At 44.3% G+C, this 461,373-nt stretch carries 448 protein-coding genes, 32 tRNA genes, 3 rRNA genes, 3 pseudogenes, 3 riboswitches and 2 other annotated features (2 of these 491 running past the window's edge); of the genes and pseudogenes, 355 read left to right on the forward strand and 131 right to left on the reverse strand.

From position 1 onward, the window contains the following. Positions 1-628: the 3' portion of a Cof-type HAD-IIB family hydrolase gene (locus tag M3M39_RS02165; protein WP_252797592.1), read on the forward strand. Its footprint begins 176 nt before the window's first position; 628 of the gene's 804 nt are visible here — the last part of the coding sequence; its start codon lies off the left edge, out of view; its stop codon occupies positions 626-628. Between the two features lie 347 nt (positions 629-975). After that, positions 976-2,070, forward strand: a complete 1,095-nt coding sequence (locus M3M39_RS02170; protein WP_252797593.1) for a PTS sugar transporter subunit IIC — start codon at positions 976-978, stop codon at positions 2,068-2,070. 56 nt (positions 2,071-2,126) lie between these two features. Here the strand turns inward: M3M39_RS02170 and M3M39_RS02175 are convergent, their stop codons facing one another. Continuing rightward, positions 2,127-3,074 (reverse strand): nucleoside hydrolase, encoded by a 948-nt coding sequence (locus tag M3M39_RS02175; RefSeq protein WP_252797594.1) that lies wholly within the window; start codon positions 3,072-3,074, stop codon positions 2,127-2,129. 129 nt (positions 3,075-3,203) lie between these two features. Next, on the reverse strand, positions 3,204-3,965 hold the full coding sequence (locus M3M39_RS02180) for an alpha/beta hydrolase (RefSeq protein WP_252797595.1): 762 nt from the start codon (positions 3,963-3,965) through the stop codon (positions 3,204-3,206). 45 nt (positions 3,966-4,010) lie between these two features. Between M3M39_RS02180 and M3M39_RS02185 the strand changes: the two genes are divergently transcribed. Both M3M39_RS02185 and M3M39_RS02190 read left to right on the forward strand, forming a co-directional pair. After that, a complete protein-coding gene (locus M3M39_RS02185; protein ID WP_252797596.1) occupies positions 4,011-5,012 on the forward strand; it encodes an NAD(P)/FAD-dependent oxidoreductase in 1,002 nt (333 codons plus the stop codon). 8 nt (positions 5,013-5,020) lie between these two features. Continuing rightward, positions 5,021-5,614, forward strand: a complete 594-nt coding sequence (locus M3M39_RS02190; RefSeq protein WP_252797597.1) for a DUF1054 family protein — start codon at positions 5,021-5,023, stop codon at positions 5,612-5,614. A gap of 99 nt (positions 5,615-5,713) precedes the next feature. Here M3M39_RS02190 and M3M39_RS02195 read toward each other — a convergent pair whose 3' ends face one another. Next, complete coding sequence (locus M3M39_RS02195; protein WP_252797941.1) at positions 5,714-7,846, reverse strand: LTA synthase family protein; 2,133 nt, start codon at positions 7,844-7,846, stop codon at positions 5,714-5,716. A gap of 161 nt (positions 7,847-8,007) precedes the next feature. On the opposite strand from M3M39_RS02195, the gene M3M39_RS02200 reads away from it, so the two are divergent. Both M3M39_RS02200 and M3M39_RS02205 read left to right on the forward strand, forming a co-directional pair. Next, positions 8,008-8,667, forward strand: coding sequence for a histidine phosphatase family protein (locus M3M39_RS02200; RefSeq protein WP_252797598.1), 660 nt, complete (start codon positions 8,008-8,010; stop codon positions 8,665-8,667). Between the two features lie 12 nt (positions 8,668-8,679). Beyond that, positions 8,680-9,147, forward strand: a complete 468-nt coding sequence (locus M3M39_RS02205) for a MerR family transcriptional regulator (protein ID WP_252797599.1) — start codon at positions 8,680-8,682, stop codon at positions 9,145-9,147. Positions 9,148-9,241: 94 nt separating this feature from the next. Here M3M39_RS02205 and M3M39_RS02210 read toward each other — a convergent pair. Continuing rightward, a tRNA-Lys gene (locus M3M39_RS02210) sits at positions 9,242-9,314 on the reverse strand. A gap of 390 nt (positions 9,315-9,704) precedes the next feature. Between M3M39_RS02210 and M3M39_RS02215 the strand changes: the two genes are divergently transcribed. Further along, on the forward strand, positions 9,705-11,036 hold the full coding sequence (locus M3M39_RS02215) for an APC family permease (RefSeq protein ID WP_252797600.1): 1,332 nt from the start codon (positions 9,705-9,707) through the stop codon (positions 11,034-11,036). 76 nt (positions 11,037-11,112) lie between these two features. Here the strand turns inward: M3M39_RS02215 and M3M39_RS02220 are convergent, their stop codons facing one another. After that, positions 11,113-12,036 (reverse strand): magnesium transporter CorA family protein, encoded by a 924-nt coding sequence (locus tag M3M39_RS02220; RefSeq protein ID WP_252797601.1) that lies wholly within the window; start codon positions 12,034-12,036, stop codon positions 11,113-11,115. Positions 12,037-12,193: 157 nt separating this feature from the next. Here M3M39_RS02220 and M3M39_RS02225 point away from each other — a divergent pair, with 157 nt between their 5' ends. From M3M39_RS02225 to M3M39_RS02250, 6 genes are all read left to right on the forward strand, one after another. Beyond that, entirely contained in the window at positions 12,194-12,835 is a 642-nt protein-coding gene (locus M3M39_RS02225; protein WP_252797602.1) for a glycoside hydrolase family 73 protein, read from the forward strand. 37 nt (positions 12,836-12,872) lie between these two features. Next, positions 12,873-13,640: a TerC family protein gene (locus M3M39_RS02230; RefSeq protein WP_252797942.1), complete on the forward strand. Its 768-nt coding sequence runs from the start codon at positions 12,873-12,875 to the stop codon at positions 13,638-13,640. Beyond that, positions 13,615-13,935 (forward strand): thioredoxin, encoded by a 321-nt coding sequence (gene trxA / locus M3M39_RS02235; protein WP_252797603.1) that lies wholly within the window; start codon positions 13,615-13,617, stop codon positions 13,933-13,935. Before M3M39_RS02230 ends, trxA begins: the two co-directional genes overlap by 26 nt. Before the next feature lie 14 nt (positions 13,936-13,949). Then, positions 13,950-15,335: a Na+/H+ antiporter NhaC gene (nhaC, locus tag M3M39_RS02240; RefSeq protein ID WP_252797604.1), complete on the forward strand. Its 1,386-nt coding sequence runs from the start codon at positions 13,950-13,952 to the stop codon at positions 15,333-15,335. A 429-nt stretch (positions 15,336-15,764) separates the two neighbouring features. Continuing rightward, positions 15,765-16,514, forward strand: coding sequence for a LysM peptidoglycan-binding domain-containing protein (locus M3M39_RS02245; protein ID WP_252797605.1), 750 nt, complete (start codon positions 15,765-15,767; stop codon positions 16,512-16,514). A 194-nt stretch (positions 16,515-16,708) separates the two neighbouring features. After that, positions 16,709-18,154: an FGGY-family carbohydrate kinase gene (locus M3M39_RS02250; protein ID WP_252797606.1), complete on the forward strand. Its 1,446-nt coding sequence runs from the start codon at positions 16,709-16,711 to the stop codon at positions 18,152-18,154. A 119-nt stretch (positions 18,155-18,273) separates the two neighbouring features. Here the strand turns inward: M3M39_RS02250 and tyrS are convergent, their stop codons facing one another. Next, the gene (gene tyrS / locus M3M39_RS02255) at positions 18,274-19,527 is read right to left on the reverse strand and encodes a tyrosine--tRNA ligase (protein WP_252797607.1); all 1,254 of its coding nucleotides are present in this window, start codon (positions 19,525-19,527) and stop codon (positions 18,274-18,276) included. 13 nt (positions 19,528-19,540) lie between these two features. After that, positions 19,541-20,347 (reverse strand): tyrosine-protein phosphatase, encoded by an 807-nt coding sequence (locus M3M39_RS02260; protein ID WP_252797608.1) that lies wholly within the window; start codon positions 20,345-20,347, stop codon positions 19,541-19,543. 140 nt (positions 20,348-20,487) lie between these two features. Here M3M39_RS02260 and M3M39_RS02265 point away from each other — a divergent pair, with 140 nt between their 5' ends. The 3 genes from M3M39_RS02265 to M3M39_RS02275 all read left to right on the forward strand — a co-directional run bounded on the left by M3M39_RS02265 (position 20,488) and on the right by M3M39_RS02275 (position 22,545). Next, a complete protein-coding gene (locus tag M3M39_RS02265; RefSeq protein WP_252797609.1) occupies positions 20,488-20,739 on the forward strand; it encodes a hypothetical protein in 252 nt (83 codons plus the stop codon). Between the two features lie 282 nt (positions 20,740-21,021). Beyond that, positions 21,022-21,951, forward strand: coding sequence for a ribose/proton symporter RbsU (rbsU, locus tag M3M39_RS02270; RefSeq protein WP_252797610.1), 930 nt, complete (start codon positions 21,022-21,024; stop codon positions 21,949-21,951). A gap of 126 nt (positions 21,952-22,077) precedes the next feature. Continuing rightward, positions 22,078-22,545 (forward strand): DUF2798 domain-containing protein, encoded by a 468-nt coding sequence (locus M3M39_RS02275; protein ID WP_252797611.1) that lies wholly within the window; start codon positions 22,078-22,080, stop codon positions 22,543-22,545. A 49-nt stretch (positions 22,546-22,594) separates the two neighbouring features. Here the strand turns inward: M3M39_RS02275 and M3M39_RS02280 are convergent, their stop codons facing one another. Continuing rightward, complete coding sequence (locus M3M39_RS02280) at positions 22,595-23,002, reverse strand: hypothetical protein (RefSeq protein ID WP_252797612.1); 408 nt, start codon at positions 23,000-23,002, stop codon at positions 22,595-22,597. A gap of 12 nt (positions 23,003-23,014) precedes the next feature. After that, a complete protein-coding gene (rlmD, locus tag M3M39_RS02285; RefSeq protein WP_252797613.1) occupies positions 23,015-24,421 on the reverse strand; it encodes a 23S rRNA (uracil(1939)-C(5))-methyltransferase RlmD in 1,407 nt (468 codons plus the stop codon). 133 nt (positions 24,422-24,554) lie between these two features. Between rlmD (M3M39_RS02285) and M3M39_RS02290 the strand changes: the two genes are divergently transcribed. Both M3M39_RS02290 and M3M39_RS02295 read left to right on the forward strand, forming a co-directional pair. Next, complete coding sequence (locus M3M39_RS02290) at positions 24,555-25,211, forward strand: ABC transporter ATP-binding protein (RefSeq protein WP_252797614.1); 657 nt, start codon at positions 24,555-24,557, stop codon at positions 25,209-25,211. Then, complete coding sequence (locus M3M39_RS02295; RefSeq protein ID WP_252797615.1) at positions 25,204-25,965, forward strand: ABC transporter permease; 762 nt, start codon at positions 25,204-25,206, stop codon at positions 25,963-25,965. The genes M3M39_RS02290 and M3M39_RS02295 overlap by 8 nt, the downstream gene beginning before the upstream one ends. Positions 25,966-25,991: 26 nt before the next feature. On the opposite strand, the gene M3M39_RS02300 is transcribed toward M3M39_RS02295, so the two are convergent. From M3M39_RS02300 to M3M39_RS02340, 9 genes are all read right to left on the reverse strand, one after another. Further along, positions 25,992-26,681, reverse strand: a complete 690-nt coding sequence (locus tag M3M39_RS02300; RefSeq protein ID WP_252797616.1) for a hypothetical protein — start codon at positions 26,679-26,681, stop codon at positions 25,992-25,994. 86 nt (positions 26,682-26,767) lie between these two features. Continuing rightward, the gene (locus M3M39_RS02305) at positions 26,768-27,688 is read right to left on the reverse strand and encodes an ABC transporter ATP-binding protein (protein WP_252797617.1); all 921 of its coding nucleotides are present in this window, start codon (positions 27,686-27,688) and stop codon (positions 26,768-26,770) included. Between the two features lies 1 nt (position 27,689). After that, positions 27,690-28,733 carry an ABC transporter ATP-binding protein gene (locus M3M39_RS02310; RefSeq protein WP_252797618.1) on the reverse strand — a complete coding sequence of 348 codons (1,044 nt, stop codon included), beginning with the start codon at positions 28,731-28,733 and terminating at the stop codon, positions 27,690-27,692. A gap of 15 nt (positions 28,734-28,748) precedes the next feature. Next, entirely contained in the window at positions 28,749-29,774 is a 1,026-nt protein-coding gene (locus M3M39_RS02315) for an ABC transporter permease (protein WP_252797619.1), read from the reverse strand. Further along, positions 29,774-30,706, reverse strand: a complete 933-nt coding sequence (gene opp3b / locus M3M39_RS02320; RefSeq protein WP_252797620.1) for an oligopeptide ABC transporter permease — start codon at positions 30,704-30,706, stop codon at positions 29,774-29,776. Before opp3b ends, M3M39_RS02315 begins: the two co-directional genes overlap by 1 nt. A 16-nt stretch (positions 30,707-30,722) precedes the next feature. After that, the gene (locus M3M39_RS02325; RefSeq protein WP_252797621.1) at positions 30,723-32,372 is read right to left on the reverse strand and encodes a peptide ABC transporter substrate-binding protein; all 1,650 of its coding nucleotides are present in this window, start codon (positions 32,370-32,372) and stop codon (positions 30,723-30,725) included. Positions 32,373-32,651: 279 nt separating this feature from the next. Beyond that, a complete protein-coding gene (locus M3M39_RS02330) occupies positions 32,652-34,064 on the reverse strand; it encodes an amino acid permease (protein ID WP_252797622.1) in 1,413 nt (470 codons plus the stop codon). Positions 34,065-34,297: 233 nt separating this feature from the next. Next, entirely contained in the window at positions 34,298-35,134 is an 837-nt protein-coding gene (locus M3M39_RS02335; RefSeq protein WP_252797623.1) for a DUF6198 family protein, read from the reverse strand. Between the two features lie 21 nt (positions 35,135-35,155). Next, on the reverse strand, positions 35,156-36,169 hold the full coding sequence (locus M3M39_RS02340; RefSeq protein WP_252797944.1) for a zinc-dependent alcohol dehydrogenase family protein: 1,014 nt from the start codon (positions 36,167-36,169) through the stop codon (positions 35,156-35,158). 378 nt (positions 36,170-36,547) lie between these two features. Here M3M39_RS02340 and rbsK point away from each other — a divergent pair, with 378 nt between their 5' ends. Then, positions 36,548-38,176 (forward strand): ribokinase, encoded by a 1,629-nt coding sequence (gene rbsK / locus M3M39_RS02345; protein ID WP_252797624.1) that lies wholly within the window; start codon positions 36,548-36,550, stop codon positions 38,174-38,176. A 164-nt stretch (positions 38,177-38,340) separates the two neighbouring features. On the opposite strand, the gene trhA is transcribed toward rbsK, so the two are convergent. The 4 genes from trhA to M3M39_RS07465 all read right to left on the reverse strand — a co-directional run bounded on the left by trhA (position 38,341) and on the right by M3M39_RS07465 (position 41,183). Further along, entirely contained in the window at positions 38,341-38,988 is a 648-nt protein-coding gene (trhA, locus tag M3M39_RS02350; protein ID WP_252797625.1) for a PAQR family membrane homeostasis protein TrhA, read from the reverse strand. A gap of 73 nt (positions 38,989-39,061) precedes the next feature. Further along, positions 39,062-39,481 carry a sunset domain-containing protein gene (locus M3M39_RS02355; RefSeq protein ID WP_252797626.1) on the reverse strand — a complete coding sequence of 140 codons (420 nt, stop codon included), beginning with the start codon at positions 39,479-39,481 and terminating at the stop codon, positions 39,062-39,064. Positions 39,482-39,573: 92 nt separating this feature from the next. Further along, positions 39,574-40,908 (reverse strand): aspartate aminotransferase family protein, encoded by a 1,335-nt coding sequence (locus M3M39_RS02360; RefSeq protein ID WP_252797627.1) that lies wholly within the window; start codon positions 40,906-40,908, stop codon positions 39,574-39,576. 140 nt (positions 40,909-41,048) lie between these two features. Beyond that, complete coding sequence (locus tag M3M39_RS07465) at positions 41,049-41,183, reverse strand: hypothetical protein (RefSeq protein ID WP_274705490.1); 135 nt, start codon at positions 41,181-41,183, stop codon at positions 41,049-41,051. Between the two features lie 120 nt (positions 41,184-41,303). Here M3M39_RS07465 and M3M39_RS02365 point away from each other — a divergent pair, with 120 nt between their 5' ends. Beyond that, positions 41,304-42,506: an ammonium transporter gene (locus M3M39_RS02365; RefSeq protein WP_252797628.1), complete on the forward strand. Its 1,203-nt coding sequence runs from the start codon at positions 41,304-41,306 to the stop codon at positions 42,504-42,506. Between the two features lie 46 nt (positions 42,507-42,552). On the opposite strand, the gene M3M39_RS02370 is transcribed toward M3M39_RS02365, so the two are convergent. Beyond that, on the reverse strand, positions 42,553-43,734 hold the full coding sequence (locus tag M3M39_RS02370) for a GIY-YIG nuclease family protein (protein ID WP_252797629.1): 1,182 nt from the start codon (positions 43,732-43,734) through the stop codon (positions 42,553-42,555). A gap of 142 nt (positions 43,735-43,876) precedes the next feature. Beyond that, positions 43,877-44,968: a baeRF3 domain-containing protein gene (locus M3M39_RS02375; RefSeq protein WP_252797630.1), complete on the reverse strand. Its 1,092-nt coding sequence runs from the start codon at positions 44,966-44,968 to the stop codon at positions 43,877-43,879. 170 nt (positions 44,969-45,138) lie between these two features. Between M3M39_RS02375 and M3M39_RS02380 the strand changes: the two genes are divergently transcribed. After that, the gene (locus M3M39_RS02380; RefSeq protein ID WP_252797631.1) at positions 45,139-45,456 is read left to right on the forward strand and encodes a MazG nucleotide pyrophosphohydrolase domain-containing protein; all 318 of its coding nucleotides are present in this window, start codon (positions 45,139-45,141) and stop codon (positions 45,454-45,456) included. 75 nt (positions 45,457-45,531) lie between these two features. Here the strand turns inward: M3M39_RS02380 and M3M39_RS02385 are convergent, their stop codons facing one another. After that, positions 45,532-48,522 carry a type I restriction endonuclease subunit R gene (locus M3M39_RS02385; protein ID WP_252797632.1) on the reverse strand — a complete coding sequence of 997 codons (2,991 nt, stop codon included), beginning with the start codon at positions 48,520-48,522 and terminating at the stop codon, positions 45,532-45,534. A gap of 66 nt (positions 48,523-48,588) precedes the next feature. On the opposite strand from M3M39_RS02385, the gene M3M39_RS02390 reads away from it, so the two are divergent. Continuing rightward, entirely contained in the window at positions 48,589-49,785 is a 1,197-nt protein-coding gene (locus tag M3M39_RS02390) for a restriction endonuclease subunit S (protein WP_252797633.1), read from the forward strand. A 40-nt stretch (positions 49,786-49,825) separates the two neighbouring features. Here M3M39_RS02390 and M3M39_RS02395 read toward each other — a convergent pair. Further along, positions 49,826-50,212, reverse strand: a pseudogene (locus tag M3M39_RS02395) (site-specific integrase); the annotation flags it as partial. Positions 50,213-50,224: 12 nt separating this feature from the next. Here M3M39_RS02395 and M3M39_RS02400 point away from each other — a divergent pair. Then, a pseudogene (locus M3M39_RS02400) lies at positions 50,225-50,818 on the forward strand (site-specific integrase); the annotation flags it as partial. A 375-nt stretch (positions 50,819-51,193) separates the two neighbouring features. On the opposite strand, the gene M3M39_RS02405 reads toward M3M39_RS02400, so the two are convergent. From M3M39_RS02405 to M3M39_RS02420, 4 genes are all read right to left on the reverse strand, one after another. After that, complete coding sequence (locus M3M39_RS02405; RefSeq protein WP_252797634.1) at positions 51,194-52,027, reverse strand: restriction endonuclease subunit S; 834 nt, start codon at positions 52,025-52,027, stop codon at positions 51,194-51,196. Continuing rightward, the gene (locus M3M39_RS02410; RefSeq protein ID WP_252797635.1) at positions 52,027-53,610 is read right to left on the reverse strand and encodes a type I restriction-modification system subunit M; all 1,584 of its coding nucleotides are present in this window, start codon (positions 53,608-53,610) and stop codon (positions 52,027-52,029) included. The genes M3M39_RS02405 and M3M39_RS02410 overlap by 1 nt, the downstream gene beginning before the upstream one ends. 121 nt (positions 53,611-53,731) lie before the next feature. Then, complete coding sequence (gene map, locus M3M39_RS02415) at positions 53,732-54,529, reverse strand: type I methionyl aminopeptidase (RefSeq protein WP_252797636.1); 798 nt, start codon at positions 54,527-54,529, stop codon at positions 53,732-53,734. Positions 54,530-54,625: 96 nt separating this feature from the next. Then, positions 54,626-55,144 carry a hypothetical protein gene (locus M3M39_RS02420; protein WP_252797637.1) on the reverse strand — a complete coding sequence of 173 codons (519 nt, stop codon included), beginning with the start codon at positions 55,142-55,144 and terminating at the stop codon, positions 54,626-54,628. A gap of 152 nt (positions 55,145-55,296) precedes the next feature. Here M3M39_RS02420 and M3M39_RS02425 point away from each other — a divergent pair, with 152 nt between their 5' ends. Further along, on the forward strand, positions 55,297-56,271 hold the full coding sequence (locus M3M39_RS02425) for an alpha/beta hydrolase (protein ID WP_252797638.1): 975 nt from the start codon (positions 55,297-55,299) through the stop codon (positions 56,269-56,271). Positions 56,272-56,313: 42 nt separating this feature from the next. Here the strand turns inward: M3M39_RS02425 and M3M39_RS02430 are convergent, their stop codons facing one another. The 10 genes from M3M39_RS02430 to M3M39_RS02475 form a co-directional block, all read right to left on the reverse strand. Next, entirely contained in the window at positions 56,314-58,233 is a 1,920-nt protein-coding gene (locus M3M39_RS02430) for a M13 family metallopeptidase (protein WP_252797639.1), read from the reverse strand. Between the two features lie 90 nt (positions 58,234-58,323). After that, positions 58,324-59,172 carry a glycine betaine ABC transporter substrate-binding protein gene (locus M3M39_RS02435; protein ID WP_252797946.1) on the reverse strand — a complete coding sequence of 283 codons (849 nt, stop codon included), beginning with the start codon at positions 59,170-59,172 and terminating at the stop codon, positions 58,324-58,326. A gap of 76 nt (positions 59,173-59,248) precedes the next feature. Continuing rightward, positions 59,249-60,124, reverse strand: a complete 876-nt coding sequence (locus M3M39_RS02440) for an ABC transporter permease (protein ID WP_252797640.1) — start codon at positions 60,122-60,124, stop codon at positions 59,249-59,251. Beyond that, on the reverse strand, positions 60,117-61,343 hold the full coding sequence (locus tag M3M39_RS02445) for a quaternary amine ABC transporter ATP-binding protein (protein ID WP_252797641.1): 1,227 nt from the start codon (positions 61,341-61,343) through the stop codon (positions 60,117-60,119). The genes M3M39_RS02440 and M3M39_RS02445 overlap by 8 nt, the downstream gene beginning before the upstream one ends. Positions 61,344-61,539: 196 nt before the next feature. Next, positions 61,540-62,232, reverse strand: a complete 693-nt coding sequence (locus M3M39_RS02450) for a VIT1/CCC1 transporter family protein (RefSeq protein WP_252797642.1) — start codon at positions 62,230-62,232, stop codon at positions 61,540-61,542. Between the two features lie 14 nt (positions 62,233-62,246). Continuing rightward, positions 62,247-62,942 (reverse strand): VIT1/CCC1 transporter family protein, encoded by a 696-nt coding sequence (locus tag M3M39_RS02455; protein WP_252797643.1) that lies wholly within the window; start codon positions 62,940-62,942, stop codon positions 62,247-62,249. A gap of 129 nt (positions 62,943-63,071) precedes the next feature. Continuing rightward, on the reverse strand, positions 63,072-64,199 hold the full coding sequence (locus M3M39_RS02460; protein ID WP_252797644.1) for a DUF3290 family protein: 1,128 nt from the start codon (positions 64,197-64,199) through the stop codon (positions 63,072-63,074). Positions 64,200-64,318: 119 nt separating this feature from the next. After that, positions 64,319-64,768 carry a Fur family transcriptional regulator gene (locus M3M39_RS02465; RefSeq protein WP_252797645.1) on the reverse strand — a complete coding sequence of 150 codons (450 nt, stop codon included), beginning with the start codon at positions 64,766-64,768 and terminating at the stop codon, positions 64,319-64,321. 97 nt (positions 64,769-64,865) lie between these two features. Continuing rightward, entirely contained in the window at positions 64,866-67,223 is a 2,358-nt protein-coding gene (locus M3M39_RS02470; RefSeq protein WP_252797646.1) for a helicase C-terminal domain-containing protein, read from the reverse strand. Positions 67,224-67,282: 59 nt separating this feature from the next. Next, entirely contained in the window at positions 67,283-67,624 is a 342-nt protein-coding gene (locus M3M39_RS02475) for a hypothetical protein (RefSeq protein WP_252797647.1), read from the reverse strand. A gap of 181 nt (positions 67,625-67,805) precedes the next feature. Here M3M39_RS02475 and M3M39_RS02480 point away from each other — a divergent pair, with 181 nt between their 5' ends. Both M3M39_RS02480 and M3M39_RS02485 read left to right on the forward strand, forming a co-directional pair. Next, positions 67,806-68,780 (forward strand): asparaginase, encoded by a 975-nt coding sequence (locus M3M39_RS02480; RefSeq protein ID WP_252797648.1) that lies wholly within the window; start codon positions 67,806-67,808, stop codon positions 68,778-68,780. Between the two features lie 16 nt (positions 68,781-68,796). After that, a complete protein-coding gene (locus tag M3M39_RS02485; protein ID WP_252797649.1) occupies positions 68,797-69,963 on the forward strand; it encodes a hypothetical protein in 1,167 nt (388 codons plus the stop codon). Positions 69,964-70,035: 72 nt separating this feature from the next. Here M3M39_RS02485 and M3M39_RS02490 read toward each other — a convergent pair whose 3' ends face one another. Both M3M39_RS02490 and M3M39_RS02495 read right to left on the reverse strand, forming a co-directional pair. Beyond that, positions 70,036-70,866 (reverse strand): aldo/keto reductase, encoded by an 831-nt coding sequence (locus tag M3M39_RS02490; RefSeq protein WP_252797650.1) that lies wholly within the window; start codon positions 70,864-70,866, stop codon positions 70,036-70,038. Between the two features lie 94 nt (positions 70,867-70,960). Next, the gene (locus M3M39_RS02495) at positions 70,961-71,503 is read right to left on the reverse strand and encodes a TetR/AcrR family transcriptional regulator (RefSeq protein ID WP_252797651.1); all 543 of its coding nucleotides are present in this window, start codon (positions 71,501-71,503) and stop codon (positions 70,961-70,963) included. A gap of 132 nt (positions 71,504-71,635) precedes the next feature. Here M3M39_RS02495 and M3M39_RS02500 point away from each other — a divergent pair, with 132 nt between their 5' ends. After that, positions 71,636-72,448: an oxidoreductase gene (locus M3M39_RS02500; RefSeq protein WP_252797652.1), complete on the forward strand. Its 813-nt coding sequence runs from the start codon at positions 71,636-71,638 to the stop codon at positions 72,446-72,448. A gap of 12 nt (positions 72,449-72,460) precedes the next feature. Then, positions 72,461-73,489, forward strand: coding sequence for an NADP-dependent oxidoreductase (locus tag M3M39_RS02505; protein ID WP_252797653.1), 1,029 nt, complete (start codon positions 72,461-72,463; stop codon positions 73,487-73,489). 234 nt (positions 73,490-73,723) lie between these two features. Here the strand turns inward: M3M39_RS02505 and M3M39_RS02510 are convergent, their stop codons facing one another. From M3M39_RS02510 to M3M39_RS02520, 3 genes are all read right to left on the reverse strand, one after another. Then, positions 73,724-74,392 carry a bacteriocin immunity protein gene (locus M3M39_RS02510; RefSeq protein WP_252797654.1) on the reverse strand — a complete coding sequence of 223 codons (669 nt, stop codon included), beginning with the start codon at positions 74,390-74,392 and terminating at the stop codon, positions 73,724-73,726. A 347-nt stretch (positions 74,393-74,739) separates the two neighbouring features. Then, a complete protein-coding gene (locus M3M39_RS02515; RefSeq protein ID WP_252797655.1) occupies positions 74,740-74,940 on the reverse strand; it encodes an LBP_cg2779 family protein in 201 nt (66 codons plus the stop codon). Positions 74,941-74,988: 48 nt separating this feature from the next. Beyond that, positions 74,989-76,824, reverse strand: a complete 1,836-nt coding sequence (locus tag M3M39_RS02520; protein WP_252797656.1) for an FAD/NAD(P)-binding protein — start codon at positions 76,822-76,824, stop codon at positions 74,989-74,991. Positions 76,825-76,918: 94 nt separating this feature from the next. Here M3M39_RS02520 and M3M39_RS02525 point away from each other — a divergent pair, with 94 nt between their 5' ends. Together M3M39_RS02525 and M3M39_RS02530 are read left to right on the forward strand one after the other, a co-directional pair. After that, entirely contained in the window at positions 76,919-77,239 is a 321-nt protein-coding gene (locus M3M39_RS02525; RefSeq protein ID WP_252797657.1) for a hypothetical protein, read from the forward strand. A 189-nt stretch (positions 77,240-77,428) separates the two neighbouring features. Beyond that, positions 77,429-77,851, forward strand: coding sequence for a DUF4231 domain-containing protein (locus M3M39_RS02530; protein ID WP_252797658.1), 423 nt, complete (start codon positions 77,429-77,431; stop codon positions 77,849-77,851). A gap of 116 nt (positions 77,852-77,967) precedes the next feature. Here the strand turns inward: M3M39_RS02530 and M3M39_RS02535 are convergent, their stop codons facing one another. Together M3M39_RS02535 and M3M39_RS02540 are read right to left on the reverse strand one after the other, a co-directional pair. Then, positions 77,968-79,512 (reverse strand): RNA-binding domain-containing protein, encoded by a 1,545-nt coding sequence (locus M3M39_RS02535; protein ID WP_252797659.1) that lies wholly within the window; start codon positions 79,510-79,512, stop codon positions 77,968-77,970. 545 nt (positions 79,513-80,057) lie between these two features. Continuing rightward, positions 80,058-80,660, reverse strand: coding sequence for a YdhK family protein (locus M3M39_RS02540; protein WP_252797660.1), 603 nt, complete (start codon positions 80,658-80,660; stop codon positions 80,058-80,060). A gap of 382 nt (positions 80,661-81,042) precedes the next feature. Here M3M39_RS02540 and M3M39_RS02545 point away from each other — a divergent pair, with 382 nt between their 5' ends. Both M3M39_RS02545 and M3M39_RS02550 read left to right on the forward strand, forming a co-directional pair. Beyond that, the gene (locus M3M39_RS02545; protein WP_252797661.1) at positions 81,043-82,275 is read left to right on the forward strand and encodes a serine hydroxymethyltransferase; all 1,233 of its coding nucleotides are present in this window, start codon (positions 81,043-81,045) and stop codon (positions 82,273-82,275) included. Positions 82,276-82,347: 72 nt separating this feature from the next. Then, positions 82,348-84,084 carry an ABC transporter ATP-binding protein gene (locus tag M3M39_RS02550; protein WP_252797662.1) on the forward strand — a complete coding sequence of 579 codons (1,737 nt, stop codon included), beginning with the start codon at positions 82,348-82,350 and terminating at the stop codon, positions 84,082-84,084. Between the two features lie 57 nt (positions 84,085-84,141). Here M3M39_RS02550 and M3M39_RS02555 read toward each other — a convergent pair whose 3' ends face one another. After that, on the reverse strand, positions 84,142-84,624 hold the full coding sequence (locus tag M3M39_RS02555; protein WP_252797663.1) for a methylated-DNA--[protein]-cysteine S-methyltransferase: 483 nt from the start codon (positions 84,622-84,624) through the stop codon (positions 84,142-84,144). Beyond that, complete coding sequence (gene pepT / locus M3M39_RS02560) at positions 84,624-85,874, reverse strand: peptidase T (RefSeq protein WP_252797664.1); 1,251 nt, start codon at positions 85,872-85,874, stop codon at positions 84,624-84,626. The genes M3M39_RS02555 and pepT overlap by 1 nt, the downstream gene beginning before the upstream one ends. A gap of 131 nt (positions 85,875-86,005) precedes the next feature. On the opposite strand from pepT, the gene M3M39_RS02565 reads away from it, so the two are divergent. The 4 genes from M3M39_RS02565 to M3M39_RS02580 all read left to right on the forward strand — a co-directional run bounded on the left by M3M39_RS02565 (position 86,006) and on the right by M3M39_RS02580 (position 88,477). Continuing rightward, complete coding sequence (locus M3M39_RS02565) at positions 86,006-86,377, forward strand: hypothetical protein (RefSeq protein ID WP_252797665.1); 372 nt, start codon at positions 86,006-86,008, stop codon at positions 86,375-86,377. A gap of 106 nt (positions 86,378-86,483) precedes the next feature. Continuing rightward, complete coding sequence (locus M3M39_RS02570; protein WP_252797666.1) at positions 86,484-87,200, forward strand: hypothetical protein; 717 nt, start codon at positions 86,484-86,486, stop codon at positions 87,198-87,200. 56 nt (positions 87,201-87,256) lie between these two features. Continuing rightward, on the forward strand, positions 87,257-87,781 hold the full coding sequence (locus tag M3M39_RS02575) for a GNAT family N-acetyltransferase (RefSeq protein ID WP_252797667.1): 525 nt from the start codon (positions 87,257-87,259) through the stop codon (positions 87,779-87,781). Next, positions 87,782-88,477 (forward strand): CPBP family intramembrane glutamic endopeptidase, encoded by a 696-nt coding sequence (locus M3M39_RS02580; RefSeq protein ID WP_252797668.1) that lies wholly within the window; start codon positions 87,782-87,784, stop codon positions 88,475-88,477. 38 nt (positions 88,478-88,515) lie between these two features. On the opposite strand, the gene M3M39_RS02585 is transcribed toward M3M39_RS02580, so the two are convergent. The 10 genes from M3M39_RS02585 to M3M39_RS02630 form a co-directional block, all read right to left on the reverse strand. Further along, positions 88,516-89,031: a CPBP family intramembrane glutamic endopeptidase gene (locus M3M39_RS02585; RefSeq protein ID WP_252797669.1), complete on the reverse strand. Its 516-nt coding sequence runs from the start codon at positions 89,029-89,031 to the stop codon at positions 88,516-88,518. Positions 89,032-89,056: 25 nt separating this feature from the next. Next, positions 89,057-89,287, reverse strand: coding sequence for a hypothetical protein (locus M3M39_RS02590; RefSeq protein ID WP_252797670.1), 231 nt, complete (start codon positions 89,285-89,287; stop codon positions 89,057-89,059). A gap of 117 nt (positions 89,288-89,404) precedes the next feature. After that, on the reverse strand, positions 89,405-89,995 hold the full coding sequence (locus M3M39_RS02595; RefSeq protein WP_252797671.1) for a helix-turn-helix domain-containing protein: 591 nt from the start codon (positions 89,993-89,995) through the stop codon (positions 89,405-89,407). Between the two features lie 127 nt (positions 89,996-90,122). Next, the gene (gene asnB / locus M3M39_RS02600) at positions 90,123-92,024 is read right to left on the reverse strand and encodes an asparagine synthase (glutamine-hydrolyzing) (RefSeq protein WP_252797672.1); all 1,902 of its coding nucleotides are present in this window, start codon (positions 92,022-92,024) and stop codon (positions 90,123-90,125) included. Between the two features lie 129 nt (positions 92,025-92,153). Continuing rightward, positions 92,154-92,810: a helix-turn-helix domain-containing protein gene (locus M3M39_RS02605; RefSeq protein ID WP_252797673.1), complete on the reverse strand. Its 657-nt coding sequence runs from the start codon at positions 92,808-92,810 to the stop codon at positions 92,154-92,156. A 79-nt stretch (positions 92,811-92,889) separates the two neighbouring features. Beyond that, on the reverse strand, positions 92,890-93,363 hold the full coding sequence (locus tag M3M39_RS02610) for a universal stress protein (protein WP_252797674.1): 474 nt from the start codon (positions 93,361-93,363) through the stop codon (positions 92,890-92,892). Positions 93,364-93,375: 12 nt separating this feature from the next. Further along, positions 93,376-93,888 (reverse strand): YbhB/YbcL family Raf kinase inhibitor-like protein, encoded by a 513-nt coding sequence (locus M3M39_RS02615; protein WP_252797675.1) that lies wholly within the window; start codon positions 93,886-93,888, stop codon positions 93,376-93,378. 74 nt (positions 93,889-93,962) lie between these two features. After that, positions 93,963-94,586 (reverse strand): hypothetical protein, encoded by a 624-nt coding sequence (locus tag M3M39_RS02620; protein WP_252797676.1) that lies wholly within the window; start codon positions 94,584-94,586, stop codon positions 93,963-93,965. A 79-nt stretch (positions 94,587-94,665) separates the two neighbouring features. Next, complete coding sequence (locus M3M39_RS02625; protein WP_252797677.1) at positions 94,666-96,282, reverse strand: APC family permease; 1,617 nt, start codon at positions 96,280-96,282, stop codon at positions 94,666-94,668. A 43-nt stretch (positions 96,283-96,325) separates the two neighbouring features. Continuing rightward, positions 96,326-96,709 (reverse strand): VOC family protein, encoded by a 384-nt coding sequence (locus tag M3M39_RS02630; RefSeq protein WP_252797678.1) that lies wholly within the window; start codon positions 96,707-96,709, stop codon positions 96,326-96,328. A gap of 120 nt (positions 96,710-96,829) precedes the next feature. Between M3M39_RS02630 and M3M39_RS02635 the strand changes: the two genes are divergently transcribed. Both M3M39_RS02635 and add read left to right on the forward strand, forming a co-directional pair. Continuing rightward, positions 96,830-98,371, forward strand: coding sequence for an ABC-F family ATP-binding cassette domain-containing protein (locus M3M39_RS02635; protein WP_252797679.1), 1,542 nt, complete (start codon positions 96,830-96,832; stop codon positions 98,369-98,371). A gap of 137 nt (positions 98,372-98,508) precedes the next feature. After that, on the forward strand, positions 98,509-99,525 hold the full coding sequence (gene add, locus M3M39_RS02640; protein ID WP_252797680.1) for an adenosine deaminase: 1,017 nt from the start codon (positions 98,509-98,511) through the stop codon (positions 99,523-99,525). Positions 99,526-99,604: 79 nt separating this feature from the next. Here add and M3M39_RS02645 read toward each other — a convergent pair whose 3' ends face one another. After that, positions 99,605-100,510 carry a proline iminopeptidase-family hydrolase gene (locus tag M3M39_RS02645; protein WP_252797681.1) on the reverse strand — a complete coding sequence of 302 codons (906 nt, stop codon included), beginning with the start codon at positions 100,508-100,510 and terminating at the stop codon, positions 99,605-99,607. 147 nt (positions 100,511-100,657) lie between these two features. Between M3M39_RS02645 and M3M39_RS02650 the strand changes: the two genes are divergently transcribed. From M3M39_RS02650 to xylB, 5 genes are all read left to right on the forward strand, one after another. Next, positions 100,658-101,785: a cation:proton antiporter gene (locus tag M3M39_RS02650; protein WP_252797682.1), complete on the forward strand. Its 1,128-nt coding sequence runs from the start codon at positions 100,658-100,660 to the stop codon at positions 101,783-101,785. Positions 101,786-101,808: 23 nt separating this feature from the next. Next, on the forward strand, positions 101,809-102,387 hold the full coding sequence (locus M3M39_RS02655; RefSeq protein ID WP_252797683.1) for a guanylate kinase: 579 nt from the start codon (positions 101,809-101,811) through the stop codon (positions 102,385-102,387). A gap of 50 nt (positions 102,388-102,437) precedes the next feature. After that, entirely contained in the window at positions 102,438-102,968 is a 531-nt protein-coding gene (locus M3M39_RS02660; protein ID WP_252797684.1) for a hypothetical protein, read from the forward strand. 2 nt (positions 102,969-102,970) lie between these two features. After that, positions 102,971-103,768, forward strand: coding sequence for a DUF6681 family protein (locus M3M39_RS02665; RefSeq protein ID WP_252797685.1), 798 nt, complete (start codon positions 102,971-102,973; stop codon positions 103,766-103,768). Positions 103,769-103,859: 91 nt separating this feature from the next. Further along, a complete protein-coding gene (xylB, locus tag M3M39_RS02670; RefSeq protein ID WP_252797686.1) occupies positions 103,860-105,365 on the forward strand; it encodes a xylulokinase in 1,506 nt (501 codons plus the stop codon). A gap of 47 nt (positions 105,366-105,412) precedes the next feature. Here xylB and M3M39_RS02675 read toward each other — a convergent pair whose 3' ends face one another. From M3M39_RS02675 to M3M39_RS02685, 3 genes are all read right to left on the reverse strand, one after another. Continuing rightward, positions 105,413-107,272, reverse strand: coding sequence for a cation:proton antiporter family protein (locus M3M39_RS02675; protein ID WP_252797687.1), 1,860 nt, complete (start codon positions 107,270-107,272; stop codon positions 105,413-105,415). 151 nt (positions 107,273-107,423) lie between these two features. After that, positions 107,424-108,422: a D-2-hydroxyacid dehydrogenase gene (locus tag M3M39_RS02680; RefSeq protein ID WP_252797688.1), complete on the reverse strand. Its 999-nt coding sequence runs from the start codon at positions 108,420-108,422 to the stop codon at positions 107,424-107,426. A gap of 75 nt (positions 108,423-108,497) precedes the next feature. Beyond that, the gene (locus M3M39_RS02685) at positions 108,498-109,139 is read right to left on the reverse strand and encodes a TetR/AcrR family transcriptional regulator (RefSeq protein ID WP_252797689.1); all 642 of its coding nucleotides are present in this window, start codon (positions 109,137-109,139) and stop codon (positions 108,498-108,500) included. A 124-nt stretch (positions 109,140-109,263) separates the two neighbouring features. Between M3M39_RS02685 and M3M39_RS02690 the strand changes: the two genes are divergently transcribed. The 4 genes from M3M39_RS02690 (at position 109,264) to M3M39_RS02705 (ending at position 112,979) form a co-directional block, all read left to right on the forward strand. Next, positions 109,264-110,187, forward strand: coding sequence for a metal ABC transporter solute-binding protein, Zn/Mn family (locus tag M3M39_RS02690; RefSeq protein ID WP_252797690.1), 924 nt, complete (start codon positions 109,264-109,266; stop codon positions 110,185-110,187). A gap of 75 nt (positions 110,188-110,262) precedes the next feature. Then, positions 110,263-110,550, forward strand: a complete 288-nt coding sequence (locus tag M3M39_RS02695) for a CsbD family protein (protein WP_252797691.1) — start codon at positions 110,263-110,265, stop codon at positions 110,548-110,550. A gap of 337 nt (positions 110,551-110,887) precedes the next feature. Beyond that, positions 110,888-112,270, forward strand: coding sequence for an amino acid permease (locus M3M39_RS02700; RefSeq protein WP_252797692.1), 1,383 nt, complete (start codon positions 110,888-110,890; stop codon positions 112,268-112,270). Positions 112,271-112,373: 103 nt separating this feature from the next. Next, entirely contained in the window at positions 112,374-112,979 is a 606-nt protein-coding gene (locus M3M39_RS02705; protein WP_252797693.1) for a DUF975 family protein, read from the forward strand. A 60-nt stretch (positions 112,980-113,039) separates the two neighbouring features. Here M3M39_RS02705 and M3M39_RS02710 read toward each other — a convergent pair whose 3' ends face one another. Continuing rightward, entirely contained in the window at positions 113,040-113,696 is a 657-nt protein-coding gene (locus M3M39_RS02710; RefSeq protein ID WP_252797694.1) for an NAD(P)H-binding protein, read from the reverse strand. 151 nt (positions 113,697-113,847) lie between these two features. Between M3M39_RS02710 and M3M39_RS02715 the strand changes: the two genes are divergently transcribed. Further along, positions 113,848-114,792 carry an NAD(P)H-dependent flavin oxidoreductase gene (locus tag M3M39_RS02715; protein WP_252797695.1) on the forward strand — a complete coding sequence of 315 codons (945 nt, stop codon included), beginning with the start codon at positions 113,848-113,850 and terminating at the stop codon, positions 114,790-114,792. 40 nt (positions 114,793-114,832) lie between these two features. On the opposite strand, the gene M3M39_RS02720 is transcribed toward M3M39_RS02715, so the two are convergent. From M3M39_RS02720 to M3M39_RS02730, 3 genes are all read right to left on the reverse strand, one after another. Continuing rightward, positions 114,833-116,176: an APC family permease gene (locus M3M39_RS02720; protein ID WP_252797696.1), complete on the reverse strand. Its 1,344-nt coding sequence runs from the start codon at positions 116,174-116,176 to the stop codon at positions 114,833-114,835. A 269-nt stretch (positions 116,177-116,445) separates the two neighbouring features. After that, entirely contained in the window at positions 116,446-117,708 is a 1,263-nt protein-coding gene (gene hflX / locus M3M39_RS02725) for a GTPase HflX (RefSeq protein WP_252797697.1), read from the reverse strand. After that, positions 117,708-118,358, reverse strand: a complete 651-nt coding sequence (locus M3M39_RS02730; protein ID WP_252797698.1) for a histidine phosphatase family protein — start codon at positions 118,356-118,358, stop codon at positions 117,708-117,710. Before M3M39_RS02730 ends, hflX begins: the two co-directional genes overlap by 1 nt. Before the next feature lie 122 nt (positions 118,359-118,480). Here M3M39_RS02730 and helD point away from each other — a divergent pair, with 122 nt between their 5' ends. The 4 genes from helD to M3M39_RS02750 all read left to right on the forward strand — a co-directional run bounded on the left by helD (position 118,481) and on the right by M3M39_RS02750 (position 124,442). Beyond that, a complete protein-coding gene (gene helD, locus M3M39_RS02735; protein WP_252797699.1) occupies positions 118,481-120,796 on the forward strand; it encodes an RNA polymerase recycling motor HelD in 2,316 nt (771 codons plus the stop codon). 3 nt (positions 120,797-120,799) lie between these two features. After that, complete coding sequence (gene coaA / locus M3M39_RS02740) at positions 120,800-121,714, forward strand: type I pantothenate kinase (protein WP_252797700.1); 915 nt, start codon at positions 120,800-120,802, stop codon at positions 121,712-121,714. A gap of 121 nt (positions 121,715-121,835) precedes the next feature. After that, positions 121,836-122,291: a CopY/TcrY family copper transport repressor gene (locus M3M39_RS02745; RefSeq protein WP_252797701.1), complete on the forward strand. Its 456-nt coding sequence runs from the start codon at positions 121,836-121,838 to the stop codon at positions 122,289-122,291. A 3-nt stretch (positions 122,292-122,294) separates the two neighbouring features. Beyond that, positions 122,295-124,442 (forward strand): heavy metal translocating P-type ATPase, encoded by a 2,148-nt coding sequence (locus M3M39_RS02750; RefSeq protein WP_252797702.1) that lies wholly within the window; start codon positions 122,295-122,297, stop codon positions 124,440-124,442. A gap of 51 nt (positions 124,443-124,493) precedes the next feature. Here M3M39_RS02750 and M3M39_RS02755 read toward each other — a convergent pair whose 3' ends face one another. Beyond that, the gene (locus M3M39_RS02755) at positions 124,494-125,450 is read right to left on the reverse strand and encodes a DUF4097 family beta strand repeat-containing protein (protein ID WP_252797703.1); all 957 of its coding nucleotides are present in this window, start codon (positions 125,448-125,450) and stop codon (positions 124,494-124,496) included. Between the two features lie 162 nt (positions 125,451-125,612). On the opposite strand from M3M39_RS02755, the gene M3M39_RS02760 reads away from it, so the two are divergent. From M3M39_RS02760 to M3M39_RS02785, 6 genes are all read left to right on the forward strand, one after another. Beyond that, positions 125,613-126,839 (forward strand): MFS transporter, encoded by a 1,227-nt coding sequence (locus M3M39_RS02760; RefSeq protein ID WP_252797704.1) that lies wholly within the window; start codon positions 125,613-125,615, stop codon positions 126,837-126,839. Positions 126,840-126,913: 74 nt separating this feature from the next. Then, positions 126,914-127,789 (forward strand): RluA family pseudouridine synthase, encoded by an 876-nt coding sequence (locus tag M3M39_RS02765; protein WP_252797705.1) that lies wholly within the window; start codon positions 126,914-126,916, stop codon positions 127,787-127,789. A gap of 18 nt (positions 127,790-127,807) precedes the next feature. Beyond that, positions 127,808-128,209 carry a hypothetical protein gene (locus tag M3M39_RS02770; protein WP_252797706.1) on the forward strand — a complete coding sequence of 134 codons (402 nt, stop codon included), beginning with the start codon at positions 127,808-127,810 and terminating at the stop codon, positions 128,207-128,209. Positions 128,210-128,229: 20 nt separating this feature from the next. Continuing rightward, complete coding sequence (locus M3M39_RS02775) at positions 128,230-128,670, forward strand: nucleoside 2-deoxyribosyltransferase (RefSeq protein ID WP_252797707.1); 441 nt, start codon at positions 128,230-128,232, stop codon at positions 128,668-128,670. A 43-nt stretch (positions 128,671-128,713) separates the two neighbouring features. Continuing rightward, positions 128,714-129,613: a cation diffusion facilitator family transporter gene (locus M3M39_RS02780; protein WP_252797708.1), complete on the forward strand. Its 900-nt coding sequence runs from the start codon at positions 128,714-128,716 to the stop codon at positions 129,611-129,613. Positions 129,614-129,731: 118 nt separating this feature from the next. Continuing rightward, complete coding sequence (locus M3M39_RS02785) at positions 129,732-130,712, forward strand: type I phosphomannose isomerase catalytic subunit (RefSeq protein WP_252797709.1); 981 nt, start codon at positions 129,732-129,734, stop codon at positions 130,710-130,712. 54 nt (positions 130,713-130,766) lie between these two features. Here the strand turns inward: M3M39_RS02785 and M3M39_RS02790 are convergent, their stop codons facing one another. Next, on the reverse strand, positions 130,767-131,114 hold the full coding sequence (locus M3M39_RS02790; RefSeq protein WP_252797710.1) for a hypothetical protein: 348 nt from the start codon (positions 131,112-131,114) through the stop codon (positions 130,767-130,769). Positions 131,115-131,253: 139 nt separating this feature from the next. Here M3M39_RS02790 and M3M39_RS02795 point away from each other — a divergent pair, with 139 nt between their 5' ends. Continuing rightward, positions 131,254-132,051: a threonine/serine exporter family protein gene (locus M3M39_RS02795; protein ID WP_252797711.1), complete on the forward strand. Its 798-nt coding sequence runs from the start codon at positions 131,254-131,256 to the stop codon at positions 132,049-132,051. A 10-nt stretch (positions 132,052-132,061) separates the two neighbouring features. Beyond that, positions 132,062-132,523, forward strand: a complete 462-nt coding sequence (locus M3M39_RS02800; RefSeq protein WP_252797712.1) for a threonine/serine exporter family protein — start codon at positions 132,062-132,064, stop codon at positions 132,521-132,523. A 29-nt stretch (positions 132,524-132,552) separates the two neighbouring features. On the opposite strand, the gene M3M39_RS02805 is transcribed toward M3M39_RS02800, so the two are convergent. Both M3M39_RS02805 and M3M39_RS02810 read right to left on the reverse strand, forming a co-directional pair. After that, positions 132,553-132,936 (reverse strand): DUF1634 domain-containing protein, encoded by a 384-nt coding sequence (locus M3M39_RS02805; protein ID WP_252797713.1) that lies wholly within the window; start codon positions 132,934-132,936, stop codon positions 132,553-132,555. Continuing rightward, positions 132,936-133,781, reverse strand: a complete 846-nt coding sequence (locus M3M39_RS02810) for a sulfite exporter TauE/SafE family protein (protein WP_252797714.1) — start codon at positions 133,779-133,781, stop codon at positions 132,936-132,938. The genes M3M39_RS02805 and M3M39_RS02810 overlap by 1 nt, the downstream gene beginning before the upstream one ends. A 142-nt stretch (positions 133,782-133,923) precedes the next feature. Here M3M39_RS02810 and M3M39_RS02815 point away from each other — a divergent pair, with 142 nt between their 5' ends. Then, on the forward strand, positions 133,924-134,589 hold the full coding sequence (locus M3M39_RS02815; RefSeq protein ID WP_252797715.1) for a phosphatase PAP2 family protein: 666 nt from the start codon (positions 133,924-133,926) through the stop codon (positions 134,587-134,589). 34 nt (positions 134,590-134,623) lie between these two features. Here M3M39_RS02815 and M3M39_RS02820 read toward each other — a convergent pair whose 3' ends face one another. Continuing rightward, positions 134,624-135,499 (reverse strand): LysR family transcriptional regulator, encoded by an 876-nt coding sequence (locus tag M3M39_RS02820; RefSeq protein ID WP_252797716.1) that lies wholly within the window; start codon positions 135,497-135,499, stop codon positions 134,624-134,626. A gap of 125 nt (positions 135,500-135,624) precedes the next feature. On the opposite strand from M3M39_RS02820, the gene M3M39_RS02825 reads away from it, so the two are divergent. Further along, a complete protein-coding gene (locus tag M3M39_RS02825; protein ID WP_252797717.1) occupies positions 135,625-137,043 on the forward strand; it encodes an APC family permease in 1,419 nt (472 codons plus the stop codon). Between the two features lie 159 nt (positions 137,044-137,202). Further along, on the forward strand, positions 137,203-138,354 hold the full coding sequence (locus tag M3M39_RS02830) for an MFS transporter (RefSeq protein ID WP_252797718.1): 1,152 nt from the start codon (positions 137,203-137,205) through the stop codon (positions 138,352-138,354). 40 nt (positions 138,355-138,394) lie between these two features. On the opposite strand, the gene M3M39_RS02835 is transcribed toward M3M39_RS02830, so the two are convergent. Continuing rightward, positions 138,395-138,952, reverse strand: coding sequence for a cysteine hydrolase family protein (locus tag M3M39_RS02835; protein WP_252797719.1), 558 nt, complete (start codon positions 138,950-138,952; stop codon positions 138,395-138,397). Positions 138,953-139,071: 119 nt separating this feature from the next. Beyond that, positions 139,072-139,241, forward strand: a riboswitch (Lysine riboswitch). A 95-nt stretch (positions 139,242-139,336) separates the two neighbouring features. Between M3M39_RS02835 and M3M39_RS02840 the strand changes: the two genes are divergently transcribed. The 8 genes from M3M39_RS02840 to M3M39_RS02875 all read left to right on the forward strand — a co-directional run bounded on the left by M3M39_RS02840 (position 139,337) and on the right by M3M39_RS02875 (position 148,383). After that, positions 139,337-140,806: an amino acid permease gene (locus M3M39_RS02840; RefSeq protein WP_252797720.1), complete on the forward strand. Its 1,470-nt coding sequence runs from the start codon at positions 139,337-139,339 to the stop codon at positions 140,804-140,806. Positions 140,807-140,857: 51 nt separating this feature from the next. Then, positions 140,858-141,496: a deoxynucleoside kinase gene (locus M3M39_RS02845; protein WP_252797721.1), complete on the forward strand. Its 639-nt coding sequence runs from the start codon at positions 140,858-140,860 to the stop codon at positions 141,494-141,496. Positions 141,497-141,767: 271 nt separating this feature from the next. Beyond that, positions 141,768-143,057 (forward strand): serine--tRNA ligase, encoded by a 1,290-nt coding sequence (gene serS / locus M3M39_RS02850; RefSeq protein ID WP_252797722.1) that lies wholly within the window; start codon positions 141,768-141,770, stop codon positions 143,055-143,057. Positions 143,058-143,256: 199 nt separating this feature from the next. Continuing rightward, the gene (locus M3M39_RS02855) at positions 143,257-144,195 is read left to right on the forward strand and encodes a phosphate/phosphite/phosphonate ABC transporter substrate-binding protein (protein WP_252797723.1); all 939 of its coding nucleotides are present in this window, start codon (positions 143,257-143,259) and stop codon (positions 144,193-144,195) included. Between the two features lie 14 nt (positions 144,196-144,209). Then, complete coding sequence (gene phnC / locus M3M39_RS02860) at positions 144,210-144,971, forward strand: phosphonate ABC transporter ATP-binding protein (RefSeq protein ID WP_252797724.1); 762 nt, start codon at positions 144,210-144,212, stop codon at positions 144,969-144,971. After that, positions 144,971-145,762: a phosphonate ABC transporter, permease protein PhnE gene (phnE, locus tag M3M39_RS02865; protein WP_252797725.1), complete on the forward strand. Its 792-nt coding sequence runs from the start codon at positions 144,971-144,973 to the stop codon at positions 145,760-145,762. Before phnC ends, phnE (M3M39_RS02865) begins: the two co-directional genes overlap by 1 nt. Further along, on the forward strand, positions 145,762-146,556 hold the full coding sequence (phnE, locus tag M3M39_RS02870; protein WP_252797726.1) for a phosphonate ABC transporter, permease protein PhnE: 795 nt from the start codon (positions 145,762-145,764) through the stop codon (positions 146,554-146,556). The genes phnE (M3M39_RS02865) and phnE (M3M39_RS02870) overlap by 1 nt, the downstream gene beginning before the upstream one ends. 165 nt (positions 146,557-146,721) lie before the next feature. Then, positions 146,722-148,383, forward strand: a complete 1,662-nt coding sequence (locus M3M39_RS02875) for a formate--tetrahydrofolate ligase (protein WP_252797727.1) — start codon at positions 146,722-146,724, stop codon at positions 148,381-148,383. 46 nt (positions 148,384-148,429) lie between these two features. Here the strand turns inward: M3M39_RS02875 and M3M39_RS02880 are convergent, their stop codons facing one another. Then, a complete protein-coding gene (locus M3M39_RS02880; protein ID WP_252797728.1) occupies positions 148,430-150,775 on the reverse strand; it encodes a Xaa-Pro dipeptidyl-peptidase in 2,346 nt (781 codons plus the stop codon). 122 nt (positions 150,776-150,897) lie between these two features. On the opposite strand from M3M39_RS02880, the gene M3M39_RS02885 reads away from it, so the two are divergent. Continuing rightward, the gene (locus tag M3M39_RS02885; RefSeq protein ID WP_252797729.1) at positions 150,898-152,064 is read left to right on the forward strand and encodes an aminotransferase class I/II-fold pyridoxal phosphate-dependent enzyme; all 1,167 of its coding nucleotides are present in this window, start codon (positions 150,898-150,900) and stop codon (positions 152,062-152,064) included. Between the two features lie 60 nt (positions 152,065-152,124). Here M3M39_RS02885 and M3M39_RS02890 read toward each other — a convergent pair whose 3' ends face one another. Further along, the gene (locus tag M3M39_RS02890) at positions 152,125-153,081 is read right to left on the reverse strand and encodes an L-lactate dehydrogenase (RefSeq protein ID WP_252797730.1); all 957 of its coding nucleotides are present in this window, start codon (positions 153,079-153,081) and stop codon (positions 152,125-152,127) included. A gap of 247 nt (positions 153,082-153,328) precedes the next feature. Here M3M39_RS02890 and M3M39_RS02895 point away from each other — a divergent pair. From M3M39_RS02895 to M3M39_RS02955, 13 genes are all read left to right on the forward strand, one after another. After that, positions 153,329-153,401 (forward strand) — tRNA-Val (locus M3M39_RS02895). 6 nt (positions 153,402-153,407) lie between these two features. After that, positions 153,408-153,480 (forward strand) — tRNA-Lys (locus M3M39_RS02900). A gap of 19 nt (positions 153,481-153,499) precedes the next feature. Further along, positions 153,500-153,582: transfer RNA gene (locus tag M3M39_RS02905), tRNA-Leu, on the forward strand. A gap of 12 nt (positions 153,583-153,594) precedes the next feature. Next, positions 153,595-153,668 (forward strand) — tRNA-Thr (locus M3M39_RS02910). Between the two features lie 4 nt (positions 153,669-153,672). Further along, positions 153,673-153,744 (forward strand) — tRNA-Gly (locus M3M39_RS02915). A gap of 14 nt (positions 153,745-153,758) precedes the next feature. Continuing rightward, positions 153,759-153,844: transfer RNA gene (locus tag M3M39_RS02920), tRNA-Leu, on the forward strand. Positions 153,845-153,849: 5 nt separating this feature from the next. Further along, positions 153,850-153,923, forward strand: a tRNA-Arg gene (locus M3M39_RS02925). A gap of 5 nt (positions 153,924-153,928) precedes the next feature. Then, positions 153,929-154,002 (forward strand) — tRNA-Pro (locus M3M39_RS02930). 145 nt (positions 154,003-154,147) lie between these two features. After that, the gene (locus M3M39_RS02935; RefSeq protein WP_252797731.1) at positions 154,148-154,621 is read left to right on the forward strand and encodes a CtsR family transcriptional regulator; all 474 of its coding nucleotides are present in this window, start codon (positions 154,148-154,150) and stop codon (positions 154,619-154,621) included. A 20-nt stretch (positions 154,622-154,641) separates the two neighbouring features. Beyond that, entirely contained in the window at positions 154,642-157,107 is a 2,466-nt protein-coding gene (locus M3M39_RS02940; protein WP_252797732.1) for an ATP-dependent Clp protease ATP-binding subunit, read from the forward strand. A gap of 298 nt (positions 157,108-157,405) precedes the next feature. Continuing rightward, entirely contained in the window at positions 157,406-161,005 is a 3,600-nt protein-coding gene (rpoB, locus tag M3M39_RS02945; protein ID WP_252797948.1) for a DNA-directed RNA polymerase subunit beta, read from the forward strand. A gap of 24 nt (positions 161,006-161,029) precedes the next feature. Further along, on the forward strand, positions 161,030-164,674 hold the full coding sequence (gene rpoC, locus M3M39_RS02950; RefSeq protein WP_252797733.1) for a DNA-directed RNA polymerase subunit beta': 3,645 nt from the start codon (positions 161,030-161,032) through the stop codon (positions 164,672-164,674). Positions 164,675-164,782: 108 nt separating this feature from the next. Further along, positions 164,783-165,562 carry a DUF3800 domain-containing protein gene (locus M3M39_RS02955; RefSeq protein ID WP_252797734.1) on the forward strand — a complete coding sequence of 260 codons (780 nt, stop codon included), beginning with the start codon at positions 164,783-164,785 and terminating at the stop codon, positions 165,560-165,562. A gap of 209 nt (positions 165,563-165,771) precedes the next feature. Here M3M39_RS02955 and M3M39_RS02960 read toward each other — a convergent pair whose 3' ends face one another. Both M3M39_RS02960 and M3M39_RS07480 read right to left on the reverse strand, forming a co-directional pair. Beyond that, positions 165,772-166,344: a xanthine phosphoribosyltransferase gene (locus M3M39_RS02960; protein WP_252797735.1), complete on the reverse strand. Its 573-nt coding sequence runs from the start codon at positions 166,342-166,344 to the stop codon at positions 165,772-165,774. A 35-nt stretch (positions 166,345-166,379) separates the two neighbouring features. Next, positions 166,380-166,475, reverse strand: a riboswitch (purine riboswitch). An 11-nt stretch (positions 166,476-166,486) separates the two neighbouring features. Continuing rightward, on the reverse strand, positions 166,487-167,209 hold the full coding sequence (locus M3M39_RS07480) for a prepilin peptidase (RefSeq protein ID WP_420843002.1): 723 nt from the start codon (positions 167,207-167,209) through the stop codon (positions 166,487-166,489). Between the two features lie 126 nt (positions 167,210-167,335). Here M3M39_RS07480 and rpsL point away from each other — a divergent pair, with 126 nt between their 5' ends. From rpsL to M3M39_RS03160, 39 genes are all read left to right on the forward strand, one after another. After that, the gene (gene rpsL, locus M3M39_RS02970; RefSeq protein WP_252766876.1) at positions 167,336-167,755 is read left to right on the forward strand and encodes a 30S ribosomal protein S12; all 420 of its coding nucleotides are present in this window, start codon (positions 167,336-167,338) and stop codon (positions 167,753-167,755) included. A 26-nt stretch (positions 167,756-167,781) separates the two neighbouring features. Further along, positions 167,782-168,252, forward strand: coding sequence for a 30S ribosomal protein S7 (gene rpsG / locus M3M39_RS02975; protein ID WP_252797737.1), 471 nt, complete (start codon positions 167,782-167,784; stop codon positions 168,250-168,252). An 86-nt stretch (positions 168,253-168,338) separates the two neighbouring features. Then, positions 168,339-170,432, forward strand: coding sequence for an elongation factor G (gene fusA / locus M3M39_RS02980; protein WP_252797738.1), 2,094 nt, complete (start codon positions 168,339-168,341; stop codon positions 170,430-170,432). Between the two features lie 267 nt (positions 170,433-170,699). Further along, positions 170,700-171,008: a 30S ribosomal protein S10 gene (gene rpsJ / locus M3M39_RS02985; RefSeq protein ID WP_252766880.1), complete on the forward strand. Its 309-nt coding sequence runs from the start codon at positions 170,700-170,702 to the stop codon at positions 171,006-171,008. Positions 171,009-171,036: 28 nt separating this feature from the next. Next, on the forward strand, positions 171,037-171,672 hold the full coding sequence (gene rplC / locus M3M39_RS02990; protein WP_252797739.1) for a 50S ribosomal protein L3: 636 nt from the start codon (positions 171,037-171,039) through the stop codon (positions 171,670-171,672). 18 nt (positions 171,673-171,690) lie between these two features. Beyond that, on the forward strand, positions 171,691-172,314 hold the full coding sequence (gene rplD, locus M3M39_RS02995; protein ID WP_252797740.1) for a 50S ribosomal protein L4: 624 nt from the start codon (positions 171,691-171,693) through the stop codon (positions 172,312-172,314). Further along, positions 172,314-172,601, forward strand: a complete 288-nt coding sequence (gene rplW, locus M3M39_RS03000; protein WP_252797741.1) for a 50S ribosomal protein L23 — start codon at positions 172,314-172,316, stop codon at positions 172,599-172,601. Before rplD ends, rplW begins: the two co-directional genes overlap by 1 nt. A 24-nt stretch (positions 172,602-172,625) precedes the next feature. Next, positions 172,626-173,471 (forward strand): 50S ribosomal protein L2, encoded by an 846-nt coding sequence (gene rplB, locus M3M39_RS03005; protein ID WP_252795274.1) that lies wholly within the window; start codon positions 172,626-172,628, stop codon positions 173,469-173,471. Positions 173,472-173,520: 49 nt separating this feature from the next. Next, positions 173,521-173,796 carry a 30S ribosomal protein S19 gene (rpsS, locus tag M3M39_RS03010; RefSeq protein WP_252766886.1) on the forward strand — a complete coding sequence of 92 codons (276 nt, stop codon included), beginning with the start codon at positions 173,521-173,523 and terminating at the stop codon, positions 173,794-173,796. Positions 173,797-173,811: 15 nt separating this feature from the next. After that, on the forward strand, positions 173,812-174,168 hold the full coding sequence (gene rplV / locus M3M39_RS03015; RefSeq protein ID WP_252797742.1) for a 50S ribosomal protein L22: 357 nt from the start codon (positions 173,812-173,814) through the stop codon (positions 174,166-174,168). A 1-nt stretch (position 174,169) separates the two neighbouring features. Then, the gene (rpsC, locus tag M3M39_RS03020; RefSeq protein WP_252797743.1) at positions 174,170-174,832 is read left to right on the forward strand and encodes a 30S ribosomal protein S3; all 663 of its coding nucleotides are present in this window, start codon (positions 174,170-174,172) and stop codon (positions 174,830-174,832) included. Positions 174,833-174,834: 2 nt separating this feature from the next. Further along, entirely contained in the window at positions 174,835-175,269 is a 435-nt protein-coding gene (gene rplP, locus M3M39_RS03025; RefSeq protein WP_252797744.1) for a 50S ribosomal protein L16, read from the forward strand. Next, on the forward strand, positions 175,259-175,453 hold the full coding sequence (gene rpmC, locus M3M39_RS03030; RefSeq protein WP_054645857.1) for a 50S ribosomal protein L29: 195 nt from the start codon (positions 175,259-175,261) through the stop codon (positions 175,451-175,453). Before rplP ends, rpmC begins: the two co-directional genes overlap by 11 nt. A gap of 28 nt (positions 175,454-175,481) precedes the next feature. Continuing rightward, a complete protein-coding gene (gene rpsQ / locus M3M39_RS03035) occupies positions 175,482-175,748 on the forward strand; it encodes a 30S ribosomal protein S17 (RefSeq protein ID WP_252797745.1) in 267 nt (88 codons plus the stop codon). Between the two features lie 57 nt (positions 175,749-175,805). Continuing rightward, the gene (rplN, locus tag M3M39_RS03040) at positions 175,806-176,174 is read left to right on the forward strand and encodes a 50S ribosomal protein L14 (protein WP_252797746.1); all 369 of its coding nucleotides are present in this window, start codon (positions 175,806-175,808) and stop codon (positions 176,172-176,174) included. A 33-nt stretch (positions 176,175-176,207) separates the two neighbouring features. Then, positions 176,208-176,516 carry a 50S ribosomal protein L24 gene (gene rplX / locus M3M39_RS03045; RefSeq protein ID WP_252797747.1) on the forward strand — a complete coding sequence of 103 codons (309 nt, stop codon included), beginning with the start codon at positions 176,208-176,210 and terminating at the stop codon, positions 176,514-176,516. A gap of 31 nt (positions 176,517-176,547) precedes the next feature. Further along, entirely contained in the window at positions 176,548-177,090 is a 543-nt protein-coding gene (gene rplE, locus M3M39_RS03050; RefSeq protein ID WP_252766894.1) for a 50S ribosomal protein L5, read from the forward strand. 11 nt (positions 177,091-177,101) lie between these two features. Next, the gene (locus tag M3M39_RS03055; protein ID WP_252750528.1) at positions 177,102-177,287 is read left to right on the forward strand and encodes a type Z 30S ribosomal protein S14; all 186 of its coding nucleotides are present in this window, start codon (positions 177,102-177,104) and stop codon (positions 177,285-177,287) included. 32 nt (positions 177,288-177,319) lie between these two features. Continuing rightward, complete coding sequence (gene rpsH / locus M3M39_RS03060; RefSeq protein WP_252797748.1) at positions 177,320-177,718, forward strand: 30S ribosomal protein S8; 399 nt, start codon at positions 177,320-177,322, stop codon at positions 177,716-177,718. Between the two features lie 31 nt (positions 177,719-177,749). Continuing rightward, positions 177,750-178,289 (forward strand): 50S ribosomal protein L6, encoded by a 540-nt coding sequence (gene rplF, locus M3M39_RS03065; protein WP_252797749.1) that lies wholly within the window; start codon positions 177,750-177,752, stop codon positions 178,287-178,289. Between the two features lie 31 nt (positions 178,290-178,320). Beyond that, positions 178,321-178,677 carry a 50S ribosomal protein L18 gene (rplR, locus tag M3M39_RS03070; RefSeq protein ID WP_252797751.1) on the forward strand — a complete coding sequence of 119 codons (357 nt, stop codon included), beginning with the start codon at positions 178,321-178,323 and terminating at the stop codon, positions 178,675-178,677. A 21-nt stretch (positions 178,678-178,698) separates the two neighbouring features. Beyond that, positions 178,699-179,202, forward strand: a complete 504-nt coding sequence (gene rpsE, locus M3M39_RS03075) for a 30S ribosomal protein S5 (RefSeq protein WP_252797754.1) — start codon at positions 178,699-178,701, stop codon at positions 179,200-179,202. Positions 179,203-179,215: 13 nt separating this feature from the next. Then, a complete protein-coding gene (gene rpmD, locus M3M39_RS03080; RefSeq protein WP_252797756.1) occupies positions 179,216-179,401 on the forward strand; it encodes a 50S ribosomal protein L30 in 186 nt (61 codons plus the stop codon). 30 nt (positions 179,402-179,431) lie between these two features. After that, positions 179,432-179,863 (forward strand): 50S ribosomal protein L15, encoded by a 432-nt coding sequence (gene rplO / locus M3M39_RS03085; protein ID WP_252797757.1) that lies wholly within the window; start codon positions 179,432-179,434, stop codon positions 179,861-179,863. Further along, complete coding sequence (secY, locus tag M3M39_RS03090; protein ID WP_252797758.1) at positions 179,863-181,176, forward strand: preprotein translocase subunit SecY; 1,314 nt, start codon at positions 179,863-179,865, stop codon at positions 181,174-181,176. Before rplO ends, secY begins: the two co-directional genes overlap by 1 nt. 18 nt (positions 181,177-181,194) lie before the next feature. Continuing rightward, positions 181,195-181,848: an adenylate kinase gene (locus tag M3M39_RS03095; protein WP_252797949.1), complete on the forward strand. Its 654-nt coding sequence runs from the start codon at positions 181,195-181,197 to the stop codon at positions 181,846-181,848. A gap of 106 nt (positions 181,849-181,954) precedes the next feature. After that, positions 181,955-182,173, forward strand: a complete 219-nt coding sequence (gene infA, locus M3M39_RS03100) for a translation initiation factor IF-1 (RefSeq protein ID WP_252750520.1) — start codon at positions 181,955-181,957, stop codon at positions 182,171-182,173. Positions 182,174-182,199: 26 nt separating this feature from the next. Next, entirely contained in the window at positions 182,200-182,319 is a 120-nt protein-coding gene (gene rpmJ / locus M3M39_RS03105; RefSeq protein ID WP_252797759.1) for a 50S ribosomal protein L36, read from the forward strand. A gap of 27 nt (positions 182,320-182,346) precedes the next feature. Continuing rightward, positions 182,347-182,697, forward strand: coding sequence for a 30S ribosomal protein S13 (gene rpsM, locus M3M39_RS03110; protein WP_252797760.1), 351 nt, complete (start codon positions 182,347-182,349; stop codon positions 182,695-182,697). A gap of 27 nt (positions 182,698-182,724) precedes the next feature. After that, positions 182,725-183,111 carry a 30S ribosomal protein S11 gene (gene rpsK, locus M3M39_RS03115; protein ID WP_252766904.1) on the forward strand — a complete coding sequence of 129 codons (387 nt, stop codon included), beginning with the start codon at positions 182,725-182,727 and terminating at the stop codon, positions 183,109-183,111. Between the two features lie 60 nt (positions 183,112-183,171). Further along, on the forward strand, positions 183,172-184,128 hold the full coding sequence (locus M3M39_RS03120; protein WP_252797761.1) for a DNA-directed RNA polymerase subunit alpha: 957 nt from the start codon (positions 183,172-183,174) through the stop codon (positions 184,126-184,128). Between the two features lie 22 nt (positions 184,129-184,150). Beyond that, positions 184,151-184,531: a 50S ribosomal protein L17 gene (rplQ, locus tag M3M39_RS03125; RefSeq protein WP_252797763.1), complete on the forward strand. Its 381-nt coding sequence runs from the start codon at positions 184,151-184,153 to the stop codon at positions 184,529-184,531. A 164-nt stretch (positions 184,532-184,695) separates the two neighbouring features. Further along, positions 184,696-185,523, forward strand: a complete 828-nt coding sequence (locus tag M3M39_RS03130; protein WP_252797764.1) for an energy-coupling factor transporter ATPase — start codon at positions 184,696-184,698, stop codon at positions 185,521-185,523. Beyond that, positions 185,502-186,362 carry an energy-coupling factor transporter ATPase gene (locus tag M3M39_RS03135; RefSeq protein ID WP_252797765.1) on the forward strand — a complete coding sequence of 287 codons (861 nt, stop codon included), beginning with the start codon at positions 185,502-185,504 and terminating at the stop codon, positions 186,360-186,362. Before M3M39_RS03130 ends, M3M39_RS03135 begins: the two co-directional genes overlap by 22 nt. Continuing rightward, positions 186,359-187,156 (forward strand): energy-coupling factor transporter transmembrane component T family protein, encoded by a 798-nt coding sequence (locus M3M39_RS03140; protein ID WP_252797766.1) that lies wholly within the window; start codon positions 186,359-186,361, stop codon positions 187,154-187,156. Before M3M39_RS03135 ends, M3M39_RS03140 begins: the two co-directional genes overlap by 4 nt. Further along, a complete protein-coding gene (gene truA, locus M3M39_RS03145) occupies positions 187,157-187,957 on the forward strand; it encodes a tRNA pseudouridine(38-40) synthase TruA (RefSeq protein ID WP_252797767.1) in 801 nt (266 codons plus the stop codon). Between the two features lie 124 nt (positions 187,958-188,081). After that, positions 188,082-188,525 (forward strand): 50S ribosomal protein L13, encoded by a 444-nt coding sequence (gene rplM, locus M3M39_RS03150; RefSeq protein ID WP_252797768.1) that lies wholly within the window; start codon positions 188,082-188,084, stop codon positions 188,523-188,525. 13 nt (positions 188,526-188,538) lie between these two features. Continuing rightward, entirely contained in the window at positions 188,539-188,931 is a 393-nt protein-coding gene (rpsI, locus tag M3M39_RS03155; RefSeq protein WP_252797769.1) for a 30S ribosomal protein S9, read from the forward strand. Positions 188,932-189,126: 195 nt separating this feature from the next. Further along, positions 189,127-193,818 (forward strand): DEAD/DEAH box helicase, encoded by a 4,692-nt coding sequence (locus M3M39_RS03160; protein WP_274705497.1) that lies wholly within the window; start codon positions 189,127-189,129, stop codon positions 193,816-193,818. 78 nt (positions 193,819-193,896) lie between these two features. On the opposite strand, the gene M3M39_RS03165 is transcribed toward M3M39_RS03160, so the two are convergent. Beyond that, complete coding sequence (locus tag M3M39_RS03165; protein WP_252797773.1) at positions 193,897-195,069, reverse strand: homoserine dehydrogenase; 1,173 nt, start codon at positions 195,067-195,069, stop codon at positions 193,897-193,899. Between the two features lie 66 nt (positions 195,070-195,135). On the opposite strand from M3M39_RS03165, the gene thrC reads away from it, so the two are divergent. Further along, on the forward strand, positions 195,136-196,662 hold the full coding sequence (thrC, locus tag M3M39_RS03170) for a threonine synthase (RefSeq protein WP_252797775.1): 1,527 nt from the start codon (positions 195,136-195,138) through the stop codon (positions 196,660-196,662). Next, entirely contained in the window at positions 196,655-197,530 is an 876-nt protein-coding gene (thrB, locus tag M3M39_RS03175; RefSeq protein ID WP_252797777.1) for a homoserine kinase, read from the forward strand. The genes thrC and thrB overlap by 8 nt, the downstream gene beginning before the upstream one ends. 33 nt (positions 197,531-197,563) lie before the next feature. Here thrB and M3M39_RS03180 read toward each other — a convergent pair whose 3' ends face one another. Further along, on the reverse strand, positions 197,564-197,983 hold the full coding sequence (locus tag M3M39_RS03180; RefSeq protein WP_252797780.1) for a YjdF family protein: 420 nt from the start codon (positions 197,981-197,983) through the stop codon (positions 197,564-197,566). A 202-nt stretch (positions 197,984-198,185) separates the two neighbouring features. Here M3M39_RS03180 and M3M39_RS03185 point away from each other — a divergent pair, with 202 nt between their 5' ends. Next, on the forward strand, positions 198,186-198,527 hold the full coding sequence (locus M3M39_RS03185; RefSeq protein WP_252797781.1) for a hypothetical protein: 342 nt from the start codon (positions 198,186-198,188) through the stop codon (positions 198,525-198,527). Next, a complete protein-coding gene (locus tag M3M39_RS03190) occupies positions 198,514-199,359 on the forward strand; it encodes an SPFH domain-containing protein (RefSeq protein ID WP_252797783.1) in 846 nt (281 codons plus the stop codon). Before M3M39_RS03185 ends, M3M39_RS03190 begins: the two co-directional genes overlap by 14 nt. 45 nt (positions 199,360-199,404) lie before the next feature. Here the strand turns inward: M3M39_RS03190 and M3M39_RS03195 are convergent, their stop codons facing one another. Then, on the reverse strand, positions 199,405-199,674 hold the full coding sequence (locus M3M39_RS03195; protein WP_252797785.1) for a DUF2187 family protein: 270 nt from the start codon (positions 199,672-199,674) through the stop codon (positions 199,405-199,407). A gap of 118 nt (positions 199,675-199,792) precedes the next feature. Between M3M39_RS03195 and M3M39_RS03200 the strand changes: the two genes are divergently transcribed. The 12 genes from M3M39_RS03200 to M3M39_RS03255 all read left to right on the forward strand — a co-directional run bounded on the left by M3M39_RS03200 (position 199,793) and on the right by M3M39_RS03255 (position 215,998). Further along, positions 199,793-200,449, forward strand: a complete 657-nt coding sequence (locus M3M39_RS03200) for a glycoside hydrolase family 73 protein (protein WP_252797786.1) — start codon at positions 199,793-199,795, stop codon at positions 200,447-200,449. Further along, a complete protein-coding gene (locus M3M39_RS03205; RefSeq protein WP_252797787.1) occupies positions 200,449-201,546 on the forward strand; it encodes a 5-(carboxyamino)imidazole ribonucleotide synthase in 1,098 nt (365 codons plus the stop codon). The genes M3M39_RS03200 and M3M39_RS03205 overlap by 1 nt, the downstream gene beginning before the upstream one ends. 89 nt (positions 201,547-201,635) lie before the next feature. Continuing rightward, entirely contained in the window at positions 201,636-203,897 is a 2,262-nt protein-coding gene (pcrA, locus tag M3M39_RS03210; protein WP_252797788.1) for a DNA helicase PcrA, read from the forward strand. 15 nt (positions 203,898-203,912) lie between these two features. Next, entirely contained in the window at positions 203,913-205,940 is a 2,028-nt protein-coding gene (gene ligA, locus M3M39_RS03215) for an NAD-dependent DNA ligase LigA (protein ID WP_252797789.1), read from the forward strand. Between the two features lie 43 nt (positions 205,941-205,983). After that, entirely contained in the window at positions 205,984-207,075 is a 1,092-nt protein-coding gene (locus M3M39_RS03220) for a CamS family sex pheromone protein (RefSeq protein ID WP_252797951.1), read from the forward strand. A gap of 24 nt (positions 207,076-207,099) precedes the next feature. Beyond that, entirely contained in the window at positions 207,100-207,408 is a 309-nt protein-coding gene (gene gatC / locus M3M39_RS03225; RefSeq protein WP_252797791.1) for an Asp-tRNA(Asn)/Glu-tRNA(Gln) amidotransferase subunit GatC, read from the forward strand. After that, entirely contained in the window at positions 207,408-208,865 is a 1,458-nt protein-coding gene (gene gatA, locus M3M39_RS03230; RefSeq protein WP_252797792.1) for an Asp-tRNA(Asn)/Glu-tRNA(Gln) amidotransferase subunit GatA, read from the forward strand. Before gatC ends, gatA begins: the two co-directional genes overlap by 1 nt. Positions 208,866-208,867: 2 nt before the next feature. Next, positions 208,868-210,292 carry an Asp-tRNA(Asn)/Glu-tRNA(Gln) amidotransferase subunit GatB gene (gene gatB / locus M3M39_RS03235; RefSeq protein ID WP_252797794.1) on the forward strand — a complete coding sequence of 475 codons (1,425 nt, stop codon included), beginning with the start codon at positions 208,868-208,870 and terminating at the stop codon, positions 210,290-210,292. A 16-nt stretch (positions 210,293-210,308) separates the two neighbouring features. After that, a complete protein-coding gene (locus M3M39_RS03240) occupies positions 210,309-211,256 on the forward strand; it encodes a diacylglycerol kinase (protein ID WP_252797795.1) in 948 nt (315 codons plus the stop codon). 53 nt (positions 211,257-211,309) lie between these two features. Then, a complete protein-coding gene (rlmD, locus tag M3M39_RS03245) occupies positions 211,310-212,689 on the forward strand; it encodes a 23S rRNA (uracil(1939)-C(5))-methyltransferase RlmD (protein WP_252797797.1) in 1,380 nt (459 codons plus the stop codon). Between the two features lie 451 nt (positions 212,690-213,140). Further along, entirely contained in the window at positions 213,141-214,670 is a 1,530-nt protein-coding gene (locus M3M39_RS03250) for a reverse transcriptase/maturase family protein (protein WP_252797798.1), read from the forward strand. 179 nt (positions 214,671-214,849) lie between these two features. Continuing rightward, the gene (locus M3M39_RS03255; RefSeq protein ID WP_252797953.1) at positions 214,850-215,998 is read left to right on the forward strand and encodes an oxidoreductase; all 1,149 of its coding nucleotides are present in this window, start codon (positions 214,850-214,852) and stop codon (positions 215,996-215,998) included. Positions 215,999-216,050: 52 nt separating this feature from the next. On the opposite strand, the gene M3M39_RS03260 is transcribed toward M3M39_RS03255, so the two are convergent. After that, complete coding sequence (locus tag M3M39_RS03260) at positions 216,051-216,524, reverse strand: glutathione peroxidase (protein WP_252797799.1); 474 nt, start codon at positions 216,522-216,524, stop codon at positions 216,051-216,053. A gap of 141 nt (positions 216,525-216,665) precedes the next feature. On the opposite strand from M3M39_RS03260, the gene M3M39_RS03265 reads away from it, so the two are divergent. Continuing rightward, the gene (locus M3M39_RS03265) at positions 216,666-216,806 is read left to right on the forward strand and encodes an AbrB family transcriptional regulator (RefSeq protein ID WP_252797801.1); all 141 of its coding nucleotides are present in this window, start codon (positions 216,666-216,668) and stop codon (positions 216,804-216,806) included. Between the two features lie 100 nt (positions 216,807-216,906). Here the strand turns inward: M3M39_RS03265 and M3M39_RS03270 are convergent, their stop codons facing one another. The 4 genes from M3M39_RS03270 to M3M39_RS03285 all read right to left on the reverse strand — a co-directional run bounded on the left by M3M39_RS03270 (position 216,907) and on the right by M3M39_RS03285 (position 220,409). Continuing rightward, on the reverse strand, positions 216,907-217,698 hold the full coding sequence (locus M3M39_RS03270) for a DUF1829 domain-containing protein (protein ID WP_252797803.1): 792 nt from the start codon (positions 217,696-217,698) through the stop codon (positions 216,907-216,909). A 57-nt stretch (positions 217,699-217,755) separates the two neighbouring features. After that, the gene (locus M3M39_RS03275) at positions 217,756-218,193 is read right to left on the reverse strand and encodes a DUF6978 family protein (protein WP_420843006.1); all 438 of its coding nucleotides are present in this window, start codon (positions 218,191-218,193) and stop codon (positions 217,756-217,758) included. A gap of 133 nt (positions 218,194-218,326) precedes the next feature. Further along, positions 218,327-219,238 carry a quinone oxidoreductase family protein gene (locus tag M3M39_RS03280; RefSeq protein WP_252797808.1) on the reverse strand — a complete coding sequence of 304 codons (912 nt, stop codon included), beginning with the start codon at positions 219,236-219,238 and terminating at the stop codon, positions 218,327-218,329. 304 nt (positions 219,239-219,542) lie between these two features. Next, positions 219,543-220,409 carry a helix-turn-helix domain-containing protein gene (locus M3M39_RS03285; protein ID WP_252797810.1) on the reverse strand — a complete coding sequence of 289 codons (867 nt, stop codon included), beginning with the start codon at positions 220,407-220,409 and terminating at the stop codon, positions 219,543-219,545. 350 nt (positions 220,410-220,759) lie between these two features. On the opposite strand from M3M39_RS03285, the gene M3M39_RS03290 reads away from it, so the two are divergent. Beyond that, the gene (locus M3M39_RS03290; protein WP_252797811.1) at positions 220,760-221,587 is read left to right on the forward strand and encodes a sunset domain-containing protein; all 828 of its coding nucleotides are present in this window, start codon (positions 220,760-220,762) and stop codon (positions 221,585-221,587) included. A 216-nt stretch (positions 221,588-221,803) separates the two neighbouring features. Here the strand turns inward: M3M39_RS03290 and M3M39_RS03295 are convergent, their stop codons facing one another. Together M3M39_RS03295 and M3M39_RS03300 are read right to left on the reverse strand one after the other, a co-directional pair. Next, positions 221,804-222,397, reverse strand: coding sequence for an anthranilate synthase component II (locus M3M39_RS03295; protein WP_252797813.1), 594 nt, complete (start codon positions 222,395-222,397; stop codon positions 221,804-221,806). Then, positions 222,381-223,787 (reverse strand): anthranilate synthase component I family protein, encoded by a 1,407-nt coding sequence (locus M3M39_RS03300; protein ID WP_252797816.1) that lies wholly within the window; start codon positions 223,785-223,787, stop codon positions 222,381-222,383. Before M3M39_RS03300 ends, M3M39_RS03295 begins: the two co-directional genes overlap by 17 nt. Positions 223,788-224,640: 853 nt before the next feature. Between M3M39_RS03300 and trpD the strand changes: the two genes are divergently transcribed. The 15 genes and pseudogenes from trpD (at position 224,641) to M3M39_RS03375 (ending at position 238,685) form a co-directional block, all read left to right on the forward strand. Beyond that, positions 224,641-225,663 (forward strand): anthranilate phosphoribosyltransferase, encoded by a 1,023-nt coding sequence (gene trpD, locus M3M39_RS03305; protein ID WP_252797818.1) that lies wholly within the window; start codon positions 224,641-224,643, stop codon positions 225,661-225,663. Further along, positions 225,660-226,445, forward strand: a complete 786-nt coding sequence (gene trpC / locus M3M39_RS03310; protein ID WP_252797820.1) for an indole-3-glycerol phosphate synthase TrpC — start codon at positions 225,660-225,662, stop codon at positions 226,443-226,445. Before trpD ends, trpC begins: the two co-directional genes overlap by 4 nt. Beyond that, positions 226,432-227,007 carry a phosphoribosylanthranilate isomerase gene (locus M3M39_RS03315; RefSeq protein ID WP_252797822.1) on the forward strand — a complete coding sequence of 192 codons (576 nt, stop codon included), beginning with the start codon at positions 226,432-226,434 and terminating at the stop codon, positions 227,005-227,007. Before trpC ends, M3M39_RS03315 begins: the two co-directional genes overlap by 14 nt. A gap of 15 nt (positions 227,008-227,022) precedes the next feature. Further along, a complete protein-coding gene (gene trpB / locus M3M39_RS03320; protein WP_252797823.1) occupies positions 227,023-228,210 on the forward strand; it encodes a tryptophan synthase subunit beta in 1,188 nt (395 codons plus the stop codon). After that, positions 228,203-228,976, forward strand: a complete 774-nt coding sequence (gene trpA / locus M3M39_RS03325) for a tryptophan synthase subunit alpha (protein ID WP_252797825.1) — start codon at positions 228,203-228,205, stop codon at positions 228,974-228,976. The genes trpB and trpA overlap by 8 nt, the downstream gene beginning before the upstream one ends. Positions 228,977-229,341: 365 nt before the next feature. Further along, positions 229,342-230,508: a 2-isopropylmalate synthase gene (locus M3M39_RS03330; protein WP_252797826.1), complete on the forward strand. Its 1,167-nt coding sequence runs from the start codon at positions 229,342-229,344 to the stop codon at positions 230,506-230,508. A gap of 2 nt (positions 230,509-230,510) precedes the next feature. Further along, positions 230,511-231,566, forward strand: coding sequence for a 3-isopropylmalate dehydrogenase (gene leuB, locus M3M39_RS03335; protein ID WP_274705491.1), 1,056 nt, complete (start codon positions 230,511-230,513; stop codon positions 231,564-231,566). Then, complete coding sequence (gene leuC / locus M3M39_RS03340; protein WP_252797828.1) at positions 231,566-232,948, forward strand: 3-isopropylmalate dehydratase large subunit; 1,383 nt, start codon at positions 231,566-231,568, stop codon at positions 232,946-232,948. Before leuB ends, leuC begins: the two co-directional genes overlap by 1 nt. A 1-nt stretch (position 232,949) precedes the next feature. Continuing rightward, the gene (locus M3M39_RS03345; RefSeq protein WP_252797829.1) at positions 232,950-233,261 is read left to right on the forward strand and encodes a metal-sulfur cluster assembly factor; all 312 of its coding nucleotides are present in this window, start codon (positions 232,950-232,952) and stop codon (positions 233,259-233,261) included. A 26-nt stretch (positions 233,262-233,287) separates the two neighbouring features. Further along, positions 233,288-233,872, forward strand: coding sequence for a 3-isopropylmalate dehydratase small subunit (gene leuD / locus M3M39_RS03350; protein ID WP_252797831.1), 585 nt, complete (start codon positions 233,288-233,290; stop codon positions 233,870-233,872). A gap of 18 nt (positions 233,873-233,890) precedes the next feature. After that, positions 233,891-234,667, forward strand: a complete 777-nt coding sequence (locus M3M39_RS03355; RefSeq protein WP_252797833.1) for an L-threonylcarbamoyladenylate synthase — start codon at positions 233,891-233,893, stop codon at positions 234,665-234,667. Between the two features lie 10 nt (positions 234,668-234,677). Continuing rightward, the gene (gene sufC, locus M3M39_RS03360) at positions 234,678-235,454 is read left to right on the forward strand and encodes a Fe-S cluster assembly ATPase SufC (RefSeq protein WP_252797839.1); all 777 of its coding nucleotides are present in this window, start codon (positions 234,678-234,680) and stop codon (positions 235,452-235,454) included. A gap of 11 nt (positions 235,455-235,465) precedes the next feature. Further along, positions 235,466-236,674 (forward strand): Fe-S cluster assembly protein SufD, encoded by a 1,209-nt coding sequence (gene sufD / locus M3M39_RS03365; RefSeq protein WP_252797840.1) that lies wholly within the window; start codon positions 235,466-235,468, stop codon positions 236,672-236,674. A gap of 4 nt (positions 236,675-236,678) precedes the next feature. Continuing rightward, the gene (sufB, locus tag M3M39_RS03370) at positions 236,679-238,109 is read left to right on the forward strand and encodes a Fe-S cluster assembly protein SufB (RefSeq protein WP_252797842.1); all 1,431 of its coding nucleotides are present in this window, start codon (positions 236,679-236,681) and stop codon (positions 238,107-238,109) included. A 33-nt stretch (positions 238,110-238,142) separates the two neighbouring features. Further along, a pseudogene (locus M3M39_RS03375) lies at positions 238,143-238,685 on the forward strand (NAD(P)H-dependent oxidoreductase). A gap of 539 nt (positions 238,686-239,224) precedes the next feature. On the opposite strand, the gene gntK reads toward M3M39_RS03375, so the two are convergent. Beyond that, the gene (gntK, locus tag M3M39_RS03380; RefSeq protein WP_252797844.1) at positions 239,225-240,778 is read right to left on the reverse strand and encodes a gluconokinase; all 1,554 of its coding nucleotides are present in this window, start codon (positions 240,776-240,778) and stop codon (positions 239,225-239,227) included. Between the two features lie 176 nt (positions 240,779-240,954). On the opposite strand from gntK, the gene M3M39_RS03385 reads away from it, so the two are divergent. The 6 genes from M3M39_RS03385 to M3M39_RS03410 all read left to right on the forward strand — a co-directional run bounded on the left by M3M39_RS03385 (position 240,955) and on the right by M3M39_RS03410 (position 245,646). Continuing rightward, positions 240,955-241,734: a GH25 family lysozyme gene (locus M3M39_RS03385; protein ID WP_252797845.1), complete on the forward strand. Its 780-nt coding sequence runs from the start codon at positions 240,955-240,957 to the stop codon at positions 241,732-241,734. Next, entirely contained in the window at positions 241,727-242,731 is a 1,005-nt protein-coding gene (locus M3M39_RS03390) for a Gfo/Idh/MocA family protein (RefSeq protein WP_252797846.1), read from the forward strand. The genes M3M39_RS03385 and M3M39_RS03390 overlap by 8 nt, the downstream gene beginning before the upstream one ends. Positions 242,732-242,733: 2 nt before the next feature. Next, positions 242,734-244,017: a DEAD/DEAH box helicase gene (locus M3M39_RS03395; protein WP_252797848.1), complete on the forward strand. Its 1,284-nt coding sequence runs from the start codon at positions 242,734-242,736 to the stop codon at positions 244,015-244,017. Between the two features lie 50 nt (positions 244,018-244,067). Continuing rightward, a tRNA-Arg gene (locus M3M39_RS03400) sits at positions 244,068-244,140 on the forward strand. A gap of 112 nt (positions 244,141-244,252) precedes the next feature. After that, a complete protein-coding gene (locus tag M3M39_RS03405) occupies positions 244,253-244,795 on the forward strand; it encodes a helix-turn-helix domain-containing protein (RefSeq protein ID WP_252796985.1) in 543 nt (180 codons plus the stop codon). A 5-nt stretch (positions 244,796-244,800) separates the two neighbouring features. Next, positions 244,801-245,646, forward strand: coding sequence for an IS3 family transposase (locus tag M3M39_RS03410; protein ID WP_252797956.1), 846 nt, complete (start codon positions 244,801-244,803; stop codon positions 245,644-245,646). Between the two features lie 58 nt (positions 245,647-245,704). Here the strand turns inward: M3M39_RS03410 and M3M39_RS03415 are convergent, their stop codons facing one another. Then, a complete protein-coding gene (locus M3M39_RS03415; protein ID WP_252797849.1) occupies positions 245,705-246,637 on the reverse strand; it encodes a phosphoglycerate dehydrogenase in 933 nt (310 codons plus the stop codon). 172 nt (positions 246,638-246,809) lie between these two features. Between M3M39_RS03415 and M3M39_RS03420 the strand changes: the two genes are divergently transcribed. The 10 genes from M3M39_RS03420 (at position 246,810) to M3M39_RS03465 (ending at position 254,174) form a co-directional block, all read left to right on the forward strand. Beyond that, the gene (locus tag M3M39_RS03420; RefSeq protein ID WP_252797850.1) at positions 246,810-247,415 is read left to right on the forward strand and encodes a hypothetical protein; all 606 of its coding nucleotides are present in this window, start codon (positions 246,810-246,812) and stop codon (positions 247,413-247,415) included. Next, positions 247,412-247,669: a hypothetical protein gene (locus tag M3M39_RS03425; RefSeq protein ID WP_252797852.1), complete on the forward strand. Its 258-nt coding sequence runs from the start codon at positions 247,412-247,414 to the stop codon at positions 247,667-247,669. Before M3M39_RS03420 ends, M3M39_RS03425 begins: the two co-directional genes overlap by 4 nt. Before the next feature lie 447 nt (positions 247,670-248,116). Further along, positions 248,117-248,590: an S-ribosylhomocysteine lyase gene (locus tag M3M39_RS03430; protein ID WP_252797853.1), complete on the forward strand. Its 474-nt coding sequence runs from the start codon at positions 248,117-248,119 to the stop codon at positions 248,588-248,590. Positions 248,591-248,601: 11 nt separating this feature from the next. Beyond that, complete coding sequence (locus tag M3M39_RS03435; RefSeq protein ID WP_252797854.1) at positions 248,602-249,735, forward strand: 5-methyltetrahydropteroyltriglutamate--homocysteine S-methyltransferase; 1,134 nt, start codon at positions 248,602-248,604, stop codon at positions 249,733-249,735. Between the two features lie 2 nt (positions 249,736-249,737). Next, positions 249,738-250,514: an acetoin reductase gene (locus M3M39_RS03440; protein WP_252797859.1), complete on the forward strand. Its 777-nt coding sequence runs from the start codon at positions 249,738-249,740 to the stop codon at positions 250,512-250,514. A gap of 34 nt (positions 250,515-250,548) precedes the next feature. Continuing rightward, positions 250,549-251,409, forward strand: a complete 861-nt coding sequence (locus M3M39_RS03445) for a MetQ/NlpA family ABC transporter substrate-binding protein (RefSeq protein WP_252797861.1) — start codon at positions 250,549-250,551, stop codon at positions 251,407-251,409. Between the two features lie 540 nt (positions 251,410-251,949). After that, complete coding sequence (locus tag M3M39_RS03450; protein ID WP_252797863.1) at positions 251,950-252,771, forward strand: MetQ/NlpA family ABC transporter substrate-binding protein; 822 nt, start codon at positions 251,950-251,952, stop codon at positions 252,769-252,771. Positions 252,772-252,967: 196 nt separating this feature from the next. Next, positions 252,968-253,306, forward strand: a complete 339-nt coding sequence (locus M3M39_RS03455) for a helix-turn-helix domain-containing protein (RefSeq protein WP_252797864.1) — start codon at positions 252,968-252,970, stop codon at positions 253,304-253,306. Between the two features lie 123 nt (positions 253,307-253,429). Continuing rightward, positions 253,430-253,945, forward strand: a complete 516-nt coding sequence (locus tag M3M39_RS03460) for a PadR family transcriptional regulator (protein ID WP_252797865.1) — start codon at positions 253,430-253,432, stop codon at positions 253,943-253,945. 64 nt (positions 253,946-254,009) lie between these two features. Continuing rightward, positions 254,010-254,174, forward strand: coding sequence for a hypothetical protein (locus tag M3M39_RS03465; RefSeq protein ID WP_252797866.1), 165 nt, complete (start codon positions 254,010-254,012; stop codon positions 254,172-254,174). A gap of 39 nt (positions 254,175-254,213) precedes the next feature. Here M3M39_RS03465 and M3M39_RS03470 read toward each other — a convergent pair whose 3' ends face one another. The 5 genes from M3M39_RS03470 to M3M39_RS03490 all read right to left on the reverse strand — a co-directional run bounded on the left by M3M39_RS03470 (position 254,214) and on the right by M3M39_RS03490 (position 259,880). Then, the gene (locus M3M39_RS03470; RefSeq protein ID WP_252797868.1) at positions 254,214-255,386 is read right to left on the reverse strand and encodes an aminotransferase class I/II-fold pyridoxal phosphate-dependent enzyme; all 1,173 of its coding nucleotides are present in this window, start codon (positions 255,384-255,386) and stop codon (positions 254,214-254,216) included. A gap of 17 nt (positions 255,387-255,403) precedes the next feature. Next, positions 255,404-256,447: a PTS sugar transporter subunit IIC gene (locus tag M3M39_RS03475; RefSeq protein WP_252797869.1), complete on the reverse strand. Its 1,044-nt coding sequence runs from the start codon at positions 256,445-256,447 to the stop codon at positions 255,404-255,406. Positions 256,448-256,737: 290 nt separating this feature from the next. Further along, entirely contained in the window at positions 256,738-257,739 is a 1,002-nt protein-coding gene (locus M3M39_RS03480) for an NAD(P)-dependent oxidoreductase (protein WP_252797870.1), read from the reverse strand. A 14-nt stretch (positions 257,740-257,753) separates the two neighbouring features. After that, on the reverse strand, positions 257,754-258,833 hold the full coding sequence (locus tag M3M39_RS03485; RefSeq protein WP_252797871.1) for an AEC family transporter: 1,080 nt from the start codon (positions 258,831-258,833) through the stop codon (positions 257,754-257,756). 183 nt (positions 258,834-259,016) lie between these two features. Then, on the reverse strand, positions 259,017-259,880 hold the full coding sequence (locus tag M3M39_RS03490) for a zinc ribbon domain-containing protein (protein ID WP_252797873.1): 864 nt from the start codon (positions 259,878-259,880) through the stop codon (positions 259,017-259,019). 157 nt (positions 259,881-260,037) lie between these two features. On the opposite strand from M3M39_RS03490, the gene M3M39_RS03495 reads away from it, so the two are divergent. The 3 genes from M3M39_RS03495 to M3M39_RS03505 all read left to right on the forward strand — a co-directional run bounded on the left by M3M39_RS03495 (position 260,038) and on the right by M3M39_RS03505 (position 263,444). Beyond that, positions 260,038-261,390, forward strand: coding sequence for a gluconate:H+ symporter (locus M3M39_RS03495; RefSeq protein ID WP_252797958.1), 1,353 nt, complete (start codon positions 260,038-260,040; stop codon positions 261,388-261,390). Positions 261,391-261,739: 349 nt separating this feature from the next. Beyond that, on the forward strand, positions 261,740-262,657 hold the full coding sequence (locus M3M39_RS03500) for a metal ABC transporter ATP-binding protein (protein WP_252797874.1): 918 nt from the start codon (positions 261,740-261,742) through the stop codon (positions 262,655-262,657). After that, positions 262,647-263,444, forward strand: coding sequence for an ABC transporter permease (locus M3M39_RS03505; protein ID WP_252797875.1), 798 nt, complete (start codon positions 262,647-262,649; stop codon positions 263,442-263,444). Before M3M39_RS03500 ends, M3M39_RS03505 begins: the two co-directional genes overlap by 11 nt. Positions 263,445-263,499: 55 nt before the next feature. Here M3M39_RS03505 and M3M39_RS03510 read toward each other — a convergent pair whose 3' ends face one another. The 4 genes from M3M39_RS03510 to M3M39_RS03525 all read right to left on the reverse strand — a co-directional run bounded on the left by M3M39_RS03510 (position 263,500) and on the right by M3M39_RS03525 (position 267,277). Further along, a complete protein-coding gene (locus tag M3M39_RS03510) occupies positions 263,500-264,699 on the reverse strand; it encodes an arginine deiminase (protein ID WP_252797877.1) in 1,200 nt (399 codons plus the stop codon). A 339-nt stretch (positions 264,700-265,038) separates the two neighbouring features. Continuing rightward, positions 265,039-265,764 (reverse strand): AAC(3) family N-acetyltransferase, encoded by a 726-nt coding sequence (locus M3M39_RS03515; RefSeq protein ID WP_252797885.1) that lies wholly within the window; start codon positions 265,762-265,764, stop codon positions 265,039-265,041. Between the two features lie 134 nt (positions 265,765-265,898). After that, positions 265,899-266,342 carry a GtrA family protein gene (locus M3M39_RS03520; RefSeq protein WP_252797887.1) on the reverse strand — a complete coding sequence of 148 codons (444 nt, stop codon included), beginning with the start codon at positions 266,340-266,342 and terminating at the stop codon, positions 265,899-265,901. Continuing rightward, complete coding sequence (locus M3M39_RS03525; RefSeq protein WP_252797888.1) at positions 266,339-267,277, reverse strand: glycosyltransferase family 2 protein; 939 nt, start codon at positions 267,275-267,277, stop codon at positions 266,339-266,341. The genes M3M39_RS03520 and M3M39_RS03525 overlap by 4 nt, the downstream gene beginning before the upstream one ends. A 161-nt stretch (positions 267,278-267,438) precedes the next feature. Here M3M39_RS03525 and M3M39_RS03530 point away from each other — a divergent pair, with 161 nt between their 5' ends. Then, the gene (locus M3M39_RS03530) at positions 267,439-268,341 is read left to right on the forward strand and encodes a YihY/virulence factor BrkB family protein (RefSeq protein WP_252797890.1); all 903 of its coding nucleotides are present in this window, start codon (positions 267,439-267,441) and stop codon (positions 268,339-268,341) included. 5 nt (positions 268,342-268,346) lie between these two features. On the opposite strand, the gene M3M39_RS03535 is transcribed toward M3M39_RS03530, so the two are convergent. Continuing rightward, entirely contained in the window at positions 268,347-268,802 is a 456-nt protein-coding gene (locus tag M3M39_RS03535) for a flavodoxin (protein ID WP_252797892.1), read from the reverse strand. Between the two features lie 78 nt (positions 268,803-268,880). On the opposite strand from M3M39_RS03535, the gene recX reads away from it, so the two are divergent. The 4 genes from recX (at position 268,881) to M3M39_RS03555 (ending at position 273,905) form a co-directional block, all read left to right on the forward strand. Next, positions 268,881-269,696 carry a recombination regulator RecX gene (recX, locus tag M3M39_RS03540; RefSeq protein ID WP_252797894.1) on the forward strand — a complete coding sequence of 272 codons (816 nt, stop codon included), beginning with the start codon at positions 268,881-268,883 and terminating at the stop codon, positions 269,694-269,696. Beyond that, the gene (locus M3M39_RS03545) at positions 269,696-270,808 is read left to right on the forward strand and encodes an AI-2E family transporter (RefSeq protein WP_252797895.1); all 1,113 of its coding nucleotides are present in this window, start codon (positions 269,696-269,698) and stop codon (positions 270,806-270,808) included. Before recX ends, M3M39_RS03545 begins: the two co-directional genes overlap by 1 nt. 72 nt (positions 270,809-270,880) lie before the next feature. After that, a complete protein-coding gene (locus M3M39_RS03550) occupies positions 270,881-272,458 on the forward strand; it encodes a peptide chain release factor 3 (RefSeq protein WP_252797897.1) in 1,578 nt (525 codons plus the stop codon). 19 nt (positions 272,459-272,477) lie between these two features. Next, positions 272,478-273,905, forward strand: coding sequence for a C69 family dipeptidase (locus M3M39_RS03555; protein ID WP_252797899.1), 1,428 nt, complete (start codon positions 272,478-272,480; stop codon positions 273,903-273,905). 110 nt (positions 273,906-274,015) lie between these two features. Here the strand turns inward: M3M39_RS03555 and M3M39_RS03560 are convergent, their stop codons facing one another. Then, on the reverse strand, positions 274,016-276,031 hold the full coding sequence (locus tag M3M39_RS03560; RefSeq protein WP_252796523.1) for an ATP-dependent Clp protease ATP-binding subunit: 2,016 nt from the start codon (positions 276,029-276,031) through the stop codon (positions 274,016-274,018). Positions 276,032-276,497: 466 nt separating this feature from the next. On the opposite strand from M3M39_RS03560, the gene M3M39_RS03565 reads away from it, so the two are divergent. From M3M39_RS03565 to M3M39_RS03705, 29 genes are all read left to right on the forward strand, one after another. Next, on the forward strand, positions 276,498-276,764 hold the full coding sequence (locus M3M39_RS03565; protein WP_252766983.1) for a phosphocarrier protein HPr: 267 nt from the start codon (positions 276,498-276,500) through the stop codon (positions 276,762-276,764). A gap of 122 nt (positions 276,765-276,886) precedes the next feature. Next, entirely contained in the window at positions 276,887-278,071 is a 1,185-nt protein-coding gene (locus tag M3M39_RS03570; RefSeq protein WP_252796525.1) for a glycosyltransferase family 4 protein, read from the forward strand. Next, entirely contained in the window at positions 278,058-279,113 is a 1,056-nt protein-coding gene (locus M3M39_RS03575; RefSeq protein ID WP_252796527.1) for a glycosyltransferase family 4 protein, read from the forward strand. The genes M3M39_RS03570 and M3M39_RS03575 overlap by 14 nt, the downstream gene beginning before the upstream one ends. Next, positions 279,097-280,134 carry a lysylphosphatidylglycerol synthase transmembrane domain-containing protein gene (locus tag M3M39_RS03580; RefSeq protein WP_252796529.1) on the forward strand — a complete coding sequence of 346 codons (1,038 nt, stop codon included), beginning with the start codon at positions 279,097-279,099 and terminating at the stop codon, positions 280,132-280,134. The genes M3M39_RS03575 and M3M39_RS03580 overlap by 17 nt, the downstream gene beginning before the upstream one ends. Positions 280,135-280,136: 2 nt before the next feature. Next, positions 280,137-282,197, forward strand: coding sequence for an LTA synthase family protein (locus M3M39_RS03585; RefSeq protein WP_252796531.1), 2,061 nt, complete (start codon positions 280,137-280,139; stop codon positions 282,195-282,197). A 341-nt stretch (positions 282,198-282,538) separates the two neighbouring features. Further along, positions 282,539-284,114, forward strand: a 16S ribosomal RNA gene (locus tag M3M39_RS03590). An 87-nt stretch (positions 284,115-284,201) separates the two neighbouring features. Next, a tRNA-Ile gene (locus M3M39_RS03595) sits at positions 284,202-284,276 on the forward strand. 32 nt (positions 284,277-284,308) lie between these two features. Next, positions 284,309-284,381 (forward strand) — tRNA-Ala (locus M3M39_RS03600). Between the two features lie 170 nt (positions 284,382-284,551). Further along, positions 284,552-287,467: ribosomal RNA gene (locus M3M39_RS03605) — 23S ribosomal RNA — on the forward strand. 70 nt (positions 287,468-287,537) lie between these two features. Further along, positions 287,538-287,654 (forward strand): 5S ribosomal RNA (rrf, locus tag M3M39_RS03610). The 16S, 23S and 5S rRNA genes sit together here with 21 tRNA genes alongside, the layout of an rRNA operon. Positions 287,655-287,659: 5 nt before the next feature. Beyond that, positions 287,660-287,732 (forward strand) — tRNA-Val (locus tag M3M39_RS03615). 7 nt (positions 287,733-287,739) lie between these two features. Continuing rightward, positions 287,740-287,812, forward strand: a tRNA-Lys gene (locus M3M39_RS03620). 17 nt (positions 287,813-287,829) lie between these two features. After that, positions 287,830-287,902, forward strand: a tRNA-Thr gene (locus M3M39_RS03625). 4 nt (positions 287,903-287,906) lie between these two features. Continuing rightward, positions 287,907-287,978, forward strand: a tRNA-Gly gene (locus M3M39_RS03630). A gap of 14 nt (positions 287,979-287,992) precedes the next feature. Then, positions 287,993-288,078: transfer RNA gene (locus tag M3M39_RS03635), tRNA-Leu, on the forward strand. Positions 288,079-288,083: 5 nt separating this feature from the next. Further along, positions 288,084-288,157, forward strand: a tRNA-Arg gene (locus M3M39_RS03640). Between the two features lie 5 nt (positions 288,158-288,162). Beyond that, positions 288,163-288,236: transfer RNA gene (locus M3M39_RS03645), tRNA-Pro, on the forward strand. A 44-nt stretch (positions 288,237-288,280) separates the two neighbouring features. Beyond that, positions 288,281-288,354, forward strand: a tRNA-Met gene (locus tag M3M39_RS03650). Between the two features lie 9 nt (positions 288,355-288,363). After that, a tRNA-Ile gene (locus M3M39_RS03655) sits at positions 288,364-288,438 on the forward strand. A gap of 58 nt (positions 288,439-288,496) precedes the next feature. Further along, positions 288,497-288,586, forward strand: a tRNA-Ser gene (locus M3M39_RS03660). An 11-nt stretch (positions 288,587-288,597) separates the two neighbouring features. Further along, positions 288,598-288,671, forward strand: a tRNA-Met gene (locus tag M3M39_RS03665). Between the two features lie 5 nt (positions 288,672-288,676). Beyond that, positions 288,677-288,751, forward strand: a tRNA-Asp gene (locus tag M3M39_RS03670). Positions 288,752-288,759: 8 nt separating this feature from the next. Continuing rightward, positions 288,760-288,832, forward strand: a tRNA-Phe gene (locus M3M39_RS03675). Between the two features lie 28 nt (positions 288,833-288,860). After that, a tRNA-Gly gene (locus tag M3M39_RS03680) sits at positions 288,861-288,931 on the forward strand. Between the two features lie 8 nt (positions 288,932-288,939). Continuing rightward, positions 288,940-289,014 (forward strand) — tRNA-Ile (locus M3M39_RS03685). A 4-nt stretch (positions 289,015-289,018) separates the two neighbouring features. Continuing rightward, positions 289,019-289,106, forward strand: a tRNA-Ser gene (locus M3M39_RS03690). Positions 289,107-289,111: 5 nt separating this feature from the next. After that, a tRNA-Glu gene (locus tag M3M39_RS03695) sits at positions 289,112-289,184 on the forward strand. A 19-nt stretch (positions 289,185-289,203) separates the two neighbouring features. Next, positions 289,204-289,277 (forward strand) — tRNA-Met (locus M3M39_RS03700). A gap of 5 nt (positions 289,278-289,282) precedes the next feature. Beyond that, positions 289,283-289,357, forward strand: a tRNA-Asp gene (locus M3M39_RS03705). Between the two features lie 35 nt (positions 289,358-289,392). On the opposite strand, the gene M3M39_RS03710 is transcribed toward M3M39_RS03705, so the two are convergent. Further along, positions 289,393-289,899, reverse strand: a complete 507-nt coding sequence (locus tag M3M39_RS03710; protein ID WP_252796532.1) for a hypothetical protein — start codon at positions 289,897-289,899, stop codon at positions 289,393-289,395. Between the two features lie 88 nt (positions 289,900-289,987). Here M3M39_RS03710 and M3M39_RS03715 point away from each other — a divergent pair, with 88 nt between their 5' ends. Genes M3M39_RS03715 through M3M39_RS03725 form a run of 3 tightly spaced genes read left to right on the forward strand, consistent with a single transcriptional unit; the run spans position 289,988 to position 292,570 of the window. Continuing rightward, positions 289,988-290,728 carry an MBL fold metallo-hydrolase gene (locus M3M39_RS03715; RefSeq protein ID WP_252796534.1) on the forward strand — a complete coding sequence of 247 codons (741 nt, stop codon included), beginning with the start codon at positions 289,988-289,990 and terminating at the stop codon, positions 290,726-290,728. Positions 290,729-290,749: 21 nt separating this feature from the next. Next, a complete protein-coding gene (locus tag M3M39_RS03720) occupies positions 290,750-291,445 on the forward strand; it encodes an adaptor protein MecA (RefSeq protein ID WP_252796536.1) in 696 nt (231 codons plus the stop codon). Positions 291,446-291,451: 6 nt separating this feature from the next. Further along, positions 291,452-292,570 carry a competence protein CoiA gene (locus tag M3M39_RS03725; protein ID WP_252796538.1) on the forward strand — a complete coding sequence of 373 codons (1,119 nt, stop codon included), beginning with the start codon at positions 291,452-291,454 and terminating at the stop codon, positions 292,568-292,570. A gap of 15 nt (positions 292,571-292,585) precedes the next feature. Here M3M39_RS03725 and M3M39_RS03730 read toward each other — a convergent pair whose 3' ends face one another. Further along, on the reverse strand, positions 292,586-293,143 hold the full coding sequence (locus M3M39_RS03730) for a DsbA family protein (protein WP_252796539.1): 558 nt from the start codon (positions 293,141-293,143) through the stop codon (positions 292,586-292,588). Between the two features lie 172 nt (positions 293,144-293,315). On the opposite strand from M3M39_RS03730, the gene M3M39_RS03735 reads away from it, so the two are divergent. The 3 genes from M3M39_RS03735 to M3M39_RS03745 are packed head-to-tail and all read left to right on the forward strand — an operon-like array spanning position 293,316 to position 295,646. Beyond that, positions 293,316-293,945, forward strand: a complete 630-nt coding sequence (locus M3M39_RS03735; protein WP_252796540.1) for a GTP pyrophosphokinase — start codon at positions 293,316-293,318, stop codon at positions 293,943-293,945. Further along, a complete protein-coding gene (locus tag M3M39_RS03740; RefSeq protein WP_252796541.1) occupies positions 293,945-294,754 on the forward strand; it encodes an NAD kinase in 810 nt (269 codons plus the stop codon). The genes M3M39_RS03735 and M3M39_RS03740 overlap by 1 nt, the downstream gene beginning before the upstream one ends. After that, the gene (locus M3M39_RS03745; protein WP_252796542.1) at positions 294,747-295,646 is read left to right on the forward strand and encodes an RluA family pseudouridine synthase; all 900 of its coding nucleotides are present in this window, start codon (positions 294,747-294,749) and stop codon (positions 295,644-295,646) included. Before M3M39_RS03740 ends, M3M39_RS03745 begins: the two co-directional genes overlap by 8 nt. 14 nt (positions 295,647-295,660) lie before the next feature. Here M3M39_RS03745 and M3M39_RS03750 read toward each other — a convergent pair whose 3' ends face one another. Next, positions 295,661-296,245 carry a copper homeostasis protein CutC gene (locus tag M3M39_RS03750; protein ID WP_252796543.1) on the reverse strand — a complete coding sequence of 195 codons (585 nt, stop codon included), beginning with the start codon at positions 296,243-296,245 and terminating at the stop codon, positions 295,661-295,663. A 123-nt stretch (positions 296,246-296,368) separates the two neighbouring features. On the opposite strand from M3M39_RS03750, the gene M3M39_RS03755 reads away from it, so the two are divergent. Then, positions 296,369-296,893, forward strand: a complete 525-nt coding sequence (locus tag M3M39_RS03755) for a tRNA (cytidine(34)-2'-O)-methyltransferase (protein WP_252796544.1) — start codon at positions 296,369-296,371, stop codon at positions 296,891-296,893. Positions 296,894-296,906: 13 nt separating this feature from the next. Then, positions 296,907-299,243, forward strand: coding sequence for a DNA translocase FtsK (locus M3M39_RS03760; protein ID WP_338028466.1), 2,337 nt, complete (start codon positions 296,907-296,909; stop codon positions 299,241-299,243). Positions 299,244-299,308: 65 nt separating this feature from the next. On the opposite strand, the gene M3M39_RS03765 is transcribed toward M3M39_RS03760, so the two are convergent. Continuing rightward, a complete protein-coding gene (locus tag M3M39_RS03765; RefSeq protein ID WP_252796545.1) occupies positions 299,309-299,431 on the reverse strand; it encodes a DUF4044 domain-containing protein in 123 nt (40 codons plus the stop codon). 91 nt (positions 299,432-299,522) lie between these two features. Between M3M39_RS03765 and M3M39_RS03770 the strand changes: the two genes are divergently transcribed. The 29 genes from M3M39_RS03770 to M3M39_RS03910 all read left to right on the forward strand — a co-directional run bounded on the left by M3M39_RS03770 (position 299,523) and on the right by M3M39_RS03910 (position 327,562). Beyond that, complete coding sequence (locus M3M39_RS03770) at positions 299,523-299,918, forward strand: DUF3397 family protein (RefSeq protein WP_252796546.1); 396 nt, start codon at positions 299,523-299,525, stop codon at positions 299,916-299,918. A gap of 68 nt (positions 299,919-299,986) precedes the next feature. Further along, positions 299,987-300,466 carry a division/cell wall cluster transcriptional repressor MraZ gene (gene mraZ, locus M3M39_RS03775; RefSeq protein ID WP_420842991.1) on the forward strand — a complete coding sequence of 160 codons (480 nt, stop codon included), beginning with the start codon at positions 299,987-299,989 and terminating at the stop codon, positions 300,464-300,466. Between the two features lie 18 nt (positions 300,467-300,484). Further along, a complete protein-coding gene (gene rsmH / locus M3M39_RS03780; protein ID WP_252796548.1) occupies positions 300,485-301,429 on the forward strand; it encodes a 16S rRNA (cytosine(1402)-N(4))-methyltransferase RsmH in 945 nt (314 codons plus the stop codon). 14 nt (positions 301,430-301,443) lie between these two features. Continuing rightward, positions 301,444-301,809, forward strand: coding sequence for a hypothetical protein (locus tag M3M39_RS03785; protein WP_252796549.1), 366 nt, complete (start codon positions 301,444-301,446; stop codon positions 301,807-301,809). Beyond that, positions 301,806-303,617, forward strand: coding sequence for a peptidoglycan D,D-transpeptidase FtsI family protein (locus tag M3M39_RS03790; protein WP_252796550.1), 1,812 nt, complete (start codon positions 301,806-301,808; stop codon positions 303,615-303,617). Before M3M39_RS03785 ends, M3M39_RS03790 begins: the two co-directional genes overlap by 4 nt. Before the next feature lie 132 nt (positions 303,618-303,749). Continuing rightward, positions 303,750-304,706 (forward strand): phospho-N-acetylmuramoyl-pentapeptide-transferase, encoded by a 957-nt coding sequence (mraY, locus tag M3M39_RS03795; RefSeq protein ID WP_252797961.1) that lies wholly within the window; start codon positions 303,750-303,752, stop codon positions 304,704-304,706. A gap of 14 nt (positions 304,707-304,720) precedes the next feature. After that, the gene (gene murD, locus M3M39_RS03800; RefSeq protein WP_252796551.1) at positions 304,721-306,097 is read left to right on the forward strand and encodes a UDP-N-acetylmuramoyl-L-alanine--D-glutamate ligase; all 1,377 of its coding nucleotides are present in this window, start codon (positions 304,721-304,723) and stop codon (positions 306,095-306,097) included. A gap of 2 nt (positions 306,098-306,099) precedes the next feature. After that, a complete protein-coding gene (murG, locus tag M3M39_RS03805; protein WP_252796552.1) occupies positions 306,100-307,206 on the forward strand; it encodes an undecaprenyldiphospho-muramoylpentapeptide beta-N-acetylglucosaminyltransferase in 1,107 nt (368 codons plus the stop codon). A gap of 14 nt (positions 307,207-307,220) precedes the next feature. Next, positions 307,221-308,027 (forward strand): hypothetical protein, encoded by an 807-nt coding sequence (locus tag M3M39_RS03810; RefSeq protein ID WP_252796553.1) that lies wholly within the window; start codon positions 307,221-307,223, stop codon positions 308,025-308,027. Between the two features lie 98 nt (positions 308,028-308,125). After that, positions 308,126-309,475, forward strand: coding sequence for a cell division protein FtsA (gene ftsA / locus M3M39_RS03815; RefSeq protein ID WP_252796554.1), 1,350 nt, complete (start codon positions 308,126-308,128; stop codon positions 309,473-309,475). 18 nt (positions 309,476-309,493) lie between these two features. After that, entirely contained in the window at positions 309,494-310,720 is a 1,227-nt protein-coding gene (gene ftsZ / locus M3M39_RS03820; RefSeq protein ID WP_252796555.1) for a cell division protein FtsZ, read from the forward strand. Positions 310,721-310,742: 22 nt separating this feature from the next. Then, complete coding sequence (locus M3M39_RS03825; RefSeq protein WP_252796556.1) at positions 310,743-311,159, forward strand: cell division protein SepF; 417 nt, start codon at positions 310,743-310,745, stop codon at positions 311,157-311,159. Next, positions 311,159-311,440 (forward strand): YggT family protein, encoded by a 282-nt coding sequence (locus M3M39_RS03830; RefSeq protein ID WP_252796557.1) that lies wholly within the window; start codon positions 311,159-311,161, stop codon positions 311,438-311,440. Before M3M39_RS03825 ends, M3M39_RS03830 begins: the two co-directional genes overlap by 1 nt. Before the next feature lies 1 nt (position 311,441). Then, positions 311,442-312,233, forward strand: a complete 792-nt coding sequence (locus M3M39_RS03835; RefSeq protein WP_252796558.1) for a YlmH family RNA-binding protein — start codon at positions 311,442-311,444, stop codon at positions 312,231-312,233. A gap of 12 nt (positions 312,234-312,245) precedes the next feature. Beyond that, positions 312,246-312,902 carry a DivIVA domain-containing protein gene (locus M3M39_RS03840; RefSeq protein ID WP_252796559.1) on the forward strand — a complete coding sequence of 219 codons (657 nt, stop codon included), beginning with the start codon at positions 312,246-312,248 and terminating at the stop codon, positions 312,900-312,902. Positions 312,903-313,112: 210 nt separating this feature from the next. Next, positions 313,113-315,914: an isoleucine--tRNA ligase gene (gene ileS / locus M3M39_RS03845; protein WP_252796560.1), complete on the forward strand. Its 2,802-nt coding sequence runs from the start codon at positions 313,113-313,115 to the stop codon at positions 315,912-315,914. A gap of 84 nt (positions 315,915-315,998) precedes the next feature. Beyond that, positions 315,999-316,199, forward strand: coding sequence for a cold-shock protein (locus M3M39_RS03850; RefSeq protein WP_252796561.1), 201 nt, complete (start codon positions 315,999-316,001; stop codon positions 316,197-316,199). A gap of 48 nt (positions 316,200-316,247) precedes the next feature. Beyond that, positions 316,248-316,802, forward strand: a complete 555-nt coding sequence (locus M3M39_RS03855; RefSeq protein ID WP_252796562.1) for an NUDIX hydrolase — start codon at positions 316,248-316,250, stop codon at positions 316,800-316,802. A gap of 9 nt (positions 316,803-316,811) precedes the next feature. Then, positions 316,812-317,081, forward strand: a complete 270-nt coding sequence (locus tag M3M39_RS03860) for a hypothetical protein (protein ID WP_252796563.1) — start codon at positions 316,812-316,814, stop codon at positions 317,079-317,081. Between the two features lie 26 nt (positions 317,082-317,107). Further along, positions 317,108-317,809: a 5'-methylthioadenosine/adenosylhomocysteine nucleosidase gene (locus M3M39_RS03865; RefSeq protein ID WP_252796564.1), complete on the forward strand. Its 702-nt coding sequence runs from the start codon at positions 317,108-317,110 to the stop codon at positions 317,807-317,809. Between the two features lie 13 nt (positions 317,810-317,822). After that, positions 317,823-318,983 carry a cysteine desulfurase family protein gene (locus M3M39_RS03870; protein WP_252796565.1) on the forward strand — a complete coding sequence of 387 codons (1,161 nt, stop codon included), beginning with the start codon at positions 317,823-317,825 and terminating at the stop codon, positions 318,981-318,983. Then, the gene (locus M3M39_RS03875) at positions 318,983-319,321 is read left to right on the forward strand and encodes a DUF1831 domain-containing protein (RefSeq protein ID WP_252796566.1); all 339 of its coding nucleotides are present in this window, start codon (positions 318,983-318,985) and stop codon (positions 319,319-319,321) included. Before M3M39_RS03870 ends, M3M39_RS03875 begins: the two co-directional genes overlap by 1 nt. A gap of 111 nt (positions 319,322-319,432) precedes the next feature. After that, a complete protein-coding gene (mnmA, locus tag M3M39_RS03880; RefSeq protein WP_252796567.1) occupies positions 319,433-320,557 on the forward strand; it encodes a tRNA 2-thiouridine(34) synthase MnmA in 1,125 nt (374 codons plus the stop codon). A gap of 85 nt (positions 320,558-320,642) precedes the next feature. Next, positions 320,643-320,810 carry a transcriptional regulator gene (locus M3M39_RS03885; protein ID WP_252796568.1) on the forward strand — a complete coding sequence of 56 codons (168 nt, stop codon included), beginning with the start codon at positions 320,643-320,645 and terminating at the stop codon, positions 320,808-320,810. Between the two features lie 938 nt (positions 320,811-321,748). After that, positions 321,749-322,405, forward strand: coding sequence for a histidine phosphatase family protein (locus M3M39_RS03890; protein ID WP_252796569.1), 657 nt, complete (start codon positions 321,749-321,751; stop codon positions 322,403-322,405). Positions 322,406-322,415: 10 nt separating this feature from the next. After that, complete coding sequence (locus M3M39_RS03895; protein ID WP_252796570.1) at positions 322,416-323,102, forward strand: tetratricopeptide repeat protein; 687 nt, start codon at positions 322,416-322,418, stop codon at positions 323,100-323,102. Positions 323,103-323,108: 6 nt separating this feature from the next. Then, positions 323,109-325,556 carry an SF1B family DNA helicase RecD2 gene (gene recD2, locus M3M39_RS03900; RefSeq protein ID WP_252796571.1) on the forward strand — a complete coding sequence of 816 codons (2,448 nt, stop codon included), beginning with the start codon at positions 323,109-323,111 and terminating at the stop codon, positions 325,554-325,556. A gap of 52 nt (positions 325,557-325,608) precedes the next feature. Then, the gene (locus tag M3M39_RS03905; RefSeq protein WP_420843007.1) at positions 325,609-326,580 is read left to right on the forward strand and encodes a ribose-phosphate diphosphokinase; all 972 of its coding nucleotides are present in this window, start codon (positions 325,609-325,611) and stop codon (positions 326,578-326,580) included. Further along, the gene (locus M3M39_RS03910) at positions 326,570-327,562 is read left to right on the forward strand and encodes an aldo/keto reductase (RefSeq protein ID WP_252796573.1); all 993 of its coding nucleotides are present in this window, start codon (positions 326,570-326,572) and stop codon (positions 327,560-327,562) included. The genes M3M39_RS03905 and M3M39_RS03910 overlap by 11 nt, the downstream gene beginning before the upstream one ends. 116 nt (positions 327,563-327,678) lie before the next feature. Here the strand turns inward: M3M39_RS03910 and M3M39_RS07485 are convergent, their stop codons facing one another. The 5 genes from M3M39_RS07485 to M3M39_RS03925 form a co-directional block, all read right to left on the reverse strand. Continuing rightward, positions 327,679-327,861: an IS3 family transposase gene (locus tag M3M39_RS07485; RefSeq protein ID WP_420842992.1), complete on the reverse strand. Its 183-nt coding sequence runs from the start codon at positions 327,859-327,861 to the stop codon at positions 327,679-327,681. Then, positions 327,848-328,291 carry a DDE-type integrase/transposase/recombinase gene (locus M3M39_RS03915; RefSeq protein WP_252796574.1) on the reverse strand — a complete coding sequence of 148 codons (444 nt, stop codon included), beginning with the start codon at positions 328,289-328,291 and terminating at the stop codon, positions 327,848-327,850. Before M3M39_RS03915 ends, M3M39_RS07485 begins: the two co-directional genes overlap by 14 nt. Beyond that, positions 328,284-328,475, reverse strand: coding sequence for an IS3 family transposase (locus M3M39_RS07490; RefSeq protein WP_420842993.1), 192 nt, complete (start codon positions 328,473-328,475; stop codon positions 328,284-328,286). The genes M3M39_RS03915 and M3M39_RS07490 overlap by 8 nt, the downstream gene beginning before the upstream one ends. 29 nt (positions 328,476-328,504) lie before the next feature. After that, positions 328,505-329,038: a helix-turn-helix domain-containing protein gene (locus M3M39_RS03920; RefSeq protein ID WP_252796575.1), complete on the reverse strand. Its 534-nt coding sequence runs from the start codon at positions 329,036-329,038 to the stop codon at positions 328,505-328,507. A gap of 92 nt (positions 329,039-329,130) precedes the next feature. After that, entirely contained in the window at positions 329,131-329,373 is a 243-nt protein-coding gene (locus M3M39_RS03925; protein WP_252796576.1) for a hypothetical protein, read from the reverse strand. 692 nt (positions 329,374-330,065) lie between these two features. Between M3M39_RS03925 and M3M39_RS03930 the strand changes: the two genes are divergently transcribed. Further along, on the forward strand, positions 330,066-330,248 hold the full coding sequence (locus M3M39_RS03930) for a hypothetical protein (protein ID WP_252796577.1): 183 nt from the start codon (positions 330,066-330,068) through the stop codon (positions 330,246-330,248). Positions 330,249-330,329: 81 nt separating this feature from the next. On the opposite strand, the gene rnjA is transcribed toward M3M39_RS03930, so the two are convergent. Next, on the reverse strand, positions 330,330-332,021 hold the full coding sequence (rnjA, locus tag M3M39_RS03935; protein WP_252796578.1) for a ribonuclease J1: 1,692 nt from the start codon (positions 332,019-332,021) through the stop codon (positions 330,330-330,332). Beyond that, complete coding sequence (locus tag M3M39_RS03940) at positions 332,021-332,239, reverse strand: DNA-directed RNA polymerase subunit epsilon (RefSeq protein ID WP_252797963.1); 219 nt, start codon at positions 332,237-332,239, stop codon at positions 332,021-332,023. The genes rnjA and M3M39_RS03940 overlap by 1 nt, the downstream gene beginning before the upstream one ends. Before the next feature lie 159 nt (positions 332,240-332,398). Between M3M39_RS03940 and M3M39_RS03945 the strand changes: the two genes are divergently transcribed. Further along, a complete protein-coding gene (locus M3M39_RS03945; RefSeq protein WP_252796579.1) occupies positions 332,399-332,875 on the forward strand; it encodes a hypothetical protein in 477 nt (158 codons plus the stop codon). 40 nt (positions 332,876-332,915) lie between these two features. Here M3M39_RS03945 and def read toward each other — a convergent pair whose 3' ends face one another. Continuing rightward, positions 332,916-333,476, reverse strand: a complete 561-nt coding sequence (gene def, locus M3M39_RS03950; RefSeq protein ID WP_252796580.1) for a peptide deformylase — start codon at positions 333,474-333,476, stop codon at positions 332,916-332,918. 176 nt (positions 333,477-333,652) lie between these two features. Between def and M3M39_RS03955 the strand changes: the two genes are divergently transcribed. The 12 genes from M3M39_RS03955 to holA all read left to right on the forward strand — a co-directional run bounded on the left by M3M39_RS03955 (position 333,653) and on the right by holA (position 345,149). Continuing rightward, entirely contained in the window at positions 333,653-334,585 is a 933-nt protein-coding gene (locus M3M39_RS03955; RefSeq protein WP_252796581.1) for a lactate dehydrogenase, read from the forward strand. Continuing rightward, positions 334,569-334,865 carry a UPF0223 family protein gene (locus M3M39_RS03960; RefSeq protein WP_252796582.1) on the forward strand — a complete coding sequence of 99 codons (297 nt, stop codon included), beginning with the start codon at positions 334,569-334,571 and terminating at the stop codon, positions 334,863-334,865. The genes M3M39_RS03955 and M3M39_RS03960 overlap by 17 nt, the downstream gene beginning before the upstream one ends. A 188-nt stretch (positions 334,866-335,053) precedes the next feature. Continuing rightward, positions 335,054-336,892: a translational GTPase TypA gene (gene typA / locus M3M39_RS03965; RefSeq protein WP_252796583.1), complete on the forward strand. Its 1,839-nt coding sequence runs from the start codon at positions 335,054-335,056 to the stop codon at positions 336,890-336,892. 147 nt (positions 336,893-337,039) lie between these two features. After that, positions 337,040-338,233, forward strand: coding sequence for an FtsW/RodA/SpoVE family cell cycle protein (locus M3M39_RS03970; protein WP_252796584.1), 1,194 nt, complete (start codon positions 337,040-337,042; stop codon positions 338,231-338,233). A 13-nt stretch (positions 338,234-338,246) separates the two neighbouring features. Next, positions 338,247-338,501, forward strand: coding sequence for a YlbG family protein (locus M3M39_RS03975; protein ID WP_252796585.1), 255 nt, complete (start codon positions 338,247-338,249; stop codon positions 338,499-338,501). Positions 338,502-338,503: 2 nt separating this feature from the next. Further along, entirely contained in the window at positions 338,504-339,067 is a 564-nt protein-coding gene (gene rsmD / locus M3M39_RS03980) for a 16S rRNA (guanine(966)-N(2))-methyltransferase RsmD (protein ID WP_252796586.1), read from the forward strand. Further along, entirely contained in the window at positions 339,064-339,546 is a 483-nt protein-coding gene (gene coaD / locus M3M39_RS03985; protein ID WP_252796587.1) for a pantetheine-phosphate adenylyltransferase, read from the forward strand. Before rsmD ends, coaD begins: the two co-directional genes overlap by 4 nt. Further along, the gene (locus M3M39_RS03990) at positions 339,539-340,588 is read left to right on the forward strand and encodes a SepM family pheromone-processing serine protease (RefSeq protein ID WP_252796588.1); all 1,050 of its coding nucleotides are present in this window, start codon (positions 339,539-339,541) and stop codon (positions 340,586-340,588) included. The genes coaD and M3M39_RS03990 overlap by 8 nt, the downstream gene beginning before the upstream one ends. Positions 340,589-340,658: 70 nt before the next feature. Continuing rightward, positions 340,659-341,336, forward strand: coding sequence for a ComEA family DNA-binding protein (locus M3M39_RS03995; protein WP_252796589.1), 678 nt, complete (start codon positions 340,659-340,661; stop codon positions 341,334-341,336). A 63-nt stretch (positions 341,337-341,399) separates the two neighbouring features. Continuing rightward, on the forward strand, positions 341,400-341,882 hold the full coding sequence (locus M3M39_RS04000; RefSeq protein ID WP_252796590.1) for a ComE operon protein 2: 483 nt from the start codon (positions 341,400-341,402) through the stop codon (positions 341,880-341,882). A gap of 50 nt (positions 341,883-341,932) precedes the next feature. Next, positions 341,933-344,158 (forward strand): DNA internalization-related competence protein ComEC/Rec2, encoded by a 2,226-nt coding sequence (locus tag M3M39_RS04005; RefSeq protein ID WP_252796591.1) that lies wholly within the window; start codon positions 341,933-341,935, stop codon positions 344,156-344,158. After that, entirely contained in the window at positions 344,127-345,149 is a 1,023-nt protein-coding gene (gene holA, locus M3M39_RS04010; RefSeq protein WP_252796592.1) for a DNA polymerase III subunit delta, read from the forward strand. The genes M3M39_RS04005 and holA overlap by 32 nt, the downstream gene beginning before the upstream one ends. A 25-nt stretch (positions 345,150-345,174) precedes the next feature. Here holA and rpsT read toward each other — a convergent pair whose 3' ends face one another. Continuing rightward, a complete protein-coding gene (rpsT, locus tag M3M39_RS04015) occupies positions 345,175-345,432 on the reverse strand; it encodes a 30S ribosomal protein S20 (protein WP_252796593.1) in 258 nt (85 codons plus the stop codon). A 229-nt stretch (positions 345,433-345,661) separates the two neighbouring features. On the opposite strand from rpsT, the gene rpsO reads away from it, so the two are divergent. The 8 genes from rpsO to M3M39_RS04055 all read left to right on the forward strand — a co-directional run bounded on the left by rpsO (position 345,662) and on the right by M3M39_RS04055 (position 354,334). Then, positions 345,662-345,931 carry a 30S ribosomal protein S15 gene (gene rpsO, locus M3M39_RS04020; RefSeq protein WP_252796594.1) on the forward strand — a complete coding sequence of 90 codons (270 nt, stop codon included), beginning with the start codon at positions 345,662-345,664 and terminating at the stop codon, positions 345,929-345,931. 156 nt (positions 345,932-346,087) lie between these two features. Further along, the gene (locus M3M39_RS04025) at positions 346,088-347,794 is read left to right on the forward strand and encodes a ribonuclease J (RefSeq protein ID WP_252796595.1); all 1,707 of its coding nucleotides are present in this window, start codon (positions 346,088-346,090) and stop codon (positions 347,792-347,794) included. Between the two features lie 55 nt (positions 347,795-347,849). After that, positions 347,850-348,734 (forward strand): hypothetical protein, encoded by an 885-nt coding sequence (locus tag M3M39_RS04030; RefSeq protein ID WP_252796596.1) that lies wholly within the window; start codon positions 347,850-347,852, stop codon positions 348,732-348,734. 164 nt (positions 348,735-348,898) lie between these two features. Further along, the gene (tuf, locus tag M3M39_RS04035) at positions 348,899-350,086 is read left to right on the forward strand and encodes an elongation factor Tu (protein ID WP_252796597.1); all 1,188 of its coding nucleotides are present in this window, start codon (positions 348,899-348,901) and stop codon (positions 350,084-350,086) included. Positions 350,087-350,232: 146 nt separating this feature from the next. Next, positions 350,233-351,543, forward strand: a complete 1,311-nt coding sequence (tig, locus tag M3M39_RS04040; RefSeq protein ID WP_252796598.1) for a trigger factor — start codon at positions 350,233-350,235, stop codon at positions 351,541-351,543. A 144-nt stretch (positions 351,544-351,687) separates the two neighbouring features. Beyond that, a complete protein-coding gene (gene clpX / locus M3M39_RS04045) occupies positions 351,688-352,977 on the forward strand; it encodes an ATP-dependent Clp protease ATP-binding subunit ClpX (RefSeq protein WP_252796599.1) in 1,290 nt (429 codons plus the stop codon). Between the two features lie 19 nt (positions 352,978-352,996). Continuing rightward, on the forward strand, positions 352,997-353,581 hold the full coding sequence (gene yihA / locus M3M39_RS04050; RefSeq protein WP_252796600.1) for a ribosome biogenesis GTP-binding protein YihA/YsxC: 585 nt from the start codon (positions 352,997-352,999) through the stop codon (positions 353,579-353,581). Positions 353,582-353,812: 231 nt separating this feature from the next. Beyond that, complete coding sequence (locus M3M39_RS04055) at positions 353,813-354,334, forward strand: TetR/AcrR family transcriptional regulator (protein ID WP_252796601.1); 522 nt, start codon at positions 353,813-353,815, stop codon at positions 354,332-354,334. 81 nt (positions 354,335-354,415) lie between these two features. Here M3M39_RS04055 and M3M39_RS04060 read toward each other — a convergent pair whose 3' ends face one another. Further along, on the reverse strand, positions 354,416-354,586 hold the full coding sequence (locus M3M39_RS04060; RefSeq protein WP_252796602.1) for an SPJ_0845 family protein: 171 nt from the start codon (positions 354,584-354,586) through the stop codon (positions 354,416-354,418). A gap of 145 nt (positions 354,587-354,731) precedes the next feature. Between M3M39_RS04060 and uvrC the strand changes: the two genes are divergently transcribed. Together uvrC and obgE are read left to right on the forward strand one after the other, a co-directional pair. After that, positions 354,732-356,540, forward strand: a complete 1,809-nt coding sequence (gene uvrC / locus M3M39_RS04065; protein ID WP_252796603.1) for an excinuclease ABC subunit UvrC — start codon at positions 354,732-354,734, stop codon at positions 356,538-356,540. A 19-nt stretch (positions 356,541-356,559) separates the two neighbouring features. Beyond that, complete coding sequence (gene obgE, locus M3M39_RS04070; protein WP_252796604.1) at positions 356,560-357,867, forward strand: GTPase ObgE; 1,308 nt, start codon at positions 356,560-356,562, stop codon at positions 357,865-357,867. Positions 357,868-357,897: 30 nt separating this feature from the next. Here the strand turns inward: obgE and M3M39_RS04075 are convergent, their stop codons facing one another. Next, positions 357,898-358,062, reverse strand: a complete 165-nt coding sequence (locus M3M39_RS04075; protein ID WP_252796605.1) for a hypothetical protein — start codon at positions 358,060-358,062, stop codon at positions 357,898-357,900. Positions 358,063-358,323: 261 nt separating this feature from the next. On the opposite strand from M3M39_RS04075, the gene rnz reads away from it, so the two are divergent. The 5 genes from rnz (at position 358,324) to M3M39_RS04100 (ending at position 362,646) form a co-directional block, all read left to right on the forward strand. Further along, complete coding sequence (gene rnz, locus M3M39_RS04080) at positions 358,324-359,259, forward strand: ribonuclease Z (RefSeq protein ID WP_252796606.1); 936 nt, start codon at positions 358,324-358,326, stop codon at positions 359,257-359,259. A 6-nt stretch (positions 359,260-359,265) separates the two neighbouring features. Continuing rightward, positions 359,266-359,625: a LapA family protein gene (locus M3M39_RS04085; protein ID WP_252796607.1), complete on the forward strand. Its 360-nt coding sequence runs from the start codon at positions 359,266-359,268 to the stop codon at positions 359,623-359,625. Positions 359,626-359,643: 18 nt separating this feature from the next. Continuing rightward, positions 359,644-361,953, forward strand: coding sequence for a single-stranded-DNA-specific exonuclease RecJ (recJ, locus tag M3M39_RS04090; RefSeq protein WP_252796608.1), 2,310 nt, complete (start codon positions 359,644-359,646; stop codon positions 361,951-361,953). 21 nt (positions 361,954-361,974) lie between these two features. After that, positions 361,975-362,493 (forward strand): adenine phosphoribosyltransferase, encoded by a 519-nt coding sequence (locus M3M39_RS04095; protein WP_252796609.1) that lies wholly within the window; start codon positions 361,975-361,977, stop codon positions 362,491-362,493. Between the two features lie 63 nt (positions 362,494-362,556). Beyond that, positions 362,557-362,646 (forward strand) — tRNA-Ser (locus tag M3M39_RS04100). Between the two features lie 378 nt (positions 362,647-363,024). On the opposite strand, the gene M3M39_RS04105 is transcribed toward M3M39_RS04100, so the two are convergent. Further along, complete coding sequence (locus M3M39_RS04105) at positions 363,025-363,378, reverse strand: DUF1516 family protein (RefSeq protein ID WP_252796610.1); 354 nt, start codon at positions 363,376-363,378, stop codon at positions 363,025-363,027. A 65-nt stretch (positions 363,379-363,443) separates the two neighbouring features. Beyond that, complete coding sequence (locus M3M39_RS04110; protein ID WP_252796611.1) at positions 363,444-364,091, reverse strand: LexA family protein; 648 nt, start codon at positions 364,089-364,091, stop codon at positions 363,444-363,446. A gap of 154 nt (positions 364,092-364,245) precedes the next feature. On the opposite strand from M3M39_RS04110, the gene M3M39_RS04115 reads away from it, so the two are divergent. Together M3M39_RS04115 and M3M39_RS04120 are read left to right on the forward strand one after the other, a co-directional pair. Beyond that, positions 364,246-364,488: a helix-turn-helix domain-containing protein gene (locus tag M3M39_RS04115; RefSeq protein WP_252796612.1), complete on the forward strand. Its 243-nt coding sequence runs from the start codon at positions 364,246-364,248 to the stop codon at positions 364,486-364,488. A 249-nt stretch (positions 364,489-364,737) separates the two neighbouring features. Continuing rightward, complete coding sequence (locus M3M39_RS04120) at positions 364,738-366,039, forward strand: 2-hydroxycarboxylate transporter family protein (protein ID WP_252796613.1); 1,302 nt, start codon at positions 364,738-364,740, stop codon at positions 366,037-366,039. Positions 366,040-366,113: 74 nt separating this feature from the next. Here the strand turns inward: M3M39_RS04120 and M3M39_RS04125 are convergent, their stop codons facing one another. Further along, positions 366,114-366,662, reverse strand: coding sequence for a DUF5067 domain-containing protein (locus M3M39_RS04125; RefSeq protein ID WP_252796614.1), 549 nt, complete (start codon positions 366,660-366,662; stop codon positions 366,114-366,116). Between the two features lie 181 nt (positions 366,663-366,843). Between M3M39_RS04125 and M3M39_RS04130 the strand changes: the two genes are divergently transcribed. From M3M39_RS04130 to M3M39_RS04160, 7 genes are all read left to right on the forward strand, one after another. Further along, positions 366,844-368,205, forward strand: a complete 1,362-nt coding sequence (locus M3M39_RS04130; RefSeq protein ID WP_252796615.1) for an FAD-dependent oxidoreductase — start codon at positions 366,844-366,846, stop codon at positions 368,203-368,205. A gap of 135 nt (positions 368,206-368,340) precedes the next feature. Next, a complete protein-coding gene (locus tag M3M39_RS04135; RefSeq protein WP_252796616.1) occupies positions 368,341-369,522 on the forward strand; it encodes an aminotransferase class I/II-fold pyridoxal phosphate-dependent enzyme in 1,182 nt (393 codons plus the stop codon). A gap of 141 nt (positions 369,523-369,663) precedes the next feature. Then, on the forward strand, positions 369,664-370,830 hold the full coding sequence (locus tag M3M39_RS04140) for a hydroxymethylglutaryl-CoA synthase (RefSeq protein WP_252796617.1): 1,167 nt from the start codon (positions 369,664-369,666) through the stop codon (positions 370,828-370,830). A gap of 161 nt (positions 370,831-370,991) precedes the next feature. Then, positions 370,992-372,248, forward strand: coding sequence for a solute carrier family 23 protein (locus M3M39_RS04145; protein ID WP_252796618.1), 1,257 nt, complete (start codon positions 370,992-370,994; stop codon positions 372,246-372,248). Between the two features lie 123 nt (positions 372,249-372,371). Next, positions 372,372-373,148, forward strand: a complete 777-nt coding sequence (locus M3M39_RS04150) for a transporter substrate-binding domain-containing protein (RefSeq protein WP_252796619.1) — start codon at positions 372,372-372,374, stop codon at positions 373,146-373,148. 13 nt (positions 373,149-373,161) lie between these two features. After that, a complete protein-coding gene (locus tag M3M39_RS04155) occupies positions 373,162-373,857 on the forward strand; it encodes an amino acid ABC transporter permease (RefSeq protein ID WP_252796620.1) in 696 nt (231 codons plus the stop codon). Continuing rightward, positions 373,857-374,594 (forward strand): amino acid ABC transporter ATP-binding protein, encoded by a 738-nt coding sequence (locus M3M39_RS04160; RefSeq protein ID WP_252796621.1) that lies wholly within the window; start codon positions 373,857-373,859, stop codon positions 374,592-374,594. The genes M3M39_RS04155 and M3M39_RS04160 overlap by 1 nt, the downstream gene beginning before the upstream one ends. A 47-nt stretch (positions 374,595-374,641) precedes the next feature. Here M3M39_RS04160 and M3M39_RS04165 read toward each other — a convergent pair whose 3' ends face one another. After that, positions 374,642-375,337, reverse strand: a complete 696-nt coding sequence (locus tag M3M39_RS04165) for a hypothetical protein (RefSeq protein ID WP_252796622.1) — start codon at positions 375,335-375,337, stop codon at positions 374,642-374,644. Positions 375,338-375,419: 82 nt separating this feature from the next. After that, a riboswitch (SMK box riboswitch) is annotated at positions 375,420-375,502 on the forward strand. On the opposite strand from M3M39_RS04165, the gene metK reads away from it, so the two are divergent. Together metK and M3M39_RS04175 are read left to right on the forward strand one after the other, a co-directional pair. Continuing rightward, a complete protein-coding gene (gene metK, locus M3M39_RS04170) occupies positions 375,500-376,693 on the forward strand; it encodes a methionine adenosyltransferase (RefSeq protein ID WP_252796623.1) in 1,194 nt (397 codons plus the stop codon). Its footprint overlaps the riboswitch before it by 3 nt. Before the next feature lie 63 nt (positions 376,694-376,756). Next, positions 376,757-378,217 (forward strand): MDR family MFS transporter, encoded by a 1,461-nt coding sequence (locus M3M39_RS04175; protein ID WP_252796624.1) that lies wholly within the window; start codon positions 376,757-376,759, stop codon positions 378,215-378,217. Here the strand turns inward: M3M39_RS04175 and mnmM are convergent. Beyond that, positions 378,214-378,771 carry a tRNA 5-(aminomethyl)-2-thiouridylate-methyltransferase MnmM gene (mnmM, locus tag M3M39_RS04180; RefSeq protein ID WP_252796625.1) on the reverse strand — a complete coding sequence of 186 codons (558 nt, stop codon included), beginning with the start codon at positions 378,769-378,771 and terminating at the stop codon, positions 378,214-378,216. The genes M3M39_RS04175 and mnmM overlap by 4 nt on opposite strands. 84 nt (positions 378,772-378,855) lie before the next feature. Further along, positions 378,856-379,055 (forward strand) — a binding site (T-box leader). Between the two features lie 60 nt (positions 379,056-379,115). On the opposite strand from mnmM, the gene leuS reads away from it, so the two are divergent. Beyond that, positions 379,116-381,539: a leucine--tRNA ligase gene (leuS, locus tag M3M39_RS04185; RefSeq protein ID WP_252796626.1), complete on the forward strand. Its 2,424-nt coding sequence runs from the start codon at positions 379,116-379,118 to the stop codon at positions 381,537-381,539. Positions 381,540-381,594: 55 nt separating this feature from the next. After that, complete coding sequence (locus M3M39_RS04190; protein ID WP_420842994.1) at positions 381,595-383,277, forward strand: putative polysaccharide biosynthesis protein; 1,683 nt, start codon at positions 381,595-381,597, stop codon at positions 383,275-383,277. A 30-nt stretch (positions 383,278-383,307) separates the two neighbouring features. On the opposite strand, the gene M3M39_RS04195 is transcribed toward M3M39_RS04190, so the two are convergent. Continuing rightward, the gene (locus M3M39_RS04195; RefSeq protein ID WP_252796627.1) at positions 383,308-383,916 is read right to left on the reverse strand and encodes a TMEM175 family protein; all 609 of its coding nucleotides are present in this window, start codon (positions 383,914-383,916) and stop codon (positions 383,308-383,310) included. 195 nt (positions 383,917-384,111) lie between these two features. Between M3M39_RS04195 and M3M39_RS04200 the strand changes: the two genes are divergently transcribed. Then, on the forward strand, positions 384,112-384,546 hold the full coding sequence (locus M3M39_RS04200) for an ACT domain-containing protein (protein WP_252797966.1): 435 nt from the start codon (positions 384,112-384,114) through the stop codon (positions 384,544-384,546). A 58-nt stretch (positions 384,547-384,604) separates the two neighbouring features. Here the strand turns inward: M3M39_RS04200 and M3M39_RS04205 are convergent, their stop codons facing one another. Continuing rightward, complete coding sequence (locus M3M39_RS04205) at positions 384,605-385,648, reverse strand: zinc-dependent alcohol dehydrogenase family protein (RefSeq protein ID WP_252796628.1); 1,044 nt, start codon at positions 385,646-385,648, stop codon at positions 384,605-384,607. A 231-nt stretch (positions 385,649-385,879) separates the two neighbouring features. Between M3M39_RS04205 and abc-f the strand changes: the two genes are divergently transcribed. Then, positions 385,880-387,370 carry a ribosomal protection-like ABC-F family protein gene (abc-f, locus tag M3M39_RS04210; RefSeq protein ID WP_252796629.1) on the forward strand — a complete coding sequence of 497 codons (1,491 nt, stop codon included), beginning with the start codon at positions 385,880-385,882 and terminating at the stop codon, positions 387,368-387,370. Positions 387,371-387,383: 13 nt separating this feature from the next. Beyond that, positions 387,384-388,604, forward strand: a complete 1,221-nt coding sequence (locus tag M3M39_RS04215) for an MFS transporter (RefSeq protein WP_252796630.1) — start codon at positions 387,384-387,386, stop codon at positions 388,602-388,604. Positions 388,605-388,657: 53 nt separating this feature from the next. On the opposite strand, the gene M3M39_RS04220 is transcribed toward M3M39_RS04215, so the two are convergent. Beyond that, entirely contained in the window at positions 388,658-389,500 is an 843-nt protein-coding gene (locus M3M39_RS04220) for an NAD(P)H-hydrate dehydratase (protein ID WP_252796631.1), read from the reverse strand. A gap of 93 nt (positions 389,501-389,593) precedes the next feature. Between M3M39_RS04220 and pepV the strand changes: the two genes are divergently transcribed. The 3 genes from pepV (at position 389,594) to M3M39_RS04235 (ending at position 393,359) form a co-directional block, all read left to right on the forward strand. Further along, positions 389,594-390,994, forward strand: a complete 1,401-nt coding sequence (pepV, locus tag M3M39_RS04225; RefSeq protein WP_252796632.1) for a dipeptidase PepV — start codon at positions 389,594-389,596, stop codon at positions 390,992-390,994. A 59-nt stretch (positions 390,995-391,053) separates the two neighbouring features. Continuing rightward, positions 391,054-391,298 (forward strand) — a binding site (T-box leader). Positions 391,299-391,346: 48 nt separating this feature from the next. Beyond that, a complete protein-coding gene (locus M3M39_RS04230; protein WP_252796633.1) occupies positions 391,347-392,189 on the forward strand; it encodes a MetQ/NlpA family ABC transporter substrate-binding protein in 843 nt (280 codons plus the stop codon). Between the two features lie 15 nt (positions 392,190-392,204). Continuing rightward, positions 392,205-393,359, forward strand: coding sequence for an ArgE/DapE family deacylase (locus M3M39_RS04235; RefSeq protein WP_252796634.1), 1,155 nt, complete (start codon positions 392,205-392,207; stop codon positions 393,357-393,359). A gap of 48 nt (positions 393,360-393,407) precedes the next feature. Here M3M39_RS04235 and M3M39_RS04240 read toward each other — a convergent pair whose 3' ends face one another. Continuing rightward, a complete protein-coding gene (locus tag M3M39_RS04240; protein WP_252796635.1) occupies positions 393,408-394,040 on the reverse strand; it encodes a deoxynucleoside kinase in 633 nt (210 codons plus the stop codon). Between the two features lie 317 nt (positions 394,041-394,357). Between M3M39_RS04240 and M3M39_RS04245 the strand changes: the two genes are divergently transcribed. From M3M39_RS04245 to M3M39_RS04255, 3 genes are read left to right on the forward strand one after another with little or no spacing between them, the layout of a single operon-like run. Continuing rightward, positions 394,358-395,050: a CPBP family intramembrane glutamic endopeptidase gene (locus M3M39_RS04245; protein ID WP_252796636.1), complete on the forward strand. Its 693-nt coding sequence runs from the start codon at positions 394,358-394,360 to the stop codon at positions 395,048-395,050. A 16-nt stretch (positions 395,051-395,066) separates the two neighbouring features. Then, positions 395,067-395,693 carry a hypothetical protein gene (locus M3M39_RS04250; RefSeq protein ID WP_252796637.1) on the forward strand — a complete coding sequence of 209 codons (627 nt, stop codon included), beginning with the start codon at positions 395,067-395,069 and terminating at the stop codon, positions 395,691-395,693. Position 395,694: 1 nt separating this feature from the next. Continuing rightward, positions 395,695-396,195, forward strand: a complete 501-nt coding sequence (locus M3M39_RS04255) for a phosphatidylglycerophosphatase A family protein (protein ID WP_252796638.1) — start codon at positions 395,695-395,697, stop codon at positions 396,193-396,195. Between the two features lie 43 nt (positions 396,196-396,238). Here the strand turns inward: M3M39_RS04255 and lexA are convergent, their stop codons facing one another. Continuing rightward, positions 396,239-396,874, reverse strand: coding sequence for a transcriptional repressor LexA (gene lexA / locus M3M39_RS04260; RefSeq protein WP_252796639.1), 636 nt, complete (start codon positions 396,872-396,874; stop codon positions 396,239-396,241). A 143-nt stretch (positions 396,875-397,017) separates the two neighbouring features. Between lexA and M3M39_RS04265 the strand changes: the two genes are divergently transcribed. Next, positions 397,018-397,269 carry a DUF896 domain-containing protein gene (locus tag M3M39_RS04265; RefSeq protein WP_252796640.1) on the forward strand — a complete coding sequence of 84 codons (252 nt, stop codon included), beginning with the start codon at positions 397,018-397,020 and terminating at the stop codon, positions 397,267-397,269. A 31-nt stretch (positions 397,270-397,300) separates the two neighbouring features. After that, the gene (locus M3M39_RS04270) at positions 397,301-397,519 is read left to right on the forward strand and encodes a YneF family protein (RefSeq protein ID WP_252796641.1); all 219 of its coding nucleotides are present in this window, start codon (positions 397,301-397,303) and stop codon (positions 397,517-397,519) included. 11 nt (positions 397,520-397,530) lie between these two features. Here M3M39_RS04270 and M3M39_RS04275 read toward each other — a convergent pair whose 3' ends face one another. After that, a complete protein-coding gene (locus tag M3M39_RS04275) occupies positions 397,531-398,172 on the reverse strand; it encodes a lysophospholipid acyltransferase family protein (RefSeq protein WP_252796642.1) in 642 nt (213 codons plus the stop codon). A 77-nt stretch (positions 398,173-398,249) separates the two neighbouring features. On the opposite strand from M3M39_RS04275, the gene M3M39_RS04280 reads away from it, so the two are divergent. From M3M39_RS04280 to M3M39_RS04405, 26 genes are all read left to right on the forward strand, one after another. Beyond that, positions 398,250-399,002: a tRNA1(Val) (adenine(37)-N6)-methyltransferase gene (locus M3M39_RS04280; protein WP_252796643.1), complete on the forward strand. Its 753-nt coding sequence runs from the start codon at positions 398,250-398,252 to the stop codon at positions 399,000-399,002. Next, positions 398,989-399,282: a GIY-YIG nuclease family protein gene (locus M3M39_RS04285; RefSeq protein ID WP_252796644.1), complete on the forward strand. Its 294-nt coding sequence runs from the start codon at positions 398,989-398,991 to the stop codon at positions 399,280-399,282. The genes M3M39_RS04280 and M3M39_RS04285 overlap by 14 nt, the downstream gene beginning before the upstream one ends. A 143-nt stretch (positions 399,283-399,425) precedes the next feature. Next, a complete protein-coding gene (gene rpsB, locus M3M39_RS04290; protein WP_252796645.1) occupies positions 399,426-400,175 on the forward strand; it encodes a 30S ribosomal protein S2 in 750 nt (249 codons plus the stop codon). Positions 400,176-400,252: 77 nt separating this feature from the next. After that, the gene (gene tsf / locus M3M39_RS04295) at positions 400,253-401,107 is read left to right on the forward strand and encodes a translation elongation factor Ts (protein WP_252796646.1); all 855 of its coding nucleotides are present in this window, start codon (positions 400,253-400,255) and stop codon (positions 401,105-401,107) included. A 124-nt stretch (positions 401,108-401,231) separates the two neighbouring features. Beyond that, positions 401,232-401,954, forward strand: a complete 723-nt coding sequence (pyrH, locus tag M3M39_RS04300; protein ID WP_252796647.1) for a UMP kinase — start codon at positions 401,232-401,234, stop codon at positions 401,952-401,954. Positions 401,955-401,959: 5 nt separating this feature from the next. Next, positions 401,960-402,520: a ribosome recycling factor gene (gene frr, locus M3M39_RS04305; protein ID WP_252796648.1), complete on the forward strand. Its 561-nt coding sequence runs from the start codon at positions 401,960-401,962 to the stop codon at positions 402,518-402,520. 18 nt (positions 402,521-402,538) lie between these two features. Further along, the gene (locus M3M39_RS04310) at positions 402,539-402,937 is read left to right on the forward strand and encodes a hypothetical protein (protein WP_252796649.1); all 399 of its coding nucleotides are present in this window, start codon (positions 402,539-402,541) and stop codon (positions 402,935-402,937) included. Between the two features lie 48 nt (positions 402,938-402,985). Continuing rightward, entirely contained in the window at positions 402,986-403,726 is a 741-nt protein-coding gene (locus tag M3M39_RS04315) for an isoprenyl transferase (protein WP_252796650.1), read from the forward strand. A gap of 14 nt (positions 403,727-403,740) precedes the next feature. Next, the gene (locus M3M39_RS04320) at positions 403,741-404,529 is read left to right on the forward strand and encodes a phosphatidate cytidylyltransferase (RefSeq protein WP_252796651.1); all 789 of its coding nucleotides are present in this window, start codon (positions 403,741-403,743) and stop codon (positions 404,527-404,529) included. A gap of 18 nt (positions 404,530-404,547) precedes the next feature. Next, positions 404,548-405,825 carry an RIP metalloprotease RseP gene (rseP, locus tag M3M39_RS04325; protein ID WP_252796652.1) on the forward strand — a complete coding sequence of 426 codons (1,278 nt, stop codon included), beginning with the start codon at positions 404,548-404,550 and terminating at the stop codon, positions 405,823-405,825. A gap of 21 nt (positions 405,826-405,846) precedes the next feature. Then, positions 405,847-407,553, forward strand: coding sequence for a proline--tRNA ligase (locus tag M3M39_RS04330; protein WP_252796653.1), 1,707 nt, complete (start codon positions 405,847-405,849; stop codon positions 407,551-407,553). Positions 407,554-407,602: 49 nt separating this feature from the next. Then, positions 407,603-411,928: a PolC-type DNA polymerase III gene (locus M3M39_RS04335; protein ID WP_274705398.1), complete on the forward strand. Its 4,326-nt coding sequence runs from the start codon at positions 407,603-407,605 to the stop codon at positions 411,926-411,928. Positions 411,929-412,042: 114 nt separating this feature from the next. Further along, the gene (rimP, locus tag M3M39_RS04340; protein WP_252796654.1) at positions 412,043-412,525 is read left to right on the forward strand and encodes a ribosome maturation factor RimP; all 483 of its coding nucleotides are present in this window, start codon (positions 412,043-412,045) and stop codon (positions 412,523-412,525) included. Between the two features lie 19 nt (positions 412,526-412,544). Continuing rightward, positions 412,545-413,648 carry a transcription termination factor NusA gene (gene nusA, locus M3M39_RS04345; RefSeq protein ID WP_252796655.1) on the forward strand — a complete coding sequence of 368 codons (1,104 nt, stop codon included), beginning with the start codon at positions 412,545-412,547 and terminating at the stop codon, positions 413,646-413,648. Positions 413,649-413,707: 59 nt separating this feature from the next. After that, positions 413,708-413,989 (forward strand): RNase P modulator RnpM, encoded by a 282-nt coding sequence (gene rnpM / locus M3M39_RS04350; RefSeq protein WP_274705498.1) that lies wholly within the window; start codon positions 413,708-413,710, stop codon positions 413,987-413,989. Beyond that, complete coding sequence (locus tag M3M39_RS04355) at positions 413,976-414,278, forward strand: L7Ae/L30e/S12e/Gadd45 family ribosomal protein (protein ID WP_252796657.1); 303 nt, start codon at positions 413,976-413,978, stop codon at positions 414,276-414,278. The genes rnpM and M3M39_RS04355 overlap by 14 nt, the downstream gene beginning before the upstream one ends. Before the next feature lie 13 nt (positions 414,279-414,291). Further along, positions 414,292-416,634: a translation initiation factor IF-2 gene (gene infB / locus M3M39_RS04360; RefSeq protein WP_252796658.1), complete on the forward strand. Its 2,343-nt coding sequence runs from the start codon at positions 414,292-414,294 to the stop codon at positions 416,632-416,634. Between the two features lie 11 nt (positions 416,635-416,645). Beyond that, positions 416,646-416,996, forward strand: a complete 351-nt coding sequence (gene rbfA / locus M3M39_RS04365) for a 30S ribosome-binding factor RbfA (protein ID WP_252796659.1) — start codon at positions 416,646-416,648, stop codon at positions 416,994-416,996. Between the two features lie 69 nt (positions 416,997-417,065). Further along, positions 417,066-417,977 carry a tRNA pseudouridine(55) synthase TruB gene (gene truB, locus M3M39_RS04370; protein WP_252796660.1) on the forward strand — a complete coding sequence of 304 codons (912 nt, stop codon included), beginning with the start codon at positions 417,066-417,068 and terminating at the stop codon, positions 417,975-417,977. A gap of 6 nt (positions 417,978-417,983) precedes the next feature. Further along, positions 417,984-418,934 (forward strand): riboflavin biosynthesis protein RibF, encoded by a 951-nt coding sequence (gene ribF / locus M3M39_RS04375; protein ID WP_252796661.1) that lies wholly within the window; start codon positions 417,984-417,986, stop codon positions 418,932-418,934. 78 nt (positions 418,935-419,012) lie between these two features. Next, complete coding sequence (gene hrcA / locus M3M39_RS04380) at positions 419,013-420,050, forward strand: heat-inducible transcriptional repressor HrcA (RefSeq protein WP_252796662.1); 1,038 nt, start codon at positions 419,013-419,015, stop codon at positions 420,048-420,050. Between the two features lie 11 nt (positions 420,051-420,061). Then, the gene (gene grpE / locus M3M39_RS04385; protein WP_252796663.1) at positions 420,062-420,640 is read left to right on the forward strand and encodes a nucleotide exchange factor GrpE; all 579 of its coding nucleotides are present in this window, start codon (positions 420,062-420,064) and stop codon (positions 420,638-420,640) included. 26 nt (positions 420,641-420,666) lie between these two features. Next, positions 420,667-422,517 (forward strand): molecular chaperone DnaK, encoded by a 1,851-nt coding sequence (gene dnaK / locus M3M39_RS04390; protein WP_252796664.1) that lies wholly within the window; start codon positions 420,667-420,669, stop codon positions 422,515-422,517. Positions 422,518-422,658: 141 nt separating this feature from the next. Continuing rightward, positions 422,659-423,795: a molecular chaperone DnaJ gene (dnaJ, locus tag M3M39_RS04395; RefSeq protein ID WP_252796665.1), complete on the forward strand. Its 1,137-nt coding sequence runs from the start codon at positions 422,659-422,661 to the stop codon at positions 423,793-423,795. A 119-nt stretch (positions 423,796-423,914) separates the two neighbouring features. Then, positions 423,915-425,735, forward strand: a complete 1,821-nt coding sequence (lepA, locus tag M3M39_RS04400; RefSeq protein WP_252797973.1) for a translation elongation factor 4 — start codon at positions 423,915-423,917, stop codon at positions 425,733-425,735. 162 nt (positions 425,736-425,897) lie between these two features. Further along, the gene (locus tag M3M39_RS04405; RefSeq protein ID WP_252796666.1) at positions 425,898-426,668 is read left to right on the forward strand and encodes a (S)-acetoin forming diacetyl reductase; all 771 of its coding nucleotides are present in this window, start codon (positions 425,898-425,900) and stop codon (positions 426,666-426,668) included. A 53-nt stretch (positions 426,669-426,721) separates the two neighbouring features. On the opposite strand, the gene M3M39_RS04410 is transcribed toward M3M39_RS04405, so the two are convergent. After that, on the reverse strand, positions 426,722-427,069 hold the full coding sequence (locus tag M3M39_RS04410) for a DUF805 domain-containing protein (protein ID WP_252796667.1): 348 nt from the start codon (positions 427,067-427,069) through the stop codon (positions 426,722-426,724). A gap of 136 nt (positions 427,070-427,205) precedes the next feature. Here M3M39_RS04410 and M3M39_RS04415 point away from each other — a divergent pair, with 136 nt between their 5' ends. The 10 genes from M3M39_RS04415 (at position 427,206) to M3M39_RS04460 (ending at position 435,174) form a co-directional block, all read left to right on the forward strand. Continuing rightward, positions 427,206-428,498, forward strand: coding sequence for a Y-family DNA polymerase (locus M3M39_RS04415; RefSeq protein ID WP_252796668.1), 1,293 nt, complete (start codon positions 427,206-427,208; stop codon positions 428,496-428,498). After that, positions 428,491-428,811, forward strand: a complete 321-nt coding sequence (locus M3M39_RS04420; protein ID WP_252796669.1) for a hypothetical protein — start codon at positions 428,491-428,493, stop codon at positions 428,809-428,811. Before M3M39_RS04415 ends, M3M39_RS04420 begins: the two co-directional genes overlap by 8 nt. Positions 428,812-428,820: 9 nt before the next feature. Then, positions 428,821-429,183, forward strand: coding sequence for a hypothetical protein (locus tag M3M39_RS04425; protein WP_252798027.1), 363 nt, complete (start codon positions 428,821-428,823; stop codon positions 429,181-429,183). A 95-nt stretch (positions 429,184-429,278) separates the two neighbouring features. After that, complete coding sequence (locus tag M3M39_RS04430) at positions 429,279-429,668, forward strand: VOC family protein (protein WP_252796670.1); 390 nt, start codon at positions 429,279-429,281, stop codon at positions 429,666-429,668. A 155-nt stretch (positions 429,669-429,823) separates the two neighbouring features. After that, positions 429,824-430,132: a hypothetical protein gene (locus tag M3M39_RS04435; protein WP_252796671.1), complete on the forward strand. Its 309-nt coding sequence runs from the start codon at positions 429,824-429,826 to the stop codon at positions 430,130-430,132. A gap of 53 nt (positions 430,133-430,185) precedes the next feature. Beyond that, on the forward strand, positions 430,186-431,061 hold the full coding sequence (gene prmA / locus M3M39_RS04440; RefSeq protein ID WP_252796672.1) for a 50S ribosomal protein L11 methyltransferase: 876 nt from the start codon (positions 430,186-430,188) through the stop codon (positions 431,059-431,061). 4 nt (positions 431,062-431,065) lie between these two features. Continuing rightward, a complete protein-coding gene (locus M3M39_RS04445; protein ID WP_252796673.1) occupies positions 431,066-431,800 on the forward strand; it encodes a 16S rRNA (uracil(1498)-N(3))-methyltransferase in 735 nt (244 codons plus the stop codon). Positions 431,801-431,862: 62 nt separating this feature from the next. Further along, positions 431,863-434,085, forward strand: coding sequence for a RelA/SpoT family protein (locus M3M39_RS04450; RefSeq protein WP_252796674.1), 2,223 nt, complete (start codon positions 431,863-431,865; stop codon positions 434,083-434,085). A 10-nt stretch (positions 434,086-434,095) separates the two neighbouring features. After that, entirely contained in the window at positions 434,096-434,548 is a 453-nt protein-coding gene (gene dtd, locus M3M39_RS04455; protein ID WP_252796675.1) for a D-aminoacyl-tRNA deacylase, read from the forward strand. Next, complete coding sequence (locus tag M3M39_RS04460) at positions 434,545-435,174, forward strand: HAD-IA family hydrolase (protein WP_252796676.1); 630 nt, start codon at positions 434,545-434,547, stop codon at positions 435,172-435,174. Before dtd ends, M3M39_RS04460 begins: the two co-directional genes overlap by 4 nt. On the opposite strand, the gene M3M39_RS04465 is transcribed toward M3M39_RS04460, so the two are convergent. Next, complete coding sequence (locus M3M39_RS04465; protein WP_252796677.1) at positions 435,166-436,020, reverse strand: fructosamine kinase family protein; 855 nt, start codon at positions 436,018-436,020, stop codon at positions 435,166-435,168. The two genes, M3M39_RS04460 and M3M39_RS04465, sit on opposite strands and share 9 nt — an antisense overlap. A gap of 15 nt (positions 436,021-436,035) precedes the next feature. Further along, positions 436,036-436,884, reverse strand: a complete 849-nt coding sequence (locus tag M3M39_RS04470) for an N-acetylmuramoyl-L-alanine amidase family protein (protein WP_252796678.1) — start codon at positions 436,882-436,884, stop codon at positions 436,036-436,038. 354 nt (positions 436,885-437,238) lie between these two features. On the opposite strand from M3M39_RS04470, the gene aspS reads away from it, so the two are divergent. The 4 genes from aspS (at position 437,239) to M3M39_RS04490 (ending at position 442,110) form a co-directional block, all read left to right on the forward strand. Then, the gene (gene aspS / locus M3M39_RS04475; RefSeq protein WP_252796679.1) at positions 437,239-439,020 is read left to right on the forward strand and encodes an aspartate--tRNA ligase; all 1,782 of its coding nucleotides are present in this window, start codon (positions 437,239-437,241) and stop codon (positions 439,018-439,020) included. A 96-nt stretch (positions 439,021-439,116) separates the two neighbouring features. Then, complete coding sequence (locus M3M39_RS04480) at positions 439,117-439,995, forward strand: YitT family protein (RefSeq protein ID WP_252796680.1); 879 nt, start codon at positions 439,117-439,119, stop codon at positions 439,993-439,995. 122 nt (positions 439,996-440,117) lie between these two features. Further along, positions 440,118-441,209 carry a CDP-glycerol glycerophosphotransferase family protein gene (locus tag M3M39_RS04485; protein ID WP_252796681.1) on the forward strand — a complete coding sequence of 364 codons (1,092 nt, stop codon included), beginning with the start codon at positions 440,118-440,120 and terminating at the stop codon, positions 441,207-441,209. Then, positions 441,202-442,110 (forward strand): deoxyribonuclease IV, encoded by a 909-nt coding sequence (locus M3M39_RS04490; protein WP_252796682.1) that lies wholly within the window; start codon positions 441,202-441,204, stop codon positions 442,108-442,110. The genes M3M39_RS04485 and M3M39_RS04490 overlap by 8 nt, the downstream gene beginning before the upstream one ends. Here the strand turns inward: M3M39_RS04490 and M3M39_RS04495 are convergent. Then, positions 442,091-442,912 (reverse strand): pyruvate, water dikinase regulatory protein, encoded by an 822-nt coding sequence (locus tag M3M39_RS04495; RefSeq protein ID WP_252796683.1) that lies wholly within the window; start codon positions 442,910-442,912, stop codon positions 442,091-442,093. The two genes, M3M39_RS04490 and M3M39_RS04495, sit on opposite strands and share 20 nt — an antisense overlap. A gap of 177 nt (positions 442,913-443,089) precedes the next feature. Between M3M39_RS04495 and rpsU the strand changes: the two genes are divergently transcribed. The 12 genes from rpsU to M3M39_RS04555 all read left to right on the forward strand — a co-directional run bounded on the left by rpsU (position 443,090) and on the right by M3M39_RS04555 (position 454,926). Continuing rightward, positions 443,090-443,290, forward strand: a complete 201-nt coding sequence (gene rpsU / locus M3M39_RS04500) for a 30S ribosomal protein S21 (RefSeq protein WP_252750292.1) — start codon at positions 443,090-443,092, stop codon at positions 443,288-443,290. Positions 443,291-443,438: 148 nt separating this feature from the next. Then, positions 443,439-444,401: a PhoH family protein gene (locus M3M39_RS04505; protein WP_252796684.1), complete on the forward strand. Its 963-nt coding sequence runs from the start codon at positions 443,439-443,441 to the stop codon at positions 444,399-444,401. A gap of 9 nt (positions 444,402-444,410) precedes the next feature. After that, positions 444,411-444,893: an rRNA maturation RNase YbeY gene (gene ybeY / locus M3M39_RS04510; protein WP_252796685.1), complete on the forward strand. Its 483-nt coding sequence runs from the start codon at positions 444,411-444,413 to the stop codon at positions 444,891-444,893. Further along, positions 444,877-445,275 (forward strand): diacylglycerol kinase family protein, encoded by a 399-nt coding sequence (locus M3M39_RS04515; protein ID WP_252796686.1) that lies wholly within the window; start codon positions 444,877-444,879, stop codon positions 445,273-445,275. Before ybeY ends, M3M39_RS04515 begins: the two co-directional genes overlap by 17 nt. A 16-nt stretch (positions 445,276-445,291) precedes the next feature. Then, on the forward strand, positions 445,292-446,197 hold the full coding sequence (gene era / locus M3M39_RS04520) for a GTPase Era (RefSeq protein WP_252796687.1): 906 nt from the start codon (positions 445,292-445,294) through the stop codon (positions 446,195-446,197). A gap of 18 nt (positions 446,198-446,215) precedes the next feature. Continuing rightward, on the forward strand, positions 446,216-446,980 hold the full coding sequence (recO, locus tag M3M39_RS04525; RefSeq protein ID WP_252797974.1) for a DNA repair protein RecO: 765 nt from the start codon (positions 446,216-446,218) through the stop codon (positions 446,978-446,980). 278 nt (positions 446,981-447,258) lie between these two features. Beyond that, positions 447,259-448,230 carry a glycine--tRNA ligase subunit alpha gene (gene glyQ, locus M3M39_RS04530; RefSeq protein WP_252796688.1) on the forward strand — a complete coding sequence of 324 codons (972 nt, stop codon included), beginning with the start codon at positions 447,259-447,261 and terminating at the stop codon, positions 448,228-448,230. Next, positions 448,230-450,308, forward strand: a complete 2,079-nt coding sequence (gene glyS, locus M3M39_RS04535; protein ID WP_252796689.1) for a glycine--tRNA ligase subunit beta — start codon at positions 448,230-448,232, stop codon at positions 450,306-450,308. Before glyQ ends, glyS begins: the two co-directional genes overlap by 1 nt. A 27-nt stretch (positions 450,309-450,335) precedes the next feature. After that, positions 450,336-452,156 carry a DNA primase gene (dnaG, locus tag M3M39_RS04540; protein WP_252796690.1) on the forward strand — a complete coding sequence of 607 codons (1,821 nt, stop codon included), beginning with the start codon at positions 450,336-450,338 and terminating at the stop codon, positions 452,154-452,156. Between the two features lie 17 nt (positions 452,157-452,173). Beyond that, positions 452,174-453,379, forward strand: a complete 1,206-nt coding sequence (rpoD, locus tag M3M39_RS04545) for an RNA polymerase sigma factor RpoD (protein WP_252796691.1) — start codon at positions 452,174-452,176, stop codon at positions 453,377-453,379. Between the two features lie 55 nt (positions 453,380-453,434). Beyond that, positions 453,435-454,139, forward strand: a complete 705-nt coding sequence (locus M3M39_RS04550; protein ID WP_252796692.1) for a tRNA (adenine(22)-N(1))-methyltransferase — start codon at positions 453,435-453,437, stop codon at positions 454,137-454,139. Next, the gene (locus M3M39_RS04555) at positions 454,126-454,926 is read left to right on the forward strand and encodes a Nif3-like dinuclear metal center hexameric protein (protein ID WP_252796693.1); all 801 of its coding nucleotides are present in this window, start codon (positions 454,126-454,128) and stop codon (positions 454,924-454,926) included. Before M3M39_RS04550 ends, M3M39_RS04555 begins: the two co-directional genes overlap by 14 nt. A 50-nt stretch (positions 454,927-454,976) precedes the next feature. Here M3M39_RS04555 and M3M39_RS04560 read toward each other — a convergent pair whose 3' ends face one another. Next, positions 454,977-455,165 (reverse strand): DUF2929 family protein, encoded by a 189-nt coding sequence (locus M3M39_RS04560; protein WP_252796694.1) that lies wholly within the window; start codon positions 455,163-455,165, stop codon positions 454,977-454,979. Between the two features lie 125 nt (positions 455,166-455,290). Here M3M39_RS04560 and dnaE point away from each other — a divergent pair, with 125 nt between their 5' ends. From dnaE to M3M39_RS04575, 3 genes are all read left to right on the forward strand, one after another. Then, positions 455,291-458,623: a DNA polymerase III subunit alpha gene (gene dnaE, locus M3M39_RS04565; protein WP_252796695.1), complete on the forward strand. Its 3,333-nt coding sequence runs from the start codon at positions 455,291-455,293 to the stop codon at positions 458,621-458,623. A gap of 113 nt (positions 458,624-458,736) precedes the next feature. Further along, positions 458,737-460,497 (forward strand): pyruvate kinase, encoded by a 1,761-nt coding sequence (gene pyk / locus M3M39_RS04570; RefSeq protein WP_252796696.1) that lies wholly within the window; start codon positions 458,737-458,739, stop codon positions 460,495-460,497. A 108-nt stretch (positions 460,498-460,605) separates the two neighbouring features. Further along, on the forward strand, positions 460,606-461,373 hold the 5' portion of the coding sequence (locus M3M39_RS04575; protein ID WP_252796697.1) for a CvfB family protein. 111 nt of this gene lie beyond the right edge of the window; the window shows 768 of its 879 coding nt (coding positions 1-768); the start codon lies at positions 460,606-460,608; the stop codon falls past the right edge of the window.

Consider the following 461,373-nt stretch of genomic DNA (forward strand, 5'->3'; position numbering starts at 1 on the left):
GGAGTCAGGTGATGCTACGATTACCTTTAATGGTGGTCTCGTGATTGAAAATTCGACTCGTAAGGTCCTATTTCAACAGGGAATGAGCCGCGCTGATTTACAACCTTTATACCAGTTTGCTCAAGCTCAGGAAGTTCCTTTGGACGTTTTAGATTTTACCCAGGTTTATCCGGTAACTGATCTGGGCCGTTCAATCTATCAAAAAAAGCTCAACGGGAAGATCCAGTTTCAACCCCGCACATTTGCGTACCTTCCGGACGAAGAATATGCGAAGGGAATCATTGCTAATCAAGCTGCTAAATTAGATCGGCTGCAACGGGTGGTTCCAGAGACAGTCAATCAGTGTTACCACATCGTTCGGTCCCAACCAGAAATCTGGGAGTTTCTCCCCCCACAGGTTGATAAATCCGTCGGGTTAAACGCATTATTAGCGCACTTTGGCTGGGATTTTTCGAATCTAATGGCCTTTGGGGACGCAGAGAATGACGCCGGGATGTTAGCAAAAGCTAGTGTCGGAGTGGCGATGGCTAATGCCACTCCAGCGATTAAACGGATTGCTAATCAAGCAACGACTAGCAACGATCAGGATGGGGTGGCGACGTTTGTCCAACGCTATTTCCAACCATAATAAGTAAACTTTAACTATTTATTTAGCTCATTTTCACTTGAAAAACGAAGATTATTCAAAAAAGTTGTTGACTTCCTGCTTTTTTCCTGTATATTAATAAAAAACGTAAAGGAGTCCGATCATGAAAAAAATGATGAATTTTACTGATAACGTCTTAGTCTTGAGCTTAATTAACGAAATTATTATTCGTTAATGAGGTCAAGCACTTTGGGTTGACCTCATTCGCTTGAGGCCAGTTCATTGTTCTTAGTAAGAATCATCACCTAGAACAGCGCTGGTTATTATCTAACCAACGCTGTTTTTGTTTTAGGATTAGATTTCAACCACCATTAAGGGAGGAAACAGCAATGAAGGCACAACGAAAGACGACCGAACCAGTCCCCACTAATTGGAAAGGGTGGGTTTATCAAGTTTCACAGGGAGTTTCTAATACGATTTTAGCCATTCTTGGAATGGGACTCCTATTGAGTACCATTGGGACCATGATCCATTGGCAACCCCTTAATGAAGCTGGCTTAATTGGTCAACGCTTGCTGGCTCCTGCTCTTGGGATGTCCGTGGCGGTGATGTTAAGGACCACAACGTTGGTAACCGGGGCCACCATGATTGCTTCAACTGTGGGAGCCAATGCCGTGTACTTCACGACCGCTCCGGTTGCTAAGACAATGACGGCCACGAGTTGGGTAGCTCCGCAAGCGACGGGGTCTGCGATCATGACGATTGGTCAACCAGTTTCTGCCGTTCTAGCTGCTGTGGTGGCTGCCTTGGTGGGAAAATGGCTGACGGGGAGAACTCCATTGGATTTGGTATTGGTTCCGTTTGCCACTGCGTTAACTGGTTGTATTGCTGGACTAGGATTTGCTGCTGTCACCACTCCGGCTTTGAATTGGGTTAGTGAACGGCTGGCAGACACGATGCAAATCAGTCCGGTCTTGGGATCCGTGGTCGTAGCGGCCGCTTGGTTCCTCTTCTTGATGACTCCAGCTTCATCTGCGGCGCTGGCGATTGCCGTTCAGTTGGATCCTAAGTCTGGAGGAGCAGCATTGATTGGAACCACGATCGGATTCGTGGTGTTTACGGCCATGTCCTTTCACGAAAATGACTGGGGCGGAAACATTGCCCAAACCCTGGTAACTCCCAAAGTGCAATTTCCTAATCTGTTGAAACGACCAATCTATGCAGTGGGACCGTTGCTAATCGTAATGATCATGGCTCCGATTGCAGTGGTAGGCTTTCACTTCCAAGCACCGTACACTATCGCGGGACTAGGATTGAATTCTTTCATTGCCCCGCTGTGGTACTGGGCTAACGATAAGGCAGGCCTGCTGACTCTGGTGGCTTGTGGCGTGGTCATTCCGGCTTGCCTAGGATTTGCTTACTATCAATTACTACGTTTGCTTGGCAAAACTGCACCAGCCGATCTCCACTTGGAAGAAGTTTAAATGGTAAATTAAAAGGACTTGGATTACTCCAAGTCCTTTTGGGTTGCTTTGAGTGATTAGTGAAAGAGGTTTTTAAAGTGATCCATAAAGACCTGCAGATAACGGTCTTTATCAACGGCCACAGCCACTTTAACGTTCGGGTTCGGATCGTTCAACCGGGCTTTATCACCAATTGTGCGGGCGTAGTAGGCGTCGTGTTCTGTAGTTACCATCATGTTCATCGCAATGATTGTCACGAAACTTGGGTCAATGGCCACTCCGACGGCCAGTGGATCGTGGAGGGAACAACCCCCCAGTTCGGGATAGAGGTCAGCGTACACGTCGATGTAAAAGTCGACGATGTCAGCCATGTTGCTCCCGGCAGTTGATTCGCGCCACTGGCTCGTTTCTTGCTTGGTGAGTAGCGTGCGGAGGGTCACGTCAAGGCCGACCATGGTAACGTTTAAATCACTAGTGAATAGTTGGTTAGCAGCCACGGGATCTTGTTCGACGTTGGCTTCGGCCACGGGAGTCACGTTTCCCGGAACCGTCAAAGCTCCTCCCATGATGGTAATATTACCAATCTTTTGCATGGTGGCGTGGTCCTGTTCTAAAGCGGCGGCGAGATTAGTCATCGGACCGGTAGCAACCACGGTGAGTTGGTCTCCATATTGACGGGCAGCTGCTAGTAAGAAATCGACCCCTGGTTTTGTTGAGACGGAGTGAGCCGGTTCTGGGAGATCTACTTCTCCAATTCCGTTTTCTCCGTGAATTTGGGAGTTAACGTCAATTCGTTGGTAATCATGATCCAATGGGTTGTGATGACCAACGAAAACAGGTACTTCTGGGGCACCCACGAGTTCTAAAATTTTGAGCGCATTTTGGGCCGCCCGGTCGGATTCGATGTTACCAAAGGATGACAAGATCCCAATTAATTCGACGTTGGGGTCAGCAACCGCGTAGGCAATGGCCATTGCATCATCAATCCCGGTATCAAGGTCTAAAATCATTTTCTGAACACTCATACGTTAACCTCCGCTAAACATTAGTTATTTACTCCTATAATACTGTAATAAGGTCAGAAAAACAATCAATATTTGGTTAAATGCGAACAAAAAAGCGATTCCCAAATGAAAATCGCTTTTTTAATTGATTTAGTTAAACATGTATTCCCCGATGATTTTGTTAACTTCCGGGTTTTCGTGGAGCATCGAGTGTTGCGCTTGTTGTGGATCCCCGTTATATACGTAGAGCTTATAGCTTTTAACGTGACCCCGAACCAGTTCTTTCATCTTAACCACGTCTCGAACCGGAATCAAACCATCACTCCCCGTGTTGCTGACGTTTCCACAAAAGTTTAAGATCTGCAGGTTTTTGGGTAAGTTTGTGATGTTTGAATCCTTCAGGGGATAAGTGTTGGCCATGGATACAAATTTGACGACTTCAGGTTGATTTGCCGTTTTGCGGTATTTAGTTAGGTAGTCGTAAATAATTTCTCCACCTGACGAGTGACCAATTAAGTTTACCTTTTGAATGCCGTAATTTTTCTTGAGGTAGGCGAGTAGTTGCGGCATGTGGGTTGCTTCAAACCCTGGCTTATTGTTAGTTTGGAAGTTGGCCTGAATGACCGGATTATTCTTGCCGATTTTATTGAATTGTTTAATGGTACTAACTTTTCCGTTGTCTTTGACGTATACTTGGAGTGCTTTAGTAGCAGCCCCGTTGTCGTCCCAAGAAGAGACCATGTAATCAGAGGTAATGTAATTCCCTCCTAACCCAGGAATAAAGACCGTGGCCGTCCGAGATTGCTTTACATGGTAATTCGATGCTTTTTGGGTATTGTACCACCAACCACCGAATCCGGTTGCGACGACTAATAAAAAGATGAAAAAGATAAATGTCTTCTTATATTTCATGTTAAAATTCCTTTGTAAATAAAATTAAGTTAGGACTGATGAGAAATGGCTCACGATCTCTATGATATCACAATTATCGGTGGGGGACCCGTTGGAATGTTTACGGGTTTTTACGCTGGATTGCGGGAAGCCAAGGTACAAATTATTGAAAGTTTAGAGCAACTAGGCGGGCAAGTAACCGCCCAGTATCCGGAAAAGAAAATTCTGGATGTCGCTGGGTTCGCCGGAATTTCGGGGCGCAATTTAATTCATAATTTGGCAGAACAATTAGCGACCCTCCCAGAGGTGGAACAGCGCCTAAACACCAAGGTTACGAACGTCATTCGACATGACGATTACTTTGAAATTGAAACCAACCATGGTACCAGTCGGAGTCGGGCTGTGATTTTAGCAGCCGGAAATGGTTCCTTTAAACCACGTGAACTCCGGGCAGAAAATGCGGAAGCAGAAACCGGAAAGCACCTTTTTTACGGGATTTCTGATTTAAGCCGTTTTGCGGGCAAGGATGTTTTAGTTGCTGGGGGCGGAAACTCCGCCGTTGACATGGCTTTAATGTTAGAACCAGTTGCCCACCAGGTGACCCTGATTCACCGGCGCAACGAGTTTCGGGGATTAGAAAAGATGGTTCACCAGCTGGAAGATTCATCTGTAAAGATTGTGACCCCTTATTTAATTCAAAAGCTAACCGAAACGGGTGACCAGTTGCAGGTCGAAGCCAAACGGATGAAAACCGACGATGATTTCATCACGTTGACTGTGGACGACGTCGTGGTTAACTACGGTTTCATCGCTAACAATAAAGATTTGCAGTCCTGGACCGTTCAACCCGAACTGGAGCACTCGTTGGTTAAGGTCAACAGTGAACTCGAAAGTAGTGTTCCCTTGTTGTTCTGTGTCGGCGATCAAGCCACTTACCTAGGGAAAGACACCTTAATTGCGACTGGCTTTGGGGAAGCTCCGCTCGCTGTCAATACAATTATGAAGCGCTTGTACCCTGACCGGCGGCTACCAATTCACAGTACGTCGTTGAAGCGACCAGAAAAGTGAGGAATCAGATGTTTACCGATAATGACTTTACGGTGTTTGCTACGCCGACGTTAAACGAACGAATGGAACAGATTCGGTCGGTCTTGGATCCCAAGTTTGAAACTGCCGCCCAGGCCTTTTTGCCGATTTTAGCTGAGACGGGGGAAACGTGGTACGGCCACGTGGCCAAACACCGGATGCGGAAAACTAATCCACCCGACAATACCTGGGTGGCCTTTTCGACCAACCAACGCGGGTACAAAATGTTGCCGCACTTTGAACTTGGTTGTTGGGCCGATCAACTCTACCTCTACTTGGCAGTAGAAAGCAACATGAAGCCTCGTCAGACGGCTACGATTGGTCCCAAATTACAGGCCTTGGTTCCACTCGTACAACAGTTACCCACGGATTTCGTGCTCAGTGGCAACCACATGGAAGAACAGACCAAACAGTTAGCTGATTATGATCAGTTAGTGGATCGGTTTCAAGCGATAAAAGCGGCTGAAGTGCTGATTGGAGTTCAGATTCAGCGGGGTGATCCACGGCTGGGGACGCCGGAGTTATTGCCGGATTTAGAACAGGTTCTACGCCAATTATTACCGTTGTACGAACAACTGCGCTAGCGTGTAGTTGGGAATGAGCCGGCATGGCACCATTTAAAGCTAAATGAACAGAAAAATCCTGCTCCCAATTTACTGGGGAGCAGGATTTTTTGATTGGAACTATTTTTCTTGGTTTGAATCTGGGTTTTGAATCTGAATTCGACTGGTGTCACTGCGTGGTTCGTTAACTTCAGGAGCATCGGTCTTGTACAGCTTGGTAGTGTCTTGGTGCCCGTTGGTATCAAAGAGACTCTTCGATTTATCTCCAAGCTCCTTTTCGGTCTTCTTTTCGTGACTGAGACCGTTGGAATAGTTAAATTTCGCAGGATCAACTCTTTTAAATCCTTCTGGATGGTAGAACTGGAGCAGGTTCTGCTGGTTCAGCGTGTCCGAAAGGGAGAGTTCTGTATTGACCTTTTCTTGAATGGCCTGCAGGGTCTTTTTCAGCTTCTTGTCGGGATGAATGACCTTTCCGGTCTTGGTATCGTAAATGGTTCCATCCACAGAAGTGTACTCCGGTGAGACCCAATCCCGATTACGAAAGGCCACAACTTGATCGTGCTTACTCGAGAAGAGGTCCGTTCCAAACTGAATGTACTTCTGGGAGTTAATGCCCAGTAAGTGCATCAGGGTCGGGAGAACGTCAATTTCTCCTCCGTACGTGTGGTTGATGTGCCCGTTGTTAATCGACGGGGAATTAATCATAAATGGGACTCGTTGCAATTGGGCATTATCAAAATTGTTCCACTTCGCTTCACTCTTACCGGTGAGTGGCGCCAGAGTTGGATTTTCGGAGTTTGACAATCCGTAGTGGTCTCCATAAAGAACCACTACCGTATTCTTCGCTAAGCCACTTTTATCGAGGTAGTCGTAGAATTCCTTAACGGACTGATCGAGGTAGTGGGCGGTGACGAAGTAGTTATTAACGGCACTATCATCCGTGTCTGGTGCCTTAATCTTATTATCCTTGGTGTCTTGTTCATCAAGGTCATACGGGAAGTGGTTCGTGACCGTGATGTACTTGGCATAAAACGGTTGTTGGAGGTGTTGCAAGTACTTTACGGAGTCTTTAAACAGGAGCTTATCCTTTAAACCATAACCAGTGGCCTTATCCCCAGTGGTATCGTAATAACTAGCATCAAAGAAGTACTGATAACCCAGGTTTTTGTAGGTATTGTTGCGGTTCCAGAAGCTCGCCACGTTTCCGTGGAAAACGGCAGAACTGTAACCGTCTTGCCCCAGAATGGCAGGGGCACCCTGGAAGGTATTGTCACTACCTAGTTGGGCAAAGAGGGATCCCTGTGGCAAGCCGTAGGTACTGGTTTCTAGCATGTTTTCGGCATCGGATGTCTTACCTTGGCCTACCTGGTGGAAGAAGTTATCAAAGGCGTAAGTATGGTTGCTATTGTAGATTTGATTTAAGAACGGGGTGACTTCTTTCCCGTTGATTTTTTTGTTAATCAAAAATTGTTGGAAACTTTCAAGGTGGATAATGACCACGTTTTTCCCTTTAAGGGTGCCAAACATGTTGGGATTGGGTTCCGCGTAGTGGGCGTCTGTAAAGGCCTTCACGTTGTAAATCTCAGACTTGTTGGCTTGCGACCGCATTTCGTTAGATTGATGGGTTTGAAAGGCATCATAGGCAGTGAAAACATCTAAACCAAGGTATTTAACGAGGTAGTTGCGATCAAAGGACCGCGTCAATAATTGGGGCCGATCCATGTCTGCCAGGGTGATGTTAAAAGTTAAAAAGAGCGCCCCAATGGAAAAGACCGCAAAAGCAAACCGATTGGAGAGGCTGTGCTTGTCGATTTTAATAACGCGGAACAAGAGTAACGTGATGACAATGATGATGTCTAACCAATAAAACACGTCGTGGGGCATTGTCAGGGCTAAGGATGCGCCGCTTAGTCCTTGATCGACCTTGGAATACCCGGTCATAGTAGAAACGGTCATAAAATCGGTGAATTCACGAAAGTAAATGACGTTTAAATACAGGAGGACGGTGTCAATAACGTCCAGGAGTAAAATGGCTGGATAAAAAAGTTTGGCCGGTTTGAAATAAAAGGCTAAACCAAAAATGAGAATGGTAGTGGCAATGGGGTTAATAAACAGCAGCAAAAATTGCAGCGTGCCTTCGGTTCCCAGGGAAAAGTCGGCAAAGTAGGCGTAAATGGTTTTTAGCCAGAATAAACCGAGCAGTAACCCAAAAAAGCCAATTCTTGTATTAACTTTGGCCCAAATCTGTTTAATGATTTTCAAAGGTAAGGTTCCCTTCATCGTAGTTCGTTCGTTGTTAACATGCCTTTAATGATAGCAGACTTTGAAATTAAAAAACACTAAGGAAAGGATAAGAATACCGAAGCATTACGGAGCGTGGTATACTAATTAAATAAGAAAGAGGATGACTAAGAATGGCCAAATTTACATTATACCTGGTACGCCACGGACAAACGTACTACAACGTCTTTAACAAGCTGCAGGGGTGGAGTAACTCTCCGTTGACCCAAAAAGGCATCGATGGCGCCGTGCAAACCGGCAAACGCCTAAAAGACATTAAGTTTAAGGCTGCTTACTGTAGTGATTTAACGCGCGCGCAAAAAACGATGTCGTTAATTTTTGACCAGAACCAAACTTTTAATTCCATTACACCGATCGTTTCACCGTTCTTTCGGGAAGAATTTTACGGCTACTTTGAAGGATTAAATATGGATGAAACTTGGTATCAAGCAGGGGCTCCCCACGGAACGCCAACCTTTGCTGATATCATTGACCAGTATGACATGAATACTGCTAAGGATTTCTTAAAGGAAGCCGATCCGTTTCACATGGCAGAAAATGCAGAGGAATACTGGCACCGGCTCCAACAGGGATTGGATTTAATTACCACTAATCCTAACATTGAGGATGGAGATAGCGTCTTGCTCGTTAGTCATGGCAACACCTTATTAAGTTTGGTTGACCGGTTCTCAACTCCAGGTCAATTTGATTTACGGACGAGACCTGCTAACGGGAGCATTACAAAAATGGCCGTGGATGGCCAACAACTGACTGTAACTGACTATAACAAGTAGGGAGGACTGAGGTTGGTAGCTAAGATAGATCATGCCGCTTTTTATAAATCATGTAATGAAGATAACTACATTTTTCGAATTGGTGAAGTTAGTAAGATGACAAATGTTTCCCCCCGTCAATTACGGTATTGGGAACAAAAGGGTTACATTCATAGTGAACGAAACGAAAAGATGGCATCTCGAGTTTTTAACCATGAAAACTTCATGATGGTGAAACTAATTAAGTTTTATCTCGACCAGGAACATTCGCTGAGTACGGCGTTTGAACAGGCGCAGCATCACATGCAAATTGTGCGTTCGACCTATGCCTTCATTTTAAAGATGCACCATGGTTTGGTCCAAAAAGATGGGCACCAGATGATTGACATGGGGTACTTCAATCAAGAACACACCAAACGGCTCTATGGCTATTTGGATGAAAACCAAGAAATCGTCTACCAGGTTGATGACGTTTCCACAGAGCAAAAACCAGTTGAATAAGGGTTAAAGGATGACTAGCTAGTCATCTTTTTTTTAAAAGTGAAATTTGGCAAACAAAAAAAGGAACAGTCATTTGGACTGTTCCTTTTAATTATGAGCGGTCAAGGACTTGAACCCCAATCTCACGGACAAAGAGCCCGTTGCTCTAACAGTTGAGCTAACCGCTCGTTTCATTACTTGTTAAGTATAGCATAGGAATGATAATTTTGCCAACCAATTTTTCTTTTTTCCTTTGGCAGTCGCTGGGCTCTTTAAAAAATGATTGACAGGGGGTGCAAATGGTGGTTTAATCAAGGATATCAAAACGGAAAGGAAATAGGATAATGAACAAGATGATGCAAAAATTGATGTCCTCCTCTAACTCTACTTGGATTGCGTGACTCTAAGTAAGGTTAGTTTGCGATGCCTAGTTAGATGTTCACGAAACTACTAACTAGGCCATCAGTTGTTCGATTCCTTCCGACGACTTGTAAAAGAAAGGTCCTGGTTAGTAACTTACTGACTAGGACCTTTTTATTATTGATTTGTAATTTAAAACGACAAAGGAGAGCGTAACGATGGCAGAACAAAAATTAAAGCGCAGCATCGGACCCTTTACCGCATTAGCAATGGTAATGGGAACCGTAATTGGGGGCGGGGTCTTCTTCAAGATTGCAAGTGTCACGGCCGCTACTCATTCAGTTAGTCTGACTCTGTTAGCCTGGGTCGGGGCCGGGGTTCTAACCATTTGTGGAGGACTAACGGTGGCCGAGCTGGGAGCAGCAATCCCAGAAACCGGTGGAAGCGTGCAGTACATGCGGCATACCTATGGTCCCTTGAGTGGATTCTTACTGGGTTGGTCAGAAATGTTGATTTATGTACCAGCCAACATGGCTGCCTTAGCGATTATTTTTGCCACCCAGGTGGTCATTCTCTTGCACTTGGCGACCTCGTTAGTTGTTCCCATTGCAATTGCCGTGGTCATTATTATCACGGGGTTAAACTTGTTGGGATCGAAGGTCGGGGGAACGGTGCAATCGTTAACCTTGATTTTTAAGCTAATTCCGGTGTTTTTAATCGTAATCGTGGGTTTATTCCTACCAGGACACGTAGATGTGACGTTCTTCCCGATGACACCAACTGATCATTCCAATGTAATTACGGCCTTCTCGGGTGGTTTGTTAGCTACCATGTTTGCTTACGAAGGCTGGATTAACGTAGGTGACATTGCCGGTGAGATGAAGAATCCAAAACGAGATATCCCTAAGGCCGTGGTGTTAGGCTTAACCTTTATCATGATTATTTACGTTTTGGTTAACTGGGTCTTCTTGAAAAACATGCCAGTCAGCCAAATTGCCGGAAATCCAAATACGGCCGCTGAAGTAGCGGGGAAACTGTTTGGCAACCTTGGGGGTAAACTAGTAACAATTGGAATTTTGGTTTCGGTGTTTGGAACCATTAACGGGTACACAATGACCGGATCGCGGATTCCATACGCATTGGCAAAACAGGATTTATTGCCATTTAGTGATCTTTTTCAACGCTTAAACCGGGCAGCCGCACCATTTGTGGCCAGTCTATTTATCTTGGTGATTGCTATCATTATGATTTGTCTGGGAAGTTTTGACCTGTTGACGGACATGCTGGTGTTTGTAATGTGGTTATTTAACTGCTTATTGTTCTTAGCGGTTTTCATCTTGAGAAAAAAGGAACCCCACTTGGAACGACCATACCAAGTACTGTGGTATCCGGTGGTTCCCACAGTTGCCATCTTGGGGGGACTTTTCATCATTGTGACGACCTTAATCAATCAAACTGGACTGGCCATGGCAGGACTGGGAATTACCCTGGTGGGAGTTCCAGTTTACTACCTGCACAAACGTACACGTAACCACCAACCAACTAATTAGAAAAATAAAAAATCCCCCGTTTCTAAAAAATCCCCCGTTTCAATGAAGAAACGGGAGATTTTTTAGTTGGTTGGGATTAACGGTTAAAGAAGTCACTAAACCGCATGATTAGTAAGACGATGACCACCAAAATTGCTGTGATGAGAATCGTAATTTGCCAGGCAAACGGATGATCCATAAACGGCAGCTTCACGTTTTCACCATAAAAACCGAACACAATGTTTGGTACGGTCAGGACAATTGAAAAGACCGTTAAAAATTTCATGGTCGAGTTTAGGTTACTATCTAATAAGTTAGAATAAGCCCCTGCTACCTGCTGAGCAGCTTGGTTAGCCATCTGAGCCATGGAAAGTCCTTGTTGAATTTCGACGATGACATCGTCCAGGGCATCATTATCATTGTCAGAAAGGGTTTTTCCCAGTTTCCGTTTAAACATGGTTAACATATCGTTGTTAGCCGATAGGGAAGTTAGGAAGTACACCAAATCCGTCTGGAGATTCAACAGTTGGTTGATGGCAGCTTTATTAGTTCGACCCCGTAAATTTCGCTGAATGCTGGTACGAATACTGTTAATGTGATTAATGTAATCGAAGTATTGGATGGCGAGTTGATACATCGTCTTTAAAACAATGTCTAAGGGAGTGGCATTGTCCCGTTGTAATTGAGGTAATTTATCGACGATGGAGCGAATTAGCGGATTCACGAAATTAGTTTGATTAGCTGTAAACGTAAACAGGGTGTTTCCGTGGATAATTAAGCCAATTGGTTCGGCGGCAATATCCCCGTTAAATCGAGTCGGTTCAGCCACGTCAAAGATAATTAATAGGATTTGTTCATCGTCATAGTATTCCAACCGAGGACGTTCGTGGTGGTCAAGTGCGTAGTAGAGCATCTCAGTCGTGAGATGGTACTCTTGCTTGAGGGTCTTTTTTTCGACGGGGAGACAATCAGTGACTTGTACCCATTCAATGTTTTGATTAATTTTGTCAGTTTTAATCATGTGATTGCCTCCTTTTTATGCATTAGTTTCCATTATAAGCGATTTTTAAGCAAAAGTTTACCATCTAGCCCGATTTTCTTCGGTTTCTGAAGTTAACTAGCATTAAAAATTAAATTCAATAGGGTATAATGAATGTTACAAAGGAGTGCAAAAGAAAATGAAACAAAAACCAGAAAAATCAGAACGAAGCAGTTTGTGGTATCCGCTGATTGCTTTTTTAATTGTCGCGGGAGCGTGCTTGGCACTCTATGGAACCTATAAGGTGCGCCAACACATTAATTATCAACGAATGATTGCTGCGCAAAAGAAGTATGACGAGGAGAACAATCCGGTTCTAAAGCACGAACGAAAGTTCATCAAACAGGTTGCAAACCCATCCGTGAAACTTTACCGGCAGGATCACAAAGTGCTACCAAGTATCGTCATTGCCCAGGCCATTTTGGAATCGAACTGGGGGAAATCGAAACTGTATACGGAAGCGAATAATCCGTTTGGAATTAAGGGTACTTATAACGGAGACTACATTATGTACGAAACGGGTGAATACATTAATCACAAACACATTACCGAAAAGGCCCAGTTCCGTAAGTATCCAGATTTGCAGTCAGCAATTGAAGACCACAACGAAGCATTATACGAGAAGTTTTTAAAGCGTGATGACAAAATTACGGATTATCGTGAAGAAGCGAAGTTACTACAGAAAAACACCTATGCGACCGATCCAGATTATGCTAATAAGTTAATTCGGGTAATCAAAGCGCATAACTTGCAAAAGTATGATCAAGAAGCAATGAAATAATTATCACTAAATTTAATTACAAAGGAGATTTTAAGTGCTGGCACTACTAGAAAAGCTGTATGGTCCGTTTTTTGATTTACATAATTGGGAGACGGTCTTAACGTCTGGAAATGATTGGTTAATTATCTTTTCCCTCGTGGTTTTGGAATGTGTGATGTCGGTTGATAATGCAATTGTGTTGGCCACCCAAACTCAGGTGTTGCCAACGAAGAAATTGCAGGAAGAATCCCTGTTTTACGGTCTATGGGGTGCCTATATTTTCCGGTTCCTCGTCATTGGAGCTGGGGTATACCTGATTCACTTTTGGGAAATTAAAGTGGTCGGAGCCATTTATTTAATTTATTTGGCGGTTAAGTATTTCTTTCCGCGCCAATCTAAGCCAAACACCCCCCGTAAAATTAAGGCGTTTGGGGATCCGCACAGTCGTAAGTTTTTTTGGTGGGTTGTTATCCAAATCGAGTTCATGGACATTCTCTTCTCCATCGATTCAGTGCTAGCCTCGCTAGCGGTTTCTAGCAATCCGGTGGTGGTTTTAATCGGAGGAATGGTCGGAATTTTAGCGATGCGTGGGATTGCCGAAGTAATTATGAAGATTATGAAACGGATTCCAGAGCTAAAAACAATGGCGTACGTGCTGGTCTTTGTGATTGGAGTGAAATTGTTACTTTCAATTCCGGCAATTGACATCGAGATTCCAGCAACCTGGTTTGGTCTCTTTGTAATTGCCGCCATTGCGGTTACTTTTGTGATTCATTTTATTCGACAAAGGAGAAATTCAGATGGCAGTGGAACTCAATCAAGCTAATTTTAAGGCTGAAGTTCAGGGCCCAATGACGTTGGTTGATTTTTGGGCACCTTGGTGTGGTCCATGTAAAACGATGGAACCCATCTTGAACCAATTAGAACAAGACTTTTCCGGGCAAGTTAAGTTTGCCAAGTTAAACGTAGATCATAACCAGGACCTTGCCGAACGATATCATGTCCTTGGTTTACCCAGTTACGTTCTTTTTGTGAACGGAACCGGGATTGAAAAGGTTACGGGAATCTATTCGAAAGAGAAATTAGCCCACTATTTGAAACGAAAGTTGGCTGAACAGTAAAGTAGGAGATGACAATGCAAACAAATCAGCAACCACGGCCGCGTCTCTTGGAGGCCGTTTTTATTTTAATCGGAATGCTCATCGTTATGGGAGTGGGAATCATTGGGTTTCATTTAACTCCAGTTGTACCGATTCTGACCGTTATTTTTGGATTGATGCTGTGGGGGAAAACGCGCGGTTGGTCTTGGGACGAGATCCAGGATGGAATCGTCGTTGGGGTTCGCAATGGAATCATTCCTCTGTTTATCTTCCTTTTAATTGGAAGTTTAATCGGAGTATGGATCATGGCGGGCGTGATTCCTACCCTCATGGTTTATGGCTTTCACATTCTCAGCGTGCGCTGGTTCTTACCATCAGTATTTTTGATGTGTGCCTTTGTGGGGTGCTTCATCGGGAGTGCATTTACCATTATTTCTACGGTGGGGATTGCTTCGATGGGAATTGGCGTGACGATGGGCTTAGATCCAGCCATGATTGCGGGAGCAGTTGTTTCAGGAGCGGTTTTTAGTGATAAAATGTCACCTTTATCTGCGACCACTAACTTAGCTTCAGCAATTGCTGGCGATGACCTGTACAATCACATTAAAAACATGTTGTGGTCGACCATTCCCGCCTTTGTTTTATCGCTTTTGTTATTTACCGTTTTTGGAAATCATCATCAGGCGGCTAGTTTGACAAAAATTACGCAAACGACTCACATTTTGACGAGTAATTTTCCGGTATCTGCATGGATGTTGCTACCAGTGGGACTGTTACTAGTGTGTGCCTGGACTAAGATTCCGACCATTCCGACGTTGTTCATTAACATTACTGTAACCATTCTGATGACGCTCTTAAATCCGCACCAACACTACTCGTTGGCTAAAATTGCGAACGTGATGGAAAACGGATTTACAATTAAAACTTCTAGTGCAGAAGTTAATCAGATTTTAAACCGGGGTGGGATCAGTTCCATGACCGGAACAATGACGTTGATTATCCTCGCGTTAGCCCTGGGCGGACTGTTAATCAAACTTGGAATTATCGATGTGGTGATGACACGCTTCTCTGCCCACATTCGATCAAATGGAATGCTGGTATTAAGTACGGTTTTAGCTGCGATTGGGGTCAATCTCTTTATCGGGGAGCAATACCTATCGGTGGTTTTACCTGGGACGGCCTTTAAAGCAGACTTTCAAAAGGCTCACCTAGCTCCTGAAGCCCTTGGTCGGGCCTTAGAGGATGGGGGAGCAGTAATTAACTACTTAGTTCCGTGGGGTGTAGCTGGCGTTTTTGTGGCCAACACGTTAAACGTTCCGACTTTAAGTTACCTCCCGTTTGTCTTCTTCAGTTTACTGTGCCCGGTTTTTTCAATTCTCAGTGGCTTTACTGGCATCGGGCTCAAACGTGCAACTGCTTAGATCTTGTTAATAATATAGTAGAAACACCTCTGTTTAAGGGGTGTTTTTTCTTTAATTAAGCAGGAGTGAAATGGTTTAAATGGGCAAAAATAGCGAGAAAAAACAGGAAAAACCCACGCTTTTTCAAATTAATTAAAAAAATTTTGAGTTTTTGTAAAGTAAGTTGACACTATTTTTGTAAAGATTGACATATTTATATCCCGGTCTAAAGGCTTTGACTAGGAAATTGAGAAAGTTAAGTAACAAAATATGTCTGAAATGTTGCAATGTTACGAAACGGTCGTTTTAAGTAATGCTTCTGTAATCTCTACGTAACATTTCCCCTATAGTATAGCTATTGTTGATTGAGGCGAGCGAGTCATCAATCAGAAATTCTAGTTACATTACATCTAATTGCATTTTCTATTTATTAAGGAGAGGTTTTATTTTATGAAGTTAAAAGGTCTTAAGTCCATCGCCGCAGTTGCAGCCGTATCAGCCGGAGTTTTATTAGCTGGTGCTGCACAAGCTGACGCTTCCACTAAGATCACTGTTCAATCTGGTGATACGCTTTCAGAATTAGCTCAAACTTACGGAGTTTCAGTTGACAGCTTACAAAAAGCTAACAACATTAAAGATATTAACAAGATCTACGTTGGTGAAGTTTTCGTAGTTGGTGATAACGGAAACGTTAAGGTTACTAGCGCAACGAGTCAAGCTGCTAAGGAAGCTGCTCCAGCTCAACCAGTTGCTGCTCAAGCTAACGATAACGAACAATCTGCTGCTAAGCCTGCTGCCCAAGCTAGCCAACCAGCCGCTCAACCGCAAGCTGCTACTCAAACTCAAGCACCAGCTGCTCAAGCAACTCCAGCAGCAACTCAAACGCAACAAACGAGCCAAGCCGCTGCACAACCAGCTGCTCAAACTACCCAAGCTCAAGCACCTGCTGCTAGCCAAGCAACTAGTTCTGCCGCAACTGAAAACGATGGTTCTTTAGACTCAATCGCTGCAGTTGAATCAGGTGGTTCATACTCAGCTCGTAATGGTCAATACATTGGTAAGTACCAATTATCATCTTCATACTTGAACGGTGATTACTCTCCAGCTAACCAAGAACGGGTTGCTCGTCAATACGCTGTTAGCCGTTACGGTTCAGTTGCCAATGCCGTTGCATTCCGGAACGCTCACAACTACTGGTAAAAAGTAGTTTCAAAGCAAACTTCATTTTAAAGTGAATTTAATCCCCATCGTCTAGGGTTTTATCCCTAGGCGGTGGGGTTTTTTGTTGTTATTAATTAGAGACGTTTACATTCATTTGTGAAAGACTTATCATAAAAGCAGATTATTGACGATTTGATTAGGAGTAATTCCCCGCTAAAGTGAGGTAAATCACAATGAAAAAATACATTATGGGAATCGATATTGGGACCTCAAGCACCAAGGGGCTTTTGATTAGCACCACTGGTGAGATTGTCCGGCAAGCTAAAAGTTCGTATGAGATTGCTACTCCTCATGCCGGATGGGCCGAGGCTTCTGCCACTGACTGGTTAGCGGCCGTGACCTCTGTAATTAAGGAATTGAGTCAGTCACTACTCCCTGAGCAACTAGTTGCGATTGGATTAGACGGTTTATATGGAGGCTCGGGAGTTCCAGTTGATCAAGAAAATCATGTTTTAGGGCCAGCGTTAATTTGGATGGATCGGCGGGCAACTGCTCAGGTAAAAGAGGTCCAGTCCAAGGTGAGCGCTGCGGAATTAATGCAGGTTACGGGGAACCTTGCTGATCCATACTATGGCTACTTGAAACTGATGTGGTTGAAGGAAAATGAGCCGGATTTGTACGCGCAAACAGCACGATTTTTACCCCCGGAATCATACGTGATTAAAGAATTAACGGGCTCAGAAAGCATTAATTACTCTGCAGCTGGTAATTTAGCTGGGGTTTTTGACATTCGAACTAAGCGTTGGGCACCAGAATTAGCGGCTAAGTTTGGCATTGATCTTACCAAACTACCACAACGTTTCGTTGACAGTACCACGGTGGCTGGGCTGGTTACTTCAGATTGGGCTCAGCGACTAGGAATTCCTGCTAATTTACCCATCTTTAATACCGGAGTTGATGTCGGTCCGGCCACGGTTGGAACTGGGGTGTTTGAAACTGGAAATGTAACGGCTGCAATTGGGACCTCGATGAACGCAGCCTTAGTGACGCAGCAGCCCTTGTTAGACCGGAATTTAATTATCTGGCCATATGCTTATCAGCCCCACCGATATTATTACAACTTTGCGGGCGCTAACACGGCCGGAGCTATCGTGGCCTGGTTCACGCAGGAATTTGCTCAGAATGATGCGCAGCAGTTAGATCAACTTAGTCAAGCTGTTCCAGCGGGTAGCAATGGAATTACGGTTTTACCGTTCTTCATGGGAGAAAGAAGTCCGCTATGGGATTCAAACGTCCGGGGAACCATTCTGGGACTGTCTTTAAACACCTCAAAGCGAGACTTATATAATGCGTTTCAAGAAGCAATTGCTTTTTCGGTTCGCCAAAGTATTGAGCAGTTTGGTGACCAGGTTGGAACTGAAATTACCGTGGTTGGGGGAGTCAGTAACTCAGCTAAGATGCTCCATTTAATTGCTGATGTGACCGGTAAGGTGGTTAAAAGCACCCATTCAGGCGGAGAAGCGGATTTAGGGAGTGCGATTTTAGCGGGAATTGGTGCTGGAGTCTTAGATCCCCAAACTGCCAAAACGTGGATTAAAATCGATGAAACGGTGCTGCCTAATGCGGAGCGTCACCAGCAGTATCATTATTATTACAAAAAATATCGGGATGCCTATTGATTTGTAAAACCGTACTACGAGCGGTTTGGTCAGCAAGATTAATTATTTTTTGTAATCAAAAAGCAGCTTTTACTTACCAATCTAGCTAAGTAAAAGCTGCTTTTAATTTTTTGTAGTTGTTATTTAACTCGGGCTAAGAAGTGCTTTTTCTTTCCCCGTCTGACAATCACGTATTGTCCGTCAAAATGAGCAACGGGATCAATCGTAGCGTCCACATCCGTAACCTTAGTACCGTTGATGGTAATGGCTCCGTTTTGGACGTCTTCTCGCGCCTGACGCTTAGAACTATCCACGTTCATTTCAATTAAGAGGTCAACGACGTTCACCGGTGTAGCATTAATTTCCGTGGTCGGCACGTTGTTAAAGGCTTGACTAACTTCTTCAGTGCTTAATTCTTGCACGTTCCCCGTGAAGAGCAGCTTGGCAATTCGTTCTGCATTTTCGACGGCTGCTGGTCCGTGGACAAACTTCGTGACTTCTTCGGCTAACCGACGTTGAGCGGCCCGTTTCCATGGTTCTTTTTCAACCGCTGCAGCCAGTTTTTCAATTTCTTCCTGATCGAGGAATGTGAAGTACTTCAAGTATTTAATCACATCGCGGTCATCTTGATTGAACCAGAATTGGTAGAATTCGTAGGGAGAAGTTTTCTTTGGATCGAGCCAGACAGCCCCACCAGCGGTCTTACCAAACTTAGTTCCGTCTGATTTGAGCATTAATGGAATCGTGAGCCCGTAAACTTTGGTATCTAAACCACGGAGTTTATGAATCAGGTCAATCCCGGCAGTGATGTTTCCCCACTGGTCTGCACCACCGATTTCTAGTTGGACGTCGTATTGATCATGCAAGTGGAGGAAATCGTAAGCCTGGAGGATTTGGTACGTAAATTCGGTAAAGGAAATTCCTTGGGATAAGCGACTAGCGACAACTTCCTTGTTTAACATGGTGTTAACGTTAAACAACTTTCCGTAGTCCCGCAAAAAGTCGAGCAGGGTCATGTCCTTCGTCCAGTCGTAGTTGTTCACAATGTGGGTGTTGGAGTTATCACCAAACAGTTTTTTCATCTGGGCGGTTAATGCTTCGACGTTTTTTTGGACCTGTTGTTTGGTTTGTAATTGGCGTTCCGTTTTACGACCACTGGGGTCTCCAATTGAACCAGTCGCCCCTCCAATTACGATGTAAGGGTGATGGCCCGCCCGCGCAAATCGTTCCATGATCATAAAGGGAATTAAGTGACCAATGTGCATACTATCTCCTGTGGGATCAACTCCACAGTAGAGGGCAATCGGATGTTCGTTAATTGTTTCGGCTAAGCCTTCGACATCGGTTTGTTGATTAATGGCACCACGCCATTGTAAATCTTCAAGAATATTCATAAAGACCTCCTGGTTAATTGGGTTGTGGTTCTAGGTAAAGGGCGCGTAACTGTTCTCGTTTGGCGGAATCCATTCCGATTTCGTCGGTGAGAAAGTGGTCTAAGTTTCCGTATTGGTCGTTAATGGTGGTTAACGCGGCATCTAAAAAGTCCATGTTAACCGTATAAAGGGCGCGCAGACTGTTGATGGCGGTTTCAGAAAAGTCCCGGTTGCGGGCTTCGTCCATTTTTTGGTCGACGAGTGGTTTTACCACCTGATTGGTGAGGATGTAATCCTGTTTAATCGTGTCTAAGTCAACCCCTAATGCGTAAAGAAGAAAGACGGCTGCCATGCCAGTGCGATCCTTTCCGGCGGTACAGTGAAATAGAATCGCACCGTCCTCTTGACCGTTATTCAGTAAAGTTTGAAAGAAACGATGATAGGCTTGGTGGCATCCATCGTTTTGGACCATTCGTTTGTAGACCGCCACCATGTGGTCGTGACCATAGGTGGGATTTTCTTCTAACATTTGTCGAAATTCTTCTGGATCCTGAGAGTTATCGGTGCGGTCTTCGTCAAATACCGGATTAAACACATATTCAATGTGGTCATCGGCAAGGGCATCGGGGACGTCAGTTCGTTCTTGACCAGAACGAAGGTCAATGTCATAGCGGACGCCATAGGATTTTAAAAAGGCTAAGTCGGTGGCATTCAGCATGCCTAAGCTACCAGACCGAAGGAGTTTGTGCCATTTAATGGTGCGTCCATCGGTGGTTTGATATCCGCCTAACTCGCGCAGATTTTCTGTCGAATTAAGGTTAATGATGCGTTCGTTTTTCATCTGGTTCACGTCCTTTGCTCGATTGTCATAGCTTCATTATAGCACTGCTCGATTCTGGAATTGAAGCATAATAATAGTTTACAAACGTCTCTAATTGCACTACGCTTAAGGTAATGAACTAACGAAGGGGTATGACACTAATGGAAATGACAGAACGCCAATTAATCCAAGAAATTTTAAATACGGTTGATGTAATCTATGACTTTGAAAATGTGGACGAAGACACCAAGGAATACACGTTATTAATTAAACGGCAAACGGGAGACGTGCGGGACTTGAACGTCATTAATGATGAGATGAAGCGCTATTTTAATGAAGCAAACTTCGACTACCAAGAAGAAGTGGAACCAGCTGAAGTTGATTGTGACATTCGGGTGCAAATTAAACGGTAAAGCCCAAGAGAGTGGGAGGGATTCCAGTCTCTTTTTTTACGCCCTTTATGGCGATGGAGATTAGCTGATTCAAACTAATCGCCTAAAAAGAATGGTTCGGATGACCATGACTGGGAGCGGATTCAGTAGCAGGACTTATTTTAACCTTGGGCGAACGATGTGATTGTTAAACTTAAAATTTTCCCGAAAAAACTTTGTGAAATCGTTTTCATTTCTCGCTAATTGCGTTATACTTAAGAATGTTAAAGGGAATCGAAAAATGATTCATTGGAGGATATTAATATGAGTGCATTAGCTTTATTAATCGGGATCATTCCCGTGATTGGGTGGGGATTCTTCCCCACGGTTTCTTCTAAAATTGGTGGTAAACCAGCCAACCAAATTTTAGGGGCAACCATTGGAGCCTTAATCGTGGCCTTTGTAGTTTTCTTGGTTACTGGTTGTGGCTTCCCAATGGGTTGGAACTTAGTCTTTGGAATCCTATCTGGTTGTGGATGGGGCTTTGGTCAAATCATGGCCTTCAAGGGGTATACGTTGATTGGATCTTCCCGGGTAATGCCAATTACCACGGCCTTTCAGTTGATTGTAACGGCTCTCTGGGGTGCCTTTGCTTTGAGTAGTTGGCCAGGTGCAATGAACAAGGTCATCGGAATGATCGCATTGGTTGTAATCATTATCGGGGCTACGTTAACCACTTGGAACGAAAACAAGGAAAACACAAATGTTGCTGCGTTACGAAAAGCGGTAATTTACCAATTAATCGGGGTTATTGGTTACTGGCTGTACTCAGCTGCCCCACAATTAGAAAACTTGAAGTGGGCCGAAGGATTCATTCCACGGACTGCTCCAATGAGTGGATTACAAGCTTTCTTGCCCCAAACGATTGGGATGGTTTTAGTGGCTGTAATTTACTGCTTGACCCAAGTTAACAAAGAAAACGTCTTCAAAGAAGCAACTTCCTACAAACAAATTATTGCCGGATTCTTCTTTGGTGTCGCTGCCTTAGCTTACCTGGTTGCTGCTCAGCCAGTTGAAAAGGGCGGCTTAGGTTTATCAACGGCCTTCGTTGTTTCCCAAGTTAGTGTAGTAATTGCAACGTTAACGGGAATCTACATGTTAGGTCAAAAGAAGACCCACAAAGAAATGGTTGCTACTTTAATCGGATTAGCTCTGATTATTGTTGCCGCAGCTGTAACGGCCTTCTTAAACTAATTACGTTAAATAAAAATCCTTGCACCAGCAGTGTGCAAGGATTTTTTTGTTGGGATAAAAAAGTGCTTACGAAGCAGGTCCGCTTTGTGCTAAAGTAACCAACAGTGATTAAAAAGGAGGAGCAACATGCCTAAAAATTGGAAAGAAGAATTGTTTTTTACCGGAATGATGGCCGGGTTAATGGTCCTTGGAATGACCACGTATAACATTGTGAAGACGGATGGTTGGTCTGTACACGTCTTTAGGGAGGTAATTGCCGGTTATCCGTTGGGATTACTGGTAGCAGTGTTGTTAGACCTTTTATTAGTGGGTCCGCTCGTGAAAACGGTGGTTTTTAAGTTTATCATTACTGACCCAGCTCATACTAATCCTGCTCGGATTGGAGTCACCATTTCCGTCCTAATGGTGCTGGGAATGGTGACTTGCATGTCCCTGTTTGGTTTAATTATGAGCGCGGGAACGCCTACAAACTGGGGGATTGCTTACCTTTCGACCTGGATTTTAAACTTAATTGTAGCGTTACCGTTGCAATTATTGGTGGTCGGACCGGTATCCCGGATGGGATTACGCAAGTTACAGCAACAAACAGCTTAATTAAAAAAGCACCCTCAATTTGTATGGAGCAAACTGAGGGTGCTTTTGGTTAGCGATAATAACGATGCTGCTTCAACAACTGGGCGGAGCGTTCATCATACGGCTCGTAACCGATGCTTTGGGAGTGGCGGAAGTACATCAAATTATAAATGCCACACCACAAGAAGTTAAACAAGATTCCAAGCTGGTAAGAAGCAGTTGCTAAATCACTGCCAGTCAAAAAACTGTACAGCATCGTTAACCCAGCTTCAATCCCTAACATACAGAAGATGTTGTACCAGTCGCCCCGGAACCAAGCGGGCAGGATGCCAAAGAAAAGGGCTGTAAACGAAAGTCCAACTTTGTTAATCCTCACCCGCCCGTCCTTGCGATAGACGACGGCATAGTTATCGGGGAGCATGGTAATCAGTTGTTTTAATTGGGCATCATCATCGTCATTAAAGTTGAACTGGTTCATAAACATTCTCCTTTACTTCAAGGTTAATTTCACCACGATTTCCACGTGGGGAGTTTGGGGGAGCATGTCGACCGGTTGTAAATAGTCGACCTTGTATTCCCTCGTTAGTTGCACAAAATCCTGAGCCAACGTCGATTGGTTACAGGAAACATAAACAAATTTGCGCGGTCGGGTAGCTAAGATGGTATCAATTAGTTTTTGGTCTAATCCCACTCGCGGTGGATCAACTACGAGCGCGTCTGGATACCAGCCACCGGCTTCCCATTCTGGTAATAATTCTTCGGCTTTCCCGGTAAAGTAGTGAGCGTTATCAATCTGGTTGGTAAGCGCATTTTGATTGGCATCTTCCACCGCTTCAGGAATGGTTTCCATTCCTCGGACTTCCGCAACCTGCTTGGCTAAGGTTAATCCGATTGTTCCGACTCCGGCGTAGGCATCGACTAAGCGATCAGTGGGGGCTAACTCGAGGGCTTGCCCAGCTAACTGATACAGTTTAGGGGTCATAATTGAATTTAACTGAAGAAAGGCGCGAGCCGATAAGGCAAAGGAGCGACCATTGATTTTTTCGGTAATCGAAGGACTGCCAGCTAAGCGGGTGGTTTGCTCACCCCAAATTAAGGGTGAAGTTCCCGGATTGACGTTATGCATTACGGAGGTTACTTCTGGTAATTCCTCTGCGATGCGCCAAATTAGCTGGTGTTGCTTCAGCAACTTATTGGAGTGGGTAATGAAGACCAGTTGAACCTGGTCAGTGTTGTGAGCAGCCCGTACCACGATTGTCTTAAGGATTCCGGTGTTACTTTCTTCATCATAGGTTGGAATTCCTAGTTCTTGTACCATCTGGACGACGGCGCGCATGACCTTCATTGTGACCGGATCCTGCACGGCACAAGTTTCCATATCCACGACGTCGTGAGTTCCCTGCTTGTACAGCCCGGCAATGACTTTTCCAGCTGGCGTGGTGCGAATCTGGAACTGCGCCTTGTTCCGGTATTCGTATGGATCCTGCATGCCAATTACAGGGCGAACGTCGTATTTTTCAAAGCCCCGCGGATGGTACCGGCTGAGGGCTTGTTTAACCAAATCTCGCTTGAACTTCAGCTGGTGGGGATAGTCGAGGATTTCCAATTCTAACCCGCCGACGGTTTCGGCATAGGCGTCACGGGGGACGATCCGAAACGGACTCTTTTTGTCAATTTGCTGGATGGTTCCGCGTAAATAACGTGGTTTGATTTCGCTAATGTCTGCTTGCACTACTTCGTTTGGAAGGGCACCTGGAATAAAGATTAATTTGCGGCGGTAGTAACCGACTCCTTCTCCGTTGATGCCCAACCGCTTAATCGTCACAGTTACTCGTTGGTGCAACTGAACGTGGACGTCATTTTGGTGGTTAGCAGAATGATTTCGTTGTTTTTTCATTTTTTCTCCTTATGGAACTAATCTGTGTTATTATATCATTTCTCGGCAAATTACCGCAGGGCTTGGCTTCTGTTGGAGGTTGCAGAATAATCAGCGTATAATTAAGAAAGATTTAAGAAAAGAGGAGATTACCATGCATCAGTTAGAAACACAGGCATTGTGCTATACGATTGATGATCGTAACATCATTCAAAACATTGATTGGTCGATTGACGCTGGAGCAGTAGTCACGATTACGGGTCCTTCCGGCAGTGGGAAGTCAACCTTTGTCAAGCTGTTAGCTTCTTTGTTAAATCCGACCAGTGGCACCATTACGTTTGAAGGGCAACTCCTGCGGGAACTTGATCCGATTAATTACCGGCGGGAAGTGTCTTATGCGGTGCAACAACCAACCTTGTTTGGGGACACCGTACGCGAGAATCTCGAATTTCCGTACCAAATTCGGAAGCAGGCGTTTGATGAACAGCACGCCATTCAAGCGTTACAGACGGTTGACTTGGGGAAAGCTGATTTAGATCGACAGGTAACGGGGCTCTCTGGGGGAGAAAGACAACGGATTGCTTTGCTACGGAATGTGCTGTTTCCCCCTAAGGTTCTGATTACCGATGAGGTTACAACCGGACTGGATAGCGACAGTAAAAACAGTGTTCATAAAATGTTAGATTATTTTAACCAAAAGTATCAAATGACGGTCATCATGATTACCCACGATGACGAAGAAATTCAGGCAGCCCAACATCTCTATGAGATTAAGGCCGGCCAGATGCAGGAGGTCACGAATCATGAATAATCTGATTGTTTCAAATACAGCGCTTGCTTTGACGGCGGTGTTTGTCGTTTTTGCCATGTGGATTGGTTATCGTGAACAACTGGGAATCACGAAGGATTTAATCGTAGCGACGATTCGGTGTGTGATCCAGCTGTTCGTAGTTGGGTACGTGTTAAAGTATGTTTTCCAGGTCAATAACTGGTTACTGACGCTGGTATTGATTCTCATCATCATTTTCAACGGAGCTTATAATGCTAAGGGACGGAGTGGTGGACTTAAAAATGCCTTCTGGATCTCATTAACGGCGATCGCAACTAGTACGCTAGTGATTCTTCTCGTCCTCGTTCTCGACGGCGCCTTGAAGTTTATCCCATCGCAAATTATCCCGGTTTCGGGAATGATCGTTAGTAATTCGATGGTCTCCATGGGACTATGCTTTCGAACGATGAATTCGATGTTTAAAGACCGGCGTTCCCAGGTAATGGAAATGCTTGCTTTAGGAGCAACACCGATGGTGGCTAGTAAAGGAATCATCCAGGACGCCATTAAGACGGGACTGCAACCGACGATTGATAGTGCTAAAACGGTTGGTTTAGTGGCTCTGCCGGGGATGATGTCTGGGATGATCTTTGCCGGAGCGGATCCCGTGTTGGCTATCAAATATCAGATCATGGTGACGTTCATGTTGTTAGGAATCACCTCGATCAGCTCAATCATTGGTTGTTACCTGGGTTACAAGAGTTTCTTTAACCAACGGGATCAATTAGTTCGTTAATAAAGAAGGAGTAACTCTCTATGGAGTTACTCCTTTTTGTTAGTGGGGTGATCTGCTCGGTAGAGGTAAATCCCTAAAATTAAGATGATGATAAGGGACAGCACGATAAAGCGAATCAGACGGGAAAAGACCACGGGCGTCGTGGTCGTGGGGCTGATGATGGGGAATAAAATCAGCGGATAGAACAGGGCTAGCCACAGCATGATGGTTAGAATAATCGTAGCCCACGTAGGCAGACGTAAAAAGAATTTCATCATGACGGGGCGGGTTACTAACCAGCCAAAGATCCAGATGTAAGCCACGGCTAACAGGAGACTACCGATGTTGAGTTGTAACCGAGGAATCAATAACACGGGAACACACAGGGAGATTACCAGCCAGAAGGTCACGGTACAAAGAAAGTGAAGCAGCGACTTCGGCTTGAGCTTTTGGGCCTGGGTGATTTGGTAGGCAAGTCGCTTAGGATTCATGTGAAAAGTTGCTTGCCCCGATTTGCCCTGCTTCTGCCCATCTAAGAGTCGATAGAGGGTTGCCAGTAGTTCAGACTCGATTTCCGTTTCGTGGACAAAGAGGCTAAAAAAACGGACGTAGAGCAATAAGGATTGATAATAATGCTGGTGAGGTTTGTCGAGTTGGGCTTGTAAGTCAGCATTTTGCCGGCTCATTTGACTGTATTTCACGGCGAGCTCCTTTAATAAGTAGTTAATTTTTTTCATTATAGCACTTCTGAGGACTACTGACCGCGAGTTTTCCAGGAGGATCATTCCAATAAAAAAACCACTCCTAGGAGTGGTTTTTTATCTTATTGATACTGCTTAGCAGTCGCTTCATCACAGTAAAGGAAGTGACCCGGTTTTACTTCGCGGAGTTCCTCGCCATCCTTAAAGGGATGCGAGTGGTCAAATTCTTTTACTTGGTGATTTCTTTCTAATTCTGGATCTGGAACCGGAACTGCTGATAACAGGCTCTGGGTGTAAGGGTGGAGGGGATGGTTATAAACTTCTTCTGTTTCCGCCAGTTCCACGATTTTACCTTTGTACAGAACAGCGATCCGATCACTAATGTACTTCACCATGGACAAGTCATGGGCGATGAATAAGTAGGTTAAACCTTGTTCTTCTTGAATGTCTTGTAATAAGTTAACCACTTGCGCTTGAATCGACACGTCCAATGCCGAAATTGGTTCGTCGGCGATGATGAAATCTGGTTGGACGGCTAAGGCACGGGCAATTCCGATCCGTTGCCGTTGTCCACCAGAGAATTCGTGAGGATACCGGTTTGCAAACTCAGGGTTTAGGTTAACCTTCTTTAGAAGTTCAGCGACCTGACGATCCCGATCCTCACTGTTTTTAGCGAGGTGGTGAATGTCAATTCCTTCGGCAATGATGTCTTTAACTTTCATCCGGGGATCCAAAGAAGCATAGGGATCTTGAAAGATCATCTGCATCTGCTTACGAAAGTCCTTGAGGTGCTTGTTCTTTAACTTAGCAATGTTTTCGTCGTGGAAGTAAACGTCCCCGCTAGTGGGGTTGTAGAGCCGAATGATGCTTCGTCCGGTAGTCGTTTTCCCCGACCCGGATTCACCAACGAGCCCCAACGTTTCTCCTTCGTAAATGTCAAAGGAGACGTCATCAACGGCCTTTACTTCGTCCTTTTTGCCTTCGTTAAAGTACTGCTTTAAGTGGCGGACCTTTACGATTGGTTTTTGTTCTGAATTAGTCATCTTATTGTTCACCTCGCAGTTCTTTATACTTCGCAAACCGCTTTTGAATTGATTCAGGTGGAGTTACCTTCGGAGCCCGTGGATCTAATAACCAGGTAGCGGCATAGTGGGTATTCGTAATCTTAAAGAAGGGCGGTTGTAAACGTTCGTCAATCTTTAAAGCGTAGGGATTCCGAGGCGCGAAGGCATCGCCCTTCGGCGGATTAATTAAGTTAGCCGGGGTTCCGGGAATCGCTTTGAGGCGTTGACCCTGAATGTCCAGAGTTGGCATGGAATCCAACAGTCCCCAAGTGTAGGGGTGTTTGGGATCGTAGTAAATTTCGTCCGTCGTTCCGTACTCAATGATCTTACCGGCATACATAACGGCCACCCGATCGGCGATTCCAGCTACCACCCCTAAATCGTGGGTGATGAAGATAATGGACGTTCCAATCTTTTTTTGTAAGTCCTTCAGTAAGCGAATGATTTGGGCTTGCACCGTTACATCCAACGCGGTGGTTGGTTCGTCGGCGATCAGAATTTCAGGATTATCGATGATGGCCATCGCAATTACGATTCGTTGCCGTTGTCCTCCAGAGAACTGGTGGGGATAATCTTTCATTCGTTCTTTAGCGTTTGGAATCTCCACCATTTCAAGCACTTCTTGAGCTCGTTTCATGGCTTCTGCTTTATCGGCATCACCATGGGTAATTAATGGTTCGGCCACTTGCTTTCCAATTGGCATGGTTGGGTCTAGTGACGTCATGGGATCCTGAAAGATCATCGAGATGTCTTTACCGCGAATCTTGTCCATCTGTTTGGGACTTAAATGGAGGAGATCTTGGTCATGAAATTGCACGGAACCTCCAGTGACTACCGCGTTTTTGGCGTAAAGTTGGATCACGCTCCGAACGGTCACTGACTTTCCAGAACCAGATTCACCAACGAGGGCGAGAGTTTCTCCCTTTTTCAGATTAAAACTGACGTCCCGGATGGCGTGGACCGTTCCGTTTAAAGTGGTGAAGTCTACTTGTAAGTTTTTCACTTGTAAAATGTTGTCAGTCATCGGTACTCCTCCTTTCTAATCAGATTGTGGGTCAAAGGCGTCTCTAAGGCCGTCTCCAACTAGGTTCGTGGTAATCATAATCAAACTCAAGATCAAAGCAGGGATCCACATCTGGTAAGGCAGGAAGTGGAAGGCTTTTTGTCCGTCACTCATCAACGTTCCAAGGGAAGCGTTTGGAGCAGGGATCCCAATCCCAATGAAGCTTAGGAAGGCTTCAAAGAAGATGGCGGTTGGAATCGAGAACATGGTTTGAATGATAATTGTGGAGCTTAGGTTAGGAATCAAGTGTTTCCAAGCAATCTTGGTTTTTGATTCTCCCAAGGTTTGGGAAGCCAACACGTATTCGTTTTCCTTTAACTTGAAAACTTGAGCCCGGATTAACCGTGCCATGGTAATCCAGCCGGTAAACGCAATTGCAATCGTGATGGAAGTCAAACCTGGTTTCAAAATGATTAACAAGAGGATTACGACGATTAGGTCTGGAACGGAAGAAATGATTTCGATAATCCGTTGTAAGAAGGTATCAACCCGTTCGCTGGCCAATCCAGAGACAATCCCATAGGGAACCCCGATAAAGAGGTCCAAGAGGGTGGCAACTAAGGCAACGATGATTGAGAGTCTGGTCCCGTAAAGCACCCGGGCAAAGAGGTCTCGACCTAAGTAGTCAGTTCCAAAGAGGTAGTAAGTCCCATTGGGAACGTGAGCTTGTTTATAAGCGTCAACTGTATGACCTGCGATGGTTTGCATCCCGTTAAAACCGGGGATGTTCAGGTTCCCTAATTTGGGTGGTAAGTTTGCAAATAAAACGTTTTGCGCGTTCGGATCGGTGGGAACAAAAGCCGGTCCGAGAAAGGCAATTAAAATGATGATTAAAAGAATAATGCCGGATACCATTGCAATTTTATTGTGGAAGAGCCGACGTTTAACGTCTTGAAAGTAAGTCCGTGAATCACCAACGACTTCGCCGGAAATTGGCAAGTTTGAGAGGTCATTGCTGACAAATTGGAATTCACTTTCCTGGGGTGGTAAATTTTGTGCCATTATGCTTTTCCTCCTTTACCAAGTCTAATCCGTGGGTCAATGATTCCGTAAAGGATATCAACAATCAGGATAATGGAAACCATCAGGACGGAGTAGAAGATCGTTAAGCCCATGATGGTTGGGTAATCATTGGTTAGAATTGATTGCACAAATTGATTTCCAATCCCAGGAATTGAGAAGATGGATTCAACTACCATGGAACCAGTCATAATGGAAACGGCCATGGGACCAATAACCGTAATGATTGGAATCAAAGAGTTTCGGATGGCGTGTTTGATAATTACCTGGCGACTAGTATCACCCTTGGCTTTCGCCAGTTCGATATAGTCACTGTGAAGCACGTCCACCATTTCCGTTCGCATGTACCGGGCGATACTAGCTAATGGGAAGGCGGCCAGGGCTAGCGTTGGAAGGATGGAAGAACTAAATCCGTGCCAGAGGGCTACGGGGAAGAGCTGCCATTTGTATCCAAGGTAGTATTGCAACAGAATGGCCAACACGAAACTTGGGATGGAAAGTCCCAAGATGGAAACAATCGTAGCGAGCGCATCCACCCAGGTGTTTTTCCGGATGGCGGCAATGCTTCCGAGGATAATCCCCAGAATCGTTCCGATGATCATGGCTTGCAACCCAAGTTGCATCGATGGTCCGATGTGGTCCCCGATTAATTGCGTTACGGGTTGGTTGTTAAATTGGAATGATGTTCCAAGGTCCCCGTGCAGGAGGTTACCCATGTAGATAAAATACTGCACGTAGAGGGGTTTATCAAAACCATACTTATGGTTCATCATGGCTAGTTGGGCCGGAGACATTTTAGCTTGGTTCGTGTACGGTGTCCCAGGCAACCCTTTCATCATGAAGAAGGTGATGGAAGCGATAATCAGTAACGTGAGTAACAGATAGAAAATTCGTTTTAAGATGTACTTCGTCATCGTTTTTTAACCTCCTTTATTTTTTGTAAACGGCTGCCATGTCATATTGACCAGTTGGGGTAATGTTAAAGCCACACACACCTGGTTTCGTCAGTGAAGCAGTTGTATCTTGGTACATTGGGATAATCCCTTGGTCTTGCGTCAAAATGTGTTGGGCATTTTGCATGTTTTGCCAACGAGCAGCTGGGTTGTTCGCGTTCGTTGTCGTTGCCGCTTTTTCTTGTTGGTCAAAGGCCTTGTTAGAGTACTTACCGTTGTTTTGCGGGTTCCCAGTTGTGGCTAAGTCCAAGAAGTTAGTTGGGTCTGGGTAATCGGCATTCCAAGCTGACGTGGACATGTCAAATTCACCACTAGCTTCCCGTTGGAGCCGCGTTTTAAACGGTACCGAACTGATGGTTAACTTCAAACCAGGTAAGTCTTTTTCCATGTTGTTTTGCAGGTATTCAGCCAGTTTCTTAGTGGTATCGGTATTATCAGCCGTAAAGGTTAGATTTAATTCCTTTTGACCGGTTTCCTTCATTCCTTCTTGCCACAGCTTCTTGGCTAAAGTGGGATTGTAGGCGGTGTACTTTTGATCGGCCAAAGCCTGGTCGGTCTTGGTGAAATCTTGTCCCGTTTGGGGATCCTTGCTCATCTTACTTGGAACCAAACTGTGAGCTGGGATTCCGGTCTTTCCTAAGATGATGTTAGCCAAGTCTTTTCTGTTGATGGTTAAAGACATTGCCTGACGCAGTTTCTGGTTCTTAAGGGCTGGAATCTTCTTTTGGTTTAATTCGAGGTAGTAAGTGGAGTTAGAAGGATCAGTTCCAAATTCCTTACTGTTAGCTAACTGCCGTGCAGTATCACCGTTTAGGTTTTGGTACCGATCTAAGACGTTGGTGTCATAGAGGTTCAAACCGGTGTTAGGATCTGCAATCGTGTAGTACTTCACCTTGTTTAACTTCACGTTCTTAGCGTTCCAGTAGGAGTCATTCTTAACGTCAGTCCATTCGGTGTCACCGACCTTCCAGTTTTGGAGCTTGTAAGGTCCGTTAAAGACCATTCCCTTACTGGATAGTCCGTATTGATCCCCGAGTTTTTCCACGACTTTTTTGTTCAGTGGGTAGAACTGGGAACTACTCATCAACGTGTCAAAGAACGGGATGGGGTGATCCAAATCGATTTGGAGCTTGTAAGGACCCAGGGCCTTAATCCCTAATTCAGTGGGCTTTTTCTTTCCAGCCACGATGGCATCGGCATTCTTAATTCCACTGTAGATGTAGGAATATTGCGATCCAGTCTTTGGATCCACCATCCGTTGCCAAGCGTAGACGAAGTCGTTAGCGGTCACGGGATCCCCGTTGGACCATTTAGTCTTTTTCAAATCAATCGTATAGCGTTTCCCGTCGTTGGTGGGTTTAGCAATTGATTGAGCAACAGCCGGCTTTAATTTCTGGCCGGTGTAACGATACAGTCCCTCCATGGTGTTGTTTAAAGACTGAGCCCCATAGGCATCAGTGTTTAAGGATGAGTCCATGGTGTTGATGGGAGCTTTGGCACTAACCGAGAGCGACTTTTTGTCACCACCATCAGCGGCATGGGCTGGATTAATTAACCCAGTCAGCGTGAGAGCAGCGGCACCAACGAGCGCAACCGAAATTAGTTTATGGTGCCGAAAAAATTTCATAGTGACTACCTCCAAAAAAGTTCAAAAACTTAAGTTTTTCTTATTGTAACCCTCACGAAAAGCAAATGTAAACATAAAATATTAATATTCACGTGATTAATGAGGATATTAAGGAACTGTTTACGAACGGGGTGAGGGATGGAAATGGCAATGTTTGCAAATTATCCTCTTTGAGTGGTGGGAAGCGGACTTTTAGGTTATAAAGACACGCAAAGCAGAAAATTAGTGATACTGGATTACCAGATAAAAAGCAGTTCTACGAAGAGAACTGCTTTTTGTTTAATGGTTTAACACAGAATGGCGGCGACTGTAGCCAAAGTAGATGAGTAAACCAAGTGCCAACCAGATTAAGAATCGGAGCCAGGTTTCCCAGTTCAATCCAGCAATGAGCATCAAGCAAAAGAGGATTGACATGATGGGGGTAAATGGCACTAACGGAGCTTTAAAGCCGCGTTTGGCGTTGGGTTGGGTGTGGCGCATTAACATGATTCCAGCGGCCACGAGGATAAACGCTGACAGAGTTCCAATGTTTACCAGTTCAGAGAGGATGTTCAGGTTAATGAACCCGGCGGCGAGCGCCGTGATGATTCCAAAGAACCAGGTAACTACGTAAGGAGTTTGGTGCTTTTGGTCCACTTTACTAAAGACCTTGGGGAATAAACCATCCCGCGCCATTGAGTAACTAATCCGGGATTGACCATACAGCATTACCAAAATCACGGTGGTCATTCCTACAACTGCTCCGATGCTAACTACGGCGCCTAACCAAGCTTGACCCGTTTTGGCCAGGACGGCGAGCACCGGGGCGTTGAGGTACTTAGCAAAGACTGGGTATTTAACCACTCCTGTCATGATGAGCGTCATGACGATGTAAAGAATGGTTGAGATAATGAGGGAGAAAAGGATCCCCCGGGGTAAGTTCTTGCTGGGATTAATGGTTTCTTCGGCACTAGATGAAACAGAATCAAAACCAATGAAGGAGAAGAAAACGATTGAAGCAGCTGGAATAATTCCAGCTGCGGTTCCATTGTGCATTGAGTACCAACCAAATGGGTTAAATGGTTTCCAGTTAGCAAACTTCACGTACCAAACGGTAAACAGAATGAAGAGGAGGATTACACCCAGTTTGATGAAGACCATGATGGAGTTCAGTCGCTTGGTTTCGTTAATTCCAAGAGAAATCACCCAGGTAATTACAATTACGATTAAAAAGGCGGGCAGGTTAAAGATGGTGTGGACCCCGGGAGTGGTACCAGCGGCAGCCGTTAATGCCGTGGGAATCTTGATCCCAATGCTGGCCAGAATGTTAACAAAGTAACCAGACCAGCCGACAGCCACGGTTGCTGCAGCAAGGGCGTACTCCAAAATTAAATCCCAGCCGATGATGAAGGCAATTAGCTCCCCAAAGGCAATGAAAGAGTATGTGTACGCCGAACCGGAAATGGGAGCCATAGAGGCAAATTCTGCGTAACAAAGGCCGGCAAAGCCACAACAGATGGCCGCAAGCAGAAATGAAATGGAGAGAGCGGGTCCGGCGGTTAATGCTCCTTTTCCAGTGAGCACGAAGATCCCTGTTCCAATGATGGCTCCAATTCCTAGTAGGGTAAGGTCCTTGGCCGTCAGACTACGTTTTAACGGAGTTGACTGGGTCAGTAACGTATCAATATCTTTTTTACGAAAGAGACTTTTCATAGTGATTTCTCCTTTGTGGTGAAAATTAAATTTTTCTAACGATAGCACGGCGGAAATCAATGTGTCAACATAAAATAAACAGTTGTTCATGTAACGAAACATTGCATGCAAATGACATCAGATTGGTTAATTATATAGAAATAAAAATGAAAATCAGGACATGATTAGAGCGCAAAATTAAATAAAAAAAACCACGTTACAATTAGTAACGTGGTTCATTAAGCGGTTAAAAACTATTTATTTTTTTCTTCTTCGTAGCCCTCGATATCACTATCGATTTTTTCGGAGATGATGGGTTCGTCACCATCAGCGATATCCACAGACTGGTGTTTCAATCGAGGGAAAACCATTTTATCAGCCCAACCGGTAATGTTTCCTTGGAAAAGGAAAGCGAAAATCGTTCCAATTCCGTAGTAGGTGAACTGACGGGTGATGATGAAAGCAACGATTCCCATAATTGTAGGGGGAATGTAGGAAGCCCACATGGCCTTTCCTGCGTGGCCCTTAAAGTACTTAAACCGGAGAATCTGCATCAAGTCATCGGCAGGGTGTAATACGAGGTTAACCCGCTGATAAATTGAGATGGCGATCGCGATGAAAGCAACTCCGATGAAGTTAATCAGAATGTAAAGGGCGATGAGCCACCAGTCACCGGCATGAGCACTGGCAACCGGAATGTTAACGATGGGACTCATGTGGAAGCCAAACAACTCGCCCCCCACAAACAAGTTATCAAAGAATTGAATCAGGAAGGAGAACGGAACCATGAAAATCACATTCCCGAGCGCCCGACCCCAGTCCCAATGACCAACTAGAATCGCGTTTAAGATTGTAGTTAAAACTCCAAGGATTAAGAAGGCCCAGAAGAGGTTCCAATGAAAAGCAATCCCTAAGTTTGTTTCAGCAGCGGTCCAATATGCAGACCCCAAGAACGAAGGAAGGACTTTCGAACTGGAAACCAAAGTGAGCACGTTTCCCAATGAGTTAATTACCAATGAGAGGGCAAAAAACATAATGGAAGTCTTCATGGAAATGGTCCGCGGCGTTTTTTTCGGTTTTTGATAAGCCATGTCGATCTCCTTTAATCCAAATTATTTCAAGTCTGGGTTAACGGCAACGATGGTCTTACCAGTCTTTGGAGTAGAGTGGTCTAAGACTCCTTCTACTTCTTCTAACGAAATAACGTTAGCTTGGAATGGTTCAACCTTTACGGCGCCTGATTCAAGCAATGCAATGGAGTCCACAAAAGCGTGCGGGTTAATCATGGAACCTTTAACCGTTAATTGTTTCTTGAAAATTTCGTACGTGTTCATGGAGAAGGTTTGACCTGGAGCGCCAACCCCAAACATAAATACTTGCGCACCTGGGTTGGTGTGTTCTACGGCTTGTTCTTGGGTTTCTGGTTTACCAACGGCTTCAATCACAAAGTCGTAGTTGCCAGGGATGTCTTCCTTAGTGGTGTTAACCACGTGGGTTAAGTTTAATTGTTCTTTTTCTTGAGCAAGTAAGTCATCGTGACGACCAGTCATCGTGATGTCTTGGATGCCGTAAGCACGAATTAATTGTGCAAACAACTTAGCCATGTAACCATCACCGATGATTAAAGCCTTCATACTTGGTTGAATGTCTTCCGTGATGTGCATTGTGTGAACACCACAAGAAATTGGTTCCATTGAGCAAGCAGCCTTTAAGGAGATTGCATCTGGAACGTGGTAAGTTACTTCTTCAGGAGCAGTGAAGTATTGTTCCAAACCACCATCACGAGTAACTCCAACGGCAGAAAGGTTTTCACATTCTTCGTAAAGGCCGATGTGACAGTAGTGACACTTGCCACAGTAGATGTTAGGGTCAACGGCTACCCGATCGCCTTCCTTGAAGTTTTTCACGTTCTTACCAACGGCCCGAACGATTCCTGAGTTTTCGTGACCTAAAACAATGGGAGGAACGGCATCGGCAGAACCTGGAAGTCCATTGAAGAGGGCGTTGTCAGTTCCACAAATTCCAGCGTAAGCAGTTTCTACTAAGACTTCGTCGTCCTTAGGAGTAGGAATGTCACGTTCTTCAATTTCCATTTGTTGCTTGGCAGTCATAACTAAAGCTTTCATCTTGTCAGCCATAATCTTTCTCCTTTATAACTAAAGTGATAATTTGAGCATAATTGCCAGCCAAAAAAAATTTAATCAAATGAGGATTTTTCTTACTAGCAATTGATGTTTATGATACATCTAAAAATATAAACCGTTTACATTATTATTGCAAGGGGTTTTGCCGACTTTCTTTTAATTTGCCTAATTTCACAAGTGAAAAAGTGTGCAAATTGATTTCATTCCGTTTATACCGGTTAATTAGAACCCAACTGCTGCTTTTGATTAATAAAAGTTTTCACAAAATCGATAATTTGTGTTGAGCAGAAGCTATTGGTAAGCGCTTACATAAACGTGTTATAATTGATCCGGAAAAAGAGAAAGAAATGAGGTTATGAGATGAAAAATGTTGTGGTAGTCGGATCAACGAACGTTGATAAGGTCTTAAACGTCGAAAAATACGCGTTACCGGGTGAAACACTGGCGATTAACAGTTACCAACAATCCCATGGTGGTGGTAAGGGAGCCAATCAAGCGATTGCAGCTGCTCGTTCAGGCGCGCAAACGACCTTTATTACGAAACTTGGTAATGATGAAGACGGAAAGCAAATGTTAACTGGGTTTCAAAATGATCACATAAACATTGATCACTTAGTTACCACTGATCAAGCCCAAACGGGAAAAGCATACATAACGGTCGATAAGTCCGGCCAGAATTCAATTTACGTTTACGGTGGTGCCAACATGGAGTTGACGGCTTCTGATGTTGAAGCGCATCAGGAAGTAATTGCGCAGGCAGACCGGGTGATTGCCCAACTAGAAATTCCTCTAGAGGCCATTATTGCAGCCTTTAAAATTGCCAAGGCCCATGGAGTGCAAACGATTCTGAATCCAGCTCCTGCCAAGGAATTACCGGAAGAATTATTGCGACTAACGGACGTGATTACGCCCAACGAGACGGAAGCGCAGACGTTAACCGGAATTGAAGTGGCTGATGAAGTTTCAATGCTCGATAACGCGATGGTCTTCTTTAGCAAGGGGATTTCGATGGTGATCATTACGGTTGGTTCCAAAGGAGCGTTTTACGCCACGCCACAAGCCCATGGATTTATTCCGGCTTTTAAGGTGAAAGCGGTTGATACCACGGCTGCCGGAGATACCTTTATCGGAGCCCTGGCTTCCCAACTGGAAATGGATAACAGCAACATTGAGGATGCAATGTTATACGCTAACCGGGCTTCCTCATTGACAGTTCAAGTAGCGGGAGCGCAAAATTCCATCCCAACCCGAAAACAAGTGGAAGCTGCCAACCAGAAGACTGATCACACGCACGAACAAATTGAACGGGAAAAGGAACAAGCAGCCCAATACGTGGCAGCCCGAATACCGAATCACATTGTGTTAGGGCTCGGTTCTGGTACCACCGCTGCCTACTTTGTGAAAGCCATTCACGACCGAATTGAAAAGGAACATTTAGACATCGAATGTGTGGCAACTTCCGTTGGCACCCAACAACTAGCAGAAAAACTAGGCATGCGGATGTTAGATGTGAACACGATTGATGCCGTGGAACTGACCGTGGATGGTGCAGACATCGTGGACGACCACCTGGATGGAATTAAGGGTGGGGGAGCAGCGCTGCTGTTTGAGAAACTAGTTGCTAACATGTCAAAACGGAACGTTTGGATTGTGGACCCGAGAAAACCACGGCACACGCTGGAAGGCCAAATGTTGCCGGTTGAAGTTGTTCCGTTTGGTGGGATGGGCGTCTTCCGTTACCTCCGTGATCACGGTTACCAACCAGCCTTCCGTTTCCAAGAAAACGGGGACATCCTCGCCACTGATTCTGGGAACTACCTGATTGACATCACGATTCCCAAGGATGCTGATTTGCAGGCGTTATCCGAAAACCTCAAGAAACAAACTGGGGTGGTGGAACACGGGTTGTTCCTAAACATCTGCGACGAAATGGTTGTTGGTGGTGACCAGGTCAAGGTGGTGAAGCGCGAAGATTTGAAGCAGGACTAGTTTAAAAATTGGCGATACAAAAAGCTGGGCACTGAAATTATTTCAGCGCCCAGCTTTTTTATTAGAGATAATAATTGGAAGTATTTTTCTTAATGTATATAGTAGTTTTTGGTCAAGGCGATGTCCTTGTTAGGTTTAAATGTTTGGTTAGGTCATCGTTGAGGTCACACACTCAAATAAATCGAAAAATACATCAACACCGTTCCCAGCATCACAAACAAGTGCCAGATTACGTGCCCGAACCAGATCCGTTTAAAACTATAAATCACGGCCCCCAGCGTAAAGGCCACCCCACCCGCAAACAGGAGCCAGAAACTCAAGTGACTAAGATTGCGCCACAACGGCCAGGCGTCTACTAAACAAGCCCAGCCCATCACTACGTAAATGACAGTTGAAATAACTGGAAACCGGTTGCCGTACACGGACTTGTAAATAATGCCAGCGATGGCCATTAACCAAATTACGATGAGGGTGGTCCAGCCGAGCCAACCGCCAATGGTAATTAGGCAATAGGGGAGATAAGTGCCGGCAATCAAGATGTAGATAGCGGAATGGTCAAAAACTTGAAAGACGTGCTTGGCTGGTGTAAAGGAAAGGCTGTGAAACAGGGTCGAAGCCAAGTAAAAAAGAATCAGGATGGAGCCGTAGATGGCAAAGCAGGTGATTCGTAAGGCACCTCCTTCTTGTACTCCTCGTAAAATGAGCATGACCAGGCCGGCAATGCTGAGGGCGACACCGATCCCGTGGGTGAGAGCGCTGAGAATTTCATTTAAAATTTGATAGTCTTTGCTGTTACGATATTGAGTAAGCATCTGAAATCCTTCTTTAGCTAAATTGGGTTCTTGCTCATGATACCAAAAAAAGGAACCGCTGCGGCGGTTCCTTTTAACGTGCTGCTTTATGATAACCAGCGGCCTGTGCTTCTGCTTCAGAATGGAAGGAAACGATGTTACCACTGTTGATGTGATAGTTTGATTGATCTGGAGTATGGTAAACCATCGTCCGACTGTTACCAATAATGGCTTCGTTATTGGCAGTGCTAGCTTGCTGGTCACCGTGGCTCTGATCGGTCGTCACCGTATCTGCAGGGTCAGTTGCAGTGTCGGCCGTCTTATGTTGATGCTTTTTTTGATGCTGATGTTTTTGATGGGAACGCCTCGTTTGACTTTGCGCTTGCCGGGCTTTTTTACTGTGACTAGCTGCCTGGGCAGTAGGTAAAAAATTGCCGGCCAGTGAGATGATGGCAATTAGAACTAACCAAGCCAGGAACTTGAAACTAAGATGAACGGCACGGATGATTAACAACTCCTTTGTAAAATAAAACTAACTTAATGATAGCAATCTTAACACTTAATTTCTAGTTGGAGTTGCGACAGAACATGGGTAAGTGTCACAAATTACCAGCCAATCTTGTGACTAGGTTTGGCAATTTTGCCGGCCGCCAATTCCGAACAAGCCTGCTTAATCGTCGCAAAGGCTTGTTGCAACGTTTCCTCGGGAATAACCAAGGGTGGTTGGAAGCGTAACACGTTACCCCGGACGGTAATCATGAGCACCCCGAGTTCAAACAAGCGGGTGATCAGCATCGAAGCAGCTTCAGAATCGGGTTGTTTCGTAGTGGGATCTACAACGTCAACCCCACCGTTTAAACCATAGATCCGGACGTCGCCAAGAAAATGATAACGCTCGCGTAAATTAAGGAAGAACTGACGAGCTTGCTTTCCAAGCCGGGCGCTACGTTCGACTAAGTGTTCTGATTCAATGACATCGAGGGTGGCGTTGGCAGCCGCCGTTGTAACCGGGTTTCCGGCCGTTGTATAAACGTTCCCAGGGGCTGCCAATGAATCAATTACTTCTGCTCGTCCAATCACGGCACTCAATGGCAAACCAGAGGCAATCGACTTTCCCACCGCAATTAGATCTGGATGAACGTCTGGGAAGTGATCAATGCTCCACATTTTCCCGGTTCGGCCGAGTCCTTGGTTAACTTCATCGACGGCAAACAAAATCCCGTGGTCCTGACAGAACTGGTAGACCTGGTTCAGATAGCGTTCGGGAGCCTTACAGAAGCCACCGTCTCCCTGAATCGCTTCAATTTCCACTAATGCCGTTTCATCGGCTGGTAAGTAGGTTTCAAACGGTTGTTTAAATGCCGCAAACATGCGGTCGCAGAATTCGTCTTCCGTTTCGTAGGACAGTTTATCCCAATGACTGGGGAATGGAACTTTTACTACCCCCGGCAGTAACGGTCCAATCTTGCGCGCCATGTTCAAACTAACGGCTGAAGTCGTAATGGAACCATAGGTAGAACCATGGTAGGCACCGGTAAAACTCACTACGTTTTGCCGCCCAGTGTAGGCCCGAGCAAACTTGATAATGGCATCATTAGCGTCTGAACCAGAGTTACCGAACGCGAGCTTAGCTGGACCTTCAATTGGAGCCAGAGCCGTTAGGCGTTTGACTAACTCAATTTCAGGTTCGGTGGCAAAGTAAGCCGGCGTGTATTGAATTAAGCGAGCCGCTTGTTCCTGAATGGCTTTAACCACGTGCGGATGCGCGTGCCCAGTGTTCGTTGATGAGGCACTTGAGAGTAAATCAATGTAGTCGTTTCCATCTGCGTCGGTTAGAATGGCACCTTTACCGGATTTGAGGACCACGTCAAAAAATTTAATCCGGCTGGCAGGAGCCAGTCCTTCCGATTCTTGGTGCAGTAGTGATTCGTTCCGTGACATAACAGTTCCTCCTTTAATAGTTAAACAACAAATACTGAAAAAGCCCCCAGCTACTTGACTGGGGGCTTTTTGGCTGAACTGTTATGTGTAAATCAAGCCCGTCCCACAGTCGGAAGCTGTGCGGACGGTAGAGTGACAAATTAGGCCGGCGTCACGTTATCATCCGCATGGTGCAAAATGACGGATAATAAAATGACCATTGATGGTTGGAAACGCTGTGCCATGATTGTCGCCTCTTTCAGTAATTTTTCTAAGTATAGAACGAGGTTTACCAACTGTCAATCACTAAATTTTTTTCGTACTAATGTTACATAATCCGACATTAACCCTAAACAATTGGGAATTGGATTCTTATACTGACCTCATATTGATAAAAAACGAAGGGGAGATTTACAATGGCGGTTAACGTGTTATTCATCTTTTTGTGTTCGATTCTGGTCTTTGTCATGACACCGGGGCTAGCATTTTTCTATGGGGGAATGGTTCCGCGGCGTGACATTAACAATACGTTAATGGCCGTTTTCATCATGTGTTGTGTTCCCGTGTTATTGTGGGTGATTTGCGGATACTCATTATCGTTTTCGGGTAACAATTGGAACATCATTGGGAACCTGCACAACTTCTTTTTAAACAACGTGAAGTTTAACGCCGGGGCAGCTACCACCGGGGGAAGCATTACCAACATTGCCTTTTTGATTTTTCAAATGATGTTTGCGTTAATCACCCCGGCCCTGTTTGTTGGAGCGGTGGTGGAACGAATCAACTTCCGATTTTTGATTTTGTTCGTAGTGCTGTGGTCGTTATTCGTGTACTACCCACTGGTTCACATTGTGTGGGGTGGGGGTTTCTTACAAAGCCTCGGAGTATTGGATTTTGCCGGGGGACTGGTAGTGCACATTAACGCCGGAGTGACAGCTCTGTTGCTGGCTTACTTTCTTGGACCACGTTTGATTCAGGAAAAAGGGAGCCCAAAGAGTTTGAGCTGGGTGTTACTTGGAACGACCTTTCTTTGGATTGGTTGGTATGGATTTAACGCTGGGTCTGCCTTTGCCATCAACGGCATCGCAATGCAAGCCATGTTAACCACGACGGTCGCAACCGCAACGGCAATGTTAGTTTGGGTCATTCTCGACGTCTGTACGAAACGGAACGCTACTTTATTTGGAATTTGTTCTGGAGCCATTTGTGGTCTGGTTGCCATTACACCGGCCTGTGGATTTGTTTCCGTTGAGAGTTCCATGATTATCGGTGCCATTGCTACGATGGCGAGTTACGGATTCATCACCGTGATTAAACCCAAGCTCAAGATTGATGACACGTTAGACGCTTTTGGTTGCCATGGAATTTCTGGAATCGTCGGCAGTATCTTAACCGGACTTTTCGCTAGCAAGGCAATTAACCCAGCTGTAACGCACAACGGTTGGCTCGCCGGTGGAAACTTCCATCAGTTTGGCATTCAACTGGGGGCAACGTTGTTCACAGTTGCCTTTACCACGGTTGTGGTTACGATTATCATCGTGGTCCTGAAGCAAGTGATGAGCATGCGGATGCGTCATGAGGAAGAAATTGTGAAACGAGAAATGGCTGATTTACAGTAAAGAGCTAAATGATAAAGGACCTCACCGATGTTGGTGAGGTCCTTTTTTAGTGGTTATTGAGATCTTTAAGGCGGATGCCTTCGTTATTTATCCAAGTAGCAGGACCACTCATTGGAGCTTTGCAGATAATGGTCGCCGCCGTTGATGATGATGTAAAAGTGTAGTTTTTAGTAAAGGTATTATTTGTAATGACCTGTTGGTGGACTAAACTTGTTAATAATTTTGTTTGAGAAAACGATTTAGCGGTTTTTGAAGCTAGCTTTGATCCTTTAATAACAGTGGTCTTCTTTGTTTTAAAATCATAGGAAGCCTGGGCGTTAGCACCTCTGGCTACAAGGTGAAACAGATCTCGATTTTTAGTGAGTAAAGAGGGGGATAACTGTTCTAGCTTATTAAGGGGATGCTGGTTTTGATCATGCCAAACTTGAGGACCACTGTAATTTCCTTTACTAAGAATGTTAGCTGCCATAGAAGCCGAATTAAATTGATAGTCACGGGTAAAAAAATGATCTTTGATGATACCAGTTTGAATCAACTTGTTTAATTGTTTTTCCATTGCAAAGGAATTCGTTGGTTCAAGATCGGTTACACGTGAACCGGCTAGAACTGTAAGCGTTTTTTTGTGCTGTGAATAAATTCCTGAAGCAGTTGCATTTCGATTAGTTAAGTAAACCTGGATTTCATCATTATTTAAATTTGAGGAGATTGGTGATTTAGAGTCCTCTCTTTTCACAAAGAGCGGGAATCCTAACGACCTTAGCAAAATATCAATACTAGCAAAATTGCTTTTTAAATCATACTTTCTTGATTCAGTTACAAATGACTGATGTGGGGTATTCACATTCACAAGTTGCATTTGCTTAGCTGACTTTGCTTTTGAGTACATTAAATTTTCTAAAAACTTAATGTCTGCTTTAGAAAGTTGGTGAGTTCGATTATTAATGACAAAGGCCACTGCGATGTTCCACCAATTTTCTTGGGGATTCGCATGTTGTTTTAACCGATTGCCAATGTTTTCTGCTTCTCCGATGTAAGCTTTCGTAGCGTTACTAGCGTCAAATAGGGTGTAAACCCCATTCCATGCTAATGCAGGACGTTGTTCAATCGCTGTTTTGAGGTTGGCTTTTGGGATGTAGTAGGCTTGCAGAGAATCACGAGTAATTTCTGTGACTCGAAAACCACTGGGATCACCAGTGGGAAAGAAGGTTTGGATTGTAAATGGTTGCATGGGTAACCTCACTTAGTAGTTATTTCCCTCTATTTTAACAAGAAAATGCCAATTAGATTTATGTTTCCATTTGATATGTTAATTATTCCAAACAAAAAAAGCCGCAACAATGCGACTTTTTAATCAATCTAGATAACTTAGCTTACCATCTTAAGATAGCGGCAATTGGAGCGCCTTCTGGCATATCTTCAACGGGAAGAACGGTTACGTCACCATCCAAACCGAGCACCGTTAATGCTAAGGTGTTCAATTCGTTAGCAGAACGAGCGCCCTTGCTAGTCGTCACATCAACCGTTTCACCGTTATCCTTGCTTTCAACGTATGCGTGGTCAGCAACGATTAAGTTAGCAACGCGGTCTTCTAAGACTGATTGTTCGATGTCATCTAATCCGGTTGTCGCCTTCTTAGCTCCTAACATGTCACTGTATTGAGCCTTAATAGCTTGCTTACCGGCAGCAACAAATTGGTCGTGAATCTTTTGGGCAACTTCTTTGTAGTTTTCACCGGCGTTCTTAACGGCAGTATCGATGGCTACAGACTTGTCAGTTACTAAGTAAGGGTTGTGCGAAGCCTTCTTGAACATGCCGGCATCTTCAGCGTTGGCAACTAAGACCAGTGGGTTGTGGTCAACGTCTGAGTAACGTTTTTGTACGTACTTATCAACTTGTTCGAAGTATTCGTGCGTGTCCCATTCTGGACCGTTCTGCTTAGGATCCTTGATGGTGTTGGTTTCCGTCTTGTCACTGTCAAATGGATCAGCGGGAACGTTGTCTGGGTCAGTGATGTTTAAGTCGTTTACTGAGTACAACTTGTAGGAATCACGTTGTAAGAAGAGCATGTCAAAGTTAGGAGCAAACTCTAACTGCTTAACAACTGGCAAAACAGGAAGCTTGTCGCTGATTGAGAATTCTGGTTGGGGCGTGTAGTTTAAGTTGTATGACACCAAGGCATCGTTGGTAACGTACAGAATCACACCTTCAGCAATGGTAGCGTTGGGTTTTAACGTCTTCAAGTAGTTGCTGATTTGGAATTCGTAAGCCTTCCATAGTTCAGGCTTGTAGAGCTTTTGGAAAGCTGCTTTAGCTGACTTTACCAAGCTATCAGTTTGGATTTGGTCTAAACGAGTGTTGTCTTCCTTGGGGTTCAAAGGAATCGTAATTGTGACAATCGGACCTGCTTGTGCTTCTAGGTCTAATAAATTTTTAATTTTATCTTTTTGGTCATGTTTTGCCATAATGAAAGCCTCCAATTGATATCTATTTCACTGATAAGCATAAACCAATTACAAGCGGAGGGGCAATTGAAAGTGCTTGATAATTTTGGGCGGATTGTCTTTGAGCGTGAAAGCTAGTTAAGCTGCAATGGTATAATTCAACCAACGATTAGGAAAGTGAGGATTGGAAAATGGACATTAATGAGCATCGTGACTGGTTAGTTAATTTTTACAAACAAAGAAATTGGTACGAATACTCCCCATTAATTAGAATGAATTATTTAAATGGAGAAATGGGCGAATTGAATAGAGCGGTGATTGCTTATGAAATTGGGAGAGATCACCCCGGTGAAGCTGATAAAAATCATGATCAACGCTTAGCCGATATTAAAGAGGAAATGGCGGATGTTTTGGATCAAGTTCTAATTCTGAGTAATAAGTATGATATTAGTGTTTCTGATTTGCTGGAACAAAGTGAAACTAAATTTAAAAAGCGGTTTGATTTGTGATTCGAGGTATTAAAAAAGTCCCGCGAAATTAATTTTTCGTGGGACTTTTTACGTATTTTGTTGAAAGTGATTTGATTAGTGCAAACTAGCAAAGAAATCTTGGACCGCTTGTTCAAACTGAGCCCGATCAAAGAAACCAAGTTTTTCCTCGTCTTCGACTTGTTTAATAAGTTGATGAAATTCAGGGTTATCGTTTAAATCAGTGCTAGGCCGATAAACCGCAAATAATTTCATGATTTGGTTACCGCTGTAACCTTGATCATCTGCCCAGCGTCTAATTCGTAGTTCTTGAAGTTCACCTCGAATGGCTTTTCTGGCTTGCTTCAAGCTCTCTGTGTCGAAATGTTCTTGGTAATCACCATCATCAATCTTATCCATAATGGCGCTAATTTCAGTTTGACTCTGTTCATCTAATGGTGTGATGTGATTTTCAACGGCCTTCCGATTAGCTTCTGTTTGATCATCCATGTAGGCATTCAAGAGATCAACTAGCCGATCGTAGTCAATGATTTCTTGGTTTTGCTGTTGCAAACGTAATTTTAAGTTGGTTAAATCAATTCGATCTTCAGGGGCTAATTTTTCGTTAACGTCATTCCAACGAGCTTGGAGAGAACTAAAGTCATTATCTGAATTTAACTTCAAACTAACTGATTTCCCCGTTTTTTCGCCTTTTTCATTATAAACTTCAGCTGGGGTTCCTAATTGATATCCTTGTTGCATTAATTGCTGTACGGGTCCATTTACTTCAGCAGCTAATTGCGAGAATTCTTTTTGTTCTTTAGCTGATCTTGGAATTTGCGAAAAATCTGATCCGGCAATTTCTTCTAGACGTTCTAGTTTTGGATTTATTTTTTCAATCTGCTGCGAATATCTACTTGCCAAAATATCATCATTAAGTAAAGCTTGGTCATCTTTAGTGGAAGCGTGTTTTTCTGCATCTGCAATCGTATCGTTACCACCCAACGTGTAAATTACGAGTGCATTTTTAACGTGATCTTCCATGTCAGCGCCACGTCTGTAAAATCTGACTTTCCCGTATGGTTTAGCATTCTTATTAATGACTCGGTTGGTCCGCGACATGGCTTGGATCAAGAGACCCTCTTTCAAAATCTTGTCCATATAAATTACGTTTACATATTTGGAATCAAATCCGGTTAGTAATTGATCAGAAACAATTACTAGATCTAACCGATCTTCATCAGCTTTACGATCATAGGGCTTTTTGTGAGCCAGCCGACGCGTAATATCACTAACATAATCTTGTTCTGGATGCTTACTTTCGAGAAAATCTTGGGTATCAAAGGTTTTCTGGTAGTTTTTCATTGCCTGTTTTAATTCGGCTTGTAAGTCAGAAGAACCATTACCATTAGTTTCATCACGAGAGAAGGTCATTGCTACCCGCAGTTCCGGAGCTAATTTTTGGAAAAGATGGTAGTAAGCCACCACTGCCTGTTTTCCAGAAACAGCGAGCATCGCATGAAATTGGTTGGGCTGACGTTGCCCGGCTTCTAGGGGACCATCGGCATTTTCGTGCCAGTGCGCAACAATGTCTTGAACCACGGCTTCACGATAAGCAGTGCTAGTGTAAGCCGCTTTTTCCAGTTCAGCATCGCTGTAGTCTGGGTGTTCTTTCTTTTCAATGTCAGTTTCATAGTAGGTTACGTCGAAGCCCAGCACGTTTCCATCACCGATTGCGTCTTTAATGGTGTATTGGTGTAAACGAGGACCAAAGATATCATGAGTGGAAACATCACGACTAGTTTTAATGTCATGGATTTCATCACTGTAGAAGTTAGGGGTACCAGTGAAGCCAAACCAGGTGGTATTTGGAAGAGCGGCCTTAATTTCTTTTACAGCGTCACCACTAGCAGAACGATGGGCTTCATCCATGAGGATTACCATTCGTTCATCAGATTTTAAATCTCTTTTTACAGCGCGGTGTAATCCCTGAACCGTGATTAGATAGATATGGGAACCATTGTTTTTCAAATGAAGAGCCCGCTTTAGTTCGTGTCCTTTAACCTTTTTAATGCGGTTTTTAAATTGTTGGTAGGCAAAACTTCTAAAGTTATTGAGCGTCTGATCAACTAGATCAACCCGATCAACGATGAAGAGGACATTGCGAACCTTAGGCATCGAAGCCAATAATTGGGCAACTTTAAACGAAGTAACGGTTTTTCCAGAACCAGTGGTATGCCAAACGTAACCGCCTTCACGTTCAATGAATTGATCGTTATCCATCTTTTTCATACGTTCCAAAATGGCTCGGGTGGCTTGAATTTGGTAAGAACGCATGACCATTAGATTGCCGTTTTCAGCATCTGGAATCATGTTAACTGTGACTAACCGGTGTAACGCTGGAATTCCCATTACTTGATGGATAAATTCCATGGTGTCAGTTACGTCTTTTCCGTTAGCATCACGCCATCCGAATACAAAGTCTTGGTTGTAGTCAGAAGGACTCTTAGGACGGGCAAAGTAATGAGCAGAATGTTGGGAAAGGATGAATTGAACCTGGACAAAACTCATCAAACCCGTATACATGCCATCGTCATCGTATTTTTTTAACTGTTCAAAGGCATTCCATTGATTTTGCAAGGATTCGTCTTTTTCTTCGATATGCGCTACGGGGAGTCCGTTGATTAATAATAAGACGTCAATGCGACGTTCTCTGCTTAATGTGTTGGCTAGATGTTTAAACGTTATCTGATTAACGACTTCATACTCAGATCGGCCGCCGGCAACTTCATCACCGTAGAAAATTTCCATTTCGATTTGAGAACCGTCGTCTCGAGTTAAAGGCAGGGTTCCAATTCCACCGGCCCCTGCGATGACAAGCTGAGCATCGCAGGGTGTTTTATTTTTCTCAAGCTCTAACTTTAACTGATTAAATTCTTCATCAGAAAGAGGAGTCCCGTCTAATTTGGCTCGATTGTTGCGATTTAAAATATCGCGCCAATGCTGGTATAAGATATCATCTGGTTTGTTAGAAAGCTCTGGACGATAAGTCCAGCCTTCATCTTCTAATTTTTTGATTACTGCTTTTTCAAATTGATCTTCTGCCATGTAATTATTCCTTTTTGTTTTTTATGATTAGTGGGTGCTTTATGTATGATTTTATCATAGATATTTATGATGCTAATAGATTGGGAGAAGGAAAAACTAGGAAACGTTACAGATATTAAAGGTGGAGGAACTCCATCTTCAAAAATAAAGGAATATTGGGATGGAAATATAGATTGGTATACTCCTACTGAAGTTAATAATAATGGGTATTTGAACCACAGTATTAGGAAAATATCTGAAAAGGGACTAAAAAATAGTTCGGCTAATTTATTGCCTAAAGATACAATTCTGATGTCATCAAGAGCAGGAATTGGAAAGATGGCAATTTTAAGGACTCCTGCAGCAACCAATCAGGGGTTTCAATCTCTAATACCTAAAAAATATATTAATTCATATTTTTTATATTCCATGCAAAATATTATTTCTAAATCAGCAAATCGCCTGGCTTCCGGATCAACTTTTACAGAAATATCAGGTAAAGAAACAAGTAAGATTTTAATAAAATTACCATTGAATATTAAAGAACAAGCAAAAATTGGAAGACTATTTAAAAAAATTGATAATCTAATTACTGTCAATCAGCAAAAATTAGAAAAACTAAAATTACTAAAAAGAGCTCTACTACAGCAATTATTCCCACAAAATGATGAAATAAACCCTAAAATTAGGTTTGCTAATTTTAACAATGATTGGAAACAGCAGAAATTAGGAACCCTCGCAAAATGGAAGTTAGGAACAGGGATAAAGAAAAATGATTTAAATTATTCTAATGGTAAATATGTAATTCATTATGCAGATCTTTATAAAATGCCAGAAGTAATTGGTATACAAGATATAACTCATCATTCATTATCTGATGAAGGAACTTTAGTAAAGAGAGAATCAATTCTATTTCCCAAATCCGATGTTACACCTCAAGGATTGGCAAGAACTTCTAGTTTAATTGCTAATGAAGTTTATGCTGGCAGCGATGTTTTAATTGGAGAAATAAAAAATTCCATGACTAATTATGGACCATTTTTATCTTTCGAAATAAATAGAAATAGTAACGATATATTAAGCTTTATAACAGGATCAACAATAAGACATATAAATTCAAAATCATTATCAAAATTAGATATTAATATAACTAATTATACAGAACAGAATGAAATTGCTAGTTTGTTAATAAAATTAAATTATTTAATAACCTTCAAATATCAAAATAAAATTAATAAGTATGATGCATTAAAAAAAGCTCTACTTCAAAACATGTTTATCTAAATAAATCCCCAAAATTTTAAATGTTTTGGGGATTTATTTATTAAATTAGTTTAGACATTTGATACATAATTTTTTCACTGTCTTTTGCTTCCAATTCACGAATAATGTGAATATAAGTTTCTTGAGTTGTTGTCATACTTGAATGACCTAGTCTCTGTGCTACTGTTGCAATTGAAACATCTCCAAAAAGCAATAATGAAGCATGGGTATGACGTAAACCATGAACAGTAATCACTGGTACTTGTGCTTTTTCACATAATGTTTTTAAGTAATGATTAACTGTGGAATTAAAAATTCGCTTTTCGGTAACAAAAATTGGTTTATCTTTTGGTAAATTATTAATTAATTGTGAAAATTGCATGGATAATTGCCAATCCATTCGAATACTACGAATAGATGACTCGTTTTTAGTTTTTTGAAAACTACCATGAAACGATAGAAATTGAAATTTTTAAATGAAGCTGAGTTACAAAAACTAATTCATCAATTCGATTTAGGGAGTGAAATTAATTGGGACTGGTTCCTAATGTTAGTTATTAAAACCGGGATTCGTTTTTCTGAGGCGTTAGCTGTTACACCTGATGACTTTGACTTTAAAAGTCAGATGTTGCGGATTAATAAGACTTGGGATTATAAATCGTTTCATGGTAGTTTTCAAAAAACTAAAAACGAGTCATCTATTCGTAGTATTCGAATGGATTGGCAATTATCCATGCAATTTTCACAATTAATTAATAATTTACCAAAAGATAAACCAATTTTTGTTACCGAAAAGCGAATTTTTAATTCCACAGTTAATCATTACTTAAAAACATTATGTGAAAAAGCACAAGTACCAGTGATTACTGTTCATGGTTTACGTCATACCCATGCTTCATTATTGCTTTTTGGAGATGTTTCAATTGCAACAGTAGCACAGAGACTAGGTCATTCAAGTATGACAACAACTCAAGAAACTTATATTCACATTATTCGTGAATTGGAAGCAAAAGACAGTGAAAAAATTATGTATCAAATGTCTAAACTAATTTAATAAATAAATCCCCAAAACATTTAAAATTTTGGGGATTTATTTAGATAAACATGTTTTGAAGTAGAGCTTTTTTTAATGCATCATACTTATTAATTTTATTTTGGTATACATGGATGAATTGGTCTATTTTATTAAAAAGGTTTCCAATTTTATTTTCTTCTTCCTTACCAGGTACATAAACAATAGTTTTTGAAAATTTTGAAATCCATTGTCGATTATGACTTTTAGGAGTATATTCTAATTTTTTTATTATGTTATATAGAAAATATAAATTATCGCATTCATTATTTAAGTCTAAAATTTTTATCGCTGAACTTTTAATTTTAAAAGGAAAATTTATGAAATATGAGCTAGTTGTAAAATCATCAAAAATTATTACAGGTTTTTTGGAATTTGCTTCTTTAATTCTTTAATTCCAAAATTTTCATCTGTATATCCTAAAATAAAGCTTTTTCCAGCGGTTAAAACTGGTGTTTTATTGTCATTTTTATATTGTGTATCTTTAACAATATATTCCGTAGGTTGTTCATATTTTATTAATTCATTTAACTTATGCTTTTCCCATTCTCCGTTAAAATTAGTGAATCTAATCCTAGGGTTTATTTCATCATTTTGTGGGAATAATTGCTGTAGTAGAGCTCTTTTTAGTAATTTTAGTTTTTCTAATTTTTGCTGATTGACAGTAATTAGATTATCAAGTTTTTTAAACAACATTCCTATCTTTTTTTGTTCATTGATACTAACTGGAATTTTAAAATTATGATTAGAAACTAGATTCCAATCAGATCGTGGCATTTTTGTTCCAGATGTAAAATTAGCAATATTTTGGAATTCTTTAGTTTGTATAAGAATATATAAAAATGATGGATCTACTAAGTTATTTACTTGTAAAACCCAAAAATCTCCAACAGCTATTCCTTCAAAATTAGGGAAAAGCCACTTTTTTAAATATGGGCGGAGCTTCCCAAATAAAATATTATTAGGCGTAAATTTAATTCCCTTTTTGTCATTTCCAATTAGTTCAATTGCTTCTTTATCTATTTTCCCTCTTTCAGAAATTATATTTTCAAATTCAATATGAGGTAAATTAACGCCATTTGAAGTTTTAGATTTTCTAAAGCATAATTGATTCAGTTTTCGCTTCTCCCAATCATCAGAAAAGCCCTTAAACCGGATTTCCGGAATCTTTTTCTCCACGTTTTCCGACATTATTTCAACACCTTCTTTAATAATTCCAGTGTCTTTTGTGCTTCTGGAGTGGTGCCAACTAGGTCATCCATCATTGTTTTGATTTCACTAGTTAGTTCTTCTTCTTGTTGATCTAGTTCGTGCATATCATCAACTAGCTTTTGCACATCAACCGGCGGTTCTTCTTCAAAGGTATCTACGTAACGGGGGATGTTGAGGTTGTAGTCATTTTCTACAATTTCGTCCATCGAAGCCACGTGGGCATACTTATCGACATTTTCACGATTTAAATAGGTTTTGACAATCTTATCAATATCTTGTTTGCGTAGCTTATTACTGTTCTTGGCCTTTTCAAATCCCTTAGATGCATCAATAAAAAGTACGTCATCATTTTCCCGATTTTTCTCAAGAATTAAAATGACGGTTGGAATCCCCGTATTGGTAAAGATTTTTTCTGGTAAGCCAATTACTGCTGAAATATTGTGATTATTTAACAGGTTTTTTCGTATTTTTCCTTCAGCAGCACCCCGGAAGAGGACTCCGTGTGGTAACACAATTGCCATCCGTCCGTCTTGCTTCAAGTGGTACAGACAATGCAGAAGGAAAGCATAATCAGCTTTTGATTTGGGTGCCACGCCCATTTTAAACCGGGGATCATTTTCTCGATCTTGGTTATCCCATCGCAGTGAGTAGGGTGGATTAGCCATTACAGCGTCAAACATTCGGGGAGCATCAACACCATCGACCACACCATCCGGCCAATCACTATTTAAAGTATCAGCATTGCGCAGGTGAATATCGTTGTATTCCACTCCATGCATCATCAAGTTCATTCGTGCCAAGTTGTAGGTTGTGGTGATTAATTCTTGACCGTAGTATTTAATGGCACCTTGTTTTCCAGCATTGTGCATGTAGTTTGCAGTTGTTAAAAGCAAGGAACCAGAACCCATTGCTGGGTCGTACAGGCTGTAATTTTCAACGTCTTCACGTCCCGAGGTTAAAATTTGGGCCATGATTTCAGATACTTGGTGGGGCGTGTAGAATTCACCGGCTTTAGCACCAGAATTTGCTGCAAACATTCCGATTAAATATTCATATAAATCACCAAGCACATCAGAATCTTCGTCTAACTCAATTTCACTCATTAAGTTAATCATGTCGGTAATCGTAGCTGTCCGAGCCTGCGTGTTATTTCCAAGGCGGGTGGAGGTTAAATCCATATCGGCAAATATTCCGGCAAAGGCCGTCTTGGCCTTAGGAGCAATTCCTTGGTTAAATCGGGCTAGTGCATCAGACATCATCATCACGTTAAATTTATCTGTGTTGATGGCTTCCTGCCAGTCTGAAAATAGATCCCCGGGTTGAATTACGTAACCTAAGTTATCCTGCATGTAAGCTTCAGCTTGCTGTTGATCTTGTTGCCAAATTTCAGCCCAACTGGTTCCTTGGGAAATGGATTGGACCCAGTTTTGTGCTTTATCTGAGAGGTATTTATAGAACATGATTCCGAAGATGTAGTTTTTGTATTCGGATGGTTCAATTTTTCCTCGTGTTTCGTTTAAGGTTTTCCACACGAGGGCTTCTTTTTTTGCGCTTAATGCCATTGGCTGACTCCGTTTCTGTTATTTATTTTTTATAATTAACGCTGTTATACAGAATAAACTAATCGGAGCAAATAAAAAAGACCAACTAGATTAGTAGTGGGTCTTGATCAATTCGCAAATTTTAATCTTTCAAATACCATGCATCTTCCTCCGGATCCTGCGACGTCAGGATCTTTGGTCCGTCTTCCGTGATGGCCAAGGTGTGTTCGTATTGCGCGGAGAGGGATCCATCTTCTGTGACGTAGTAGGTCCAGTCGTCCTTGGCATCAAAACGGTCCTTAATCTTCCAAGTTCCGAGTGTCACCATCGGTTCGATGGTAATCGTCATGCCGGGGCGGAGCCGTAAGCCACGGCCTTTTTCTCCGTAAGCGGGAACGGCTGGTTCTTCGTGAATTGTGGGCTGGATTCCGTGTCCAATTAGTTCCCGAACGTCGCCCATGTGGTTTTCGTCTTCTACGTAGTGTTGGATGGCGTAACCAATGTCACCGAGTCGGTTGCCAACCTGGGCTTGTTGAATTCCCTTGTAAAGCGATGCCTTGGTGACTTCCATTAGTTTTTGGGCTTCGGGACTGATCTTACCGACCGCATAGGTCCAGCAGGAGTCACTTTCAAAGCCGTCCTTGTTGACGCACATGTCGACCTTGACGATGTCACCGGACTTTAACTTCAAGCCCTTGCGGGGGATCCCGTGGGCCACTTCGTCGTTAATTGAGATACAGGTCCCAAACTTGTAGCCATCAAATCCTTTTTCGGAAGGAATCGCCCCGTGGTCAGTGATGTACTTGTTAGCGAATTCTTCGATTTCCCAGGTGTCTAGGCCGGGTTTAATCAGTTTCTGAAGCCCTTTGTGGACGCCCGCTAGGACGGCGCCTGATTCAGCCATTTTTTCAATTTCACGCTCTGATTTTAAGGTAATCAATGTTGTTCTCCTTTGGTATTGATTATGTTAGGCAGAAAGCCATCCCCTTTAATATAGCACTAATTCGCGCAAAACGGCACCCAGAGCTCAACTAGCTTACTGTTGTTTATTCTTAATCGTATTTTTCACGATGGGAAGCAGGCCTTGGATAAAGCGTTTTTCTCGTTTCCAACTGGTCAGATAGTTAACGTAGTATTGACCTGCCAAGAAGATGACGAGGCTCACCACGATAAACAAAATGATACCGATGCGACCGAGTTCCATCTTTTCAATGATTAACTCGTAGGTCGAACAAACTCCGTTTAAAAAGCCGGCGTAGGCCACGAAGTACCATGCAAGCCCTTTATTGTAAAAACTGTAGAAGTTCTTAAAGTCCTCCTTGTTGTTCACTAGGTCTTGCACCTGAGCCCGTCCGGCCGTTTTTTTCAAGCGGTGAAAGAGCAAAGGGGGAATAATCCACTCCAGTAAGCTCGTGGGCTTCGTCTTGTGGCCCTTGATTTGATACTTGGCAAAGACCGTGTTTGACTCCATCAGTTCCATCCGTCCCTGGTACAGAGGGAAAATGAACAATAACCAATCCCCGATAAAGCCGAGAATTCCAATGATAATTTCCATGTTTTGACCTCCATCATTCTAATTACTTACAATTAAATAACTAACTGAGTTAAATTGCAATCGAGCTTTCATTAACGTGGTGGGCATCCGGTGGGCTATGGTATGATAGATAATGATGTCTTTGAGAAGAATAAAATTAAAAAGGTGATTATTTGAAAAAAAAGCTATTTAATAAATGGGACCTAGTGGTCTTAATTATTGGAGTTTCGGCGGCGGTGTTGGGGTTCTTTTATATGAACTATAACAACCAAAATTCCGGTGGTAAGCTGCATAAACCGATGCAGTCGCCGATTATCTTTGTTTCTGACCAAAACCGGACCTCTGCGGCCGCCCAACACTTGGTAACCACGGCGAGCCGATCCGGAGGGTCAGTGGCGATGCACATTGACGTTCTAACTGATGGGGAGATTCAGTACCAAAAAAACGGCAATGTAAAGGCCAAACAGCCGATTATTGAGGTGAACTTTAGTGATCGAAGTAAAACTACCCGGGAACAAGCTAAGGCCTTAAATAGCATCCTCCGGCACTTAAACCGGAAGTATCAATACGAACAGTACGATGCGATTGGCTTTGGCTCCGGGAGTTTGGCAGTCTTTACCAACGCGACCCACTATGGTTTTGAACGCAACCGGATGCGTTTGAAACACTTTGTGTCGGTAGCGGGTCCTTACCAGGGAGTGAAGCTGAACGTACCACCGGTTAAACCGGGGCAACCAGCTCCTGTTAATAACCAAGCTCCCGCTAACCGGCAAAATGGGAATCGGCCTAATCAGCAACGGATGAATAATTCCCAACGACCGGATCCTAATAATCAAGAACTAATGCGGGAACAAATTTTAGACCGCCAACAAGCGATTAACGATCGATATCCCACTTACGTTGAACTAAAGAAGGAGTCGAAAAAACTGGATCCCAATACCCAGGTCTTAAATATTTACGGGGCCGTGGACAAACAGAGTAATTCAGATGGACTTGTTCCAGCGTCGTCGGCGGCAGCCTTGAAGAATCTGGTTCCGTCCCAGAACTATGAATCACTGCGGTTAACCGGACCGATGGCAGATCACGCCCAAATTATTGATAATCAAGTTTCAGAGCGGATCATCAACCGGTTCTTATTTAATGATTAAAAGAAGACAAAAAGCCCCTGACAATTGTCAGGGGCTTTTTGGTTACCAAATTTGGACACGTTTGGCTGGTTCAAGGTACATACCGTCGCTTGGTTGGACGTTAAAGGTGGTGTAGAAGTCATCGAGGTTTTTAACCTGGACCGTTGCCCGCAATGGACCAGGAGCATGCACGTCCACCGTTAAGAGGAGGTGTTGGTACTCAGGGGTGGCCTTCATTCGCCAAATCCGAGCCCAGTTCGTAAAGAACTCGTAGAGGTCGGCATCGGCTTCTTCCTTAGCGGCCGCTTCGGCACAGCTTAAACCGCCGGCATCAGCGATGTTTTCAGAGACGGTCAGCTTCCCGTTCACTTTACCACCGGCGTATGGTAAGCCATCGAATTCGGTGATCATCTTTTGGGCCAAGCCCTCAAAGTGTTCGTGGTCTTCCTTGGTCCACCAGTTGTTCATGTTCCCAAATTCATCAAAGAGGGAACCGTTGTTATCAAAGGCGTGGGAGATTTCGTGGGCAATTACCGCTCCAATCCCTCCGTAGTTAGCACTGGCAGACTGTTCCAAGCTGTAGAACGGAGCCTGCAGGATGGCCGCTGGAAAGACAATGATGTTTTTGAACGGATGGTAGTAAGCATTAACGGTGTTGGCGCTCATTTCCCACTTTTCTCGTTCGACTGGTTGGTTCCACTTTGAGAAGGTGTCTTTAGCTTCTAGGTAGTTGAAGTGTAATAAGTTGGCGACTAAACCAGCTGCTTCATCAACGTGGAATTGGTGGTAGATGGGATCCAATTGGTCGGGATAACCAACTTGAATGCCCAAACTGTTCAACTTCTTAATGGCCATTTGCTTGGTGTCAGCACCGAGCCAGTCGTTGTTGGCCAACCGTTGTTCGTAGATGCCAATCATCTTTTCGACCATGTGGTGGACATCCGCCTTGGCTTTGGGACCAAAGTATTTCTTGCCGTAGTAGTCACCCACGACGTGTTTGAAGGTTCCAGAGGCGAGATAAAAGGCTGCTTTAGCTGGTTTAGCGGCTTCCTTTTTCCCGGACAGAGCCCTGCTAAATTGACCACCAACCTGACGAAAGTCCTCTGAGAGGGCTCCGGCTAAGCCGTTAACCGTCTTTACTAACATCCAGGCTTGGAACTTTTTAAAGTTGGCGGGGGTAAGCAATTCGTTTAGGTGTTTGAAGTATTCTGGTTCCGTCACGATGATTTTTTCGGGGACGGCTCCCACCAGGCCTTGGATGGCTTGTTTTAAATCTAGGGCCGTAGTTGAGGCAGCCAGTTCGTCCGTTGTGAACGGATTGTAGGTCTTACTAATGTCAGCTGCTTCTTCCGCTGATTTCACGTGGGGGGCAATCTGAGCATCAAAGTCCTTCGCCTCTGCTACGAGCTCGCGTGCCTGGTCTGCTTCATAACCGGCCATCTGGAGCAGTTTTTCACTCATTTGGGTAAAAATTGGCATTAATTGGGCGTAGGCCGGGTTATCTGGTTCGTAGTACGTCTTGTCTGGTAAGAAGAGACTGGGACTTCCAGCAAAGAGGGCGTTAACCTGCGCATTCTTCATGTCCGCGTCGATGTCAAAGTCGAAGGGAACGGGGAAGCCCTTGAGAATCCAGTCAGCTAGGTGAGCATCAAGGTCTGCATAGTCAGTCAGTTGTTTAATCTGGTCTAAGCGGGGTTTTAACGGTGTGGCTCCGTCCTGATCCCGTCGCTTAAAGTCCATCGCCAGTTGGTAGAACTTTACGTATTCTTGTAATTCGGGGGTGTTAGCTGGAATGTCTCCGGCAGCTAAGGCGTCGGAATCATGCATCAACGTCTTCTCAATCTCATCGACTAGATCCATAAAGCCACCCACGGAGGAGTGGTCGCCGGGAATGGTGGCCTGTTTCACCCAGGCACCGTTGACAGCGTCATAGAGGTCGTCTTTGATTTCTGCTTGGTTTACTGGAAAATCAGCTTGTGCCATAAAATATCCTTCTTTCTGTAGTTGGTTATGGGTTATCTTACCAAAAAACGGCGGTTAAGGAAAACTTAACCACCGTTTTTTCGGATTTATTTACTTTTTCAAGTCTTCAATCGAGTTAATGTTCTTCATGTACTTCGGTACGGCTAGACCAACCCGAGCACCAGGACAGTTAACTCCCACGACTTCTACTTGATTCTTGAACTTCTGGTATAGCGGACCAGAGGTAACTGGTAGCCAAGCAGCGGTCGTGACGTCGGCTGAACCCCGGGCAATCGAAGCCCATTCTGGTTGAGCTTCCATGGCCGAGATGGTCACGTTGTAACCCTTGTCACGCAGGATTTGGGCGGTCACGTTCGTAGAGGCAATCGCATCATCCCACGTTACGTAGGTCATCCGAACTTTCTTTCCGTGTCCGTCTGGAACGCCGGCGGTCCATTTAGCAACCTCTTTAGGGTGTTGCTTGATGAACTTCTTCGCCGTCTTTTGCGGATCGGCCCCCTTGAAGTTTTCGTACATGACGTCACCCATCATGTTGGAGTTCCACTTAAACTGCTGGAAGAACTTGTAGGCGCCGGGATTGTCCTTTTGGAAGCCCTTGCGAGCTACCGTGTTAATTTGTTCGGACTTTCCGTAAATGCCCTTGGGATCCTTCAAGAATTTAATTGGGTATTTCTTAAACATCCAGTGGGGTTGCCATGCGGTGACCACGATTGGTTGTTTGTACTTAATCGATTTTTCCAGTTGACTACACATGGCAGCCGTTGAACTGGTTTGCAGTTGCCAGTTTTGTTGCTTTAACCCATAAGCAGGGATGGCCTTTTGGGTCGAAGCCATAATTCCGGCCCCGGCATCGATCCCGGTGATAGTTTCATGCACTTGGGGACCGACCGGCTTATTAGCATCATATTTTTTCGGCGTGATGCTGCAGGCAGAAAGCATGATGGTTAAACAACTAATCCCGATGAAGCCCAGGAAGAGTTTTAATTTTTTGTTTTTCATCGAACCGCTCCCTTCTTTATTTGTGGTGGGATTGGTTGCTACCACTAACCCCTTCGGACAAGCGATCGAGGATAATTGCGAGAATAACGATGGCAATTCCGGCAGCGAAACCAGCCCCAGCATCGTTACGACCAACGGCAAAGTAAACCAGTGAACCAAGGCCAAGAGTTCCGATCATGGAAGCAATAACAACCATGGAAAGGGCCAACATCATTCCTTGGTTAATCCCGGACACAATCGTAGTCCGAGCCAATGGTAATTCAACTTTGAATAATTTTTGCCATGGGGTACATCCAAAGGAAACCGCTGCTTCTTCTAAATCAGCGGGAACTTGTTGGATTCCCAGGCAGGTCGTGCTAACGATTGGTGGCAACGAGAAGATGACAGAAGCAACGACCCCAGGTACCATTCCAATTCCAAATAAAGCAACGGCTGGAATCAGGTACACGAAAGCCGGCATCGTCTGCATGAAGGAAAGGATGGGACGTACAATTACGTTGACGGTGTGGCTCTTAGCCATCCAGATTCCCAACGGCACCCCAAAGACGATGATGATTAAACTCGTTGCTAACACCAACGTTAAAGTTTGGGTCATTTCGTGCCAGTAACCTTGGTTCCAGATTAAGCCCAGTCCTAAGGCTTCAAAAATCATGAAGCCCCAGTGCTTAGTTTTTCTGAGGATAAACCAGGTTAAGCACAAAACTAAAATGATAAAGAGCCAGGCGGGAAAGAGGTCTAAGACCCATTGAATGGCATCTAAGATGGCACCAATTCCAGCCGTTAAGGCATTAAAGAAGCCAGCAAACCCAGTCAGCCAGTTCACAAATGCATTAATCCACTTAGCGAGTGGGATGGCGGGAATGCCGCTTAAAATTGTCAGAAAACTATTCATTATCTGCGCCTCCTTCAGTATCATCGCTGTTTGAACCAGACATTGCTTCTAGAATGGTACTCCGAAGGATGATTCCTTCCAGGCGACCGTCTTCATCAACTACGGCGTATGGCAACGGAGACTTCGAAATCTTGTCGAAGAGGTCGGCGATTGGAGTATCTGGACTAGTGGTTGGCAAGCCCTTCTTTAAGACAGGGCGCATATCTCGTTGTTGGGTTTCAATCAGCTTAATTACGTCGTCTGCATCTAACAACCCGAGCAGGCGTTGGTTATCATCCACAGCAAAGATACTGGAGATGTGGTCTTCCTTCATCCGCCGTAAGGCCAACTTTGGTCCGTCCTTTTCGATGTTGATCGTGTTTGGATGGATCATGACGTTGCCGGCCGTCAAGATCTTGGAACGGTCCACGTTTTGAATGAACTTCTTGACGTAGTCGTTCTTCGGATGCGTTAACAGATCTTCGGGGGTATCGATTTGAACCACGTCTCCGTCGTGCATCATGAGGATCCGATCCCCAATTCGGAGAGCTTCGTTTAAATCGTGACTGATGAAGATGATCGTCTTGTGCAATTTGTGTTGCAGGTCAATCAATTCATCTTGCATGTCCCGCCGGTTCAACGGATCCAGGGCAGAGAAAGCTTCGTCCATCAAAAGGACATCGGGGTCATTGGTAATGGCCCGGGCTAAGCCGACCCGCTGTTGCATCCCACCGGATAGTTCACTGGGGTACTGATTGTCATAACCATTTAGACCCACCATTTCCAAGGATTCGTGGGCTTTCTTTTCCCGTTCTTCCTTGGCAACTCCTTGAACTTCAAGGCCAAAGGCGGCGTTTTCTAACACGGTTTTGTCGGGTAACAGGGCAAAGCCTTGAAAGACCATGCTCATTTTCTTCCGTCGTAACTCTAATAAACCTTTCTTATCGAGTTGCATAATGTTTTGCCCATCGACATAGATGGTTCCAAGGGTTGGTTCGATGAGCCGGTTAAACATCCGAAGCATCGTAGACTTCCCAGAACCAGACAGACCCATGATAACGAAAATCTCGTTGTCATTAATGGTGAAATTAGCGTTATCAACCCCAACGGTACTTCCAGTTTTGGCGAGGATTTCTGCCTTACTTTTTCCTTCAGATAAAAGCTCTTGTGCTTTATTGATGTGGGGACCAAAAATTTTGGTTAAGTGGTCCACTTTGATCTTTTCTTTGTTTTCGGTCACAGAACTTCTCCTTTCTTTGAGGCAAACTTTAAGTAAAAATAAAAGCCCCTCTATCTAACATAACAAGCTCTTGTTTGGCTTGTCAAATAAAGAAGGGCGAAAAATCCCGCGATGCGGGGATTATATTGGCGTTTCACGGATAAAATTAAAAGCGAATGGGCAGAAAATTCGGATTTTGGAAAGGCTTTCATGTCGTTTACATGAAGTGATCCAACATGATTCCGACAAAGTAGTGAATGAACATCGTCAGGATTCCCACGATGACATTCCGGATGATGGCAATTTTAACCAAACCGTTCCCCAGTTTGGCACTCAAGAATCCGGTTAAGGCCACGGCGATGATCACGGCTACGATTGTTCCCTCCCATTTAATGGGAGCAGGTAACAGGGTCATGGCCAGGAGGGGTAAAGTTCCACCGGCCGCTGCAGAAACTAAGGAAGAGAAGGCGGCGGACCACGGACTCATGTACTGGCCAATTTGAAGATCGTATTTAACGGAGACCAACGTTTGTAATGGGTTCTTTTGCAGTAAATCATCAGCAATTTCGGTTGCAGTTGCTGCTGAAATGCCACGACTTTGGTAGTAATCGATGACGTCCTGGCGTTCGCCGGCGTAATCGGTTTCTAAGAGCCGCTTTTCTGCGGCAACCGCGGATTCTTCTGTGTCTCGTTGGGAACTAACCGAAGCGTATTCTCCCCCAGCCATGGAGAAGGCACAGGCGAGGAGGTCTGATAGTCCGGCAATGAAGATCGTGAATGGATTAGTAGTAGCTACGCCCACCGAGAAGAGCACCCCTACGACGGTTAAAATGCCATCGTTAGAACCAAGCACCCCGGCCCGCAGATTATTGAGTTTTTCATCCATTGATTGTTTTTGCTTTTTTTTCATGACAGAACTCCCTTCTAGTCAACTAACCCGACTAACGCACCGATGAGGTAGGTCACTGACATTGTGACCACGCCAGAGATTACGTTGCGCAAAACTGCTTTGAAGCGATTAGCCTTACTCAAAATAGCAGCTAGGTATCCGGTGATTGCGAGGGCAATGATCACGGCCGTGAAAGTGGTAACGATGTGCCAGTTTGTAGGGCCCACAAAGATTGAAATTAAAGGAAGCAGGGATCCGAGCGGAAAGGAAATTAATGAAGCGATTGCTGCTGCGTATGGACTCGTGAACTTGCTGGGATCAAAGGCGTAGCGTTCCCGCACTACGGTAGTCAGGGCGTCTTCTTCCATCATTTCGCTAGTTGCTTGGTAGGCGAGGGCCTGATTCATCCCCGTTTGGCGGTACTTGTCCTCGACGAAGTTAAATTCAGCTTGGTAGTTGTTGGCAAGATCGGTTTTTACGGTCGCGATTGCCTGGCGTTCGGAATCTTTTTGACTGTTTACCGATACATATTCGCCCATCGACATGGACACGGTTCCGGCTAACATCCCAGCTAAACCGGAGATCAGGATGGCCCAGTTGCTGGTGGAGGCGCCGGCCACCCCTAACACGATTCCGGCGATGGACAGGATTCCATCGTTAGCACCCATGACACTCGCCCGTAAAACGTTAATCTTTTGGGCGAGAGAAATTTTTGATTTGTGATCTGACATTTATTCTCAGTCCTTTTGTAAAGTTTATAATTTTATAACAAATATATTCTAACTCGTTTATCCAGATTAGTAAAGGGCTAAATAAAAAACCTTGCGAATTTTGTTTCGCAAGGTTTTTTAGGTTCATGGTTACAGAATTTTCTTGTTAGATGGGTATATGACCAAATCTAATTTATGATCTTGGTATTGACCCAAGTATACGTCTTTAAGCGTGGTGTGCTGTTGCTTTAGCAATTCTTTGATTTCGTCTTCCGTCAGGCTGAACCGTTTCATGGCCGGCAGGTTAATTTGACCGTCAGTAATCAACGGATAGTTCTGGGATTCATCATCATCAAACGTGGTGACGGTCAGCTGACCATTTTGTTCCAGTGTGGCATTTTTAACCTTGCTGAAATCATTAACCCCGTTACTGCGTAACTTAAAGGTGAGTTCGTTGGCGTTAATTCCGTTCTTAAGGGATCGTTTAACGTTAATCTTACCGTTATAAATAAGAACCTGCGGGGCTCCGTTGATGATGGTATCCAGTATGTTACTTTGACTGGTTAGGTACTTAATGGCAAAGACGATGATAGACCAGATCAATAGAATGGCCACGAACTGCATTACCGTGATTTGGGAATTATAAATCACCCCACCGATAATTCCCCCCAGAATATAGTTTTGCAGTTGGTCAAGGGCGTTTGAAGGGGCCAGGTTTCCCTTTCCAGACAGGTTAATCTGTAAGACAATCATGATTAATCCGACGATGAATTTGAGGGCAACGGAACCAAAATCAACCCCGTTGTTACTGTAGCTCCCCCAAAATTTGAACTGGCCTTTGTTAATGTATTTCGGGGGATTTACCAACCGGGTTTTTTGCACGCTGTAGTTAGTTTTGTCATTATTCATGTGTAACAAGTAAAAATTCTTGCCAAGTTTGACGGTCATCCCATCACTTAGGACGTTGCTGCTGGCGTAGACCTTGTTAATCGGCACGTGCTTTTGCTGGGCCAGGGTCTTTAGGACTTGGACGGTTTGACCCGTCTGGCTATCACTACTGCGTTGTTCGTTAAAACGACCAGCTTGTAACGCAATCACTAATGCTCCCACCAGGGAAACCAGAATGAAAAGGTTACGAAACCGAAAGTCATTTTGATTGCGGTAGTAAAAGTAACCAGTTAATAGCATAATGGCTGCGACCACGATGATGAGGCCAATGTAAAAGTAGTTAACCGCACTAAAGTTGTTAATGAGGTATTGATAAGAATATAAGTTCACGAGTTTCACTCCTGCAATTAAATTTGATAGCTTTATTATACTGCAAACGGAGCATCATTGATAAGTAAAAAAAGCCCATTGCAGAACGCAACGGACCGGTTCGTGATTTATTTGGCTGGTTATTTTGCTTGTTCTTGAGCTTGGCATTCAGCACAAACTCCGTGGATCTCAACGTTGGTGACCTTGGGATCGAAGCCTTTTTGCTTTGCTAAGTCCATAAAGTGTTCGTTAATCTGATCAAATTCAGGATCATCGATATCGGTAATCTTGTTACACCGGTCACAGGTTGCATGCAAGTGCGGGTGATCAAAGAAATCATAACGGTAACCACCATCGGAACTAGGCATTTCAATGATTAAGTTCAACTTCTTGAATAAACGTAAGTTGTTGTAAACCGTTGCCATGCTAAGGTTCGGGAAGGTTTTTTCCAAAATGTGGAAAATCGTTTCGACTGATGGATGTTCATCCGTTTCAATCATGTACTTCAAAATAATTTGCCGTTGGGGCGTAATGCGAACGTTGTTTTCCTTTAAACGTTCCATTGCTTGATCATAACGTTTGTCTGTCATTGTGACGACACCTCTTTCTAAATAAATAAAAAATGGAGAACCACGAAACTTAATTATATCATAGTTGCTTACTATAGGTGATTTCAAGTAATAACATTTATAAATCTGTTTGTGATTGCCAAAAAGTTTGTAACTGCCGAGTGAGTTCAGCGGGATTGTGCACGATTTGCGCCTGCTGCCAGCTGGCTGGAAACCATTGCCGATAACGGGGTTCGGCAAAGCGGCGGTCAAGCAGTAAGATGACTCCGCGATCGTGGATCGTACGAATGACCCGCCCGGCCGCTTGAAACACGTGGTTCAATCCGGGTAACTGGTAAGCAAATTCAAACCCCCGGCCGTTGTGTTGTTCAAAGTAATCCCGAATCAGATTGGTTTCGGTGTTCAAACCGGGAAGCCCCACGCCAACGATTGCGACTCCGATTAACCGGTCACCCACCAGATCAATCCCTTCCGAAAAAATACCCCCGAGGAGGGCAAAACCCACGATGGGATGAGTTTCTGGCTGCTGAAAGGCAGCTAGAAACTGATCACGAGCATTCGCATCCATGTTCGGGTGTTGCTTTTGCACTAGTTGGTGCGGATATTGCTTACGATAGGCTTGATAAATCTGATCGAGGTAGGCATAGGAAGGCGCAAACACGAGGTAGTTCCCCTGTTTACTCGTGACTAATTTGTGAATACTGGCGACAATTGATGCTAAACTATTGGTTCTTTGATTATAAGTTGTATTAATGTAAGTTGCAATCAATATAGTTTGGGAATTGGAATTAAACGGAGAGGGGAGTTGATATTTTAACTCCTTTGGATTATCACCTAAGACTCGTTGGTAGTACGTTAGAGGTGATAAAGTGGCGGAAAAAAGCACGGAGCCCCGCGCCAGTTCGAGCTGGGCTTTAATGAATGGACTGGCGTCTAAGCAAAAGATTCTAACGGTGACCGTTTCTTCCGTCATGATGATCCGCCAGCGAAAGTTATCCCCAAACAGATCGTTAATTTTTAAATAGGTCGTTACCGTAAGGAAAAACTGCTGGACGGTTTCAACCAACGGATCGGTCGGGTGCTTGGCTAACCACCTCCGCAGGCTGTCGAGCGACTTTGTGACCGCCATGGTGAAGACTTCATCTGGTTTAGCTCGTTCGGCCGTTGTTTTTCCAGTCGGAAGTTCCGTTTGGAGTCGCTCAAACTGCTGAAGTAATTCTTGGAGGCGACGACGCAGGGCACGGTTGGCCTGGTTACGTGGCAATGACTGTAATAAGGTCGCACAGTCCGTTTGCGTGAGTTCCGTAGAGTACATTTCGCGGGCCCGGTCTACCAAATTATGCGCCTCGTCCACCAACAAGAAATTTTGCTGATTTTCCACCGTAAAGAACCGCTGTAACTTGACCACCGGATCAAAAAGGTAGTTGTAGTCACAGACGATGACGTCGCAAAAGAGGCTAACGTCCAGGGAAAATTCAAACGGATCAAGTTGATAACGCCGGGCATAGTCCTGAACGACTGCTTTGGTGAGGTGTTGTCGTTCGCTTAAAATGGCCTTTAAGGCCGGCTTTAAACGGTCGTAATAGCCCTGAAAGTAAGGATTCTGCTCGGGTTCAAGGTCCGCTTCTTCTGGGAATTGAATTTGCTCCTTGGCCGTTAGGGTAATGCTTTGAATCCGCAAGCCGTGCTGGCGCAATAATTCGAGCGCTTCTTCTGCTACGCGGCGGGTACTTTGCTTGGCCGTAAGGTAAAATAGCCGCTCCACCTGATCGGTAGCAAAGGCCTTGACCGCCGGAAAAAGCGTTGAAATGGTCTTGCCGGTGCCAGTTGGGGCCTCCAGCAGGAGGTGTTTTCCAAGGACCGCCGACTTGTAAACGGCTGCAGCTAGTTCACGTTGTCCCTTTCTGTAACTGGGAAAGGGAAACGATACTTGGGCAGCAGTCTGCACCCGATCCAGTGCCAGTTGCTCTTTTAGAGCCAACCAGCTCTCGTATTCAGCGGTAACCTGGGTAAAGAAATCTAGTGCCTGGGTTCGGCTAATTGATTGGTGTTCCCTCATGATTAGTTCATCGGGAGTTTGGACGTAGGTTAGCGTGAGTGCGACTGAGCTAACGTCCGGATCGGCTCTCATTAACAGGGCGGCGTAGAGTTTCACTTGTCCCCAGTAGAGAGTTAGCTGGTTGGTGGGCAAGTTGCCCCATTCTGCGTCAGAAGTTTTAATTTCTTCAATTTCAACCTGGCCATCATGGGTGGTAATGCCATCCGCCCGGCCGTGAATTAAAACGGGGCGCCCGTTTAGTTCGACCTCTGTTTTTAACGCGACCTCTGCTTGGTAGTCAGAACCGCGGTGCCGTTGAAGTTGTTTGTGGATGCGCGTGCCGGCCTGTGGTGTGTTAAAACTACTCAGCGAACTGTTTAAATCGCCACTGCGGAGGATAAATCCCACCAGTTCACGTACCCCAATTTTTTGCACCATAACCTCCTGACTGTAAAGAAAAAAAGCACCCACCAAGTTCGGTGGATTGCTTGTTGTTCTTATTCCTTAATCCAGCGGTTGAGCTGGTCTTCGTGCCGGCCAAGGTACCGGACGGCTTCTTTTACCAGTTCCTTTTTTTCCTCCGCGCCATTTTCCGGTTCAATGTGGTAGTAGTCACAAATGAATCCCTGCGCGATGTTTTCGTACCGCTCTTTACGGCCATAACCACCATCGTTAAACAGGGAATCAAGTCCCGTAACGTCTTGATGAGCTGCATCGTAGAGTTGCTTAGCCAGGTTACTGTCGGCGGGTAAAACTGATTTCGCGTATGTCACGAGAAATTCATTCATGTCGGTCACGATTTTTTCGCGTTCCTGTCGTTCGAGCTTCTTGTTCGCCATTTAAAAATCACCTCAACCTTCATTATAAAACAAAAATAGTTCCAAACATACCGTTAACGCTTAAATTATGGAAGTTTTCTCAATGTTCGTGTTGTAAGCAGATCAGAGTGGTAACTAGGGATTCACCGCGTAGATATGGTAAGATTGGTGCAGACGATTTCGAATAGGAGTTTTAGTAATCATGAAAAAAATTTTAGCGATTAACACCGGCGGCACGATTTCCATGTCGCTCAATGATGAGGGCGGAGTCGTGCAAAATGAACAAAATCCCCTGGATAATGCGGCGGGACTGGGACTACAGGACATCGAATTAATTAATGATGACCTATTAAACCTCCCTTCACCACAGATGACGCCTGATACGATGCTAAAAATTAAGGATCGGATTCAGCAGGCGATTGCAGAAGGCATCGATGGCGTAGTGGTCACGCACGGAACCGATACGTTGGAAGAAACGGCCTACTTTTTAGACTTAACCCTCCCGAATACCATTCCGGTAGTTGTAACGGGGGCGATGCGTTCGTCAAACGAAATTGGAGCCGATGGGCTCTTTAACTTCAAGTGTGCGATTGAGGTGGCTGCTTCAGATTCCGCCCGGGATAAGGGCGTCTTGGTGGTTTTTAATACCGGGATTTATTCAGCCCGCTACGTGACAAAGACTCACACGACCAGTGTCGATACCTTTAAGGATCCGATTTACGGCACCTTAGGAACGGTTGACCATGATCAGGTCATTTTTGCCCAACAATTGATTGGTAGTGAATACACGGAAATTGACCACGTGATTGACGGGGTCTACCTGGTTAAAGCATACGCTGGCATGGACGGCACCCTGTTTAACGCAATTCAACAGGCACACCCAAAAGGGGTAGTGATTGAAGCCATGGGAGCCGGTAACCTGCCGAAGGCCACGTTGCCAGCCGTAAAACGCCTTTTAGACGCCGGGATTCCGGTGGTACTGGTGTCACGGTGCTTTAGTGGGTACGCCCAACCAATTTATGCTTATCCGGGCGGTGGAATCGAACTGCAGTCGCTAGGAATTGTTTTCTGTGAACAACTAAACGGGCCGAAAGCCCGGATTAAACTAACCGTTGGACTAAGCTGTGGAAAAAGCGGTCCTGCTTTACAGGAGTACATGTCCAACGCCCTTTCGTAATGAACGAGGTGGAATAATGGATAACTATCAAACGGAAGAAATTGTAAAAACCTTACGAGCGGCCCAGCAAAAGCACACCCTCGTAAACGTGTTGCAAAATAGTTCTTCAATTTTTTATACTGGCCGGGTAATTGCCTTAGACGACGTCGGAGTAATTCTTACGACCTATACCGAAAATGGCTTGGCGAACGGCCTGGTTTATTTAACCTATGAGGATATCTTTGACGTTGATTTTGATAGTGATGACTTGGTGCGAATGGAAGCTCGGATTGAAACCGCACAACAGCTTCATTTATTGGGGACGAAACCAAGCCACATGAAGGTGAACGACCGCGTCGATCTCTTAACCCAGGTACTGGGTAATGCCTACGTTTACGGTCAAGCCCTGTTGTTGATTAAGCAGGACGGTCGCATGGTCGAAGGCTTTATTGAACAGGTCGATTCGGACCGGATTAGGGTGCTGAGTTTTGATAAATTTGATAACAGTCGGGTGGAACGACTGGAACTGGAAAAGACGGAGATTCGTTCCGTTGAATTTGGGGGCCAGGAACTCCAGCTATTGTCCCAATCACGGGAGCAACTCCAGGCGCCTCACGTTCAGTCGGTTGTAGAAACGGGAGCCCTCCCAATCTTTGCGAGTCTGCACCGGGCTGCAGAAACCGGTCATCGGTTATTGCTGGTGCCAAAGGTCAACTCCGATCTGTTCTTTATCGGTCAGGTGAAAGCCGTGAACTCTGAGGTAGCAGTGCTGTCTGTGGTCGACATGAACGGGCAGTTTGGTGGTTATGAACTGATTCGGTTGGCAGAAATTAAGGAACTACAATTAAAGAGTGATTACTTACGCTTGATTAATCACCTAGTGTCTGTAAACCTGGCCCAGGGAACCTATCGCCAGCCGATTTTAAACGACGAACGGAGCTTTGACCGGACTGTGGATCTGGTGTACACAACGGTTCGGCAGGCGGTCTACTTTCGGCGGTTCTTACGGTTTAAAACCCAAAAAGGGAAAGCCTACCTAGGGATTCCCTATCAGTTAGAGAAGGGCAAGGTCACGTTTCGCTACCTGGATCGCGATGATCCCACCCGCACTAAGCGCAAGACTTTAGATTTACAACAAATCGACGAGCTGGCATTTGGATACTTGGATGCCGAATTAACCCAACGGCGAGTGCGCGGGCATTAAAAAATTGAATTAGAAACAAACAAGCCAGCTTTCGTGATTAAGACCGAAATCTGGCTTTTAGTTTCTGATTGATTAGAATTCTTGGTAAGTGGCTGGATCTTGGTTGTGCGTGCGCCCGTCTGGTTTGGTCAGCACGTTAATCTTGTCCATGTCACTGGCAGTGATTGTAAAATCAAACACGTCCAGGTTGCTAAGCTGGTTGCGATCGTTGGACGATTTTGGAATCGGCAAAACGTTTAATTGAATTTCCCAGCGTAAAATTAATTGTACGACCGTCTTGTGGTACCGCTTGGCAATCTCAATTAGCGTCGGATCCTTTAGCATCTCACTGGCTCTGCCCAACGGACTCCAGGCTTCAGTTAGGATGTTGTGCTCTTCGTCGTACTGGCGTTGTTCTAACTGATTGAAGTAGGGGTGGAGTTCGATTTGGTTGATTTGGGGCAGAACCCCGGTTTCTTGTTGCAAGCGGTCTAAATGGGCGGGTAAGAAGTTGCAGACCCCGATGGTTCTAACCAACCCAGCTTGTTGAGCGGCGATTAAGGCATTCCACGCCTCCACGTATTGGTCGTCCTGAGGATTGGGCCAGTGCAATAGGTAGATGTCAAAGTAGTCTAGTCCACTGCGATACAGTGATTCTTGCAGCGCAGAGGGCGCTTTTGGGTGCGCATAGTAACGACCGGGGAGCTTGGAGGTCACTAGCAGGTCCGACCGCCGGACGTCAGCATCCCGAATTCCTTGCCCGAGGGCTCCTTCGTTTTCATAGTTATAGGCGCTATCTAACAGGCGATAGCCGTTGTTAATGGCGGATTTAATGGCCATTGCTCCGCTAAATCCGTTTAATTTGTAGGTTCCAAAGCCTAGTTGGGGAATTCTCATTCCGTTGGCTAAAGTATAGTATTCCACTTTGAAGACTCCTTTAATGATTAAACTAGTGGTAACGGTGCTATCCTAACATATTTTGGGCTCAGTTGATGAGCAGGTAGCTTTCCTTCTGGGGTTAGTCCTGAATGGCAGTGAGGTTAACGTGTAACAAATTAGTGATGGCTTGGACCAGTTGCTCCTGATTGGGAGTGGTTTCGCTAGTCACCAGATCGTTAATTAGACCATCAATTCCGTGACAAATGAAGCGCACCGCGGTAGTTGGTTTAAGTTTCAACTTTTCAATGAATTGTTCATACGTAAAGTCAAACAATTTTTGGCGAAATTGGTAGGGACCCTGGTCAGCAAATAAAAGCCGGAAAAAGCGCCGGTGATCCCAAAAGAAGGTCACCCAAATGGAAGTTTTTTGGGCAAAATCGTGGGGATCCGTGATGTTAGTGCAGGTAATGCGGAGTTCAGCTAAATAAGCGTCCAAGAAATCGTCCATCAGGGCGTATTTGTCGGTGTAATGACTGTAAAAGGTCTTCCGGCCAATGTCAGCCGTGTCACAGATTTCCGTTACACTAATTTCTTCTAAACTAGTTTTGGTTTGCAGGAGGTGCTCTAAACTCGTGCGGATGGCCTGTTTGGTCTTGCGAACCCGCCGATCGGTTTGGTTCATGTTACTACCCACTTTCTCTTTTTTGTTTCATAAGTTACAAAGGAGGGGAATTGGCCCTTGCTTCGCAACTCATTCGAAGATATGATACACTTGTTACTTAAAATACGCAAAGGCAAAAAGGAGCAGATTAACATGAAAACAATTTTAGTGACGGGAGCTAGTTCAGGAATGGGATATCGGATGGCACATAACTTGGCTTCGGCAGGCTATCAGGTCTTTGGAGCTGCGCGCCACGTGGATCGGATGGCACCGTTGACCGAAGTTGGGGTAATTCCCTTACAATTAGATGTGACGGATGAAACTTCCCGGACAGCTGCCGTGCACCAGTTAATGCAACGGGCCCATCGCATTGATGCAGTAGTGAACGCAGCTGGATATGGTTCGTTTGGAGCGCAGGAAACGGTTAGTGATGAAGAAGCAAAGCAGCAGTTTGAAGTAAACGTCTTTGGGTTGATGGCCCTGACCCGGTTGATTTTGCCGTACATGCGCAAGCAACAGTCGGGACGAATTATCAATATTTCTTCCATGGCCGGTCGCTTCAGCAGTCCCATGGCTGGTTGGTACTTTGCCTCCAAGCACGCCTTGGAAACGCTCAGCGATTCGTTACGAATGGAAGTAAAGCGGTATGGAATTAAGGTGATTTTAGTTGAACCAGGCGTAGTTAAGAGTCGCTGGGAAGCCATTGCTATGCAACACTTACAGACGTCCGCTAAGGGAACGGCTTACGAAGCCCAAGCTCAAGAAATGCAGCATAACATGGATCACACCTATTCATCAAAGCACGCTTCTGATCCAGAACTGATTGCGAAGACAGTCCAAAAGGCGTTAGAATCAAAGCATCCCCGCGCCCGTTATTTGATTGGTTACTTGGCCAAACCAACCGTCTGGGGCATGAAATTATTACCAACGGCCGTAAAAGACTGGTTAATTCCAAAGTTTATGTAAGGAGGTTAGCGAATGAACATTCCAACGCAAATGAAAGCCTTTCGCTTTAATCATTACCGGGAACCAGCGGAAAACCAACGCATTCCCGTTCCCACGATTGGAGCCAATGAAGTGCTCGTTTACATTCATAATTCCGGACTGAATCCGGTGGACTATAAGATTCAATCTGGGAAAATGAAGATTATTTTTCCGTTTCAGTTACCGCTGACGATGGGCAATGAATTTGCTGGAGAAGTGGTCCAAGTAGGAGCTAACGTCCACGATTTTCGCGTGGGGGACCGGGTCTACGGTCGACCGGATAATCAACACACCGGAACGTTAGCCGATTACATTGCCATTGATCAAAGTGAGATTGCTCTGATTCCAGCAGAACTGGACTATCAATCTGCCAGTGGGGTACCGTTGACCGGTCTAACCAGTTATCAAGCACTGGTGGAACTCGGCAATATTCAACCCGGCCAGAAGGTCTTTATTCAGGCCGGTGCCGGGGGGATTGGAACGATGGCGATTCAGATTGCTAAAGCGCTGGGGGCCTACGTTACAACTACCGCTAGTCCCAGCAAAACGGCATTAGTGCGTTCCCTGGGGGCTGATCAAGTGATTAACTACCACGAGGATTACTTTGCCGACGTGCTCTTTCACTACGACATGGTCTTTGATACGTTAGGCGGTCAGTACCTCAAGGATAGCTTCCGAATTCTGCGGCCTGGTGGGCGCCTAGTCACCATTAACGGCTTACCGACCTACCAATTTGGGCAGGACCACCACCTAGGTCTTGCAAAGTCACTACTCTTCTCGGTAGCCAGCGCCCCACTGCGACGGTTTGCAAAGAAACATCGGGTAAACTACCACTTCTTAATCATGCATCCGAGTGGGTCCCAACTCCAGATTCTGAGTCAGATGATTGAAACCGAAAAGTTGTTGCCAATTATTGACCGAATCTATGACTTTGGCGAAGCACAAGCGGCCTACGATTACTTGGAAGGTGGGCACGCGCAGGGAAAGGTTATTGTAAACGTAAATCACACCATTGAAGCTTAAAAAAGCCGATTCAGAAATTGAATCGACTTTTTTAGTTTATCCAAATTTAATATTTCCATTATTTACCAGAAGTTCCAGCTTTAAAGCCAGCAACAAACGAATTAATTATAGATGGATTAATAATTAAATAAATTAAAAATAGGATGATAATTATAACAATAACAGTTTTAATCGGATGACTTTTAATCGTGTTTGTACATTTTTTTAACATAAATACCTCTTTCTCCTCTGTCTTTAAATTAAAGCGCTAATAATTACCACAATATCTGAAATCCAATGGATATAAATCCCACTCCATAGGGTGTTAGATTTTTTCCAGGAAGCCGTGATGGGATAGCGAGTGATTCCTACTACCAAAGGCATAAATAACTCAAAATGATAGTGGGGCAAATGTAAAAGTGCAAGTAAAAGACAACCTAAGCTATTTACGATGGGCCAGGCAAATTTTTTCATTTTCGTCTTTAGTAGCAAGTGAATCAGTGGAATCGAAATGGAAGCCATCCCAACCTCTTCACCAACTATAGATACTAAAATTTTAAAGGTTACCCAGATTCTGAGGATTAAAGGGGTATGCAATTGATATGATTCACTAATAATTGATGTACCACGAAGGGATTTAATAACATTTGGGAAAAAGAAAACTACAATTAAAATTGGAATTATTTCCAAAATAAACAATAAAAAGAGATACCATACCAACATCCGCCACTTATGCCAGTCAAAGGGCCGAAAAAATATTTTTAAATTGGAATAACCGTATAAAATTACTAAACTAACTAGTCCAGTGGTAATCATTGATAACCAATTAAAGTTAAAATCAAGGAAAATTGCACCCGCGTATCCAAGTAAAAAAAGTAAAAATGCAATCAAGTATTTGGCAGGCTTAAAACTGAGGTTTACCATCTATTCCATCCTTTAGGGCTGAGATCAGCTTATTGATTGAGTTACTAGCGGCATAGTTAATTGGGATTATTGCTTTTGTTTCATCCACTAATCCTTACACTATCTTCTCATATAAATGAAAAAATTACTAATCTAGTTTCAATGTATTTTATCAGTAAATTAATTATCTGAAATTAATTATAAAATCATAAAATGTGATTAAAAAGCGAGATTAACGGTGCTTCTAAACCAAAAAAGCACTAGAATTCTTTGAAAATTCCAGTGCTCAATGGTGACTTGTTTATTCAATTAACGGTGCAACAATGTCATTGAACCACGCTGATCTTTTACTGCTCAGCCGGGTTAATTTACTTATTGTGAATCAAAAATGACTGAATTAATTTAACCTCATCTGGATTGGGTTCCGCCCACATACTCTTTAAGTCGTGGTAACGTTCGACCGTCATATGCAGGGCGACGGCCATCTGGTTATCATCCAGGTTGTGCTTTTCTTCGTACTTGATCATTTCGGTGGCTAGGTTACTAAATTCTTCTGCGACGTATGCCATTGTGAAACCTCCTTGCTTATCTGTGCTTATTATAGCATTTCTAATTCGTTATGGTTGGGCTAATAGGTGGGTGGCAATTCGATCGGCCACCGCAAAGTTGTGGTCGTGAGCCAGTGGATGGGGCAACGCCGTGGTCATCCATTCCTTACCACTCAGTGGGAGCCCCCAGACATATAGATTAGGGGATAAGGTTCCGTCCGCTTGCCAAGCCCTGTAACTAGCAAAGTCAACGTCCACGGCGCCGCTATCATAATTAGTTCCGTCCGTGAGAGGATAGCGAGCGGGCTGAACTGCGCCTTGTTCTAACAGATTGTGGAGCACGGGACTCGCTGTGTGGGCTAGTTTCATCGAGGGGACCCGGGCCTCTAGGACAGCGTCAGCAGCCACCGGTTCGTTGGGATAGAAGTGGGAAAAGGCTTGAAATTTGCCCTGTGCGCCTAAAACCCGGAGCTGTGGTCCTAAAATGGTAACAACACCGGCGCGCATCAATGCGGCTAGTTGCTCGTACCGTAACAGGGGCGGACCGGCCGTGAGAAAGCCACTGGCAGCGTTAAATTGTTGCAAGAAAGAGTGAACGTAATCGTCAGGGGTAAAGAAGCCATCCACAACTAGGTGCTGTAAGAAGGGCCGCAGCTCGATCACAATTGCTAACGCGCCGGTTAACGGAGCGTGCTTTGAACCTAAAGCGGCATCCGTCATGACTTGGTCCATCCAATTCAACAGGGTGTGTTGATAATCCTTGGTGGTGGTAATTTTGGTCCCCGCCACGGGATTTAAGACGTGGTCCCAGTCAAAACGATCATCTGGCTGAATGGCTGTTTCAGCAACAAAGTGGTTGCGATCGGCAGCGGCCACAAAGGCTTGAGTAAATTGCTGTTGGTCAAGCTCCAGATAGCGTTCTTGAATTAACAGTTGGTAGTAGCGCAGTTCAATTTCTGCTTGCAGCAGCGCAATGAAGCAGGATCCCGGCAAATGACCATTAACCAGGTTGTTCTGCACGGTCACATCGTTTAAGAAGTAAAAGTGGTTTGTTTCGCCGATTTCTTCCTGATTGAGTGGTTTGGGGTAGTAGGGCACACCCCGGCGGGAGCCAGCCACGATGCGGGGTTCACGTCCTGATGGTTGGTACTCAAGCTGATGATTGGCGTGGCGCTTAAAATGACCTCCGCGACTGATTGTCAACCGGGTCAGGTAATCAAAAAAGGATAATCCCATCCCGCGGATGACGACGGTTGCACCCGGTTGAATGGTTGCAAAATCAGCTTCTTCTGGAAGTTCCGGGGCAACGTAAGTTAATTGGTTCGCGGTGGCGTATTTTTGGAGTGATTGTTCGTCAGCACTTAGCTCACTGGGCGTATTTCCGGTGCTCAGCACCACTCGATCGACCGCAAACTGCTCGTGATTAGTGGTCGTGATGATGGCTTGGACCGCCTTCGTGGTGACGTTTTCCACGTTAGTGGCGTGGCTAGTAACGGTCAGATTGGCAGGACATCGCTGTATGATGGTCTGAGTCACCCACTGAGCATAGGCTCCAAATAATGCCCGTGGCGCGTAGTCATTAGGACCAAGCTGATTTGCGAGCGTGATTAATTGGGGATCTAGACCATTGCTTTTAATGAAATCAGTGGCGTTCTCTGACTGGGTCCACTGGTAAAAAGTGGGACCGGTAACGGTTGGGGATTGCTCATCGTTAAACAGGGTCACTAGTTGGGCGGGTGAATTCATAATTAAATGGTGGTCCTGAGCGGGATCCCACACGTTCCCTCCCAACGGGGCCGCGTCAAACCACTCGACCTGAATTTTTTGATTGGGTTTGAAGTGGTGTAACAGGCTGTCTAAGAGGAGGATGCCCCGGGGGCCAGCTCCGATTAATGCAATTTTCATAACGACGTGACTTCCTTTCTCAATCATTACTTTACCATAGTGGTATTAACTTCTCACATATGTTTATAATGAAGCAGGTAAAGGAGGGGGCAGAATGATTCCAGAAAACATGGACGAGGTGGAAAAACGGCTGGCAGAAAAGCAAGCTGCCGGAGAAAAGATTACCCGTAATCAATTAATCTATGAAACGATTTGTGATTTACTGCAGGCTTATTTGATTAACGCTGAGGAAGGTCACTACGACTCGGTTAAACCGGTGGATGACCAGCACTTAGAGTTTGTAAGCGTGATGGGCAAACATTTGGGGATGTATACCGCCAAGGGTGAGAGCCTCGTGGCCGACTTTAAGCAGGATTCCTTTCAGATGTTGTTGGATTTAGAGGCAGCGGCGCAACAGATTGCGGGCGGACGCTAGAGCCCTAGTTGCAAACGACGGGCTAAATTAGTACAATGAAGTCTGTAAGGCGTCCCTAGTGTAACGGATAGCACATGAGATTTCGGTCCTCATGATCTCGGTTCGACTCCGAGGGGACGCATTTACAATTGTAGGATTGAGGAGCGGGAGCCGCTCCTTTTTCATTGGAAAAATGGAGGAACTTTGGTTATGACCACCCAATTACCCACGGAAAAGCAAATTATTGAACAGGCCCAAAATACGGTTAAACGACTACGGGTTAAGTTGAAGTACTATCAAATTTTATCTGCGGTCAGTAACATCACCCGGATCGTGCTGTCGGCTTCAATTCCGCTGTTGGTTTCGATGTCTTCGCACAACATTAAACTGCTGGCCATTGTTTCTTTGACCGGGGTGGCAATGAGCATCATCCAGGGAATTGACTCTTTCTTTAACTTGTCAGGAAAGGTGTCGGACTTAAAACAATCCATTTTATCGACGAACAAAGAAATCTTACTGTTAACTTCACACAATGATCCCTATTCGGCTGATGATGACGAAAAGAACGTCCAACGGTTTATGGGCAACCTTGCCGATGCTTTAGACGGCATGATGGATGACATTGAAAACTAACTAAAAAAAATCCTGAATCAAATTTGATTCGGGATTTTTTTAATTTAATATTTTTTAATAAATAGTAGTATAAGTTATTTATGAGGAGCAAATTATATATTAGGTATGATAAGTATTTATAGTTTTGTATCGTTAAGCTTCTTAATTAATCTTTGCTTTTCCATTTCTATTTGTTGTTCATTAAGATTCATGATATATCTTGAACTTTTGTACGACCCTAAGTGAACTATTAAATCCATATCTGTTAGATTTTTTACAATTGTTCTAATCCTATTTTTAGGGATATTTGGGTTTCTTTTTGATAACTGTGGTATCGTTGTAAAATAATTTATAATGTCTCCTAATATTTTTATTTGCTCGTCAGATAAATCTCTAATATTTTTTATTGCATAAAGTAAATCAACCTTCCATATTGTTATCTTTGTGCTTTCTGGAAGAATAACTACATCTGGAGCAAGTAAATGATTGTTTATTGCAGACTCAAATATTCTTGGTCCTCCACTTCCTGCTCTTTCAGCAATTCCAGACTTTCTGAATAATGAAGAAATTACAGAATTTCTTGAATCTGAATCTTGACCCTTGATGAAAGAGTCCAAACTAACTCTCATATTACCAGGGTTAAAAAATTCAAAACAACTTTCGTAGTCATTTATTCGTATTGCTTTTGAAGAATTATAGTAGGGATGCATAAGTGAATTTACTAGTGCTTCTTTTGTAGCTGATTTTAAATCAGCATAATAAGATCCTCTTGTCATTTCATTATTTTGAATGAATTTATCTGGAATTCCAGAAGGAAGCTTATTTAAAACTACATTATAGAATGAAAATATATTTAACTCTGGATAATTCATGTCACCACTTGAAACACGATCTACCCAATTATTATCAGTATCATGATTATATTTAAAATAGTCCAATTGAAATCCAGGAAATTCATCAAGAATAGATTTTAATTTTCCAAAAAATAACAATCCATCCTTAGTTAATTTATATTCACGATTTGAATTTTTTCTATCAATTTTAAAGACACCGATATCATATAGAAATTGTAAATTACTATAGTTTTGGAAATCATCATATTTTTTCTTTTTTGTATTATTGAATAATAATTTTCTATAATCATTGATATCTTTTTCGTTTAAATCGTCAATATTGTAATTGTCTAATAATCCTGAATCAAGAGAGCTATTGGAATCTGTTATGAAGTATCTGTATTCCTCATCATCCATAAGGAAATCACCATCATTATGTCTTACATAAGCGTTTGTCTTTATTCCATTAATATAAACTGGTTTTTCACTATGATTTGCTTCTCTTACATAAATTTGAATTATTATTTTTCCATTGATTTCATATTCAATGTAATTTTCTGAATTATCTGATGTTAATCTTTGGCTAATTATTTTCTTATTTCCTAGTCCACTAAAAAAATCTCTTTTTACATCTTCTGGTACAGAAACTCCAGTTATTTTATAATTGTAAGTATGGGGTTCATCAATTCCTAAAACTATAAATCCGCCAGACGTATTTGCCATTGCGCTATACGTTTCCCAAAAATTTTTAGGTAATTTAAAATCGGATTTTTTATATTCTAAATTAATATTTTCTTTTTGTATTGGTTTATTTTTTCTATAATTTTTTCCACTATTTAATTTCTCCATATTTTATATATTTCAGGGTGCATTAAAAATAAATTGAAAATAAGTGAATGTGAATAAATGCTGATATCACGCGCTTACAGGACATGGATAAAAAATATTTCAAGGTGCATTAAAAATAAATTGAAAATAAGTGAATGTGAATAAATGCTGATATCACGCGCTTACAGGACATGGATAAAAAATATTTCAAGGTGCATTAAAAATAAATTGAAAATAAGTGAATGTGAATAAATGCTGATATCACGCGCTTACAGGACATGGATAAAAAATATTTCAAGGTGCATTAAAAATAAATTGAAAATAAATGAATGTGAATAAATGCTGATATCACGCGTTTACAAGATATGGATGAAATATATTGATATTATAGTTAATGTAATCATCCGTTGTTATTATATCATTTGTAGGATTTTATCAAAATATATTTTAAGCTTTACTAGAATAATGTTTTTATTAAATAATACTATAAAAAAAGGCAACTAATACACAAGAAACTATGTGATTAGTTGCTTAATAAATATTATATAAAAATGTTATAGTTCTGATTAGTCTTTCTTTAATTCGGATTGACTTAACCACTTGTGGTTCGTGTACTTTTGACCGCCGTTGGTAGGGGTGAAGTTAACGGCGTAAGCTGGACCGGAGCAAACCTTGACGATCTTACCTTTGGCACCCTTCATACCGTCCATGTGATCGGCGTTGATGGTAACCTTAGCGCCCTTACATAACTTCTTGCCGTTTTCGGCCTTTAATTCAGACTTAACCAGGTACTTGTGGTTTTTGACTTCTTTGTTCGTCTTCGTGTCCTTGAAGTCCACTACGTATAACGGTGAGTCATAAACGCCAGCAACAGTGGCTTTGGCACCTTTCATTCCCATCATGTGGTTGGCAGTAATGGTGACCTTTTCGCCAACCTTGTACTTCGGATTCTTGGCCTTTTTTAGATTAGTTGGTAATTCGCCATTATGGTTCATTTCCATCTTCATGTTGTCGTTCATGTTCATCTGATTGTTAGACTTGTTATCCATCTTCTTACTGCTCATGGTCTTGTCGCTAGCGGCGTGAACCGTAGATGGAATCACACTCGTGGCAGTCGAGAGCCCCAAACCAGCTAAGGCTGCAATCGTAAATAACTTCCGTTTCATCATCTGTAACAGCTCCTTTGAAATCCTATTTAATACTCAACAATTAAATTGTATACCTGACAGTTGCTGATTGCCATTTTTTTGCTTCTAATCGGAAGCAAAAAAGTTAAAACGAACGTTGACAAATAAAAACTGATTTAGTATGCTATGTTTACTTTAAACATAGTACCAGAGTGGGAGCTGGCAAAGGGATTGTTCGGAAACTGGAAAGAACAACGGCTCTCCTGGGAAGGCAGTTAGGGGATTTCTAAAAATTGATAACTTTTTCTTATAGCTAAGAAAATGAGGCCGAGCGTGCGAGCGCCCCGGTAAAATAAGGTGGAACAGTGTTCAGACGCCCTTGTACGAGATGTACAGGGGCGTCTTTTTTTGAGGAGGAACCAAGATGAAGGCATTACAGACAGAAGATCCAGAGATTTGGCAAGCGGTGCAGGCAGAAGCCGACCGGCAAGAAAACGTGATTGAACTGATTGCGTCAGAAAACATTGCATCCCAAGCGGTGCGCGAGGTCCAAAGTTCGGTCTTGACCAATAAATATGCGGTCGGTTATCCCGAAAGTCGGGTCTATACCGGAAACGAAGCGATTGATCGAGTGGATAACCTGGCCCGGCAACGAGCTCAGGACTTGTTTGGAGCGGAATATGCCAACGTTTTTCCCCATTCGGGAACCCAGGCCAATCAGGCCGTTTACGCGGCATTGTTAGAACCAGACGATCGGATTTTAGCAATGAGTGAACACGCCGGCGGACACTTTACCCACGGACAGTCCCACAACTTCTCGGGTCAACTGTACGACGCGCAGTTTTACGGGGTGGATCCGGAAACGGAACTGCTGGACTATGATCAGATTGAACGCCAAGCCCAGGCGTGGCAACCCAAGCTACTGATTGCCGGTGCTTCGGCGTATAGTCAACTAATTGATTGGGAGCGGATGCGAGCAATTGCTGATGAAGTTGGGGCCTATCTGATGGTGGATATGGCCCACATTGCTGGTTTAGTTGCCGGGGGCGTCTTACCGAGTCCGGTGCCCATAGCCGACGTGGTGACCTCTACGACCCACAAAACCCTGCGTGGTCCCCGCGGGGGAATGATTTTAGCCAAACGGCAGTACGCTGACCGCTTAAACGAAGCCGTTTTTCCACGGTCACAGAGTGGGACCCTCGAACAGATTGTGGCGGCCAAAGCGGTGGCCTACCGCGAGGCTCAACAACCAGAGTTTCGCCAGTACGCGCAACAAGTGGTGGAGAACGCGCAGTTAATGGCTGAGATTTTGAACGAAACGCCCAACGTCCGGGTGGTCACCCGGGGCACGGTGAACCACGAACTAACTCTGGATGTTCAAGCGACCGGGATGACCGGAGCAGAGGCCGCTAACCTGTTGTATTCGGTGGGAATTGCAACGAACAAGGAATTGCTGCCGTTAGAAACGGGTAACACAATGGCAGGAATCCGGATTGGAACCCCCACGATTACCAGTCGTAACTTTACGGAGGATGCAGTCCAAACCGTGGCCGAGTTAATTGGAACGGTGTTAAATCATCCCCATGACGAAGCCCAACTAACCGCGGCTCGGGAAACGGTCCAACGCCTAACGCGTCAATTTCCGACCACTCGATAAATTAGTTGTATTTTTGCTACAATCCGCTAAGATAGAAGTTATTTCTAATGATTAAGAAGAAGGAGGATTGTTATGCAGGAAGAAGCACCAAAAAAGTTTCAACTCCGGAGTTTCATTAAATTAGTACGCGATACGCATCCCAAGTACTGGCAACTTTGGTTAGGGCTGGGATTGGGTCTGATTGCGACGCTTGGTCAGTTAGTGGTGCCGAAGTTTGCCCAGACGCTAGTTAATAACTTTAAAAACGGCGTGGACGTCCGACTCCTGGTCGGAATCATCGTGCTCTTTATCGGGAGTGCGGTGATCAATGCCGTTTCGGGCGGCTTACTGGGTTCATTTGGAGAACGAGTGGTAGCTGATCTGCGCCGGCGAGTGTGGAATAAGCTAATTCACCTCAAGGTTCCGTACTTTGATAACGTGAAGGTGGGCCAGCTCACTTCCCGGTTGGTAAACGATTCAGACCAAATCAAAGACTTACTGGCGAGTTCATTTCCCAACGCTGTAACTTCGATTTTTCAACTGGTGGGAGCCTTTTTGTTCATGATTATCATGGACTGGAAGATGACGGTGATCATGCTGATCGCGGTCCCACTAGTCTTTACCTTAATGCGGCCCTTAATGAACCGAACAATGAAGGTTGGGCGAGCTCGCCAAAAGACCTTGGCAGATTTCAGCGGTCAGGTGGATGATACTCTGAGTGAAATTCGCTTAGTGAAGGCTTCGAACGCCGAGGGATACGAAAAAGAGAGCGGAGCAAAATTAATTCACCGGTTGTATCGAATTGGATTGAAGGAAGCCATCTACGAAGCAATTACCTATCCACTGATGGGGACCACCATGATGGCGCTGATTGTCGGGATTTTAGCCTATGGAGCGCACCGGGTGGCGACTGGTACGATGACGATGGGAACCATGTTTGCCTTCCTGATGTATTTATTCCAGGTGATCTCACCCGTTTCGATTCTAGGGCAGTTCTCGGTTCGGTTGGCGAAGGCGAGTGGAGCAACCGAACACCTGCAGGCTATCTTACGCGAACCAGAGGAAGTCTTTGATCAGAAACAACTTCCGCAAATTAAGAATCAACCACTGGCTTTGCAGCACGTGGACTTTGCCTACGGTGATGGGCAACCCGTCTTAGAGGACGTGAACGTGGTAGCCCAACCGAATACGACCATCGCCTTTGTCGGGCCATCCGGAAGTGGAAAAACCACGATTTTGAACCTGATTGAACGCTACTACCAACCGACTAGTGGCAAGATTACGATTGGCAAGCAGGACATTAACCAGTTAGATCTGAAGGCATGGCGGAAGGCAATTGGCTTTGTGAGTCAAGATTCGGCAATTGTGGCTGGCACGATTCGCCACAACTTAACCTACGGCTTGGACGAGGAATATTCGGATGAGGAACTGTGGCACGTCTTGAAGTTGGCCTACGCCGATGGTTTTGTCAAAGAAATGGATCACCAACTCGATACCGAAGTGGGAGAACGTGGCATCAAGGTCAGTGGGGGACAACGGCAACGATTGGCGATTGCGCGGGCCTTTCTTCGTGATCCCGAACTATTGATGTTAGATGAAGCAACGGCTAGTCTGGATTCAGAGTCAGAAGCCATGATTCAAAAGGCGTTGCAACAACTAATGCATGGACGGACCACGTTGATCATTGCGCACCGGTTGAGTACGATTGTCGACGCGGATGAAATTTACTTCATCGACGCGGGACACGTTAGCGGCCATGGAACGCACGAGCAATTGTTGGAGACGTTGCCAAAGTACCGCGAGTACGTGAAGATTCAGTTTAAGGAATAATAATAAAAACGCAAAAAAGCTGGCGTTTGACCATCAGGTGGTCAGACACCAGCTTTTTTAGTGCTGTTGTTCTAATTGTAATAGGAATCGTTTCCGGTCTAAGCCCCCAGCATAACCAGTTAGGCTACCATTTTGCGCCAGAACCCGATGGCAGGGAATGATTAAACTAATTGGATTGTGACCCACGGCATTGCCAACCGCCCGGGCTGAGCTAGTTCCAGCTGCCGTGGCTAACTCTCCGTAGGTCGTGGTTGTTCCGTAGGGAACCCGTTGCAATGCAGTAAGAACTCGCTTTTGAAACGGAGTTACCTTTGGCTGCACCGGCACCCGCTGTGGATCAGGATTCTGCCCGGCAAAGTACTGGTTGAGCCAGGTTTCCGCTTGCTGGATGGGTTCGGTGAGCTGACTAGGAATGTGGTCGAGTTGGTAGTGAGCCCCATAGTAGCGTTGATCCTGAAACCAAAGGCCAACAAGCGCCGTTTCGTTACTAACCATTACGATCGGACCCAGCGGCGACTGATAGGTTTGCTGTGCTAACATTATTTTTCCGTAGTCGGGACGTCTTCCGTGATTTGCACGATTAAGTCCACGGCTTTTTCCATCGTTTGCAAGGAGACGTATTCAAAGCGACCGTGCATGTTTTCCGGACCAGCAAAGATGTTAGGGGTCGGAATGCCTAGGAAAGAAATCTTGGAGCCATCGGTCCCACCCCGAACCGGGAAGATGCTTGGTTTGATGTCCAACTTGTGCATGGCATCCTTAACGAGGTTGACCGGCGTCAGGTCCTTTTCCAGAATCTCTCCCATGTTGTAGTATTGGTCTTTCATGTAGAGGTCGACCCGATGATCACCGTACTTGTCGTTCATTTGGTGGGTAATCTTTTCCAGTAAGGCCTTGCGGTTTTCAAAGTTGTCCTTATCAAAGTCCCGGATAATGTATTCTAACTTAGCTTCGTCACAGGTTCCGTTCATAGAAACCAGGAAGAAGAAGCCTTCGCGACCACTCGTGTTTTCCGGACGTTCCGTGGCCGGTAACTGATTGTGGAATTCGATGGCGAGTTGGGAAGCATTGACCATCACGTCCTTGGCATCACCCGGGTGAACGTCGGTTCCGTGGAAGGTGACCGTAGCGGCTGCAGCGTTAAAGGTTTCGTACTCAAGGTCTCCGAGCGGACCACCGTCTACCGTGTAGGCGTAATCGGCGCCAAAGTCCTTAACATCAAAGTGGTCGGCTCCGGTTCCAATTTCTTCGTCTGGACCAAACCCAACGACAATCTTGCCGTGTTTGATTTCCGGATGATTGATCAGGTACTGCATAGCAGTAACAATTTCGGTGACCCCGGCTTTGTCGTCTGCTCCGAGCAGTGTTTCCCCGTTGGTAGTGATTAAGGTATCACCGTTGTACTTGGTGAGGCTCGGGAAGGCGGCTGGATCAAGTTGGTAATTGCCAGCGTCATCTAGGTTAATTACGCTGTGACCGTCGTAATTTTCGACCACTTGGGGTTGAATGTTTACGGAGTTAAAGTCAGCGGTGTCGACGTGGGAAATGAACCCGACGACGGGACGAGGAGTCTCGTCTGTCTCTGGCAAGTCGGCAAAGACGTAGCCGGTTGCCTGGTTGGTCCGGACGTTGCTGAGTCCAATTTGCTTGAGTTCGGCGGACAACTTCTTTAAGAATTCGACTTCCTTTGCGTCAGACGGAACCGTCTTAGAATTGGGATTCGAGCGGGTATTTTGTTTAACGTACCCTAAAAAGCGGTCTAATAGTTGAGTTTGTAACTGTGCTTCCATGATGATGACCTCCAAATGTTTGCTTATTACTTATCTTAATATAAATGAAGCGGCAGGGGAATTAATTGGGTTCTGGACGCTGCTTCGCTATAATGAAAGTAACCAATTAAGTCAGACAAAGGAGTAGCATGATGGAAATTACAATTACACTTAACGATGGACAATTAGAAATTAACGGACCATTTAAGCTGGATACGGACGAAGGGAAACAAGAATTTAGTAATTTCTGGAAGCAGTTTATTACCCAACAGATTCGGCGGATTTTAGACGAACTCGGTGACCACGAATTTTCTAAAATTGTAGAAGCCTCTAATGACGTTCAATTGGGCGCTTTACCAGCTACTTTGCAATTAACGATTAAGCTAGACGCCCAACCAGACGAACAGGATGCCAGTCAGACACACTTGGTAGTAAAGGGTGTGGAAGTTAAGCCAGAACTAGATGATGCCAAGTTCTTGTTCTTCTTGAGTTACGTGGATGCGGCGGTAAAAGAGATGAATTAAGGTTTAATTTATTCAGGATAAAAATCCTAGTTACCCATTGATGTGATGGGAACTAGGATTTTTTGGGGTTATGGTAAGATTAAATAAAAATAAGAGGAGTGGTGAGATGCGATTGGAAGCGATTGTGCCCGTATTAATTATTTGGTTAGGGGTGATTTGTTCCATCATCGGAATCGGTTTAGCGCGCCAAGTTGCTAAGGTAAATGCGAAACGAACAATGCTAGAAATCGTGCAAAATTTCAGTCTTAATAGTACCTTCACCTTTTTAACCTTAGGGATTGTGCTACTGATTTATATCTATTTTCCGTGGTCCAAAAGCTTTAATACCGAGGTTTATTTCCTGTTAATTGTTTTAACGATTGCGATCCCGGCTTACATCACATTTAAGTATTCCAAAGAAGAATACGAATCAATTTGCAAAAACTACCTAGAAAAATACGATGAGGTTAAGGTCGCAAACTTCAAAAATTCTGATCACTTTAGATTTACGTTTTTCAAAAGTTTGTTTGCGAATCTAGCCCCGTTAACCGGAACGATCACCGTTGATGTTGTGTTTCTGAATATCATTAACTCAATTTTCTTGGCTAATAATTTTAAACTAGATTTTTATTTGGAAATTGATTTATTGCTGATTTTTTTCGTAGCCGTCTGCTTGAATTCCATCATTCTGTTAGCTGCTTCATTAAATTTTTTGAATAGTATTAATACGTTATTTTATGATAATGAGATGCTATTGCAAGCAGAAAAACCCAAGGAAGGTCGTTCGAATTACTTGGAAAGAATTGGTGCCATTCCGAAAAAAGACCCTCGTCATCCACGTTAATAAAACTGGGATTGATATAAAAAATTGGATGGCATCGATATTGGAGGAGTAATTCAATGGTTCAGCTCAGAACAATCCAAGCAGTGGATTATCCAGTAGTTAACCGGTTGGTTTTTCAGGCTTTTCAAGAGTCGGAACATGGTTATAATGAAGAAAATGATTTAGTCAAAAAAATTAGAGTAGCATCAGATTATCAACCTAACTTAGAAGTTGTGGCAGCTGAGGAATCTCAGATCGTGGGTTACGGAATGTTAAGTCCCTGTAAAATTATAACTGCAACTAATTCTATAGTGGGGTTAGTGTTAGCGCCACTGGCGGTTTTGCCGACCTCACAACAACAGGGCGTTGGTACCCAAATTTTGCGTTGTTTAGAAGCTCGAGTTGACACTAAAACTTTTCACTTCATCAGTATTTTAGGAGATCCTGGTTATTATCAAAGATTTGGATATGAGCCAGCAAATAAGTGGGGAGTTAGCTTTCCTCTTGCTGTGCCAACGAAATTTTGTTTGTTAAAGCGACTTTCGGGGACTTTGAAACAGTTTAAAAATGGAAAATTAGTGTATCCAGAGGCATTTGATTAAATGGCTTTATTTTGTGTTAAAATAACTGAAAATGTGAATAAGGATAAAAGGATGACGATAAAAAAATTTTTTGTGATTCTAATTTTTCCAATTTTAGTTGGACTAATTCAAATTCCAACCCTTGGAGAATTATTATGGAGTAACGAAACAACTCACAATGTTAACTATGGAGCTCACTTAGCAGTCAGTGTGGGAAGTTTTTTAGTTTTAGCAGTTTTCTCACTTTTAATTTATAAGTGGTTGGGTGGGACTTCCATTGATTGGACTAATTGGAGTTGGAAAATAATTGGGACTGCCGTTATAGCTGCAGTACTTTCACAAGCAATTCAATTCGGATTATCAATAATTACCAAGACACCCACCAGAGATTCCGAAACTCTTACAGCACTCCACTCATGCATTGGCAGTATTACGATTCTAACCCTTCTGGTTTTAAGTCCTGTTTTAGAGGAAATCTTGTTTCAGGGAATTTTACAGCAGGAAATTCTTGGAAAATTTAGACCATATTTAGCGATTGGAATTACTGCCATTATTTTTGCACTAATCCACGGCTATTCTTTAGGAATTGGAACTTTAGAATTATTATTTTCTGGACTAGCATATGCATTGGCCTTTTGGTATACTGATGATTTAAAGTGTCCAATGCTAGCTCATGGACTTTCCAATTTAATCGTAATGATATTACTACTATGGTAAAGTTAGTTAATTAAATAAACTCAAAAAAGATTGCAAAGTTATTTTGCAATCTTTTTTGGGTTGAATGCTTGTAAATCATGATCACAATTGGTGGAACTAACCAAACCCAGCAAAAGGTAGCTGATCAGTCCCAGGCAAATGATGATGATACTAATGAACTCCCAGATTGAATTAATTTGCAAGGAATTGTTCGTGACATTAATCCCAAAATGGAGCATTATTGCTAACCAGAGATTCTGCGTCTGGAAATACAGGATGGCGGTGATGGTGCCCAAGCAAAAGGTCAAGGCGATCTGCAGAATGGTGGGAAGCACAGCCTGCCCAAGTGTTAGGATGTTCAAGCTGTGTAAACAACTAAAAAGGCTACTACTTACTAGAATAGCCAGTCTAACTGTGGTTACCGGAGGATGGTTGGGCGTTAGGGCTTGTAGAGCAAGTGGGAAGATTAAGCCGCGAAAGCAAAGCTCCTCTAAAATTCCAGCATTGGCTGCCATTAAAACTATTTCCAGATTTAAATGAAATGAGGTCGGCAGAGTCATCAAGATGATTAGCATCCCGCTGACTCCTAAAGTTGGCCAACTATTTTTCCACTCGGTTGGGGGTTAGCTGATGATAATAGAACAGGGGTTGGTGCAGATAGAAATGATTGAAGATGGTGAGCACTAGCCACATGAGTGGTAAGGCAAGCATAAGTACCGGCGAACGAGACCAGTGAGGAACCATTAACCGGTGAAAAAAATTGAGAGCTAAAATTAAACCAAGGTAAATTACTAGAGTTAGTCCAATTTTAAAGCGAAAATGAGTAGGCATGAGTAACCTCCTAAAGTAGTGATGAAGTTATTTCTAATTTAGGTGGTTTTAGCGGATAAAACGAGCTTAAAAAGGTCCCAATTGGGAATGTCACCCATGTTACTCATTCAAATGAAGCTAATTTTTCCACAAAAAGAGCATGATAATGAAACCCACGGCTAACGTGACGCCATGGATTAGTAACCCAAAACAGTTACCCAGGGTTAAATTCATCTGTTGCACTTCAAGAATGATCCCTAGTTCTGCAAGCATTGAAAAGGTAAAGACGACTAGGCTAATCGTAACGATGGCGAAGTGATTTTGCTTTAATTGGGAACCATTGTGTGGATGAAGCACGAAGAAAATGCAAAAATTAAACACCATCATCGGCGTAACAAAATAAAGGTGGGAAGGACCAACAGCAAATAAATTATAAATGCTAAGGGCTACGAGCAGCAGGTTAGCGCCGTAGCTTCCGGCCAAGCCCCATCTATGCCAGCGGTTCGATTTAACCACTGGTTGGGTCGGATTTGGATGGTTAGCCGCAAAATAGTCGAGAGGAACCTGATACAGTTCACACAGTAAATTGAGTGAGTCTAAATCAGGTGTGCTCCGCTGATTTTCCCAATTGGAAATGGTCTTGCGGGAAACGTGAATTTGGTCCGCTAGTTGGGACTGAGTAAGCTGATGTTGTTTGCGAAGGGTGATTAATTTAGTGCCTAAATCCATGAGGGACCTCTGGTTTATTTTTTCAATTGAAGACGGTGATTTTTATCCATAGCTTAGCACATGTCATTGTAAATGGAAGGCAAACAAAAAGGATGTCCGTTAGACGGGCATCCTTGTTTTAAGTTAATTACCGATCGTTAGGCGTCAAAACCACTTTTTGATCATAGTGCATGTTGGTGTTTTCTGGGAAGTAAACCCCGTACCAGAGGATGAACGTGTAGATCGTAAAGATCTTCTGCATGCTGGACTTTCCGTGAGCATGTTGTTCTAAGATGTAGTCCAACTGGTCAACGTTAAAGAAGCGTTGCGCAATGTCTGAGTGGAAGGCTTCCACAATGCGACCATGGTACTTCGGATCGTTAATCCATTGGGCGATTGGAGATGGGAAACCGAGCTTTTCTTTGTCGGCCACCACATCTGGTACTTGGGAAGCAGCGGCTTTTCTAAAGGAAGCCTTGGTAACGGGTTTGCCGTCCTTAAAGGTAATCCGCGTCTTCGTTGGCATCGTAGCCGCAAAGTTAGCCACTACTTTATCAACTAACGGCGTCCGCACTTCCAGACTGTTGGCCATGCTCATCCGGTCCGCCTTGTGGAGGATATCGAATGGTAACCAGGTGTTGATGTCGAAGTATTGTTCTTGGGTTACTTCGTCCTTACCTTTGACTTCATCAAAGATGTGCTTGGAGTATTCAGCCGTATCGCGGTTCAGTTTTGGATTCTTCAAAACCTTAGCTCGGTCGACTTCATCAAAGACGTAGTTGACCCGGTAGTAACGCCGCCAGAGTGGTTCTGCCCCTCGGATTAAGAACCGACGGCCGTGGAACCGTGGGAATTTCGCCGCAATGTGGCCCAGACCACTCCGGACAAATTTAGGCACCCATTTTTGGTAACGTTCAAAGGTGAAGGCTTCGAGGTAGGTATTGTAACCACCGAAGAATTCGTCTGCTCCTTCTCCAGATAACGTTACCGGCACGTCTTTTCGTGCTCCTTGGGAGAGGTAGAAAAGTTGTGGAGCTGATGGGTTGGATAGGGGTTCGTCCATGTAGTACATCATGGTTGGCAGGAAGTCGAAGTAGTTGTCCCCAGTCATCGTGATGGGCGTGTTTTCCTGCTTGATTTCCTTGGCAAACTTCGTTGACCAGGATAATTCACTGAACTTCGAGTTGTTGAACCCTAAGGAGAAGGAGTGAATTGGTTGTAATTTGGCGGCTTCGTTGAAAACGTAGCTAGAGTCCACTCCACTAGAAAGGAAGCTTCCAACTGGAACATCGGCAATCATGTGCGCCTTAACGGAATCGTCCACTAATTTTTCAATTTGTTGAGCGTTACCGTCAATCGTTTGGCTGTTATCAATGTGATCGTAGTTGTACTTGTAGTACGTATCGGTCGTAACGTTGCCATCCTTGTAGATGAAGTATTGACCAGGCATCACTTTGTAAACGTTTTTGAACATCGTTTCCTTAGAAGGAATGAATTCAAAACTTAGGTGAACCGCTAACAGGTCTTCATTGAATTCCTTCTTGAAGTTCGGGTTACCCAAAAAGGCTTTGATTTCTGAACCCCACATGAAGTTCGTCCCGTCATCATAGTAGTACAACGGCTTGATTCCAAAGTGATCGCGTGCACCAAAGACTTGGTGTTGCTTTTGGTCGTAGATCACAAATGCAAACATTCCCCGTAACTTACTGAGTAACTGTTTTGGGCCCCAGGTTTCGTAACCCCGAATCAAAACTTCAGAGTCACAATCGGTTTGGAAGGTTTGGCCTGCTTTAATTAATTCTTGTTGTAATTCCTGGTAGTTGTAAATTTCACCATTAAAGGTTAAGGCCAGCGAATTGTTGTCACCATACATTGGTTGGGCCCCGTGAGCTAAATCAATGATGGAAAGCCGCCGAAATCCAAGCGAAACGTCTTCGTTTTGGAAGTAACCGCTGTCGTCTGGACCCCGGTGCTTAATTTTGTTCGCCATGTTTTCGATGGTTTCCTTAGGAATCCCAGCTTGGTTAATGTAACCGCAAAATCCACACATAGTTAAATTCTCCTTTGTTCTTAATCAATTAAAACTCTAGTATTAATTGTACGTAATTTAATTTATTTTACCAGTCAAACCTCCGTTACACATGTCTAATTAACGGTTACATCCCTTGGCACGCAAGGGTTACACGGAAGGATGCTGTTTGACCGTAAGGCGTTTGAGCGGAAAGATGATGGTCATTAACGCTCCGGACGTGGTGGTTACTGCTAACAATAATAAGCCGATCCAGTTGGCTGATTGGTGCATAAATGCTAAAGAATGGTAGACGTAACCGTTTAATAAGTAGCCGGTTCCAAATAGAATGAGGAAGAGCAACGGGGTTACTAACATTAGTTTCCACACCAACGGCCGGTTGGTGGTAATTGTTTGCCAGCGTTGCTCACACAAAATAATTACCACCAGAGTCAAAGCGAGTAGCGGAACCAGCAGGAGGTGTTGGAGGTGAAACGGAAGTACCAACAGGATGAGGGCAATCATCGTCAACAAAACGTTACAGAAGTAAGCATACTTACTAAAGTAGCCCCACCGTTTGTAGCGAATCAGGCGAGAACGATAGGGGGATGGCGTTGTAGCTGTGGATGGAGTTTCCTCTCCTAGGAGGGTGGCCAACGAAACGTCGTAGAGGGTCGCTAGGGAGCGTAAATCATCTAGATTGGCAGTGCTCCGGCCGGTTTCCCAACTTGAGACCGTCTTGCGTGAAACGTTAAGTTGTTCTGCAACGGTAGCCTGGGTCAAGTGTCGCTGTTGCCGAATCGTTTTTAACCGTTCCGAAAGTTCCATGAGCTCCTCCTCTCCTGCTTGATTTCAGAAAAAAAGCTTACTGAAAATTTCCAGTAAGCAAATTACAGCTGGTTTACAATTATTTCTTCGGGTTGGGTTTGTTATCTAATCCAGTCCGAATGATGGCCACGTCACAACTAGCATGGGTGTTAACGAAGCTGGCTACTGATCCTTCTAACAAGCGCGAAACGGCATTCTTACCGGTCGCTCCCATGATAATCAAATCAACGGCGTAGTCGTGCGGAAAATCGTAAGTAATGACGTTGCGGGGGCTACCGAACCGCAAGTGCATGTGAATGTTTTTAATCCCGGTTTGTTTCTTAACCCGTTGGATCAAATCCTTTAGGTAGTCAATTTCGTCGTTCACCATGTCGGTAATGGCATCACCATCAACGACTCCGTATGAAAAGCCAAAGCTCGTCGTGTTTAAGACGTTTAAAACGTCTAAACGAGCGTCGTTACGAATGGCGACTTCCGCAGCTTTTATAAGTGCGGCTTCGGCTTGTTGGGAGCCATCGACTGGAACTAAAATGTTTTTGTATTCGTTGTACATAATGCTTCCCCCCTAATTGTGGACTGGTAAGACGGCCGTTGCTTGGGCAAGGACGTGACCGGTCATTTGTTGTTCTAATTGATTCAGCCAAAATCCATCTGGTAAATCTAGTTTTTGGTCTAGGGCCGTCACGGTTAACTGATAATCGTGGGGTTGGTCTGGAGGCGTTGGACCGACGTAGTGGCGGTTTAAACGTTCATCTGTAACGTGTAAGAGGCCACCGGCCAAGCTGTTATTACCAAAGGTCATGGATACTACACCAGACTGACTGGCATTTTCAGGCAACTTGGTTAACCGGGGGTCTAAATTGGCAGCGACCCAGTGGATGTAGGCAAACCCACAGACTGGAATCGAATCAGGATCAATCAAGGTGAGGGCCAGTGATTGAGCTTGTTCTGGAACGTCTTTAAATTCAATTGGAAAAGAGACCACCGGATACTTATTATCCACTTTTGCGGTAGTAGCAGCGTGTTTTGTGTACTGATCCGGTAAAAAACAGGCTTGTAATGGTACGTTAATTTTCATTTGACAACGCCTCCCTTGGGTTCATTATAACTTAAATCAAGCAAAATGAAAAAGAAGCACAGCAATTGACAGGCTTATTTTGTAAAGACGAGCACGTAGAAATTTTGCCCATTCTGCGAAATCGTGTAGTTGGTGTAACCAGCGGCTAGCCACTGGGATTGAGTGGCCCGTGCCCAGTTTTTAGCGTCTTCCACGGAACTAAACGTTCGGGGCTGACTGAAATCACTGGTTGCTTGCTCGTCGGTTGTAGTGACGTTCTTACTTTGGTTGGTGGTAGCAGACTGTGATGGACTGTTAGTGGCTGTCTCCTTACTAGCATTGCTACTTGTCGCATTCGTGGTGGAGCTACTCTGTTGAGGAGTAGCTGACTGGTCACTATCAGTTTGTCCAGTTGAGCTCGAAGCAGACTGGTCCTCAGTGGGGGACTGGGATTGGCTAGTTGAACTTTGGTGGGTTGTTTTCTTAGTCGTTTGTTTGTTTGGTTGGGCCACCTTGGTAGTTCGTGGTTTCGTCGTGTTCGTTGTTTTTGATTGGGTGGTTTTACTGATGGCGTAGCGGAGCCCAAAGGCGAGGGCTAAGACTACGACAACGAGGAGTAAAATCCAGGGCCAGATTCGCGGTTCCGTCCGCGTGGCCGGCTGTTTCGATTTTCCAAAATTGTAACGTTGGTATCTTGAGTTTGGATCTGGTTTTTGCATAAAGCGTTCCTCCATCCATTTCAAGTGAACTTAAATAATGGCATGGAAATTGAATTCCCATGCCATTATTATACTAGATTTAGTTTGGTTTTACTTTATCGTTAACTAACTTGGCGTGTGCCATCTCATCGGTGTTTTGGTAACTGTTAACGCCCCAGAAGTAGAAGAGGAGCGAAGCGATAATGATGATCACAAAGTCAAATGGGTAGTGCACCCAGTTTTGCCCGTGGAATGGCGTTGATCCAATGTATGAGAAGAACGACATAAAGACGAGGTAAACGAGCATCCAGAGGCTTCCGTTAAATTTCTTTTTGGAATCCTTCCAGTTCATCCGGCCTTCGTAGAAGAAGTAGAACGGTAGCCCAAGGGCAATTACGATAATTACTTCCACCGTGGTCGGCCACATTGCCCAGTAGATGGCTAAACTAGCCAACACGAAGGCAATTGGAGCCACGATGTTGGCAATGTTAATCCGAACGGGCCGTTTGAACTCGGGAGCGTGTTTTCGTAGGGCAACCAGAGTTACTGGACCAGTCAGGTAAGCAATCAGCGTAGAGGTCGAGATCACACTGGCCAAGATCGCCCAGTTTTTGAAGATGGAAACCAGGATACAACTGATAATCCAGTTGGCAACCATGGCAATCCGTGGAGTTCCCCACTTTTTGTCCATTTTTCCTAAGATCTTGGGTAAGTGACCGGTTTGGGTCATAGCAGCCAACGTCCGGCTGGTAGAAGCTACGAAGGAAACTCCGGTTCCAAATGGAGAAACGAAGGCATCCAAGTACAGTAGAATGACTAACCAGTGGATGTTTAACATAATTGCTAAGTCAGCAAATGGGGATTCAAAGTTAATTCCGTGCCAACCAACTTGAGCCAACATGGAAGGTTTAATGGCCCCAATAAAGGTAAACTGCAACATCACGTAAATCACGATACTGATTAAGAGGGCAATTACGATTCCCCGCCAGATGTTTTTCTTCGGGTTTGTAATTTCATCTCCAACGTTAATTACCGTTTGAAAGGCATTGTAAGAGAAGATGATTCCAGAAACCGTGGTAGCGGCAAAAATGGGAGCCGTTCCGTATGGTAAGAAACCACCAAAGTGCGGGTTCGTAAAGTTACCAACGTGGAACCCAGAAATTAGCAACATGATTATGGTAACCGTGGGGACGACCAGCTTGAAAATCGAAGTTAAGCTGGTAAACCGCGTCAAGAGGTTCACAGACCAGTAGTTTAATAACGTAAAGATCAAGATAAACACGAAGACAGCGATTAAACCAACGGTTGTTACCGTTCCGTTAGCAACAAAACCGTGGGTCCAACTAGCCCAGCTCCAGGGCCAGGAACTCATGTATTGAACGGCAGCTACGGCTTCAATTGGTAACAGAGTAACCAGAGAAACCCAGTTGGCCCACGAAGCGATGAATCCTAGTAACGGTCCGTGGGTATAACCGGCATATTTACTCATCCCTCCACTTTCTGGGAACATGGTTCCTAATTCGATGTAGACGTAAGCAATGGAACCAATCACGATGGCTCCGATGATCCACGAGATGATGGCTGCCGGTCCAGAAATTTTGGCCGCTTCCCAGGATCCAAAGAGCCAGCCTGATCCGATGATCGAACTTAGTGCCAACATGACGACGCTAAATAAAGACATCTTGGTCTTTTTGACTTTAGTCGTATTTTTCTCCATAAGGTCTAAATAAAATCCTTTCTTAAATCTAAAAAACGAGTTTCTAATTTGATTGAGCTTCTTTAATTTCAATTAGGTTTCCCGCTGGATCATTGATCAACAGGGAATGAGCCTGATTAGTAGTCAGTTGCCGATCAAGGGGACCAGCAACGATTTTAATAAAGTAGTTGGCAAGGTGCGCTTCAATCGTTGCTAAAGAATCCTTAGCGAGGAGACTAATGGTCGCTGCACCAACGGTTGGCTGAGCGGGTTGGGCGCCCTCAGCAGTTGGTAACTGACACACCAACGTCTGCTTGCCAAGCTGGAACAAGAGCTTTTGTTCCGTTTCGGCAAGAATCGGCAGATCTAAAACTTCGTGGTAAAAACCACGGGTAGCTTCTAGGTCATCAACCGTGATGACTACTTGATCGACGTCTTTTATGCGCAAACATTTCAACTCCTTTCAAAATGATACGTACCAGTATAACATTAATATTGATTGACTCCAAATCGAGCCAAATGATATTGTAGTAGTTATGGATTAAAACACGGAATACGGGGGAGATTAATGGCACTTTTAGAAGTATCCAATTTGAGCATGAGTTTTGCGGATAAACAACTGTATTCGAATGCCAACTTTCAGTTAAATAAGGGAGAGCACATGGGAGTGGTCGGCCAAAATGGAGTGGGAAAATCCACTTTGATTAAGATTTTGACCGGCAAGGAACTCCCGGTGACCGGCTCCGTGCAGTGGCAAAAGGGCACTAAAATTGGGTATTTGGATCAGTACGTTGATATTCCCAAGGGCATGACGTTGATTGACTTTTTGCACACGGCATTTGCTGATTTGTATGAAATGAACGATCGGATGATTGCGATGTACACGAAGTACGCCGAAACGATGGACGATCAACTAATGGAAAAGGCGACCCGGCTCTCTGGTCAATTAGATGCGCGGGGCTTTTACGACGTGGAGACCAAGATTGAACAGGTCATTAGTGGATTAGGTCTCGATGAAATTGGACGTGATCACGAAATCGCTGAAATGAGTGGGGGACAACGGTCTAAGATTATTCTAGCCAAGTTGATTTTAGAGCATCCCGACGTGTTACTGTTGGATGAACCGACCAACTACTTGGATACGGCCCACATTAAGTGGCTTGAGGATTACCTGAATTCCTTTGACGGAGCCGCTCTGATTATTTCACACGACTATGACTTTTTGGAACCAGTCACCAACTGCATTATTAACCTCGCCTTTGGCAAAATTACCAAATACCGGGGTGATTTTAAGTCCGCGATGCGTCAACGAGCTGAAAAGGAAAAGACCCAGCAACGCGAATACGAAAAACAGCAGGTTGAAATTGAAAAGGCCAAAAAGTTCATTCAAAAAAATAAGGCCGGAAGCCGCTCAACCATGGCCAAGTCACGGGAAAAAATGTTGGACAGAATGGAAGTCATTGAACCACCTAAGAGTAACATTAAAGCGGAATTTGCCTTTCCTTATTCAGAAACTGGCTCACAGAATGCCCTGGTGGTTAATCAGCTCTCAGTTGGGTATGAACACCCGTTGCTAGCACCCGTAACTTTCTCCGTTGATACAGACCAAAAGGTTGTGTTACAGGGATTTAATGGAGTCGGAAAGTCGACGCTGATTAAAAGTATTTTGGGAATTATTCCGTCCCTAGGTGGGGAAGCTAATTTTTCTCCTTCGGCCAAAGTGAGTTACTTTAGCCAGGACCTGGTGTGGGATGATCCAAACGAACAGCCGATGCAGATTATTCAAAATCGCTACCCGAAGTTAACCCAAAATGAAATTCGGACCAAGTTAGCCCAAGCTGGTTTGGATGCTGCCAATGCCTTTAAACCGATTGGCACCCTGTCTGGGGGTGAACAGGTGAAAGTAAAATTAGCCTTATTGGAATTTGAACCAAGCAACTTCTTGATTCTGGACGAACCCTCCAATCACCTTGATGATGAAACGAAGGAATCACTAAAAAAAGCGATTCGAGAGTTTCCCGGTAATGCAATCGTAGTGAGTCACGAAACGAGTTTTGCCGAAGGATTGGCAGATAAGACGATTGACGTAGAAAAACTCAGCTTGAATTAAACCGAATAAATCAAAAAGCGAACCGCAAAATGGTTCGCTTTTTTTTGGCAACTTTTGGCTTGGGTCAGTTGCAATTGGAAAGAGAATCCGGTAACATAATACCAATTTAAACAAATTCTGAACTGAGGAGGAATAAAATGTTAACTCGAGCTGAGATTCAAAGATTCCCCAAAGCCGAACTTCATTGTCATTTGGATGGTTCCATCCGGCCTCACACCCTACGGCAAATTGCGCGGAGCCAGGGAATGGACGTAGAAGCAAACCTGATGGAGTTGACCCGAAAAATGGTGGCTCCCAAAAAGTGTGAGAACTTAGAGGAATATTTGCAAACCTTTGACTTTGTGCTACCTTTTTTACAAACGGTGCCAGCCTTACAACGGGCAGCTTACGACGTGATGGAACAAGCCCACCAGGACGGAGTGGTGTACCAAGAAATCCGCTTTGCCCCGGTTTTATCCACCCAGGGGCAACTAACAATTCCAGAAACGGTTCAGGCGGTAGCTGCCGGAATGGATGAGGCCTATCGAACCTATGGAATCAAAGGAAACTTAATTGTCTGTGGGATGCGGACGGAAACAAGTGACGAAGTTAAGCAGGACTTTCAGGAACTAACGGAGGTCAAAGATCAGGTAGCAGGAATTGATCTAGCGGGTCCAGAAGTGGATGGCTACGTGCCCGAATACGAAGCGGCATTACAGGAAGCCACGGCCGATTTAAACGTTCAACTAACCCTGCACGCGGGGGAGTGTGGTTGTGCTCATAACGTGGTAGAGGCGATTCAAGCTGGCAGTCAACGGATTGGGCACGGCATTGCTGCTAATGGTGATGCTACTGCAGAACAATTGCTTAAAGACCGGCACATTTGCATCGAAGGGTGTCCCACTAGTAACTGTCAAACCGGAGCATTAGACCGGATCGAGGACTATCCCTTACAACGGTGGCTTTCACAGGGGCAGGCGTTATGCATTAATACCGATAATCGGACCGTTTCCGATACGACCCTGACGGAAGAATACTTTCAATTATCCCATCATAATGGGTTGACCAAGGAGCAACTTCGGTTGTGCAACCAAACGGCGGTTCGCCACTCCTTTGCTTATGAAGCCACCAAGGCGGAGTTGTTAGCAACCATCACGAATTTTGAAGCCGAATAAGTGATTCATCGTGCGATTTAGATTGCATAGTAAAAAGCCTAGCAGGTTGGTCCTGCTAGGCTTTTTAGTGTGAATTTAGTTAGAATTGATTGTTTTCGACGTCCTTAATAAAGCTAGCTAAATGATCGTAGTAAACGGGGGCATTGTCAATCATGTGGTGGTGACCACCGTTCGGCGTGGAGGCAAACCGCGCGTTGGGAATCATTTGCGCCATCCGTTTTCCCGTTTCCAGTGGCATCGTTTCGTGTTCACCAAAGGTCACTAAGGTTGGCACTTGGATGTCTTTTAAGTGGTCGGTAAAGTTCCAGTCCTTCAATTTTCCGGTAATTACGAATTCATTATCACCCTGAAAGGCATTGTAAAGAGGAACGCTCATCGTGTCTACTAAGTGTGCGATGGCAGCTGGTTGCTTTCTATCCACGTATTGTTGGTTCAAACGGGTCACTAGAGCTTGGTAACGATCGTTGTCGTAGTTGTTGTCTGCTTCACACTGTTGCATGTAAGCTAACTCATCGGGAGTGAGGGCCTCCTTGCGAATTTGGGCGAGGTGATCAGTGTAGTCACTAATGCGGTCCACCATGGATGATATGATGGCTCCCTTAAGGTGTTGTCCGTACTTAGCAGCGTACATTTGGACTAACGCTCCCCCCCAAGATTGACCAATCAGATAGAAGTTGTCGAGACCCAGTTTTTGGCGCACTTCTTCAACTTCATCGACGTAGTAATCGTAGGTTTCAATGTTGTTAGCTACGGCCGGGTCGTCCCAATCAGGAGTATCTGAGTACCATGAACCGAGTTGATCATACATGTGGACCTGCACGTTCAGTCCTTGCTTTTCGAGTTGCTTGGCCGTGTCTTCCCAGTATTCGTGGGTTCCACCTGGGCCACCGTGTAAAGCGAGCAAATGAATGTCACCGGTTCCCTGGGTGTTAGTCCATAAATGGTAACCGTTTTCGAGGGTAATAATTGTGGTTCCTGTTTTCATCTTTTCCACCTACTTTTTTAGTTTAACTGTATGATACCACGATTGAAAAGTGGATTCATAATTGAGCAGTTTCTCGGAGTACCCAAACGAAGGGAAAGTGTGTAAGATAGTAATTAGAAGCAAAATTTACGTAAAGTTGAGGTTAGAATGGAATATTTAGGAAGCATTTGGATGGTATTAATTGCGGCGTTGCTGTTTGGTTACGGAGCGAGTCGCATCGGCTTGCCCAGCGTCGTGGGACAAATTGTGGCCGGAATTGTGATTGGGCCTGCCCTGTTGAACTGGGTTAAACCCAACGAAATTTTATCGGTCAGTGCCGACCTGGGCATTATTTTATTGATGTTTTTGGCTGGGCTTGAATGTGACTTCAAGCAGGTGAAAAAGTACCTAAAGTCTGCCACGGGAATTGCCGTGTGTGGGGTTGTTTTACCAATGTTGGTCTTTTTTGGGGTAGGGCTGTTGTTGAGACAAGGAATGGTGGAAGCCCTCTTTTGGGGAGTGATTTTTTCTGCGACATCCGTGTCGATTAGTGTAGCGGTGCTCCAAGAATACGGGAAACTGCAGTCGGTGGCCGGAGCCGTAATTTTGGGAGCCGCGGTGGTCGACGACATCATTTCGATTGTTTTATTGAGCTTATTTACCAGCTTCTTTACTGGGGGTGGCAACATTGCCCTCGTGATTGGCTTACAAGTTGTCTATCTGCTCTTCTTATTTGTGATGGTGAAGTGGGTGGTCCCAGAGATCATTAAAATCGGAATGTACTTTCATGATGACATCGCCTTAGCCATCATTGGGATTGTGCTTTGCTTTTCTTTGGCTGAACTAGCAGAAGTTTGTCACCTGAGCTCTGTGTTAGGAGCGTTCTTTGCTGGAATTGCAGTCGGCTTTACTCCAGCTCGTGACCAGATCGAACACAGTACCAACATCATTGGGTATGCGTTACTGATTCCCATTTTTTTCGTATCCGTAGGATTGGAGCTAAAACTGGTTACTAGCTGGCGCGGGCTTTTGATTGTGCTCTTGTTGACCGTGGTGGCAATCCTGACCAAGTGGGTTGGTTGCGGCCTGGGGGCCCGACTCTTTGGCTTTACCTGGAACGATAGTAATGTAATTGGAGCCGGAATGGTATCACGAGGGGAAATGGCGTTGATTGTGGCGCAGGTTGGAATTAGTAGCCATCTTCTTTCTAACAACCTGTACTCTGAAATTATTTTTGTAATCATTTTAACCACCATTTTGTCGCCAATTATGTTAAAGTGGGGGCTTAAAAAATAAAATTAATAACCGGGGGAATTATGATGACAGGAAAAACACAACCAGAGCATTACATCATCGTACTAACGGGGCCAGCCGGCGCGGGCAAGACAACCGTACAGAACTACCTGGCAACGGAAGATGGCATTCCTAAGATTATTACCCACACGACGCGTGCTCCCCGGGCGCACGAGCAACCAGGGGTGCACTACTACTTTGAAACGCCGGAGAGCTTTGCCAAACTGGATTTATTAGAAGCGGTTCATTACGCTGGCCACCAGTATGGATCCTCAAAAGAAGGCTTAGAACGCGCTTGGGCACACCACCAGGTGGCTTCGATTGTGCTAGACACCGAAGGAGCGTTGACCTACCGAAAACGACTGGGTAATCAGGCAGTGATTATTTACCTTGCGGTTCCAGAAACACAAGAACTGCACCGCCGGATGCTACAGCGGGGTGATTCACCAGCAGCTGTGCAGCAACGGTTACATAGTGCTGAAACTCAGCGTGATTTGGAACTTCCCGCGGAATTAAAAGACGTGGGGATTTACCTGCCGAATCAGGACTGGAACCAAACGACAGCGCAATTACAGCAAATTATTGAAAAGTTAAGCAACGATTAATTAATTTTTAAGGTTGCTTTGCCATACTAAAGGAAAAGGAGTTGAAATCTATGAACCGAATTCCACCATTTGTAACTCCGTTTGCGATCTTTGCCATTTGTTTGGCGCTGGGCGCAACTAACGTGGTTACCAACAAGGTGACCCATACCCAAGAAGGGGCCAAGGTGACCACCCAAAAAACCACGACTAACAATCAGGGTAATTCGAATTCTAATGACCAGCAAAATAATCCAAATAAAACTGATCAAAACAAGACGGATACGACTGATAAGAACGATAACCCCACGAAGAATAACGAGAATAATTCTGATCAAAAACAGAATAATAACGAACAAGATAACACCAAAAACAACGATACTAAGACCAACGACCAAACAACTGATGGCACGACCAAACAAAATCAGGGTGAGAATCAAACTAATAACGGCAGTAATACCCAAAAGAGTGAGAATAACAACTCAGAGACTACTAACTCCGAATCAAAACAAAGTTCGGGGAACTCTGGGAATGGCAGTTCCAGCCAAACCCCAACCAGTTCAACCTCAACCGGGAATAACCAGACTCAGGAAGGGGGTAACTAAGGATGTTTAGTTTTTTAGACGCGATTAACTCGTGGCTTGGTTACATCAACATTGAAGCCAAAACCAAGGGCCGGATTTACGATATCTTGTCGTTTCTAGGCGAGCTTTACATGGTCTACATTACCTACCGCTTTTTAGCCAACGGTTTTTGGGCGCGGGGCTTGATTTTACTATTGGTAACCGTGGTATTAGCCTACTTCCTCTATCTCAATACGATTTACTACTTTACGAATCGAACTTCCAAAATCGACATCACTCCGTGGATTTACAAGGTCTTGCACATTAAACCCCAACCACAGGCACAAGGGGGAACGAAGGTCCGTAATATTCCGGCTAACGGAATTTATGATAACCGCAAAACTATGCCTGGAAAGCTCACAATGAATGCCACCGAGCAGCAGTTTGTTAATCAATTAGCTGCCCAACTAATCCAACAGGGCTTGGTTAAGGCTGACTACGATGGGCAAAGTGATCGGGAATTAAAGCAACGATTACAACACGAACCCCAAGTGAATGCGATTGGGAAGGGAACCCTGCTCCCCTACTTTGCGATGCGCTTTGAAAACGGACAACACGTAGTGTACGCCGGTGTAAACGAAGCACATGCGCAACCAGTCGGGACGGTAACCCAGGTAGGATTACAACGAATTGATCAGGTTGATGCTAACCACGTTCAAATTTTTCTGGCCGCTGCGTACCTAACCGGCGGAAAATTTAAAATGTTAGGTCGGCGTGGAGTAATGGAAAAAAACGCTGACTATCAAATCGAAGTTGAAATTGCTTCTAAAGCAGCAGAATAAGCAAAAAAGGCCACCATCTCGGTGGTCTTTTTTGCTTTGGAAGCGCTTAAATCATTTATAATAGAGAAAAGTAAATGAGGAGGACAACGTTATGACAGAATGTGTGTTAGGAGTAGACCTGGGAACCAGTGCCGTCAAGGTTTCAGCGGTGGATCGAGCGGGAAACATTATTGCCCAAGAAGCATTTGATTACCCGCTGAGCCAACCCCAATCGGGGTATAGTGAACAGAATCCCAATGACTGGGTCATGTCAACCACGGTAGCAATTGTGCGGTTAATTTTGGATGATCACATTGATCCAGCTCAAATTACCGGGATTAGTTATTCCGGGCAAATGCACGGGCTAGTCCTATTAGACCAAGATTATCACGTGTTACGACCAGCAATCTTGTGGAATGATACCCGAACAACCGCAGAACGTGAAGAAATCGAACAAACGATGGGAGACGAATTCGTCCGGATTACCGGGAACCGGCCGCTTGAGGGATTTACCTTGCCCAAGTTACTGTGGGTTAAAAAACACGAACCAGAACTCTGGGACAAAACCGCTGTTTTCTTGACGCCCAAAGATTACGTTCGCTACCGGATGACCGGAAAGTTGGGAATCGATTTTTCGGATGCAACCGGAACCACGCTGTTAGACATTCACACGAACCAGTGGAGTCAGGAAATCTGTGACCGGTTTGAAATTTCGGACCGGATCTTACCACCGTTAGTCCATTCAGACGATTTAGTCGGGACCGTTACGGCAGAATACGCAGAGTTTTCGGGATTAAGTCAGGACACGAAGGTCTTTGGAGGTGGAGCCGATAATGCCTGTGGAGCTTTAGGAGCAGGAATTTTACGTCCGGAAGTGGTGTTATCTAGCATCGGGACGTCAGGCGTGATTTTAAAGTATGAAGATCACCCCACGGATGCCTACCAGGGACAGGTGCAAATGGAAGACCACGTGGTGAACGATGCCTACTACTCGATGGGAGTGACGTTGGCGGCCGGTTATTCCTTGAGTTGGTATAAAAAGACGTTTTGTGCGGATCTTACCTTTGAGCAGATGCTTAACGGAGCGGCTGCTTCAGAAATTGGAGCCCACGGACTCCTCTTTACGCCGTACATCGTTGGCGAACGGACACCGTACGCGGATGCCGAGGTACGGGGCAGTTTCATCGGAGTGGATGCGACCCAAACGCGGGGCGATTTTACCCGGTCCGTGATTGAAGGGGTAACCTTTAGTTTTCGGGATCTACTGGAGATTTACCGGCAGGCCGGCGCACATTTCAAGCGCGTGGTGGCAATTGGCGGGGGTGCGAAGAGCCCACTGTGGTTGCAGATGCAGGCTGATATTTTTAACGTTCCGGTGCAAAAATTGGAAAACGAGCAGGGCCCCGGTTTAGGGGCTACCATGATTGCTGCCGTTGGTTTAGGTTGGTATCCTGATTACCAAAGTTGTGCCGATCAATTTGTCCACGTAGATCAAGTTTACCAACCAATTCCGACTAACGTCGAACGGTACAATCAAATTTACGCACTGTATCACGAGGTTTATCCGCAAACGAAGGACTTGACCCATCAACTGCAAGCCTTAAAAGCAGATCATTAAAAAAACTCGTTCAGAAATATAACTTTCTGAACGAGTTTTTATTTTAACTAGTTAAGTCTGGCCATTTCCTCACGCACCTTAGCACTATCATCCGTATCAGTTGAGAAGATAATCTTGTCGCCCAGGCGCAGAATGGTATCTCCGGTGGGTTGAATGATCTGTTTGTCGCGGAAGATGCGGTTGACGGTGATTCCAGTTCCAAACGGTAGGTCTTTGATGCGGGTCCCAGCAAATTGACTGTTTTGGAGGGTCACTTCGTGGAGCTCGATGCTGTTTGATTTAATCATGTTGAAGGTGGATGGCACTTCAATCATTTCGCGCAGCATGGCAACGTTAATGGCGAAGGTATTGTAAACTTCGACGCCAAGGCTAGTGAGTTCCTTTTCGTGTTTGTTGAGAATGTTGCGGTCTTCAAACCGAGCAATCACCCGTTTTACTCCGTAATGCTTGGCTGCTTTGGCTAATTTGTAGTTGGTTTCTGAATCAAAGTAGGCAAAGACCGCCAGATCACAATCAAAGTATTCTTGGTCAATCAGTTGTTGAACGTCTAGACTAGGCAACAAATGAACGTTTGCTTCGCTGTTAAAGGTTTGGAAGTTCTTTTCTTTATCGGTGTAAACATTCACGTCATACCAGCTTTTTTCCAACTGTTGGGCCACGGGAATGGTGGCCATGTTAACCCCAAAAATATTAACCTTTAGTTTGTGATAAATGTCAGCTTTCGGGTTAAAGAAGTGGTTGAACGCCAGTGGTCCAATTAAACAGGTGATGATTGCTGCTAAGAGAAAGGCTCCAGATTGTTGACTGGTTAAGACCTTCATGTTGTTTGCCACGCTCAAGATGGCTAAGACCATGGTTAGGGTGGTCATTGGTAGTGCCATCCCAGCAATGGAATTTTGCCGATTAAAGCGTAGGCGGAAAATGGGATAGAGTCCTACTTTGGCAATGAGGTAGCCTAATAAAATCAGCGGGATTAACAACAAGGACTTTGGATCTGCCAGAATTTTTTTTAGGTCAAGGCCGACCCCACTCATGATGAAGAAGATGGGGATAAAGAACCCGTAACCAATTGAATCTAACTTGTCTTTGGTTGATTCGGATGGTTTTAACAGCTTGTAAACCATTCCACCAACGAAGGCTCCTAGCACGGCTTCTGATCCGACCGTCACGGCAACGACCGAGAGGAGAGCAATGATGAAGAAAGCTAGGCGGATGTCGACCTGAGTGGTGGATTTGTTGATCTTATCGAAGTAGTCAAAGAAGTTGTGGAAGCGGAGTAATAGTAACGCGGCAACTGCAAAGAGAATCAAAATGAGCCACAGCGATTTTGATTCAGAGCCAAAGATGGAGGCGTAAATCGTAAGCCCAAACACCGGTACGATTTCTCCTAAAGCGGAGATGAGCAAAATGGTTTGCCCAAAGGGGGTGCTGAGCGCACTGCGTTCCTTTAAGGCAGCTAACACGATTCCTAAAGAAATGGTCATGAAGAGAATCGAAGCTAACCAAACGTCGCTAAACATGCCGGTTACCTTGGTCAGGTAGCCAAGGGCAAAGGAAAGGACCACAATCGTTAGATACCCGTAAATTGCGAGGCGAACGGGAGTGTACTTAGAAACTTGTTGGCGCGCTTTTTTTTCGAGTTGACTGGGATTTTTGTTTTTGGGTCGAAAAAGATCGAAGTCAATTTCAATTCCACTTAAGAACAGCAGGATGATGACCCCGATGCTCGAAAGGGACGATAAAATCCCATCATGGGGACTGATCCAGTTTAATAAACTAGGACCGAGCACAATTCCGACCAGGATTTCAACAACCGAAGTCGGGAGGGCTGAAATTTTGAAACGACTGAGCAGCAAGGGAATCAATAATGCCGCCAGTAAAATAATAACTAAGGATAATTGATTCATAATTTCCTCCGTAGTGACGTGAGATTAAAAGAGTCAAGGTTAGTTATAAAAGATTTTTTCTGATTTGTCTACGAAAATGTTAAGAAAAAATAAAAACGGTTCCTGTTGCCCGAAAAAATGGGAGCAGAAACCGTTTATGGTGTGACAAAAATTATAAGTTTACTTCTTTATCAGATTTGCCAGTTGTTAATAAATCGAGGTTAGCATCCATGGCGAATTGAACCATGTTTTTAACGGCGACCTTAGTGTAAAAGGCAATGTGGGGCGTAATTAAAACGTTGTCACGTTGCATTAAATCTTTGAGCCGGGCGTCTGGAATCTTGTCAAAACTACCAAAGTTTGTGTTAAAGATTCCGACTTCGTCTTCGTAAACGTCAAGGGCTGCACCGGCAATCTTGCCGCTGTCTAAGCCCCGAATCAAAGCGTCGGTGTCAATCAAAGTTCCCCGTGCGGCATTGATAATCCGAATTCCGGGCTTCATGTGCGCGATGGCATCGTCGTTAATCATGTGGTCGTTTTCTTTTAAGGCGGGAGCATGAAGCGTCAAAATGTCAGAGTTTGCGTACAGTTCCTCGGGGGAATCAACGTAAATTCCTTCTTTTTGTAGCTCTGGGTTAGGATATGGATCGTAGGCGATCACCTTGGCACCAAAGCCTTTGACGATTTTAACTACTTCGCGACCAATCCGACCGGTAGCATAAACTCCAACGGTTTGTTGGTTCATTTCTTCGGCAATGTCTGGAGCCCACGTTAAGTCACCGTGGCGCATTTTATCTTCAAATTTTTTCGTATTTCTGAGGAGCCGCATCATTTCGGTAACGGCTAGTTCAGCAATTGCAGATGGAGAATAAGCAGGAACGTTAGTAACGTGAATGTCATTTTCCTTTGCGGCATCGGCATCAACGTTGTCGACTCCGACGTTTCGTAAGGAGAGGGCGTGAATGCCGTATTGACCTAATTGATCCAACACAGCCTTCGTGTAAGGCTTTTGTTGGTAAACAACGGCACCATCAAAGCCTTCAGCTTCTTTAACCGTTGTTTCATCAAGCAGTTTGGCTTCACTCTTGACCTCAACGTCTGGGTGCTTTGCTTCCCAATCCTTTAAATAAGGTGCTTCATCGTCACGAATTCCGTAAGCAATCATCTTCATGATTAAATTCCTCCTTTGCTGGTTCGACCTCATTATAGCATCTTTTCCACGGTGGACTTCAAAAGATTCGTCTTATTAATTCTGGACGGGAAGGCCCAGCCATTTTAACCAACTGGGGGTAAAAAAGCGCTCTAAATTATGGCTCAAGACCAGGGTTTCTGGTTGGGGATAATCGTGTTTGAGAATGTCACAGACGGTGGCGTAGAAAGCAAAAACGTGAAAATGCAACTCTTGGTAGTTGAACTGAAAGGTGATTTTGATGATGCCCCGTTCCTGCATCACGCTAATGACATGAATGATTTGCGTGGTGAAGTACTGGGTTGCTAATTCGGCTAGTTGGTCGTAGCGGGAGCCATCGGTCCGAAACAGCAATAGTCGTTTGAGCTGCTCGTTAGCGTAAAGGGTGCTAATAATTTGATCGAGATTTAGCACGGTTTCTTGCCAAAAAGCAGCCGCATTGGTTGACGTTAGACGGGCTAAGCCGGCGGCAAGCTGCTGGTCGTAAGCGGTGGTGAGCTGGTGTAACAATGGATCAAGCAACTCATCTAGTAGGGCAGCCTTTGAAGCAAAGTGTTGGTAAAAGGCTCCGGTGGTTCGATGGGCGGTCCGGCAGATCTCGCGCAGGGTGGTTTGTTCGTAGCCATGGTCTAAAAACGACGTTAATCCGGCTTGCAAGAGTAGGTCATGGGTGGTTTGTTTGGAATGAGAAGTAGCCATCTATAAGTCTCCTATCGAAATGGTTGCGATAATTTAGATAACAGTGTTATATTATTAAAAGAAATTAAAACAGTAACTAAATCTAATTAAATGAATGGTTTTATTATAGGAGGAAAACGGGAAAATGGCAAAATTACGGCGCTATGCCCTTATTTTCATAACACTGTTGTGCGCGGTGAGCTTAACGGCTTGTTCACTAGGAAAGCAGCAAAGTCAACCAGCACACCCCAAGCAAATTAAGGTGGTAGCCTCCACTAACATTTACGGGCAGATGGCCAAGGCCGTGGTCGGCAAGCATGGACAGGTAACTTCTCTGGTAAACAGTGGAGTGGATCCCCACGACTTTAATCCTAGTACCCAGGATGCAGACCGCATTAGCGTTGCCAATCTGATCATTCAAAACGGAATCGGATACGATGACTGGATGAATAAATTGGAACAAAATGCCAGTGACTCGGCGGTAAAGCTGAACGTAGGCAAGTTAATGAACAAGCAAGATGGGGATAACGAACATCTGTGGTATGACCCGCAAACAGCACCGAAAGTGGTTAATCGAGTCGTAGCCGAAGCTAGTAAGTTACAACCACAGCACCGCCAGGAATTTCAAAAAAATGGGCAGGCCTACCTGCAGCGCTTAGAAAAGGTTGACCAACTCGCTCAGATCAGCCAAAAGAACCTGAAAGAGCACCAACTGAATCGGAAAGTTGACGTTAGTGAACCAGTTTTTGATTATGCCCTGCAAGCCATGGGATATCAGGTGAATAATCGGAGCTTTGAAAATGCGACGCAAAAAGAAGTTGATCCGTCTCCAGCCAGCATTAAGGAGATGAAGCAGGATCTTACAAAGCGCCGAATTGCCTTTTTTGTAAATAATACCCAGACGGATAGTCGAATCGTAAGCCAAATGGTAGAGTTGGCAAATTCCCAGCAAATTCCAGTGGTACGGGTAACGGAAACCATTCCTAAGAACCAGGAATACGTGGACTGGATTACAAAGACATACCAGGAAGTATTAGACGTGCAACAACGAGAAATTAATGCCAAGTAAAATTAGTGGTTTAGAGTGGTCGAAACGCTAAAAATGTGCTACATTTAAACCACAATCAACAAGGAGGATTTAACCATGAAAAACTTACTTTTAGGACTTAGTTTAGCTGCCAACGTGGCCTTAGGTTACGTGGTTTTAAAAGACACGGATGCCTTAGCAGAATTGTCAGATGAATTTGATGACTTTAGCACCAAGGCCGCTGCCAAGTTTGATAACTTGACGGACCAAGCTGAAGGCAAGGCCAAACAAGTGAAAGGATCCTTGACGGATGATCCTAAAGAAAAATTGGCCGGTGATGTCGAAAACGGAAAAGGAATCGTTAAAGACAAAGTCGAAGACGTCAAAGAAGATTTAACTGATTAATTGGACTAATTATTGAAAAAGACCCTCTAGCTAGTAATACTAGGGGGTCTTTCAGTTCTTAGTGTTGGATGTTCCATGAGAGCCCGATGATTGCCAAAAAAATCAAAATCAAAGCAATTACAACGAGGGCATTTCTAATTTTCATAGGGGTTCCTCCTCGTTCCTAGTGTATCATGCTAGGGTAGCTAGGCAACTTAGTTGACAACAATTTTCAATCTTGATACGATGATGAACAGATTGTTTAAGAAAAAATTTATAATTTCCAATTAAAAATGTCTCGACGCCAAACCGACCTGATTTGAAACGGAGACATTTTTGTTTTAGAAAGGTGTTGAATATGGCTCATAAACCTGAAGTAACTGAAGAACAAGATCTAAACCGGGGCCTGACCTCCCGCCATGTGCAGATGATTGCCATTGGAGGTGCCATCGGAACCGGATTATTCTTAGGATCCGGAGAGGGAATTAAGTCGGCAGGGCCGGCCTTGATTCTGGCGTACTTAATTACGGGAATTTTCTCGTATCTAATGATGCGGGCGGTTGGAGAACTATTGCTCTCAAACCTGAAGTTTCATTCTTTCATTGATTTTGTTCGTCAGTACCTGGGAGAAAAATGGGAGTTTGCGATTGGCTGGGCCTACTGGCTCAGTTGGGCTAGTCTGGCCATGGCCGATTTGACGGCTTCTGGAATCTACATGCACTTTTGGTTTCCTTCGTTACCCCAGTGGATCATGCCCCTGATCGTGGTGACGGTCCTCGTGGCCTTTAACTTGATCAACGTGGCCTGGTTTGGAGAACTAGAATCTGCATTTTCGAGCATTAAGGTCTTTGCAATCTTAGCGTTGATTGTCGCGGGAATCGGAATGATTGCGGTGGGCTTTCACACTCACGGAACCACCGCTTCATTAGCCAACTTGTTTGACCATGGCGGATTCTTTGCCACGGGAATCAGTGGCTTTATCATGGCCTTTCCAATTGTAATCTTTGCCTTTACTGGAATTGAAATGGTGGGATTAACTGCCGGGGAAACAAAGGATCCCCAAAAGGATATTCCTAAGGCGATTAATTCGGTTCCCATGCGAATTGGTTTGTTTTACGTCGGTTCCATGATTGTGATTATGTCAGTGTACCCCTGGAATCAGATTAATCCTAGCCAGTCACCGTTCGTTCAAATCTTTGCGGGGCTGGGGATTCGGTATGCCGCTGACATCATTAACTTCGTGGTCTTAACCTCGGCCTTGTCCGCTGCTAATTCTGCAATCTTTTCAACCTCACGGACGTTATACATTCTGGGGAAAAACGGACAAGCACCGCAGTCGTTTAGTAAATTGTCGCGGCACAACGTTCCGTACGTCGGCATCTTGTTCTCATCAATTCTCTTTTTAGGGATTGTGTTGCTAAACTACTTCTACCCTAGCAAGATCTTCCTCCTGATTACGGGAGTAGCCACGATGAGCTTTATCTTCGTGTGGATCATCATCATGATTACCCACATTCGTTACAAACGAACCAACTCCAACCCGGCTGATCACTTTAAAATGCCGTGGTTCCCAGGTTCCAGTTACATCACGATTCTCTTTTACCTGGCTGTGTTAGTGGTCTTGTTAGTTAATGGGCAGACCCGACTCTCAGTGGTTGCAACGGTAATCTTCTTTGCGGCCATGATTGTTGGTTACGTTCTATTTGACCGCAAACGGAAACGAAAATCATCAACAAACTAAACAACTAGAGGACTCTCGATCGGGAGTCCTCTTTTTTAGTGGTTGCAGTTTGATATTATACGTTTTATAATATTAAACGAAAATAATAAGACGAGGTGAAATCATGAACTTTCAACTATTAAAACAAAAAACGTTACGTAATTTTGCCGGAAACTGGGGAACTGCCATTTTAATTGGCCTTCCGTTTGTAATCGTGACGTATTTTACGGCATCATCCGGGATTCTATATGCCGTCCTCGGGAGTTTTGCAACGGTCGGGATGGTGTTGACGTTTAGCGAGTGGTTCGACTTTAACCGTGCACCAGCTTCTCCGTTAACCACCACTTTTCGGAACATGCTCTCAACCCCACGCCCCTGGGGACCGTTTTTACTTTGCATCGTGGTGGAAATCTACACGCTGTTGTGGTCACTGTTGTTGATTATTCCCGGCATCGTAAAGAGTCTAGCTTATTCCCAAGCCCTCTTTATTTACCGGGATCACGTAATCAGAGGAGAAACCGCTCCGGATCTTAACGAGATCATTACGGAGAGCCGGGCGTTGATGGATGGCCATAAAATGGAATTATTCTGTTTGAACTTGTCCTTCATCGGGTGGGCCATCTTGTCGTTTTTGACGCTGGGAATTGGGTTATTCTGGCTGGTTCCGTACTACGTGGGAACAATGGTGAACTATCACGAAGCTTTGGTTGCCGGTGGCGACGTTATTTAAGGTATTTAAAAAGCCAGTTCCTGATTGAACGTCAGGAGTTGGCTTTTGTTGTGCAGAAAATTAAAGTTGGTCAAGCGCGGTTACAATGGGAGTCTCTCCACTTTGCATCGTAATTACTTTTTGGTTCGTGTGGGGGTTTTGCAGACTCGCTGCTAAAACTGCGGCTACGTCTGGAATCGGGTTGCTAGCACTGTGTTGCGTTGGATTCAAAGTGACTAAGCCCGTTCCTGCTTCCTCTGTCAGAGAACTCGGTTGCAGGATGGTATAGTTTAAAGTCGTGCGGTGGCTGAGATAATCATCGGCCATGAACTTGGCTGCTTGGTAGGCTTGTAAACTTGCGTATCGATCGTGATTGAGCCAGCTGTTGATGTCTAAGGAACCAAAGGAACTTAACATGATGTAGCGCCCCACGTGAGCAGCTTCAGCAGCAATCATCGTCTTGATAGCTCCAAAACTGTCCACGTTGACTAAGTCAGTTCCCCGGGAACCAGCCGTAAAGTAGATGGCATCCATGCCGGTTTCTAACTGGGTCAGGTCAGAGAGACTGGCCGTGGCTAACTCTAATTTTTCGACATGGACGCGGTCTAATGCTGCTAAAGCTTCCGCTTTCGCTGGGTGAGCAGCAGCAATGACAATTTCGTTGTGTTGATCTTTTAGTAATTCGTGGGTTAAAGCGGCTCCGACCCGGCCAGAACCACCAATAATCATAATTTTCATTGGTAAAAATCTCCTTTTTAGTTTCTAAAGGGTCATTATAACGGTTCCGGATGTTTTTTTCGAATGGTTTGCATGTGGAGACGTGGTTCTTGTGTTTGTAGCCGAACTCTAGTAAAATCAATTACTAAAAGTAAGTAAAGGTGGAATAAACATGCACAATCGAGTGACAGACATTTTGCAAACAAAGTATCCATTAATTCAAGCGCCGATGAACTGGCTAACAGATGCCCGGTTAGTGGCGGCGGTCGCAAATGCAGGGGGATTAGGTACATTTGGCCCCAATGCTGGTCGCGATTCCCTGGCTCAAGAGGGGATGCAGATCATGGAAAAGCAGATCAAACTAGCGCAAGCGCAGACGAACGGGTCGATTGCGATGACCCTAGGATTGAATCCGCAGGGGGAAGATCAATCCTATGCCCAACGAGTGTTAGAGCGTTCGTTGGCACTTGGCATCCGCTTCTTTTTGGTAGGGGGCGAACCAGATGAAGCGATTTATCGGCAAGTGAAAGCGGTGGGAGCAATCCTGATTGCGCGTAGTTACAATCCAACCCCAGATGAAGCACGGCGGCAGGTAGAACTGGGTGCTGACTTAATTGTGGCAACGGGATACGACGAAGGGGGCGTGATTCCCACCCATGGGAACGGGACCTTTACGACGGTTCCCCGGATTGCGGATGCCGTTTCAATCCCAGTGTTAGCTGCCGGCGGAATTAACGACGTGCGTGGAGTCAGAGCAGCAATGGCATTGGGAGCAGAAGGGGTCTTTGTGGGGAGCCGCTTCTTGGTCACCCAGGAAGCCCGAACAGCACCCGTGACCAAGCAAAAGATTATGAAGAGCACCGCAGAAGATTTGCTGTTAGTAGCTCCCAACCAACGGTCGCTTTCAAACGAGAGAATGAAGGAACTAGCCCGGCGGTTTAAAGCTGGTGATCAGACGACTTTCCACCAAACCCGAGAAATGGGCGGGGTGCGTCCGGCAATGCTCCACGGTAAACTAAAAGAGGGCGAAATTAGTGTTAACACGGGTTTAGATTTGATCCAAACCGAACCTACCGTCGCCGAATTAGTGGCGGAATTAATGCAAGATTTTAACTAAAAAAAGAAGTGCCATTTGGCACTTCTTTTTTTGATTAGCATTATTTAGCAGATGGTTTTGTCCGCATCACCTTGTAGTAATAAATGGGGATCCCAATCGCCACAATGCCTAAGGAAACCAGAACTCCAATTGGATCGGAGAAGATTTCGGAGCCAATTACAAACAAGGAACCGAAAATGGCCACAATCGGCGTGAATGGAAAGAGGGGGACGGAGAAGACCCGCATCTGGTGCGGATTGCGTTTTCTGAGTAAGAAGACTCCCACAAAGGCCATCACGTAGAAACAGTAGACGGTGAAGATACAGAGTTCAGAGATCCGGTCTGGATTAGTGAAGCAGATCATCAAGCCCGCGATGATTAGCGTAGCGATGATGGCAAAAACCGGCGTCCGAGTTTTCGGGTTGAGGTATGCAAGCCATTTGGAGCCTGGTAGTTGTTTTTCTTCTGCCATCGCATACATAATCCGCGGGAAAGTCATGATTTTTCCATTCATGCACCCGATGATGGAGATGATAATTCCAATGCTGAGCGCTTTTCCCCCCCAGACGCCGAAGTCTTGGTTAGCAATGTATGGAATCGCCGTGGTTCCGAGTTCGTGAATTTTAGCGGGACCAATGCTCTTTAAAACTCCATAAGAAACTAGCAGGTAGATGATCATGACCAGCATGATTCCCAAAGAGATTGCTCGGGGTAACATCTTTTTCGGGTTCTTAATTTCGCCCCCCAGGTTGGCCACTAAAATCCAACCGTCAAAGGCAAACAAGGTCGCTAACATGGCCACTCCAAAGCCTCCAGCGGTGGTGTGGATCCCACTAACACTTTGAGAAAAGGCATCCGCGTGTCCAAAGAAGAGTCCAAAAATAATCAGGGCCGCAACCGGAACCAGCTTGCAAATCGTGGTAATGATTGCAAAAGCGCCCCCGTACCGGTTCGGAAAGATGTTTAAGATTCCTACCAAGATAATGGAGCCAAGTGCAATCGGCAGGGTCCAGAATCCCGGGAGATGGAAGAAGTCTAAGACCAGAATGGCCAGGTAGGAACCTAAGGCCGCAATCATGGCCGGACCGTAGACGATGATTTGCATCCATCCGGATAAAAAGCCCCAAAATTTATTGTAAATGGCTTCCATGTAAGCATAAAGCCCACCGGTACTGGGAATTTGTGAGGCAATCTCTGCAATCGTGAGTCCGGCAGCAAGGGTTAACAGTCCCCCCGCTAACCAGGCTAGCAGGGCAGCTTTGGCAGAGCCGGCGTCATTGATTACCGCTGCCTGGCGGACAAAGATTCCCACCCCAATGATAGTTCCAACTACCAATGCTAATGCGGACCAGAGTCCAAGGGATCGGTTTAACGAAACGTCTTCCTGTTTAGTTGGTTTGTTCATGATGATTCCTCCTTTAAAAAGTTGGAGCCGAACAAAAAACGTCCCTAACAATTAGTTAGGGACGTTGTGACGCGCGGTTCCACCCAAATTCTTCCAGAAAACTGGAAGCACTTTTTGTTAATTAACGTTCATGAAGCTTAAAGCGGCTAAAGCGGGAATCTGATCCACATTACAGCACCGTGGACTCTCTGAGCAGACGTACTCCGCAATTTCATCTTTAAGCAATGCCATTATTGTATACAGAAAATGAACAGTTGTCAAACATTAACTTACTCAATTTCGTATTTTTGATAACGCGCGGCTTCTTCCTGGGGTAACGAGACCGTTAATTTTGTGCCATCAGCTTGATAGTCCGTGCTTTGCACGTCAAACTCCTGATTAAAACGGGAAACAAGATCGCCCGCTTGAAACGGAAAAAGGTAGGTTTTTTGTACGTAATCAGCAAAGAGTTGGTCAGTAATCATTGTGGCAAGCTCATCAATAGAAGCGTGATCTAGCGCTGACATGATTAGGTTTTCTCCGGCGCGGTCAGGGAACCGACTTTCCGTGCGGTCTGCCTTGTTAAAGGCCGTAATCATGGGCAGGTCGGGAACCCCAATTTCTTGGAGCGTTTGTTGGGTGGTTTGCATCATGAGTTCTTGGTTTTGATCAGAATAGTCAACCACCTGAATCAAGAGGTCCGCCGTCGCCGCTTCCTTCAGCGTTGATTTAAAGGCTTCCACCAGTTGATGGGGAAGTTCACTAACAAAGCCGACCGTGTCACTGAGCAAGAACTGCTTGTGTCCCGGCAGTTCTAGTTTTCGGACGCTAGTATCCAGCGTGGCAAATAGCATGTCCTTCACAAAGACCTGCTTATCTTCATTGGCCCCGAAACGCTGGACTAGTTGGTTCATGATGGTAGACTTGCCGGCATTGGTGTAGCCGACGAGTGCTACCGTCTTGACCCGGTTTTCTTTGCGGCGCTGACTTTGAGTGGCATAGGAACGGTCAAGTTCTTTGAGCTCATGGCGGACGTGGCTAATTTGATGTTCGATGGTTCGACGATTCAGTTCTAGCTGGGTTTCTCCGGCTCCCCGGTTGGCTAACCCGCCTCCAGCAGACTGTTGGTCTAAGCGTTGACTAGAACTAGTGCGCAACCGGGGCAGTTGGTAACGGAGTTTCGCCAGTTGTACCTGCAGTTGGGCTTCCTTGGTGTGCGCCCGGTTAGCAAAGATTTCTAAAATCAATCCGGTTCGATCCATAACCGTGGCCTTGGTGGCCGCTTCGATGTTACGAATTTGGCTAGGACTAAGTTCGTCATTGGCAACGATAGTATCGGCCTCCGTGCTACGAATGAGGTCGGCTAGTTCTTCAATTTTGCCCTTACCAAAGTACGTACCAGCGTCTGGATGATCTAGTTTTTGGACCACCGTGGCAATGCTTTCCATGTGGTTCGCCACAACGAGTTCGTTGAGCTCTGTCATTGAGTAGTTAAAATTGGGATGATTGACGTTTAGTCCGATGGTAATAACGGGAGTTTCGGTTGATTCCATTAATTCTCCTTTTGATTGTAGTAAACAACGGTAAACGTACCGTCTTGATAGTTTAACTTGGTGACGCTCCCGTTTAGGATGGAAGCCGCAATGTCAAAGTCACTAAACTGACTGACAATACTTTTAATTAGGGTTCCGTGCGCTACCACCAGGATGTTTTGGCCCGGTTGTGCGTTAGCGACAATTTCATCCAGGCCGGGTTGCAGACGCGCCCAAAACTGTTGGTCGTTTTCGGCTTCCCCGTATGGATCGGCAGCGGCAATTAAATCACGGGTTTTTTCAATTCCAAAGGTCTCAATTAACTCTGGATATGAATAACAGCCGTGGGGACCACCGACGATGCTCCACGTTTGACCGGTATCGTTTCCCTCAAAGTAGCCAAAGTTTTCTTCGCGCAGGGCTGGTTTTTGCACGGGTTCACTCAACGGGGCGGGATTAGCTTCCAAAATAATCCGGGCGGTCCGACTCGCCCGCTTGGTGTCACTACTATAGGCTTGATCAAAGGTAATCTGACTTAAATGGTTGGCAGCGATGACAGCGTCCTGCACCCCTTTTTCGGTTAAATCAGTATCAGACCAGCCTTGAATCCGGTGGTAGTGATTTAATTGTGTTTGTCCATGGCGAACAAAGTATAGGTTGATTCCAGTCATGGAAAATTCCTCCTTGTGCAGCTTGATTTAGCTTCAGTTTATCATACTTATTGGCGGTTTCATCGTGTTTAGCGGTTGGATGTGTTAAAATGATTCATCGATTAAACAAGCGGAGGTGCACGATGGAAGCAGATAACTCCAAGATTAAACAAGCTGAACAACAGCACTTGGACTTTGTCCGGGGCAAGCTGAAAATTGCCGAGCAAAAAACGGCAACGACGATTCAAACTGCCAAACAGAGTCAACAGGAACTGGAAGATCACTTTTACGATGACGTGCGGCTAAAAACCAGTACCTATGAGGGTCAAATGGAAACAGGGGTTTCCGTACGGCAACAACAGCAAATGCTCGAGCAACGCCAAAATCGCTGGCAGACGGCCACGCGCGATTTAGAAACGCTGCAAAAGTTAGATCAAAATGCTTATTTTGCTCGAATTGACCTACAGGAGCAAGGGGAAGCAACGCCAGAAAAGATTTACATTGGGTTAGCGTCCTTCGTGAATCCAGATGATGCAGATGAATACCTAATCTATGACTGGCGTGCTCCGATTAGTAGTGTTTATTACGACAGTGGGATTGGTGCAATGACGTACGACGCCCCCAGTGGGCCGCAACGGGTTAATGTGACCTTAAAACGGGAATTGCAGATTAAGAACGGTCAGTTGACCCAGGTCTTTGATACGGACGAGGCAGTGGGGGATCGGGTGTTATTAGAAAACCTCAGCCACCAGTCGGACACCAAAATGAAAAGCATCGTCACGACGATTCAAAAGGAACAAAATGCAATTATCCGTGATACCAGCGCGGATCTCTTGTTTGTGCAGGGGGTCGCTGGCTCCGGAAAGACGGCAGCGGTCCTGCAACGGGTCGCCTATCTTTTGTACCGGTACCGGGGGAAGCTAACGCCGGGACAGGTAATTCTTTTTTCACCGAACCAGCTCTTTAATGATTACATTAACCAGGTGCTTCCCGAACTGGGCGAACAAAACATGGTGCAGATGACCTACTACCAGTTCATGCGACGCAGAGTGCCCCGGTTAACGGTCGAAACGTTGCAACAGCGCTTTGATGAGAGTCTGATGGATGAACCACACAACGTGACCACGCTGAAAAACAGTTTGGAATTGTTTCAAGCAGAAGGCCGGTATGCGGACAGTCTCAACCAAACGGGCGCCATTTTTCGTAACATCCGGTTCCAGGGGAAGGTTCTAATTTCTAAGGAACAAATTGCAGAAATTTATCGCAGTTTTAACGCTAATTACAACCTCCGCAACCGCTTAGAGGCAACGAGGACAGAGCTGCTTAAAATTTTAAAGCGCCACATGGGAGCGGAAATGAAGAAGCGGTGGGTAGAAGAAGCGGTGGAAGGACTGAGCAGCGAACAAATTGAGATGCTCCACGCCAAGGCCGGACGGCAGCGGACCGATGATGATCAGGACGCGCGCTTTTTAGCTCGTCAGGTGGTTAAGGCCGCTTTTGCTAAGGTTCACCAACAGATCAAACGGAACCGCTTTTTTAACATCAATCAGCAGTTTGTGAACCTACTGCGGGCGCTCCCAAATTGGGTAAACTTAAGTGAGTGGGGGGTCAGCGCTGCTGACTGGCAGGCCAGTGTCACGGCTACAGTGAACCGGTTTCAAGCGGGGAAAATCAGCATGGCCGATGTGTCAATGTACCTCTATCTGTTTGACCTGGTAACCGGTAAGCGACCAGACCTGAAGATGCGGTACCTGTTTGTTGATGAAGTGCAGGATTATACGCCGTTTCAGTTAGCCTACCTCCAGTGGAATTATCCCCGGGCTAAGTTTACGGTTCTAGGTGATTTGAATCAGGCCATCTTTACTCGCGATAGCAGTCAAACGTTGATGGACGATTTAAAGCAACTCTTTGATCCTGACAAAATCCGGGTGATTAAACTGTTGAAGTCCTACCGGTCGACTGCTCAGATTACGAACTTTACCAAGCAGTTACTGCCAGATGGAGAAGCAATTGAGGCTTACGCCCGGCAGGGAGAACAGCCAAGGTTGGCGGTTGCTACTGATCAGCAGCAGGCCGTGCAGACACTGATTCAGACGATTAAAACCAATCAAGCCGACCACGAAACCACGGCAGTAATTGGCAAGACCCTGGCTGAGTGTCGAACCGTTGCCCAAGCATTGCAGCAGCAGAGAATTACAGCCACTTTGATTCAAACCGAAAATCAGCGGCTGGCCAAGGGCGTCGTGATTGTGCCAGCGTACCTTGCCAAGGGGCTTGAATTTGACGCGGTGGTCATGTGGAACGGCTCCCAGCAAAATTATCCAACGGTGCACGATGACAAGCTGGTCTACACCATTTGTACCCGGGCGATGCACCGGCTGACAATTATTTCAATCGGAACTCCATCGCCGCTCTTTAACGCCGTGAACCCAGCCGATTATCAGTTGATAAAGGAGTAGCAAATGGAAAATTTTGATGCTTACGATAAAGCGACCTGGGCCCAATTCTATCCCACCACCATTCAACCAATTGATGCGACCACTTTAGAGCAATTGAAGGCCTTTAACGATCAAATCTCGATTATGGACGTCCAACAGGTCTACATGCCCCTAATTCAACTTCTACGGGGCGCCTTTGATTCGTATCACCAATGGCAACAGCGCAAGATGGACTTTTTGCACCAAACGCCGCGGACCATCCCCTTTATCATTGGGATTTCAGGAAGCGTGGCGGTCGGAAAATCGACGACCGCGCGATTGTTACAGTATCTGTTAACCCAGTTGTTGCCCAACCGCAAGACCCAACTGGTGACCACCGACGGTTTTTTGTATCCGACGAAAACTCTAACGGAACGGGGTTTACTGGACCGTAAGGGGTTTCCAGAAAGTTACGACATGGCGCGGCTGATTGACTTCTTACTGCGAGTAAAAGCCGGAGAACCGGTAGTCGAGGCTCCGGTGTACTCGCACCAAACCTATGACATTGTCCCTGACCAGGTGACTCGGATTGAGCAACCCGACTTTTTGATCATTGAGGGAATCAATACCCTGCAGATTCCGGCTGAAGAACATCTCTACATCAGTGATTTCACGGATTTTGCTATTTACATTGATGCCGAGTCACAGTTGATTGAACACTGGTATCTCACGCGGTTTCAAAAGTTACTGCAGACCGCTTTTACCGATCCGCATAACTATTTTTATCGCTACACCAAGTATTCCCAGGCAGAGGCACTCGCAATTGCCAAACAAACGTGGCAGAAAATTAACCTCCCGAATTTGAACGAGTACATTTTGCCAACGCGAGATCGGGCGAATCTCATTATCCACAAGGGCCCCCAGCACATGATTGACCGGCTCTATCTAAGAAAATATTAATGCAAGAGAACACTATCACTTGTTGATGGTGTTTTTTTGAAGCAGATTGGTTGCAAAAGTTACAATTGTAGATTATACTAATAATTGAAATTTACAAGTGTAAACGAAACGAGGTGAGCAAATGACTGAAACAACGCAACCACTAGATATTACCCCAGCTGAATGGAAGGTAATGCGGTTGATTTGGTCGTTAGGTCCGAGTTCTACAACGCAAATCGTTACGGAAATCCAGCAACAATCGGATTGGAAGACTTCCACGATTAAAACTCTGCTCCGCCGGTTGTGTGATAAAGATTTATTAACCACGACCAAGGATGGACGGCAGTTTATGTATCATCCCCAGGTTAGTGAGCAACTGGCGATGAATGAAACCGCAGAGGCCTTGTTTACACAACTGTGTGAGATGCACAAGGGACAAGTGCTCTTAGATCTGATTCAGAAAACGGAGATTAGTCGTTCAGACATTCAGGCTCTGCAACAAAAATTGGCAGAGAAGCTTCTCACGGCTCCCGAAACGGTAGACTGCAACTGCCTCCCTGATCGAATAGCCGACTGTCATGAACATGAAAAGGAGTAAATCATGAAAACAGACGAACACCAAACGCACATGGATCATGACATGCAACATGATTCCATGGACATGCAACAGATGAACATGAAAAACGACAAGATGAACGATATGCACGGAATGCACATGAAGCATGGGGCTATGAACATGAACCACGGTTCCATGGAAATGGATATGGATATGGGCGGTGGCCACATGATGAACATGGGCAACTTCAAACGGCGCTTTTGGATTTCGTTAATCTTAGCGATTCCAATCCTACTTTTATCACCATTCATGGGAATTGTATTGCCATTTCAAATTACCTTCCCCGGCTCCGAATGGGTAGTCATGATTTTATCGACGATTCTCTTCTTTTACGGGGGGCAACCCTTCTTTTCTGGGGCCAAGGGAGAATTGGAAGACCACGCCCCAGCGATGATGACCTTAATTACAATGGGGATTTCAGTGGCCTACCTTTACAGTTTGTATTCCTTTGTGATTAAAACTTTCATTAATCCGCAGGCCCACGTGATGGATTTCTTCTGGGAACTTGCCAGCTTGATTGTCATCATGTTATTAGGGCACTGGATTGAAATGGGAGCGGTTATGAACGCCGGAAGTGCGTTGCAAAAGATGGCCGCCTTACTGCCTGATTCGGCCCACCTTGTGACTGCAGACGGGCAAACTACGGATGTTCCTGTGGGCCAACTGCAAAAGGAACAAGTGGTTGTGGTTCAACCCGGTGAAAAAATTCCAATTGATGGGGTCGTAACCTCTGGTTCTAGTGACGTTAATGAAGCGTTAGTCACGGGAGAAGCCAAGGCCGTTGCTAAAAAGCAAGGGAGCAAGGTCATTGGTGGTTCTGTCAACGGAGACGGTAGTTTACGGGTCCAGGTTACGGCTACCAGCAGTGACGGGTACCTGTCTCAGGTGATTAACTTGGTCCAACAGGCGCAAAAGGAAAAATCCAAGGCCGAAACGTTGGCCAACAAAGTAGCCCGGTGGTTATTCTACGCAGCGCTGACAATCGGGATTTTAGCTCTGGTGATTTGGACCATCATTAGTGGGTTCAGTATGGGACTCGAACGGATGGTAACGGTGTTGGTAATTGCGTGCCCGCACGCCCTAGGACTTGCCGTTCCGTTAGTTATTGCCCGGAGTACCTCGATTGCCGCCCAAAATGGATTACTAATCAGAAACCGGCAGGCGATTGAAGAGGTTAACAAACTGGACTACGTCTTCATGGACAAGACGGGAACCCTGACCAAGGGAGTCTTTCAGTTAAACGCTTTAGTTAGTACCAGTGATTTGTCAGAAACAGAATTGTTAAATCTGTTTGCTGACGTGCAGGCCAACTCGAGTCACCCGTTGGCCACTGGATTAGTTAGTGAAGCCAAGCGGCGCGGCTTAACGATTGATCCCGCTACTGACATGCAAGCCATTCAAGGGGTCGGAGTAACCGGAACCGTAGCTGGTCAGTTCTATCAGATTGTCACGGCTAAGTACCTAGACCAACACCAAATTGCTTACGATCACGCTCAGTTTGAAAAGTTAGCGGGCGCTGGAAATTCGATTAGTTACCTAGTTCAGGATGGCAAGGTGCTTGGTTTAACCGCCCAAGGAGACGTGTTGCGGCCGGAATCACAACACCTGATTGACCATCTGCGCCAGATGAACATTAAACCAGTCATGTTAACTGGGGATAATGATTTGTCAGCGAAGCGGGTGGCCCACGAACTGGGGGACATCGAATATCACGCCGAATTATTACCAGCCGATAAGGAGCAGGTGATTGCCAAAGCAGAGCAACAGGGGAATCACGTCATGATGGTGGGAGATGGAATTAACGATGCCCCGAGTCTCTCACGAGCTAACATTGGGATTGCCATTGGAGCCGGAACGGACGTTGCCATTGATTCGGCCGACGTCGTGCTGGTCCGTAGTGATCCAGAAGACATCATTAATTTCTTGAATCTTGCTAAAGCTACGAACCGCAAGATGGTGGAAAACCTCTGGTGGGGAGCCGGCTACAACATCATTGCCATGCCGCTGGCGGCTGGAATCCTGGCACCAATTGGGATTATCCTTTCACCGGCAGTGGGAGCCATTATCATGTCGCTGTCCACGGTGATTGTAGCAATCAATGCGTTGACTTTACACTTGAAAAAAGACAAGTAGATAACACGAAAAAAGGTGAACTGCATCGCAGTTCACCTTTTTGTTTAATCATTAGTCAGTTGAATTATCTTTATGTTTGATAGAAACGTGTTGCAGGTCTAGATCGCCACCATCCGTGTTGATGTTACTGTGGTTGATTTTGGCGTTTTTAACCTGAACGTCGCCACTCTCACTGTTGATTTTGACTTGGTTGTAATTAGCCAGTTTTTTACTATCGATGATGACTCCACCAGAACCGCTATTAAAATCAAGGTTTTTAGCAGCTAAATCATGGCTCTCGATTTCGCCACTGCCAGAATCCACCTTGACCTGGTTTAGGTTCGATTGGTCGAAGGCAACGTCACCCGCACTACTGTCAATTTTCACGGGCTTTGTGGTGGTAACTTTATGGATCGTAACGTCCCCACTGCCGGATTCGATCGTAAGGTTAGTCGGGTTGCTGTTTAAAAAGCGGACGTCGCCACTTTCTGACTTGACGGTCGTTTTTCCGGTTTGGCTGCTGTTACTGGTGACGCTTCCGTTGGCGCTGTGAATTCTTGTCTTTTTAAACTTGGCCTTGTTAAGTGTGACATCACCACCGTTACTGTCAACTTGAAAGTTTTTAACGTTTGCCGGGGCGTTAAAGGTTACATCACGGGAGTTAATCTTTACGGTATTCGGATTGGTAATCTTTGGAATCGTAACGACTAGCTTGGTTTTGAGCTTGTGATTGTGCTTTAACTGATCCCACAGTTGTTGGTCTTTGAGGGAGATGTTAATGTGGTCTTCGTTTTTAATGACGTTTACCTTCTGGTCTTTAGCAAAGTTAGAAGAGGTCACCGTAAACTCATTGCCCTCTTTGACGGTTACTTGAGCGGGAACGTCGATTTCTAGTGTATCGAGCTGGGCGGTATTTTTAACCTTTTGGGTTTGCTCGGGAGCAGCAAGTGATGGAGCGGGGGTCGTAGTACTAACAAAGATTCCCGCCGCGAGTCCCACCAGTGCGAGTCCCATGGCTTTTTTTAACATGGAAAAACTTCCTTTCTCGGCTTTCTTTTAAATTTAGCATGCTTTTTTGGCCTTCACAAGCAAGAAATTACGGGAAAGCCTTTTATTTTTGGCGCGCTTTTTCTATACTAAAGCGGGATGTTTAAATGATACCATTAAATTTTACACAAAAGGAGAAACGGCATGGCAAAAAGAAGCAATGGCGTGGAAAAAATCAAACGATTCAGACTTTCTGATCTGGTACGGGGGACCTATTCGCCGATGATGCGGTTTTCCCTGTTATCAGTTTCCCTGGTTTTGGCTAGTGCCCTTTCGGTTTCAGCGGCCGTTCCGCAGTGGCAAAAGGCCTTTCCGGGGCATTCGTATTCGGCGATTGAAATTATCGCCACCATGCCCTCGTTAGCAGTTATTATCATGTTACTGTTGAGTAATTGGGTCGCTAAATACATGAAGCCCAAACGGACGGTAATTGTTGGGTTACTTATTAGTGGGGTCTTTGGGATGATCCCCCTCATTGCCACGAATTACTACGTGGTGTTAATCTCTCGGTTTTGCTTTGGAATCGGATTAGGACTCATTAATGGGTTAGCTGTGAGTTTGATCGGAACCTTCTTTGAAGGAAAGCTAAAGGACCGGTTGATGGGTTATCGAAGTGGATTCGAAATGCTCGGAAACGCAATCTGTGCGTACATTGCCGGAGCGCTTCTGGTTGACTACGGTTGGCACAGTTCCTTTCTGGTTTACGCAATTGCCTTTCCGGTTGCCATTTTGTTTTACTACTTTGTTCCGGAACCAAAGGAAGAACCTAAAATGGAAGTTAGCAAGCGGGCACCCCGGCTTAATCCAGACGTGGTATTTTGGACGATGTTATTGGCTGCTTACCAGATAACGTACGTGGGGGCTACCGTTCGTTTGTCCTCATTCATCGAGCACGCCCACTTGGGGACAATTGCACAGTCGGCAATGATTATCAGTATTGCTCCGTTCTTTGGTCTGATGGGAGGGATCGTGTTTGGAAATGCACTAACTGCCTTTCGGAAGTTCATGCTGCCACTGGCGTTGCTTGCTACGGGAATTAGTCAGATCATCGTTGGCCTGGCCCACGGTTTCTTTACCGCGGCTTTAGGAATGTTCTTAATTACGATGTTAGATACCATGGTTGTAACTTACATTCTGAACGTAGCAGCTGACATTGCCCCGAAGGGAACTTTGAACGTGACGACTTCGATCCTCTTGATTGGGAGTAACATCGGAATCTTTCTGGCTCCCGTTGTCTTGGGGGGAATCAACCAAGTCTTTAGTTCAGACAGTCCCCGGTTATCATTCTGGGTTTCTGGAATTGCGCTGTTAGTCATGGGAGGCGTCGGAATTTACGACTTACTCTTCATTCGGCATAAGTTATTCCGCTAGTAAAAAAATTAATGATCATGATTTCCCATGGCCAGTTGGTGATGGGAAATTTTTTTAAAGTTAGAGGAGGGTACATGCAAATTCAATTTCCAAATCAAACGGACCAACCGCTGTCTGTCAAACGGTTGTTAACGATGGCCGGAGTTAGTAACCGCTTGTATCAAGCAACCAAACGAGCCTCCCGGAGCTTTGCGGTTAATGAAACTGTGATTGCGCCCACGCGCTTGATTGCCCCTGGAGAAACGCTCACTGTAACCTTCCCACCCGAACTCAGTGATCCCAACGTTCCACCAAGCAAGCATTCCCTGGCCATTCTCTTTGAAAATGAGCACTGGTTGGTGGTGAACAAGCCCGCCGGATTGACCAGCGTTCCGGGACCAAGTAACCGTACCGACACCTTGGTTAACCGGGTGAAGGGGCACCTCCAGGCTCAAGGAGCGGTTGACTTACGTCCGCATGTCATTACCCGGTTAGATCGGTTTACCAGTGGGGTAGTGTTGGTAGCCAAACATCGGTTAGCCACGGGCTATGCCGATCAGTTACTAGCGCAACACCACCTCCATAAGCAGTATCAAGCGGTCGTAAGTGGTTACTTAGACCAGGACCATGGAATCGTGCGGTTTCCGATTGGCCGCGTGGGAGATCAGATTGCCCGAAAAGTAACGCCTGCCGGCCAGGCAGCTGAAACGGAGTACTGGGTGGAACACCGCTTTTCCGCTGCGACTAGAGTACGAGTCCAGCTGCATACGGGGCGTACCCACCAAATTCGGGTTCATTTTGCGCACCTAGGCCATCCGTTATTGGGGGATGAACTGTACGGGGGACCGCTCAACCAAGGAATTAAGCGCCAGGCTTTACATGCGGAACAACTCGCGTTTCTAGATCCCTTTAGTAACGAACGGTTAGAATTTAACGCGCCCCTGCCGGCGGATATGCTAAAATATGAGTGATGATAAGGAGGATTGACCGTGGAAGATGGAATCAAGCTTGGGGGAGCGGCGTTTGCCAACATGATGTTTACGCTAAAAACGCCGGTAACCCCCAAAAACCATAAGGACTATAAGTTCATGGAGTATGAGATGAATGAAATCGCGCCAGAAATCTGGGCGATGCCGGTTTACATGACGGACGACGATGATTTTTCGTTGTTTTTCATTGTAACTAAGATTGCCACGGGGGAAACCGTGATGGCATTTGCAACCGGAGCAGCTGATGATCAAGGTGAATTTCAACTCAGTCAGCCCATGAACACCGGTCTGGGTTTAAATAAACTAAATGAGCATGATCATGATCGGGCAGAAAACGTCCTGCATTTTTTAAATCAAATTTCCAAAGCCAACGAAGGCAATTGGCGGATGGTACAAGCCTAACGGCATAAAGGAGTAAAACAATGGCACAAATTTATTTAGCAGGTCCCTTTTTTAGTGACGAACAAGTAGCTCGGATTGAAAAGATTGAAGCCGCTTTGACCCAAAATCCGACGGTACAGGACTTCTTTTCTCCGCGAAAGAACCAGGAAACGGAACATGAACAGTTTACTAAGCCGTGGGCGACTGCAATCTATCATACGGACGTTAGTAACATTGATGCAGCGGAAGCGGTGGTGGCCATTCTTGATTTTGAAGGGGAACACGTGGATAGTGGAACCGCCTTTGAAATTGGGTATGCCGTTCAAAAGGGGACTCCGGTCGTGGTTTTTCATGAAAAGACGGGCACTGTCAATCTGATGATTGGAGAAAGTCTGCACGCCTACCTTAAAACACCGGAAGAAGTATCCCAGTATGACTTTCAGGCAATGCCCACTAACGAATACAACGGGAAGTTTATTTAATTCCCACCAGCTCAATGAGGTCGAATGATGAAGGAGACTGTTGATGCATGAACACGAAGAACAATTAACGGGCCGGCGGTTTCTCGCGGTAACGTTATTAAATGCAACCATTACCCTGCTTGAATTTTTAGGGGGCTTATTGTCAGGAAGTTTATCGCTGTTATCGGATGCTGCCCATAACCTGGGTGACTCGCTTTCCATTATTTTTAGCTATGGAGCCCATGTTTTAAGCAAACGTAAGCAAACGCGGGTTAATACCTATGGATTTAAACGAGCGGAGATTCTTGCAGCACTATTTAATTCACTGTTTTTAGTGATTCTTTCGGTCTTTTTGCTGATGGAAGCTGGCACCCGTTTGTTGCACCCAGAAAAAATTGAGAGTGGCGTGATGATTTGGGTGGCAGTCATTAGTGCGGTTGCTAACTTAGGCTCAACCATGTTGTTAAACCGGGGGGCCCAACACAATTTGAACCTGAAGGCGACGTATCTGCACCTGCTAAGCGACGCCTTGGCCTCCGTGGGGATTATCGTTGGGGGCGTGGTGATCATGGTGTCTGGATGGACCTTTGTGGATCCGTTGATTACCATTTTGGTGGCTCTGTACATTATTTACGAAAGCTGGCCGGTGATCAAAAAGACGGTGCTGATCCTGATGGAGTGTGCCCCGCAGTTGGATTATGCCGGGATTAACCGGGACTTACTGCACATCAAGGGGATCAAAAAGGTGCACCACGTCCATGCCCTGATGGTGGATGAAAACAGTATTGTTTTTTCGGCTCACGTTAACATGGACAACATGGAATTAGATGATGTTCAAGCAATTTATGCACGGATTAACCAAGTGTTAAAAACTAAGTACAATATCGATCACGTGACAATTCAGCCAGAAACGACCCATGGTTCTGACGAAGCGTTCTTTTACGATCGTGATTATGACATTTAACGAAAAAGCCGCTCCCTGAGATTAAGGGAGCGGCTTTTTGGAGTAATCACGTAAAATTGTGATGTAATCGCTTTCATGTTATGCTGAAGGTACGGTAAAAAAGAAAGTAGGTTTTAGCATGGAAATGACAGAAAAATTGTCAGCACAACCGTTATTTTTAGCTCCCGTTCTCCAGCCCAAGTTATGGGGTGGAAACGGATTACATAAGTACTACCCACAGCTTGCCACGGCTGGAATGGGTGAAGCCTGGATTGCATCGACATACAAAAAATTTCAGTCCCAAATTAGTTCCGGCCCCTTTAAAGGCCAGACGTTACAAGCAGTTTGGGAAACCCATCCTGAGTTGTTTGGCGGCCATTCAACCGGAGCAGACTTCCCGCTACTGGTTAAATTACTAGATGCTCATGAAAATCTTTCGATTCAGGTCCATCCAGACGACGATAATGCTCGGACTCTTTTTCATGAACCCAACGGAAAGACGGAGTGTTGGTACATATTAGACGTTCAACCCGGCGCTCGGGCATATTATGGGCACCGGGCTCAGACCCGGGTGGAGTTAGAACGTGCAATTCAAACCCAGCGCTTAGACGACTACTTAATCACCCGTCCAGTGACGCCCGGTGAGATTATTTACGTGCCCGGGGGAACGCTCCATGCCCTGGGCGCTGGCATTGTAGCGCTGGAAGTTGAACAGAATTCCGATAATACGCTCCGATTTTATGATTTTGACCGAGTTAACCCGAAGACCAGGGAAAAAAGGTCCTTACAGATTGAGGAGGCCCTTTCAGCCACCCGGTTTCCTGCCCAGGCGCCGGCTGCAACCGTGACGGCGCCACGAATTGACTCAAAACAACCGGGTCGCACTGAGATTTTACGGTCTCGGTATTTCCACGTGGCTGAATTAGCCAGTGCCACAGAAATTAGACTGCAACCCCAAAGTCAATGGTCGATTAACGTTGTGATTGCTGGTACGGGTCAGTTAGAGGTTGCGGACCACTCCTATGAGTTAACCATTGGGCAAACGTTTGTCCTACCAGTTAGATTTCCGGTGGCTCGGATAACCGGAAGGCTGAAACTAATTCAGGCCACCGTGGCTTAGCTTAAAAAAAGCAATTCCAGTCGAGGCTGGAATTGCTTTTTTGTTGCGTTCAACTTACAGGGTTGCGAACGGATCAAGTTTGTTGGTTTCCTCAACGTACCATTCCCGCCAGTCAGTGTTGGGATTCCCGTTATCAAAGAACGTCTGTGGCAATTGTTCTAAGAGATTTTCGTAATCTTTTCGATTAAATTGAGCTGAAAAGGCGTAAATCTCTTCGGGCAGCTGATTGTTTACGTCCATGATGGTCCGGTTAATGTCAGCAATGACGTGGTTAAAGTCAAAGGAAGCCATGACATCCAGTTCTTCGTTTCGTAATAAGGAAACGTAAAAAGGGACAAAATCGGTTAGAGCCTTGTCTTTAGCGGCGTCGTTTAGTTCTGAAAATGATAAATTATCGCTCATGCTAATCCTCCTGTGCTCGTTGCACTTAGTCTCGTTCCTTATTATAACGGTCTCTTAGAAATCCGTAAAATCATTTTAAGAGTTAGTTTTAAAATGCGAAAAAATATAGTAGAGTAGGCAAGGAAGTAGTGGAGTAAAAATGAAGGTGGTGGCAACGGTGCGTAAGCAGGAGCAACCCTCCAAGAATTCGCCCGCTTACAGTAACAAGGTCGTCCAAACGTGTTTGCTGGCGGGCAAAATTTTAATTGAAAATGGTTCGGAATTAAACCGAGTTTCTGACACAATCAAACGAATTGCTGATAATGCGGGGCTAAAGGATTTAAATGCCTACGTTACCATCACGGGATTGATGATTTCGGCTAATGATGAAGCTGGAGCTCAAATTAAAGAAATTGAAAAGCGAGACTTTGATCTACGCCGCATTGCAGCCGTCAACAAGCTGTCTCGTCGGTTTGCGGAAAAAAGACTGACCATTAACCAGTTTTACCGGCTTTTATTAAAGGTAGAACATATCGGCTTATACTATCCGTTCTGGCTATTGATGGTTTCCGCGGCGGTGCTCTCGGGAGCCATTACCATCGTTTTTAACAATGACATTCCCGATTTTTTTATTACTAGTTTGGTTGGAATGTTGGGCTGGCTGATTTTTCGCGAGGTTAGTAAGCGGGTGCACGCTAGTTTCATCAGTGAATTTGTAGCTGCGATGGCGATTGGCGCCATGGGGATTTATTCCGTCAAACTGGGACTCGGTCAAAGTGTTGATAATATTATCATTGGGTCAGTGATGCCACTGGTTCCGGGGGTTCCGATTACAAATGCCGTCCGGGATTTAATCTCTGGAAATCTGATTAGTGGTCCCGCCCGTGGGATTGAAGCCCTGATTTGTGCTTGTGCCCTGGGGTTTGGAGTTTCGTTAGCGTTAGTTTGGCTAGGGTAGGTGAACAAAATTGATACATTTTTTGATTGTAATTGGGGGCGTTTACATTGCCACAATTGGGTTTGCCCTCCTCATTAACGTTTCGCCCCGAGCACTTAATCTAGGTGGAATTGTTGCGGTTGCCGGATACCTGGTTTATTTGGCTTACCAAAGTCTGGGTGGCGGATACGTTGGCGGGAATGTGTTTGGCGCCTTTACCATCGGGATCTGCGGAATGATGGCCGCGCGGTATAAAAAAATGCCGGTGATTGTTTTTAACACACCAGCATTAGTGCCCCTAGTTCCGGGGGGCCAGGCTTATCAAGTCATGAAGTACATTGCGATGAATCAGCCGCACATGGCCTTTTACTACCTGATTCAGGTTGTGATGATTGCTGGTTCAATTGCAATGGGTTTCTTGCTTTCCGAACTTTTTATTCAGTTGTTTTACTATACGCGACGGCAAATTATCAGAAAGCTGGACCAGATGTAAGTGGTTCAGCTTTTTTGCGTGTCACTTTTTTATAAATGAAATTCGATTCCCAGCCAAAAACTGGTCAAAAGGATAACGAGCACGAGGCTAGTAATGACAACGTACAGAGAATCATGTTCCCGGTAAAACGAGTAAATCGAAACGACGACCCGTAAAACGGGCGTCAAAATCAGGGCAAAAATGCCGGCCATCATAATGGCGTAGGGCTTACCATTTAAAATTCCGAATAAAATTTCATGGAAGTTTTTGACGTGGTAATTAGTGGCGACACCGAGGCTCCCGTTAATTAGGTATAGCAGTAACCCGAGGATCATGATGATGGCAGCGACGACCACCCCCCACCGTAAGATCTTACCGATGGTTTGTTCGACGGATCGCATTTCACTGGCCGCTGGTTGCTTGGTTTGTTTCATTAGATGGTCACCCCAAATCCTTTCAGAATCATTTGTAAGCCCAGGTACAAGAGAATCGGAATGAAGATGATGCGCATCAAGCGGGTGGGCATCATCTGCATAATTCGGGAACCAACTGCTGCCCCCACGATAATGCCCAGTGCTAATGGCACCGCAATTTGGGGTAAAATGGAACCGTTGAAGAAGTAAATGGTAGCACTAGCAGCTGCCGTGACCCCCATCATGAGGTTACTGGTCGAACTGGATGGTTTTAACGGCATTTTCATGAAGGTATCCATGGCGATGACCTTAAAGGCTCCCGAACCAATTCCGAGTAATCCACTCGCGATTCCCGCACCAAACATAATCCCAAAACCGGTCGGAACGTTGGTAACTCCGTAGTCAATCTCCTTGTGCAGATTCTTGTCGTAGTAAGATCCGTTCAGCCGGAGGTCCTGTGCGATTTTATCATCGGTGTGGGTGATTTGGTCGCTATTCTTGCCCCAGAGCTTTCTGACCATGTTAGCACCGGAAAAGAAGAGCAACAGGCCAAAGAGAATGTAGAGAAAAATCGGATTTAAGACTCCGGTTAGTAGGGCACCCACGATTGCTCCCACCGAGGTGGCAATTTCTAAAAACATTGCCACCCGCAGGTTTAACACGTTGTCGCGGAGGTAGGCAATTGTTGCTCCTGAACTGGTAGCAATCACCGCAATGAGACTGGCTCCGATTGCGTATTTGATGTCTAGTCCCATTCCAAGGGTCAAGACGGGAGTAATGATCATTCCGCCCCCAATCCCGAGAATGGATCCCAGGATTCCAACGAAGACGCCGACCAGGAGCATCAGCATAATACTATTGAGCATGGTAGTTCTCCTTTAGCATAAATATAATTTATTGTAACGCAAATTCTCCAAAAGCGCAGAAACTGACTGGCTTAATTCGAGGAACTCTAAGGGAGTATGCTATACTAGCACTATTGAATTAATGCGGAGGTAGGAAAGTAAAATGATGATTAAAAGAGATCCAAGTCGTCCTTATAAGTTAGTGATTGCCGGCTTGTTAACTTTGATTTTAGCAATTGCCGTGAAGGGGAACTGGGGCTTCATTAACTTTTTAGACACAATTGGAACGGGAATTGTTCAACACTGGAATTCCAACACGATGACGAGTTTCTTCACCATCGTGAGCTTCATTGCTAGTCCGAAGCTGGACGTGATCTGGATGGTGTTGTTAGCCTTTATTCTGTGGGGGTGCCGGGCTAAGGTACCGGCGGTCTTTGCCCTCTGTTTGCTTTTTGGAGGAGATGCCCTCGGATTTATTGTAAAACACATCGTGGGACGGGCACGGCCAGCGCTTCATTTAGCCAAAGATACGGGATACAGTTTTCCGAGCGGGCACGTTTTAGGAACGTTGTTAGTCTTGAGCATCATTTGGATCATGCTGGTGCCCATGATTAATCAAAAGGCCGGGATGGTCATTGTGCGCACATTGCTCGTGGTGTGGTTAATCCTGGTAATGTTGTCACGAGTTTATTTGAACGCCCACTTTCCCACAGATGTAGTGGGAGCGGCCACGTTAGCATACTTCTGGTTGCAAATTGCCGAATACCTGTACGTCCGTTTTGCTCCCAGCATGGTACAGATGAAACTCTTTCACAATAGTACTTACTAAACAGCAAGCTTTCCAAGCAATTGGAAAGCTTTTTTTATGCCAAATAATCGCGTTGGGATACCACGTATTTAAGAAAATGTTGACTAGCAATCGAAAGTCCAGCTGGATTCTTACAGGCAATTTCGATTGCCTGAGCGACTTCCGGTTGGGTTTGAGCCGTTGCAATTTGAAAGTCAGAGTTGCCGACCATGAGCTCTGAGACTAAACTCACGCCTAACCCGGCTTCGACCATCGCCATGACGGTGTAGTCGTCTTGAATCTGATCCTTGATCTCTGGATTAACTCCGATTTTGGCAAAGGCCGCCCGAACGTCACTGTGGGTGCCTTCTGGAATCAGGATGATGTTATGAGACTGCTCCTTTAATTTGGCTAAGGAGACCACCGGATTTCCCGCCAACGGATGATCCTTGGGCATGACTGCGACTAACTTTTCTCGTTTGAGGGGCACCGTGGTTAGCCCCTGGGTCAAGGTGCGTTTTAAAAAGCCCAGGTCAACGCGGCCCCGTTTAATGTCAGCGAGAATCTCGTCGTAATCGCCTTGATAGAGGGTGAAATGGACGTGGGGATGGAGGGCTTCAAACCCCTTGATTAATCCGGGGAGCCAGTAGCGCGAAGTGCTGTTACTGGCCCCAATACGGACGGTTCCAGTTTCCAATCCGTTGATTTGATGCGCTAATGTTTGAGCATCTTCGTACTGACGCAAAAGGTGTTGAAATTCTGGATAAAGTTTTTGTCCCGCCGGCGTTAAGCGGACTCCTCGTCGGGACCGTTGGAGGAGTTGGACGTTAAACTCTGCTTCAAGACTCGCGACGGTTTGGCTAACGGAAGATTGGGTATAACCCAGTTCCTGAGCGGCTTTGGTAAAGCTTCCGGTTTCGATAATTTTTTGGAACACGGCGAAACGATTCATTGGATTAGTTCTCCTAATGTTTTGATTAAAAAGATTAATTTTACTTATCTAAGTCTAGCCGGTAAGATAAGAAACATCAATCACAAAGTGCATTCATTATACGTGCATTGAAAGGATGAACAACAATGTGGAAACGAATTTTTCGCCAGGAATCAGTTGCGCACTACCTCCAGGCGGATGCCCGCTTAAAGCGGACTTTGAACGCCTGGGACTTAGTGGCACTGGGAATTGGAGCGGTCATTGGAACCGGAATCTTTATCCTGCCGGGTCACGAAGCAGCGCAACACGCGGGACCGGCCGTAGCAATTGCTTTCTTACTAGCGGCCCTGTTATCCGGGGTGGTGGGCATGGCCTACGCCGAATTCTCGTCGGCGATGCCGATTGCCGGCTCGGCGTACTCATTTGGAACGGTGATCTATGGAGAAATTGTGGGGTGGCTAATTGGCTGGGCCCTAATTTTGGAATACTTCTTGGCGGTTTCCGCTGAAGCAACTGGATTTGCAGCCTACTTTAACAATAACCTATTGGCACCGTTAGGCGTGCACCTTCCGAAGGCTCTGCAAGCTGGGCCGATGGAAGGCGGGATCGTGAATCTGACGGCGGTTTTAATTATTTTGGTGATTGCGGTTATTATCGCGAAGGGCGCCGACTTATCTAAAAAGGTCGAAAACACGGCGGTAATCGTGAAGATTACAATCATCATTCTTTTCATTGGACTCGGGGTCTTCTACGTTAAATCAAGTAACTACGTGCCGTTTTACCCTCAGCAATTTCACGGGGCGCCCTTGGGGTTAGGGGGAATTTCAACGGCGGCTGCTACCGTCTTCTTTGCCTTCATCGGATTTGATGCCTTAGCCGCTAATTCAGCGGAAACCATCAACCCCAAACGCAACGTGGTGCGGGGCATTCTGGGGACCGTTTTAATCGCGGTAGTTCTCTACGTGGCTTTTTCCCTGGTACTAGTGGGAATGGTGCACTACACCCAATTGAATGTGGATGATCCCGCTGCCTACGCGCTCCACGTGGTGCATCTTGATGGTTGGAACAAGCTGATTACAATTGGGGCTTTGTTTGGAATCTTTACTGCGATGGTCACGATGTTCTTTGGTGGTTCCCGGTTGGTGTACGCCCTGGGGCGTGACGGGCTTTTGTCCCAAAAGATGGGTAAGGTGGACGAAAAGAGTCAAGTCCCCCGGAATGCAGTGGTGATTGCCTTGGTGGTGCAGGCCTTCTTTGCGGGAGTCGTTCCATTGGAACAACTAGCTTCTTTGATTAACGCGGGAACCCTACTGGCCTTTGCCTGCATCTCCTTTGGCGTTATTCCGCTACGTCACCGGAAGGATATTCCAAACGACGGGTTTAAGATGCCCTGGTATCCAGTGCTACCGGTCTTGGCCGGATTGTGTAGCATTTATTTCATCATAATGTTGCCAAATGCCACTAAAATTGCCGTGGGGCTCTGGCTGATTGTGGGAGTAATCGTTTACTTTGCCTATGGACTCTGGCACTCGAAGTTACAACAAGGATCCAAAGCAACTGAATAAGTAAAAATCCTCTTTCAATTGAGAAAGGGGATTTTTGTTTGCAGATCAGTTTAAAGAATCCAAGATAATGAGCAGTTGTGATCATTGCTTGCTTCAATTATAATTTAAAAATATATTTTAATTTAAACCAGCAAGCCTTAGAGGGCACTGGAGGCCGACGTGAAAAAGTTATTACTGTATAACGGTTTTTCTAACATTATGTTAGAAGTGATTGTGTGGATGATTTATTTAAAGGAGCAGGGCTGGTCTGTGACAGAAATTGCTTTGTTGGAGGGACTGTTTACGGTGGCTCAAGCAGGATTTGAATTTCCGGCTGGAATTATTTCTGACCGAATTGGGCACAAAGCAGCCTTGTTAAGTGGAGAAATTATTTGCGTGCTGTACTTGATTACGTACTTCTTTCCCACGGTGCACTGGCTCATTTACATTGGCTTTGTACTCTTTGCCTTAGGATTAGCTCTGATTTCTGGAACGGACGTTTCGTTAGTGTACGAAACGGCGGGAACTGAAACTGACCCCCAGTATTTAAAAGCGCTTGGTTACTTTAACTTTATGGGAATTCTTGCGATGGCTTTTGGGAATGCCGTTGGCGGTTGGATTGCGAGCTATTCTTGGCCGTTACTATTTTTGTTAGCAATTGGCACGCGCATTATCTCAGGATTATTGGTACTCGGGCTTGACGCTCAGCAAATTAGTGGGGAAACAACGGAAGTGGTTACCTTCAAGGGCATTATCACTAGGTTTCTGTCGTTTTTAAGGCATGAACGAAATTTTCGGTGGCTTGTGGTTGCGATGAGTTTTTCGGCGGCAGCCGTTACCTTGAGCTATCAGTATGGACCATTAATGTTACGAGAACTCCACTTTTCCACACAGTTGATTTCGCTCGTCTTTGGGGGATTGGCATTGGTGGCAGCAGGACTAGTGCTGTTAGTAGACCGCTTGACCCGTGTAATTGCTCCACATGTCTTGATTATGCTTTTACAAATGGTCAGTTTACTGTTTTTTGCCTCATTTTTGACCCACAACCGCATGATTGTCGTGTTGGGTTTGGTGGTGATTAACGTTGTTTTTGAAATGTGGCACCTTTTGTTTGAAAATCAAATTCAAGATCTGGCGTACGAACATACCCGGGCTTCGGCTTTTTCCCTAGCGACTTTTACCGAATCCGCAATTTTGACGGTGGGTTCAACGTTGGTAAGCTTATTAACGACCACAATGAATTTACTCAACGTAGTTAGCTATTTAGGGATGGGGCTTTTAGCAATTGCTTTACTAAGCATGGTCAGCGCTTGGCGTCATTCTTCTAACTAAAAAACTTTCCTGCTACTGAGCAGGAGAGCCGTTTAATTGATTAGTTTTCGATGCGGGCTCCCAATGCCGTTTGGAAGTGATTAAGCGCAAATGCCTGGTTTTCTTTAGAGAATCCGGCTGTCGCTTGGGGATGAATTACCAGTTGGTAACCCAAGTTATAGGCGCTCACAGCTGTGTGTAGAAGACAGATGTCAGTGGCAACGCCCGTGAGGTGCAGTTCGGTAATGCCACGGGCCCGCAGCTGGAGGTCTAGATCTGTGCCCGCAAAGGAACTGTAGCGGGTCTTATCCATTTCCCCGACGTTAGGATCATTACGGTGGGCATCGTACCACGGCTGCAAGTCTCCGTAAAATTCTCGACCCCAGGTGTCTTTTAAGTTGTGAGGTGGAAAGAGCTTGGTTTCAGGGTGGTAGGGATCATCTTTTTGGTGCAAATCGGTGGGTAAAATGACAACTTGATCGTGAGCAACAAAGTCATTAGCAAGGCTAATGATGGCTGGAGCAGCTGCTTGGGCGGGTTTGCCTAAAGTCAAGGCACCGTTGTCGGCAACAAAATCGTTGGTATAGTCAATAATCAAAAGGGCCTTTTTAGTGGTCATGAGGATTTCTTCCTTCCGTGGTTTTCTTCATTATAGCAAAGGAGACCGTTGGGGGTTTTGAAGATGATTTGCATTTCAGAGGGGAAACCCCTATACTGAGTAAGAATTAAATAACTTAGAATCTAAAAAGAGGAGCAATTTTCATCAGTACGACTGGGGAGGGCACCAACCCCAAGAAACAGTTGGAAAGGGAACGTTGCCGAAACTGAAAAGCTGGTACCTTTTTGGTTGGGGCTTGGTTGAAGAAATCAAGGACTGTCGCACTTGCATGCGGAGCGCTTTAACGGACGAATACGAATGGCAAGGTGAGGGACTCTTCTGGATTAAGAAGGGTCCCTTTTTAGGTTTTAATTAAACTGATCCATAACTACAGGAGGAAGAAAGATGGCAAAAGAAAAGGGAACTCAGCACGTGAAGCGGGGCTTAAAATCCCGCCATGTGTCGATGATTGCCCTCGGGGGCTGTATCGGAACCGGGTTATTTGTTGCAAGTGGAGGAGCAATTAGTAAAGCAGGACCAGGTGGAGCCCTAGTGGCTTACATTCTGATGGGGATTATGGTCTACTTCTTAATGACTAGTTTAGGGGAAATGGCTACTAATCTACCAGTTTCTGGCTCATTCTCGACCTATGCGGCGAAGTACGTTGATCCGGCCCTGGGCTTTGCGATGGGCTGGAACTACTGGTTTAACTGGGCGATTACCGTGGCGGTGGATGTTTCAACGGTCTCCTTGGTCATGGCATTTTGGTTTCCGCATTTTCCGGCGTGGATTTGGAGTGCGGCAGCGCTAATCCTGATTTTTATCATCAACGCGTTAGCGGTGTCCGCCTTTGGAGAAACCGAATTTTGGATGTCATTGATCAAAGTGATCACAATTATCATCTTCTTGATCGTGGGCTTTTTAACCATCTTTGGAATTATGGGTGGTCATGCCGTAGGACTGCATAACTTTACCTACAAAAATGCCCCGTTTGTCAATGGAATTCCTGGGATTATCAGCGTGTTCGTGGTCGCTGGTTTTTCGTTCCAGGGAACTGAACTAGTGGGGATTACCGCTGGGGAAGCAGATGATCCTAGAAAGAGTGTCCCTAAGGCGATTCACGAAGTTTTCTGGCGGATCATCTTGTTCTACTTCTTGGCAATCTTTGTGATTGCCGCCATTATTCCGTACACGAGTCCTGATTTATTGGGTTCATCTGCGAGCGACGTGTCTATCAGTCCGTTTACAATTGTGTTTGAACGGGCTGGGCTGGCAGCTGCCGCCAGCGTGATGAATGCCGTAATTTTAACGTCCGTGATTTCTTCTGCAAACTCCGGGATGTACGCTTCGACGCGGATGCTGTATTCAATGGCTGATGAAGGATATGCGCCGAAGCTTTTTGGGAAAGTTTCCAAACGTGGGATTCCCTTCTTAGCATTATTAGCAACAACGGCCGTGGCTCTTTTAACCTTCTTGACCAGTTTCATGGGACCACAAATCTACCTATGGCTGGTAGCTGCTTCTGGTTTGACTGGTTTCATTGCTTGGTTCGGGATTGCGCTCTCACACTTCCGCTTCCGACGCGCGTTCATTGCGCAGGGACACAAGTTAGATGAACTAAAGTACCATGCTACGTGGTTCCCATTTGGTCCAATTCTATGTTTGATTTTATGTATCGTGGTGATTTTTGGTCAGGATGTGGGCGCCTTTGTTCACGGGCAATGGTTCCAAATTGCCGTTACCTATATTAGTGTTCCGTTGGTCTTGATTCTGTACATTGCCTACAAGCTGATCAAACACACGCACTTGATTCCGTTGGATCAGGTTGATGTTTCTCCGGCTGATTTAAGCCAAGAAAACAAAGCGAATGATTAATGCTACAATAGGGAGTGCTTTTTAAATCAGTTTCAGTGGAGGATGGACCATATGATTGTTTTATCAGGACCAATTGGAGCGGGGAAAACGTCGTTAACCACGTTATTAGCGGAGCATTTCAACGCTCCCGCTTTTTACGAATCCTTGGATGATAACGAGATTTTACCGTTGTTTTACAAAGACCCGCAAAAGTATGCCTTTTTGCTACAGATTTACTTTTTAAACCGCCGACTCGCAGCAATCAAGGAGGCCAATGCCAACCGTTTGAGCGTGATGGACCGGTCTTTGTTTGAAGATTCCTTGTTGTTTCATTTGAATGCTGACCTGGGTCGTTCCACTAAGACGGAAGTTGATACGTATGACTCGTTGTTAGCTAACATGTTGGCTCCGGTTTCTTCCACTGATTATCAAAAGATTCCAGACTTGTTAATCTACCTCCATGTTTCCTTTGAAACGATGCTGGCACGGATTAAGAAGCGGGGCCGCAGTTATGAGCAGGTTGATCACGACGCCAGCCTATATGATTATTACCAAGAGTTAAATCGGCGCTACGACCAGTGGTTTAACCAGTACGATCTTTCTCCCAAGCTTAAAATTGACGGTGATCAGCTGGAATTTGTGGAAAATGAGCAGGCCCGGGCGCAAATTTTTCAACTGCTGGATCAAAAAATTGCCCAAATTTTGGGATAAGTATTGTATAATAAAGAAAATGAAAACGAAGGGTGTAGTTTTAGTAGAACGTCAGAGAGATGACGGGTGGTGCGAGTCATCGTTCGAATCTTCCGCTACGCTAACGAGGGCAGTTAATCCTGCACGGTGATTCCGTTACTAATCAAGTTGAGGGCCTGGCTCAGTGTAGTCAGGAACTTGGGTGGTACCGCGAACAAAGACCTTCGTCCCAATTGAGGGGCGGGGTCTTTTTATTTAACAATTGGTAGTTCAAATTTAGGAGGTCTTTTTCATGTTAGACATTAAGTTAATTCGGCAACGGCCAGACTGGATCAAGGAAAAGATGGCAACCCGGGGCGTGAGCCCAGAAACGATTGATCACCTGTTAGAGTTAGACCAACAACGCCGGGATTTAATCGTGCACACCGAACAATTAAAGGCAGAACGAAATGAAGTTTCTGACCAAATTTCGCAGTTAAAGCGCAATCAACAGGATGCAGAAGAACCCATCAAACGGATGCGAGCAGTGGGAGCGGAAATCAAACAGTTAGATCAGGACTTGGAAAAAGTAGCGGCCAAGCAACACGACGTGGCGGCTCATTTACCAAACATTCCGAACGATCAAGTGCCGGTGAGCCTCACCGAGGAAGGTTCTGTCGAACTGCGTAAGGTGGGCACTCCCCGTCAGTTTGACTTTATGCCCAAAGCCCACTGGGAAATTGGAGAAAACCTGGATATTTTAGACTTTCAACGCAGTGCCAAGGTGGCCGGTAGTCGGTTCGTTTACTACTTAGGGGCCGGTGCCATGTTGGAACGGGCCGTTTACAACTTCTACCTGGACGAAAACGACAAGGCTGGATACACGGAAGTATTACCACCGTACATGGTAAATTCTGATTCGATGTACGGAACGGGACAATTCCCAAAGTTCTTAGAAAACAAATCCGGCTTTGAAATTACCGACAGTGATTTAACGATGATTCCAACGGCGGAAGTACCGTTGGTCAACTTCTACCGTGATGAAGTGATTCCCACGGAAAAGCTCCCGGTGAAGTTTACCGCATTAACTCCGGCCTTTCGTTCGGAAGCAGGGAGCGCTGGTCGAGACACTAAGGGTTTGATTCGGTTACACCAATTTAACAAGGTGGAAATGGTCCAATTCACTAAACCAGAAGATTCTTGGGATGCTCTAGAAGCAATCACACACCAGGCCGAAAGTTCTCTGCAAAAACTGGGCTTACCATACCACGTGATTACGTTAACCTCGAGTGACATGAGCTTTACGGCGGCGATGACTCACGATTTGGAAGTATGGATGCCGGCCCAAAACTGCTACAGAGAAATTTCTAGTTGTTCCAACACGACTGATTTTCAGGCCCGGCGGGCTCACATCCAATACCGGGATGAAAACGGAAAGTTACAATACGTACACACGCTGAACGGGTCTGGATTAGCAGTTGGCCGGACGGTGGCTGCTATTTTGGAAAACTACCAAAACGAAGATGGTTCGGTGACAATTCCAGAAGCATTGCAACCATACATGCACGGCATGAAGAAAATTACCAAGCAACAATTATTTTAATTATAAATGAAAGAAAAGAGCGACGGTTGCGTCGCTCTTTTTTGATTGGCGAAAATTCGGCATTCTGTGGCAATTTGTGCTAAACAAAAGTAAGAAAGATCATCTAGCGAAACATAATACGAACATTTTTCCGGATTATGTTGCAATCGTTAACTAAAACGTGATAAACTGGAGTCACTATTAACTGAGGAGGAGCGCAATGAAGGTCAGTCGGGTACTAAAGTTCGGATTATTGGCGTTGGTATTACTGATGGTAGGGGGCGAATTGAGTGGTTGTAAGAAGCACACTACTGCCGAAAATTACCAACCCAAGAAGCTAGTGGTGGAATTTAATCCATCTTCAAACGCCGGCAAGATGGAAGCACGAGCCAAACCATTGGAAAAGATGTTGGAACAACAACTCCACATTCCCGTGAAAGTGGTGGTATCTACGAGTGGAAGCTCGATGGTGGAAGCCCTCGGATCCAAAACCGCAGACGTGGCATTTTTAGCCCCCACGGCGTACGTACTGGGACACTCTAACTATGGAGTAAAGGCCATCTTACAGGCCACCCGGTACAAGTACGGTCCTGATGCAACGGAAGACGTAACCGACGTTCCGACTAGTACGTATCTAGGGGAAATCGTGGTCCGGAAAAACGGAAAGGTGAAAAACCTGAACGATTTAAAGGGAAAAAAGATTGCGATTCAGGATACAACTTCGACCGCGGGTTACATTTTCCCAGCGGTGGAATTGGAAGAACACGGGATTAACATTCATAAGAATGGGATTAAAACCTTTACGGTCAAAGGGGCCGACCAAGGGGTCTTATCCGTTTATAACGGCAACGCCGATGCGGCCTTTGTTTTCCAAGGGGCTCGCAAGATTGCGGCCAAGGATGATCCAAACGTCATGAAGGACACTTCGGTGCTCTACAAAACGAAACCAATTCCAAACGATACGATTTCGGTGCGCAAGGACATGAGTCCAAAGTGGGACAAGAAAATTGCGAATGCTTTTCAAACGATTGCCAAATCGAAAAAGGGACACCAGATTATTTACGAAATTTATAGTCATCAAGGATACGTTCCGGTTAAGGACAGTGACTTTAACATTGTGCGGACGTACTTACGTAAAGTAGGACGCTTAGACGAGTAAGGGGAGATAAACTAGTGGGTGAAGAGACGGTATTAGAACTGAAACACGTGAATAAGAGATATCCAAATGGAGTGAAGGGATTAGACGACATCAACTTTACGGTGCACAAGGGTGAATTTGTGGCAGTAGTTGGATTGTCCGGAGCTGGAAAGAGTACCCTCTTTAATTCGATTAACCGGATGGTTGATGTCACTGACGGACAAGTCATCGTTGATGGACAAGACATCACTCAGGTAAATGGTAAGGAATTACGGCGGATGCGGCGTAAAATTGGAATGATCTTTCAAAGCTTTAATCTGGTGAACCGGGCTACGGTGCAAAAGAACGTGTTAGCCGGTCGGACCGGTTACTACCCAACCTGGAAGACGTTGTTAGGGATTTACTCTAAGGAAGATCAACAAAAAGCAGTGGCCCAACTGGAAAAAGTGAACATGGTGAAAAAGCTCTACCGTCGGGCTGACCAACTCTCAGGAGGACAAAAGCAACGGGTGGCCATTGCCAGAACCTTGATGCAAGATCCGACCCTCGTGTTGGCCGATGAACCGGTGGCCTCATTGGATCCAAAGACCAGTAAGGGTGTGATGGATGACTTGTACAACTTAAAGAAGTACGAACACATCACCGTGTTGGTGAACTTGCACTCGATGGAACTGGCCTTAAAGTACGCGGATCGCATCATCGGGCTGCGGGACGGAAAGTTGGTTTACAACAAACCGATTGCAGAAGCCAACGAAGCTGACCTACGTGAAGTTTACGAACACGGGAGGGATAACTAATGAAACAGGAAGTCCCACAACTATCGTTTGTGCGGCGGTTCCACGTCGTGGGAATTGCGATTACAGTCGTAATTTTAATTCTAATTTACTATTCGGCGCTGATTACGGGGGTCGATGTGAACGCCTTCTTTGAAAACGCTGATCAATTCGGAGTCGTTTTAAATCAGATGAAACATCCGGACTGGCCGTACCTCACAAAGATTGCGGGGACGTTAGCACAGACGCTCCAAATGGCGATCATTGGGACGACGATTGGAGCAATTATTGCGCTTCCGTTTTCCTTCTTAGCAGCGCGTAACATCGTGAGAAACCCGATTGGACGGTTGATCATTCGCTTGATCCTTTCGTTAATCCGAACCTTACCCACCCTGTTACTGGCAGCCTTGTTCGTGGCCATTTTTGGAATTGGACCGATGACCGGGGTCATTACCCTGGCCTTCTTCTCCTTTGGAATGATTGCCAAGCTGTTTTATGACTTTATTGAAACAATTGACATGGGTCCGGTGCGAGCTTTACAGGCGACGGGAGCAACCATGTTGCAAACGATTCGGATTGCGGTAATTCCGCAAATTTCCGGTCAGTTTATGAGTGACTTTATGTATACGTTGGAAATTAACGTGCGGTCCTCAACCGTGTTAGGGTACCTAGGGGCTGGGGGAATTGGGTTGTACTTACAACAAACCCTCGACCAATTTGACTACCCCCGGACGGCTGTAATTATTCTAGCCATTTTTGCCGTTGTACTTGTCATTGACGCCATCAGTAATTACGTAAGGAAGCGACTTCAATAATGAATAAAACAAAAACAACCGCGTTGGAACGCTTTAAATGGATTGTAGTGGCTCTCTTAGTCATTTTTATCTACCTCTGGTCAATTAACGGAATTCCCTTCACTGGAATTCAAAAGTCGGCCAGTAGCGTTAGTATGGCCATCCTGAAGGGAATCATTCATCCGGAATGGTCCTATGTTTATAACGGGAGTGGGGAAGACCTTGTTTCTCAACTCGTGATTACATTGGCGATTGCCTTTTTAGGAACCATCATTTCGGCGTTTCTCAGTGTGCCACTGGCCTTTTTAGCAGCTCAAACCACGAAAAAATTCTTTCACCCCCGTTCAACCATCGGGAAGGTGATCTTAACTGCCATCCGGGCTTTTCCAGAAGTGGTGCTTGCCATTCTGTTCATTAAAATGGTGGGACCCGGTTCCTTTGCCGGAGTACTCGCCATTGGAGTGCACTCGGTCGGAATGCTTGGAAAATTGTTCTCAGAAGCCATTGAAGAGATGGATCGGAGTGCTGAGACGGCCATTATTGCCGCGGGTGGATCCAAAATTCAAACGTTCCGGATTGCCACGTTACCAACCATTCTACCGGCGTTAATGTCATACACGTTATACCGGTTTGAAATCTCGGTTCGATCCGCTTCGATTTTAGGGTTAGTGGGAGCCGGAGGAATCGGAACCCCCATGATGTTTGCCTTACAAACCAGAGACTGGTCGAAGACGGGAATCATTTTATTGGGAATCGTGTTGATGGTAATTGTGATTGATACGTGTTCTTCTACCATTAGAAAACGATTAGGTTAAACCAAAAGTCATCCATTTAGTGGGTGGCTTTTTTGTTTACCCGAATATTTTGTGACTTACAAATCGCAAACGGAGTTGACTTTCCGACCAGATATCGGTCAGAATGAAAGCAATTAGTAGAGTGAAGGAGCACGGCCATGGTTTGGTCGTAGAGGAGGATGCCCCATGAAAAGTGATATTGAAATTGCGCAAGCAGCCACACCGTGGCCAATTGAGAAGGTGGCTGCGACCGCTGGGTTTAAACCAGAAGAAGTTTTACCGTACGGTCGCTCCAAGGCTAAAATTGAACGCCGTCACCCAGTTGATCCGCAACAATTTGGCAAGCTCGTGTTAGTAACGTCAATTAATCCCACGCCGGCCGGAGAAGGAAAATCCACGGTAGCCGTGGGCCTTGCCGATGCCATGCAACAAGCGGGCAAGCAGACGATGTTAGCCCTGCGGGAACCATCCTTAGGTCCCGTGATGGGGATGAAGGGGGGCGCCACGGGTGGTGGATACTCTCAAGTGATCCCGATGGATGACATTAACCTCCACTTTACGGGTGATTTTCACGCTCTAACCGTGGCCCAAAACACGCTGGTCGCTTTGATTGATAACAGCATTTACCAGGACAATCCCCTTAACTTAGATCCACGCCAAATTATTGTGAAACGGGTCTTAGACGTTAACGATCGAGCCCTGCGTCACATTGTGATTGGACTGGGCGGTCGGACCAGTGGAGTGCCCCGCGAAGGTAGTTTTGAAATTACGGCGGCTTCCGAAATGATGGCGATCTTAACCCTTTCGACTGACCTTGCTGATTTAAAGCGGCGGATTAACCGGATCGTGGTGGGTTATACCTATGACCGTGAACCGGTGACGGTGGCTCAGTTGGGCGTGGGAGGCGCATTAGCAACCTTATTAAAGGACGCCATTTTACCAAACCTGGTGCAAACAATTGCTCACACGCCCGCTTTGATTCACGGCGGTCCCTTTGCCAACATCGCGCAGGGAACCAACTCGATTCAAGCAACGCAACTGGCTTTACAACAAGCAGACTACACGGTGACAGAAGCAGGCTTTGGCGCTGATCTCGGAGGCGAAAAGTTTTTAGACGTGAAGACACCGTTGTTAGATAAGCATCCTGATGCCATCGTCGTGGTGGCCACGGTGCGGGCCTTGAAGATGCACGGGGGCTTAGCAAAGGACCAACTCGATCATGAAGATTTAGATGCTTTGCACAAGGGATTGGCTAACCTCGGTCGGCATTTACACAGCATGAAGCGCTACGGGATTCCCGTGGTGGTGGCCGTGAACCAGTTTACTAACGATACGGATGCTGAGTTACAAATGGTGGTTGATTACGCTCAAGAACACGATGTTCCAGCCTATCCAGCGGACGTCTGGGGGCAAGGTGGTGCTGGAGCCCAAGCATTAGCAACCGGCGTTGTCGCTGCAACGGAACAACCAGCAAAATTTACCCCGCTTTATGCACCAACGGATGACGTGGAAACCAAGCTGAACCGGATTGTTACCCAAATTTACGGGGGTCAAGGAGTCGAATTGGAACCGAAAGCCCAAAAACAACTGCGTCAGTTAGTGGCTCAGGGGTGGGATCACTTGCCGGTGATTGTCGCCAAAACTCAGTACTCACTAACTGATGATGCCAAACGATTGGGCGCTCCGACTGACTTTAAGATTCACATTCGGGAGTTTGTGCCGAAACTAGGAGCAGGCTTTATCGTCGCCATGGCCGGCAGCATCCTCACGATGCCAGGGTTGCCCAAACATCCAGCGGCCGAAAAGATTGAAATTACAGACGACGGCACCATTAGTGGTTTGTACTAAAGTTAAATCAAAAAAGAACTTCGCCGAAATGAGCGAAGTTCTTTTTTTACTGCTGGGGGAGCTGTAAGTGAGCGAGGGCCGGTTGCAGGTGATAATTGATTGGTTGATTACCCCGAGTGGTCATCAAAAAGTCAGTGGCATACAAAACGACGGCTAACTGCCGGTTCTTTGGTAAGTGGTAGTAAACCGGTTGAAAAGCGAGGTGTAATGGGTAAAATTGCCCTAGTTCCAGCGGTTCCGTTGTGGCGGGACTCGTGCGATTTTGGAGGTTAAGGTGGACTCTGGAAATGATTTTGTGGTCACTGGGGAATTTTTCTAGTTGGAACTCACGAATATCATCTTGATACCACTGATAGCCGAGTGGTAAGCCCCGCGGAGCAGAAACAGTGGGTGCTGGTTGTAATCGACGTGCTGAACCAACATCTAATAGGATTGCACTCACCAGTCCGACCGGTTGGTCACTGCTGACGTTAACGTCCAAGCGAACCGTTCCGTTGATGGTAAGGTCCTGGTTTAGGTCCAGCTGAGCAACGGTGCGATGGGAATCTAATTGCGGGTTGCTAAAATCCAGTAGCTGGGTTTCCCAGTGGTCCGGATGCTTACAAAATACAGCAAATTGGGTTGAGTCGTAAGCCTGGGTCCAGTGGTCGTGGTTAAAGCGCACCGGATGGGTCGTTGCTGCTTGAGTTAACCAATTCGGCTGAGCTTTCCAGGTTTCGGGAGCCACGTTGTCTTGGACGAGGACCTCTGGCAGGAGCTGAGCGGCCTCATTTTTGACGCCCGCCAACTTGTTACTGAGCCAGAGATTCACAATGTCTGAGTAGTCGACAGACGGAAAGGCATTGAGGTACATGTGCTGGCCCTGGTGGAGGATTAACTTCTTACTAATGGGGAGCTTTTGGATGTCCTGCCAGAAACGACCGGCATTGCTCAGCTTCACGTTCCAGTCGTTTAGACCATGGACTAACAAGACGTCGGCTCGAACCCGTTGATCGTGGTTGCGGTAATTGCGGTCGTCCCAGAACTGGTTATAATTACCAGTTTCACGATCTTGACCCGTTTGCAGCTGGATTAATTGGTCTTTAAAGGCAGTTTTAGTGCGTAATTCGTCTCCGGATCTAAGACTGCGCGAAAAGGTTTCACCGGCTAACACATCGGCGTCTTCACCCTGAAAGCCACCGGGGGCCACGACCAACCCGTTTTCACGGTAGTAATCGTACCAAGAAGAAATTGCTGCTTCGGGGATAATCGTTTTGAGACCGGGCACTCCGGTTGTGGCCGCAGCGATGGCCAAGGTTCCGAGGTAGGAACGGCCGGTCATGCCGACGGAACCATTACACCAGTCCGCTTTAACCGTAATTCCATCGGTGCGATTGGTGAAGGCTCGCCGCTCGCCATGCAGCCATTCAATCACGGCAATGGTACTGGCGGTTTGGTAAGGGTCACCACAAGTTTGCAGTCCGTCGGAGTCGATGGTTCCAATTCCGGCAGCGTACACGCTGGCAAATCCTCGGGGGAGTAAAAAGTCATTTAATGTGTAACCCGGATGGGGATCATGAGGTAACGTCGCCTGATTCGTGTGCCCATGGACCGGATGATTTTGACCGGGTTTCAGTGGAGTTGGTGCTTGGGGCTGAAAGTGGCTCGTGGGTTTTGGTTGGAGGTCCACGTTTACGTCGTGGGTTAGTTGTTCCCCTAACGTTTCGTTTACTCCCTGGTCATATGGAGAAGCAGTGTAGACAGCTGGGACCGGATTAACAGCATCGGGCCGGGTAATTTCCACCTTTAAAAGGTCGTTTTGACCGTCGCCATCTGAATCAAAGTCGGTTTCTACAAAAACCGTTTCGTAGTGAAAGTCCCGCACGTTAAAAACGGCTTGCGCCTTTCCGTTAAAATAAAGCGGGTGGTGATGGTCAAACTGGGGTTGGTTAAAGTAACCCTGACTGGCCAAGAGATCTAAGTAAGTTAGGGCCGTGGGGGTGTGGGTGGTCAGTAATTGGTACCAGGCTCGTTGTAATGTTGCTGCATCCGTAATGGCGGGAAGCGGGGCTAAGCCTAGCTTTTGCCAACTGGCTTGCGGTGTTTCCGTTTGAAAGTCAGTTCCGGCTTGAAAGCCGAGGAGTTCCAGGCCCAGTAAGGTAAAAATATTAGTCGTCAGTGCGCTAGGACCCGTGAAAAATTGTTGCATGGTGGTCGTGGGAGTTGCTAAAAATTGACTAAGGTGGTCTAATAGCGCCGCTTTACTCTGCAATTGCCAGTGTGTTCGTTGTAAAAAATGCCACAACAGTTGTTTGGGTTGGTTACTGGTGGAGGAAAAGCCGACTGCTGCGAGTTCTTGTTGCATCTGTTGCAAAGAAACGTCACGGCGTTGGGCAAATTGGTTGATTTTCATACGGATACTCCTTTAATTAGCTTGCCAGTTTAAAACCGGATCCGATTCATGTGATTAGGAATAGTGTAAAATAATTAGATGTGAGATGGAAGTTATATTTTAGCAATGGGAGTAATGAGAGCATGGTAAACCTAAAGAATGAAATTAAAGCTAACGTGTTAAAAACCCGGTTATCGGATATTTATGGGTTTAGTGAACAACTAGCCCAGATAAAAGATCTGGTGTCTTTGACCATCGGAGAACCGGATTTTCCGACTCCAGAACACGTGAAGAAAGCCGGAATGGCGGCAATTGCAGCTGATGAGAGTCACTACACCGCTACCTGGGGGCGGATTGCTACCCGGATGGCAGCATCACGATACCTAAAAAATCGGTATGACCTAGATTACGATCCGAAAACCCAGCTGGTGATTACCAATGGGGTGACGGAAGCAATGTATGCGACGTTAGCAACCTTCGTGGGGAAGGGCGACGAAGTTCTATTGCCAACGCCGGCTTTTCCGGTTTACGATTCGTTAGTGGAACTAAACGAAGGAAAACTGGTGGAAATCAACACGCAACCAGATGGCTTTTTGCTGACGCCCGAACGATTACAAGCTACGTTAGCCGCTCATCCCCGGGCGAAGGTTTTAATTGTCAATTTTCCATCGAATCCAACGGGGCGGAGCTATTCAACAGACCAGATTCAGGCGCTGGCGGATGTGATTAAAAGGACCGATTTGGTGGTGGTTAGTGATGAAATTTACAGCGAATTGACGTACACCGGGCGTCACGTTTCGTTGGCTCGGTATTTACCGGAGCAGACAATTTTGTTTAACGGGTTGTCGAAATCGCATGCGATGACCGGCTGGCGGATTGGAGTAGCCGCCGGACCAGCAGCGGTGATGACTGAGATTGCGAAAGTGCGCGAATTGATGTCGACCTCCGTGATGACCGCTGCCCAAGTAGCCGCTGAAGAAGCCTTTGGTAACGGGATGGATGACGCCGCTTCCATGCGGGCAGAATACGAACGCCGGCGAGATTACGTTTACAACGAATTTACGCGGTTAGGCTTTGCGTGTGAGAAACCGCAGGGAGCCTTTTATCTCTTTGCAAAGATTCCAGAGCGCTTCCATTTGAGTAGTGCTGCCTTTTGTCAAGACGTGGCCAAGACGGTGAAGGTCGGGATGATTCCTGGATCAAGTTTTGGGGCCGGAGGCGAAGGCTACGTGCGGGTAAGTTACGCCACCAGCATGAGTAATTTGGAAGAAGCCGTTCGTCGACTACAAGTTTATTGTGACCAACATTAATTATTGACAAAAAAAAAAGAAGCGTTTCGCAGTTGCGAAGCGCTTCTTTTTTGAACCGATTTAAGCTAAACCAGTTTCTTGCATTCCTTTTTCGGCCGTTTCTTTCAAAGTCTTAGCGGAAGCAGCCATCTTAGTTTGTTCTTCTTCACTAAGTTGAACTTCAAGCACGTCAGCGATTCCGTGGGCATTAACCACAGCTGGTGTGCCAATGTAAATGTCGTTCAAACCGTATTGACCATCCATTGGAGCACCAACGGGTAAGACAGCATTTTCGTTGCGAAGGATGGCCCGTGAAATCCGCATTAAAGCAGTTCCCACGCCATAGAAAGTAGCCCCCTTCTTGTTGATGATTTGGTAAGCCTTGTTTCTAGTGTCATCTTCTAATTCTAAGAGGGTGTCTTTAGAAACGCCACGATCAGCAGCGTACTTCAATAACGGTACGTTACCAACGGAAGCTTCGTCGATGTCAGCAAATTCAGAATCACCGTGTTCACCCATGATATAAGCTTCTACGCTGGCCGGATCGATGTCAAACTTTTTGGCAACGGCAACGCGGAACCGGCTAGTATCAAGAGAAGTTCCAGAACCAATGACCTTTTCCTTCGGGAAGCCGGAAAGCTTTTGGGTGGCATAAGTCAAGATGTCTACAGGGTTAGCGGCCACCAAGAAGATTCCGTCAAAACCAGAATCAACGACTGGTTTTACGATGGAAGATAAAATCTTGAGGTTTTTGTTAACTAAGTCTAACCGAGTTTCACCAGGCTTTTGGGGAGCACCAGCTGTAATGACAACCAAATCGGCATCCTTACAGTCAGGGTAGTCACCGGAGTAGATGTTCTTGTTGGCCGTGAATGGAATGGCATCTTCCAAGTCCATGGCGTCTCCTTCGGTCCGATCCTTATTGATATCAACAATCACGAATTCTTCAGCAAGTGCTTGTTGAACCATGGCAAAGGCGTAAGATGAACCTACGGCTCCGTCTCCAACTAAAACAACTTTTTGGTGTTTCTTAGTCATAACTGTCATCCTTTCAGTGGTAATGTTATTAAGATACAGCTAAATTATAACATTGAAAGTGTTACTTTTCACATTCAAATGCAACCGTTTTCTTAAATTCAAGGTAAAATCCAACTTATATAAGTAAGAAAAGGGGAGATTGAATTAGGAGTTAAAAAAAGTTCAGAAAATGTGTTGACGATTTTAAAATCTGATGCTATGATTTAATAGTTGTCAAAACGATGTAGCTGTTTTGATTCTCAGAAATGGAAGATTAGCTCAGTTGGGAGAGCGTCTGCCTTACAAGCAGAGGGTCACAGGTTCGAGCCCTGTATCTTCCATTACATGAGCCGTTAGCTCAGTTGGTAGAGCATCTGACTTTTAATCAGAGGGTCGGCAGTTCGAACCTGCCACGGCTCATTTGTAAAAATAATAATATGCGGACGTGGCGGAATTGGCAGACGCGCTAGATTTAGGTTCTAGTGTCTTAGTGACGTGGGGGTTCGAGTCCCTTCGTCCGCATTGATTATTTTTGCCGACTTAGCTCAGTTGGCTAGAGCGCGTCACTAGTAATGATGAGGTCGGAGGTTCGAGTCCTCTAGTCGGCATTATGCGGAAGTAGTTCAGTGGTAGAACGCTACCTTGCCATGGTGGAGGTCGCGGGTTCGAATCCCGTCTTCCGCTTTTTTGCTATTCATGCCGGGGTGGCGGAATTGGCAGACGCACAGGACTTAAAATCCTGCGGTCAGTAATGACCGTACCGGTTCGATCCCGGTCCTCGGCATTTATGCACCTATAGCGCAATTGGATAGAGTGTCTGACTACGAATCAGAAGGTTGCAGGTTCGACTCCTGCTAGGTGCATTGTTCGGGAAGTAGCTCAGCTTGGTAGAGCACCTGGTTTGGGACCAGGGGGTCGCAGGTTCGAATCCTGTCTTCCCGATTTTAATTGGCATCAATGAAAAGTATTGGCTGGCTTCAGCCAATACTTTTTTGTATAGTTAGAAACCAACGGAGGGCCTTTGCTTGTTATTTGCTGTGGATATTATATAATTAAAGTCAACATTAGTCAGAGATGAGATGAGATTATGACACATCACAGCATGTCAGATACAATCGAAGAATATTTAAAACAATTGTTGCTTAGTGCGGACACGCCGGAAGTGGAAATTCGTCGTTCAGACATTGCGGACCACTTTGACGTCGTCCCCTCTCAGATTAATTATGTGATTAAAACTCGATTTACCCTGCGCGACGGTTACGTGGTCCAGAGCAAGCGGGGCGGGGGTGGTTACATCCGCATCGAACAAATTGATTTGGCCAGTGATGCTGAAGTGTTTGACCAGTTGGTGACCTCCATCGGCACCCAGATTACCCAAAAAGCCGAAGAAGACATTCTAACCACCCTCTATCATAATGGGATGCTTTCCGCCCGCGAAGTTAACATGATTTCTTCCATCTTAACTCATGAAGCAATTGCCATTACTGATGCTGAAACCGAAGGAAAAGTACGAGCAAACGTCCTGAAGGCTCTGTTGAGTCGTTTACGGTACGAATGCTAATTGAAAGGAGACTTGCTTTTATGGCAGATTCATTAACTCCCAGTGCAAAACGAGTGTTAAACATTGCACAAGACCAAGCGCGCAGCTTTAAGCACCAAGCGGTGGGAACCGAGCATCTTTTGTTGGCGCTAACGCTGGAAAAAACTGGGATTGCTTACGAAACCCTGACGCAACTCTCAATCACAGATCAAGACGTTTTTGAGGAAATCGAACAACGAGTTGGCTACGGAAACTTAGATGCTGAAGCTACAACCTACCTGAGTTACTCACCTAAAATGAGAGACATCATCGCTCTGGCTGCTCGAATCTCCCAACAATACGGGAGCTTAAAGGTTGGACCAGAGCACCTATTGTTGGCCCTGACGACCGATGAAAAGGGAGTGGCCTCCCGAATTATGGTGGGGCTTGGCACTACTCCTGAAGAAGTTCGTAAGATTACGATCCGTAAGATGGGGGTTCCGGACCAAGGCGTCGGAGCAGCTCGCGAAAAGCAAGCTAACGAAAGCCAAACTCCGACGCTAGATTCTCTAGCTAAGGACCTGACCAAGACCGCCCGAGATGAGCAACTCGATCCAATTATTGGTAGAGATCAAGAAATCAAGCGGGCCATTCAGGTGTTGAGCAGAAGAACCAAGAACAATCCCGTTTTAATCGGGGAACCAGGAGTTGGAAAGACCGCGATTGCGGAAGGTCTAGCACAAAAGATCGTGCAAAAGGCCGTCCCGGAGGACATGTTGAACAAACGGATTATGATGCTCGACATGGGCTCCTTAGTGGCGGGAACCAAGTACCGGGGTGAATTTGAAAACCGGTTAAAGAAGGTGATTAACGAAATCCAGACGAGTAGGAACGTGATTCTATTTGTCGACGAACTCCATACCCTGATTGGAGCTGGAGGCGCCGAAGGAGCCATTGATGCGTCTAACATTTTGAAGCCGGCCTTAGCTCGGGGCGAACTTCAGATGATGGGAGCAACGACCCTCGATGAATACCAAAAACACATTGAGTCTGATGCGGCATTGGAACGGCGGTTTGCCACGATTCAGGTGAACGAACCATCCGTTACTGAAGCCAAGGAAATTCTTCGAGGCTTACGGCCGAAGTATGAAGAACACCACCACGTTCAGATTACTGATGCTGCGATTGATGCGGCCGTTGATTTATCCCACCGCTACATTAGTGACCGCTTCTTGCCGGACAAAGCCATTGATTTAATGGATGAAGCCGCTGCTAAGGTGCGGATTGATGAACTACAAGGAACGAGTCCGGTGCTGAAAAAACAGCAAGAATTAGAAACGGCACGCAAAGAAAAGGATCAGGCAATTGAGGACCAACGTTTTGACGATGCGGTTTCGATTCGGGCTCACGAACAAGAACTGGAACGAGAGCTCCAACAGTTGCAGCAGCAAAGTGATCAACAACGCCAACGCGAAAACGATAATCATCAGTATGAACTACAAGAGGACGCCGAAGACGTGGCTCGGATTGTAGCTGAATGGACTGGGGTTCCGGTTACTAAGCTCCAAAAAGCCGATACGGATCAGTTGATTAATCTAGAAGCTCAACTGCACAAACACGTGATTGGACAAGACGAAGCCGTTTCGGCCGTGGCTAGAGCGGTTCGGCGGGCCCGGAGTGGTTTGAAGGATCCGAACCGGCCGATTGGCTCGTTCCTCTTCTTAGGTCCGACGGGAGTTGGAAAGACCGAGCTAGCCAAGCAGTTGGCGGCTACGATGTTTGGTTCGTCCGATGACATGATTCGAGTGGATATGAGTGAATTCATGGAGAAGTACTCTACTAGTCGGTTAGTGGGATCTGCTCCTGGTTACGTTGGTTACGACGAGGGCGGCCAGCTGACTGAAAAGGTTCGCAATCATCCATACTCCGTTGTTTTGCTGGATGAAGTAGAAAAGGCACATCCGGACGTCTTTAACATGTTGCTGCAAGTTCTTGATGACGGCTTCTTAACTGATTCAAAGGGACGGAAGGTTGATTTTCGGAATACGATTATCATTATGACCTCCAACTTAGGAGCTACTGCCTTACAGCAACAAAAGACGGTAGGATTTGAAACCGCCCAAACCCGGGATCGGGATCGAGAAATGAAACAGGTCATTGACGAACAGGTTAAGCAGTTCTTCCGGCCGGAATTTTTGAACCGGATTGACGAGACCGTTTACTTCCATTCTCTGACGAAACCAGAATTACACCAGATTGTGAGGTTACTGACGCGCAAGCTGGTGAGTCGGGTAGAAGAGCAAGGCTTTGAACTCCGCTTGACCCCGGCAGCCATCGATGCGGTGGTGACTAAGGGTTATCAGCCAGAGTACGGAGCGCGGCCGTTACGTCGGGCTATCCAAACTCTAATTGAAGATCCGTTGAGTGAAGATTTGTTGGCCGGTAAATTTCAAAAGGGCGATCGCATTACGGTGGGAGCCCGGAAAAACGAAATTACGATTACCGCTAAGTCCCCCAAATTAGTTTAAATAGAGAAAAGACTAACGATCACTTTTGGTCGTTAGTCTTTTTGGTTGACGGATGGGGGGCAACATTGTATACTACAGAAGTATTGACTATGAATTGAAATGTGCGATTGCGATCTATTGTCCGTAATCGTGTTTATACAAAGCCAAAAATAAGTAACTGTACTTATTTTTGGATTTTTTTTGCTTAAAATTGGGCTTTTTGCCCATTTGTAATCAAATTGTAACATTTCAGTTCGCGAGATTTATAAGGAGGGTGAACAACTTGGCAGAAGACTTGAAGGTAAACACACCACAAGCAATGGCCGGTAACGTTGTTAAGTACGGTAAACACAGAACCCGGCGGAGTTACGCCAGAATCAAGAAGGTTTTAGACTTACCGAACTTGATTGAGGTCCAAACGGATTCTTACAACTGGTTCTTAGACGAAGGACTCCGTGAGATGTTTAAAGACATCATGCCCATCGATGATTTTCAAGGAAAGTTATCGTTAGACTTCGTTGACTACCAATTATTAGAACCAAAGTACACAGTTGCGGAAGCACGGGCTCATGAAGTAAACTACTCCGCCCCCCTGCACGTAACCTTAAAATTAACGAACCACGAAACTGGAGAAATCAAAACCCAAGACGTCTTCTTCGGGGACTTACCGTTGATGACCGACCAGGGAACTTTCATTATTAATGGAGCAGAACGGGTGATTGTTTCGCAATTAGTTCGTTCGCCTGGTGCTTACTACCACAAAGAATTAGATAAAAATGGTCGTGAAACTTACAGTGCCACGGTGATTCCCAACCGGGGAGCTTGGATGGAATTTGCAACGGATGCGAAGAACATTTCTTACATCCGGATTGACCGGACCCGGAAGCTACCAATTACGGAATTAGTGCGGGCCCTTGGATTTGGTTCCGACGACGAAATTACGGAAATTTTTGGTTCCACGAGTGACACCTTGAACCTGACTTTGGAAAAGGACGTCCACAAGGATGCCAGTGATTCACGGGTTGAAGAAGCCTTAAAGGATATCTACGAACGCTTGCGTCCGGGTGAACCAAAGACCGCGGAATCGTCAAGAAACCTGTTAACGACCCGGTTCTTTGACCCGAAACGGTACGACATGGCTCCCGTTGGTCGTTACAAGACGAACGAAAAGTTAAGCTTGAAAAACCGTTTGATGGGTGCTGCTTTGGCTGAAACCTTAGCCGATCCAGATACGGGAGAAATCATTGCTAACAAGGGTGATGTGCTCGAAAAGGAACTAATGAAGAAGTTAGCACCTTACTTAGAACGCAAGGACTTTAAAGCCTACACGTTCAATCCATCTGCTGAAGCGGTTGTTACCGATCCAGTGACGGTTCAAATCATCAAGGTGTACTCCAACACAGATCCTGAAAAAGTGGTTCCGGTGGTTGGAAACGACAACATTAGCTTGGATTACAAACACATCACGCCTGCTGATATGTTAGCCCAAGTCAACTACTTCTTTAACTTACAAGAAGGACTTGGTTCGGCTGACGATATCGACCACTTGAGTAACCGACGGGTTCGTTCCGTGGGTGAATTACTGCAAAACCAATTCCGGATTGGATTATCCCGGATGGAACGGGTGGTCCGTGAACGGATGTCAATCCAAGATACTGCTACGGTTACACCGCAACAATTGATTAACATTCGGCCCGTCGTGGCTTCCGTAAAGGAATTCTTTGGTTCCTCACAACTATCCCAGTTCATGGACCAAACGAACCCACTGGGAGAATTAACGCACAAGCGACGGTTATCAGCCTTAGGACCTGGTGGAATTACGCGGGACCGGGCTGGTTATGAAGTTCGAGACGTTAACTATACCCACTATGGTCGGATTTGTCCGATTGAAACGCCCGAAGGTCCTAACATTGGACTGATTAACTCATTCTCTGGTTATGCTCGGGTTAACAAGTATGGTTTCATCGAATCACCATACCGGCGGGTGGATTGGAACACCCACAAGGTAACCGATAAGATCGATTACCTGACGGCCGGCGACGAAGATAAGTACGTGATTGCTCAGGCCAACTCGCCGTTGAACCCCGACGGTTCCTTCCGCGATGACCAGGTGATGGCGCGGGACAAGTCCGAATACGTGGAAGCTAACACTGATGACGTGGACTACATGGACGTTTCACCTAAGCAAGTGGTTTCCGTCGCTACGGCATGTATCCCCTTCTTGGAAAATGATGACTCGAACCGGGCCCTCATGGGATCAAACATGCAACGGCAAGCGGTTCCACTGCTTAATCCCCACGCTCCATTAGTGGGAACGGGAATGGAATACAAGACCGCCCATGACTCGGGAGTGGCTAAGATTGCGAAATATCCAGGAACGGTAGAATACGTTGATGCGCGTGAAATTAAAATCCGCCGTGACAACGGCACGTTAGATACGTACGAACTGACGAAGTTCATGCGGTCTAATAACGGAATGAACTACAACCAAACACCAATCGTGAAAACCGGGGACCACGTCGATGCCGATGAAATCATCGCCGATGGTCCAGCCATGGAAAGTGGAGAATTAGCCTTAGGACAAAACCCAACGGTGGCCTTCATGACTTGGCAAGGTTACAACTTCGAAGATGCCATCGCGATTAGCGAAAAATTAGTTAAAGAAGATGCCTACACTTCGATTCACATTGAAGAATACGAATCAGAAACCCGGGACACGAAACTCGGACCAGAAGAAATGACCCGCGAAATTCCAAACGTCGGTGAAGATGCCTTAAAGGACCTTGACGAAAATGGAATTGTCCGGATTGGAGCCGAAGTGCACGACGGTGACATTTTGGTCGGAAAGGTGACGCCTAAGGGAATGACCGAACTTTCTTCTGAAGAACGGTTGTTGCACGCCATCTTCGGGGAAAAATCACGTGAAGTTCGGGATACTTCCCTGCGGGTTCCGCACGGTGCCGATGGAGTGGTTCAAGACGTCAAGGTCTTCTCCCGTGAAAACGGTGATGAACTGCAACCAGGTGTGAATAAAATGGTGCGGGTTTACATTGCCCAAAAACGGAAGTTGCAAGTCGGTGATAAGATGGCCGGTAAGCACGGAAACAAAGGGACGGTCTCAATCGTGGTTCCAGAAGAAGACATGCCATTTATGCCAGATGGAACTCCAGTTGATATCCTGTTAAGTCCCATGGGGGTGCCTTCCCGGATGAACATTGGTCAGGTGCTCGAAATGCACTTAGGAATGGCAGCCAAGAAATTGGGAATCCACGTTTCAACGCCTGTCTTTGATGGGGCTACTAGTGCTGATGTGTGGGATGCTGTTAAAGAAGCGGGACTTTCTGAAGATGGCAAGACAATTCTATATGATGGTCGGACCGGGGAACCATTTGACAAGCCAGTGGCTGTCGGAGTCATGGGGTACCTGAAGTTGAACCACATGTCAGAAGATAAAATTCACGCTCGTTCCATTGGACCTTACTCCTTGGTTACTCAACAACCCCTTGGTGGGAAAGCCCAATTTGGGGGCCAGCGGTTTGGTGAAATGGAAGTTTGGGCCCTCGAAGCTTATGGGGCAGCCCACACCCTCCAAGAAATCCTGACGTACAAGTCTGATGACGTGGTTGGTCGGGTAAAGACCTATGAAGCCATCGTAAAGGGCGATCCAATTCCAAAACCAGGGGTTCCAGAATCATTCCGGGTTTTAGTGAAGGAATTACAAGCGCTGGGATTAGACATGAAGGTCTTAGGTTCTAACCATCAGGCCATTGATTTGCGCGACATGGATGAAGATGATGAAGTTGTGAACGTGAACGCTTTAAACAAGGTTGCTCACGAACAAGATGATCAACCAGCAGAAACAAAACCAGAAGCTAGTCATGCGGCTGGACACGATGAAAATGAGCAACAAGATCAGTAAAAACTGAGCAAGGAGGGAACGCCAATGGTTGATGTGAACAAATTTAAGAGCATGCAAGTTGGTTTGGCTGCTCCAGAAACGATCCGCAGCTGGTCGTTTGGGGAAGTAAAAAAACCAGAAACCATTAACTACCGGACGTTGAAACCGGAAAAAGACGGATTATTCGACGAACGGATCTTTGGACCAACCAAGGACTGGAAATGTGCCTGTGGAAAGTACAAAGGAATCCGGTACAAGGGAATTGTGTGTGACCGTTGTGGAGTTGAAGTTACCCGCGCTAAAGTTCGGCGGGAACGAATGGGCCACATTGAGTTAGCTGCTCCAGTAACTCACATTTGGTACTACAAGGGAATTCCGAGCCGGATGGGCTTGGTCTTAGACATGAGTCCGCGGTCCTTAGAAGAAGTCATCTACTTCGCGGCCTACGTTGTTACCGATCCCGGGAATACCCCGATGGAAAAGAAACAACTGTTAACGGAACAAGAATACCGAGACAAGAAGCGTGAATACGGCAACCGATTTGAAGCTGAAATTGGAGCGGAAGCCATTCGAACCCTGTTAGATGACGTAGATCTGGAAAAAGAAGTTGGCGAACTCAAAGAAGAATTGAAGTCCGCTACGGGACAAAAACGGACCCGGGCCATTCGTCGGTTAGACATTCTGGAAGCCTTTTTGACTTCTGGTAACCAACTAAATTGGATGGTTATGGATGCGATTCCGGTAATGCCACCTGACTTACGGCCAATGGTCCAACTCGAAGGGGGTCGGTTTGCCACCTCTGACTTGAACGACTTGTACCGGCGGGTAATTAATCGGAATAACCGATTAAAACGGTTGCTTGATTTACACGCACCGGGCATCATCGTGCAAAACGAAAAGCGGATGCTTCAAGAAGCCGTGGATGCCCTGATCGATAACGGTCGACGTGGTCGTCCAGTGGCTGGTCCTGGAAACCGGCCACTGAAATCATTGTCCCACCTCTTAAAGGGAAAGCAGGGACGGTTCCGTCAGAACTTGTTGGGGAAACGGGTTGACTACTCTGGTCGTTCCGTGATCGACGTTGGTCCATGGTTGAAGTTAAGCCAAATGGGGCTACCAGTTTCGATGGCCTTAGAATTGTTTAAACCGTTCATTATGCATGAACTGGTGGAACGTGGGTTAGCTTCGAACGTGAAGAACGCTAAACGCGAAATTGAACGAAAAGACGATGTTGTCTTTGATGTGCTGCCAGATGTAATTAAAGAACACCCTGTCCTCTTAAACCGGGCCCCTACCTTGCACCGGTTAGGAATCCAAGCCTTCGAACCAGTGTTAGTAAGCGGAAAATCAATGCGGTTACACCCATTAGTTTGTGCTGCTTACAACGCTGATTTTGATGGAGACCAGATGGCCATTCACGTGCCACTGTCAGAAGAAGCTCAAGCAGAATCCCGGCTTTTAATGGCCGCTGCGGGTCACATTTTGGCACCAAAGGATGGAAAACCAGTTGTGGCTCCATCTCAGGATATGGTGATTGGGAACTACTACCTCACGATGGAAGAACCCAACCGGGAAGGTGAAGGCATGATCTTCAACGACCCTAATGAAGTAGAATTAGCCTACCGTGATGGGTTAGTGCACTGGCACAGCCGGATTGGGATTAAAGCCGCTGCTTATCCAGACAAGCCGTTTACGGACGACCAAAAAGATAAGATCATGGTTACTTCCGTCGGAAAGGTGATCTTTAACCAGATCTTGCCTAAGGCCTTTACCTACCTGAATGAACCAACCGAAACAAACTTGCATGGGTACGTTCCGGATGAATACTTCTTGGAACCAGGCGAAGATATCCACGAACACCTTGCCAACGCTGAATTGGTAAAACCGTTTAAGAAAGGCTTTTTATCAGACATCATTGCGGAAGTATACAGTCAGTACAAGGTGACTGAAACCTCCGAACTGCTGGACCGGATTAAAGACCTTGGAAACGATGAATCCACGAAGTCTGGTTTGACGGTCGGAATGGGTGACATCATGGACCTACACGAAAAGCCCGTTGTGGTTGCAGAAGCCCACAAAAAGGTTGATACAATCACAAAGCAGTTCCGGCGGGGATTAATTACCGACCAGGAACGGTACGAACGGGTTGTGGACGTTTGGAACAACGCCCGTGACGAAATCCAAGAAGACCTGTTGAAGAACTTCGACCCAGAAAACCCAATCTTCATGATGAGTGACTCTGGTGCCCGGGGAAACATCTCGAACTTTACGCAGTTAGCCGGAATGCGGGGTTTGATGGCATCTCCTGATGGAAAAATCATGGAACTGCCAATTACCTCAAACTTCCGGGAAGGAATGTCCGTCTTGGAAATGTTCATTTCAACCCACGGAGCCCGGAAAGGGATGACCGATACGGCCTTGAAGACGGCCAACTCAGGTTACTTAACTCGGCGGTTGGTTGACGTGGCTCAAGACGTTATTATTCGGGAAAAAGACTGTGGCACTGATCGTGGTTTAACCGTGACTGCCATCACGGAAGGGAACGAAATGATTGAACCACTTTACGATCGGATTTTAGGTCGAAATGCCATGAAGACGGTTACGAACCCGCAAACGGGCGAAGTAATTGTGGATCGAAACGAAATGATCGATGACAAGAAGGCCCAAGCAATCGTGGACGCTGGCATCGAAGCCGTTGAAATTCGCTCCGCCTTTACTTGTAATACGGCCCACGGGGTTTGTGAACGTTGTTACGGTCAAAACCTTGCTACCGGTGACGAAGTGGAAGTGGGAGAAGCAGTCGGAACGGTTGCTGCTCAATCTATTGGTGAACCAGGAACGCAGTTAACCCTCCGGACTTTCCATACCGGTGGGGTTGCAAGTAACACTGATATCACCCAGGGACTTCCACGGGTTCAAGAAATTTTTGAAGCTCGGAATCCAAAGGGTAAATCAACCATTAGTGAGGTTACCGGAGTCGTGGAATTGATTGAAGAAGATCCCGCTGAAGGGGTTAAAGAAATCACGATTCAAGGGAAAGCCGATACCAGAAAGTACAAGGTGCCATTGACTGCCCGGATGCGGGTTGCTGAAGGTGACACGGTTCGCCGTGGAGAAGCCTTGAACGAAGGTTCGATTGATCCAAAGGAATTACTGAAGATCAGAGATACTTTATCCACTGAAACCTACTTGTTAACGGCGGTTCAAGAAGTTTACCGACGTCAAGGGGTGGAAGTGAACGATAAGCATGCCGAAATCATGGTGCGGCAGATGTTACGGAAGGTCCGGGTCATGGATCCGGGTGATACTGACATTCTGCCTGGAACGTTGATTGATATTGATGATTTCAAGGAACAAAACCGGGATGCCGTAATGACAGGGAAGGTTCCTGCTACGGCTCGTCCAGTACTTCTTGGAATCACCAAGGCCGCTTTGGAAACCAACAGTTTCTTATCAGCTGCTTCCTTCCAAGAAACGACCAGAGTGTTGACCGATGCTGCCATTCGGGGCAAGGTCGATCCATTGATCGGTTTGAAGGAAAATGTCATTATCGGGAAGTTGTTACCAGCCGGAACGGGTGTTCATGAATATGAAGACATCGAACCAGAAGAACTGGGGCAAACTGCTGATCAAGGAGTAACTGCTCCTTCTGATCAAACAACCAGCGTTGATAGTGACGATGCCGAATAGTTAAGAAAAGCAAAAGGACGATTACAATTTGTAATCGTCCTTTTTTGCTATTTATTTAATTTGATGTTTGTTATAATTATCACCAACTATAAATGTGAGGAATTTTGTATGGATAATTTTAATTTTTTTGTTGATGAAAGTACTTTCGATTCCTTTTTTACTGTTGGTGGGTTGATAGTAAATAAAAATGAAAAAAAGATAATTATTGATGAGTTTAATGCTATTAAAAGAGACCTGTGGCCTAAGGAGTCTAAAAGAGAAATTAAAAGGAGAATCATTCATTTAGTTGATGTCAAGATAGCTCATTACCATAATAATCAACAATATTTTAATACAGTTCATAAATATCCATACTATAAAAATGTTTTTTTTCCGAATAGTACTTATAAAACTTTATTCAGGAAAATTAGTAAATTAATTAATGAGCATGAAACTAAACTTATATGTTCAAGTATTTCCGCCCAAAATATGAAACATGAATATTCAATGAAGTATGCTGATTGGTATGTAATTGCCTTTCAAAAGTTACTAGATAACTATCTTCATTTTTTAGTGAAAAATAATGCTACTGGATCTATAATTGTTGAAGATAATACTAGTAGAGACAAGATAATGAAAGAATTTTATGGTTTTAAATTTTTAGATCAATCAAAATTTAGTAATCGAGTGGTAAACAAACATATAAAAGAACTATTTTTCATTCCTAAAGATAATTCTAGTTCACCATTGTTACAAATTGCTGACGTAGTTGTTGGTGCAACAGTTAAACAGTTTTCTGAAACTCATTCTTATCCAGAAAGACAATTATATTCTAAATTTCAAGATAAATTTTATGATGGTAATCTTAATAGAGTTGATGTTTTTGGAAATACTTTTATAGAATATTGAACACACTAATTTTGAAAAAAAGAAATACCATGATATAATCACTTTAGGCCATCTTAGGGCGTTAATTGGCGTACCGACTTTTATGGCTTTTAGTGAGAGTATACAAGCAAATTTTACAACGGGATTCCTACCGTTGATACCAGCTTTAAATAGCTAAAAGGGAGCGTATGTTTACGCTCCCTTTTTTGTATCTAAATTATTCCCTTTAATTAATCCGCAAACGTGACCTTTTGGTTATCTAACGAAGCAATCTTTGCTAACGATAACACGTCATAATCATGATCACGCAGGTACGCTCCTCCAGGTTGGAAGGTCTTTTCAATCACAATTCCAATGCCACCGACCGTGGCTCCGGCTGCTTTGGTAATCTTAATCAGCCCCTTGGTCGCCTCTCCGTTGGCCAAGAAGTCATCGATGATTAAGACCCGATCGGTATTATCTAGAAATTGTTTTTCAACGTAGATGTGGTTGCTAGTGTTTTTGGTGTAGGAATAGACTTTGGCGCTGTATACGTCATCTTTAACCACCAACGATTTACTCTTTCGGGCAAAAACTACGGGTAAGTGCATGGCTAACCCGGTCAAAACGGCAGGAGCAATTCCAGAGGCTTCTACCGTAAGGACCTTGGTGATGCCAGCCTTTTGAAAGTAATCCGCAAAACTTTGGCCAATCTGCTGCATCAATTCGGGATCAATTTGATGGTTTAAAAAAGAATTTACCTTTAAAATGTTGCCCGGTAAGACGGTTCCGTTGGTTTCAATGGCATGTTTTAGTGCGTCCATAGTCAAATTCCTCCATAAAAAAAGCCCACTAAACTAGTGGGCTAACTCCCACTTATAGTTCAGAATTCCGGTTCGGAGTAGAAACGGTCAGCCAATTCTGACCATATATAAGCAGTAACAATTTCTTTTATCTTACTCTGAATTAGGCGGAGAAGCAAACCAGTCCAGTTAGGTACAGGAGGGTACTGAGAAAGAGAAACGGTAAAAATGGTAACGAGCGATGGTGCTGTTTAATCAGCCAGATCAGTCCCAATCCAGATGCAGTTAGCAGGATACTGCACCAGGTAGTTAGAGGCAGAATGAGAAGCAGGAGCCAGAGCAAATCAAGATCACCATTGCCAATCCAAGGATGCCAGTGGTTGAAAGCCAAGAGCGCCAGGTAAAGGAAACTTTCTAGCAGGATTGCTAAAACCGATTGTTGACTTAATAAAAAAGTCAGTCCAATTTGAGGCAGTAAAAGCCACGTGGGATATCCCCAACAGAGACTGTCAAAAATACTCAGGAGTTGAAAGCCTAACAAAAACAATAGCCACAGGGTGCTTTGGAAATTAACGGGGGGACTTAGCCAAAAACACCAACCAGCCGTCAGTTCCCAGACTAGTAGTGACAACGGTAACGAGTGGTGACATGTTCGACACCGTCCGCGTTGCCAACAAAAACTTAAGACGGGGAATAACTCCCACCAGTGTAACGGGCATTGACAAAACTGACAATGTGACCGGCTCATCCCCAAGGATTCTCCCGCAATCGTCCGGCTTGCCACCACCAGCAAAAATGAACCACAACAACAGCCACAGTAAAACCAAAAAATTAGCATCATCATATTCCTCCTCTTTAAGGAGAAATACGGAACTACAGTTGACATCAACCATGCCCCGTGGTATTCTACTCATTGTGCTTATCTATGTTAAGCGATTTTTTTATTTCAAAAAATGGTTCACCTGGATGTGTGGACTTACAACTCAAATTTTACGAAAGGAGGACTTTTTAGATGCCTACAATTAACCAATTAGTTAGAAAAGGTCGTAAATCTAGAAGTTCTAAATCAAAGTCCCCAGCTTTGGGCTTTGGCTACAACAGTTACAAGAAGAAACCAACTCGCAATCCTTCACCACAAAAACGGGGAGTTGCTACCCGTGTGGGAACGATGACACCAAAGAAGCCTAACTCTGCTTTGCGGAAATACGCTCGTGTGCGTCTTTCTAACTTGTACGAAGTTACGGCTTACATTCCTGGAATTGGTCACAACTTACAGGAACACAGTGTGGTCTTAATCCGTGGTGGTCGTGTTAAGGATTTACCTGGGGTTCGTTACCACGTTATTCGTGGTGCGCTTGATACTGCCGGAGTTCAAGATCGTCGTCAAGGACGTTCGAAGTACGGTACGAAGCGGCCAAAGGATAAGAAATAGATCGACTAATTGAGGAGGACCTTTAGATGCCTAGAAAAGGAAAAGTTCAACAACGAGAAATCCTTCCTGATCCAATCTACAACTCAAAGTTGGTTTCTAAATTAATCAACCACTTGATGTTAGATGGTAAGCGAGGAACTGCATCAGAAATCTTATACGGTGCATTCGAACAAATCAAAGACCAAACTGGAAACGATCCGGTAGAAGTTTTTGAAGAAGCAATGAAAAACGTAATGCCAGTGCTGGAAGTTAAGGCTCGTCGGGTTGGTGGATCAAACTACCAAGTTCCGATCGAAGTTCGTCCCAACCGGAGAACTACATTGGGCTTACGTTGGATTGTAAGCTACGCTCGGCTTCGTGGTGAACACACCATGACGGAACGGCTTGCCAAAGAAATTATCGATGCTTCTAATAACACTGGAGCAGCAGTGAAGAAACGGGAAGATACCCACAAGATGGCCGAAGCCAACCGGGCTTTTGCTCACTACCGTTGGTAATCAGCTGCTGATTACAGGCTGGTAAGGCAAGGTGGCTAATTATTTAGCCACTTTTTTCGAATGATTAGAAATTAAAGGAGTTTAAAATGGCTAACAAACGTGCATTTCCGTTAGACAAAACCCGTAACATCGGGATCGTAGCCCACATTGATGCTGGGAAGACGACGACCACGGAACGGGTTTTATACTACACGGGTCGCATTCACAAAATTGGTGAAACCCATGATGGTGCTTCACAAATGGACTTCATGGAAGAAGAAAAGGAACGTGGAATCACCATCCAATCTGCCGCTACTACGGCGCAATGGAAAGGTTACCGGGTTAACATCATTGATACCCCAGGACACGTGGACTTTACTGCCGAAGTTGAACGTTCATTGCGGGTGCTTGATGGTGGAATCGTGGTAATGGATGGTGAAGCCGGAGTTGAACCACAAACAGAAACTGTTTGGCGGCAATGTTCTGACTTTAGTGTTCCGCGGATCGTGTTCATCAACAAGATGGATAAGATGGGAGCCGACTTTGATTGGTCTGTTCAAACCATCAAAGATCGTTTACACGCAAACGCCGTTCCGGTTCAAGTTCCAATTGGTGCTGAATCAGACTTTGAAGGGGTAATTGACCTCATCAAGATGAAGGCATACGTGTACGATGAAGACAAAGAGGGAGAAAACTGGGATACAGTTGATATTCCTGCTGACTACCAAGAAAAAGCTCAAGCAGCTCGTGAAAGTATGATTGAAGCCGTTGCTGACGTTGATGATGACGTGATGGGTAAATTCCTTGAAGGGGAAGAACTCACCGAAGAAGACATCAAAGCTGGAATTCGGCGGGCAACTTTGAACTTGGAACTTTACCCAGTTTACGCTGGATCTGCTTACAAGAACAAAGGGGTTCAAATGATGATGGATGGTGTGATTGACTACCTTCCATCCCCATTGGAAGTTCGCCCATACATGGCTACTGATCCAGAAAATGACGACGCTCAAGTTGAAGTTCGGGCTGACGATAAAGGACCTTTCGCTGCTTTAGCCTTCAAGATTATGACGGACCCTTACGTTGGTCGGTTAACCTTTATCCGGGTTTACCGGGGAACTTTGGAATCAGGTTCATACATCTTGAACGCTACCAAGGATAAACGGGAACGGGCCGGTCGATTAGTGCAAATGCACTCTGACCAACGGCAAGAAATCCCAGAAGTATTCTCTGGTGATATCGCCGCTACAATCGGTTTGAAGAACACCACGACTGGTGATTCTTTAACTGACGTTGATCACCCGTTGATCTTAGAATCAATGGAATTCCCAGAACCAGTGATCCAAGTTTCGATTGAACCAAAGACCAAGGCCGATCAAAACAAGATGAACACTGCCTTACAAAAACTGTCTGAAGAAGACCCAACTTTCCAAGCTAATACTGATCCAGAAACGGGTCAAACGATTATTGCCGGAATGGGTGAGTTACAGTTGAACATCATTATCGAACGGATGCGTCGTGAATTTGGGGTTGATGCTTCGATTGGTGCTCCACAAGTTGCTTACCGAGAAGCATTCAGCAAGCAAGTTAGTGCCGAAGGGAAGTTCGTTCGTCAGTCTGGTGGTAAAGGTCAATATGGTGATGTTTACATTGAATTTACGCCCAATGCCGAAGGTGAAGGTTTCGAATTTGAAGATGCCATCGTTGGTGGGGTAGTTCCACGTGAATACATTCCATCAGTTGAACAAGGACTGAAGGAAGCCATGGAAAACGGTGTCTTAGCCGGTTACCCATTAATTGACTTAAAAGCTAAGTTATACGATGGTAGTTACCACGATGTCGATTCTAGTGAAGCAGCCTTCAAGATTGCCGCTTCATTAGCACTACGTGAAGCCGCTAAGAAAGCTGATCCAAAGATTTTGGAACCAATCATGAAGGTTGATATCCGGGTTCCAGAAGAATACATGGGTGACGTAATGGGTCAAGTTACTGCTCGGCGTGGTAACATCGAAGGAATGGAAGCTCGAGACGGAGCCGAAGACATCCATGCCATGGTTCCATTGGCTGAAATGTTCGGTTACGTTACGGACTTGCGGTCCGCTACGCAAGGTCGAGGAACGTTTACGATGACTTTTGACCACTACACGGCCGTTCCAAAGAACATTCAAGAAGACATTATTAAACAAAATGGTGGAGAAGCTTAATTAGCTATCCGCTTTATGAAAAAGTTTTACGTGCAGTTTTGCCGTAAAACTTTTTTTGTTTATTCAGGGAAAACCCTTGAAATATCAGCGTTTATCAAGTAAGATGGAATAGTGCTTAAATTTGTGGGGTCAGTGTGCCCTCAAATGAGCGAGAATAGCGATGATGTAGAAGGTTGCGGCACACCCGGCCGCTTTGCCATGGCAGATGCGCCGGTAATTTCTACGGAGTTAGTCAATTTTTGGAAAAGAGACGAAGGAGGGATAATTATGGCAAAAGAAAAAATTCGGATCCGTTTAAAGGCTTACGAACACCGTAGTTTAGATCAAGCTGCGGACAAGATTGTGGCAACGGCACAAAGAACTGGGGCAACGATTTCTGGCCCAATTCCATTGCCAACTGAAAGAGCTTTATACACTGTGTTAGCATCACCATTTAAATACAGCAAGGCTCAAGAACAATTTGAAATGTTAACCCACAAACGGTTAATCGACATTTTGAACCCTACCCCTAAGACGGTCGACTCATTAATGAAGTTAGACTTACCTAGTGGTGTGGATATCGAAATCAAACTTTAATTAATTACAAAACATTGGAGGTGTACTCATGACCAAAAAAGGAATCTTAGGGAAAAAGGTCGGAATGACCCAAGTTTTTACCGAAAACGGGGAATTAGTTCCAGTTACGGTAGTTGACGTTACTCCTAACGTTGTCTTACAAGTTAAGAACAACGAAACGGATGGTTACGAAGCAATTCAACTTGGATTTGACGACAAACGTTCAGTATTAAGCAACAAGCCTGAACAAGGTCATGTTAAAAAGGCAAATACTACTCCTAAGCGCTTCATTCGTGAAATCAGCGATGTCGACTTGGGAGACTACAAAGTTGGTGACGAAGTTAAGGCTGACACATTTGCAGCTGGTGACATCGTTGATGTTACGGGTACTACTAAAGGTCATGGTTACCAAGGTAACATCCACAAAGACGGTCAACGTCGTGGGCCTACTACTCACGGTTCTCGTTACCACCGTCGTCCTGGTTCATTAGGGGTTATTATTAACCGGGTTGTTAAAGGAATGAAATTACCTGGTCGGATGGGTAACAAGACGGTTACCATTCAAAACCTCGAAATCATTAAAGCTGATGTGGAAAACAACGTTTTATTGATCAAAGGAAACGTTCCAGGTGCTAACAAGACGCTGGTTACTGTTAAAACAGCTGCTAGCGAATCCAGAAAATAAGGAAAGGAGGAACCGTAAATGACAAGCGTATCATTATACAAACAAGATGGAACTAAAAACGGTGAAGTTGAATTAAACGAAGCCATTTTTAACATTGAACCAAATGAATCAGTTGTCTTTGACACGGTTGTAATGCAACGTGCCTCACTGCGACAAGGAACGAACGGAAGCAAATCCCGTGGTCAAGTTCGCGGTGGTGGTAAGAAGCCATGGAGACAAAAAGGAACTGGTCGTGCTCGTCAAGGATCAATCCGGGCCCCACAATGGGTTGGTGGAGGAACTGTCTTTGGACCACAAGCTCGTTCATACAGCTACCACCTTCCAAAGAAGGTTACTCGATTAGCCGTTAAGTCAGTTCTATCTGAAAAAGTTGCGAACGGTGATTTACTCGTAGTTGATTCTTTGAGCTTTGATGCACCAAAGACTAAGGAATTTGCTAACTTGTTGAAGAATCTTGATGCAGCTACGAAGACGCTGGTAGTTTTGGAAGACGGTAACGAAAATGCTGCTCGTTCAGCACGTAACATTGATAACGTAAAGGTTATTAGTGGTAAAGGGGTTAACACCTTGGACGTCTTGAACAGTAAGAAAGTTATCATTACCAAGGCTGCTCTTTCTCAAGTAGAGGAGGTGCTCGCATAATGGATGCACGAGATATCATTTTACGTCCGGTTATTACTGAAGCTTCAACTGACCGGATGGACGAAAAGAAATACACGTTTGACGTTGATTTACGGGCAAACAAGAACCAAGTTCGCGACGCTGTAGAAGAAATCTTCTCCGTTAAAGTGAAAAAGGTTAACTTGATGAACGTTCGTGGAAAAGAAAAACGTCAAGGTCGTTACGTTGGATTTACGAAGAAACGTAAGAAGGCAATCGTAACTTTAACCAACGATTCAGACGAAATTAAATTATTCTCTGAAGAATAAATCATAGAATAGGAGGGAAACAACGTGGCTTTAAAGAAATACAAACCAACCACTAACGGTCGGCGTAACATGACTAGTATCGATTACAGTCAAATTACGACGAACAAGCCGGAAAAGAGTTTGGTAACTGCTAACTCAAAGACTGCTGGTCGAAACAACTCTGGTCGTATGACCGTTCGTCACCGTGGTGGTGGAAACAAACACAAGTACCGTGTGATTGATTTCAAGCGGAACCATGATGATGTTCCTGCAACTGTAAAAACAATTGAATACGATCCTAACCGGAGTGCTAACATTGCCTTGGTTGTTTACGAAGATGGAATCAAATCTTACATCTTAGCACCAAAGGGCTTAAAGGTTGGCGATGTGATTGAATCTGGTAAGGATGCCGACATTAAGATTGGAAACGCCTTGGCTTTGCAAGACATTCCAGTTGGTAGTACCATTCACAACATTGAATTAAAACCAGGTAAGGGTGGCCAATTAGCTCGTTCCGCTGGTAACTCTGCTCAATTATTGAGTAATGAACCAGGCAGCAAGTACTCATTGGTTAAGTTACCTTCCGGTGAAGTTCGGATGATTCTTTCTGTTTGCCGTGCCACGATTGGAACGGTTGGAAACGAAGAACATTCCTTAATTAACTGGGGTAAAGCTGGTCGGACTCGTTACCGTGGTCAAAGACCTCACGTTCGTGGATCAGTAATGAACCCTAACGATCACCCTCATGGTGGTGGGGAAGGTAAAGCTCCAGTTGGTTACCCATCTCCTTTATCTCCATGGCACAAGAAAACGGTTGGAAAGAAGACACGGAAGAAGTCTGCACGTTCAACTAAGTTTATTGTTCGTCGTCGTAAAGGTTCAAAGATGTAATTTAGTTACATCCTAAGCACATCCAGTACACGCAGAGGAGGTTTCATTAATGAGTCGTAGTTTAAAAAAGGGCCCTTTTGCCGACCAATCTCTTTTAAAGAAGATTGATGCGCAAAAAGACCAAGAAAAGAAAACGGTTATCAAGACTTGGTCACGCCGTTCAACGATTTTCCCAAGTTTCATTGGATACACTATCTCAGTTTACAACGGTAGAACCCACGTCCCAGTTTACATTCAAGAAGACATGGTAGGCCACAAACTTGGCGAATTCGTACCAACTCGGACATTCCACGGGCATGGAAATACCGATAAGAAAACTGTATAACAAGGAGGATATCTAATGGCTGAACAAGTTACATCAGCAAAAGCAATCGCTAAAACTGTTCGCATTGCCCCTCGTAAGGTCCGCCTTGTTTTAGATCTTATTAGAGGCAAGAACGTTGCAGAAGCAACTTCAATCCTTAAGTTCACCCCTCGTGGTGCATCTCCAGTGGTTGAAAAAGTTTTACGTTCTGCCGTTGCTAACGCAGAAAACAACTTTGATCTTGATGGTCAAAACTTGGTTGTAAGCGAAGCTTATGCCGACGAAGGACCAACCTTAAAGCGGTTCCGTCCTCGGGCAAAAGGTTCTGCTTCTCCAATTAACAAACGTACTAGTCACATCACAATCGTAGTATCAGAAAAGAAGGAGGGATAACATGGGTCAAAAAATTAATCCTAATGGTTTACGAATTGGTGTCACTCGTGGTTGGCAAGCACAATGGTTTGCAAACGACGATAAATTCGCTTCATACTTAAATGAAGATTTGAAGATTCGTGGCTACCTCGAAAAACGTTTAGCTGACGCTTCTGTTTCAGAAATTGACATTGAACGGGCTGCTAAACGAGTTAACATTTCCATTCACACTGCTAAACCAGGAATGGTAATTGGTAAGGGTGGTTCTGAAGTTGAAAGTCTTCGGCAAGCCTTAAACAAATTAACTGGTCGTCGGGTTCACATCAACATTGTGGAAATCAAGAAGCCAGACTTAGAAGCTGACTTGGTTGGTGAAAACATTGCTCGTCAACTTGAAGGCCGGGTTGCATTCCGTCGGGCCATGCGTGGTGCTATGAAGGGTGTAATGCGCTCTGGTGCTACGGGAGTTAAAACTCAATCAGCTGGTCGTTTGAACGGAGCTGACATGGCTCGGATCGAAAGTTATTCTGAAGGTCGGGTTCCACTTCACACTTTGAGAGCTGACATTGATTACTCATGGAATGAAGCACACACTACTTACGGATCAATCGGGGTTAAAACTTGGATTAACCGTGGGGAAGTATTACCTGACAAACCTGAGGAAAATCGCAAGGGAGGTAAGTAAACATGCTGGTACCAAAACGTGTTAAACACCGTCGTGAACACCGTGGTAAGTTACGCGGTCACTCAAAGGGCGGAAACAGCGTTGCTTTCGGTGAATATGGTTTACAAGCCATTGATTCACATTGGATTACTAACAGACAAATTGAAGCATGCCGGATTGCCATTACTCGTTGCATGAAACGTGGTGGAAAAGTTTGGATTAAGATTTTCCCACAAAAATCATACACGGAAAAAGGTATTGGTGTTCGGATGGGTAAAGGTAAAGGTAGTCCAGCTGGATGGGTTGCTCCAGTTAAACGCGGAAAGGTTCTTTTCGAAGTTGCTGGCGTTAACGAAGAAACAGCTATTAAAGCCTTGACTTTAGCTTCAAACAAGTTGCCGGTACGTACTAAGATTATTAAACGTGAGGAAGTAGGTGGCGAATCAAATGAAGGCTAAAGAAATTAGTAAGTTAACCACTGATGAAATGCGGGCTAAGGAACAAGATTACAAAAAAGAATTGTTCAATCTTCGTTTTCAATTAGCCACTGGTCAACTAGAAAACACCGCTCGTTTGAGAACTGTCCGGAAAACAATCGCCCGGCTCAAAACAGCTTTGCGGCAAAAGGAATTAAACAAGTAAGAATCCGAAAAAAGGAGGGTTTATTTAGATGAGCACAGAACGTAATGAACGTAAGCGTTACAGAGGTCGAGTTGTTTCTGACAAGATGGACAAAACTATCACCGTTGCCGTAGAAACGACTAAGACTCATCCTACTTATGGAAAACGGATTAAGTACACAAAGAAGTACAAAGCTCGTGACGAAAACAATCGTGCTAAGTTAAACGATATTGTTGAAATCATGGAAACTCGTCCACTATCAAAAACGGTTCACTTCCGTCTGGTTGACGTTGTTGAAGAAGCTATCATTATCTAGCTTTGTGTCATGTTAATCGTATTTTGATTTTAAATCTGAAGGGAGGACACACTTACCATGATCCAACAAGAAAGTCGTTTGAAGGTTGCTGATAACTCTGGTGCCCGCGAACTCTTAACTATTAAAGTTTTAGGTGGTTCACGAGTTCGTTACGCCGGTACTGGTGATGTGATTGTTGCTACTGTTAAACAAGCAACACCAGGTGGCGTTGTCAAAAAAGGAGACGTTGTTAAAGCTGTAATCGTAAGAACTAAAGCCGTTTCTCGTCGTAGCGATGGTTCTTACATTCGTTTTGATGAAAACGCTGCTGTTTTAATCAACGATGACAAGAGCCCGAAAGGTACCCGTATTTTTGGACCGGTTGCTCGTGAATTACGGAACAACAATTTCATGAAGATTGTTTCATTAGCGCCCGAAGTACTCTAATTTCACTCACAAAAATAAGGAGGTGCCAGATTAATGTTCTTGAAAACTGGTGACAAAGTTCGTGTAATTGCAGGAAAGGACAAGGGAAAAGATGGTAACATCACCAAGGTCCTTGCTGCTGACAACCGCGTAGTTGTCGAAGGAATCAATAAAGTAAAACAACACAAAAAAGCTTCCCAAGGTAACCCCCAAGGTGGAGTTTTTGACGTTGAAGCACCAATTAACGCTTCTAACGTAATGTTGATTGACCCATCAACCAACGAACCAACCCGGGTTGGCATCGAAGTTAAAGATGGTAAAAAAGTTCGTATTTCAAAGAAATCACACAAAGCAATCGACTAACGATTGTCAGTGAAAGGAGGAAACAATTCGCATGTCTACTCGTTTAGAAGAAAGATATAAGAAAGAAATTCTCCCAGCACTAGTAGAAAAATTCAACTATTCATCAATTATGCAAGGACCAAAACTTGAAAAAATTGTTTTGAATATGGGTGTTGGTGATGCTGTAACAAATTCCAAAAACTTAGATGAGGCCGTTAACGAACTGACTCTAATTTCTGGACAAAAGCCTTTAGTTACTAAGGCCAAGAAATCAATCGCTGCTTTCCGGTTACGGGAAGGAATGCCGATCGGTGCCAAGGTAACTTTACGGGGCGACAAAATGTACGACTTCTTGGATAAATTAATTAACGTTTCTTTACCACGAGTTCGTGACTTCCATGGAGTTCCTAACCGTTCCTTTGATGGTCGCGGGAACTACACGTTAGGAATTAAGGAACAATTAATTTTCCCAGAAATTAACTACGATGATGTTAACCGGGTTCGCGGTTTAGATATCGTCTTAGTAACTACCGCTGAAACTGATGAAGAAGGCCACGAATTGCTCAAACAATTTGGCATGCCTTTTGCTAAATAGGAGGTTTTAATTTGGCTAAAAAATCAATGGTAGAAAAGAACAAGCGTCCAGCTAAGTTCTCTACTCAAAACTACACTCGTTGCGAACGTTGTGGTCGACCTCGTGCGGTTTACCAAAAGTTCCACTTATGCCGAGTTTGCTTACGGCAACTTGCTCACCGGGGCCAAATTCCTGGCATGAAGAAAGCTAGTTGGTAGAAAAAACAAACTAAAAGGGAGGTTCCACGCTTATGGCAATGACAGATCCAATTGCAGATTTTTTAACTCGAATTCGGAATGCCAACATGGCACGCCATGCTTCGGTTGATGTACCTGCATCGAAAATTAAACGTAATATTGCTGAAATCTTGAAGCGCGAAGGATTTATCAGTCGAGTAGAATACATCGAAGACGATAAACAAGGCGTAATTCGGGTTTTCCTTAAGTACGGTAAGAACAACGAACGGGTTATTTCCGGATTAAAACGGATTTCTAAACCAGGTTTACGTTCTTACGTTAAAGCAGATGATGTTCCTAAGGTCTTAAATGGTTTAGGAATCGCGATTATTTCAACTTCAAACGGAGTTATTACTGACAAAGAAGCCCGTGACAAACAAGTCGGTGGCGAAGTCTTAGCTTACGTTTGGTAATTAATATAACGGAAACGGAGGTGTTTAACAGATGAGTAGAATTGGTTACAAAACAGTTGTAATTCCAGAAGGAGTTACTGTATCTCGTGACGGTGATCAAGTGACCGTTAAGGGTCCTAAAGGTGAATTAACGGAAACTTTCTCTCCATTAGTGGAAATGAAGGTTGACGGTAACGAAGTTAACTTCGAACCAACTGGAAAATACGACAACAAGGAACGGGCAATGCACGGAACTTCACGTGCGAACTTCAATAACATGGTTGAAGGAGTTTCAAACGGTTTCAAGAAGAACTTGAAATTAGTTGGAGTTGGATACCGGACTCAATTAAAGGGAAAAACTTTAATTTTAAACGTTGGTTACTCCAATCCAGTTGAAGTTCCCCTTCCAGAAGACTTAGACGTTAAAGTTCCTGACAACACAACGATCGAAATCGAAGGAATCAACAAGCAACACGTTGGTGACTTTGCTGCCAAAGTTCGGGCTATTCGTTCCCCAGAACCTTACAAGGGGAAAGGGATTCGTTACGAAGGCGAACGGATTGTGCTTAAAGAAGGTAAGACTGGTAAGTAGTTTTTAAACTGATAATATAGAGGTGACTATTTTGATTTCAAAACCAAGCAAGAACAAAACACGAAAAGTAAGACATGCTCGTGTTCGTAGTAAAATTGCTGGTACTGCTGAGTGCCCACGTTTAGACGTTTTCCGTTCTAACAAAAACATCTACGCTCAAGTTATTGATGACGTAGCGGGTGTAACGCTAGCTAGTGCCTCAACTCTTGACAAAGAAGTAACTGGAAGCAACAAAACGGAACAAGCCGCTAGTGTTGGGAAGTTAGTTGCTGAACGGGCCGCTGCCAAAAACATTAAAAAAGTTGTTTTTGACCGTGGTGGTTACTTATACCATGGTCGTGTGGCTGCCTTAGCTACGGGCGCACGCGAAAATGGACTCGAATTTTAATCAAAGGAGGAAGACACGCGCATGGCTAAATTTATTGATCCGAACAAATTGGATTTAGATGATAACGTAGTTGCCATCAACCGAATTACAAAGGTTGTTAAAGGTGGACGTCGGTTACGGTTTGCTGCCTTAGCTGTTGTTGGTGACAAGAATGGTCACGTTGGTTTTGGAACTGGGAAAGCTCAAGAAGTTCCAGAAGCCATCCGAAAGGCCGTTGAAGCTGCTAAAAAGAACCTGATCGAAGTTCCAATCGTGGGAACAACTATTCCACACGAAATCGTTGGAGTTTACGGTGGGGGTAAGATTTTATTAAAGCCTGCCGAAGAAGGTTCTGGAGTAGCCGCTGGTGGTGCTGTTCGTGCCGTGATGGACTTAGCTGGTATCAACGATGTTACTAGTAAGCGACTGGGCTCTGATACTGCTATCAACGTTATCCGGGCAACTTTCGAAGGCCTAAAGGGTCTCAAGAGCGCCGAAGAAGTTTCTGAACTTCGTGGGGTTTCTGTTGACCATTTAGCTGAATAAGGAGGAGATACAGATGGCTCAATTAAAGATTACTTTAGTTCACAGTGCTGCTCATCGTCTTCCCAAACAACGTAAGATTGTGGAAGCCTTAGGATTAGGCCGGATTAACAGTAGTGTGATCAAGCCTGACAATGCAGCAACTCGGGGAGCATTATTCAAGATTGCTCACTTAGTTGAAGTGGAACAGGTTAAAGATTAATTACATTTAAAGTAAGAGGAGGTGCAATTCATGAAGTTAGACGAATTAAAAGCTGCTGCAGGTTCCCGTTCCAGCCGGACTCGAAAGGGTCGTGGTCTTGGTAGTAAGGGTAAGACTTCTGGTCGTGGCCAAAAGGGACAAAAAGCACGTGGTAAGACCCGTTTAGGTTTTGAAGGGGGTCAAATGCCATTGTACCGTCGGATTCCAAAGCGTGGTTTCACAAACATCAACCGCAAGGATATTGTGATTGTCAATGTTAACGAATTAAACGCTTTTGATAATGGTGCAGAAGTAACTCCTGAAGCATTAGTAGAAACAGGAATTATCCGGAACCTTAAAGACGGAATCAAGGTGCTTGGTAACGGTCAACTGGACAAGAAGTTAACTGTTCAAGCAAACAAATTCTCTGCAAGCGCTAAAAAAGCAATTGAAGATGCCGGCGGTAAAGCTGAGGTGATCTAATGTTATCAACCTTAAAAAGTGCATTCCAGGACAAAAGCATTCGGAGTAAAATTTTATTCACGTTGTTTGTCCTTGCGGTCTTTCGACTGGGTGCTTACATTACAGTCCCAGGGATTAACGCCAAAGCACTTCAGGAAGTTGCTTCTTCTGGGTTAGTTAACGTTTTGAACATGTTTAGTGGTGGAGGGTTAACTAACTATTCCATCTTTGCGATGGGAGTGTCACCCTTCATTACTGCGCAAATTGTGGTTCAGTTATTACAAATGGATATTGTTCCGAAGTTTGTTGAATGGGGAAAGCAAGGTGAAGTTGGTCGGCTGAAGCTGGACAAGGTCACTAAGCGACTCACCATTGTGTTAGCCTTTGCGCAATCGATTGGGATTACAGCTGGATTTAATGCTTTAAGTAGTTTAAACCTGGTGAAGAACCCTGGAATCATGACATACATTAGTATTGGTTTGATTCTAACGGCCGGAACCATGTTAACCACCTGGATGGGAGACATGATTACTGATAAAGGGGTTGGCCAAGGGGTTTCCATGATTATCTTTGCCGGAATTGTTGCCAACATTCCGACGGGATTCCAAAGTATCTATCGTGAATACGTGCAGGGTACGCCAATGGATCAAATCTGGAAGCCACTGCTCTTCATTGGAGCATTAATCATTGCGATGTTAATCATCGTGACGTTTGTGACTTGGGTCCAACAAGCGGAACGTCGAATTCCAATTCAATATACCCGCCGGGCGGCTGGTTCTTCAAAATCTAGTTATCTGCCTCTGAAAGTGAACGTCGCGGGAGTGATTCCCGTAATTTTCGCTAGTGCTTTTATTTCAACCCCCCAAACAATTCTGATGTTCTTTACCAAGAACTACAGTGATGCGGGTTGGTTCCAATTCTTAACAGAACTGTTTAACATGCAAACTCCAATGGGAGCAACTTTTTACACGGTTCTGATTGTTGTCTTTACCTTCTTCTATGCCTTCGTTCAGGTTAACCCCCAAAAATTAGCTGAAAACTTGCAAAAGCAAGGAAGCTATATTCCGGGTGTCTGGCCAGGTAAGGGAACGCAAGACTACGTATCTCGATTATTGATGCGCTTGAGTACGATTGGAGCCCTCTTCTTAGGAGTGGTTTCCATTATTCCGTTGATTGCGCAAAACGTATGGAACTTAAATAGTTCGATTGGATTAGGGGGAACAAACCTCCTGATCATTGTCGGGGTCACGATTGAGTTTATGAACCAAATTAAAGGGTTGACGATGCGGCAGGAATACACTGGATTTATTCAAGATGATCCAGACGCAAAGTAGGAGGATAATGGAATGTCAATGAATTTGTTAATTATGGGTCTTCCCGGAGCCGGGAAGGGAACTCAAGCAGATTTTATTGTGGAGAAATATGGGATCCCTCATATTTCAACCGGAGATATCTTCCGGGCGGCCATTAAGCAACAAACGCCGTTGGGAGTTAAAGCCCAAGCGTATATTGATCAAGGGGAACTGGTTCCAGACGATGTCACCTGTGGAATCGTGGAAGAACGATTACAGCAACCAGATACGCAAGCTGGTTACTTACTAGATGGTTTCCCGCGAACGATTGTTCAGGCAGAACAATTAGAAAAAATGACGACGAAGTTAGCTAAACCGTTGGATGCCGTTTTAAACATTGATGTTGATCCGGAAACCTTAATCGAACGGCTTTCTGGTCGGTTCATTTGTAAAAACTGTGGTGCTACTTATCATAAATTGTACAAAAAACCTCGAGTTGAAGGTACGTGTGATGTATGTGGTGGACATGCCTTTTATCAACGGAGCGATGATAAACCAGAGACCGTTAAGAATCGGTTAGAAGTTAACTTAAAGATGAATACACCTCTAGTTGACTTTTATTCCGAACGCAACTTGTTGCATACGGTGAACGGAAATCAACCAATCGCAGAAGTTACAAAGGAAATCAACCAAGTTCTGTCTGATCTTCATTAACAAATAACAGCTTCGTTGTCGAATCGCCGCTAATATGCTATATTGGTAGGTATTGATAACGGTTTTTGGAAAAGAACTTGAGTGATTTAAATTTTGGAGGATTGTTGTGTCGAAAGATAACGTAATTGAAATTGAAGGAAAAATTACCGAAACACTACCAAATGCAATGTTTCGAGTGGAACTAGAAAACGGCCACGAAATTTTAGCGCACGTTTCTGGTAAAATTAGAATGCATTACATTAAGATACTTCCAGGAGACCGTGTAACTGTTGAAATGTCACCATATGATTTAACGAAGGGTCGCATTACTTATCGGTTTAAGTAAGACCTTTTATCTAGGAGGGTTATAAAATGAAAGTAAGACCATCAGTCAAAAAAATGTGTGAAAGTTGCAAAATCATTAAGCGGAAAGGCCGCGTAATGGTTATTTGCTCAGCTAACGCTAAGCACAAACAACGTCAAGGAAAGTAATTATTTAAATAGAGGAGGTGGACATTAATGGCTCGTATTGCCGGAGTAGATTTACCACGTAACAAGCGTGTTGTCATTGCCCTTACTTACATTTACGGGATTGGAAACACAACTGCCCAAAAAGTATTGGCAAAGGCTGGAGTTTCAGAAGACGTTCGGACGCAAGATTTGACTCCTGAACAAGAAGACAAGATCCGGGTTGCTGTCGATGATTACACCATCGAAGGTGACTTACGTCGGGAAGTTAGCATGAACATCAAGCGGTTGTCAGAAATCGGTTCATACCGTGGATTACGGCACCGTCGTGGTTTGCCTTCTAGAGGTCAACACACGAAGAACAACGCTCGGACCAGAAAAGGTAAGAGAACGAAAAAATAATAATTAAAAAGGAGGTTATCAGTCCCTATGGTTAAAAAGAATACTCGTAAACGGAAAGCAAGAAAGCACGTTGAATCTGGTGTGGCTCACATTCACTCCACTTTTAACAACACCTTAGTTATGATTACCGACGTTCAAGGGAACGCGATTGCTTGGTCATCAGCTGGTGCATTAGGTTTCCGTGGAAGTCGTAAATCAACTCCATTTGCCGCTCAAATGGCTGCTGAAGCTGCTGCTAAGGCTGCAATGGAACATGGTATGAAGACTGTGGAAGTTTCAGTTAAGGGTCCTGGTTCAGGTCGTGAATCTGCAATTCGGGCTTTACAAACTACTGGTTTAGAAGTTGCTGCAATTCGTGACGTTACTCCAGTTCCTCATAACGGTTGCCGTCCTCCAAAACGTCGTCGAGTTTAATATTAATGCAAGCTCATTGTGTAATGGACTCAACGCTGTTTGAAGGGGGTAGAGGTTAGAATGATTGAGTTTGAAAAGCCAAACATTCACAAAATTGAAGAAACAAATAACTATGGTGAAGTAGTTGTCGAACCATTAGAACGTGGTTATGGGACAACCTTAGGAAACTCGCTTCGTCGAGTTTTGCTAGCTTCTTTACCAGGCGCTGCAGTTACCAGTGTTCAAATTGATGGTGTTTTACACGAATTCTCAACTGTTAAAGGTGTCACTGAAGACGTGACTAAAATCATTTTGAACTTGAAAAAGTTGAAGTTGAAAATCGATGGTGATGACGATCAGAACGAAACTCACACGATGAGTATTAACGTTACTGGTCCCGCCGATGTAACCGGAGCTGATCTATCAACTGATAGTGAGACCACGATTTTAAATCCGGACTTACACATTGCAACGGTTGCCGAAGGTGCTACCTTACACATGACGGTAACGGCTAACAAGGGCCGTGGTTATGTATCAGCTGAAGAAAACAAAGCTAGAAATGACGATATGCCAATTGGCGTGTTACCAGTCGATTCTATCTATACCCCAATCGAACGTGTTAACTATCAAGTTGAAGATACGCGTGTTGGACAGCGTGATGACTTCGATAAATTGACTCTCGATGTTTGGACTAATGGTTCAATTACTCCTTCTGAAGCAATTAGTTTAGCTGCCAAGGTGTTATCACAACACTTGGAAATGTTTGTGGACTTGACTGACAAGGCCCAACAAGCTAACGTCATGGTGGAAAAAGAAGAAAGCCATAAAGAAAAAATGCTCGAAATGTCAATTGAAGAACTGGATCTTTCCGTTCGTTCTTACAACTGTTTGAAACGAGCTGGGATTAATACCGTGCAAGAATTGACCGACAAATCCATGGCCGACATGATGAAAGTTCGTAACTTAGGACGCAAGTCCCTCGAAGAAATCGAACAGAAGTTAGAAGGACTTGGATTATCATTTCGGAAAGAAGACTAATTAAAAAAGGAGGCTCCCATTTATGAGTTATCGTAAATTTGGTCGCGAATCAGGCCCTCGTCGTGCTATGCTTCGTAACTTAACTACTGACTTAATTGTTAACGATCGGATTGAAACCACTGAAGCTAAAGCAAAGACTGTTCGTTCTTTAGCTGAACAAATGGTGACATTAGGTAAGAAGGGTGACTTGGCTGCTCGTCGGCGTGCCGCTGCTTACTTACAAAACACGATTGCTGACGTCAAAGAAGACGGAGATGACATCAAAGTTACGACGGCATTACAAAAATTATTTGACGAAATTGCACCTAAGTACCAAGATCGTCAAGGTGGTTACACCCGGATTTTGAAGACAATGCCACGTCGTGGTGATGGTGCCCAAATGGTTATCTTGGAATTCGTTTAATTTTAAGCAATAACTAATTTCATATTTTTCACTGAATCACTAAGGTTGAGGTATAAAGCGTTATGATGATGGAAGTTCCAAGTCTAGCTTGAATGTGGTCTAACCATGCGCCTCAATCTTTTAGTGATTTTTTTATACATAAATTTAGCGGAAAGTGGGTGTGAATGATGCAACCAAAAATTGAATTTCGAACGGTTGACTTTGCTTATCAGCCGGAGGTTCCGGTCCTTACCAACGTTTCTTTTCAAGTAAAAGCCGGACAAACCATTGCTCTAGTTGGAGCCAACGGAAGCGGTAAAAGTACGATTGCGAAACTCCTGGCTGGTTTGTTGGAACCTACTTCCGGAACCATTTTGATTGATCACACCCCGCTGACCCCGACTAATCTGGCTCAACTGCGACAACGAATCGGGTTGGTTTTTCAGAACCCCGATGATCAAATCGTGGGGGCGACCGTTGCCGAAAATACGGCCTTTGGGTTAGAAAATCGCAACGTTCCGCGTCCGGAAATGCAAACTCGAGTCCACCGTGCATTGGAACAAGTGGGCATGTGGGACTATCGGGATCGAGAACCAGGCCTCCTTTCTGGGGGACAAAAACAGCGTGTGGCCTTGGCGAGTGCCTTAGCGATTACCCCGGAAATCTTGATCTTGGATGAAGCAACCAGCATGCTGGATCCGCAAGCCAAGCAGGAATTAAACCAAATTATTCAGAAGTTACAAGAACAGGTCGGATTAACGATTATTTTAATTACGCACGATCTGGAGATGTTGTCGTTAGCAGAACGAGTAATTGCTTTAGATCAGCAGCAAGTAGCGTTTACGGGAACTGCTAGCGAACTTTTTCACGAGAAGCACTTGTTAGCCCAAATGCAGTTAGAACTTCCCTTTAGTTTGCAAGTTCAACGAGAGTTAGCGGCACAACGGGTTCCGGTTCCAGATACCGATTTGAACGAAAAGGAATTGATCGAATGGCTCACCAAGTTACTTTAAACCACGTTTATTATACTTACGGACTGCAGACGCCGGTGGCACACGAGGCCTTACACGACGTCAGTTTTAACGTGGATCAGGGCGACTTTGTGACCATCATTGGAACCACGGGGAGCGGAAAATCAACGTTAATCAAGCTTTTGAATGGACTCCAGTTGGCGCAAGCGGGAACGGTGAACGTGTTGGGAGTAGAACTGCAAGCCAAGACCACAGCGAAGGCCTTAAAACAGTTACGTTCTCAAGTGGGCATGGTGTTTCAATCTCCAGAGCAGCAGTTGTTTGCAGATACCGTTCTGCAGGACGTTCAGTTTGGTCCCCAAAACTTTGGAGTAAGTCCTAAGCAAGCCGCCATCCAAGCCAAACAGAGTTTGCAACAGGTTGGGATTGCTCCCGAACTATTGGAGCGGTCCCCATTTGAACTCTCCGGAGGACAAAAACGGCGGGTGGCTATTGCCGGGGTCCTTGCTAGTCAACCACGAATCCTCGTGTTAGATGAGCCCACGGTGGGGTTAGATGGCCGGGGCCGCCGATCGATTCTAGAATTATTGCGCAAGCTTAATCAGGAACAGCAGGTTACGATTATCATGATTACGCATGAGATGGATATCGTAGCGCGGTATGCGCGACGAGTGGTAGTGATGCATCATGGTCAAATTACGCAGGATACGACGCCCCGCGAATTTTTCCAAACTACTCAGAATCAATTTGTCCTTCCGGGAGCAGTCCGAGTAGGCCGGGCCTTGCAGGCCAATGGAATTACGTTAGAACAATTGCCACTGACCCGGCAGGAATTGGTAAAGACTGTCTTAGAGCGGTTGCAGAAGGAGGATCGGGCATGAATCACATGGTCTTTGGGAATTATTTGCCCGGGCACTCCTGGTTACATCGGTTACATCCGACGGGAAAAATTGTCAGTCTAATCTTACTGATTACGTGGACTTTGCTGGCCAATAACTGGGCTAATTACGCCGTGCTGGCCCTGGTAATCTTAATGCTAGTTAAGCTGGCTCAGGTTCCGTTTAGGATGCTGTTTTCGTCGTTAAAACCGTTTGTGTGGTTGATTGCCTTTACCGTCTTAATTCAAATTGGCTTTGGCCACGGTGGGACTACCTACTGGCACTGGGGAATTTTCAACGTTACTAGTGTTGGAGTCACCACGGCGGGCTTGATTTTTGTTCGGTTCCTGTTGATCATCATCGTGGCGATGTTACTGACGGTTACAACGTCTCCGAATGCGATTGCCAAGGGGGTTGAAACCCTATTGATGCCGTTAAAAAAGGTCGGAGTTCCAGTTGCCATGATTGGAATCATGCTGTCGATTGCGCTTCGCTTTATCCCCACCTTGTTAACCGAGATGCAAACCATCATGAACGCCCAACGTTCGCGTGGAGTGGTTTTCAACGGCGGGAGTCTCTGGCAACGAGCTCGCAACGTCTTATCTTTGATTATCCCGTTGTTAGTCTCGGCGTTTCGCCATGCTGATAACCTGGCAGATGCACTGGGAGCCAGCGGATATGATGCCAGCCAACCCCGGAGTAGTTATTATCAATACCGATGGCAACGGCTTGATACGATGGCGTTTGTGCTGGTCTTAGTGATTGGAATGATTGTAGTAGGATTGCGAGGAGTGTAAATGACGCAGCGGTATAAAATTACATTTGCTTATGATGGGACGCAATTTGCTGGCTTTCAACGCCAGCCCCAGCAACGAACCGTGGAAGGGGTGCTGACCAAAATTGTGAATCAGATGGCGAAGCAACCGGACGAAACGCTGGGGGTTTATGGCTCGGGGCGGACCGATGCGGGCGTCCATGCTCTAGCTCAAGTGGCTCACTTTGACTTTCCGTTTCCAATTCCTGCCGACAAGATGCTGAAGGGACTCAACAGCATGTGTCCCTTAGACATCCAGATCAAGGACGTGGAAATTGTCCCCGAGACGTTCCATGCGCGTTATGATGTCACTGGGAAGAAGTATCTCTACCGGTTGTCGTTAGGACCGTTTACGGACCCGTTTAAACGTTTTTATACGGCTCACTGGCGTTTTCCCTTGGATTTTGCCCGGATGGAAACCGCGATTCAAGATTTAGTGGGAAAGCATAACTTTGCGTCGTTTGTGGCGTCTGGAGCCAAGCCCGGCAGTCGGGTGCGCACCATTTTTAGCACGAAAGCAATTAACGACGTCGCTAATCAAGAAATTCAGCTTGAATTCTATGGCGATGGCTTTATGTATAATCAGGTCCGGATTATGACGGCTGTCCTCGTTGAAATTGGGATGAAGAAACGTCCGGTCGATGACATTCAACGTTTGTTAGCGGTGCAAGATCGGCAACAGGCTCGGTTAACGATGCCGGCGCATGGTTTATTTTTAGAGCAAGTTTACTATCCGGGTGATGATCCGGAACATAGTGAAAAAAAGCATCCAGATCGCGATTAATTCCGCGAATAGATTGACATTCTGGGGGATTATTTGTATTATGGTAGTTGGTATTGTTTGCCCCACATAAGCCCCGGAAACTTATAAGGTGTCGAACAAACACAGAAACATGGAGGAAGAAAAAGTGCGTACAACATACATGGCTAAGCCCGGTGAAATTGAACACAAATGGTACATCATTGACGCAGCAGGCGTTCCTTTAGGTCGTCTTGCTAGTGTTACTGCTTCAATTTTACGCGGTAAAAACAAACCCACATACACACCACACGTTGACTCTGGTGACCACGTCATTATTATCAACGCTTCAAAAGTGGCTTTAACTGGTCACAAAGCAAAAGATAAGATGCACTACCACCACACTCAATACATTGGTGGGATTAAGCAAGAATCATTTGGCATGTTACGCGAAGAAAAGCCAGCTAAGTTAATTGAGCAAACCGTAAAAGGAATGCTTCCTCATGGTACATTAGGACGTAAGATTGCTAAGAAACTTCACGTTTATGCAGGTGAAGAACACAAAAATGATGCTCAAAAACCCGAAGTTTTAGATATTAACAACCTAATTTAAGGAGGAAACTCAATTGGCTAAAGTACAATATACTGGCACAGGTCGCCGTAAAGATTCAGTTGCTCGTGTACGCTTAGTACCTGGTACTGGTAAAGTGATCGTCAACAAACGTGATGTTGAAGATTACATTCCATTCCCAAACTTGCGTGAAGTTATTTTACAACCATACAACGTTACGGAAACGCTCGGTAACTACGATACGTTAGTAAACGTAAATGGTGGTGGATTCTCAGGTCAAGCTGGTGCAATCCGTCTCGGAATTGCTCGTGCTTTACTTGAAGTTGATCCTGACTTCCGTGAAGTTTTGAAAAAAGCTGGCCTGTTAACTCGGGACCCACGGATGAAAGAACGGAAGAAGCCAGGGCTTAAGAAAGCTCGTAAGGCTGGTCAATTCTCAAAACGTTAAGATTTACTCGAATCTTATTTTGGACACTCACACATTTGTGTGGGTGTTTTTTGTTATAATTGGGAAAATCAATTAACTATATTATTGTAAATAAGGTGGACCTAAAATAATGGAGACAAGACAAGACAAGACAAGACAAGACAAGACAAGACAAGACAAGACAAGACAAGACAAGACAAGACATTTGATTCATTAATTAAACAAATCAATGATACTGCTGGTGATGTTCAAAGAGATCGAGGCACTCTATTTGAAAAATTAGTCCTGGGATATTTAAAAAATGAACCTACATATAAAAACTTGTATACAGATGTTTGGATGCTTAGTGATGTTCCTGAAGAATATGGAATTCCTAAAAAAGATAACGGTGTTGATCTTGTTGCAAAAGATAAAGATGGAAACCTAACTGCGATTCAAGCTAAATTTTATCAACATAAAATTGGTAAAGATCAGGTGGATTCTTACCTAGCAGAACTTGGTAAACATTATTATCAAAGTGGATTGTTTGTTTCTACTGTGGATATTTGGAATAAAAGTGCCGAAGATGAAATTCAGCATAACATTAAACCAATCGGAATAATTGGTCTCTCGGATTTGCGTAATTCACAAATTGATTGGAATACATTTGATTTTAAGCGGCCTGAAAAAGTAAAAATTACACAAAAAAAGCAACTTCGTAAATATCAAGAAGAAGCTCTCAATAAGGCTGTTGAACATTTTTCTAACAATGATAGGGGTCAGTTAATTATGGCTCCTGGGACTGGAAAGACATTTACAAGTCTTAAAATTGCTGAAAAAATGGCACGGAAGCAAGATAATCAATTTAAAGTTTTATATCTCGTTCCTAGTATTCAATTATTAACTCAAACTTTACGCGGATGGAACAATGATAGTGAAACTTCTATTACAAGTATGGCAGTCACTTCTGATCGTGATGCATCCCGTTCTAATGATGGTACTGAAGATATTAAAGCAACAGATATTGGTTATCCAGCCACAACGTCATCGGATAAGATTATTGATAATTACAAGCGAATTAAGAAGCAATCTAATAAGGATAAAATGTTAGTTGTTTTTAGTACTTATCAGAGTATCGAGGTAATTGGTGAATCCCAAAAGAAAGGATTTCCTGAATTTGATTTAATTATTGCTGATGAAGCTCATCGAACTACAGGTGCTCATTTAGCTGATAAAGATGATAGTATCTTTTCAAAGGTTCATTCTAATTCTAATGTACGTGGTAAAAAGAGAATGTATCAAACCGCTACTCCTAAAGTTTATGGTGAAACAGCCAAGAAGAATGCTAAGGATAAAAGTATTATTGTTTTGTCAATGGACGATAAAAATAAATATGGAGAAGTATTTTACAGAATGGGGTTTGGTACTGCTGTTAACCGTGGAATTCTAACTGATTATAAAGTAATGGTATTGGCAGTCGATGAATCAGCTGTTCAAAAAGATATGCAACGGACACTATCAGATCCAGAAAATGGATTAAATATTGATGATGTTGGTAGAATTGTTGGTATTTGGAACGGTATGATGCGTCGAAATGGGTATAAAAATCCTAAAAAAAATGGTCTATATGATGGTGTCCCCTTGGAAAGAGCTATTGCTTTCACCAAAACGATTGAGGATTCGAAGAAAATTTCCAATCAATTTGAAGAAGTAGTTAACGATTATTTGTCTGGTCATCAGTCGGGGGAGAATGAAAAATTAAGGATGCGTCACGCCGATGGGACCATGAACGCTATTCAAAAAAATGATGTATTAGATTGGTTGGCTAACCCTAATAAACCAGACAATGAAGCTAGAATTGTTTCCAACGTAAGGTTCTTAACTGAAGGAATTGATGTACCAAGTTTAGATGCAATTATTTTTATGGCTCCTAAAAAATCCCAAGTAGATATTGTTCAAGCCGTTGGTAGAATTATGAGAAAAGCACCTGGTAAAGATTACGGATACATTATTTTACCAATTGTTATTCCAGCTGATGAAACTCCTGAATCAATTTTAGATAATAATAAGCGATATGATACGGTTTGGCAGGTAATTAATGCACTACGTTCGGTTGATGAACGATTTGAAGCGATGGTTGACAAGATAAACATTGCCAAACCTAAGCAAATGAAAGTTATCGGCGTAGGGGAAGCACCAGACGAAAAAAATGATACGGAAAATATTACAGCTGCTCCAGTTGAAAAACCGGTTCAAACAGAATTAGATTTACAGTGGGATAAGTTTGAAGGAGCAATTTATGGAAAAATCGTTGAAAAAGTTGGAAATCGAAAGTATTTAGAAAATTGGTCAGACGATGTTGCTAAAATTGCTCAACGTCAAATTGCCTGGATTAAAAATAAGTTATCAGATAAAAATGATCCGATTACGATTGAGTTTAATAAATTCGTTTCATCATTGAAGCATAATATTAATGACAGTATTGATGAAAATCAAGCCGCTGAAATGTTATCACAACATTTAATTACAAAGCCTGTATTTGAAGCCTTATTTGATAAATCCAGTTTTGTAAATGATAATCCGGTTTCACAAGCAATGGAAAATATTGTTACTGAACTAGAAAAAGCAGGGTTTGCGAAGGAACAGGAAAACCTAGAACCACTGTATGAATCTGTTAAAATGCGCGCAGAAGGAATTGAAAAACCTGAAGATAAGCAAAAAATTCTTGTCACACTTTATGATAAATTTTTTAGCACGGCATTTAAATCTACAACGGAAAGATTGGGAATAGTTTTTACACCAGTGGAAGTAGTTGATTTTATTGTGAAGTCTGTTGATGATTTACTTAATAAATATTTCCACAAATCATTAGCTGATAATGGTGTTCATGTTCTTGATCCCTTTACGGGGACTGGAACTTTTATTGTTCGAACATTAACTTATTTAAAGCATCAATTAGATACAGGTGAAATCACCTTTGCATATATTTTAAGGAAATATATGCACGAATTACATGCTAATGAGATTGTTTTACTAAGTTATTACATTGCAGCTATTAATATTGAAACAACATTTGCAGAAATTGACGATAATAAAAATGAATATAAACCATTTGAGGGAATTGTTTTAACGGATACGTTTGAAAGTACTGAAAATGAAGATACTTTGGATGATAATTATTTTGGTAGTAATGATAAAAGATTAAAGAAACAACAGGAAACTCCTATAACAGTAATAATTGGTAATCCACCATATTCGGCCAAACAGAACAATGAAGATGCAAATATAAAAAGAGTCTCATATAAAAAATTAGACGATAAATTACGAAAAACTTATGTTAAATCATCCACTGCAACTAATAAAAACAATCTATTTGATAGTTACATAAAGGCAATTAGATGGTCAACTGATCGAATAGATAAAAATGGAGTAATTGGATTTATAACAAATAATTCATTTATTGATGGAAATGCGATGGATGGTATGCGAAATCATCTAATTAAAGAATTTTCTGATATTTATATTTTTAATCTAAAAGGATCTATTAGAGGTAAAATCGGGAATGATCTTAAGGCTCAAGGTGGTAATATTTTTGATATTATGACAGGAGTTACTATTGTTTTTCTGATTAAAAGTACTAGTGTAAATAATGATTTTATTCATTATTTTGAAATTGGTGACGAACTAACTAAAAAGGAAAAGTTAAAAGCATTATCTAATTATTCAAATATTAATAATATTGAAAACAAATTTACACTTATTAAACCTAATCAAAAAAACGATTGGATTAATCAAAGAAATTCAAATTTTGATAGATTTATAGAGTTAGGTAGTAAAAAAGATAAAAATGCCTTGTTTATAGATTATACAGGTGGAATAAAAACTGGTAGAGATGCTTGGTCCTGGGGATTTAATAAAAATAAAGTAGAAATCAATACAAAGAAATCTATAAAATTTTATAATGATAATCTTGGTAATGTTGATGTCTATAGCAAAAAAACTAATAAAATTTCATGGACTAAATCACTAAAGAATAGCTTTGAGAAAAAAGATACTTTATTATTTAACGATAATAGAATGTATATAGGAATGTATCGTCCATTTACAAAAAAATATGTTTATAATTCCAGTGATATGGTTGATAGACAATATCAAATGAAGAAAGTACTACCAACTTCGATTTCAGATAATATAATGATCTCTTTGTCAAACAAGACTCAGGGAACGTCTTTCTCTTCTCTTATGATAAATGTTGTTCCTGATGTTAATTTATTTAAAGGTGGATCTCAAAATTTACCAATTAAATTATACGATAACATTGGAAGTTATCCTGCAATCAGGAAAAATTTGTTGAAAAAATTTGATGATTCTAAAGATAGTGATATTTTCTATTACATTTATGGAGTTTTGAATTCTAGAGATTATGGAAATATGTATAAAAAAAATTTAGCCAAAGAATTTCCAAGGCTTCCAATTTTAAAAAATAGAGAGTCATATATTAAAATAGGTAAAAAATTGTCTGAATTGCATCTTAATTACGAGAATCAGTCAATATACAATGGAATTAAAATTATATCAAAGGATAATCCCAACTATAGGATATCAAAAATGATTCATCCTAAGGAACGTGTTGAAAATGGTAAGCAAGTTAAAGATTTAACACGAATTAAATTTAATGAAGATATAGAAATCGAGAATATTCCAGAAAAAGCTTATGAGTATGTTGTAAATGGTAAACCAGCGATTGAATGGATTATCGATCAATATCAAGTGAAAATTGATAAAAAATCTGGAATAACTGATGATCCAAACGAATTTAGTGATGATCCTAAATATATTTTTAATTTGCTTATGTCTATTATTACTGTAAGTATGGAAACACTAAATTTAATTGATCAATTACCTAAATTTGAATTAGATGAAGATTAGTAGTTAAATTTTTATAATCGTACTTGATGTTTTTATTTTCATATAAAAAACACGACACCTAAAGTCGTGTTTGCAATCCTATGACCGTTGTTGGCTAATCGCAGCCAGCAGCGGTTTTTCTGTTTGTTCCAGTTGCTGAATCAATTCATGAGCAGCTTCCGCAGAAATCTGTTTCACAATCCAGTAATCGTGTTCTTCTTTTTTCACTTCATAATCGGATAGGAGACTCGCCACATCTTGTTCACTGCGAATCACGTAATCCAGTAACTTGGAGTTGTTATCCAGTTCCAGTTCTTGCTGGAAATTACGGGTTAGGTGCTCCATGTGTAGCTCTAAATCCAAGAGATCTTGAATTAAAGCGTGCGCAGTGGGGAGTTCCCCGGCCCCCTGACCATTGAAACTCAGTTTACCAATCGTAGTTCCCCGTAACCCCACGTAGTTGTAATTCTGGTGCACGCCTGCTTCAATTTCACCGGGAGCGTACAGCGTGGGCTCAATCACAAAGTTGTAGCGATTGTCGCGGCGGAAACTACGGCCAATTAATTTTACGACCCAATGATGTTTTTTAAAGAAACTGACGTCTGCGGCAGTGATATTCCGGATTCCAAACTTCAACAAATCATCGTTCGGTTTAATCTCCGTATCATAGGCAATCGAGGCACTAATACAGAGTTTGTTTTCAATGTCATCCCCATCCAAGTCAGCACTCGGATCCGCTTCGGCATAACCGCGGCGTTGTGCTTCCGCCAGCACTACGTCGAAGGGAGCACCGGTTTCCATCATTTCGTCCAGGATGAAGTTACTAGTCCCGTTAAAAATCCCATGAATGGAATCAATCTGGTCAATTCGCAACGCCCGTTCGAGGTTGATAATCCACGGAATTCCGCCACCTACGCTGGATTCAAAGTAAAATTTCACGTGGTTTTGCCGTGCCAGCGTCGTAAATTCAGTGAGGTGGCGGGCCACCACGGCCTTGTTGGCGGTTACCACGTTTTTATGGTGTTTCAACGCATCCGTAATCATGGCATAAGCGGGATCTAATCCGCCCAACACCTCGATGATTGTATCAATCTTGTCATTTGCAAGAATTTCTTGATAATCAGCCGTAAAAAGGGGATTTTGATCCACCTTCTCGGGACGCACCCAGATCTGACTAACGTGCAAACGGCGTAATTGTTCTGTGGCCTGGGACTCGATGATTTTCACCACTCCATGGCCGACCGTTCCGTATCCTAGTAACGCAATTTGCATCGTAATATCCTCCGTTTTCTGTATTTGTTTTATATACACTTGTTTTATTAATAAAAACAGGTTACCATGTTCATAATTGAAAAACAAGGAACGGAGGAAAATTTAGTGACTTCTTTGTATCAGAGTACCCGAGATGACCAACTGCACGTGAGTGCCAAACAGGCAATTGTGACCGGTTTTGCCGCGGATCAGGGCTTATTTGTACTCCCTGATTTAGGTGCCAATCCTTTTCCGTTGGAGCAGTTAGCTGAGATGGATTATCAAATGATTGCGCAGGCGGTGTTAGAACGGCTGTTGCCAGATTTTTCCCAGGCGGAAATTAAAGCAGCAATTGCAGCTGCATATGACCACAGTTTTAGTGATTCCCAAATCACCCCCTTGCAAGCCGTCGGCGATTTCCAGGTGTTAGAACTATTCCACGGGCCGACCGCAGCGTTTAAAGACGTGGGTTTGCAATTACTGCCCCAGTTGATGCAACGAGCGGTGGCAACAAACGAACAAGTCATGGTGTTGGCCGCCACCAGTGGTGATACCGGGACCGCGGCCTTAAACGGTTTTCGCAACCAAGCGCAGATGGGAGTTTCCGTTTTCTATCCGGATGGCGGGGTCAGCCCCGTGCAACAACGGCAGATGTTAACCACGACAGGCAAGAATACTCGGGTAGCTGCCATCGAAGGGAACTTTGATGATGCGCAGCGCAACGTGAAACAGATTTTTAATGATGCAAAAGTGCATGAGCAATTGACAGCGGGGACCCGGTTATCCAGTGCCAATTCGATTAACATTGGTCGTCTGATTCCACAGGTGGTCTACTACTTTAGTGCTTACCAACAGTTGCTGGAACAGGGCAAAATCGAACTGGGTGATCAGATTAACTTCACGGTGCCGACCGGAAACTTTGGCGATGTGTTAGCCGGTTTTTATGCTAAGCAACTTGGCTTACCGATTAAGAAACTGGTAATTGCCTGCAACCAAAACAACGTGTTGGCGGACTTCTGGCAGACGGGGACTTATGACCGAAACCGGCCATTTTACCAGACGTTGGCGCCCAGCATGGATATCCAGATCTCCAGTAACTTAGAACGACTGTTGTACTACGAAAGTGATGGTGACACGCAGTTAGTCCGTCAATTGATGAACGACTTGGATCGGCAGGGGAAGTACCAAGTTCCAGCTACATTATTGGAAAAATTACGTCACGACTTTGCCAGCGGATTTACGACCGATGCGGAAATTGAAGCCACGATTCTGCAGGTGTTTGCGGACGACCATTACCTCATGGATCCCCACACCGCCACGGGGTACCACGTGATGCGCCAGTATCAACAAGCTGATCCAGACACGCCGATGGTTCTGTTGAGTACGGCGAGTCCATACAAGTTTGTGGACGCGGTGGCGGATGCGGTGCTGGGCAAGCATGCGGCGGATGCACAAGCTACGACGCAGCAATTAGCTGATTATACCAACGTGCCAGTTCCACCAGCCTTACAAAAACTGTGGGATTTAACTCCAGTTCAGGCGCCACGCTTACAACCAGCTGAGATGGCTGAGTGGGTCGTGCGGGAAACGAACGAGGTGTTTAAGCATGATTAAAGTGACGGTTCCAGCCACGAGCGCCAATCTGGGCGTGGGTTACGATTGTTTGGGTCTTGCCCTTGATTTGCGGGCGACGTTTCAGTTTCAGTCAGCATCGAAATTAACCATTGCCGGTTGTCCTGAGCAATTTCAAAATGAAAACAATCTGGTGTACCGAGCGTTTCAAGCGGGTTGTGAAGCGTTAGGGGAGCCAGTTCCATCGTTAGCGATTAAGATTGACAGTCCGATTCCGGTTTCCCGGGGACTCGGTAGTTCCGCGACCTGCATCGTCGCAGGGCTAGCTGCTGCTGGAGAGTGGTTTCAAACCCAGTTTACGCAGAACGAATTGGTGCAGCTGGCCACGGACTTTGAGGGTCATCCCGATAACGTGACCCCTGTGATTTATGGTGGTTTGTGTGCCGGAGTGCAAACGGACGAGGGAATCTCGGTGTTGACATATCCAGTAGCTGATGACCTGGATTTTCTAGCAATCGTGCCAGATTTTACGGTATCTACGGATGAGGCGCGGGCGTTGTTACCGAAGTCGGTGAGCTATGCCACGGCGACGCATCAGATTAGTCATAGCTTGTTACTGGTGCGCGCGTTGATGACGGGAAATTTATTTGACTTACGATTGGCCCTTGACGACCGTCTACATGAGCCATATCGGAAGCAATTGATTGCTAACTATGATGTAGTTGCGGAAGCCTGTGATTATTTTGAAAACAGTCTGTACATTAGTGGAAGTGGTTCGACATTAATTGCAATTACGGATGATACACCCACCCGCGGAATGTTACGGCAAAGGTTGATGAAAGAGTTACCAGACTGGAATATTTTCCCGGTCGCGGTAGACACAGCGGGTGTTCAAGTAGAACATGGATAAACAAAAATCGCCGTCCAACTGGACGACGATTTTTTAATGACCACGATGCTTTTGCTTTCTTTTCTGTTGCTTTAGTTCGAACTGTTGTTGCTGCCGTTCACGTTTTAACCGTGCATGATGGTGCTTGCGTTGATTCTTGTGCTGTTCAAATTCAGTTTGCAAAACAGCCTGAGCTTTGGTGACCGGATGCTTCTGTTTTAATTGTTTTTGCACGGCCCGTTGTTGGCGTTTGGGATTAATTTTCTTTGGATGCTTAACTTCTGCTTGTTCGACCTTAGTGAAGTGCAGTTGCTGATAATGGTGATTAAGATAATGAAAAAGTTGTGGCGGAGTTGGAATTGAACTCCCTAAAATAATTTGAGCAACTTGATATTTCTTTCCTGCTTGCACCTCAAAAATGCCACGATAAAACGAGCCATCAAAAACGATTGTGAATTGACTTTGAACAAACATTGCGTTTATTCCTCCTATAAATTTAATGAAAAAGCGGGACATCCCTAGGAGGAAGGATACTGATAGCGAATGAGCTACGTCCGGACTACCAACCGGAGCTGTGTTTTTGCTTTGCGTTTAGTGTATCATAGAACAGAAACTAATTATATTTTTGCAATATCAGCAACATAATTTTAGCTATAAGTCTGAAAGGAGGTTCCTCATGTCCAACTACACCAACCTCAACATCCAACTCAACAACGACATCCTTCACACCATCACCATGCTGGCCAGCGCCAAAGGAATCAGTGTTTCTGCTGAAATTGAATCGATTCTTAATCAACACTTTGCCAAGCCCGAACTCGTTGGGATCACTGATTTAGTGGGAACCGAAATTACAGATCACCAGCTTCAAGACGACGGCTTGGTCAAACTCCACGGTGTGTTATACTTTTACCAACTCGTGGACACGAAACGGCACCGTCATGAAACATACGTGGTGGCGGATGTAACCGATCAAAAAGTGTATTTAGTCGCTAAAGGAGAGTATTATGCTGGGGATTAAAATTGTGCAACAAAATAACGTCGGATTGGTAACTTTCTTGGGAAAGTACGCCCGTCAGTTTGAAAGTGGACTGCACTTCTACATTCCGTTTTTTGAACGGGTGAAAACGGTCAGCCTTCAGTCGCAACCGCTGGCGCTCCCTGTGCAAACCGGAATTACCCGTGATAACGCCAGCATCAGCATCCAAGTGACGTTGAACTACCGGATTACCAACGCTGAACGCTACACCTTTGGTAACAGCAACTCGATTCAATCGATGGCTTACCAAGTGAGTGGGACGCTGCGGGATATCATCGGGAGCATGGACCTCGATGACGTCTTGAATTCGACCGACAAAATCAACACCAAGTTGATGCAAAATATCGGCGACCTCACCAACACCTACGGCATCATGATTGAACGAGTCCAAATTGGCGACCTGACTCCTTCCAAAGGAGTGAGTGAAGCGATGGAAAATCAAATCACTGCTTCGAAGAACAAGCAGGCCACGATTTCGGAAGCGCAAGGAAACGCCGAACAAATTCGCCTGAACACCGAAGCTAAGAATGCCGCCAAGATTGCGACTGCCAAAGCTGACAAGCAACAGACGGAGATTCACGCGGATGCCGCCGCTTACGCCACTAAGGTGCAAGCAGAAGCGGACCAATATCGGATTGAACAATTGCAAGCCGCTTTGGCTAACATTGACCAGAAGTATCTAAATGCGCAGTCAATTGATGCATTGAAGGCCGCCGGAGAACAGGGGAACCTGATTATTGTTCCGAACGACAGCAACGCTGACTACGGACAACTAGCTACTTTTAGCAAAATGCTCCACAAACAGGACCAATAAAAAATGACCACCAATTTAAAGTTGGTGGTCATTTTTAACGTAACTCTATTTATCATCCTCAGCGGACTCTTCTTCTTTTTTCTCACGTGGTCCTTGCTTCACCATTTTCAGGTTTTGCCAGTTAATCACGGTTTTGTTGTGGTAGGTATCAATGATGTCTGGATCACTGCTTTCAAACCCAATTAGAAAAGAATTTTTGTATGCCTTTTCAATCGTTCCCGTAAAGTCTTGTTTCTTAATTTGAAAGGCTACTTCATCGCCGACTTCAAAGGGTGATTTCTCGGTCGCGGTTTGTTCATCATTTTTCTTTGGCACAATCATCGCCTCCTCCAGGATTGCTAACCTATGAAATATAAACGATTCCCGTACTTTTGTCAATTCTTAACCATTTTGTAGTACAATTTATACATCTAAGACAAGCTAGGTGGTAAATGTGACAAACAAGCGACGACGGCCCCGCCGGAAACGAAAAACAACGAAGAAGAAACGCGCCCAATCCGATAATTTTAGCGGCTTTGGACTCATTATTGTGATTGTCATTTTGTTAGCCGGGACCATCTGGGGGATTAATTACATCACCCAACCCCGTTATTCCCAATCAAACGTCAGTCAACAGCACCAAAAGTTTATCAATCAAATTTTACCGGCCTCGTTACGTGCTCAGCAGGAGTATAAAATTCTGCCCAGCATCACGATTGCCCAGGCGATTTTGGAATCGAACTGGGGTCAGAGTCAATTGTCCGCCAAATACCACAATCTGTTTGGTGTGAAAGCCACTGCCAACCAACCTAGTGTAGAATTAAGTACCACGGAGTTTACGAACGGCAAGGCGGAAAATGTGACGGGTCGTTTCCGAGTCTACGATAGTTGGGACGAGTCGATTGAAGCGCACGCCAAACTACTGGCAAACGGAACGGATTGGAACAACCTGCAGTATCAGGACGTCGTTCGGGCCGACAACTATCGGGATGCCGCTCGGGCTTTAAGCACGGGGGGTTACGCGACCGATCCCGCTTATGCCGACAAAATTATTGCCATCATTGAAAAGTATCACCTTAATCAATACGATCACCAGGAGGGCCAGCAATAATGAAACCATTTAATCCCGGAATGACACTGGGAATCATCGGAAAAGGATATCAACTGCAGCAACTAGCGGATGCCGCGCGCCGCACGGAATTAAAGGTCTTATTGTATCCCAATCCCACGGCCGAAAATCCGCATTCTTTGACGGATGCAGGTCTTTTACACGCCTTTGCCGAGCAAAGTGACGTCACGACTGCCATTGCAGAGCCAGTTCCGTTATCATCATTGGAAACCATCTCAACTGGATCGGAGTTTCCGCAGGGAACAGAATTGACCGAAATCAGTCAAGACCGGGCGTTAGAACAAGCTTTTTTTCAATCCCTGAATCTTAACGGGGTGCCGTTTAGCACGGTGATTAACACAAGCGACGTGGAACAAGGAATTGACACGTTAGGCTTACCAGCCCGGATTATTCCAATTTCAAAGCGGAGCGCCAACCAGCAACCGTTGGATTTGAAGACGAAGGACGACGTGGCCAAGTTTATCTCCCTTGCCGGACGCGGGAGCTATTTGTTTGTTCCCGACTTGCCGGTTAAACACCATTTGGTTGCCAGCGCTACGAAGAGTGTTCAAGGAAAAATTGAATCGTTTCCGCTGGTCCAAATCAACCAGCAGGGACGCTCTTTTACCAGCCTCACTGAGGACACCAAGTTAATCTCACCAGAGGTTCAAACGGAAATCGAAAAGACGATGCAAAAGATTGGAGAAGCACTCCACGTGGTGGGTAATTTTGCGGTATCACTGTTAGTTACCACCACCGATATCTTGTACGTCCAGGGATTATTACCCGCGCTGGACCTACCAGTGAACGTCTTGCAACGGGGGCTCAACACCACACCAGCGGATCAACATTTGCGAGCCATTCGGGGTTTACCACTAACCCCCATTCACCAGTTCCAGTCCGAACGGTGGCTGAGTTTAACGAAGCCCCAACTAGAAGCAGCGCTCGAAGCGCAACGGCAACACCCGGACTGGGATTTTGACTTTAGTTATCGGGACGATCATCCAGAAATTCTCGGCGACGTCTGGATTCCCGTCGATGAACCGGCGTTGACCAACGAACGGATTCAACGAGCCCGGTTACTACCGCATGAAGAATAAATCAGAAAAAAAGGAGAGTCAGCAAATCAGCTGGCTCTATTTTTGCTATAATTGAACTACGTATTGAGAAATTTGAAAGGACGAATCGAATGGCGCGTGCAGACTTGCTACAGAACATGAATGAGAAACAACAAGAAGCCGTCGAACACGTCGATGGCCCGTTGTTAATCATGGCCGGAGCCGGCAGTGGGAAAACCCGCGTGTTAACCCACCGCATTGCCTATTTAATTGAAGAAAAACACGTTTTGCCTTGGAACATTTTGGCGATCACCTTTACGAATAAGGCGGCGCGCGAAATGAAAGATCGGGTTAACCAACTCTTAGAGGTGGGTGGCGACGACGTGTGGGTTTCGACTTTCCACGCGTTAGGGGTTCGAATCCTGCGCCGTCACATCGAAAAGTTAGGGTATAACCAAGCCTTTTCGATTGCCGGAACTAGTGAACAAAAGACGCTTGTAAAACGAATTTTAGCGGACCTTAACCTAGATCCGAAAAAGAACGATCCCAGAGCAATTCTGGGCGCGATTTCCAACGCCAAAAATGATTTGGAAACTCCAGCTGATTACCGCCAAAAGCACGACGACGGTAATCCGTTTCACACGGTGGTTGCAGACGTTTACGCGGAATATCAGAAACGTCTGCATGCCAACGACTCGGTCGACTTTGACGATTTAATCATGTTGACCATTCAATTGTTGGAACAATTTCCAGATGTTTTAGATTACTACCAACAAAAATTCCGCTACATTCACGTGGACGAATACCAGGATACGAACGAAGCCCAGTATCGGTTGGTAACGATGCTTGCCGATAAGTACCATAACCTCTGTGTGGTAGGGGACGCGGACCAGAGTATCTACGGTTGGCGGGGCGCCAACATGAACAACATTTTGGACTTTGAAAATGACTATCCAGATGCGCACGTAACCCTCTTGGAACAAAACTACCGGTCGACCAAAACGATTTTAAAGGCCGCCAACGAAGTGATTCAAAACAACGAGGAACGTAAGGATAAAAACCTGTGGACAGAAAACCAGCAGGGCGACAAGATTACCTACTACCGGGCGCAAAGTGAGCGGGACGAAACCCAGTACGTGGTGGCTAAAATTAAGGAAGAAATGAAGCAACACCACTACAAGTACAGTGATTTTGCTGTCCTCTACCGGACCAACGCCCAATCCCGGGTAATCGAAGAAACCTTCCTGAAAGCAAACGTTCCTTACACCATGGTCGGGGGTCACAAGTTCTACGAACGTAAAGAAATCATGGACATCCTGTCCTACCTGACCTTGGCCGCTAATCCGAATGATTCGCTCAGTTTTGAACGGGTGATTAACGTCCCGAAACGGGGAATTGGGGCCACCAGCTTCCAGAAACTTCGTGACTTTGCGGAGGAAAACGGCTGGGGACTCTCCGAAGCCGCCCAAAACGTTGCTTTGGCTACTAACATCTCTACTCGAGCTCGAAACGCGATTGAGGACTTCGGGGTCACGATGGCGCAATTGCACGGCGAAGTAGCCGACAAATCAGTCACAGAGATTACCGAAACTTTACTAGAAAAAACGGGTTATGTGGCTAGCCTGCGTCAGGAAAATAACTTGGAAGCTCAGGCGCGTCTCGAAAACATCGAAGAATTTTTGACCGTGACTCAGGACTTTGACGAAAAATTTGATCCGGATCAGAGTGAAACGGGGAACCGGTTGGTAGACTTCTTAGCCGACCTGGCGCTGGTTTCTGCTCAGGATGACGTCGACGAAACGGCTCCGCAAGTAACCTTGATGACGTTACACGCTGCTAAGGGACTTGAATTTCCGGTCGTTTTCATGGTCGGAATGGAAGAAAATCTCTTCCCATTGGCTCGCGCTGCGGAGAATCCCGATGAATTAGAAGAAGAACGTCGTTTAGCGTACGTTGGAATTACGCGTGCTCAACAAAAGTTATACATGACGAACGCTTACGCCCGCATGTTATACGGTCGGCAACAAAATAACCCCGCGTCGCGCTTTATGGATGAAATTAATGCCGATTTATTAGAAAATGAGATGAGCCAACCCACATCCCCACGAGGACCACGGACGCCGTTTGATAGTGATCGGTACCGACGACGGACCGCCGCTGCTACCCAACCAACGTATCAATCCCGGCAACCGGTGGCAAAACCACAGGGAACCGGAGCCGACCGGCAAAGTTGGCAGGTCGGGGACCAAGTGACCCACAAAGCCTGGGGCACCGGAACAGTCGTGAAGGTCAATGGGACTGGCGAAGACATGGAACTAGACATTGCGTTTGAGGCGAAGGGAGTTAAACGACTCCTGGCGGCCTTTGCGCCCATTCAAAAAGTAGAACAATAGAAGGGAGCACCGGTCGTGCAGGAACTTGATTTAAAGCAGCTAACTGAAGCCGAAGCAGCGCAACGGGCGGCAGCATTGCGCCCCCAGTTGTTGCAGTGGGGCAAAGAATACTACGAAAATGACCAGCCGTCGGTGCCCGATGCGGAGTATGACCAGGCCTACAACCAGTTGGTGCAACTCGAAACGGCTTTTCCGGCAATTGTGACGCCGGATTCGCCTACACAACGAGTCGGGGGACAGGTCGACAGTGAATTTACCAAGGTTCCGCACCCGATTCCGATGCTGTCTTTAGGGGACGTCTTTTCTGCGGATGAACTAAACGAATTCGTGGTACGCCTGCAAAAGGATTATCCGGCGGTCCAGGAATTTAACTGTGAGCTCAAAATTGACGGTCTTTCCATCTCACTGCGGTACGAACAGGGCCGGTTGGTCCAGGGATCGACGCGGGGAAACGGATTGATTGGAGAAGACATCACGGCGAACGTCAAAACGATTGCCTCGATTCCGCAACGACTGAGTCGGCCGATTGACATTGAGGTTCGGGGCGAGTGTTACATGGGCAAAGATGCCTTCTTGAAACTCAACGAGCGCCGCGAACTCGAGGGCAAGTCCACTTTTGCCAATCCACGGAACGCCGCGGCGGGCAGTCTGCGGCAGTTAGATCCGAAGGTCACCGCTGCTCGGCACCTGAGTACCTTCATGTACAACGTCGCGGACTACGATGATTTAGAGACCACCACTCAGAGCGGATTGCTGGCGGAACTCAAAGAGCTTGGCTTTAGCGTTGATCCAGACTATCAGGTTGCCCACACGCTAGACGAAATCAATGCTTACATTGAAAAGTACCAGGCGCAGCGGGATCAGTTGAGTTATGGGATTGATGGTATTGTAATTAAGACCAACTCGCTGGCGTTGCAAACGGAAATTGGTCACACCGTGAAGGTGCCCAAGTGGGCGATTGCCTACAAGTTTCCTCCAGAAGAAGCTCACGTCAAAATCGATGCAATCGAATGGACGATTGGGCGGACCGGGGTGGTGACTCCTACGGCGGTCTTTGCCCCGGTGAAGTTAGCCGGAACCACGGTGTCCCGGGCCACGCTCCACAATCCTGATTACATCGAAAAGAAAGACATTCGGATTGGTGATACCGTGGTCGTTTATAAGGCTGGAGACATCATTCCCGAGGTGGAACACTATCTGCCTCAAGAACGGCCGGCGGATGCACAACCGTACGTGATTCCGACTACTTGTCCTTCGTGTGGAGCTGAACTAGTTCACCTAGATGATGAAGTGGCGTTGCGGTGCATTAATCCCCAGTGTCCCGCTCAACTAGCCGAACAGGTGACCCACTTTGCCTCGCGCAACGCGATGGACATCGAAGGCCTCGGTCCTAAAATTGTGCAACAGCTCTTTGCTAAGCACTTGATTAAGGACGTGGCTAGCTTGTATCACCTGCAATTTGACGATTTGGTTACGCTTGACAAGTTTGGAGAAAAATCCGCTCAGAACTTGTTACAGGCCATTGATCAGAGTCGAGCGAACTCGTTAGAACGTTTGCTGTTTGGACTGGGGATTCGGCATGTCGGTGGCAAGGCGGCTTTATTGCTAGCCCAGCACTTTGGTTCGTTAGACCAGCTCCGAGCGGCGACCGCTGAAGAAATTGAAGCAATTGACTCCATCGGAGGCACGATTGCTGACAGTTTGGTGACCTACTTTGCTGAACCTAACAGTCAAGAACTCCTGCAGGAATTAGCGGATGCCGGCGTGAACTTTGAATATCGAGGTCAGGCGCCGGTCACCCAGAGTGACAGCTTCTTCTTTGGTAAGAAAGTAGTGCTCACCGGCAAGCTGCAGGAGATGACGCGGGGAGAAGCCCAGGCCTTCATTGAAGCGCAGGGGGGCACCGTTACCAGCAGCGTCTCGAAAAAAACAGACTTAGTCATTGCCGGAGAAGCAGCCGGCAGTAAGTTAACCAAAGCGCAGTCGTTAGGAGTACCCGTCTGGGACGAACAACGATTTAGCGCCGCCATGGCTGAACAATAAAGAAGAGGAAGGTGCAGTTGTGAAGAAAGTCGGCATTGGGATTATGCTGGCAGTCAGTGCGGTCGTACTGGCAGCCTGTGGTAATCAAAATAAGATGAGCTCTAACAGTGGCTCGACCAAAACCGAATTAACTGGTTCAAACTCCAGTGGAAATTACCAAAGCGTGATCCAGGACGGTCACTACCAAACCAGTAAGTCGTCCGGAGTCAACGAACAACAAACGAGTAACCAGTTTAACCTAGAAGGATTTCAACACGGCTTGCTCGACATTTCCAAAAAGGAATTCGCCCCGAGCAAGTACGTTTTTCAAGAAGGTCAACAAATCTCAACCGAACAAACCTATAACTGGTTGGGCCGCAAAACCAAGGATAATCCGGATGGGTTAAACCCCGAACAACCGGACAAAAAGGTGGTGCCAGAATACCTGCAACAAATCGACGAACAGGATTTCTTGCAGCAAACCGGTGGTAAGCTCCAGCTAAAGGGAATGACGATTGGTTTAGGCTTGAATTCAGTGTACTATTACACTAAGGAAAAGTACGGAGCACAATATTCCAAGAAACTGACTGACGACGAGATTGAAGCCAAAGGAAAAGAAATGGCCAACGAAATCTTGAAACGGATGCGCGAGAAACCGGAAACCAAGGACATTCCGATTGTGATTGCCCTGTACAAGGCCGCTCCGGATGACAGCTTGGTCGGCGGGAACTTCTTTGCTTACTCCATGAACCGCGCTGGCTCGAAGACCGTTGATACTTGGAATAAGATTGACCAAAAGAACTACGTCTTTCCAACGGCCGGGAACGAAAAGGTACCAAACGCCAACGACGAGTCCGCTTTTGAACAATTCAAAAACAAGGCGCAGAGTTACTTCCCGAATCTGAGTGGGGTCACAGCCCAAGCACAATACACGGACGGGACCTTGACCGGGATGCACGTGAACATCACGACCCAGTTCTACAGCTACACGGAAATTAACAGTTTCACCCAGTACCTGCAGACGGCCGCCCAGAAGTACTTACCTCGCAACGTGCCGATTGAAATCACGGTCGGTTCCACGAATGGGGTCCAAAGTTACCTAAACCGAGATCGGGATGCCCGGAAGTTTACCACGCATGTATTTAACAACTATTAGGAAATCAGGTAAGGAGGAAGTTTGATGAGTGAAAAAGTAGATCAAGCCCGGACCCAACACATTGCCGGGTTAGCCAAGCTGAAAATTGCTGACGCAGAACTCGATCAGTTTACGGAACAGTTAAACGACATGCTCGACATGTTGGATCAACTAGGAACGGTGGATACGGAAGGGGTCGAACCGACCTACTCTGTAACCGACCAAATCAACGTGATGCGGCCTGACGTTGCGAATAACTGGGGCGAACGCGAGGCCTTGTTACGCAACGCTCCGGAATCCGTCGATGGTTTGATTCGGGTTCCAACGATTATTGACGAAAGCGAGGACGAATAATGAACTATTTTGACCGTGATTTAGAGTCCGTCCACCAAATGTTGGTCGACGGCGAAACAACGTCCGTGGAACTAACCAAGCAAACGTTGGCTAACATTGATGCCCACGAAGCGGATCTGCAAGCTTACCTCGCTATGAACGACGAGGCCTTAGCACAAGCAGAAAAAATTGATGCGGCTGGGATTGATCCTGACAACGTGCTTTCTGGGGTACCAGTGGCCATTAAGGATAACCTGGTGACGACCAACATGCCTACGACGGCAGCTTCCAAGATGCTGGAAAACTTCCACTCCCTCTTTAACGCCACGGTAGTCGAAAAGCTGCAAGCTGCTGGCGCTGTGATTGTCGGCAAGACTAACCTCGATGAATTCGCCATGGGAAGTTCAACTGAAAAATCAGCCTACAAGACCACGCGCAATCCGTGGGATCTCAACACGGTGCCCGGTGGTTCGTCTGGTGGTTCAGCTACGACCGTTGCGGCCGGCGAAGTTCCTGCTAGCTTGGGATCCGATACCGGTGGTTCGATTCGGCAACCCGCTTCCTTTACCGGAGTGGTTGGAATGAAACCTACCTACGGACGAGTTTCGCGGTGGGGATTAATCGCATTTGGATCTAGTTTTGACCAAATTGGACCGTTCACGCGGACGGTCAAGGACAACGCCTACCTCTTAAATACGATTGCCGGTCACGACGATCACGATGCCACTTCCTCTGACAAAGAGGTACCAGACTTTACAGCCAACCTTGATCAAGGAGTGAAGGGCATGCGGATCGCGCTACCCAAGGAATACCTGAGCGATGGTATTGATGACGCCGTGAAAGACGCCATTCAAGCCGCTGCCAAAAAGTACGAAGAACTAGGCGCTACGATTGACGAAGTTTCCTTACCACATGCCAAGTATGGTGTGATGGCTTACTACGCCTTGGCTTCTTCAGAAGCTTCTTCTAACTTGGAACGGTTTGACGGGATTCGCTACGGTTACCGTGCTGAAGATCCGAAGAACCTGGAAGACCTCTACGTGAAAACCCGTTCGACGGGCTTTGGGGACGAAGTGAAGCGTCGGATCATGCTGGGAACCTTTGCGCTCTCCGCTGGTTCGTTTGACAAGTACTTCAAGAAGGCCGCTCAAATTCGGACGTTGATCATCGAAGATTTCCAAAAGGTGTTCCAAGATCACGACCTGATTATGGGACCTACAGCACCAACGACGGCTTTTGCAGTCGGCACTGAAAGTACCGACCCAACCGAAATGTACATGAACGACGTGATGACGATTCCCGTGAACCTGGCTGGGCTCCCCGGAATGTCCTTACCCGCTGGCTTTAGCAACGGTCTCCCAATTGGAATGCAATTAATTGGAAAACCCTTCGCCGAAAGCACGATTTACCAAGCGGGGCACGCCTTTGAACAAAACACTGATTTTCACAAGCAAACCCCACAGTTGGGAGGTAAATAAGGATGAACTTTGAAACAACAATTGGACTAGAAGTCCACGTGGAATTAAAGACCAAGTCGAAGATTTTCAGTCCTTCACCAGTCAGCTACGGAGCAGAAGCCAACGAAAATACCAACGTGATTGATTGGGGTTACCCAGGAACTTTACCTCGGGTGAATAAACAAGTGATTGCCAACGGAATTACGGCTGCTTTAGCCCTGCACGCTGACATCGAAAAGCACCCTCACTTTGACCGGAAGAACTACTTCTATCCCGATAACCCCAAAGGCTACCAGGTCACGGAAAACGACACTCCGGCCGCTACCAACGGTTGGATTGAAGTTCAGACCGCTGACGGTGGGACCAAGAAAATTGGGATCGAAGAGATGCACGTCGAAGAAGATGCCGGGAAAAATACCCACGGAAACAAGTATTCCTACGTGGACTTGAACCGGCAAGGGACGCCGTTGATTGAAATTGTGTCGAAGCCTGAAATGACGACGCCGCAAGAAGCTTACGACTACCTTGAAGGGCTCCGCGAACGGATCCAGTTTACCGGGATTTCCGACGTGCGGATGGAAGAAGGTTCGATGCGGGTGGACTGTAACATCTCGATTCGACCAGTTGGTAGTGACAAACTCGGCCAAAAGATCGAGTTGAAAAACTTGAACTCATTTAACTACGTCCGCAAAGCATTGGCCTACGAAGAACAACGTCAGGCGCAAGTGATTATGGCCGGAGGGACGATTGGCGCTGAAACCCGTCGTTTCGACGAATTAACCGGGAAAACTTACCTGATGCGGGTGAAGGAAGGAAAGGACGATTACCGTTACTTCCCAGAACCAGACCTGCCTAGTTTGGACATTTCGGATGCTTGGATTGACGAATTACGCGCCTCCTTACCAGAAATGCCGGGGAAACGGCGCGCTCGCTACGTCAACGAACTCGGCTTGACCGACTACGACGCCATGGTCTTAACCCAGACCAAGGAAATGTCTGACTTTTTTGACCGATTGATTGAACTGGGTAGCGATCCGAAGATGGCTTCAAACTACCTGCAAGGGGACGTGAACGCCTACTTGAACGACCAACAAGTGAAGTTGGAAGATACTAAGATTACGCCGGAAGCTTTGGCCGCCATGATTAAGATGTTGATGGACGAAACCATTTCCACTAAAATGGCGAAGAAGGTCTTTAAGGCCATCACTAAGGGTGAAGATCCCGAAGCCTTCGTGAAGGAAAAGGGCTTAATCCAACTTTCTGATCCAGCCGAATTGAAACCAATCGTGGACGACGTTTTAGCTAACAATCCGCAATCAATCGAAGACTTCCACAACGGGAAGGACCGGGCGGTTGGTTTCTTAGTGGGTCAAATCATGAAACGGACCCAAGGAAAGGCTAACCCGAAGATTGTGAACCAAATCCTGATGCAAGCACTAAACCAATAGAAAGCGGTGGCACCACATGCGAAAACGAGCACGCGTAATTTATAACCCAACCTCTGGACGAGAAACGCTGAAATCCAAGTTGGTCGATATTTTAGACGTTTTGGAACGGGGTGGCTACGAAACCAGTGCCTACGCTACAACCCCCCAGGAAAATTCAGCTCGTGATGAGGCTACTCGGGTCGCTCGGGAAGGTTTTGATTTGGTGGTGGCTGCTGGTGGTGACGGTACGATTAACCAGGTGATTAACGGGATTGCACCATTGGGCCACCGGCCGAAGCTTGGGATTATCCCGGCCGGAACGACCAACGACTTTGCCCGGGCGCTTGGAATTCCACGGGATGACCTAGTTGAAGCTGCGCGGGTAATGACACGAGGAAAGTTACTGCCGATGGACGTTGGCAAGGCTAGCAACGATGAGATGACGCAGTACTTCATCAACATCGCTGCCGGTGGCCGGTTAACCGAACTTACCTACGACGTGCCGTCCGACTTAAAGACTGTCTTTGGCTACATTGCCTACCTGGTGAAGGCCGTGGAAATGTTACCGCAGGCGCGTCCGATTGACATGAAGGTGACGTACGATGGCGGTCATTACGAAGGGAAGGCGTCGATGTTCTTCCTGGCGATGACCAACTCGGTCGGTGGGTTTGAACAGGCAGTGCCGAATGCGTCACTTAACGACGGAAACTTCACCATGATTATCGTGAAGACTGGGAACATGATGGAGATTCTGCAGCTGTTGACCAAGGCTCTGAACGGTGGTCGGCACGTAAATGATTCGCGAATTATTTACAAGAAAACGCGGAACTTTACGGTGGCCCAAACGGATACCAAACGCCCGATGCCCATCAATCTGGATGGGGAATACGGGGGTAGTGCGCCGATGCAGTTTGAAAATCTGAAGGAACACTTGTCGATTTTTTCAAACTTACCGAAGCAACAATCGCAACAACTATTAGAATAAACTAAAAAAGTTTTGTCGTGATCGGCGGCAAAACTTTTTGTTAAGGAGTAAGAATGAGCAAAAATAAACAAGCACCAGTAACGAAAAACGAAACGCTCGACGTGGACGTGACCGACCTAACTTACGAAGGAATGGGTGTGGCCAAGGTTGACGGTGGTTATCCGCTGTTCATTGAAGATGCGCTACCGGGCGAACAGGTTACAGCAAAGGTGATTAAGGTGAAGAAGAACTTTGCCTTTGCCAAGTTGCTGAAGGTTAACCAATCTAGTCCGGACCGGGTCGCCATCGTGAACAAAAAGCTAACGCAATCGGGAATTGCTCCGTTGCAACACCTGAGTTACGACAAGCAACTGGAGTTTAAGCAACACCAGATTGCCGAATTGTTCCAAAAGGCCCACCTGGATCAGGTCCAGGTAGCGCCCACGATTGGGATGGAGCATCCGGTCCAGTATCGTAACAAGGCCCAGATTCCGGTCCGGGAACTGCACGGACAACTGGAAACTGGATTTTACCGGCGGCATAGTCATGATTTGATTCCAATTGAAGACTTCTACATTCAAGATCCAGCGATTGATGATGCGATTGTGAAGGTTCGGGACGTGTTACGAGAATTTCAGCTTCCGGCCTACAACGAAACCACGCACCAGGGACTGATTCGCAACATCATGGTGCGCTACGGGAAGTACAGCCACGAACTGATGGTGGTGCTGGTGATTAACGACCGGCATTTACCACGGGCAGCAGAAATTACGGAAGCAATTGAATCAGCGTTGCCCAACTTGGATAGCCTCGTGGTTAACGTGAACCAGAGTACGGGGAACCGGTTACTGGGGGATAAAAGCATGGTGCTGGCCGGCAAAGACTACATCATGGACCAACTGTTAGGCACGAAGTTCTTAATTTCACCACTGTCGTTTTACCAGGTTAACCCGGTGCAGACGGAAAAACTGTACTCGTTAGCAATTGAAAAGGCCCAGTTGACTAAGGATGACATCGTGATCGATGCCTACTGTGGAATTGGAACAATTTCACTGGCAATGGCGCCGCAAGGTAAGCACGTTTACGGAGTCGACGTGGTCAAGGAAGCGATTCAGGACGCGCGGACGAACGCCAAGTTGAACCACATTGAAAACGCAACTTTTGTCACTGGGAAGGCCGAAGACCAGATGCAGAAGTGGGAAGTGGAAGGAATTAAACCAAACGTAATTGTGGTGGATCCGCCCCGTAAAGGTCTTGATGCCAGCTTCATTGAGAGTGCCTTGAAGATGAGGCCAGAACGACTGGTGTACGTTTCCTGTAATCCAGCCACACTGGTGCGGGACGCGCAACTGTTGCTTGATGGTGGTTACACGATTGATCAGCCGGTGCAACCGGTGGACCAGTTCCCGCAGACGCCACATGTGGAAAGTGTGACGGTGTTTACTAAAAAATAGGATAAATATTTAAGTGATTAAGATTAATTTATTTATTTTTAGGCAATTAAATTTAATTTTGGAGGATTTATTTCGATATTTAATTGAATTAGATCCTTTTTTGTTATGATATAGATTAAGTTAGATAAATAGTTTATATATCTTTAAAAAGAGACATTACTAAAATGCTATGTTATAATTAACCTACCTAGAATTTGAGGGGATTTTAGACGTGTTTTTGTAACACAATTGGATGTTGATTTCAAGTCGAAAGACATGGATATTAGCTCCTTTATAATATAGACTGAAATGTCTATGATAATTGTAAAATAGACAGTACTAATACTATATGTACTAATAAATTGGTCACTCTACCCTCGTAAAATAATTATTGACCAGAATAACTAGCTATTACGTAAGCATTGTCTTTAGTGCAGTAATGGCTAGTTCTTTTTATTAAGAGGATTAAATTATGATTGATGTAAATAAATTAAAAAAAGAGGTTTTTGAAGAATTAAAAGATAACTCCGATAATTTAATCAATAATTATATTCATTTTGATAGTCGTTTTTCTACAAATTCTTTGAGACGTAAACTATATAATATTTATAAAAATAAAAATTATGTTTCTAATTATCGTTTTCTTCCCTTTATAACAGTTAATATTAAGAAAATAAAATATAATCATGAAACTGATAAGAATAGAAAACCAGTTAAATATAAAAATAGATTAATATCATTAGCAGGTCATGAAGACGCTCTTATCTATTCTTTTTATGGTAAATTATTGTCCAAATTATATGAAAGTTATATATCAAATACTGATTTAAATAATGTTGTTTTAGCATATAGATCTGGAAAATCTAATATAACCGGTGCAAAAGACGTAATTGATTTTATTTGGAAATCAAATGGATGTTGGATTATTAAAGGTGATTTTTCTAATTTTTTTGATAATCTAAATCACCATTTATTATTATCTAATGTAGAGGAAATTTTTTCAGATGTTACTGAAAATTATAAGCTTAACGATGATTGGAAATCAGTTTTAACTCATTTGACAAAATATCGATATATAGAGAAAAATAAATTATTGAAAGGATTGGGGAACAAGCACTTTCATAATAAATATGTTAATAATAGAAAAGAAATTAGTGAGTTAGTAAGAAAAAAAGCAATACATTTTTATAAAAATAGGAATGGGATACCCCAGGGAACATCTTTAAGTGCTGTTTTAGCTAATGTTTATATGATTAAGTTTGATAATCTAATAAGTAAAGATATAAAAAAATATAATGGAATTTACAGAAGATATTCTGATGATTTTGTAATTGTTATTCCTAATAATGGATGTAATAGAAGTACTGCAATAAAGATAAAGAAGAAAGTCATTAATGACAGTGAAAAACAATTAAAATTAAAGATTAATGATGAAAAGACAAAATTATTATATTTTTCAAAGTCAAATGGAAATGTTGTAAATGAAAATAATAATCCTACTAGTTTTGATTATTTAGGCTTTTCTTTTAATGGCAATAAAGTATTTTTGCGAAATAGCACTATTTATCGTTTTTGGTATAGAGGAAAACGGGCATCAAGAACATTTGCATTAAGATATAATGAGAGAGAACTTTTAAAGAATTATAATTTATCATATTTAAAAAATAAGTATATTGAAAATAGGTTTCCAGAAATTAGCGATAAAATTAGAAATAAGGTAATAAATAGACTTGAGTATGAAAAAAATAGTTTATTAAATGGATGGTCAATTAAGGGAAGAAAAAAATTTACCAAAATGTATTTGGTAGACCAATCAATACCAAGGTCTAATTTAATGTGGTACGCAGACAGAGCACAGAAAAAATTTGAAGAACCTATTCCTAGTTTTGATAAATTATATAAAGTGGATATTATAAAACCTGTTAAGAAAAAGATTTTAAAAATCCAATCTATGTATCATAATTTAAAGGAAAAAGAATGTAAGATAACAAAACATATTTAATTTGTTTAGTATACGGGTAGCAAAATAATAATATATTTTGATTATTATTTTGCTACCCGTATTTTTATCTATACTTACTAAAAGTAGGCAATATCATTGCTATTTCTTGTAATCCAGCTATAATTTAGCTACCAATGTTAGCTTTGTTAGAGAAAGATTTTGAGAAGGAGGAATCCATCATCGCACGAAAACTAACGGATTCAGTCACATTTCGCCGCGGGGTTACAGTAAACGGGCGTTTGTTTATGCCACCAATGTTAACCTCGTCGGGAACAGCGGATGGAAGAGCAACTGAAGATACGTTGCAATACTACGCGGCTCGCAGTAAGACAGCGGGCATGTTGATCACCGAGTATCACTACGTCAGTGAGAACGGAGGACCCAGTGGCGGCGGTCCGTTTGGGCAACAACTCGGGATTTATGATGATCAGCACTTGGAATCGATTAAGGCGCTTGCTACCACGATGAAACAAGATGGGGCAAAAGCCATCTTGCAAATTAACCACGGTGGGTTACGCAGTAACGGCTTTGGCGCCGAACACGGGTATGCGTTTGGTCCGAGTGCCATTCATTTTCCGAAGCTGGATTATCAAGTGTTGGCATTAACCACTGATCAAATTTATGCGATTATCCGGGACTTCGGTTTAGCCACAGAACGAGCCATTGAAGCGGGTTTTGATGGGGTTGAGATTCACGGTGCTAACCATTATCTACTACAACAATTCATGTCGACGTATTCGAATCGGCGCACGGACGAGTGGGGTGGTTCGTTGGCTAATCGGATGCGTTTTCCGCTTGCAGTTGCCAAGGAAGTGCTCCGCGTGGTAGATAAGTACGCTCCGAAATATTTCATCGTCGGTTACCGAATTAGTCCAGAAGAACTGCATCAGGATGGCAGTGGCTACACTATTGCGGATTCCAATCAGTTGGTGAAGGAATTGAACAAGTTAAAACTGGATTATCTGCACGTTTCCATCTTTGGCCACTATTACGATGGTCCGAAAGACGGCAAGTTGAGTTACACGCAAATTTACCGGGAATCGCTTGATGATGAAACTAAACTGTTGGCAGTTGGTGGGGTATTTAGTGCCGAAGCAGCGCTGGATGCTGTTAACCACTATATGGACATGGTCGGGATGGCCCGGGGAAGTTTGATTGATCCGCTGTTTGGATACAAGGTAGCTAATGATCAGGCGGATGAAATTGTACATGAGATTTCACCGGAACAGTTGAAACAAACGTCCTGGACCAAGGGATTGTTAGACTCGTTCTCGTTGCCGGATAACGGATTACCACCGTTGCCAAATGGTGATTCGATTAAAAAATAGAGCAGCAAAAAACTCGCAGAAATGAGATTGTCATTTCTACGAGTTTTTTTAGTTAGGCTTGTAATGCCCTTTGAATTTCAGGTTCCAATTTTTCTGGGTTCGTAATCGGAGCGTAACGGTGGATCAACTTGCCATCTTTGCCAATCAAGAACTTGGTGTAGTTCCATTTGAGGGGACCGTGGCCCGATTCTTTCTTCAGGTAGGCAAATAACGGATCTGTATCTTCGCCATTGACCTTAATGGTTTGGGTGATGGGGAAGGTGACGCCGTAGTGAACTTGGCAATACTCGGTAATGTTTTTCGAATCCTTCAATTCCATCAAGAATTGGTTGGAAGGAAAACCGATTACTTCTAAACCTTGGTCGTGGTACTTTTTGTATAGCTTTTCCAAATCCTTTAATTGTCCGGCTAAACCGCACTTGCTGGCGGTGTTAACCACGAGGATGACCTTACCTTTAAAATCGGCAAAATCAATCGAATCGCCGTTTAGTTCTTTGGTTTTGTAATCATAAACTGAGTTAAGCATGAGAAGGACTCCAATCTGTTAAATTTGATGGTACACAATTAAAACTGTATCACTTTTGGCTGGGATTAGCTAATGATTGAATTTGAGGATATAATGGTAATACTTTTGCTGTTGAAATTATTGATAATTAAGAGGTAAACCATGAATTCAAAATTTCCTAATTTATCTGACTGGCAAAAATTATTAAGTCAAATTCCAATTGAAACCGTTGAATTTGATGATAACGGTCATTACAATGCGGAAAAACATCCAGATTTCCATGATTGGATGGAGAATGGATAATTAAATTTCAAACAAAAAGAGGAGATTATCTTATTTGATAATCTCCTATCTTAATATATAAAACTTTTACTTTAATATAACAAAAATTTGTCAAATAAATTTATAAAGCAAATTCATCTATATAATCGGACTTTTTAGAAAAGGGAACAGTAGTTATTTTTTGTTCATTAAAAAGGTTAACTATTGAAGTTTCTATTGGTTTTTCTGTGTCGTTTATTATTGTATAGAAATTGGAGTTTTTGAAATTTGGTATATTTCTTGTTTGTATTACATCCATGGCTAATGATTTTGCATATCCATCATTATTTGGTGTATTTAAAGTTTTTATTAATTTGTTTGGAATGTTTTTCTTTTTACTTCCTGCAATTGAAAAGTCATACGTATGGTACATACCATTCCTATCAACAAATGAAGGCCCTTCAAGAGCTCTAATATCATTTTCATCAAAGAAATTTTGAACATCTTCAATAAATAAATTATTAGTTTTTGGTTTAGCAAGTACAAACATGTCATCGACAAACATCATGGATTGTGCTAATAAATTTTGTTTTATTGGGAAATCCTGTATGGAAGATTCTGTAAATATTTCATGTGTTTCTTCATCTATATTCACAGAAAAGGAAGTTAATTTTGATTCTAATAACTCCCTTCTTTTTTTAGATTTTAGCAGATTTATTCCAATTGACATTAAATCGTCTATAACATAACCACCATCAGTTAAATGTAGATTACCATCTTTTTTAACAATTGCATACAGGATTATTGAGTCATTACTTCGATTGTAAAAAGGAGTGTCAATTCTAATAGCATTTGAAGTTTTGCTTAATTTTATATTATTCTGGTTAAATGAATCAATCGCATCTTTTAATTCATCTATCTTTATATCATTCATAATCAAACACCCCCTTAAATTCTATAATAAATTATTTTTTAATTTTTATTTATTCTTTTAGACCTCATGTGTATTAGTGTAATCTAAAAATTGACTTAATACTGTAAAAAGAGATGATAAATCGTTTATTTCTTTTGGTAATTCGGTAGCAATTTTATCTTTTTCCAGAACTCCTTCAATTCGTTTATAGGTATGCATATGATTTTCACCTATTTTTGTTCCATCAGGATTAATATGAGTACCATTGTGGATATCAATTCTAATTAACATATCATTTGTATTTTTAAATCTGATATGTAAACTAAATCTATTTTCATCAAATACATTTCTATATCTATGAAGTTTATATTCTATTCCATTTTTATCATCGGTAACTGGAGTATCATCTTTTATTTTACCGATCATTGGAGTATTACTTGATATTTTTTTCTGACATATTTTAAATGATTTTATAAGTGTTGATACCTCGGAATCACTTAGATTTTCTAAATTAATTTAAATCACTCCCTAATTAACAAAAATTAAACAATCTGTAAATATTTCAGTTAATTATATCAAACATTGCAAAGAATAGTAGCCTATATAAAGTATAAATAATTATCAATACGACTTTATTTTATAAGTTATTTTAATCATTGACTTTAAGCAATATCCTCCCTTTCTTTCCATGTCCATCTAGCTTTCTTTGAGCATCCTTAATATCATCAAAAGCATAGATTGAATCAATAAAAGGAATTAATTTCCCCTTAGAAATCATCTGTAGAATTTCAGTATAGTAATGAGGCATTAACGGACGATTGTGAAAAACAACGTTGATATTTTCATGAAGAGATTGATAGAACGGTAGACTTAAAGGAAAAATGGTACCGTCATGTTTCAACTTATTTTCTAAATCATTCAAGAGACGAGTATTTCCAGTGGTATCAATTAGGTAATCAAAATTTTCACTTGGAATCATGTCAGAGCCTGTATAAACTTGGTTTTGAAAATTTTGTTTTAAAAATTTTTCACTCTCTGAAGAAGAGAGGATAGTGGTTGAGACGTTGAGATTATTTAACATTTGAACCAAATAGGTTCCGATTCCGCCTGATCCACCGACAATGAGAACCTTATCAGTTGATCGAATTTTTAACGTTTGGAGCGCCATTAAGGCGGTATCAGCACCACCAAAAACAGTAGCAGCTGCTTCAAAACTAACGTTATCAGGAATTATAAAAGTATAAGGTGGAATATTAGCAGTAACGTATTCAGAAAATGATCCATCTTTTGCAAAGGCAATTACTCTCTTTCCCATTAGCTGTTTATTTCTTAATGTTCCTGTTTTTTCAATTATTCCAGCAGCACTATACCCAATTACACGTGGTAATGATTGGGGATGTACGTTTGATAAATTTCCACTTTCACTTTTGACATCGTAAGGTAAGACAGGAACATATTTAACTTTGATTAACGTTGATAGGGGATTTATATTTGGAACCTTAACGTTTTGAATTTTAAGCCCGTTGATTCCTTGGTAATTTGTTTGGATAATAGCTTTCATAGATTTGATCCTCCTAGTGATATTTTATTAGTGAGTATAAATGCAAAAAGCAGGTTTGAATAATTAGTATTCTAATTATTCAAACCTGCTTTTTAACTTTAAATTGGAATTAAAAAAAAGAGAAATCTTTATGTCACTATTATGGTCACTGATTGTTGGTTTTATTATCAGCTGGATGTTAAGTAAAATATTTTTGCTTCCGTTTTGGTTGATCTTAATGTGTTTATATTCGTTATTAATCGGATGGTTTTTAGTTAAATTATTACTGGTGATTTATTTTTACTTAGTCATTTAATTTCAATAATTAAAGTTCTTTATTTACAACTTGTTTATAGACCTTTGCCAATACGGTTGCGTTGTTTAACGCTTCGTTTTTATTTTTTAATTTGGCTGTTTTTTCATAGCATTTCGCTAAAAGAAAATAGAGATCGGCAATCATAAAGGTTGAATTTTTAGAGGTAATCCATTCAATTCCAGTATTTAAAACGTGGATGGCATTTTTAATTTGCTCTTCATGAAAAAGAGCTAAGGCATATTGGTAAAAAATGATATTTAAATTTTCACTATAATCAACATATGCTTGGTTAATAGTTGAAGCAAAAGCAATTTCAAAATTATGATTATCCATCTTGGTATAATGGCTAGATTTCACTTTAATTAAATTTATAGCACTAATTATGAGTAGTTCAATTGATGATAAATATTTTTTATCAGTGTGGTAGGTATATTGGAGCGCTAATTGTAAGTATCTTAAAGCAGGATCAGCTTGTTTGGACAATTGGTAGGTAGCGCATCCGTAGTAGTAATAATATTTTTGAAAATCATCATTTGAATCTAAACTAGCTAAAATATCTTCATTGTTCATGAATTTAATTAGTTCGGCATAACGATGTTCGTTACATAGTTGTTCAATCTTGTGGCTAGCACTTTGAAAGTTACTAAACTCAAAGTAATCACTCAGCACAGTGTCATTTAATGAAATTTGTAATTTATGACAAATTTGTGCTAATAAAAGGGAACTAGGGATGTAATTCCCTTTTTCAATCCCACTGATCATCGATTGTGAGCAAATTCCGTCCGAAAGTTCAGCTTGAGATAAATGGCGTGCTTTTCGCTGCGCTTTTAAATAATCTCCTAAACTTTTTGATGATGTATTCCTGAATTGGTTCATAGATATTCCTCACAATTTAAAATTAATTTCACCAAGCAGTCCACCGACTGCTTTTTATTTTGCTTTCAATTCGTTTCCTTAAACCGTTCTAAAAGTTAAAGTGAACATTTATTATAATTAGGCGGATTGTTTCTGATATTTTATCGGCGACGATCCGCCTAATTTTGTTTTAGTTTGTTCTTTTCTATGGAATTTAATCCATTTTTAAATATTATCGATTTTTACTTTTAATTTTTCAAAAAAACTCTCAGTCTAGGAATTGTCTGAGTATCAACTTGTATAGTAATTCGATTTAATCATTGATAAAATGAAATAAAAATAACTTAAATTTTTATTAAGGAGAACTTGTCGTGAGACCATTTTATTTTATTATTGGAATTATTTTAATTGCTGTTGGAATTTACTATTTAAATAAAAACCATAATAATTCTAACTCTCCAGTAGAAAAAAACTTTTGGTTAACATATGGTAGTTTAGTTTTAGGGAGCGCGCTGCTAATTGGTTCACTAAGAATAGAAATACTAACTAGTTTAGGCATTTTAGTGTTGTTTATTCTGTTGATCTATTATTGTATTCAACTTTATCAAAATCGAAATAAAGCCAAGGAGAAAAGAAAATCACAATGGACATCCAGATTGATTCTAGTTATTGTTTCATTATTTGCAATTGGATTTGCTGGTGAAATAAATGGTAATCAAAAAGCTGATCATTCAAGTAATCAGCAAACAAGCCAAAAGCATAATAACAATAAACAAAAACCTAAACCTAAAAAAAGTGAAAATAGCAACGACCAAAAAGAAAAGAATAATAAAGAAACTGAAAATGAAAAACAAAAAGCTGATAATCCTGAACAAAAGAAAGATGACGTTCAAAAGCAAAATGATAATAATCAACAAGAAGATGAAAACAGTCAGCAGAAACAAAATCAGCAAACCGATGATGCAAACAAGCAAAGTGTTGATCAATCTGCTAATCAATCAAATTCTTCTTCTAACAATCAGCAAGTAAATGATTCAACAAAAGTTAACAGTACATCTGGAGCAGTTGTTGGTAATAGTAAAACCATGACTTATCATACTGCCGATCAAGCAAACTATCGAATTAGTAGTAGCAACGTAGTTTACTTTAATTCTGAAGCAGATGCGCAAGCGGCCGGTTATCATAAGTCTTTACGCTAAAATAGATCATTTTGATCTGTACCCTATGATTTAAAATAAATATTTATTGCAATTAGGTGACTTGTTCCTGATATTTTATCAGCGATAAGCCACCTAATTTTATTTGAAATTGTTCCTTGTTGTAGAATTTAATTCATTTTTGATTATCTTCGTTAGTTCATATTTTTCCTTATATAACTAAGAAGATTATCATCATAAAAATACTCTACCGCTGCTTTATATTTCATTATTTTCATCTACAATCTTCAAAAAATTCTCCACAATCCGTTCGCCCAAACCAGCCTCCGTCAAAATTGATTCCGGATGAAATTGAACGCCATACATTCGTTGGCTGGGAATTTCAGCCGCCATTAATTCTTGATGGTCATCGATGGCGGTGATCTTAAATTCAGCCGGAAGGGAGGCTCGTTCACCGACTAGGGAGTGATAGCGGGCGACCGTTCCAGTTGTTCCCGCCCCGTGAAAGAGGACACTATCATCATCGAGTTGTAACCGGGAAGTTTTTCCGTGCATCAAGTGTTGGGCGGGAACTACTTGGCCGTCACAAGCTTGAATCATGACCTGCAAGCCCATGCAGACTCCGAGCATCGGTACTTGACCGTGTAACTGACGCACCACGTCCAAACTAACTCCCGCGTCGTCTGGATTTCCGGGGCCGGGAGAAAGGACGATTCCGGCTGGATGTAACGCTTGAATCTCAGCCACCGTCAGTTCGTCGTTTTTGATTACCTGGATGTCGGTTGTAAACTGACCGAGCAGTTGGTACAGGTTATACGTAAAACTGTCGTAGTTATCAATCAGTAAAATCATCTGCTAGTACCTCCTGATGAGTGGCCCGTGCCAGTGCCTGGCGCACCACCCGGGTTTTATTGAAACATTCTTGATATTCGTGCTTGCCAATGCTGTCGGCCACGATTCCCGCGCCCGATTGCACCAGCAGTTGGTCGCCTTTTTGCTGCGCCAAGCGAATTCCGATGGCAAAGTCACAGTCGCCGTTAAAATCGAGGTAGCCAAAGGTTCCACCGTAGAGCCCGCGTTTTTGTTGCTCGAGTTGGGCAATTATTTTTAGGGCCGAACTCTTGGGCGCTCCGGATAAGGTTCCGGCGGGGAAAACGGCTTGGAGGGCATCAAGTGCAGATTGCTCGGGATCAATCTTACTTTCAACGGTCGAAGCGAGATGCATGACTTGTTGGTATTTGTGCAACCGCATATGCTCGGTGACCCGAACGGAGTTAAATTGGCTCACAGCTCCTAGATCATTACGACCTAGGTCGACGAGCATGTTGTGCTCGGCACTTTCCTTGGGATCGCTTAGTAGTTCTTGCGCCATTTGTTCGTCTTCAGCCTTATCTTTGCCCCGGCGCCTGGTTCCGGCTAACGGAAAAGTGGCGAGGTGCGAGCCCTTCTTTCGCAGTAAGGTTTCGGGCGAAGCGGTGGCTGCTTGAAATTCGCCACATCTGAAGTAACAATGGTAGTTACCCGTGAGTTCCTGGTACAACGCGAGCAGACTCCCCGTGGCCTGACCGACCAGGGGATTGGACAAGATGAGTTGGAAAATATCACCTCGATAAATATGGTCGACAACTTGATCAATCAATCGGGTATAGGTCGGTTGGTCGTAGCTTGGTTGCAGGGGATGCGTTAGGTGCAATGTGGGTGCAGTGGTAAAACTAGCCTGTAAGCGCTGCAGCTCCTGCCGCAATTCTGCTAACGTGTCCGGTTCACCCTCGGGCAGATTCTGAATCAGAGTAACTTCGTTCGTTTCTGGAGCAAAGCCCACTACTTCTGTGAAGAGGAGAAAGGCGGCATCAGCAAAATCGTATGGATTAGCCACTGCCGGAATGTTGGGAACGAGTTCACGACTATAATCATAGGCCAGGTACCCCACCAATCCGCCAGAAAAGGGAAGCGGTTGGTCCGCTGCATCGAAATGATATTTCTGCAGTAATTGTTCGAGGTAGGGTTGCAGTTTTTTTGAAATAGAGTGCCCGTTGGTTGTAATCACGCCTTCCCGGTAGGTAATTTGGTGTTGCGGATGCAAGCCAAGGTAAATAATGTGCTGTTGATCAAAGGGTGGTTGCCCCGTGAGATCAAACAGGTAACCAGCGCCGGGATGTTCTTGATGAGCCTGCGCCATGATCTGAGTGGGATTAAAGCCTGGATCGTAATACTTAAAAACGTGTCTTACATAATTTGTCATTGTGTAACCTCCAAAATAAAGAGCATAAAAAAGTCCGCCCATAACAAGTAATTGTTAAGGACGGACAGTTTGATCCGCGGTGCCACCTTAATTGGAGGGTGCTTAAAAAAGCCCCACCCGCCTCAGCGAAGAACAATCATTCTCCCGGAAACTGACGTATTCCAACACGTCACTAAGTACTCGGCGCTCGGCCTTTGATAGTGCCCTCGGTGGTCCATTTAACTACGGGTTGCTTGACTGATCTCTCACCACCATCAGTTCGCTGACAAGGCCGCGTAATCTTGATCTCCACGTCATCGGTTTGGATAACTAGTTTGGTTGTAGTTATCGACGGTTCAAATTGATTTTTCTTAGCCTAAAACATTTCAAAGTTAATGTCAATGCTAAAAAAATTTTAAATTTATTCTTGACAAGGATTTCATTGCTCGTTATGATTAGCAACAACTAAATCCAACCCACAGAAACCGTTGAGATGGAGATTAAAACTAATGTGCCCGCCCAGAGAGTTGCCGGTGGTGAGAATGGCAGCCGAACGCAGTTAGTTAAATGGACCATCGAGGGCAAACCGGAACGCAGTGCAAGTATGGTTTGACGTGCAGACATACGTCAGTTGTCAGGAGGATGATGGTCCTCTGTTAAGTGGGGTAAACTACGATTCTTTCACTGGGAAGGACCGTTTTTTACCCAAATTCAAGGTGGCACCGCGGGAAACCGTCCTTAACTACAACAGTTAGTTAAGGGCGGTTTTTTTGTTGGTTGGAAAATTCAGGGAGGAATGCAACTCATGAAAAGCAAACGATGGCAACGCCGGATTGAAGCTGATCGACACTAGGAATAATAAAAGGAGTTAACCATGATTAAAACCGCAATTACGTTATTGAGCCAACGCCACGATTTAACCGCCGTCCAAACCCATGCTGTATTAGATGAAATGATGAACGATAGAACGACCCCCAGCGAACAAGCCGCCTTTTTAATGGGTCTCGCCAGCAAGGGTGCTACGGTAGCTGAAATTAGTGGGGCTGCCGCTTCGTTACGCGAACACGCCACCCAGATTCAACCGCATCAGAACGTGCTCGAAATTGTCGGCACGGGTGGGGACCACGCCAATACCTTTAACATTTCGACGACCACGGCGTTAGTGGTAGCTGCTACCGGCATCGTCCCGGTGGCTAAACATGGTAACCGCGCCGCCAGCAGTAAAAGTGGGGCGGCAGACGTGCTCGAAGCCCTGGGCGTCAACCTAGCAACAAGTCCTTCCCAAGCAACTCACACTTTGACAACCGAAGGGATTTGTTTCTTATTTGCGCAAAAGTATCATCAAGCCATGCGTTTCGTGGCGCCGGTGCGTCGCGAACTAGAGATTCCCACTCTGTTTAACTACCTGGGACCGCTGGCCAATCCGGCTGGCGCTACCTACCAACTATTGGGGGTGAACGACGTCAGTTTGGTAGAGCCAATGGCGCAGGTGTTAGACCAACTGGGAGTCAAAGAGGCGCTGGTGGTCCACGGTGATGACGGCTTAGACGAAGTTACTTTGACAACCACGACGCACTTTGCCCGGTTACATCAGCACGAAATTACTACGGGAATCATTGATCCGGAAGCATTGGGACTTTCCCTGTGTCAACCGGAGGACTTAGTCGGTGGCACTCCACAAGAAAACGCTGAGATTACCCGCGCCATCTTGCGGGGCGAGCGAGGTCCCCGCCGAGACGTGGTGCTACTAAACGCCGCTTGTGCCTTACACGTGGCTCAACCTGATTTAACGATTGAGGCCGGCTTAAAGGTAGCTGCAGCAACGATTGACAGTGGCAAGGCCGCGCAAAAACTAGCGGAGTTTGTGGCCGCAACCAACGAGGAGGATGACGCATGATTTTAGATGATTTAACCAACGTAACTAAAGCACGCGTTGCCCGAGCTAAAGAGCAGCAACCGCTGGCAGAATTACGATCCCATGTAGAAGAACTGGACCTGACCACCGACTTTCCGTTTGAACAAGCCCTGCGCCAACCCCAACTGAGCTTTATTTGTGAAATTAAGCGCGCATCTCCGTCTAAAGGAGACATTAAAACCACGATTGACGTGCCCCAACTAGCCCGGGATTATGCAGCGGCGGGTGCCGATGCTATTTCGGTTCTGACGGAACCTGATTATTTTAAGGGCAGCCTGGCTGATTTAGAGGCCGTTACGCAAACCGTCTCGTTGCCGGTGTTACGCAAGGACTTTACGGTGGATCCGTACATGATTTATGCGGCGAAACGCGCGGGAGCGAGTGCCATTCTGTTAATTTGTGCGATTTTATCCGATCAGGAGCTACGCGAGTTCTTCGCACTAGCAGATCATTTAAGCTTGTCAGCCATCTTTGAAGCGCATAATGCGACGGAGGTCCAACGGGCAATTGCCGCGGGGGCACGGATCATCGGGATTAATAATCGGAATCTGAAAAACTTTACGGTGAACTTTGACAATGCCAAGCAACTTCGAGAAGCGGTTCCTGCCGACACATTGATGATTGCGGAAAGCGGGGTTAAAACAGCGGCTGACATTAAGGAACTAAGTGGACTAGGTGTCGACGGTGTTTTAGTCGGCGAAACGATGATGTTAGCCCCAGATCCCAAAGCCAAACTACAGGAGTTACGTGATGGTGAAAATTAAACTGTGTGGGTTGCACACCACTGCTGATATTGCCAAGGCTAACCAGGTTCACCCCGATTTTGTAGGATTGGTCTTTGCTCCCAGTCAACGACAGGTTGATCTCAAGACGGCCCGGATTTTAACTCAGGATTTAGATCCTACCATTGCCGTAGCGGGAGTGTACGTAAACGCAAGCACGGAGACCGTGATGGCTGCCGTAACGGATCGGGTACTTCAACTAGTTCAGTACTATGGTGCATTACCTGCCAACTTAATTGCTCAGTTACACGAGCAGCATGTGCAGTTAATCCAGGTAGTTCAGACAGAAACAGATGTTGATCCGGAGGCGGACTACGTGATGTTTGATGCGAGTCGCGGGCGGGGGCAGGCGCCCGCCCAATTTCAAAAACATGCTGTAACTCAGCCGGAGATTTTATCAGGCGGGATCACCTTAGCCAACGTTCAAACGGCCGTAGCAATCGTGAAGCCGGCGGTGGTGGACATCTCCAGCGGAGTAGAAACGGACAGTCATAAGGATTTAGCCAAAATGCAAGCACTAACAGACTTGGTACATCGACTATAAAAGGAGGAAATCAAAATGACAACCAACGGTAAATTTAACGGGTACGGCGGTCAATTTGTTCCAGAAACGCTAATGCAGGAATTACATGAAATTGAAACAACCTACCTCAAGTTACGTGCTGATCCAAAATTTCAAGCAGAGCTCCACGACCTGCTGGATAACTATGCCAACCGCCCCTCGTTGTTGTACCACGCTCAGCACATGACGGAAAAATTAGGGGGAGCGCAAATCTACTTGAAGCGGGAAGATTTGAATCATACCGGTGCTCACAAGATTAATAATGTGTTGGGGCAGGCCTTAGTGGCTCAGTACATGGGGAAACGGAAGTTAATTGCCGAAACCGGAGCCGGGCAACACGGTGTGGCGACGGCGACCGTTGCCGCCCTGTTAGGCATGGATTGTGAAATTTACATGGGCAAGGAGGATACCGAGCGCCAACGGCTGAATGTCTTCCGGATGGAACTATTGGGAGCTAAGGTTCACGCGGTGACGAGTGGTTCCATGGTTTTGAAAGATGCGGTCAACGCGGCCATGCAGGCTTGGGTTGCCAATGTGACTGACACCTTCTATGTTTTAGGTTCTGCCGTTGGCCCACATCCGTTTCCGATGATGGTCCGGGATTTTCAAAGTGTGATTAGTAAAGAGGCAAAACAACAAATTCTGGCTGAAACGGGGCGGCTGCCAGATGCAGTCGTGGCCTGCGTTGGGGGTGGAAGTAATGCCATCGGGAGCTTTGCTGCTTTTCTGGATGATGAAGCCGTCCAGCTAATTGGATGTGAAGCAGCTGGAAAGGGCGTTCACACTAAGCAACAAGCCGCCACGATTACCAACGGAACCGATGGGATTTTTCACGGCATGAAGTCGAAGTTTTTACAAAACTCAGCTGGGCAAATTGATGAAGTTTATTCAATTTCGGCGGGGTTAGATTATCCGGGAATTGGACCTGAACACGCGGCATTAGCGCAATCGGGACGCGCCCAGTACGTGCCGATTACTGATGATGAAGCCGTCCAAGCCTTTGAATTCATTGCTAAAACGGAAGGGATCATTGCGGCAATTGAAAGTGCCCACGCGATTGCTTACGTGGAAAAATTAGCGCCGACGATGCGGCCCGATCAGACGATTATCTGTACGTTGTCGGGACGAGGAGATAAGGACGTGGCGTCCATTGCGCGCTACAAAGGAGTGAAAATCGATGAGTAAATTGGAACAAGTTTTTGTAGACCAGCAAGCGTTTGTCGGTTTTGTCGTGGCGGGGGATCCCAGCCTGGATGCGACCGTGGACAATATTTTGGCGCTGGCTGCTGGTGGGGCAGATTTAGTTGAAGTTGGGATTCCGTTTTCCGACCCAGTGGCAGATGGGCCGGTGATTGCAGCCGCAGATAAGCGAGCCCTAGATCGCCAGGTGACAACCGATGACGTTTTTAACGTGATTCGGCGGGTACGGGAGCAATCAGACGTGCCGCTGGTCTTTTTGACCTACGTAAACTTAGTTTACCAGGTTGGGTACCGGGAGTTTTGCCGCCGTTGTGCGGAATTGAACGTGGCCGGCATGATTATTCCTGATTTACCGTACGAAGAACAAGCTGAGTTATTAGCTGCTACGCAAGAATTTAACCTGGATCTGGTTCAACTGATAGCTCCGACTTCTCAGGCGCGAATCAAAAAAATTGCAGAACGAGCGACTGGGTTCATTTACCTGGTCTCTTCAATGGGAACAACCGGAACGCGGGATGAATTTCAAACTGATTTGCAGGCAGTGATAACCGAAATTCGCCGGTACACGTACACGCCCGTTGCAATTGGCTTTGGGATTCATACTCCAGAACAGGCCCACGCGATGATTCAGGTGGCCGATGGGGTCATCGTCGGGAGTCAAATTGTAGATTTAATTGCAAAGGCAGGAACACAAGCGCCGGAGCAGTTGACTGCTTACGTGCGGGAGATGAAACAAGCGGTTGCGAAATGAGGCAGTGCTAGTTCTGTACAAGTAAATTGTGTCTATTATAATTTTTATCATTTAGAAAAAATAAACGTTCGAAACAAAATTAAAGATTGACTTAAATATTTAATCATGATAAACTTCAAACAATAAAATTAATAAGAAAGGAAATATAACCCATGATTTGCACAAACATTATGTATTCAAATAATGCGTTATTACTCAACTTATTAGATCATTTGACCTAACGAGTTGAGCTATTTGGATGCGCAGTCGTTAGGCAACCTAGTCTAACGACTGAGTGAGATTCTGAGGTTATATTTCAGGCTCTCGGTTAGTCTTTAGACTAATCGGGGGCCTTTTTTTATTACAACTTTTTTACGGAGGAAAATATGAAAGCAATTACCTTTTTTGATACCACTCTACGAGATGGGGAACAAACAATTGGCGTAAACTTTACAACCGCAGAAAAACAAGCAATTGCCCAAGCATTGGATAAATGGGGAGTTGCCACTATTGAAGCGGGTTTTCCCGCAGCATCTGCTAAAGATTTTGCAGCGGTTGCTCAAGTAGCTGAAGTAGTTAAGCATGCTAACGTAACGGGACTGGCTCGCTTGAAGCGGACTGACATTGACGCAGCGGTTCAGGCAGTAGCAGCAGCCAAACATCCGTTGATTCACGTATTTATTGCCACTTCACCGATTCATCGTGATAGTAAACTGCACATGTCGAAAGCCGAATTATTGCAAAAAATTGCAGCAGATGTTGCTTATGCCAAGCAATCCATTGACCAAGTGATGTTCTCGCCGGAGGATGCAACCCGCACGGAACCAGATTTTTTGGTAGAAGCCGTGACAACTGCAATTAATGCCGGAGCTACTCATATTAATATTGCTGACACGGTTGGCTTTAGCACTCCTACTGAATTTGCAGCACTATTCAAAAATTTGCAGGAACAAGTTCCCCAATTTGATGAAATTACCTGGTCGACTCATACCCATGATGATTTGGGAATGGCAACTGCAAACGCTCTAGCTGGAATTGCGAATGGAGCGACTGAAGTGCAAGGGACCATTAATGGAATTGGAGAACGAGCGGGTAATTCAGATTTGATTGAGGTCGCCGCTGCATTGCATGTAAAGCACGCAACCTACCAAGCTGTTGAACCGGTGGAATTGTCCATGAGCAAACAAATTTCTAATCGCGTAGCGCAAGCCACTAATATTCCGGTTTCACCTAATAAGGCCATTGTTGGTAAAAATGCCTTTTCTCATGAATCGGGAATTCATCAAGATGGTTTTTTGAAGAATCCAGCAACCTATGAAGTTCTCACTCCGGAAACGGTTGGAATGGTTTCAAATCTTCCACTCGGAAAATTATCTGGATCTCATGCTGTCATGAGCAAATTAAACGGGATGGGATATCAAGTTACGAAAGCAGAAATGGCTGATATTTTTCCCGTCTTTAAGCAGATTGCTGAAAGAACAGATGTGGTTTCTGATCGAGAGTTGCGGGATATGATGAAAGTTGTGCAAGCACAAGCAACGGAGGGGCAATAGTCGTGAAAGCTAAAGAAATTGCGGTCTTGCGTGGTGATTACATTGGACCAGAAATTATGGAAGCGGGGCTGCAAGTTTTACAAGCAGTTACAGCCGGGAAGAACGTTCATTACAATCTTTCTGAATATCCGTTTGGTGGGGCTGGGATTGATCAAAGCGGTGAACCATTCCCAGCTTCGACAAAGGCCGGGGTTTTAGCAGCAGATGCTGTTTTGCTTAGTGCGATTGGTGGTCCCAAATGGGATCAAGCCACGATTCGTCCAGAAACCGGTTTATTGCAGCTTCGCAAAACATTAGGAGTCTTTGCAAATCTTCGGCCTACGGTTGTCAATCCAGCGTTAATTGAGCGTTCGCCATTAAAAGCACAAATAGTAGCAGATACAAATTTTTTGATGGTTCGCGAGTTAACCTCTGGCGCTTACTTTGGAGAACCGCGCCGGCTAACTCAACAGGATGCATTGGATACTATCTATTACAGTCGTCAAGAAATTGAACGGGTCATGAAAGTGGGCTTTCAGTTAGCTCAAACGCGGAAGCAACACGTCACAATTGTGGATAAATCAAACGTACTCGCTACTTCTAAGTTGTGGAGACAAGTTGCGCATGAACAAGTAGCGCAATTTCCAAACGTAACGGTCGATGATTGTTATGTAGATGCGATGGCGATGAATCTTTTGTCCCAGCCAAACCAGTTTGACGTTATTATTACGCCAAATTTGTTTGGCGATATTCTTAGTGATGAAGCAGCCGAACTAACCGGGTCCATTGGAACAATTCCGTCCGTTTCTTTAGGAAAAGGGCAACGAGCTTTGTACGAACCCATTCATGGTTCGGCACCAGATATTGCTGGAAAAGGCATTGCCAATCCGTTTTCCATGATTAATACAATTGCATTGTTGTTAAAGCACACATTTCACCGGCCGGAGTTAGCCACTAAAATCGATGGGGCATTAACTCGAACCATTGAAAGTGGAGTGGTTACCCCCGATTTAGGCGGTAGTGCAATAACGACGGAAGTAACTCAGACCGTCATTCATAATTTAGAAGGGGGAGCCTAATGGGAAAAACCATGTTTGATAAATTGTGGGATGACCATGTCATTACTGGAAAAGTGGGAGAACCGCAACTGTTATACGTGGACCTTCATTTAGTTCATGAAGTGACATCACCACAGCCATTTGAATCGTTACGAACCAACCATAGACGAGTACGTCGTCCAGATCTAACCTTTGCCACAATGGATCATAACGTCCCCACTAAAGATATTTTTAACGTTCAGGATCAAATGTCGAAATTACAAATGGAAACCCTGAAGCGTAATACCGATGAATTTGGAATCGAGTTGGCGGCCGTGGGAGAGGCTGATCAGGGAATTGTGCACGTCATTGGACCAGAGCGCGGATTAACCCAACCCGGAAAAGTAATTGTGTGCGGCGATTCACATACGGCAACCCATGGAGCCTTTGGTGCACTGGCGTTTGGAATTGGAACGTCTGAGGTTGAACACGTTTTGTCTACGCAAACGATTTGGCAGGTAAAACCTAAAACGATGGGGATTAAAGTGACAGGAAAGTTGGCTCCCAATGTTTCAGCTAAGGATTTGATTATGGCCTTGATTGCTAAATATGGAACTTCTTTTGGAACTGGATATGCAATTGAATTCTATGGAGAAACGATTGAACGACTAACGATGCCAGAACGAATGACGATTTGTAACATGTCCATCGAAGCAGGTTCTAAAACGGAAATGGTACGCCCAGATCAAACAACCTTTGACTTTGTTAAGGGACGTCAACATGCTCCACACCGAATGGAAGCTGCCATTGCCGATTGGAAACAGTTATACACGGACGATGAAGCTGATTTTGATCAGGTGCTGCACTTGGACGTTAGTAACCTCAAACCGATGGTAACTTGGGGGACTAATCCAGGTATGGCGGTTGCTGTGGATCAACGACTACCTGAAATTTGTAATGATGACGATCAAAAAGCATATGAATACATTGGCTTACAGCCGGGAATGCAAGTCACAGAAATTCCTTTGGATTATATCTTTATCGGTTCTTGCACTAATGGTCGCCTGGAAGATCTCCAAATGGCAGCAAATGTAATGAAAGGAAAACATTTAGCCCCTAACATTACCGCTTGGATTGTCCCCGGTAGTCGTAAGGTACGCAATCAAGCCATCCAGTTAGGCTTGGATTGTATTTTTAAAGCAGCTGGATGTGAATGGCGTGAGCCAGGATGTTCGGCTTGCTTGGCAATGAATCCGGATAAGATTCCAGCTGGAAAGCACGTTGCGTCCACATCAAATCGGAACTTTGAAGGTCGGCAGGGAGCCGGTTCACGAACTCATTTGGCTTCACCAGCGATGGTAGCTGCGGCTGGAATTAACGGACATTTCGTTGATATTAGTAGTGATACTGAAGAGGAATTTTAGAATGGAACAACCAACCCAACTGCAGCAGCAAATGTTGGAATGCCTTTCTTCCGTAGTTGATCCGGAACTGGGCGTAGACATTGTGAATCTTGGCCTCATTTACAAATTAGCGTTTGTGTCCGGAACGGTAACCGTCCAACTGACATTGACTACGATGGGATGCCCTTTAATAGAGGAATTAGAGCAAATGATTCGGCAGGCATTGTTACATCTGAAGTCGGTCAAAACGGTTCAGATTGAATTAGTTTGGGAACCAGCCTGGACACCGCAACGGATGAGTCGAGCGGCTCGTTTAGCACTTGGAATTCATTAATTGAAAGCATAGCAAAGGAGCAAACAGTGGAAGCATTTGTTACAGAAACAGGAAAAGCAGTGGTATTACCACGTGATGACATTGATACTGATTTGATCTTACCGAAACAATTTTTAAAGAACATTCTCAAAACGGGATTTGGAGTGGATTTGTTTTATGACTGGCGTTACTTGGATGATGGTAGTCCAAATCCAGACTTTGCGCTAAATCGACCAGAGAATCAGGGAGCAACGATTTTAATTACTGGCTCGAACTTTGGAGCCGGTTCTTCGCGAGAACATGCTGTTTGGGCTTTAACGGGTTACGGATTTAGGGCAGTCATTGCTGGCAGTTTTTCAGATATTTTTTACATGAATGCCACTAAGAATGGATTACTACCAATTCAATTACCTAAGGAACAACGGGAATTCTTAGAAACGGTGCGTCCAGAGGAACGAATTTACATTGACTTACCCCATCAAACGGTGACACTACGAGAGCATAGTTTTTCGTTTGAAATTAATCCCCAATGGAAAAATAAATTTATCAATGGAGAAGACGACATTGATATTACGATGAAATATGAACAACAAATCACAGAATTTGAACAACAGCGACCAAATTACGATTAAAGATTATAGGAGAAGAACATGAATAAACACATTAATTGGAATGGTAATGTCCAACCTGAAGCAGTAGAAATTTTAACTGGTGCAGGAGGAATGATTGTGAGTCCAACAAAAGTCGGATACATTATCATGACTTCTGATAAAGCAGGCTTGGAACGTAAATTCACAGCAAAACAACGGAAGAGAAACAAACCAGGAGTCGTTTTGTGTGGCTCGTTGGAAGAACTGGATGAATTAGCTGAAATGACACCCACCATCCGAAAAATGTATCAAGAACATTGGGACCAAGATATTTTGTTAGGTTGTATTTTGCCATGGAAGGCTAGTGGTAAGGAAAAATTACCAGCGGATGGTAGTCAAGAATTGATGATGGACCGACGTGAAACTAGCTGTTTTGTGATTAAATTTGGGAAACCAAGTGAAATGATTGCCAAAGAATTGTGGGAAAAGGAAGGTCAGTTTGCCTTTGCTAGTTCTGCTAATCCATCTGGTAGGGGAAATAAAGGTAAAGTGAAAAACATTGGGGATCGAATTGAATCTCAAGCCGATTTGATCATTGAAGCTGATGATTATGTGGCTTCCATTCAACCAAACGAAACTGAGCAAACGCGGTATGAGCAAGGAGTGATGGTTTCGATGGTGGATGAACAGGGCAAGTTGATCTCAGAACAAGTTCAAGCCATGGAAAAACAACCAGTTCCAGTTGTGATTCGCAAGGGATTGGATGTGGATAAGATTATGAAAATCATGAGTGATCTGTTTTGGAGTTGGGATTATCGCCAGGGAGCATATTACTAGGAGGGTTTTAATGACGACATTAACGATTAAAGATTTGCACGTAGAAGTAGAAGGTAAAGAAATTTTAAAGGGTGTGAATCTAACCGTAAAGACGGGAGAAGTTCATGCCATCATGGGACCAAATGGAACCGGGAAATCAACTCTTTCTCAAACCATTATGGGTCATCCTGCCTATAAACGTACTCAAGGCCAGATTTTACTAGACGAACAAGATATAGACGAATGGACCGTTGATGAACGAGCTCGGGCTGGCTTATTCTTAGCAATGCAATATCCAGCAGAGATCCAAGGGGTTACGAACGTAGAATTTATGCGTGCGGCGATGAATGCACGCCGCAGTGATGATGATCAAATTGGAATTACCGAATTTTTACGTCAATTGGATCAGAATCGCGAAATTTTATCGATGCCAGAAGAAATGACGGAACGTTATTTAAATGAAGGTTTTTCTGGTGGAGAAAAGAAGCGAAATGAAATTTTACAGATGATGATGATTAAACCAAACATTGCTATTTTGGATGAAATTGATTCAGGGTTAGATATTGATGCCTTAAAGGTAGTTGCTCGAGGAGTTAATTCAATGCGCTCACCTGAGTTTGGGGTATTGATGATTACTCATTATCAACGCCTGCTTGATTACATCGAACCGGATTTTGTGCACGTTATGATGGGGGGCCGAGTGGTTAAAACCGGGGGATCAGAATTAGCTAAACGACTAGAAGAGAATGGTTATGCACAATTACGTGATGATTTAGGCCTCAACATTAAACTGACAGATGAAAATTAAGGAGGGTCAGGATGACAGATTTGCAAACGTTCAAACGAAAACTGGCTAGCGGTGAACCGCAGTCAGAAGCTGATCCGACTTTTGCTAAAGTACGATACCATAGCTGGCATTTAGAGCAACTTCATTCGGTTGCAACCGGAAATACTGAATTGCCTAGTCGTCCGCTCCCCAATGGAATCGAGTTAGTCCAAGCCCAAGTACGTTGGAGTCATTTGACGGAAAAGCTAACTAAGCAGGGTATAGTTGTTTGTGATTTTCAAACCGCGCTTAGTCATTTTCCTAACGTATTGCAGCGGAGCTTGGGCCAAGTAATTGGGCCTCATGCTAACACATTAGCCGCCATTAATTGGAAGGAATTTACGAATGGAATTCTGGTTTGGGTTCCTGCAGAAACTCATGTCACGGAGTTAATTAATGTTATTCAAACAATAACTGCTGATTTAGCTAGTCGATTGATTGTTTACGTGGAAAATCAGGCTCAGGTTACCATTTTAAGTCAGTTACGATCCACAGAAATTGCTCAAGGAAAGAGTTCATTAGTGATGGAAGTAGTTGCAGAACCTGGCGCCGAAGTTAATTTGATTACGGTTGATGAAATTGGACCCCAGCTTCAGGGAAGTATTTTTCGTAAAGCAACCGTGAGGCAGGGAGCTCAGGTAAATTGGTACAATGCCGAGTTGAATCAAGGCAATCAACTGATTGATTTACAAAGCCAATTGGTGGGAACTGGCGCTCAATCTTTAACGAACGTGATTGCCTTAACTAGTGATAAACAGATTCAGGGACTCAATACTAAAATTCTGAACCAAGCCCCGCATACCGTTGGGAATATCCTACAACGAGGAGTTATATTGGATCGTTCCCGGTTAGTTTTTAATGGAATTGGAGAAATAAAACAAGGGGCTGTGGGTTCTGATGCGCAACAAGAATCTCGGGTTTTGATGCTTAGTAAGTATGCCCGTGGAGATGCTAATCCGTTGTTACTAATTGATGAAAGTGACGTTACCGCGGGACATGCTGCTTCAGTGGGACGTGTGGATGCTGACCAACTTTATTACCTCATGAGTCGTGGTATTGATAAAAAAACAGCGCAACGATTAGTGATTAGAGGATTTTTAGGACCAGTGGTGGTTAAGATTCCGACTAAAGAAGTTCAGCAAGAAGTGATTAATTTAATTGAAAAGAAGTTAGTGGCTGCCGAGTTACAGGGGGAGGATTAAGGAGATGGAAATAGAACGCGAGGATGCACTGCGTAAGACGAAAGAAGCCATTGGTGCCGATCAAGAATATCAGTTTGCATTTCAAGATGATTTTACCCCAGAATTTTCGACTGGAAAGGGAATTTCCGAAGAGATTATTCGTAAAATTTCTGCCCATAAAAATGAACCTGAGTGGATGCTTGAATATCGATTAGAAGCTTATCGAGCTTATCAAAAAATGCCGATGCAAACATGGGGTCCAGATTTAAGTGCGATTGATTTTGACGACATTTATTACTACAACAAACCGACGGCTGAAAAGTATCGTGATTGGGAAGACGTTCCCGAACAACTTAAGGAAACATTTGAAAAACTTGGAGTTCCAGAGGCAGAACGACGCTGGTTGGCTGGATCATCTGCTCAGTATGAGTCAGAAGTAATTTACCACCGTATGAAAGAAGAGTTTGATAAAACAGGAATTGTTTTTACAGACACAGATACAGCGTTACAACAGTATCCAGAGCTCATGAAAGAATACTTTGGAAGTCTGGTAAAACCCACTAATAACAAATTAGCAGCCTTAAATGCAGCCGTGTGGTCGGGAGGAACCTTTATCTATGTTCCTAAAGGAGTTCACGTTACCACCCCAATCCAATCTTACTTTCGTATTAATCAAGAAAATGAAGGTCAATTTGAACGAACGCTAATTATTGTGGATGAGGGGGCTCACGTTGATTATGTAGAAGGATGTTCTGCCCCAATGTATTCTGGGGATGCACTGCACGCGGCCGTCGTTGAAGTAATTGTAAAGAAAGATGCTTATTGTCGTTATACAACCATTCAAAATTGGTCAAATAATGTTTATTCTCTAGAAACCAAGCGTGCGGCTGCTGCTGAAAATGCCACCATGGAGTGGGTGGATGGTAACTTTGGTTCAAAAACAACTATGAAGTACCCATCTGTTTACTTAAATGGAGAAGGCGCCCGGGGAACGATGCTATCGATTGCAGTAGCAGGGAATGGAGTTAATTTGGACTCGGGGGCGCAAATGATTCACAATGCTCCTAAAACATCTTCTTCGATTATTTCTAAATCAATTGCTCACGATGGGGGAGCAACCGATTACAGAGGAACAGTGAAATTTGGTCGGGCTGCTGACGGGTCCTTTGCGCACGTGGAATGCGATACGATTTTGGTTGATGATGAATCATCAGCAGATACGATCCCTTATAACACCATTTTGAATGGGAATGTAACAATGGAGCACGAAGCTAAAGTTTCTAAGGTATCAGAAACGCAGCTTTATTACCTGATGTCGCGGGGAATTTCAGCTGCCAAAGCAACAGAAATGATTATTATGGGATTCGTGGAACCGTTCACTAAGGAATTGCCGATGGAATATGCGGTTGAACTGAATCGGTTAATGAAATTTGAAATGATTGGTTCCGTTGGATAAGAAGTGAAACTGTAATTGAAGGAAGGGAAAAAGATGGTAGTTAGTGATTTGAGTACTCTGGTTCTGGTGGCTCATCCTAGTTTAATGAGTTCGCGAATTAACGCTAGTTTAGTGAAAGCGGGAATTACGCTGCCAAACGTTACCATTCATAATTTATATGGTTGCTATCCTAACCATCAGATTGACGTTGATTTGGAACAACGGTTGGTAGAAAATCATGAGCGGATTGTCTTTCAATTTCCCTTTTACTGGAATAGTTCACCAGCTCTTTTAAAAGATTGGTTTGATAAGGTGGTTTTACATGGATGGGGATACGGAAGCACAGGGCGATCTTTAAATGGAAAGCAATTATAACTAGCTGTCTCAACTGGAAGTGCTGCTTCGGTCTACACCAAAACTGGTAGAATGCATACCACTATGAATGAATTGTTAAGTCCATTCGCTTTAAATGCCGCTTTTACGAACATGGAATATAAGCAACCATTTTTGACGATGGGAACTTTTTCAATGAGTAATAGTGAATTGCAACAGCAAGAAAATAAATATCAACAGTTTTTACGGAATCAATGGTTGTAAATTCTGCATATTTTAATCAAGTAAAAAAGACTAGAATAAATAATTCTAGTCTTTTTGCAGTTATTAACATTAGTTACGTGACTTTAATTTAGGGGGTATAGCTCATTTTGATTCCAACCTTTTTTATTGATCATGAAATTCTTAACTGATCTAGTTGATCCTTATCAGTAAAAGAAAGGAGATTAACTTGAGCTGATTCAGCAATTTTTTTTGCTCTTGGACTTGGTTTGCCAAGTTCGTCATTATAAACGATGAAATAATAGTTACAAAATAATTATGCATTTTTGATTGTAGCAAAAAATTAACTAAATGTTAAGTTTTGGTAAAGGAAAATTTAACTCTTGGTTTCTTTTTTTCTGCCTACAAAAAAGAACTCAGCAGCTTCCAACTACTGAGGGTCTCTTACTTCAATTAAAGTTAGTCATCCAAACTTTAGAATGTTTTTCATAACTCAGCATTTAGTCCGCTATGGACTACTAGTGTTGATTCTGGTGATAGTAAAAAAGCTCAATCCCATCGTGGATTGAGCTTTTCCTTCCTTATTTTTGTTCATCATTTTCAGTTTCATTTTGCCGTTGGAACGTTGCGATGTTCTTGTATTCTGGTTGCAAAGCCCGGCTTAAACGAATGTAAATTGGAATTAATTCGCGGTAAGCTTTGTAGTTTTCTGGGTTAGGCTTGTGCGTGTTGGTAACCCCAACAAACTTTTCAACGTCGTACAGACTGTCAATCATGTTGAAGCTGTACATTCCTAACACAGCAGCTCCCAAAGCTGTTCCTTCAACGCTTTCAGGGATGTTTACGTCTTGTTCAAAGACATCTGCTAACATTTGCCGCCAGAGTTCAGAACGAGCGAACCCACCGGTTGCTTGAATCTTAGTTGGTTCACCAACCACTTCAGAAAGAGCCAGCATGACGGTGTACAGGTTGTAAACGATTCCTTCAAGGGCCGCACGAATCATGTTAGCCCGGGTGTGTTGCCGGGTTAACCCAAAGAAAGTTCCACGGGCATCGGCATCCCAGATTGGAGCCCGTTCTCCGCCTAAGAATGGCAGGAAGATTAAACCATCAGAACCGGCTGGAATGGAGGAAGCAATCTTAGTTAACAGGTCGTAGGCATCTAGGTTCATTTCTTCGGCTGTAACTTTTTCTGGGAGACAGATTTGGTCTCTGATCCAACGGAAGACGATTCCACCGTTGTTAACGGGTCCCCCAATGACCCACATGTCTTTAGCAAGGTAGTAACAGAATACCCGAGCCTTCGGGTCAATCCGTGGTTTATCGCTGACAATCCGGACGGCCCCAGAAGTTCCAATCGTGACCGCAATCACACCCGGTTTGATGGCGTCTACTCCCAGGTTGGCCAACGGGCCATCAGAAGCTCCGATGACAAAGGGAACGTCCTTGTCAATTCCAATCATGTTAGCGTAACGTTCGTTCATCCCTTGGAACTGGTAAGTGGTGTCCACTAATTCGGGCAGTTGATCTCGGGTTACGCCGGCTACTGACAGTGCTTGGTCGTCCCAATCCATGTTAAAAATGTTGAAGAGGGCGGTGGCATTAGCAATTGAGTAGTCTTCTTTTAGCGTGCCAAAGAGCTTGTAGTTGACGTATTCTTTGATGCCGACAAAGTAACGCGTCTTTTTGAAGATTTCTGGCTTTTCGTTCTTAATCCACATAATCTTCGTTAATGGAGTCATGGGGTGCACTGGAACTCCGGTCTTTTTGTAGAGTTCCATTCCGATGCCGTTGTTCTTTAATTCGTCGGCATAGTTTACGGCCCGGTTGTCTGCCCAAGTGATGGCCCGGGTTAATGGTTTGTGATTTTCATCCAAACAGATCAAGCTGTGCATCGCACAGGAGTAAGAAACACCCTTTAATTCCCCTGGCTTTAAATCAGCTTTTTCAATCACTTTAGATAATCCCGAGATGATGGCACTAAAAATTTCTTCTGGATCTTCTTCGGCCATGTCTGGCGTATCTTGGTACAGATTGTACAAATCGTTTGAGTAGCCGCGCACCTTACCGGCTTCGTCATAAAGTACCGTTTTGGTACTGGTAGTTCCAATGTCAAGTCCAATTACGTATTCCATAATAATTCCCCTTAATTGTGTATTTTGGCTGGGTCAACCAACTTTTTTTCACTTTATTGTAACGCTTACATTATATGGGAAATTGGCAAGCACTTCAAGCGAGAGCGCGCTAATCATGGTAAGATAAAGGTAATCTTAAACTATACGATGGGGGACTGACAAACGGATTGAAACGCGTGGATTACCAACGAAAACAATTACACCACCAGCGGCGTAAAAACTGGCTGACCGGGGGAATTTGCCTTTTCCTGTTGGTGCTGGGGGTAGTGGTGTACAACCAGATTGTGAACCGCCATCAACGCCAGCAGGTCTTTTTGCGAAATTATCCGGTGCGGGGCGTTTTAATTGATCAAACCGATGAATACGCGGATTTTAACCAACTGCAAACTAACGGGATGCGGTACGTTTACATTCGCGCGACGCAGGGGGCCACTTTGACGGATGACGATTTTAACGACAACTATACCCGCAGCATTGGTTCGGGACTCAAGGTCGGCGTTTATCATCAATATAGTTTTAGTAGTTCCATCAAGGAACAGGAACAAAACCTGAAACATACGCTCGGAAATAACATTGGCGATCTTCCCATTATGATTAACGTTTCTTATTATAATGACTATAATGCAGAAAACGTTGATCAAAAGCGATTGGAACGTCGTCTGCGGGAATTAGTGGCCTGGACTTCTAAGTATTCAAATCGACCGGTATTAATTAAGACCAGTCGGACCAATTATCGGGCGCTCCGTCACATTCCCAATACGGAGTTTATGCTTCCTAAGGCGACGACCGGGAAAAAGGCAACCTTTGCGAGTCTGAATCAGCGCGACCAGCTTTATAATAATGGTAAGGGGAGCGATTTTCGGATGACGGCCTTTCGCGGGAGTAAGGTACAATGGAATCGGTACCTCCAAGAATTAAAACAGAATGAAAGCAGAAAGAGTGAATTAAATGATTAGATTAGGAACGATTGGAACCAACTGGATTACAGAACGGATGATTGAAGCGGCTCATGCAGCCGGCGAATACAAGCTAACCGCAGTCTACTCGCGACACGAAGCTAGCGGCCAAGAAATTGCGAAGGGTCATGGCGACGTCCAGATTTACACCGATTTAGACCAATTTTTATCAGTAACCGACGTGGATGTGGTTTACATTGCCTCTCCTAACGTGTTACACCATTCCCAAATTGTCCAGGCAATTCAACACGATAAGAACGTGATTGTAGAAAAGCCAGCAGTGCTAACGCAGTACCAATTTCAAAACATTCTTGATGAATTGGCGCACCACCCAGGAGTGCACTTCTTTGAAGCAGCTCGAAACGTTCACATGCCGGCTTTTCAAGTTGTAACGGATTATTTAGACCAACTAGATGAAATCGATGGGGCTGACTTTACCTTTAGCCAGTACTCGTCTCGTTACGACAAGGTCTTAAACGGAGAAGTGCCAAATGTTTTTAATCCTCAGTTTGGGGGCGGGGCGTTGGCTGACCTTGGAGTTTACCCAGTTTATGATGCAGTGGGCTTATTCGGGGTTCCAGAACGCCTAGCTTACTACCCAACCATGATTTCCACCGGAGTGGACGGTAAGGGAACTGCCATTTTAAACTACGGAGATTTTGACGTGACGCTTAACTTTAGCAAGCTCTCAACGTCAACGCATAACTCAGAAATTTACCATGGTCGTGAAGTAATCACGCTTGATAGTGCAGGAGAAGTGACTGAAGCTTCGATTATCCGGGAAAACCAACGGCAAATTCTGAGCCCATTGTATGGCAAGAACCCGATGATTCCTGAAATGATGGACTTTGCACGGGTACTGAATGATCCTGCTGATGAACAAAATCAAGCGGACTACCACCGCTGGTTAGACCAGATGCAAAACGTAAATCTCGTGTTGAGTCGGTTAGCAAACTTCGCCGGCATCGAATACCCCACTAAACTGGAGGAAGATTAATCGTGTTAGAACAATTTGCCACGCGCTTCGCCCAGCTGGGGTATAATGCGCCTACAGCCATTCAAACGGCGGTTTATGAACCGATGATTGACGGGGGTACTGACATTGTGGGGCTATCTCCGACGGGTTCTGGAAAAACGGTTGCCTTTTTGATGCCAATTTTGGCGAACTTAATGCCCGGAGAAGGCCCACAAGCAATTGTGTTAGAGCCCTCGCAGGAATTGGCGATGCAGGTAACCAATGTGATTCGGGACTGGGGAGCGCCCTTTCATGCTAAGGTACTGCCCATCATTGGAGGCGCCAACGTTAAACGGCAACAAGAAAAATTAAAAAAACGCCCTGAAATTATCGTGGGAACCCCTGGTCGGGTGTTAAGTTTGCTGCAAGATCATAAACTGAAGGCGCAAAACATTGAAACCGTAGTGGTTGATGAGGCGGACGATTTACTTCAGGACGATTCGTTAGAAAAGGTGCGCCAGATTGTGGCAACCGTTCCGCGCGATGCCCAGGTGGCTTACTTTTCTGCCACGGAGAGTGAAATTTTACATCATCTTGACGAGGAAATGGGGAAACCAGCGCAGATTATCGACGTGCGCGACCAAGATCGGACGCGCGGAGCGGTTCGACACGGTCAATTTCAAGTATCGCGAGGTAAACGGAATGACGTCTTGAACCGCTTGACCAAGCTTCCCAACTTTAAGGCACTGGTCTTTTTTAACCAAACAACCGAGTTGAACCGGTCGTACAATTTCTTTAAGCACCAGGGGTATGCCCGAGCCGAAAAGTTAAGTGGAACGGAAAGTAAACTGCAACGGGAGCGGGCGTTAAAGGCCTTTCGGAAAGGACAGCTTAAATTATTACTCACTACCGATGTGGCGGCGCGGGGACTGGACATTCCTAAGCTCCCAGTGGTGGTTAACTATGATTTGCCGACCGATGCTAATACCTACGTTCACCGGGTGGGACGGACCGGCCGGATGGGAGAACCGGGACTAGTCATTAACTTTGGAGATGACCATGACCTTCGGGATTTAAAGAAGCTTTTAAGAGAAACGGAGTATGATTTGCAACCGATTTACTACTACCGCGGTCAGTTAGTTGATCATGTTGATGCTCCCCAGGAAAAGCAGCCTACCCCAGCCACTCCACGGGCCACGGCACAGCCAGGCGATCAGGTAGAGTCGACTAAGTCTACCCCCGTTCAACCCAATCCGCCGAAACAACGAAAGCGTAAGAAGAATCGGCGACGAGACCAAAAGAACAAGGGAAAGCGGCGGCACTCCTAACCACCTTTACGGAACTAAATTTTCATGAGAAAATAACTAGGAAGTTAATTGGCCCCATAGCACAACTGGATAGGGCATCCGCCTCCTAAGCGGCAGATCTCAGTTCGAGTCTGAGTGGGGTCATTTACGTTCCTAGTTGATAGATAAACTAAATCGGGGACTAAAAAAGCACGGAACTAGTTTTGTAGTGCCCCATAAAAGTTAGACAAAATCTAATTTTTATGGGGTATTTTTTATGACTAAATACGATACAAAATTCAAAATTAAAGTAGTTGAATTTTACTTGAATAACCCGGTTTCCATTAGGGAAACCGCTAGAAAATTTAACATCAAATCTAATACTAATCTATTGCAATGGATCGAAATTTATAAATCGGAAGGACCGTTAGGGCTAAAAGTTAATCGATCACATAAAATTTATTCCAGAGAATTTAAATTAAGCGTGGTAAACTACTATAAAACTCATGAAACTAGTATTCGGCTTACAGCATTAGAATTTAAACTCAATCAAAGTCAAGTACAAAATTGGATTTATCAATTTAATCATTTTGGTGCTGAGGCGCTCTTACCGAAAAGGCATGGTAGACCATCAATGAAGAAAAAATATAAAGATTCACCCTTATCACAAGATAAGGAGTCAGCTTATTTAGATGAAATTTCTAAGCTAAAAGCTCAAATTAATGAAAATCAGATGGAGATTGATATCTTAAAAAAACATCTAGCCTCAGAGTATGGCATAAAAATTGGACAAAACGACAATTGGAAGCACAGGTCATAGATACTTTGAGGCATAAGTATTCGCTCAAACAGCTTTTTCGTTACTTTTCAATGGCTCGCTCAACCTTCTATTACAATCTTAAACGAGCCAAACAACCAGATAAATATCAGCAAGTTAAATCAGAAATTAAATCCATTTTTAGTAAAAATCTAGAAACCTTCGGTTACAGAAGAATCTGGTTGAAATTGGTTAAATGTGGAATTAGTATTTGTCCAGAAACAGTTAGAAAATTAATGACTCAATTGGGAATTAAAACTAAAGTGTATTCTAAACCTACCAGCAAAAGATATAGCTCGTTTCGTGGCAAAGTGGGGAAAATTGCGCCTAACTTATTAAAGCAACACTTTAGTGAAAAGATACCGTTTAAAGTGCTGCACACTGATATTACCCAGGTTCAACTAGTTGACGGTAAGAAGGCTTATATTTCGGCTATTATTGATGAAGCTTCTAGTGAAGTCATTTCATTAGTAGCAGATAATAATGAAAGGTTTCAGTTAGTGGAAAGAATGTTAAATGAAACTAAGATCAAAATAAAAGACTTGAAGCAAGTAACAATTCACTCAGATCAAGGATTTCATTATCAAATTCCAGCATATCAAAGCTGGATTAAAGCTAATCACGTAACTCAAAGCATGTCTAGGAAAGGTAATTGTCTTGATAATGCGCCAATTGAAAGTTTTTTTAACTTGTTGAAACGAGAATGTTTAAATCGAATTAAATTGACCTCTTTAACTTCGTTAAAGCAGGTCTGCCAAGAATATGTTAAATGGTTTAACAAGGAAAGAATTTCAGGTAACAAAAAAGGACTTACTCCGATTGAATATCGGAATAAATCCTTAAAAACTGAATAATGTCATGTCCAACTTTTATAGGGCACTACATTTGTAGTTCCGTGCTTTTTTGCGTTAATTAGTGAACGGGCCATTGGGGTTGTTTTCCATCGGCAACCCGGATGATTTCTTGGGCTGCATCGGTTGCCATCCGATTAGTACATTCAACGGTATTGGAAGCAATGTGTGGAGTCATCAAGACGTTGTCAAGGTCATAGAGGGGACTGGATTGGGGAAGTGGTTCATCATCAAAGACGTCTAATGCAGCTCCTCGAATTGCCCCCGTTTTTAACGCCGTGACGAGGTCGGGAGTATTGACCACGGCTCCCCGAGCAAAGTTAATCAAGACGGCTGAGTCTTTCATCAACTCAAACTCGCGGGCGGCAATGGAATGCTTGGTTTCCGGACGGACTGGCATGTGGAGGGTCACCACGTCTGACTCGCGGAGTAAGGTGTCACGATCGACCACGGTGCCAAACTTAGCGGTTGTCGCATGGGGAGAAGTTACTAGAATCCGCATGTCTAAGGCGCTCATTTTCTTTTCAACCATCTTCCCAATCCGGCCATAACCGATGATCCCCAGCGTTTTACCGGCTAGGTCAAAACCGTGGTGCTGGCGTGCCGCTGCCCAGTGACCGGCCTGCATTTCGTTTGTTGCGGTAACTAGTTGTTTAGACAGAGCCAGGATGGATGCCATGGTGGTTTCGGCAACCGTTCCAGCGTTAGCCAAGGGGGTGATGGTTACGGCAATCCCGTGGGCGTTTAGGTAGGGAACGTCAAGGTTATCGTAGCCGACTCCGTTTCTGGCAATGATTTTAAGGTTCGGCATGTGTTCAATCGTTTCGTTGGGAAACGGGGCCGTATAAAGAATCACCCCCATGGCATCTGGGGCTAGTTCTAAGAGGGTACTTACTTTTTGGTCAGGTAATTCCACAACCGTTAACCCGTGGTCTTTTAAAAGTTGCTTTCCGGCAGCTGCCAGGGTTTGTGGCACGGCGATTTTTGGTGACATAATCATCCTTCTTTCGTTTATTTTGGCAATCTTCTCCTTCATTGTACAAGAGATGGGAACCGTTAGAAACGAAGTTGCTTCAGCTGGATCTAACTGAAACTTAACTAAATTTTTCTTAGTTTTGGGCAACTGGTGCTATACTAGAATAAATGAAATAGAGAGGGTTGACGTCTTGAACACGATAAAAAAATACCGCAAACAAATCGGGATGGGAGTTCTGATTCTGGTGGTTTTAATTGTGGGCATTTTGACCGGAGTGAACCGGTATCAACTGTACCAGGAACAGACCAAGGCCGATAATTTGCACACGAAGTATCACATGTTGAAAAAATCATACGATGAAATGACAACTGATGACGTGACGTATCAGGAAAATTTAACGTATGAAAACATGAAAACGATTGCTAAAACGAATAACGAGGCCCTTACCAAGGCGTTGCAGGCCACGTTTGGGGATTATCCAACGGAAGATGCTAAACAAAAGGCGATTACAACCGTCCAAAAGCAATACATGTCGAAGGCAGATGCAACGGCTTTGATTAATTCAGTTCCGGGACCGACCCAACTGAATAACGTCAGTATCTACAACTACAGTAGTCAAGAAGCTCGAGACGGGCACTATTACTACTCTAACGTCACGGTGACTTACTACGGTCGGCATCACCGGCGTTTGCACACCAACCGGTACCTCTTTAAGGTGGACTTAAACCGTGGGGACTTGAATTCTAACAAGATCCGGTTCCACTTGATTCAAATCTTTAGGGGGCAGAAGCAATGATTAAAAAAATCAGACAAGCAATTACGTTAGATCGAATCATTGTGGTGGTGGCCCTGATTATTTTAGTGGCCTTGGTGATTTGGAACGTTGTTATTTTTAACCAACGAAAATCGGCACAGGCGGATGTTACGACCACCCAACAAAAGATTAATAAGGTTAGCAAGGACTTCACGCCTAAATACCGGAAGACGGAGGCTAAGGCGCGGGAAGAATTTAAGCAAACCCATAGTGATCCTTTAAATCAGAATAATTAAGAAAATGAGCGTTCGCGAACGGCGGGCGCTCATTTTCTTAATTAATTTAAAATTAACGGTTGACAATATATCCGAACCATATATAATAAATACCAACAATTAAATGTAAAACATAAACAAAAAGAACGGGAGAGTAACAAATGTTCGATAGTTCAGAAAGTCTACGGTTGCTGCGAGTAGATCGAATCGACGTTTGCGAATATGGCCCGCAAATTGGCAGCATTGAGATTTAAATGCTGATGGGGTGGCAACCATTATTCACTGCACGCGTTATTAGAGTGACGTTGGTGAGGATAACTGTGTAAGCAGTTGTCGAAGTAGAATGGTACCGTGGAGAAATCCGCTTCTAGTTAATGACTAGGAGCGGATTTTTTTGTTGCTCGGGTTTTTTAGGATGCATTTAATTGCGTGAGTTAACTGAGCGAGAAAGAAGAGAGGAGTTTCAAAATGACAAAAGTAGAAAGTTTTACGTTAGATCACACCAAGGTGCAGGCTCCGTACGTACGGTTAATCACCAAGGAAGCGGGGCCACAGGGCGATGTGATTTCTAATTTTGATTTACGGCTCGTGCAACCCAATGCCAACGCGATTCCGACGGCAGGGCTGCATACGATTGAACATTTGTTAGCTGGGTTATTGCGAGATCGGTTGGTTGGTGTGATTGACTGTTCGCCGTTTGGATGTCGAACCGGATTTCACCTAATTATGTGGGGAACTCCGACAACAAAAGAAGTTGCCCAAGCTCTGAAAGAATCGCTGACTGAGATCCGGGATCAGATTGAATGGGATGACGTGCAGGGTACCGATCAATACAGTTGTGGGAACTATCGTGATCACTCCTTATTCTCGGCGAAGGAATGGTCTAAAACCATCCTCGACCAGGGAATTAGTGCTGATCCATACGAACGGAAATTAGTTTAGGAGGAAAAATTATGGCATTACAAAATCATTTTGACATCGTTGGCAGCTTTTTACGACCAGAACGGCTCAAGGCAGCGCGAGCCCAACGAGCAACTGGGACGCTGAGTGCAAGTGAGTTAAGGGACGTGGAAAACGAAGCAATTCAGGATTTGGTACAAAAAGAAGTCGCAGTTGGCTTAGAAACCGTAACAGATGGTGAATTTCGGCGCAGTTACTGGCACCTGGATACCTTCTGGGGCTTTGATGGCATTCAGCATACCCACCAGGAACACGGCTATCAATTCCACGGGGTTGAAACGCGAAATGATTCCGCCCAGGTCGCGGGTAAGATTAAATTTAATCCGCACCATCCGGACTTAGAAGCCTTTCGCTACCTCCAATCCGTGGTGCAACAATATCCGGGGATCATTGCCCGCCAAAGCATTCCGTCTCCCGCCCAACTCTACGCGGAATTAGTTCGGGGACCGGAAAACATTGCGGCAGTCAACCAGTACTATCCAGACCATCAGGAGTTAGTTCATGACATTGGTCAGGCTTATCACGATTTGATTATCGCCCTTTACGAAGCGGACTGTCGGGACGTGAAGCTCGATGACTGTACCTGGGGGATGTTAGCGGATCACGATTTTTGGCAGTTAATGACGGATCAAGCTGAAGACATTGAGCAGTTACAACAAGAATACGTGGCCTTTAACAACGCGGCCCTGGTTGATTTACCGGCGGATCTGCGAATTAGCACTCACGTATGTCGCGGGAATTACGCTTCGACCTGGGCCGCCCAGGGTGGTTACCAACCAGTGGCCCAAACGTTGTTTAACAAGGAGAACGTGGAAAATTATTACCTTGAATTTGACGATGACCGGTCCGGGGATTTTCAGCCGTTGGCGGAAGTACCAGAGCCAAAGAACGTGGTGCTCGGATTAGTTACTTCCAAACGACCCGAGTTAGAAAAGCCAGAAACGCTGAAAGAGCGCGTAAAAGAAGCCAGCCAATACGTTGATTTAGATCGATTGGGCTTGAGTACTCAATGTGGTTTTGCCTCGACGGAAGAGGGTAATCATCTTACGGAAGCTCAACAGTGGGACAAGATTAAACTCGTGATTCAAACGGCCAACCAAATTTGGCCAGCAACCAAGGAGGACTAATGATGCCAAAAAAAGTAGCAATTATTACCGGAAGTGGGCGTGGAATTGGAGCGGCAATTGCTAAACAGCTGGCCGGAGAAGGATACGCGATTGCGGTGGCAGACATTAATCCAGACACCGCTGATCAAGTTACTAAAGACATTAATCAGCAAGACGACCAAACCGCCCGTTCGTACGTGGTCGATGTGGCAGAGCGTGACGAAGTGTTTCGCTTAGTCAACGAGGTGGTGCAGGATTTCGGACAATTGGATTTATTTGTCAATAACGCGGGGATTGCCTTTATTGCCTCAATCGTGGATAGTGACCCAGAACAAGTCCAGCGGCTCTTGAATGTCAACTTGTTAGGCACTTTTTGGGGAATCCAGGCGGCGGCTACGCAGTTTAAAAAGCAGGGATCTGGGGGAAAAATCATTAATGCGGCTTCCCTCGCTTCAGTAGAAGGTTCGGCCTTACAAGGTGCTTACTCTGCTTCGAAGTTTGGGATTCGTGGTTTGGGCCAGTCGGCAGCCAAGGAACTGGCACCCGACCACATTACCGTTAATGCCTATGATCCAGGGATTGTACTGACCCCATTACGGGATGGGATTGACGAAACTACCGCAAAAATCAAGCACACGACCTTTGATGAACAACGCCAAGGAGTGGTGGATGAGATTGCCTTAAAACGGGCTGCTACTCCCGAGGACGTCGCTCAGGTAATTTCCTTCTTAGCTTCGCCAAAGGCTGACTACATTACCGGCCAGTCCATTCTGATTGATGGAGGGATGCGCTTCCACTAGTTGTAAGGTAAAAACTAGAAGGGAGAGTATTTTCATGAAAAAAGGAAGAAAGATTTGGATCGTAGTTATTCTCGTGGTGGTGGCGTTGGGGGTGTGGACCTTTTGGGGGCACGCGCACCAGCAAAAGAACGAAATCACGTTGGGAACGATCGGCTCGGATGCCAAGATTTGGAATTACATTGCTAAACAGCCAGCCACGAAAAAGGCACACATCAAGTTGCAGGTGAAGAGTTTTACAGATGGGGTGGCGCTGAATACGGCGACCGCACAGGGCAAGGTGGATGTGAACGCCTTTCAATCGGATGCTTACTTACAGGCTTATAACCAGAAGAATCCAAAGCAGCAACTTAACGTTATTGGAACGACGTACTTGGAGCCGTTAGGCATTTATTCCACGAAATACAAACAGCTCAGCCAAATTCCGGATGGCAGTACGATTGCAATCGCGGATAATCCGGCTAACACCGCCCGGGGACTGAAGTTATTGGCACAAGCAGGATTGATTACGTTAAAACCCAACTTTGGTACGCTGTCGGGTCTAAACGGGATTGCAAGTAATCCCCATCAGTTTAAGTTTCAAGAAATCGATGATACCACTGGCCCGCGGATCATTAAGGACCAAAAGGTTGCCGCCGCTTTGATTAGCAATACGATTGCACTGGAAGGCCACCTCAATGTGTTAACGGATTCGTTGTACCACGAACAGGTCAACCAATCGACTAAGGCCAACATTAACGTGCTGGCGACTGCTAAAAATGCCTCAAAGCAGCAGAAGCAAAAGTACCAAAAGTTGTTGCAGATTTATCACAGTAAGGCCGTGCAAAAGTACGTCCGGCATGAATTTGATGGGACGAAGCTTGAGGTTCAAAAGCCGGTCAGTTATTTAGAAAATTAGCGTTGCCGCCTGGAAATGAAGTGAGGAAAGATGATTTTACTGATCAAAATAATGGCATTCATCAGCTTTTGGCTTGTTTATTTTTGGGTGGTTGCTAAGGCATATCATGTTGATATCATTCGGGAAATTACGTTAAAAATTAAAGAAAAGTTAAAAAAGTTTGGGTTTCTTTGCTAATCCGTGGTATACTTATTAAAAATTAGTAAAGGGGTTCTACGAAGATGGTTATGCTACTGGGTTGTTGTTCAATGTCAAACTAATCAATGTTGAAAGCAGATGAATTTTCTCATTGATTAGTGTCGCCACTGAGTTAGACGAGAGAATTCATATTGAACCCAAACCCATTTTCGCGGAAATTAGCTTAATTACGAAAAAAGGTCGCTGTCAGTATGAATTGACGGGGACCTTTTTTACGTGAGGAGGAGCATGATGAACCAAAGGCTAGTTAATTTATTGGGAAAATATCGAGGCGGCAAGTCCTGTTTCAGTTAGCTATGCAGCACATGATTTGCTAAAACGATTAATTGAAGGAGCTTGATGATGAAGAAAAAATATCTCTTTGGTGGCATCATTGTCATTTTTGTTTTGCTGTTCGTCTTTACGTTCGTGATTAAACCCAAACAGGATAACGATAAAACGATTCGCTTGGCCTCCTCACCAGGTCCGTACAGTGAACTATTCTTAAAGGGTGTCAAGCCCATCCTAGAAAAAGAAGGCTACAAGGTGAAGAACCAATCCTTTAGTGATCTTTCCTTAGCCGACGTGGCCATCAATAACGGGGAAGCTGATTTGAACGTTGACCAGCACACCGCCTACATGAACAACTTTAACAACGAAAAGCACGCTCATTTAGCGGCCTTAACCAAGATCCCAACGGTTCCAACTGGAATCTATCCTGCTCGAAAACACAGCCTCAAAGAAGTAGCCGATGGGGATAAGGTAGCGATTCCAAACGATCCTTCCAACATGGCGCGGGCTTATAACGTGTTAGTGAAAGCTGGCTGGATTACCCTGAAACCAGGGGTTGACCCGATCAAAGCCACCAGTAAAGACATTGCCACTAACAAGGACAACTTAAAGATTACGGAAATGCAAGACGTGCAGATCCCGCGTTCTCGTTCCGATTTTGACTATGTGATTTTACCTGGTTCCACTGCCTATCCGGCTAAGATTTCGACGAAGACGATGTTATTGCCAGAAGACATCAAACCGGATTACTATCTCGTTGCAGCTGTGGACAAAAAGAGTGAAAACAAGAAGTGGGCTAAGGCCGTAAAGAAGGCTTACCACTCCAAGGAATTTAAACAATACCTGAAGGATCACAACAAACAGAGTTTCTGGAAGACCCCCAAGGGCTACTAAAAATAATTTAGAACGGCTCCCACCAATTAAGGGGGGCCGTTTTTTAGTTTAAAGAGGGGCTGTTAACTAGTAGTTGCGTGGTTGCAACGAGGAATTGCGGTTAGAAACAAGAGTGCAACCGCTAAGATTAAAAAAATGCTTTGCAAATTAAGCGTAATTGGGAATAATGAGATTAACCTAGAAGGGAAGTGGGAGAATGGAAAATCAATTCGCCAGTCAATTAAAAAAATTACGAACGCAGCACGGTTGGTCGCAGGAAGACCTTGCTCAAAAACTGTTTCTTTCGCGGCAGGCCGTTTCTCGCTGGGAGGCCGGGACGGCTAGCCCGGATTTAGCCACATTGATCAAATTGACCGAACTTTTAGATTGCTCGCTAGATGAATTGGTCTTTGCTAAAACCAGTGAAGAAGAGCCCAGGTCTCAATCAAGGAGAATGAACTTTTGGGAGTTTATTCATCTTGATTGGTGGTTAATTTTTGCATTTGGAGGCTTTTTTATTTGGATGCTACGGGCAGTGGTAAGAATATTTCAGTAATGATACTAACTGATTTTTATTGGGCTATTTTCCAAGCGTTCTCAAATTAGAAAAAAGTTTTTATTTTCCAGGCCAAGACGATTATAATAACAACAACGATAGAGACACAGGAGGGCCGACGGAATGAAGGGAAAAGAAATAATTTTGGGACTACTGGACACCCAGGGACCACTTACCGGCTATGAGATTAATGAAATCATTCAGAATCAGTTAAATCACTTTTACGATGGTAGTTACGGAATGATTTATCCAACGTTACGCAAGCTTGAAGAAGAAGGACTAGTTGATAAACAGCAGGTTAATCAGACCGAAAAGCCCAACAAAAACGTTTTTTCCATTTTGCCAGAGGGAAAAGCACTGTTTCAAAAGGCCCTTCATGCTGACTTAAAGGGAGAAACGTTTAAGTCTGATTTCTTGTTGAAGCTCTACTTTGGTGATCAACTAACCAAGCAACAGCGGCGCAATTTATTGCAGCAAGAATTGGATTTTAAACAGCTGAAGCTGGATGCGTTGCATGCTAACCAAGATGAATGGCAACGAAATGGGATTACGGAAAATCAACAGTTTACCGTTGATTATGGGATTGCGACTTATACCGCGCAGATTCAGGTTTTGAAAAAAGAATTACAACGCTTATAAAAAATGGCTAGAGCAATCACGACTAATTAAATAGCGATGGTTAATAAATAAAGGAGGAAATCAAATGAAAATTTTAATGCAAATAATTTCCGCAGTTATTTTTGCGATTTCATATGCTGTTGTTTTTAAGGATGATCCATTTGTTATGTGTATTTTTAAATCAATTATAGTAACTGGATTGTTGATGGTTCCAATTATCTATTTGTATCGGTTTAGTAGAAAAAGATAAAAAATGGCTAGGATTTGATTTTTCAAATCCTAGCCATTTTTATTTAGAAATTATTTTTGCATGTATTGCTGAATTCTTGGCTTCCTTGAGATTATCCATCGAAGTGGCGTAACTGATCCGCACGTAACCTTCTCCACCCGGTCCAAAGGCCTTACCAGGAACAACGGCAACTTTGGCTTGGTTTGCTAAGTCATAGCTAAAAGCAAAACTATCCTGATTATAGCCAGCCGGAATCTTGGCGAAGATGTAGAATGCTACATCAGGATTGGCTAATTCAAAGCCCGCTTTTTGTAGTTCCTTGACCATAAAATCTCGGCGTTTTTCGTATTCGGATTTCATCTGAGCCGTGTCAGTACTCCCATTTTGTAATGCTTCTGCGGCGGCTGCTTGGGCATTGGTGGTCGTCGATGTAATCGTAAACTGATCGATTTTTTCCAGTTGATCAGTAATCTCTTGGGGCGCCGCCATGATTCCGATTCTCCAGCCGGTCATCGCATGTGACTTGGAAACCCCATTGAGTAAAATGGTTTGGTCGGGCAAGAGACTCGCAATTGAAACGTGAGCACCAGTGTAAGTTAGTTCACTGTAAATTTCATCGGAAATAACAAAAATTTCATGTTGTTTGAGAATGTCTGCCAGCTTTTGGAGGGCTTTTTGGTCATACGTTTTTCCAGTTGGATTCGAAGGGAAGTTTAAAACGATGGCTTTGGTGTGAGGATGTGCTGCTAACGTTTCCTTCAGTTGTTCGGGAGTCAAGACAAAGTCCGTCTTTGAAGTATCCATAAAAACTGGATGAGCGCCCCGTAACTGGGTGACTGGAATGTAGAGAGGAAAGATGGGCGTTGGAATCAAGACGTCATCGCCGGGATTGAGGATGGAGGTGAGGGCGGTGTAAATGCCACCGGTGGCTCCCGCCGTCATAATGATTTCCGTTTCAGGATTGTAGTTTAGTCCGTAGCGGTCGTTTAAGAAATTAGCGGCCGCTTGGCGTAATTGTAAGGTTCCACGGGTCGGAGCGTAGTGGCTTTCATCGTGATTGATGCTGGCAATGGCGGCCTGTTTAACGTTTTCCGGAGTCGGGAAATCTGGTTCTCCTAGGGTTAGTGGGATTAGGTCCGGAATCTGACTGACATCGTCGTTGAATTTTAAAATGGCGGATGGAGATAATTCAAGCATTTCGTGATTCATTTTGGTAACTAATGGATTAGTCATAAGAAAACTCCTTTTTATTATTGGTAATTAATTTGAAAATCTTTAGCGGTTTGCAAATGCAACTTATTGGTAAAGAGGTAACGACTGAGAAAGGCCAAAGCAACTGGTAACACGATAAAGAGCAGCAAGCTAATGATGATGGTACTACTAGTGTGATGCGGATGGGCTGACAGGTTAGCAAGTGGTCCCACTAACCCGGAAAGACCAAAACCGGCACTTACCGGGGTTCCCTTGACGTTGAAAAGGGCGCCCAGGCTACCAACAATCGCAGCGTTAATGATGGAAGGAATAAATAATTTTGGTTTCTTTAAAACGTTAGCCATTTGAATTTTGGGCGTCCCGACGAAGTGTGAGATGGTGGTTCCGAGCGAATTAACCGAAGCGCCTGCAATGGCCACTGTAAATGCCGCTGCAGTAATTCCCAAGTTTGCTGATCCAGCTGCAATGCCGGAAATTCCGATGGCAGTTGCAATTCCGACCGAACTAATTGGAGAAAGCACCAGAATCGCAAAGCAAATTCCTATTACCGCTCCCATTAGTAACGGTTGTAAGCCCGTGAACTGCATGATCAGTTTGCCAATTGCCTTGGTAAAGGCGGTGACAGGTCCTAGCGTGAGCAAACCAATCCCCCCACCAATTAGCAGGGTTAAAGTCGGTAAAAGTAAAATCGTGTAACCGTGCAGGTGTTTGCCCACCAAGATAATCAAAGCGTAGGCCACCGCAATGGTAATCCCAATGTTGAGCACGTTGCCGCTTCCGGTTACTGCAATTTGTCCTTGATTAAAATGGGCGTTTCCAGCACCGACCGCTGCGGCCAGGGCGAGACAAGTGGTCTGAATCGGGGTGAACTTGGCCAGCATCCCTACACAAACGGCACTGGTGGCTGGAAGCAACATCGCAGCGATACTGGTCATGGCGAGAATGATACCTAGTAACGGGAACTGAGTTACAAACGGTTTGATGATGGCGTTCAGAATGGCTCCTGGAACGAGCGCTACGATTAAGCCAATCGAGATCCCGTTTAAAATATTGTTAGTAGCAGTTTTGATGGAATTAGGCATAAGCTGTCCTTTCTAAATTAAACAATGATAAACAAAAAGCCTAGTTAGAACCGTGATTCTAACTAGGCTAGTTGTACAGAAAATTCAAATTCAATCGAACTGCCTAGTTAAAATCATTTCAGATCTAACTAGGCAACCAAAAATTACCTTACTTAGATCTGCGCGGATTCCAAGTAAAGTAAAAATAGAAACTAGGTTGGTGCGTCAACTGACTGGTCATTTGAACTTTCCTTTCTAAAATTAAATTGGTTTAATTAAACAATGATTAAGAATGATTGTCAAGGGAAATTTTAAATTACGGCGTTTGGACAAGTTCCGGTGGCAATTGTGGTCGCAAAATTTTGGTAACTAATCGTAATCATGTCGGTTAGTGCGGGCTCGGTGAACGAACCCACGTGTGGGGTAATAATGACGTTCGGGAATTGCTGCATTAGGGTTAGTAGTTCAGCATTCGGCAGTTGATCTAAACTAGCGAAATCTTTTCCGATGATTTGGGATTCAGCAACAATGACGTCAGCCCCATAGCCACCGATGGTTTGCGCTGCTAAAGCTTGATTAACTGCCGGTAAGTTGACGACCTGCGAACGTGCCGTGTTAATTAAAATGGCATCAGACTTCATTTCCCGTAGTTCAGCTTGGTCAATTAAATGCTCCGTTTTCCCGGGAATAAACGGAACGTGGAGCGAGACAATGTCAGCTTCATTCAGTAACTCAGGTAAGCTGACTAGGTCGATCCCATTTTTATGGTGGGGATCGGCAGAATTAGGATCGTACCCGATAACCGTGGCCCCGAGACCAGCATAAAGTTCTCCTTCTGCAGCTCCAATTCGGCCACAACCGATGATTCCCACTGTAGAACTATGAATTTCTTTACTAAAATATTGATCTAATACCCGAAAGTTGCCGGTGTGGGTGTTGGTAATTTCCGCAGCGACCTTTCGAAATAAGGACATGCCCAACGTTAAGGCTAGTTCAGCCACCGCATAGGGAGAGTAACTGGGAACCCGAGCAACCTTTAATCCTAGTTCTTTTGCCGCATCTAAATCGAGATGATCAACGCCGACAGTTCGGGTAAAGACGTATTCAATGCCCCATGCTTTAAATTTTTCCAGATTCGTTCGATCACCTAAACAATTTCCCCGCAGGAGTACGCCGGTTGAACCCTTGGCAACGTTAGCATTGTCGTGGTCTAAAAGTTCCGGCACCAAGTTTAATTCGTAATGTTCGGTATTTAATTTCTTAAAGTAAGGAACCTCAATGGGACGAACTCCGTATGCAGTAATTTTAACCATGGTAAATTTCCTTTCTATTTCAAGATCCCGGTACTATTAATAACCTGCAGGAGGGCAATCCAGATTGGCATCATGATAACGGCGAGAACCGTCGAAATCAGAGAAGCATTGGAAGCTAAGACCGCGTTCCGATTAAAACTAATTGCATAGGCGGAAGCAACCGTTGCCGTGGGCGTTGCCATCATGATTACCATTGTTGCAATTGCAACAAAGCTCATTGGAAGCACTCCTAGTGCGGAAAGGCCACCGGCTAAAATTAAGGTAACCAAGGGTACCAAAATTACCTTATTAAAACCGTAGTACCAAGAAATTTTACTTCCAGCTGCTTGCTTAAAGGAAAGCGATCCAAGGGTCACACCAATTGAGAGCCATGCTAGTGGTGAGGCAAGTTGAGCTAGATAATTAAGCGGAGTCCATAACCATAATGCCGTTTGATCAATTCGGAAAAAGGCCACTGAATGAGTTCCAGCACTTTGATCAATGACCCCTTTCACAAAGGTCGGAACCGTCACGTGGGGAACGTAATCCTGGATTAGCCACAGGACTAAACCTAGAAAAGTGGCAATGACAACGGGATTTAATAACATCTTTTTGACGTTTTTTAATTCCATTTTGAGCCCCGACATCTTGATGTATGCATACGAATACAGGAAAACGCGGTAACCGATGTTAAAGATGGAACTGTACATAATTCCCTTTGGTCCTAAGACGGCTCCGACAATTGGGATTCCAAAAAATGTGGTAGAACCAAACGTTGTTAAAATGCTCATTACGTCCCGTTCTGACTTAGGTAATTTAATGTATAAGAAGGGGGACACGATGAGAAAAATGATGATGATTAAGAATCCCCAGATTAGGACGCTCATACCCTCCGACAGTGTTTTTCCATCGATTGGAGCCATAAAAGAATTGAGTGCTAAGGCGGGAATCGCGACGGTCAAAGTTACCTTGGCAAGTGTTTTGCCAAATTGTTCGGAAAAAATGTTGTGTTTTCGCAGGAAAAAACCGAGCAAAATAATAAAAATGGTTGATGTAATGGCACTAACGATGCTGGGATTAGTTAGTGTTTTCACGAATGCAGCAGTAATACTCATATGATCCTCCGTATCTATTTTAAAAGTATTCTCATTCTGCCAGATGACATTAGACGATTTTTATTCTAGCATGAAGTGATGATGATTGTGAATCTATTTTCAAATTTTGTGGTAAAAATTAAAAAGCACTCCTTGTTATCAAACGAGGAATGCTTTTAATTTGCAATCTAGTTTAGTTAGTAATTATTGATCACGACTGTTCAACGATACGTTTCCCTTGTCGACTTGTAAAATTGGTTGCCCGGTATCATCGCGCATCACTTTGATGTTGGAATAATCATCGTTACCAGTGGAATTCTTGCTAATTTCCTGCGAAATGGTTTGTAATCCTTTTACCATTGCATTCCATACTTGTGGAGATCCGGTCTCAGCACTTTTAACCACTGGAGAAGAGGCTGGGAGGTTCACGTTAACCGTTTGCGCATTCGGATCCCATTTGACGCTTGATCCGGAACTATCAGGGATTTTGTCAACCACTTTTTGAACGTCTTGGGCAGCATCTTGACCAGATTCATACTTATTATTTTGGGTAAACGACTTCACAATTTCGACGATGTTATTTTGTGGTTTGCTTTGTTTAGCTTGAGATTTATTGGCATCATTTTTGGCAGTCTGTTCCTGGTTAGCTTGGTTTTGGTTCGATTGGATTTGGCTGTTGTGATAGTTCTGGTAGGTAAAGAACGCAATGATGGCTAACAAGATGACCACTAGCAACACAATGACATTGCGCCAGAAGTGGGACTTGTGTTGGCGCGGATGGTTAGACTGGTTGGTCTGATCTTGCGCCGTCTTTGCCGGTTGCCCAGTTGATTGTTGATGATTGTTATTTTGACTTCTCGTCTGGGGTTCATCACAGTACGGACAATAGGAAACTCCGTCGGGAATTACGTTTTTGCACCGAGGACACTGGTGGGTGCTTACGTCACTTCGATTGAGGTAGGTCGGTTCGAGGCTAGGCTGCTTGGTATTACAGTACGGGCAATATTGCGCAGTTTGCGGGATCTCTTTTCCACAGTTAGTACAGAATTTTGTGTTTTCTGAGTTCATGGTAATTCTCCTTTAGGTGTTTGCTTTTATTTTATCATACTAAGCATATTCACAAAATTAACAATAAAATGCTTGAAATTAGCAATGAAAACGCATACAATAATGAATGTGCTAAAAATGGTACCGATTAAAAGAAAGAGAAGAGGAACTAAAGATGATGCCGTTTGTAGTTTTGATTTTAGGAATCATATTGTTGCTATTTTTAATCATCAAACTCAAACTGAATACGTTTGTGTCGTTAATTGTAGTAGCAATCTTAGTGGCATTGGGACTGGGAATGAATCCAGCTTCCATTGCTAATACCATTAAATTGGGAATTGGAAACACGCTGGGAGAACTAGCGGTCGTCTTCGGGTTTGGAGCCATGATTGGACGATTGGTTTCTGACTCTGGTGGTTCGTACCGAATCGCGCAAACTTTAATCCAAAAGTTTGGGAAGAAACGGTTACAATTAGCCATCGTGGTGGCTTCCTTCATTATTGGGATGTCATTGTTCTTTGAAGTAGGACTGGTATTGTTAACTCCAATCGTGTTCGCAGTTGCTTTGGAAGCTGACGTTCCGTTCCTATACTTAGGAATTCCAATGGCGGCCGCTTTATCAGCTACCCAGGGATTCTTGCCACCGCAACCAGCCCCAACGGCCGTTGCTACGGCACTGGGAGCAAACATTGGTCAAGTGCTGTTATTTGGGATTATCGTTGCGATTCCGTGTGTAATCGTGGCAGGTCCATTATGGACGAAGGTGGTACGGCGCTTCTTCCCGGATGCTTTCGTAGTGAAAAAGAGTCTTCCAGCCTTTGGTGAAGTGAAGGAATACGATTTGAAGGATACCCCTAGTTTTGGGTTATCAGCTTTAACTTCCTTACTGCCAGCTATTTTTATGGCTGTGAACACTGTTTACCAATTAGCAGTTCACGGTGGAAAAGAAATTAAAAACCCACATGGTTTTGATGCCGTTGTTTCCATGTTAGGAAACCCAATGATTGCCATGGTAATCGCCTTACTCTTCGCCATCTGGTCCATGGGCTTCCATCGTGGTCGGGATATGAAACAAATCTCTAACAGTATCGTTGAAGCCGTGAAGTCCATTGCTATGCTTCTGCTGGTAATTGCCGGTGGAGGAGCCTTCAAACAGGTCTTAATTGATGGTGGAGTGGGAGATGCCGTTAAGGGCTTGATGATGCACTCCAGCCTTTCTCCAATCCTCTTAGGTTGGTTAGTAGCTGTAATTCTGCGGGTCTCACTTGGATCAGCTACGGTGGCCGGGATGACGGCTGCCGGACTGGTAACTCCATTGATGGCTTCCTTAAACGTGAACCCCGTTATGATGGCATTGGCTATCGGGGCTGGTTCATTAGCTGCTTCCCACGTGAATGATGCTGGATTCTGGATGTTCAAAGAATACTTTGACTTGGACATCAAACAAACGTTAGGAATCTGGACGACGTTGGAAACCGTAATTTCGGTGACTGGGTTGATTGTGGTATTACTACTCAACTTGGTTGTGTAAAAATTAAATTAGTAAAAAAGCAATTCGCATTAGCGGATTGCTTTTTTGTTTGTTTAACGAGAATTGGTTAGGTAAAAACGTTGCGAAAAGATGAGAAAACTGACGATCATTGGAAAAAGGCTATCTTTTTACTAGTAATTTTGCTATGCTGTGACTTAATTATGAATTAGTTGTAATTACTAGGACAATTATTGCAGCAAAATCCGAATGAAATTTAAAGAGGTGACCTCTGATGGTGAAGAAAAGAATCCCATTAAAATGGGACTAAAAATTTAACGCACGGCAAAGTCCCATTTTTAAATCAAATTAGAAGCGGAAGTTAATTGGTTTAATTAAAAGGGGAATTTAGATGCCTAAAATTGAATTACATGCACCACAGCTTGGATATCGTGACGAACATAAAGTGGTTTTGCGTGATGCCGACCTAACTTTGACGGGCGGTAACGTATATGCCCTCGTGGGATCAAACGGAGCAGGGAAGTCAACGTTATTGAAGACTTTAATTGGAGTGTTGCAACCATTGACGGGGACGGTCTGCGTTACCGTTCCTGATTCACAACGCCCGGCTTTTGGCCAAATTGGGTTTTGTCCGCAGTTTCCGTTGGTAGATTGGTATACGCGGGTCTATGATAACGTCCGCTTAGGACCATTGTTGGCCGGCCAATCTTGGAAAACTAGTCGCCAAAATGTAGCGCGGAGTTTACGGTTACTTGGAATTGAAAAATTACAAAAGGCAGCAATGGATCATATTTCTGGTGGACAACAGCAGCGGGTGCAACTAGCGCGGGAATTAGCCAAACGACCCGAAATTTATCTTTTGGACGAACCGACTACTGGTCTAGACGTTGAAACAATTGAACGGCTTTTTACCTACTTACAACAGCAAGCACAAGCCGGAGCGTTAGTTTTAATTGCTAGTCATGATTTAACCAGCGTGGAAGCGTACGCCAACCAGTTGATTTTTTTAGACCAAGGAGTGGTTCAATATCAAGGTTCTGTGGCTGGGTTCGTTCAGAACGATTTGATAGAACCGAGTGTACACGTAACAATTTGTGGAAATAGCCAGCAATTGGCGGACTTAAATAAGTTTTTATCCAGAACGGTTACAGCGGATGGAAGTTTTCGGATTCCCCAACGGCAACTGGAGCAGGTATTATCATTTTTAACAAAGCATCAGTTGCGGATTGTCAAGTTGGAAGCCATTCACCCGAGCCTTCGGACTCGTTACTTACAGTTGAAACGAGGGGAGGCTACCCATGAATCCTAGTCATTTTCGCCAGCAATCATTAGGACGACGGGGATTACTGGTGGTAGTGTTAAATGAAATTCAAGCTTTTCGTAGTAATTTAGGATTACTGGTCTCTATGACCATGCAACCACTTTTATACTTTGCTTTTCTGGTAATGGGAATTTCTGCGACGACTGGTTCTGTCCGGTACGCTGGGCAACGATTGCCGTATGCTTCCTATGCTGTGATTGGAGTCATTGGATTGATTATGATGACCCAAATGTCACAAGCAATCTATCGCAGTACGGTTGATAAGCAGTTTGGTTTGTTAGCTGTGAAATTTATGAGTGGGGTTCAGCCAGGTGATTACATCATGGGCATGAGTGTTTTTCCGCTACTAGGCTATTTTTATCAATGCCTAATTTTAACGGCTTTAGCCTATGGAACTGGACTTAGACTCAACTTGGTTGGCTGGGGGATAACGATTGGGGCTGGTTCAGTCTTTTTGTTATTTTGGAGCTCATTAGGCATTATTTGTAGTGCTTGGTTTAAAAATTATCAGCAACGGGATGTGGTCATGCAGCTGCTATTTTCGCCAATTGCATTTACCGCGCCATCATTTTACGTTGATGGACAGGGTCCAACCTATTTGCGGTGGTTGGCTAATTTAAACCCGCTAACATATCAATTACGGGCGTTACGAGCTTTGGCTTATGGCAATTTTACCGGATCAGTTTTACTGGTGGGGTTCATTCCTACGGTCGTTATGATTACGATTGCCATCTTGATCTTGAGACGGTTGCCATTAACTTTACAGGAACATTAACTAAAATAATAGGGAGCTTCCATTTTTACGGAAGTTCCCTATTTTAATTTTGAATTTATAGTTCGTCCCGCCACAATGGCTGTGACATGCATCGGGCACCACCGCGTCCCCGAGCGAGTTCTGAGGAAGGAATTTCATGAACCGTGAGGCCGTGATCGCGCATCAATTGAATGGAACGATAGTTACGGTCGTACGTAACCACTTCCCCTGGTGCAATCGCAAGGTTGTTAGAGCCGTCGTTCCACTGTTCTCGCGGAGCAATGATAGCATCCCCGCCTCCGGTTTCAATTAAGTCAATCTCACTGAGACCCAAGGATTCTTTTAGAACTGGTTTTAAGTAGGTTGCTTGTCTAATTTTGACCCCACCTTTATTGTTGGGTTGCAAAATTTCAATGTTTAAGTGGTAGTCCTGATCCATGATGCCGGGAAAAATAGTAAATTGATCTCGATTGACCATTGTGAAGACGGTGTCTAAATGCATCATGGCGTGATTATGAGGGATATGAATTGCAATGACCGTTTCAAAAGGAGAAGCGGGATTGTTAAACAGATGCTCTGCAAGGGTAAGAGCAGCTTCACGGGTCGTCCGTTCAGAAATTCCGAGGGCCAGGGTTTGCTGATTAAGAACTAACTCATCACCACCCTCTAGATGAGTTGGTAGGGTGGGTTGCAACCAGATCGGGGTAGATTGAAACCGGGGATGATGATCAACAATCCATGAAAAGATGAAGGATTCCGGCTTACGGGCCGCAAACGTCATTGGATTAACTGTGACCCCGTTACCGAGAACCGCTTGCGGATCCCTAGTGAAGTAAGCGTTGGGTAACGGTGGTAGAACAAATGGCTGTTGGTAGTTTTCCAGTAATCCCACGGTTTCACTGCGAAGCCCGGCATAAATCGTAGTAGTGAGTGCATGAGCTGATAAAGATTGGAGGTAAGCTTGTGTGGTCTCAACTTGGATGGAGTCTAAGGTGAATTGGGCCAGATAGTCCTTGATAAAGCCAGTTTTCACGTTCCCATCACGTAAAATATCTTGCAATAGTTTTTCAATGTAAACCGGTTTGACGTTGTGATTACGGAGCAAATCCGTGAATTGATCATGTTCCCGTTGTGCAATTTTTAAAAAGGGGACGTCATCAAAGAGTAAGTCCTTCATGGTGTCTGGTGTAATGTTTTCTAACTCCGGACCGGGACGGTGAACCAGCACCTCACGCAAAGTTCCGATTTCTGAATTAACCTGTAATTGACTGTTCATAGGATCCTCCTCGTTGCTTGTTCACTCAAATTGTTGCTAGCATAACGCGATTATCTCCCTACGAATAGAGTTAATGTCAGTTTAGATGACATCTAAGTTGAATTTTATAGAAGTGATTTCTCTTAAATGGTTTGGAAGAAATCATGAATAAGCTGGGATCCAGCAATTTTAATGTCAAAATTACCGTTAGCAAAGCACCAGCTAAGCATCATCCCACGAAAGCACAACCGGCATTCCAAAAATGGGTAGAAGGTTAACTAGTAGTGAAATTAGTTAACTAAGGAATTAGAGCAAAAAAATATCGAGGAAATTAGTCAAAATCTAGTTTCCTCGATATTTTTATTTTTGCTTTCGCTGAAAATGCTTCAAAGCTGTTTTCACTACCGTTTGAAAATCATAAACCGCAGCGTTACCTCGATAAATTGGTTCGGTTTGATAGGAGAGCGGCTTTTGATATTCAACCTGAATTTCTAAAAAGTCGTCATAAATATCCATGTCAATGTCTTGATTTTGACGTTGCACGGGTTCACCGTTTTCAAGAACGCAGACCATTTGGGTAACGGTCGGTCGTTGCAACCAGTATTCCGCCAGATGAATGGAGGTGTTGGTTTCAAAATCCGTTCCAATCATGAGAATCTTAGCAGGAATTTGATTGGTATAAAGAGTGCCGAGCGGAGAATTGGGACCTAAACCAAAGTGAAAGGCATGCGGAGCTAGTTCAGCTTGCCGAGCGCCATAGATGGCAAACGAGTACAACGGATGTGTGGTCCGAATCACGTTGGGATATTTCCGAAAGGTTTCTGGAATGATTCCGATGCCCGTGGAGACTGGAGTCGTTTCTGGATTATAGGGGAGCTGATGGTCGCGAATGTACTGCCAATCTTTGGGATCAGCGGGAGGATAACCCCAGGTGTTGGGATCGCTTCTTTCCACCGATTGAGTCGGCATCATGATGGTGCCGGTCTCTCCCACCCGATTGATTAAAGACTGAATGACAGCTTCTGGACCACCCAGCACGAATCCTAATGACTTTAGTGAGGAGTGGACGATTAACGTATCCCCCACGTTAATTCCTAATCGAGACCAGAGTTACTCTAAATCTGATTGGGTAATCAATGGTTTTTCGTCAATTTGACGTTGCTTAGAATGAGTCATTATGACCTCCAATCTGCTGGGTCAGTAAAGCGGGAAGCAATGAATTAGTGAGACGAATTCTCTTTTTTTCGAAAGGAAATTAGGATTGCCCAGAAGTAGTTGAGAATGATCACCACTATGTTTTGAACCACGTTAACTAAGTTTTTGCCAAGGCTTGAATCAAACTTTAAAATGCTAACCCCAACCATTAAAATGCCAGCTCCAATGATAAAGGTTAAAAACCGGCCAGCAAAAAAGGTTGCTAGCTGGTACCAAAATTCCTTGGTGGAATGGTGTTGATTATGAAAGACAAAGTATTTGTTGGTGTAAAAGGCGAATAGCACGGTAATTACCCACGCAATGGAGTAGTTAATTACGTAGTTTAAATTGGTATAACGATCTAATAGATAGAAACTTACCAGGTTGACAACCGTAGCGGCGACTCCCCAGAAGAGGTAGGGAATGACATCTCGATGTTTTTGGTACAGTTGGACTAATTTTTCAATCATTTTTGTTCCTCAATAATGTATTGCGGACGACGCTTCGTTTCGAGGTAAATCTTACCAATGTATTTTCCTACAATCCCCAGGCAGAACAGTTGGATTCCGCCCATCAGTAGGATAATTGAAACCATGGATGGCCAGCCGGCAACTGCGTCACCAAAGAACAAAGCACGAAAGACCACGATGATAATCCCAATCATGGCTAAAAAGCACGAGAATCCTCCTACAAAGGTAGCAATGCGTAACGGAGCATCCGAAAAATCTACGATTCCTTCAATCGAATATTCAAACAATTGAATCATTGACCAGTGGGTTTCACCAGCGGCTCGCGGTCGACCTTGGTACTTAATGTACTTAGTTTGAAAACCGACCCAGCTAAAGATTCCCTTGGAAAAGCGGTTGTATTCGGCCAGTTCGTTGACTGCGTTAACGTATCGTTTCGTCATGAGGCGGTAGTCTCTAACGTTTGGTTTAATTTTGACGTCGGATAGACTGTCAATGACCTTATAAAAACTAGCAGAAAGAAAAGCCCGAATCGGGTTTTGTTTCCGACTGGTTTGGATGCATCCCACACAGTCATACGGTTCGTTGTTAATGATTTCTAACATTTTGGCCAATAACTCTGGGGGATCCTGTAAGTCGACGTCCATCAAGGCCACATAGTCTCCCTGGGCATTGCGAAGTCCAGCGGCCATGGCTGCTTCTTTACCGAAGTTTCGGGAAAAAGAAATGAAGTGAACTGTGTCTGGATGTTGTTCGTGAAGCTCATGAATGATTTTGATGGTCTCGTCGCTTGAGCCATCGTTGATAAAAAGGTAGTCCGGTTGGTATTGGACGGTGTTGCTGTTCATTTGGGCGAAGACTTTTTCGACCGTGTCAAAGAATAATTGAATTGATGCTTGTTCGTTATAACAAGGGACAATCAAACTGATTGTTTCCAAATTAGTTCCTCCTTGGTGCTTTTCAAATGGGACTTGAAAAGGATAAAATACTGATTTCATTTTAGCATTAATTAGGGTAATTCGATATCTGAATTTCTGCTACAATGGTAATTAATTGCTTAATCATTTTTTAACAATTCATTTTTAAGGGAGGGTGACACATGGCAACCCGCAAACAAAACTGGATGAAATTTTTTAAAATCTTATTGAAGCGGTTTACTCAGGGAGATGTTTCTGATTCTGCCGTAGTCTTTGCGTACTACGTATTGTTTTCACTATTTCCAATTTTAATCATTATCGGAGGAATTATTCGTCTGACTAACTCCAACGTGGGTCATGTCTTGAGCTTTATCCGATCTGTGGTTCCCACATCGATTTACCAAGGCATTGCTCCGATTGCTCAATCAATTTTTACGGGGGACGGGGGTAGCATTTTATCAATCGGGATTATCATCGTGATCTGGTCTGCTAGTAGCTCAATGGCTGCCTTTCAACGTTCGGTAAACCGGATTTACGGTGTCACCAAGCAAAGTTCGCTGATGAACCGCCTAACGTCCTTTATTTGGATGTTGCTATTAGTAGTGCTGTTGTTGGTGCTCATTATTTTAATGGGATTTGGTCGACTGTTGTTGAATTTTGCGCATCATGATCTGCACGTTCCCATGAATTTAATTAACCTCTTGAATGACGTGCGCTTACCAATTACCTTGGTAATTTCCATCGTAATTTTGACCCTGTTATACTACTTTGTGCCTAGCGTAGAAACAAAACTGAAGTATACGGTTTGGGGGGCCGTTGTGGCGTTAATTGGGTTACTGGTTCTAACGCAGGTCTTCTCGTTAATTATTAGCTCCTTTTTCCGCAACATTTCGGCTTATAAAACGCTTGGAACTGTAATGGTATTGATGCTGTGGCTGAACTTTACCGGAACCATTCTTTTGAGCGGGGCCGTTTTAAACGCTAGCCTCCAAGAATATTTTGGCGGTTCTTTACCTGAATCAGCAGCGCAAACGTCACTAAAAGCTCTCTATGAAAAAAGCCCACACCGAAACCGGCAGGACTAGGATGCTTAGTTAGAATTCGTTGTGTTATCAACGAGGGTTTTTGAGAACTGATCGAGCGTTTCGATGTCTGCTTCATCGGGATCCAAGTTAATCTTAACGTTGGGAGCTCCTTGCTTGGCCCCCGTGTTAGCAAGGGCTTCAGCAAATTTATCCACGGCAACGTTATAAAATTCTTGGTAAAAAACGTCTCCTGATCCGGCAACACCAAACGTTTTACCAGTGAGATCAAGGTCCGAAAGGTCGTCAAAGAAGTCTAAACCTTCTTCCGGAAGATTTCCTTCATCGTAAGTATAAGGACAGATCACCACGATGTCTGCATCCTTAAGTTCAGCCGCATCTGTTTGCGAGATTTCGGTCTCTTGAACCGTAACCCCGAGGTCTTCCAAACCTTCGGTGACAATGTCTGCAATGTCTTCGTTGTTTCCGGTGATGGTTGCAAACACCACGTGTGCTTTAGTCATTGGGGCACTTCCTTCGATTTTTCTTCTTAGTATAGCAGAACCAGGAATGATTGTGAATTTTAGAAAGGACGCGATGAAATGGCACAGCAATCCCAATTACTACGGATTACGAAGGTAGAAGCTCAAAAACGCCCCGGCCGTTATAACGTGTACCTAGATGGGGAGTACGCCTTTCCGGTCAGTGAAGAGATCTTGATTCAGTACCATTTATTTAAGGGACAAACGCTGACTAGAACCCTGGTACAGACCATTCAAGCAGCCGACCAGCAATCTAAGTTGTTTGCTAAAGCAGTTGATTTCATTTCTTATCGGAGTCGTACGAAGGTAGAGGTCCAAACGAAGCTGAAGGATCTTTCTGATGACCAGGATTTGATTGCAGCTGTGGTGGAGCGGTTACAGAAACTAGATTTATTAAATGATCAACAGTATGCCGAACGCTACGTGCAACAGATGGTCCTCTCCGGAAAGAAAGGACCTAGAGCAGCCTTTCGCTATCTATTGCAAAAGGGGATTAGCGAAGCGCAGGCCCAAACGGCAGTCAATCAATTCTATTCTGCGGAGCAGGAGATTAGTAATGGGCTGGCATTGGCACAAAAGGCGTTTGACCAGTATTCCCGTTACCCATATAATAAAAGAATTGAAAAGACCAAGCTCAACTTAGTTCGGAAGGGGTTTGATTTTCAGACCATTGATGAAATTCTGCCCGAACTGGATGATACGGTTGATGCGCAGCACCAACGAGAACTGTTAGAAAAAGCGGGACACAAAGCGTGGCACCGTTATCGGAGCGCTGATCCGTTTCAGCGCCGGCAGAAGGTGAAACAAGCCCTCATGCGGCAGGGATTTTCATTTGCTGACATTGATCAATTTTTAGAGGAAATCGAGGAACCATAATGAAAAATGCCAAAGGAAATCGGCTACTGTTTTGGACGTTAGAAATTCTGTTAGTAGTGGCCATCATTTACGGATGTACTAAAATTGACTTCTTATTCCAACCGATTGGAATTTTTATTTCAACGATCTTTGCACCACTCCTGATTGCGGGATTTTTGTACTATATGTTGAATCCAATCTTGGAACTGTTGATGAAAGTCCCCATCACGAAAACAAAACGCATTAATCGGACGTGGGGAACCGCCATTATTTTCGTGGTTGTTTTGGGACTGCTAATCTTTATTATCATGTCCTTTATTCCCCGGTTAGTTTCGCAGATTGCAAACATGGCTAGTCATATGCCTCAATTTGCTGCCCACCAAGAGGACTCGTTAACGAAGTTATCCAAGCACGGTTTTTTGAAAAACATTAACTGGGATCCAATTGTGACCAAGGTCCAGAGTGAATACTCGGCATACCTGAAAAGCTTGTTAGCGCATCTTTCTTCGAGCGCGGGGGACATTATCTCAATGGCTGCGAACGTGGTGGTTACCATCATTACGGCTCCTATCATTTTGTTTTACATGCTCAAGGATGGAGATAAGTTACTGCCCAGCTTGGAAAAAATGCTTCCGACGTTGTCAGACAGACACCGGAAACAAACTCGTCTTTTGTTAAGAAAGATGAATCAGACCTTGTCGCATTACATTGGTGGTCAAGTAATTGAATGTTTGTTTGTTGGAACGTTTACCTCAATTGGATACTTTCTGATTGGGCAAAAGTATGCGCTACTCCTCGGGGTTTTTGCTGGTTTTTGTAACTTGATTCCCTACGTTGGTCCTTACGTTGGAATTTTGCCGGCCCTGTTAGTAGCGATTACGGTTAGTCCAGCTCAAGCAATTTGGACGATTGTGGTTGTGATTATCGTGCAACAGGTCGATGGGAACCTTGTTTACCCGAACGTGATTGGAAAGACTTTGAACATCCATCCGCTCACTATCATTATTATTTTGCTAGCGGCTGGTCACATTGCTGGATTACTCGGAATGATCCTGGCAATTCCAATTTATGCCATTGTCAAAGTCGTGATTGGGTTCTTCTACCACATTTGGCAGTTGCAACGTGAACACTAATCCTACCGAAAAATCCGGATCTCCGGATTTTTTTACTAATTTGCGCTTAGCCATTAACTAAAGGAGGAAACAATGCCAAATAAGCAGCTGCAAACGGAGGTCGACAAGCGTCGGACCTTCGCCATTATTTCTCACCCGGATGCCGGGAAAACGACCATTACCGAACAGTTACTGCTGTTTGGGGGGATTGTCCGTGAAGCTGGAACCGTGAAGGCGAAAAAAAGTGGCAATTTTGCTAAATCAGACTGGATGGAAATTGAACAAAAGCGGGGGATTTCTGTGACTAGTTCCGTCATGCAGTTTGACTACGCCGGCAAACGGGTCAACATTTTGGACACCCCAGGGCACGAAGACTTCTCGGAAGATACGTATCGAACCTTGATGGCGGTGGACTCGGCCGTCATGGTCATTGATGCCGCCAAGGGGATTGAGCCCCAAACGAAGAAACTCTTTCAAATCTGTAAGATGCGGGGGATTCCGATCTTTACCTTCATGAACAAGTTAGACCGGGATAGTCGTCCGCCGATGGAACTGGTTGATCAGCTAGAAGAAGTGTTAGGGATTGAAGCCTATCCGATGAACTGGCCAATTGGATCCGGACGGATTTTTAAGGGTCTGTATGACCGGTACAATCACCGGATTGAAAAGTTTCAACCAGAATCAGAGGGACGGGCTTTTCTGCCGTTAAATGACGAAGGCCAGATTGCTGAACCCAACGACTTAGAGGGTGATGATATCTATGCGGAAGCCAAGGATGAGATGGACCTGATTTCAGAAGCCGGCAACCAGTTTGATCGTGACAAAATTGCCCATGGGGATCAAACTCCGGTCTTCTTTGGGTCGGCCCTAGTTAACTTTGGGGTGCAAACCTTTTTAGATGCCTATTTGAAGCTGGCCCCAGCTCCCGGTCCCCACAAAACTACGGCGGGGACGGAAGTAGCCCCTACGGCAGCTGAATTTTCGGGCTTTGTGTTTAAGATTCAAGCTAACATGAATCCGCAACACCGAGATCGAATTGCGTTCGTACGGATTTGTTCGGGTGAATTTACCCGGGGAATGGACGTGACTCTAAACCGAACCCAAAAAGCCATCCGCCTTTCAAACGTAACCGAATTCATGGCTAATACACGTGAAAACGTGCAGACCGCCGTGGCTGGTGATATCATTGGGTTGTACGATACCGGTAATTTTCAAATTGGCGATACGATTTACACCGGCAAGCAGTCTCTGCAGTTTGAAAAACTGCCCCAGTTTACACCAGAACTTTTCATGCGAGTTTCTCCTAAAAACGTGATGAAGCAAAAATCGTTTCACAAGGGAATTCAGCAGCTGGTTCAGGAAGGGGCAATTCAGCTCTACACCACCTACGATACCGGACAATACATCCTGGGTGCTGTGGGACAGTTGCAGTTTGATGTTTTTCAGTTCCGGATGCAGAATGAGTACAATTCAGACGTGCTGATGGAACCAATGGGGCATCGAATTGCCCGGTGGATTAATCCAGACCAACTTGACGAAAAGATGTCATCCTCACGGAATATTTTGGTCAAGGATCTGCAGGGTGAGCCGCTATTCCTCTTTGAAAATCAATTTGCGGAACGTTGGTTCCAAGGCAAGTATCCGGACGTGCAGTTAACGGCTAAGTTATAACCAACGGAGGGGTTTAATTATGAAACATTTATCAGCATGTACTAGTGTATTAGTCGGAAAGGGCGCCAGCGTAGACGGTTCAACCATGATCGCCCGCAATGACGATACGTTTTTACCCCTGACCCCCCAACGCTTTACGGTTGTGCCAGCGTACCACCAAGCAAAGAAGACGTGGCAATCAAACCAAAATGGATTTCAGATGACGCTCCCAGAAACGGGCTACCGGTATTTAGCTACTCCTAATGCCGACGTCGAGCACGCGGGCGTATTTGCAGAAAGTGGCTTTAACGAGAAGAACGTGGCGATGAGTGCCACCGAGAGTGTTTACGGAAATCCGCGGGCGTTGTCTCATGATCCCTGGGTTCCAAATGGAATTGCAGAAGATTCGTTACAATCAGTCGTGCTTCCATACATTGATTCCGCTCGTGAGGGAGTTGAATACCTTGGTCAACTGATTAAGCAGTACGGTTCCCCCGAGGGCAACGGAGTCTTGTTTGCGGATGCGAATGACGTTTGGTACATGGAAATTGTAACTGGACACCACTGGGTTGCCGAACGTATTCCGGACGATTGTTATGCGGTGGTTGCTAACCAAGTTGCCATTCAAGAAGTTGATTTTGATGATCACAAACAATTCATGTTCTCAGACGGGATTCAGGAGTTTGTGGAAAAGTATCATTTGAACCCAACGGTTGATGAGGGCTTTAACTTTCGGCGGATTTTTGGCACGTGTAACGAAAAGGATCGCCACTATAACACCCCGCGGGTTTGGTATGGCCAAAAGATTCTAAACCCCGACGTGGAACAATCTCCGGTCTCTAATGACCTTCCTTTTTTGCGGAAGGCTAGTCGTAAAATTACGGTGATGGACGTGGAACAAATTTTGAGTTCTCACTATAACGAAACTGATTATGACCCGTTAGGGAATGGACCCGAAGCGTTAAAGACGAAATTCCGTCCCGTTTCAATGAACCGGACCCAAAATTCTCACGTGCTTCAATTTCGCAATGATGCGGAAAATCCGCAATGGGCTGCCATTATGTGGTTAAACTTTGGGGTACCCGCCTTTAGTCCATATGTTCCGTTCTTTGCAAACGTCGATCATACACCGACTACGTATGAAACCACGCCGTTGACGATGGACGATCAAAGCGCCTACTGGATGTATCGCAAGCTTTCGATGATTGTGGAATCGCATTATCCACAGTTCATTCAAATGGCTCGGGACTTTAAGACGGAGTCCAATCAAATGTTTTTGACCCACTTGGAAAATACCATTTATCAAGCTCGTCACCTCGAAGAAGCGGATGTTCCAGCTTTCTTAGAAAAACAAAATCAAAGTTTGACCAACGAAATGCACGATCGGGTGCACCAGTTTATGAATGAGTTAATGAGTAAGGGGTTAACCTTATCTAAGTTAACGTATGATATGGACAAGAACCTGTAATCAAAAACAGTGCCAATCTGATGATTGGGGCCGTTTTTTGGTTGTTAATAAAAATTTAAATTAACTAAAAAAATCCAATCGTTGTTGCTAGCAACGATTGGATTTTTTAGTTATTGTGCTGTAACGCGAATTTGTTGTTCTTTGTTGACATCTGCAACTAATTTCTTAGTTGCAGGGTGATCCAGTAGATAACTAGCAGTAGGATCTTCAATTTGCTCTTGGATTATTCGCCGTAATGGCCGTGCTCCCATAGCAGGGTTGTAACCTAATTCCACTAGTTTTTGCTTAGCTGGTTGGGTAACGGCAACGTTAATGCCAGCATCCTGAAGATTTTGATTCATGTCGTCTAACATGAGATCCACAATCTTAACTAAGTCGGTTTTCTTCAATGGATTGAATTCCACAATCCCATCGAACCGGTTTAAAAATTCAGGTTTGAAGTAAGCTCCCAGTTTGTCTAAAACGGAGTGGGTTTTGCCGCTGGCTTCGGCACCGAATCCAACGTTTGAACCGGCGTTCGTTCCCGCGTTACTGGTCATGATGATAACTGTATCTTTAAAGGAAACCGTCCGTCCCTGTGAATCGGTTAAGCGACCGTCATCTAAGACTTGTAAGAAGGTGTGTAATACGTCGGGGTGTGCTTTTTCAATTTCATCGAACAGAATTAAGCTGTATGGGTGCCGCCGTACTTTTTCGGTTAATTGTCCGGCTTCATCATAACCCACGTATCCAGGGGCTGCTCCAATTAATTTTGCAACTGATTGTGGCTCTCGATATTCAGACATATCAAACCGAATCAGCGCGTCTCTGGAACCAAAGAGTTGGTTGGCCAGTTGCTTGGCTAACTCAGTTTTTCCCACACCCGTTGGGCCAACAAACAGGAAGGAACCGATTGGCCGACCGGATTTGTTGAAACCAATCCGATTCCGTTGGATGGCTTTGGCAACCTGAGAGACGGCTTGATCTTGACCAATCACGTGTTTTTCTAGGTTGTGATCCAACTGTTTCAGTTGTTCTTTTTCTTGGTCTTCAAGGTCACCAACGGGAATATCAGTGATTTCTTCAACAACCTGTTGCATGTCATTTTCGGTAACCGTGTTGTTATTAGTGTTGTAATTATGAGCCCCCCGATCACGTTGAGCTTCTAGTTGCTTCTCTTGATCACGGTAGAAAGCAGCTTGTTCATAATCTTCCTTGTGTAAAGCTGCTTCTTTATTTTTCTCCGCCTGGGCAATTTCCTTTTCAATGGCCTGCGGGTCAATGATGTTTAGAGTTAGGTTCTTGCGCGATCCGGTTTCATCCATAAGATCGATCGCCTTATCTGGCAAATAACGCTCGTGAATGTAGCGGTTCGAAAGGTTGACAGCCGCTTCAATCGCCTTGTCCGTGTAGTGAACTAAGTGGTAGTCTTCGTAGTTTTTTTGGAGTCCCCGCAGAATTTTAACGGCTTGTTCTGGAGTCGGTTCGTTCACCATAATAGGTTGGAATCGTCGAGCTAACGCCGAATCCTTTTCAATTTCTCTGTATTCTTTGAGGGTCGTAGAACCAATTAACTGGAAATCCCCGCGGGCAAGGGAAGGTTTCAAGACGTTTCCGGCATCGAGTCCGCCTTCAGAGTTACCAGCTCCCATGATTTCGTGAATTTCATCAATGAAGAGGATGATGTTTGGATCAGCCTTCACTTCCTTGATGAGTTGTTGCATTTTCTTTTCAAATTGACCTCGAATTCCGGTTCCTTGAATGATCGATACCATGTCAATTTGGATAATCCGTTTGCTTTGGAGCTTCTGAGGAACCGTGCCATCAGCAATTTTTTGCGCTAATCCTTCTACAATTGCTGTTTTTCCGACCCCAGCTTCCCCAATTAAAACGGGATTATTCTTGGAACGGCGATTTAAAACTTCGATGGCGCGGGCAGTTTGATCATCCCGACCAATCACTGGATCGAGTTTCCCAGCCCGAGCGAGTTTCGTTAAATCAGTTCCGTAAGTAGCTAAAATTCCTTTTTGACCGTTGCCGCCGTTACTGCCTTGGCTTCCGGCAGCTCCGTTTTGATTACTTCCTTGCATGGAGCGAATTAAATCATCAAGATTTCCAAATTCGTATGCACCTTGTTGTCCTTCCATGGTACAACCTCCTTTTAATCAATGGTCATATTTGACCTTTGTTGACTTTTATTTGTGATTATTATTATACTCACCTCTAATTTTGATTCAAGGATTTGCACCGCTTCCTAATTTGAGTGGGAACTATGGTAAAATAAATGAGGAAAAAGAAAGGAAGCGAATCCAATCGAAGCAACGAAGGAAACGTTTACAAAAAAGCTAGAAGAGTTACAAGCTGGAACGATTCAAGAACTCACGGTTCAGCCAGATCAATTTTTTGTGTTTCAGCAGGCTTTCATGGATTATCCGACCCGAAAACGGGTGGTAGGAACCGCTTTTGAGAACGGGGTGGTAGTGTATCATTACGCCACGGATAATTAATTAAGGAAAGTTTAATAATTTGTGCTAAGGCGCAAAAACTTGTATTTTAGCTGATATATTGGTACTCTTAGAGTATAAATATGGTTAACAAAGGGGTGCGTTTATTATGGAAAAACGTCAATTTAAAATCACTGCAGAAACTGGGATTCACGCTCGTCCGGCCACTTTTTTAGTGCAAACTGCTAGTAAATTTGATTCTAACATTACATTAGAATACGAAGACAAGACGGTGAACCTGAAGTCAATTATGGGAGTAATGTCACTTGGGGTTGGTCAAAATGCAGTTATTACCATTACTGCTGATGGTGATGACGCTAAGGATGCCTTAGAAGCCATTGCTAAAACCATGAAAGAAGAAGGCTTAATCGAATAGTCGATTTGATGCTTAAAGAGTTGCTCCGGCAGCTCTTTTTCTTTAGGGACATAGTTTGCAAACCATCTCTGAAACCAATATAATTTAGTTGTTTATCGTCAATTGAAAGGGTGAACCGGCGCTTGAATATCGGCTTATTTACAGATACATATTTTCCGCAAGTGAGTGGAGTGGCGACTTCCATTAAAACGTTGAAGGATGAGTTAGAACGACGGGGGAATCACGTTTATATCTTCACCACCACGGATCCTAATGCAGATGAAGAGCAAGAAGCAGGAATTTATCGTTTTTCCAGTATTCCCTTTATCTCATTTACAGAACGTCGAATTGCGGTTCGAGGGCTTTTTCAGGCCACTCAAATTGCGAAAAAGCTTGACCTAGATTTGGTTCATACGCAGACGGAATTTTCGATGGGCATGATTGGAAAGTTCGTAGCCAGAAACTTGAACATTCCTTGTGTCCATACTTATCACACGATGTATGAGGATTACCTGCACTACGTTGCTAACGGTCATTTATTAAAGCCGATCCACGTGAAAGAAGGAACATTAGCTTTTTGTCGCCATTTAGATGGAATTGTGGCCCCTAGTAAACGCGTTTTGGATAAACTGACCGATTACGGCGTTAAGAGCCCCATTCGCATTATTCCAACTGGAGTTGATTTAAATCATTATGAAGCTAAAAGTTCTGTCGATATTCGGAAACAACTAGGATTAACCCCAACGCAGCCGGTTTTATTATCATTAAGTCGATTGGCATACGAAAAAGACATTGATACTTTGATTGGTCAGATGCCTTCCATTTTAGAAGCGATTCCGACGGCCCACCTCGTAATTGTTGGAGATGGACCAGCTGCTCAAGATTTACACGATCAAGTCGCTCGTTTGGGACTCCAACAACACGTCACCTTTACCGGTGAAATTAATAACCAAAAGGTGAATGCTTATTATAAAATGGCAGATTTGTTTGTTTCAACCTCAAACTCTGAATCCCAGGGATTAACCTATATTGAAGCCATGGCGGCTGATACTAAGGTGGTAGTGGCTGCCAGTCCCTACACGGATGATTTAATTACGGATCCGTCGTTAGGGATGACGTTTACCACCCTAGCTGAGTTTAGTCAGGAGGTAATTAATTACCTGCAACATCTTGCAGACTATCCAGATCAGCCAGAGTTACGGCGCCGTAAGCTGCATGACATTTCAGCAGATTATTTTGTGGAACAGGTATTAGTTTTTTATCAAGACGTCATTACTCGTTACGTAGGGACCGACGATAAGGAGTCAAATTATCATGCTCAAAATTGATATGTTCTCAACGGCCACTAAGGTGAAAGGTCAGGGAGTAGGAAGTGCCTACCTGGAATTAATTCGGTTGCTACGTGAGCGCTTTCCCACTGAATTTCAACTTGAGATTAACCAGTATGATCGAGCTGACCTTAGTCACTATCACACGATTAATCCAACGTTTTATTTATCAACCTTTAGTAAACGGCGGGGACGTAAAATTGGTTACGTCCATTTTCTTCCTGAAACCTTAGAAGAAAGCCTACAGCTACCGCCGGTTATTAAACAACTTTTTTATAAGTACGTGATTGCTTTTTACAAACGAATGGATCAAATTGTGGTGGTGAATCCCACCTTTATTCCTGAGTTAGAAAAATATGGCATTCCAGCCCAGAAGGTCACGTATATTCCAAACTTTGTGAGCAAAACGGAATTTCATCCGGTGACCGAATCCCACAAAGCAGTACTCAGAGATCAATATGGTTACGAACGGAAACGGTTTACCGTAATTTGCACGGGCCAGGTGCAAACCCGCAAGGGTGTTCTTGATTTTGCAAAGCTTGCTCGGGAAAATCCAGACTATCAGTTTATCTGGGTTGGAGGATTTTCATTTGGAGGGATGACCGCTGGGTATACTGAACTAAAGCGATTGGTAGCAGATCCACCGGCCAACTTGAGTTTTCCTGGAATTGTGGAGCGGGATCAATTAGTTGATTATTATGACCTGGCGGATGTTTTTTTACTGCCGTCGTATAATGAACTATTTCCAATGTCAGTGTTAGAGGCTTTTTCCTGTGGTCTGCCGGTGATTTTACGAAATTTGCCACTCTATCAACAAATTATCTCGGGCTATTATGCCCCCGCGAAAGCTGAACCAGAAATGAATACCTGGTTACGACGGTTTGCGACTGATGCTGAATTAAGAAGTGATTACGCGCAAAAAGCACAAGCGGCCTCTAATTATTATTCAGAAGATCACTTGGCCCAGATTTGGCATGACTTTTACATTCAACAGGCTCAGATTCAAGCCAAAAAGGGGAGAAACCATGTCAAGAAGCAATAAAATTTCATTACTCCTCATGATTGCCATCGGAATCTTGATTTCGTGGTATGCCGTGCGGGACATTAAGTTTAGCGTGCTAATTAATGACCTGTCTTCTGTGAATTTAGGTTGGTTAGCCGTGGCGCTCGGGTGCATTCTACTTTATTTCTTTTTTGAATCAGTGGTAACTTACATTTTAGTGAGGAGTAGTACTCCGACTTTTTCGTTTCGGGATGCCATTCGAGTTCCATTAGTTGAACAGTTGTTTAATGGGATTACTCCGTTTTCAAGCGGGGGTCAGCCAGCCCAATTGGTAGTTCTTTTGCAGGCAGGAGTTGATGGTGGAAAAGCAAGTTCCGCCCTTTTAATGAAGTTTGTGATTTACCAGGCCATGATTGTTTTAAACTTTGTGGTTAGTTTGATCATTGGCTTTCATTATCTAGTTGATACGGTGCATTCGTTAGCCATTTTTGTTTTGTTCGGCTTTTTGATTCATCTAGTGGTGATTGTTGCCCTTTTGATGATTATGTATTGGTATTCGATGACAAAGAAGCTCGTCAACGGTTGTTTTAAAGTGGTGGGCTGGTTTGTCAGTGCGCCGAAGTATCACCGGTGGAAACGAACTTTAGATCAGAAGATTGATAATTTTCACGAAGAAAGTATTCGGATTGGGCACGAAGGGAAACTGATGGCCAAGGTGTGTGGATTAACCTTTCTGCAGTTGTTTTTTTACTACTTAATTCCGTACTTTGTCATGTTGGCCCTCGGTTATCACAATGCAAACGTGGTGATGGTTACCAGCTTAGACGTTTTAATTTTCTTAGTAATTTCAATGTTTCCCATTCCGGGGGGAGCAGGAGGGGCCGAGTACAGTTTTGAAAAGTTGTTTCGAAGCTATATTCACAGCTCCAGCAAATTAGCACTAGCCATGATTTTATGGCGATTATTAACTTACTATTTAGGATTGGTGTTAGGATTGGTTGCCTTAGTCATCAAACCACACCGTGTGCATGATAATGAAGCAAAAAGTATGGAGGAATAAGCATGGCTGCTTTTTTTAAGCGAATCCGCCAATTCTTCAATACGACGATTGGATTTTACGTGCTGGTCGTCGTCTTGTTTTGGCTCAAAACTTATTATTGTTACAAAACTGATTTTACCCTCGGAGTGGCTGGGGGAACTCAAGAATTTTTACTGGCAGTGAACCCGTTGCCATCAGCACTCTTACTGTTTGGAATTGCTCTCTATTTTCGGGGGAAATTAGCCTACTGGTTAATGCTCATCATTGATTTTTTACAATCGACGTGGATTTTTGCAAACATTTTGTACTATCGAGAATTTTCCGACTTCATTTCAATGGGGATTATTCAAGGAACTGGGAACGTTCAAAATAACCTTGGCAAGAGTTTCGTGGAGATTTTACGACCGACAGACTTTATTGTGTACGTTGACATCGTAATTTTGATCCTCCTACTTTTATTTGGGGTAATTAAAATTAGTAAAAAGCCGCTCAAATTACGGTATGCGGTTGGAATTACACTGTTATCGTTTATCCTAATGTTTGCCGAATATAATGTTGCTAATGCCGATCGTTCGGGATTATTAACGCGAACCTTTGATAATAACTACATTGTTAAGTATTTGGGGTTGAATGAATATGCAGCATTTAGTGCATACCAAACCCATCAAGAATCAACAACCAGGGCGAAGGCGAAAGCCCAAGACTTAAAGGGGGTTGAGAAATTTGTCAAGCAAAATTACGCTAGTCCTAACGTCAGCTATTATGGTAAAGAAAAAGGAAAAAACGTTTTCATCATTCATTTGGAAAGTTTCCAGCAGTTCTTAATTGATTATAAGGTAGATGGTAAAGAGGTTACGCCAAACATCAATAAGTTCTACCATGATCAACATACCCTTTCTTTCGATAATTTTTACCACCAAGTGGCGCAAGGAAAAACTTCTGATGCGGAAATGATGTTGGAAAACTCACTCTATGGATTGCCGCAAGGATCAGCGATGGTTACTTATGGCGGACAAAACACGTATCAAGCCGCTCCTTCAATTTTGGACCAGAAGGGGTATACAACGGCCGCCTTTCATGGAGATGTACCAACCTTCTGGAATCGGAACAATGCTTATAAATCGTGGGGATATGACTATTTCTTTAGCGAATCTTACTATAAGAATAAACCGAACTATAACATTGGCTATGGGATGAAAGATAAGATTTTCTTCAAGCAGAGTATTCCTTACATTCAACAATTACCACAGCCATTTTATGCGAAATTAATTACATTAACGAACCATTATCCGTATGAATTAGATAAGCAAAACACGGACTTCCCAGCAACAACCACAGGTGATAATACGGTGGATCCGTATGTGCAAACTGCTCACTATTTGGACCAAGCCTTTGGAGAATTTGAAGACTACTTGCAAAAGAGTGGATTAGCGAAGAATAGCGTTGTGGTTCTGTATGGTGATCACTATGGGATTTCTAATAATCACCGACCGGCAATTGCTAAATTGTTAAACAAGAAGAGCGTTAATAAGTACGATCTCGCTCAATTCCAAAAGGTTCCGTTCATGATTAATGGAGCTAACATTCAGGGCGGCATTGACCACACTTATGGTGGTGAAATTGATGTCTTGCCAACTTTGTTGCACCTGTTGGGTGTGAACAACCAAAACATGATTCAGTTTGGTCAAGATCTTTTGAGTAAGGATAATAACCAGATTGTACCGTTTAGAAATGGCGATTTTGTTAGTCCTAAATACACTAAGGTTGGTTCAACTGTTTACGACACGAAGACGGGAACTGAGCTGCATCTAAACGGCCAACAGAAAAAAGAGGTTGCTAAGTTGCAGACCTATGTGAATGATTCATTGTCGAATTCAGATAAAGTTGTTTATGGGGACTTACTACGTTTCCACAATCTACCTGGTTATCGTGACGTTAATAAAAAGTCATTTAACTATAATAAAAAAGATGCTTTGAAGCAGTTGCAAAAGACTGATCAAAAGAAAAAGACTGATTTGGTTAATCAAAACGGGGGTAAGTCCACTGAGTCTGATTTCCAAACAGATGCACCAGAATTAAAATAAAATTGAAAAGACTAGCTGTCGCGGGTTTTCCGCGACAGCTAGTCTTTTTTATTTAAAAAAGTGTTGACGAAGTTTAGATAAGTTGATAATATAAATCTTGTCGTTGAGAGCGATTGCCAAGTACTAAATAAGAAATGAAAAAAGCGCTTGACTTTCTGTTCTAAACATTGTATGATAATAAAGTTGTCAAGTGATTGGCGGCTGAGTAGTTCTTTGAAAACTGAACAAGATTTTGATTACAAAAAGTGTAAGGAATTTTTAAACTAGCGTTTAAAAATTAAACATTTGCGAAGTCAATTCGCTTAATTAACAAATAAAGTAGAGCTAGTAAAGTTCTCATTTAAAATGAGAGTTTGATCCTGGCTCAGGACGAACGTTGGCGGCGTGCCTAATACATGCAAGTCGAACGAGGTCTCCTAAATGATATGACGTGCTTGCACTGAGTTGACTTTAGATCGGACCGAGTGGCGAACTGGTGAGTAACACGTGGGTAACCTGCCCAGAAGTAGGGGATAACACCTGGAAACAGATGCTAATACCGTATAACAACTAAAACCGCCTGGTTTTAGTTTGAAAGCTGGCCTTGGTGCTAGTGCTTTTGGATGGACCCGCGGCGTATTAGCTAGTTGGTGAGATAATAGCTCACCAAGGCGATGATACGTAGCAGACCTGAGAGGGTAATCTGCCACAATGGGACTGAGACACGGCCCATACTCCTACGGGAGGCAGCAGTAGGGAATCTTCCACAATGGACGCAAGTCTGATGGAGCAACGCCGCGTGAGTGAAGAAGGGTTTCGGCTCGTAAAACTCTGTTGTTAGAGAAGAACGACTGTGAGAGGAACTGCTCACGGCGTGACGGTATCTAACCAGAAAGTCACGGCTAACTACGTGCCAGCAGCCGCGGTAATACGTAGGTGGCAAACGTTGTCCGGATTTATTGGGCGTAAAGCGAGCGCAGGCGGTTTTTTAAGTCTGATGTGAAAGCCTTCGGCTTAACCGAAGAAGTGCATCGGAAACTGGGAAACTTGAGTGCAGGAGAGGACAGTGGAACTTCATGTGTAGCGGTGAAATGCGTAGATATATGAAGGAACACCAGTGGCGAAGGCGGCTGTCTAGTCTGCATCTGACGCTGAGGCTCGAAAGCATGGGTAGCAAACAGGATTAGATACCCTGGTAGTCCATGCCGTAAACGATGAATGCTAGGTGTTGAGAGGTTTCCGCCTCCCAGTGCCGAAGCTAACGCATTAAGCATTCCGCCTGGGGAGTACGACCGCAAGGTTGAAACTCAAAGGAATTGACGGGGACCCGCACAAGCGGTGGAGCATGTGGTTTAATTCGATGCTACGCGAAGAACCTTACCAGGTCTTGACATCTTCTGTTAGCCTAAGAGATTAGGTGTCCCCTTCGGGGGCAGAATGACAGGTGGTGCATGGTTGTCGTCAGCTCGTGTCGTGAGATGTTGGGTTAAGTCCCGCAACGAGCGCAACCCTTGTCTTTAGTTGCCAGCATTCAGTTGGGCACTCTAGAGAGACTGCCGGTGATAAACCGGAGGAAGGTGGGGATGACGTCAAATCATCATGCCCCTTATGACCTGGGCTACACACGTGCTACAATGGACGGTACAACGAGTTGCGAAACCGCGAGGTCAAGCTAATCTCTTAAAGCCGTTCTCAGTTCGGATTGCAGGCTGCAACTCGCCTGCATGAAGTTGGAATCGCTAGTAATCGTGGATCAGCATGCCACGGTGAATACGTTCCCGGGTCTTGTACACACCGCCCGTCACACCATGAGAGTTTGTAACACCCAAAGTCGGTTGGATAACCTTTTGGAGTCCGCCGCCTAAGGTGGGACAGATGATTAGGGTGAAGTCGTAACAAGGTAGCCGTAGGAGAACCTGCGGCTGGATCACCTCCTTTCTAAGGAATAATACGGAACTTTACACCGATCAAAGTCTTGTTTAGTTTTGAGAGAACTACTCTCATAAGTTACTATCTGCGCTTTTTGGGCCTATAGCTCAGCTGGTTTAGAGCGCACGCCTGATAAGCGTGAGGTCGGTGGTTCGAGTCCACTTAGGCCCATCGCCGACGTTTCGGCATGATAATTGAATTTTGGGGAATTAGCTCAGCTGGGAGAGCACCTGCTTTGCAAGCAGGAGGTCAGCGGTTCGATCCCGCTATTCTCCATTGGTACTAATTAGTTAGTACCACTTGGTTCTTTGAAAACTAGATAATATTATTTTCTGTAAGAATTATATTGATTGATATAATTTTAACCGAGAAAACCATTGTGTAATTTGAGTTTTTTTAATGTGTTTAATCGCTAAACTCAATAATTTATAATCCGTAGGATTATAGGTTAAGTTAGAAAGGGCGCATGGTGAATGCCTTGGTACTAGGAGCCGATGAAGGACGGAACTAACACCGATATGCTTCGGGGAGCTGTAAGTAAGCTGTGATCCGGAGATTTCCGAATGAGGAAACTCGATTAGTGTGATGACTAATCACTGCGTAGTGAATTTATAGCTACGTAGAGGCAAACGTGGGGAACTGAAACATCTAAGTACCCACAGGAAGATAAAGAAATTTCGATTCCCAAAGTAGCGGTGAGCGAACTGGGAATAGCCCAAACCGAACCTTCGTGGTTCGGGGTTGTAGGACTGAACATTTGAGTTACAAAAGAATTCGATAGCTGAAGCAGTTGGGAAGCTGCACCAAAGAGAGTGATAGTCTCGTAAGCGAAATTGAATTCCCTCAGTTCAGGATCCTGAGTACGGCGCCACACGTGAAACGGCGTCGGAATCCGGGAGGACCATCTCCCAAGGCTAAATACTCCCTAGTGACCGATAGTGAACCAGTACCGTGAGGGAAAGGTGAAAAGCACCCCGGAAGGGGAGTGAAATAGTTCCTGCAACCATGTGCCTACAAGCAGTCAGAGCCCGTTAAGGGGTGATGGCGTGCCTCTTGTAGAATGAACCGGCGAGTTACAGTTGCATGCAAGGTTAAGCCGAAAAAGCGGAGCCGTAGCGAAAGCGAGTCTTAAGAGGGCGAATTAGTATGTTGCCGTAGACCCGAAACCAGGTGATCTATCCATGTCCAGGATGAAAGTGCGGTAATACGCACCGGAGGTCCGAACCCGTGTACGTTGAAAAGTGCTGGGATGAGGTGTGGATAGCGGTGAAATTCCAAACGAACTTGGAGATAGCTGGTTCTCTCCGAAATAGCTTTAGGGCTAGCCTCTGAATTAGAATCATGGAGGTAGAGCCACTGTTTGAGCAAGGGGTCCGTCTTGGATTACTGAGTTCAGATAAACTCCGAATACCATTGATTTATGTCCGGGAGTCAGACGATGAGTGATAAGATCCATCGTCGAAAGGGGAACAGCCCAGACCGCCAGTTAAGGTCCCTAAATATATGCTAAGTGGAAAAGGAAGTGGAGTTGCTTAGACAACTAGGATGTTGGCTCAGAAGCAGCCACCATTTAAAGAGTGCGTAATAGCTCACTAGTCGAGTGATTCTGCGCCGAAAATTTACCGGGGCTAAGCATATTACCGAGACTGCGGACGCAACTACGTTGCGTGATAGGAGAGCGTTCTAAGGGCAATGAAGGCAGACCGCAAGGACTGTTGGAGCGCTTAGAAGTGAGAATGCCGGTATGAGTAGCGAAAGGCCAGTGAGAATCTGGTCCACCGAATGACTAAGGTTTCCTGGGGAAGGCTCGTCCACCCAGGGTTAGTCGGGACCTAAGCCGAGGCTGAGAAGCGTAGGCGATGGATAACAGGTTGAGATTCCTGTACTAGTTAATTATGTTTGAACGATGGAGGGACGCAGAAGGCTAAGTTGAGCATCCGGTTGGAAAGGGATGTTTAAAGCGTAAGTCAGGTCAGGAGTGAAATGCTTCTGACCGGGTTGACAAGCGCTGATGAGGATCGAAATTATAGTAGAGAAGCAACTGATGTCACGCTGCCGAGAAAAGCTTCTAGTTAGTAATTAACTACCCGTACCGCAAACCGACACAGGTAGTCGAGGAGAGGATCCTCAGGTGAGCGAGAGAACTCTCGTTAAGGAACTCGGCAAAATGACCCCGTAACTTCGGAAGAAGGGGTGCTGACCGTTAGGTCAGCCGCAGTGAAGAGACTCAAACGACTGTTTATCAAAAACACAGGTTTATGCAAAATCGTAAGATGAAGTATATGGGCTGACGCCTGCCCGGTGCTGGAAGGTTAAGTGGAAAGGTTAGCTTCGGCGACGCCTCGAAATGAAGCCCCAGTAAACGGCGGCCGTAACTATAACGGTCCTAAGGTAGCGAAATTCCTTGTCGGGTAAGTTCCGACCCGCACGAAAGGCGTAACGATTTGAGTACTGTCTCAACGAGAGACTCGGTGAAATTAAGATACCTGTGAAGAAGCAGGTTACCCGCGACAGGACGGAAAGACCCCATGGAGCTTTACTGTAGCTTGATATTGGGTGTTTACATAGCTTGTACAGGATAGGTAGGAGCCATTGAAACCGGGACGCTAGTCTCGGTGAAGGCACCCGTGGGATACTACCCTTGCTATGTGAACACTCTAACCCTGAGCACTAATCGTGCTCGGAGACAGTGTCTGGTTGGCAGTTTGACTGGGGCGGTCGCCTCCTAAATAGTAACGGAGGCGCTCAAAGGTTTGCTTAGAATGGTTGGAAATCATTCTGTAAGTGTAAAGGCAGAAGCAAGCTTGACTGCGAGACTGACTAGTCGAGCAGGGACGAAAGTCGGACTTAGTGATCCGGTGGTACCGTATGGAAGGGCCATCGCTCAACGGATAAAAGCTACCCTGGGGATAACAGGCTTATCTCCCCCAAGAGTTCACATCGACGGGGAGGTTTGGCACCTCGATGTCGGCTCATCGCATCCTGGGGCTGTAGTTGGTCCCAAGGGTTGGGCTGTTCGCCCATTAAAGCGGTACGCGAGCTGGGTTCAGAACGTCGTGAGACAGTTCGGTCCCTATCCGTCGCGGGCGCAGGAAATTTGAGAGGAGCTGTCCCTAGTACGAGAGGACCGGGATGGACATACCGCTGGTGTATCAGTTGCGCCGCCAGGCGCACTGCTGAGTAGCTATGTATGGATGAGATAAACGCTGAAAGCATCTAAGTGTGAAACTCGCCTCAAGATGAGATTTCCCATTCCTTTATGGAAGTAAGACTCCTGAAAGATGATCAGGTCGATAGGTTAGAAGTGGAAGCGTAGCGATACGTGAAGCGGACTAATACTAATCAGTCGAGGACTTAACCAAGTAGAGTGCAGTGGTAAAATCGGAAGAAAATAATATTAGCTAGTTTTGAGGGAACGAAGTTCACTCAGAGTGTGGTGGCGATAGCCTAAAGGATACACCTGTTCCCATGCCGAACACAGTAGTTAAGCTTTAGCACGCCAAAAGTAGTTGGGGGATCGCCCCCTGCGAGGATAGGACGTTGCCACGCGATTTGGAAGATTAGCTCAGTTGGGAGAGCGTCTGCCTTACAAGCAGAGGGTCACAGGTTCGAGCCCTGTATCTTCCATTTGCATGAGCCGTTAGCTCAGTCGGTAGAGCATCTGACTTTTAATCAGAGGGTCGGCAGTTCGAACCTGCCACGGCTCATTAGTCAAATAGCATATGCCGACTTAGCTCAGTTGGCAGAGCACCTGTCTTGTAAACAGGGGGTCGGAGGTTCGAATCCTCTAGTCGGCATTATGCGGAAGTAGTTCAGTGGTAGAACGCCACCTTGCCATGGTGGAGGTCGCGGGTTCGAATCCCGTCTTCCGCTTTGTACCACCTTTTGCCGGGGTGGCGGAATTGGCAGACGCACAGGACTTAAAATCCTGCGGTCAGTAATGACCGTACCGGTTCGATCCCGGTCCTCGGCATTTATGCACCTATAGCGCAATTGGATAGAGTGTCTGACTACGAATCAGAAGGTTGCAGGTTCGACTCCTGCTAGGTGCATTGTTCGGGAAGTAGCTCAGCTTGGTAGAGCACCTGGTTTGGGACCAGGGGGTCGCAGGTTCGAATCCTGTCTTCCCGATTAGATATTATAATATCTATTTTAGGTAATGTTTACCTATCAATCGCGGTGTAGCTCAGCTGGCTAGAGCGTTCGGTTCATACCCGAGAGGTCGGGGGTTCGATTCCCTCCGCCGCGATTAGGTCTTGGATCTTTAGCTCAGTTGGTTTAGAGCAGACGGCTCATAACCGTCCGGTCGTAGGTTCGAGTCCTACAAGATCCATCTGTCAATTTTATGTTGACGGCCGTATCTTCATATGTTACCATTATAAATGGTTGATGGAGGATTACCCAAGTCTGGCTGAAGGGAACGGTCTTGAAAACCGTCAGGCGAGTCAAATCGCGCGAGAGTTCGAATCTCTCATCCTCCTTTTATTATTATCGCGGGGTAGAGCAGTCTGGTAGCTCGTCGGGCTCATAACCCGGAGGTCGTTGGTTCAAATCCAGCCCCCGCAATTTTTGGTCCGTTGGTCCAGTCGGTTTAAGACGCCTGCCTGTCACGCAGGAGATCACGAGTTCGAGTCTCGTACGGACCGCTTAGTATGGCTCGGTAGCTCAGTTGGTAGAGCAACGGATTGAAGCTCCGTGTGTCGGCAGTTCGATTCTGTCCCGCGCCATTTGTTTCATTAATTTAATATGTATTATGCGGGTGTAGTTTAGTGGTAAAACCATAGCCTTCCAAGCTATTGTCGCGAGTTCGATTCTCGTCACCCGCTTTTGTTTTGGGCCTATAGCTCAGCTGGTTTAGAGCGCACGCCTGATAAGCGTGAGGTCGGTGGTTCGAGTCCACTTAGGCCCATTACGGAGAAGTACTCAAGTGGCTGAAGAGGCGCCCCTGCTAAGGGTGTAGGTCGCGTAAGCGGCGCGAGAGTTCGAATCTCTCCTTCTCCGTTTTTGACCCGTTGGTCAAGTGGTTTAAGACACTGCCCTTTCACGGCAGTAACATGGGTTCGAATCCCGTACGGGTCATTTGTTTATTATATATTATCGCGGGGTAGAGCAGTCTGGTAGCTCGTCGGGCTCATAACCCGGAGGTCATTGGTTCAAATCCAGTCCCCGCAATTTTTGGTCCGTTGGTCCAGTCGGTTTAAGACGCCTGCCTGTCACGCAGGAGATCACGAGTTCGAGTCTCGTACGGACCGTAAAAAAGGGAGATGAAATTTTCATCTCCCTTTTTTTACGCTTTAGGATGGAAACGTTGATAACCAATTTCATGATAGTTAGCAGTAAAATCATTTTTAAAGGTTTGATAGGAAATAAAGTTATGTTGTGGACTTTTTTCCCACTGCATATAATCATACTGTTGTTTCCACAAGCTCAGTAAAATCCGACTATCACTATTTCCTTCAGCAGTTAGATAGTAAAACCCGGTCATTCCAGCTGGAGTATCTGGGTCACTCATAAAGTTACTAACTTTGGCATCTAATATTTGTCGCTGGTCCTTACTAGGACTAATTTCGGTATAATTAATGTAGTGTTCCCAATCATCATTTCCAGCGTGAGCATTAACTTGGTAAACAACTGGTGAGGTAAAAATAGATTCATCACCGGAATAGTCAACTAGTTGCATTCCATGGGCGTTACTGGCTGCTGCAAAAAGAGCCATATGTCGTTCTGGATACTTTTTCATGATTTGTTCCAAAATACCCTGTGATCCAAATGTTACAGAAATTTGTTTAATCATGGTAATCCTCCAATCATTTTAGCTACTTTTAGTTTAGAATAAAGTAGAGGAAGTTAAAAGAAAAAAGTTTTTTAAATGAGGTTTAACAATGAAATTAACAATTTTGGGTTACTATGGTGGTTATCCATTTCAACATACAGCAACTAGTGGCTACTTATTACAATCCGCTGGTTTTAATCTACTATTGGATTGTGGTAGTGGGGTACTGTTGGAGTTAGAGGACGTTTTGGATCCATTAAAGTTGGACGCAGTGCTCTTATCACACTATCATGCTGATCATGTGGCAGACGTTGGCGTTTTGCAATATTACTGGCAGCTGCATTCACAACGATATCAACAGAAGCTATTACCCATTTATGGACACCAACTTGATCAAACTGCTTATAAAGCACTAGATTGGCCCACGGCGACGGAAAAGCGTGCTTATAATCCGGAAGTAGTTAATCACATCGGTCCATTTGACCTAACTTTCTTACGGACCGAACACCCAGTTCCAGCCTTTGCCATTAGAATCAAAGAACGTGACACCGGTAAAGTTTTGGTTTATACTGCTGACTCAAGGTTTTTCCCGGCATTAGCGGACTTTGCACATGATGCCGACCTTTTAATTGCGGATACAAATTTCTTTTCGGACCAAACGGGAAAAATCTGGCACATGACAACAAAACAAGTGGGGAAAATGGCTCGTGATGCGCACGTCCACGAACTCTTGATTAGTCATTTACCCCAAACGACCGACCGAGATCGCTTGTTACAAGAAACCCAAGCGGCGACTAAAGACCAACTACCAGTGCGATTACCGCAAATCGGGATGATCATTAATATTTAAAATTAGTAAAGAGGGATCGTTTTGAAATTTGAAAAAACAAATGAAAATACGATTAAAGTATGGGTTACCAATGAAGATTTACGGGAACGCCACGTTAACCTCCTAGAGTTAATGGAAAATCAGGATGAAGTTGAACAATTTTTTTACCAAATTTTGGAAGAAGTGGATGTAGACCATGAATTTCAAAACAATGACCTTGTTTCTTTTCAAGTTCTTCCGGCTCATAATGGTTTTGAAATGATTATCAGTAAGGATGATCGGCTTGTTTCAAAGCTGACGGAAGCAAACGTTAATTTTGCCACGGAGGAATCCAAGGAAAAGTTTGCCCAGGTTAAAGCACAACAACAAGGCAGTGACGTCTTTGATCCAGAACGGTTAACTCGGGTCGTTCCCGTTCAATTTGCCAGCTTTGAAGATCTATTGAGCGGAATAAGAGCCGTACAGGGGCAGCTCCAAATTCATGGGATTCAACTGGAAACGGCACTATACAAGCGGGATGGTCAATATGATTTAATGCTCTATTATCAAATTTTGCCTGATAACGTTGATCCAACCTGGGACGAAATAAAAACACAGTTGGATGCCATTGACGATCAGCTGAGTTTGTTCTACGAATTTGGCACGTTAAGCCCGGTTCGAGCTCAAGAACTCGAAGAGGCAGCAAGACCAATTATTAAACGGCAAGCAGTTAGCACTTTAACCAAATACTTTAATTAAGATCACGTGAACGTGGTCTTTTTTCGTACCTTCTTTAAGGGTGATTTTTTGTTAATTGCGATGACAACTACACAAAAACGGATTAAGGCTCTGAGAGCACAACGAAAGCAGCACTACTTTTGCCCCAACTGTCACGAACAAGTCCAGTTGCGCCGAGGAGCACACAAAATTGCTCATTTTGCGCACCAACCAAATAGTGATTGTCACATAGGTGAACCAGAAACAACCGAGCATCTGGCGGGGAAATTATTTTTAGAGCAACAATGGCAGACTACCTCTAAAGCCCAACTTGAGGTTTATTTGCCGGCGATTAAGCAGCGTCCTGACGTCCTGGTGGATCAGAAGCTAGTGCTTGAATTTCAGTGTAGCCCGTTAACGGTTAAGCGATTATCAGAACGAGTTAGCGGTTATCAGCGGGTCGGATTACATTCGGAATGGCTGTTAGGTCAGGCTTATTACCAACGCCGAAAAACGGCTGCCAGTGTGTTACAGTTTCTGGCGTACCGACCCAGCATCGGATATTATCTGCTGTTTTTAAATGTGAGGGAATCCAAACTCAGGTTGCGTTACCATCTGAGTTTTACTGATCAGTGCCTTGATTTTCAGGAACGATTGTTTTTTACTTGGAAGACATTAAGCGAATTTTGGCGCCAGATGCAGCTTGTGGATGCTCCAATTGCGTCTTTATTAGGAATCCAAAGTTGGCTGATCCAACAACTACGGTGGCGTAATCCAGCTACGTTAACTTTGCAAGAAGAGTGTTATCGGTGCCATCATTTATTACAGGGGTGTCCGCTGGTGTGCCACTATCCCCGAAGAGTGCCACCGCTAAACACAGCACTCTGGTGGTTAACGTGGAGAATTCAGGTCGTCTTGGAACTAGAAACCAATCATTTAGTTAGTTTACCAGCGCTAATTAACCGATTGGAACAACAACTGCAATATCCGTTATTGCCTAATTTACGGCACCAGGTTGCTTGGTTAGTTACAACGTTTATGCGAGAGCTTCGGAAGCAGGGAGCGGGGCAAGAGTGCCGTGATCAACTAGAATGGATAAAAGACGGTGAGTGGTTTGTGGATGAGCGACAGAAATTAGCGGCAATTATTGCAAAAGAAAAAGACTAGCAAATTGCTAGTCTTTTAAAGAACACGCAGGTTGGGAGTCCCGGATTCTTTTTGCATTTTGGTTTCCATTTTGGCACATAATGTATGTAAATGTTGATAATCTAAATCTTTGATTAAGAGACCATTCGCACAACTGGCACAGTTAAAAATGACGAGATTATCGTGATCGGTAACGCCCATCTCACGAACCAGTTCTTGATCCGATTTGAAGGCTGATTGAGGTAAATCCGAATCGCGATCTTCTTGAAACATTTCTAGATCCAGTTTAGTTGCTGTAGCTACCTGATTAACTAAAGCGTCAGAGTAAATAGCATGGTTAAGTAATACTTCCGTTTGCAGTTGTTGCAAAAATTCTCGTCCCTTTTTGCACCCCTGAAAGAGGGCAGCCTTGTAGTCTAATGTAATTTGGTAATCTAACTGGTGATGTGAGCTATTAATCACACCAAGTTGGAGGTACGGAATGAACTTCACACGTACTTTTTGGGTTAAGTTGTCAGCTACTTTCGTCACCGCCTGTTCTGCTGTTAAGCAACTGGAACAGGTTGGCTCAACAAATAAGTACATTTCAATCATTCCGCACAGTCCTTTCTCAAAATTTAAACTTTTTAAGGTAAACTTTATAAATAGATGCATTATCTAGAATACCAAACTTTGGCTAAATTTCAATGATTTTGTCTTTCGAAGCGCCAAGCTGACGGGATGAGTATGGTATGATAACACTATCAAGTGTAAATGAGGTGGTTTTGTGAATGACAACTGGGATCAATTATTATTTCCCTACCAACAAGCCGCAAAAGAATGGAAAGTAAAACTACGCGGAATGCGCAAGGAGTTTCAGGTCCGCGGTGAACACTCACCAATTGAATTTGTTACCAGTCGGATTAAGTCGATTCCTAGCATCGAAGAAAAAATGGAACGTCGACACATTAGTGTAGATCGACTCACGGAGGACATGGAGGATCTCTGTGGTCTGCGGATCATGTGTCCTTTTTTAGATGATGTGTACGAAGTGGTGCAATTGCTACGACGCAGAAACGACGTGGAAATTGTTTCGGAACGTGACTACGTGAATAACGAAAAGGAGAGTGGATATCGTTCTTATCACATCGTTTTTCGGTATCCGTTGCAAATGCTAGCTGGAGAACGAACCATTCTAGTGGAGATCCAGGTCCGAACGCTGGCTATGAACTTCTGGGCCACGTTAGAACACTCGCTTAATTATAAGCACTCTGGCGACTTTCCGGCGGATGTTCACAAACGGTTACAGGATGCTTCTGAAACTGCCTTTCGTTTAGATGAAGAGATGTCACAAATTCATCATGAACTTTCGGCGACAGAAGCAGACGAAGATCAAGATCATAAAGGAGAACAATGATGCGGATTGCAATTTTTGGGAATGATAACGCCGCTTCGACCACGGTGGCGACGTCGTTAGCCAAGTTAATTAATGATTCAGAGCAATTACAACTCGATGAGTTGAACCCAGAAGTGGTGATTTCGGTTGGTGGAGATGGAACCTTGTTATCAGCCTTTCATCACTATAAGGATCTAGCAGAGCGGGTCCGCTTTGTCGGGGTCCACACTGGCCACTTGGGTTTTTATACCGATTGGCGTGATAACGAGGTGGAACAACTGGTTTCTAGTCTGGAACGTGATAACGGCCAGAGTGTCAGTTATCCGTTGTTAGACATTAAGGTTGAGTATTCAGACCAGGGAGAACCAGACTACATGTTGGCCTTAAACGAATCAACCGTCAAAAAGTTGTTTGGGACGATGGTTGGCAAGGTCTATATCAAGGATCAGTTGTTTGAAAACTTCCGAGGCGATGGCTTATGTATTTCCACGCCTACGGGATCGACGGCTTACAACAAATCGGTCGGAGGAGCAATTATTTCCCCCCGGTTTAATGCCGTGCAAATGGCCGAGATGGCTTCCATTAATAACCGGGTCTTTCGAACGATTGGATCTCCGATCATCATTCCGCCTTCGGAAGAACTCACGATTGTCCCCAACGTTTCGTTGCACAACGTGTTAACTTGTGACCAATTGATGGTGAAGGATCGACCAATTAAATCGATTACTTACCGGATTTCGGAACGCAGAATTTACTTTGCGAAGTACCGGCATACCCACTTCTGGAAGCGAGTCGGGAATTCCTTTATTGGTGATAACCTGGATGAGTAAGTTTCAGTGGATTAATAAACAGCCGACGGAATTGAAGTTACGGACGTTTTTACTGCAACAGGGCGTGACGCGTTCCTTACTCAAACGGGTTAAATTTCACGGTGGCCAGTTATTGGTGAATCAAAAACCGCAGTTGCCTAACTTTTTGTTGCAACCAGGGGATGACGTGACACTGATTATGCCCCCGGAACCCCAAAATCCTCACTTGCAGGTGTCTAATCGTCCAATTGCCATTTTATATGAAGATGACAATTACCTGATTCTAAACAAGCCGGCGACGGTAGCGACGGTACCGTCGTCTTTGTATCCCAACCACACCTTAGTGAATCGGGTGCTCGGTTATTACATTCGTCAGGGACGAAGTAACCGGGTGATTCATGTGGTGAATCGATTGGATAAGGGAACCAGTGGACCGGTTATTTTTGCTAAAAACAGTCTTGCCCATTCATTGCTAGATCGGCAGTTAAAGCGGCACGAGGTACAAAAGGACTATGTAGCTGTTTTAGCCGGTCAAGTTGTTAATGAACATGCTTCAATCGTGCTTCCGGTTGGCCGTAAACCGGATTCATTTTTAGAACGAACGGTGACTAGGACTGGAAAATACGCGGAAACCGAGTTTTGGTGTCTACACCGAACGCAGCGCCATTCATTAGTCCGCATTCGGCTACACACTGGGCGTACGCATCAAATCCGAGTGCACTTTGCTGCCCTTGGACTACCGTTAGTCGGCGATTGGCTGTATAATCCCACCAATCATGAATTACCGCATCAAGCTTTACATTGTTATCGGCTTGCTTTTTTTGATGCTTTAACCAAACGGATGATTACGATCACGGCCCCAGTTCCTGCCTACTTTAATGAACTAATGCAACAAAAAAACGACTTTCGTTAGAAAGTCGTTTTTGTTTAATCAGCTAAAGGACTAATAATGGTGGGAACGTGGAGTTCACTTTCTACCCGCTGCGCACTTTGCAAATTAGCTGTCATGGGAACTAACTGTAAAGTGGGATAGGCTTTTAATGCCGTTTGTAATTCAGTCAGATGGTCGGTTGCCACGATTCCCCGAAATTGATGGTCACTTAGCCACTGAAGGGCGTGGGGCCATTCTGCGGCCGGCAGATTTGTAAATGCTGGAGAGAAGAACGGATCCATCCCAGCACTTGCTCCCAGCAGAATTTCTAAGGCCTCGTCGTCTAAATGTTGTGTTTTCGTTGTAGCGCCAAAAATAACCCCATCAACACCTAATTCTTGGCACTGAAACAAGTCGTCTTCCATCAGTTTGATTTCCGTGTCGTTCCACTCGCTAGCGTGGGGCGTTGCGCTAATCCACACGTCAAGACTTTTTTGGTGTTCGTGCAAGTAGCGCGTGGTAGCCGCAATTAAACCACGACTCGGGGTCTGGGCGTGATTAGCAAGGGCAACTCGCAGCAATGCTTGTTCTGCTGCTTTGGGCACCTCCTGAAAGGTCGCAATTAACGGTTCAATGTTCATGATTAATCATCCTCCTTGAACCTATCATATCATGCAAAAGAGCTTCGGGTCGCCCTCTACGTACCCCGAACAGGTGTGCTATAATGTACGTCTAAAGTTAGAAAATAGAAAGCGGAGAAATTTATGACTAATCACATTGTTTTGTTCGAACCCCTAATGCCTGCTAATACAGGAAATATTGCCCGGACCTGTGCGGGAACAGATACCGTTTTGGATTTGATTAAACCGCTCGGGTTTTCTGTAGATGATAAGCACCTGAAACGAGCAGGACTTGATTATTGGAATAAGGTTGATATTCGGTATCATGATAATTTACCGGCCTTTTTAGCTACCGTTTCTAATCAGAAAAATATGTTCTTAATTTCTAAATTCGGGGCCAAGACCTATACGGAACCGGATTATCATGACGCTGATCAGGACTACTACTTTATCTTTGGTAAGGAAACAACGGGTCTTCCCGAACGGTTTGAACAGCAGTATGCTGAACAAGCCCTACGGATTCCCCAGGATGATCGCCACATTCGGGCCCTCAATCTCTCAAACACCTGTGCCATTGTGATTTATGAAGTGTTACGGCAACAATCGTTTGCGGGCTTGGACCGCGTTCATACTTACGAACATGATAAACTAAAAGATTTTAAAGAATAGGAGAGGAGTTTTTGTGGCGGCTAGAAAACCAACGAAAAAGCGCACTACCAGAAAGAAACCAACCAGACGCCGCCAAACCACGAAAGCCAAACAACCCCGCTTACGGAATCGGTTGCTGGCGTACTTAGGCCAAAAACGGCACAATCTGTTTGGTTTAATGGAATTGATTTTAGCGGTACTTGGTCTTTTTAAACTGGGTATCGTTGGGGTGGGAGTAGCTAATTTAACCCGGCTGGTGGTCGGAAACCTATATCCCGTTCTGCTTCTGCTGTTGGCAGTTTTAGGAGCTCTGACCGGTTTGGAACTAAAACTGCCGAAGCTCAAAGAACGGGTGCTTGGTGGTCTTCTTTGCATCGGACTGGGATTGTTACTAGGAGCGTCCGTATTACAGTTTAATAGCCTTGGATTGCACGTGCAGTTGCTCCAAATCACTTGGGAAAGCGTTAGCAACGATTTAATTTCCGGTAAAATTAGTACCAACGCGGGAGGTGGACTCCTAGGGGCGGGCTTATTACTGATTTGTGCTAAGCTTTTCTCCTGGATTGGGGCAACTGGATTAGCAGTGGGCCTGATTATTGCCGGGTTCTTATTGTTGTTTAGGATTAACGTAGCTCACGTTCTTCGAAGGGGAATAAGACGCACACAAGGCTGGCTTAGGGCTAAAAGAGCAGCTTGGCATCGGCGGCAATTGGACCATTCCAAGCAGTCTCAAGTTCAACCTAGCGTTACAGCCACTCCACCAGTAACTAATGAGATTGTAGAATCGACGCCGTCTGCTGATAGTGCTACACCGGCATCTGTGGCCCCGGCTCCTCAAGAACAACCGGAAAGACCACCAAAAGTTCAGGTAGCAAGTGAGCAACCCGCTCCGGAACCAGAACCAGCGCCCGAATCCGCTCCCACGGTCACGGCAGCAAACGCTAGTGACTACCAGTTACCAGCTGTGAACCTGTTGAGTCAGATTCCTCCGGTTGATCAAACCCAGGAAATCGCAACTGCTAATCGTAATTCAAACACCCTGCAGGAAACGTTACGGAGTTTCGGGATTGATGCTACCGTCAAACATGTTAGTTTGGGGCCGTCTGTGACGGAATACGAGTTAGAGCCAGCGGTCGGAGTCAAAGTTAGTAAGATTGTGAATCTAAGTGATGACTTAGCGTTAGCCCTAGCGGCCAAGGACATTCGAATTGAAGCCCCGATTCCAGGGAAATCACTAATTGGAATTGAAGTTCCAAATCAAGAAGTGGCCACGGTTTCTTTTCGTGAGGTCTTTGAGCGGCAATCAGCTCAGGATCGCCATAGTTTTTTGACGGTTCCCTTAGGCAAGGACGTTAATGGGAACGTGGTCTCCTGTAATTTAACTAAGATGCCCCATTTGCTGATTGCTGGTTCAACGGGAAGCGGGAAATCGGTGGCCATTAACGGGATGCTTGTCAGTCTGCTATTAAAGGCTCGTCCTGATCAGGTGAAGTTAATGCTGATTGACCCTAAGCGGGTGGAATTGGGAGTTTACAACGGGATTCCCCACTTGTTATCCCCAGTGGTTTCTGATCCAAAAAAAGCGGCCCGAGCACTGCATAAAGTGGTCAGTGAAATGGAAGCCCGATACAAGTTGTTTGCTAAAAGTGGGCAACGAAAAATTGAGGGTTACAATCAGTTTATCCAGGAACAGAATCAGCAAGAAGGCACTGATTTACCACCGTTACCATACATCGTGGTCGTGGTTGACGAGCTGGCTGATTTAATGATGACGGTGTCAAACGAGGTGGAAAGTGCGATCATTCGCTTAGCTCAAATGGGACGAGCAGCCGGGGTGCACATGGTTCTAGCTACTCAGCGACCTTCAGTAGATGTTATTACGGGATTGATCAAGGCTAACGTCCCGTCACGGATTGCTTTTGCGGTTTCCAGTGGGATTGATTCGCGGACGATCCTTGATGCCAACGGAGCGGAAAAATTACTGGGACGTGGGGACATGTTGTACCAACCAATTGGGCAAAGCCGCGCCAGTCGGGTTCAGGGTTCGTTTATTTCGGACGTTGATGTTGAAACGATTGTGAATGCGGTGAAACAGGAAGGGCAGCCGGAATACGATGATAACTTAGTTGTAACTGATGCTGAAATGGAAGCCGAAGCGGCTGAAGAGGACCAGGATCCGTTGTTTGATGAAGCGCTAGCGTTCGTGGTTCACGAACACAAGGCCAGTACCTCGATGTTGCAGCGGCGCTTCCGGATTGGTTATAACCGGGCCGCACGCATTATCGATGACTTTGAACAACGGGGCTACGTGGGTCCACAACGGGGAAGTACGCCCCGGACGGTTTATAAGCAAGAGGATGCCGATCACTAACCAGTCAAAACAAAAAGAGGACTGAAAAATCTGCATTTTTCAGTCCTCTTTTTGTTTGGTGATGCTTAGCCACCAAAAACGGTTAAGGCAGAGCCCAAAATGACCCCGGCAAGGGTTACAATAATCATGATCCACACAAAAACGTACAGGATTTTTTGAAAGGTTGACTTATCTTTCCATTTTGTCACATTTACCACCACTTTCATTTTTTTTCGTTTAGAACCAATTCTAAAGGTGTCTGTTGGTCATTGCAAATGATATTTAGAAAGGAGGAAACTCATGCAGATGGTTCAAGTTCCCACTTCAATGAGTGCTTTGTTCCAACTTCAAATTATTCCAGCAATTGGGCTCGTGCTACTAGGATTCATCGTGAGTTTAATTAAACGGCTTAGTCACCAGCGATGGTTAAAAAAAGTGCGGCTACTAGATCTGTGCCCGCTTTTTGCAATCTGGGTAATCCCAGGTCTGACGCTGACTAGTCACGGCAATACCTGGTTGCCCCCGCTTTTGAGCATTTGGTTTGGGAGTGGGGCATTGTTGTTAATGATTTTGTTTTGTAAAGATGGTGAAATTATTCTCAAGCCATTTTTAATTCGCTGGTGGCGATGTGGCGATTTATATTGGCTGGCTTGCTATTTAATTGCACTTAGCTATGAAATTGGAATTCGGCTCTAAGTAGCATCAGAACAAATGTTCTCGTGCTACTTTTTTTGTGGGTAAAGTCCCTAATTAAGTGGTTCAAAGTGGGAGATTGTGGTAGACTGAGATTAGATTTAGGGGGACAGGAGGTCGAACTAGTGTTACTTGGTGAATATCGTCACAATGTTGACACAAAGGGACGGCTGATCATCCCGGCTAAATTTCGAGAACAACTGGGATCCAAGTTTATGGTTACCCGGGGACTTGATGGATGCTTGTTCGGGTATCCGCAAGCAGAATGGGAAAAGGTGCAGACAGAGATTGACCGCTTACCGTTTAACAAGCGGGATGCCCGGACCTTTGCCCGCCTCTTTTTTTCCGCTGCGACGGAGTGTGAATTTGATAAGCAGGGGCGAATTAACCTCCCCGAACCGTTGTTACAGTATGCCCACTTGGAAAAGCAATGTGTGCTAGCCGGGGTTTCCAATCGGTTTGAGATTTGGAACGCGGACCGGTGGGATCGTTACAACGACCAAGCCCAAGATGATTTTAATGAGATTGCCGAAAATTTATTAGATTTTTAAGCGTAGGAGTCAGTAGTAATGACCGAATTCAAACACGAAACAGTACTATTACACGAAGCTGTAGCTGAGTTGCACGTTCAACCAGCTGGTTTATACGTGGACTGTACCCTGGGCGGAGGTGGTCATAGCGCGCTGATTCTTTCCGAACTAACCACTGGTCATTTGTACGCCTTTGATCAGGATCAAACCGCAATTACGTATAATGAGCAGCACCTTCAGCCGTTTTTACGGCAACAAAAAGTGACGTTTATTCACGATAACTTTCGCAACCTGCAATCTGATTTGGCAGAGCAGGGCGTTAGCACCGTAGATGGAATTGTCTATGACTTGGGGGTTTCTTCTCCGCAATTTGATGATGCAAAACGGGGCTTTAGTTACCAACGGGATGCTAGGCTTGATATGCGGATGGATCAACGCCAAGCTCTGGATGCTTATCAAGTGGTAAATCAGTGGCCGTATGAAGATTTGGTTCGGATTTTCTTTCGGTACGGGGAAGAAAAATTCTCGAAGCAAATTGCCCGTAAGATTGAGCGCGAACGCCAAGAACAACCAATTGAAACGACAACCGAACTTGCGGAAATTGTGAAAGCAGCAATTCCAGCGGCAGCCCGGCGGCACGGTGGTAATCCAGCAAAACGGGTATTTCAAGCGATCCGGATTGCGGTCAACGACGAACTTGGGGCTCTTGAGGCGTCCCTTGAACAGGCGCTAAACCTACTAAAACCCCACGGTCGGCTTGCCGTCATTACGTTTCAATCTTTAGAGGATCGACTGGTAAAACGGATGTTTAAGGAACAAACCACCATCCCAGATTTACCACCGAATCTGCCAGTGATTCCACCGGAATTAGAGCCGCACTTTAAAATGGTGCAGAAAAAACCAATTTTGCCTAGTGCAGCTGAACAAACTGAAAATCATCGTTCCCACAGCGCTAAGCTACGCATCATTGAAAGAATTAGGTAGGAGGTCTCATCATCGTGGCACAAAATGGTCTTGCTGAACGACAAGTTGGTTTCAATCCAACTTCTCGCAGAAATTATCAACCGCACCGAAAAGGACGGCCAGTTCCCCAACTGCGCCTGTCCACATTTGAAAAAACCATCATGGTAACGGGGGTCATCCTAATGGTGGCCCTGATGATCGCCGTGGTGTCCGCCAAAAATCAGCTTAATCAAGAACAACGAACCCTGCAGAATACAACGACGAAGAGTTCCAAGTTAAACCGACAAAATCAAAGTCTGAGTCAGGAACTGGACGTAAAGGAAATGAAAGCCATTAATCACGTAGTTAAACAGGATAAACTTTCCATTGCAGATTCAGACGTAAGGAATGTTTCACGATGAATAAGAAACAAACTGAGATGAATAATCAAAGAAGAGCAGTCAAAACCAGGCAATTAGCGGGAAAAAGCTTATTGTTCTTTGTTTTGGCGATTTTCTTGTTGATTATCATCTTTTTTTCGCACAAGGCCCTTTTTAAACGAGCCAACGGAGTTAATCTCGCTGATCGAACCCAAAAACTGTACAATCAAACCAGCATTATGCATGCCCGGCGGGGAACCATTTACGCTAGTAACGGACAACCACTGGCAGAAAATACGAATACTTATACGCTTTATGCGGTTTTAAACCATCAGCAAAAGGATTTAAAAGGGAAGCCAGAATACGTGCAGGACAAGGAAAAAACGGCGCGGATATTGGCTGCTAATTTACCGATTTCCTACGAGAAAGCCTATCAAGCCTTAAATCCTAAGCAGAAAACCTTTCAGGTGGAATTTGGAAACGCGGGAAATAACATTTCATTAGCGACCAAACAAAAGATTCAAGCGGGTCATTTAACGGGATTGAACTTTATTGCGCAACCCGCGCGGATGTATCCCAACGGAATCTTTGCTTCTCACGTAGTCGGATTAGCATCTTCAAAGGTGGATCAAAAGACCCAGCAGACTAATTTAATTGGACAGATGGGAATTGAAAACCGCTTTGAAAAGGATTTAAAGGGAACGGACGGATTTAAGCAGAGTCAACATGATAACTACGGGTATCAAATTCCGTCAGAAAAACCCAAGGAAAAGAAACCACAAAATGGCAAGAACGTGCATACAACGATTGACCCCAAGCTAGAAAGACTCTTAGAGAACCAAATGAGTCAGGTTGATCAGGATGTTCATCCGAAGGTTTTAAATGCAATCCTGATGGACGCTAAAACCGGAGAGATTAAGGCTGCTGCACAACGCCCCACCTTTAATCCCACTACCGGACAAGGGCTAGGTGACGTTTGGCGGGATACCCTAACTCAGGATCTGTACGAACCAGGCTCGACCATGAAGATTTTTACGATGGCAGCTTCGATTGATAGCGGTCACTACCGCGGTTCTGATACATATCGTTCCGGGATCTACCAAATTGGAAATCAAATCGTGCCCGATTGGAATCGAAATGGCTGGGGAACGATTACTTATGATAAGGGATTTGCTTTGTCTAGTAACGTTGCCATGGCTCACCTTGAAGAAAACATGGGACCTGAAACTTGGAAAAATTACATCAAACGGTTCCAGTTATTGCAGAATAATTCGTCCGATTTTGACCAACAGGCCATGGGTTCCATGCAGTTCCAGCGTCCAATTGAACAAGCCAATACGGCCTTTGGACAGGGGATCCAGGTGACTGCGCTCCAAATGATGCAAGGCTTTACGGCGATTGCTAACAACGGAACCATGATCAAACCTCGTGTTGTTGATAAGGTTACTGATAGTCAAAACAAACGAGTGATCAAAAATTATTCACGCCAAGTGGTTGGTCATCCCATTTCGGCATCAACCGCCAAACAGATGCGTAAGCACATGGAAGACGTGGTTTACAAAGATTACGGTATCGGCCATGATTTTCAAATTGATGGTTATCGGGTGGCTGCTAAAACGGGGACGGCGCAAGTGGCGGATGAACACGGGCAGTATGAAAACGGGAACAACAGCTACCTATATTCGGTTGCCGGAATGGCTCCCGCTAAAAAACCCCGTTATATCATGTACGTCACGATGAAACAACCGCAATTAGGTGATCACATCGCCACTAAGGAAAGTGCTAAAATTTTCAACGTAGTGATGAAAAAAGCGCTGGATGATGATAAAAACAAAAAGCAGACAAATTAGCTGAGCAGAGGACGCTGCTTTAAACTATCCTTACACGCCAAGAAGCGGTTCAGCTCAATTAATGATTTAGAGTAAAGTAGTAATTTGGGTTAGCACGATAGGTGCAGAAAGGAATGGAATTTAATGGAAATCATGGATGGAATATTACCCCTCGTGGTGGGGTTTGCCTTAACGCTAGGCTTTACCCCCTTACTAATTAAATATTTTCGGGCCAAAAAAGAAGGTCAGATGATTCGTGAGGAAGGACCGAGTTGGCACGAAAAAAAGAGTGGAACGCCCACGATGGGAGGACTAGGCTTTGTAACAGCCATCATTTTGACCGGGATTGGGCTGGGTCTCTGGTTGCACCAGTTAAATTCTGTCCTGTTGATTTTATTGTTTGTCCTGTTGTTCTTTGGCTTAATTGGGATGTGGGACGATAGCATCAAGCTCTTTCGGCGCCAAAACGAAGGGTTTAAAGCATGGCAAAAATTCGCCCTCCAAGTCTTTGGTTCCCTGGTCTTTGCAGCGGGATACTACGTATGGGGGTTTCCCATGTCAATCCGCTTCTTTGGCATCGGTGAAGTTCACTTAGGCTTCTTGTACGTGTTGTTTGTCATCTTCTGGCTAACTGGTTTTTCCAACGCGGTCAACTTAACCGACGGTCTCGACGGGTTAGTCAGTGGATTGAGTGCGATTGCATTTGCTGCCTATGGAATCATTGCTCAGGTGCAAGGTCAATACGAAGTAGAACTTTTCTGCTGGACGGTGGTTGGCTCCGTGCTGGCCTTTCTGGTCTTTAACCATAAACCGGCCCAAATCTTCATGGGTGACATGGGATCATTAGCATTGGGAGCGGCTCTTGCAGCGGTTTCTATCTTGTTACACCATGAACTTTCCCTGTTATGGATTGGACTTGTGTTTGTTTTAGAAACTCTCAGTGTGATTCTGCAAGTAGGATCCTTTAAACTAACCGGGAAGCGGATTTTTAAGATGACCCCCATTCATCATAGCTTTGAAATGATTGGTTGGAGTGAATGGAAAATTGACCTGGTTTTCTGGGCCGTGGGCTTATTTACCGCCGTCACCGGTGTATTGACAATGATTTAAGGTAGGAGCTTAGCATGCGAGAGATTAATGATTATCGAGATAAAAACGTGCTGGTATTTGGAGCAGGAATGAGTGGCACCAATGCCGCCCTTTTGTTGGTTAAATTGGGTGCTCACGTGACTCTAACTGATGCGAAATCGGCTACAGAGATTGCGGATTATCAGCGTTTGGAGAACGCTGGCGTTAAAGTAGTTGCCGGTGATTCTCCAGTTAGTTTGGTTGATTCCGCTGATCTAATGGTCAAAAATCCAGGTATTCCCTATACGGTACCGTTGGTGCAGGCTGCATTGCAAAAACAGATTCCCATTATTTGTGAGGTAGAATTGGCTTCAGAAATTTCCAGTGCTCCGATCATTGGTGTGACCGGAAGTAACGGAAAAACAACGACCACGACTATGATTAGTGAGATGTTGAGTGCCGGGATGAGCAATGGAAAAGCCTATCGGGCCGGAAACATTGGCATTCCAGCAACGCAAGTCGCCCAACGGGTGACGGCCCATGATCAAATTGTTATGGAACTGTCCAGTTTTATGTTGCTGGGGATTACGCAACTACATCCCCACATTGCGGTCATTACGAACATTTACTCGAATCATTTAGATTACCACAAGACAAGGGCTAATTACGTTGCCGCTAAGATGCGGATTACAAAGAACCAAACTAACCGGGACTTTTTGGTGATGAACTTTGATCAACCAGAATGGCGGAAACTAAGTCAGCAAAGTCAGGCGCTGGTAGTACCATTTTCTGCGCAGGGTCAATACGAAGATGGAGCCTATCAACACCGCGGTAAGTTGTACTTTCGCGATGAGTTCATCATGAAGGCGGATGAATTAAAGAGTAACAGTGAGCCAAACATCGAGAACGCTTTGGCTGCGATTGCGGTGGCTAAGTTATCGGGAGTTCCAACGGCTAAAATTGTAGAGGTCTTAAAGACTTTCTCCGGGGTTCGGCATCGAAATCAGTACGTGTTAACCGCGGATGGCCGGGAATTTTACAACGATTCGAAGGCTACGGATATCGAAGCCACGCAAATGGCATTGGCCGGCATGCACCAACCAGTGGTTTTAATTGCAGGAGGCTTAGACCGGGGCTATACGTTTGAAAAACTTGAACCAGAGCTACGTGAGCATGTACGTGGCATGGTCGTCTTTGGCGAAACGGCTGAGTTAATGAAGCAGGCCGGGACGGCAGCGGGCGTCCCAACCATTAAGGTGGTTAATAACCTGGACCAAGCAGTGCCAGAGGCCTACCAACTAAGCCAACCGGGTGATGTAATCTTGCTGTCACCCGCAAACGCCAGCTGGGATCAATTTGCAAGTTATGAAGAACGCGGAGACCGCTTTATTACGAATGTCGAACAACTGACCGGCCAACGGGAGGAGAAATAAAGATGAAGATGATTGTTTCTGGTGGGGGAACCGGAGGACATATTTATCCGGCCTTAGCGCTGGTAGAAGCGCTCCAACGCCAAGATGCTGGGGCCCAGGTTTTGTACGTGGGCTCCAAACGGGGGCTGGAAAAAAACATTGTTCCCGAAAAGGGAATTGCCTTTCGCGAACTTAAGATTCAGGGATTTAAACGGAAGCTTTTTTCCCTCTATAATTTTGAAACGGTCTACCTCTTTTTAAAGAGCGTACAGGCTGCTAAACGCATTATTAGACAATTTCATCCCGATGTAGTGGTCGGAACGGGAGGCTACGTATCCGGAGCAGTCCTATATGCGGCCGCTAAAATGGGAGTTCCAACGGTGATCCACGAACAAAATAGCGTTGTGGGATGGACCAATAAGTTTTTGAGTCGGTACGTCGATAAAATTGGGATTGCCTTTGAAGAAGCGCGTTCCCAATTTCCGGAACAAAAGGTAGTTTTTACCGGGAATCCACGTGCCCAACAGGTAGCAGAAATTAAGAGCAACTTCCACTGGTCCGAACTACAATTACAAGATGATGTTCCCACGGTGCTCGTTTTTGGCGGTAGTCAGGGAGCCCTGAAGCTAAACGAAGCAATGGTAGCGGCGCTCCCTAAGTTTAACCAGCGTGACTACCAGGTAGTTTTTGTAACCGGCCGGGGGCGTTATGAAGGGGTAATGGAAAGCCTGAAGAAGGTCCCGATTAACGATAATGTGAAGGTCTTACCTTATGTAGATAACATGCCCGAGGTTTTACCCCAAGTGGCGTTAATCGTGGGTCGAGCTGGAGCCACGAGCCTTGCGGAAATTACGGCCGACGGGATTCCATCAATTCTCATCCCCAGTCCCTACGTAACGGCCGATCACCAAACGAAGAACGCGATGAGCTTGGTTAACCAACACGCTGCCCTCTTAGAAACGGAAGCAGAACTAAGTGGTTCCAGTTTATTGAGTAAAATTGACAGTCTAATGAATAATCCCCAAGAACGACACGAAATGGCCCAAAATGCCAAAAAGATGGGCGTTCCCGATGCCGCTGACCAGTTGCTTGACGTGTGCCGGGATGCAATTCGGCTACATCGCAGTTAAGTGGGGGTTCACCCATGGACGAAAAACGGAACGAACGAGACGAGATAGTCGAAAAGCGATTTCAAGCTGATTATGACCGTAAGTGGCGGCACCGGCGGTTGCGGGTTGGTCGAAAAAACCGACGGATTCGAAGAGAACGGTGGTCTCGATCACTGCGGATGGCTGGTCCGTTGCTAATTATCTTCATTGGCCTCTGTGTCTACTTTGGTTACCAGGCTTCTCCAGCTAGCCGGGTGGGGAGCATTCAGATCGCACCGCCCACAGCTCGGCAGTTATTTAGAAATGAGATTCCCCTTGAAGTGGGAGATAATCTCCACCTGGTTAAACGAGAACTACCCCAGTTACAACGGCAGTTACTCCAAAAGCACCCGAATGTGACGAACCTGACGGCTACCACTGCTGGAAATCAAATTCAGATTCATGCTCAAATTGCAGCGCCGGTGGCTGCTTTACAAATTGGGCAGCGGTTTAAGGCGGTTTATCCAAACGGAAGAACCCAGCCCAAGCAGTTTTCTCATAAACGTTTGGAGCAGCTGACCCAGTTACAGGGTAATTTGGATGCGAAAACAACGACGGTGCTTGGTAAACAACTAGGGCGTGTCTCCAAAGGAATGCGAACTAACGTGGCAGAGATTACCCCGGAAAAGGGCAAGGGCAGTCACGAACAGGTGCTGCTCAAGCTCCGGGATGGGAACCAAATCATTATGTTTGCGAACCAATTGGAACAAAAACTACGAGATTATCAAAAGCTCAAACCAACTTTACGAAAGCCTAGCATCGTGCACATGGAATTTGGAGCATATGCGACGCCAATTCAGTGAGCGCGCGTTCTCAAACTGGTTTGAGTATGGTAGACTGATAACAAATATTAACTGACAAACGTGCAGTGCTAGTACTTAAGCGGGAGGCTCCACATCTTATGAAAGAATCAGATATTTACGTTGGCTTAGACATCGGAACCACTTCGATTAAAGCAATTGTAGCCCAGCGCATTGATGGGCAAACAAATGTGATTGGAGTGGGAAACGAACCGTCGGCCGGAGTGAGTCGGGGGATTATTGTTGACATCGATAAAGCAGCTTCGGCCATTCGCAAGACCCTGGATCAAGCAGAAGCAAAGTCCGGAGTAAAAATTAGTAGTGTAATTGTTGGCTTGCCAGCGGATCTGGTTAGCATTGACCGCTGTTCTGGCATGATTAGTCTTTCAGACAGTACGCAGGAAATTGGCAACCGGGAAATTATGGATGTTGCGCAGGCTGCGATTTCAAACAACCTACCACAGGAACGGGAAGTCATCAACCTGCTACCGGAAGAATTTAAGATTGATGACTTTGATGATATTTCTGATCCTCGGGGTATGGTTGGTTCCCGACTTGAATTAACCGGGCGGCTAATTACCGGACCAAAGACGATCATTCACAACGTGCGCAAGGCCGTTGCCAATGCTGGAGTAACAATTGATCAGCTGGTGGTTGGCGCGGAAGCAGAAGGAAAGACAGTCCTTTCTGACTCAGAGCAAGACTTTGGAACGATTTTGATGGACTTGGGTGGCGGACAATCGACGGCAGCTGTCATTCATGATCACGAATTAAAATACATTGACGTTGATCACGAAGGTGGGCAATACATCACGAAGGATATTTCCTCCGTTTTAAACATCTCCTTAGCAGATGCGGATAGCATCAAACGAGAATACGGAATTGCTGACGCTCAGTACGCAGTGGTTGATAACGAGTTTTCCATTGAAGTTGTCGGTCAGAGCCAACCCCGTAAGATCAACGAAAAACTGCTGGCCGAAATCATTGAGGCTCGGTTAGATCAAATCCTGGGTCGATTGAAAGATAAGTTAACGGCGGTCAACGCACTGGGAATGCCCGGGGGGATTGTTTTAACCGGAGGGGTGGCTTCCATGCCTAAGATTGCAGAACTAGCTGCCAACACCTTTGGGATGAACGTGCGGGTGTACGTTCCGGATAAAATGGGCTTACGCCATTCCTCGTTTGCGTTAGGGTTAGCCTTGGTTAACTATGCGATCGAAATGAGCGACGTGGAACGGGTCATTTACGACATCTTTGCAACCAATCACACTGCATCAGCCGCTAACTTAGAGCCAGAACCAGAGCAGGATCCTGACCAATACCAGGAAGACGCTCCTGTCACTGACGAGGGAAACGATTCCTCCTTCTTTTCGCGGCGCAGTCAAGGGCAGCAACAAAAGAAACGCAAAAAGAACGGCTTTAACTTCTCTTTGAAAAATTTCTTTGAATAACCACGGAGGGTAGAGATTATGGATTACGCAATGGATCAAAACACAGGAACGGGTGCTAACATTAAGGTCATCGGAGTCGGTGGCGGTGGTGGCAATGCCGTTAACCGAATGATTGAAGACGGAGTGCAAGGGGTTGAATTTATCGCCGCAAACACCGATTTACAGGCCTTAGACGCTTCTAAAGCAGAAACAAAAATTAACTTAGGACCCAAACTGACCAAGGGACTAGGAGCCGGTTCGAACCCAGAGGTTGGAGCAAAGGCTGCCGAAGAAAGCCAAGAAGACATTACCAACGCCTTAAAGGGTGCTGACATGGTCTTTGTGACTGCCGGTATGGGTGGTGGAACTGGAAACGGGGCCGCTCCCATTATCGCAAAGATTGCGAAGCAAGCAGGGGCTTTGACGGTGGCCGTGGTTACCCGACCATTTACCTTTGAAGGGCCAGCCCGTTCTCATAACGCAAGCGAAGGATTAGCTGCTTTGAAGCAAAACGTTGACACAATGGTGGTCATTTCTAATAACCAAGTGCTTGAAATGGCCGACAAGAAAACGTCCTTCTTAGGAGCCTTACACGACGCCGATAACGTGTTGCGGCAAGGGGTGCAAGGAATTTCAGACTTGATTACACGTCCTGGATACGTGAACTTGGACTTTGCGGACGTGACGACCATTATGAAGGACAAGGGAACCGCTTTGATGGGCGTGGGCTCTGCTAGCGGTGAAAACCGAGCTCCCGAAGCCACCAAAAAGGCCATTAATTCGCCATTATTGGAGGTTTCCATTGATGGTGCTAAACAAGTGCTGTTGAACATTACTGGGGGACCTGATCTTGGAATTTTTGAAGCCCAGGATGCTGCAAATATCATTCGGGATGCTACTTCTGATGATACGAATATCATCTTTGGAACCTCAATTGATGAGGGCATGGGTGATGAAATTCGGGTTTCTGTGATTGCAACGGGTATCGATGATGACTCTAATGACATTACGGACGTCCAAAACATTCAAAGTGCTACTCGTTCGAGTGAAAACGTAGTTCACCCAGATCAGGGAAGCCAAGTAGTGCAACCGAATCCAAGTGCAACTCCGAACCCAGAAGCACAACAACAACGCGCAGAACCAGACCAACGGTTCCAAAACGTGGAAAAACAAGAATTTGAACCATTTAACGCTGGGAATCAATCAGATGATGACCAGCAAAACGATGACATTCCACCATTTAACTTTAAATACCGGAATCAATAATTAAAAAAAGGGGGAGTTAGACATGGCAAAGGGATTTTTTAACAGTTTGTTTGGCGTTGATGAGGAAGAAACCGTTGATAACTATCCTCAAGAGCCAGCAGCTACCACGCCGGCGGTCAAAAAGAACCCACGAAAGGTGCTCTCTATGAATGATAATCGGATTCCAGACAGTAAAATTAACATCGTCGAACCCCGAATTTTTGCAGATGCTAAAAACATCGCGAATAAATTAATCAACGGAGATGCGGTGCTAGTTCGAATGGAAAACGTTGACAGCACCACGATTCGACGGATTGTGGACTTTATTACAGGAACCCTCTACGCTATCGAAGGGAACTTGCAACAGATTGACGAAAAGGTCTACCTATGTACCCCCCAAAACTACGTGGTGAACGGGGACGTCAAGGGTCAGTTTTATGATCGGTCGGAGAAAAACTAATGGCCGGTTTAATTAATTTAATCGCAGTAACCTTGGATTATTTGATTGATATCTATAGTTACCTGATCGTGGCGTGGGCCTTACTAACTTGGTTACCAGGCGCAAGCCAGTCGAAACTGGGGCAGTTGATTAATCGCATTGTAGAGCCATTTATATCTTACTTTAACTTTGCTCGCATCGGCATGATTGGTTTTGGCCCGGTACTCGCAATCTTGGCGCTCTGGTTTATCAAAATTGGAATCAATGGGATCGCCAACTTCCTGATTGGGTTGGTGGGTTAACATGGGACTCTCTGAGAACGTTACGCAACATTTTCGTTCAAGTGAGCTACCGTTTCTCCGGCAGGCCAGTGACTGGATTGAGCAGGCGGCAACCGAGTATCGACCGATTCTAACCGAGTTTTTAAACGCGCGGGAACGTTATTTGCTAGAAACGTTGGTGAACCGCCAACCAGACTTGCGATTGCAAAGTAACGGAGGATATCCGCAAGCGGAAATGCAACGGGGGTTAGTCTTTCCCGATTATTTTACGCCGATGGATCAGGATTTTGAACTGGCCCTGTTAGAGATTAACTACCCGGAAAAGTTTGCCACTTTACAACACCGTCAGGTGCTTGGCTCCTTAATGGGGAGCGGGATTGAGCGCAATGTGCTTGGTGATATCATTAGCGATGGCAACCGGTGGCAATTAATTACGAAGCAAGAAATTGCCCCATTTTTGCGACAAACGGTGACGGAGATGGGACGAACTAAAGTCACGTTAGCACCCCAACCATTCACGAATTTGTTACAAGTGCAAGATAATGCTCAAGCGGTACACACGACGTTACCATCGTTACGACTGGACGTTGTGATTGCAACCCTCTTTCGGGTTTCGCGGGCAGTGGCAAAGGAACTTGTGACCCGAGGGAAGGTTCGATTAAACTGGTTTACCTACGAAAAACCAGATTACGAATTAGCCATTCACGACCTGGTATCTGTCCGGGGATTTGGTAGAATAAAATTAAACGAAAATGATGGCTTTTCCAAAAAAGGAAAAATTAAAGCAGAGTTTGATGTGATAAAAAATAAGTGATGGAGGCTTACCATGGTACTTTCTGCAGAAGACATTCACAACAAAAAATTTGGCACCAAGATGCGGGGTTACAACATTGACGAGGTTAATGATTTTTTGGAACAAATTACCAAAGATTATCAAATCTTGCACGATGACAATGCCTCGTTAAAGAAAGATTTAGACGAAGCAAAGCGCAAACTGAATCACTACGATGACTTAAACGGGTCATTGAGCCAGTCCATCTTGGTCGCCCAAGAAGCTGCTGACAACGTGAAAAAGGCGGCAGATGCCAGTGCAGAAAAGACCATGAAGGAAGCGCAAGACAAGGCCAACCAACTGCTGATGGAAGCAACGCACACGGCTCAAGATCAGGTCGCAGCCGGTAAGAAGCAAGCAGCTGTGATTGCCCTGAGTACCGACGATTTTCGCATGCAACTGCAACGATTCCAAAAGAAGATGGTGGCAATGTTGGAAAGTCAACTTCAGTATGCCAACAGCTCAGACTGGTCGGAATTACTAGAGGGCGCCGACTATCGCAACTTCCCGGAAATGAAGTCCTTAGTTGCAGGCCTTGACAATTCGGATCATGAGAGAGTAAACTCTGAAAGTAATCAACCACTGTCGTCTGACAAGTATGCGGAACCAACCGTCCGCTTCTACCCAGATGGACAGGTTGAAATTTTATAATAAAGACAGCAAGCCAGTCTGTAAATATCACAGCGAAACGGGGAGGGTGGAAGCCCGTTGGTCACTTTTAGATTGGTAGATCACTTTATGATTATCACGTTTATAACGAAAAATGAGAGGATTGTGCGCAATCCTGAATTTTGGGTGGTACCACGACGACTTCGTCCCGATTGAGACGGAGTTTTTTTGTACATTAAAGGAGGAAATGCGATGCGGATCAAAGACACCCTGAACCTGGGTAAGACCAAGTTCAAAATGCGCGGGAACCTACCGGTCAAAGAGCTCGAACGCGAGCAACTGTGGGAAACCAACCAACTGTACCAACAACGCCAACGCCTAAACGAAGGAAAGCCTGCGTTTGTGCTTCACGATGGGCCTCCCTATGCCAACGGTGACATTCACATGGGACACGCGATGAACAAGATTACCAAGGACTTCATCGTGCGTTACAAGTCTATGAACGGTTTTCGGGCTCCCTTTGTCCCCGGTTGGGATACCCACGGCTTACCAATTGAACAACAACTGAAAAAAGCCGGCTATGACCGTAAAAAGATGTCGACGAACGAATTTAGAAAGCTTTGTCATGACTATGCTTTAAAGCAGGTCGACCGGCAACGGACCGAATTTAAACGGCTCGGAGTTCAAGGGGATTGGGATCATCCCTACCTAACCCTCTTACCTGAATACGAAGCAGCTGAAGTACGAGTCTTTGGCAAGATGGCCGAAAAGGGATTGATTTACAAGGGTCTGAAACCCGTCATCTGGTCCTGGTCATCTGAATCAGCTCTCGCTGAAGCCGAAGTGGAATATCACGACGTTGAATCACCATCGGCTTTCTACGCCGAAAAAGTGGTTGATGGCAAAGGCGTCTTAGACAATGACAACACCTACATGGTGGTCTGGACGACGACCCCGTGGACGATTCCCGCTTCAGAAGGAATCACGGTGGCTCCAGACTTCGATTACGTCGTGGTGAAACATGACGACGATCAGAAACAATACGTCTTGGCGGCGGAATTATTAGATGCCGATGCTGAACTGTTTGGCTGGCATGACGTTCAAATCGTTAAACACGTCCAAGGGAAAGACTTAGACCGCGTTTTGGCCGAACATCCCTTCACACCGGACCGTAAGTTAGTCACAATGTTGGGTGACTTTGTAACCGCCGACGCCGGAACCGGACTGGTGCACACTGCGCCTGGTTACGGGGAAGATGACTACAACATCGGAAAGCAATACGACTTACCAATCTTTGCCCCCGTTGATAACAAGGGGTACCTGACCGAAGAAGCGGGTCCAGACTTTGCGGGGGTCTTCTACGAAGATGCGAACCAAATTGCCTTGGACAAGTTGAAGGAGCAAGGGCAGTTACTACACTACATGCCATACGAACACAGTTATCCGTTTGACTGGCGGACCAAGAAGCCGGTCATCTACCGGGCAACGCCCCAGTGGTTTGCTTCTGTAACGAAGATTCGGCAACAAATCCTGGATGCCATTGACACGGTTAGTTTCAATCCCGAGTGGGGACAACAACGGCTCCACAACATGATTCGGGACCGGGGCGACTGGGTCATTTCCCGGCAACGGGTTTGGGGTGTGCCACTCCCGATCTTCTATGCTGAAGACGGGACGGCCATCATGACGCCGGAAACAATCAACCACGTGGCCGACTTGTTTGCGAAGTATGGTTCCGACGTCTGGTTCGAACGCGATGCCAAGGACTTGTTACCAGCTGGCTTTACCAGTGAACACTCCCCGAATGGGGAATTCACCAAGGAAACCGACATCATGGATGTTTGGTTTGACTCTGGTTCCTCGCACCAAGGGGTCTTAGCCGAACGACCAGAATTAACTTACCCAGCTGATCTGTACCTCGAAGGTTCTGACCAGTACCGGGGTTGGTTCAACTCGAGTCTGATTACCAGTGTGGCTACGGCCGGCATTTCACCATACAAGAACTTGCTGTCGCAAGGCTTTACCTTAGACGGAAATGGTCACAAGATGAGCAAGTCGCTTGGAAACACGATTGCGCCTGCTGACGTTATCAAGCAGATGGGAGCAGACATCGTGCGGCTCTGGGTTACGAGTGTGGATACCTCGGCTGACGTTCGGGTTTCGATGGAAAACTTCAAGACGGTGGGAGACAGCTACAAGAAGATTCGGAACACGGTGCGGTACCTGTTAGCGAACACCAGTGACTTTGATCCCGAAACGAACGCGGTCGCTTACAACGACTTACCGTCCGTGGACCAATACATGGTAATTAAGTTAAACGACCTAATCCAGAATGTGAAGGACGCTTACGACCGGTATGATTTCATGACGATCAACAAGCAGTTAATGCACTTCATCACGGTTGATTTATCCGCCTTCTACCTGGACTTTGCTAAGGACATCTTGTACATCGATGCCGAAGACGGAGCCCGGCGGCGGGCCATGCAGACCGTGCTGTACCAAGCCTTAGTGGCCTTAACCAAGTTACTGACGCCCATCATTCCGCACACGACCGAAGAAATTTGGCAGTTCTGTCACGAACCAGAAGAATTCGTGCAGTTAGCCGAAATGCCAACGGTGACGCACTTTGACAACGAAGCAGAGATCCGGACGGAATGGGATCAATTCATGCAACTCCGCAAGGACGTCTTAAAGGCGATGGAAGATGCTCGCAATGACAAGATCATCGGAAAACCTTCCGAAGCCAAGTTAATCCTGTACGTAACGCCCCAGCTGAAGGATCTCTTAACCAAGTTAAATGTGGACTTGGCGCAAATTTTGATGGTTTCGCAACTGGAAATCAAACCAATTGAAGCCGCCGAAGACGATGTTTCGACCTTTGGTGACGACCTTGCCATTGAAGTGGAACACGCCGATGGCAAGACCTGTGAACGGTGCCGGTTGATTAAAACCGACGTTGGTAGTGATCCGGACTACCCAGGATTCTGTGCCCGGTGTGCTAAATTAGTCAGAGACCAGTTCCCCGAAACAGCAGAAACTGGCTTTGACGCCTAAGTAAATAAATTAAAAGTCGAGATGTTAGTCTCGGCTTTTGTTATGATGAGATTAGGACAGCTACACAGTAAAGGAGGCACCGCGATGGAAGGTAAGATTAAGCAGTATGATCGGAGTCGGGGATTTGGGTACCTAACCACGACTGACGGAGAAGAGATTTTTATGCACATCACGGGGATCATTGAGGGCAATCCGAAGCTAATTCAAGCCGGCGATCCGGTGGAATTCGTGATTTCCCCAGGGAAAAACGGACCTCAAGCAGCTAAGATTCGGCTCGCCCGGTAAAGACAACCCCGAATCGGAGTCAGGACAAGGAAAAGGTGGAGAAACGACATGGCAGACAAAGATTTGAAGGAAACCGAAATTAAGCGTGAACTGAAGTACGACGGCGAAATTATCCGGGTAGAACAGGAAACGGTGCGTCTGGCGAACGGTGAAACCGCGCACCGGGACGTGGTGCACCATGCTCCCGCAGTCGGAATGTTGGTTATCACAGCGGATGACAAGATTGTGTTGGAAAAGCAGTGGCGCGAACCAGCCAAGGCGGTTTTAGTGGAAATTCCTGCTGGAAAGCTCGACGACCGCGATCAAGGTAATGAAATTCACGCCGTTCAACGGGAACTGAACGAAGAGATTCGCTACCATGCCGACCGGATTGAACCGTTGTACTCGTTCTATTCGTCCTGTGGGTTTACCGACGAATACATGTACCTCTACCTCGTCACTGATTTGACGCCGGTCACCGACCAGCTACCGCGCGATGACGGTGAGTTTTTGGAAATTGGCGAGTACAGCTTACAAGAAGCGCACGCAATGGTTCAAGACGGGACCATCAAGGACGCCAAAACGATTATGGCAATTCAAGCCTGGGAATTAATGAAAAAGTAGGGTAACAAGATGGATGAGAGACAACGAACGACCGGGGATCAGGAACCAGAAATGACCCGGCAGGCGTTTCGTCGCCAGCAGCAACAAACCCGGCGGAACCGCTTCGGGCGTCAACCAGATCAAGACGAACCGCGGGACCCGCAGGGGCTAGGGCGGAGTACTTCGGATCAGGACCCAGAATCCCGGCACCGCCGCTTCGCGCATAAACTGGATTTTGTGATTATCATCTTGGTGATCCTAATCATTGCGGTGCTTTGCGTGATGCGCTTTGTGGACTAAACTAACTAATAATGGAGTAGAAATTAATGAAAACGTTTGGAATTATTTGTGCAATGGACGAAGAAATCAAGGAACTCAAGGAGTCCCTAGAAAACGAACAGACCACCACGGTCGGGGCGGTGGACTTTTACACCGGTGAGATTAGTGGGCAACGGGTGATCCTCGTAAAATCCGGCATTGGAAAAGTCGAAGCCGGGATCACGGCCGCTTTACTGATGACGAATTTTTCAGTCGACGTCCTGATTCACTCAGGCGCTGCCGCTGGAATCGGAAAGGGACTACAGGTCGGAGACATTGTAATTTCAACCGAAACGGCGTACCACGACGTGGACTGTACCGCGGACGGCGAGGTCTACGGACAGCTACCGAACCAACCCGCTCGCTTCCCGGCTTCTAAGACCTGGGGCGACCGGATTGCCACTGCTTCAGCTGATCAAGGCCTGAACGTGCACCATGGGTTGATTGTGACTGGCGACCAATTTATTGCCGGAAAAGACATGATTGCGACCATCTTGAAGCACTTCCCGGATGCCTTAGCCGGAGAAATGGAAGGAGCCGCGGTTGGTCAGGTTGCCCACCAGTTTGACGTTCCGTACGTGGTGGTCAGAGCGATGTCTGATACCGGTGACGAAAACGCCAGCCAGAGCTTTGAAGAGTTTGTAGTCGCTGCTGGGCGGCAATCGGCTGAAATGTTACTCCGGTTGTTTGCCAACGCGAACGTCGCGTAAGGGGGAGTGGGCGATGAGCGAAATTTATTTAGATCACGCGGCGACGACGCCGATTTCTGCGCCCGTTCTCGCCGAACTAACGAAACAATACCAAAAGACGTTTGGTAATCCGTCAACGCTGTATCAACTGGGACGGGCTGCTAACCAGGTGTTGGAAGCTAGTAGGCACGTAATGGCTGCCAGCATCAACGCTCAGGATAGCGAGATTGTCTTTACCAGTGGCGGCACCGAAAGCGACAACACCGCCATCATTCGAACGGCGGAAGCGCGGCAAGATCTGGGGAAGCACTTGATTACCACAGCGATTGAACACGAAGCGGTTTTAAAACCGATGCACTACCTGGAACAACACGGCTACCGGGTAACCTATCTTCCCGTTGACGAACACGGAACGATTCGGATGGCCGACTTGGAAGCCGCGCTTGACGATGAAACCACGTTAGTCTCAATCATGAGTGTCAATAACGAAGTCGGCAGTATGATGCCAATCCATGAGATTGGGGAATTACTCCAAGATCACCAAGCCTGGTTCCACACGGATGCCGTGCAGGCTTATGGCTTAGAAGATATCGACGTGGAACGCGACCACATTGACTTGCTGTCGACGTCCGCGCACAAACTGTACGGACCCAAATTACTGGGCTTCCTCTACCGACGAGCTGACCTGAAGTTTCCGAGTTACATCATGGGCGGCGACCAGGAAGACAAGCGCCGGGCTGGAACCCAGAACGTGCCGGCAATTGCGGGCTTTGCGACGGCGGTTCAACAACTGCCGAGTGCCAAGAAGCAGGAGCTGCGGGAGCGGTTCCGTGGTTTTCGCGACCAAATCCTGACCAGGTTTGCTGATCAGGAGATTACGGTCTATGTCAACGGACCCGAAGCGGGGGCGGGATCACCCCACGTCCTGAATCTCTGGTTCCCCGGGACGTCAACCTATGTCTTACAAAACAATCTTGATCTCGATGGCATCGCGGTTTCGGGTGGTTCTGCCTGCACCGCCGGGAATCTGGAACCATCGCACGTTTTAACCGCGATGTTTGGCAAAGACAGTCCGCGGTTGAACGAATCAATCCGGGTGAGCTTTGGAAAGTACACGACGGCCGCTGAGATTGACCAGTTCGTAACGACAACCAGTAAGATTATTCATAGACTAGCAGAACGGAGGCGCCACTAATGTCATTTGCAGATCAAGTCCACTTAGACGGAGACAGCGCCACCTACCGGGTTAATCCGGCGGTCAAACGCTACACGCTGAGTGATTTAAACTTTAAACAGACCAAGCTGGGCAACTACGAGTTAACCCAGTCGCTAAATCCGATGAACCCGAAGGCGAACGTGCAGGTTAAACTAAGCATTAACGCCGACTTAACCCAGTTGAAGCTGGCCATTTTGACTGGTTCGGGACTCAAAACAGTCGACATCTTTACGGGCGATCAGTTTGCCGAAGAACGCGAACAGTACCAATTCCTGATGCAAAATTTGGTGATTCGGCAGGTCTTAACTAAAAACTAGCCGGGTGTGCCGAACGCTTGCCAAGCCCAGTTTGGATAGCGTATCATTATTAGTACTGGAATTACGACCTTCAATCGTAGATTCTAAATCTATTAGGATGATGGTGATATTATGCAAGATAACAGTCAAACTCGGGTCGTCGTCGGCATGAGCGGTGGCGTGGACTCTTCGGTCGCAGCGTACCTTTTGAAACAGCAGGGTTATGACGTGGTCGGAGTTTTCATGAAAAACTGGGACGATACCGATGAAAACGGAGTTTGTACCGCGACGGAAGACTTTAAGGACGTGGCTCACGTGGCCAACCAACTGGGGATTCCATACTACTCCGTGAACTTTGAAAAGGAATACTGGGACCGGGTCTTTAAGTACTTCTTAGCTGAATACAAACGGGGTCGGACGCCGAACCCGGACGTGATTTGTAACACGGAAATTAAGTACAAGGCTTTCTTGGAGTACGCAATGGATCTGGGAGCGGACTACATCGCCATGGGTCACTATGCCCAACTGAAACGGGATGAAAATGGCAAGAACCACTTGATTCGGTCGACCGACCTCAACAAGGACCAAACCTACTTCTTGAGTCAGTTGTCAGCGGACCAATTAGACCGGGTAATGTTCCCAGTTGGAGGCATGACCAAGCCCGAAGTCCGGCAAATTGCGCACGACGCGAACCTCTACGTGGCGGACAAGAAGGACTCGATGGGGGTTTGTTTCATTGGACCCAATAACTTTGATAACTTCTTGAGTCAATACTTACCGGCGCAACCAGGAAAGATGATGACGCTCGATGGTGAAGTTAAGGGTGAGCACTCCGGCTTGATGTACTACACGATTGGGCAACGCCGTGGTCTTGGAATTGGAGGCGACGGTCAGGACAACCGGCCGTGGTTTGTGATTGGGAAGGACCTCGAAAAGAACGTCCTCTACGTGGGCAAGGGCTACGAAAACCCATACCTGTATGCTGACTACCTGACGGCCTCGGATCTTTCGTTTGTGGACGGCAACACCCGTGGACAAACTTTCCACTGTACCGCGAAGTTCCGGTACCGACAAAAAGATGTCGCCGTGACGGTTCAGATTGACGATGATCAAAACCACGTCAAGGTTACCTTTGAGGAACCCGCTCGCGCCGTTACTCCCGGTCAAGCCGTCGTCTTTTACGACGGAGCTGAGTGTCTTGGGGTAGCAACCATTGATGCTGCTTATAAAAATGAAGAGAAATTACAATATGTTTAAGAAAGCGTTAATTCGCGTTTAATCCCTTTATTTTGCGCTAAGAACGTGGGACAATATTCACACTAGGAAGGGAGGAATGAACCCGATGGCTCGAGAAAAAGATACCACTGAATACAAGAGCGTCACGATGCGAATTCCGCAAGATCTTTACGACGATTACAAAAAAGTCCTTGAGAAAAAGGGTGCCATTGTGACCTATGACATTCGTAACTATATGCGTGCCGTAGTTGCGAAGGATAAAGAAGAAAATTAAATATTATAATATTTTAAAACCCTACTGATAAAATTACACTTTTATCAGTAGGGTTTTAAAATATATAAATTCATTATATTATTTAATTAGCTATTAAAAATCATTTCATATAGAAAGCGCTTATTTTATGGAGATAATTGCATTTATATTGTTTATTTTAATTTTTTTGATTATTTTTTATATTTTAAAATATGATATTTTTGATTATTTCTTTAATGCTTTTTATTATAAGCATGCAACTAGAATGTCAGAACTTTCTAATTCATGTTTGATAAATATATGTGGAATTATTTTGACTGTTTTATTGTTTTTTGGGGGGGTTTGTTCAACATTTATTTTTTTAGGAATAATTAACTATATATCTTCTATTAATTCTCAATTTTATAAATTTATTAATGAGAACAGTATTTATTCTTTTTCTATTTTAATTTTTTTAACTATTTTTCCTCTATTTTTTTTATATTGGAAACTATTAGAATATCTTATAAATAAAAATAACATTAATAAGTACAATAAAAATAACATTGAATCAATACTAGATCTTTCAAAAAATTTGAGCCAAGCTACGTGGTTTTTAATAAGTGGAATATTTCTTTTAATAAAGAATCTTAATGTTAAAAATATTGATGATTCATCTTACGTTTTACTCCTTTTTTTAATTCCATTGCTTTTTGTTCAAATATTTTTTAATTCTAATTTTAAGAATAAATTTTAAGAATAAATGTATAAGTCATTAGAATATATTTAGTAAATATTTTATGTAGACACCTTAAATAAAATTTTTATAAAAATGCCATCTTAATTATTTCGAATGGTCCCAAAACTCAATGTTAGATCAGTAATTCTGAAATTTTAACGTCCGATTACTAACTTACTCTTTTGCGTCTCCCCCTTGAAACTGGCATAATAGCAGTAGATTATAAACGAGGATGAAGACCATGAAATTATACTTTGTGCGCCACGGAAAAACCGAATGGAACCTAGAGAGTCGCTACCAGGGAGCCGGTGGAGACTCCGAATTACTGCCAGAAAGCTATCAGGAAATGAAGCTGGTGGGGAATTATCTAAAAGATATTCCCTTTGCGCACGTGTACGCCAGCCCGATTAAGCGCGCTCGGATTACGGCTGCGGTGATTAATGATGAACTGCGGCATCCGATGTCGTTGAGTTTGGATAATCGCCTCGAAGAGTTTCGGCTTGGTAAATTTGAAGGCATGAAGTTTACGGACGCGGAAGCCCAATATCCAGAGACCTTTAACGATTTTCGCAATCATCCGGACCAGTACGATCCGACTCCAATTGGGGGAGAATCGTTTCTAGATTTAATTAAGCGGATGCGAAGCAAGATTAGTGAGATTACTGCTAATTTTAATGGTGATGACGAGATTTTAATTGTCAGTCACGGAGCCGCCTTGAACGCTTTGATTAACTCGTTACTGGGCATTCCATTAAAAGATTTACGAAAACGGGGTGGCTTGGCAAATACCAGTACCACGATTTTAGAAACCAACGACCATGGTCAGAGTTTTAAATTACTGGATTGGAACGACACCAGCTACTTGGAGCACCCGGTGCGGGATTCAGATTTAGTGTAGGAGGAGCACAATGGCAGAACATTCAGACGCAGAAGCAGACGAAAAACAGGAGCGGGCCGCCGCCACGTTGCACCAATTAATTACAGACATTGATGAACATCCTAACGACTACCGGCCCTACTACGACCTCAGTGCCTTTTTGATTGAACTCAAGAGTTACACGCAGGCCGAAGAACTATTGATGAAGGCCCTCGGTTTATTTGCGGACCGGAGTCAAAAGGCGAAGAACACGTTGACCTATGGACTGGGGAACGTCTACTACGCGGCTGGGGAATTTACGAAGGCGATTCAACAATTTCAACAGGTCAAGGACCCCGTTTTGAAGCAGGATGCGTACATTATGTTAGGGCAAAGTTACTATGGCGAAAAGAACTACGGAAAGGCGTTGGCCTTTTTGATTACCGCCCACGACAAAGCTAAGCAGGACCCCGAACTGAATCGTTTAATTGGTGATTGTTTACTGGCGAGTGGCGACTTAAATTCTGCCGCTGATTTTTACCAGCAGACGCTAAACGCTAATCCAGACGATGCGGCCGCTCACTTTAACTTGGGTGTGATTGAACTAAGTAACGGACATCGGGATCAAGCGGAACCCGAGTTTGAAAAGTCCCGCCAGCTGGATGAAAAGTACTTTATGACCCATCGGGAACGCATTGCAGACATTGAAAAAGTACTGCGCAAGCAGCAAAAGGAGTAGAGGCCGGTGGTACAGTCAATTAGTCTTTTTGACGACCCAACTGCAGAACAACCAGAAACCGCGCAACTAACGGGAAAAGTGGCGACCACTTTTTTTGAAGGCAACGACAGTTTTTACAAGGTCTTGCTGGTCCAGGTGGAGGAGCATAACTTTGAGTGGAATGAATCAGAAATTGTGGTGACCGGGAACTTCGCGGAAATTAACGATGAACTTAGTTACCGCTTTTTTGGTCGGGTTGTAGACCACCCGAAGTACGGCAAGCAGTTTCAGGCCACCAATTACGAACGGGTGGCGCAGACGTCCAAAGCAGGATTGGTGAAGTATCTTTCGGGAAGTGACTTTCCGGGAATTGGTCCCAAGACGGCGGAAAAGGTCGTGGATCAACTCGGAACGGATCTGATTCCAAAGATTTTAAAGGATCCGAAAGCACTGAACGGTCTCAGATTGAAGCCGAAGCAACGGGATGTGATCACGCAGGGACTCCAGAAGAATAATGGAGCTGAACAGGTCATCGTTGGGTTAAACAGTTATGGCTTTGGAAGTTCACTGGCTGCTGCTATTTTTAAAAAGTACCGCGGACAAGCGCTCGAAGTGATTGAAAATGATCCGTACCGACTGGTCGAAGACGTGCAAAACATTAGTTTTAAGCGGGCGGATCAGATTGCGAATAAAGTCGGGATTGATTATAACAATCCGGGGCGGCTTCGTGCGGGACTGTTAACCACGTTGGACCGGTTATCAATCAGTAGTGGAAACACCTACTCGACAACCAAAGAAGTGATGAACGCCAGCTTCCAGATTTTGGATACCGATCCGAACCAGCAGATTGATGATGCCAAGCTGGCGGATGCCCTGAAACAATTGGTCAAGGATGGTAAAGTTCAGGTTGATCAAGATCGGATTTACTTGAAGACGCTCTTTCAAGACGAGTGGCAGATTGCCGAAAACGTTCATCGGATTTTACAGGCCGATGCGACGGAACCAGATAACGTCCAGAAGTTAATTAAGCAGGTCGAAAAAACGGCTCGGATTCATTACGACGAGTCACAGGTCCAGGCGATTCAAGCTGCTCTAACCGAACCGCTGTTTATCCTAACCGGAGGACCCGGAACCGGGAAAACCACCATCATCAACGGAATCGTGCAGGCCTATGCTGAAGCGCACGATTTATCACTCGATCCACGCGATTACAAGGGGGAAGATGATCCGTATCCCGTGTTGCTAGCTGCACCTACTGGACGGGCGGCGAAGAAAATGGGAGATGCGACGGATTTACCCGCCAGCACGATTCATCGCTTGCTGGGACTGAATGGCGACGACGATGAGGCAGAGGCCGGCAATGCTCTAGACGGGCGGCTGCTGATTATTGACGAAATGTCAATGGTGGATACAGAACTCTTTACGAAGTTACTCCGGGCGGTACCGACGGGAATGAAAGTGATTCTGGTGGGTGACCAGGACCAGTTGCCATCGGTGGGACCAGGCCAGGTCTTTTCAGATTTGATTCGGTCAGATTTAATTCCGACGATGAAGTTGAACCAGATTCACCGGCAGAGTGCCGATTCGACCATCATTGAACTGGCGCATCATCTCAAGGATGGTGTGTTACCTGATGATTTGCTGGCCCGGGAACCGGATCGCAGTTTCATTCGGTGCACGGTCCATCAGGTAGTGCCGGTACTCGAACAAATTATTACGAAAGCAAAAGAAAAGGGCTTTCAAGCGACTGATATCCAGGTTTTAGCTCCGATGTATCGGGGAGAAGTCGGAATTGACCACTTGAATCAAGCCGTTCAGGCGATTTTTAATCCCCCCAGTCCAGACCGAAAACAGGTGGAAACGGCCCGGGTTAGTCTGCGGATTGGCGATAAGGTCTTGCAACTAGTGAATGATCCGGAGAATAACGTTTTTAACGGGGACATGGGCAAGATTGTCGGGATTGAACAGGACCAAGATGGCAAGCAGTATCTGGATAAGCTGACAGTCGCCTTTGATCAAACTGAAGTGACGTACGTGCGCAAGGATTGGAATCAACTGACGCTGGCTTACTGTACCTCAATTCACAAGGCGCAGGGAAGTGAGTTTCCGATGGTGATTTTGCCGGTGGTCGCTCCGTATCGGCGGATGTTAGACCGGAACCTGCTCTATACCGCCGTAACGCGAGCCGCCAGCAAGTTAGTGATGGTTGGGGATGCCTCGGTCTTTGCCGAAGCATTGGAACGCGAGGCGAGTCGGCGCAAGACCGGGTTGCCAGATCGACTGCGCTCGGCGTTTAACGTCGATCAGGCTGACGCTGAATCCGTAGATGCAACGGAAACGACGGCAGCTGAAGGATTAGCCACGCCTGAAACGACCATTTTAACGATGCAGGCGATTGAACGGGAAGCCATTGATCCCATGATTGGGATGGAAGGCGTCACCCCTCATGATTTCATGGGTGCTAAACTTGAGTAAGTTGATTATAATTAAAGGTGAAGTCAATTTCTAAATTTGGAAAGGAACCAGCATTGTGACTACAAAACCACAGCCAGTTATTTTTGCCTTAAATTCCAACCGTCCGCTTGCCGAAAAGATTGCGCAAGTTAGTGGAATGCCGATCGGCAAGGCGACCATCAACCATTTTAGTGATGGCGAAATTAAAATTTCCATCGACGAGAGTGTCCGGGGCAAGGACGTCTACATTATTCAGTCGTTATCTAATCCCGTGAACACAAACTTCATGGAACTGATGATCATGATCGATGCCGTGCGGCGAACGAGTGCCCACACGATTAACGTGGTGATTCCGTACTACGGTTACTCGCGTTCAGATCGCAAAGCCCGCTCTAGAGAACCAATTACCGCTAAGTTGTTAGCCTCCATTTTACAGGCCAGTGGCATTAATCGGGTCATTACGCTTGATTTACACGCCGCTCAGATTCAGGGCTTCTTTGACATTCCCGTGGATCACTTGCTCCCTAGTCGCCTGATTAGTGATTATTTACATGACCAGCATTTAGATGAAAATGCCGTAGTAGTGGCACCTGATCATAACGGAGTGGCGCGGGCCCGCGTGGTTGCGGATCTATTGGACCTCCCAATTGCCATCGTGGACAACCGGGAACCAGATTCTTCCAATCACATTCCAGATTCTGTGATTGGATCGGTAGACGGAAAGAACGCGATTGTGATTGATGATTTGATTGTCACAGGGCGTAAAATGAAGGTTTCAGCGGAAGCTTTGAAGAAGGCCGGAGCTAACGACGTAATTGCGGTGGCGACCCACCCTGTGTTTGCAGATCGGATGCCGGTAGATTTGAGCGATCCCAACGTCTCGAAGGTCATCGTAACGGATTCAATTGTGATTCCTAATGCCGACCAACTGTCGAAGTTAACGGTGATCTCGGTTGGGGAATTGCTGGGGAATGCGTTAAAATTGATTCAGGAACACAAATCCACTCATCGTTTATTTAGAGGAGGAACTACGGATGGTATATAAAGCAAACGAACAACGTTATGACAACATGAAGGTCCGTCGGGCCGGTAATTCAGGTTTACAACTGCCTGCTTTGTCATTTGGAACGTGGCACAGTTTTGGTGACGATGCTAACTTCCAAGACAGTGAAAAGATTATGTTGGCCGCTTTTGACCGCGGGATTTTCAGCTTTGACTTAGCTAACAACTATGGTCCTGGTTCTGGGGCCGCTGAAAGAATGTTTGGTCAAGTATACCGGCGTGATTTAAAGCCGTACCGGGATGAATTAATTATTACGACCAAGGCGGGTTTCCACATGTGGCCCGGAGTTTACGGTAACTTTTCTTCGAAAAAGACGTTAGTAGCTGCTTTAGACCGCAGTTTACAACGGATGGGCTTGGATTACGTGGATATTTACTACAGCCACCGGTTTGATCCGAACACCCGCTTAGAAGAAACGGCCGAAGCCTTAGACAGCTTAGTTAGAGCTGGAAAGGCCCTCTACATCGGGATTTCTAACTATGATGGTCCCCAAACTGCTAAAATGATTCAACTGTTTAAGGAACTGCACACCCCATTTGTGGTGAACCAAAGTTCTTACAACATGTTGAACCGCGATCCCGAAAACGACGGAACTTTACAAACGTTGGCTGATCACCACGACGGATTAGTGGCTTATGGACCACTGGCCGAAGGATTACTGACGGACAAGTACCTGAACGGGATTCCCGATGACATTCACCTGCACTTTACGAACAGCTTTATCCTGGATAAAGGGGAAGCTGCAGCTGTAAAGAAGTTGAACCAGTTGAACGATTTAGCCAAGAACCGGAACCAAACGTTAGCCCAAATGGCCACTGCCTGGTTATTGCATGACCCAACGGTAACGAGTGTGGTTACGGGTGCTTCCAAGGTAGAACACTTAGAAGACAACTTGAAGGCCTTGGATAACTTGGACTTCACGACTGATGAATTGGCTGAAATTGACCGGATTGTTAAAGACTAATTAGATTTAGAACGCCTAGACTGAGCGCGTGCTTGGTACGGGCGTTTTTGTTTGGATCAAAAAAGAGGCTTGAATCTGAGGTGTACCCCATAAGTTAAAGTAAATATTTGTCGCAATTAGGCGGCTTGTTTCTGATATTTTATCGGCGACAAGCCGCCTAATTTTGTTTGAACGAGTTCTGTGTTGTAATAATTAATCCATTTTTTGATTTTTACAATTAATTCCTTAGAGGAATCGAAGTGTTCAAGATTACCAATTTCTACTTTTAATTTGTTGAAGAAACTCTCAATACAAGCCATTATCTAGGCAACAACTTCTCCGTGACATACTTTGCGTAATTTTAGCCTTTTTAAGCTCAATTCGCCATCGACGATGGCGATACTGCCAACCCTGATCAGTATGAAGCATCAGCTTATAACCGGTTTTAGGTAATTTAAGCCGAAGCTCTTCCAATGGTTTGATCGCAAATTTTAAATCAGGACTTTTATTTGCGATTGAATAAGTCAAAATTTGATTGTTATATAAATCCATAATTGGTTCTAGGTAAACTTTTTCTCCGTTTTTAACTTTAAATTCCGTTACATCTGAAACCATCTTTTGATATGGTCGATTACTATAAAAGCGACGATGTAATTTATTTTTAACGCGTTTTCCTTCGGGACCCTTAGAGGAGTCATATTTTTTAGTTTTTTTCGTGTATCCTATTCCAAAAATATTTAATTCATTCATTCATGATTCTTTTAACGCGTTTATGATTAATTTTTAGTTGATGCTCATTCTTCAAGATACCCGTAATCCGTAGGATTCCTAAGTGCTTATCTTCACTCCAAATCCGATAAATTAAGTCATTCAAGTTGATTTCTTCTGTACTATAATTTTTAAATTTACGTTTCCAATAACATAGGGTGTTCATATTGATTTGAACCACTTTTAAGATATCAACTAATCTAAATTCGGCCTCGAGTTGGCATAATACTTGTGCTTTTTGTCGATTGGTTGCTTCATCGAGGCGAGTAATTTTAACGCTTTATTTTTAATCCGAAGTTCTAAATTTTCTTGTTCTAATTGTCTAATTTTATTTTGTTCTGGAGTTAATTCTTGATGGTTTTTCTTTGGTTTTGTCATTTTGGGTTTCCGTCCTTTTTTTAAAGACAATAACCCATTTGGACCATTTTGGCGATATATTTTTTCCCATTGAGAAATTTGGAATAACCCAAGATATCCAAATTTTTCAGCTACCTGAGTATAAGATGCGTTGTTTCTGATTTTCCATTCAGTAAGTTTAATTCTAAATTCGGCATTTACTTTTGGTGGGTTAAACAATACATCTGAGCCGAAGGTTCTAAACCCATTAATCAACATGCTAAGTGCCATACGATGGAATCCATATTTTTCTCTTATATATTTACGGGACTTACTCCCATAGAAATATTCCACCATTGCTTCATACTTTATTTCTTTTGAAATTTTAGTCATAAAAATACCCCATAAGTTAAAGTTTTAACTTTAACTTATGGGGTATAGCTCAAATCCTAGTGGGACTCAAGCCTTCTTTGTTAAAAATCAAGTTATTTTTCGCTGTGCGTTGCTTTCTGCTTTGTAAATGCGTTATATTGGATGTCTAACAAAACAGCTTCGCCGCCGATTAAAAGCAACAGTCCCATCCAAAGGCTGGTATCAGTGGTAACCATCATGTAAATAGCATATCCCAAGTAAATGATGGGTAAAATGAAACCGAGAACAGGGAACTTAATCTGTCTAGATAATAACAATTGTAGCAAGATGATGACAATGATAACTAAAATCCACATAAAAATCTCCTTTGGTAGTGTGAGTTTAATTATAGCATAGCTAATCTAAAATTTAATTATTTTACGATAATTGTTAGTATTTAATTAACATTCATTTTAGAATATGGTTGCATTACTAATGCAGGTTCTGTAACTTCCCATTGATCTGAATTCGATGCCATTTCCGGTTCTTTTCAAAGAAAAACATAAAGAGGTAAAGACAGAAAATGCCTGTCATCATGCCAACCACAAAGAAAAAGGTCGGGACAAGCCAACCATTTAATTTGAATTGAGTGTGAGTGATAAGCATCAAGCCCCAACTAATTGAAAAAATAATTGCTAAAATAGTATTGATCTTTTTAAACTTCATTTGGCAAAAGTTGTAATAGTTTTTAAAGATGGAAATTCGATAGGCATCTCGATATTTCTTTAATTTACTTCTTGAATAATCATCAGCTCCAAAAAGATAAAAAATTTAAAATCCCAAATTGATAAGTAGAGTAATTTAGGATTGTTAGGATTCATAAAAAGAATAACTAACAATACGAAGGTTGAAATTAAAGTCAAAATACCAATGATAAAGATAATAATAAAACACAAGATATAGTTATAATGATAAAGCTGTTCTAAACTAATTGATTTTTTCATCAGTGCCTTCTTTATAATGAGAATAGTTTAATTAGATATTTGTAAAAACTAGGAGGTCTAGGAACATGGATATTAAAAAAGAAAGCACACGGGCAGATGGAGAAATGGCAGTACAGAAACGGGATTCGTTTACTAGTACCGATTTGAAAAGTTCATTATGGGAGGTTGTTGGCGATTTAATTGGGAATGAAAAATTACCAGAAGCTCATACGATTGCTGAATTGAATCGCCTGCTTAATTTAGACTAGAGTGGTATGAATTAAATCTAAAAATACCCACCAGCCGGGACATTTTGTCCCGTTCTGATGGGTATTTGTTTTTAAACGAACCTATTTTTGATTCGTGTTATTCATAATCAGCATGGGGAGAATCAACGGCCGGCGTTCCGTCTTTTCGTAGAGAAAGTTTGACAGTTCGTTCACAATTACTTTTTTAATCGTTTTTTCACTGGCGTTTTTATTGTTCATGGCGCGGCGAATGGTTCGAAAGACGAGCTTGCGTCCTTGATCCAACAGTTCACCGGATTCACGCATGTACACAAAACCACGTGAGAGCAGGTCGGGACCAGATTGAATTTCACGGTCCTTCAAGTTAATCGTAGCCACAACCACGACCAGACCTTCTTCGGAGAGGAGTTGGCGGTCCTTGATGACCTGTTCGTTAACGGTGTCAACTCCGTTTCCATCGATGTAGACGTCACCAGCCGCAAAGTTACCGGCCATCCGAGCGCTATCTTTTGTGAGCGCTAATACGTCACCGTTTCTGAGAATGAAACAGTGATCCTTGGGAATCCCACATTGTTCAGCGAGCCCCATGTGGATCTTTTGCATCCGGTATTCACCGTGAATCGGGACGAAAAACTTCGGTTTCATCAACCGAATCATCAACTTTTCTTCTTCTTGACCACCGTGCCCTGAGGTATGGATGTGGTTTTCGTAACCTTTGATAACCGTGGCTCCAGCTTCTTCGAGTTCATTAACCACCCGATTAACGCTTAACACGTTTCCGGGAATGGGGTTACTCGAAAGCACCACCGTATCGCCTGGTTCGATGGAAACCTGACGGTGGGTTCCGTTGGCAATCCGGGATAGGGCGGCCATTTGTTCTCCCTGCGAACCGGTACATAAAATCATGACCTTGTTAGCAGGCAGAGACTTCAGTTGGTTGGCGTCCACAAAGGCCTTATCAGGAACCTTGATGTAGCCCAATTCGCGTCCGTTCACCACGGCTGCTTCCATACTGCGGCCGAAGACGGCAATTTTTCGTCCGTTTTTATAGGCTGCATCGATAGCCGTCATAACCCGCGAAAGGTTTGAGGCAAAGGTCGCAAAGATAATTCGACCGTCAACTCGTTTAAAGATTTTCCGGACTGAATCACTAACGTAACGCTCGGACTTGGTCCAAATTGGCTTTTCAGCGTTGGTACTGTCAGCCATTAGGCACAGCACGCCTTCCTCACCGAGTTTGGCCATCGCCTGTAAATCGGGAGGGGTGTTTGTGACGGGTGTCAAGTCGAACTTGTAGTCTCCAGTTTCGACAATCACACCATCCGGAGTGTGCACGGCTACTCCTAAAGCGTCTGGAATGGAGTGAGTCGTCCGAAAGAACGAGACGCTGGTCTTCTTAAACTTTAAGACCGTCTTTTCATCAATGGCATGGAGTTCCGTTTGTTTTAACATCCCATGCTCTTCCAGTTTGCCCTTGATCATAGTCAGGGCGAGCGGACCGGCGTAGACCGGAACGTTAATGGCTTTTAAGATAAAGGGAATGCCCCCGATGTGGTCTTCGTGACCGTGGGTAATGACAAGGGCCTTAATCTTTGCTTGGTTTTCCACCAAATATTGATAATCAGGAATAACGTAATCAATCCCGAGTTGACTGCTTTCTGGAAACTTAATTCCAGCATCAATCAAGATAATTTCATCCTGAAATTGGACCCCGTAGGTATTCTTTCCAATTTCACCTAAACCACCAACGCCATAAATCGCCGTTTCGTTGTTTTTGACGTTTAGTTTACTCATTATTTATTAAACTCCGTAATTTTAAAATCTGGTTCTTGTTGTTCGAATTCAAGGTGCTTACCAGCTAGTGGTTGGATGAATTCAATGAGGTAATCAGTGTTTTTAGCAATCAAATCACGCACTTCAGCTTGCGTTTGGGCGTCTAAATAGAGCGCCTTCGTTGCTTCCCGTTTAGAGTTAGACTGTGGGTTTGGTTGGTATAATACTTTGTAAATCACAATTAGTACTCCTTTAATCATTTCATTATTTTTTGTGTCGAACTGTTCGTTGGTAGACCAACTCCTGCTTAAATTTTATCATAGATTGTGAATCAAGTATATATCGAGCGTTTTCTGGTAAAATGGGAGCAGGAATGTTGAACGAATGGAGAACGACTAATGAAGACGATAATTGAACTAGGCGTGGGAGTTTTAATTGCCCTGACGATTTACAACGTGTTGCACCACTTTTTGGTGACGTTGCCTAACCAACGCCACCAACAGACCGTCAAACAAGTGGTGGATCAGGAAGTGCGGGCCATGTTACAGCAGTTTCAAGTGACAACCGGGCCACTGAAACTGGGAGAACTGGACCATTCAGAAGTTTTAGACGGAGTGTGGGGTCGGGGAATCATGGTGTTTGAATACCGCTGTGCCCTTGAGAATAATCCGGGCGAAGAAGAAACTACGCAACTCCTAGCAAGCACCTTGGAAAAACAGGCGCGATCCGATGGTTATGTGACCCCTAGTGGTCGGTCGCGTTTGTTGGTGACCGATTGTTGGATTAATCAATCACAACTATCCTTTGATGTAGCCGATCTGGCTAATCGTGCCACCCAAGAATACGTGACTGATTTACATCGGTTAGATAACTAAAAAGAGTTTCCCCTTTGTTGCAATGGGGAAACTCTTTTTGTTACTCAATAAAAATTTCGTTTGGTTCCTGGGCAAATGGATCCTGTTTGTTGATGTGATCGTAAAAGAGGGTCCCATGTAGGTGGTCAATTTCGTGTTGAACGATGATTGCTGGGTAGTGTTTGAGCCGGACCTTGTGCTTTTCTCCGTCTAAATCTTGGTACTCAACGGTAATTCGGTCGGCACGGGGCACGTAACCCGGAATATCTTTGTCAACGGAAAGACATCCTTCTCCCACGGACAAAGCAGCTTGTTGCACCGAATTAGAAACAATCACGGGGTTCACCATGATAGCTTTAAAGGGAGATGCTTGTCCTTCTTCTTCCGGGGGAGTTAGTACGGCTGCCATCAACTTGGAAATGCCAACCTGGGGAGCGGCTAAGCCGACTCCAGCCCGTAGGTGATGTTTTTTACACTGTTCTTCGTCTTGACTGATTTCTAGGTATTCCATCATATTTTCTCCAAGCTCACGATCTGATTCGCTCAGAGGGAACTTGACCGGGGCGGCTTGCTGGCGCAAGACGGGGTTACCATCCCGGGTGATATCTTTCATTAAATACAAGGTAAGAGCCTCCATTTGTTGTGATAATTCGTATTTCATTATAGGCTAGCGAGCGCGTGCTTGCAAAATAAATCTTAGCGACCTTTTACGAAAAACTTTGCAAAATCTTAACTTAATGTTAGGTTATTACTATCTAAAAAAGGACATGTTGAACTAATCTTTAGGAGATGAGAAGAATGCAAGCTCCAATCTTAATTAAAGGCAATCCCACGCGGGTTCATCAACTGACAACGGCTTTAGCAATGATGGATCTACCGGTCACATTACTTTGTGAGGATCAAGATGAGAATGCAGAGCTCTTGGGGACTAGAGCCTGTCGTCATTTTCGCTTGGAAGCGTTGAAACCAGATGCCGATTTGAGTATGATTGATACCCTGATTTATTTGCCGGCACTAGATTTTTATGCGCAATCAGAAACGGATGCCACTAAGATTGCGCCGTTGCTAGCTCCAGAGATTGATGAACTCCGGACGATGACTAATGATGTGATGGAGCGCGCCTTTCAGGGGAAAATCATTGTGAATGCGCCCCACGACGAGGTCTTTTTGTACTTTTTAGCGTCCTTTTCCGGACTAGACGTTAATAAGTTGATGGGGGTTGGCAACGTTCCGGTGGGATTGATGTTACGGGAACAATTGATTGATAATTTTAAGGTATCTGACGAAGATGTGAATGTGAGCGCGTGTGGTTTAAACACCAATTGTGTCCTAGCGTGGAATCGCATTTACGTTGGCTCGTCTTCGCTCCTTTCCTACGTGGCTAGTCCGACTAACAACTATGACACGGACCTGATTGGTAAGGTGCAACAAACCGTAACGGATCCTCAGGTGGTGGTTAATCCGGTGCTGCAAATTCAAGCAATTGTAAAACTGTTGGCGTGTCTGACCGGCGCTGAATCCGCGGTGCACGCTGTTGTTAGCTTGGAAAAGAAGAGTGACCAAATTGCGCTCAACCAAATGCCGAAGTTGGTAAATTGCAGTGGCCTAGCTCATGAGTTGCCGTTCAAGTTAGCTGATGCTGAAGCTGACGAATTAGACTATAATTTGAACTGGTCAACAGAAATTATTGAACAGATTAAGAAGGAACGCCAACATGAAGAAGCGCACTAACGATATCTATAGCTATCCCATTGTGGAAGACTGGTCTAGAGCTGAACTACTCGAGGTGACGGAGTTTTTCAGAAACATCGAGCGGGCCTACGAACAACCACACGGGGTTCAGCGTGAACAACTAATGCAGAGTTACCAACGCTTTCAGGATATTAATCCGGCCCGGACAGAGCAAAACCAGTTGCGGCTCGAGTTTGAACGTAATTCCGGATTCGATATTTACCAGGTACTCAAGCAAGCGGGGTCCAATCCGAATGCCAAGTGGATTAAAATTGATTAGTTTGACGGTTTATTAATTAATGTGCTATGATTAATCGTAGTTTTAACAGCGAATAGAAGAGCATCAAACGATTTTGACATTGTTAATATGGAAGGCGGAGAGGCTGTGACGGTGTCACGGCTTTTTCTCTGGTGTGACGATTGACTTGAGTTGTTGGCTTTTTTACTGCTTTGAAGGAGGAACCACATTTGAAAACAAGAGATGATATTAGAAACATCGCCATTATTGCCCACGTTGACCACGGGAAGACGACCTTGGTGAACGAACTTCTAAAGCAATCCGATACTTTGGATGGCCACGAACAAATTCAAGACCGGGCCATGGACACGAACCCGATTGAACGGGAACGTGGAATTACGATTTTGTCAAAGAACACGGCCGTTAAGTACGATGGCAAGCAAATTAACATTTTGGATACGCCCGGACACGCCGATTTCGGTGGAGAAGTGGAACGGATCATGCGGATGGTTGATGGAGTGCTTCTGGTAGTTGATGCTGCTGAAGGAACGATGCCCCAAACGCGGTTCGTTTTGAAGAAGGCCTTAGACCAACACTTAACTCCAATCGTGGTAATCAACAAGGTTGATAAGCCCGGCGCTCGTCCGGATGAAGTGGTTGACGAAGTGTTAGACCTCTTTATCGAACTGGGTGCTGACGAAAGTCAATTGGATTTCCCAGTTGTGTACGCTTCCGCGATGAACGGAACTTCCAGTCTCGATTCAGACTTGGATACGCAAGAACACACAATGAAGCCAATCTTTGACACCATTTTGAACAACATTCCGGCTCCAATCGATAACTCAGACGATCCACTGCAATTCCAAGTTGCTATGTTGGATTACGATGACTTCGTTGGTCGAATTGGGATTGGTCGGGTCTTTCGAGGTAAGATCAAGGTCGGCGACAACGTGGTCGTAATGAAGCTGGACGGCTCCCAACAAAAATTCAGGGTAACTAAGATCATGGGATTTGTGGGCCTGAACAAAGTTGATATTACCGAAGCTAAAGCCGGAGACTTAATCGCAGTTTCTGGGATGGAAGACATTAACGTTGGGGAAACGGTGGTTGCTCCAGATGCTTTAGAACCACTTCCAATCTTGCGGATTGATGAACCAACGATGCAGATGACCTTTGGAACGAACACGTCTCCATTCGTCGGAAAAGACGGAAAGTTTGTGACTGCTCGGCAATTAATTGATCGACTCGAACGGGAATTACACACCGACGTTTCTTTGCGAGTGGAAGAAACTGACGATCCCGGTGCTTGGTTAGTATCTGGTCGTGGGGAACTCCACTTGTCAATCTTGATTGAAACTTTGCGGCGGGAAGGTTACGAATTACAAGTATCCCGTCCTGAAGTTATCTATAAAGACGTTGACGGTGTGAAGTGTGAACCATACGAATCTGTGCAAATTGATACGCCGGAAGAATACTCTGGTTCTATCATTGATACCCTTTCCCAACGTAAAGGGGAAATGCAGAACATGGAAAGTGCCGGTAACGGTCAAACTCGGTTGAGCTTCTTAGTTCCTTCGCGAGGATTGATTGGATACTCAACTCAGTTCCTATCATTAACCCACGGATACGGAATCATGAACCACAGTTTTGAGAAGTACGCTCCCGTAGTTAAAAACTGGGACCCCGGCCGTCGAAACGGTACTTTAGTTTCAATTAACTCTGGGAAGGTGACGACTTACGCCATCATGGCCATTCAGGATCGGGGGAAGATCTTTACTGATCCAGGAACGGAAGTTTACGAAGGAATGATTGTGGGAGAAAACTCCCGGGATAACGATATCTCTGTTAACATCACAAGAGGTCGGAACCAAACGAACGTCCGGGCCGCTGGTTCAGAAGATATTGCCAAAGTTAAGGCTCCTGTGCACTTGACGTTGGAAGAATCACTAGAATTCTTGAACAGTGATGAACTTTGTGAAGTAACGCCTGAACACGTTCGGCTTCGCAAACGGATCTTAAATACAAATGAACGGGAAAAAGCTGCCAAGAAGCAAAAGCATAACCGTTAATAAAACGAAAAAGAACACCATTCAATGGTGTTCTTTTTTGTGTGCAAAAGTGAATCTGAAATTATGGATGGTTTTCTTAATGAAACTGCGCTCGTTTATAGTACAATAAAAGTACTGAAATCAAAAAAGGAAGCCGGAGAACGAACGATGAAGAAGTTTTTTAAGGGACTAGATTGGTATTTATTTTTTCCATACTTGCTACTTTGTGGGATTGGAATTGTGATGGTCTATTCTTCTAGTGCGGGCATCGGACTGACCCACGGGGGTTTTGCCACCACCTATATGCATAAACAAATTGGTTTTGTCATTGTGGCGATGCTATTGATGTTTCTAATGTATCGCATCAACATTAGGTTTTTCCAACACATTTATACCATCATGGGTTTTAGTGTCCTACTGGTAATCTTACTGCTGGTCGTTTTTTTTATTAGTAAAAAAATTAACGGAGCAGCGGGATGGATTAGCCTGGGGCCAATCAACCTGCAACCGGCCGAGCTCTGTAAGTTTTACTTCATCATTTACTTCGCAAATCTTTTTAACAAGCGGTCGCGCTTCATCGCCCAGGAGGGTCTCTGGCGGGCAACGACTTATAACTGGAAACCGTTGCTATTGCCGGTTGCCATTTTAATCTTGATTCTGATTCAACCAGATACGGGGAACTTTGCCATTAACCTCTTCATCATCCTCATTATGTTTCTGGCTGCTAGTACGGCCCCCAAACTTGTCGTGGGGGTGATTGGTTTTGGCTTGCTGTTACCACTAGTGTTATTGCATTTCTTGGGAGAATTTATCATTAAAATTGCTGATAACAGTCATAGTTATCAGGCGCAACGCTTTGTTTCATTTGCCGATCCCTTTTTGCACGCCCAGAGTTCAGGGCAGCAGTTAATTAATTCTTACTATGCAATTAGTAATGGAGGGTTGTTTGGCCGCGGGCTCGGGAACTCGATTCAAAAAATGGGCTACCTGGCGGAACCGAACACCGACTTTATTTTACCGGTCATCTCAGAAGAACTAGGTTTGGTTGGGGTGATTGTGATTATGTTGTTACTCTTCATCATTGTGGCGCGAACAATTAAAATTGGAATTCGCACTACGAACATTTATTACAGTACGATTTGTTATGGGACAGCTGCTTACCTGCTAATTCAGACGCTCTTTAATGCCGGTGGAGCAGTCGGATTTGTTCCCCTGACGGGAGTGACGCTTCCGTTTATTAGTTACGGAGGTTCCAGTATCATTACCTTAAGTCTGTGTTTGGGACTCGTGATGAAGATTAGTCATAATGAGCAATCGATTCGGGAAAAACGCACGTCTCGATTGCACGCCTTACAAAATTAGGAGGGAACAACCGATGGAAAAACGAACGGAATTGTTACTATCTTTATTTTCTGTGAAGCAGGCTAAAACGTTGCAACGGTTTGGTGATCTTCGGTATGTTTCGCGCCGGATGCGCTATGCCATTTTGTACGTTAAACAGGGTGAAGTGAATAAAATCATGCACGAATTAAATCAGCTGCGAATGGTTAAAAAGGTTGAAGTTGCCCCTACACAAATCCTTGCGTTTCAGTTTGAGGACTTAAACCAAGCGGCGGAAGGAGAACGATAGGAATGCGGATTATTGCGGGCACTTACGGCGGACGTAAACTTCATCCGGTTCCTGGGAATAAAACTCGGCCAACTACCGATAAGGTTCGAGAATCAATCTTTAACATGATTGGACCATATTTTCAGGGAGGAAATTTTTTAGATCTCTTTGCGGGATCTGGGGCAGTAGCGCTTGAGGCACTTTCCCGTGGGATGCAAGCGGCAGTCCTAGTTGATCGTCAGTTTGCGGCCATAAAAACAATCAAACAGAATGCGACTATTATCACTGATCAAGACCAGTCTGTCCGGGTGTGGAAGATGCCAGCTGAGCATGCTTTACAGAAGCTGGCCCAAGCACAAGAACGGTTTGATATCATTTTTTTGGATCCGCCGTATGCGCAACAACAAATGGTGAAACAGCTAGCGGAGATTACTGAGTTGCAGCTACTTCGACCAGGAGGATTGGTGATTTGTGAAACTGACCGCACGGCTGAATTAGGAGAAATTCCTGATTACGATTTGGTGCGGCAAAAGGATTACGGCTTAACGTTAGTAACGATTTATCGGGGAAAGGAGCCGGCAGCATGAAAACAGCAGTGTATCCCGGCAGTTTTGATCCGTTGACTAATGGGCATTTGAACATTATTACCCGGGCCAGTGCAATTTTTGATCATGTCATTGTGGCAATTGGAACCAATCCCAGTAAAAAAAGTTTGTTTTCCGTTTCTGAACGGATGGACTTAATTAAGGAAAGTACCGACCACTTAACTAACGTCAGCGTGGCTAGTTACAGCGGCTTGACTGCAGAATTCGTGAAGGCGCAACACACTAACATTGTGGTGCGCGGGACTAGGGATTCTCGCGACTTTGTGTATGAACAAGAGATTGCTAATCTAAATGGTTTATTGGATGAACAAATTGAAACCATTTTATTGTTTGCAAACCGCGATTACGAATTAATTTCATCATCAATGGTAAAGGAAATTAATTCGTTTGGCGGTGATGTGCATAAGTTTGTACCTGCTCCGGTGGCACGAGCTTTGCAAGGAAGGAGAGATCATGCGTAAGTTTTGGCAAAAGAATAAAAAGACCGCCTCTGCCTTTATCGTGGCAGCCTTCTTGGTCTTTGTACTCTGGTTCTGTTTCTGGCCCCTTAATAAGGTGGTAGAAGCTCCGGGTGAAGCAATTAACATCCAACCGATGGTGAAAATTCAAGGGGAAAAGCCCCTGAAAAATAACGAATTTATGATTACAGCCGTTTCAATTTCGCAAGCTCGGCCGTACTCGTATGTTCAGAAATTATTTGATCCCCACATTGACATCCAGAATCAAAATGATGTTACCGGCGGACAAAATAATGCTGATTTTAACAACGTGCAAAAGGTCTACATGGATAGCGCAATTAACAACGCGATTACCGTTGGTTATCAACACGCACACCGACCGGTGGTCAAGAGTTATCACGGGGTGTATGTACTAAATGTGTTTCCGCAGTCAGACTTTAAGAACAGCCTCCGTCCGGCAGACTTAGTTGAGTCTGTGAACGGTAAACAGTTAACTAAGAGCACTGAGTACGTGAACTACATCAAGAGTTTGCCAAAGAACGCCCCGTTGACGATTACCTTTAAACGAGATGGGCGCCAGATGATGGTGAAGGGTCACAAGCGTGAAATCGTGAAGGGCTTTAATGGAATTGGGATTACGATGATTGATGATATGTCGATTAAGACTAATCCAGCCGCTCAGATTCAACCCGGCCAAATTGGAGGGCCTTCTGGTGGTTTGATGTTTGCACTCCAAGTTTACAGTCAGTTAACGCATCACAAGTACAACATTAAAAAGATTGCCGGAACGGGAACCATTGCAACTAACGGTCAGGTTGGAGAAATCGGTGGGGTTGATAAGAAAATCATTGCTGCTCACAAGAGTGGAGCTCAGGTTTTCTTCTGTCCGTATGTAAAACCAACCAAGATGAATTTAGCTTTGGAAGAAGGTCACAAGACTAACTATCAAGTTGCTAAAGAAACGGCTAAGAAGTATGCTCCGGGAATGAAAGTAATTCCGGTTACTTCTTTTGACGAAGCATTGCATTACCTAGAAAATCACTAAGCTAAAAGCTAACTTTCTGAACGGAAAGTTAGCTTTTTTGCGTACTTAAAAAAGAGAAAGGGGTGGAACAATGGAAAGAATCAGTGAATGGTGGGAACAACAGTCGTGGCAGATCAAGACCGGAATGATAGCGCTGGCATTATGTTTAGGATTGCTTGGGGGAGGATGCTGGTGGCTGACCCACCAAGCCTCTCAAACGGTACCGCTGACTAATGGGATGCAGGCAACTTCAACGACCGGTGCTAAACTTAAACCGGCCACTAGTAAGGAAAAGAAAATCAGCAACGTGATTGTAGATGTAAAGGGAGCCGTGAAGCAGCCGGGCGTTTATCGGGTGGCGCCGGATACCCGGGTGGATAAAGTTATTCAACTTGCGGGAGGTTTTTTAGCGAGTGCGGATGCTAACCAGGTTAATCTGGCACAAAAGGCAACGGATCAAAGTATTTTGTACGTTCCTAATCAAGGAGAGCAGCCACCGGTGGGTCCAGCACCCAATGCAGCGATTACTAGTTCAAAAGAATCTGCATCTTCGACAACGGGTGCAAGCTCAGGTGGTAGTAAAATTAATTTGAATCAAGCCGATGTTACTCAATTGCAATCGATTTCTGGAGTTGGAGCTAAAAAAGCCGAAAAAATTATTGCATATCGGCAACAAACGGGTTCGTTTAAAACGGTCGCAGACTTAAAAAACGTCCCCGGATTTGGCGCGAAAACAGTTACTCAATTACAAGATTCTTTGACCGTTTAAGCCCTTGAGTAGCCGTTTTTTGGTATACTGAAGCCATTCAAAGCTACAAATGGAGGTAAAGTGATGAAACAGAAACGAATTCCGTGGGATCAATACTTTATGTTGCAGGCAATTTTAATTTCCAGTCGGAGTACCTGTGAGCGCTTATCCGTCGGAGCGGTGTTAGTGCGCAATAAACGAATTATTGCCGGAGGCTATAACGGATCAGTTTCTGGTGATGATCACTGTCTCGATGTAGGGTGCTACTTGGTAAATGGTCACTGTGAACGCACGATTCATGCTGAAATGAACGCAATTTTGCAGTGTTCTAAATTTGGAGAAGCAACTGATAATGCTGAAATTTACGTCACTGATTTTCCGTGTTTACAATGTACCAAGATGCTATTACAGGCCGGGATTAAAAAAATTAAGTATCTGCGCGAATATCACAATAACGAGTATGCAGAACGACTTTTAAATAAAGAAGCTGTGGAGGTCGAAAAAATCAATCTTGACCCTCAGCAGTTACAAAATTTACCCTTTGCTGATTATCTTTCCGTTGATTAAAAATTAAACCAAATTTTTTTGTTTTTACGGCTAGCCTATGGGCCGTGGTAATGTGGACCATCATGGTTGATGTAACTAGTGGCTTAATTGCTACGGGAGTGGTCTTATGGCGCATTTGGCGATTGCGCATGCGCCATTTTTGCTTACTAAATCTGTTAAGTTTGCTCCTGCCATTACTAGTTGGTTGGCATGCGCAACAAACTAATCAACACGAGCAACAACAGATTCAAGAGCTGGCGGGAACGGTACGGACAATCAACTTGTTTGTATTTCCGGATCAAGTGGTGAACACGAAAGCTGGTGTAAAAGGGATAGGGGAATTAGCTAACCACCAACGGATTTCGTTTCACGGTCGGGCACTAAAACAGGCGACTGTTCTCCACACGTCGGACCGTCTTCGTCTTCAAGTTCAAGGAACCATTAGCCCAGTTCAATCGGCCTCTAATTGGGGGGCGTTTGATGGGCTGGGCTTTGCTCGCAGTCTGGGAGTGAGCGGAGACTTACAGGTCAGTGAGATTCAAAAAATTCAACGAGCTCCGACTAGTAGTTTAACTGGTTGGCTTCATCGCTGGCGCAGTTGGGGGATTGCACAGGCGAAGAAGATGCCCCGGCAGTTACGAAATTATGTCCAAAGTTTGCTGTTTGGGGATCGAACTGCCGATTTTCGAACTAGTAGTACCGGAATTAAGAAGTTAAATCTGATTCATCTCTTTAGTTTAGCTGGCATGCACGTGTATGTGCTTTTAAACCTGTGGATGTGGTTAGCAACGGTGTTACATTTACGGAAGGAAACCGCAGAGGGAGGAGCGATGCTACTGTTACCTCTTTATTGTGGGGTAGCCGGAGGTGCGATCGGGTTATTCCGCGCTACTCTGACCGTGGAACAACGGTATTGGATGCGACGATTGCGATTTTCAAGCGGTGGGATGGACTATTGGGCGCTGACATTGATGCTTTGCTTACTATTAAATCCGTGGGCCGTGGCTCAATTAGGCTTTCAACTTTCCTTTTTGCTGTCGTTTACGATGTATCACTGTCGTACGGCTGGTAATCTGCAAAAGACGCTGATTTTAAATTTGGTGAGCTTACCGCTCCTCTTGTACTACTTTTACGAATGGCACTGGTTATCATTAGTTGCCAACGTGATTTTCGTGCCTATTTTTACTGGCTTTTTGTTTCCATTGCTTTTATTGAACTACGGGTGTCAACTTCTCTTTCAAACTACCATCTGGGGCACAGAAACATTACTTCAATGGTTTAATCAGATTACGAACTGGTTAAGTGTAGCGCCGGGGAGTGTTTCGTTTGGACAACCGCCTGGTTGGACAGTGATCTTAGCAACCGGATTAATTTTTATTCTCATCGAAAAATGGAGCTGGAAACGAGCCATAGCTTTGATAATATTGGTTGGCTGCACGTTTTTAATGATTCATCTGCCGCTTACAGGAGAAATCAGTTTCTTTGACGTGGGTCAGGGAGATAGTATCCTAGTGCGCGAACCGTTGAATCGGTCGGTTACTTTGATTGATACTGGTGGTAAACCTAATTTTTTTGCCAAAGAAGGACAGCCAACCGTCCACTTGGCGCCAACGACAACAATTCCCTACCTAAAAAGCCAGGGAATTAGCCGGATTGATAATGTTTGTTTGAGTCATCAGGACGCCGACCACATCGGGGATTTGACCAGTTTTCTTGATGAAATGACCGTCAAACGAGTTTACATCCCCTGGGGCATGGATCAAAATCAGCATTTTATGCAGAAAATGCGCCCGTACCTGCACAAAACGCAATTAATTAGCGTTAAAGCAGGTCAGACAATCCCAGAAACTCGGCTACAAGTCCTCCATCCCTTTCGACCCGGGCTAGGAGAAAATCAGGATTCCATGGTGTTATATGGAAAATTCGGGGGCCAGCGATTCCTGTTTACGGGTGATTTACCCCAAGCCGATGAATTAGAGATTTTACGCCACTATCCTCAGCTCCGGGTGGACGTGTTAAAATTAGGACATCATGGGAGTAAAACGTCATCTGCGGCATCGTTCATTCGGGCAATCGCACCGCAGATTGGGATCATTTCGGCGGGGCGCAAGAACCGGTATGGCCATCCGAACCAAGAAACGTTAGTAACGATGCGACAGAATCATGTTCACTTGTTAAATACCCAAACGGTCGGGATGATACGGTATCGATATGGTGGTTTTTTGGGCCAATCTAATTTTATAACTAAATGGAAGGATACACAGCATGGCAGTCAGTCAAATAATCACACAAATTAAAACGGAACCCCAACCACTGTACTTAGTGGTGGGACGCAGTGATTACTGGGAGAATCAAATTTTACAAAACGTGCAACAATTGATTCCTGCAGAAGAACGAACGATGAATTTTGCCACTTACGATTTAGAGGAAACCACATTAGGTGATGCTCTAAACGACGCTCAATCGGTGCCTTTTTTTGGCGAGCGGCGGGTGGTTGTTATTCAAAACGCTGCATTTTTAACGGGAGCCAAGGGAAAAACAACCAGTCAACAGGAACTTACTGACTTAGAAGCGTATTTACAAAATCCATCCCCAGCGACCGTATTAGTTGTGTTCGCGCCATTTGAAAAATTAGACAATCGAAAAAAAATTACCAAGCATTTGAAAAATAAAGCAACGGTAATTGATTTAAATACAATTTCTGAGCGGGAAACGACTAACTTTGTCCGTCAGTTTATTCAAAAACAAGATTATCAGATTGAAGCGGATGCACTAGCTGATTTATTTGCTCGGACTCAGGGCGACCTAGCTCTCATTATGAATGAACTGCAAAAACTTTTTTTGTTGTGTCGCTCTGACCGAATGATTACAGAGCAGGCCGTGGATCAATTAGTGGCGAAATCTACGACGCAAAATGTTTTTGATTTATCGGATGACCTATTAGCTGGCAAAACCAATGCGGCCATTCAGTTTTATCATGAACTCGTGGCACAGCGAGAGGATCCCATTAAGATTAATGCCCTTTTGGAATCACAATTTCGGTTACTTTTGCAGGTGAAAATTTTACAGCAGCATGGTCAAAGTCAGAGTCACATGGCGCAAACGCTTAAAGTACATCCGTATCGGATTAAAGTTGCCAGTCGGATGATTAATCGCTTTTCAATTCAATCCTTGGAGCGGGCCTTTTTGGCGCTGGTTGAAATTGAGCACAAACTAAAAAGCAGCACGGTCAATCCCGAGCTGCTGTTTGAAATGTTTGCGATTCAAATTAGTCAAAAAAACACTTAGCAATCATGCTAAGTGTTTTTTATCTTTATAAAGAGTTTTTAATCCGAGCTAAGTGCGCCTTTTTCCGGTTCGCGTTGTTAGCTTTGATGAGACCCTTTGATTTAGAGTGGTCGATGGCAGCGATGGCATCACGGTAAATTTGTTCGATATCATCTGCACCATTTACACTAGCTTTTTCAAATTTCTTGACGGCAGTCCGCATTGAGTTCTTTTCAGAAGCGTTTCGTTTGCGGGCAATTTCGTTAGTCTTCATCCGTTCGATTGCTGATTTAATAACTGGCATGTCTTATTCACCTCCACTTAGTGAAATAATCTCATCTATTCCACAGTTTAACAAGCTTAATTATACAAAATAGCGCTTCTGAATGCAATACCTGCAGTGAATTAAAGGCTGGGGGTTGCGGAACATCCTAAAAAAGTGTATGGTTAACACTGTAACTTATGCTTAGTTTTACGAGTCACTGACGTAATACTCAGAATAAGGGATAATATTAAGAAAGGTGGAAAAGCACATGGCTTTAACTAAAGAAGAAAAGACTGCAATTATTAACAAGTACGCTAAACACGAAGGAGACACCGGTTCAACGGAAGTTCAAATCGCTGTTTTAACTGCTGATATCAACGAAATCAACGAACACATGAAGGTTCACAAAAAGGATTTTCACTCCCAACGGGGATTGATGAAGAAAATTGGTCACCGTCGGAACTTGTTAGCTTACTTACGTAAGAATGACGTTCAAAGTTACCGGGAATTAATCAAGAGTCTTGGTCTTCGTCGTTAAGATTACGAAACTTCAGGGTTCTACACGTTGTGTAGGACTCTTTTTTTCTGCCTAATTATGCTTGAATATGTTACACTAGTTACTAGATATATTGGGACGGCTTGAAGCTTTTGCTTCTGAAAAGAATTTAAACTAGTAATTTGAGGTGTACATTTAATGAAAAAGAACGTTAAAATTATTCCCCTTGGTGGGGTCCGTGAAGAGGGGAAAGATCTGTTTGCGGTTGAAATCAACGGGAGCAGCATTTTTATTTTAGATTGTGGTTCCAAGTTTCCTCTCGATGAGATGTTAGGGGTTGACTATGTGATCCCTGACTTTTCGTACCTGCGTGATAACGCGGATAAAATTGTGGGAGTTTTCTTAACTTCTGGTCAATTGGATTCGATTGGTTCATTGCCTTACTTTTTAAGTGAGTTTGATGTACCGGTTTTTGGAACGGAATTAAGCATTAAGCTTGCAGAAAAATTAGTGGTGAAAAATAAAAAAGCTAAGCATTTTCATGATTTCCATGTCATTAGTGATAGTAGCGAAATCCTATTTGATGATGGAACGGTTAGTTTCTTTGGGGTGACCCATTCCATTCCTGATGCGGTAGGAATAGCCATTCAAACCAAGTTGGGCAGCGTTGTTTACACGGGGGACTTTAAGTTTGACCAAACCGTGCCCGCTGAGTATCAAGCTGATTATGCAGCAATTGCTGCAGTGGGAAAACACAAAGTTTTAGCACTATTGTGTGACTCACGGAATGCTGAAGATCAAGGAACGGTAGCTGAGGAACAAAAGGTTCGAGATTATCTCGTTGATCTATTTGATTTTCAAGCTAGTCGAATCATTGTAACGTGCTTAGCTGATCATTTACTGCGGTTACAAGAAATTATTGATGCTGCAGTTGCTACTGATCGACGCATTTTCTTTGCAAATGATAAATCAAAGGAAATCCTAGATACGGGGCTAGAACTTGGCAAAGTTACCAATCCTGACTCCCGATTGTTCGTCAAAACGGAAAAAGAATTAAACCAGTTAGCTCCAGAACAAGTGATTATTCTGCACATTGGTCAACCTGGGGAAGCGATGCGTTCTTTAGAAGACATGGCGAGTGAAAGAAATCCACGGGTCCAAATTCAAAGTGGTGATTTAGTATTGCTAGCTACTGATCCATTTCGTTCCATGGATAATGAATGGGCTAAAACTCGGGATTTAATCTACCAAGACGATGCCACGGTTGCAAGTATTGGAGAAACTTTAAACTTATCTAGTGATGCCACACGTAGTGACATTCAAATGATGACAAGCTTATTACATCCGGAGTATTTTATTCCCGTTCAAGGTGAATATCATCAGATGCAGGCGGGGGCTGAGGCAGTTTATGCAACTGGCTTTCCAGCAGATCAAGTGGTGCTTCCGGCTAAGGGTGATGTAATTGAGTTTACGGAAAAGGGGATGCAGCTTGCTCAAGCCGTTCCTGCTTCTGATACCATGATTGACGGGATTGGGGTTGGCGACATTGGTAACATCGTTTTGAGAGACCGCAGTGTTCTGGCTCAAGACGGGGTTTTTATTGCTGTAGTCACAATTGATCGTAAAAAGAAATTAATTGTAGAGAAGCCAAAGGTAACCTCTCGTGGTTTTATTTATGCTCAATCTAATCAAAAGTTGCTTAATGAGGCAGCGAATGTGGTAGAAAAAGCCGTGCGGAGCAACCTGGATAACAAGGAATTTGATTGGGGTTATCTAAAACAGGATGTTCGCGAAAAACTAAGCTCTTTCCTCTACAAAAAGACGGATCGCCGGCCAGTTATTTTGCCGGTTATTATGGAAGTTAACCAGCACCATCGGCGTTCTAAAAATAAAAAGAAAAAATAATTAAAAAGATTTGGGATCTCCCAAGTCTTTTCTTATTTTAACGGGAGGTGTGAAGATGAATGACCAACAACAGGGCCAGTTAAAGCAGGCGGAAGCAAATTTAAAGGCGGGGCAGTTTGCGCAAGCTACGACAACGTTATTGGCTCTTTATGATGAAAGCGATGATGAAGCAATTTTAGCTCCGTTAGCTCAAGGTTTACTGGGGCAACACAAAGTCACGGAAGCAAATCGGTTAATTGATGATCATTTTTCCTACTTTGTAAATCATCAGTTAGAACTCATGCTAGAGATTCTAGTTGCTGATCAGCGCTTTGTGGCTGCTCACATTATTATGGAACAACTGCCAGCGGCTCAGACTGAGAAACTGCGGGGGCAATTATACCAAGCTGAAGCAGCAACTAAACCGAATGGCAAAATTGTGCGTCAATTTAAACATCTGGGTGCTTTCCCAGTCGCAAGGCAGCGGCAAATTAGTGAACAAGCGGAGCAGTTACCAATTGATGTTTATCAAGCCGCTGTCCAACAAAATTTGCTGGATCCAGATGTTCATCCTGTTTGGCGCTTGCAATTATTAAATAATTTAATGCGGTTACGGATTTCGACGCCGTCATCTTTTTTGTGGATTGATGGAAAACAGTATCAAGCCGTTCCTAGTCAACTAGTTGATAGCACGGACAGTGCTGCTTATCACCAGCTGCTAGACTTATTAACCACTAAATATGGACAAACTGATCCAATTCAACAAGCGCAATTGCAGGCATTAATGCAGGTTGAGCTTCAAAACCTTTTTCCTTTTGTTGATCAATTAGTAGATAATCCCGAACAATGGCTCACTGAATTTGAACGACAAAGTCGGGGTGAATTACCAGAAAAAGCCACGACCACCGCGGGTAAATGGTTAAATCAAGTTGAAATGTTAATGACGAATTTAATTGATTAAAACAGGGCCTAAGTATTTACAAATTGGGACACAGTCGATATAATATGATAGTGAATTCTTTGAGGTAATCCCTTTATCTTTTCCCGTTATGTTGTATAATAGGTGTAAAGATACTTTGGAGTTATCCAAAGAACGTCTTACGAAAATCATAGGAGGGTTTCATAATGGCAAAAGAACATTACGAAAGAACAAAGCCCCACGTTAATATTGGTACTATTGGCCATATTGACCACGGGAAGACTACTTTAACTGCAGCAATTTCAAAAGTATTGTCAGAAAAAGGTTTAGCTAAGGCTGAAGACTTTGCTGATATCGATGCTGCTCCAGAAGAAAAAGAACGTGGTATTACTATTAATACTGCCCACATCGAATACGAAACTGAAAAGCGTCACTACGCTCATATCGATGCTCCTGGACACGCCGATTATGTTAAGAACATGATTACTGGTGCTGCTCAAATGGATGGTGCGATCTTAGTTGTTGCCGCAACTGATGGTCCTATGCCACAAACTCGTGAACACATCTTGTTAGCTAAACAAGTTGGTGTTGACCATATCATCGTCTTCTTAAACAAGATTGACATGGTGGATGATGACGAACTGATCGACTTAGTTGAAATGGAAGTTCGTGAATTATTATCAGAATATGGTTACGATGGGGACAATGTTCCGGTTATCCGTGGTTCTGCTTTGAAAGCCTTAAACGGTGACAAAGAAGCTGAAGCACAAATCATGAAGTTGATGGATACTGTTGACGAATACATCCCAACTCCAGACCGTGACGAAGACAAGCCATTCTTGATGCCTATTGAAGACGTATTTACGATTACTGGTCGTGGTACTGTTGCTTCAGGTCGGATCGATCGTGGTACTGTTAAAGTCGGTGACGAAGTTGAAATCGTTGGTTTAGTGCCTGACATTATCAAGTCTACTGTTACTGGTCTTGAAATGTTCCGTAAGACCCTTGACCTTGGTGAAGCTGGGGACAACGTTGGTGTCTTACTTCGTGGTGTTAACCGTGATCAAGTTGTTCGTGGTCAAGTACTTGCAGCTCCTGGCTCAGTTAAGACTCATGAAAAGTTCACTGCCGAAGTGTACATCATGACCAAAGAAGAAGGTGGACGTCACACTCCATTCTTCTCAAACTACCGTCCACAATTCTACTTCCACACTACTGATGTTACTGGTGTGATTGAATTAGATAAGGACAAAGAAATGGTTATGCCTGGTGATAACGTTACGTTCCACGTTGAATTAACGAAGCCAGTTGCCATTGAAAAAGGAACTAAGTTCACTATTCGTGAAGGTGGACACACTGTTGGTGCCGGTACTGTTACTGAAATCGATGACTAATAGTTCTCTTGAGAAAGGCCGAAGACGTTGTCTTCGGCCTTTTTCTATTGCTGTAAATGTTTACATTTAGACGGGGATACGTTAGAATGGGAATGTATCTTAATTACTTGAAGAAACGTTTGTTTTTTCATGTTGGAGGAATTTAAATGGCAGATTGGTTAAAAAAAGAAGCAAATAAAGGCGAATTAAAATTTGAAATTGGTTTAGACGACATTAAAACTGGTTTAGACCAAGCCTTTAAAAAGAACAAAAAGAATCTTAACGTTCCTGGTTTCCGGAAGGGAAAAGTTTCTCGTCATGTCTTTGATCAAATGTACGGTGAAGAAGCTTTATACCAAGATGCACTTAACATCTTACTTCCAGAAGCTTACGCTGGGGCAGTGGCTGATGCTGGCATTGAAGCAGTTGGTCAACCACAAATTAGCGTAGAATCGATGGAAAAAGGGAAACCATGGGTTTTAAAAGCTGAAGTGAGCGTAAAGCCCGAAGTTAAATTAGGTGAATATAAAGGGGTTTCTGTTCCAAAACAAAACACCCGTGTTTACAAAAAAGACGTTGATGCTAAGTTAGAATCAATGAGAGAAAACCAAGCTGAATTAGTCTTAGTTGACCGTCCTGCTAAAAACGGTGACACGGTTACGATTGATTTTGATGGTTCCATTGATGGAGACCACTTTGAAGGTGGCAAAGCTAACAACTACTCTCTAGAACTTGGCTCTGGTTCCTTTATTCCTGGCTTTGAAGATCAATTAGTTGGCCACAAAGCTGGCGATGACGTACAAGTTAAGGTAACCTTCCCGAAGGATTACCAACAAAAAGACTTAGCAGGTAAGGAAGCAATCTTTGACACTAAGATTCATGAAGTTAAAGAAAAGCAATTACCAACCCTTGACGATGAATTTGCTAAAGATGTTGACGAAGACGTTGATACTTTGGACGAATTAAAAGACAAGGTTAAAAAAGAATTAAAGGAACAAAAAGAAACTAGTGCTCACGACGCATTACAAAATGATGCCGTGAAGGTTGCTGTTGCTAATGCTACGGTTGAGGATATCCCTCAAGCAATGCTTGATGAAGACGTTCAACGGCAAATGGATCAGTACTTAGCTGGAATTCAACAGCAAGGAATTTCAGCTGACATGTACTTCAAGTTAACGGGAACAAGTCAAGATGATTTGAAGAAACAATTTGAATCCGGAGCTCCTGAACGAGTTAAGACTAGCTTAGTTTTAGAAGCCATTGTTAAGGCTGAAAAGATTGAACCAAGCGACGAAGAAGTTGAAAAACAAGTGAAAGACTTAGCTGAACAATACGGGATGAAGGAAGAAGCCGTTCGTGGTGCTCTTTCTGATGACATGTTGAAGCACGACATTGCCATTGAAAAAGCCGTTGATTTGATTACTGATGATGCTAAGCAAGTGGATGCCAATTCTAGTAAAGACGATGACAAAGAATAATTAATTTTATCATTTTAAAAGATCATGTTGATGTTGATCAACATGGTCTTTTTTGATAAACAAACTTTTTTGCAAGCCCTCCGCTTTATGGTATAGTTTGAAAAGACGCTTTTGACTTAGATTAAGAAGTAAGGGGACAGAGACATGTTTGATGACGATGATAATAGTAAAGCAGTGCGCTGTTCGTTCTGTGGTAAAACCCAAGATCAAGTAAAAAAAATCGTTGCTGGTCCCGGTGTTTACATTTGTAATGAGTGCATTGATTTATGTGAACAAATCATTTCTGATGAGTTAAAAGAACAAGGAAATTCTGAAGCAATTCAAGTTCTAACTCCAGAAGAAATCGTAAACCGGTTAGATGATTATGTGATTGGGCAAACGGAAGCCAAAAAAACTTTGGCGGTAGCGGTTTATAATCACTATCTGCGGATTAAAGATTTAGATCGTGATGAAGCAGAGGATACTGATGGAGACGAACAAGCTTACCAGAACGTTGAATCTGATACGGAGATTCAAAAGAGTAACATTTGTATGATTGGATCCACTGGATCTGGTAAAACTTACATTGCGCAAACCTTAGCCAATATTATTAACGTTCCGTTTGCAATTGCCGATGCAACTACGCTAACTGAAGCTGGTTACGTGGGTGAAGACGTGGAAAATATCCTGTTAAAGTTATTGCAAAACGCTAACTTTGATGTAGAACGTGCTGAAAAAGGGATTATCTACATCGATGAAATTGATAAGATCGCTAAAAAGAGTGAGAATGTTTCGATTACGCGGGACGTATCTGGAGAAGGGGTACAACAGTCACTGTTAAAGATCTTAGAAGGAACGGTTGCTAACGTTCCACCTAAAGGAGGGCGGAAGAACCCCCAACAAGACTTCATTAAGGTGGATACGAAAAACATCCTCTTCATCGTGGGGGGAGCTTTTCCAGGCATCCAAGATATCGTAAAACACCGGTTGGGTGATCAAACGATTGGATTTGGTTCCAACCGACACGAGGTGATTGCGGAAAGTGACGATGACCTGATGCAGCAAGTGATTCCAGAAGACCTGATGAAATTCGGGTTGATTCCGGAATTTATTGGTCGTTTACCTATTTTAACGGAACTAAATAAACTGGATGAGGAAGATTTAGTTCGGATTTTAACGGAACCTAAAAATGCCTTGGTTAAGCAGTATCAAAAATTGTTGGCCTTACAAGGTGTGAAACTGACTTTTGAAAAACCAGCCTTACAAGAAATGGCTCAAGAAGCAATTAGTCGCAATACTGGTGCCCGAGGACTGCGGTCCATTATCGAAAGTGTTATGAGAGACATCATGTTTGCCATTCCAAGCAGAAAAGATATTGAAGAGGTCGTTGTAACCAAGGACACGGTAGTTAACCATACCGAACCGAAACTGGTGTTAAAGAAAAAAGTTAAATAACCAGCGAAAGAGGATTGAAATGAAAGTAACTGATGTGGAAATGGTCATGAGTGCCGTAGATCCCAAACAATATCCCACGACTGGCCATCCAGAAATTGGTTTTTTAGGTCGTTCCAACGTGGGGAAATCGTCGTTAACGAATGTATTGATGAATCGGAAGGATTATGCGCATACGTCAGGCCAACCTGGTAAGACGCAGACTTTAAACTTTTATGAGATTAATCACTCCATGTACTTTGTTGATGTACCAGGATATGGGTATGCCAAGGTTTCTAAAACGGAACGGGAAAAATGGGCTACGATGATTGAAACCTATTTGACGCAAAGAAAAACGTTGCGTGGTGTGATTAATTTAATTGACGGACGTCACGAACCAAGTGATTATGATTTTCAAATGCGGGACTGGTTGGACTATTACCACATTCCAGTTTTATACGTGGCCACTAAAGTCGATAAACTGGCGAAGAGCAAAATTCCCCACCAGCAACAAATGTTACGCCGAGAATTAGAATTAGATGAAGATGAGCCCCTTGTAATGTTTTCAGCCAAAACCAAGATCGGTCAGGATCAGATTGAGGCATGGATTGAACAACAGGCGCATTAAAAAATGGATCATTGGAAATTTTCCAATGATCCATTTTTTGCTTATGGGGAAGAAGCAACTAAATTTGTGATTAACAGGCCGATCAGTCAAAATCTTTCGTTTTTTACATTGCAATGAATTATTACACAAGAGTATAATAAGCTAGAATAGAACTAATTGTAATGTCCATTTTGCTGCTAGATTACAGTACTTCATTCTAAGTTAGTAAATGGGCAGGAAAAGGAAGAATCAATGGCAACAGATCGGAGAGTAGTTAAAACTAGAACCGCGATTGCTTCCAGTTTTAAACGATTGCTGGAAAGTACCGACTTAGAAAATATTACAATTAAAATGATTTGTGATGAAGCAAACATCGGGCGGAAAACGTTTTATTTACATTTTGCGGATAAATATGAATTAATGGATCAGTTTTTGAATTTCCATTTAAAACATTTATTTGCAGCTTGTCAAGGATTACAACCAGACAACGTGGAAGGAAAAGCGCTAATTTGGCTTCAATTTTTTCAAGAGAATCAACATTTTTTTGCCAGTCTCTTTAAAAGTAGTTCGTCCTACTTATTTCGGAAGAAATTTAATGATTTTACCCGCCAATCTCTAATCGATAAGAATCTTGATCTTGACTCTACGGAGGTTGATTTCATTGACTATGGCATTGACGGTTTAATGGAAGAGTTAGTAGTGGAAAATAATTTTACTGACTTACCAGTTCTAGCCCACCGAATTGCAACTATTTTAATGAAGTTTTATCACTAATTTTTGGTAAAAAGCTGGGTATGGAGCATAAAGGGGAGGCTACTAAAAAAGGATTGACTAGGTAGCAGTCAATCCTCATCTTTATTTCTGATCCTTTTTAAAGAACCGGTCGTGGCGCTTGGCTTCGGTATCCCGGTCTTCAGCATCATCTTTTTTCATATAATCACTGCGGAGGTTATCCTTGGGGTTAATCTTCGCGAATTTATTTAACATTTCGTCTAAATCGGCTTGCTTATTAATGTGTAATCCCATTTTCTTCACTCCTTTGGCCCTATGATAGCAAAAAGGGCGCTGCTTGTCATTTAGTTACTCATCTATGACTGCTATTTAGTTATACAAATCAGGTTAAATTACCTATAATTATAGGGGATATTTTGCAAAGAAAGGAGGAAATCTGATGGCCTCAGAACACATCGAAAATAAATTGAAACTACTCCCAGAAAAACCGGGAGTTTACATTATGAAAGATAAAAATGGGAAGGTAATTTACGTAGGTAAATCTAAGAATCTCAAAAACCGGGTACGTTCTTACTTTAAGAGTCGGCAGTACGGGCGCCGGGCCAAGTTAGTTGAAAACATCGCAGACTACGAAACCATCATTACCGCAACTGATAAGGAATCTTTTTTACTGGAAATTACGTTAATTCAGAAATATCGTCCGTATTATAATGTACGGCTAAAAAATGGCACGGGTGGTTATCCTTACATCAAAATTACGAACGAACGTGATCCCCGGATGTTAGTTACCAGTTACATCAAAAATGATGGAGCTTATTACTATGGTCCTTATCCCAATGTTTATGCCGCCGATGAAACGCTAAAATTTTTGCAAAAAATGTATCCGTTACGACGGTGCAATGGTTACCAGGGACGAGCATGTCTTTACTATCACATGAATCAGTGCTTGGGCGCTTGTTTTCGCAAGGTGCCAAAGTCTGAGTATCAGGAACAGATTAAGAAGATTAAATCCTTTTTGAATGGAAACGTTACGGAAGCCAAGCAGATTCTGACCAAACGGATGAACGAAGCGGCAGAAAAACTGGAATTTGAACGGGCTGCTGAAGTTAGAGATCAGCTGAATTACATTCAAGCAACCGTTGAAAAGCAAAAGATTATCTCGCACGATTACACTCAGCGCGATGTCTTTAATTTTTACGCTGACAAGGGTTGGCTTTCAATTCAGGTTTTTTACATTCGACAGGCGCGGTTGATGAAGCGGACGAAGCGCCTCTTTCCCATTTTGAGTACTCCTGAAGAAGAAATGACCAACTTCATTGTTCAATTTTATGATCAGCAGGATCAAATTCAACCCCGTGAAATTTTGGTTCCGGCTAGCATTGATACTGATGTGATTACTAAGTTAACCGGCATTCCAGCACGGACTCCGGTTCGGGGCCAAAAGCGGGCTTTACTCCGGATGGCTAAGGAAAACGCTAAGTATGTGTTAGATGAAAAGTTCCGGCTCCTTGAAATGAACCAGCGCAAGACCGTGGGTGCAGTGCGAGAATTGAGCCAGATTTTAAATCTGCCACCGGTGCACCGCATCGAAGCCTTCGACCACTCGCACATTGACGGAGCGGACTTGGTATCAGCAATGGTTGTGTTTGAAGATGGTAAACCAAATAAAAACATGTATCGAAAGTACAAGTTAAAAACGGTAACTCATGCTGATGAAGCAGCTAGTACCAGGGAGGTCATTCGGCGTCGATACACTCGGTTGTTAAAGGAACATGCAGAGCTGCCCGATCTCATTTTGATGGACGGGGGTGAGATTCAGTTAAATGCGGTTAAAGACGTGTTAGAAAATGAACTGGATCTGCACATTCCAGTGGCAGGAATGGTAAAAAATCCGAAGCATAAGACCGCAGATCTGTTGTATGGGGATAATGATCAACACGTTGATTTAAACCCACAAAGTCAGGCTTTTTATCTAGTGCAACGGATTCAAGATGAAGTCCATCGATTCGCGATTAGCTTTCATCATGACTTACACAGCAAAAATTCCATGACCTCGCGGCTCGACGGCATCAAAGGGGTGGGACCTAAGACACGTAATAAATTACTACGTAACTTTGGGTCCATGAAAAAAATTGAAGCCGCTTCTGTAGAAGAGTTACAACAACTGGGAATTTCCAAGACGGTTGCGCAGACAATTCATTATTCATTTGCAAACCAAGTGGCTGTGGGAGAACGTCCTCACGAATAATTAATAGAACGGAGAAAATATGTTTGTAGACCAAGTACAATTTAAAGTAAAAGCAGGAAAGGGTGGCGACGGAATGGTCGGTTTCCGTCGCGAAAAATATGTTCCTAAAGGGGGACCCTCTGGAGGAGATGGTGGTCACGGCGGAAACATAATCTTTAAGGTTGATTCGGGGATGAGTACCCTGATGGATTTTAAGTATAAGAAGGTCTTTAAGGCTGAAAATGGTGGTAATGGAGCTAATAAAAAGATGACGGGGGCCAGTGCCCCAGACCTGGTGATTAAGGTGCCGGAAGGAACTACCGTTTATAACCAAGCTACTGAACAGCCCATTGCTGATTTGACTGAACCAGGCCAAGAAGTAGTAATTGCAAAGGGTGGACGCGGAGGACGCGGCAACGTCCATTTTGCTACGGCTAAGAATTCCGCCCCGGAAATTGCTGAAAATGGGGAACCAGGCGAAGAACTAGAACTTAGCTTGCAGCTTCGGGTACTCGCGGACGTTGGATTAGTTGGCTTCCCTTCCGCTGGAAAATCGACCCTATTAAAGACCATTACGAATTCAAAACCAAAGGTAGCCCAGTATCACTTTACGACGTTAGTACCAAACCTTGGAATCGTGCGAAATGAAGATGGAAACGATTTTGTGATTGCTGATTTACCAGGATTGATTGAAGGAGCTTCACAAGGGGTCGGCCTTGGATTTGCGTTTTTACGTCACATTCAACGTACCCGTGTAATTTTGCACGTGGTAGATATGAGTGGGGTTGAAGGTCGAAATCCATACGATGATTATCAAAAAATCAACGCCGAACTTAAAAATTTTGATCCACAATTGCTGAAACGCCCCCAAATTATCGTGGCTAGCAAAATGGATCTGCCCGATGCTGAAACTAATCTGGCCCATTTTAAAGCTGAATTAGAAAAAAATGGGGATCAACTAGCGCAAAAGATTGACCCGATTTCTGCGGTGACTCACCAGGGGCTGACAACTCTCATCCGAGATACTGGGATGTTACTAGCCGAAACGCCGAAATTTCCGGTGGTTAGTGGTTTGGAAGAAGACGCTGCAAATGACGTGGTTTACACAGCTGCAGACGAAGCTGAAGCCCCGTTCGCGATTCATCGAGACGAGGATGGTGTCTGGGTTATTAGTGGTGCAAAAATTGAGCGGTTGTTTAAGATGACCAATCTTGATCATACCCAAAGCTTGATACGGTTTACCAGACAAATGCGTGGAATGGGCATTGACGAAGCGTTGCGGAATGTTGGAGCTCAAGATGGTGATCAAGTGCGCATTCTAGACTTTACTTTTGATTACGTAAATTAAAAAAGTAGTTAACGGAAGTTAACTACTTTTTTAACCAAGAATAAGTTGATTAGCCTGTAAGCGGTAACCAAAGAGACGTTGGGGAGTTTGTAAGGATTGAAAAAGATCTAATTCACCGGCTAATTCCTTAGTGCGAGCTTCAAATTGTTCTAGGGTAAGGGGTTTATGTGATTGTTCGCTTGTGATTAAGAACAACCGCTGTTCATGAGTTTGAAGCTCGTTGACGGGATAAAAATGCTGTGCTCTTTCAATAAAGAGAGTACGATGCGGATCGAGATCTACCGTAGAAATATTAAACTGACGGAGTTTTATAAAACCACCTTCTTTACGGATTATCAGTAAATTATAAAGTCAAAATAGAACGGACCATGATTTTTACGTTCAGATAAGCTACAATTATTATATGAGTTTTAACGTTTAAATCTAGTGATGAGTCCGAAAAGGAACGGGAAAAATATGCAGTTAGAGTTTTTTGGTACGGGGGCCGGAGTGCCCGGCAAGTTTAGGAATGTTTCCAGCGTGGTTTTGCGCCTGTTGGATGAAGCAAATGAGGTGTGGATGTTTGACTGCGGTGAGGGAACGCAACAACAAATTTTGCGATCCACGTTAAAGCCCCGTAAAATTAACAAAATTTTTATTACCCATTTACACGGGGATCATATCTTCGGATTACCAGGGTTATTGTCTAGTCGCTCTTTTCAGGGAGGCAATGATGATCTAACCATCTATGGACCAGTCGGAATTAAGCGCTATGTCCAAACTTCTTTGCAAGTTAGTCAAACGCGGCTTGCGTATCAAATTCACTATGAAGAGCTGACTAATCCGGGAGTAATTTATGAAGATGATCAGTTTACAGTGAAAGCAGAACGGCTTGATCATCAGATTGAATCCTGGGGGTATCGGGTGGAAGAACACGATCATCCAGGAGAACTAATGGTCCAAAAATTGCAAAAAGAGCATATCCCAGCCGGACCCGTTTATGGTAAGCTTAAACTGGGCGAGCAGGTAACGCTAGCGGACGGACGAACGGTTAACGGTCAAGATTTTATTGGCGAACCACAACCTGGTCGGACAGTTACCATCTTAGGAGATACTAGAAAAACTGCTAACATTGAAAAACTGGCGCAGAATGCTGATGTTTTAGTTCACGAAAGTACCTTTGGCAAGGGAGAAGCTAAACTTGCTCGAAATTACTTTCATTCCACTAACATTCAAGCCGCTCAGGTGGCCCAGCAAGCACACGTGGGACACCTATTGTTAACACACATTTCTGCTCGGTATACCGCTAAGATGGCGCGCGAGTTACAGCAGCAAGCCCGCCAAATTTTCCCCAACAGCAAAGTAGTGAAAGACTTTGATGTGGTGGATATTCCATTTCAAAAAAAGGAGTAACAGAGCATGAAAAAACAAATTGGGGTAATTACAGCGCTAATCTTAGTTATTATCGTGGCAATCTTTGTTTTAATGAACATGACCAGTACTGAGATTAACTTTGGGTTTGCAACGGTTGAATTTCCGTTAATTTTGATTATTTTGGGGAGTATGTTTGTAGGCGCCGTTTTAATGTTCCTCTTTTCCTCATTTTCAACGTTTAAAAATCGACAGGCGTCTAAAGCTGCTACTAAAGAAATTAATGATTTAAACCAACAAATTGCTTCACTTAAACAACAACTTTTAGATCAAGACCAAGAACGGTTAGCAAACCAAAAAGCAGCTGAAGTAGAACAGACTAAGCAACCGGATTCAGACCAGCAGTAAAACAAGTGAGGTAATTTGGTGTTTTCCGCAAAATTTAATTGGCAAGTAAAGCCCCAGACGGCAACTCCAGAACTGGTGGAATCATTAAGTTCTGAATTAGGTTTACCCCAGTTGACCACTCAGTTATTAATTAACCGGGGATATACAGATGCAGAGCAAATTCAACATTTTTTGCATCCCGATGAATCTGACTTATTGGATCCAATGTTATTACATGATATGGATAAAGCGGTAGAGCTGATCCAGGCTGCAATTGCTAATCAGAAACAAATTACGGTTTATGGTGATTATGATGCGGATGGGTTGACCAGCACAGCCATTTTGTATGAAACCCTTTTGGAAATGGGGGCGAACGTTGATTATTACATTCCCAATCGATTTACTGATGGGTATGGACCCAATGTTTCTGCCTTTGAAAAAATAATTGAAAATGGCACCAATTTGATTGTAACGGTTGATAACGGGGTAGCTGGAAATGAAGCCATCGCTCGAGCCCGAAAATTAAATTGTACGGTCGTGGTAACGGATCACCACGAACTGCCAGAGAAATTACCGTCGGCGGCTGCGATTGTCCACGCGGATTTAAGTCCAGAATATCCCTTTAAAGAACTATCGGGAGCAGGGATTGCGTTTAAAGTAGCGACAGCACTAACCGATGAAATTCCCCAAGAAAAATTGGATCTGGCAGCAATTGGGACCATTGCTGATATGGTTTCACTGACCGGAGAAAACCGAGCGTTAGTTCAGTTTGGCTTAAACGTGATTCACCTCACGGAACGACCCGGATTAAAAGCCTTGATTAAGCAGGCTAAATTAAACCTAGAGCAAGTGGATGAAGAAAAGATTAGTTTTCAGATTGCTCCGGCACTGAATTCAATTGGGAGAATGGGGGCGGCGACGCCAGGAATTCAACTCCTGACGACTGATGATGAGGAGCAAGCCTTAAAACTAGCCCCAAAAACCTTTAAAACCAATGAGCAACGGAAACAACTTGTAACAGAAATTACGAATCAAGCAGAACGGTTGGTTGCTGAACAAAGCACGCAACCGGTGTTAGTGCTAGTGGGCGATGACTGGCATGAAGGTGTGTTAGGAATTGTTGCCAGCCGGATTAAAGAAAAATTTCAAAAGCCAGCGATTGTAATGACCAAAACCACAAATGGATTGGTCAAAGGATCGGGACGAAGTGTTCCTGGGTTTGACCTGTTTCAGGCGCTGAGTCCCGAACGAGATTTGATGGTGGCGTTTGGGGGTCATGAAATGGCCGTGGGGTTAACGCTTTCACAAGCTAAATTAGCCGAATTTAGTGACCGACTAACCCAAGCTGCTCAGGAGCAAGGATTAGAAACTGGAAAACGAGCGGAATTAGCAATTGACTACACTATTACTCCTGATGACGTTAACCAAGCACTTTATGACAATTTACAGTTATTAAGTCCATTTGGAGTGGATAACGAAAAACCCGAATTTGCGTTTCAACCTAATTTAGTACGAGGATTAATGGCGATTGGTGCCGACAAATCCCATTTAAAATTAACGCTGATTGGGAATCAGAGCCAGGTGCATGCGATTGCCTTTGGCTGGGGAGCGCAGCTTCCTGAATTGCAGAAAATGGCAAGTAACCTGAAAGTGGCTGGAACCATTGGCAAAAATGAATTTCGTGGAAGAACCAATTTTCAGGTCATGGTGGATGACATTGAACCTGCTGGATTAGTAATTGAAGATCAGCGGACAAAAAAATTGCAACAGAAAATGTTTGCTCAGCCAGGAACGTATCTCTTTTTTAATCACAAACGGCAACGTCAATTAGCTCCATATCTGAACGAACAGGCCGAAAGCGTTTTGTTTCAAGACATTGATTTCGATCACCATTTTGATCATTTATTTGTGGTAGATTTTCCTGCTCATTTGGATGATTTACAACAAGTGGTTGAAAAGGCAGATACTCCGCTGATTACGTTATACCTCTTTAAAAAGCGACATTTACAAGCAGTGGGGATGCCAAATCGGGAACAGTATGCTAAGTTCTTTAAATTCTTGGAAAAGCAACCAACGATTGCGCTTCATAAGCAGTTAACTAAGGTTAGTCAACAATTACATTTAGACCCGCAAGCGGTTGTTTTCATGATTCAAGTATTTACCGAATTAGGTTTTGTAACGGTCAATGATGGCGTACTCACTAAGGTTGATAATCCGCCCCACCAGTCGTTGAGTTCTGCCAATTGTTACAAACAACGAGAACGTGATTTACAGTTAGAAAAGCAGTTGTTAGGGAGTACCCAGCAACAATTGTTACAATGGTTACAGTCCTTACGCATTAAAAACTAGGATTGAGGAAAGGATTTATTCATGACACTAAACTTAAAAGACTATGTGGCCAGTTATCCAGATTTTCCGGAACCAGGGATTTTGTTTCGTGATATTTCTCCCTTATTGGAAAACGGGGCAGCTTACCGACAAGCCACGAATGAGATTGTGGAGTATGCCCAAAAATTAAACGTGGACATGGTAGTGGGTCCGGAAGCCCGGGGCTTCATTGTCGGATGTCCTGTCGCTTACGATTTAAACATTGGTTTTGCGCCGGCTCGTAAGAAGGGTAAGTTACCCGGTAATACCGTCAAGGCAACGTACGGATTAGAGTATGGGGAATCATCACTATACCTGCACGATGATGCCATTAAACCAGGGCAGCGGGTTTTAGTTACGGATGACCTGCTAGCAACTGGAGGAACAATTGCTGCTACGATTCAACTAGTAGAAGATCTCGGTGGTGTAGTAGCCGGAACTGCTTTCTTTGTGGAATTAATGGAACTCAAAGGTCGGGATAAAATTAAAGATTACGACATCTTGAGTTTGATGCAGTATTAAAACCCAGTACGATTCGGTTTGCAAAACTTGTTCGTTTTGTTTATAATTGAATCGTACCATTTTGGAGAGTTGGCAGAGTGGTAATGCACCGGACTCGAAATCCGGCGAACCAAGCTTATACTTGGCGCGCAGGTTCAAATCCTGTACTCTCCTTTTTAACCCTTTTTGTTCCTGATTAAAAACGATTTGATGTCGTTCTTCGAAAGGTAAGAGTAAACTAACATGGCTCTTTGTCAAATGGTACTGATGAGTAGCTAATTTAATAAATGAGTCTAACACTAGGCGATGGAATCCTTAATTGATTCTGTCGCCTTTTGTTTATAATTTTCGTTCCAATTCATATTTTACTTTTGAAATTGGACTAATTTGATATACATGAAAAATTATCCGATTTCTGTTGCTTGGGATTTTGGTGGAATGGGATTTTTTGTTTGGGGAAAGAAAGTAGTAATCGTACTCGTTGACATTCCTTCGAAGTCAATTTGATCCACCATAAAAAAACCGGTTCTGAATTAGGAACCGGATTAAAAACTATAGTGGGCGACCCTGGGTCAAATACAAACCATAGATAGCAACCACGATTAGAAAAATAAATGCCATGGAAATTAGCTTCCAGGAAAGTTGGTGGCGCCGTTTATGGGCAAAGGCAATTTCAAGACTAGCAATTACTGCTAATCCTAACAATCCTTTGAGTAAAGTTAGCGTGGGGTGGAATTGCCAACCATGGATCATCATGATGACCCCGGTGATAATTGCGATTATGTAACAAACTCGAGCTACCATCATCGCGGTGGTGCTGAGTTTTTGATTAGAACTAAGTAGGGCAACGGTGGCCATCGTTAACAAGATGATCCAGTTAATAAAATGAATCCACATTACGAGCATGATTAACCTCCTTTGTTTTCTCCTCATTCATTTTAACAAACCGCTCCGATTTTAATTATTGCTTGTTAAAGTTTGAACTGGACTTGGATTGCTTTTCCAATGATTTGACCTGGATTATGCCGGTTAATAATAATGGGCTGAAACTCAGGGCTAGGATTATCTGGCATTAAAATCACCTGATCGTCTTGGTATTGAACCCGTTTTAAAGTTGTTTCGTTTTCATTAAGTAAGATAGCTGCAATGTCACCATTTTCTACTTGAAATTGTTGATGGATTAACACAAACGCTCCATTTGGAATCGTCGGAGCCATTGATTCACCGCGACATTTGAGATAAAAATTAGTGCCCATGGGAAGACCTGCTTTTGGAGTGGGTAAGTAGTCCTCGATATTTTCTTGCGCAATGATGGGAGTTCCACAAGCAATTTCTCCTAAGACTGGAATTGATACTAATGGATGGGAATCATAGGCTTTAAATTCAGATTGTTGTGACTGTAAGCCGGCCATTTGAAAAATTTCTCCCACCGGAACGCGAAGGCCCTTAGCCAGTTTCTCTAATGTTATTGGTTTAGGGATATTAACTAACCCATTTTCAATTTGGGAAAGGTAAGAATTGGACATTTGGGCCTGAAGCGCAGTTTGACGTACAGAAAAGCCACGCTGATGCCGTAATTCCTTAATTTGTTGCCCAAATTTTTTATTTTTATCATTCATTGTGATTAAATCACCTTCTCTGCTCATTCAGTATAACAAGAATAGCATAATATTATTATAAAAATAAAAAGGTTCAAATGAAAACTGATTGAAAAACAGAAACGCTATGCTATAGTAAATAATAATGATTTCATTGTGAAAGGCGGAATTTGAGATGCTGAGTTTACGTTTAAAGGATGCAGAAGCAGTCCGAAGAGAAATTTCGTTGCGGGGTGATTCAATTAACAGTTTCGCTCGAAAGATTAATTCTAATCCAGGTTACATTGGTAAAGTATTGGATGGTAAACGGGATCCGTATCCACCGCTAGCCAAGAAAATTGCTGATGGATTGGGGATGGACATTCGGGATCTTTTTTTTGTGGTTGATGGTCGAAAAAGGGAAACGAAACGTAAATAAATTTTAAAGCCAAAAACGATGTCAGGATGATATCGTTTTTTGATTTACAGAGCTTTGCTCATAAATTCGCTAATTAAGCAACCAAACGGATTATTACCGAATGAAATAAAGGCTTATTGCGCCGTTATAGTAGCGTTTTCTTCCAATATTTCGCTTTTTTCCGAAAACTCGTAAAAAACGATTGAATTTTGTGAAAAGTATCATATACTTAGTATTGTGAATATTTAAGAAAAAGGAGCTTTACAACTCATGAAAAAGGAAAAGAATGGTCTATTCGGCTTTATTAGTCGAATTGATGACTTTAAAATTGACGGGATTGGGTTAGCAGTTTATGCCCTCTTAGCCGTCATTTTAGTCATTGTGGTTGCTTTAAACGTGCTACCGCAAGGAATATTTGGGGCGCTGTTTGTCATGGTAATCATGGGAAACATCTTCTATTGGTTGGGTGCCCACCTGCCGATCTTTAAGAGTTATTTAGGTGGGGGAGCAGTGTTTGCCCTGTTTGCCCCTGCTTTGTTAGGAATCGTGGGTGTGATTCCAAAGACCGTAATTAAAACGGTTGATAGCTTTATGTCAAGTACAGGATTCATTGACTTCTTCATTATTTCTTTAATCGTGGGAGCCATTTTAGGAATGAACCGGAGCATGTTATTAAAAGCTTCCGTTCGTTTTCTCCCCGTGGCTTTCCTGTCAATGGCGGTTGCCTTTGTGGCAGTTGGGCTCATGTCCATGTTAATTGGAAAAGGCTTCCGTTACGGAGCTTTGTACGTAGCCTTTCCCGTCATGGGTGGAGGAATTGGTGCTGGAGCAATTCCACTTTCTAAGATTTACCACGAAGCTTTTGGGGGAAGTACTGACTTTCTTTCCATGCTACTTCCAGCAGTTATCTTGGGGAACGTGTTTGCCATTATTGGTGCCGGATTGATTAGTAAGCTCTTTGCTAATAGTAAAGGAAATGGACACGGCAAGATGTTGCCTGGTAATTTTGATGATGTTTCTAAAGAAAGCGTCACAATTACCTACCAAAAGATGGGAGTCGGCTTAATGATTGCCGCTGCTTTCTTAATGATTGGGCTAACGTTAAACCACTTTATCCCAATGGTAAACGAATATGCCTTTATCATTTTACTGGTTATTATTTTCAAGGCCTGCGGTTGGATTCCTAAGTACTATGAAGAATCAGCTGTAACCTTCAGTAACTCGATTACGAAGAACTTAACGCATGCCTTACTGGCTGGAGTTGGGTTAACTAAGTTAGATTTACCGGTTCTAGGGCACTCCTTAACTTGGCAATTCGTGGTGTTGGTATTGACGAGTGTTATCGTCATCGCCTTGGCTGCTGCCATTATCGGGAAACTCTTTGGACTTTACCCAGTTGAATCTGCCATTACAGCTGGATTGGTTAATAACTCCATGGGTGGAACTGGAAACATTTCTGTTTTGGCTGCCTGTGATCGAATGAACCTGATTGGTTTTGCTCAAATGGGGAATCGACTTGGAGGGGCAATTATGCTAGTCGCCGCCGGGATTTACATCTCGATTTTTGGTTAGTAATGGCATTGCATTAATAATAGATACGAAAAAAAGTAGCTCTCGTTAACGAGAGCTACTTTTTTTAAATTAAACTATTGATTAATGGCAAAGGTTTGAGTTCCAACGTTAGTTCCATCAATTTGTTGGTTGGAATTTTGATCGATGGCATTTTGATTAATTCCTTGGCTAGCGTTAATTGAAATGGCATCTTTGTCATTACTTAACTTATAAACCACGGAACTTTTGACCGTTTGACCCTTAGCAATTGTTTCGTCTGGATTGTTTGGGAGGGAATCATCGCTAAATTTCGTTTTAGCTAACTCCTGTTTGTTTTGTGTAACTTTCATGTTAGAATCCCAAGCCTGCATTGCAGTCATTTCATGATTAGATTTATTTTTAACCTGGTAGATAAATGCAACCATGGATGGGGTTGATTCGTTTGGTTGCTTAATGGTTTTAACTCCCTTAATTCGAATCGTTTTATCATTTAGCTGTGCCACGTTGTTACGAAACGAAGGTTGCTGGGAGGTAGTTTTGCTGGTAGTATTTTTGGGTTTAGATTGACTGTGATTACTGCTGGAACAGCCTGCCAGAGTTAAAGTACAAACGGCAGCTAATCCGAGGATAATTTGTTTTTTCACGATGAAAACTCCTTTTAGATAGGTTAGATGTACCTTTATTGTACAATATTTCACGAGAATAATAAACGGAGCAAAATAGTGGACAAATGGTCCCAGCTTATTTATAATTAATACAAACTGGTTGTTGATGGGAATCAATTAAGCAGCGAACAATAGATTTCATTGAGGAGGATTTAAGCATATGAAAGTAGCAGTAGTTGGATCATCTCACGGTGGTTACGAAGCGGTCCGCGGAGTTTTACAACAGTTTCCTGATGCTCACATTGATTGGTACGAAAAGGGTGACTTTATTTCGTTCCTGTCCTGTGGGATGGAATTATACCTCCAAGGAGTGGTCAAGGACGTTAACTCAGTTAGTTACGCTACCATTCCAGAAATGGAAGATAAGGGTGTCCACGTTCACATCAATTCAGAAGTAACGAACATTGATCCAGATGGACACAAGTTAACGGTGGTTGACGTGCAAAACGGCCAAGAAACTAGCGCCGATTATGACAAGTTAATCCTGAGCGTTGGAGCAGTTCCATTCAAGTTACCTGTTCCAGGTAAAGAACTACAAAACATTTACGCAATGCGTGGTCGAGATTGGGCAATTAAGTTACGTGAAGCTGAAGTTAAACCTGACATTAAGAACGTAACGGTGGTTGGTTCTGGTTACATTGGAATCGAAGCTGCAGAATCCTTTGCTAAGGCTGGAAAGCACGTTACGATTGTTGACATGAACCCTACCATTTTGGGAACTTATCTTGATACGGAATTCACTGAAATTCTTGAAGAAGAATTAAAGGCCAATGACGTTGACTTACGTTTAAGCCAATCCGTAAAGGAATACGTTGGTAATTCTGATAACAAAGTTACCTCAGTTATTTCAACAACCGGTGAAAGCTGGGACGCTGACCTAGTTGTTGAAACTGCCGGAATTCGTCCTGCCACTAAATGGTTAGCCGGAATCGTTGATCTAGATGACCACGGCATGATTAAGACAGATGAATACCAACAAACTAGTCAACCAGATATCTTTGCTGTTGGTGATTCAACTGAAATTGAATTTGCACCAACTGGGAAGAAACAATTAATCGCGTTGGCCTCAAACGCACGGCGCCAAGGTCGTTCTGCTGCTGCAAACCTTGAAGGACACAAACGCAAAACCACTGCTGTTTCTGGTTCATCAGCTCTCCACGTCTTTAGCTACAAGTTTGCTTCAACCGGAGTGAAGGACGTTACTGCTAAAGGATTAGGCGTTGACGTTGACTCTGTCTTCGTTACTGATACTAAAGTTCCTCCGTTTGTTCCTGCTGAACACAACGCTGAAGTCTTCTTCAAGTTGACTTACGATCCAAAGACCAGAGTGGTAATGGGAGCTCAAATCATGTCTAAAATGGACACGACTGCTAACATTAATGCAATTTCATTAGCCATTCAACAACACATGACGGTTGATGACTTAGCATATGCTGACTTCTTCTTCCAACCAGGTTTCGACCGGCCATGGAACATTATGAACGTGGCTGCACAAAAAGCCGAACAAAAATTAGATAAATAGGAATTAGTTCCAGAAAAACTTCAAGTTTACCGCTTGAAGTTTTTTTATTTTCCGGTAAACTGGTGGTTAAGCTAAATCCTTTGTGATTTTGCCAGACTAAATTAAGAATAATTAAAAATAGTTGGGGGAACCATCATGCCAGAGTTAGATCAACGGCTAAGCGAAGTTTACAACCATCGTTTGGACACCATTACACCATCACAAATCAGATCCTTTTCCCGTGAGATTCAAGATATCCCGGGCTTGGTGAGCTTAAACGTTGGCGAACCAGGGTTTAATACACCGGAACACGTCAAAGAAGCTGCCATTCAAAGTATTGCTAATAACCAATCGCACTACTCACCACAGAATGGCTGGCTAGAGTTACGGGAAGCCATTAGTAACTATTTAAACCGGCGTTATCAACTAGATGTTGATCCTGATTTAGAGGTAACGGTAACGGATGGTGCCACAGAAGCACTTTCCAGTAGTTTTTTAGCCACGATTAATCCTGGCGATGAAGTTCTTATTCCCATGCCGGGTTATCCAGCTTATACATCTTTAGTTGAATTAGCTGGAGGAGTTCCCGTTGGAATGGATACTAGTGCGACTGCGTTTAAGTTGACTCCCGCTCAGTTAGAGGAAACGTTAAAGGACCATCCTAATGCTAAGGAACTGGTTTTAAATTATCCCAATAATCCCACGGGAGTTTCTTACACGGAAGCTGAATTACAACAATTAGCCGACGTTGTAGCTAAGCACGGATTACTAGTGGTTGATGACGAAATTTATGGTGAACTGACCTATGACATTGAACACGTTTCCTTTGCTAAGTTACTGCCAGAAAATACCATTTTGATCAATGGCTTATCTAAGTCACACGCAATGACAGGATATCGACTCGGTTACGTGGCAGGACCAGCTGCCATCGTTAAGAACGTGAATAAGGTTCATGGGTATCTCGTTACCTCACCATCTAACCCAGCCCAGTATGCCGCTATTGAAGCCTTAAACAATGGTATGGACGATCCAATTCCCATGCGCAAGGCCTACCGTGAACGGCGTGATTTAATGGCAGACACACTCCGCCAGTTAGGCTTTGGTGTGGTTACTCCAGAAGGAGCCTTCTACATTTTTGCTAAGATTCCAGCGCAGTTTTCCGAAAACTCTCGGGAATTTGCTCTGCGCTTGGCTAAGGAAGCTAAGGTTGGTGTTACTCCTGGTAGCGCATTTGGATCGGCTGGAGAAGGCTACCTGCGGTTATCATATGCTGCTGATTTAGATCAAATCAAACAGGCGTTAGCTCAAATTAAAACCTTTATTGAAGCTAACCAATAAAAAAAAGAACCGCCAAGATTCAAACACTGAATCTTGGCGGTTCTTTTTCTGGGCACTGATGGGCCAATCCTCCTTTTTGCCATCGTCATTAATTACCGGTAGAATTAGAGTATTGAAATGGAAACGATGGAGTGATAAAAAATGAAAGTTGGAATTGATCAGATTGGGTTTTATACGCCCGGATACTATGTTGATTTAGTAGATTTAGCCCACGCGCGTAATGAGGATCCCAATAAATATTTAATTGGAATTGGGCAAGCGCAACAGGCTGTACCACCAGCTTCTCAAGATGCAGTAACAATGGCGGCTAATGCAGCTACGCAAATTATCAATGACCAGGATCGGGAACGGATCTCCCTTATTATCTTGGGAACTGAAAGTGGGATAGATAACTCAAAATCGGGAGCAATTTATCTGCAGCAGCTGTTGGATTTACCACGGGCCGCTCGTGCTTTTGAAATTAAACAAGCGTGTTATGGTGCCACTGCAGGGATTCAGTTGGCCAAGGACTTTGTTAAAGCTCATCCTGACCAGCAAGCGTTAGTGGTTGGCTCTGACGTTGCTCGGTATGGCTTAAAGACCCCGGGAGAGGTAACCCAGGGAGCTGGAGCCGTCGCCATGACCATTAGTGCAGAGCCCAAGACATTGGCTCTGAGTTCTTCTAGTAGCGTTTACTCCGATGACATCATGGACTTTTGGCGTCCGTTGAATCATACGGAGGCCTTGGTAGATGGGCATTATTCTAATGACATTTATCAGCAATTTTTTCAAACGACCATCCATGATTATTGTGACCAATACCAGTTGCAATTAAGTGATTTACAGGCCTTCACGTTCCACCTCCCATATAGCAAGCTCGGATTAAAGGCTTTGCGGACGATTTTGCCAGAGGTCAACCAGGTCCAACAAGAGCGTTGGCTGGCAGAATTTGAAGCTAGTCGAGTTTATAACAAGCAGGTGGGAAATCTTTACACTGGTTCGTTATACTTGAGCTTACTGTCGTTATTAGATCATACCCAGGAGTTAAGCGCTGGAGATCAGATCGGATTATTTAGCTATGGTTCTGGCGCTCAGGGGGAATTTTTCGTCGGCACGTTACAAGCTGGTTTTCGGGATGGGCAACGGCGGCACCAGATTGAAGCTAATTTAGCAAACCGAACTCGGTTAACCGTGAGCCAATACGAAGAATTTTTCACCCAGTGGCCGACCTTTAACACGGCCAACGTAACAATTGATTCGGCACCAGATGATGCTGAGTTTATCTTTACTGGGGTGACAGATAACAAACGGCAGTACCGCCGGCGCTAGTTGACAGGTTGATTGAAAACGATTAAATTAGGCTCAAGGTTTAATTAAAACTTTAATTCTGTCCCGTGAGGCAGCAAGTGATGAAATAGCAAACCTCCCACTCTGGGAGCAATTCCATCCTGTTGTCTACGGACAATGGGATTTTTTTAGGAGGAGTTAGCGTGAAGAACGAGGAAATCAAATTAGACATTCATGATAAACCGAGTGGTTTGTCGTGGGTGGGCTTATCGTTACAGCACATGTTCTCAATGTTTGGCAGTACGGTAATTGTGCCTTTGTTAGTGGGCTTGAGTCCCAGTATTGCATTGTTTGCATCTGGAATTGGGACCTTGCTACACATTTTAATTACAAAGGGGAAAATTCCGGCCTATATGGGCTCTAGTTTTGCCTTCATTACGCCAATGTTAGCGTTAATGAAAACTACCGGAATTGGCGGAGTTCAACAGGGAGTAATCGCCGTGGGACTCGTATACTTAGCGGTAGCCGCCTTGGTCTGGATGCTTGGAACCAACTGGATTGACCACTTACTTCCTCCCATTGTGGTGGGACCCATCGTAGTGGTGATTGGATTGTCACTGGCTGGTGCGGCAGCACAAGATGCAATGATGAAAAACAATCATTATGATTTGACGTACTTCTTAATTGCATTGGCGACGCTGTTTTTGGCGATCTTCTTTAACATGAAGCTGAAGGGCTTTCTCGGCATGATTCCAATTTTATTGGCGATTGTTTGTGGCTACTTAATTTCCATGGCCTGTGGATTGGTGGATCTACACGCAATTGCAACCGCTCCGTGGTTTAAGATTCCTCGCTTTGAATTGTTAGGAACGGAAAAAGGCTTTCACCTTGAATGGAATGCGATTCTAGTCATGGCTCCCATTGCATTTGTGACGATGACAGAACACATGGGACACTTGATGGTGCTCGGAGAATTAACGCACCGGAATTTCTTCAAAGATCCCGGCTTAAACCGGACTTTGGCCGGAGACGGAGCTGCTTCGTTAGCAGCCGGAATTTTAGGGGGACCGGCCGTTACTAGTTATGGCGAAAACATCGGGGTCATGGCCATTACCAAGGTCTACAGTGTGTATGTAATTATCGGAGCCGCTTTATTTGCGATGGCCTTTGCCTTTGTTAACAAGCTGAACGTTTTGATTATGCAAATGCCCCTGCCTGTAATTGGCGGGATTAGTTTCTTGCTCTTTGGGACGATTGCTAGTAGCGGGATTAAGGTCATGGTGGATGACCAGCTCGATCTGAACAATAAGCGGAATTTAATGATTGCCTCAGTGGTTTTGGTAATTGGAGTGGGGAATGCCTATCTCCAAATTGGGAACTTCCAATTCACGGGGGTAGCGCTAGCAACGGTGATTGGAATCGTCCTAAATCTCATTTTGCCAAAGGAGGCTGCGGTCTAGCCGTTAACTTTGAAAGTCAGTCCGATAATGGATTGGCTTTTTTAAATAGTTAAGAATTGTAAAAGAGAGGGCGCTTCTGTATAATCGAACACGTACAAAAAATAAGTGAATGGAGTGGGAATAATGAAAAAGAAATGGTCTTTGCTTTTGATGGCAGGGTTAGCAGCACTGGTATTAGCCGCCTGCGGTCAAAAACAAGCAGAAACAAAAACTCCCGATACCTTGACGGTTGGATTAGAAGGGACTTACGCCCCATATTCTTACCGTCAAAACGGGAAGTTAACTGGATTTGAAGTGGATCTCGCTAAGGAAACCGCTAAACGAATGGGCCTAAAAAAGACCAAATTCGTTACAACCGGTTGGGATTCTTTAATTGCGGGTTTGAATTCTAACAACTACGATGTGGTCTTTAACAACATGGCTGAAAACCCAGATCGGCAAAAGAAGTTTCGGTTTGCGACCCCATATGTGTACTCCAAATCGATTGTTATCACGAAAAAAGATGGTGACATTAAATCTGCTAAGGATTTAAAGGGCAAGAAAGTAGCTGAAGGAACGGGAACCGATAACTGGAATAACGCTAAGAAGTTAGGTGCTAACCCAATTACTTCGCCAGACTTTCAAACTTCGATGGATATGATTGATCAGGGTCGAGTAGCCGGAGCTGTGAACTCAAGAGAAGCCTTTGAATACTGGAAGAAGAGTCATTCTAATACAGATTTAACTTACTTTGAAATTCCAACTAGTGAAGTTAAAGCAAGTAAAATCGCCCCAATGATGAACAAAAAGAACGCTAAACTCCAAGCTAAAATGGATAAAGCCATCCAATCAGAACGAAAGGACGGTACCTTAAAACGACTTTCCATGAAATACTTTGGAACTAACATTACGGATAAGTAGGAGCTAGACATTTATGCTTGAGATTATTACCTCATCGCTTCCGAGTTTACTCAGCGCGATGTTGAAATTTACGATCCCGTTGTCATTGATTTCCTTTGTCTTCGGGATGGTAATTGCTTTTGTAGTTGCTTTAATTCGTACCTTGAATCCGAATTTAGGGCGGTTTGGAAAACCATTCTGGTTAGTATTAAAGGCAATTATCAGTTTTTACGTGTGGGCCTTTCGTTCGACTCCTCTGCTAGTACAATTATTTATTATTTTCTTTGGATTACCTTCAGTGGGAATTAAGTTAGCCCCGTTTATTGCCGCCTTAATTGGGTTTTCGCTTAATATGGGAGCTTACGGTTCCGAAACGATTCGCGCGGCCTTGCTTTCCGTGAGTGAGGATCAATGGGAAGCAGCTTACACCTTGGGCTTTTCTACTCCCCAAACTCTGTGGCATTTTATCATTCCCCAAGCCTTAAGAACAGCGTTACCACCATTGTCAAACGAGTTCATTGGCCTGGTTAAGGATACTTCCTTGGCTAGTACGATTACGATCGCTGAAATGTTTCAGGTGAGTCAACAGATTGCTGCGCAAAACTTTGAGCCGCTTTTGATGTATATCGAGGTTGCTGCTTTGTATGCGGTGCTTTGTTCGATTTTAAATGTCCTGCAACACTACTTAGAAAAGCGGTCGTCACAGTATTTGAAGGGGGATTCCGACTAATGCTAAAGATTGAAAACGTGCAAAAAAGCTTTGGAAAGAAACACGTTCTGCAGGGGATTAGTACGACGTTTCCCGAACACAAAACAACGGTAATCGTGGGACCATCCGGATCAGGGAAGACCACCTTGCTTCGGTCGTTGGATTTGTTAGTCCAACCGGATCAAGGAACCTTAGAAATTGGGTCCCTTCGGGTTAACTTTGCTAATCCAATCGATAAAAAAATGAAGAACGAACTGCGGGATCAAACCAGCATGGTGTTTCAAAACTGGAATCTTTTCCCTAATTTAACCATATTGCAAAACATCACGGTGGCGCCTATTTATGTACAAAAGGTAAATAAAAACGAAGCAGACCAACAAGCTCGAGCACTGCTTGATGAAGTGGGGTTAGCTGATTATGCGGATGTCTATCCTCATGAACTGTCTGGTGGTCAGCAACAGCGAATTTCAATTTGCCGGGCCCTGGCAGTAAAACCACAGTATATTCTGCTGGATGAGCCAACGAGTGCCTTAGATCCAGAGATGGAAACTCAGGTTCTAAAGATGTTAGAGAAACTGTCGTCTGATGGTCAATCGATGATCATGGTGACTCATAATATGCAGTTTGCTAAAGAAGCTGCCGATAAGATTCTCTTCTTAGAGGACGGTCAGTTACAGTTTGACGGATCCTGTGCCGATTTCTTTGCTAATCCGTCTGCACGTGTGACTGATTTCTTGCAGGGGATTTCTTTAAAATAAATTATTGGGAATAGACAAAAACAGCACTTGCAACCAAGTGCTGTTTTTTAGTGGTAAAAAGCGAGAAGGGCAACCAGGACAAAGGTGAGAAAACACCAACGAAAGCGTTCCTGTCGCATAAAAATTTGGCTTCCCAGGGAAAGTAGGACGATTGCAATTAATAAAATGTCCTTTTCCAGTGGAAAATTCGCTAAAATTAATCCGGCAAATAAGATAATGAAAATTAGGGTGAAGATGGTGGCGAGCTCGGGGGTAAAGCGTAATGTATAAAAAAGCACGTAAAGGGTAAATAAAATCCCAATGTTTAAAAGGGTGCTTCGCTCTAAATACTGACTGGTTAAGAAATTCAGAGTAGCCACGGGAATAACGGCATTGGCTAGGGAAAAACAGATTAAACCATAAAAGTGGATAAGGCCTAGTCGCGGGACCCGTAAGCAAACGTTGACAATTCCATAAAAGAGCGTGGCCGCACTAATGATAAGCGGCAACTGGTCCAGGAATGCTAATCCGACTGGTAGCGCGTTGAATAAGATGGTCAAGCGCACGTCTTCTCGCGTAAGCAAAACCAGGGTTCCCAGAGCCCAACTAACTTCAATTGCGATAAAGATGAGGCCCGTTTTGGTTCCAAATCTTAAGCGGGGAGAATTTGCCGCTAGGTTCCAGATCAAAAGCGTAGCGATCAGGTAGCCGATTCCCGTACTAATTTTAAGGGTGGAACGCACCACCGTGTTTGATTTCTTCATGATAATAACCTCGTTAATTTCAGCATAGTGGACTTTTTTCGTTGGTTCAACTACTTATTTTAGAATACTTGTGATAGGATAAGATAGTTATAAGTATGTTCCCGATAGGATTCACGAATAGTGAAGATGCCTTGTAACCAAAAATATTAGGGGGAAGTAAACATGAAGGAAAAACATTTATTCACGTCTGAATCGGTGTCTGAAGGACATCCGGATAAAATTGCTGATCACATTAGTGATGCGATTCTTGATGCCATCTTACGGCAAGATCCACAGGCCCGGGTCGCCTGCGAAACATCGGTAACTACCGGATTAGTGCTAGTTTTTGGAGAAGTTTCCACGACTGCCGATGTTAATATTCGTGAGATTGTACGTGAAACGATTCGCAAAGCCGGTTATGACAATCCTGCTTATGGTTTTGATGGTGATAACGTCGCGGTTTTAGTTTCAATCGACGAACAGTCACCAGATATCGCGCAGGGCGTTGATGAATCAGAAGAAACTAGAGCCGGTAATGGAGATCCGTTGGATCAAATTGGAGCTGGAGATCAGGGAATTATGTTCGGGTATGCTACCGATGAAACGCCTGAACTAATGCCGCTACCAATTTCATTGGCTCACAAACTGATGCGCAAAACGGCTGCCGTACGAAAGAGTGGTGAAATTACTTACTTACGTCCGGATGCAAAGGCGGAAGTAACGGTTGAATTTGATGAAAATGATCAACCTCTCCGAGTGGATACGGTGGTTTTAAGTACGCAACATGATCCAGATGTAACCCAAGCCCAAATTAAACGGGACGTGGTTGCTAAAATTGTGCAACAGGTCATTCCGGCTCAGTACTTAGATGAGGACACGAAGTATTTGATTAACCCCACCGGTAAATTCGTGATTGGAGGACCCAACGGAGACGCCGGGTTGACCGGTCGGAAGATTATCGTTGATACTTACGGGGGTTCAGCACACCATGGGGGAGGCGCCTTTTCTGGTAAGGATGCCACTAAGGTGGATCGATCTGCCAGTTATGCAGCCCGCTACATTGCCAAAAACATGGTGGCCGCTGGGTTAGCGCACCGGGTGGAAATTCAGTTGGCCTATGCTATTGGAGTGGCCGAACCAGTTTCCATTCAAGTGGAAACGTTTGGGACCTCCGCTTATTCCGAAGAAGAGTTAATTACTGCCATTCGGAAGACGTTTGATTTACGGCCCGCCGGCATCATTCAAATGTTAGATTTGCAACGACCTATTTACGAACAAACTGCTACCTACGGCCATTTTGGTCGCGATGATATTGATTTACCGTGGGAACACACGGATCGGGTGGATCAACTCCGAGCTGCCCTTCAATCTAAATAAGCAAAGCAAAAAAGTCGATCCGGAAGGGTCGTTTTTTTAGTCTGAAAGGAGCCTTGCAAAACGATGCATGCACGAACTACCAACGTTAAAATTGTGACGATCGCACTTTTTATTGCCACCTTCATGAGTGCCGTTGAAGGGACAATTGTATCAACGGCAATGCCGACCATCGTTGGTGATCTTCACGGAGTATCTCTAATGAACTGGGTTTTCTCCATCTTTTTGTTAACGAATGCAATTGCCACCCCGATTTATGGGAAACTGGCGGATCAACTGGGGCGCAAGCGGGTCTTTATTTTTGGACTGACCGTTTTTATTCTGGGGTCCCTTTTTTCCGGTCTCTCTGGACGAATGGAAACCTTGATTTTGTGGCGGGCGCTACAGGGAATTGGAGCTGGAGTAATTATGCCTGTTTCCTATACGATTGTGGCTGATATGTATTCCTTTGAAAAACGGGCGGACGTAGTTGGATTACTGGGTTCGGCCTGGGGAATTGCCTCGATCGTCGCTCCTTTACTAGGTGGTTTTATTGTCGATCAACTTTCCTGGCACTGGATCTTTTTTGTTAACGTTCCAATTGGATTACTGACGATTGGCTTAATTGCGTGGTTTCTCGTAGAACCACATTCAAACCGTTCGAGCCACATTGATTATGGTGGGGTTTGCTTAATTGCAGTGGTCCTGTTAGCAATTATGTATCTTTTTCAGTTACTGGGGGAACGACCGTTTCATTTCGGATTAATCGGCCTCTGTGTGGTTGTGGCGATGCTCGGAATGTGGTTCTTTATCCGTCAGGAGCGCCGGGCCGTAGACCCAATTATTCCCCTTAGTATGTTTAAAAACCGAACCTTTGTGACCCAGAATTTAATTGCCGCCCTCATTAGTGGGTTTATCTTTGCCTATGAAGTCTATTTACCAGACTGGACCCAGGGCTTGTTGGGCTTACCAGCCACCATGGCTGGATTTGCAATTACACCAAGTTCAATTATGTGGATTATCGGTTCCTTTTGGACTGGAAAATTACTGGGAAAGCTTCGGCCCCAGCTAATTACCTATTTAAGTTTGTTTTTTATTGGCTGTGGGAGTTTGGCTTCGATTTTAGCGCCAAGAACAACTCCCTTTTGGGCGTTCTTTGTGATCTCAGGAGTCATGGGAATTGGTTTTGGATTATGTATTACCAACGCCTCGGTCACGGTGCAAAATGAGGTAGCCAAGGATCAAATTGGGGTTGCTTCCTCGTTTAACACTTTGAGCCGGACGTTAGGACAAACGTTGATGATTTCTGTGTTTGGAATTGTGATGAACACGACGATGTTGCAAGGAGTCAAACAACACCCGCAGACGAACCTGAAACTGATGAACGAATTGATTAACCCGCAAACGGCGCAAGCTTTACCAGCTCAATTGCTGCCTCAGTTAAAGGAAATTCTCTATGGAGCGTTGCACAACGTCTTTTTAGTAGCGGGGTTGTTGGTAATTGCTACGCTCGTCGTGAATTGGTTTGACAAAAAAAGCGCGAGTTAACGTTTTTGAATCGCCAATAAGAAGGGTGGTTGGTGGACCTGATTAATAAATTGGTACTGAAGCACGTTGAAAGATTGCTGTGGTAGTTGTTGCGCCCATTCTAAGACTTGCTCTTTTTCACTGACCCCTCCAGGGTGGCCATAGTAACAGACCACGATAATCGCGCCCGTCGGTTGAAGCAACTCAGCGCATTTTTGCAATGCGGTAATGGTGGTTACAGGTTGAGTGATAATCTGGTGGTCTCCGGTGGGAAGGTAGCCTAGGTTAAAGATGGCACTCTTAATCGGAGTGGTCACCACTTGGTCTAAGTGTTCGTGGCCCAGTTGGACAACAGTGGCATTGTGATAGCCAGCTTCCTGTAACCGGTTCTTAGTGGCACTGACAGCCGGAGCTTGAATATCAAAACTGTACACATGACCACGAGGACCCACCAGTTGGGCTAACTTCAGGCTGTCATGACCCATCCCAGCAGTAGCGTCAACGACTACGTCACCAGGTTGCACGATTTGTTCCAATAGGGTGTGACTAAAGTTTAATGCTGATTGTAATTTCATGGGAAACCTCACTTTCTGCTTCATTATAGCAAGAAAAAGCTTGTATTTTCGGAGTAATTTTGCTATTGTGAACAGTAATCAACAGATTAACCAATGAAACAGAGTAGTAGAAAAAGCAAGATACCAGCGACTAAGCGGTTGGTGCGAGCTTAGACCTTAATTTTTCGAACTTGCTGTGGAGGTTTTGTTAATCAATCGATTAACCGTTTTCCGCGTTATGGACTTGAGGGTTCTCCAGTAAAATGGGGAGAAATTAGGTGGTACCGCGGCAACTCGTCCTATAGAATTAGTTTTCTATAGGCTTTTTTTATGGCAAAAATCGCAATGACAAAGGAGTGTTGGACATGGCTGTTTATGATCACAAACAGATTGAAACCAAATGGCAAAAGTATTGGGATGAACATCAGACGTTTAAAACGGGTGAAGATCCAAATAAAGAGAAATACTACGTTTTAGACATGTTCCCATATCCATCCGGACAGGGGTTGCACGTGGGACATCCAGAAGGATATACCGCTACTGACATTATGGCGCGCTTTAATCGGATGCAAGGTAAAAATGTATTGCATCCGATGGGGTGGGATGCGTTTGGACTGCCCGCCGAACAGTACGCGATGAAAACGGGGCATAATCCCGCTGAGTTTACGAATCAAAACATTCAAACCTTTAAACGGCAAATTAAATCCCTTGGATTTTCGTACGACTGGAATCGCGAAGTTAATACGACCGATCCCAAGTATTACAAGTGGACGCAGTGGATTTTTGAACAACTCTACAAAAAGGGCCTAGCCTATGAAGATGAAATTGAAGTGAACTGGGCGCCAGATTTGATGGGTGGAACCGTGGTGGCCAATGAAGAAGTGGTTAACGGGAAAACCGAACGGGGTGGTTATCCTGTCTACCGTAAACCGATGAAACAGTGGGTTTTGCGGATTACGGCCTATGCGGAACGGCTATTAGATGATTTGGATGATTTAGACTGGCCAGAAAGCATCAAACAAATGCAAAGAAACTGGATTGGAAAATCCGTGGGAGCCAGCATTAAATTTGCGGTCGATCAACATCCTGATGCTCAAATTGAGGTTTTCTCAACCCGGGCTGATACGCTCTTTGGAGCTACGTACCTGGTTCTTTCTCCCGAACATCCATTGGTAGAACAAATTACTACCGCAGAACAAGCGGATGCGGTGGCTGAATATCAAAAATACGTGGCCTCTAAGTCAGACTTGGAACGGACTGACCTGAACAAAGATAAATCAGGAGTCTTTACGGGAGCCTACGCTAAGAATCCCGTTAACGGACAATTATTGCCGATCTGGATTGGAGATTACGTACTGCCGTCATACGGGACGGGAGCAATCATGGCGGTACCAGCCCATGATCAACGAGACTATGAATTTGCAAAGAAGTTTGAACTTCCAATTATTCCCGTTATTAAGGGAGGCGACGTTGCCAAGGAAGCCTACACTGGCGATGGCGTCCACATTAATTCCGGATTCTTGGATGGAATGGGAAAAGACGAAGCCATTGCAGCCATCATTAGTTGGCTTGAAGACCATGATGCCGGGACTAAAAAGGTTAATTACAAGTTACGGGACTGGATTTTTTCCCGGCAACGGTACTGGGGAGAACCAATTCCCGTTATTCACTGGGACGATGGGAGTACGTCGTTGGTTCCAGAGGATGAACTACCGCTACGCTTGCCTAAAACTAATAACATTAAACCATCTGGAACCGGTGAAAGCCCCTTGGCTAATCTGAGTGACTGGATCAACGTTACTGATGAAAACGGTCGCCACGGACGCCGGGAAACGAACACGATGCCGCAATGGGCAGGAAGTTCATGGTACTATTTACGCTACATTGATCCAGACAATGATAAAATGATTGCTGATCCAGATAAGTTGAAATATTGGTTGCCAGTGGACCTATACGTTGGTGGGGCCGAACACGCGGTATTGCACCTGCTGTACGCGCGGTTCTGGCACAAAGTTTTGTATGATTTGGGAGTTGTCCCTACCAAAGAACCATTCCAACGCTTGGTGAACCAGGGAATGATTCTTGGAACTAATCACGAAAAGATGTCGAAATCCAAGGGCAACGTGGTCAATCCGGATGATATTGTTAATGAATATGGAGCAGATACTCTGCGACTTTACGAAATGTTCATGGGTCCACTGACGGAATCAAAACCGTGGAGTACCGAAGGAATTACGGGAGCCAACCGGTGGATCAAACGGGTTTGGCGGATGTACCTTGGTGATGATGAAAACAATGCTGGCATGATTGTGGCCTCCAATGATGGAGCGCTCGCCAAGAGTTACAACCAAACCGTGAAAAAAGTGACGGATGACATTGAAAAAATGCGGTTTAATACGGCTATTTCGCAGATGATGGTCTTTGTAAACGACGTGTACAAGCACCAACAACTACCTCAAGAATACGCTGAAGGTTTGATTAAGCTTCTGTCTCCAATTACACCGCATTTGGCAGAAGAAATTTGGCATCAACTAGGGCATGATGAATCAATTGCCTACGCAGCATGGCCAACCTATGATGCAAGTCAGTTGCAGGACGAAGAGGTGCAAATTGCCGTTCAAATTAACGGAAAAGTGCGGTCTCGGCTTTCTGTTCCAACTGACGCTGATCGAGACGCCATCGAGAAAATGGCGCTAGAAAATGCTGATGTTCAAGCTAACCTAACCGGAAAAACGGTTCGTAAGGTGATTGTTGTACCGAAAAAGATTGTCAATATTGTAGCCAATTAATCTATTTTGTGCTAAATTGGTGCTTTGAGATTTGGTTTGAAAGTAGGTTATTTTAGTGGATAACGATGTTGAAAACAATCAATTAGAAGAGCAACAACAATTTGCCGAGTCAGAAGCAGCCAAAGGACAAATGTTAAAGGGATCGGCCTGGATGACGATTGGAAGCATTTTGTCACGAATCCTCGGGGCATTGTACATTATTCCCTGGCGGTTGATTTTTGGGGCGGCCTTGTTTCCAATTGCAAACTCCCTCTACACCCAGGGTTACAATATCTATAGTTTCGTTTTAATTGTGGCGATTGCCGGAATTCCGTCTGCCATTGCCAAACAGGTGGCACATTACAATGCGTTAAATGAGTATGGAGTAGGAGTCGAGTTATATAAAAAAGGGGTAATTCTCTCCGTTTTAATGGGTGTGATTAGTGCTCTAATTCTATGGTTTGCTGCTCCGATTTTAACTAACGGGGATCCAAATGTGATTCCGGTCATCCATTCGTTAGCTGGGGCCGTTTTAATCATTCCAGCGATGAGTTTGACGCGAGGGTATTTTCAGGGATACGGTGATATGGCTCCGTCTGCCATTTCCCAATTTATCGAACAACTAGCCCGAGTGATTTACATGCTTGCATCTGCGTTTATCATTTTGCGAGTGGTGCACGGCAGCTGGGTCACGGCGGTATCACAATCAACCTTTGCGGCCTGTGTCGGAGCCGTCTTTGGGTTTTTAATCCTAGGTTGGTATTACTGGCGTCGCCGTCACTATTACCGGTCGTTGGTGGCTAATAGTGATCACCAATTACAGGTGCCGACAAAGCAGTTGTATCGAGAAATTATTAGTCAGGCGGTTCCCTTTGTTATTTTGGGAGCTGGAGTGACGATCTTTTCTTTGATTGATCAATTTACTTTCTTTGATATCATGCGATTAGCAACGAATTTTTCTGAACGAACCCTTCAGGTTGATTACGCCGTTTTTGCCGGCAATGCGAATAAGTTAACCATGATCGTAATTTCCTTGGCATCTTCGTTAGCCATTACGGTAGTTCCGCTTCTGTCGACGGCCTTTACCAAACGCAACATGCAAATGATGCGGGATCAGTTGTCTAATACCATGATCCTATTTGAATTTGTAATGTTACCTGCTTCTTTGGGAATGGCGGCCGTTGCTGGTCCCTTAAACCGGACTTTTTATGGGACTGCTAACATGAACTTTGGAAGTAACGTGTTGACCTTTGCGGCTATCGCAGCGATTCCAATCGGGTTATTCGTGGTGACTTCGGCAGTTATGCAGGGGGTTTCTCAGAACCGGCGGGCAGTGAAGTACTTTGTAATTGGAACGATTGCCAAGGTAATTACCCAGTTCCCATTGGTATACTGGTTTGGGGCCTTTGGAACCTTAATGTCGACCGTAGTTGGTTTTACGGTTGCAAACGGTCTAATCATTTACTCCTTAAACCGCGATTTTGGCTTTGAAGTTAAGCAGCTGTTAAATGATTCTGCGAGCTTACTGGGATATTCTTTAATTATGTATGCCATCACGTTAGTTGCCGTGTATGGGCTTAATTTCCTCGTCGGCTTAGTTGCGAACCCATTTAGTTCTTTAATAAGTTTAGTCGTAACGGCCGTAGCCGCTCTCATTGGAGCCAGCGTGTACATGTACTGTACTTTAAAGAGTCGCTTGGCCGATGAAGTTTTAGGAGCTCGAGTAGCTCGGTTACGAACCATTTTTCATATCAGTTAAAAATAAAAACCAACGTCTTGGCGTTGGTTTTTATTTTGATTGCGTTCCTTCTAGGCGATCGCCGTCAGGGGCCGTGTAAATTCCGTTAATAATAATTTCAATTAAACTAAAGATGAGGCCACTTACCGGGAAGAAGCAAATGGCAATGGCCGTGACAATGATTAAAGTAGGGAATTTCCAACTGGTCAAGAAGCGGTAGCTCATGGTGTTTTTGATTTTACGCATCCCCACTTGATCATTTTCATTTTTCATTTCGCTTATGATTACTTGACATAAAAAGAGATAGGAGAGGTTCCAAGCGGTAAAGAACAGAAGGTAGAATAATTGGGGAGCTACGCTATTCATAAACTTTCCGACCCAGGCGGAGGCTACTGGAATTAAAGACATTGTAAATAGCCAAAGGTTGTTAGCCCAGTAAATGCGTTTGGTGACTCGTCTGACCAGGTAAAAAATGTAGTGTTGGTTGTACCAAGCAACGCCAATAAAGGCAAAACTGACGATGTAGGCAAATAATTCTGGGATGCCATCAAAAATTTCGTAGAAGTGCGGGGTGTTGGGAACTTTAAAATCTAAGACCATGATGGTAATGATAATTGCGACAATCGCATCGGTGAGAGCTTCAACTCGTGATTTTTTCACCGTACAAACCTCCAGTTAAAATGTAATTCTTCAATTGAAAATTATAGCATAATTTGATCTGCTTCAAATTCCCAAATAAAAGTGATTGGTAAAATAAGCGTGCTTTATTTCCCGTTGGGGAATTGGTATGATTAAAATAATTATTTTAGGTTGGAAAATTAGGCATCAGTGGAAGTTTTCTAGGAGTTGATTAAAATTAAGCAATATTACATCGTAGATCAATCATTACTACCGGAAATGTTTGGCAAGGTAATCGCTGCCCGTCAGTTACTAGAGGAAGGTAAGGTTGCAAACATTAGTGAAGCGGTAAAAGCGGTTGGCATCAGCCGGGGAAGTTACTATAAGTACAAAGACATGGTGTATTCGACGGATGATTCGAGTTGGAACCGCAAGGCCGTGATTGCATTAATGTTAAACGATCGCCCAGGGGTCCTGTCCCAACTTTTAAAACAGGTGGCAGATAGTGGTGCCAGTATCCTAACGATTAACCAAAACATCCCCATCCATCAGATGGCTAGCGTGGTAATTTCGTTAGATTTGACCCACATTACAATTACGATTGATGAATTACTAACCAAGTTTAAGCAGGTTGAAGGGGCCAGTCAGGTTCGCTTGGTTTCCATTGAATAATCAACTTTGAGCAAACAAAAAGCGGTTGAAAATAATTTCAATCGCTTTTTTTGATGCTTTAAGCTTGGTCATCAACCACTAATAACGACTTGATGGCTTTTCGTTGATCCATTGCGTCGTAAGCTTCTTGAATTTGATCTAATGTAAATTGCTTGGTAAAGACCTTGCCGGGGTTAATCTTACCGTCTAAGACGGCTTGTAAGAGTTCTTCTCTGTCGTAGGTAGTAACAGAAGCAATTCCACCCCGCAAACCAGTGTTGTTGTAGAACAATTGGTTGGTGTTCATTTCGGCTTTTTGCGGAATCCCCACTCGTCCGATTACGGCACCGGGACGAACCAGTTTAGTGGCTGTATCGACGGATTGTTCCGTTCCGACACATTCCAGCACGGCATCGACACCACTACCAGTTAGTTCCATTACGTGTTTAACGGCTTCGTCACCACGTTCTGGAACAATATCAGTTGCCCCAAATTCCTTGGCTAATTTTTGCCGGTCTTCGTGACGACTCATGGCAATGATTCGTTTAGCGCCACGCAACTTAGCAGAAATGACTCCACACAGACCAACGGCTCCGTCACCCATGACAGCAACCGTATCGCCTGGCTTTACTTCGGCTGTGACAGCAGCATGGTAACCAGTGGCCATGACGTCAGATAAAGTGACAAATGAATTTAACATTTCTGAAGAGTAGTCAGATGGTTGGCCAGGAATTTTTACGAGGGCCCAGTTAGCATTGATAAACCTGAGGTATTGGGCTTGGTAACCATTGATACTACCAGTTTCTCGGTTCAAACAATTTCCGTCAAAACCAGCTTTACAAGCGGCACAATGCCCACATCCATGGGTAAAAGGAGCGATAACAAAGTCACCCGGTTTAACGTTAGTAACTTCAGAACCAACTGATTCTACAATTCCGATTCCTTCGTGTCCCGTTGGAGTTCCACTTTCTCGCTTGGAAATGCCCCGGAACCACCAGAGGTCAGAACCACAAACACTGGCACGCACGATTTTAATGATGGCGTCCGTTGGTTTTTGAATTTTTGGTTTCGGCTGATCTTCGATCCGCATTTCGCCAGGTTTAATAAACGTAGCTGCTTTCATAATAATTCCTCCGTAATTTTAGTTGTAGTTATACTACGTCAATTAGTTGTCAAAAGCTAATTGGTAAACTACTAAATTAAGTATAGCGGGCGTTTCAGTAGTTTGCGAATATTTTGTTTTGCGGTTGACAGAAATTCTAGTTGGGGGGCCTAACTACGCTAAAATCGGTTGACAAATGTAATAATTCGTTTAAAATGATAACAATTTATTTTTAAAAACGGAGGGAATGTTATGGAAGAGATTAAGTTGCAAAACGTTTACTTTGCTTATCCCGAAAAGCCGACGCCTGTGTTTACCGATTTAAACCTGACCTTTAATGCTGATTGGAAGCTCGGGTTAATTGGTCGTAATGGTCGGGGGAAAACCACCCTACTGAAATTAATTGCGGGAAAGCTGCATGGCAGTGGGACGATTAATAGTCGACTTGCATTTCAGTTCTTTCCGTTTCCAGTTACTACGGAGAAAACGGTCAGGGAGTTATTTACGCAATTAGGACAGACCCCCATTTGGCAGTTGAAACGGGAGTTATCGCTTCTGGGATTGTCTCCGACTCTTTTAGAACGGGAATATCAAACTCTTTCTGGCGGAGAAAAAACAAAGGTGCAACTGAGCATGTTATTTGCTGATGATACGACCTTTAAGCTGATTGATGAGCCAACTAATCATCTAGATCAATTGGGGAACCAACAGGTTATTGATTATCTACAACAAAAACAAGGCTTTATCTTAGTTAGTCATAATGCTTTTTTACTTGATCAGGTTTGTAACCACATTTTAGCGCTCGAAAAGACTGGGGTTGATTTATATCATGGTAATTACCATGCATTTAGAGAACGACGCCAGTTAGCTGAACAAGAACGACAGGCGACGAATGGCAAAATTGACCACCAGATCGCTCGGTTGGAAAAAAGTGCGCGGCAAACCAAACAGTGGTCGCAGAGTAAGGAAAACCAAAAGTTTAACCGGAAGGGCGATCCGAACCAGAAGGTAATGGATCGGGGCATGATGGGCAATCGTGCGGCCCGGATGATGAAAAAGGCTAAAGTAGCAGAACGTAAGCGGAATCAGGCAATTAAGCAGCAAGTGGCCCTGAAAAAAGAAGTTGAAACGGTGGAACCGTTGGAGCTAAAGTTTCCCCAGTCAGGAACTGAAACTTTGTTACGCTTGAACTCGTTACACCTCGGTTATGGGCAACGATGGTTGTTTGCCCCAGTCTCTATAACGGTTAAGCGCGGAGATGTAGTGGGAATTACTGGTCCAAACGGGCAGGGGAAAACCAGTTTATTCCAAGCAATCAGCGAAACATTTGACGGCCAACAAGCGGGTGCATTACAACGGGCTCCTCATTTAACGATTAGTGCTTTATTTCAAAGTTATCATCATACTGAAACAATTCCAGAGTACATTGAGAACCTGGGATTAGATCGAGAACTGTTTTTGAGTAACCTGCACAAGTTAGGAGTCGCTAGAACCGATTTCAATAAGCACATTGACCAAATGAGTGCCGGTCAACAAAAACGGGTCGAACTGGCGCGTTCGTTGTCCACTTTGGCAGATCTCTACCTGTGGGACGAGCCACTAAACTATCTAGACGAATATAACCGCCGTCAATTAGTGGAATTAATAACGGATAGTCGGATGACGTTGCTGGTCATTGATCACGATGCCGAATTTATCCAAACGGTTGCGAGTCACATTTTACAGCTGCAACCGAATCATTAAATGGAGAATGAAAGTGAAGATCAAACCAATTAAACAAGTGGCGGTGAACGACTTAGCTAGTTCAGTTGCCACTCAGGCCTTTAGCATCTATACGGTTTGGTACATTGCCAGTCATCTGCACAACCAGAGCTTAATTTCACTGCTAGGAGGTCTAGAATTATTAACGGTAGTTCTTGCTCCCATCGGTGGAGTAGTGGCAGATACTTGGTCTCGGGTTAAGATTATGCAAATAATTAGTGTGCTTCGAACTGGGCTATTGTTTGCCTTCGTATTGCTGCTAATTTTCACCCAGCAATTAAATTATTTGTTGCTTGCAACTGGAACGGGACTTAGTATTCTAGCTGCTTTTTATAGTCCAGCAGTTGAAGCAATTATTCCGGATTATGCTAATTCAGAGGATGAACTGGTTCAAAACAATACAATTGTGAACGTTGCCAACCAAACGGCCACGATTACGGCTTCTGTGGTAGCGGGACTTTTTACTTTTTTGCCAAGTAATCTGATTGCATATGGATTACTGTTGCTATTATTGGCACTGGCAACGATTAGCATCTTACGGTTACAAGACCATTCGCACCGCCAACCAATGACAAATCCGTGGTCTAATTTTCGGTTGACCAAACTAGGCAGCGAATTTCGTGCCATCGGGAAAATTCCGGTGATTAAGGTTTTATTGCCATATGCAATTATTTTGAATCTGAGCTTTTGGACCTTTTGGTTTTTAACCCCATTGTACTTAACCACCTACTTACATCGTTTTCGCATTGCCTTTTCGCTACAAGAACTGTTGATTGGGGTGGCAGCGATTAGCTGTGGAATTGTAGTGGGCAAATATACTAATTTATTGGCAAGGTTGATTCGTTATTATCCCGTCTTTTTGCTGTTTCAGGGCAGTGGATTTGTAATCTTTTTTTTGGTAATGCAAATAACCACCAACTTGCTAGTTCAAATTGTAAGCTTCTGTCTGGCTTGGATTTTGTATGGGGTCTTTAACTTCTTAACCGGACTCATGTTTATCACGGCCGTGCAAAGGAAGTTGCAGCCTAACCAAATGGGGAAAACACTGGGAACGATTTTCTCAATCTTTGGGATTTTAGCCCCATTAGCATCGTTAATTACCGGGGTGATTCACCAACCAACGACTCCGTTAATGTTGGGATTAGTCTGCCCAATGATCTTGGTTCCACTATTGATGTTGTTTGATCGCCGGGTAAAACGGGCTTTGCAGGCTTAAAACGAAAGAGAGCCGTCCGAGTATGGATGACTCTCTTTATTATTGTGATTAAATTAATCAGCTTGGTGCTCATGCATGAACCGTGGCAACGCTTCTGAAATTTGGTGTGGTAAAACTACGTACTGCTGCTGAGCCAGTTGATCCGCAATGGCACTGTGGCTGTACACTGCCGCCAAAACTGCTTCATTAACGTTGTGGAACTGAGCGACAAACCCACTGATGATGCCGGCCAGGGTATCGCCCATCCCACCGATTGCTTGCGCGGGAGTCCCAGTGGTATTTTGAAAGGCCCCCATCGGGGTGAAAACCTCTGTTTGTGCAGATTTAACCACGGCAATTAGGTGTGAATTATTGATTGATAGTTGGTTGTACGCTTGCTGGTTGGTTTTTGGATTTTGGTCCGCTAATTTTACTCCCGTCAGCCGTTCCCATTCCATCTGATGAGGCGTCAAAATGATGGTAGCCGCTGGAAGTGGGATTTTTTCTTTGGCAATCAAAGTTAGGGCTGATCCATCAATTAATAACACCTGGTGGGAAGAAACCAGACTAAACACCAACTTAATTAGCTGAAGGTCCTGGTCATCCGTTCCTAATCCAGAACCTAAACTAATCACGTCCATCGTGGGCAGTAGCTGGTTTAAATGCATTTGATCTTGATAATCAGCAAACATGGCTTCTGGAACCCAATTATGTAAACTTGTCTGATTGCTAGGATCCGTAAAGGCTGTGGTTAGACCTGCGCCAGCGTAAACAGTTCCTAAGGTACTCATAATGATAGCGCCTCCGAAGTTTCGGTTGCCCCCGATTAGAGCTACTTTACCATAGGTTCCCTTAAAGCTCTTTGTTGGCCGTTTGCGAATTACTTTTGGTAGAATTGATGCTGTAATTAGTTTCATTAGATTCACCTCGCAGCTATTATAGCATTATCGCGGCCGATTCATGATAGGATAGAAGATAGAATAAAGAAGATTGAGAAAGGATGATCACACATGACAGATTGGAAAGCTACCGCTGCCAAGTATCAAGATCAATATTTAGCGGATTTGAAACAACTCGTAGCGATTGATAGCTCGCGTGATGTTGAAAACCAAACGGATGAATTTCCACTTGGTCCAGGTCCAGCTCAGGCGTTAAATCAGTTTTTGCAATTTGGGGAACGAGATGGATTTACCACTAAAAACATTGATAACGTAGTGGGCTACATTGAGTACGGAACTGGTGATGATTATTTTGCTATTTTAGGGCATGCTGATACGGTTCCCGCTGGAAATGGCTGGGATACGAATCCCTTTGAATTACTGGTCGAAGATGGTCAAGCAATTGGTCGGGGAACTTCCGATGATAAGGGTCCAGCGTTGGCTGCTTACTATGGCTTACGAATTCTTAAGGACCTTGGCATTGAACCAAAACTGAAAATTCGGTTGATCATTGGGACTGACGAAGAGACCAATTGGACGGGCATGAAGCGTTATTTTGAAACGGAACCCGCTCCAACTGCCGGTTTTTCTCCTGATGCAGAGTTCCCGTTGATTAACGGAGAAAAGGGAAACGTAACCTTTGAAACTCATTTTGACGGAGCGAGTGCCATTGCGGAGCAACAATTGTTGTCATTTAATGCTGGGTTAAAGGAAAACATGGTGCCGCGAGACGCAGAAGCTTTTGTAACGATGGAAGATCCCGATACTGTTTTACAGGAATTTGATGCTTTTATCGGTGATGCCCCAATTAGTGGATCGGCTAGCATCATTGGTAAGCAGGTTCATTTTGAAGTAGTCGGAAAAGCGGCTCACGGAATGGAGCCACGGAACGGAATTAACGCCGGGACTTACCTAGCAATGTTTTTGAAGCAACTGCCTTTAGATCAAACGGGAACGAATTTCATTCGCTTCATTACGAATAATTTGCACGATGATTCCCGGGCGCGACAACTCGGACTTCAGTTTACCGATGAAACCATGGGGGATTTAACCATGAACGTTGGGTTAATGACCTATGATGCTGAAACTGGGGGATTAGTCAACACAAACTTCCGGTATCCCAAGGGAATTGGACCGGACGAAATTCAACGGCAATTAGAAAAAGCCGCTACTCCATATCAAGCGACGGTGACGCAAACTAACGATATGGAACCCCACTTTGTTCCAGCCAATGATCCATTAGTTACAAACCTGATGGATGTTTATAAGGAACAAACGGGACAAACCAACGCGCAACCAGAAGTAGTCGGTGGGGGAACGTTTGCTCGTTTAATGGAACACGGGGTTGCCTTTGGGGCGTTATTCCCAGGAACCACGGATACAATGCACCAAGCAAACGAATTTCAACCGATGTCTGATCTGCTGTTAGCCATGTCGATTTATGCGCAAGCCATTTTTATGGTGACTAAATAAATTATAAGGCAGTAGTTGACATCGATAGTGATTCGTTATACTGTAAAGACAATTTAAAGAACGAAACGACGGAAAAGTTGAGTATGAAATTCAAAATCACAGAGAGTCTCCGGCTGGTGCGAGGAGATGATGGCGGATTTCAGAAGATGGACTTGGAGTCATTAGCGGTGAATCATGAGCCGCTAACGGAGTGGTGGTCGTTATTACCACAGGGTTTTAGCTAGTGAATGGCTGTAACTCAACGAGGCTGGTGTAGTGATGCACTAGTAAACTAAGGTGGTAACGCGAAGCATTCGTCCTTTTGACTAAGGATGAATGCTTTTTGTTTACAATCATGAAGGGGGAAGCAGGAATGACAAAAACAACGCGTCGATTAGTTTGGCTGGGAATTTTAATTTTTATTCTAGTAATGGGATATTTTAGCTTCTTTCGGGGTACCAGTGAACAAAAGAATACGATTAACGTTGGCATTATGGCTGGTTCTAAAGCAGAACAGCAGATTTGGGATTCAGTTGCCCAAACGGCAAAGCAAAAATATGGATTAACGGTTAAATTTCAACGTTTTACGGATTACAGTCAACCGAACACAGCCTTGGCCAATCACAGTATTGATGTCAATGCCTTTCAAAATTATCCCTTCTTAGATTTGTGGAATCAAAAACACCATGATCACATCGTGGCGGTAGGTGATACAATCATCGAACCAATGCGGATTTATTCTCACCAAACCAAACGGGTTGCTGATCTTCCCAATGGAAGTACCGTAACGGTTCCAAACGATGCGAATAATGAATCACGAGCGTTGTTTGTGCTTCAAAGTGCCGGACTTTTAAAACTAAAACCAAACACGAAGCTTGCTGACGCTCGCTCAATTATTGCTAATCCGCGGAATCTACAAATTAAGGAAGTTGATGCTAGTCAGACAGCCCGTTCCCTAAACGATGCAGGAGCAGCAGTGGTGAACGGAAACTACGCTCAGGCTGCTTCGCTAGATCCCCACCAGGCGATTTTTACCGAACCATTTGACCATCATTCTAAGCAGTGGATTAATTTCATTGCTGCTAACCGAACAGATCGCAATGATCCGCGGATTAAAAAGCTAGTGAAGGCTTACCAAACTAAAAAGACGGCCGCTAAAATTAAGCAGGTATCTGGGATTAACCAGGTGCCGGCTTGGAATCTGAACTTGAAGTAGAAAGGATGAATTAACATGGATGCAGCAGCAAAAGTACAAATTTTACGTGATTTAATTCAAATTCCCACTGTCAACGGGAACGAAGCCGCAGTGAGTGATTACTTGGCTCGCCTCTTACAACAACATGGGATTGCCAGTCGGGTTCAACCCATCACAGCCGACGGCAAACGAACCAATTTAATCGTAGAAATTGGGCAAGGTCAAACGGATCAGGTTTTTGGCTTTACCGGTCATCAAGACACGGTAGCAGTTGGGGATCAATCTGAATGGGACCATGATCCGTTTGCGGCGACCGTTGTGGGAGATAAGTTATACGGACGGGGTGCTGCAGACATGAAGAGTGGCTTGGCTGCGGAAGTGTTGGCAGTAATTGAATTAGCAGAGCATCCTGAGTTAGTTCCTGGGAAGGTACGACTTTTGATTACGGCGGGAGAAGAGTATGGTGCGCCTGGAGCCTATCAAATCAAACCCGAATTGTTAACCGACTTGGATGCCTTAGTGGTAGGAGAAGCAACTGACGGCAACGTTACCTATGCTCATTCTGGCAGCTTTAACTACCGGATTGTCAGCCGGGGAAAAGCGGCCCACAGTTCGGTGCCGACCCAGGGAATTAATGCGATTCAAGGGCTGGTGAAGTACATTGAACAAGAAGGCCAAATCTTTGCAGAGCTACCAGTTGATCAAACGTTGGGCAACGTTCAGCACAGTGTGACCGTCATTCGCGGTGGTGATCAAGTTAACACCATTCCAGATGCGGCTGAATTACTTGGAAACGTCCGCCCCACTTCAGCCTTTGGTAACCAAGCGGTACGGGCTTTACTCCAGCAGACAGTTGATCAGTTAAATGAAACAACAGATTATCAACTGGAGTTACAGGTCATCCATGATTTTTACCCAGTGGAAAGTGATCCGAACGCCTGGTTAGTGCAAAACGCAGTGGCAACGTCACAGGCTAGCTATCCGGATCGTAAAATTCACGCCGGCATTGATAATGGAGCTACCGATGCTAGTGTCTTTGTAAAACAGAATCCCGATCTTCCAGTGGTTGTTTTAGGCCCAGACAAGGCAGGGACTTCGCATCAACGAACAGAACACACCACCATTAGTAGCTTTTTAGCAACCATTAACGTTTATCGCGATTTAGCAACCCGCTTTTTTGCTCAGAACTAAAAAGGAGAGCATCACTAGTCATTGATTAACTAGCGGTGCTCTTCTTGGTTATGTTAATGTTTTTAATTTTTCGTCAACTTGTTGCAGAATAACTCCGACGTTTTGTGGATCTTTTAGATCATAGGTCTGAAGGTCAATTTTCATTTTAGGACTAACGTCATAGTCTGCATACCATTGTCGGTAGGCTTGCCACATCTTGTGATAGTAAGCTTCCAGCTCTGGATTATCATCGAACTGCTCGTAATCACGCCCCCGTTTTTTAATCCGGTACAAGATGGTTGGAAAATCAGCATCTGCATAAACTAAGAGATCTGGTCTTTGTTTGGGCATCTCATTTAATTCACTCATCATGTTATCTAACAGTTTGAGGTAGACGGAGAGTTCGATGTCAGAAATGTTGCCGGCCGCGTTATTTTCCTTAGTAAACAAGGCATCTTCATAAATGGAGCGGTCTAGAACGTTGTTGTCATCAGCAAGCGCTTTTTTGATCATGGAAAAACGCTTGTTCAAAAAGTAAATCTGCAGTAAAAATCCGTATTGTTTGGGGTTTTGGTAGTAAAGGGGGAGAACGGGGTTGTCTCCGACCGGTTCGTAAAATGGTTTCGTTCCAAGGTGTTCGGCAAGCTTGCCCGTTAACGTTGTTTTACCGACACCAATCATTCCAGCAGTAATTATCACCATAAAGAGCTCCTTCATCTATAATAAGATTAGTATAGCACGCCCGTGAATTTCGAGAAAATAGCGGAGTCAGTTTGTGAGTTATGGTATCCTAGTAATAATTCAATTTAGTGATGGTAATTTAATGAAATGGGTGGATATAATCGCAGTTGTCATTGGCTGCTTGATAATGGGCCTTAGTGCTTTTTTCGGTGGCCGACTACGGGTCGGGATTTTTCTGTTAGGTGCTGGGATTGGAATCCAAGCCCTCATCATCCCGCTCGTTGTTTTTGTATGCCAGCGCTATTTTAGCCATCCAGAAAGGGATGAAGAACAACCACATGATCAGTGATATTTGGCAGTTTATGAAGCGCCTGCTGGTGTTCATTTTATTAGTGGGTTTGGTGATTGTAGTTCCCGTGCCAATGCTATTTTTGCAACATTATCATTTTCACACGGGAGTGGTAATCGGAATAGCCGTGGGCTACATCGCTTTGTATTTAATTTCCATTTGGTTAGCCTATAAGGCATACCGATCGGTCTGGCATCAGCCAAACGGTAAATTAACTAAAGCTAATTGGAAATTCATCGTGGTGTCACTGTTTGAAATTTTTGCGGTGGAAATTGTAATTGGAATAGTGGCTCAGTTGTTGCATTTGCCCGCTGGCAGCGAAAATAACCAAATTATTTACCAGCTATTAGCAAGTAACCCCATTATTTTAATTTTGATGAGTTTGGGAATGGTCTTTTTAACGCCCATGCTAGAAGAACTAGTTTTTCGTGGATTTTTAATTCGCGGAGTATTAAGTTGGGCGCCCAGCTGGTTAGCTATGATTATTAGTGGGATTGTTTTTTCTGCGGGACACGCAAGTTCTAACTGGCTCAGCTTTTTGGTTTATGCGGCGATGGGAGTTATTTTAGCACGAGTCTACTTGAAGACTAACCGAATTCAGGATTCCATGACCTTACATTTTCTCAATAATTTATTGGCAACAATTGTGATGGTGATTTCCATTCTGGGAAACGTTCATTAGAGAAAGGATGATCAATATGGACATTACAGACTTTACCTATTACCAAAATTTAAAAAACCGTTTAACCAAGGTTCAGGCCGAAATGCAAGAAGAGCAGGCGGATTATTTAGAGCAGATGGGGAACATGGAACAACTTTACAACGATTATGACGTTGAAACTACTGAACAACTGGCAAACTGTTTGAATCACGGAGATGATGACCAGTTTAGTGCAGAGATTGAAACGGCGTTGACTAGCCATGATCGAGATTTCTTGCTGGAAAATGTGCAGACGTTAAATCCGGCGGAGGCCCAGTTGATGAACTCAATCAAAGCAGAAGCTGATGACGTAGCCACGGAGTTAGCCAAGGTAGAAAAATTTTATCGTGAGTTTGCACTACCAATCTTGGGGCGGCTAGACAATAATCGGATGGTTCGAGTAGAAAAGATTACGACCGCTGGAAATGATAGTGATACGATTGTGGAAATTAATTATTTTTCCACGTTTGACGATTTTAAAGAAGATTTTAACGGGGCGGCATACGTTGGGGAAACAATCGAGCAACGGTTGCAGAATCAAAAACCAATTAGCGTGATTATAACGGAGCAAAATTATCCTAACGAATATGACGTGACGGTAATGACGGCATTAGAGGAGGATTAACATGGTAGATAAGCGTGATTACAAGTATCCGGATACCCAGGCCTATGATCAGGTGATTGAATTTTTAAATGAAAACGGAGTGACCGTGCGTGATATTTCGAAGGTGACGTATAACTTGCAAAAACAGTTTATTAACATTCCCAGCATGGAATACGTTGATAAGATCGTGATTGACGTGTTGCACAAGCGGGAGGTTTTAAACAACGCCCTGGTGGGGATGGAAATTGACCGGTTGGCAACTAATCACCAACTTTCAGAACCACTCCAAAGCATCGTGGAACACGATTTAGGGGTATTTGGGGTCGATGAAACGCTTGCTTTAGGAATTGCTAACATTTACGGTACGATTGGAATTACCAACTACTGTGGCTTAGATACTAATAAGCAAGGCGTTGTTAAAGAACTTGATCAAGAACAATCGCGGGTAACCACCTTTATTGATGATATCGTAGGAGCCGTTGCAGGAGCTGCTTCTGCAAAGATTGCCCACGAAAATTCCTAATTAAAAAAAGGAGCAATGTCAGTGCTGACATTGCTCCTTTTGATTAGTTAATTTCACTGCGGTACAGGCCGACGACTTTCCCCAAAATGGTACAATTATTGAGGATAATGGGAGCCATCGTGTCATTTTCGGGTTGCAACCGGAAATGATCGCTTTCCTTGTAGAAACGTTTACAGGTTGCTTCTCCTTCATCGTTCATTGCAATTACAATTTCACCGTTTTCAGCATTAGGCTGCCGTTTTACGATGACTTGATCACCATCGAGAATACCGATGTTAATCATACTTTCTCCACTAATGGTGAGCATAAAGAGATCGGTTCGTTGTCCCTTTAGTTCGTCTGGAATTGGGAAATAGTCAGTAGCCTCTTGAACGGCTAGGATGGGTTCTCCGGCAGCCACTGTTCCTAACAGGGGCATCTCATTTTCACTAGAGTGGGGTTGAATCCCTAGGGAACGAATTCCGTCTTCAGTGATTTCTAGTGCTCGCGGTTTTGTAGGGTTTTTGGTAATGTATCCTTTTTTCTCTAATCGGGATAAGTGACCATGAACGGTTGAAGTGGAAGAAAGCCCAACGTATTTTCCGATTTCTCGGACGGTCGGGGGATAGCCGTGATCAAGAACATTATCATAAATGAACTGTAAAATTGCTTGTTGCTTTGGGTTTGACTGCGAAGACATGTGAACACCTCAAATTCGTTTAGTAGCAATGATTTTAGCGTACCATAAAAATGATAGTTTGCAAACGTTAGTTCGCCTGGTTTCTATTTTATTATTGTTGATTTCATGCTATCATTAAGGAAAACTAAAAAGGGAGTGGCAAAATGGCTGATGATGAAAAGTTAAAAGAGCTAATTCCACGAATTAACGAACTAGCTAACAAGGCCAAGGCAGAGGGATTAACTGATGCAGAAATGGTCGAACAAGAAAAATTACGTAAAGAATACTTGAAACGGTTTAAATCTAACTTCCGGACGCAATTGGAAATGACCCAACTGTACGATAAGGATGGTAATGAAGTAACGCCTGAACCAGTGAAAGAGGTTCAACGCAAAAAGAATCTGCGTGACGATTAAACACTAACTATTCGGAAAGAAGGAAATTAGATTGGCAACTTGGATTTGGATTTTACTTGTAATTTTAGCCCTTGTAGCAGGAGCAGCAGGAGGTTTTTTCATCGCGCGAAAGTACATGGAAAAGTACCTCAAGGATAATCCGCCAATTAACGAAGAACAATTAAAAGCGATGATGTTACAAATGGGACAAAAGCCATCTAAGAAGAAGTTGAATCAAATGATGTTGGCGATGAAACGCAACGCTAAATAAAGAAAAAACCACTATTTAGTGGTTTTTTTCTTAGGATCTTGATAGACATAATTAGGATTAATTTCGTTATCTAATTTAGTGAAAGCGGCGGCCATTTGGGTTTCAATTTTGGCCTGCTCTTCGTCGTTTAGTTTGTTGTCTTTGCCAACGTAAATGGGATCACCAAAGTTAATGTGAACTCGTTTACGGAAAAAGACTTGTTTGAGGGTTAAGGGTCCTTGGTACACAACGGGTACCATTGGAACTTGAGCCATTTTAGCAATTAAAGCAGCTCCACCCTTTAATTTGGTTGAATGTCTAGTTCCGGACGGAAAAACAACTACGGATAAGTTGGTTTTTTTAAGAATCTTGATTGGTCGTTTAACCACCGAAATTCCAGGATTTTGTCGGTTGACTGGTTCAACGTTACATTTTCTTAGGCCCCAGGCGACAATAGGATTTTTAAACAGTTCCTTTTTAGCTAAAAAATAGAAGTGTTTGGGGAGTAGCACGGTAGCAAAGAACAGCATGTCAAACCAAGTTCGGTGGGGAGCAATTAAAACGTAGTTGCCCTCTGGAACGCGATTTTGGTGTTGAACGTCCGGTCTGCCATTAAAGATGATAATGATCCATTTGATAATTGAGAAAGCAAACGAATAAAACAAGCTTCTCATCCTTTCTATATTCAATCTAAAATAAGCCTTCAATAGTATACCATGTTTTGCAAGCAAAAATGATTAGGAGAAAATTGATGAAAGAAGTAGGTCTGCGTCCCGGCGAACGAATTGATCGGTTGTATAGCAACCACATTCAGATTATTCAAAGCGATGAGGTGTTTGCATTTTCGCTAGATGCCGTTTTATTGGCTGCCTTTGCAGACGTTAAACGTAGTGCTAAAGCCCGGATCGTGGATTTGTGTGCTGGAAATGGAGCAGTGGGGCTCTTTTTGAGTCAGAAAACGCACGGACAGATCACAGAAGTAGAAATTCAAGCACGGTTATGTGACATGGCACACCGAAGCGTGCAATTGAACCAGTTAGAAAAACAGATTGCCGTTGTCCATGCTGATTTAAAGGATAGTTTACAGTACTTTGCAAAGGAATCGGTTGATGCGGTGACTGTTAATCCACCGTATTTTCCTGTGCAAGCGACTAGTAAGAAGAATCCGAATCCGTACCTAGCAATCGCTCGGCATGAATTAAAAACTAACCTAGATGAGGTAATCGCAACTGCGAGTGCGCTTTTGAAAACCGGAGGGAAACTTTTTTTGGTGCACCGACCGGACCGGTTACCGGAAATCTTAGCCAAGTTACAAGCGAACCGTTTGGCCCCAAAGGAACTTCAATTTGTTCAACCACGAGCTGATCAAGATGCAAACATGGTGTTGATTGCTGCACGCAAGGACGGACAAGTAGCGGGGCTGAAGGTTAAACCAACCATCGTCGTTTACGATGAAGGTGAGTATACCCCTCTAATTCAGGAGCTTTTGTATGGCAACCGCTAAGCAATTTTATTTTTATGTGTTACTCTGCGAAGATGGTTCTTTTTATGGTGGGTTTACGACAGATGTGGCTAAACGGTTTCATACTCATCAACTGGGCCAAGGTGCTAAGTATACGAAGGTACACCGCCCCTTGAAAGTTCTATATACTGCTACCTTTGATACCAAACGAGCTGCACTACAAGCCGAGTACCAATTTAAACACCAGTCACGTTCTCGAAAAGAACAATATTTACGCGCTCGGGGAATTTTACCAGCTCAGTGGAATTTGCCGGACAACTAGGTTGTTTTTTACTGGTGATGCTTGTATAATATAAAACGGTGTTAAATTACTAATACACACCCAAAACGTTTTTCCTAGCAGTGCTCAGTTTGAGTTCTAGGAATAATTTTGGGGAGGAAAAACTATTTTAATGGAGGCTAATTATGGCTGTAGTTACAATGAAACAATTATTGGAAGCTGGGGTTCACTTTGGACACCAGACCCGTCGTTGGAATCCTAAGATGGCTAAGTACATCTTTACCGAACGGAATGGGATTTACATCATCGACTTGCAAAAGACGGTTAAGCTTTTGGGAGTTGCTTACAACTTCATGAAAGATTCCGCTGCTGATGATGCTGTGGTTTTATTCGTAGGAACCAAGAAACAAGCTCAGGACTCTGTGGAAGAGGAAGCTAAACGAGCTGGTGCATTCTACGTTAACCACCGGTGGTTAGGGGGAACTTTAACTAACTGGAACACCATTCAAAAACGGATCAAGTACTTAAAAGACTTGAAGAAGATGGCTACAGATGGAACTTTCGAACGGCTTCCAAAGAAAGAAGCTTCATTATTAGCTAAGCAAACTGAAAAGCTGGAACGTTTCTTGGGTGGGATTGAAGACATGCCTAAGGTTCCAGATGTAATGTTCATTGTGGATCCACACAAAGAACAAATTGCTTTGAAAGAAGCTCAAAAACTGAACATTCCAGTAATTGCAATGGTTGATACTAACACTGATCCAGATGGAATTGACTACGTAATCCCATCAAATGATGATGCCATCCGGGCGATCCGGTTGATTACTTCTACGATGGCTGACGCTATCATCGAAGGTCGTCAAGGTGAAGATGATGTTAGTGAAGCATCCTTCGAACAAAGTGACGAAGCACCTGCTTCTGAAAACGAAGAATAATTAATTACCTGGCTGACTCTGTTTAGACCACTTCGGCCTAGGCGGGTCAGCTTTTTAAATAAAAGGAGTGCTAACTTATGGCAAAGATTACTGCTAAACAAGTAAAAGATTTACGGGATAAAACTAGTGCCGGAATGATGGATGCTAAAAAAGCTTTAGTTGAAGCTGACGGTGACGAAAAGAAAGCCATCGAAATCCTGCGCGAAAAAGGGGTTGCTAAGGCCCAAAAGAAGAGTGGCAACACTGCTGCTAACGGATTAACTCAGGTAGCTACTGATGGTAACAAGGCTGCTATCGTGGAAGTTAACTCTGAAACTGATTTCGTGGCTGCTAACGACGACTTCAAAAACTTGGTAGACGCCATTGCTAGTGCCGTTGCTTTAGAACAACCGGCTGACGTTGACGCTGCTTTGAAGTTATCTTTAGGTGATGACACCGTTGAAGATGCCATCATTCACACCAGCCAAATTACTGGTGAAAAAATCACGCTTCGTCGGTTTGAAACAATGACGAAAACTGATGACCAAGTCTTTGGTAAATACCTCCACAACGGCGGTGAAATTGGTGTTTTAGTTAAATTGGATGGTGCAAACGCCACCGTTGCTAAAGACGTTTCCATGCACGTTGCTGCTGAAAATCCTGAATTCTTAACTCAAGATGATATTTCAGCAGAACGCTTAGAACATGAAAAAGAAGAGTTAAAGAAGGAAGCCTTAAACGAAGGTAAGCCGGAAAACATCGTTGAAAAGATGGTTGCAGGTCGGTTACACAAGTTCTTAGCAGGGATTTGTTTAGCTGATCAACCATTCGTTAAAGACCAAGACCAGACGGTAGCCCACTATGTGGAAGCTAATGGTGGTAAGTTACTTGCTTTTGTTCGTTACCAAGTTGGTGAAGGAATCGAAGAAGCAACCGAAGCTGAAGCTGAATAATGTTTTAATTAAAGACTAGCAATTGCCGTTGCTAGTCTTTTTTTCTGCCATCGCTGAGTCTGTTGTTAAACTGCGATGTATGCTAAAATTAACGTAACAATTAATGCTTTCAGGGGGGAACTTAATGGCTGATGTAAAATATAAACGGGTTGTGTTAAAACTGAGTGGAGAAGCCTTGGCTGGAGCCAAGGGCTTTGGAATTAATCCACCCGTAATTGAGAAAATTGCAGACGAAATTAGAGACGTTTACAACCAAGGAATCCAAATTGCGATTGTCGTTGGTGGTGGAAACATGTGGCGCGGAGAAGCTGGAGCTGAAATGGGAATGGAACGAGCTCAAGCGGACTACATTGGAATGCTGTCCACCATCATGAATGGTCTGGCTTTACAGGACAATTTGGAATCAGCTGGGGTTCCAACCCGGCTCCAAACTTCCATTGAAATGCGACAGATTGCAGAACCCTACATTCGGAGAAAGGCTGTCCGTCATCTTGAAAAGGGTCGCGTTGTCATTTTCTCTGGTGGAACAGGGAATCCATACTTTTCGACCGATACGACAGCGGTGTTACGAGCAGCTGAAATTAATGCAGACGCTATTTTGATGGCTAAAAATGGGGTTGATGGCATTTATTCTGCTGATCCAAATACTGATCCAGACGCGGAAAAGTTCACAAAATTAACCCAAATGGAAATTTTGAACAGAGGCTTACACGTGATGGATTCAACGGCTAGTTCGTTGTCAATGGACAATAACATCCCGTTAGTGGTCTTTAATCTAAACGAACCAGGTAACATCAAAAAGGTCATTGAGGGCCAAAACATTGGAACAATTGTGGAGGGAAAATAACACTAATGAATACCAAAGAATTAACGCAAGAAACCAAACGAAAAATGGATAAAGCCCAATCTGTTTTAGAAAATGATTTAGGTCAAATGCGCGCTGGCCGGGCTAATGCAAGTATTTTAAAACCAGTTGTGGTTGATTATTATGGAGCCCAGACTCCGTTATCCCAAGTCGCTTCAATCTCCGTTCCAGAACCACGGATGTTGATGATTTCTCCCTATGATAAAACGGCTTTAGAAAACATTGAAAAGGGGATTTTGGAGGCTGATTTAGGGTTAAACCCGATGAATGATGGGGATAACATTCGCATCCAAATTCCACAGCTAACGAACGAGCGGCGACAAGAAATTGCGAAAAAAGCGAAGGCCACCGGAGAACAAAGTAAGGTAGCAGTTCGTAATGTTCGTCGCGAAGGAATGGATGCCATTAAACAAGCCAATAAAGATGATGAAATTAATGACGATGAAGCACATCAATTAGAAGATCAAATTCAAAAATTGACGGATGCAGCCATTAAGGGAATTGATCAAATTGTAAAAGACAAGCAAGCTTCCATTATGAACGACTAGATTAAAGGAGCAGCGTAAATGGCGGATCAAGCAGTAACGCCGGGGACACCTGAGTTTGATAAAATGATGTTCAAACTTAGTCAACCAATTAATGCGGTTAATCAAACTCAGTTTCAGTTTCAAGAGCAGCAGCTAACGGAAATTCAACCAGGAATCTATGTTCTGCCAGTTTACTTGAGCTCAGACTTTAATTTATTTTTGGCCGGGGCTCAACTGGTCCAATCCGATTGGGTCTTAGCTTTCTCAAAAGGAACCGTTGAAAACGGGAATCAGGTAACGGATTTAGAGGAACCAATTCCAACTGGAGAAGGATTGAATCAGTTAGGAGTTAGAGAACCTAACGTTGCCAATGATTTGTTAGAATATTTTGACCACCTTGCTGATGCGGGCGTGGGTGAATGGAGATTAATTAAGTAAAGGGTGAGCGCGCTCATCCTTTCTTTACTTTTGGAGTGAGGTAGACTGATGGAAATTACGAAATTAGACCAGGACCGGATCCCCAAGCACGTAGCCATTATTATGGATGGAAACGGGCGGTGGGCGCAACGGCGACATCTTCCCCGGATTGCTGGTCATAAACGTGGCATGGATGTGGTCGAAGACATTACAATTGCTGCGAGTGATTTGGGAGTACAGGTGTTAACCTTGTACGCTTTTTCAACCGAAAATTGGAAGCGTCCGGCTAAGGAAGTCAGTTACCTCATGAGTTTGCCCTCCCGCTTTTTCAATAAGTTTGTTCCTAAATTAATTGAAAATAACGTTCAGGTTAAAACCATTGGTGATAACGAACAACTACCAGCGGAAACCCAACAAGCTGTGCAAAAAGCTCAAGCTGATACTGCTGATTGCGACGGGATGATTTTAAATTTTGCTTTAAACTACGGTTCTCGAACGGAAATCACTGAGGCAATGCAACAATTAGGCCAAGAAGTGCGGGCTGGGCAACTAGCGCCTGAACAAATCACGGAAGCAATGGTCCAGCAGCATCTCAAAACCAGTTTTTTGGGAGATTTGGCTGATCCCGATTTACTAATTCGAACTAGTGGAGAAGAGCGAATTTCAAACTTTTTATTGTGGCAACTAGCTTATAGTGAATTAGAGTTTACTGATACACTTTGGCCTGATTTTACCCCGGATGATTTTCGGGCCGAGTTACTTGCGTTTCAGCAGCGTCATCGGCGCTTTGGTGGTCTAAAAAATAAGTAGGAGAATTAATTAGCATGAAACAAAGAATTATTACAGCGGTAGTGGCCTTAGCCATTTTTATTCCGATTATTGTTCTGGGTGGCTGGCTGGTACAATTAGCAGCGGTTGCTTTGGCGTTAGTGGCCATGGCAGAAGTTTTTATCATGAAAAGACAATTAATCATTTCTGTGGAGGCCTTAATTTCCTTTGTTGGAGTGGCGTCTTTAGTGCTTCCTAATTTAATTACAGGGTGGTTACCGGGCCATATTTCTCCCACGTTTGCTTTCTATGGATTGGTGTTATTGTTATTGCTATGTACCGTCTTTTTCAATAAGAGTTTTAACTTTGACGATGCGGGAGTTTATACATTGGCAATGCTTTACATTGGTTTTGGCTTTCATTACTTTGTGATTGCCCGGTACGATGGGTTAGCCACGCTGTTTTATGCATTACTAATTGTGTGGTGTACAGATACTGGAGCCTACTTTATTGGCAAGTACATGGGTAAACACAAGTTAGCTCCCCACGTTTCCCCTAACAAAACCTGGGAAGGATCCGTTGGTGGGGTCGTTGTTGCCACTGTAATTTGTACCATTTTTGTGGCGTTCTTCCCTGTCAGCCATGCCAGTTTAGTAACCATGGTTATTTTAACCATCATTCTTTCAATTGCCGGTCAATTGGGTGATTTAGTGGAATCGGCCTTGAAGCGCTACTATGGGGTAAAAGATTCCGGTAAGATTCTCCCTGGTCATGGTGGAATTTTAGATCGGTTTGACAGTCTTTTGTTTGTGCTACCATTGTTGCATCTGTTAGCAATTGTTTAGATAAAGGATGGTGGTTTTTTGATAACTACAATTATTAGCTTTATCATTGTCTTTGGAATCTTAGTATTTGTGCATGAATTCGGGCACTTTATTGTCGCCAAACAAGCGGGAATCATGGTACGCGAATTTTCGATTGGAATGGGGCCCAAGCTCTTTTTTTATCGCAAGAATCATACAACCTATACGATTCGGTTGTTACCGCTTGGTGGTTATGTTCGGCTAGCGGGAAGTGCTGACGACGATGATGATGAACTTAAACCGGGGGTAACGGTTAAGTTACAACTTAATCAGCAAGAACAGATTGAAAAAATTGATTTAAGCCAAAAAAGTAATCTCTTTCAAGGGATTCCCGTTCAAGTTACAAGTGCTGATTTAGTGAATGATTTATTCATCGCCGGTTATGAAAATGGCGATGAGAGTGAAATTAAACGTTATCCGGTTAATCACGATGCCATTTTGGTTAATCCTGAAGGAATTGAACTGCAAATTGCACCAGCGGACGTCCAATTTCAAAACGCACCGGTGGGTAAGAAATTACTGGTCAACGCGGCGGGGATTTTTAACAACGTTTTGTTAGCAATTGTAGCGTTTACGCTGTTAGCCTTTTTACAAGGTGGGGTTGCTAGTAACTCTAATCAAGTCCAAATTCCGCATAATCATCCTAGTGTGGCCAAACAAGCCGGGATTCAGAGCGGAGATCGGATTGTTGCTGTTGATGGGAAACAAACTAAAACGTTTAATGAGATGGCAACCGAGATTAACAAACGTCCCGACCAGCGGGTTACGCTGACCGTTGAAAAGCAAGGACAACGTCACAACGTAACGTTTAAAACGAGCAGCCAAATGGTCCAAAAGAAAAAAGTGGGCATGATTGGGGTCACGGAATCAGTCAATAAAAGTACCATGGCGAAGTTAACCTCTGGATTTACGCAGACCTGGTCAAGCACCAAGCTTTTGGGATCTGCCTTGTGGCGCATGGTCGCTGGGCATTTTTCATTAAATGACTTAGGTGGTCCAGTGGCCATTTATGCTAGTACCTCTCAGGCCACCGCTTATGGACTGGTGGGAGTGGTTTCTTTACTAGCCTGGTTATCAATTAACCTGGCAGTGATCAATTTAATTCCCATCCCAGCGTTAGATGGTGGTAAAATCTTATTAAATCTAGTTGAGTTAGTACGAAGAAAACCGCTCTCTGAAAAAGTAGAAACAGGAATTACCTTAGTTGGTTTTGCCTTTTTGGCAGTACTAATGATTTTGGTAACCTGGAATGACATTATGCGGTACTTTATTCGTTAATAGTAGGAGTGATAATCGAAGATGAAACAATCAAGAATGTTAATTCCAACCCAAAAACAGGATCCCACCGGGGCCGAAGCCCTGAGTCACAGAATGTTAATCCGGGGTGGTTATATCCAACAGGTTTCCGCCGGGACTTATGCATATTTGCCACTGGCTTATCGGGTTCTAGAAAAAATCGAACGGATTATTAAACGAGAAATGGATGCCACTGGTGCTAGTGAAATGTTGGTTCCAGAAATCATCCCCGCTCAGTTTTGGCAAGATTCGGGACGATATGATACCTATGGGGCCGAACTTTTTACATTGAAGAATCGGCACGATACGGAATTCATTTTAGGCCCGACCCATGAAGAAACGTTTACCGAACTGGTGAAAAATTCGATTAAATCCTACAAAAAGCTACCGTTAAATTTATATCAAATTCAAAGTAAATTTCGTGATGAAGATCGGCCGCGTTATGGATTACTGCGGAGTCGGGAATTTTTGATGCTTGATTCTTACTCATTTTCCGCTAATGAGGATGATTTAGATCAAATCTATAAGGAAATGCGGACGGCATTTGAAGCCATTTTTAATCAAATTGGTTTATCATACCGGGGCATTATTGGTGACAGTGGAAGCATGGGAGGTTCTGATTCAATGGAATTTTCCGCTCCAGCTGCAGTTGGTGAAGACACGATTGTTTATTCAAACGATAGTGAGTACGCCGCAAACCTTGAGATGGCTACGAACATGTTTGTTCCCCAAAAGTCACACGCAGAAGCCCAACCGTTAGAACTAGTGGATACTCCAGACGTCAAGACGATTGATCAAGTGACCGCTTTCTTTGATGTTCATTCTGACCAAGTCGTAAAGAGTCTATTATACTTGGCAGATGAACAACCAGTTGTCGTGTTATTACGTGGTGATCAAGTTGCGAACGAAGCCAAATTGAAGCACGTTTTAGGGGTAGATAAGTTCGAACTTGCAACTGCTGACCAAGTTAAACAATTACTAAACGTGCAGCCGGGAGCAGTAGGTCCCTTTGATCTTCCACAGGGAACAAAGGTTCTGGCAGATGAATACGTGCAGCCAGTGGTTAACGCTGTGATTGGTGCGAACCAAACTGGAAAACACTACCAAGGCTTTAATCCAACGAGAGATTTACCAGAGTTGGAATATGTAGACGTCCGAACTGTTAAGGAAGGCGATATCTCACCAGATGGTAGTGGAGAACTCCAATTCACAAAAGGGATTGAAATTGGGCACATCTTTAAATTAGGAACTCGCTATTCTAAAGTTCTGGGAGCAGATATTCTTGATGAAAATGGGCGACAACAACCGATTATCATGGGCTGTTATGGGATCGGAGTGAGTCGCTTGTTATCTGCCGTGGCAGAACAGCAGGCTGATGATAATGGCTTGGTATGGCCAACGGCAATCGCTCCGTTTGATGTCCATGTGATTCCAACGAACGTTAAGAAAGAGGAACAAGTTGAGTTGGCCACCCAAATTACGGGCGCTTTAGAAGACGCTGGCTTAGAAGTCTTGGTTGACGATCGTAAGGAACGAGCTGGCGTTAAGTTTGCTGATTCAGATTTGATTGGGATTCCGGTCCGGGTCACCATCGGGAAAAAGGCAGACGAAGGCATCGTGGAAGTTAAGATTAGAAAGACCGGTGAAACGGTTGAAACCAAGGTTGATGATCTTAATAATACGATTAAAATTTTAGCAAAAGAGATTTAAACCAAAGACCAGTAATTGACTGGTCTTTTTTGCGCAAAGGAGGATACCAGTGGCATTAACTCAAGCAGAACGGTTGCAAACCCTACTGGATCAAATTGGCTGGCCGACTGACCAACGGGATCAGTTTCAAAACGGTCAGATTAATCAGGTGATTGTGCACCAGCAGACAAACCGATGGGAATTTACCTTTCATTTTGCACAAATCCTGTCGTTTACGACCTTTCAAAAGTTATTGGCGGATTTACAGCAGGCATTTCAAGAAATTGCAACGGTGGAAGTAGCCGTTACGACCGATCAAACGGAGGTTCCTAATCGTGAATTAGGTGATTATTGGAATTGGGTAGTTCAAAATGCTGGATTGCATTCTAACTTAACCCAGGAACTATTAAATAATCATGTCCCAGAAGTAGATGATGGCCGGGTTACCTTCTTGGCCGTTAACGAAGTCGTTAAAGATTTTATGACCAATAATGCCCTAGGCCCAATTGAAGAAACTTACCAACGGGTTGGGTTTCCTGCCTTTACCATCCATACCTTTGTTGATGAATCAGCATCACAAGCTCAAATTGAAGAGTTAAAGGCCAAAAAAAAGGAACGAGATGAAAAACTGGCTCAACAAGCTCGCCTTGCAATGCAGCAAAGTAATGCACATAAGGCTGGGAATAAGGGCAAGGGGAACCTCCAGCTGGGCCGTAAAATTGCAGACAGTCTTGATGTTACTCAGATGGTTGACATTAAAGAAGAAGAACGTTCCGTTATCATTAATGGGTATGTTTTTGATAAAGAAGTACGGAAATTAAATTCGGGGCGCGATTTATTAATTTTAAAGGTTACTGATTATAGTTCTTCCATTGAGGTGAAAGCTTTCTCTAATAGCGATGAAGACAAAGACATTTTTGAAAGTTTTCAACCGGGGAGTTGGATCCGGGCCCGGGGAAGTGTCCAAGAAGATCGATATTCGCGGGATCTAACGATGATTGCCCGAGACGTAATGCCCGTTAAACACCAGGAACGGGTTGATCAAGCTCCGGCAGATAATAAACGAGTTGAATTGCACTTACATTCCAATATGAGTCAGATGGATGCCACCAATTCGATTTCTGATTACGTTGGCCGAGCGAAACAGTGGGGGCAACCGGCGATTGCTGTCACGGATCATGACAACGTGCAAGCCTTTCCAGAAGCCTATCAGGCGGGACAGGCTAACGACGTCAAAATGATTTACGGAATGGAAGCAAACGTGGTTGATGACGGGGAACCGATTGCCTTTAATGACCAACATGTCAAGTTAAAGGATGCTACTTACGTAGTGTTTGATACCGAAACGACGGGGTTATCAGCCATTTATGACCGGGTCATTGAACTGTCGGCGGTCAAGATGCAGGGGAACAATGTGATTGATGAGTTTGAAGAATTTATTGATCCAGGCTTTCATCTGTCAGAACAGACCACCGCGTTAACATCGATTACCGATGAAATGGTGGCCGGATCTAAATCAGAAGCAGAAGTCTTTCAACTCTTTCGGGATTTTTGTGGCGATGCAATCGTGGTGGGGCATAACGTAACTTTTGACGTGGGCTTCATGAACACGGGGTATCAACGTCATGGAATGGAGCCAATTCAAAATCCGATTATTGATACGTTGACCCTGGCACGCTTTTTATATCCGAACTATAAGAGCTACCGGTTAAATGTTTTAGCTAACAAATTTAACGTTAACCTGGAACACCATCACCGGGCCATCTTTGATGCGGAGACTACCGGGCATCTGAATTATTTGTTTTTAAAGGATGCGGAAGAACAGTACGACATTGAGTATCATGACCAATTAAACGACCATATGACTGATAACGATGCCTATAAGCACGCTCGTCCTTTCCATGTGATTTTGCTAACGAAAACGCAAGCCGGATTGAAAAATCTCTTTAAGTTGGTATCGTTAGCACACATCCGTTATTATTATCGGGTGCCCCGGATTCCGCGGAGTGTGCTGGAAAAATACCGTGAAGGATTATTAGTTGGTTCAGCTTGTTCCAGCGGAGAAGTCTTTACGGCGTTGATGCAAAAGGGAGAAGCAGAAGCCCTAGAAAAAGCAAAATTCTATGATTATTTAGAGGTGCAACCCCAAGTAGCTTACCAGCCCTTGATTGATAGCAAGCTGATTAGCGATCATGGTAAATTACAGACGATTATTAAAAACTTGGTAAAGATTGCAGACCAAGTCCAGCTCCCGCTGGTAGCAACGGGGGATGTTCACTATTTGGACCCTCATGATGCGATTTATCGAAAGATCTTGATTCATTCTCAAGCCGGAAATCCTTTGAATCGACAAACGCTACCGGACGTTCACTTTCGTACCACGGATGAGTTGCTCGATGACTTTCATTTTTTAGGCGAAGAAAAAGCTCAAGAGATTGTTGTCACGAATTCGCAAAAAATTGCCGCTGACATTGAAACGGTTCACCCACTGAAAGATAAGTTGTATACACCAAGAATGGATGGTGCCGAAGATGAGATTAAGCAACGAACGATGAAAAAAGCCCATCAGTTGTATGGTGAAAATTTACCAGAATTAGTCGAGCACCGGCTGGATCGTGAACTTACAAGTATCATTAACAACGGATTCTCAGTGATTTATTTGATTTCGCAACGCCTGGTAGCTAAGTCGAACAAAGATGGTTACCTGGTTGGATCCCGGGGATCAGTTGGATCTAGTTTGGTAGCAACGATGGCTGGAATCACTGAGGTGAATCCCCTTCCGCCTCACTACCGTTGTCCACAGTGTCAGTATTCAGAGTTCTTTACTAAGGGAGAATACAGTTCGGGGTTTGATTTACCCGAAAAGAAATGTCCTGAGTGTGGCACCGTGATGATTGGAGACGGGCATAACATCCCGTTTGAAACCTTCTTAGGTTTTAAAGGAAATAAGGTGCCTGATATTGATTTGAACTTTTCTGGAGATTACCAAGCAATTGCGCACAATTACACTAAGGTGCTCTTCGGTGAAAAAAATGTGTTCCGAGCTGGAACGATTGGAACCGTGGCCGATAAAACCGCTTATGGGTACGTGAAAGCTTACGAACGAGACGTGTACGAACCGCAGATGAACGGAACGATGCGGGGGGCAGAAATTGACCGGTTAGCAAAGGGAGCAACTGGAGTTAAACGAACTACTGGACAACATCCAGCGGGGATTATCGTTGTGCCTGACTACATGGACATTTATGACTTTACGCCAATTCAATTTCCTGCTGAAGACCAAAACGCGGCTTGGAAAACCACCCACTTTGATTTCCATTCTATTCATGACAACATCTTAAAACTTGATATTTTAGGACATGATGATCCGACCATGATTCGGATGCTCCAGGATCTTTCTGGAATTGACCCATATTCGATTCCAATGAATGATCCGGGTGTAATGAAAATTTTTAGCAGTCCAGAGGTGTTAGGCGTAACCCCGGAACAGATTTTTTCGAAAACGGGAACCCTTGGTATTCCTGAATTTGGGACCCACTTTGTCCGGGGGATGCTCGAAGAAACTAATCCCCAGAATTTTTCTGATTTACTCCAAATTTCTGGATTATCGCACGGAACGGATGTGTGGCTTGGAAACGCCGAAGAATTGATTAAAGAGGGAACCGCAACAATTTCAAACGTAATTGGATGTCGGGATAACATCATGACCGACTTGATTAATTACGGGGTTGACTCAGAAACATCCTTTCAAATCATGGAAAAGGTCCGTAAGGGAAAGGGAATCAAACCGGAGTGGCAGGATAAAATGCGCGAAGCAAAAGTCCCAGACTGGTACATTGATTCTTGTTTAAAGATTAAGTACATGTTTCCCCGGGCACACGCGACAGCATACGTTTTGATGGCGCTACGGGTGGCCTATTTTAAGGTTTATTTTCCCCTTGTTTATTATGCAGCTTACTTTTCCGTGCGAGCCGATGACTTTGATGTTGAAGCGATGGCCCACGGTAAAGAAGCGGTCAAAAACGTGATTACTACCATTGATGGAAAGGGAAATGATGCCACTGCCAAGGAAAAGAATTTACAAACGGTCATGCAGATTGCAAACGAAATGCTGGAAAGAGGATTTTCGTTTGAAATGATTGATTTGAATCTTTCTGATGCTTCGCAATGGTTGATGGATGGGAAAAAACTCATCGCTCCCTTTAGTGCTGTTCCAGGACTAGGATTAAACGTGGCCAAGCAAATTGTGGCTGCCAGAGAGGACAAGCCGTTCCTTTCTAAAGAGGATCTTTCCAAACGTGGTGGAGTTTCTAAAACCATCATTGAATTTATGGATCGTAATGGGGTACTAAAAGGCTTACCAGATGAGAACCAGCTCAGTTTGTTTGATCTGTAAGCTGATTGATAAGCGTCATGATTTGTGTTACACTGATACAAGTAATTGAAAACTCTTTTAGGAGTGAGCAGCGATGCTCGCTCTTTTTATTAGAAACACTTGGGAGGGAAATAGTTGAGCGAAACGAGCGAAATCATTGCAAAAGTCACAGAAACTGTAGAACCAATTCTAGCGGCAGCCGGCTTTTATTTGTATGACATTGAGTTTGTTAAAGAAGGCGGTAGCTGGTACTTACGAGTTTTTGTGGACAAAGACGGTGGTATTACGTTGGATGACTGTGTGTTAGTTAGTGATCAACTCAGCGAAAAGTTAGATGAGCTGGATCCGGATCCGTTTTTAGAACCATACTTTTTGGAAGTTTCGTCTCCAGGTGCAGAACGACCCCTAAAAAAAGAGCAGGACTATCAACGGGCTCTTAATGAATACGTTCATCTTTCCCTTTACCAAAAATTAGCAGGGAAAAAGACGTACGAAGGGACGTTAATTAAAGTAAACGAACAAGATTTAACCATTCGAGTAGCGGAAAAGAACCGGGAACAAGAGCTAGTTGTTCCCCGCAATTTAATTTCACAAGCTAGATTGGCAATTAAATTTTAACGAGGAGGAAATACAGACAATGAGTAAAGAGTTAGTGACGGCCCTTGATGAACTAGAACGAGAAAAGGGCGTTAAAAAAGAAGTTGTGATTGAAGCTTTAGAAGCAGCCTTGATTTCAGCATACAAACGGAATTACGACCAAGCCCAAAACGTAGCCGTTGAATTTGACGAGCGGCAGGGCAACATTAACGTATATGCCGTGAAAAAAGTTGTGGAAGAAGTCGTTGATCCGCGTTTAGAAGTGAGTTTGGATGAAGCCCTCCAGATTAACCGTGGTTATGAGCTCGGAGACGAGATCAAGTTTAAGGTAACCCCCAAGGACTTTGGTCGGATTGCAGCCCAAACTGCTAAACAGGTTATCATGCAACGGGTTCGAGAAGCCGAACGCCAAAATGTTTATGACAAGTACAGTAAGTACCAAGATGAACTGGTAACGGCTGAAGTGGAACGGCAAGATAACCGGTTTGTCTACTTGAATCTGGATGGGGTCGAAGCCGCCATGGCTCATAATGATCAGATGCCAAACGAAACATATCGTCCCCAAGATAAGTTGAAAGTGTACGTAACCAACGTTGATGATGCTGCCAAGGGTCCCCAAGTATTTGTGAGCCGGACGGCCCCTGGTTTGTTGAAACGTTTGTTTGAACAAGAGGTTCCTGAAGTTTACGATGGCGTTGTAGAAATTGTTTCAATTGCCAGAGAAGCTGGAGATCGGTCTAAAGTAGCAGTAAAGTCCAACGAAGCTAACGTGGATCCGGTTGGGACCACGGTGGGGCCTCGGGGTCAACGAGTGCAAGACATCGTCAATGAACTGGGTGGCGAAAACATGGACATCGTTCAGTGGGATGAAGATCCTGCTCAATATATTGCCAATGCCTTGAATCCGGCAGAAGTAATTGACGTAATTTTTAAAGACGGCGAAGAAAAAGCCTGCACCGTGGTGGTTCCAGACGACCAATTGTCATTGGCCATTGGAAAGCGGGGACAAAACGCCCGATTGGCTGCCCGTTTAACTGGCTATCGGATTGATATTAAAGCCGAATCAGAAATGGCAGAAGCGGATGAACCAGCTGCAGATGTTGCTACTGATCAAACTGATGACGTTAGCACAGACGAAGACTAATCATTCGTAAAGATCAGGCAAAGGGGTGAAGCAGGTTGAAGAAGAAACGCAAGATTCCGATGCGAAAGGACGTTATTTCCGGGGAAATGTTTCCCAAAAAGGAATTAGTCCGGATTGTCCGAGATAAGGAAATGAACGTAGAATTAGATCCCACCGGTAAAAAAGCTGGGCGAGGAGCTTACGTTCAGGTTAACGTAGCAGCGGTAAAAAAAGCACGAGACGAAAAGATTCTGGATCAAGTTTTCTCTGTAACTTTACCGCCAGAGTTTTATACGACCTTGATTGACTACGTTGATCACATTCAAGCCCGCCGGGAACTGATGAAAAATGACCAATTATAAGCAGACGCTTAATTTGTTGGGAATCGCTCGGAGAGCTGGTAAAATAGTTACGGGAGAGTCCTTAGTTTTAACCGGAATTCGCCGTAAGCAGGTGCAATTTTTGGTTTTAGCTAGTGATGCTGGAGCAGCCACAACCAAACGTTTTTTGGACAAAAGCCGTTTTTATGGTGTTCCAGTTAACAACGACTTAAACAAAGCAGAATTGAGTGCGGCCATTGGCCAACAACGAACAGTTATCGGAATCACAGATCAAGGTTTTGCGAGGAAATTAAATGAAATAAATAAGTAAGGAGCGTGGTTTCATGGCGAAAAAAAGAATCTATGAACTAGCAAAAGAATTAAACGTTCCCAGTAAAAAAGTACTGGGTGTAGCGCAGGCCAATGGGATTAAAGTGAAAAATCACATGTCATCGTTAGATGCAGCCCAGGAAAAAACAGTACGAGGTGCAATGACTAATAAAAGCCAACCAAGCGGGACTAATCGGTCCAAGGCAACGGAAACCAAACAACGGACCACTAATCAAAATGCTAAGCCGGCTCGTCAGCACCAAACGGGAGCAAAGCCGCAATCAAAACAGCAACACCATGCTAATGCTAGTCAATCCAAGCCAACCACAAAGTCAAATCATACTAAGCCGGACAAGCAGCAACAATCCGCACGTTCACAACAAACTACGGGTCACAAGGCAACGAACTCCACGACTAAACCGAAAAATGGTGGGGGTAAGTTCGGTGGCAGTTTAAACCGGAATAATAATAACAATAAAAACAAAAAGAAACGCCGGAATAATCGGAATAACCGTTTTTCGAATATGTATTCCAAAAACCAACGGATTCGGCAGAATCACAAGAAGAAAGCTCCAACGGTTAGAAAAAACCGGCCGTTGCCAGAGGTTTTGGTCTATGAAGATGGGATGAATGCCCAGGACTTAGGGAAACTATTGCATAGAGAACCAGCCGAAATCATCAAGAAACTCTTTATGTTAGGGATGATGGTTAACCAAAACCAGTCGCTAGATAAAGATACGATTGAAGTTTTAGCTGAAGACTATGGAATTCAGGCGCAAGAAAAGGAACACGTTAACGTTTCTGATATTGATAAATTCTTTGAAGAAGAAGAAAACAACACCAGTTACCAAGCTCCTCGTCCGCCAGTTGTAACCATTATGGGTCACGTTGACCACGGGAAAACGACTTTACTGGATTACCTGCGTCACTCCCACATTACAGCGGGGGAAGCCGGGGGAATTACACAGGCGATCGGGGCCTACCAACTCAAGCAAGATGATCATTTGATTACGTTCTTGGATACCCCTGGACATGCCGCCTTTACTGAGATGCGGGCACGGGGTGCTAACATTACTGACATTACGGTGCTTGTGGTTGCTGCTGACGATGGGGTAATGCCACAGACCGTTGAGGCAATTGACCATGCCAAGGAAGCAAATACTCCGATTATCGTGGCCGTGAACAAGATTGACCGGCCCAACGCTAACCCGCAACATGTAAAAGAACAGTTGATGAACTACGGTTTAGTTCCAGAAGATTATGGTGGAGATACCATTTTCGTTGACATCTCCGCTAAAAACGGAACGAACGTGGACGAACTTTTGAACATGATTCTGTTACAAGCAGACGTGATGGAATTAAAGGCTAATCCGCGGCAAAATGGAGCTGGATCGGTAGTTGAAGCACGACTAGATCGTGGAAAAGGACCAGTCGCAACGCTCCTAGTTCAACAAGGAACTTTACATCGTGGTGATCCAATTGTGGTTGGTGATACCTTTGGTCGAGTGCGGACCATGACCAACGAAGCAGGCCAAGATCTTGAATCTGCTACCCCATCTACTCCAGTTGAAATTACCGGATTAAATGCCGTACCTGAAGCCGGAGACCGGTTCGTGGTCTTTGACGACGAAAAGACGGCCCGAGCTGCTGGAGAAGAACGGGCTAAAGAAGCACAGATGGAAGAACGGAAGCAAAATAACCGGGTGACGTTGGACAACTTGTTTGATTCCATGAAACAAGAGGACATGAAACAAGTAAACGTCATCATTAAGGCTGACGTGCAAGGATCTGTAGAAGCATTATCTGACAGTCTTAAGAAAATCGACGTCGAAGGGGTAAACGTCAATGTTATTCATGCTTCTGTAGGAGCTGTGAATGAAAGTGATATTGCTTTGGCGAAGGCAAGTAATGCCATCATCATTGGATTTAACGTTCGGCCAACTCCGCAAGCCAAGTTACAGGCAGAAACGGACAAGATTGACGTCCGTCTTTATCAAGTTATTTATAACGCAATTGACGATGTAACTGCAGCCATGAAAGGGAAACTCGATCCAACTTACGTGGAAGAAGTTACTGGAAGCATCGAAGTCCGTCAGATTTACAAAGCTTCAGCGGTTGGAACGATTGCTGGAGGAATGGTTAGCGAAGGTTACATCAGAAACGACAGTAAGGTACGCTTGGTTCGAGACGGAGTAGTTAAATACGATGGGGAACTGGGCAGCTTAAAGCGTTTCAAAGATGATGTTAAGGAAGTTAAGCAAGGTCACGAATGTGGTTTGACGATTGCTAACTACAATGACATCAAGGTTGGAGACGTAATCGAAGCCTACCATATGAAAGAAGTTGCTCCGAAATAAAGGAGGAAACAATGGCAAAACAATATCGAGTTGGACGACTCCAACAAGAAATTCAAAAGGAAGTTGATGACATCCTTTTGAAACGAGTACGGGATCCACGCGTTCAGGGTGTAACAATCACGGGCGTTAAAGTGACCGGTGACTTACAGCAGGCCACGATTTTTTACAGCATCCTTTCAAGCGATAAAGAAGAACAAGAACAGGTGCAAAAGGGCTTGGATAAAGCAAATGGTCTGATTCGTGGTGAAATAGGTCATCGGTTAAGCATTTACGTAACTCCTGAGATTCACTTTGAACGTGACGAATCGATTGAATACGGAAGTAAGATTGACCAACTCATTAATAAACTAAATCAACAATAAAAAAAGAATGGCTGAGGAAATTTTTCTCAGTCATTTTTGCGTACTTAAACTTAAACAGAGGAGGCCCCCATGATAAACGGAATTATTCCGCTGTATAAACCCTTGGGCATGACCAGCTTCAGTTGTGTCAGTAAGATGCGTGGAATTGTGCACCAAAAAAAGGTCGGTCACAGTGGGACCCTGGATCCTAACGTTGACGGAGTCCTACCCATTTGTTTGGGCAGCGGGACCAAGGTGGTTGATTATTTGATGGCAACTGGAAAAACCTATCGGGGCGCGATTACTTTGGGATTCGCGACCACGACAGAAGACTTAGATGGAGAAATTGTTGCCGAACAACATGATTTCACCCCATTAACCATGGAGCAGATTAAAGCCGGGTTAACCCACTTTGTTGGCTCCATTACCCAGATTCCACCAATGTATTCGGCGGTCAAGGTGAATGGACGGCGTTTGTATGATTATGCTCGCCACGGTGAAACGGTCGAAAGACCGCGACGGGTCGTTAAGATTACCGATTTTTATCCAATTGGAGCTCCCGTGATTGATAAGGAGGCGGGGACTCAAACCATCTTCTTTGAAGTTCACTGTAGCAAAGGGACTTATGTTCGGACGCTAGCGGTGGATTTTGGTCGCTATTTTGGGTTACCAGCGGTGATGTCACAGTTAACTCGTATTGCGAGTGGTGGTTTTGACATCCAACAAACGGTTTCATTTGCTGAATTAGAAGCGGCCCAAGCAGCTGGAACGTTAGAACAGTTAGTCTATCCAATTGATCATGCTCTACATGGTTTTACGCACGTTGATTTAACGGTCGACCAATGGGAACGAGTTCAACACGGAGCGTTTTTATCTGCAACGGATCTGCAAGCCACTGAAGCTGAAATTGTTTTACGCTATAATGGTAGCGATAAGGCTTTATATTGCTATGACAATCAGCACCAGTTGTATAAGCCACAAAAAATGTTTAGTTTGGAGTAACAAGCGATGCAAATTATGAAGTTAGCGTATCCGCTAGAACAAGATCAACACTTTCAAACCCCAGTTGTCTTAGCAATGGGTTTCTTTGATGGAGTCCACCTTGGGCACCAAAACGTGATTAAGCGGGCTAAGGAAATCGCGCAAGCACGAGGACTTCCGCTAGCTGTGCTAACCTATGATCATCATCCGGCCATAGTCTATCAGCAACTCACTGGAGATGATGCTCGGTATTTAACTTTGCCAGATGCAAAGTATCAATTGTTTCAAAAACTTGGCGTTGACTATGTCTATGAAGTTAACTATGACTATGACTTTCAAGCGCAGGATCCCCAAACCTTCGTGGATAATTTCATTGTACGGATGGGAGCTAGTGTGGTGGTTGCTGGTTTTGATCATACTTATGGAAAACATGATGCTGCGATGCCTAATTTAGCGGACTATGCCCAGGGACGGTTTACCGTGGAGACGGTTTCTGCTTTACTCATGGACGACAAGAAAATTAGTTCCACCCGAGTCCGTCGTAACCTCAGTGATGGTCACTTAGAAACCGTCCACCGGTTATTGAATCGTCCCTTTACGATTAGTGGAACTGTGGTTCATGGACTGGCTCGAGGACGGACTTTGGGTTATCCCACGGCGAACATCCATTATAATGATGAGCAGCGGATGCCACCGTTGGGCGTCTACATCGTCATGATGCAGATTAATCACCAGTGTTATCCGGGGATGGCTTCGATTGGGAAAAACGTGACCTTTGGAGATCAAAACCCGATTACATTAGAGGTTAATCTATTGGATTTTGAACGTAATATCTATGGAAAACGGGTGCAGGTGCAGTTTTTAAAGAAAACTCGCGACGAAGTTAAATACGAAGGAGAAGCAGCCTTAGTCCGGCAGCTAGAACGTGACGAACAAGCAACAAGGAAATTTTTCCAATCTGACAAGCGTAATTCTTGACCTTCATAATGATCCTTGATACAGTATAAATGTACCTTAGCACTTGGTAATTGAGAGTGCTAAAAAGAGGTGGTGAAGATGCTCACTGACAGACAAAACTTGATTTTGAAACAAATCGTTGACGCTTACTCGCAAACCGGAGAACCGGTTGGGTCAAAGTCTTTAGCGAAGCGCTTGCCAATTAAGGTTAGTCCCGCGACGATTCGCAACGAAATGGGTGTGCTGAGTGACAATCACTTTATCGAACAGGTGCATACTTCTTCCGGACGGATTCCGTCCTATCAGGGTTATCGATACTATGTTGATCACCTGACGAAGCCAATCCCACTAGAAGTACAGGCGAGAGATTACATCACAGAAATGTTATCAGGTTCATTTGAGCAGCTGGATGACATCGTTAGACAATCGGCTGATTTGCTTTCCCAGATTACTGATTATACGGCGCTGACATTTACGCCCATGCTGCAACAGCAAGATGTGGTTGATTATTTTCGGTTGACCCAGATTAATCGACAGAATTTTATGGCGATTATGATGATGAAAAGTGGATTGGTGCAAAGCCAGCCGTTCTTGACGGAGCAACCGTTGACCAGTGCAGATAGTAACCAGGCTGAAAATTGGTTAAATCAGCATTTACGGGGACATTCTTTAAGTCAGGTGACCAAGGAGTTAGAACCTGGACTAGCAAGTGATCAGCAACAATTATCAGACTTTGGTCAGATTGGCAGAGCATTCGTGCTAGTTGCTAACAAGTTACGTGACGAGCAATTTTTTGTAAGTGGAAGAAGTAATTTATTCCACGGAGTGAATCCAGAAACGTTTGCGAATATCAAGCCGGTATACTCATCCTTGAGTTCTGCTGCTGATTTAGAAACATTGTTACAATCTAGTGATCAAGCAATTTCGGTTAAACTAGGTTCCGAATTGCACAATGATTTGTGGCGGAACTACAGCATTATTAGCGGAACCTATGATGCTGGAGAACATGGAATGGGTCGAATTGCGGTGATTGGTCCGACCCGGATGTTTTATCCGCGGGTAATGGGACTGGTTGATGCCTTTCGTTCGGAACTACAAACTAGGATTCAGAGTTATTATCAAGATTACGATCAATAAGGAGGGTTAGCATGGCCAAAGAAAAATCAAACCAAGATGTAGATAAGCAGCAGCCAGCTGACCAGCAACCAGCATCGGAAGCTGAGCCTGAGCAAGCTTCTGCTAAACAAGCGGAAGCTAAGGCAGTTGATTCCGAAGCAGCTGAAGTAAAAAAGTTACAAAAACAACTTGATGATGCACAAAATGATTATCTACGCGCTCAAGCTGAGATTCAAAACATGCAAAAACGGAATCAAAAAGAAATCAGTGAAATGGCCAAGTATGGTCCGCAACAACTAGCCAAGGACATCGTTCCGGCACTCGACGATTTGACGAGAGCGCTTGCCGTTGAGGTTGACGATGAAAGTGGTCAGCAATTGAAGACCGGAATCGAAATGGTGGTTAAACACCTCGATAAAGCCCTAACTGATAACGACATTCATGCCGTTGATGAAGTGGGAGTTCAATTTGATCCAGAAATTCATCAAGCGGTGCAAACAGTGCCAGCTAGTGATGAACATCCAGCTGACACAGTTGTGCAAGTCTTACAAACCGGTTATCGATTAGCTGATCGGGTGATTCGACCAGCAATGGTAATCGTGGCACAATAAATTAAAAATCAAAGGAGATCATAACCATGGCAAGTAACAAGATTATTGGAATTGATTTAGGAACTACAAACTCAGCCGTTGCCGTTATGGAAGGTGGCAAACCAAAGATCATCACTAACCCTGATGGATCCCGGACTACTCCTTCTGTAGTTGCTTTTAAAGACGGAGAAACTCAAGTTGGTGAAGTTGCTAAGCGGCAAGAAATCACTAACCCCAACACGGTTCGTTCCATTAAGAGTCACATGGGAGAACAAGGTTACACAGTTGATATTGACGGCAAAAAGTACACACCACAACAAATTTCAGCAATGATCTTGCAATACATCAAGGGCTACGCTGAAGATTACTTGGGTGATACGGTTTCAGAAGCTGTGATTACTGTTCCTGCCTACTTTAACGATGCCCAACGGCAAGCTACGAAAGATGCTGGTAAAATTGCTGGCTTGGACGTTAAACGGATTATCAACGAACCAACCGCTGCTTCCTTAGCTTACGGTTTGGATAAACAAGATCAAGATGAAAAAATCCTGGTTTACGATTTAGGGGGAGGAACTTTTGATGTTTCCGTCCTTGAATTAGGTGACGGGGTCTTTCAAGTATTGTCCACTAACGGTGATACTCACTTAGGTGGAGATGACTTTGACCAACGGATTATCGACTGGTTAGTTGATAACTTCAAGAAGGATCAAGGCGTTGACTTATCACAAGACAAGATGGCTTTACAACGGTTAAAGGATGCTGCTGAAAAGGCTAAGAAGGAACTCTCTGGGGTTAACCAAACTGAAATTAGCCTGCCGTTCATTGCTTCCAATGACAACGGCCCATTGCACTTGCAAACCACTTTAACTCGGGCTAAGTTTAACGAATTAACTTCTGACTTAGTTGACAAAACCAAAGTACCATTTGAAAACGCCTTAAAGGATGCCGGTTTAAGCACTAGTGACATTGATGAAGTAATCTTAAACGGTGGTTCTACTCGGATTCCAGCCGTTCAAGAAGCCGTTAAGAACTGGACGGGCAAGAACCCGAACCACTCCATCAATCCTGATGAAGCCGTTGCTTTAGGGGCTGCTATTCAAGGTGGAGTTCTAACTGGAGACGTCAAAGACGTTGTGCTGTTGGATGTTACTCCATTGTCACTGGGAATTGAAACCATGGGTGGCGTAATGACGAAGCTGATTGACAAGAACACTACGATTCCAACTTCGAAATCACAAACCTTCTCTACGGCAGCTGATAACCAAACAGCTGTAGACATTCACGTGTTGCAAGGGGAACGGCCAATGGCTGCTGATAACAAATCATTGGGTCGGTTCCAATTAACTGATATTCCAGCTGCTCCACGGGGAGTTCCTCAGATTGAAGTTACCTTTGACATTGACAAGAACGGGATTGTGAACGTTTCTGCCAAGGATAAAGGAACTGGTAAAGAACAAAAGATTACCATCAAGGACTCCAATGGTCTTTCCGATGAAGAAATCGATAAGATGATGAAGGAAGCCCAAGCCAACGAAGAAGCTGACAAGAAGAAGAAAGAAGAAGTTGACTTAAACAACGAAGTTGACCAACTAATCTTCCAAACCGACAAGACGTTGAAGGACGTTGAAGGTAAGGCTTCTGATGCCGAAATCAAAGAAGTGAAGGATGCCGAAGAAGACCTGAAGAAGGCCAAAGCTGACAATAACTTGGACGACATGAAGGCTAATAAGGATGCTTTGAACGAAAAAGTTCAAGCCGTTGCCGTTAAACTCTACCAACAACAAGCTCAATCAGGTCAAAACGGTGAAGGTGCTAGCGATGGCGCTGCTGATAAGAAAGACGATGGCAACACCGTTGACGGTGACTTCCACGAAGTTAACGATGACGATAAAAAATAATTGAGCACGTTTCAAGTTCCTCGAAAAGTGGGAGCTTACCTGAGTGTTAGACCACGAAGGTGATCAAAAAGCCAAAGCTGATGTGAACTGCTTTGGCTTTTTGTTTTAGAACCGCAAACGTATAGTAGGGAGGATTACAGTATGGCAGCGAAAAATTATTACGATGTCTTGGGGGTTTCTAAGGATGCCAGTGAAAAAGATATCAATCACGCCTATCGTCATTTATCCAAAAAATACCATCCAGATATCAACAAAGAACCTGGAGCTGAAGAAAAATTCAAGGAAATTACGGAAGCTTACGAAGTTTTAAGTGACAAGCAAAAACGGGCTAACTATGACCAATATGGATCTGCCGATGGACCACAAGGATTTGGTGGTGGCGCCGGTGGCGGTGGCTTCAATGGTGCTGGGGGAGCCGGATTTGGTGACTTCTCTGATATCTTTAGTGATCTCTTTGGTGGGGGCGGTCGGCGCCAAGCCGATCCAACTGCACCCCAACAAGGGGAAGATTTACAGTACCAAATGACGTTAAAATTTGAAGAAGCCATCTTTGGGGAAACTACAAAGATTAGCTACAGACGAGAAGCTCAATGTCCAGATTGTCATGGGACGGGAGCCAAACCAGGCACTCATCCAGAGACTTGTCCTGATTGTCATGGATCTGGTCGAATTGCCAGAACGGTGAATACTCCAATGGGTCAAATGCAAACCCAGAGTACCTGTCCACGGTGTGAAGGAACTGGAAAGATTATTAAAGACAAGTGTCCTAAGTGTAGTGGGGCCGGTAAAATCACTGAAAACCATGAAGTAGAGGTTAAAGTTCCAGCTGGAGTTGAAGAAGGCCAGCAGATGCGGTTACAAGGCCAAGGAAATGCCGGAATTAACGGTGGTCCTTACGGTGATCTGTACGTTGTCTTTCGGGTCTTACCCAGTGAAGACTTTCAACGAGATGGTTCTACCATCTACTACAACAAGGAAATCTCCTTTACGGACGCCGCCCTTGGAAATGAAGTTGATGTCAAGACCGTGTATGGGAACGGTAAATTAACGATCCCGGCCGGAACCCAAACGGGGACGGTCTTTAAGTTGAAAGGTAAGGGAGCTCCACGGTTGCACAGTGACAGTAAAGGTGACGAAATGGTCCGGGTGACCGTGGTCACACCAAAGAAGTTGTCTGCCAACCAGAAGTTAGCCTTAAAGGCTTTTGCAGAAGCCAGTGGGGAAAATCCCATCCCTGAAAAGGGATTCTTTGAAAAACTAAAAGACAAATTAAAATAAAGCTTAAATAATAGAGCGAGATGAAAGTCTCGCTCTATTTGTTTCTTCAGGGGTCGCTTGGTATAATTAAGCAAAACGAACGAAGCAAGAAAGCAGGAATTGACGTGGATTATAAAGCAATGCAAACCGCCCAACGCAAGATTAGAAACTTTGCGATTGTGGCTCATATTGACCATGGAAAATCCACTTTAGCGGACCGGATTTTAGAACTCACCGACACGGTGTCAAAACGTGAGATGAAGGATCAGCTACTGGATAACATGGATTTGGAACGAGAACGGGGCATTACGATTAAGTTAAACGCCGTGCAACTAAAGTACCATGGAAAAGACGGCGTGGATTACGTTTTCCATTTAATTGATACCCCTGGACACGTAGACTTTTCGTACGAAGTATCTCGGAGTTTGGCCGCCTGTGAAGGGGCCATCCTGGTGGTGGACGCCACCCAGGGAATTCAAGCCCAGACGTTAGCCAACGTTTACTTGGCGCTTGATGATGACCTAGAAATTTTACCAGTCATTAACAAGGTTGATCTCCCCTCAGCAGAACCAGAACGGGTCAAACAAGAAATTGAGGACGTGATTGGCCTTGATACCAGTGATGCGGTCGAAATTAGTGCTAAAACCGGGTTAAATGTAGACAAATTGTTGGAAGAAATTGTGGCTAAAATTCCAGCACCCACTGGTGAAATCGATGCACCCTTGAAGGGATTGGTCTTTGACTCCATTTACGATGATTATCGGGGTGTAGTCCTTAGCGTCCGGATTTTTGAGGGTGTTGTGAAGGCCGGAGATCGGATTCGCTTGATGAACAGTGGGAGCGAGTACGAAGTAACTGAGGTGGGGGTGAACTCACCTAAACCGCTTCCGCGGGACTTTTTGATGGCTGGAGATGTTGGTTATTTAACCGCTAGTATTAAGGACATCACCCAGACTCGGGTGGGAGATACGATTACGCTGGCCAATCATCCAGCAGAAAAAGCGCTACCGGGTTATCGAGAAATGATTCCGATGGTCTATGCGGGACTTTATCCGACTGACAACGCCAAGTTCGAAGATTTACGAGAAGCATTAGAGAAATTAAAGTTAAACGATGCCTCCCTTGAATTTGAACCAGAAGTTTCAGAAGCGCTGGGCTTTGGTTTTCGCTGTGGATTCTTAGGTTTATTGCACATGGACGTGGTGCAGGAACGGTTGGAACGCGAATTTAACCTCGATTTGATTACGACGGCTCCCTCAGTAACCTACCACGTTTATTTAACTGGTGGAAACATGGTCGAAGTCGAAAATCCAGCCGAAATGCCGGATGTTTCCTCCATTAAAAGCATTGCAGAACCATACGTGAAGGCCACCATCATGGTTCCCAATGACTACGTGGGTGCCGTAATGAAACTGTGTCAGGCGCGTCGGGGGGAATTTGTGACGATGGAGTACCTGGATGATGCGCGGGTTAACGTGATTTACCAAATGCCGCTGTCAGAAATTATTTTTAATTTCTTTGACAAGCTCAAGTCCAGTACTAAGGGGTATGCCTCATTGGATTACGAGGTGGATGGTTATCACGCCAGTGACTTGGTTAAAGTGGATATCTTGTTAAACGGTGATCAAGTAGACGCGTTGAGTTTCATTGCCCACCGGCAGTTCGCGGAGGAACGAAGTCGTGACATTGTGCGGAAGTTAAAGGAAATCATTCCACGGCAAAACTTCGAGATTCCTGTACAAGCAGCGATTGGGTCCAAGATTATTGCCCGGACTAATATCAAGGCGTACCGAAAGGACGTTACTTCTCGGATTCATACTGGTGATCCGGACCGACGTGCCAAGTTGCTGGAAAAACAAAAACGTGGAAAGAAACGGATGAAGGCGGTTGGAAAGGTTGATATTCCACAGGAAGCCTTTATGACCGTACTGCAATCCGACACGGAACAGGATGGAAAGTAGCTAATTTATTGTTGATTTGAACCAAGCTAGGAAAATCCTTAAAAAAGGTGATTGGGATTCGATGGAATTCCAACCACCTTTTTTAAAGTTAATTTCTTTGTGCACTTATTAACAAATTAAGGTATAATGAAACCATTAATTTAAAAGAAAGTAGGAATGGACATGAAAAAAGTTGCTTTAATTACCGGAGCAGGACAGGGAATTGGAGAAGCAATCGCAAAACGGTTGCACCACGATGGCTTTGCAGTCGCCTTAGTGGGGCGGACGCTCGATAAGGTGGAAGCAGTCGCCAAAGAAATTCAAAATGATCACGGGGATGCAATTGCAATTCAAGCTGACGTTGCCGAACGTGATGAAGTGTTTGCTGCCGTGCAAAAGGCCTATGACCACTTTGGTGATTTTAACGTCATGGTCAACAATGCTGGAGTAGCTCCGACGACCCCAATTTTTGAAGTTACTCCGGAAGTTTTGGCAGAAGCAGAACGGATTAACGTTGGGGGAACGGTGTGGGGCATCCAAGCTGCAGCTACGATGTTCAAAAAGTTAGGTCATTCTGGTAAGATCATTAACGCTTCTTCACAAGCGGGAATGACGGGGAACCCGAACTTAACCGTTTATGGCTCCACTAAGTTTGCGATTCGGGGGATTACAGAAACTACTGCCAAGGAACTGGCAGACGATGGGATCACTGTGAATGCCTTTTGTCCTGGAATTGTGGTGACGCCAATGATGAACGACATTGCGCAACAAGTGGCTGATAAAGCCGGCAAGCCGTTTGAATGGGGCATGGAACAATTTGCCAAAGACATCGCTTTAAAACGGCTTTCACAACCAGAAGACGTAGCGGGTTGTGTTTCTTATCTCGCTGGTCCCGATTCAAATTACATGACGGGACAATCCCTCTTAATTGATGGTGGAATGGTCTTTAATTAATTAGCATAAAAAAACGGCCCTAGTTAGCATTTTCTAACTAGGGCTGTTTTTGGTTAGCGCCACCGACTGGCATGATTGGTAGGAATGATTAAGAGAATTAGTAACCAAAAATCACCAATTACAGGAATGATTTGGATCCAAAACCACCAACCAGAATGATTTGAATCATGGAACCGGCGGACGGTAACAGAGATACTCCCAATCCAGGCTAATAAGAACATGATTCCATAAATGATCGAAACTAATTGACCGGAAACCGTTCCAGCTAACAACCCCAGCAACCAGGCAATCAGAAAGGCCAAGATGTAGTTAAAAATCAATGGAATCCAGAATTCAATAATTGTAGCAGTTCCACGAAAGTTAAAGAGATTGTCCCAAAACTTTTGATAGGCGTTTAACATGATTTTCCTCCAAATTAAAACTAGTAAAAATAGTAAATTATTACACTTTAATTATACCAAATGTCGCAATGGTCGTTTACAGGTCTGGAGGGTTAGAGTACAATGATAACCGAACAAGTGTTCGGGAGATGAAATTATGAACTATGCAGCAGAACCCCATGGGGTCTATTTTTTCATTGATAATAAATCTTTCTACGCGAGCTGTGAGAGCGTGGCACGGGGCTTAAATCCACTAACAGCCGTTTTATGTGTGATGTCAGAAACTGCAAACACTAAGGGTGGGCTGATCCTGGCAGCTTCCCCGCGAGCCAAACAACTATTTGGGTTACATAACGTTAACCGGCAGTACGAACTTCCGCATGATGAGCGCTTATTGTTAGTACCACCACGGATGAACTTGTACATTAAAAAGAATTTAGAGATTAATCGGATCTTTACTGAATATGCGGCTGAAGAAGATTTATTGCCGTATTCGATTGATGAGTCGTTGTTAGACATGACGCATTCTTGGCACTTATTTGGCAAAACAGCCCGAGCGGTAGCGCAACGGATTCAGCATGAAATTAAGCGACGATTGGGATTGTACGTAACGGTCGGAATTGGCGATAATCCGGTCCAAGCTAAACTGGCCCTAGACATCTATGCTAAACATACTCGAGATTTGGTTGGTGAGATTCACTATGCAGACGTTCCGACTAAAATTTGGTCGATTACAGATTTAACGTCCGTGTGGGGAATTGGAAAGCGGCAGGCCCAACGGTTACATCGCCTGGGAATTAACACGATGGCGGAGCTCGCAGCAGCTAATCCATACCATTTGCAACAAGAATTAGGGGTGATTGGGACCCAATTATTTGCCACGGCTTGGGGAATTGATCGCAGTAACTTACACGAACACTATCAACCCAAGCAACGGAGTTACAGTAATGGGCAAGTACTCCCACGTGATTATTGGCGTGCTAATGAGTTAGAAGTGGTAATTAAGGAACTGGTGGAACAGGTTGCTTCCCGGGTGCAGGCCCATCATTTACAAGTTGGCTCAGTATCACTTCACTTGGGACTAGCCCGAACCCAGGCAACAACTCGGATCCACTTAGCCAAAACGGAACGGATCTCAGCTACGGACCAAATAACGGCTTTAAGGCAAATTACGCTATCTCTTTTTCGTAAACTGTGGCACGGGGAAGGGATTCGCCGAATTAACTTAGCATACGGTGATTTAACGCCGGTCACAGGAATGCAGTTAGAGTTACTAGCTAATAATCAAGAACGCGAGAAGCAACGTAAGTTAGATCAAGCAACCGCTACCATTCGGAACCGCTTTGGAGTTGATTCCTTGTTTCGAGCGCAGAGCCTGTGTTCAGGTGGAACTGCGTTAGAACGAGCCGGCTTAGTGGGTGGTCATAGTGGAGGAAATAGTTATGAATAACCGTCAAGTCCAAGCAGCCGCCAATCAGATTACGCGCCAGTTAGAAAAACAATTTCACCCAGTACATGGATTTCGCTATGTTCTTGTAATTGTTAACGATCCATATTCTCATTCCTATAACTGGTTTTTAAACCAGTGGCACCCCCATCACAACGCTCGATCACAGCCCATTGGCGTTTTGCCAGCTAATTTAGCTCTGTTAGAAGCAGTGGTCACGTTGGTTCATAATCGCTATCAACTAACGGCTCAGTATCAAAATTTTGCCCAGTTACGTTGGCCCAAGACGGGGCAATTAATTGAAACTAGGCGGTGATGAGTAACGATGGATGAGCGGCTAGTTCAGCAGTTTTTCGCCAACGATTATCAGGACCGCGGGATGCAAAAATGGCAGGGTTATTTTTTGTCGGACCACACTCAGCGGTTACGGCATTCCCACCAAGCTTTGCAACAAAGCACCAAATGGCAAATGATTCCGCAGATGGACGGGGTAGCAATCAACCGCGAGTTACAACTAGCTGTCGAAAAGCATCAAGCAGTGACGGTGATCTGGAAACGAGCCGTGGGGTTAGAGGCAGAGTATTTTAGAACCAGCGGTCAAATTACTGGTTGGGAAGCAGGGATGATTCGCATTGGTACCCAAATGCTTGCGACTGAGCTAGTAGTGGCGCTTAAAAGAAAAAATTAAGCGGTTACACTTTATTCTTTAAACAAAATGAATTATAATAAAGGTGTTCAAAGCTTCACATGGTGAAGTGAACTAAATCCAAAGGAGAGATTAAAATGGCATTAAATGACTACTTTACTGGATTACAACACGTTGGAATCCCAGCTGCAGATTTAGATAAGACGGTGGCTTTTTACGAAAAGTTAGGCTTCACCAAGGAAGGCGAATTCTTATACCAAGGTAACCGTTGTGCATTCATGAAGTATGATAACCTGATGATTGAAACCTGGGAAGGCGATCCAACTGCTAATGCTGACGGCGCCATCAACCACATTTCCTTAAACGCTACTGATGCAGCCGCTGCTTTACAAGAAGCAAAGGACATGGGCTTAGACTTAATTGATACTGAAATTCAAACTCGTCCATTCTGGGACAAGGGAATTAAGTTCTTTAACATTTACGGTCCTAACCACGAAAAAATTGAATTTTGTGAAATCGTAAAATAAAGTGATTAACTAAAACGGGCGGATGGATGCGTCCGTTTTTTTGTGTTTTTGAATGATTATTATTTAAATTGAATAAATCTGCTTGCCATTTTCAGATTGCTCCAGTACCATGGATAATAGGTTTAGTCGAATTTATGAAAATGGAGGTGGATAACGTGTTAGCAATGACGAAAAAATTTTTGCGTGACAACGGTTATCACTATAAAAAGGGTTACATTCGCCCGTTAATGACTCCAGACAGTGTTTATATTTTCCGATTTGGCAAAGCTGAGTTGAATAATCGGATTATTTTACGGTATGGACATGGGTGGACGGGGCGCCAAAAAATTAAGGAAATTGATTTGCGGCTCCACAAACAAAAGCATCCTCGGATCTTTAAAACCGAACACAGTTTGTTAAAGTATCTGAAGTCGCATCTTCCTTATCATGAAGCCAAGCTTCAAAAAATTAAAGAAGAACAATAATTTGAAGCATCCTTTTCGGGGTGCTTCTTTTCATAAAGAAGGAGATTTACATAATGAAGCTCATTGAAGTTCGGGTTACGACCACTAACGAAGCCGTGGAAGCCGTTAGTAATTTATTAATTACGGCTGGAGCTCAAGGGATTCAGATTGATGATCAACTGCCAGGGAAACAGGTCGCCGTGCTTACGTATGTTACTGAAGCCGGGGATTTAACTAAACTAGTGCAGCAGGTAGAACAGGGGCTAGCTCATTTTCCTGAATATGGTTTAAACCCCGGAGTAGCCACCATTACCACCGAACCAGTTGATGATCGTTGGACAACGGAGTGGGAACAATACTACCACGCTGAACGCATCACCCGGTATTTAACCGTGGTCCCAAACTGGGAAGACTATCAGCCAGAGCAAACGGACCAGAAGGTAATTCGCTTGGATCCCGGGATGGCTTTTGGAACGGGAACCCATCCAACCACGAAGATGGCATTGCAAGCACTAGAAATTAGTTTGCGAGGCGAAGAAACGGTCTTTGACGTAGGAACCGGATCTGGAGTTTTGAGCATCGGAGCACGACTCTTAGGGGCCGGGACAATTCGCGCCTGGGATAACGATCCTGTGGCAGTGGAATCAGCACGGCAAAATCTAGCTGCTAATCCTAACATGGCTGACATTGCGGTAGAGACTAATAGCCTACTAACTGGAATTGATGGAACGGCAGACGTGATTGTTGCTAACATGCTTGCAGAGGTGTTACTGCCGCTGATTCCGCAAGTACCACGGCACTTAAATCCGCAGGGGCACCTCATTTTAGCTGGCATTTATGCGGATCAGCTTGCTAAAGTTGAACCGCAGTTGAAACAGCATCACTTTACGGTTGAACAGACCATGGTGGCTGGGAACTGGCGCGCCTTGATTGCAACTCAGAAAGGATAGAAACGTGCAACACTATTTTATCGATCAAGCTCTCACGGTGAATGAACAACTAGAGTTACCTCCTGAAATTCAGAAGCATTGGATCCGAGTTTTACGGGCCCAACCAGGTGAGCAAGCAGAGTTTGTTGATGATCAGCAACAGGTATTCATTGGCGAGCTAACGAATGGAGATCAAGGACTCGTTCAAATTAAAACAAAGACGGACCTGAATACTGAGCTGCCAATTGCGGTCACAGTCGCTTGTGGGCTACCAAAAAGTGGGAAAGCGGAACTGATTGTCCAAAAGGCGACGGAGCTCGGAGCAAGTGAGATTATTTTTTTGCCCACTGAATGGTCCGTAGCCCAGTGGAAGCAAAAAGCGGCTAAAAAAGTCGCCCGTTTACAAAAGATTGCCCAGGCAGCTGCCGAGCAGTCACACCGAAATTTGATTCCCCAGGTAAGCTATTTAAACGGGCTGGCGGCTTTAGACCAACTGAACGTTAATCAACGAGTGGTGGCATATGAAGAGGCGGCCAAGCAGGGAGAAGCCAGTGAACTAGTGCGGGTGGTTAGTCAGATGCAAGCCGGACAGCGTCTATTAGCTGTGTTTGGACCGGAAGGCGGATTAAGTCCAGCTGAGATTGAACGGCTCGAAGCCGCTAACTTTCATGTCGTCGGCTTGGGCCCGCGCATTTTACGAACAGAATCGGCTCCACTTTATTTTTTAAGTGCCATATCTGTACTTTCCGAACTTAAATGATAGAATGTTAATAAAATGACTTAAATCACGAATGATGCCATTGCTAAGTGGGGGTGAAACAGATGGCTAGTCTCAAACAGTGGCAACCCACTGAAATTTTTGCAAAAATCAACAACGAAATGACTCCAGACCAAGTGGATATGGTTAAACGGGCTTACCAAGTAGCTCGACACGCCCACGGCACGAATCTACGGGCTTCTGGAGAAAGTTACATTGAACACTCAACCAACGTGGCCGGCATTTTAGCAGACCTTAACATGGACGCAGTTGCCGTTACGGCAGGCTTTTTACATGATGTCGTTGAGGATAGTAACGTACGACTAGATGACGTTCGAGAACAATTCGGCCCAGACGTTGCTTTAATTGTCGACGGGGTTACAAAGATTAGTAAGATTAAATATAACTCCAGCCGCGAAGCCCTAGCAGAAAATTACCGCAAACTGCTGTTGGTAATGTGTAAAGATATCCGGGTCATGATTGTTAAACTAGCAGACCGAATGGACAACATGGATAAACTCGGAGATCTTAATCCCGAATTTCAAACGCGATTTGCCAAAGAAACCATTGATGTGTACGCTCCCATTGCTGACCGGCTCGGAATGGGAACAGTCAAGTGGGAACTACAAGATATGGCGTTGCGGTACCTGAATCCGGATGCCTACTACAAGATTGCTCATTCCATGAAATCGAAGCGGAACGAACGAGAATCTTACATTCAAGATGCCATCCGTGAAGTGAAACGAGCCATTGCCGATTACCACATTGATGCAGAAATTTACGGACGGCCGAAGCACATTTATTCAATTTACAAAAAGATGGTAGATAAACACAAGAAGTTTGAAGAAATCTATGATCTTTCTGCCATTCGGGTAATCGTGGATACGGTGAAGGATTGTTATGCCATTTTGGGGGCGGTTCACGCTAAATGGCCCCCGATGCCAGGTCGGTTTAAAGACTACATTGCGATGCCCAAACCAAACCTCTATCAATCTTTGCACACCACTGTCATCGGTCCGGAGGGAAAACCCCTAGAGATTCAGATTCGGACCAAGGAAATGCACAGAATTGCTGAATACGGGGTTGCTGCGCACTGGGCCTACAAACAGGGGCAAACCAGCGAAGTTTACAATGACGAAAGTAACATGCAATTAAACTGGTTTAAAAAGATCATTGAGATCCAAGAAGAAACCGATAACGCGTCAGAATTCATGGACAGCGTGCAAGGTGAACTCTTCTCCGATCACGTTTATGCTTTTACTCCTAATGGAGATGTGTTGGAGCTCCCACAGGGAGCAGGACCGCTGGACATGGCTTATGCCATTCACACTCAGGTGGGACATCGATCTACGGGAGCACGAGTTAACGGCAAAATGGTCTCACTGGATTACCGGATTAAAAATGGTGACATTGTGGAAATTATCACATCTGCAAACTCAACGGGACCTGGGAAAAACTGGTTGGATCTGGTTCACACTAATAGTGCTAAACACAAGATTAATCAATTCTTTAAAAAGCAGAATCGGGAAGATAACATTAAAACCGGAGCTGAACTCCTGCATAATCAACTTGAAGAAACGGGATATGCTCCCAATGAATTGTTAACTTCTGAAAACTGGGATCGGGTTTTAGACGAACTTCACTATCGCACCCAAGACGATCTCTTAGCAGCTTTAGGCTTTGGTGACATTCACGTCGTGGGAGTTGCTAACCGATTTACGAGTGAAATTCGCGATGAGCAACAACGAGAACGGGAACATCAAGCAGAACAAGAGTTGCTAGATCAGTCCCAGACGTTGTCAACGAAAAAAGAATACCAAGCTCCCCAAGGCAACCGACCAGCTGATAACGTGGCAATTGATGGAATTGATAACGTGTTGGTGCGGATTAGTCATTGCTGTTTACCACTTCCCGGGGATGAAATCATTGGATACATTACCAAAGGCCGAGGAATTTCCATTCATCGGGTAGAATGCAATAACTTTAGTCAATCTGAACCAGGCCGGATTATTGCTGCTCACTGGCGCAGTGTTTCCGATAATCAAATTAATTATCAAGCTAAATTGCGGTTTGAAGCCGATAACCGGAACGGAGTTTTAAATGACGTCATTAAACGGTTTAATAACAGTCCGGTTCAGTTGACTTCCATCAATGGTCGGGTTCACGACGACACGGGAGTTACGATTGAGGCAATTGTAGAGGTTAAAAACGTGGGTCAGCTAGACCGGATGATGGATACCATTAAGATGGTTCCGGGAGTAGCCACATCCCAACGAGTTTTGAACTAAGGAGACGAGCATGAAATTAGTGATTCAGCGGGTACAGCGTGCGGCTGTCCAAGTTGACGAGCAAACGGTTGGCGCCATTGACACTGGTTTTTTAATTTTAGTCGGTGCAGAGGCCGGTGATACCGCGCAAACTGGTCAACATTTAGCAGAAAAAGTGGCTAAACTACGGGTCTTTTCTGATGAAGCAGGCAAGATGAATCTGAACATTAACCAGGTGGGTGGATCCATTTTATCTGTATCCCAGTTTACCCTCTTAGCAGATTTACAACATGGCAATCGGCCGTCCTTTAAACGGGCCGGAGATCCACAAGTTGCTCAGCAAAATTATGATGATTTTAATGCGGCTCTGGCTGACCAGGGTTTACAGGTTGCAACCGGTGAATTTGGGGCTGACATGCAGGTGGAACTGGTGAACGACGGCCCCGCCACCTTTTTATTAGATTATCAGGAGCCTCCGGCATGACAAATTTGATTTGGGATTTTGACGGAACCCTGTTTGATACCTATCCGTACATGGTGAGTGCTTTTACCAAAGCCTTGCAGTCCCTTGGAATTGATGAATTAGAAATTGATGGCGATGAAATCTATCGGCAAATGCGTGAACATTCACTGAATTCGACTGTCACTAAGTTTAGTGCGCGATTTCACTTGGATCGAGATCGTTTACTGGCGAGTTACCGGCAGATTGAACATCTCGAAGTTCAGTTAGCAAAGCCATTTGCTGGAGCCCGGCAAATTCTAGCGGCAGTGCAACAGGACCAGGGACAGAACTGTTTAGAAACGCATCGGGATCAACAAGCTTTGTCTTTATTAGAGCGGTTCAAACTAAAATCCCTGTTTACCGGCATTGTTACCAGTCAACAGGGATTTGCGCGCAAGCCCGATCCAGCGGGACTACAGTTTTTATTACAATCGGAACACCTAGATCCCACCACCACCTTCATGGTTGGTGATCGGAAATTAGACGTAGAAGCTGCTCAGCATGCCGGGATCCAGTCTGTTTTATTTGATCCAGACTACCTGCTCGAAGTGACCGGGAATCCCACGCTCACCATTCATAATTTAGCAGAATTACAACAGTTACTTTAATAAGGTAGCACAAATTTGGTCTAAAAACGGACCATAGCTTTCCCCAAAGAGTACCACATGCATTAAGACGTAGTAGAACCGATACCAAATTAAGCGGTCTGCTATTCCCGGTTGAAAGGGGTATTCATGCTGGTAGCCCTCGTAAAATGCGTCTGTAAAACCGCCAAAGACGGTAGTGACCCCGAGATCAAATTCCCGATCTCCATAGTAAACGTCGGGGTCGATTAGAAGGGGCTGATGCTGCGCGTTAAAGAGGGCATTTCCTGCCCATAAATCACCGTGCAGTAAACTGGGGGTAATGTGATGGTGAGCTTCATAAGTTTGCATTTGGTTTATGATAACGGTTAAGGCCGCGGCTCGTTGTGAGTTCCAGCGGCCTTTTTGCTGAGCTAAAGTAGCGAGGGGCTGTAACCGTTGTTGGTTAAAAAAGGTGGACCAACTGGTTTGCCACTGATTTTGTTTAGGAAACCGTCCTAATTTAAAGTCGTGATCTAGGCCAAAGCGTTGTTCGTGTTGGTGGTGCACCCGAGCCACCATCTGTCCGAGTTCAAATTGGTCTCCGTTGGCAATCTCGAGCCACCCAAGGATTAAAAATCCATCGGTGTCGATTTCACCACTCGTAATAATTTCTGGAACACGGGCAACTTCGCCAATGAGACGTAGTCCTTCAATTTCGTGAGCAAAAAAAGCTTGACCTCGGCCGGGTTGGACCTTCAAGAAATACCGCTTGTGCTGGCTTGTTTGGATTTCGTATGCCTCATTAATGTCGCCTCCGGCAACGGGAGTGACGGTTTGAATGTCTGAAATTGGTAACTGAGCTAACCATTCTGAACTTAATTCCTGCATGATTTCCTCCTTAAGTTAATCATTGGTGTTAACGTAGTTGGCAATGCCAGCGGTCACGTCGCTGGCCACTGCTTTTCTGAAGGTGGGATTTTTAATCTTTTGAAAGTCAAGATCATTATTAATGTAACCCATTTCCAATAAAATTGCCGGAATCTTACTATCGCGGATTACCAAGTAGTCGCCAAACTTAACGCCCTTGTTTTCCATTCCTAATTGCGTGAACCGCTGGTTAACAGCTTGTGCGAATTGTTTAGCAGTTCCCTGATGATAATAATAGGTTGTGAATCCTGAGGCGGAGTTTGGGATGGGGCTAGAGTCAAAGTGAAAACTAACGAAGAGGTCGGCATGATGTTTTTGGGCAATTTGGGGACGACGCTTTAGTCCAACCGTTTGATCTTGAGCTCTGGTTAAAATAACGTTAGCGCCCCGGGCCCGTAAATTGGTTGCTACTTGTTGGGCGAATTGCAGGGTATATTTCTTTTCGGGTTGGTTAGAATTAGCCAGAGCGCCTGAATCGTTGCCACCGTGCCCCGGATCTAAGATAATGGTGGCTTCCGCTAGTTTAGTTGCTGTTTTAAGCTGCGGATGATTTTTAAGGAGCCAATTAGGTACCCAACCAATTTTTTGATGTTGAGCTACAACCTGAGCCCATTGGTCATCCTTGGTGATAATTTGGACCCGGTCTCCGCGTTGGACGGTTCCCACCGTCTGACTGGTAAGGTGCGGTTCGGCCTTGATTTGGAGCTGATTAATGGGCACGACGACGTTATTACGGAGGAGCATGGTGCCAATTATCACTCCGGTGCCTAGAATGATTAAAATAGTGAATAATAATCCGCGCCGATTACGTATTTTAAAGTGCATGGTTTTCCTCGTTTTTAGTTAAATGATTTCTTTAGCTAATATCATATAACTTTTTAACCCAGCTGGCAGTAAATTGCCAAAAGAACCTTGACTTTTGTTTTGCTTTTGATTAGGGTAAAATCAAGGTTAGTTCTATGATGACGAAGAGTAGTAGGTGGCCCATTTGCCAGAAAGCGTTCGGGAGTGGAAGAACGCAATGAGGCGCCTGTGAAGACGCGTTTAGAACTATATAACGGAAAATTAAATAGAGTTAAAAGTAATAAAAAAAGGTGGTACCGTGCAATTGCGCCCTTCAAGCAATTTTGTACGGTCTTTTTTATGGAATTAAACGCTTAACTCGAAAGGAAGATTATGATGAAACGCACTGCATATGCAGGAAACGTCAACGAACGGTACTTAGATCAAACGGTTACGTTAGACGGCTGGATTGCCAAAAAAAGGGACTTAGGGAGCTTAATGTTTGTCGATTTACGGGATCGCGCCGGAATTGTCCAACTGGTTTTTAACGAACAAGAAAATCCAGAGGCCTTTCAAGTAGCCAGTCAAGCGAAAAATGAGTTCGTGATTGAGGTTACAGGAGAAGTAGTCGCTCGCTCCGAAAATGAAATTAATCCCGATCTCTACACCGGTAAAGTAGAAGTTCACGTTCATGATGCTAAAATTTTAAGTACCTCAAAACCGGTTCCGTTTGAAATTAAAGACGATACTAATGCTACAGATGACTTACGGTTAAAGTATCGCTACCTTGATTTACGGCGCCCGGTTATGAAACAGGGAATTTTGATTCGCAATCGGATTTTACAAGCTACGCACCGGTACCTTGACCAACAAGGTTTTATTGACATTGAAACACCAGATTTAACTGCTTCTACTCCAGAAGGAGCACGTGATTATCTCGTTCCATCACGAGTTTATCCAGGCTCTTTTTATGCCTTGCCCCAATCACCGCAACAGTTTAAGCAAATGCTAATGGGGGCTGGTTTTGACCGGTACTACCAAATTGCTCGTTGTTTTCGGGATGAAGATTTACGGGGAGATCGGCAGCCAGAGTTTACGCAAATTGACTTAGAAACTTCCTTTATGAGTGCCAAAGACATTCAAGATATTACCGAAGGCTTGATTAAGGAAGTCATGAAGGATGCCTTAGACTATGACGTGAAATTACCGTTTGAACGAATCACGTGGCAAGAATCAATGGATCGGTTTGGAACTGACCAACCGGATACACGCTTTGGAATGGAACTAAAGGACGTGTCTGAACTTGTAGCCGATTCTGATTTCAAAGTCTTTAGTTCAGCTGTAGCAGCCGGTGGCCAGGTAAAAGCCATTGCCGTTCCAGATGGAGCAAGTGCTTACTCAAGAAAGGACATCGACAAATACACTGACTACGTAAAACGGTTTGGTGCGAAGGGCTTAGCTTGGATGAAAGTTACTGATGATGGTTTTTCTGGTCCCGTGGCTAAATTCTTTAAGGACAACGAACAAGTTGCTGCTTTGAAGTCCCAAACGGATGCTCATAGTGGTGATTTACTGTTGTTTGCAGCGGACCGAGCCAAGGTAGTGGCCGATACCCTAGGATACCTTCGGGTAGCGATTGCAAAGGAACAAAACTTAATTCCAACCGACCAGTTCAACTTTTTATGGGTCGTAGACTGGCCGTTATTTGAATATGATGAAGGAGCACAACGTTGGACGGCAGCGCATCATCCGTTTACGATGCCTAACGAAGGTGACGAACACTACCTGGATGAAGGCGAAGACCCTCATCAAGCTCACGCTCAGAGTTATGATATTATTCTAAATGGATTAGAATTAGGTGGTGGTTCCATCCGGATTCACACCCGAGAACTGCAAGAAAAAATGTTCCGGGCGCTGGGCTTCACCAAAGGAAGCGCAGAAGCCCAATTTGGTTACTTCTTGCGGGCTTTAGATTACGGGTTCCCACCGCATGGAGGCTTGGCAATTGGCTTGGACCGGTTTGCAAGATTGTTGGCTAAACGGGGGAACATTCGTGACGTCATCGCTTTTCCTAAGAATTCTAAAGCAATTGACCCACTGACTAGTGCTCCCACGCCGGTGGCTCCTAAGCAACTAGATGAGCTAGGGATTGAAGTCGAAAAACCAACTGATAAATAGGCAGAAGAAGAACGTTACGAGTGCTCGTAACTTCTTTTTTTCGTGTTATACTACTACGTAATAATCGAAATAACTTAAATTAGAGGATTGGTTTTTATGGACGATGTTCACAAGGTCATTCGCCGACACCAAATTATTACGAAACTATCAACGGCGTTTTTGTATGCAACGTTAGTTTCGATTGCCATGAATTTTTTCTGGACCCCTGGGCACATTTATTCATCCGGAATAACTGGATTTGCTCAACTATTAAATACAGTTTCACAACGATTTTTCCCATTTACGCTATCAACCGCGTTAGCGCTGTTTCTGTTAAATGTACCGCTATTATTATTAGCGTGGAAACAAATTGGGCATCAATTTGCCATCTTTACGTTTATTTCAGTTCTGTTAGCCAGTTTTATGATTAAAATTTTGCATCCGTTAACGCTAACGTCCGATCCGTTAATTTGTGCCCTCTTTGGGGGAGCCGTAAACGGTTTTGGAACTGGACTGGCGCTGAAGAATCAGATTTCGACCGGTGGATTAGACATCTTGGGAATCGTAATTCAGCGAAAAACCGGACGTTCAATCGGAAACATCAACATTCTTTTTAATTCCTTGATTATCGTTTCAGCCGGGTTTATGTATGGATGGCCCTACGCCTTTTACTCCGCAATTGGTTTATTTGTGAACGCCAAGGTCATGGACTTAACCTATACTCGGCAACAACGAATGGAAGTCATGATTGTCACTGACTTTCCTAAGACAGTGGTAGACAGCGTGCAAAATCACATGCGCCGTGGGATCACCATCGTGCACAATGCGGAAGGAGCCTACAATCACGATAAGAAAGCCATTTTATTTACGGTTATTTCTCGTTATGAAAAGAATGAGTTGGACGAAGCTTTGCAAGAAGCTGACCCACATGCGTTTGCAGTCGCCCTAGATGTTGATGAAGTGTTTGGGCATTTTTATGAGACAAAGCCGAAGTAAGAACTGGACAGTAGATTAGAAAGTGACGGGATTAAAAGCAGATGAAGACAGTTTATGTTTGGTTAGTGCGGTTCCTTTCCTTATTGTTCTATTTGAGACCGAAAAAAAACGTTTATTATTTCATGAGTTATAGCAATAACTTGCATATGATTAAGCGAATTGCGGCCGAATTGCCAGCGGGACAAAAGTTAATTGTAATTTACAATCCGCGAACGTTAGCCGCTGCATACGATTTACGGGCCTTTGGGGTCAAAACGATTCCATTGAAAATGAGCATTAGTTTTTTAATTCATCGGATTCCCCAAGTAATGTCCGCCCGGCTGATTTTTTGTGATAATTATTATGCTCTTTTGGCGGGGCTCATCAGACCACGAAAAAAGACGCGCATCATCCAACTGTGGCATGCCGATGGTACCATTAAGTGTTTTGGTTGGGAGGATCCCGGTCAGCGTCGGAATCATTGGTTAAAGCGGCGACGCCACCAACTGGTGTATGATCAGTTTGATGATTACGTGGTGGCTTCAAAGGCCATGGGTTCCGTTTTTGAACGGAGCTTTAAGCAACCAGCCACTAAAATGCAGTATCTAGGTACGCCTCGTTCTGATCGACTTTTCAGCGATAATTGGTTACAAACGGTACGCCAACGGGTGCTAATGGCTGCTCCTGAACTGAAGGGAAAACGGGTGATCTTATACGCCCCCACCTATCGAAATGCTGAACAAGTAAACCCACCGGCAGGGACCATTAAGGCATTGGCCGCTAATCCTAATGCCGTGGTGGCGGTGAAACTGTATCAAGAAGTGAACCGAGATCAGCTCGAGATGGAGCAATTTAAGTATCCAAACGTCAAAATTTATGATGAATTTACGACGACGGATTTAATGACCCTGGCCGATACTTTAGTAACTGATTATTCGTCGTTTATCTTTGATTTTAGTTTGATGCCTCAAGCTCGTTCAGCCATCTTCTTTATGTATGATTTAAAGCGTTATCAAAAAGAGCCGGGGGTGCAAACGGGATTAAAAAAGTGGTTACCAACTGCACCGATTAATACCGTGGCCGACTTAAAACGGGCGGTTATTGCTGATGAACCGGTAAACTTTGCTGACTTTAACGATTATTGGAATACTTATAACGATGGAAAAGCGTATAAACGGGTCATTGACAAGTACGTCATTGGTCGTAAAAACGCTGCGGAGGATAACGATGAGTGATGAATTATTAATTGGTTCCCACGTAGGAATGAAATCTCCCAAGATGTTTTTGGGTTCTGCTGAAGAAGCGGCTGGAAATGATGAAACCGCTTTTATGGTTTACACTGGTGCACCACAAAATTCCCGCCGCAAGCCGTTAGCGGAATTACAGATTCCGGCGGGAAAAGAATATATGCGGAATCACGATTTAAAAGAAGTTGTGGTCCATGCGCCCTATATTATTAACCTGGGTAACACTAAAAAGCCCCATAGCTTTGCCTTTGCGGTTGATTTCTTACGCAAAGAAATTGAACGATCTGAAGCAATGGGAGCTACCCAAATCGTTTTACACCCAGGATCTCACGTTGGCGCCGGAGTAGATGCCGGGTTACAGCAGATTATCAAGGGATTGAATCAGGTGATTACACCGGACCAAAAAATTCAAATTGCCCTAGAAACGATGGCCGGCAAAGGGACGGAACTAGGGACGAGTTTTGAACAGCTCCAAACCATCATTGCGGGAGTCGAGCATAACGAAAAGCTTTCCGTTACGTTTGATACGTGTCATACCTATGATGCCGGTTATGACGTTAAGGATGATTTTGCTGGAGTCATGGCTGAATTTGACCGGGTGATTGGTTTAGACCGACTAAAGGTGATTCACTTAAACGACGATAAAAACCCACTCGGTAGCCACAAGGACCGGCACGAAAACATTGGGTTTGGAACGATTGGGTTTGCAGCGCTCAATGCGATTGCCCACGATTCCAAATTAAAGGACGTTCCCAAGATTATGGAAACGCCCGCTATTAAGGTTAATGATAAAGTGAAGGTTGATCCGCACGGAGCAGAAGTAGCAATGCTGCGGCAACAAACGTTTGATTCGCAAATGATTGAAAAGCTCACTGCTGCGGCCCAGTAACGTGAGGAAGACTTTCCGTAATAATGGAAGCCGTCTCCTCGATGGATTTATCGGCAACGTTAATACACAAACAACCGATTTTTTGATAAAGGTGCTGGGCATAGTCCAGCTCCTTTTTAATATTATCAGCGTTGGAATAGCGGGTATCGTTTTCGATTCCATATTCTTTCATGCGTTGAATCCGAATTTCTTGTAATTTTCCGATTGAATTTGTGAGTCCAAAAACCTTTTTGGGGTTTAAATCCCACACTTCTTGGGGCAGTTGCAGGTTGGGACCGATGGGGACGTTGGCCACTTTGTAACTTTCGTTAGCAAGATATAAGGAAAGCGGGGTTTTGGAAGTGCGAGAAACCCCTAAAATAACAATGTCAGCTTTTGCCAGATTTTCGGGATGACGACCATCGTCATTAGCAACTGTGAATTCGATGGCATCAATTCGTTTGAAGTAAGCAGCGTTTAAGTCGTGGACCAGGCCTGGAACGGCAGCTGATGATTCGTTCAGCCGCTTGGAAATAATTTCGATTGGCTTTTGAATGCAGTCGAAACTAAATAAATGATTTTCGTCAGCATACTGGGTTACCATGTCACTTAGCTCGGAATTCACCAGGGTATGAAAGATGATTGCCTGTTTTTCCTTGGCCAGTCTTAAAATCCCAGTAAGAATTGATTTAGTTCGAATGAAAGGATATTGAGTAATGTTAGCGTAGGCCTCAGGAAACTGAGCCGCAGCAGTTTTGGCAATTGCTGTTCCGGTTTGACCGCTTGAATCAGAAATGACAAAAACGTTATAAGTGGTTTTCATGGGGTGACTCCTTTAGCAATTTAGTTTTCCCTATTATAAACTTCTTTGCGGTTCTGATTACCATGAGATGAGAACAAAATCTTAAATTAGGCCGTTGACGTTAAATTTTTCATAAGGTATAATTAAATTTGTCAGATAAACGCTGGCACTATTTAAGCTCGGAGGGAGGGATTTTACATGTCAAAAACCGTTGTTCGTAAGAACGAATCTCTTGAAGATGCTCTTCGTCGCTTTAAACGGACTGTTTCAAAAAGCGGAACTCTCCAGGAATTTCGTAAACGTGAATTTTACGAAAAGCCTAGCGTTAAACGTAAATTAAAATCAGAAGCAGCAAGAAAACGTAACAATAAAAAGAAAAAGCGTCGTAACAACTTCTAATCAAGTTGCAGCATGAAAAGCACTCCAAAGTTCATCTTTGGGGTGCTTTTTGTTGCAAGGTCTTTGGTTTTCACTTTGGAAACCCCTGGGGATATGCTAAAATTTAACTAAAATGATTTCTAAAACTGATTTAAGGAGATATATTTGATTGATTGAAAATTTTGAATATCAAAAACAATTACCGCTGAGTAATCCTAATGATCAAGCAGTTTTGTTTGGCACTCAGGATGCGCTGGTTAAAATTATTGAAGATGAACTTCAAACCTCGATTCGTTATGCGGATGGCGTGGTCAAAATCGAAGGAAATGATGAAGCGGATGTCCAACTGACACACGATATTTTATTGAATATCCTCAAGTTAATTCATGCAGGCATTCATCCCACCGAAAGTGACTATGTTTCGGCCGTGAATCTCGGGCGCGCGGGCCGGATTAACTCCTTACCGGATTTATATAACCAGGTTTTAATTAAAGATAATAAGGGAAAGCCGGTTCGGGTTAAGAATTTTGGTCAGCGTCAATATATTCAAGCAATTAATCAACACGACATTACGTTTGGAATTGGACCAGCCGGAACAGGGAAAACTTATTTAGCCGTAGTAATGGCAGTGGCCGCTTTAAAGAAGGGAAAAGTTGATAAAATTGTATTAACTAGACCCGCCGTTGAAGCTGGTGAAAGTTTGGGCTTCTTACCCGGAGATTTAAAGGAAAAAGTTGACCCATATTTGCGACCACTATATGATTCGTTGTACGCCATCTTAGGCAAAGATCATACCGATCGTCTGATTGAACGTGGCGTAATCGAGATTGCTCCGTTAGCTTACATGCGGGGGCGGACGTTAGAAAATGCTTTTGTAATTCTTGATGAAGCCCAAAACACCACTAATCCGCAAATGAAAATGTTTTTAACTAGACTGGGCTTTAATTCCAAAATGATTGTGAATGGGGATATTCAACAAATCGATTTGAAGGGGAACGTTGCCAGTGGATTGGTAACGGCCCCTCAGATTCTCGCTAACATTGATGCCATTGCAGTAGTCCGAATGACAGCTGCCGATGTCGTTAGAAATCCAGTGGTTGCTAAAATCATTACCGCTTACGAAGCTGAATAAGGAGTACAAATGGATTTAGAAATTTATGATGAAACCAAGGAGCAAGTGCCCAATGCTAAGCTAGAGCTAATTAAAAATTTGTTAGACTATGCGGCCCAAACCTTGAAGCTTGAAGACAACACGGAAATGTCAGTAACTTTAGTTAATAATGACCGGATTCAAGAAATTAACCGCGAATACCGCAATGTAGACCGGGCGACCGACGTGATTAGCTTTGCAATTGAAGACGATGCGGATGATGATTTTCCGATGATTATGGACGATGAACTGCGGGCAGAAATTCCAGAAAATCTCGGCGATATTTTTGTCAGCATGGACAAGGTGAAGGAGCAAGCCGACTTTTTAGGTCATTCTGAGGACCGGGAGCTTGGTTTTTTGGTAGTGCACGGTTTTTTACATTTAAATGGATACGATCACATGCAGCCAGAAGACGAAGCAGTTATGTTCCCGCTCCAACGAAAGATTTTAGATAACTATGGACTCAAAAAATAACCGGCAAATTACGAAAAATAAAAATTTTGCGCAAGCGTTAGGGCACGCTTGGGATGGCTTTTACCTAATCTTTTTTCGCGAAAGAAACTTCCGCATCCATTTAGTGGGCATGGCTCTTGTAATCGTGGCTGGTTTATTGTTAAGAGTCGACCGTCGCTCCTGGTTGTGGTTATTATTAGCTTGTTTCTTGGTTTTAAGTGCCGAAATTGTCAACACACTGGTTGAATACCTAGTGGACTTAGTGGTGGGGCCGCATTTTGATCCAACTGCTAAAAAGATTAAGGATATTGCTGCTGGAGGAGTACTTTTCACTGCTGGAACCGCCGTATTAATTGGAGTTATTGTTTTGTTACCGTGTTTGTTGGCAAAGTTATCATTTTAAGAGATGAGGAAAATAGATGAGTACAGCATTTAAATCAGGCTTCGTAGCCATCGTGGGGCGGCCTAACGTTGGTAAGTCAACCTTTTTAAATCGGGTGGTTGGCCAAAAAGTAGCAATTATGAGCGACAAGGCGCAAACCACCAGAAATAAGATTCAGGGCATTTATACCACTGCTCAGAGTCAAATTGTATTTTTGGATACGCCGGGAATTCATAAGCCACAAAATAAACTAGATGAATACATGGATCAAGCAGCGTTATCCTCCCTAAAAGAGGTGGAAGCTGTTTTGTTCATGGTGAGTGCCACGGAAACAAGGGGAGCCGGGGATAATTACATCATCGATCAGCTAAAAAAAATCAAATCTCCAGTGTACTTAATTATTAACAAGATTGATGAAGTTGAGCCTAATCAATTACTGCCAATTATGGATACGTACAAAAAAGCCTATCCCTGGGCCGAGGTTTTCCCCATTTCGGCCTTAAAGGGAAATAACGTTGATCAGCTTTTGCAATCGTTGGAACAAACGTTACCCGAGGGGCCGCAATATTATCCGGACGATCAGATTACGGACCATCCAGAACGGTTCATTGTTCAAGAAATCATTCGGGAAAAAATCCTGGAGAATACACGTCAAGAGATTCCGCATTCGGTAGCGGTTTATGTGGAATGGATGCGTCCAAACGAGGTTGGCAAATTACAAATTGAAGCTTCAATCATTGTGGAACGCGATGGGCAAAAAGGAATTATCGTTGGGAAAGGCGGTCAACGACTGAAGTACATTAGCATTGGCGCGCGGCGCGAAATTGAAAAATTGCTTGGGACAAAGGTTAACCTCAAGCTGTGGGTGCACGTGCAGTCCGGATGGCGGGATAAAGCAACCGCTTTGAATAATCTAGGTTACAGTGCCAAAAATGATTATTAGCATAGGCGAGTGAGCAGAATGGTTAATACCAGAAGTCGTCCCTTCCATGGGATTTTACTGTACCGGCAGAATTATCGTGAACATGACATGCTGGTAAAGTTTTTTACCGCCGAAGCAGGAAAAAAGATGTTTTTAATCCGTGGCGCGCGCCGTCCCAAGTTTAAATTAACGGCTGACATTCTGCCCTTTAGTTATGGAACGTACGATGGCACGTTGAAAAAAGATGGTCTTTCGTACATTTCAGATGCAAAACAAGTGAAGCATTTTACCCAAATCAGTGATGATTTAACGTTAAATGCCTACGCAACCTATGTGATGGGGTTAGTGGATGCCGCCTTTTCTGACGGAATCGCAGCTCCTAAATGGTTTGACCAGTTGTTTTATGCACTGAACCTGATTAATAATGGGTTTGATCCAGCCATCGTTACCAACATTATGGAAGTGCAGTTACTGCCAGTTTTTGGAATTGCTCCGCAGTTAAAACGTTGTGCGGTGTGTGGTCGTAAAGCAACCACGTATGATTATTCAGAGCAGTTTGAGGGTCTGATTTGTGATCGGCACTTTGCTGCTGATCCCCATCGTTTCCATCTAGAACCAAGAACCATTTATTACCTACAATTATTTTCCGTAGTGAATTTACAAAAAATTGGGAAGATCAACGTAAATCCGCGAACCAAACGACAATTACAACAGGTTTTAGATCAAATTTATGATAATGAAGTGGGCTTAAATTTGAAGAGTAAACGTTTTTTACGACAGATGAAAGATTGGTCAGTGGGATGAAGTGGTTCTCGTTGACCTTTTTCTGGTTGCCATTTATAATATAGATAACTAAATATTTGACACAGACAAAAGAGAGTGACTGGAGTATTCAAACCAGCGAAGCCATGATAGTGTGAGATGGCCATTGATTCCAGAAACTGGCGCTTTTCGAGTCAATGCGTTTCGAGATGCTGATTAATTTCAGAAGTAGGGTGGAACCGCGACGACATCGTCCCTATGTAAAAGTTATGTGCTTTTACATAGGCTTTTTTATTTGTTTGGTAAAAGGAGGAGTCAGCATGACCACAAAGTTGTCAATGCAAGCAATTGGAGCCAAATTAAAGGAATACTGGGGAAAACAAGGCTGCATGATTATGGATGCCTATGATACGGAAAAAGGAGCTGGAACGATGAGTCCCTTCACTTTTTTGCGGGCAATCGGTCCAGAGCCTTGGAACGTTTGTTACATCGAACCATCCAGACGTCCAGCCGACGGACGGTACGGGGAAAACCCGAACCGGTTATACCAACACCACCAGTTTCAAGTGCTGATGAAGCCATCTCCAGATAACATTCAAGATCTTTACATTCATTCTTTAGAAGAATTAGGCATTAATCCCTTAGAACACGACATTCGGTTCGTGGAAGATAACTGGGAAAACCCGTCGATGGGTTGTGCCGGAGTTGGCTGGGAAGTATGGTTAGACGGAATGGAAGTTACCCAGTTTACTTACTTCCAAGTCGTAGGGGGCTTACAGATGAATCCCGTGGCCGTAGAGATCACTTACGGTTTGGAACGGCTCTCATCTTACATTCAAGATGTAAACAACGTCTTTGACTTGGAATGGGCCGATGGAGTGAAGTATGGCGATATCTTTAAAGAGCCAGAATACGAACACTCTAAGTACAGCTTTGAAGAAAGTGACCAAAAGATGTTGCATGAGCTGTTTGATGCCTACGAAAAAGAAGCCCAGCGCTTGATTAAATTGGGACTCGTACATCCAGCGTATGACTATGTTTTAAAGTGTAGTCACACTTTTAACCAGTTGGATGCGCGGGGAGCCGTTTCCGTTACCGAACGAGCTGGTTATCTAGCCCGAATTCGTAAGATGGCTCATGGAATCGCACAGGCCTTTGTGGAAGAACGCCGGAAACTGGGCTTTCCTTTAATTAAGGATGAATCAGAACGACAAGCGGTACTTGCTCAATATACGAAAAAACACGAAACAGATTTGAAACGCCAAGCAAAACATAAGGGGGCAGCAAAATAATGACACGTGATTTCCTGTTAGAAATTGGTTTGGAAGAAATGCCAGCCCACGTCGTAACGCCTAGCATTCATCAGCTGCAGACGAAGGTCGAACAATTTTTACAAGCAGAACGGATTAGTTATGATCACATTAAACCTTTCTCCACACCGCGGCGCTTGGCACTTGAGATTACGGGTTTAGCTGCCAAACAACCAGACGTGGACGAAGAAGTGAAGGGTCCCGCCAAGAAAATTGCTCAAACAGAGGATGGCAGTTGGAGTAAGGCAGCCATTGGTTTTACCAAAGGTCAAGGAGTTACGACCGATGACATTACCTTTAAAAACGTGAAGGGAACCGACTACGTCTTTGTCAATAAGCATGTCGCCGGCAAACCGGTTAATGAAGTGTTAATGGGTCTCGTTGATGTCATTAAGTCGATGAACTTTCCCACGATGATGAAATGGGGAACTAACCACTTCCAATTTGTTCGTCCCATTAAATGGTTAGTCGCCTTACTGGATGACGAAGTTTTACCGTTAGAACTAGTCAACGTGACAGCGGGTCGAACTACTCAAGGACACCGTTTCTTAGGACATTCTGTAACTTTAAAGCAAGTTGCTGACTATGAACCTCAATTGAAAGAACAGTTTGTGATTGCTGATGCTAACCAACGGAAAAACAAGATTAAAGACCAGATTGCTAATATTGCCAAAGAACATAATTGGCAGGTTCCAGTTGATGATGAACTGTTAGAAGAAGTTAACAACTTGGTGGAATGGCCCACCAGTTTTGCGGGTGATTTTGACAAACGATTCTTGGACATTCCACGGGAAGTTTTGATTACTTCAATGCGGAACCACCAACGCTTCTTCTTCGTAGAAGATCAATCCGGTGATTTACTCCCGCACTTTGTTTCCGTGCGCAATGGAAACAGTGATTACTTGGACAACGTGATTGCTGGAAACGAGAAGGTGTTGGCTGCTCGGTTGTACGATGCTGAATTCTTCTATCAAGAAGATCAACAACATGACATCGATTACTTCGTCAATAAGTTAAAAGACGTCACTTTCCACGATCAAATTTCATCCATGTACGACAAGATGCAACGAGTTCAGGTTATTTCTAAGTTAATTGGAGAACGAGTGGGATTAAACGCTACCCAACTCCAGCACCTTCAACGAGCAGCTGAAATCTATAAATTTGACCTGGTAACCGGAATGGTTGGTGAATTTGCCGAGTTACAAGGAGTGATGGGGGAGAAATATGCCTTGTTACAGGGTGAAGATCCTGAGGTAGCTCAAGCAATTCGAGAACACTACGAACCCATTGCGGCTGACGGTGAATTACCGGCTTCTAAGGTGGGAGCGGTGTTAGCTGTTGCAGATAAGTTGGATAGCATTTTGACGTTCTTTGCAGCTCAGATGATTCCGAGCGGTTCAAACGATCCATATGCATTACGTAGACAGGCAACGGGGATCGTGCGAATTATTACGAAGGAACAATGGACCCTGCCGTTGTTACCGTTATTGCAAGCCGTTGTGGCCCAAGAAAAAGTGCAGGATGTTTTACCTAAAGTTGACCAAATTCCAGTGTTTACCTCAGTAGTGGACTTTTTGAAGGAACGAGTTAAGAAAGATCTGAAGGATCACGATGTTCGTTATGATTTGGTGAACGCCGCCGTTGGCGCTACGAACACGGACATTAATTATAACGAGCAGAGTGCGCACACTTTACAGGATAACCAAGCAAATGCTGACTTTAAAGCCGTGATTGAGTCTCTAACCCGGGTAACCAGGATTGCGGACCAAGCGGATGCTGTTGCAGAAGCAAACGATGTGGATGCTAGTCTCTTTGAAAACGAATCGGAACGGCAATTAGATGCTGCGGTCAAAAAGTTACAAGCCGACTTTGTTAGTTTGCCAGCTGACCAGGCTTATACGGCTTTGGCCCACTTAGAACCAGTAATTGCTAATTATTTTGATGCCACAATGGTGATGGCAGAAGATGCCGTGGTCCGACAAAACCGGTTAACGGAACTCGCTCAATTATCTGCTCTAATTAACCACTTTGCTGATGTGGAAGCTGTAATGGTGAAATAGTCACTAGTTTAAAGGACGGTGAACGGCATGCTCAAAATTCCAGAAGAATTTGTGGAAAAGGTCCGGACGAGTACTAACATTACTGATGAAGTTAGTAAATATGTGCAACTAAAGCAGGCTGGTAAGAATCTGTTTGGATTATGTCCCTTTCATGAGGAACGAACGCCTTCTTTTTCTGTGAACGAAGCCAAACAAATTTTTCACTGTTTTAGTTGTGGTCGGGGCGGAAACGTCTTTACTTTTTTGATGGATTTAAAGGGGATGTCCTTTCCTGAAGCAGTAGAAGCCGTCGCTAAAGATGACGGAATTGAACTACCAAAGGTCGTAACCAATACGCCCCGTGATCAAAAGCAACAACAGCGACAACCATTAATTGAAGCTCATCAAGAAGCGGCTCAACTTTACCACCACATCTTGATGAATACTAAACTTGGAGAAGCGGCCCGTAACTATCTGCAAGAACGCCAGGTTAGTCCAGAGATGATTGAGCGATTTAATCTAGGATTTGCCCCGGGCGAGCAGGTGTTACGTTCGTTTTTTGCAGAACGAAAGACGGACTATCAAACGCTGCGCAAGACGGGGTTATTTATTGAAGATCAAGCGGGTAATCTGAAAGATCGGTTTACGAACCGTTTGATGTTTCCCATTAAAAATACGACGGGGGCTTTGGTAGGATTTTCGGGACGGTTACTGCATAAAAGTGATAGTGCCCCCAAATATTTGAACAGTCCGGAAACAGAAATTTTTAACAAACGGCGCGTTTTGTACAACTATGACGTTGCTAGGCAGGCGGCCCGCAAAGCGAAACGACTGCTTTTATTAGAAGGGTTCATGGACGTAATTTCGGCCAGTCAAGCTGGGATTGATTTTGGGGTGGCCTCAATGGGAACCAGTCTGACGGAGGAACAAATTTATGACCTCCAACGGGTTTCCAGTAACATTGACATTTGTTATGACGGGGACGTGCCGGGCCAAAAAGCCATCGATCGGGCCGTTAGTTTGCTGGAGCAAAATGGGAACTTTCAAATTGGGGTCATTCAGATTCCGGATGGAATGGATCCAGATGAATATCGGCGGAAAAATGGAACTGCCGGACTTCAAAAGATCGTTAAAAGCGGACGAGAGCCAGTCATTAAATTCCGGCTCCGGTACTTACGTTCGCACTTTAATTTCGAACAAGAGACTGACAAGATTGAATACGCCAAGCAGGCCACTAAGTTAATCGCTACCCTAGATAGTTCCGTGGAGCGGGGGGTGTATCTAAAGGACTTAGCGACTGATCTAGATTTTGATCAGACTAGTTTGCAAGAGCAGTGTGAAGAAGACCGTCGCAAGCAACGGCCGGTCCGGAAACATGTTACTCCCACTCCGGTTGAACCTGTCCAACGGGAACAACCTCGTTATTCACGAGTCGAAAATGCGGAACGTCAGCTATTAGCAGGAATGCTGCATGATTCAAACGTGTGGACCCACGTGATTAATCAACCGAACTTTAGTTTTGTTCATGATGATTATCAGCAGTTGTATCTGTTTGCACAGGAATTTTTTCGGCGGCATGCAGCTTATAATTCGGCCAAGTTTAGTGATTTTATTGGCGAACAACATTTGCAATCCGTGTTAGCGGAGTTAGAAATGAATCCAGCCTACGATCACTCGAGCGATCAAGCGGTAGCTGATTGTGTTAAAATAATACAGCAAGATGCCCCGTTAGCAGCCCAAATTAAGGATTTAAAGCATGAATTTGAAGTTGCCAAGCAAACTGGCAACGAATTGCAACAATTAAAGTTGGCAACTGAGCTTATCAAGGCCCAGCAACAGTTGGATCAGCTTAAGTCAACTAGTGATTAAAATGGGGAGGAATCCATATGGCAGAACGAAAAGCACAAAAAAAAGCAGAATTAAAAAAATCCACCTCCGAACCCAAGAGTAAAAGTGCTGCAAAGCAGGCGAACTTAACCGCCGATTTAAAAAAGGATTTTGATAAAGACGGCTACCACAAGGTTTACCAAGCCTTGGTTAAGAAGTACAAGAAGATTGGTCACATCACCTACACGGTGTTAGAAGAAGAAATGCAAGTTCCGTTTGACCTGAAGAAAAAGCAAATGGATGAGCTGATGGAAAAGGTCGAAGATGACGGAATTAGCATCGTTGACGAAAACGGAGAGCCAGATCCTCGTGCTCTTGATGCTGCTAAAAAGGTTACCCAAAAGGAACTGAAGAACGCTTCTAGTTCACAGGGGGTTAAAATTAACGATCCTGTCCGGATGTACCTTAAGGAAATCGGCCGGGTGCCATTGCTGACGGCAGATGAAGAAGTTCAGTTAGCCCTGCGGATTGAAGAAGGGGACGAAGAAGCTAAGCAAGAGTTGGCCGAGGCTAACTTACGGTTGGTGGTTTCGATTGCCAAACGGTACGTTGGCCGGGGAATGCAATTCTTGGACTTGATTCAAGAAGGAAACATGGGGCTAATGAAAGCGGTAGAAAAGTTCGATTACCGTAAAGGATTTAAGTTCTCAACTTACGCTACTTGGTGGATTCGGCAGGCCATTACCCGGGCGATTGCCGACCAAGCTCGGACCATTCGGATTCCAGTTCACATGGTGGAAACGATTAACAAGTTAATTCGGGTCCAGCGGCAACTCCTCCAAGACCTCGGGCGAGAACCGCTTCCGATGGAAATTGGGGCCGAAATGGACATGCCTACTTCTAAGGTTCGTAATATCTTGAAAATTTCACAAGAACCCGTTTCGTTAGAAACTCCAATCGGAGAAGAGGACGATTCTCACCTCGGTGACTTTATTGAAGATAAGGAAGCAACTAGTCCAGAAGACCATGCTTCCTACGAGTTGCTAAAAGAACAACTTGAAGGGGTGCTAGATACTTTAACGGATCGTGAAGAAAACGTGTTACGGTTACGGTTTGGGTTAGACGATGGTCGGACCCGGACCCTTGAAGAAGTCGGCAAAGTCTTTGGGGTAACTCGAGAACGGATTCGACAGATCGAAGCTAAGGCCTTAAGAAAGCTTCGGCACCCATCTCGCAGTAAACAATTAAAGGACTTTTTAGACTAATGAAGGAAAAAACAGAGATCCAAGTGGATCCCTGTTTTTTTACCACGGAGGAAGTATGACAGTACAGCATTTATCAAAACGCTTGCGAGCAGTAGCCGAACTGGTGCCCCCTAGCCGGCAGTTAGCAGACATTGGTTCGGATCATGCCTACTTACCGGCCTATTTGTTACAACGTCATGTGATTCAAGCTGCAATTGCAGGGGAAGTTCGGTTAGGGCCGTTGCAAAATGCCCAAAAAGAAATTACTAAGCTAGGGTTAGCAACTGTGATGCAGGCGCGTTTGGGTGATGGCCTAGCGGTGCTAAATCCAACGGACCAGGTGGATGTAATTGTGATGGCTGGCATGGGCGGAGAATTAATTAGTGACATTCTCACGGCTGGGCAAGCCAAGTTAGCTAATCATCCCGTGCTGGTGTTGCAACCAAACGTGGATGAAAATACGGTGCGGCGGTGGCTAGTTGCGCATCAGTACCAAATTAGTGCTGAATGCATAGTTGAAGATAGTGGTCATTTTTACGAAATGATGCGGGCAGAATTTAGTCCTACTCCGGTTCGACTTAGTGAAACTGAGATTAACTTTGGTCCACAGTTATTGGCTCAGAAGGATGCCATCTTTCAAAAAAAGTGGCGGGATCGGTTGCAAAAGAGTCAGTTAATTCTTTCGAACTTAGAAAATTCTGCTAGTCAGCCACAGGATAAGATTGCGGCAATGCAGCGACGAGTAACTGCAATTCAGGAGGTTCTTCATGACAACGGTTAATGACATTATTACTCGCTTCGAACGGTTTGCCCCGTTATCTTTTAAAGAAGAAGGAGATCCCACCGGCTTTCAAATGGGGCGCCGGGATGCAGTAGTTCACCAGCTGATGACGACGTTAGACGTACGTCCCGAGGTGGTAGACGAAGCAATTGAGCGTCACGTCGACTTTATTTTTGCGCACCATCCGGTAATGTTTCGTCCCGCGCGAAATCTAGATTTAGCGAACCCGCAAAATGCGATGTACGCACGGCTTTTAAAGCATGACATTACGGTCTATGCTGCTCACACGAACCTAGATAATGCTCCTGGCGGAATGAATGATTGGTTGTCAACTGCTTTAGGCTTAGAGCAGACCACTGGTCTCGTTAACCATGACCGGATTGCTGAAATTGCAATGGGGCGCGTAGGAAACCTGCCAACCCCCGTAACGGTTACTGAACTAGCGAAGCTTTGTAAAGAACGGTTTCACCTAACTGGTCTGCGGGTGGTTAGTCCTAATCCAGACCAGTTAGTCCAACGGGTGGCGATTTTAGGTGGCAGTGGGGGTAAATTTTATCCAGCTGCTATCGACCATCAGGCTGATGTTTACATTACAGGGGACTTGTTCTACCATACCGCCCAGGATTTATTGGCAGCGGGTTTACACGCCATTGATCCCGGTCACCACGTAGAAAGTATTTGTAAACCAAAACTGCGCGAACTTTTTGAACGCTGGAACGAAGCAGAAGGGTGGCAAATTAACGTATTAGAGTCCCGCTTGAATACGGATCCCTTTCGATTTCAATAAAAAAAACAGGTGGAAATGCTTTCATTTCCACCTGTTTTTTATTTTTAAAGTTACGGTTTCATTACCATTTTTAAGACGTTCACGCCCACCAGGGCCACAATGGCACCGACGATGGCTACATCTAAGGCAATTGTGCCGTTAAACGGAGTCTGCAGGAGGGCTGAACCAATGTAACCAATTACTTCACCGTACATGATTCCCCAAAAGATAGTTGTTAAGTTTGCAGCAATTGTGCGCATAATTTCCACCCCTTTTTATTCATTAGTAGTGTATCACTAATTGAGATAATTGCAACGAAAGCACAGGGGCTAATTTGAAACATTTGGTCTGCTATAATAACAGTAACAAAGGAGGGAGAATCGCCATGGCCTATGCACCACTACAAAACATCAGCTCCTATAGTTTATTGCAAAGTACGACAAAATTACCCGGTCTGGTAAAATCCGCCAAAGACAAGGGTTATCAAGCCATTGCTTTGACTGATCATAACGTTATGTACGGATCGGTAGCCTTTGAAAAGGAAGCCCGCCAAGCTGGAATTAAACCAATTATTGGGCTAACGCTTACCCTCCAAGGCAGTCAACTAACGGAGCATCAATTTGAACTGGTTCTATTGGCTAAAAATCAACGGGGCTACCAAAATTTAATGGAAATTTCTTCGTTTGCTATGACCCATCAAGAACCACCGTTGTTGTCCCAACTAACAAAATGGTTATCTGATTTGTTTGTACTATTGCCAGAAACCAGCGAAGCCCTCTCTTTGATGGAATACGATCGAGAAACGGATGCCATTAACGTTGTGACAGAACTGCAACAATTCGCGGATGCAGATGCAGTTAAAATTGGAATCACAATGAATTTAACTGAAGCGGAAATAAAGACCAGACAACGGTTATCCGTACAGACCAAAACGGAACTCATTGCATTAAATCCAGTCAACTACCTCCAAGCCACGGATTATTTTGATGTGCGGGTGCTTCGGTCAATTGAAACCGGAAATTCCCTGGGCTCAATTCCAGAGCAACAGGTGATTGTAGGGGAGGAGTGGTTACGGTCACGTTCAGAAGTTGAAGATCACTATCAAACTCCTGAATTACAAAAGGCAGTAGCGGTTAATCAGCAGGTGGTGGATGCTTGTAACGTCGAGATTCCCAAACAAGCCCCTCACTTACCGCAATTTCAAACACCAAAACAGCAACCAGCAATTGATTATCTCCACGAGTTGTGTGAAGCGGGATTAAAACAGCGGCTAGGCGAGACCATCCCGCCTGAATATCAGCAGCGCTTGCAACACGAGCTAGCTGTCATTGACCGAATGGGGTTTAGTGATTACTTTCTAATTGTGTGGGACGTGATCAACTTTGCCCATCGTCAACACATCATCACAGGACCTGGCCGGGGGTCTGCTGCCGGATCTTTGGTTGCCTATACCCTGCATATTACCGACGTCGATCCAATTCAGTATGATTTACTGTTTGAACGATTTTTGAACGAAGAACGAGCACAAATGCCAGACATTGACATGGATATTCCGGACGATCAACGGGATGAAATTTTACGCTATGTCCATGATAAGTACGGAGATACCCACGTTGCCCAAATTATCACCTTTGGAACGTTAGGAGCCAAACAGGCCGTGCGCGACGTTGGACGGGTTTTTGGCATGCGGCCAGAGCAAATGAATAAGTGGAGTGCATCCATTCCTAATCACCTTAATCAAACACTAGAAAATGCCGTGCGCGAATCGCAGAAGTTACAAAATTTGATTGCTGATCAACCCCTAAATCAAACCCTTTTTCAAACGGCGCAACAATTGGAAGGGTTACCACGTCACTATTCGACCCATGCGGCCGGAGTGATTTTAAGTGACCAGCCGATTGTGCAGAAGTCACCAGTGCAAACAGGGAACGAAGGCCTCTTGATGACTCAGTATTCTAAGTATTACGTTGAGGACGTCGGGCTGCTTAAGATTGATTTTTTGGGATTGCGCAACTTATCCATCATGGCTAACATTTTAAAAATCGTCCACGACCAACTTGATCGGGATTTCGACGTGACCAAAATTGATTTAAACGATCACAAGACCTTGGAACTATTCCAGGCCGGGCGAACCAATGGGGTCTTCCAATTTGAATCAAGTGGAATTAAAAACGTATTACGGCGGATGCATCCAGATCGCTTTGAACTAATTGCCGCTGTGAACGCCCTGTATCGACCTGGTCCAATGGAAAATATCGATTCCTTCATTAAGCGAAAAAACGGTGAGGAAGAGTACCACTATCAAAATGATGCCATTAAAGCAATCTTAGGTTCGACCTATGGCATCATTGTGTATCAGGAACAGGTTATGCAATTAGCCTCCACAATGGCAGGATTTTCGCTTGGGCAAGCCGATGTTTTACGACGAGCCATGAGTAAAAAGCATCACCAGGAAATGGAATCAATGCGCGAACGATTTGTCACGGGTTCCATTCAAAATGGTTATTCCAAGGCTGATGCCGAGCAAACCTTTGCTTACATCGAACAATTTGCCAGTTATGGGTTTAATAAATCTCATGCGGTTGCTTACAGTAAAATGGCAGTTGAATTGGCTTACTTAAAGGTTCATTTTCCAGGTCCTTTCTTTACCGCCCTTTTGAACTCTGTAGTTGGAAACCAGGCAAAAATTAAAACCTACATTCAAGAGGCTAAGGATGATGGAATCGCTGTGTTGGGTCCGGACCTTAATCACAGTCAGCTGGATTTCTCCTACCAGGATGGAGCCATTCGGTTTGGTCTGCGAGCAGTGAAGGGCTTACGTTCCGATTTAATCAGAGCAATCTTAGCAACTCGAACTGAGGAAGGACCATTTCGGGACTTAAATGATTTGATTCAGCGGTTACCGCCTAACTTGCGAAAGGTGGAGCCCCTCCAAACCCTGGCAGCGGTAGGAGCGTTTGATCAGTTTGGTTATAATCGCAGAGAAATTAGTGAAGCACTGCCGAAATTCATTAGTGCTGCCGATCTCTCGGGCTCACTCTTAGCTTCCATTCCAGGGATGGAAGTGGAGGTTGAACCAAAGGCTGATTGGCCTGAGTGGCAGAAGATTAACTATGAAAGTGAGTATCTGGGGACCTTCTTGTCCGGACATCCAGTAGAACGTTACCGACAGTTGCAACAGGAACGCCATGCCATCCGTAGTAATGAGTTAGTTGCTGGGCAGCAAAGCGTTAGGTTGGTGTTACTGGTAAACCACGTGAAACAAATTCGCACTAAAAAAGGACAATTAATGGCCTTTGTGACCGCTTCTGATCAGGTAGGAGATGTTAATTTAACCCTATTTCCTAATGTGTATCGCGAAGTGAGCGAGTGGTTGCAGCCAAATCGGGTTGTACTAGTAACCGGATCCGTCGAAGAACGGCGGGGGTTGCAAGTTATTGTTAATCAGTTACAGTTGGCCGCTAACGTGGTCCACCAGCAACGGAGCAATCCTAAGCGGTTGTTCATTCAAATTTTAGCCAGTCAGGAGCAGCCAGAGCTCCTCCAACAACTGCAATCGTTACTACGAAACCATGCGGGAACAGTTCCGGTAATTTTATACTGGGCTCGTACCAAAAAACAGCAACAACTAAATTCAACTTTTCACGTTGATCCGAATGCGGACCTAATGGGGCAACTCCGGGACTTACTCGGCCCGAAGAACGTGGTTTTGAAATGAATTCTAGTTCAAATCACACACTTACTGTGAAAAGTGTTACAATGAAAACGAAATCTAATAAAGGCAAGTTAAACTGGAGACAGTTTGCTTACAAAAAAGGAGAGCTTTTACTTATGAAGAGAACAAAAATCGTAAGTACACTTGGACCTGCTTCAAATGATGTAGATACCATTACTACCTTGTTGAATAGTGGTGCAAATGTTTTTCGTTTTAACTTTTCCCATGGGGATCATGAAGAACACTTATCACGGATGAACATGGTAAAAGAAGCGGAAAAGAGAACTGGTAAGATTGCTGGGATTCTCTTGGATACTAAGGGTGCTGAAATCCGGACGACTGAACAAGTCGATGGCAAGATCGAATTTAAGACCGGTGACAAGTTCCGAATTTCCATGGATGATAGCATTAAAGGTACAAAAGACAAGATTGCCGTAACTTACCCAGGACTTTACGATGATGTTAAAGTTGGTGGCCTTGTTCTCTTTGATGATGGTTTGGTAGGAACCAAAATTTTGGAAAAGGATGACAAGAACCGTGAATTAGTAGTGGAAGTTACTAACAACGGTGTCCTTGGATCTCGAAAAGGGGTTAACGCTCCTGGAGTATCCATTAACCTGCCAGGAATCACCGAAAAAGACTCTGATGACATCCGCTTTGGTTGTGATCACGGCATTAACTACATCGCTGCTTCATTTGTACGGAAGCCCCAAGATGTGTTGGACATTCGCGCATTGTTAGAAGAAAAGAACATGCAAGACGTTCAAATCTTCCCTAAGATCGAATCACAAGAAGGAATTGACAACTTCCCTGAAATCTTAAAGGTTTCTGATGGATTGATGGTTGCTCGGGGAGACATGGGGGTTGAAATTCCACCTGAAAATGTTCCAGCCGTACAAAAGCGCTTAATCAAGATGTGTAACGAAGCTGGCAAGCCAGTGATTACCGCAACCCAGATGTTAGACTCAATGCAAGAAGAACCTCGTCCTACGCGGGCTGAAGTTTCTGACGTTGCAAACGCTGTTTACGATGGAACTGATGCTACGATGCTTTCTGGTGAAAGTGCCAACGGGGACTACCCAGTTGCTGCTGTTTCCATGATGGCTCGGATTGATGAAGTTTCTGATGGACTGTTCCCTGAATTTGGAACTGCTCGTCCAGAATTCAAAGACGGTGACGTTACTGAAGCCCTTGGTGAATCGGTTGCTCGGATTGCTAAGGACATGGGCATTCACACGATTGTGGTTGCAACTGGATCTGGTTACACCGCTCGGATGATTTCGAAGTACCACCCAGATGCTAACATTTTAGCTTTAACCTTTGACGATCGGGTTCGTCGGGGCTTGACGGTTAACTGGGCTGTTAACCCAGTGCTCGTTGAAAAACCAGAATCAGCAGAAGCAATGATGAACTTGGCTGTTTCTAAAGCAGTTGAAACTGGTTTAGCTAAGGAAGGCGAAGAAATCATCGTAACGACCGGTGTTCCGTTAGGTGACGAAGGAACTACTAACACGGTTCGGGTTCAATTAATTGGAACTAAGTTAGCCCAAGGTCAAGGAATTGGTGACGAAACGGTGATTGGTAAAGCAGTTGTTGCTGCCAATGCTGATGAAGCTAACCAAAAGGCCGTTGACGGTAGTGTCTTGGTTGTAAATGACACTAACAAAGATTACTTGCCAGCAATGAAGAAAGCAAGTGCTATCGTAGTTGAAACTGGTGGTTTAACTTCTTACGCTGCTGTAATTGGTATTTCTTTGGATGTTCCAGTGATTGTAGCTGCTCACAACGCTACTTCAACTATTACTGATGGTGAAGTAGTGACAGTTGATGCTCGTCGCGGTGTGGTTTACCAAGGAACACAAGTTAAAAACGATTAATTAAACAATTCTCAACTAAAAGGCATTCGGATTTTTCCGGATGCCTTTTTCTTTGGTATAATGAAGAAAATCCAACGACAGTTAAAGAAAGTGAAAGTGGAGAAATTCATGAATAATACAATTGGAACAATAATTACCACTACGGTAATTGATGAAAATGAACAAGAGTATTTTGTCCAAAAAGACGGGATTACGTATTCATTAGGCAAAAGTGAAATTAAGAAACCGTTAAAACCGGGAAGTAGTTTTCGCGGCTTTGCTTACGAAAATGAACAACATGGCTTGCGGATTACGCGCAACGTCCCCGCAATTGGTTTTGACCGGTATGGCTGGGGGAAAGTGGTTAGCAAAAAGTTTGGGCTAGGAGTCTTTGTTGATATGGGATTACCCGATAAGGATCTTGCCATTTCAATGGATGATTTACCGGCTTTACGTGAATTGTGGCCTGATGTAGGGGATCAGCTGTTAGTGGCCTTGAAACGAGATCGCAAGGGACGACTATGGGGCGAACTGGCCGATGACGAAATTTTTAAGGCGATTTCACAACCGGCTGGAAACCCCAAACTAAAGAATCGAACTTTGACCGCGCGTGTAATTAATCCCAAGAAAATGGGAACGCAGGTTTTAACCACTCAACACTACGTGGGATTCATTGATAAATCTGAAGAAGAACAGCAACCGCGGTTAGGGGAAGCTGTTTCCGCTCGGGTAATTGGCATTCGTCCGAATAAAACTCTTTATCTGTCGTTACGTCCACGGGCTTATGAAGCAATTAACGATGATGCGGAAATGATCTATCGTACGTTAATGATGCGGGCGGACCACTTTTTACCGTATAACGATCATAGTGATCCGGCAGACATTCAAACCTACTTT

The sequence above is a fragment of the Fructilactobacillus hinvesii genome (assembly GCF_024029435.1).
Taxonomy (GTDB): domain Bacteria; phylum Bacillota; class Bacilli; order Lactobacillales; family Lactobacillaceae; genus Fructilactobacillus; species Fructilactobacillus hinvesii.

Bases quoted from the DNA above. Each gene is read 5' to 3' on its own strand.
- M3M39_RS02170 (WP_252797593.1), top strand. From the start codon at position 976: ATGAAGGCACAACGAAAGACGACCGAACCAGTCCCCACTAATTGGAAA.
- M3M39_RS02175 (WP_252797594.1), bottom strand. From the start codon at position 3,074: ATGAGTGTTCAGAAAATGATTTTAGACCTTGATACCGGGATTGATGAT.
- M3M39_RS02180 (WP_252797595.1), bottom strand. From the start codon at position 3,965: ATGAAATATAAGAAGACATTTATCTTTTTCATCTTTTTATTAGTCGTC.
- M3M39_RS02185 (WP_252797596.1), top strand. From the start codon at position 4,011: ATGGCTCACGATCTCTATGATATCACAATTATCGGTGGGGGACCCGTT.
- M3M39_RS02190 (WP_252797597.1), top strand. From the start codon at position 5,021: ATGTTTACCGATAATGACTTTACGGTGTTTGCTACGCCGACGTTAAAC.
- M3M39_RS02200 (WP_252797598.1), top strand. From the start codon at position 8,008: ATGGCCAAATTTACATTATACCTGGTACGCCACGGACAAACGTACTAC.
- M3M39_RS02215 (WP_252797600.1), top strand. From the start codon at position 9,705: ATGGCAGAACAAAAATTAAAGCGCAGCATCGGACCCTTTACCGCATTA.
- M3M39_RS02220 (WP_252797601.1), bottom strand. From the start codon at position 12,036: ATGATTAAAACTGACAAAATTAATCAAAACATTGAATGGGTACAAGTC.
- M3M39_RS02225 (WP_252797602.1), top strand. From the start codon at position 12,194: ATGAAACAAAAACCAGAAAAATCAGAACGAAGCAGTTTGTGGTATCCG.
- trxA (WP_252797603.1), top strand. From the start codon at position 13,615: ATGGCAGTGGAACTCAATCAAGCTAATTTTAAGGCTGAAGTTCAGGGC.
- nhaC (WP_252797604.1), top strand. From the start codon at position 13,950: ATGCAAACAAATCAGCAACCACGGCCGCGTCTCTTGGAGGCCGTTTTT.
- M3M39_RS02245 (WP_252797605.1), top strand. From the start codon at position 15,765: ATGAAGTTAAAAGGTCTTAAGTCCATCGCCGCAGTTGCAGCCGTATCA.
- M3M39_RS02250 (WP_252797606.1), top strand. From the start codon at position 16,709: ATGAAAAAATACATTATGGGAATCGATATTGGGACCTCAAGCACCAAG.
- tyrS (WP_252797607.1), bottom strand. From the start codon at position 19,527: ATGAATATTCTTGAAGATTTACAATGGCGTGGTGCCATTAATCAACAA.
- M3M39_RS02260 (WP_252797608.1), bottom strand. From the start codon at position 20,347: ATGAAAAACGAACGCATCATTAACCTTAATTCGACAGAAAATCTGCGC.
- M3M39_RS02265 (WP_252797609.1), top strand. From the start codon at position 20,488: ATGGAAATGACAGAACGCCAATTAATCCAAGAAATTTTAAATACGGTT.
- rbsU (WP_252797610.1), top strand. From the start codon at position 21,022: ATGAGTGCATTAGCTTTATTAATCGGGATCATTCCCGTGATTGGGTGG.
- M3M39_RS02275 (WP_252797611.1), top strand. From the start codon at position 22,078: ATGCCTAAAAATTGGAAAGAAGAATTGTTTTTTACCGGAATGATGGCC.
- M3M39_RS02280 (WP_252797612.1), bottom strand. From the start codon at position 23,002: ATGAACCAGTTCAACTTTAATGACGATGATGATGCCCAATTAAAACAA.
- rlmD (WP_252797613.1), bottom strand. From the start codon at position 24,421: ATGAAAAAACAACGAAATCATTCTGCTAACCACCAAAATGACGTCCAC.
- M3M39_RS02290 (WP_252797614.1), top strand. From the start codon at position 24,555: ATGCATCAGTTAGAAACACAGGCATTGTGCTATACGATTGATGATCGT.
- M3M39_RS02295 (WP_252797615.1), top strand. From the start codon at position 25,204: ATGAATAATCTGATTGTTTCAAATACAGCGCTTGCTTTGACGGCGGTG.
- M3M39_RS02300 (WP_252797616.1), bottom strand. From the start codon at position 26,681: ATGAAAAAAATTAACTACTTATTAAAGGAGCTCGCCGTGAAATACAGT.
- M3M39_RS02305 (WP_252797617.1), bottom strand. From the start codon at position 27,688: ATGACTAATTCAGAACAAAAACCAATCGTAAAGGTCCGCCACTTAAAG.
- M3M39_RS02310 (WP_252797618.1), bottom strand. From the start codon at position 28,733: ATGACTGACAACATTTTACAAGTGAAAAACTTACAAGTAGACTTCACC.
- M3M39_RS02315 (WP_252797619.1), bottom strand. From the start codon at position 29,774: ATGGCACAAAATTTACCACCCCAGGAAAGTGAATTCCAATTTGTCAGC.
- opp3b (WP_252797620.1), bottom strand. From the start codon at position 30,706: ATGACGAAGTACATCTTAAAACGAATTTTCTATCTGTTACTCACGTTA.
- M3M39_RS02325 (WP_252797621.1), bottom strand. From the start codon at position 32,372: ATGAAATTTTTTCGGCACCATAAACTAATTTCGGTTGCGCTCGTTGGT.
- M3M39_RS02330 (WP_252797622.1), bottom strand. From the start codon at position 34,064: ATGAAAAGTCTCTTTCGTAAAAAAGATATTGATACGTTACTGACCCAG.
- M3M39_RS02335 (WP_252797623.1), bottom strand. From the start codon at position 35,134: ATGGCTTATCAAAAACCGAAAAAAACGCCGCGGACCATTTCCATGAAG.
- M3M39_RS02340 (WP_252797944.1), bottom strand. From the start codon at position 36,169: ATGAAAGCTTTAGTTATGACTGCCAAGCAACAAATGGAAATTGAAGAA.
- rbsK (WP_252797624.1), top strand. From the start codon at position 36,548: ATGAAAAATGTTGTGGTAGTCGGATCAACGAACGTTGATAAGGTCTTA.
- trhA (WP_252797625.1), bottom strand. From the start codon at position 38,988: ATGCTTACTCAATATCGTAACAGCAAAGACTATCAAATTTTAAATGAA.
- M3M39_RS02360 (WP_252797627.1), bottom strand. From the start codon at position 40,908: ATGTCACGGAACGAATCACTACTGCACCAAGAATCGGAAGGACTGGCT.
- M3M39_RS02365 (WP_252797628.1), top strand. From the start codon at position 41,304: ATGGCGGTTAACGTGTTATTCATCTTTTTGTGTTCGATTCTGGTCTTT.
- M3M39_RS02370 (WP_252797629.1), bottom strand. From the start codon at position 43,734: ATGCAACCATTTACAATCCAAACCTTCTTTCCCACTGGTGATCCCAGT.
- M3M39_RS02375 (WP_252797630.1), bottom strand. From the start codon at position 44,968: ATGGCAAAACATGACCAAAAAGATAAAATTAAAAATTTATTAGACCTA.
- M3M39_RS02380 (WP_252797631.1), top strand. From the start codon at position 45,139: ATGGACATTAATGAGCATCGTGACTGGTTAGTTAATTTTTACAAACAA.
- M3M39_RS02385 (WP_252797632.1), bottom strand. From the start codon at position 48,522: ATGGCAGAAGATCAATTTGAAAAAGCAGTAATCAAAAAATTAGAAGAT.
- M3M39_RS02390 (WP_252797633.1), top strand. From the start codon at position 48,589: ATGATGCTAATAGATTGGGAGAAGGAAAAACTAGGAAACGTTACAGAT.
- M3M39_RS02405 (WP_252797634.1), bottom strand. From the start codon at position 52,027: ATGTCGGAAAACGTGGAGAAAAAGATTCCGGAAATCCGGTTTAAGGGC.
- M3M39_RS02410 (WP_252797635.1), bottom strand. From the start codon at position 53,610: ATGGCATTAAGCGCAAAAAAAGAAGCCCTCGTGTGGAAAACCTTAAAC.
- M3M39_RS02420 (WP_252797637.1), bottom strand. From the start codon at position 55,144: ATGGAAATTATCATTGGAATTCTCGGCTTTATCGGGGATTGGTTATTG.
- M3M39_RS02430 (WP_252797639.1), bottom strand. From the start codon at position 58,233: ATGGCACAAGCTGATTTTCCAGTAAACCAAGCAGAAATCAAAGACGAC.
- M3M39_RS02435 (WP_252797946.1), bottom strand. From the start codon at position 59,172: ATGCTTTCTGCCTGCAGCATCACGCCGAAAAAATATGATGCTAATAAG.
- M3M39_RS02440 (WP_252797640.1), bottom strand. From the start codon at position 60,124: ATGAATAGTTTTCTGACAATTTTAAGCGGCATTCCCGCCATCCCACTC.
- M3M39_RS02450 (WP_252797642.1), bottom strand. From the start codon at position 62,232: ATGAAAAAAAAGCAAAAACAATCAATGGATGAAAAACTCAATAATCTG.
- M3M39_RS02455 (WP_252797643.1), bottom strand. From the start codon at position 62,942: ATGTCAGATCACAAATCAAAAATTTCTCTCGCCCAAAAGATTAACGTT.
- M3M39_RS02465 (WP_252797645.1), bottom strand. From the start codon at position 64,768: ATGACAGACAAACGTTATGATCAAGCAATGGAACGTTTAAAGGAAAAC.
- M3M39_RS02470 (WP_252797646.1), bottom strand. From the start codon at position 67,223: ATGGTGCAAAAAATTGGGGTACGTGAACTGGTGGGATTTATCCTCCGC.
- M3M39_RS02475 (WP_252797647.1), bottom strand. From the start codon at position 67,624: ATGGCGAACAAGAAGCTCGAACGACAGGAACGCGAAAAAATCGTGACC.
- M3M39_RS02480 (WP_252797648.1), top strand. From the start codon at position 67,806: ATGAAAAAAATTTTAGCGATTAACACCGGCGGCACGATTTCCATGTCG.
- M3M39_RS02485 (WP_252797649.1), top strand. From the start codon at position 68,797: ATGGATAACTATCAAACGGAAGAAATTGTAAAAACCTTACGAGCGGCC.
- M3M39_RS02495 (WP_252797651.1), bottom strand. From the start codon at position 71,503: ATGAACCAAACCGATCGGCGGGTTCGCAAGACCAAACAGGCCATCCGC.
- M3M39_RS02500 (WP_252797652.1), top strand. From the start codon at position 71,636: ATGAAAACAATTTTAGTGACGGGAGCTAGTTCAGGAATGGGATATCGG.
- M3M39_RS02505 (WP_252797653.1), top strand. From the start codon at position 72,461: ATGAACATTCCAACGCAAATGAAAGCCTTTCGCTTTAATCATTACCGG.
- M3M39_RS02510 (WP_252797654.1), bottom strand. From the start codon at position 74,392: ATGGTAAACCTCAGTTTTAAGCCTGCCAAATACTTGATTGCATTTTTA.
- M3M39_RS02515 (WP_252797655.1), bottom strand. From the start codon at position 74,940: ATGGCATACGTCGCAGAAGAATTTAGTAACCTAGCCACCGAAATGATC.
- M3M39_RS02520 (WP_252797656.1), bottom strand. From the start codon at position 76,824: ATGAAAATTGCATTAATCGGAGCTGGCCCCCGGGGCATCCTCCTCTTA.
- M3M39_RS02525 (WP_252797657.1), top strand. From the start codon at position 76,919: ATGATTCCAGAAAACATGGACGAGGTGGAAAAACGGCTGGCAGAAAAG.
- M3M39_RS02530 (WP_252797658.1), top strand. From the start codon at position 77,429: ATGACCACCCAATTACCCACGGAAAAGCAAATTATTGAACAGGCCCAA.
- M3M39_RS02535 (WP_252797659.1), bottom strand. From the start codon at position 79,512: ATGGAGAAATTAAATAGTGGAAAAAATTATAGAAAAAATAAACCAATA.
- M3M39_RS02540 (WP_252797660.1), bottom strand. From the start codon at position 80,660: ATGATGAAACGGAAGTTATTTACGATTGCAGCCTTAGCTGGTTTGGGG.
- M3M39_RS02545 (WP_252797661.1), top strand. From the start codon at position 81,043: ATGAAGGCATTACAGACAGAAGATCCAGAGATTTGGCAAGCGGTGCAG.
- M3M39_RS02550 (WP_252797662.1), top strand. From the start codon at position 82,348: ATGCAGGAAGAAGCACCAAAAAAGTTTCAACTCCGGAGTTTCATTAAA.
- M3M39_RS02555 (WP_252797663.1), bottom strand. From the start codon at position 84,624: ATGTTAGCACAGCAAACCTATCAGTCGCCGCTGGGTCCGATCGTAATG.
- pepT (WP_252797664.1), bottom strand. From the start codon at position 85,874: ATGGAAGCACAGTTACAAACTCAACTATTAGACCGCTTTTTAGGGTAC.
- M3M39_RS02565 (WP_252797665.1), top strand. From the start codon at position 86,006: ATGGAAATTACAATTACACTTAACGATGGACAATTAGAAATTAACGGA.
- M3M39_RS02570 (WP_252797666.1), top strand. From the start codon at position 86,484: ATGCGATTGGAAGCGATTGTGCCCGTATTAATTATTTGGTTAGGGGTG.
- M3M39_RS02575 (WP_252797667.1), top strand. From the start codon at position 87,257: ATGGTTCAGCTCAGAACAATCCAAGCAGTGGATTATCCAGTAGTTAAC.
- M3M39_RS02580 (WP_252797668.1), top strand. From the start codon at position 87,782: ATGGCTTTATTTTGTGTTAAAATAACTGAAAATGTGAATAAGGATAAA.
- M3M39_RS02585 (WP_252797669.1), bottom strand. From the start codon at position 89,031: ATGCTAATCATCTTGATGACTCTGCCGACCTCATTTCATTTAAATCTG.
- M3M39_RS02590 (WP_252797670.1), bottom strand. From the start codon at position 89,287: ATGCCTACTCATTTTCGCTTTAAAATTGGACTAACTCTAGTAATTTAC.
- M3M39_RS02595 (WP_252797671.1), bottom strand. From the start codon at position 89,995: ATGGATTTAGGCACTAAATTAATCACCCTTCGCAAACAACATCAGCTT.
- asnB (WP_252797672.1), bottom strand. From the start codon at position 92,024: ATGTGTGGATTTTGCGGTTACATTAACCAAGCTGGGATTCCTAAGGAA.
- M3M39_RS02605 (WP_252797673.1), bottom strand. From the start codon at position 92,810: ATGGAACTTTCGGAACGGTTAAAAACGATTCGGCAACAGCGACACTTG.
- M3M39_RS02610 (WP_252797674.1), bottom strand. From the start codon at position 93,363: ATGTACAACGAATACAAAAACATTTTAGTTCCAGTCGATGGCTCCCAA.
- M3M39_RS02615 (WP_252797675.1), bottom strand. From the start codon at position 93,888: ATGAAAATTAACGTACCATTACAAGCCTGTTTTTTACCGGATCAGTAC.
- M3M39_RS02620 (WP_252797676.1), bottom strand. From the start codon at position 94,586: ATGCAAAAACCAGATCCAAACTCAAGATACCAACGTTACAATTTTGGA.
- M3M39_RS02625 (WP_252797677.1), bottom strand. From the start codon at position 96,282: ATGGAGAAAAATACGACTAAAGTCAAAAAGACCAAGATGTCTTTATTT.
- M3M39_RS02635 (WP_252797679.1), top strand. From the start codon at position 96,830: ATGGCACTTTTAGAAGTATCCAATTTGAGCATGAGTTTTGCGGATAAA.
- add (WP_252797680.1), top strand. From the start codon at position 98,509: ATGTTAACTCGAGCTGAGATTCAAAGATTCCCCAAAGCCGAACTTCAT.
- M3M39_RS02645 (WP_252797681.1), bottom strand. From the start codon at position 100,510: ATGAAAACAGGAACCACAATTATTACCCTCGAAAACGGTTACCATTTA.
- M3M39_RS02650 (WP_252797682.1), top strand. From the start codon at position 100,658: ATGGAATATTTAGGAAGCATTTGGATGGTATTAATTGCGGCGTTGCTG.
- M3M39_RS02655 (WP_252797683.1), top strand. From the start codon at position 101,809: ATGACAGGAAAAACACAACCAGAGCATTACATCATCGTACTAACGGGG.
- M3M39_RS02660 (WP_252797684.1), top strand. From the start codon at position 102,438: ATGAACCGAATTCCACCATTTGTAACTCCGTTTGCGATCTTTGCCATT.
- M3M39_RS02665 (WP_252797685.1), top strand. From the start codon at position 102,971: ATGTTTAGTTTTTTAGACGCGATTAACTCGTGGCTTGGTTACATCAAC.
- xylB (WP_252797686.1), top strand. From the start codon at position 103,860: ATGACAGAATGTGTGTTAGGAGTAGACCTGGGAACCAGTGCCGTCAAG.
- M3M39_RS02675 (WP_252797687.1), bottom strand. From the start codon at position 107,272: ATGAATCAATTATCCTTAGTTATTATTTTACTGGCGGCATTATTGATT.
- M3M39_RS02680 (WP_252797688.1), bottom strand. From the start codon at position 108,422: ATGAAGATGATTGCTTACGGAATTCGTGACGATGAAGCACCTTATTTA.
- M3M39_RS02685 (WP_252797689.1), bottom strand. From the start codon at position 109,139: ATGGCTACTTCTCATTCCAAACAAACCACCCATGACCTACTCTTGCAA.
- M3M39_RS02690 (WP_252797690.1), top strand. From the start codon at position 109,264: ATGGCAAAATTACGGCGCTATGCCCTTATTTTCATAACACTGTTGTGC.
- M3M39_RS02695 (WP_252797691.1), top strand. From the start codon at position 110,263: ATGAAAAACTTACTTTTAGGACTTAGTTTAGCTGCCAACGTGGCCTTA.
- M3M39_RS02700 (WP_252797692.1), top strand. From the start codon at position 110,888: ATGGCTCATAAACCTGAAGTAACTGAAGAACAAGATCTAAACCGGGGC.
- M3M39_RS02705 (WP_252797693.1), top strand. From the start codon at position 112,374: ATGAACTTTCAACTATTAAAACAAAAAACGTTACGTAATTTTGCCGGA.
- M3M39_RS02710 (WP_252797694.1), bottom strand. From the start codon at position 113,696: ATGAAAATTATGATTATTGGTGGTTCTGGCCGGGTCGGAGCCGCTTTA.
- M3M39_RS02715 (WP_252797695.1), top strand. From the start codon at position 113,848: ATGCACAATCGAGTGACAGACATTTTGCAAACAAAGTATCCATTAATT.
- M3M39_RS02720 (WP_252797696.1), bottom strand. From the start codon at position 116,176: ATGAACAAACCAACTAAACAGGAAGACGTTTCGTTAAACCGATCCCTT.
- hflX (WP_252797697.1), bottom strand. From the start codon at position 117,708: ATGGAATCAACCGAAACTCCCGTTATTACCATCGGACTAAACGTCAAT.
- M3M39_RS02730 (WP_252797698.1), bottom strand. From the start codon at position 118,358: ATGACTGGAATCAACCTATACTTTGTTCGCCATGGACAAACACAATTA.
- helD (WP_252797699.1), top strand. From the start codon at position 118,481: ATGGAAGCAGATAACTCCAAGATTAAACAAGCTGAACAACAGCACTTG.
- coaA (WP_252797700.1), top strand. From the start codon at position 120,800: ATGGAAAATTTTGATGCTTACGATAAAGCGACCTGGGCCCAATTCTAT.
- M3M39_RS02745 (WP_252797701.1), top strand. From the start codon at position 121,836: ATGACTGAAACAACGCAACCACTAGATATTACCCCAGCTGAATGGAAG.
- M3M39_RS02750 (WP_252797702.1), top strand. From the start codon at position 122,295: ATGAAAACAGACGAACACCAAACGCACATGGATCATGACATGCAACAT.
- M3M39_RS02755 (WP_252797703.1), bottom strand. From the start codon at position 125,450: ATGTTAAAAAAAGCCATGGGACTCGCACTGGTGGGACTCGCGGCGGGA.
- M3M39_RS02760 (WP_252797704.1), top strand. From the start codon at position 125,613: ATGGCAAAAAGAAGCAATGGCGTGGAAAAAATCAAACGATTCAGACTT.
- M3M39_RS02765 (WP_252797705.1), top strand. From the start codon at position 126,914: ATGCAAATTCAATTTCCAAATCAAACGGACCAACCGCTGTCTGTCAAA.
- M3M39_RS02775 (WP_252797707.1), top strand. From the start codon at position 128,230: ATGGCACAAATTTATTTAGCAGGTCCCTTTTTTAGTGACGAACAAGTA.
- M3M39_RS02780 (WP_252797708.1), top strand. From the start codon at position 128,714: ATGCATGAACACGAAGAACAATTAACGGGCCGGCGGTTTCTCGCGGTA.
- M3M39_RS02785 (WP_252797709.1), top strand. From the start codon at position 129,732: ATGGAAATGACAGAAAAATTGTCAGCACAACCGTTATTTTTAGCTCCC.
- M3M39_RS02790 (WP_252797710.1), bottom strand. From the start codon at position 131,114: ATGAGCGATAATTTATCATTTTCAGAACTAAACGACGCCGCTAAAGAC.
- M3M39_RS02795 (WP_252797711.1), top strand. From the start codon at position 131,254: ATGAAGGTGGTGGCAACGGTGCGTAAGCAGGAGCAACCCTCCAAGAAT.
- M3M39_RS02805 (WP_252797713.1), bottom strand. From the start codon at position 132,936: ATGAAACAAACCAAGCAACCAGCGGCCAGTGAAATGCGATCCGTCGAA.
- M3M39_RS02810 (WP_252797714.1), bottom strand. From the start codon at position 133,781: ATGCTCAATAGTATTATGCTGATGCTCCTGGTCGGCGTCTTCGTTGGA.
- M3M39_RS02815 (WP_252797715.1), top strand. From the start codon at position 133,924: ATGATGATTAAAAGAGATCCAAGTCGTCCTTATAAGTTAGTGATTGCC.
- M3M39_RS02820 (WP_252797716.1), bottom strand. From the start codon at position 135,499: ATGAATCGTTTCGCCGTGTTCCAAAAAATTATCGAAACCGGAAGCTTT.
- M3M39_RS02825 (WP_252797717.1), top strand. From the start codon at position 135,625: ATGTGGAAACGAATTTTTCGCCAGGAATCAGTTGCGCACTACCTCCAG.
- M3M39_RS02835 (WP_252797719.1), bottom strand. From the start codon at position 138,952: ATGACCACTAAAAAGGCCCTTTTGATTATTGACTATACCAACGATTTT.
- M3M39_RS02840 (WP_252797720.1), top strand. From the start codon at position 139,337: ATGGCAAAAGAAAAGGGAACTCAGCACGTGAAGCGGGGCTTAAAATCC.
- M3M39_RS02845 (WP_252797721.1), top strand. From the start codon at position 140,858: ATGATTGTTTTATCAGGACCAATTGGAGCGGGGAAAACGTCGTTAACC.
- serS (WP_252797722.1), top strand. From the start codon at position 141,768: ATGTTAGACATTAAGTTAATTCGGCAACGGCCAGACTGGATCAAGGAA.
- M3M39_RS02855 (WP_252797723.1), top strand. From the start codon at position 143,257: ATGAAGGTCAGTCGGGTACTAAAGTTCGGATTATTGGCGTTGGTATTA.
- phnE (WP_252797725.1), top strand. From the start codon at position 144,971: ATGAAACAGGAAGTCCCACAACTATCGTTTGTGCGGCGGTTCCACGTC.
- phnE (WP_252797726.1), top strand. From the start codon at position 145,762: ATGAATAAAACAAAAACAACCGCGTTGGAACGCTTTAAATGGATTGTA.
- M3M39_RS02875 (WP_252797727.1), top strand. From the start codon at position 146,722: ATGAAAAGTGATATTGAAATTGCGCAAGCAGCCACACCGTGGCCAATT.
- M3M39_RS02880 (WP_252797728.1), bottom strand. From the start codon at position 150,775: ATGAAAATCAACCAATTTGCCCAACGCCGTGACGTTTCTTTGCAACAG.
- M3M39_RS02885 (WP_252797729.1), top strand. From the start codon at position 150,898: ATGGTAAACCTAAAGAATGAAATTAAAGCTAACGTGTTAAAAACCCGG.
- M3M39_RS02890 (WP_252797730.1), bottom strand. From the start codon at position 153,081: ATGACTAAGAAACACCAAAAAGTTGTTTTAGTTGGAGACGGAGCCGTA.
- M3M39_RS02935 (WP_252797731.1), top strand. From the start codon at position 154,148: ATGACACATCACAGCATGTCAGATACAATCGAAGAATATTTAAAACAA.
- M3M39_RS02940 (WP_252797732.1), top strand. From the start codon at position 154,642: ATGGCAGATTCATTAACTCCCAGTGCAAAACGAGTGTTAAACATTGCA.
- rpoB (WP_252797948.1), top strand. From the start codon at position 157,406: ATGGCCGGTAACGTTGTTAAGTACGGTAAACACAGAACCCGGCGGAGT.
- rpoC (WP_252797733.1), top strand. From the start codon at position 161,030: ATGGTTGATGTGAACAAATTTAAGAGCATGCAAGTTGGTTTGGCTGCT.
- M3M39_RS02955 (WP_252797734.1), top strand. From the start codon at position 164,783: ATGGATAATTTTAATTTTTTTGTTGATGAAAGTACTTTCGATTCCTTT.
- M3M39_RS02960 (WP_252797735.1), bottom strand. From the start codon at position 166,344: ATGGACGCACTAAAACATGCCATTGAAACCAACGGAACCGTCTTACCG.
- M3M39_RS07480 (WP_420843002.1), bottom strand. From the start codon at position 167,209: ATGTCAACTGTAGTTCCGTATTTCTCCTTAAAGAGGAGGAATATGATG.
- rpsL (WP_252766876.1), top strand. From the start codon at position 167,336: ATGCCTACAATTAACCAATTAGTTAGAAAAGGTCGTAAATCTAGAAGT.
- rpsG (WP_252797737.1), top strand. From the start codon at position 167,782: ATGCCTAGAAAAGGAAAAGTTCAACAACGAGAAATCCTTCCTGATCCA.
- fusA (WP_252797738.1), top strand. From the start codon at position 168,339: ATGGCTAACAAACGTGCATTTCCGTTAGACAAAACCCGTAACATCGGG.
- rpsJ (WP_252766880.1), top strand. From the start codon at position 170,700: ATGGCAAAAGAAAAAATTCGGATCCGTTTAAAGGCTTACGAACACCGT.
- rplC (WP_252797739.1), top strand. From the start codon at position 171,037: ATGACCAAAAAAGGAATCTTAGGGAAAAAGGTCGGAATGACCCAAGTT.
- rplD (WP_252797740.1), top strand. From the start codon at position 171,691: ATGACAAGCGTATCATTATACAAACAAGATGGAACTAAAAACGGTGAA.
- rplW (WP_252797741.1), top strand. From the start codon at position 172,314: ATGGATGCACGAGATATCATTTTACGTCCGGTTATTACTGAAGCTTCA.
- rpsS (WP_252766886.1), top strand. From the start codon at position 173,521: ATGAGTCGTAGTTTAAAAAAGGGCCCTTTTGCCGACCAATCTCTTTTA.
- rplV (WP_252797742.1), top strand. From the start codon at position 173,812: ATGGCTGAACAAGTTACATCAGCAAAAGCAATCGCTAAAACTGTTCGC.
- rpsC (WP_252797743.1), top strand. From the start codon at position 174,170: ATGGGTCAAAAAATTAATCCTAATGGTTTACGAATTGGTGTCACTCGT.
- rplP (WP_252797744.1), top strand. From the start codon at position 174,835: ATGCTGGTACCAAAACGTGTTAAACACCGTCGTGAACACCGTGGTAAG.
- rpmC (WP_054645857.1), top strand. From the start codon at position 175,259: ATGAAGGCTAAAGAAATTAGTAAGTTAACCACTGATGAAATGCGGGCT.
- rpsQ (WP_252797745.1), top strand. From the start codon at position 175,482: ATGAGCACAGAACGTAATGAACGTAAGCGTTACAGAGGTCGAGTTGTT.
- rplN (WP_252797746.1), top strand. From the start codon at position 175,806: ATGATCCAACAAGAAAGTCGTTTGAAGGTTGCTGATAACTCTGGTGCC.
- rplX (WP_252797747.1), top strand. From the start codon at position 176,208: ATGTTCTTGAAAACTGGTGACAAAGTTCGTGTAATTGCAGGAAAGGAC.
- rplE (WP_252766894.1), top strand. From the start codon at position 176,548: ATGTCTACTCGTTTAGAAGAAAGATATAAGAAAGAAATTCTCCCAGCA.
- rpsH (WP_252797748.1), top strand. From the start codon at position 177,320: ATGGCAATGACAGATCCAATTGCAGATTTTTTAACTCGAATTCGGAAT.
- rplF (WP_252797749.1), top strand. From the start codon at position 177,750: ATGAGTAGAATTGGTTACAAAACAGTTGTAATTCCAGAAGGAGTTACT.
- rpsE (WP_252797754.1), top strand. From the start codon at position 178,699: ATGGCTAAATTTATTGATCCGAACAAATTGGATTTAGATGATAACGTA.
- rpmD (WP_252797756.1), top strand. From the start codon at position 179,216: ATGGCTCAATTAAAGATTACTTTAGTTCACAGTGCTGCTCATCGTCTT.
- rplO (WP_252797757.1), top strand. From the start codon at position 179,432: ATGAAGTTAGACGAATTAAAAGCTGCTGCAGGTTCCCGTTCCAGCCGG.
- secY (WP_252797758.1), top strand. From the start codon at position 179,863: ATGTTATCAACCTTAAAAAGTGCATTCCAGGACAAAAGCATTCGGAGT.
- M3M39_RS03095 (WP_252797949.1), top strand. From the start codon at position 181,195: ATGAATTTGTTAATTATGGGTCTTCCCGGAGCCGGGAAGGGAACTCAA.
- rpmJ (WP_252797759.1), top strand. From the start codon at position 182,200: ATGAAAGTAAGACCATCAGTCAAAAAAATGTGTGAAAGTTGCAAAATC.
- rpsM (WP_252797760.1), top strand. From the start codon at position 182,347: ATGGCTCGTATTGCCGGAGTAGATTTACCACGTAACAAGCGTGTTGTC.
- rpsK (WP_252766904.1), top strand. From the start codon at position 182,725: ATGGTTAAAAAGAATACTCGTAAACGGAAAGCAAGAAAGCACGTTGAA.
- M3M39_RS03120 (WP_252797761.1), top strand. From the start codon at position 183,172: ATGATTGAGTTTGAAAAGCCAAACATTCACAAAATTGAAGAAACAAAT.
- rplQ (WP_252797763.1), top strand. From the start codon at position 184,151: ATGAGTTATCGTAAATTTGGTCGCGAATCAGGCCCTCGTCGTGCTATG.
- M3M39_RS03130 (WP_252797764.1), top strand. From the start codon at position 184,696: ATGATGCAACCAAAAATTGAATTTCGAACGGTTGACTTTGCTTATCAG.
- M3M39_RS03135 (WP_252797765.1), top strand. From the start codon at position 185,502: ATGGCTCACCAAGTTACTTTAAACCACGTTTATTATACTTACGGACTG.
- M3M39_RS03140 (WP_252797766.1), top strand. From the start codon at position 186,359: ATGAATCACATGGTCTTTGGGAATTATTTGCCCGGGCACTCCTGGTTA.
- truA (WP_252797767.1), top strand. From the start codon at position 187,157: ATGACGCAGCGGTATAAAATTACATTTGCTTATGATGGGACGCAATTT.
- M3M39_RS03165 (WP_252797773.1), bottom strand. From the start codon at position 195,069: ATGCAAATTGCGTTACTAGGATACGGAACGGTCGGCCATGGAGTGGTG.
- thrC (WP_252797775.1), top strand. From the start codon at position 195,136: ATGTTCATAATTGAAAAACAAGGAACGGAGGAAAATTTAGTGACTTCT.
- thrB (WP_252797777.1), top strand. From the start codon at position 196,655: ATGATTAAAGTGACGGTTCCAGCCACGAGCGCCAATCTGGGCGTGGGT.
- M3M39_RS03180 (WP_252797780.1), bottom strand. From the start codon at position 197,983: ATGTTTGTTCAAAGTCAATTCACAATCGTTTTTGATGGCTCGTTTTAT.
- M3M39_RS03185 (WP_252797781.1), top strand. From the start codon at position 198,186: ATGTCCAACTACACCAACCTCAACATCCAACTCAACAACGACATCCTT.
- M3M39_RS03190 (WP_252797783.1), top strand. From the start codon at position 198,514: ATGCTGGGGATTAAAATTGTGCAACAAAATAACGTCGGATTGGTAACT.
- M3M39_RS03205 (WP_252797787.1), top strand. From the start codon at position 200,449: ATGAAACCATTTAATCCCGGAATGACACTGGGAATCATCGGAAAAGGA.
- pcrA (WP_252797788.1), top strand. From the start codon at position 201,636: ATGGCGCGTGCAGACTTGCTACAGAACATGAATGAGAAACAACAAGAA.
- M3M39_RS03220 (WP_252797951.1), top strand. From the start codon at position 205,984: ATGCTGGCAGTCAGTGCGGTCGTACTGGCAGCCTGTGGTAATCAAAAT.
- gatC (WP_252797791.1), top strand. From the start codon at position 207,100: ATGAGTGAAAAAGTAGATCAAGCCCGGACCCAACACATTGCCGGGTTA.
- gatA (WP_252797792.1), top strand. From the start codon at position 207,408: ATGAACTATTTTGACCGTGATTTAGAGTCCGTCCACCAAATGTTGGTC.
- gatB (WP_252797794.1), top strand. From the start codon at position 208,868: ATGAACTTTGAAACAACAATTGGACTAGAAGTCCACGTGGAATTAAAG.
- M3M39_RS03240 (WP_252797795.1), top strand. From the start codon at position 210,309: ATGCGAAAACGAGCACGCGTAATTTATAACCCAACCTCTGGACGAGAA.
- rlmD (WP_252797797.1), top strand. From the start codon at position 211,310: ATGAGCAAAAATAAACAAGCACCAGTAACGAAAAACGAAACGCTCGAC.
- M3M39_RS03250 (WP_252797798.1), top strand. From the start codon at position 213,141: ATGATTGATGTAAATAAATTAAAAAAAGAGGTTTTTGAAGAATTAAAA.
- M3M39_RS03260 (WP_252797799.1), bottom strand. From the start codon at position 216,524: ATGCTTAACTCAGTTTATGATTACAAAACCAAAGAACTAAACGGCGAT.
- M3M39_RS03265 (WP_252797801.1), top strand. From the start codon at position 216,666: ATGAATTCAAAATTTCCTAATTTATCTGACTGGCAAAAATTATTAAGT.
- M3M39_RS03270 (WP_252797803.1), bottom strand. From the start codon at position 217,698: ATGAATGATATAAAGATAGATGAATTAAAAGATGCGATTGATTCATTT.
- M3M39_RS03280 (WP_252797808.1), bottom strand. From the start codon at position 219,238: ATGAAAGCTATTATCCAAACAAATTACCAAGGAATCAACGGGCTTAAA.
- M3M39_RS03285 (WP_252797810.1), bottom strand. From the start codon at position 220,409: ATGAACCAATTCAGGAATACATCATCAAAAAGTTTAGGAGATTATTTA.
- M3M39_RS03295 (WP_252797813.1), bottom strand. From the start codon at position 222,397: ATGATTTTACTGATTGATAACTACGACAGTTTTACGTATAACCTGTAC.
- M3M39_RS03300 (WP_252797816.1), bottom strand. From the start codon at position 223,787: ATGACAAATTATGTAAGACACGTTTTTAAGTATTACGATCCAGGCTTT.
- trpD (WP_252797818.1), top strand. From the start codon at position 224,641: ATGATTAAAACCGCAATTACGTTATTGAGCCAACGCCACGATTTAACC.
- trpC (WP_252797820.1), top strand. From the start codon at position 225,660: ATGATTTTAGATGATTTAACCAACGTAACTAAAGCACGCGTTGCCCGA.
- M3M39_RS03315 (WP_252797822.1), top strand. From the start codon at position 226,432: ATGGTGAAAATTAAACTGTGTGGGTTGCACACCACTGCTGATATTGCC.
- trpB (WP_252797823.1), top strand. From the start codon at position 227,023: ATGACAACCAACGGTAAATTTAACGGGTACGGCGGTCAATTTGTTCCA.
- trpA (WP_252797825.1), top strand. From the start codon at position 228,203: ATGAGTAAATTGGAACAAGTTTTTGTAGACCAGCAAGCGTTTGTCGGT.
- M3M39_RS03330 (WP_252797826.1), top strand. From the start codon at position 229,342: ATGAAAGCAATTACCTTTTTTGATACCACTCTACGAGATGGGGAACAA.
- leuC (WP_252797828.1), top strand. From the start codon at position 231,566: ATGGGAAAAACCATGTTTGATAAATTGTGGGATGACCATGTCATTACT.
- M3M39_RS03345 (WP_252797829.1), top strand. From the start codon at position 232,950: ATGGAACAACCAACCCAACTGCAGCAGCAAATGTTGGAATGCCTTTCT.
- M3M39_RS03355 (WP_252797833.1), top strand. From the start codon at position 233,891: ATGAATAAACACATTAATTGGAATGGTAATGTCCAACCTGAAGCAGTA.
- sufC (WP_252797839.1), top strand. From the start codon at position 234,678: ATGACGACATTAACGATTAAAGATTTGCACGTAGAAGTAGAAGGTAAA.
- sufD (WP_252797840.1), top strand. From the start codon at position 235,466: ATGACAGATTTGCAAACGTTCAAACGAAAACTGGCTAGCGGTGAACCG.
- sufB (WP_252797842.1), top strand. From the start codon at position 236,679: ATGGAAATAGAACGCGAGGATGCACTGCGTAAGACGAAAGAAGCCATT.
- gntK (WP_252797844.1), bottom strand. From the start codon at position 240,778: ATGGAATACGTAATTGGACTTGACATTGGAACTACCAGTACCAAAACG.
- M3M39_RS03390 (WP_252797846.1), top strand. From the start codon at position 241,727: ATGATTAGATTAGGAACGATTGGAACCAACTGGATTACAGAACGGATG.
- M3M39_RS03405 (WP_252796985.1), top strand. From the start codon at position 244,253: ATGACTAAATACGATACAAAATTCAAAATTAAAGTAGTTGAATTTTAC.
- M3M39_RS03415 (WP_252797849.1), bottom strand. From the start codon at position 246,637: ATGTCACCAAAAATCGCCGTGCCACAAACCCTGGCAGCTGCCGGAAAG.
- M3M39_RS03425 (WP_252797852.1), top strand. From the start codon at position 247,412: ATGATTAAAAAAATCAGACAAGCAATTACGTTAGATCGAATCATTGTG.
- M3M39_RS03430 (WP_252797853.1), top strand. From the start codon at position 248,117: ATGACAAAAGTAGAAAGTTTTACGTTAGATCACACCAAGGTGCAGGCT.
- M3M39_RS03435 (WP_252797854.1), top strand. From the start codon at position 248,602: ATGGCATTACAAAATCATTTTGACATCGTTGGCAGCTTTTTACGACCA.
- M3M39_RS03440 (WP_252797859.1), top strand. From the start codon at position 249,738: ATGCCAAAAAAAGTAGCAATTATTACCGGAAGTGGGCGTGGAATTGGA.
- M3M39_RS03445 (WP_252797861.1), top strand. From the start codon at position 250,549: ATGAAAAAAGGAAGAAAGATTTGGATCGTAGTTATTCTCGTGGTGGTG.
- M3M39_RS03450 (WP_252797863.1), top strand. From the start codon at position 251,950: ATGAAGAAAAAATATCTCTTTGGTGGCATCATTGTCATTTTTGTTTTG.
- M3M39_RS03455 (WP_252797864.1), top strand. From the start codon at position 252,968: ATGGAAAATCAATTCGCCAGTCAATTAAAAAAATTACGAACGCAGCAC.
- M3M39_RS03460 (WP_252797865.1), top strand. From the start codon at position 253,430: ATGAAGGGAAAAGAAATAATTTTGGGACTACTGGACACCCAGGGACCA.
- M3M39_RS03465 (WP_252797866.1), top strand. From the start codon at position 254,010: ATGAAAATTTTAATGCAAATAATTTCCGCAGTTATTTTTGCGATTTCA.
- M3M39_RS03470 (WP_252797868.1), bottom strand. From the start codon at position 255,386: ATGACTAATCCATTAGTTACCAAAATGAATCACGAAATGCTTGAATTA.
- M3M39_RS03475 (WP_252797869.1), bottom strand. From the start codon at position 256,447: ATGCCTAATTCCATCAAAACTGCTACTAACAATATTTTAAACGGGATC.
- M3M39_RS03480 (WP_252797870.1), bottom strand. From the start codon at position 257,739: ATGGTTAAAATTACTGCATACGGAGTTCGTCCCATTGAGGTTCCTTAC.
- M3M39_RS03485 (WP_252797871.1), bottom strand. From the start codon at position 258,833: ATGAGTATTACTGCTGCATTCGTGAAAACACTAACTAATCCCAGCATC.
- M3M39_RS03490 (WP_252797873.1), bottom strand. From the start codon at position 259,880: ATGAACTCAGAAAACACAAAATTCTGTACTAACTGTGGAAAAGAGATC.
- M3M39_RS03495 (WP_252797958.1), top strand. From the start codon at position 260,038: ATGCCGTTTGTAGTTTTGATTTTAGGAATCATATTGTTGCTATTTTTA.
- M3M39_RS03500 (WP_252797874.1), top strand. From the start codon at position 261,740: ATGCCTAAAATTGAATTACATGCACCACAGCTTGGATATCGTGACGAA.
- M3M39_RS03505 (WP_252797875.1), top strand. From the start codon at position 262,647: ATGAATCCTAGTCATTTTCGCCAGCAATCATTAGGACGACGGGGATTA.
- M3M39_RS03510 (WP_252797877.1), bottom strand. From the start codon at position 264,699: ATGAACAGTCAATTACAGGTTAATTCAGAAATCGGAACTTTGCGTGAG.
- M3M39_RS03520 (WP_252797887.1), bottom strand. From the start codon at position 266,342: ATGATTGAAAAATTAGTCCAACTGTACCAAAAACATCGAGATGTCATT.
- M3M39_RS03530 (WP_252797890.1), top strand. From the start codon at position 267,439: ATGGCAACCCGCAAACAAAACTGGATGAAATTTTTTAAAATCTTATTG.
- M3M39_RS03535 (WP_252797892.1), bottom strand. From the start codon at position 268,802: ATGACTAAAGCACACGTGGTGTTTGCAACCATCACCGGAAACAACGAA.
- recX (WP_252797894.1), top strand. From the start codon at position 268,881: ATGGCACAGCAATCCCAATTACTACGGATTACGAAGGTAGAAGCTCAA.
- M3M39_RS03545 (WP_252797895.1), top strand. From the start codon at position 269,696: ATGAAAAATGCCAAAGGAAATCGGCTACTGTTTTGGACGTTAGAAATT.
- M3M39_RS03550 (WP_252797897.1), top strand. From the start codon at position 270,881: ATGCCAAATAAGCAGCTGCAAACGGAGGTCGACAAGCGTCGGACCTTC.
- M3M39_RS03555 (WP_252797899.1), top strand. From the start codon at position 272,478: ATGAAACATTTATCAGCATGTACTAGTGTATTAGTCGGAAAGGGCGCC.
- M3M39_RS03560 (WP_252796523.1), bottom strand. From the start codon at position 276,031: ATGGAAGGACAACAAGGTGCATACGAATTTGGAAATCTTGATGATTTA.
- M3M39_RS03565 (WP_252766983.1), top strand. From the start codon at position 276,498: ATGGAAAAACGTCAATTTAAAATCACTGCAGAAACTGGGATTCACGCT.
- M3M39_RS03575 (WP_252796527.1), top strand. From the start codon at position 278,058: ATGCTCAAAATTGATATGTTCTCAACGGCCACTAAGGTGAAAGGTCAG.
- M3M39_RS03580 (WP_252796529.1), top strand. From the start codon at position 279,097: ATGTCAAGAAGCAATAAAATTTCATTACTCCTCATGATTGCCATCGGA.
- M3M39_RS03585 (WP_252796531.1), top strand. From the start codon at position 280,137: ATGGCTGCTTTTTTTAAGCGAATCCGCCAATTCTTCAATACGACGATT.
- M3M39_RS03710 (WP_252796532.1), bottom strand. From the start codon at position 289,899: ATGATTAAACAAATTTCTGTAACATTTGGATCACAGGGTATTTTGGAA.
- M3M39_RS03715 (WP_252796534.1), top strand. From the start codon at position 289,988: ATGAAATTAACAATTTTGGGTTACTATGGTGGTTATCCATTTCAACAT.
- M3M39_RS03730 (WP_252796539.1), bottom strand. From the start codon at position 293,143: ATGATTGAAATGTACTTATTTGTTGAGCCAACCTGTTCCAGTTGCTTA.
- M3M39_RS03740 (WP_252796541.1), top strand. From the start codon at position 293,945: ATGCGGATTGCAATTTTTGGGAATGATAACGCCGCTTCGACCACGGTG.
- M3M39_RS03745 (WP_252796542.1), top strand. From the start codon at position 294,747: ATGAGTAAGTTTCAGTGGATTAATAAACAGCCGACGGAATTGAAGTTA.
- M3M39_RS03750 (WP_252796543.1), bottom strand. From the start codon at position 296,245: ATGAACATTGAACCGTTAATTGCGACCTTTCAGGAGGTGCCCAAAGCA.
- M3M39_RS03755 (WP_252796544.1), top strand. From the start codon at position 296,369: ATGACTAATCACATTGTTTTGTTCGAACCCCTAATGCCTGCTAATACA.
- M3M39_RS03770 (WP_252796546.1), top strand. From the start codon at position 299,523: ATGCAGATGGTTCAAGTTCCCACTTCAATGAGTGCTTTGTTCCAACTT.
- rsmH (WP_252796548.1), top strand. From the start codon at position 300,485: ATGACCGAATTCAAACACGAAACAGTACTATTACACGAAGCTGTAGCT.
- M3M39_RS03790 (WP_252796550.1), top strand. From the start codon at position 301,806: ATGAATAAGAAACAAACTGAGATGAATAATCAAAGAAGAGCAGTCAAA.
- mraY (WP_252797961.1), top strand. From the start codon at position 303,750: ATGGATGGAATATTACCCCTCGTGGTGGGGTTTGCCTTAACGCTAGGC.
- murD (WP_252796551.1), top strand. From the start codon at position 304,721: ATGCGAGAGATTAATGATTATCGAGATAAAAACGTGCTGGTATTTGGA.
- murG (WP_252796552.1), top strand. From the start codon at position 306,100: ATGAAGATGATTGTTTCTGGTGGGGGAACCGGAGGACATATTTATCCG.
- M3M39_RS03810 (WP_252796553.1), top strand. From the start codon at position 307,221: ATGGACGAAAAACGGAACGAACGAGACGAGATAGTCGAAAAGCGATTT.
- ftsA (WP_252796554.1), top strand. From the start codon at position 308,126: ATGAAAGAATCAGATATTTACGTTGGCTTAGACATCGGAACCACTTCG.
- ftsZ (WP_252796555.1), top strand. From the start codon at position 309,494: ATGGATTACGCAATGGATCAAAACACAGGAACGGGTGCTAACATTAAG.
- M3M39_RS03825 (WP_252796556.1), top strand. From the start codon at position 310,743: ATGGCAAAGGGATTTTTTAACAGTTTGTTTGGCGTTGATGAGGAAGAA.
- M3M39_RS03830 (WP_252796557.1), top strand. From the start codon at position 311,159: ATGGCCGGTTTAATTAATTTAATCGCAGTAACCTTGGATTATTTGATT.
- M3M39_RS03835 (WP_252796558.1), top strand. From the start codon at position 311,442: ATGGGACTCTCTGAGAACGTTACGCAACATTTTCGTTCAAGTGAGCTA.
- M3M39_RS03840 (WP_252796559.1), top strand. From the start codon at position 312,246: ATGGTACTTTCTGCAGAAGACATTCACAACAAAAAATTTGGCACCAAG.
- ileS (WP_252796560.1), top strand. From the start codon at position 313,113: ATGCGGATCAAAGACACCCTGAACCTGGGTAAGACCAAGTTCAAAATG.
- M3M39_RS03850 (WP_252796561.1), top strand. From the start codon at position 315,999: ATGGAAGGTAAGATTAAGCAGTATGATCGGAGTCGGGGATTTGGGTAC.
- M3M39_RS03855 (WP_252796562.1), top strand. From the start codon at position 316,248: ATGGCAGACAAAGATTTGAAGGAAACCGAAATTAAGCGTGAACTGAAG.
- M3M39_RS03860 (WP_252796563.1), top strand. From the start codon at position 316,812: ATGGATGAGAGACAACGAACGACCGGGGATCAGGAACCAGAAATGACC.
- M3M39_RS03865 (WP_252796564.1), top strand. From the start codon at position 317,108: ATGAAAACGTTTGGAATTATTTGTGCAATGGACGAAGAAATCAAGGAA.
- M3M39_RS03870 (WP_252796565.1), top strand. From the start codon at position 317,823: ATGAGCGAAATTTATTTAGATCACGCGGCGACGACGCCGATTTCTGCG.
- M3M39_RS03875 (WP_252796566.1), top strand. From the start codon at position 318,983: ATGTCATTTGCAGATCAAGTCCACTTAGACGGAGACAGCGCCACCTAC.
- mnmA (WP_252796567.1), top strand. From the start codon at position 319,433: ATGCAAGATAACAGTCAAACTCGGGTCGTCGTCGGCATGAGCGGTGGC.
- M3M39_RS03885 (WP_252796568.1), top strand. From the start codon at position 320,643: ATGGCTCGAGAAAAAGATACCACTGAATACAAGAGCGTCACGATGCGA.
- M3M39_RS03890 (WP_252796569.1), top strand. From the start codon at position 321,749: ATGAAATTATACTTTGTGCGCCACGGAAAAACCGAATGGAACCTAGAG.
- M3M39_RS03895 (WP_252796570.1), top strand. From the start codon at position 322,416: ATGGCAGAACATTCAGACGCAGAAGCAGACGAAAAACAGGAGCGGGCC.
- M3M39_RS03910 (WP_252796573.1), top strand. From the start codon at position 326,570: ATGGTATATAAAGCAAACGAACAACGTTATGACAACATGAAGGTCCGT.
- M3M39_RS07485 (WP_420842992.1), bottom strand. From the start codon at position 327,861: ATGGCTTGTATTGAGAGTTTCTTCAACAAATTAAAAGTAGAAATTGGT.
- M3M39_RS03915 (WP_252796574.1), bottom strand. From the start codon at position 328,291: ATGAATGAATTAAATATTTTTGGAATAGGATACACGAAAAAAACTAAA.
- M3M39_RS07490 (WP_420842993.1), bottom strand. From the start codon at position 328,475: ATGAACACCCTATGTTATTGGAAACGTAAATTTAAAAATTATAGTACA.
- M3M39_RS03920 (WP_252796575.1), bottom strand. From the start codon at position 329,038: ATGACTAAAATTTCAAAAGAAATAAAGTATGAAGCAATGGTGGAATAT.
- M3M39_RS03925 (WP_252796576.1), bottom strand. From the start codon at position 329,373: ATGTGGATTTTAGTTATCATTGTCATCATCTTGCTACAATTGTTATTA.
- M3M39_RS03930 (WP_252796577.1), top strand. From the start codon at position 330,066: ATGGATATTAAAAAAGAAAGCACACGGGCAGATGGAGAAATGGCAGTA.
- rnjA (WP_252796578.1), bottom strand. From the start codon at position 332,021: ATGAGTAAACTAAACGTCAAAAACAACGAAACGGCGATTTATGGCGTT.
- M3M39_RS03945 (WP_252796579.1), top strand. From the start codon at position 332,399: ATGAAGACGATAATTGAACTAGGCGTGGGAGTTTTAATTGCCCTGACG.
- M3M39_RS03955 (WP_252796581.1), top strand. From the start codon at position 333,653: ATGCAAGCTCCAATCTTAATTAAAGGCAATCCCACGCGGGTTCATCAA.
- M3M39_RS03960 (WP_252796582.1), top strand. From the start codon at position 334,569: ATGAAGAAGCGCACTAACGATATCTATAGCTATCCCATTGTGGAAGAC.
- M3M39_RS03970 (WP_252796584.1), top strand. From the start codon at position 337,040: ATGAAGAAGTTTTTTAAGGGACTAGATTGGTATTTATTTTTTCCATAC.
- M3M39_RS03975 (WP_252796585.1), top strand. From the start codon at position 338,247: ATGGAAAAACGAACGGAATTGTTACTATCTTTATTTTCTGTGAAGCAG.
- rsmD (WP_252796586.1), top strand. From the start codon at position 338,504: ATGCGGATTATTGCGGGCACTTACGGCGGACGTAAACTTCATCCGGTT.
- coaD (WP_252796587.1), top strand. From the start codon at position 339,064: ATGAAAACAGCAGTGTATCCCGGCAGTTTTGATCCGTTGACTAATGGG.
- M3M39_RS03990 (WP_252796588.1), top strand. From the start codon at position 339,539: ATGCGTAAGTTTTGGCAAAAGAATAAAAAGACCGCCTCTGCCTTTATC.
- M3M39_RS03995 (WP_252796589.1), top strand. From the start codon at position 340,659: ATGGAAAGAATCAGTGAATGGTGGGAACAACAGTCGTGGCAGATCAAG.
- M3M39_RS04000 (WP_252796590.1), top strand. From the start codon at position 341,400: ATGAAACAGAAACGAATTCCGTGGGATCAATACTTTATGTTGCAGGCA.
- M3M39_RS04005 (WP_252796591.1), top strand. From the start codon at position 341,933: ATGTGGACCATCATGGTTGATGTAACTAGTGGCTTAATTGCTACGGGA.
- holA (WP_252796592.1), top strand. From the start codon at position 344,127: ATGGCAGTCAGTCAAATAATCACACAAATTAAAACGGAACCCCAACCA.
- rpsT (WP_252796593.1), bottom strand. From the start codon at position 345,432: ATGCCAGTTATTAAATCAGCAATCGAACGGATGAAGACTAACGAAATT.
- rpsO (WP_252796594.1), top strand. From the start codon at position 345,662: ATGGCTTTAACTAAAGAAGAAAAGACTGCAATTATTAACAAGTACGCT.
- M3M39_RS04025 (WP_252796595.1), top strand. From the start codon at position 346,088: ATGAAAAAGAACGTTAAAATTATTCCCCTTGGTGGGGTCCGTGAAGAG.
- M3M39_RS04030 (WP_252796596.1), top strand. From the start codon at position 347,850: ATGAATGACCAACAACAGGGCCAGTTAAAGCAGGCGGAAGCAAATTTA.
- tuf (WP_252796597.1), top strand. From the start codon at position 348,899: ATGGCAAAAGAACATTACGAAAGAACAAAGCCCCACGTTAATATTGGT.
- tig (WP_252796598.1), top strand. From the start codon at position 350,233: ATGGCAGATTGGTTAAAAAAAGAAGCAAATAAAGGCGAATTAAAATTT.
- clpX (WP_252796599.1), top strand. From the start codon at position 351,688: ATGTTTGATGACGATGATAATAGTAAAGCAGTGCGCTGTTCGTTCTGT.
- yihA (WP_252796600.1), top strand. From the start codon at position 352,997: ATGAAAGTAACTGATGTGGAAATGGTCATGAGTGCCGTAGATCCCAAA.
- M3M39_RS04055 (WP_252796601.1), top strand. From the start codon at position 353,813: ATGGCAACAGATCGGAGAGTAGTTAAAACTAGAACCGCGATTGCTTCC.
- M3M39_RS04060 (WP_252796602.1), bottom strand. From the start codon at position 354,586: ATGGGATTACACATTAATAAGCAAGCCGATTTAGACGAAATGTTAAAT.
- uvrC (WP_252796603.1), top strand. From the start codon at position 354,732: ATGGCCTCAGAACACATCGAAAATAAATTGAAACTACTCCCAGAAAAA.
- obgE (WP_252796604.1), top strand. From the start codon at position 356,560: ATGTTTGTAGACCAAGTACAATTTAAAGTAAAAGCAGGAAAGGGTGGC.
- rnz (WP_252796606.1), top strand. From the start codon at position 358,324: ATGCAGTTAGAGTTTTTTGGTACGGGGGCCGGAGTGCCCGGCAAGTTT.
- M3M39_RS04085 (WP_252796607.1), top strand. From the start codon at position 359,266: ATGAAAAAACAAATTGGGGTAATTACAGCGCTAATCTTAGTTATTATC.
- M3M39_RS04095 (WP_252796609.1), top strand. From the start codon at position 361,975: ATGACACTAAACTTAAAAGACTATGTGGCCAGTTATCCAGATTTTCCG.
- M3M39_RS04105 (WP_252796610.1), bottom strand. From the start codon at position 363,378: ATGCTCGTAATGTGGATTCATTTTATTAACTGGATCATCTTGTTAACG.
- M3M39_RS04110 (WP_252796611.1), bottom strand. From the start codon at position 364,091: ATGAATGATAAAAATAAAAAATTTGGGCAACAAATTAAGGAATTACGG.
- M3M39_RS04115 (WP_252796612.1), top strand. From the start codon at position 364,246: ATGCTGAGTTTACGTTTAAAGGATGCAGAAGCAGTCCGAAGAGAAATT.
- M3M39_RS04120 (WP_252796613.1), top strand. From the start codon at position 364,738: ATGAAAAAGGAAAAGAATGGTCTATTCGGCTTTATTAGTCGAATTGAT.
- M3M39_RS04130 (WP_252796615.1), top strand. From the start codon at position 366,844: ATGAAAGTAGCAGTAGTTGGATCATCTCACGGTGGTTACGAAGCGGTC.
- M3M39_RS04135 (WP_252796616.1), top strand. From the start codon at position 368,341: ATGCCAGAGTTAGATCAACGGCTAAGCGAAGTTTACAACCATCGTTTG.
- M3M39_RS04140 (WP_252796617.1), top strand. From the start codon at position 369,664: ATGAAAGTTGGAATTGATCAGATTGGGTTTTATACGCCCGGATACTAT.
- M3M39_RS04150 (WP_252796619.1), top strand. From the start codon at position 372,372: ATGAAAAAGAAATGGTCTTTGCTTTTGATGGCAGGGTTAGCAGCACTG.
- M3M39_RS04155 (WP_252796620.1), top strand. From the start codon at position 373,162: ATGCTTGAGATTATTACCTCATCGCTTCCGAGTTTACTCAGCGCGATG.
- M3M39_RS04160 (WP_252796621.1), top strand. From the start codon at position 373,857: ATGCTAAAGATTGAAAACGTGCAAAAAAGCTTTGGAAAGAAACACGTT.
- M3M39_RS04165 (WP_252796622.1), bottom strand. From the start codon at position 375,337: ATGAAGAAATCAAACACGGTGGTGCGTTCCACCCTTAAAATTAGTACG.
- metK (WP_252796623.1), top strand. From the start codon at position 375,500: ATGAAGGAAAAACATTTATTCACGTCTGAATCGGTGTCTGAAGGACAT.
- M3M39_RS04175 (WP_252796624.1), top strand. From the start codon at position 376,757: ATGCATGCACGAACTACCAACGTTAAAATTGTGACGATCGCACTTTTT.
- mnmM (WP_252796625.1), bottom strand. From the start codon at position 378,771: ATGAAATTACAATCAGCATTAAACTTTAGTCACACCCTATTGGAACAA.
- leuS (WP_252796626.1), top strand. From the start codon at position 379,116: ATGGCTGTTTATGATCACAAACAGATTGAAACCAAATGGCAAAAGTAT.
- M3M39_RS04205 (WP_252796628.1), bottom strand. From the start codon at position 385,648: ATGAAAGCAGCTACGTTTATTAAACCTGGCGAAATGCGGATCGAAGAT.
- abc-f (WP_252796629.1), top strand. From the start codon at position 385,880: ATGGAAGAGATTAAGTTGCAAAACGTTTACTTTGCTTATCCCGAAAAG.
- M3M39_RS04220 (WP_252796631.1), bottom strand. From the start codon at position 389,500: ATGAAACTAATTACAGCATCAATTCTACCAAAAGTAATTCGCAAACGG.
- pepV (WP_252796632.1), top strand. From the start codon at position 389,594: ATGACAGATTGGAAAGCTACCGCTGCCAAGTATCAAGATCAATATTTA.
- M3M39_RS04230 (WP_252796633.1), top strand. From the start codon at position 391,347: ATGACAAAAACAACGCGTCGATTAGTTTGGCTGGGAATTTTAATTTTT.
- M3M39_RS04235 (WP_252796634.1), top strand. From the start codon at position 392,205: ATGGATGCAGCAGCAAAAGTACAAATTTTACGTGATTTAATTCAAATT.
- M3M39_RS04240 (WP_252796635.1), bottom strand. From the start codon at position 394,040: ATGGTGATAATTACTGCTGGAATGATTGGTGTCGGTAAAACAACGTTA.
- M3M39_RS04245 (WP_252796636.1), top strand. From the start codon at position 394,358: ATGATCAGTGATATTTGGCAGTTTATGAAGCGCCTGCTGGTGTTCATT.
- M3M39_RS04250 (WP_252796637.1), top strand. From the start codon at position 395,067: ATGGACATTACAGACTTTACCTATTACCAAAATTTAAAAAACCGTTTA.
- M3M39_RS04255 (WP_252796638.1), top strand. From the start codon at position 395,695: ATGGTAGATAAGCGTGATTACAAGTATCCGGATACCCAGGCCTATGAT.
- lexA (WP_252796639.1), bottom strand. From the start codon at position 396,874: ATGTCTTCGCAGTCAAACCCAAAGCAACAAGCAATTTTACAGTTCATT.
- M3M39_RS04265 (WP_252796640.1), top strand. From the start codon at position 397,018: ATGGCTGATGATGAAAAGTTAAAAGAGCTAATTCCACGAATTAACGAA.
- M3M39_RS04275 (WP_252796642.1), bottom strand. From the start codon at position 398,172: ATGAGAAGCTTGTTTTATTCGTTTGCTTTCTCAATTATCAAATGGATC.
- M3M39_RS04280 (WP_252796643.1), top strand. From the start codon at position 398,250: ATGAAAGAAGTAGGTCTGCGTCCCGGCGAACGAATTGATCGGTTGTAT.
- M3M39_RS04285 (WP_252796644.1), top strand. From the start codon at position 398,989: ATGGCAACCGCTAAGCAATTTTATTTTTATGTGTTACTCTGCGAAGAT.
- rpsB (WP_252796645.1), top strand. From the start codon at position 399,426: ATGGCTGTAGTTACAATGAAACAATTATTGGAAGCTGGGGTTCACTTT.
- tsf (WP_252796646.1), top strand. From the start codon at position 400,253: ATGGCAAAGATTACTGCTAAACAAGTAAAAGATTTACGGGATAAAACT.
- pyrH (WP_252796647.1), top strand. From the start codon at position 401,232: ATGGCTGATGTAAAATATAAACGGGTTGTGTTAAAACTGAGTGGAGAA.
- frr (WP_252796648.1), top strand. From the start codon at position 401,960: ATGAATACCAAAGAATTAACGCAAGAAACCAAACGAAAAATGGATAAA.
- M3M39_RS04310 (WP_252796649.1), top strand. From the start codon at position 402,539: ATGGCGGATCAAGCAGTAACGCCGGGGACACCTGAGTTTGATAAAATG.
- M3M39_RS04315 (WP_252796650.1), top strand. From the start codon at position 402,986: ATGGAAATTACGAAATTAGACCAGGACCGGATCCCCAAGCACGTAGCC.
- M3M39_RS04320 (WP_252796651.1), top strand. From the start codon at position 403,741: ATGAAACAAAGAATTATTACAGCGGTAGTGGCCTTAGCCATTTTTATT.
- M3M39_RS04330 (WP_252796653.1), top strand. From the start codon at position 405,847: ATGAAACAATCAAGAATGTTAATTCCAACCCAAAAACAGGATCCCACC.
- nusA (WP_252796655.1), top strand. From the start codon at position 412,545: ATGAGTAAAGAGTTAGTGACGGCCCTTGATGAACTAGAACGAGAAAAG.
- rnpM (WP_274705498.1), top strand. From the start codon at position 413,708: ATGCGAAAGGACGTTATTTCCGGGGAAATGTTTCCCAAAAAGGAATTA.
- M3M39_RS04355 (WP_252796657.1), top strand. From the start codon at position 413,976: ATGACCAATTATAAGCAGACGCTTAATTTGTTGGGAATCGCTCGGAGA.
- infB (WP_252796658.1), top strand. From the start codon at position 414,292: ATGGCGAAAAAAAGAATCTATGAACTAGCAAAAGAATTAAACGTTCCC.
- rbfA (WP_252796659.1), top strand. From the start codon at position 416,646: ATGGCAAAACAATATCGAGTTGGACGACTCCAACAAGAAATTCAAAAG.
- truB (WP_252796660.1), top strand. From the start codon at position 417,066: ATGATAAACGGAATTATTCCGCTGTATAAACCCTTGGGCATGACCAGC.
- ribF (WP_252796661.1), top strand. From the start codon at position 417,984: ATGCAAATTATGAAGTTAGCGTATCCGCTAGAACAAGATCAACACTTT.
- hrcA (WP_252796662.1), top strand. From the start codon at position 419,013: ATGCTCACTGACAGACAAAACTTGATTTTGAAACAAATCGTTGACGCT.
- grpE (WP_252796663.1), top strand. From the start codon at position 420,062: ATGGCCAAAGAAAAATCAAACCAAGATGTAGATAAGCAGCAGCCAGCT.
- dnaK (WP_252796664.1), top strand. From the start codon at position 420,667: ATGGCAAGTAACAAGATTATTGGAATTGATTTAGGAACTACAAACTCA.
- dnaJ (WP_252796665.1), top strand. From the start codon at position 422,659: ATGGCAGCGAAAAATTATTACGATGTCTTGGGGGTTTCTAAGGATGCC.
- lepA (WP_252797973.1), top strand. From the start codon at position 423,915: ATGCAAACCGCCCAACGCAAGATTAGAAACTTTGCGATTGTGGCTCAT.
- M3M39_RS04405 (WP_252796666.1), top strand. From the start codon at position 425,898: ATGAAAAAAGTTGCTTTAATTACCGGAGCAGGACAGGGAATTGGAGAA.
- M3M39_RS04410 (WP_252796667.1), bottom strand. From the start codon at position 427,069: ATGTTAAACGCCTATCAAAAGTTTTGGGACAATCTCTTTAACTTTCGT.
- M3M39_RS04415 (WP_252796668.1), top strand. From the start codon at position 427,206: ATGAACTATGCAGCAGAACCCCATGGGGTCTATTTTTTCATTGATAAT.
- M3M39_RS04420 (WP_252796669.1), top strand. From the start codon at position 428,491: ATGAATAACCGTCAAGTCCAAGCAGCCGCCAATCAGATTACGCGCCAG.
- M3M39_RS04425 (WP_252798027.1), top strand. From the start codon at position 428,821: ATGGATGAGCGGCTAGTTCAGCAGTTTTTCGCCAACGATTATCAGGAC.
- M3M39_RS04430 (WP_252796670.1), top strand. From the start codon at position 429,279: ATGGCATTAAATGACTACTTTACTGGATTACAACACGTTGGAATCCCA.
- prmA (WP_252796672.1), top strand. From the start codon at position 430,186: ATGAAGCTCATTGAAGTTCGGGTTACGACCACTAACGAAGCCGTGGAA.
- M3M39_RS04450 (WP_252796674.1), top strand. From the start codon at position 431,863: ATGGCTAGTCTCAAACAGTGGCAACCCACTGAAATTTTTGCAAAAATC.
- dtd (WP_252796675.1), top strand. From the start codon at position 434,096: ATGAAATTAGTGATTCAGCGGGTACAGCGTGCGGCTGTCCAAGTTGAC.
- M3M39_RS04460 (WP_252796676.1), top strand. From the start codon at position 434,545: ATGACAAATTTGATTTGGGATTTTGACGGAACCCTGTTTGATACCTAT.
- M3M39_RS04465 (WP_252796677.1), bottom strand. From the start codon at position 436,020: ATGCAGGAATTAAGTTCAGAATGGTTAGCTCAGTTACCAATTTCAGAC.
- M3M39_RS04470 (WP_252796678.1), bottom strand. From the start codon at position 436,884: ATGCACTTTAAAATACGTAATCGGCGCGGATTATTATTCACTATTTTA.
- aspS (WP_252796679.1), top strand. From the start codon at position 437,239: ATGAAACGCACTGCATATGCAGGAAACGTCAACGAACGGTACTTAGAT.
- M3M39_RS04480 (WP_252796680.1), top strand. From the start codon at position 439,117: ATGGACGATGTTCACAAGGTCATTCGCCGACACCAAATTATTACGAAA.
- M3M39_RS04485 (WP_252796681.1), top strand. From the start codon at position 440,118: ATGAGTTATAGCAATAACTTGCATATGATTAAGCGAATTGCGGCCGAA.
- M3M39_RS04490 (WP_252796682.1), top strand. From the start codon at position 441,202: ATGAGTGATGAATTATTAATTGGTTCCCACGTAGGAATGAAATCTCCC.
- M3M39_RS04495 (WP_252796683.1), bottom strand. From the start codon at position 442,912: ATGAAAACCACTTATAACGTTTTTGTCATTTCTGATTCAAGCGGTCAA.
- rpsU (WP_252750292.1), top strand. From the start codon at position 443,090: ATGTCAAAAACCGTTGTTCGTAAGAACGAATCTCTTGAAGATGCTCTT.
- ybeY (WP_252796685.1), top strand. From the start codon at position 444,411: ATGGATTTAGAAATTTATGATGAAACCAAGGAGCAAGTGCCCAATGCT.
- M3M39_RS04515 (WP_252796686.1), top strand. From the start codon at position 444,877: ATGGACTCAAAAAATAACCGGCAAATTACGAAAAATAAAAATTTTGCG.
- era (WP_252796687.1), top strand. From the start codon at position 445,292: ATGAGTACAGCATTTAAATCAGGCTTCGTAGCCATCGTGGGGCGGCCT.
- recO (WP_252797974.1), top strand. From the start codon at position 446,216: ATGGTTAATACCAGAAGTCGTCCCTTCCATGGGATTTTACTGTACCGG.
- glyQ (WP_252796688.1), top strand. From the start codon at position 447,259: ATGACCACAAAGTTGTCAATGCAAGCAATTGGAGCCAAATTAAAGGAA.
- glyS (WP_252796689.1), top strand. From the start codon at position 448,230: ATGACACGTGATTTCCTGTTAGAAATTGGTTTGGAAGAAATGCCAGCC.
- dnaG (WP_252796690.1), top strand. From the start codon at position 450,336: ATGCTCAAAATTCCAGAAGAATTTGTGGAAAAGGTCCGGACGAGTACT.
- rpoD (WP_252796691.1), top strand. From the start codon at position 452,174: ATGGCAGAACGAAAAGCACAAAAAAAAGCAGAATTAAAAAAATCCACC.
- M3M39_RS04550 (WP_252796692.1), top strand. From the start codon at position 453,435: ATGACAGTACAGCATTTATCAAAACGCTTGCGAGCAGTAGCCGAACTG.
- M3M39_RS04555 (WP_252796693.1), top strand. From the start codon at position 454,126: ATGACAACGGTTAATGACATTATTACTCGCTTCGAACGGTTTGCCCCG.
- M3M39_RS04560 (WP_252796694.1), bottom strand. From the start codon at position 455,165: ATGCGCACAATTGCTGCAAACTTAACAACTATCTTTTGGGGAATCATG.
- dnaE (WP_252796695.1), top strand. From the start codon at position 455,291: ATGGCCTATGCACCACTACAAAACATCAGCTCCTATAGTTTATTGCAA.
- pyk (WP_252796696.1), top strand. From the start codon at position 458,737: ATGAAGAGAACAAAAATCGTAAGTACACTTGGACCTGCTTCAAATGAT.